The organism is Roseibium sp. RP-7, assembly GCF_053005225.1.
The window spans coordinates 228,051-678,983 of the sequence record NZ_JBRKQA010000003.1; the positions used below are offsets into that span (position 1 = coordinate 228,051).

At 60.0% G+C, this 450,933-nt stretch carries 444 protein-coding genes and 3 tRNA genes (2 of these 447 running past the window's edge); 248 read left to right on the plus strand and 199 right to left on the minus strand.

Annotated features, from left to right (window positions below):
* The 7 genes from ACVDG9_RS23810 to ACVDG9_RS23840 all read right to left on the minus strand — a co-directional run.
* A protein-coding gene (locus ACVDG9_RS23810) for a hypothetical protein (RefSeq protein ID WP_447239153.1) crosses the window boundary here: on the minus strand, nt 1-411 show its 5' portion. The gene continues 369 nt to the left of window position 1, outside the view; the window shows 411 of its 780 coding nt (coding positions 1-411); it begins with the start codon at nt 409-411; its stop codon lies beyond the left edge, outside the window.
* 1 nt (nt 412) lies between these two features.
* Nucleotides 413-1,234 (minus strand): hypothetical protein, encoded by an 822-nt coding sequence (locus ACVDG9_RS23815; RefSeq protein ID WP_447239154.1) that lies wholly within the window; start codon nt 1,232-1,234, stop codon nt 413-415.
* Nucleotides 1,235-1,246: 12 nt separating this feature from the next.
* Entirely contained in the window at nt 1,247-3,214 is a 1,968-nt protein-coding gene (locus ACVDG9_RS23820; protein WP_447239155.1) for a hypothetical protein, read from the minus strand.
* 188 nt (nt 3,215-3,402) lie between these two features.
* A complete protein-coding gene (locus ACVDG9_RS23825; RefSeq protein ID WP_447239156.1) occupies nt 3,403-3,630 on the minus strand; it encodes a hypothetical protein in 228 nt (75 codons plus the stop codon).
* A gap of 113 nt (nt 3,631-3,743) precedes the next feature.
* Nucleotides 3,744-4,157 carry a very short patch repair endonuclease gene (locus ACVDG9_RS23830; RefSeq protein WP_447239157.1) on the minus strand — a complete coding sequence of 138 codons (414 nt, stop codon included), beginning with the start codon at nt 4,155-4,157 and terminating at the stop codon, nt 3,744-3,746.
* Nucleotides 4,154-5,749, minus strand: a complete 1,596-nt coding sequence (locus ACVDG9_RS23835; protein ID WP_447239158.1) for a DNA cytosine methyltransferase — start codon at nt 5,747-5,749, stop codon at nt 4,154-4,156. The genes ACVDG9_RS23830 and ACVDG9_RS23835 overlap by 4 nt, the downstream gene beginning before the upstream one ends.
* Nucleotides 5,694-5,981: a type II toxin-antitoxin system prevent-host-death family antitoxin gene (locus tag ACVDG9_RS23840; RefSeq protein WP_447239361.1), complete on the minus strand. Its 288-nt coding sequence runs from the start codon at nt 5,979-5,981 to the stop codon at nt 5,694-5,696. The genes ACVDG9_RS23835 and ACVDG9_RS23840 overlap by 56 nt, the downstream gene beginning before the upstream one ends.
* Nucleotides 5,982-6,343: 362 nt before the next feature.
* Here ACVDG9_RS23840 and ACVDG9_RS23845 point away from each other — a divergent pair, with 362 nt between their 5' ends.
* The 6 genes from ACVDG9_RS23845 (at nt 6,344) to ACVDG9_RS23870 (ending at nt 11,949) form a co-directional block, all read left to right on the plus strand.
* Complete coding sequence (locus ACVDG9_RS23845) at nt 6,344-7,066, plus strand: hypothetical protein (protein ID WP_447239159.1); 723 nt, start codon at nt 6,344-6,346, stop codon at nt 7,064-7,066.
* A 90-nt stretch (nt 7,067-7,156) separates the two neighbouring features.
* Entirely contained in the window at nt 7,157-7,393 is a 237-nt protein-coding gene (locus tag ACVDG9_RS23850; RefSeq protein ID WP_447239160.1) for an excisionase family DNA-binding protein, read from the plus strand.
* A complete protein-coding gene (locus ACVDG9_RS23855; RefSeq protein WP_447239161.1) occupies nt 7,386-9,614 on the plus strand; it encodes an AICE element replication initiation protein in 2,229 nt (742 codons plus the stop codon). Before ACVDG9_RS23850 ends, ACVDG9_RS23855 begins: the two co-directional genes overlap by 8 nt.
* Before the next feature lie 288 nt (nt 9,615-9,902).
* Nucleotides 9,903-11,228 (plus strand): tyrosine-type recombinase/integrase, encoded by a 1,326-nt coding sequence (locus ACVDG9_RS23860; protein ID WP_447239162.1) that lies wholly within the window; start codon nt 9,903-9,905, stop codon nt 11,226-11,228.
* A gap of 4 nt (nt 11,229-11,232) precedes the next feature.
* Nucleotides 11,233-11,550: a DUF3223 domain-containing protein gene (locus ACVDG9_RS23865; protein WP_447239163.1), complete on the plus strand. Its 318-nt coding sequence runs from the start codon at nt 11,233-11,235 to the stop codon at nt 11,548-11,550.
* A gap of 234 nt (nt 11,551-11,784) precedes the next feature.
* Nucleotides 11,785-11,949, plus strand: a complete 165-nt coding sequence (locus ACVDG9_RS23870; RefSeq protein ID WP_248153302.1) for a hypothetical protein — start codon at nt 11,785-11,787, stop codon at nt 11,947-11,949.
* 251 nt (nt 11,950-12,200) lie between these two features.
* Here ACVDG9_RS23870 and ACVDG9_RS23875 read toward each other — a convergent pair whose 3' ends face one another.
* The gene (locus ACVDG9_RS23875) at nt 12,201-12,401 is read right to left on the minus strand and encodes a Rap1a/Tai family immunity protein (RefSeq protein ID WP_447239362.1); all 201 of its coding nucleotides are present in this window, start codon (nt 12,399-12,401) and stop codon (nt 12,201-12,203) included.
* Nucleotides 12,402-12,758: 357 nt separating this feature from the next.
* Nucleotides 12,759-12,833: transfer RNA gene (locus ACVDG9_RS23880), tRNA-Gly, on the minus strand.
* Nucleotides 12,834-13,077: 244 nt separating this feature from the next.
* Between ACVDG9_RS23880 and ACVDG9_RS23885 the strand changes: the two genes are divergently transcribed.
* The 5 genes from ACVDG9_RS23885 (at nt 13,078) to ACVDG9_RS23905 (ending at nt 17,477) form a co-directional block, all read left to right on the plus strand.
* Entirely contained in the window at nt 13,078-13,599 is a 522-nt protein-coding gene (locus ACVDG9_RS23885) for a prolyl-tRNA synthetase associated domain-containing protein (protein WP_023002782.1), read from the plus strand.
* Nucleotides 13,600-13,738: 139 nt separating this feature from the next.
* Complete coding sequence (trxA, locus tag ACVDG9_RS23890; protein ID WP_023002781.1) at nt 13,739-14,740, plus strand: thioredoxin; 1,002 nt, start codon at nt 13,739-13,741, stop codon at nt 14,738-14,740.
* Between the two features lie 84 nt (nt 14,741-14,824).
* Complete coding sequence (locus ACVDG9_RS23895) at nt 14,825-15,502, plus strand: LON peptidase substrate-binding domain-containing protein (protein WP_023002780.1); 678 nt, start codon at nt 14,825-14,827, stop codon at nt 15,500-15,502.
* 41 nt (nt 15,503-15,543) lie between these two features.
* Nucleotides 15,544-15,735, plus strand: coding sequence for a Trm112 family protein (locus ACVDG9_RS23900; RefSeq protein WP_031270137.1), 192 nt, complete (start codon nt 15,544-15,546; stop codon nt 15,733-15,735).
* Nucleotides 15,736-16,169: 434 nt separating this feature from the next.
* On the plus strand, nt 16,170-17,477 hold the full coding sequence (locus ACVDG9_RS23905) for a DUF5624 domain-containing protein (protein ID WP_447239164.1): 1,308 nt from the start codon (nt 16,170-16,172) through the stop codon (nt 17,475-17,477).
* Nucleotides 17,478-17,709: 232 nt separating this feature from the next.
* On the opposite strand, the gene ACVDG9_RS23910 is transcribed toward ACVDG9_RS23905, so the two are convergent.
* Entirely contained in the window at nt 17,710-18,297 is a 588-nt protein-coding gene (locus ACVDG9_RS23910; RefSeq protein ID WP_447239363.1) for a glutathione S-transferase family protein, read from the minus strand.
* A 443-nt stretch (nt 18,298-18,740) separates the two neighbouring features.
* Nucleotides 18,741-19,661, minus strand: a complete 921-nt coding sequence (locus ACVDG9_RS23915) for a LysR family transcriptional regulator (protein ID WP_447239165.1) — start codon at nt 19,659-19,661, stop codon at nt 18,741-18,743.
* A gap of 73 nt (nt 19,662-19,734) precedes the next feature.
* Between ACVDG9_RS23915 and ACVDG9_RS23920 the strand changes: the two genes are divergently transcribed.
* From ACVDG9_RS23920 to ACVDG9_RS23935, 4 genes are all read left to right on the plus strand, one after another.
* A complete protein-coding gene (locus ACVDG9_RS23920; protein WP_075284119.1) occupies nt 19,735-20,232 on the plus strand; it encodes a lactoylglutathione lyase family protein in 498 nt (165 codons plus the stop codon).
* Nucleotides 20,233-20,321: 89 nt separating this feature from the next.
* Nucleotides 20,322-21,353, plus strand: a complete 1,032-nt coding sequence (gene curA / locus ACVDG9_RS23925; RefSeq protein ID WP_447239166.1) for an NADPH-dependent curcumin/dihydrocurcumin reductase — start codon at nt 20,322-20,324, stop codon at nt 21,351-21,353.
* A 24-nt stretch (nt 21,354-21,377) separates the two neighbouring features.
* Nucleotides 21,378-22,052: a type 1 glutamine amidotransferase domain-containing protein gene (locus ACVDG9_RS23930; protein ID WP_447239167.1), complete on the plus strand. Its 675-nt coding sequence runs from the start codon at nt 21,378-21,380 to the stop codon at nt 22,050-22,052.
* Between the two features lie 238 nt (nt 22,053-22,290).
* Nucleotides 22,291-22,602 carry an NAD(P)H-binding protein gene (locus tag ACVDG9_RS23935; protein WP_447239168.1) on the plus strand — a complete coding sequence of 104 codons (312 nt, stop codon included), beginning with the start codon at nt 22,291-22,293 and terminating at the stop codon, nt 22,600-22,602.
* Here ACVDG9_RS23935 and ACVDG9_RS23940 read toward each other — a convergent pair.
* Nucleotides 22,565-22,861, minus strand: coding sequence for a YggT family protein (locus ACVDG9_RS23940; RefSeq protein WP_023002770.1), 297 nt, complete (start codon nt 22,859-22,861; stop codon nt 22,565-22,567). The genes ACVDG9_RS23935 and ACVDG9_RS23940 overlap by 38 nt on opposite strands.
* Before the next feature lie 228 nt (nt 22,862-23,089).
* Here ACVDG9_RS23940 and ACVDG9_RS23945 point away from each other — a divergent pair, with 228 nt between their 5' ends.
* Nucleotides 23,090-23,890 (plus strand): MipA/OmpV family protein, encoded by an 801-nt coding sequence (locus ACVDG9_RS23945; RefSeq protein ID WP_023002769.1) that lies wholly within the window; start codon nt 23,090-23,092, stop codon nt 23,888-23,890.
* Nucleotides 23,891-24,150: 260 nt separating this feature from the next.
* On the opposite strand, the gene ACVDG9_RS23950 is transcribed toward ACVDG9_RS23945, so the two are convergent.
* From ACVDG9_RS23950 to ACVDG9_RS23970, 5 genes are all read right to left on the minus strand, one after another.
* Nucleotides 24,151-24,981, minus strand: a complete 831-nt coding sequence (locus ACVDG9_RS23950) for a pentapeptide repeat-containing protein (RefSeq protein WP_023002768.1) — start codon at nt 24,979-24,981, stop codon at nt 24,151-24,153.
* Nucleotides 24,982-25,420: 439 nt separating this feature from the next.
* Nucleotides 25,421-26,434 (minus strand): patatin-like phospholipase family protein, encoded by a 1,014-nt coding sequence (locus ACVDG9_RS23955; RefSeq protein ID WP_031270129.1) that lies wholly within the window; start codon nt 26,432-26,434, stop codon nt 25,421-25,423.
* A 72-nt stretch (nt 26,435-26,506) separates the two neighbouring features.
* On the minus strand, nt 26,507-27,289 hold the full coding sequence (locus ACVDG9_RS23960; protein WP_023002766.1) for a 3-hydroxybutyrate dehydrogenase: 783 nt from the start codon (nt 27,287-27,289) through the stop codon (nt 26,507-26,509).
* A gap of 198 nt (nt 27,290-27,487) precedes the next feature.
* Nucleotides 27,488-28,375 (minus strand): hypothetical protein, encoded by an 888-nt coding sequence (locus ACVDG9_RS23965; RefSeq protein ID WP_055659867.1) that lies wholly within the window; start codon nt 28,373-28,375, stop codon nt 27,488-27,490.
* A gap of 41 nt (nt 28,376-28,416) precedes the next feature.
* A complete protein-coding gene (locus ACVDG9_RS23970; protein ID WP_447239169.1) occupies nt 28,417-29,202 on the minus strand; it encodes a hypothetical protein in 786 nt (261 codons plus the stop codon).
* Nucleotides 29,203-29,425: 223 nt separating this feature from the next.
* Between ACVDG9_RS23970 and ispG the strand changes: the two genes are divergently transcribed.
* The 7 genes from ispG (at nt 29,426) to queF (ending at nt 35,132) form a co-directional block, all read left to right on the plus strand.
* Entirely contained in the window at nt 29,426-30,685 is a 1,260-nt protein-coding gene (gene ispG, locus ACVDG9_RS23975) for a flavodoxin-dependent (E)-4-hydroxy-3-methylbut-2-enyl-diphosphate synthase (RefSeq protein ID WP_075284112.1), read from the plus strand.
* 21 nt (nt 30,686-30,706) lie between these two features.
* A complete protein-coding gene (gene pdxY / locus ACVDG9_RS23980; protein ID WP_447239170.1) occupies nt 30,707-31,603 on the plus strand; it encodes a pyridoxal kinase in 897 nt (298 codons plus the stop codon).
* Entirely contained in the window at nt 31,596-32,333 is a 738-nt protein-coding gene (locus ACVDG9_RS23985) for a DUF429 domain-containing protein (RefSeq protein WP_447239171.1), read from the plus strand. Before pdxY ends, ACVDG9_RS23985 begins: the two co-directional genes overlap by 8 nt.
* Nucleotides 32,334-32,493: 160 nt before the next feature.
* Nucleotides 32,494-33,183 (plus strand): 7-cyano-7-deazaguanine synthase QueC, encoded by a 690-nt coding sequence (gene queC / locus ACVDG9_RS23990; RefSeq protein WP_077291507.1) that lies wholly within the window; start codon nt 32,494-32,496, stop codon nt 33,181-33,183.
* Nucleotides 33,176-33,559, plus strand: a complete 384-nt coding sequence (gene queD / locus ACVDG9_RS23995; RefSeq protein WP_023002759.1) for a 6-carboxytetrahydropterin synthase QueD — start codon at nt 33,176-33,178, stop codon at nt 33,557-33,559. The genes queC and queD overlap by 8 nt, the downstream gene beginning before the upstream one ends.
* On the plus strand, nt 33,556-34,284 hold the full coding sequence (queE, locus tag ACVDG9_RS24000) for a 7-carboxy-7-deazaguanine synthase QueE (RefSeq protein WP_152509195.1): 729 nt from the start codon (nt 33,556-33,558) through the stop codon (nt 34,282-34,284). The genes queD and queE overlap by 4 nt, the downstream gene beginning before the upstream one ends.
* A gap of 380 nt (nt 34,285-34,664) precedes the next feature.
* Entirely contained in the window at nt 34,665-35,132 is a 468-nt protein-coding gene (gene queF, locus ACVDG9_RS24005; protein WP_006937960.1) for a preQ(1) synthase, read from the plus strand.
* Nucleotides 35,133-35,503: 371 nt separating this feature from the next.
* Here the strand turns inward: queF and ACVDG9_RS24010 are convergent, their stop codons facing one another.
* Nucleotides 35,504-36,103, minus strand: a complete 600-nt coding sequence (locus ACVDG9_RS24010) for a hypothetical protein (RefSeq protein ID WP_447239172.1) — start codon at nt 36,101-36,103, stop codon at nt 35,504-35,506.
* A 200-nt stretch (nt 36,104-36,303) separates the two neighbouring features.
* Nucleotides 36,304-39,096, minus strand: coding sequence for a bifunctional aconitate hydratase 2/2-methylisocitrate dehydratase (locus ACVDG9_RS24015; protein ID WP_447239173.1), 2,793 nt, complete (start codon nt 39,094-39,096; stop codon nt 36,304-36,306).
* Between the two features lie 489 nt (nt 39,097-39,585).
* Here ACVDG9_RS24015 and acnA point away from each other — a divergent pair, with 489 nt between their 5' ends.
* The 23 genes from acnA (at nt 39,586) to ACVDG9_RS24130 (ending at nt 63,076) form a co-directional block, all read left to right on the plus strand.
* Nucleotides 39,586-42,261: an aconitate hydratase AcnA gene (gene acnA / locus ACVDG9_RS24020; protein ID WP_023002755.1), complete on the plus strand. Its 2,676-nt coding sequence runs from the start codon at nt 39,586-39,588 to the stop codon at nt 42,259-42,261.
* Nucleotides 42,262-42,578: 317 nt separating this feature from the next.
* Nucleotides 42,579-42,968 (plus strand): bleomycin resistance protein, encoded by a 390-nt coding sequence (locus ACVDG9_RS24025; RefSeq protein ID WP_023002754.1) that lies wholly within the window; start codon nt 42,579-42,581, stop codon nt 42,966-42,968.
* A gap of 142 nt (nt 42,969-43,110) precedes the next feature.
* A complete protein-coding gene (locus tag ACVDG9_RS24030) occupies nt 43,111-43,767 on the plus strand; it encodes a DUF4129 domain-containing protein (RefSeq protein WP_173017291.1) in 657 nt (218 codons plus the stop codon).
* On the plus strand, nt 43,764-45,086 hold the full coding sequence (locus ACVDG9_RS24035; RefSeq protein WP_447239174.1) for a hypothetical protein: 1,323 nt from the start codon (nt 43,764-43,766) through the stop codon (nt 45,084-45,086). The genes ACVDG9_RS24030 and ACVDG9_RS24035 overlap by 4 nt, the downstream gene beginning before the upstream one ends.
* Nucleotides 45,076-46,032 carry an AAA family ATPase gene (locus ACVDG9_RS24040; protein ID WP_055659892.1) on the plus strand — a complete coding sequence of 319 codons (957 nt, stop codon included), beginning with the start codon at nt 45,076-45,078 and terminating at the stop codon, nt 46,030-46,032. Before ACVDG9_RS24035 ends, ACVDG9_RS24040 begins: the two co-directional genes overlap by 11 nt.
* Nucleotides 46,033-46,085: 53 nt before the next feature.
* The gene (locus tag ACVDG9_RS24045) at nt 46,086-47,327 is read left to right on the plus strand and encodes a DUF58 domain-containing protein (protein ID WP_082444732.1); all 1,242 of its coding nucleotides are present in this window, start codon (nt 46,086-46,088) and stop codon (nt 47,325-47,327) included.
* Nucleotides 47,327-48,322, plus strand: a complete 996-nt coding sequence (locus ACVDG9_RS24050) for a stage II sporulation protein M (RefSeq protein WP_023002749.1) — start codon at nt 47,327-47,329, stop codon at nt 48,320-48,322. Before ACVDG9_RS24045 ends, ACVDG9_RS24050 begins: the two co-directional genes overlap by 1 nt.
* Entirely contained in the window at nt 48,319-49,242 is a 924-nt protein-coding gene (locus ACVDG9_RS24055; RefSeq protein ID WP_447239175.1) for an RDD family protein, read from the plus strand. The genes ACVDG9_RS24050 and ACVDG9_RS24055 overlap by 4 nt, the downstream gene beginning before the upstream one ends.
* Before the next feature lie 45 nt (nt 49,243-49,287).
* On the plus strand, nt 49,288-50,178 hold the full coding sequence (locus ACVDG9_RS24060) for a glycerophosphodiester phosphodiesterase family protein (RefSeq protein ID WP_447239176.1): 891 nt from the start codon (nt 49,288-49,290) through the stop codon (nt 50,176-50,178).
* A gap of 267 nt (nt 50,179-50,445) precedes the next feature.
* Nucleotides 50,446-51,228, plus strand: coding sequence for a hypothetical protein (locus ACVDG9_RS24065; protein WP_023002746.1), 783 nt, complete (start codon nt 50,446-50,448; stop codon nt 51,226-51,228).
* Between the two features lie 190 nt (nt 51,229-51,418).
* Nucleotides 51,419-52,081, plus strand: a complete 663-nt coding sequence (gene ccmA / locus ACVDG9_RS24070) for a heme ABC exporter ATP-binding protein CcmA (RefSeq protein ID WP_152505276.1) — start codon at nt 51,419-51,421, stop codon at nt 52,079-52,081.
* Entirely contained in the window at nt 52,078-52,749 is a 672-nt protein-coding gene (gene ccmB, locus ACVDG9_RS24075) for a heme exporter protein CcmB (protein WP_023002744.1), read from the plus strand. The genes ccmA and ccmB overlap by 4 nt, the downstream gene beginning before the upstream one ends.
* Nucleotides 52,750-52,829: 80 nt before the next feature.
* A complete protein-coding gene (locus ACVDG9_RS24080) occupies nt 52,830-53,597 on the plus strand; it encodes a heme ABC transporter permease (RefSeq protein ID WP_023002743.1) in 768 nt (255 codons plus the stop codon).
* A gap of 5 nt (nt 53,598-53,602) precedes the next feature.
* Nucleotides 53,603-53,785 carry a heme exporter protein CcmD gene (gene ccmD / locus ACVDG9_RS24085; RefSeq protein ID WP_023002742.1) on the plus strand — a complete coding sequence of 61 codons (183 nt, stop codon included), beginning with the start codon at nt 53,603-53,605 and terminating at the stop codon, nt 53,783-53,785.
* On the plus strand, nt 53,782-54,402 hold the full coding sequence (locus ACVDG9_RS24090; RefSeq protein WP_023002741.1) for a DsbE family thiol:disulfide interchange protein: 621 nt from the start codon (nt 53,782-53,784) through the stop codon (nt 54,400-54,402). The genes ccmD and ACVDG9_RS24090 overlap by 4 nt, the downstream gene beginning before the upstream one ends.
* 163 nt (nt 54,403-54,565) lie before the next feature.
* A complete protein-coding gene (locus ACVDG9_RS24095; protein WP_447239177.1) occupies nt 54,566-55,486 on the plus strand; it encodes an NAD-dependent epimerase/dehydratase family protein in 921 nt (306 codons plus the stop codon).
* Between the two features lie 158 nt (nt 55,487-55,644).
* Nucleotides 55,645-56,763: an acyltransferase family protein gene (locus ACVDG9_RS24100; RefSeq protein WP_447239178.1), complete on the plus strand. Its 1,119-nt coding sequence runs from the start codon at nt 55,645-55,647 to the stop codon at nt 56,761-56,763.
* A 142-nt stretch (nt 56,764-56,905) separates the two neighbouring features.
* Nucleotides 56,906-57,535 (plus strand): DUF6962 family protein, encoded by a 630-nt coding sequence (locus ACVDG9_RS24105; RefSeq protein WP_447239179.1) that lies wholly within the window; start codon nt 56,906-56,908, stop codon nt 57,533-57,535.
* A 9-nt stretch (nt 57,536-57,544) separates the two neighbouring features.
* Nucleotides 57,545-58,684, plus strand: a complete 1,140-nt coding sequence (locus tag ACVDG9_RS24110) for a cyclic nucleotide-binding domain-containing protein (protein WP_023002737.1) — start codon at nt 57,545-57,547, stop codon at nt 58,682-58,684.
* 24 nt (nt 58,685-58,708) lie between these two features.
* A complete protein-coding gene (locus ACVDG9_RS24115) occupies nt 58,709-59,677 on the plus strand; it encodes a fatty acid desaturase family protein (RefSeq protein ID WP_447239180.1) in 969 nt (322 codons plus the stop codon).
* A 16-nt stretch (nt 59,678-59,693) separates the two neighbouring features.
* A complete protein-coding gene (locus ACVDG9_RS24120; protein ID WP_023002735.1) occupies nt 59,694-60,926 on the plus strand; it encodes an SAM-dependent methyltransferase in 1,233 nt (410 codons plus the stop codon).
* Entirely contained in the window at nt 60,923-62,140 is a 1,218-nt protein-coding gene (locus tag ACVDG9_RS24125) for a glycosyltransferase (protein ID WP_447239181.1), read from the plus strand. Before ACVDG9_RS24120 ends, ACVDG9_RS24125 begins: the two co-directional genes overlap by 4 nt.
* Nucleotides 62,141-62,143: 3 nt before the next feature.
* The gene (locus ACVDG9_RS24130; RefSeq protein ID WP_447239182.1) at nt 62,144-63,076 is read left to right on the plus strand and encodes a diacylglycerol/lipid kinase family protein; all 933 of its coding nucleotides are present in this window, start codon (nt 62,144-62,146) and stop codon (nt 63,074-63,076) included.
* A gap of 15 nt (nt 63,077-63,091) precedes the next feature.
* Here the strand turns inward: ACVDG9_RS24130 and ACVDG9_RS24135 are convergent, their stop codons facing one another.
* Nucleotides 63,092-64,258 (minus strand): hypothetical protein, encoded by a 1,167-nt coding sequence (locus tag ACVDG9_RS24135; RefSeq protein WP_447239183.1) that lies wholly within the window; start codon nt 64,256-64,258, stop codon nt 63,092-63,094.
* A gap of 402 nt (nt 64,259-64,660) precedes the next feature.
* Between ACVDG9_RS24135 and ACVDG9_RS24140 the strand changes: the two genes are divergently transcribed.
* Nucleotides 64,661-65,359 (plus strand): DUF1223 domain-containing protein, encoded by a 699-nt coding sequence (locus tag ACVDG9_RS24140; RefSeq protein ID WP_447239184.1) that lies wholly within the window; start codon nt 64,661-64,663, stop codon nt 65,357-65,359.
* A gap of 228 nt (nt 65,360-65,587) precedes the next feature.
* Nucleotides 65,588-66,475 carry a cation diffusion facilitator family transporter gene (locus ACVDG9_RS24145; RefSeq protein WP_035907938.1) on the plus strand — a complete coding sequence of 296 codons (888 nt, stop codon included), beginning with the start codon at nt 65,588-65,590 and terminating at the stop codon, nt 66,473-66,475.
* A gap of 23 nt (nt 66,476-66,498) precedes the next feature.
* Here ACVDG9_RS24145 and ACVDG9_RS24150 read toward each other — a convergent pair whose 3' ends face one another.
* Nucleotides 66,499-66,984: a hypothetical protein gene (locus tag ACVDG9_RS24150; protein WP_023002729.1), complete on the minus strand. Its 486-nt coding sequence runs from the start codon at nt 66,982-66,984 to the stop codon at nt 66,499-66,501.
* A gap of 447 nt (nt 66,985-67,431) precedes the next feature.
* Between ACVDG9_RS24150 and ACVDG9_RS24155 the strand changes: the two genes are divergently transcribed.
* Nucleotides 67,432-68,256, plus strand: a complete 825-nt coding sequence (locus tag ACVDG9_RS24155) for a carbohydrate ABC transporter permease (protein WP_289807874.1) — start codon at nt 67,432-67,434, stop codon at nt 68,254-68,256.
* A gap of 70 nt (nt 68,257-68,326) precedes the next feature.
* Nucleotides 68,327-69,010: an HAD family hydrolase gene (locus tag ACVDG9_RS24160; RefSeq protein WP_055659927.1), complete on the plus strand. Its 684-nt coding sequence runs from the start codon at nt 68,327-68,329 to the stop codon at nt 69,008-69,010.
* Between the two features lie 88 nt (nt 69,011-69,098).
* On the opposite strand, the gene ACVDG9_RS24165 is transcribed toward ACVDG9_RS24160, so the two are convergent.
* From ACVDG9_RS24165 to ACVDG9_RS24175, 3 genes are all read right to left on the minus strand, one after another.
* Complete coding sequence (locus tag ACVDG9_RS24165; protein WP_447239185.1) at nt 69,099-70,319, minus strand: ammonium transporter; 1,221 nt, start codon at nt 70,317-70,319, stop codon at nt 69,099-69,101.
* A gap of 306 nt (nt 70,320-70,625) precedes the next feature.
* On the minus strand, nt 70,626-71,990 hold the full coding sequence (gene amtB, locus ACVDG9_RS24170) for an ammonium transporter AmtB (RefSeq protein WP_055659930.1): 1,365 nt from the start codon (nt 71,988-71,990) through the stop codon (nt 70,626-70,628).
* 20 nt (nt 71,991-72,010) lie between these two features.
* On the minus strand, nt 72,011-72,349 hold the full coding sequence (locus tag ACVDG9_RS24175; protein ID WP_006938248.1) for a P-II family nitrogen regulator: 339 nt from the start codon (nt 72,347-72,349) through the stop codon (nt 72,011-72,013).
* A gap of 674 nt (nt 72,350-73,023) precedes the next feature.
* Here ACVDG9_RS24175 and ACVDG9_RS24180 point away from each other — a divergent pair.
* Entirely contained in the window at nt 73,024-74,835 is a 1,812-nt protein-coding gene (locus ACVDG9_RS24180) for an amidohydrolase (protein WP_447239186.1), read from the plus strand.
* A 100-nt stretch (nt 74,836-74,935) separates the two neighbouring features.
* Here the strand turns inward: ACVDG9_RS24180 and ACVDG9_RS24185 are convergent, their stop codons facing one another.
* The gene (locus ACVDG9_RS24185) at nt 74,936-75,487 is read right to left on the minus strand and encodes a DUF924 family protein (protein ID WP_077291489.1); all 552 of its coding nucleotides are present in this window, start codon (nt 75,485-75,487) and stop codon (nt 74,936-74,938) included.
* Nucleotides 75,488-75,543: 56 nt separating this feature from the next.
* The gene (locus ACVDG9_RS24190) at nt 75,544-76,341 is read right to left on the minus strand and encodes a substrate-binding periplasmic protein (RefSeq protein ID WP_447239187.1); all 798 of its coding nucleotides are present in this window, start codon (nt 76,339-76,341) and stop codon (nt 75,544-75,546) included.
* 286 nt (nt 76,342-76,627) lie between these two features.
* Here ACVDG9_RS24190 and ACVDG9_RS24195 point away from each other — a divergent pair, with 286 nt between their 5' ends.
* Complete coding sequence (locus ACVDG9_RS24195; protein WP_055660494.1) at nt 76,628-76,861, plus strand: sulfurtransferase TusA family protein; 234 nt, start codon at nt 76,628-76,630, stop codon at nt 76,859-76,861.
* Nucleotides 76,862-76,893: 32 nt separating this feature from the next.
* Here the strand turns inward: ACVDG9_RS24195 and ACVDG9_RS24200 are convergent, their stop codons facing one another.
* Nucleotides 76,894-77,193: a 4a-hydroxytetrahydrobiopterin dehydratase gene (locus ACVDG9_RS24200; protein WP_023002719.1), complete on the minus strand. Its 300-nt coding sequence runs from the start codon at nt 77,191-77,193 to the stop codon at nt 76,894-76,896.
* 134 nt (nt 77,194-77,327) lie between these two features.
* Here ACVDG9_RS24200 and ACVDG9_RS24205 point away from each other — a divergent pair, with 134 nt between their 5' ends.
* Both ACVDG9_RS24205 and ACVDG9_RS24210 read left to right on the plus strand, forming a co-directional pair.
* Nucleotides 77,328-77,786, plus strand: a complete 459-nt coding sequence (locus ACVDG9_RS24205; RefSeq protein WP_447239188.1) for a low molecular weight protein-tyrosine-phosphatase — start codon at nt 77,328-77,330, stop codon at nt 77,784-77,786.
* A 120-nt stretch (nt 77,787-77,906) separates the two neighbouring features.
* On the plus strand, nt 77,907-78,167 hold the full coding sequence (locus ACVDG9_RS24210; protein WP_023002717.1) for a hypothetical protein: 261 nt from the start codon (nt 77,907-77,909) through the stop codon (nt 78,165-78,167).
* An 8-nt stretch (nt 78,168-78,175) separates the two neighbouring features.
* Here ACVDG9_RS24210 and ACVDG9_RS24215 read toward each other — a convergent pair whose 3' ends face one another.
* Complete coding sequence (locus tag ACVDG9_RS24215; protein WP_075282170.1) at nt 78,176-79,036, minus strand: phosphatase PAP2 family protein; 861 nt, start codon at nt 79,034-79,036, stop codon at nt 78,176-78,178.
* Nucleotides 79,037-79,192: 156 nt separating this feature from the next.
* On the opposite strand from ACVDG9_RS24215, the gene ACVDG9_RS24220 reads away from it, so the two are divergent.
* The 3 genes from ACVDG9_RS24220 to map all read left to right on the plus strand — a co-directional run bounded on the left by ACVDG9_RS24220 (nt 79,193) and on the right by map (nt 80,891).
* The gene (locus ACVDG9_RS24220; RefSeq protein ID WP_447239189.1) at nt 79,193-79,795 is read left to right on the plus strand and encodes a 2-hydroxychromene-2-carboxylate isomerase; all 603 of its coding nucleotides are present in this window, start codon (nt 79,193-79,195) and stop codon (nt 79,793-79,795) included.
* Nucleotides 79,796-79,912: 117 nt separating this feature from the next.
* Nucleotides 79,913-80,119 (plus strand): ParD-like family protein, encoded by a 207-nt coding sequence (locus ACVDG9_RS24225; RefSeq protein WP_023002714.1) that lies wholly within the window; start codon nt 79,913-79,915, stop codon nt 80,117-80,119.
* A 1-nt stretch (nt 80,120) separates the two neighbouring features.
* Nucleotides 80,121-80,891 carry a type I methionyl aminopeptidase gene (gene map / locus ACVDG9_RS24230; protein ID WP_055659942.1) on the plus strand — a complete coding sequence of 257 codons (771 nt, stop codon included), beginning with the start codon at nt 80,121-80,123 and terminating at the stop codon, nt 80,889-80,891.
* 19 nt (nt 80,892-80,910) lie between these two features.
* On the opposite strand, the gene ACVDG9_RS24235 is transcribed toward map, so the two are convergent.
* Complete coding sequence (locus tag ACVDG9_RS24235; RefSeq protein ID WP_447239190.1) at nt 80,911-82,074, minus strand: hybrid sensor histidine kinase/response regulator; 1,164 nt, start codon at nt 82,072-82,074, stop codon at nt 80,911-80,913.
* Between the two features lie 176 nt (nt 82,075-82,250).
* On the opposite strand from ACVDG9_RS24235, the gene ACVDG9_RS24240 reads away from it, so the two are divergent.
* A complete protein-coding gene (locus ACVDG9_RS24240; RefSeq protein ID WP_055659947.1) occupies nt 82,251-83,225 on the plus strand; it encodes an AEC family transporter in 975 nt (324 codons plus the stop codon).
* A 12-nt stretch (nt 83,226-83,237) separates the two neighbouring features.
* Here ACVDG9_RS24240 and gluQRS read toward each other — a convergent pair whose 3' ends face one another.
* Nucleotides 83,238-84,122 (minus strand): tRNA glutamyl-Q(34) synthetase GluQRS, encoded by an 885-nt coding sequence (gene gluQRS / locus ACVDG9_RS24245; RefSeq protein WP_447239191.1) that lies wholly within the window; start codon nt 84,120-84,122, stop codon nt 83,238-83,240.
* Between the two features lie 127 nt (nt 84,123-84,249).
* Between gluQRS and ACVDG9_RS24250 the strand changes: the two genes are divergently transcribed.
* On the plus strand, nt 84,250-84,891 hold the full coding sequence (locus tag ACVDG9_RS24250; RefSeq protein WP_447239192.1) for a DNA-3-methyladenine glycosylase family protein: 642 nt from the start codon (nt 84,250-84,252) through the stop codon (nt 84,889-84,891).
* 10 nt (nt 84,892-84,901) lie between these two features.
* Here ACVDG9_RS24250 and ACVDG9_RS24255 read toward each other — a convergent pair whose 3' ends face one another.
* Complete coding sequence (locus tag ACVDG9_RS24255) at nt 84,902-85,687, minus strand: alpha/beta hydrolase (RefSeq protein ID WP_447239194.1); 786 nt, start codon at nt 85,685-85,687, stop codon at nt 84,902-84,904.
* 86 nt (nt 85,688-85,773) lie between these two features.
* Between ACVDG9_RS24255 and ACVDG9_RS24260 the strand changes: the two genes are divergently transcribed.
* Nucleotides 85,774-86,949, plus strand: coding sequence for a glycosyltransferase family 4 protein (locus ACVDG9_RS24260; protein ID WP_353607844.1), 1,176 nt, complete (start codon nt 85,774-85,776; stop codon nt 86,947-86,949).
* A 2-nt stretch (nt 86,950-86,951) separates the two neighbouring features.
* Here ACVDG9_RS24260 and ACVDG9_RS24265 read toward each other — a convergent pair whose 3' ends face one another.
* The 4 genes from ACVDG9_RS24265 to ACVDG9_RS24280 all read right to left on the minus strand — a co-directional run bounded on the left by ACVDG9_RS24265 (nt 86,952) and on the right by ACVDG9_RS24280 (nt 91,842).
* Nucleotides 86,952-88,916, minus strand: a complete 1,965-nt coding sequence (locus ACVDG9_RS24265; protein ID WP_370197366.1) for a methyl-accepting chemotaxis protein — start codon at nt 88,914-88,916, stop codon at nt 86,952-86,954.
* Nucleotides 88,917-89,347: 431 nt separating this feature from the next.
* Nucleotides 89,348-89,884 (minus strand): RNA 2',3'-cyclic phosphodiesterase, encoded by a 537-nt coding sequence (thpR, locus tag ACVDG9_RS24270; RefSeq protein ID WP_023002705.1) that lies wholly within the window; start codon nt 89,882-89,884, stop codon nt 89,348-89,350.
* A gap of 200 nt (nt 89,885-90,084) precedes the next feature.
* Nucleotides 90,085-91,137: an NADP(H)-dependent aldo-keto reductase gene (locus ACVDG9_RS24275; RefSeq protein WP_447239195.1), complete on the minus strand. Its 1,053-nt coding sequence runs from the start codon at nt 91,135-91,137 to the stop codon at nt 90,085-90,087.
* A gap of 78 nt (nt 91,138-91,215) precedes the next feature.
* Nucleotides 91,216-91,842, minus strand: coding sequence for an arylesterase (locus tag ACVDG9_RS24280; protein WP_031270103.1), 627 nt, complete (start codon nt 91,840-91,842; stop codon nt 91,216-91,218).
* 123 nt (nt 91,843-91,965) lie between these two features.
* Here ACVDG9_RS24280 and ACVDG9_RS24285 point away from each other — a divergent pair, with 123 nt between their 5' ends.
* The 4 genes from ACVDG9_RS24285 to ACVDG9_RS24300 all read left to right on the plus strand — a co-directional run bounded on the left by ACVDG9_RS24285 (nt 91,966) and on the right by ACVDG9_RS24300 (nt 97,324).
* A complete protein-coding gene (locus ACVDG9_RS24285) occupies nt 91,966-92,676 on the plus strand; it encodes an ABC transporter ATP-binding protein (RefSeq protein WP_023002702.1) in 711 nt (236 codons plus the stop codon).
* Entirely contained in the window at nt 92,673-95,255 is a 2,583-nt protein-coding gene (locus tag ACVDG9_RS24290) for an ABC transporter permease (RefSeq protein ID WP_447239196.1), read from the plus strand. The genes ACVDG9_RS24285 and ACVDG9_RS24290 overlap by 4 nt, the downstream gene beginning before the upstream one ends.
* A gap of 330 nt (nt 95,256-95,585) precedes the next feature.
* Nucleotides 95,586-96,359, plus strand: a complete 774-nt coding sequence (locus tag ACVDG9_RS24295; protein ID WP_023002699.1) for a hypothetical protein — start codon at nt 95,586-95,588, stop codon at nt 96,357-96,359.
* Between the two features lie 182 nt (nt 96,360-96,541).
* The gene (locus ACVDG9_RS24300) at nt 96,542-97,324 is read left to right on the plus strand and encodes a Bax inhibitor-1/YccA family protein (RefSeq protein ID WP_023002698.1); all 783 of its coding nucleotides are present in this window, start codon (nt 96,542-96,544) and stop codon (nt 97,322-97,324) included.
* 314 nt (nt 97,325-97,638) lie between these two features.
* On the opposite strand, the gene ACVDG9_RS24305 is transcribed toward ACVDG9_RS24300, so the two are convergent.
* A complete protein-coding gene (locus ACVDG9_RS24305; protein WP_023002696.1) occupies nt 97,639-98,028 on the minus strand; it encodes a DUF2794 domain-containing protein in 390 nt (129 codons plus the stop codon).
* Nucleotides 98,029-98,492: 464 nt separating this feature from the next.
* Complete coding sequence (locus ACVDG9_RS24310) at nt 98,493-99,890, minus strand: aminotransferase-like domain-containing protein (RefSeq protein WP_447239197.1); 1,398 nt, start codon at nt 99,888-99,890, stop codon at nt 98,493-98,495.
* Between the two features lie 126 nt (nt 99,891-100,016).
* Between ACVDG9_RS24310 and dctP the strand changes: the two genes are divergently transcribed.
* From dctP to ACVDG9_RS24335, 5 genes are all read left to right on the plus strand, one after another.
* The gene (dctP, locus tag ACVDG9_RS24315; RefSeq protein WP_023002693.1) at nt 100,017-101,048 is read left to right on the plus strand and encodes a TRAP transporter substrate-binding protein DctP; all 1,032 of its coding nucleotides are present in this window, start codon (nt 100,017-100,019) and stop codon (nt 101,046-101,048) included.
* An 83-nt stretch (nt 101,049-101,131) separates the two neighbouring features.
* A complete protein-coding gene (locus tag ACVDG9_RS24320; RefSeq protein ID WP_208992231.1) occupies nt 101,132-101,638 on the plus strand; it encodes a TRAP transporter small permease subunit in 507 nt (168 codons plus the stop codon).
* On the plus strand, nt 101,635-102,948 hold the full coding sequence (locus ACVDG9_RS24325) for a TRAP transporter large permease (protein ID WP_075282177.1): 1,314 nt from the start codon (nt 101,635-101,637) through the stop codon (nt 102,946-102,948). The genes ACVDG9_RS24320 and ACVDG9_RS24325 overlap by 4 nt, the downstream gene beginning before the upstream one ends.
* Before the next feature lie 17 nt (nt 102,949-102,965).
* On the plus strand, nt 102,966-104,249 hold the full coding sequence (locus ACVDG9_RS24330) for a hydroxymethylglutaryl-CoA reductase, degradative (protein WP_447239198.1): 1,284 nt from the start codon (nt 102,966-102,968) through the stop codon (nt 104,247-104,249).
* Nucleotides 104,250-104,397: 148 nt separating this feature from the next.
* Complete coding sequence (locus ACVDG9_RS24335; RefSeq protein ID WP_447239199.1) at nt 104,398-104,934, plus strand: GNAT family N-acetyltransferase; 537 nt, start codon at nt 104,398-104,400, stop codon at nt 104,932-104,934.
* Between the two features lie 16 nt (nt 104,935-104,950).
* Here the strand turns inward: ACVDG9_RS24335 and ACVDG9_RS24340 are convergent, their stop codons facing one another.
* The gene (locus ACVDG9_RS24340; protein WP_296599246.1) at nt 104,951-105,517 is read right to left on the minus strand and encodes a hypothetical protein; all 567 of its coding nucleotides are present in this window, start codon (nt 105,515-105,517) and stop codon (nt 104,951-104,953) included.
* Nucleotides 105,518-105,651: 134 nt separating this feature from the next.
* On the opposite strand from ACVDG9_RS24340, the gene ppa reads away from it, so the two are divergent.
* Entirely contained in the window at nt 105,652-106,191 is a 540-nt protein-coding gene (gene ppa, locus ACVDG9_RS24345) for an inorganic diphosphatase (protein WP_023002687.1), read from the plus strand.
* Nucleotides 106,192-106,272: 81 nt separating this feature from the next.
* Here ppa and ACVDG9_RS24350 read toward each other — a convergent pair whose 3' ends face one another.
* The 4 genes from ACVDG9_RS24350 to ACVDG9_RS24365 are packed head-to-tail and all read right to left on the minus strand — an operon-like array spanning nt 106,273 to nt 108,116.
* Nucleotides 106,273-106,707 carry a metallopeptidase family protein gene (locus ACVDG9_RS24350; protein WP_031270101.1) on the minus strand — a complete coding sequence of 145 codons (435 nt, stop codon included), beginning with the start codon at nt 106,705-106,707 and terminating at the stop codon, nt 106,273-106,275.
* 27 nt (nt 106,708-106,734) lie between these two features.
* Complete coding sequence (locus tag ACVDG9_RS24355; protein WP_447239200.1) at nt 106,735-107,001, minus strand: hypothetical protein; 267 nt, start codon at nt 106,999-107,001, stop codon at nt 106,735-106,737.
* Complete coding sequence (locus ACVDG9_RS24360) at nt 106,998-107,522, minus strand: disulfide bond formation protein B (protein WP_023002684.1); 525 nt, start codon at nt 107,520-107,522, stop codon at nt 106,998-107,000. The genes ACVDG9_RS24355 and ACVDG9_RS24360 overlap by 4 nt, the downstream gene beginning before the upstream one ends.
* Nucleotides 107,523-107,537: 15 nt before the next feature.
* Nucleotides 107,538-108,116 carry a YqaA family protein gene (locus ACVDG9_RS24365; protein ID WP_055659975.1) on the minus strand — a complete coding sequence of 193 codons (579 nt, stop codon included), beginning with the start codon at nt 108,114-108,116 and terminating at the stop codon, nt 107,538-107,540.
* Between the two features lie 209 nt (nt 108,117-108,325).
* Between ACVDG9_RS24365 and ACVDG9_RS24370 the strand changes: the two genes are divergently transcribed.
* Nucleotides 108,326-109,003: a hypothetical protein gene (locus ACVDG9_RS24370; protein WP_447239201.1), complete on the plus strand. Its 678-nt coding sequence runs from the start codon at nt 108,326-108,328 to the stop codon at nt 109,001-109,003.
* A gap of 76 nt (nt 109,004-109,079) precedes the next feature.
* Here the strand turns inward: ACVDG9_RS24370 and ACVDG9_RS24375 are convergent.
* Nucleotides 109,080-109,164 (minus strand) — tRNA-Leu (locus tag ACVDG9_RS24375).
* A gap of 256 nt (nt 109,165-109,420) precedes the next feature.
* Between ACVDG9_RS24375 and ACVDG9_RS24380 the strand changes: the two genes are divergently transcribed.
* A complete protein-coding gene (locus ACVDG9_RS24380) occupies nt 109,421-109,915 on the plus strand; it encodes a cupin domain-containing protein (protein WP_055659979.1) in 495 nt (164 codons plus the stop codon).
* A 144-nt stretch (nt 109,916-110,059) separates the two neighbouring features.
* A complete protein-coding gene (locus tag ACVDG9_RS24385) occupies nt 110,060-111,625 on the plus strand; it encodes a CYTH and CHAD domain-containing protein (RefSeq protein ID WP_447239202.1) in 1,566 nt (521 codons plus the stop codon).
* 6 nt (nt 111,626-111,631) lie between these two features.
* On the opposite strand, the gene ACVDG9_RS24390 is transcribed toward ACVDG9_RS24385, so the two are convergent.
* Nucleotides 111,632-112,372 (minus strand): helix-turn-helix domain-containing protein, encoded by a 741-nt coding sequence (locus ACVDG9_RS24390; protein ID WP_447239203.1) that lies wholly within the window; start codon nt 112,370-112,372, stop codon nt 111,632-111,634.
* A 120-nt stretch (nt 112,373-112,492) separates the two neighbouring features.
* Between ACVDG9_RS24390 and ACVDG9_RS24395 the strand changes: the two genes are divergently transcribed.
* Complete coding sequence (locus ACVDG9_RS24395; protein WP_447239204.1) at nt 112,493-113,338, plus strand: SMP-30/gluconolactonase/LRE family protein; 846 nt, start codon at nt 112,493-112,495, stop codon at nt 113,336-113,338.
* A 246-nt stretch (nt 113,339-113,584) separates the two neighbouring features.
* Nucleotides 113,585-114,232, plus strand: a complete 648-nt coding sequence (locus ACVDG9_RS24400) for a pyridoxamine 5'-phosphate oxidase family protein (RefSeq protein ID WP_447239205.1) — start codon at nt 113,585-113,587, stop codon at nt 114,230-114,232.
* Between the two features lie 92 nt (nt 114,233-114,324).
* Here ACVDG9_RS24400 and ACVDG9_RS24405 read toward each other — a convergent pair whose 3' ends face one another.
* On the minus strand, nt 114,325-115,644 hold the full coding sequence (locus tag ACVDG9_RS24405; RefSeq protein WP_447239206.1) for an aspartate aminotransferase family protein: 1,320 nt from the start codon (nt 115,642-115,644) through the stop codon (nt 114,325-114,327).
* A 111-nt stretch (nt 115,645-115,755) separates the two neighbouring features.
* Between ACVDG9_RS24405 and ACVDG9_RS24410 the strand changes: the two genes are divergently transcribed.
* A complete protein-coding gene (locus ACVDG9_RS24410; RefSeq protein WP_447239207.1) occupies nt 115,756-116,616 on the plus strand; it encodes a LysR family transcriptional regulator in 861 nt (286 codons plus the stop codon).
* A 61-nt stretch (nt 116,617-116,677) separates the two neighbouring features.
* On the opposite strand, the gene ACVDG9_RS24415 is transcribed toward ACVDG9_RS24410, so the two are convergent.
* On the minus strand, nt 116,678-117,127 hold the full coding sequence (locus ACVDG9_RS24415; protein WP_447239208.1) for a GNAT family N-acetyltransferase: 450 nt from the start codon (nt 117,125-117,127) through the stop codon (nt 116,678-116,680).
* Between the two features lie 51 nt (nt 117,128-117,178).
* Nucleotides 117,179-117,844 carry a GntR family transcriptional regulator gene (locus ACVDG9_RS24420; RefSeq protein WP_077291467.1) on the minus strand — a complete coding sequence of 222 codons (666 nt, stop codon included), beginning with the start codon at nt 117,842-117,844 and terminating at the stop codon, nt 117,179-117,181.
* A gap of 109 nt (nt 117,845-117,953) precedes the next feature.
* Between ACVDG9_RS24420 and ACVDG9_RS24425 the strand changes: the two genes are divergently transcribed.
* The 3 genes from ACVDG9_RS24425 (at nt 117,954) to bsh (ending at nt 120,905) form a co-directional block, all read left to right on the plus strand.
* Nucleotides 117,954-119,117 (plus strand): pyridoxal phosphate-dependent aminotransferase, encoded by a 1,164-nt coding sequence (locus ACVDG9_RS24425; RefSeq protein ID WP_447239209.1) that lies wholly within the window; start codon nt 117,954-117,956, stop codon nt 119,115-119,117.
* 139 nt (nt 119,118-119,256) lie between these two features.
* Nucleotides 119,257-119,637: a hypothetical protein gene (locus ACVDG9_RS24430; protein ID WP_447239210.1), complete on the plus strand. Its 381-nt coding sequence runs from the start codon at nt 119,257-119,259 to the stop codon at nt 119,635-119,637.
* 200 nt (nt 119,638-119,837) lie between these two features.
* Complete coding sequence (gene bsh, locus ACVDG9_RS24435; protein ID WP_447239211.1) at nt 119,838-120,905, plus strand: bile salt hydrolase; 1,068 nt, start codon at nt 119,838-119,840, stop codon at nt 120,903-120,905.
* 351 nt (nt 120,906-121,256) lie between these two features.
* On the opposite strand, the gene ACVDG9_RS24440 is transcribed toward bsh, so the two are convergent.
* Entirely contained in the window at nt 121,257-122,318 is a 1,062-nt protein-coding gene (locus ACVDG9_RS24440; RefSeq protein ID WP_447239212.1) for a DUF262 domain-containing protein, read from the minus strand.
* Nucleotides 122,311-123,099 (minus strand): FRG domain-containing protein, encoded by a 789-nt coding sequence (locus ACVDG9_RS24445; RefSeq protein ID WP_447239213.1) that lies wholly within the window; start codon nt 123,097-123,099, stop codon nt 122,311-122,313. Before ACVDG9_RS24445 ends, ACVDG9_RS24440 begins: the two co-directional genes overlap by 8 nt.
* A 521-nt stretch (nt 123,100-123,620) precedes the next feature.
* On the opposite strand from ACVDG9_RS24445, the gene ACVDG9_RS24450 reads away from it, so the two are divergent.
* The 6 genes from ACVDG9_RS24450 to ACVDG9_RS24475 all read left to right on the plus strand — a co-directional run bounded on the left by ACVDG9_RS24450 (nt 123,621) and on the right by ACVDG9_RS24475 (nt 129,912).
* Complete coding sequence (locus ACVDG9_RS24450) at nt 123,621-124,247, plus strand: LysE family translocator (RefSeq protein ID WP_152509127.1); 627 nt, start codon at nt 123,621-123,623, stop codon at nt 124,245-124,247.
* A gap of 323 nt (nt 124,248-124,570) precedes the next feature.
* Nucleotides 124,571-125,197 (plus strand): dioxygenase family protein, encoded by a 627-nt coding sequence (locus ACVDG9_RS24455; RefSeq protein WP_447239214.1) that lies wholly within the window; start codon nt 124,571-124,573, stop codon nt 125,195-125,197.
* Between the two features lie 506 nt (nt 125,198-125,703).
* Nucleotides 125,704-126,552: a hypothetical protein gene (locus ACVDG9_RS24460; protein WP_139314088.1), complete on the plus strand. Its 849-nt coding sequence runs from the start codon at nt 125,704-125,706 to the stop codon at nt 126,550-126,552.
* 71 nt (nt 126,553-126,623) lie between these two features.
* The gene (locus tag ACVDG9_RS24465) at nt 126,624-127,451 is read left to right on the plus strand and encodes a hypothetical protein (RefSeq protein WP_447239215.1); all 828 of its coding nucleotides are present in this window, start codon (nt 126,624-126,626) and stop codon (nt 127,449-127,451) included.
* 125 nt (nt 127,452-127,576) lie between these two features.
* Complete coding sequence (locus ACVDG9_RS24470) at nt 127,577-128,368, plus strand: ABC transporter ATP-binding protein (protein WP_075282194.1); 792 nt, start codon at nt 127,577-127,579, stop codon at nt 128,366-128,368.
* Nucleotides 128,365-129,912 (plus strand): permease, encoded by a 1,548-nt coding sequence (locus ACVDG9_RS24475; RefSeq protein ID WP_447239216.1) that lies wholly within the window; start codon nt 128,365-128,367, stop codon nt 129,910-129,912. The genes ACVDG9_RS24470 and ACVDG9_RS24475 overlap by 4 nt, the downstream gene beginning before the upstream one ends.
* A gap of 113 nt (nt 129,913-130,025) precedes the next feature.
* Here the strand turns inward: ACVDG9_RS24475 and ACVDG9_RS24480 are convergent, their stop codons facing one another.
* Entirely contained in the window at nt 130,026-130,760 is a 735-nt protein-coding gene (locus ACVDG9_RS24480; RefSeq protein ID WP_447239217.1) for a Stf0 family sulfotransferase, read from the minus strand.
* A gap of 343 nt (nt 130,761-131,103) precedes the next feature.
* On the opposite strand from ACVDG9_RS24480, the gene ACVDG9_RS24485 reads away from it, so the two are divergent.
* Nucleotides 131,104-131,637: a hypothetical protein gene (locus ACVDG9_RS24485; protein WP_023002657.1), complete on the plus strand. Its 534-nt coding sequence runs from the start codon at nt 131,104-131,106 to the stop codon at nt 131,635-131,637.
* A gap of 40 nt (nt 131,638-131,677) precedes the next feature.
* Here the strand turns inward: ACVDG9_RS24485 and ACVDG9_RS24490 are convergent, their stop codons facing one another.
* Nucleotides 131,678-131,986, minus strand: coding sequence for a DUF1330 domain-containing protein (locus ACVDG9_RS24490; protein WP_289807823.1), 309 nt, complete (start codon nt 131,984-131,986; stop codon nt 131,678-131,680).
* A 56-nt stretch (nt 131,987-132,042) separates the two neighbouring features.
* On the opposite strand from ACVDG9_RS24490, the gene ACVDG9_RS24495 reads away from it, so the two are divergent.
* Entirely contained in the window at nt 132,043-133,098 is a 1,056-nt protein-coding gene (locus ACVDG9_RS24495; protein WP_447239218.1) for an AraC family transcriptional regulator, read from the plus strand.
* A 60-nt stretch (nt 133,099-133,158) separates the two neighbouring features.
* Here the strand turns inward: ACVDG9_RS24495 and phnF are convergent, their stop codons facing one another.
* The gene (gene phnF / locus ACVDG9_RS24500) at nt 133,159-133,899 is read right to left on the minus strand and encodes a phosphonate metabolism transcriptional regulator PhnF (RefSeq protein WP_023002654.1); all 741 of its coding nucleotides are present in this window, start codon (nt 133,897-133,899) and stop codon (nt 133,159-133,161) included.
* 132 nt (nt 133,900-134,031) lie between these two features.
* On the opposite strand from phnF, the gene phnG reads away from it, so the two are divergent.
* From phnG to phnN, 10 genes are all read left to right on the plus strand, one after another.
* Nucleotides 134,032-134,517 (plus strand): phosphonate C-P lyase system protein PhnG, encoded by a 486-nt coding sequence (phnG, locus tag ACVDG9_RS24505; protein ID WP_447239219.1) that lies wholly within the window; start codon nt 134,032-134,034, stop codon nt 134,515-134,517.
* Nucleotides 134,517-135,143: a phosphonate C-P lyase system protein PhnH gene (gene phnH / locus ACVDG9_RS24510; RefSeq protein ID WP_447239220.1), complete on the plus strand. Its 627-nt coding sequence runs from the start codon at nt 134,517-134,519 to the stop codon at nt 135,141-135,143. The genes phnG and phnH overlap by 1 nt, the downstream gene beginning before the upstream one ends.
* A gap of 3 nt (nt 135,144-135,146) precedes the next feature.
* Entirely contained in the window at nt 135,147-136,271 is a 1,125-nt protein-coding gene (locus ACVDG9_RS24515; RefSeq protein WP_447239221.1) for a carbon-phosphorus lyase complex subunit, read from the plus strand.
* Nucleotides 136,268-136,696: a FosX/FosE/FosI family fosfomycin resistance hydrolase gene (fosX, locus tag ACVDG9_RS24520; protein WP_447239222.1), complete on the plus strand. Its 429-nt coding sequence runs from the start codon at nt 136,268-136,270 to the stop codon at nt 136,694-136,696. The genes ACVDG9_RS24515 and fosX overlap by 4 nt, the downstream gene beginning before the upstream one ends.
* Nucleotides 136,693-137,622, plus strand: a complete 930-nt coding sequence (locus tag ACVDG9_RS24525) for an alpha-D-ribose 1-methylphosphonate 5-phosphate C-P-lyase PhnJ (protein WP_055660043.1) — start codon at nt 136,693-136,695, stop codon at nt 137,620-137,622. Before fosX ends, ACVDG9_RS24525 begins: the two co-directional genes overlap by 4 nt.
* Nucleotides 137,619-138,407, plus strand: coding sequence for a phosphonate C-P lyase system protein PhnK (phnK, locus tag ACVDG9_RS24530; protein ID WP_055660045.1), 789 nt, complete (start codon nt 137,619-137,621; stop codon nt 138,405-138,407). Before ACVDG9_RS24525 ends, phnK begins: the two co-directional genes overlap by 4 nt.
* A gap of 8 nt (nt 138,408-138,415) precedes the next feature.
* Complete coding sequence (gene phnL, locus ACVDG9_RS24535) at nt 138,416-139,120, plus strand: phosphonate C-P lyase system protein PhnL (protein WP_035907933.1); 705 nt, start codon at nt 138,416-138,418, stop codon at nt 139,118-139,120.
* Between the two features lie 145 nt (nt 139,121-139,265).
* Nucleotides 139,266-140,015, plus strand: coding sequence for a DUF1045 domain-containing protein (locus tag ACVDG9_RS24540; protein ID WP_447239223.1), 750 nt, complete (start codon nt 139,266-139,268; stop codon nt 140,013-140,015).
* Nucleotides 140,012-141,157, plus strand: a complete 1,146-nt coding sequence (locus ACVDG9_RS24545) for an alpha-D-ribose 1-methylphosphonate 5-triphosphate diphosphatase (protein ID WP_077291444.1) — start codon at nt 140,012-140,014, stop codon at nt 141,155-141,157. Before ACVDG9_RS24540 ends, ACVDG9_RS24545 begins: the two co-directional genes overlap by 4 nt.
* A gap of 13 nt (nt 141,158-141,170) precedes the next feature.
* Nucleotides 141,171-141,728: a phosphonate metabolism protein/1,5-bisphosphokinase (PRPP-forming) PhnN gene (gene phnN, locus ACVDG9_RS24550; RefSeq protein ID WP_023002644.1), complete on the plus strand. Its 558-nt coding sequence runs from the start codon at nt 141,171-141,173 to the stop codon at nt 141,726-141,728.
* 18 nt (nt 141,729-141,746) lie between these two features.
* Here the strand turns inward: phnN and ACVDG9_RS24555 are convergent, their stop codons facing one another.
* Both ACVDG9_RS24555 and ACVDG9_RS24560 read right to left on the minus strand, forming a co-directional pair.
* A complete protein-coding gene (locus tag ACVDG9_RS24555; RefSeq protein ID WP_023002643.1) occupies nt 141,747-142,097 on the minus strand; it encodes a hypothetical protein in 351 nt (116 codons plus the stop codon).
* 220 nt (nt 142,098-142,317) lie between these two features.
* On the minus strand, nt 142,318-142,851 hold the full coding sequence (locus ACVDG9_RS24560) for an HxlR-like winged helix-turn-helix transcriptional regulator (protein ID WP_447239225.1): 534 nt from the start codon (nt 142,849-142,851) through the stop codon (nt 142,318-142,320).
* Nucleotides 142,852-142,897: 46 nt separating this feature from the next.
* On the opposite strand from ACVDG9_RS24560, the gene ACVDG9_RS24565 reads away from it, so the two are divergent.
* The 3 genes from ACVDG9_RS24565 (at nt 142,898) to ACVDG9_RS24575 (ending at nt 144,950) form a co-directional block, all read left to right on the plus strand.
* Nucleotides 142,898-143,269: a VOC family protein gene (locus ACVDG9_RS24565; protein ID WP_447239226.1), complete on the plus strand. Its 372-nt coding sequence runs from the start codon at nt 142,898-142,900 to the stop codon at nt 143,267-143,269.
* Nucleotides 143,270-143,532: 263 nt separating this feature from the next.
* The gene (locus ACVDG9_RS24570; protein ID WP_075282204.1) at nt 143,533-143,901 is read left to right on the plus strand and encodes a group I truncated hemoglobin; all 369 of its coding nucleotides are present in this window, start codon (nt 143,533-143,535) and stop codon (nt 143,899-143,901) included.
* Entirely contained in the window at nt 143,898-144,950 is a 1,053-nt protein-coding gene (locus ACVDG9_RS24575) for an adenylate/guanylate cyclase domain-containing protein (RefSeq protein ID WP_075282205.1), read from the plus strand. The genes ACVDG9_RS24570 and ACVDG9_RS24575 overlap by 4 nt, the downstream gene beginning before the upstream one ends.
* Nucleotides 144,951-145,064: 114 nt before the next feature.
* On the opposite strand, the gene ACVDG9_RS24580 is transcribed toward ACVDG9_RS24575, so the two are convergent.
* From ACVDG9_RS24580 to ACVDG9_RS24600, 5 genes are all read right to left on the minus strand, one after another.
* Nucleotides 145,065-147,977: an AsmA family protein gene (locus ACVDG9_RS24580; RefSeq protein WP_447239228.1), complete on the minus strand. Its 2,913-nt coding sequence runs from the start codon at nt 147,975-147,977 to the stop codon at nt 145,065-145,067.
* Between the two features lie 283 nt (nt 147,978-148,260).
* Complete coding sequence (locus tag ACVDG9_RS24585; protein WP_447239229.1) at nt 148,261-149,403, minus strand: DUF1513 domain-containing protein; 1,143 nt, start codon at nt 149,401-149,403, stop codon at nt 148,261-148,263.
* The gene (locus ACVDG9_RS24590) at nt 149,393-150,472 is read right to left on the minus strand and encodes an imelysin family protein (RefSeq protein WP_447239230.1); all 1,080 of its coding nucleotides are present in this window, start codon (nt 150,470-150,472) and stop codon (nt 149,393-149,395) included. Before ACVDG9_RS24590 ends, ACVDG9_RS24585 begins: the two co-directional genes overlap by 11 nt.
* Nucleotides 150,472-152,001 carry a di-heme oxidoreductase family protein gene (locus ACVDG9_RS24595; protein ID WP_447239231.1) on the minus strand — a complete coding sequence of 510 codons (1,530 nt, stop codon included), beginning with the start codon at nt 151,999-152,001 and terminating at the stop codon, nt 150,472-150,474. Before ACVDG9_RS24595 ends, ACVDG9_RS24590 begins: the two co-directional genes overlap by 1 nt.
* 82 nt (nt 152,002-152,083) lie before the next feature.
* Complete coding sequence (locus tag ACVDG9_RS24600; protein WP_447239232.1) at nt 152,084-153,346, minus strand: imelysin family protein; 1,263 nt, start codon at nt 153,344-153,346, stop codon at nt 152,084-152,086.
* Between the two features lie 308 nt (nt 153,347-153,654).
* Between ACVDG9_RS24600 and ACVDG9_RS24605 the strand changes: the two genes are divergently transcribed.
* The 3 genes from ACVDG9_RS24605 (at nt 153,655) to ACVDG9_RS24615 (ending at nt 155,838) form a co-directional block, all read left to right on the plus strand.
* Entirely contained in the window at nt 153,655-154,131 is a 477-nt protein-coding gene (locus tag ACVDG9_RS24605; protein ID WP_447239233.1) for a tellurite resistance TerB family protein, read from the plus strand.
* A gap of 94 nt (nt 154,132-154,225) precedes the next feature.
* Nucleotides 154,226-154,981 (plus strand): glutamine amidotransferase, encoded by a 756-nt coding sequence (locus ACVDG9_RS24610; RefSeq protein WP_055660066.1) that lies wholly within the window; start codon nt 154,226-154,228, stop codon nt 154,979-154,981.
* 239 nt (nt 154,982-155,220) lie between these two features.
* Nucleotides 155,221-155,838, plus strand: a complete 618-nt coding sequence (locus tag ACVDG9_RS24615) for a GNAT family N-acetyltransferase (RefSeq protein WP_447239234.1) — start codon at nt 155,221-155,223, stop codon at nt 155,836-155,838.
* Between the two features lie 448 nt (nt 155,839-156,286).
* Here the strand turns inward: ACVDG9_RS24615 and pyc are convergent, their stop codons facing one another.
* Nucleotides 156,287-159,727 carry a pyruvate carboxylase gene (gene pyc, locus ACVDG9_RS24620; protein WP_075282210.1) on the minus strand — a complete coding sequence of 1,147 codons (3,441 nt, stop codon included), beginning with the start codon at nt 159,725-159,727 and terminating at the stop codon, nt 156,287-156,289.
* 799 nt (nt 159,728-160,526) lie between these two features.
* On the opposite strand from pyc, the gene ACVDG9_RS24625 reads away from it, so the two are divergent.
* From ACVDG9_RS24625 to ACVDG9_RS24645, 5 genes are all read left to right on the plus strand, one after another.
* Entirely contained in the window at nt 160,527-163,649 is a 3,123-nt protein-coding gene (locus ACVDG9_RS24625) for a helicase-related protein (RefSeq protein WP_447239235.1), read from the plus strand.
* Complete coding sequence (gene hslR / locus ACVDG9_RS24630) at nt 163,649-164,050, plus strand: Hsp15 family ribosome-associated heat shock protein (protein WP_055660072.1); 402 nt, start codon at nt 163,649-163,651, stop codon at nt 164,048-164,050. Before ACVDG9_RS24625 ends, hslR begins: the two co-directional genes overlap by 1 nt.
* A 215-nt stretch (nt 164,051-164,265) precedes the next feature.
* Entirely contained in the window at nt 164,266-164,598 is a 333-nt protein-coding gene (gene fdxA, locus ACVDG9_RS24635; protein ID WP_031270075.1) for a ferredoxin FdxA, read from the plus strand.
* 456 nt (nt 164,599-165,054) lie between these two features.
* Complete coding sequence (locus ACVDG9_RS24640) at nt 165,055-165,639, plus strand: CarD family transcriptional regulator (RefSeq protein ID WP_023002626.1); 585 nt, start codon at nt 165,055-165,057, stop codon at nt 165,637-165,639.
* A 190-nt stretch (nt 165,640-165,829) separates the two neighbouring features.
* The gene (locus ACVDG9_RS24645) at nt 165,830-166,693 is read left to right on the plus strand and encodes an RNA polymerase factor sigma-32 (RefSeq protein ID WP_055660074.1); all 864 of its coding nucleotides are present in this window, start codon (nt 165,830-165,832) and stop codon (nt 166,691-166,693) included.
* Between the two features lie 111 nt (nt 166,694-166,804).
* Here ACVDG9_RS24645 and ACVDG9_RS24650 read toward each other — a convergent pair whose 3' ends face one another.
* Entirely contained in the window at nt 166,805-168,331 is a 1,527-nt protein-coding gene (locus ACVDG9_RS24650) for a M48 family metalloprotease (protein WP_208992226.1), read from the minus strand.
* Nucleotides 168,291-169,190, minus strand: coding sequence for a thermonuclease family protein (locus ACVDG9_RS24655; RefSeq protein WP_447239236.1), 900 nt, complete (start codon nt 169,188-169,190; stop codon nt 168,291-168,293). The genes ACVDG9_RS24650 and ACVDG9_RS24655 overlap by 41 nt, the downstream gene beginning before the upstream one ends.
* A gap of 382 nt (nt 169,191-169,572) precedes the next feature.
* Here ACVDG9_RS24655 and ACVDG9_RS24660 point away from each other — a divergent pair.
* The 5 genes from ACVDG9_RS24660 to ACVDG9_RS24680 all read left to right on the plus strand — a co-directional run bounded on the left by ACVDG9_RS24660 (nt 169,573) and on the right by ACVDG9_RS24680 (nt 171,964).
* A tRNA-Arg gene (locus ACVDG9_RS24660) sits at nt 169,573-169,649 on the plus strand.
* Between the two features lie 284 nt (nt 169,650-169,933).
* Nucleotides 169,934-170,059 (plus strand): hypothetical protein, encoded by a 126-nt coding sequence (locus ACVDG9_RS24665; RefSeq protein ID WP_447239237.1) that lies wholly within the window; start codon nt 169,934-169,936, stop codon nt 170,057-170,059.
* A 219-nt stretch (nt 170,060-170,278) separates the two neighbouring features.
* On the plus strand, nt 170,279-171,025 hold the full coding sequence (locus ACVDG9_RS24670) for a TIGR04255 family protein (protein WP_447239238.1): 747 nt from the start codon (nt 170,279-170,281) through the stop codon (nt 171,023-171,025).
* Nucleotides 171,018-171,329 carry a hypothetical protein gene (locus ACVDG9_RS24675; protein WP_447239239.1) on the plus strand — a complete coding sequence of 104 codons (312 nt, stop codon included), beginning with the start codon at nt 171,018-171,020 and terminating at the stop codon, nt 171,327-171,329. Before ACVDG9_RS24670 ends, ACVDG9_RS24675 begins: the two co-directional genes overlap by 8 nt.
* 8 nt (nt 171,330-171,337) lie before the next feature.
* Nucleotides 171,338-171,964 (plus strand): hypothetical protein, encoded by a 627-nt coding sequence (locus ACVDG9_RS24680; RefSeq protein ID WP_447239240.1) that lies wholly within the window; start codon nt 171,338-171,340, stop codon nt 171,962-171,964.
* A gap of 243 nt (nt 171,965-172,207) precedes the next feature.
* Here the strand turns inward: ACVDG9_RS24680 and ACVDG9_RS24685 are convergent, their stop codons facing one another.
* Both ACVDG9_RS24685 and ACVDG9_RS24690 read right to left on the minus strand, forming a co-directional pair.
* Nucleotides 172,208-172,354, minus strand: coding sequence for a hypothetical protein (locus tag ACVDG9_RS24685; RefSeq protein ID WP_023002620.1), 147 nt, complete (start codon nt 172,352-172,354; stop codon nt 172,208-172,210).
* Between the two features lie 333 nt (nt 172,355-172,687).
* Nucleotides 172,688-173,419 carry a FadR/GntR family transcriptional regulator gene (locus tag ACVDG9_RS24690; protein ID WP_447239241.1) on the minus strand — a complete coding sequence of 244 codons (732 nt, stop codon included), beginning with the start codon at nt 173,417-173,419 and terminating at the stop codon, nt 172,688-172,690.
* 149 nt (nt 173,420-173,568) lie between these two features.
* On the opposite strand from ACVDG9_RS24690, the gene ACVDG9_RS24695 reads away from it, so the two are divergent.
* From ACVDG9_RS24695 to acuI, 3 genes are read left to right on the plus strand one after another with little or no spacing between them, the layout of a single operon-like run.
* Complete coding sequence (locus ACVDG9_RS24695; RefSeq protein WP_447239243.1) at nt 173,569-174,384, plus strand: DUF2182 domain-containing protein; 816 nt, start codon at nt 173,569-173,571, stop codon at nt 174,382-174,384.
* A gap of 10 nt (nt 174,385-174,394) precedes the next feature.
* Nucleotides 174,395-175,021 (plus strand): DUF1326 domain-containing protein, encoded by a 627-nt coding sequence (locus ACVDG9_RS24700; protein WP_023002616.1) that lies wholly within the window; start codon nt 174,395-174,397, stop codon nt 175,019-175,021.
* A 25-nt stretch (nt 175,022-175,046) separates the two neighbouring features.
* Nucleotides 175,047-176,039, plus strand: a complete 993-nt coding sequence (gene acuI, locus ACVDG9_RS24705; protein ID WP_031270065.1) for an acryloyl-CoA reductase — start codon at nt 175,047-175,049, stop codon at nt 176,037-176,039.
* Nucleotide 176,040: 1 nt separating this feature from the next.
* On the opposite strand, the gene ACVDG9_RS24710 is transcribed toward acuI, so the two are convergent.
* Nucleotides 176,041-176,967, minus strand: coding sequence for a LysR family transcriptional regulator (locus ACVDG9_RS24710; RefSeq protein WP_447239244.1), 927 nt, complete (start codon nt 176,965-176,967; stop codon nt 176,041-176,043).
* A 98-nt stretch (nt 176,968-177,065) separates the two neighbouring features.
* On the opposite strand from ACVDG9_RS24710, the gene ACVDG9_RS24715 reads away from it, so the two are divergent.
* From ACVDG9_RS24715 to ACVDG9_RS24750, 8 genes are all read left to right on the plus strand, one after another.
* Entirely contained in the window at nt 177,066-177,680 is a 615-nt protein-coding gene (locus ACVDG9_RS24715) for an FMN-dependent NADH-azoreductase (RefSeq protein WP_447239245.1), read from the plus strand.
* Nucleotides 177,681-177,964: 284 nt separating this feature from the next.
* Complete coding sequence (gene rpmI, locus ACVDG9_RS24720; RefSeq protein ID WP_023002610.1) at nt 177,965-178,162, plus strand: 50S ribosomal protein L35; 198 nt, start codon at nt 177,965-177,967, stop codon at nt 178,160-178,162.
* 26 nt (nt 178,163-178,188) lie between these two features.
* Nucleotides 178,189-178,548, plus strand: coding sequence for a 50S ribosomal protein L20 (gene rplT, locus ACVDG9_RS24725; protein ID WP_023002609.1), 360 nt, complete (start codon nt 178,189-178,191; stop codon nt 178,546-178,548).
* A gap of 210 nt (nt 178,549-178,758) precedes the next feature.
* Complete coding sequence (locus tag ACVDG9_RS24730) at nt 178,759-180,189, plus strand: alanine/glycine:cation symporter family protein (protein ID WP_229005216.1); 1,431 nt, start codon at nt 178,759-178,761, stop codon at nt 180,187-180,189.
* A gap of 175 nt (nt 180,190-180,364) precedes the next feature.
* On the plus strand, nt 180,365-180,862 hold the full coding sequence (locus ACVDG9_RS24735; RefSeq protein WP_447239246.1) for an MAPEG family protein: 498 nt from the start codon (nt 180,365-180,367) through the stop codon (nt 180,860-180,862).
* 19 nt (nt 180,863-180,881) lie between these two features.
* A complete protein-coding gene (locus tag ACVDG9_RS24740) occupies nt 180,882-181,538 on the plus strand; it encodes a 3'-5' exonuclease (RefSeq protein WP_447239247.1) in 657 nt (218 codons plus the stop codon).
* A gap of 325 nt (nt 181,539-181,863) precedes the next feature.
* Nucleotides 181,864-182,136: a hypothetical protein gene (locus ACVDG9_RS24745; protein ID WP_031270062.1), complete on the plus strand. Its 273-nt coding sequence runs from the start codon at nt 181,864-181,866 to the stop codon at nt 182,134-182,136.
* A gap of 348 nt (nt 182,137-182,484) precedes the next feature.
* The gene (locus ACVDG9_RS24750; RefSeq protein WP_139314091.1) at nt 182,485-182,805 is read left to right on the plus strand and encodes a hypothetical protein; all 321 of its coding nucleotides are present in this window, start codon (nt 182,485-182,487) and stop codon (nt 182,803-182,805) included.
* A 15-nt stretch (nt 182,806-182,820) separates the two neighbouring features.
* On the opposite strand, the gene ACVDG9_RS24755 is transcribed toward ACVDG9_RS24750, so the two are convergent.
* On the minus strand, nt 182,821-184,206 hold the full coding sequence (locus ACVDG9_RS24755) for a multicopper oxidase family protein (protein ID WP_206909032.1): 1,386 nt from the start codon (nt 184,204-184,206) through the stop codon (nt 182,821-182,823).
* Between the two features lie 107 nt (nt 184,207-184,313).
* Complete coding sequence (ggt, locus tag ACVDG9_RS24760; protein WP_023002602.1) at nt 184,314-185,909, minus strand: gamma-glutamyltransferase; 1,596 nt, start codon at nt 185,907-185,909, stop codon at nt 184,314-184,316.
* A 134-nt stretch (nt 185,910-186,043) separates the two neighbouring features.
* On the opposite strand from ggt, the gene ACVDG9_RS24765 reads away from it, so the two are divergent.
* Nucleotides 186,044-186,475 (plus strand): GlcG/HbpS family heme-binding protein, encoded by a 432-nt coding sequence (locus ACVDG9_RS24765; protein ID WP_023002601.1) that lies wholly within the window; start codon nt 186,044-186,046, stop codon nt 186,473-186,475.
* A gap of 190 nt (nt 186,476-186,665) precedes the next feature.
* Here ACVDG9_RS24765 and ACVDG9_RS24770 read toward each other — a convergent pair whose 3' ends face one another.
* Nucleotides 186,666-187,166, minus strand: a complete 501-nt coding sequence (locus ACVDG9_RS24770; protein WP_447239248.1) for a GNAT family N-acetyltransferase — start codon at nt 187,164-187,166, stop codon at nt 186,666-186,668.
* 19 nt (nt 187,167-187,185) lie between these two features.
* Nucleotides 187,186-187,776, minus strand: a complete 591-nt coding sequence (gene phaR / locus ACVDG9_RS24775) for a polyhydroxyalkanoate synthesis repressor PhaR (RefSeq protein ID WP_023002599.1) — start codon at nt 187,774-187,776, stop codon at nt 187,186-187,188.
* Nucleotides 187,777-188,071: 295 nt separating this feature from the next.
* On the opposite strand from phaR, the gene ACVDG9_RS24780 reads away from it, so the two are divergent.
* Nucleotides 188,072-189,253: an acetyl-CoA C-acetyltransferase gene (locus ACVDG9_RS24780; protein ID WP_031270058.1), complete on the plus strand. Its 1,182-nt coding sequence runs from the start codon at nt 188,072-188,074 to the stop codon at nt 189,251-189,253.
* A gap of 120 nt (nt 189,254-189,373) precedes the next feature.
* Entirely contained in the window at nt 189,374-190,102 is a 729-nt protein-coding gene (gene phbB / locus ACVDG9_RS24785; RefSeq protein WP_023002597.1) for an acetoacetyl-CoA reductase, read from the plus strand.
* 47 nt (nt 190,103-190,149) lie between these two features.
* Here the strand turns inward: phbB and ACVDG9_RS24790 are convergent, their stop codons facing one another.
* Entirely contained in the window at nt 190,150-190,893 is a 744-nt protein-coding gene (locus tag ACVDG9_RS24790) for a DUF3299 domain-containing protein (protein ID WP_447239249.1), read from the minus strand.
* Between the two features lie 139 nt (nt 190,894-191,032).
* Here ACVDG9_RS24790 and ACVDG9_RS24795 point away from each other — a divergent pair, with 139 nt between their 5' ends.
* A complete protein-coding gene (locus tag ACVDG9_RS24795) occupies nt 191,033-191,674 on the plus strand; it encodes a septation protein A (protein ID WP_447239250.1) in 642 nt (213 codons plus the stop codon).
* 210 nt (nt 191,675-191,884) lie between these two features.
* Here ACVDG9_RS24795 and ACVDG9_RS24800 read toward each other — a convergent pair whose 3' ends face one another.
* From ACVDG9_RS24800 to ACVDG9_RS24815, 4 genes are all read right to left on the minus strand, one after another.
* Nucleotides 191,885-192,307, minus strand: coding sequence for a hypothetical protein (locus tag ACVDG9_RS24800; RefSeq protein WP_023002594.1), 423 nt, complete (start codon nt 192,305-192,307; stop codon nt 191,885-191,887).
* Between the two features lie 188 nt (nt 192,308-192,495).
* Nucleotides 192,496-192,681, minus strand: coding sequence for a 50S ribosomal protein L32 (gene rpmF / locus ACVDG9_RS24805; RefSeq protein WP_006936667.1), 186 nt, complete (start codon nt 192,679-192,681; stop codon nt 192,496-192,498).
* 181 nt (nt 192,682-192,862) lie between these two features.
* Nucleotides 192,863-193,606: a monofunctional biosynthetic peptidoglycan transglycosylase gene (gene mtgA, locus ACVDG9_RS24810; protein WP_370199132.1), complete on the minus strand. Its 744-nt coding sequence runs from the start codon at nt 193,604-193,606 to the stop codon at nt 192,863-192,865.
* Nucleotides 193,599-194,813 (minus strand): class I SAM-dependent methyltransferase, encoded by a 1,215-nt coding sequence (locus ACVDG9_RS24815; RefSeq protein ID WP_447239251.1) that lies wholly within the window; start codon nt 194,811-194,813, stop codon nt 193,599-193,601. The genes mtgA and ACVDG9_RS24815 overlap by 8 nt, the downstream gene beginning before the upstream one ends.
* 145 nt (nt 194,814-194,958) lie before the next feature.
* On the opposite strand from ACVDG9_RS24815, the gene ACVDG9_RS24820 reads away from it, so the two are divergent.
* Entirely contained in the window at nt 194,959-195,864 is a 906-nt protein-coding gene (locus ACVDG9_RS24820; protein WP_447239252.1) for a polyprenyl synthetase family protein, read from the plus strand.
* A gap of 107 nt (nt 195,865-195,971) precedes the next feature.
* Here the strand turns inward: ACVDG9_RS24820 and ACVDG9_RS24825 are convergent, their stop codons facing one another.
* Genes ACVDG9_RS24825 through ACVDG9_RS24835 form a run of 3 tightly spaced genes read right to left on the minus strand, consistent with a single transcriptional unit; the run spans nt 195,972 to nt 198,928 of the window.
* Nucleotides 195,972-196,916 carry a prephenate/arogenate dehydrogenase family protein gene (locus tag ACVDG9_RS24825; RefSeq protein ID WP_189640120.1) on the minus strand — a complete coding sequence of 315 codons (945 nt, stop codon included), beginning with the start codon at nt 196,914-196,916 and terminating at the stop codon, nt 195,972-195,974.
* 6 nt (nt 196,917-196,922) lie between these two features.
* Entirely contained in the window at nt 196,923-198,059 is a 1,137-nt protein-coding gene (gene hisC / locus ACVDG9_RS24830; RefSeq protein ID WP_229005223.1) for a histidinol-phosphate transaminase, read from the minus strand.
* Nucleotides 198,056-198,928 (minus strand): chorismate mutase, encoded by an 873-nt coding sequence (locus ACVDG9_RS24835; RefSeq protein ID WP_228932151.1) that lies wholly within the window; start codon nt 198,926-198,928, stop codon nt 198,056-198,058. The genes hisC and ACVDG9_RS24835 overlap by 4 nt, the downstream gene beginning before the upstream one ends.
* A gap of 217 nt (nt 198,929-199,145) precedes the next feature.
* On the opposite strand from ACVDG9_RS24835, the gene metX reads away from it, so the two are divergent.
* Both metX and metW read left to right on the plus strand, forming a co-directional pair.
* Entirely contained in the window at nt 199,146-200,348 is a 1,203-nt protein-coding gene (gene metX / locus ACVDG9_RS24840; protein WP_447239253.1) for a homoserine O-acetyltransferase MetX, read from the plus strand.
* A gap of 4 nt (nt 200,349-200,352) precedes the next feature.
* A complete protein-coding gene (gene metW / locus ACVDG9_RS24845; protein ID WP_447239255.1) occupies nt 200,353-200,985 on the plus strand; it encodes a methionine biosynthesis protein MetW in 633 nt (210 codons plus the stop codon).
* Between the two features lie 198 nt (nt 200,986-201,183).
* Here the strand turns inward: metW and ACVDG9_RS24850 are convergent, their stop codons facing one another.
* Entirely contained in the window at nt 201,184-201,963 is a 780-nt protein-coding gene (locus tag ACVDG9_RS24850; RefSeq protein ID WP_447239256.1) for a methyltransferase domain-containing protein, read from the minus strand.
* Between the two features lie 138 nt (nt 201,964-202,101).
* On the opposite strand from ACVDG9_RS24850, the gene gloB reads away from it, so the two are divergent.
* From gloB to ACVDG9_RS24870, 4 genes are all read left to right on the plus strand, one after another.
* Nucleotides 202,102-202,884: a hydroxyacylglutathione hydrolase gene (gene gloB / locus ACVDG9_RS24855; protein ID WP_229005227.1), complete on the plus strand. Its 783-nt coding sequence runs from the start codon at nt 202,102-202,104 to the stop codon at nt 202,882-202,884.
* A 125-nt stretch (nt 202,885-203,009) separates the two neighbouring features.
* Nucleotides 203,010-203,225, plus strand: coding sequence for a hypothetical protein (locus ACVDG9_RS24860; protein WP_023002583.1), 216 nt, complete (start codon nt 203,010-203,012; stop codon nt 203,223-203,225).
* 44 nt (nt 203,226-203,269) lie between these two features.
* Complete coding sequence (locus tag ACVDG9_RS24865) at nt 203,270-203,713, plus strand: cupin domain-containing protein (protein WP_447239258.1); 444 nt, start codon at nt 203,270-203,272, stop codon at nt 203,711-203,713.
* A gap of 509 nt (nt 203,714-204,222) precedes the next feature.
* Nucleotides 204,223-205,011, plus strand: a complete 789-nt coding sequence (locus ACVDG9_RS24870) for a DUF1206 domain-containing protein (RefSeq protein WP_447239259.1) — start codon at nt 204,223-204,225, stop codon at nt 205,009-205,011.
* Nucleotides 205,012-205,056: 45 nt separating this feature from the next.
* Here the strand turns inward: ACVDG9_RS24870 and ACVDG9_RS24875 are convergent, their stop codons facing one another.
* The 5 genes from ACVDG9_RS24875 to ypfJ form a co-directional block, all read right to left on the minus strand.
* On the minus strand, nt 205,057-206,442 hold the full coding sequence (locus ACVDG9_RS24875; RefSeq protein ID WP_447239260.1) for a mechanosensitive ion channel domain-containing protein: 1,386 nt from the start codon (nt 206,440-206,442) through the stop codon (nt 205,057-205,059).
* A 169-nt stretch (nt 206,443-206,611) separates the two neighbouring features.
* Entirely contained in the window at nt 206,612-208,072 is a 1,461-nt protein-coding gene (gene ftsY / locus ACVDG9_RS24880; protein ID WP_447239261.1) for a signal recognition particle-docking protein FtsY, read from the minus strand.
* 265 nt (nt 208,073-208,337) lie between these two features.
* Entirely contained in the window at nt 208,338-209,606 is a 1,269-nt protein-coding gene (gene mtaB, locus ACVDG9_RS24885; RefSeq protein WP_447239262.1) for a tRNA (N(6)-L-threonylcarbamoyladenosine(37)-C(2))-methylthiotransferase MtaB, read from the minus strand.
* On the minus strand, nt 209,603-210,514 hold the full coding sequence (gene dapF, locus ACVDG9_RS24890; protein WP_055660121.1) for a diaminopimelate epimerase: 912 nt from the start codon (nt 210,512-210,514) through the stop codon (nt 209,603-209,605). The genes mtaB and dapF overlap by 4 nt, the downstream gene beginning before the upstream one ends.
* Before the next feature lie 277 nt (nt 210,515-210,791).
* Nucleotides 210,792-211,682, minus strand: a complete 891-nt coding sequence (gene ypfJ / locus ACVDG9_RS24895; protein WP_447239364.1) for a KPN_02809 family neutral zinc metallopeptidase — start codon at nt 211,680-211,682, stop codon at nt 210,792-210,794.
* Nucleotides 211,683-211,903: 221 nt separating this feature from the next.
* Between ypfJ and ACVDG9_RS24900 the strand changes: the two genes are divergently transcribed.
* Nucleotides 211,904-212,389 (plus strand): hypothetical protein, encoded by a 486-nt coding sequence (locus tag ACVDG9_RS24900; protein WP_152509062.1) that lies wholly within the window; start codon nt 211,904-211,906, stop codon nt 212,387-212,389.
* Nucleotides 212,390-212,406: 17 nt separating this feature from the next.
* Here the strand turns inward: ACVDG9_RS24900 and ACVDG9_RS24905 are convergent, their stop codons facing one another.
* A complete protein-coding gene (locus tag ACVDG9_RS24905; protein ID WP_447239263.1) occupies nt 212,407-212,946 on the minus strand; it encodes a L,D-transpeptidase family protein in 540 nt (179 codons plus the stop codon).
* A 192-nt stretch (nt 212,947-213,138) separates the two neighbouring features.
* Between ACVDG9_RS24905 and ACVDG9_RS24910 the strand changes: the two genes are divergently transcribed.
* Nucleotides 213,139-213,822, plus strand: coding sequence for a response regulator transcription factor (locus tag ACVDG9_RS24910; RefSeq protein WP_023002571.1), 684 nt, complete (start codon nt 213,139-213,141; stop codon nt 213,820-213,822).
* A gap of 25 nt (nt 213,823-213,847) precedes the next feature.
* Complete coding sequence (locus ACVDG9_RS24915) at nt 213,848-214,354, plus strand: Crp/Fnr family transcriptional regulator (RefSeq protein WP_077291410.1); 507 nt, start codon at nt 213,848-213,850, stop codon at nt 214,352-214,354.
* A gap of 430 nt (nt 214,355-214,784) precedes the next feature.
* Here the strand turns inward: ACVDG9_RS24915 and msrQ are convergent, their stop codons facing one another.
* The 4 genes from msrQ to ACVDG9_RS24935 all read right to left on the minus strand — a co-directional run bounded on the left by msrQ (nt 214,785) and on the right by ACVDG9_RS24935 (nt 219,090).
* Nucleotides 214,785-215,651 carry a protein-methionine-sulfoxide reductase heme-binding subunit MsrQ gene (gene msrQ, locus ACVDG9_RS24920; RefSeq protein ID WP_447239265.1) on the minus strand — a complete coding sequence of 289 codons (867 nt, stop codon included), beginning with the start codon at nt 215,649-215,651 and terminating at the stop codon, nt 214,785-214,787.
* 1,138 nt (nt 215,652-216,789) lie between these two features.
* Complete coding sequence (leuD, locus tag ACVDG9_RS24925) at nt 216,790-217,395, minus strand: 3-isopropylmalate dehydratase small subunit (RefSeq protein ID WP_023002568.1); 606 nt, start codon at nt 217,393-217,395, stop codon at nt 216,790-216,792.
* Between the two features lie 38 nt (nt 217,396-217,433).
* Nucleotides 217,434-218,384: an N-acetyl-gamma-glutamyl-phosphate reductase gene (argC, locus tag ACVDG9_RS24930; protein WP_023002567.1), complete on the minus strand. Its 951-nt coding sequence runs from the start codon at nt 218,382-218,384 to the stop codon at nt 217,434-217,436.
* A 139-nt stretch (nt 218,385-218,523) separates the two neighbouring features.
* On the minus strand, nt 218,524-219,090 hold the full coding sequence (locus ACVDG9_RS24935; RefSeq protein WP_031270047.1) for a peroxidase-related enzyme: 567 nt from the start codon (nt 219,088-219,090) through the stop codon (nt 218,524-218,526).
* 107 nt (nt 219,091-219,197) lie between these two features.
* On the opposite strand from ACVDG9_RS24935, the gene ACVDG9_RS24940 reads away from it, so the two are divergent.
* Nucleotides 219,198-224,009, plus strand: a complete 4,812-nt coding sequence (locus ACVDG9_RS24940; protein WP_075284645.1) for an NAD-glutamate dehydrogenase — start codon at nt 219,198-219,200, stop codon at nt 224,007-224,009.
* A 427-nt stretch (nt 224,010-224,436) separates the two neighbouring features.
* A complete protein-coding gene (locus ACVDG9_RS24945; protein ID WP_077291407.1) occupies nt 224,437-225,807 on the plus strand; it encodes an MFS transporter in 1,371 nt (456 codons plus the stop codon).
* A gap of 96 nt (nt 225,808-225,903) precedes the next feature.
* On the opposite strand, the gene ACVDG9_RS24950 is transcribed toward ACVDG9_RS24945, so the two are convergent.
* From ACVDG9_RS24950 to htpX, 5 genes are all read right to left on the minus strand, one after another.
* Nucleotides 225,904-228,015, minus strand: coding sequence for a methyl-accepting chemotaxis protein (locus ACVDG9_RS24950; RefSeq protein ID WP_447239266.1), 2,112 nt, complete (start codon nt 228,013-228,015; stop codon nt 225,904-225,906).
* Between the two features lie 229 nt (nt 228,016-228,244).
* Nucleotides 228,245-229,861, minus strand: coding sequence for a bifunctional phosphoribosylaminoimidazolecarboxamide formyltransferase/IMP cyclohydrolase (gene purH / locus ACVDG9_RS24955; RefSeq protein WP_447239267.1), 1,617 nt, complete (start codon nt 229,859-229,861; stop codon nt 228,245-228,247).
* Nucleotides 229,862-229,936: 75 nt separating this feature from the next.
* Nucleotides 229,937-231,613, minus strand: a complete 1,677-nt coding sequence (locus ACVDG9_RS24960; protein ID WP_447239365.1) for a heparinase II/III family protein — start codon at nt 231,611-231,613, stop codon at nt 229,937-229,939.
* Nucleotides 231,614-231,822: 209 nt separating this feature from the next.
* On the minus strand, nt 231,823-233,199 hold the full coding sequence (gene rsmB, locus ACVDG9_RS24965) for a 16S rRNA (cytosine(967)-C(5))-methyltransferase RsmB (RefSeq protein WP_447239268.1): 1,377 nt from the start codon (nt 233,197-233,199) through the stop codon (nt 231,823-231,825).
* 164 nt (nt 233,200-233,363) lie between these two features.
* Complete coding sequence (htpX, locus tag ACVDG9_RS24970; protein WP_062491241.1) at nt 233,364-234,341, minus strand: zinc metalloprotease HtpX; 978 nt, start codon at nt 234,339-234,341, stop codon at nt 233,364-233,366.
* A 156-nt stretch (nt 234,342-234,497) separates the two neighbouring features.
* Between htpX and ACVDG9_RS24975 the strand changes: the two genes are divergently transcribed.
* Nucleotides 234,498-234,761, plus strand: a complete 264-nt coding sequence (locus ACVDG9_RS24975; RefSeq protein ID WP_447239269.1) for a DUF1674 domain-containing protein — start codon at nt 234,498-234,500, stop codon at nt 234,759-234,761.
* A gap of 67 nt (nt 234,762-234,828) precedes the next feature.
* Here ACVDG9_RS24975 and ACVDG9_RS24980 read toward each other — a convergent pair whose 3' ends face one another.
* Nucleotides 234,829-235,485 (minus strand): SGNH/GDSL hydrolase family protein, encoded by a 657-nt coding sequence (locus tag ACVDG9_RS24980; RefSeq protein ID WP_447239270.1) that lies wholly within the window; start codon nt 235,483-235,485, stop codon nt 234,829-234,831.
* A gap of 311 nt (nt 235,486-235,796) precedes the next feature.
* Between ACVDG9_RS24980 and ACVDG9_RS24985 the strand changes: the two genes are divergently transcribed.
* The 5 genes from ACVDG9_RS24985 to ACVDG9_RS25005 all read left to right on the plus strand — a co-directional run bounded on the left by ACVDG9_RS24985 (nt 235,797) and on the right by ACVDG9_RS25005 (nt 242,612).
* A complete protein-coding gene (locus ACVDG9_RS24985; RefSeq protein WP_447239271.1) occupies nt 235,797-237,032 on the plus strand; it encodes an aminotransferase class I/II-fold pyridoxal phosphate-dependent enzyme in 1,236 nt (411 codons plus the stop codon).
* Nucleotides 237,029-239,773 carry a DNA translocase FtsK gene (locus ACVDG9_RS24990; RefSeq protein WP_447239272.1) on the plus strand — a complete coding sequence of 915 codons (2,745 nt, stop codon included), beginning with the start codon at nt 237,029-237,031 and terminating at the stop codon, nt 239,771-239,773. The genes ACVDG9_RS24985 and ACVDG9_RS24990 overlap by 4 nt, the downstream gene beginning before the upstream one ends.
* 84 nt (nt 239,774-239,857) lie before the next feature.
* Nucleotides 239,858-240,505, plus strand: coding sequence for an outer membrane lipoprotein carrier protein LolA (locus ACVDG9_RS24995; protein WP_023002553.1), 648 nt, complete (start codon nt 239,858-239,860; stop codon nt 240,503-240,505).
* A 19-nt stretch (nt 240,506-240,524) separates the two neighbouring features.
* Nucleotides 240,525-241,487 carry an ATP-dependent carboxylate-amine ligase gene (locus ACVDG9_RS25000; protein WP_447239273.1) on the plus strand — a complete coding sequence of 321 codons (963 nt, stop codon included), beginning with the start codon at nt 240,525-240,527 and terminating at the stop codon, nt 241,485-241,487.
* Between the two features lie 129 nt (nt 241,488-241,616).
* Nucleotides 241,617-242,612, plus strand: a complete 996-nt coding sequence (locus tag ACVDG9_RS25005) for an LLM class flavin-dependent oxidoreductase (protein WP_168687314.1) — start codon at nt 241,617-241,619, stop codon at nt 242,610-242,612.
* On the opposite strand, the gene ACVDG9_RS25010 is transcribed toward ACVDG9_RS25005, so the two are convergent.
* On the minus strand, nt 242,613-243,224 hold the full coding sequence (locus ACVDG9_RS25010) for an NAD(P)H-dependent oxidoreductase (protein WP_447239274.1): 612 nt from the start codon (nt 243,222-243,224) through the stop codon (nt 242,613-242,615).
* A gap of 279 nt (nt 243,225-243,503) precedes the next feature.
* Between ACVDG9_RS25010 and ACVDG9_RS25015 the strand changes: the two genes are divergently transcribed.
* From ACVDG9_RS25015 to ACVDG9_RS25030, 4 genes are all read left to right on the plus strand, one after another.
* Nucleotides 243,504-243,764: a PepSY domain-containing protein gene (locus tag ACVDG9_RS25015; RefSeq protein ID WP_031270036.1), complete on the plus strand. Its 261-nt coding sequence runs from the start codon at nt 243,504-243,506 to the stop codon at nt 243,762-243,764.
* Between the two features lie 2 nt (nt 243,765-243,766).
* Nucleotides 243,767-244,420, plus strand: a complete 654-nt coding sequence (locus ACVDG9_RS25020) for a cytochrome b/b6 domain-containing protein (protein ID WP_209170819.1) — start codon at nt 243,767-243,769, stop codon at nt 244,418-244,420.
* The gene (locus ACVDG9_RS25025; RefSeq protein WP_447239276.1) at nt 244,417-244,950 is read left to right on the plus strand and encodes a helix-turn-helix transcriptional regulator; all 534 of its coding nucleotides are present in this window, start codon (nt 244,417-244,419) and stop codon (nt 244,948-244,950) included. The genes ACVDG9_RS25020 and ACVDG9_RS25025 overlap by 4 nt, the downstream gene beginning before the upstream one ends.
* A gap of 160 nt (nt 244,951-245,110) precedes the next feature.
* Complete coding sequence (locus ACVDG9_RS25030; RefSeq protein ID WP_447239277.1) at nt 245,111-246,697, plus strand: arylsulfatase; 1,587 nt, start codon at nt 245,111-245,113, stop codon at nt 246,695-246,697.
* A 108-nt stretch (nt 246,698-246,805) separates the two neighbouring features.
* Here ACVDG9_RS25030 and ACVDG9_RS25035 read toward each other — a convergent pair whose 3' ends face one another.
* The 3 genes from ACVDG9_RS25035 to yddG all read right to left on the minus strand — a co-directional run bounded on the left by ACVDG9_RS25035 (nt 246,806) and on the right by yddG (nt 249,230).
* The gene (locus ACVDG9_RS25035; RefSeq protein ID WP_023002545.1) at nt 246,806-247,012 is read right to left on the minus strand and encodes a DUF1737 domain-containing protein; all 207 of its coding nucleotides are present in this window, start codon (nt 247,010-247,012) and stop codon (nt 246,806-246,808) included.
* Between the two features lie 17 nt (nt 247,013-247,029).
* Entirely contained in the window at nt 247,030-247,914 is an 885-nt protein-coding gene (locus ACVDG9_RS25040) for an HpcH/HpaI aldolase/citrate lyase family protein (protein WP_447239278.1), read from the minus strand.
* A gap of 398 nt (nt 247,915-248,312) precedes the next feature.
* Nucleotides 248,313-249,230 (minus strand): aromatic amino acid exporter YddG, encoded by a 918-nt coding sequence (yddG, locus tag ACVDG9_RS25045; RefSeq protein ID WP_062491234.1) that lies wholly within the window; start codon nt 249,228-249,230, stop codon nt 248,313-248,315.
* A gap of 203 nt (nt 249,231-249,433) precedes the next feature.
* Here yddG and ACVDG9_RS25050 point away from each other — a divergent pair, with 203 nt between their 5' ends.
* Entirely contained in the window at nt 249,434-249,895 is a 462-nt protein-coding gene (locus ACVDG9_RS25050; RefSeq protein WP_023002542.1) for a GNAT family N-acetyltransferase, read from the plus strand.
* 72 nt (nt 249,896-249,967) lie between these two features.
* Here ACVDG9_RS25050 and ACVDG9_RS25055 read toward each other — a convergent pair whose 3' ends face one another.
* Nucleotides 249,968-251,110 (minus strand): DUF2125 domain-containing protein, encoded by a 1,143-nt coding sequence (locus tag ACVDG9_RS25055; RefSeq protein WP_447239279.1) that lies wholly within the window; start codon nt 251,108-251,110, stop codon nt 249,968-249,970.
* Nucleotides 251,111-251,168: 58 nt separating this feature from the next.
* Between ACVDG9_RS25055 and ACVDG9_RS25060 the strand changes: the two genes are divergently transcribed.
* Nucleotides 251,169-251,687, plus strand: a complete 519-nt coding sequence (locus tag ACVDG9_RS25060) for a gamma-glutamylcyclotransferase (RefSeq protein WP_152505086.1) — start codon at nt 251,169-251,171, stop codon at nt 251,685-251,687.
* A 45-nt stretch (nt 251,688-251,732) separates the two neighbouring features.
* On the opposite strand, the gene ACVDG9_RS25065 is transcribed toward ACVDG9_RS25060, so the two are convergent.
* Complete coding sequence (locus ACVDG9_RS25065) at nt 251,733-252,440, minus strand: GntR family transcriptional regulator (protein WP_286185471.1); 708 nt, start codon at nt 252,438-252,440, stop codon at nt 251,733-251,735.
* 199 nt (nt 252,441-252,639) lie between these two features.
* Between ACVDG9_RS25065 and ACVDG9_RS25070 the strand changes: the two genes are divergently transcribed.
* On the plus strand, nt 252,640-254,100 hold the full coding sequence (locus ACVDG9_RS25070) for an NCS1 family nucleobase:cation symporter-1 (protein WP_088665215.1): 1,461 nt from the start codon (nt 252,640-252,642) through the stop codon (nt 254,098-254,100).
* An 89-nt stretch (nt 254,101-254,189) separates the two neighbouring features.
* Here ACVDG9_RS25070 and ACVDG9_RS25075 read toward each other — a convergent pair whose 3' ends face one another.
* From ACVDG9_RS25075 to ftsE, 4 genes are read right to left on the minus strand one after another with little or no spacing between them, the layout of a single operon-like run.
* Nucleotides 254,190-254,966 carry a lysophospholipid acyltransferase family protein gene (locus ACVDG9_RS25075; protein WP_447239366.1) on the minus strand — a complete coding sequence of 259 codons (777 nt, stop codon included), beginning with the start codon at nt 254,964-254,966 and terminating at the stop codon, nt 254,190-254,192.
* 57 nt (nt 254,967-255,023) lie between these two features.
* Nucleotides 255,024-255,749 carry a YdcF family protein gene (locus ACVDG9_RS25080; protein WP_075282716.1) on the minus strand — a complete coding sequence of 242 codons (726 nt, stop codon included), beginning with the start codon at nt 255,747-255,749 and terminating at the stop codon, nt 255,024-255,026.
* Nucleotides 255,750-255,801: 52 nt separating this feature from the next.
* A complete protein-coding gene (locus ACVDG9_RS25085) occupies nt 255,802-256,854 on the minus strand; it encodes a cell division protein FtsX (RefSeq protein WP_031270020.1) in 1,053 nt (350 codons plus the stop codon).
* Between the two features lie 8 nt (nt 256,855-256,862).
* Complete coding sequence (ftsE, locus tag ACVDG9_RS25090) at nt 256,863-257,522, minus strand: cell division ATP-binding protein FtsE (protein ID WP_031270017.1); 660 nt, start codon at nt 257,520-257,522, stop codon at nt 256,863-256,865.
* 194 nt (nt 257,523-257,716) lie between these two features.
* Between ftsE and ACVDG9_RS25095 the strand changes: the two genes are divergently transcribed.
* From ACVDG9_RS25095 to ACVDG9_RS25105, 3 genes are read left to right on the plus strand one after another with little or no spacing between them, the layout of a single operon-like run.
* The gene (locus ACVDG9_RS25095) at nt 257,717-258,658 is read left to right on the plus strand and encodes a zinc-ribbon domain-containing protein (protein WP_023002533.1); all 942 of its coding nucleotides are present in this window, start codon (nt 257,717-257,719) and stop codon (nt 258,656-258,658) included.
* Between the two features lie 2 nt (nt 258,659-258,660).
* Entirely contained in the window at nt 258,661-259,224 is a 564-nt protein-coding gene (hpt, locus tag ACVDG9_RS25100) for a hypoxanthine phosphoribosyltransferase (protein ID WP_035907880.1), read from the plus strand.
* Nucleotides 259,225-259,226: 2 nt separating this feature from the next.
* Nucleotides 259,227-259,622, plus strand: a complete 396-nt coding sequence (locus ACVDG9_RS25105) for a response regulator (protein ID WP_023002531.1) — start codon at nt 259,227-259,229, stop codon at nt 259,620-259,622.
* 351 nt (nt 259,623-259,973) lie between these two features.
* Here the strand turns inward: ACVDG9_RS25105 and ACVDG9_RS25110 are convergent, their stop codons facing one another.
* The 4 genes from ACVDG9_RS25110 to argH all read right to left on the minus strand — a co-directional run bounded on the left by ACVDG9_RS25110 (nt 259,974) and on the right by argH (nt 265,875).
* Nucleotides 259,974-262,556 (minus strand): TIGR02302 family protein, encoded by a 2,583-nt coding sequence (locus ACVDG9_RS25110; protein WP_447239280.1) that lies wholly within the window; start codon nt 262,554-262,556, stop codon nt 259,974-259,976.
* Between the two features lie 138 nt (nt 262,557-262,694).
* On the minus strand, nt 262,695-263,969 hold the full coding sequence (gene lysA / locus ACVDG9_RS25115) for a diaminopimelate decarboxylase (RefSeq protein WP_447239281.1): 1,275 nt from the start codon (nt 263,967-263,969) through the stop codon (nt 262,695-262,697).
* A 156-nt stretch (nt 263,970-264,125) separates the two neighbouring features.
* Nucleotides 264,126-264,326: an LPS translocon maturation chaperone LptM gene (gene lptM, locus ACVDG9_RS25120; RefSeq protein WP_145903830.1), complete on the minus strand. Its 201-nt coding sequence runs from the start codon at nt 264,324-264,326 to the stop codon at nt 264,126-264,128.
* A gap of 163 nt (nt 264,327-264,489) precedes the next feature.
* Nucleotides 264,490-265,875, minus strand: coding sequence for an argininosuccinate lyase (gene argH / locus ACVDG9_RS25125; RefSeq protein WP_023002527.1), 1,386 nt, complete (start codon nt 265,873-265,875; stop codon nt 264,490-264,492).
* A 42-nt stretch (nt 265,876-265,917) separates the two neighbouring features.
* On the opposite strand from argH, the gene tlpA reads away from it, so the two are divergent.
* Nucleotides 265,918-266,580, plus strand: a complete 663-nt coding sequence (tlpA, locus tag ACVDG9_RS25130) for a thiol:disulfide interchange protein TlpA (RefSeq protein ID WP_447239282.1) — start codon at nt 265,918-265,920, stop codon at nt 266,578-266,580.
* A 71-nt stretch (nt 266,581-266,651) separates the two neighbouring features.
* Here the strand turns inward: tlpA and ACVDG9_RS25135 are convergent, their stop codons facing one another.
* The 9 genes from ACVDG9_RS25135 to ACVDG9_RS25175 all read right to left on the minus strand — a co-directional run bounded on the left by ACVDG9_RS25135 (nt 266,652) and on the right by ACVDG9_RS25175 (nt 273,612).
* Nucleotides 266,652-266,864 carry a hypothetical protein gene (locus tag ACVDG9_RS25135; RefSeq protein ID WP_023002525.1) on the minus strand — a complete coding sequence of 71 codons (213 nt, stop codon included), beginning with the start codon at nt 266,862-266,864 and terminating at the stop codon, nt 266,652-266,654.
* A gap of 135 nt (nt 266,865-266,999) precedes the next feature.
* The gene (locus ACVDG9_RS25140; protein ID WP_023002524.1) at nt 267,000-267,260 is read right to left on the minus strand and encodes a hypothetical protein; all 261 of its coding nucleotides are present in this window, start codon (nt 267,258-267,260) and stop codon (nt 267,000-267,002) included.
* Nucleotides 267,261-267,560: 300 nt separating this feature from the next.
* The gene (locus ACVDG9_RS25145; protein ID WP_023002523.1) at nt 267,561-267,767 is read right to left on the minus strand and encodes a hypothetical protein; all 207 of its coding nucleotides are present in this window, start codon (nt 267,765-267,767) and stop codon (nt 267,561-267,563) included.
* A gap of 58 nt (nt 267,768-267,825) precedes the next feature.
* Nucleotides 267,826-269,316: a class I adenylate-forming enzyme family protein gene (locus tag ACVDG9_RS25150; protein WP_447239283.1), complete on the minus strand. Its 1,491-nt coding sequence runs from the start codon at nt 269,314-269,316 to the stop codon at nt 267,826-267,828.
* 35 nt (nt 269,317-269,351) lie between these two features.
* A complete protein-coding gene (locus ACVDG9_RS25155) occupies nt 269,352-270,233 on the minus strand; it encodes a 3-hydroxybutyryl-CoA dehydrogenase (RefSeq protein WP_023002521.1) in 882 nt (293 codons plus the stop codon).
* Nucleotides 270,234-270,371: 138 nt separating this feature from the next.
* Nucleotides 270,372-271,304, minus strand: a complete 933-nt coding sequence (locus ACVDG9_RS25160) for an electron transfer flavoprotein subunit alpha/FixB family protein (RefSeq protein ID WP_447239284.1) — start codon at nt 271,302-271,304, stop codon at nt 270,372-270,374.
* Between the two features lie 23 nt (nt 271,305-271,327).
* Nucleotides 271,328-272,077, minus strand: coding sequence for an electron transfer flavoprotein subunit beta/FixA family protein (locus ACVDG9_RS25165; protein ID WP_023002519.1), 750 nt, complete (start codon nt 272,075-272,077; stop codon nt 271,328-271,330).
* 324 nt (nt 272,078-272,401) lie between these two features.
* Entirely contained in the window at nt 272,402-273,100 is a 699-nt protein-coding gene (locus ACVDG9_RS25170) for a hypothetical protein (RefSeq protein ID WP_023002518.1), read from the minus strand.
* Nucleotides 273,100-273,612: an RNA polymerase sigma factor gene (locus ACVDG9_RS25175; protein WP_023002517.1), complete on the minus strand. Its 513-nt coding sequence runs from the start codon at nt 273,610-273,612 to the stop codon at nt 273,100-273,102. Before ACVDG9_RS25175 ends, ACVDG9_RS25170 begins: the two co-directional genes overlap by 1 nt.
* 133 nt (nt 273,613-273,745) lie before the next feature.
* Here ACVDG9_RS25175 and ACVDG9_RS25180 point away from each other — a divergent pair, with 133 nt between their 5' ends.
* Nucleotides 273,746-274,507: a hypothetical protein gene (locus tag ACVDG9_RS25180; RefSeq protein WP_139314143.1), complete on the plus strand. Its 762-nt coding sequence runs from the start codon at nt 273,746-273,748 to the stop codon at nt 274,505-274,507.
* Between the two features lie 108 nt (nt 274,508-274,615).
* The gene (locus ACVDG9_RS25185) at nt 274,616-274,939 is read left to right on the plus strand and encodes an RT0821/Lpp0805 family surface protein (protein WP_286201039.1); all 324 of its coding nucleotides are present in this window, start codon (nt 274,616-274,618) and stop codon (nt 274,937-274,939) included.
* Nucleotides 274,940-274,976: 37 nt separating this feature from the next.
* On the opposite strand, the gene ACVDG9_RS25190 is transcribed toward ACVDG9_RS25185, so the two are convergent.
* From ACVDG9_RS25190 to ACVDG9_RS25210, 5 genes are read right to left on the minus strand one after another with little or no spacing between them, the layout of a single operon-like run.
* Nucleotides 274,977-275,669 carry a rhomboid family intramembrane serine protease gene (locus ACVDG9_RS25190; RefSeq protein ID WP_023002514.1) on the minus strand — a complete coding sequence of 231 codons (693 nt, stop codon included), beginning with the start codon at nt 275,667-275,669 and terminating at the stop codon, nt 274,977-274,979.
* Between the two features lie 32 nt (nt 275,670-275,701).
* Nucleotides 275,702-276,277: a cob(I)yrinic acid a,c-diamide adenosyltransferase gene (locus ACVDG9_RS25195; RefSeq protein ID WP_055660186.1), complete on the minus strand. Its 576-nt coding sequence runs from the start codon at nt 276,275-276,277 to the stop codon at nt 275,702-275,704.
* Nucleotides 276,278-276,317: 40 nt separating this feature from the next.
* Nucleotides 276,318-276,515, minus strand: coding sequence for a twin transmembrane helix small protein (locus ACVDG9_RS25200; protein WP_023002512.1), 198 nt, complete (start codon nt 276,513-276,515; stop codon nt 276,318-276,320).
* A 52-nt stretch (nt 276,516-276,567) separates the two neighbouring features.
* Nucleotides 276,568-277,440 carry an SDR family oxidoreductase gene (locus ACVDG9_RS25205; protein WP_077291387.1) on the minus strand — a complete coding sequence of 291 codons (873 nt, stop codon included), beginning with the start codon at nt 277,438-277,440 and terminating at the stop codon, nt 276,568-276,570.
* A 46-nt stretch (nt 277,441-277,486) separates the two neighbouring features.
* Nucleotides 277,487-278,725 (minus strand): ubiquinone biosynthesis hydroxylase, encoded by a 1,239-nt coding sequence (locus tag ACVDG9_RS25210; protein WP_152509026.1) that lies wholly within the window; start codon nt 278,723-278,725, stop codon nt 277,487-277,489.
* A gap of 133 nt (nt 278,726-278,858) precedes the next feature.
* On the opposite strand from ACVDG9_RS25210, the gene tesB reads away from it, so the two are divergent.
* Nucleotides 278,859-279,725: an acyl-CoA thioesterase II gene (tesB, locus tag ACVDG9_RS25215; protein WP_023002509.1), complete on the plus strand. Its 867-nt coding sequence runs from the start codon at nt 278,859-278,861 to the stop codon at nt 279,723-279,725.
* Nucleotides 279,726-279,924: 199 nt separating this feature from the next.
* Here tesB and ACVDG9_RS25220 read toward each other — a convergent pair whose 3' ends face one another.
* The 3 genes from ACVDG9_RS25220 to ACVDG9_RS25230 all read right to left on the minus strand — a co-directional run bounded on the left by ACVDG9_RS25220 (nt 279,925) and on the right by ACVDG9_RS25230 (nt 283,208).
* Nucleotides 279,925-281,154: a CobW family GTP-binding protein gene (locus ACVDG9_RS25220; RefSeq protein WP_447239285.1), complete on the minus strand. Its 1,230-nt coding sequence runs from the start codon at nt 281,152-281,154 to the stop codon at nt 279,925-279,927.
* Nucleotides 281,155-281,298: 144 nt separating this feature from the next.
* Complete coding sequence (locus ACVDG9_RS25225) at nt 281,299-281,664, minus strand: hypothetical protein (RefSeq protein WP_168691769.1); 366 nt, start codon at nt 281,662-281,664, stop codon at nt 281,299-281,301.
* Nucleotides 281,665-281,846: 182 nt separating this feature from the next.
* Nucleotides 281,847-283,208 carry a D-alanyl-D-alanine carboxypeptidase family protein gene (locus tag ACVDG9_RS25230; protein WP_208984651.1) on the minus strand — a complete coding sequence of 454 codons (1,362 nt, stop codon included), beginning with the start codon at nt 283,206-283,208 and terminating at the stop codon, nt 281,847-281,849.
* A gap of 446 nt (nt 283,209-283,654) precedes the next feature.
* Between ACVDG9_RS25230 and ACVDG9_RS25235 the strand changes: the two genes are divergently transcribed.
* Genes ACVDG9_RS25235 through ACVDG9_RS25285 form a run of 11 tightly spaced genes read left to right on the plus strand, consistent with a single transcriptional unit; the run spans nt 283,655 to nt 291,000 of the window.
* Complete coding sequence (locus ACVDG9_RS25235) at nt 283,655-284,509, plus strand: urease accessory protein UreD (protein ID WP_023002505.1); 855 nt, start codon at nt 283,655-283,657, stop codon at nt 284,507-284,509.
* Nucleotides 284,510-284,527: 18 nt separating this feature from the next.
* A complete protein-coding gene (locus ACVDG9_RS25240) occupies nt 284,528-284,830 on the plus strand; it encodes an urease subunit gamma (protein ID WP_006936842.1) in 303 nt (100 codons plus the stop codon).
* 23 nt (nt 284,831-284,853) lie between these two features.
* Nucleotides 284,854-285,159 carry an urease subunit beta gene (locus ACVDG9_RS25245; RefSeq protein WP_023002504.1) on the plus strand — a complete coding sequence of 102 codons (306 nt, stop codon included), beginning with the start codon at nt 284,854-284,856 and terminating at the stop codon, nt 285,157-285,159.
* Nucleotides 285,156-285,578, plus strand: a complete 423-nt coding sequence (locus tag ACVDG9_RS25250) for a lysozyme inhibitor LprI family protein (protein ID WP_055660200.1) — start codon at nt 285,156-285,158, stop codon at nt 285,576-285,578. The genes ACVDG9_RS25245 and ACVDG9_RS25250 overlap by 4 nt, the downstream gene beginning before the upstream one ends.
* Complete coding sequence (locus ACVDG9_RS25255; RefSeq protein ID WP_055660202.1) at nt 285,578-286,009, plus strand: lysozyme inhibitor LprI family protein; 432 nt, start codon at nt 285,578-285,580, stop codon at nt 286,007-286,009. Before ACVDG9_RS25250 ends, ACVDG9_RS25255 begins: the two co-directional genes overlap by 1 nt.
* A 36-nt stretch (nt 286,010-286,045) precedes the next feature.
* Nucleotides 286,046-287,758, plus strand: a complete 1,713-nt coding sequence (ureC, locus tag ACVDG9_RS25260; RefSeq protein ID WP_447239286.1) for an urease subunit alpha — start codon at nt 286,046-286,048, stop codon at nt 287,756-287,758.
* Nucleotides 287,759-287,791: 33 nt separating this feature from the next.
* Nucleotides 287,792-288,397: a glutathione S-transferase family protein gene (locus ACVDG9_RS25265; RefSeq protein ID WP_075282732.1), complete on the plus strand. Its 606-nt coding sequence runs from the start codon at nt 287,792-287,794 to the stop codon at nt 288,395-288,397.
* Entirely contained in the window at nt 288,394-288,936 is a 543-nt protein-coding gene (locus ACVDG9_RS25270; protein WP_447239287.1) for an urease accessory protein UreE, read from the plus strand. Before ACVDG9_RS25265 ends, ACVDG9_RS25270 begins: the two co-directional genes overlap by 4 nt.
* Nucleotides 288,821-289,660, plus strand: coding sequence for an urease accessory protein UreF (locus ACVDG9_RS25275; RefSeq protein ID WP_447239288.1), 840 nt, complete (start codon nt 288,821-288,823; stop codon nt 289,658-289,660). Before ACVDG9_RS25270 ends, ACVDG9_RS25275 begins: the two co-directional genes overlap by 116 nt.
* Entirely contained in the window at nt 289,657-290,274 is a 618-nt protein-coding gene (gene ureG, locus ACVDG9_RS25280; RefSeq protein WP_023002497.1) for an urease accessory protein UreG, read from the plus strand. Before ACVDG9_RS25275 ends, ureG begins: the two co-directional genes overlap by 4 nt.
* Nucleotides 290,275-290,295: 21 nt before the next feature.
* Nucleotides 290,296-291,000, plus strand: coding sequence for a hypothetical protein (locus ACVDG9_RS25285; RefSeq protein WP_447239289.1), 705 nt, complete (start codon nt 290,296-290,298; stop codon nt 290,998-291,000).
* Nucleotides 291,001-291,067: 67 nt separating this feature from the next.
* Here the strand turns inward: ACVDG9_RS25285 and ACVDG9_RS25290 are convergent, their stop codons facing one another.
* Nucleotides 291,068-293,071 carry a vWA domain-containing protein gene (locus ACVDG9_RS25290; RefSeq protein WP_447239290.1) on the minus strand — a complete coding sequence of 668 codons (2,004 nt, stop codon included), beginning with the start codon at nt 293,069-293,071 and terminating at the stop codon, nt 291,068-291,070.
* Nucleotides 293,072-293,229: 158 nt separating this feature from the next.
* On the opposite strand from ACVDG9_RS25290, the gene ACVDG9_RS25295 reads away from it, so the two are divergent.
* Entirely contained in the window at nt 293,230-293,628 is a 399-nt protein-coding gene (locus tag ACVDG9_RS25295) for a DUF1761 domain-containing protein (RefSeq protein ID WP_023002494.1), read from the plus strand.
* 205 nt (nt 293,629-293,833) lie between these two features.
* Nucleotides 293,834-295,771, plus strand: a complete 1,938-nt coding sequence (acs, locus tag ACVDG9_RS25300) for an acetate--CoA ligase (RefSeq protein ID WP_023002493.1) — start codon at nt 293,834-293,836, stop codon at nt 295,769-295,771.
* A gap of 88 nt (nt 295,772-295,859) precedes the next feature.
* On the opposite strand, the gene ACVDG9_RS25305 is transcribed toward acs, so the two are convergent.
* The 6 genes from ACVDG9_RS25305 to trmD form a co-directional block, all read right to left on the minus strand.
* Nucleotides 295,860-297,284 (minus strand): TadE/TadG family type IV pilus assembly protein, encoded by a 1,425-nt coding sequence (locus ACVDG9_RS25305; protein ID WP_296595639.1) that lies wholly within the window; start codon nt 297,282-297,284, stop codon nt 295,860-295,862.
* A 150-nt stretch (nt 297,285-297,434) separates the two neighbouring features.
* Nucleotides 297,435-298,775 (minus strand): pilus assembly protein TadG-related protein, encoded by a 1,341-nt coding sequence (locus ACVDG9_RS25310; RefSeq protein ID WP_447239291.1) that lies wholly within the window; start codon nt 298,773-298,775, stop codon nt 297,435-297,437.
* Between the two features lie 307 nt (nt 298,776-299,082).
* Nucleotides 299,083-299,640, minus strand: coding sequence for an HNH endonuclease (locus tag ACVDG9_RS25315; protein ID WP_006936861.1), 558 nt, complete (start codon nt 299,638-299,640; stop codon nt 299,083-299,085).
* A gap of 383 nt (nt 299,641-300,023) precedes the next feature.
* The gene (gene leuC / locus ACVDG9_RS25320) at nt 300,024-301,436 is read right to left on the minus strand and encodes a 3-isopropylmalate dehydratase large subunit (protein ID WP_023002489.1); all 1,413 of its coding nucleotides are present in this window, start codon (nt 301,434-301,436) and stop codon (nt 300,024-300,026) included.
* Between the two features lie 304 nt (nt 301,437-301,740).
* The gene (gene rplS, locus ACVDG9_RS25325) at nt 301,741-302,211 is read right to left on the minus strand and encodes a 50S ribosomal protein L19 (protein ID WP_023002488.1); all 471 of its coding nucleotides are present in this window, start codon (nt 302,209-302,211) and stop codon (nt 301,741-301,743) included.
* A 223-nt stretch (nt 302,212-302,434) separates the two neighbouring features.
* The gene (trmD, locus tag ACVDG9_RS25330) at nt 302,435-303,145 is read right to left on the minus strand and encodes a tRNA (guanosine(37)-N1)-methyltransferase TrmD (protein ID WP_447239292.1); all 711 of its coding nucleotides are present in this window, start codon (nt 303,143-303,145) and stop codon (nt 302,435-302,437) included.
* Nucleotides 303,146-303,326: 181 nt separating this feature from the next.
* Here trmD and ACVDG9_RS25335 point away from each other — a divergent pair, with 181 nt between their 5' ends.
* Nucleotides 303,327-303,860: a VanZ family protein gene (locus ACVDG9_RS25335; RefSeq protein ID WP_075282740.1), complete on the plus strand. Its 534-nt coding sequence runs from the start codon at nt 303,327-303,329 to the stop codon at nt 303,858-303,860.
* Here ACVDG9_RS25335 and rimM read toward each other — a convergent pair.
* The 9 genes from rimM to ACVDG9_RS25380 all read right to left on the minus strand — a co-directional run bounded on the left by rimM (nt 303,809) and on the right by ACVDG9_RS25380 (nt 311,587).
* Nucleotides 303,809-304,363 (minus strand): ribosome maturation factor RimM, encoded by a 555-nt coding sequence (gene rimM / locus ACVDG9_RS25340; RefSeq protein ID WP_023002485.1) that lies wholly within the window; start codon nt 304,361-304,363, stop codon nt 303,809-303,811. The two genes, ACVDG9_RS25335 and rimM, sit on opposite strands and share 52 nt — an antisense overlap.
* A gap of 50 nt (nt 304,364-304,413) precedes the next feature.
* Entirely contained in the window at nt 304,414-304,812 is a 399-nt protein-coding gene (rpsP, locus tag ACVDG9_RS25345; RefSeq protein ID WP_023014459.1) for a 30S ribosomal protein S16, read from the minus strand.
* Between the two features lie 19 nt (nt 304,813-304,831).
* Nucleotides 304,832-305,155 (minus strand): chorismate mutase, encoded by a 324-nt coding sequence (locus ACVDG9_RS25350; protein ID WP_055660229.1) that lies wholly within the window; start codon nt 305,153-305,155, stop codon nt 304,832-304,834.
* On the minus strand, nt 305,152-306,693 hold the full coding sequence (gene ffh / locus ACVDG9_RS25355; RefSeq protein ID WP_447239293.1) for a signal recognition particle protein: 1,542 nt from the start codon (nt 306,691-306,693) through the stop codon (nt 305,152-305,154). The genes ACVDG9_RS25350 and ffh overlap by 4 nt, the downstream gene beginning before the upstream one ends.
* A gap of 354 nt (nt 306,694-307,047) precedes the next feature.
* The gene (locus tag ACVDG9_RS25360; RefSeq protein ID WP_023002481.1) at nt 307,048-307,662 is read right to left on the minus strand and encodes an exopolysaccharide biosynthesis protein; all 615 of its coding nucleotides are present in this window, start codon (nt 307,660-307,662) and stop codon (nt 307,048-307,050) included.
* 134 nt (nt 307,663-307,796) lie between these two features.
* Nucleotides 307,797-308,669: an isocitrate lyase/PEP mutase family protein gene (locus ACVDG9_RS25365; RefSeq protein WP_055660232.1), complete on the minus strand. Its 873-nt coding sequence runs from the start codon at nt 308,667-308,669 to the stop codon at nt 307,797-307,799.
* A 10-nt stretch (nt 308,670-308,679) separates the two neighbouring features.
* Complete coding sequence (locus ACVDG9_RS25370) at nt 308,680-309,954, minus strand: TRAP transporter large permease (RefSeq protein ID WP_023002479.1); 1,275 nt, start codon at nt 309,952-309,954, stop codon at nt 308,680-308,682.
* Nucleotides 309,951-310,445 carry a TRAP transporter small permease gene (locus ACVDG9_RS25375; protein WP_023014458.1) on the minus strand — a complete coding sequence of 165 codons (495 nt, stop codon included), beginning with the start codon at nt 310,443-310,445 and terminating at the stop codon, nt 309,951-309,953. The genes ACVDG9_RS25370 and ACVDG9_RS25375 overlap by 4 nt, the downstream gene beginning before the upstream one ends.
* A 149-nt stretch (nt 310,446-310,594) precedes the next feature.
* Nucleotides 310,595-311,587, minus strand: coding sequence for a TRAP transporter substrate-binding protein (locus ACVDG9_RS25380; RefSeq protein WP_023002477.1), 993 nt, complete (start codon nt 311,585-311,587; stop codon nt 310,595-310,597).
* A gap of 252 nt (nt 311,588-311,839) precedes the next feature.
* On the opposite strand from ACVDG9_RS25380, the gene ACVDG9_RS25385 reads away from it, so the two are divergent.
* Nucleotides 311,840-313,279, plus strand: a complete 1,440-nt coding sequence (locus ACVDG9_RS25385) for a TrkH family potassium uptake protein (RefSeq protein ID WP_031269993.1) — start codon at nt 311,840-311,842, stop codon at nt 313,277-313,279.
* 159 nt (nt 313,280-313,438) lie between these two features.
* Here the strand turns inward: ACVDG9_RS25385 and ACVDG9_RS25390 are convergent, their stop codons facing one another.
* On the minus strand, nt 313,439-313,669 hold the full coding sequence (locus tag ACVDG9_RS25390) for an EF-hand domain-containing protein (RefSeq protein WP_023002475.1): 231 nt from the start codon (nt 313,667-313,669) through the stop codon (nt 313,439-313,441).
* Nucleotides 313,670-314,085: 416 nt separating this feature from the next.
* Nucleotides 314,086-314,757 (minus strand): YggS family pyridoxal phosphate-dependent enzyme, encoded by a 672-nt coding sequence (locus tag ACVDG9_RS25395; protein ID WP_055660236.1) that lies wholly within the window; start codon nt 314,755-314,757, stop codon nt 314,086-314,088.
* Nucleotides 314,758-314,981: 224 nt separating this feature from the next.
* Between ACVDG9_RS25395 and ACVDG9_RS25400 the strand changes: the two genes are divergently transcribed.
* From ACVDG9_RS25400 to holA, 4 genes are all read left to right on the plus strand, one after another.
* Nucleotides 314,982-315,722 carry a substrate-binding periplasmic protein gene (locus ACVDG9_RS25400; RefSeq protein ID WP_139314144.1) on the plus strand — a complete coding sequence of 247 codons (741 nt, stop codon included), beginning with the start codon at nt 314,982-314,984 and terminating at the stop codon, nt 315,720-315,722.
* 152 nt (nt 315,723-315,874) lie between these two features.
* On the plus strand, nt 315,875-318,496 hold the full coding sequence (leuS, locus tag ACVDG9_RS25405; RefSeq protein WP_152505064.1) for a leucine--tRNA ligase: 2,622 nt from the start codon (nt 315,875-315,877) through the stop codon (nt 318,494-318,496).
* Complete coding sequence (locus ACVDG9_RS25410; protein ID WP_031269989.1) at nt 318,483-319,058, plus strand: hypothetical protein; 576 nt, start codon at nt 318,483-318,485, stop codon at nt 319,056-319,058. The genes leuS and ACVDG9_RS25410 overlap by 14 nt, the downstream gene beginning before the upstream one ends.
* Before the next feature lie 24 nt (nt 319,059-319,082).
* Nucleotides 319,083-320,123, plus strand: a complete 1,041-nt coding sequence (holA, locus tag ACVDG9_RS25415) for a DNA polymerase III subunit delta (protein ID WP_055660240.1) — start codon at nt 319,083-319,085, stop codon at nt 320,121-320,123.
* A 258-nt stretch (nt 320,124-320,381) separates the two neighbouring features.
* Here holA and ACVDG9_RS25420 read toward each other — a convergent pair whose 3' ends face one another.
* The 10 genes from ACVDG9_RS25420 to hemE form a co-directional block, all read right to left on the minus strand.
* On the minus strand, nt 320,382-321,287 hold the full coding sequence (locus ACVDG9_RS25420; protein WP_447239294.1) for a ParB/RepB/Spo0J family partition protein: 906 nt from the start codon (nt 321,285-321,287) through the stop codon (nt 320,382-320,384).
* A 106-nt stretch (nt 321,288-321,393) separates the two neighbouring features.
* Complete coding sequence (locus ACVDG9_RS25425; protein ID WP_023002468.1) at nt 321,394-322,218, minus strand: ParA family protein; 825 nt, start codon at nt 322,216-322,218, stop codon at nt 321,394-321,396.
* 19 nt (nt 322,219-322,237) lie between these two features.
* Nucleotides 322,238-322,879, minus strand: a complete 642-nt coding sequence (gene rsmG, locus ACVDG9_RS25430) for a 16S rRNA (guanine(527)-N(7))-methyltransferase RsmG (RefSeq protein WP_228872670.1) — start codon at nt 322,877-322,879, stop codon at nt 322,238-322,240.
* Between the two features lie 14 nt (nt 322,880-322,893).
* Nucleotides 322,894-324,780 carry a tRNA uridine-5-carboxymethylaminomethyl(34) synthesis enzyme MnmG gene (gene mnmG, locus ACVDG9_RS25435; RefSeq protein ID WP_168687289.1) on the minus strand — a complete coding sequence of 629 codons (1,887 nt, stop codon included), beginning with the start codon at nt 324,778-324,780 and terminating at the stop codon, nt 322,894-322,896.
* Between the two features lie 298 nt (nt 324,781-325,078).
* Nucleotides 325,079-326,428 carry a tRNA uridine-5-carboxymethylaminomethyl(34) synthesis GTPase MnmE gene (gene mnmE / locus ACVDG9_RS25440; protein ID WP_447239295.1) on the minus strand — a complete coding sequence of 450 codons (1,350 nt, stop codon included), beginning with the start codon at nt 326,426-326,428 and terminating at the stop codon, nt 325,079-325,081.
* 545 nt (nt 326,429-326,973) lie between these two features.
* Nucleotides 326,974-327,543 (minus strand): GNAT family N-acetyltransferase, encoded by a 570-nt coding sequence (locus ACVDG9_RS25445; RefSeq protein WP_447239296.1) that lies wholly within the window; start codon nt 327,541-327,543, stop codon nt 326,974-326,976.
* Between the two features lie 69 nt (nt 327,544-327,612).
* Entirely contained in the window at nt 327,613-328,188 is a 576-nt protein-coding gene (locus ACVDG9_RS25450) for a GNAT family N-acetyltransferase (RefSeq protein WP_447239297.1), read from the minus strand.
* 132 nt (nt 328,189-328,320) lie between these two features.
* Nucleotides 328,321-329,586 (minus strand): transcription termination factor Rho, encoded by a 1,266-nt coding sequence (gene rho, locus ACVDG9_RS25455; RefSeq protein WP_023002463.1) that lies wholly within the window; start codon nt 329,584-329,586, stop codon nt 328,321-328,323.
* Nucleotides 329,587-329,885: 299 nt separating this feature from the next.
* Entirely contained in the window at nt 329,886-330,314 is a 429-nt protein-coding gene (gene hemJ / locus ACVDG9_RS25460; protein ID WP_023002462.1) for a protoporphyrinogen oxidase HemJ, read from the minus strand.
* A 4-nt stretch (nt 330,315-330,318) separates the two neighbouring features.
* Nucleotides 330,319-331,347 (minus strand): uroporphyrinogen decarboxylase, encoded by a 1,029-nt coding sequence (gene hemE / locus ACVDG9_RS25465; protein ID WP_077291366.1) that lies wholly within the window; start codon nt 331,345-331,347, stop codon nt 330,319-330,321.
* Between the two features lie 424 nt (nt 331,348-331,771).
* On the opposite strand from hemE, the gene ACVDG9_RS25470 reads away from it, so the two are divergent.
* The 5 genes from ACVDG9_RS25470 to dnaQ all read left to right on the plus strand — a co-directional run bounded on the left by ACVDG9_RS25470 (nt 331,772) and on the right by dnaQ (nt 335,675).
* Nucleotides 331,772-332,632, plus strand: coding sequence for a pyruvate, water dikinase regulatory protein (locus ACVDG9_RS25470; protein WP_077291365.1), 861 nt, complete (start codon nt 331,772-331,774; stop codon nt 332,630-332,632).
* Nucleotides 332,633-332,644: 12 nt separating this feature from the next.
* Nucleotides 332,645-333,244: a Maf-like protein gene (locus ACVDG9_RS25475; protein ID WP_062486005.1), complete on the plus strand. Its 600-nt coding sequence runs from the start codon at nt 332,645-332,647 to the stop codon at nt 333,242-333,244.
* Nucleotides 333,241-334,089, plus strand: coding sequence for a shikimate dehydrogenase (locus ACVDG9_RS25480; protein ID WP_447239298.1), 849 nt, complete (start codon nt 333,241-333,243; stop codon nt 334,087-334,089). Before ACVDG9_RS25475 ends, ACVDG9_RS25480 begins: the two co-directional genes overlap by 4 nt.
* Nucleotides 334,086-334,673, plus strand: a complete 588-nt coding sequence (gene coaE / locus ACVDG9_RS25485; protein ID WP_447239299.1) for a dephospho-CoA kinase — start codon at nt 334,086-334,088, stop codon at nt 334,671-334,673. The genes ACVDG9_RS25480 and coaE overlap by 4 nt, the downstream gene beginning before the upstream one ends.
* A gap of 288 nt (nt 334,674-334,961) precedes the next feature.
* The gene (gene dnaQ / locus ACVDG9_RS25490) at nt 334,962-335,675 is read left to right on the plus strand and encodes a DNA polymerase III subunit epsilon (RefSeq protein ID WP_023002456.1); all 714 of its coding nucleotides are present in this window, start codon (nt 334,962-334,964) and stop codon (nt 335,673-335,675) included.
* Between the two features lie 33 nt (nt 335,676-335,708).
* Here the strand turns inward: dnaQ and ACVDG9_RS25495 are convergent, their stop codons facing one another.
* Entirely contained in the window at nt 335,709-336,602 is an 894-nt protein-coding gene (locus ACVDG9_RS25495; protein ID WP_447239300.1) for an aminoglycoside phosphotransferase family protein, read from the minus strand.
* A gap of 21 nt (nt 336,603-336,623) precedes the next feature.
* The gene (locus ACVDG9_RS25500) at nt 336,624-337,610 is read right to left on the minus strand and encodes a 2-hydroxyacid dehydrogenase (RefSeq protein ID WP_023002454.1); all 987 of its coding nucleotides are present in this window, start codon (nt 337,608-337,610) and stop codon (nt 336,624-336,626) included.
* 288 nt (nt 337,611-337,898) lie between these two features.
* Between ACVDG9_RS25500 and ACVDG9_RS25505 the strand changes: the two genes are divergently transcribed.
* Nucleotides 337,899-338,396 carry an SH3 domain-containing protein gene (locus ACVDG9_RS25505; protein ID WP_031269978.1) on the plus strand — a complete coding sequence of 166 codons (498 nt, stop codon included), beginning with the start codon at nt 337,899-337,901 and terminating at the stop codon, nt 338,394-338,396.
* 124 nt (nt 338,397-338,520) lie between these two features.
* On the opposite strand, the gene fabI is transcribed toward ACVDG9_RS25505, so the two are convergent.
* From fabI to fabA, 3 genes are all read right to left on the minus strand, one after another.
* Entirely contained in the window at nt 338,521-339,333 is an 813-nt protein-coding gene (gene fabI, locus ACVDG9_RS25510; protein ID WP_023002452.1) for an enoyl-ACP reductase FabI, read from the minus strand.
* A 10-nt stretch (nt 339,334-339,343) separates the two neighbouring features.
* Complete coding sequence (fabB, locus tag ACVDG9_RS25515) at nt 339,344-340,567, minus strand: beta-ketoacyl-ACP synthase I (protein WP_447239301.1); 1,224 nt, start codon at nt 340,565-340,567, stop codon at nt 339,344-339,346.
* A 139-nt stretch (nt 340,568-340,706) separates the two neighbouring features.
* Nucleotides 340,707-341,213, minus strand: coding sequence for a 3-hydroxyacyl-[acyl-carrier-protein] dehydratase FabA (fabA, locus tag ACVDG9_RS25520; protein WP_023002450.1), 507 nt, complete (start codon nt 341,211-341,213; stop codon nt 340,707-340,709).
* Between the two features lie 420 nt (nt 341,214-341,633).
* Here fabA and irrA point away from each other — a divergent pair, with 420 nt between their 5' ends.
* Entirely contained in the window at nt 341,634-342,068 is a 435-nt protein-coding gene (irrA, locus tag ACVDG9_RS25525; RefSeq protein ID WP_023002449.1) for an iron response transcriptional regulator IrrA, read from the plus strand.
* Nucleotides 342,069-342,093: 25 nt separating this feature from the next.
* On the opposite strand, the gene ACVDG9_RS25530 is transcribed toward irrA, so the two are convergent.
* Nucleotides 342,094-342,615, minus strand: a complete 522-nt coding sequence (locus tag ACVDG9_RS25530; RefSeq protein ID WP_161633274.1) for a GNAT family N-acetyltransferase — start codon at nt 342,613-342,615, stop codon at nt 342,094-342,096.
* A 23-nt stretch (nt 342,616-342,638) separates the two neighbouring features.
* Nucleotides 342,639-343,454: an endonuclease III gene (gene nth, locus ACVDG9_RS25535; RefSeq protein ID WP_296595720.1), complete on the minus strand. Its 816-nt coding sequence runs from the start codon at nt 343,452-343,454 to the stop codon at nt 342,639-342,641.
* A 22-nt stretch (nt 343,455-343,476) separates the two neighbouring features.
* Between nth and ACVDG9_RS25540 the strand changes: the two genes are divergently transcribed.
* Nucleotides 343,477-343,998, plus strand: coding sequence for a DUF2244 domain-containing protein (locus ACVDG9_RS25540; RefSeq protein WP_447239302.1), 522 nt, complete (start codon nt 343,477-343,479; stop codon nt 343,996-343,998).
* Here the strand turns inward: ACVDG9_RS25540 and ACVDG9_RS25545 are convergent.
* Nucleotides 343,995-345,182: an MFS transporter gene (locus ACVDG9_RS25545; protein ID WP_152508989.1), complete on the minus strand. Its 1,188-nt coding sequence runs from the start codon at nt 345,180-345,182 to the stop codon at nt 343,995-343,997. The genes ACVDG9_RS25540 and ACVDG9_RS25545 overlap by 4 nt on opposite strands.
* A gap of 183 nt (nt 345,183-345,365) precedes the next feature.
* A complete protein-coding gene (mutS, locus tag ACVDG9_RS25550; protein ID WP_447239303.1) occupies nt 345,366-348,092 on the minus strand; it encodes a DNA mismatch repair protein MutS in 2,727 nt (908 codons plus the stop codon).
* A gap of 134 nt (nt 348,093-348,226) precedes the next feature.
* Between mutS and ACVDG9_RS25555 the strand changes: the two genes are divergently transcribed.
* The 5 genes from ACVDG9_RS25555 to ACVDG9_RS25575 all read left to right on the plus strand — a co-directional run bounded on the left by ACVDG9_RS25555 (nt 348,227) and on the right by ACVDG9_RS25575 (nt 353,601).
* Nucleotides 348,227-350,509: an NADP-dependent malic enzyme gene (locus ACVDG9_RS25555; RefSeq protein ID WP_023002443.1), complete on the plus strand. Its 2,283-nt coding sequence runs from the start codon at nt 348,227-348,229 to the stop codon at nt 350,507-350,509.
* A 177-nt stretch (nt 350,510-350,686) separates the two neighbouring features.
* Nucleotides 350,687-350,974 (plus strand): GIY-YIG nuclease family protein, encoded by a 288-nt coding sequence (locus ACVDG9_RS25560; protein ID WP_447239304.1) that lies wholly within the window; start codon nt 350,687-350,689, stop codon nt 350,972-350,974.
* Between the two features lie 233 nt (nt 350,975-351,207).
* Nucleotides 351,208-351,864, plus strand: a complete 657-nt coding sequence (locus ACVDG9_RS25565) for a phosphoribosylanthranilate isomerase (protein ID WP_023002441.1) — start codon at nt 351,208-351,210, stop codon at nt 351,862-351,864.
* A gap of 32 nt (nt 351,865-351,896) precedes the next feature.
* A complete protein-coding gene (trpB, locus tag ACVDG9_RS25570) occupies nt 351,897-353,102 on the plus strand; it encodes a tryptophan synthase subunit beta (protein WP_088665219.1) in 1,206 nt (401 codons plus the stop codon).
* Between the two features lie 328 nt (nt 353,103-353,430).
* Nucleotides 353,431-353,601: a DUF1127 domain-containing protein gene (locus ACVDG9_RS25575; protein WP_023002439.1), complete on the plus strand. Its 171-nt coding sequence runs from the start codon at nt 353,431-353,433 to the stop codon at nt 353,599-353,601.
* Between the two features lie 12 nt (nt 353,602-353,613).
* Here ACVDG9_RS25575 and ACVDG9_RS25580 read toward each other — a convergent pair whose 3' ends face one another.
* Complete coding sequence (locus ACVDG9_RS25580) at nt 353,614-353,865, minus strand: hypothetical protein (RefSeq protein ID WP_023002438.1); 252 nt, start codon at nt 353,863-353,865, stop codon at nt 353,614-353,616.
* Nucleotides 353,866-354,084: 219 nt separating this feature from the next.
* On the opposite strand from ACVDG9_RS25580, the gene ACVDG9_RS25585 reads away from it, so the two are divergent.
* The 6 genes from ACVDG9_RS25585 to ACVDG9_RS25610 all read left to right on the plus strand — a co-directional run bounded on the left by ACVDG9_RS25585 (nt 354,085) and on the right by ACVDG9_RS25610 (nt 359,410).
* On the plus strand, nt 354,085-354,267 hold the full coding sequence (locus ACVDG9_RS25585; RefSeq protein ID WP_023002437.1) for a hypothetical protein: 183 nt from the start codon (nt 354,085-354,087) through the stop codon (nt 354,265-354,267).
* A gap of 136 nt (nt 354,268-354,403) precedes the next feature.
* Nucleotides 354,404-355,237, plus strand: coding sequence for a tryptophan synthase subunit alpha (gene trpA, locus ACVDG9_RS25590; protein WP_023002436.1), 834 nt, complete (start codon nt 354,404-354,406; stop codon nt 355,235-355,237).
* A gap of 92 nt (nt 355,238-355,329) precedes the next feature.
* Nucleotides 355,330-356,286, plus strand: a complete 957-nt coding sequence (gene accD, locus ACVDG9_RS25595; RefSeq protein WP_296595736.1) for an acetyl-CoA carboxylase, carboxyltransferase subunit beta — start codon at nt 355,330-355,332, stop codon at nt 356,284-356,286.
* A gap of 137 nt (nt 356,287-356,423) precedes the next feature.
* Nucleotides 356,424-357,740, plus strand: coding sequence for a bifunctional folylpolyglutamate synthase/dihydrofolate synthase (locus tag ACVDG9_RS25600; protein WP_447239305.1), 1,317 nt, complete (start codon nt 356,424-356,426; stop codon nt 357,738-357,740).
* A gap of 33 nt (nt 357,741-357,773) precedes the next feature.
* Entirely contained in the window at nt 357,774-359,036 is a 1,263-nt protein-coding gene (locus ACVDG9_RS25605; RefSeq protein ID WP_447239306.1) for a hypothetical protein, read from the plus strand.
* 11 nt (nt 359,037-359,047) lie between these two features.
* Nucleotides 359,048-359,410 carry an endonuclease domain-containing protein gene (locus ACVDG9_RS25610; protein ID WP_447239307.1) on the plus strand — a complete coding sequence of 121 codons (363 nt, stop codon included), beginning with the start codon at nt 359,048-359,050 and terminating at the stop codon, nt 359,408-359,410.
* A 243-nt stretch (nt 359,411-359,653) separates the two neighbouring features.
* On the opposite strand, the gene ACVDG9_RS25615 is transcribed toward ACVDG9_RS25610, so the two are convergent.
* Nucleotides 359,654-360,571 carry a methylated-DNA--[protein]-cysteine S-methyltransferase gene (locus ACVDG9_RS25615; protein WP_075283231.1) on the minus strand — a complete coding sequence of 306 codons (918 nt, stop codon included), beginning with the start codon at nt 360,569-360,571 and terminating at the stop codon, nt 359,654-359,656.
* A 161-nt stretch (nt 360,572-360,732) separates the two neighbouring features.
* The gene (locus ACVDG9_RS25620) at nt 360,733-361,194 is read right to left on the minus strand and encodes an Lrp/AsnC family transcriptional regulator (RefSeq protein WP_023002430.1); all 462 of its coding nucleotides are present in this window, start codon (nt 361,192-361,194) and stop codon (nt 360,733-360,735) included.
* A gap of 130 nt (nt 361,195-361,324) precedes the next feature.
* Between ACVDG9_RS25620 and rocF the strand changes: the two genes are divergently transcribed.
* The 3 genes from rocF (at nt 361,325) to ACVDG9_RS25635 (ending at nt 364,193) form a co-directional block, all read left to right on the plus strand.
* A complete protein-coding gene (rocF, locus tag ACVDG9_RS25625) occupies nt 361,325-362,266 on the plus strand; it encodes an arginase (RefSeq protein ID WP_447239308.1) in 942 nt (313 codons plus the stop codon).
* Nucleotides 362,267-362,277: 11 nt separating this feature from the next.
* Complete coding sequence (gene ocd, locus ACVDG9_RS25630; RefSeq protein WP_228870570.1) at nt 362,278-363,363, plus strand: ornithine cyclodeaminase; 1,086 nt, start codon at nt 362,278-362,280, stop codon at nt 363,361-363,363.
* A 278-nt stretch (nt 363,364-363,641) separates the two neighbouring features.
* Nucleotides 363,642-364,193 carry a hypothetical protein gene (locus ACVDG9_RS25635; RefSeq protein ID WP_139314178.1) on the plus strand — a complete coding sequence of 184 codons (552 nt, stop codon included), beginning with the start codon at nt 363,642-363,644 and terminating at the stop codon, nt 364,191-364,193.
* Here ACVDG9_RS25635 and pyrF read toward each other — a convergent pair.
* Entirely contained in the window at nt 364,137-364,928 is a 792-nt protein-coding gene (gene pyrF / locus ACVDG9_RS25640; RefSeq protein WP_447239309.1) for an orotidine-5'-phosphate decarboxylase, read from the minus strand. The two genes, ACVDG9_RS25635 and pyrF, sit on opposite strands and share 57 nt — an antisense overlap.
* Before the next feature lie 75 nt (nt 364,929-365,003).
* Nucleotides 365,004-365,852, minus strand: a complete 849-nt coding sequence (locus ACVDG9_RS25645; protein ID WP_075283227.1) for an SDR family NAD(P)-dependent oxidoreductase — start codon at nt 365,850-365,852, stop codon at nt 365,004-365,006.
* 178 nt (nt 365,853-366,030) lie between these two features.
* Between ACVDG9_RS25645 and hisB the strand changes: the two genes are divergently transcribed.
* From hisB to coaA, 8 genes are all read left to right on the plus strand, one after another.
* Nucleotides 366,031-366,624 carry an imidazoleglycerol-phosphate dehydratase HisB gene (gene hisB, locus ACVDG9_RS25650; protein WP_447239310.1) on the plus strand — a complete coding sequence of 198 codons (594 nt, stop codon included), beginning with the start codon at nt 366,031-366,033 and terminating at the stop codon, nt 366,622-366,624.
* Nucleotides 366,625-366,639: 15 nt separating this feature from the next.
* Nucleotides 366,640-367,143: a DUF2628 domain-containing protein gene (locus ACVDG9_RS25655; protein ID WP_031269963.1), complete on the plus strand. Its 504-nt coding sequence runs from the start codon at nt 366,640-366,642 to the stop codon at nt 367,141-367,143.
* Nucleotides 367,140-367,793 (plus strand): imidazole glycerol phosphate synthase subunit HisH, encoded by a 654-nt coding sequence (gene hisH, locus ACVDG9_RS25660; RefSeq protein WP_447239311.1) that lies wholly within the window; start codon nt 367,140-367,142, stop codon nt 367,791-367,793. Before ACVDG9_RS25655 ends, hisH begins: the two co-directional genes overlap by 4 nt.
* A 24-nt stretch (nt 367,794-367,817) precedes the next feature.
* A complete protein-coding gene (locus ACVDG9_RS25665; RefSeq protein WP_023002421.1) occupies nt 367,818-368,105 on the plus strand; it encodes a DUF1330 domain-containing protein in 288 nt (95 codons plus the stop codon).
* 6 nt (nt 368,106-368,111) lie between these two features.
* Nucleotides 368,112-368,855: a 1-(5-phosphoribosyl)-5-[(5-phosphoribosylamino)methylideneamino]imidazole-4-carboxamide isomerase gene (hisA, locus tag ACVDG9_RS25670; RefSeq protein ID WP_447239312.1), complete on the plus strand. Its 744-nt coding sequence runs from the start codon at nt 368,112-368,114 to the stop codon at nt 368,853-368,855.
* Nucleotides 368,852-369,631, plus strand: coding sequence for an imidazole glycerol phosphate synthase subunit HisF (hisF, locus tag ACVDG9_RS25675; RefSeq protein ID WP_023002419.1), 780 nt, complete (start codon nt 368,852-368,854; stop codon nt 369,629-369,631). Before hisA ends, hisF begins: the two co-directional genes overlap by 4 nt.
* 24 nt (nt 369,632-369,655) lie before the next feature.
* Nucleotides 369,656-369,979: a phosphoribosyl-ATP diphosphatase gene (locus tag ACVDG9_RS25680; RefSeq protein WP_023002418.1), complete on the plus strand. Its 324-nt coding sequence runs from the start codon at nt 369,656-369,658 to the stop codon at nt 369,977-369,979.
* Nucleotides 369,980-370,042: 63 nt separating this feature from the next.
* Entirely contained in the window at nt 370,043-371,008 is a 966-nt protein-coding gene (gene coaA, locus ACVDG9_RS25685) for a type I pantothenate kinase (RefSeq protein WP_023002417.1), read from the plus strand.
* A 21-nt stretch (nt 371,009-371,029) separates the two neighbouring features.
* On the opposite strand, the gene ACVDG9_RS25690 is transcribed toward coaA, so the two are convergent.
* Together ACVDG9_RS25690 and ACVDG9_RS25695 are read right to left on the minus strand one after the other, a co-directional pair.
* A complete protein-coding gene (locus ACVDG9_RS25690) occupies nt 371,030-371,854 on the minus strand; it encodes an alpha/beta fold hydrolase (RefSeq protein WP_447239313.1) in 825 nt (274 codons plus the stop codon).
* Between the two features lie 180 nt (nt 371,855-372,034).
* Nucleotides 372,035-372,433 carry a RidA family protein gene (locus ACVDG9_RS25695; RefSeq protein ID WP_228932008.1) on the minus strand — a complete coding sequence of 133 codons (399 nt, stop codon included), beginning with the start codon at nt 372,431-372,433 and terminating at the stop codon, nt 372,035-372,037.
* A gap of 169 nt (nt 372,434-372,602) precedes the next feature.
* Here ACVDG9_RS25695 and ACVDG9_RS25700 point away from each other — a divergent pair, with 169 nt between their 5' ends.
* On the plus strand, nt 372,603-373,181 hold the full coding sequence (locus tag ACVDG9_RS25700) for a TetR/AcrR family transcriptional regulator (RefSeq protein ID WP_152505041.1): 579 nt from the start codon (nt 372,603-372,605) through the stop codon (nt 373,179-373,181).
* 78 nt (nt 373,182-373,259) lie between these two features.
* Here ACVDG9_RS25700 and ACVDG9_RS25705 read toward each other — a convergent pair whose 3' ends face one another.
* The 4 genes from ACVDG9_RS25705 to ACVDG9_RS25720 form a co-directional block, all read right to left on the minus strand.
* A complete protein-coding gene (locus ACVDG9_RS25705; RefSeq protein ID WP_447239314.1) occupies nt 373,260-374,948 on the minus strand; it encodes a methyl-accepting chemotaxis protein in 1,689 nt (562 codons plus the stop codon).
* A gap of 176 nt (nt 374,949-375,124) precedes the next feature.
* On the minus strand, nt 375,125-377,011 hold the full coding sequence (locus ACVDG9_RS25710) for a VHL beta domain-containing protein (RefSeq protein ID WP_447239315.1): 1,887 nt from the start codon (nt 377,009-377,011) through the stop codon (nt 375,125-375,127).
* Nucleotides 377,012-377,111: 100 nt separating this feature from the next.
* On the minus strand, nt 377,112-377,669 hold the full coding sequence (locus tag ACVDG9_RS25715; RefSeq protein WP_031269958.1) for an ActR/PrrA/RegA family redox response regulator transcription factor: 558 nt from the start codon (nt 377,667-377,669) through the stop codon (nt 377,112-377,114).
* A gap of 15 nt (nt 377,670-377,684) precedes the next feature.
* Nucleotides 377,685-379,091 carry an ActS/PrrB/RegB family redox-sensitive histidine kinase gene (locus tag ACVDG9_RS25720; protein WP_023002410.1) on the minus strand — a complete coding sequence of 469 codons (1,407 nt, stop codon included), beginning with the start codon at nt 379,089-379,091 and terminating at the stop codon, nt 377,685-377,687.
* 198 nt (nt 379,092-379,289) lie between these two features.
* Here ACVDG9_RS25720 and secB point away from each other — a divergent pair, with 198 nt between their 5' ends.
* Nucleotides 379,290-379,790 carry a protein-export chaperone SecB gene (secB, locus tag ACVDG9_RS25725; protein ID WP_447239316.1) on the plus strand — a complete coding sequence of 167 codons (501 nt, stop codon included), beginning with the start codon at nt 379,290-379,292 and terminating at the stop codon, nt 379,788-379,790.
* Nucleotides 379,791-379,930: 140 nt separating this feature from the next.
* Here the strand turns inward: secB and ACVDG9_RS25730 are convergent, their stop codons facing one another.
* Nucleotides 379,931-380,734: a HesA/MoeB/ThiF family protein gene (locus ACVDG9_RS25730; RefSeq protein WP_228932005.1), complete on the minus strand. Its 804-nt coding sequence runs from the start codon at nt 380,732-380,734 to the stop codon at nt 379,931-379,933.
* Nucleotides 380,735-380,830: 96 nt separating this feature from the next.
* Complete coding sequence (gene hrcA / locus ACVDG9_RS25735; RefSeq protein ID WP_031269953.1) at nt 380,831-381,904, minus strand: heat-inducible transcriptional repressor HrcA; 1,074 nt, start codon at nt 381,902-381,904, stop codon at nt 380,831-380,833.
* A 171-nt stretch (nt 381,905-382,075) separates the two neighbouring features.
* Here hrcA and rph point away from each other — a divergent pair, with 171 nt between their 5' ends.
* The 7 genes from rph (at nt 382,076) to ACVDG9_RS25770 (ending at nt 388,910) form a co-directional block, all read left to right on the plus strand.
* Complete coding sequence (rph, locus tag ACVDG9_RS25740) at nt 382,076-382,789, plus strand: ribonuclease PH (protein ID WP_023002406.1); 714 nt, start codon at nt 382,076-382,078, stop codon at nt 382,787-382,789.
* 11 nt (nt 382,790-382,800) lie between these two features.
* Entirely contained in the window at nt 382,801-383,439 is a 639-nt protein-coding gene (gene rdgB / locus ACVDG9_RS25745; protein WP_023002405.1) for an RdgB/HAM1 family non-canonical purine NTP pyrophosphatase, read from the plus strand.
* A 15-nt stretch (nt 383,440-383,454) separates the two neighbouring features.
* Nucleotides 383,455-384,609, plus strand: a complete 1,155-nt coding sequence (gene hemW, locus ACVDG9_RS25750) for a radical SAM family heme chaperone HemW (protein WP_447239367.1) — start codon at nt 383,455-383,457, stop codon at nt 384,607-384,609.
* 281 nt (nt 384,610-384,890) lie between these two features.
* Nucleotides 384,891-386,519 carry a polyhydroxyalkanoate depolymerase gene (phaZ, locus tag ACVDG9_RS25755; RefSeq protein ID WP_522731721.1) on the plus strand — a complete coding sequence of 543 codons (1,629 nt, stop codon included), beginning with the start codon at nt 384,891-384,893 and terminating at the stop codon, nt 386,517-386,519.
* A 163-nt stretch (nt 386,520-386,682) separates the two neighbouring features.
* Nucleotides 386,683-387,375 carry a glycosyltransferase gene (locus ACVDG9_RS25760; RefSeq protein WP_055660566.1) on the plus strand — a complete coding sequence of 231 codons (693 nt, stop codon included), beginning with the start codon at nt 386,683-386,685 and terminating at the stop codon, nt 387,373-387,375.
* Between the two features lie 164 nt (nt 387,376-387,539).
* Nucleotides 387,540-387,962: a DUF2852 domain-containing protein gene (locus ACVDG9_RS25765; protein ID WP_023002401.1), complete on the plus strand. Its 423-nt coding sequence runs from the start codon at nt 387,540-387,542 to the stop codon at nt 387,960-387,962.
* A 210-nt stretch (nt 387,963-388,172) separates the two neighbouring features.
* Nucleotides 388,173-388,910 carry a M48 family metallopeptidase gene (locus tag ACVDG9_RS25770; RefSeq protein WP_055660313.1) on the plus strand — a complete coding sequence of 246 codons (738 nt, stop codon included), beginning with the start codon at nt 388,173-388,175 and terminating at the stop codon, nt 388,908-388,910.
* Nucleotides 388,911-388,920: 10 nt separating this feature from the next.
* Here the strand turns inward: ACVDG9_RS25770 and ACVDG9_RS25775 are convergent, their stop codons facing one another.
* Both ACVDG9_RS25775 and ACVDG9_RS25780 read right to left on the minus strand, forming a co-directional pair.
* Nucleotides 388,921-389,805, minus strand: coding sequence for an EamA family transporter (locus ACVDG9_RS25775; protein ID WP_055660315.1), 885 nt, complete (start codon nt 389,803-389,805; stop codon nt 388,921-388,923).
* Nucleotides 389,802-390,065, minus strand: coding sequence for a hypothetical protein (locus tag ACVDG9_RS25780; RefSeq protein ID WP_055660317.1), 264 nt, complete (start codon nt 390,063-390,065; stop codon nt 389,802-389,804). The genes ACVDG9_RS25775 and ACVDG9_RS25780 overlap by 4 nt, the downstream gene beginning before the upstream one ends.
* Nucleotides 390,066-390,152: 87 nt before the next feature.
* Here ACVDG9_RS25780 and ACVDG9_RS25785 point away from each other — a divergent pair, with 87 nt between their 5' ends.
* Nucleotides 390,153-390,986: a LysR family transcriptional regulator gene (locus ACVDG9_RS25785; protein ID WP_447239317.1), complete on the plus strand. Its 834-nt coding sequence runs from the start codon at nt 390,153-390,155 to the stop codon at nt 390,984-390,986.
* Between the two features lie 76 nt (nt 390,987-391,062).
* Nucleotides 391,063-391,500, plus strand: a complete 438-nt coding sequence (locus ACVDG9_RS25790; RefSeq protein ID WP_447239318.1) for a hypothetical protein — start codon at nt 391,063-391,065, stop codon at nt 391,498-391,500.
* Nucleotides 391,501-391,761: 261 nt separating this feature from the next.
* Here ACVDG9_RS25790 and ACVDG9_RS25795 read toward each other — a convergent pair whose 3' ends face one another.
* The 4 genes from ACVDG9_RS25795 to ACVDG9_RS25810 form a co-directional block, all read right to left on the minus strand.
* Nucleotides 391,762-394,011: a transglycosylase domain-containing protein gene (locus tag ACVDG9_RS25795; protein ID WP_447239319.1), complete on the minus strand. Its 2,250-nt coding sequence runs from the start codon at nt 394,009-394,011 to the stop codon at nt 391,762-391,764.
* Nucleotides 394,012-394,338: 327 nt separating this feature from the next.
* Nucleotides 394,339-395,277, minus strand: coding sequence for a l-ornithine N(alpha)-acyltransferase (gene olsB / locus ACVDG9_RS25800; protein ID WP_031269943.1), 939 nt, complete (start codon nt 395,275-395,277; stop codon nt 394,339-394,341).
* A gap of 289 nt (nt 395,278-395,566) precedes the next feature.
* Nucleotides 395,567-397,984 (minus strand): ATP-binding protein, encoded by a 2,418-nt coding sequence (locus ACVDG9_RS25805; protein ID WP_447239320.1) that lies wholly within the window; start codon nt 397,982-397,984, stop codon nt 395,567-395,569.
* A 107-nt stretch (nt 397,985-398,091) separates the two neighbouring features.
* Nucleotides 398,092-398,508, minus strand: coding sequence for an Lrp/AsnC family transcriptional regulator (locus ACVDG9_RS25810; RefSeq protein ID WP_158514149.1), 417 nt, complete (start codon nt 398,506-398,508; stop codon nt 398,092-398,094).
* 138 nt (nt 398,509-398,646) lie between these two features.
* Between ACVDG9_RS25810 and ACVDG9_RS25815 the strand changes: the two genes are divergently transcribed.
* Nucleotides 398,647-398,961 (plus strand): cupin domain-containing protein, encoded by a 315-nt coding sequence (locus tag ACVDG9_RS25815; RefSeq protein WP_447239321.1) that lies wholly within the window; start codon nt 398,647-398,649, stop codon nt 398,959-398,961.
* 363 nt (nt 398,962-399,324) lie between these two features.
* On the opposite strand, the gene trpS is transcribed toward ACVDG9_RS25815, so the two are convergent.
* From trpS to ACVDG9_RS25850, 7 genes are all read right to left on the minus strand, one after another.
* Complete coding sequence (trpS, locus tag ACVDG9_RS25820) at nt 399,325-400,404, minus strand: tryptophan--tRNA ligase (protein ID WP_023002390.1); 1,080 nt, start codon at nt 400,402-400,404, stop codon at nt 399,325-399,327.
* A 120-nt stretch (nt 400,405-400,524) separates the two neighbouring features.
* The gene (murJ, locus tag ACVDG9_RS25825; RefSeq protein ID WP_062485891.1) at nt 400,525-402,087 is read right to left on the minus strand and encodes a murein biosynthesis integral membrane protein MurJ; all 1,563 of its coding nucleotides are present in this window, start codon (nt 402,085-402,087) and stop codon (nt 400,525-400,527) included.
* A gap of 32 nt (nt 402,088-402,119) precedes the next feature.
* Nucleotides 402,120-404,954, minus strand: coding sequence for a [protein-PII] uridylyltransferase (locus ACVDG9_RS25830; RefSeq protein WP_023002388.1), 2,835 nt, complete (start codon nt 404,952-404,954; stop codon nt 402,120-402,122).
* 171 nt (nt 404,955-405,125) lie between these two features.
* The gene (locus ACVDG9_RS25835) at nt 405,126-405,497 is read right to left on the minus strand and encodes a helix-turn-helix domain-containing protein (protein WP_023002387.1); all 372 of its coding nucleotides are present in this window, start codon (nt 405,495-405,497) and stop codon (nt 405,126-405,128) included.
* A 4-nt stretch (nt 405,498-405,501) separates the two neighbouring features.
* On the minus strand, nt 405,502-406,071 hold the full coding sequence (locus ACVDG9_RS25840) for a Smr/MutS family protein (protein ID WP_447239322.1): 570 nt from the start codon (nt 406,069-406,071) through the stop codon (nt 405,502-405,504).
* Between the two features lie 3 nt (nt 406,072-406,074).
* Nucleotides 406,075-407,193, minus strand: coding sequence for a murein transglycosylase A (gene mltA / locus ACVDG9_RS25845; protein WP_447239323.1), 1,119 nt, complete (start codon nt 407,191-407,193; stop codon nt 406,075-406,077).
* 113 nt (nt 407,194-407,306) lie between these two features.
* Nucleotides 407,307-408,035 (minus strand): Tim44/TimA family putative adaptor protein, encoded by a 729-nt coding sequence (locus ACVDG9_RS25850; RefSeq protein ID WP_023002384.1) that lies wholly within the window; start codon nt 408,033-408,035, stop codon nt 407,307-407,309.
* Nucleotides 408,036-408,273: 238 nt separating this feature from the next.
* Here ACVDG9_RS25850 and ACVDG9_RS25855 point away from each other — a divergent pair, with 238 nt between their 5' ends.
* From ACVDG9_RS25855 to polA, 3 genes are all read left to right on the plus strand, one after another.
* Nucleotides 408,274-408,786: an FxsA family protein gene (locus tag ACVDG9_RS25855; RefSeq protein WP_075283209.1), complete on the plus strand. Its 513-nt coding sequence runs from the start codon at nt 408,274-408,276 to the stop codon at nt 408,784-408,786.
* Nucleotides 408,787-408,903: 117 nt separating this feature from the next.
* The gene (locus ACVDG9_RS25860) at nt 408,904-409,935 is read left to right on the plus strand and encodes an acyltransferase family protein (RefSeq protein WP_055660334.1); all 1,032 of its coding nucleotides are present in this window, start codon (nt 408,904-408,906) and stop codon (nt 409,933-409,935) included.
* Between the two features lie 55 nt (nt 409,936-409,990).
* Nucleotides 409,991-412,981 carry a DNA polymerase I gene (gene polA / locus ACVDG9_RS25865; RefSeq protein WP_447239324.1) on the plus strand — a complete coding sequence of 997 codons (2,991 nt, stop codon included), beginning with the start codon at nt 409,991-409,993 and terminating at the stop codon, nt 412,979-412,981.
* A 133-nt stretch (nt 412,982-413,114) separates the two neighbouring features.
* Here polA and ACVDG9_RS25870 read toward each other — a convergent pair whose 3' ends face one another.
* Nucleotides 413,115-414,254, minus strand: coding sequence for a PepSY-associated TM helix domain-containing protein (locus tag ACVDG9_RS25870; protein WP_447239325.1), 1,140 nt, complete (start codon nt 414,252-414,254; stop codon nt 413,115-413,117).
* Nucleotides 414,255-414,596: 342 nt separating this feature from the next.
* The gene (locus ACVDG9_RS25875) at nt 414,597-415,568 is read right to left on the minus strand and encodes an NAD(P)H-dependent flavin oxidoreductase (RefSeq protein ID WP_447239326.1); all 972 of its coding nucleotides are present in this window, start codon (nt 415,566-415,568) and stop codon (nt 414,597-414,599) included.
* 75 nt (nt 415,569-415,643) lie between these two features.
* Here ACVDG9_RS25875 and ACVDG9_RS25880 point away from each other — a divergent pair, with 75 nt between their 5' ends.
* Nucleotides 415,644-416,483 (plus strand): LysR family transcriptional regulator, encoded by an 840-nt coding sequence (locus tag ACVDG9_RS25880; RefSeq protein WP_447239327.1) that lies wholly within the window; start codon nt 415,644-415,646, stop codon nt 416,481-416,483.
* Nucleotides 416,484-416,495: 12 nt separating this feature from the next.
* Here ACVDG9_RS25880 and ACVDG9_RS25885 read toward each other — a convergent pair whose 3' ends face one another.
* The gene (locus tag ACVDG9_RS25885; RefSeq protein WP_023002376.1) at nt 416,496-417,404 is read right to left on the minus strand and encodes a LysR family transcriptional regulator; all 909 of its coding nucleotides are present in this window, start codon (nt 417,402-417,404) and stop codon (nt 416,496-416,498) included.
* A 162-nt stretch (nt 417,405-417,566) separates the two neighbouring features.
* Between ACVDG9_RS25885 and ACVDG9_RS25890 the strand changes: the two genes are divergently transcribed.
* From ACVDG9_RS25890 to speB, 14 genes are all read left to right on the plus strand, one after another.
* Nucleotides 417,567-418,607, plus strand: coding sequence for a hypothetical protein (locus ACVDG9_RS25890; protein WP_447239328.1), 1,041 nt, complete (start codon nt 417,567-417,569; stop codon nt 418,605-418,607).
* Nucleotides 418,608-418,614: 7 nt separating this feature from the next.
* The gene (locus tag ACVDG9_RS25895) at nt 418,615-419,763 is read left to right on the plus strand and encodes an MFS transporter (protein WP_447239329.1); all 1,149 of its coding nucleotides are present in this window, start codon (nt 418,615-418,617) and stop codon (nt 419,761-419,763) included.
* A gap of 82 nt (nt 419,764-419,845) precedes the next feature.
* Nucleotides 419,846-420,106, plus strand: a complete 261-nt coding sequence (locus ACVDG9_RS25900; protein ID WP_023002373.1) for a hypothetical protein — start codon at nt 419,846-419,848, stop codon at nt 420,104-420,106.
* Between the two features lie 88 nt (nt 420,107-420,194).
* The gene (locus tag ACVDG9_RS25905; RefSeq protein WP_055660350.1) at nt 420,195-421,721 is read left to right on the plus strand and encodes a YifB family Mg chelatase-like AAA ATPase; all 1,527 of its coding nucleotides are present in this window, start codon (nt 420,195-420,197) and stop codon (nt 421,719-421,721) included.
* A 39-nt stretch (nt 421,722-421,760) separates the two neighbouring features.
* Entirely contained in the window at nt 421,761-422,885 is a 1,125-nt protein-coding gene (locus ACVDG9_RS25910) for an NAD(P)/FAD-dependent oxidoreductase (protein ID WP_447239330.1), read from the plus strand.
* A gap of 98 nt (nt 422,886-422,983) precedes the next feature.
* On the plus strand, nt 422,984-423,907 hold the full coding sequence (locus ACVDG9_RS25915) for an ABC transporter substrate-binding protein (protein ID WP_447239331.1): 924 nt from the start codon (nt 422,984-422,986) through the stop codon (nt 423,905-423,907).
* 288 nt (nt 423,908-424,195) lie between these two features.
* Nucleotides 424,196-426,655 (plus strand): c-type cytochrome, encoded by a 2,460-nt coding sequence (locus tag ACVDG9_RS25920; RefSeq protein ID WP_447239332.1) that lies wholly within the window; start codon nt 424,196-424,198, stop codon nt 426,653-426,655.
* Nucleotides 426,652-428,736 carry a peroxidase family protein gene (locus ACVDG9_RS25925; RefSeq protein ID WP_447239333.1) on the plus strand — a complete coding sequence of 695 codons (2,085 nt, stop codon included), beginning with the start codon at nt 426,652-426,654 and terminating at the stop codon, nt 428,734-428,736. Before ACVDG9_RS25920 ends, ACVDG9_RS25925 begins: the two co-directional genes overlap by 4 nt.
* Nucleotides 428,737-428,852: 116 nt before the next feature.
* Nucleotides 428,853-430,613: a sigma-54-dependent Fis family transcriptional regulator gene (locus ACVDG9_RS25930; RefSeq protein WP_447239334.1), complete on the plus strand. Its 1,761-nt coding sequence runs from the start codon at nt 428,853-428,855 to the stop codon at nt 430,611-430,613.
* A 135-nt stretch (nt 430,614-430,748) separates the two neighbouring features.
* On the plus strand, nt 430,749-432,548 hold the full coding sequence (locus tag ACVDG9_RS25935; RefSeq protein ID WP_447239335.1) for an NAD(P)/FAD-dependent oxidoreductase: 1,800 nt from the start codon (nt 430,749-430,751) through the stop codon (nt 432,546-432,548).
* 481 nt (nt 432,549-433,029) lie between these two features.
* Nucleotides 433,030-434,091 carry a pyridoxal phosphate-dependent aminotransferase gene (locus tag ACVDG9_RS25940; RefSeq protein ID WP_447239336.1) on the plus strand — a complete coding sequence of 354 codons (1,062 nt, stop codon included), beginning with the start codon at nt 433,030-433,032 and terminating at the stop codon, nt 434,089-434,091.
* Nucleotides 434,092-434,172: 81 nt separating this feature from the next.
* Complete coding sequence (locus ACVDG9_RS25945) at nt 434,173-434,490, plus strand: heavy metal-binding domain-containing protein (RefSeq protein WP_023002348.1); 318 nt, start codon at nt 434,173-434,175, stop codon at nt 434,488-434,490.
* Nucleotides 434,491-434,497: 7 nt separating this feature from the next.
* Entirely contained in the window at nt 434,498-435,088 is a 591-nt protein-coding gene (locus tag ACVDG9_RS25950) for a GNAT family N-acetyltransferase (RefSeq protein ID WP_447239337.1), read from the plus strand.
* Nucleotides 435,089-435,197: 109 nt separating this feature from the next.
* Nucleotides 435,198-436,157 carry an agmatinase gene (speB, locus tag ACVDG9_RS25955; protein ID WP_062485816.1) on the plus strand — a complete coding sequence of 320 codons (960 nt, stop codon included), beginning with the start codon at nt 435,198-435,200 and terminating at the stop codon, nt 436,155-436,157.
* 57 nt (nt 436,158-436,214) lie between these two features.
* Here speB and cysK read toward each other — a convergent pair whose 3' ends face one another.
* The 3 genes from cysK to dut form a co-directional block, all read right to left on the minus strand.
* Nucleotides 436,215-437,174, minus strand: coding sequence for a cysteine synthase A (gene cysK, locus ACVDG9_RS25960; RefSeq protein ID WP_447239338.1), 960 nt, complete (start codon nt 437,172-437,174; stop codon nt 436,215-436,217).
* A gap of 144 nt (nt 437,175-437,318) precedes the next feature.
* Nucleotides 437,319-437,975 (minus strand): HAD family hydrolase, encoded by a 657-nt coding sequence (locus tag ACVDG9_RS25965; protein ID WP_205838620.1) that lies wholly within the window; start codon nt 437,973-437,975, stop codon nt 437,319-437,321.
* Nucleotides 437,975-438,424: a dUTP diphosphatase gene (dut, locus tag ACVDG9_RS25970; protein ID WP_023002343.1), complete on the minus strand. Its 450-nt coding sequence runs from the start codon at nt 438,422-438,424 to the stop codon at nt 437,975-437,977. Before dut ends, ACVDG9_RS25965 begins: the two co-directional genes overlap by 1 nt.
* A 175-nt stretch (nt 438,425-438,599) precedes the next feature.
* On the opposite strand from dut, the gene ACVDG9_RS25975 reads away from it, so the two are divergent.
* From ACVDG9_RS25975 to ACVDG9_RS25985, 3 genes are all read left to right on the plus strand, one after another.
* Nucleotides 438,600-439,019: a hypothetical protein gene (locus ACVDG9_RS25975; protein WP_208992429.1), complete on the plus strand. Its 420-nt coding sequence runs from the start codon at nt 438,600-438,602 to the stop codon at nt 439,017-439,019.
* A 21-nt stretch (nt 439,020-439,040) separates the two neighbouring features.
* On the plus strand, nt 439,041-439,622 hold the full coding sequence (locus ACVDG9_RS25980; RefSeq protein ID WP_447239339.1) for an OmpA family protein: 582 nt from the start codon (nt 439,041-439,043) through the stop codon (nt 439,620-439,622).
* A gap of 226 nt (nt 439,623-439,848) precedes the next feature.
* Entirely contained in the window at nt 439,849-440,637 is a 789-nt protein-coding gene (locus tag ACVDG9_RS25985; RefSeq protein WP_023002340.1) for a DODA-type extradiol aromatic ring-opening family dioxygenase, read from the plus strand.
* Nucleotides 440,638-440,771: 134 nt separating this feature from the next.
* Here ACVDG9_RS25985 and coaBC read toward each other — a convergent pair whose 3' ends face one another.
* Nucleotides 440,772-441,998: a bifunctional phosphopantothenoylcysteine decarboxylase/phosphopantothenate--cysteine ligase CoaBC gene (coaBC, locus tag ACVDG9_RS25990; RefSeq protein ID WP_447239340.1), complete on the minus strand. Its 1,227-nt coding sequence runs from the start codon at nt 441,996-441,998 to the stop codon at nt 440,772-440,774.
* A 36-nt stretch (nt 441,999-442,034) separates the two neighbouring features.
* A complete protein-coding gene (locus ACVDG9_RS25995; protein ID WP_023014453.1) occupies nt 442,035-443,258 on the minus strand; it encodes a penicillin-binding protein activator in 1,224 nt (407 codons plus the stop codon).
* Nucleotides 443,259-443,447: 189 nt separating this feature from the next.
* On the opposite strand from ACVDG9_RS25995, the gene rsmI reads away from it, so the two are divergent.
* The 4 genes from rsmI to ACVDG9_RS26015 all read left to right on the plus strand — a co-directional run bounded on the left by rsmI (nt 443,448) and on the right by ACVDG9_RS26015 (nt 446,509).
* Nucleotides 443,448-444,362: a 16S rRNA (cytidine(1402)-2'-O)-methyltransferase gene (gene rsmI, locus ACVDG9_RS26000; protein WP_447239341.1), complete on the plus strand. Its 915-nt coding sequence runs from the start codon at nt 443,448-443,450 to the stop codon at nt 444,360-444,362.
* Nucleotides 444,362-444,766: a YraN family protein gene (locus tag ACVDG9_RS26005; protein ID WP_447239342.1), complete on the plus strand. Its 405-nt coding sequence runs from the start codon at nt 444,362-444,364 to the stop codon at nt 444,764-444,766. Before rsmI ends, ACVDG9_RS26005 begins: the two co-directional genes overlap by 1 nt.
* A gap of 370 nt (nt 444,767-445,136) precedes the next feature.
* Nucleotides 445,137-446,081: a glutathione synthase gene (gshB, locus tag ACVDG9_RS26010; protein ID WP_023002334.1), complete on the plus strand. Its 945-nt coding sequence runs from the start codon at nt 445,137-445,139 to the stop codon at nt 446,079-446,081.
* A 98-nt stretch (nt 446,082-446,179) separates the two neighbouring features.
* Nucleotides 446,180-446,509 carry an antibiotic biosynthesis monooxygenase family protein gene (locus ACVDG9_RS26015; protein ID WP_023002333.1) on the plus strand — a complete coding sequence of 110 codons (330 nt, stop codon included), beginning with the start codon at nt 446,180-446,182 and terminating at the stop codon, nt 446,507-446,509.
* 541 nt (nt 446,510-447,050) lie between these two features.
* On the opposite strand, the gene hppD is transcribed toward ACVDG9_RS26015, so the two are convergent.
* The gene (hppD, locus tag ACVDG9_RS26020) at nt 447,051-448,163 is read right to left on the minus strand and encodes a 4-hydroxyphenylpyruvate dioxygenase (protein WP_023002332.1); all 1,113 of its coding nucleotides are present in this window, start codon (nt 448,161-448,163) and stop codon (nt 447,051-447,053) included.
* A gap of 127 nt (nt 448,164-448,290) precedes the next feature.
* Here hppD and ACVDG9_RS26025 point away from each other — a divergent pair, with 127 nt between their 5' ends.
* Nucleotides 448,291-448,758, plus strand: coding sequence for an Lrp/AsnC family transcriptional regulator (locus ACVDG9_RS26025; protein ID WP_023002331.1), 468 nt, complete (start codon nt 448,291-448,293; stop codon nt 448,756-448,758).
* 4 nt (nt 448,759-448,762) lie between these two features.
* On the opposite strand, the gene ACVDG9_RS26030 is transcribed toward ACVDG9_RS26025, so the two are convergent.
* Nucleotides 448,763-449,302, minus strand: coding sequence for a hypothetical protein (locus ACVDG9_RS26030; RefSeq protein WP_145903837.1), 540 nt, complete (start codon nt 449,300-449,302; stop codon nt 448,763-448,765).
* A 151-nt stretch (nt 449,303-449,453) separates the two neighbouring features.
* Between ACVDG9_RS26030 and ACVDG9_RS26035 the strand changes: the two genes are divergently transcribed.
* Nucleotides 449,454-450,197, plus strand: coding sequence for a tellurite resistance TerB family protein (locus ACVDG9_RS26035; RefSeq protein ID WP_023002329.1), 744 nt, complete (start codon nt 449,454-449,456; stop codon nt 450,195-450,197).
* Between the two features lie 159 nt (nt 450,198-450,356).
* Here ACVDG9_RS26035 and ACVDG9_RS26040 read toward each other — a convergent pair whose 3' ends face one another.
* Nucleotides 450,357-450,933, minus strand: the 3' portion of a protein-coding gene (locus ACVDG9_RS26040) for a TRAP transporter substrate-binding protein (RefSeq protein ID WP_447239343.1). 491 nt of this gene lie beyond the right edge of the window; the window shows 577 of its 1,068 coding nt (coding positions 492-1,068); its start codon lies off the right edge, out of view; it ends in the stop codon at nt 450,357-450,359.

The window sequence follows — 450,933 nt, forward strand, 5'->3', positions numbered from 1 at the left end:
ATAATATCGGAATTTACTAAAAGAAACTGGAACATATCGGTATGCACTCCACAAATCATAAGTTGAGCCATGCTTTGACGGTTTTAAAAGTTGCTTCAAATAGACAGCAGAAATCCAAGCCCAAAGGCCTACATTATCGTAGGTGACTTGAGAAATTTGCGATGGAAGATGCTCATTCAGATACTGTCCAAAATCGTACCGGCTATCGAACAGCAAAGCATCGTCAAGCTCTACACCTTCAGCCACCTCTTGTAAGAAGCCAGAGGCCTCAGTCAGTTTTTCTATCCTCGCAAAGAATTGCGCAGTCACTTTTGCCGGTTGGGATGACTTTACCCTTGTTCTCTCAGTATCGATAATTTCTTGGAATGCCGCAATTCCTTCTTTATTAAATTCGCTCAGTTTACGTTTCATCTTAAAGGATCTCCTCCAAGAGAGTCTTGCCATCTCGCCATTTCTTGTTGACGAAAGCTTCGACTATTTCTTCTACGAATTCGAGTTTCTCAACTACGTCGGCGTCTTCAAAATGCTTTGCATCCTCACCAGTTAGTGGAACACCCAATCGCTGCTCGATGAATAAAGCCCATTTGCCAACCAAACTATTTTCATCAAGGTCTTCGGGTGTTTCGTGTCGCATTAATATGCCATTAGCAACGCTTCTGACAATTTCTGGATATACATGCGCTTCAAAAGTAGGATCTTGATGATATTTATAGAAATAATCAGCGTTTATTAGGATCTCAAAATCCCCTTCGCCGTTCCATTTGATTTGCCATATTCGGCTTCCAATATTCCTGCATAGGATCGGATGAAAGATGCCTTTGTCTTCTTTACCGGCCCCTTTTTCGCCGTAACCTGTCTTTAAGCGAACACGCCCGCCTGTGGCTGCAAGTATTTTTCCTTGCGCTTCCTCTGACCGGCTAACCGCTTTTAAACGGAATTCAATACTAGCTCCTTCCGGCACGCCAGAAATAGCAATTTCATCTTGACCTCGATACTCTGGCAGAACATGTCGGTGCATTTCTCCCAATACAAATGCATCAAGAATGAAGTCTTTTTCTTCAGCGGGATTAAGTTTACATTCTTTTTCAATAGCGACCCGGTCAAAGGTTACCCGAATACGCACCGTTTCTTCGTCCCGCTCGAGAAGACAAAGTGAGAAAAGATCTTCTTTTTGACGAATCCTAGCACGTCCGGTGAAGTTCTTTGTATCGTTGAATTCAAGCTGAATAGTCATTGAAGCGCCTGATCATAGTATAATCTTGGGGTGAATCAGCAGGTCTCGATTCCCGTCAAATCCTGTAGCGGATATCTTGAAATCAGGTTTTAATATCTCAATCAGGAATTGATTTTCTGACGCCTCGACTACATTCACAGAGTCCATCGGCTCCACAATAATCGGTATACTTTTCCCAAATTCAAAATCGAATTTCCTGTAGTCCTTCCATGATCGGCTTCTGCCAAGGGCAGAAACATATGCAGCCTTGACACTGATCCCTATAGGAAAAGCGAGTCCTTCGCCTTCCAACAGCGTGGCCATATTGGTCACAGGCAGTATTGCAAATCCAAGATTTTCCGCGTCTCGCTCCAGGCGAATTAAAGGCTGCCGCTTTGTCTCCGGAATATCGCTAGGTTTGCGCGAACGATCCGGCTTCCCACCACGCTTCTCCTTCACTGGACCGCTCCCCGCCGGTTGAGTTATTGAGAAGATATCGTCAGCAAAATTTTCATGTGCGGCGGCATCCTCATCCTCGCGCGATAGAATCCGGAACATTTGCCGCGGGAGATCCATAACGAACCGAAGTGCCCAGTCCGACTTGTAACTGCGTTGATCGTTGAAGCGGTTCAAATACCATCTCGTATGAGCTGGTTCTTCCGCTTCTTTAAGATAGTCCGACATCGTCTGATCTTCGGCCACCAAGAAACACATTACATTTTTCGCAACGAAACCAGATGGTTGATTTGAAATAACTATTTGATTCCGAATAAATTGTGTATTATCAGCAGTAACGTGATTAATCTTTTTGAAAAATACCTGAACAATACCAGCCTGTTCTTTATCGTCAGCTGTTTTGCAATCGAGAGCGAAATTGAAGCCTACCAGCTTACCGTCATCATAACTTTCAAGAATTCGTTGGACGTTTTCCTCTGAGAAGCATTCTTTCGTTACTTCACCCTTCACATTCCCATTTGAGCTTTGATTCAGCTTAGGAGTATTGCCTGGATACCAATTCGGATTTCCGCCAATCCTAAGACCCAGAATTTCACGAGCTACACTTACTCGGCTGGCTGTGTCCGATACCGCTCTACGGTATTTCTCTCCTACCGCGCCGATATCGGTTATCACCTCCCCGATATTCTCTTTCTTAATTAAGACTTGCTGCCCGTTCAGCCGATCCACGACCTCAACCACCAGGTCGCCCTTCAGGATTGGCCAGTAGTAGTCTCTAACGACAGCAAGAAGCAGAGCAGGACTGTCAACGGTTTTAGGAACTCCGGGAATGAAAACTGATAGGCCTGACTCGTCTCTTTGGAGTGAAACCGCAGATAGAAAATCTTCAATCGTACCACTGTCTTCAATGGGCATGAAAGTCTCTTGGCCATTCTCAGGAATGGCTTTTCCGAAACGCCCATACCCAAGGTAGCTAGCGCCGCTGACTCGATGATAAGGAAGATTAGCAAAGCCGAGCAAAAATCGCCTATTATCATCGCTGCGCTTTGTCACAGCTAGAAATAGCGACATACTGGATATCCGCGTGAGGGTCGTTTTTCCCACACCGTGAGAACCGCTCGCCCCTTTTCCTTTTCCGCTAATCCCATCGTTCCACCAGAATCCGACGAAATTCGATCCCGAGCGCGCATTGTTTTTATCGGTTTCACCGATAAGGCCTTTAGTTCCACTGTCTTCAATGATCAGGCAACGGAGATCCTTGCCTTTAAAGGTCGCAGCGAATTTCCCAAGGTCCTCACTATTGAGATGACTATCTAGAGTTTCATCTGCGTGCCCAGTTTTTAGAAACGGCTTAAGCTCGGACCAGGAAATAGAAGCAAGGGAAAACCTTACTCGAACCGGCTCATTCGGGGACAAGGCCGCATCAAGTGAATTTTGAATGGCCTCTCGTACTAACCCAGTAGCCGCATCGTGATCATTGAAAAACTCGTTTAGCTTAGAACTGGAATTGCTGTGTTCAGGCCCCGCTTTCGGAAAACTCCACATGGAAGTATTCTCCTTTTACAATTGAATTTTCCTGCCGGATTCTGTCGGCTCATTTCTGTTTTTTTCAAGAAGCAATTACACGGCGCAAAACACTAAATTTCTCATGCCTGGATTGAAATGACCGCGCAACATGACATCTGCTGAGCCCAATTGAAGCTGCACACTTAAAGCGACAGAACCTTGTAGCATCACCCTTCCAATCTGAATTCAGCATCCTTTCCACCACTGTCACCTGTAAATCGGGACTTGGCCGAATCCAGCTCTTTCTGAAGAGCACGGAACATTTTTTTCGCGTCCTCATCCGAATATTCATAAGAACTCTTGTTCGCGAGGTTACCGATCAGACGAATATCTTTGATCGCTCGATTTACACGCGCTTCAGCCAGATCGATAAATTTCTTCCGTTTGTCGCGCATATTTCTCTCCTATTTCGAAAATAAAATGGTCAGATATGCGCTCAATGTCAACATATTGACGATGACATTTTTTATATATTTGAGAAATGTACGTACGCACTCGGCGACAGTCGTTATTTATGCAGCTGTTTCTGAATAGTTTTTAGCGCTCTGTCGGGATCCCGTTTCAACTCACACTCCCAGACGATTTCGACCTTCCATCCAGCCTGTTCGAGCTCTTCTTTTTTTCTGAGATCGCGTTCTACGGTAGCCTCGAACTTTTTCGTCCAGAATTCCGTCCGTGTCTTAGGAATAGTCGCACCGGTACAACCGTCATGTCTGTGCCAGAAGCACCCATGAACAAAAATCACGGTTTTGTATTTTTTCAGAACGATATCGGGCTTGCCAGGAAGGTCAGGTGCATGAAGTCGGAACCGGTACCCAGCCGCATGAAGCAGTTTGCGCAAATGCACTTCAGGTATGGTGTTCTTGCCCCTGATCCGGGACATATTCCAGCTTCGATGTTCTTTGGAGATTCTGTCTGTCAAGAATTTCCGTCTTTCATCGCATCCAGGACCTCCGCGATGATAGCCGCTATCTGTTTGGCGAGATAGGACGGAACAGCATTACCGACCTGATGATATTGGGCCGTACGCGGTCCCTCGAATTTGTAATTGTCAGGAAAGGTTTGCAAACGCGCGGCCTCCCTAACGGTCAAGCTACGGCACTGCATCGGGTCATAATGAATAAAATAATGTCCGTCCTTGGAAATATGAGACGTGATTGTTGTTGAGGGCTGATCCGGAAGTTGCACGCGGAACCTGTCAGCAAACATTTTGCCTTCACGCCCGAGATCGACGTTGCGATGTTCCGGAAGCAACTCATCCGGGAAATCCGCCAGTTTCGGGCTACGGCCAGTAACGGCGGCAAAAGATGCGACAAAGGCATAACGCTTGAGATCAGATGCCATGTGCGAGCGTGCTTCATGGCCATTTAGAATATCCAGACGACTATCGTAAAGGTGATCAAAAACCGGGTGTTGAAACCGTGAAACTTCTGGGTAACGTGTTGATCGTCTTGGGAGCGCCGATCTTTCGCTCCAGACGTCATAACTGTAGGAATCGAACAGATCTCGGCTGGTTCCCAGCGTATTCAGCATTTCACTGACGGAAACAGGGTCTATACCCTCTATTACACTGGACCAGGTTTCGAAGGTGTCCTCCCCCTTCGATAGGCCGCTACGGATGGAGGGTAGGTTTCCGATTGTCTGCCGCACAGTTGGCGGTTTGTGATGCTTGAGCCTACCGGGTACAACAGGGATATCTTCCCGTACTCCGACAATGAACATCCGATGTCTGGCTTGAGGAACCCCAAACTCCTCCGCGCGAACCAGAAAAAGTCGGGGGTCTGAGCCAGGTCCTGTCAATTCACCTTCTGAAAGAGAAAAAAGGCGATAGCCGAGGCCGTTTGCACTTTGCCCCAGAGCCTCTTTGGGCCTTGCGAGATCCGAAAGTATCAGATTGATGGTAAGTTCACCGTCGATCTTAGAGGAGAGCAGTCCTTTTACGTTCTCCATAACAAAGACGGGCGGAGCATGATCAATAATGATCCTGAGGTACTCACGATATAAAAAATGCCTGACGTCCTGCATGAAATCCGGATCGCCCATCATCCTGGAACGGCCGACAAGGGAATAGGCTTGGCAAGGCGGGCCGCCAACTAACGCCCATTTATCTAAACCTCTCAGTTTCGTTCCGATTAAGCTACGAACGACGTCATGGTTTTCCGGTCCAAGTGAAATGCGAAGTGCGGTGTTATCCGCATGAGCGCGATTCTCCGGATACTTTGAGTACAGCTCCTCAATCTCTATCCTGCCTTTGAGATAAGAATAATATTCATCCGGAAAGCCTTCCCTAAACGTCCGCAGGAAATGGCGTAAATGGAGTGTGCGGTGAGCGAATTCGTTGCTTTCGATTGAAGCGACGCTCTTAAATCGAGGCTGTACGGCGTCCTCGTCAAAGGAAGCGAAACCTTCTCCTAAACCACCAGGACCGGCAAAAATATCGACTATAGGATAGGCAGGTCTAATCACGGCCGTTCTTGTTCTTTTCTGAATTGAATAAAATCGCCATGCGCTCATATTCCTCGACACTCACGACTACCACCACCGGTCTTCCGTGCTTTTCGATCGAAACAGGTTCATGTCGTGCAATGTCGATTAGGTAACCGAAGCGGTTTTTCGCTTCACGAGCAGACAACGATTTAAGTTTATTTGTGTCCATAATAGCTATTTTGGCTAATTTCTTACTTTCATGCAAGCTCCTACCTCTGTCAGCAACAAGCGTCTTGCACAGAGGTGGGCACCGGCCCATATCGCAGCTCGTTTTTAGCAGATTCTGATTACGCACCTGCGTCTTTAAAGCTATCTCACCTGTGCTTCTGAAACTTTGGCTTATTCGGTCTCACAAGATTTTCTGTACGCTATACGTCACATACCCAACCGTACCCATGTACCCCAGCCGTACACAGCGGCGCAGCTACGCGGGTGCGTGCACGTGGCTGTAGTCTGACACCTCCCCCTCCTCAGCCGTTAGAACTACGGCGTGGTATAGTGCGTCACTGCCAGCACAGCGTCTCATCGTGACGGTGGTGACGTGCGTGACGGCGGCTAGGCCGTTTGCACTAGTCCTGCTAGGGGAGGGGGAGGGTTTATTCGAACAAAGGCATTGAGGTCATGGCAACTATCACCGGTGACATCTGGTCCAAGATTGAATTTGATCTCAGTGAATTTCGTGACTTGTTTCAAATGCGCCTTGAAACCCTTGAGGAGGCAAAAGGCCGAAAGGTGGGCTCGAAAGGCGGAAAGAAGGAATGGTGTGACAGTGCGCCTCTTTGGGAAGACGAAGAACACGGCAAGGCTATACGCGCTTGGCTGCTGATCCCGCATGTCGATGCGGTTGACCGCAAAAGCGTCGAAGAGCGTCTTAAGGCTGGGAGGCGGTTAATAGCTTCCGTTGAGCAGCGCATTTCAGCAAGAGAAATGTCCCCCGACTTGCTGCACGAATGGGGATTGTTAAACCGTTGGGCAGGAGCACTTCATCTGGTCTATCAGATGAAGCCCGATGCGCGTCAACTTAGGGCTGGGGACACCAATCTTGAAGCCCACAGGCGTTGGTTTGCCCTCTACTACTTCAAAATCGATCGGAAGCGGAAGCGAGAAGATGTCCTTGAGGATATGGAGAAGTTTGTAAATTCTATTGTCCAAACACTATCGGACGGACTGGAGCTAGAGTGGTTTTCCAAATTCTTAGGTCCAGAGAATTCGGACAGTCTAGAGAATGCCTACCGTCTGACCAACGCTTTTCGCAAGGACTTCTCCGCTGCCCAAATGAAGGAATTGAACAAGCAGCCTTTGGACGAGGTGCCTGAGTTTGCACTCCAGTACCCCACCCCCTAGGGGTGGGGAAGCGACGAATTACGAAAGCTGCGAAAACACCGGCAGTCGATGGCCATCGACGCAACTGAACTCAATTCAGGAGCGTCAAAAATGACGACACCAATTTCGAAAGAAACTGAAAAGAAGCCGGAGGAATTCGGCGTCGAAGCTCTCCTAACTATTCAACAAGCGGCGAAGGCACTTGGCGTTCACACCTGGGCGCTGAGGCGTGCAGTAAACTCCGGCACCATTCCTGCCTATGCGCCGTTCAATGGCCGTAAACTCGTTCGCCTTTCAGAGGTCATCGCGGCGGTCAACGCCTCCAAGATCGGGGGCGAAAATGTCTGACGATATTTTTAAAATCGAAGCCCGAAAGTATTGGGATCAAAGTCTCCCGATCGTTCCGGTCAATGGCAAAGCTCCGATTCCGAGCGGGTGGACGGGGCTCTTGGGAGGGATTCCTGGCGAGGAAAAACAAAAAGAGTGGCTTGCCTCTTACCCAGACAAAAACATCGGGTTGCTCTTAGGCGTTTCGTTGGGTGAAGAGAAGGTTCTCGTTGCCCTGGATGTTGATGATGATCGACTGCTGAACCTTGTCCTCCAGCTTCTTGGATTGAACCGCTCCGAGCGGAAGGCCGCCCTTGCTGGCAAGCGAGGCAAGAAAGGGGCTACGATTTTCGTTCGAGCTCCGAGGGCTCTCAAATCCACCGTTATCAAAGGTGCGGGAGAACTCGGCAACATCGATTTCCTCGCTGGCGGAAAGATGACTGTCATGCCACCGTCGATTCATCCGGACACCAATGTCCCTTATGAAATCTACGGGGCGGCTCTACTTGAAGTCGATTTCGCTGGCCTTCCCGAAATCACCGATCAGCATATCAAATTGTTGAAAGCAACGATTGGATCTGAAAACGCTACTGTTTTGATTTCGGGAAAGGCAACGCACGATGCCGGTGTGGCATTGGTCGCAATGCTCGTTCGAGCTGGGGCCACCAATGAGGAAATCGAGGACATTTTCGTCGGGCTGCTGCCCTGTAGCTATACTGGTGACTCGCTCAAAGAGCTTCCAGAGTGGATTCGCTCCGCCCGTGAAAAAGGTTTCGAAGAAACCGAGGGGAAGGATGACACTCAATCCGCAAAAATGGTCAAGTTGGCGTTGGCGGAAGGGATGTTTTTGTTCCGAGACGAGGCCACAAAACACGTTGCCATGGCAACGCTGCCTCATACAGGTTCATCTATTGCTTATCGAGTGACCTCGGGCAGCGTAAAACTTTGGCTTCGAATCCTCGCTTACAAATCTTGGGGCAAGCCCATCGCATCTCAGCCGTTGAACGAGGCCATAGCAACGCTGGAAGCTATCGGGTTGTTCGACGGTCCGCCGTTTCCTGTTTTTGCTCGTGTTGCCGGTAACGGCCAGGCGATTTCCATGGATTTGGGTCACGACGATGGCAGTACGGTTTTGATTGAACCGGACGGATGGACGATTGAACCCACGGTTTCCCATAAGTTTGTACGAGGTGCCGGTTTTGGGGAATTGCCACTGCCGGTAACCGGCTCCATCAAGGATCTCTATTGGTTCCAAAGTTTTTTGGGCTTGGACCAGCAAAATTATCGACTGCTTTTGGCTTTCCTGATCAATGCACTGAGGCCCACTGGGCCGTATTTCATTCTTTTGGTAGAGGGCGAACAGGGATCCGGGAAGAGCTTTTTCTGCGAGATTGTCAAACGGATCATTGACCCGAATGCAGCAATGCGAGTGCGTCTGCCTGATAAGCCCCAGGATCTAATGATCCAGGCTCAGGAATATCGTCTGCTCAGTTTTGACAACGCGTCGGGCATGAGCGCGGAAATGTCTGATGCTCTTTGTGCACTTTCGACCGGTGGCGGTATTGCCGTCCGTAAGCTTTATACGGACGGTGACCTCTATGTGATGAACTATACGCGACCGTTTATGATCAACGGAATTGGCGGATACGCCAGTCGGCCAGACCTGATGGAAAGGGCAATCCCGATCAAGCTTTCGCCGATGTCTGAAGGTGGGCGGAAGACTGAGGATGAACTTCGTTCCGAATTCAGTCAGCGGCTACCGGGTATTCTCGGGGCACTTTATGATGCCGTTGCACATGCTCTGCGAGAGTTCGACGAAATTGAGCCACCTCGTCATCTCCGAATGGCGGATTCGGCCCGTTGGATCAGCGCCGCCGAGGGCGGTTTGGGCGAGGATGCGGGAGCTATCATTGATGCGATATCTGCCGCTCAAGATGAGTTCTTCATCGAACAAGTCAATGACAACGCCCTCGTCGTAGCGTTGCGGAGGATCATCCGACCGACAGGCTACGAGGATTATATCGGCGAACTTTTCGTAAAAATCATGGAGCAGGACGATGCGAGACATCACCGAAGCCTGCCAAAGTCGCCCTCTCAACTGTCGAATCAACTCACCAGAATGCGCCCTGCGATGGAAAAGGCTGGGATTTTGGTAGAGTTTCTTCAAAGGGACCGCAAAGGGCGCAAAGTTCAAATACGGCTCGTCAATCCAGGGGACGCAAAGCCGCCTTTTTTGGTGTGACGGCGTGGCGCTCGTGACGGCGTTTGGTGTCGTGGCAGTCTTGGGGCACAGCAGGGGAGGGGTACTCCCCCTACCACTCATTTCCCGGTGTGCATGCCGCCTGCTGCCGCCACTGGCGTCACTACCGCCACCCGTTGCAAACCGCGATTTCAACCTCGTTGAGCATGGAATCCGAGATTTCCGAGGCCGCCTAACGACGCTGCCTCTCCAATCAAACCAGTGCAGAGGTTACCGGCGCGGTTACCGCTGTGGTCGCTTCGAGCGCCTTCTGAGGCGTTCGGCGATTACTTGTGCGGGTTACGCCGCCGTGTTTTCCTCGTCGCTTTTTCATTTGGAAAGAACAAGAGCATGAAAAACTTTAATGTCTCAATCACTTCGAATACCCGGCGTCGCAAGCTGAAAGACGGAACCATTGCCGCCTATCCGCAGTGGTACTGTGAGTATCAGGATCCGCAAGTACACAAACGCCGCCGTCGCGCCTTCAATCGGAAGAAGGACGCAGAGGCCTTCAGGAACAGCCTTTTGCTGAAAGTGGCGGAAGGAAACTTCTTCGACGAGCGCAAAGCTCCGACTGTCGCAGAAGCTATTGACCATTGGCTTGGAACAAAGGACGGCTGCGTCAAGGCCTCGACCTTGAATGGCTACAAGGTGGTGGCGAACGGCGCGATCCGTGGGCCTCTGCTTATTGGTACCAAGCAAGAACGTGCGGACTACACCGAGAATGGCATTGCCCCTAAAGGTGCTCGCTTCATCAAACTTCTCGGGCACGTGAAGCTGACGGACCTAAACACGGCCATGATCCGCGCGTGGCACAAGACTGTCGCCGAGCAGTGCGGGGCTTATACTGCGAACAGGGCCAAATCCCACCTCAAGTCAATCTTGACGTTGGCTGAGGAAGACTTCGGCGTCCGCGCGCCTTCCATGCCGACAGGCCTCCCGCGTGCACGATATAAGCAGAAGAAGGTCATCCTGACCCCTGAACATATCGCCAAGCTGGTAGCTGCGGCCAAGGACGATCCTGAACACGGCGTCTACTACGCCTTCGCTTTCCTCGCCGGAACAAGGCCGTCCGAGCAACTGGGTCTCTTGTGGAGCGAAGTGGATTTCGAGCGCGGTGTCATCCGCATCCGCCGCATCCAGGAGCGTGACGGCTCGCTAGCGGAAATGACGAAGACAGAAGCCGGGACACGGGACGTCCCCATGAGCGCCACGTTGCGCGAGATGCTCCTCGACTGGCGCGTCCGCTGCCCGAGGAACGGTAAGGAGCTTCACCGCGTCTTTCCCGGCCCTGGAAGGCTGCAGGAGTGGCCGAAGCCACGTCTTGGAGGCGGTGGCCCGCTGCTCTACCAGAACTTCCGGAAGCGCTATTGGGCACCCGCGTTCAAAAAGCTTGGCCTACCCTACGTAACGCCGCACTCCGCACGCCACTCCTTCATTTCAACTCTGCAAGCGCAGGGGATTGAGGTCGGACTGGTCGCGCAGATCGCCGGTCATGCCAATCCAACCGTGACGCTTGGCCACTACACACAAGCCGTTCGAAACGGCAGCGCTGCCATTGAGGCCCTGGATAGGGCCTACGGAACTCAAACAACCACCAAACAAAGTTGGAGGTAAAATTATGGGCATTGTTGTTTCAGTTGGTGGGGTTTCGTTTCCATCAAAGGCTGGTTTTATCCGCCGTTGCCAAGAGATCCTTCACAAGGAAGAAGACGGCAGCGAGATTGTTGGCGAAGACGCAGCGTTCGTCGATGCAATATTGAAGGGCCGTCCAGATAAAATTGTAGAAATCGGACCGAGAAAAGTTGTCCGATATCTGCGGAAGCACCACAGACACTGCAACACGCCGTGCTTCTTTGCCGAGCTGGATGATGGTTCAATTCTCGACTTCAGTTTCAAGAAGTTCATCGCCGCCTATCCGAATGCCACGGTAGCTTAGGCAGTGCAGGGCGTGGGTAGGTACGCCGCGCCCTGCCCACCGTACGCGTGCTGGCGGGGCCACTTCCTACGGCCCCTGCTACCGCCCAGTTACAGTGGCCGCCCCTACGCGCTGCCGCTACAGGAACAGCTCTTAGGACGCCTGAATATTTAGCGTAACTTACTGATATTATGCAGATAATTGCGCCAGAATTCTCGCCGTGTTTTCCTGTCCTGTTCAGCACAGGAGATCGCCATGAAGGTCTTGGTTAGAGACAAGCGCACCAACAAAGAGAAATGGCTTCCTTTGGAAAAGGCGGCGGAACTGATGCGCCTCGCCGCTGAGGAGCTTGAGTGGGCGTTTGAAGAATTCGGGCAATGCGAGTGCGAAGACCACATTGCCGTAGACCAGAAATGGTAGGCTGACCACTCACCCTAGCCTATTCGGAAAAGCGCGGGCATTGGCAACACTGATGCCCGCGCAACTGTTTACCCCTGCATTCCGGGAGGATTGCTTCAACCCTCCCCCCCCTTGCGCGGGTCCCATCTGAGCAGCTGCCGGGGGACCCGGTTAGGCCTGGAAGGCTCGTCGCTCAATATGCTTGCGTACGTCCCGCTGTGTCCTTTCGAAATTCGGCGTGAAAAATTTCCTGTCAACGCCATCACAAATTATCAGGAGCAAGGAAAGGCTTGCCGCATTGCCAGCCTTACCGCTTCAAACGAGTTGATTGACTTGAGCTGGCTAGAAGCAGTGATTGTACGCTCCACGGCCGTCACAATGTCGGTACGGGTCGCACCGTTTGGGATACAAACTCCGTCGCCCACGCTCAGGCTGTCAACGGTGGCTTGGATGTAGCCGTTACAAAAACTTATCCAGCTCTAGTTTGTGCGTGTGCACGCATCGGAGAAATTTGCCCCCTTCATCTGCATTTCAGGATCGAAGGCATAGGCTGGAGCAGAGACTAGTGTTACCGCCAAAAACAACTGCAATCGCCGCATTTTCAAGGCTCCTCAGATTCATCAAAAACGAAAATCGAAACATGAGGAGAGAGAAGCGTCAATTATAGTGCTTAGAACCGGCTGGACGGCACGATTTCACGCTTTGACGATTTTGGTTTGTTGTAACCGCGCGGTAACCCTGGCCATCTGGACGCTGTTGAACGTGAAAAGAAGCTGAGGCCAAAAACAACAAAAGCCGCGGAGAACCGCGGCTTTTGTTTATTTAGAATTTGGAGCGGGCGATGGGATTCGAACCCACGACCCCAACCTTGGCAAGGTTGTGCTCTACCCCTGAGCTACGCCCGCATAGCGTCCCTAGTCCGTGGCGGTGACCGCCTCGGCGTCGGTGGCGCAGTATATGAACTATGCTGAGACGGATTGCAACACCGAAATTGAAGAAATTTTTTTAGCCGTCGATTTGTGGATTTCCTGTGAAATCAAAGCCGGAAAATCGCAGATTTCTGCCGCTTTTTCTACCCTTAACCTCTTGTGGCCGGCAGCCAAATCGCGTTAGACAGCGCAAAAGCTCTCAAAATTCTCAGGAAAACCCATGCCGGCGACACGCGACGACCTACTGGCCTATTTCGAGGAACTCGGGATCCCTGTCACGACGGTGGATCACGAGCCCGTCTTTACAGTTGCCGAGTCCGGCGACCTGCATGACCGCATTCCCGGTGGCCACACCAAGAACCTGTTCGTGAAGGACAAGAAGGGAAGGCTGTTTCTGATCGTTGCCCTGCACGACGCGGAAATCGACCTGAAGAAAGTGCATCAGATCATCGGCGCTCAAGGGCGCGTATCTTTCGGCAATGCCGATCTTCTGATGGAGGTGCTGGGCGTGGAACCGGGTTCGGTGACCCCCTTCTCGCTGATCAACGACCGCGAAGCCCAAAGGGTCACGCCCGTGTTCGACGCAGCCATGATGCAACATGAAGTGCTGAATTATCACCCGTTGAAGAACAACGCGACGACGGCGATCTCCGCAGCCGACCTTCTGAAATTCGCCTCTGCTTGCGGCCACACGGCGCAGGTTCTGGCGGTCAGCGAAGAGGCCAAGGCAGCCGGCCTGTAACGGTCACCCACTTTCGGCAGGCGAAGGCGTTTGTATTTCGCGCGCAGTGGCTCCATGTTATGGGCCAAATCAACCCTTCAACGGCATTCACTTTGAGCCGGCAGGCCCCAGGCACCGGCAGGAAAATTCGAGGCGGCACATGAGCAACGGCAATTACAGCATCGGCGGCCAGGTCGGCGGCGGCTTTGGCGCCAGCATGGGTGGCGGTTATGGCGGCCAAATGGGCGGTGGCAGCATGGGCGGCGGCAACGGTGGTGGCGACACCCCTTCTGGCGACCTCATCTTCGACGTGACGACGCAGACCTTCATGGCCGATGTCATGGAAGCTTCCCGCCAGCAACCGGTTCTGGTTGATTTCTGGGCGCCCTGGTGCGGTCCGTGCAAGCAGCTGACACCGATCATCGAAGCTGCGGTGAAAGCCGCTGGCGGCCGCGTAAAGCTGGCCAAGATGAACATTGACGACCATCCGGAAATTGCCGGCCAGATGGGTATCCAGTCGATCCCGGCCGTGGTGGCCTTCAAGGATGGGCAGCCGGTGGACGGATTCATGGGCGCACAGCCGGAAAGCCAGATCCAGGCATTTATCGAGCGCGTTGCCGGCCCTGCCCCGGTCAGCCAGACCGACACCTTCCTGGAGCAGGGCGCAGAGCTTCTGCTGGCCAAGGATTATGGTCAGGCTGCCCAGCTTTTCGGCGCCGTGATGCAGATGGAACCGGACAACGTGACCGCGATTGCCGGCCTGGCACAGTGTTATATCGGTGCTGACGATCTGGAACGGGCCAAGCAGGCATTGGAACTGGTTCCGGAAGAAAAACACTCCGACGAAGCCTATGTGGCCGCCAAGGCCGCGGTGGAACTGGCCGAACAGGCAGCATCCCTCGGCGACCTTGCCGAGCTTCAGGATCGCATTGCCAAGGATCCGCTTGATCTGCAGGCCCGCTTCGACCTGGCTCTTGGCCTTAACGGCAAGGGCAACAAGGAAGGCGCAGTCGACGAACTGATCGAGATCGTTCGCCGCGACCGCGAGTGGAACGAGGACGGCGCGCGCAAGCAGTTGCTGCAGTTCTTCGAAGCCTGGGGTTTCAAGGATCCGGCCAGCGCCTACGGCCGTCGCAAGCTTTCCTCCGTGCTGTTTTCTTGACGACCGCCGCAACTGACACACATTTAAGAAACAGCACGAAGCTGGCAGTCATGCTGCGATAACGAAAACAAAGAAGGCATTGGAATGCAGGCGGGAAATGCCATTTACGAGACCATCGCGGATCTGCCGCCGGTCCTGCCCGTGTTTCCGCTTGCCGGTGCGTTGCTGTTGCCCCGCACACAGCTGCCGCTGAACATCTTCGAGCAACGCTACATCGACATGGTGGATGCCGCATTGGCCGGCAACCGCCTGATCGGCATGGTGCAGCCTTCTCCCGACCGTCATTCGGACGATCCGGACAATCCGGCTCTTGCCAGCGTCGGCTGCGTCGGAAGGCTCACCAGCTTTCAGGAAACCGGCGACGGGCGATACCTGATCACGCTGCAGGGTATCACCAGGTTTGCCGTTGGGCGCGAGCTTGAGGACTACAGCAGGTTCCGCCAGATCGAGTGCGATTTCTCCGCCTTTGCACATGACCTCAAGTGCGGCCAGGGCGAGGAGGAAGTCGACCGGACGAGCCTTCTGAGAACCTTGCGCGACTATCTGGACGCCAACAACCTGGAAGCCGACTGGCAAAGCGTGTCGGAAGCCGAAACCGAGGTGCTGGTCAACGCCCTGTGCATGATGTGCCCCTACGGCCCGCAGGAAAAGCAGGCCCTTCTGGAAGCCCGCGACCTGAAGACCCGTGCCGAAACCCTGATTGCCATCACCGAAATGGACATTGCCCGCTCGCAGAATGACGGCGGCACCACCTTGCAGTGAGTGCTCCGAACATGGCGCTCCAACCTGAAAGACACTCCCAGATGACAGAACCGACCGAACGCCCGGTTGACCGCAAGCTGCTGGAACTGCTGGTCTGCCCCGTGACCAAGACCACGCTGGAATATGACGCGGACGCCAAGGAACTGATTTCGCGCACCGCCAAGCTTGCCTACCCGATCCGCAACGGCATCCCGATCATGCTGCCCGATGAGGCGCGCAAGCTGGAAGGCTGAAGCCACCGGCCAGCAAAAAGCCCGGGCAATTGACCCCAGTCCCAAACCTAAATGTGGGCTTAGACGAAAAGCTTAAGCCGAACCCCTTGGACCAGCAGGGCTTTCAGGGTTCGAACAAGCTTTTAAAATCTGAAACAAGTAACAAACCGCGACGTCCCCGGCCCTGAAAACCGCCGTTCGTTGCACGGGAACCGGACATTCGTCGCGACATGCACGAACGGCAGCAGAGCTGGAAAAAGCGGACCTGGGGTCAGAACGCAAGTAAGCCTGATGTGAAGTCAACATAAGGGAACGACTGGGTTTACCATACTCCGAAGACAACTTTGTGTGGTCTTCCCATGCCAACTCAATCTTGAGTGTGTATGATTGCGCGCATAGTCAGCCAAAGGGGTTTTGATATGCGTCTGTATTCGGTTCCCGTGCTCGCTCTCGTTTTGATCCTTGGCCTGGCCCTGCCGCTCAGGGCGCAAAGCACCGATCCTTGTGCCGCTCCGCCAAGCGTGGATTCCACGTTCACCTGCCTTTTCAACATCTTCCCTCGCAGCCAAGGCAGTGCAGACAACCCCAGCATCGGCTGGGCGTTGGCGCAAGTGGTGGCCAAGAACGGCGGGTCGGGCCCTATTGCCTCCGATGGTCCCTTGGTCATCGTGAATGGCTACGGTGTATTTGTTTATGACGGCAAACAGGCCTCCGCTGGCAAGCTGCTGGACCATGTGCTCACCCGCAACGACCCGGCCACAGGTTTCGTGCAGGCGACGGCGTTGTCGCACATTGGCCCCGCCCTGGCCTATCTTGCGGCGCTGAAGGCGGACAACTCTCCGCTCTTTGAAAAGCTGTTGTCGGACCTGGAGTCCCGCATCGCCCATGCTGCATCGCAGCTGAAGCTTAACCCTGACTGGATCAGCAAGCTGGAGGCGCCCTCCTGGAAGGAACGCCCGGACGAGATCAACGCCATGATGACCTATGGGATGTGGATGGCGCTGGATTATGTCCAACGTGTCCGTGCCGGGAAGGTGAAGAATTTTGACGCCAAGTCGGTCGCGGAAGATTTCTACAATGGCGGTGACAAGCGCTATGAAGTGCCGTTCAACAACGTGATGATCGGCACCTTCATGCTGGCGGCACTCAACAGTGTCCAGGAGTTGCAAATGATGATCGCCAACAACACCGACACAATCAACTGGGCTGACGCCCGTGTTGTGGTGCACATGCCCATCGGCACCAATTATGGGGCGGGGCTGACCTTGTCGACCAACCAGCTTGCGGCGGCCCTGCCTGTCTTGAGCGACGGCAAGATCGGGGCAGAGAACATCCTGATCATGCCCTATGCGGTGGCCCCCTGCACGAATGTTTCGGTGATCACACAGTGCCCGCTTGAAGTGTTTACCAGCGATCTCAATGCTGCGACTTACGGTTTTTATTCGCAGACCGCTTGGCTGGGTGTCTACAATCGCACCCAGATCGCGCGGAATGCGTTCTACAATGTCGACGACATTGAAACGGTGTTATCGAAGCAAATCCCCGGAGATTACCCGTTGACCTCGGCGGATGACATCGATGCCTTCATGATGCGGCTCAAGTATTCGCTGATCAACGGTGACCAGCTGCTGTCAAACTCGGTTGGGTTCTGGCTGCCGGGCGCGCTGAAAGCCAACGGGTGGGACACCAGCACGCTGAAAATTCCCGGCGTGAACGCCGGGTTCCCGAAGGGTGTCAAGCGATACCCCAAGCCGAAAAGCTAGAGTATCCTGCGGTCAAGTGAACTGCGGTGAATGCCATAACCGTCATCGCTGCGGTCGATTTGTATCGGTCTGCAGTACCGCGCAGACTGCGCCGCCGATCTTGCCCCTCCAATTGCCGTACGGAATGGTTTCAGCACGCAGGGAGCCGTGGACTAATAAAAGCCGAGGGCCTTGAATGGCGAGTGAGCGGACTTAGCTGCCATCTACATTGTCGCGGGCAACGTCCGCTTTCTCACTTCGACGAGGCTTGCTGGAACACCTGGTACTGCGCGTCGAATGCTCGCTTGTAGGAGGGTCGCTCTGCCGCACGCGCGATGTAATCCATAAAGATTGGATACTCTTCCAGTATTCCCGATCCCTCTAACCTGCGGATCGCGTGAACCATAAGGATATCGGCTGCGCTGAAAGGTCCGGCCAACCAGGCCGGCTCTCCCAAGGCGGCGGCGAGTTGATCCAGCCGTGTTCGGATGCGGTCATCGACCATGGCGAACCGTTCCGCTTGCCAACTCTTGTCGGCCTCGAAATACTTGACGTAGTCGCGCTCGATGATCGGAGGCTCAACCGTGTTCAGGGCAGCGAACATCCAGCTTATCGCCCGTGCGCGTCCTGCTCCATCGCCGGGCAGCAGGCCAGCGTGACGCTCCGCGATGTGGAACACGATGGCCCCAGATTCGAACAAAGCCACGTCACCGTCTTCATAGGTTGGTATCTGACCGAAGGGCTGGAGGGCGAGGTGCGCTGGCTGCTTCAATTCTTTGAAAGTCACCAGTCGCACATCATAGGACTGGCCGACTTCCTCAAGCGCCCAACGGACACGCATATCACGCGCAAGGCCGACACCTTTGTCGGGAGATGATTTGAATGCGGTGATGGTGGGCACGGGTTCTCCAACGCGAATTTTGGATGGGTGCGTTTAAGAAAAGTCTCTTACAAAGCTGACTTTGCTGCAAAATGCAGCATTGGTCAAAGCGGGCTCAAACCGGCCATGCCGCGGGGTGGAACAATCGACTTCACTGGCGCCGCTTACGGCCCGAAGTGGACGTTCACCTGCTGATACGCTGCTGCGGTGAAGTTGGCCGAAGCTACCATTCATTGCATTTGCGAAGACGGGCCCCCGCCAGATCACTGCTTCACGGATGAAGCAGACTTTTGCTGCGGCTTCACCAGAGGCTGATTTCGTCTTCTGGGTGCAGCATCCAGCGCTAATACTGCTACGTATTTTTGAAAATTGCACTCAGAAGGCTTTGCAGTAACTTTGGCTCGTCAGCCAAGTGTTCCGGCAACCTTTTCTGCGATCCCCATGACCCTGCGGAGCCGGGCGGATGGCTCGGAGCCTTTTCGCACGATCGACCACAGGTCGTGGTGGCGGCGATGAGGCAATGTCGCGACGGTCAGTTGTTCGCGCCCGGGAAAGGCTTCGATCGCGCTGCGGGGCAACAGGGTGTAGCCGATGCCGCAGGCGACGGGTGCAGGGATCTGTCCGATCTGGTTCACGACGGTCCGCACGCGCAGGCGGTCAGCGCCGCTGAAGGTGTCGGGAAAGTTCAGGGCCAGCAGATCGTTGGCGTAGGCAAACCCGTCAGGATGGGCCACGAACCCGCGGTTTTCCAGATCCTTGAAAGTCACCGGCACATCGGTCGCCTCTGCGGGCAGGACTAGGCACAGCTCCTCCTGTCCGATCATTTTGGCATCCAGACGCGGGTGATTTGGGTCCTGCCCGATCACGCCCAGATCAAAGCGCCCCTCCAGCACGCCTGACAGCACGCTGGCCTGCGGGGCCGCTTCGAGATGGATCGCCAATTGCGGGGCACCGCGCATCACTGCTATCAGTTGCGGATAGAGTAGCTGTGCAAAGCTACCCGAGCAGGCGATCCGCACTTCACCGATGTCCGGATCGTCGGCGGTGATCGAAGCGCGCAGCTGCCGTTCCTGGGCCCTGCGCGCAAGACCCAGGTCGCGTACCGCCTCGCCCGCCGGGGTCAAAGTAAAGCTCTTGCCCTCCTGTGCGATCAGGCGTTGTCCGACTTGTCGCTCCAACTTGCGCAGCTGCTGCGACACGCCGGGTTGCGTCATGTTCAGACGCGCGGCAGCGCGGGTAAAATGACCGCTTTCCGCGAGAGTGACGAAGGTTTCAAGCCAGGTTGCATTCAGCATGCCATCATTACGATCCGTTTGGAAATCCATTCCGAACGATAATTTCACATTGATACGCGCCGCGTCTATCTGTCTTTCGAGCATACACCGAAAGGACAAGACTATGGCTCCGACACCACGCACGTTTTCCCACATCGGGATCTCTGTCCCCGATCTGGACGCAGCCGTAAAATTCTATTCCGAAGTGATGGGATTCTACATCCTCATGGCCCCTAGCGAAGTGACCGAGGACGACAGTGCCATCGGCGTGATGTGCACCGACGTCTTCGGCCCCGGCTGGGACCGGCTGCGGATCGCACACCTGTCGACTGCGGACGGAATCGGGTTCGAGTTGTTCGAGTTCAAGGGCAACGAGGAACCCGAAGACAACTTCGCCTACCGCCGTCACGGCACGTTCCACTTCGCGGTACAGGATCCCAACCTCGAAGACCTTCTGGAAAAGATCGTTGCCGCCGGTGGCAAGCAGCGCATGCCCGTGCGCGAATACTTCCCGGACGAAAAGCCCTTCCGCATGGTCTACGTCGAGGACCCGTTCGGCGTCGTCTTCGAGCTTTATAGCCACAGCTATGAGCTGACCTATTCGAACGGGGCCTATTCCTGAGGAGCGCAGGTGACCGGCCATCACCGCCCGGAACTTTTTTCCATCCGTCCCGTTCAAATTTAAACCCTACTCCGTCGAGAATGAGATCCATGACCCCATCACGCCAAGAAAACCGCAGGTTCGTCCTTGCAGAGCGCCCCCACGGAGAACCTGACGCGAATACCTTGCGACTCGAGACGTCCGACATACCCAAGGCGGGCAAGGGCGAGATGCTTTTGCAAAACGAATTCCTGTCGCTCGACCCCTACATGCGGGGCCGGATGAGCGACGCACCGTCCTATGCCGACCCGGTGGGCATGGGCGAGGTGATGATCGGGGGAACGGTCGCCAGAGTTGTCACCTCGGACGTCGAGGGGTTCAAGGAAGGCGACTGGGTGCAAGCCTTTGGCGGTTGGCAGGACTACGCGGTGTCGGATGGCAAGGGCATCATCAACATGGGCTCGAAGCCGGAAAATCCCTCCTGGGCACTTGGCGTGCTGGGGATGCCGGGGCTGACGGCATGGGCCGGGCTGACACAGATCGGACAGCCCAAGGCGGGCGAGACGATCGTCGTGGCCGGAGCTAGTGGGCCCGTGGGTGCTACTGTCGGACAGATCGGCAAGATCCTGGAGTGCCGCGTCGTCGGCATTGCCGGTGGTGCGGAAAAGTGCGGTCATGTGGTGAACACGCTCGGGTTTGACGCCTGCGTGGATTACAAGGCGGACGGGTTTCGCGATGCACTGAAAGATGCGACTCCCGACGGGATCGACGTCTATTTCGAGAATGTCGGTGGCGCCGTTTTTGATGCTGTCCTTCCGTTGTTGAATACCGGGGCACGCGTCCCTGTCTGCGGCCTGATCTCGCAATACAACGCCACATCCCTGCCTGACGGACCGGACCGCCTGAGCCTGCTGATGCGCGCCATCCTGACCAAGCGGATGACCATGCGGGGGTTCATCGTCTTCGACGACTTCGGGCACCTTTATCCTGACTTTGCAAGCCAGATGGGCGAGTGGGTCCGAGACGGCAGGATAAAGTACCGCGAAGAGATGATCGCGGGACTGGAACAGGCGCCGGAGGCATTCATTGGCCTTCTGAGAGGCGACGCATTCGGCAAACGTGTCATCAAGCTGAACGATTGAACCCCAATTTTAAAGGAAAATCCCATGAAAATACTGATGGTTCTGACGTCCCACGATGAACTCGGCGACACCGGCAAAAAGACCGGTTTCTGGCTCGAGGAATTCGCTGCGCCCTACTACGTGTTCAAGGATGCCGGTGCCCAGATCACCCTGGCCTCGCCCAAGGGAGGGCAGCCGCCGCTGGATCCCTCCAGCGATACCGAGGACGCTCAGACCGATGCGACAGAGCGGTTCAAGTCAGACGACGCGGCCCAGAAGGATCTGGCGAATACCACCAAGCTGTCGAACATTTCGGCAGATGACTTCGACGCCATCTTCTATCCCGGTGGCCACGGACCGCTCTGGGATCTGGCCGAGGACTCGGACAGCCGAACCCTGATCGAGACCTTTTCCGCCAATGATCGCCCGATCGGCGCGGTCTGTCACGCGCCCGCCGTCTTTCGCCACACTCAGGGTGCCGACGGGAAGTCGCTGGTCTCCGGCAAGACAGTCACCGGCTTTACCAATACCGAGGAAGAGGGCGTCGGCCTGACCGATGTGGTGCCGTTCCTTGTAGAGGACATGCTGAAATCAAACGGTGGCAACTACAAAAAGGGTGATGACTGGGCGTCCTTCGTGGTGACCGACGGCAAGCTCGTCACTGGCCAGAACCCGGCCTCGTCGGCAGAGGCCGCAAGGAAGCTGCTGGCGCTGCTCTAGTCCTGCGGTTGCCGACCCCAAGTGACCTCGAGCGCTCGCCGCTTTCGCAGGTCCACGTTTAAAACGTGCGACCCAGAACCGGCGAGCGCTCCGGCCAGGCCTCCCAGAAAAAGGCGATCTGCCTCTAATCGTTATTCTCGATGCCCTACAAAGCGAGCCGGGATACACAGCCGCCACGCAGGCCGCCGGTCCGATGGCTTCACCCGTTTGAACTCATGAAAAGAAGGGTTCCAAGCCAATGAACATTCTCATTGCCGGCGCCACAGGCAAAACCGGCCTCTTATTGACGCAGGATTTGTTGGACCAAGGGCATACCGTCACGGCCCTTGTGCGCGAGAGTTCCGACACCTCCACCCTGCCAGAACACACTGACCTGCGTCGTGGCGACCTGACGGATTTGCAGCCTGGCGTCTGCGACGGCGCCGAAATGCGCTTGAAGCACTTGGTACGAAGAGGCCGGAGCAACCGTTTGAAGCCCGGCACACCGGCCCGGGCCCTTCATGGTGAGGGCGTCAGTAGCCTCGGAACATCGGCAGGATGTTCAGGATGATCAGCTGGCGGACAAAGATGATCGCCAGCAGCAGGATCACCGGAGAAATGTCGACACCGCCGAGATCGGGCAGGAACCGCCGGATCGGCCTGAGCGCGGGCTCCGTCAGATTGTAGAGAACCCGGCCAATGGAATTGATGATCTGATTGCTCGAATTGACGATGTTGAAGGCATAGAGCCAGGAGAAGATCGCGCTGGCGATGATCACATACGTGTAGAGTTCCAGGGCGAGCAGTATCACGTTGAAGAGTGCGGTCATGGTCCGGTCCGTTGCCGTTCGAAATCTGGTCTTGCCCTCATGTAGCTTCCTGACAGCCCTGCTGCAAGACGGCAGCGTCACCGACATTTGATTGTGCTTAAGCTTCGCACCAGCAACAGGGCGGTGCGGAAATGCAACAGTCCAACAAAACCCTCTCAGCTTAGGGTTTGTGTAAGCCCTTCTCGTGCTATCTTCCTGCTAACGGAATTCCTTGTCGGATGGGGTTGAATGTTCAAGTTGATGACGCGCGCCGCGCTGGCGCTTGCTCTAAGCGCTGTGTCTGGAGCCGCTCTGGCGCAGAGTGGAGACCTGTCTGAGCAGGATGCGAACCGCCAGTTCGTGGTTGACCTCGGTGTCGGCGCCATTGTCCAGCCGCGTTACGAGGCTGCAGACTCCTATCTGGTCTACCCCTTCCCGATCGTTTCGGTCGGCCGCTTCTACTTCCCCGGCCTGGGCCAGGTTGTCGATGGCCGCCGCAAGTCCGGTGTGTTCTTCTACCCGTCGTTCAACTTCATCGGCGAGCGCAAGGCCAGCGACAGCACCGATCTGACCGGCACCAACACCATCGACTGGGCGCTTGAACTCGGTCTCGGCGGTGGTTTCCGCACCGAGCATTTCCGCGCTTTCGCCGAACTGCGTCAGGGCATCAACGGGCACACGGGCCAGGTTGGTCAGCTCGGCCTCGACGGCATCGTCTATCCCGCTGAAAAGTGGGAAGTCAGCTTCGGTCCGCGTGCGGGCTTTGCCTCTGACGAATACATGGACACCTATTTCGGCGTGAGCTCGACCGAAGCAGCCAACAGTGGTGGCCGCCTGACGAAGTTCAACCCGAGCGCCGGCTTCAAGAGCGTCGGCCTGGCAGCCCGCGCCAGCTACGATTTCAACGACGACGTCCGCCTGCACCTGCAAGGTGGCTATGACCGGCTGGTTGGCGACGCGGCGGACAGCCCGATCGCCAAGAACGGCAGCGAAAACCAGTTCAGCATCGGTGCCGGCGTGACCTACCGTTTCGCTTTCGACCTGTTCTAGGAAACCCGTTTCCGCAATGTTCAAGATGCTGCCGCACCACGTGTGGCAGCATTTTTTGTTTCTGGTCGAACAACACGCCGGTTGATCCGCCTGTTCGGGACATACATCCCGGGAACGCGTGGAAGTTCTTCAGATCAAAATCTGTTTGACCTGTCCTGCAGGCACGATCATTGCGCATCCCGTGCCTGCGTTTCGGCAAAGCCGGAACGCTCACTTCGCGAAGTGTCAAGTCGGAAGGACGGAGAACCGCTCGGACGCACCTAGTAGGCGCAGGGGACGAGCTTGATGCCGTTCGGCAGCTTCGTGTTCTCGTCGCCGCAAGCACCAAGGATGCGGCTGGGGTCGAGATTATAGGCACCCGACAGATCCGCACCGGCGAGACGGGTACGGCGCAGAAGAGCGCCATCGAAATCAACACCCTTCAGATTTGCGCCCGTCAGGTCCGAACTGACCAGCCGCACGCCTGTGAAATCCGCCCCGGAAAAATTGGCGTTATGAGCCTTGACCCTGTCGAGCTTGGCCTGGCGCATGCGGGCATCCTGGAAGTTGGCGCCATTCAGGTCCACGCGCTCCAGGTTGGCATCATCCATCTTGGCACCCTTGAAGGAAGCCGCGTCCGCAATCGACCGGGTCAACAGGACATTGCGCATGTCCGCGCCGTCGAAAACGGCTCCATTTGCCTCAACCGTGTTCAGGTCCGCGTCCCGAAGGTCCGCATCCTGGAAATTCGATTTGTTCAGATTGGCTTTTTCAAGATCGACGGAGCGCATGTTCGCACCGGAAAAATCGCTACCGGAGAAATCCGCCCGCTCGGCTTCCGTCCGCCGGAAATCGGAGCCCTTGAAATTCGCGTCTTTCAACAAGGCTTCCTTGAGGTCGACTTCCCGCAGATTGGCACGGCCGAAATCACCGTTCTCAAGAACCAGACCACGAAGCTCCGCCAGCCGAAGATCGCAACCGGGGCAACCGCCCTTTTCCTTGATCTCGGCCATGCGCTCTTGGTCACTGCCAGCCTGTGCGCCACCGGCTGCCACCAGCAGGGCCATGGCGCCAACGCAGCCTGCAAGAACTCGGGTCACCCTGTTTTTCATCGCGAATCCCTTTGCCAATCTCCACCTAAAGATAGGTCGCACTTGTGGCGGTTGAAGGACTGTATCCGATCAGAAGATTGAAAAAGTGAGAAAATGAGGCAGATCCGCTTCACATCGTGGCGATCCTTTGCCGCAGGGCGGGCATCATCGCCGGGAAGCAAGGGAGGGAGGGAAGAAGCAGGCGGGGTCGCGAGTGCCCACTTCTTCCGTCCATCTAAGCGCTGACGACGCACTACCTGACAATCAGCGTGCCAATCAAAACGCAAAAGCCTTGCCAATTTGTTTTCAAAGCCATTCAAACCAGATCTGGTTCCGTTCAAACCGCCTGACACAAGATGCTGATTCCGTTTAGACTTTCTTCACATCTGCTGCATTGCAAATTGCAACGCCACCTGCAAACACGGCTAACAAAAGGTTAAGAAATTGAGCTGGACGCCCGTCAGGAAATCTCTTCCTTGACGTCGATGGTCGAGCGCTTGCCGATGTCGTCATAGTGCCGCTCGAGCCATTCCTGCGCGGTCTTGCGCCCAAGGTCCTTGAGATCGGTGAGAAACGCCCATTCGGCATTGAGTTTCGACGAGGCCTGCAGCGGCTTCAGCTCCCCGGCGGAAATCCGGTGCATGTTGACCTTCATGTATTCCTCGCTCGACAGCTTACCTTCCTCGATCAGGCGCGTGACGAAGTCGATGGCCCGGAGTTCGCGAAGGAGCGTGGAATTGAAGGTGATCTCGTTGAGCCGGTTGACGATCTCCCGCGCGGTCTTCGGCACCTTGCGCCGTTCGATCGGGTTGATCTGGATGAGCATCACATCCGGCGTGTCGGTGTCGTAGAACAGCGGATAAAGCGGCGGATTGCCCATGTAGCCGCCATCCCAATAGGGCTCGCCCTCGATTTCCACCGCCTGGAACACCTGCGGCAGACACGCAGATGCCATCACCGCATCCAGCGTGACTTCCTTTTCGCTGAACACCCGGATCTTGCCGGTGAAGACGTTGGTTGCCGAAACGAAGATCTTCATGTGTTCGCATTGGTGAACACGGTCGAAATCGACGGTTTTTTCCAGAACATCGCGCAGCGGATTGGCGTTGAGCGGATTGAATTCGTAAGGCGACGCAAACCGCGTCAGCACATCGAAGAACAGATAGCTGGGGGAATGATCAAGGCTCCACTCCCCCAGGAACACGTCCAGCGGCGAACGCTGGATCGGGCTGTATTTGGCCTGTCGGCTGACCTCGTACCAGAAAGCTTCCAGGCGCTCTCTCGCACCGTCTTCGCCGCCGTCCTGCATGCCGCCGGCAAGCACCACCGCATTCATGGCACCGGCCGACGTGCCGCTGATGGCGTCGATCTTCAGCCGCTTGTCTTCCAGGAACCAGTCCAGAACGCCCCAGGTGAAGGCGCCGTGTGCGCCGCCACCTTGAAGGGCAAGGTTGATCTTCTTAGGCGCGGCCATGACGGCTCCCTTGTTCCGGTGGTTCGGCGATGGCCGCGGGCGGGCATCAGCCCGCACCGCGAGCAGCGTGGATCAGTGTGCGGTCCAGCCGCCATCAATGGGCAGGATCGAACCGGTGATCGATGATGCCGTATCGGAGCACAGGAACACCGCATAGCCCGCCACCTGTTCAATGGTCACGAACTGCTTCGTCGGCTGCGCGGCCAGCATGACGTCGTTCTTGACCTGCTCTTCGGTCATGTTGCGCGCCTTCATTGTGTCGGGGATCTGCGCTTCCACCAGCGGTGTCCAGACATAGCCAGGGCAGATGGCGTTGACGGTGATGCCCTGCTGCGCGACTTCCAGCGCCACGGTCTTGGTGAGACCGGCAATGCCGTGCTTGGCGGCCACATAGGCGGACTTGTAGGGCGAGGCGACCAGCGCGTGGGCGGAAGCCGTGTTGATGATCCGTCCCCAGCCCTTGGACTTCATGCCGGGCAGCGCGGCGCGGATCGCATGGAAGGCGGACGTCAGGTTGATGGCGATGATGGCATCCCACTTGTCGACCGGGAATTCATCGACCGGCGACACGAACTGGATGCCGGCATTGTTGACCAGGATATCGACACCGCCGAATTCCTTTTCCGCATCGGCGATCATGCCGGCGATCTCGTCGCCCTTCAGCATGTTTGCCGGCGAATAGGTGCAGCGCACCCCGAAATCCGCCTCGATGGCGGCCCGGGTCTTTTCGATCTCATCGGCATCACCCAACCCGTTGATCACGACATTGGCGCCTTTTTCCGCGAAGGCGCGGGCGCAGCCGAGCCCGATGCCCGAAGTGGATCCGGTGATGACGGCGGTTTTGTTGGCAAGCATTTGGGATCTCCCTTGATCGGCGGATCATCGGCCGGGAGTGTCCGGCCATCCGGAAACGGATCGTTGAAAGGCTTGGCCTCGTTCTGCCTTCCACGAAAGGCAACAAGGCGTCAGAACAGAAAATTTCAGGCACACATTCGACCAGTTATCGCCGCACTGCAACATCGGAATGATGAAATTTGATCCATGTTGCCTTCATCAACGCCGGTTCATGCGCTGCGCCCCTTCAAGCGCCTTGCGTGCACGGGCCCTGGCTGCATCCCGCGTTTCCTCCACTTTGGAAAGATCTTCCTGTCGAAGCCCGAGTTGCGCGGCAAAGCGTTCGCGGATCAGGCCGTAGAAGGTCGCGTGCAGGCTGGCAAACGCCCAGACCAGGATCAGCATGGTGCCCATCGGAAAGATCGCAGAGCGGATCTGCTGCCACAAGACGCTGGCAGGCATCAATCCATCGCTAACGCCAAGAACGACCGCCCAGATGCCGACCAGGAAACCTGCAAGCAGGCTCATCACCAGCGCCGCAAAGGCCATGGCCCAGCCAAGCCCGGACGTTGCCCGCCAGCTTTCCTTGAGCGTCAGCGGATCGTCCACCGCCGATGCCGGCAGCACGACGGAAAAGCGTTGCACCACCATCAGTGCAACGAACGGTGCCAGAAACAGGAGCAGCAGTCCGATGCCCGCCGTGACCGCGGCCAGCAGCAGGGAAACAATCACCAGCGGTATCAGTGACAGGGCGCCGATCAGGCTGAGGACGATCTGGTTGAGAATGACGCGTATGTTGCGCGCCCCGAAGGTGACCGGAAAATCCCGCGCGTCGATCAGGATGCGCCGCACATAGGCAATGGCGATGGAAAAGCCGACCAGCAGGTTGGCAATGGCTGCCAGCGCCCTGAGCGCGCCTTCGTCGGCAGCGGCCACCGGCTCGGTCATGTAGGAAACGGTCTTGAAGCCGCTTTCCGGCATCAGCGATCCGCCAATGGCGAAATTCAGGGCGACCAGAAGCAGGATATAGGCCCAGCCGGTTTTCAGAAGCGTCCCGAAATTATGCTGCGCCAACGACAGCGAACGTTCCAGAACGGTGAAAAACATGGTCTGCTCCGGTTGCTTGCAACGGCCGCAGGATACGCGATTCAGGCCGGCGCACCAGCCCCCTCCGGCCGCTCCATCGCGATCCGGTACCCTGCCGTCAGGATCGAGATGCCCAGCACCGTGACGATGATCTGCACCAGCACGTTGAGCACGAGGATCTTCATCTGGATGAGGGCTGCCGGCAGGCCGCCGGACAGAAGACCAAGAAGATACTGCAGCCCCTCGCCAACGGCGACAAAAGGCAGGATCAGGATGAGCGCAGCCAGGAACATCGGCATGCCGAGGCCTTTTCCGAACTGAAGCATCTGACTGAAGCCGAGCGGTCGCTCAACGGCAACGGCCGGCAGGCTGAGGTTCAGACGGAACAGGAACGGGGCGAGAATGAATATCGCGACGATCCACAAAACCACCGTCATGGCGGTGCTGTTGAACAGGCTCGACAGCACACCAATCACCAGCCCTGCAGGCAGCACGACAACCACTGCGGCCAGGGACAGCAGAAGCATTTGCCCGATGAAGCGGAACTCGACAGCGCCAACGCGAAAGTGCAGAGGTCCCGGCCGCTCGTTCAGCAGACCGAACCGGTGCCAGGCGACCGAAATGGATGCGGACGACAGCAGCGCAATCACCATGGTCGTCAGCAGCAGCAGGACCGTCGTTCCGGAAATATCTTCAGGCGCGGTCGCCTCATCGATCTGCGCGCCATTCGCCAGAATGAAGAGAGACAGCACAAACTGCAGGAGAAACCAGCCACCACAAACCTTGAACACGGTTTCCAGATTGCCAAAGACAATGGAAACAGAGTCCGACAGCAACCGTTTCAACATGCAGCACCCTCCACAACAAGACGGCCGACGGTTAGGGCCGGCCCATGCAAGCTCATAGCGGGCTGAAAACCATGTGGCAACGTCCGCGAGCCTGAAGATCGACCTGCCTTTGCCGCGGCTCTGCCATTGCCCTTTTTTGCCGCACGCCCTAATCATGCGCTGGAAAGTCGGCCCCAGTTCCCTCATATGAGGGGCAAACGCTCAAAACCCGTTGGTTCCTGTGATGATCGATGATTTCGCGAAAGCCCTGCCCCGCCGCTCCTCCGTCGGTGTGAAGGTCGGCAATGTGATGGTTGGCGGCGATGCACCCATCGTGGTGCAATCCATGACCAATACAGACACGGCGGATGCCGATGCAACCGTCGCGCAGGTGGCCGCGCTCGCCCGCGCCGGCTCTGAAATCGTCCGCATCACCGTGGACCGTGCGGAAGCGGCCGCCCAGGTGCCGCGGATCAAGGAACGGCTGGAGCGGATCGGCATTACGGTGCCGCTCGTCGGCGACTTCCACTACATCGGCCACAAGCTGCTGACCGACTATCCCGACTGCGCCGCCGCGCTCGACAAGTACCGCATCAACCCGGGCAACGTCGGCTTCAAGGCCAAGCGCGACACACAGTTCTCGCAGATCATCGACATCGCACAGAAGCACGACAAGGCCGTCCGGATCGGCGTCAACTGGGGCTCTCTCGACCAGGAACTTCTGACGAAGCTGATGGACGAGAATGCCGAAAGTGCAAATCCGGTTTCAGCAGCGGCCGTCATGCGCGAAGCGATTATCCAGTCCGGACTTCTGTCCGCCGAGCGCGCCGAAGGCCTCGGCATGGGCCGTGACAAGATCATTCTCTCGGCCAAGGTCAGCCAGGTGCAGGACCTGATCGCCGTTTATGCCGATCTCGCCCGTCGCTGCGACTATGCCCTGCATCTCGGCCTCACCGAAGCCGGCATGGGCACCAAGGGCATCGTTTCCTCCGCCGCTTCCATGGGCATCCTGCTGCAGCAGGGCATTGGCGACACCATCCGCGTGTCGCTGACGCCGGAACCGGGCGGCGACCGCACACGCGAGGTGCAGGTGGCTCAGGAGCTTTTGCAGGTGATGGGCTTCCGCGCCTTTGTGCCGGTGGTGGCCGCCTGCCCCGGCTGTGGCCGCACAACGTCCACCGTTTTCCAGGAACTGGCCCAGGACATTCAGGACCACATCCGTGTTTCCATGCCCAAGTGGCGTGAACAATATCCGGGCGTTGAAAGCCTCAACGTGGCCGTGATGGGCTGCATCGTCAACGGCCCGGGCGAATCCAAGCATGCTGACATCGGCATTTCCCTGCCCGGCACCGGCGAAACCCCCTCTGCGCCTGTCTTCATCGACGGCGAGAAGGTCATGACCCTGCGCGGGCCCGGCATTGCCGACGAGTTCAAGCAGATGGTTCTGGACTATATCGAAAAGCGCTACGGCACCGGCAGCAAGTCGTCTTCCGACGCTGCCTGACCCCGCAAGGAACACCATCCCATGATGCAGCCGGGCGCCCCCGAGCCAAAGAAAAAGCCGGTTCTGGTGATCACCTCCCAGGTGGTCCGTGGCGGTATCAGCGGTCGCGGTCTGACCTTCGCACTTGAACGGATCGGCCACGATGTCTGGTTTCTGCCGACCATCCTGCTGCCGTGGCATCCCGGACAAGGCAAGGGTACCCGCATCGTTGCCCCTGCAGCAGATTTCACCGCCATTGTTGAGGATCTTGCCGCATCCCCGAAACTGGCCGAAGTCGGCGCGGTGATTTCCGGCTATCTCGGCAATCCGGAACAGGCGGCCGCGATCGCGTCACTTGTGAAGGCGGTCAAGACCCGCAATCCGGATGCACCATACCTGTGCGATCCGGTCATGGGCGACCAGCACGACGGCAGCGGCAACCTTTATGTGCCCACGGCAACGGCCGAGGCAATCCGGGACCAGCTGGTGCCCCTGGCCGATGTCGTCACGCCCAACGCCTTTGAACTCGGCTGGCTGACGGGCCGCGAGATCGACAGCGAAATGCAGGCTCTCGCCGCCGCCCGGGTTCTCGGCAACGAGCGCGTTATGGTGACCTCCTCGCCAGCCCTGCGCCGCAATGCCATTGCCAACCTTCTGGCAGGCCCGCGTGGCGCCGTTGCCGCCGAGCATGCTTCCATCGCGAATCCACCGCACGGCACCGGAGACCTGATCGCAGGCCTGTTCCTGGCCAACCTTCTGGCCGGTCAAAACGACGAGGAAGCCCTGAAACGTGCGTCGGCCTCCGTTTTTGAGCTGGTTGCCCGCAGCGTGCGCAAGGGCGCGGACGAATTGCTGTTCGCCGAGGAGCAGAACTCCGTGGTGAAGGCAATGGCCCTCGTCACCTCGCGCCGGGTTCTGGAAGCAAAGGCCCGTGCCTGACGAGGCAGGCACAAGGGTTGCCGGTGTCGACGGCTGCAAGGCCGGCTGGGTTGCGGTCATCCGCAATCTGGAAGACGCCGCCGATCTGGATCTCATCGTCTTTCCGACCTTCGCGGATATTGTCGGACACACCCCGCATCTTGCGATTGTCGCTGTCGACATGCCCATCGGCTTGCCGGACCGCATCGGCCCTGGCGGGCGCGGCCCGGAAAAGGCTGCTCGCAAGCACCTTGGCATGCGCCAATCCTCGGTGTTTTCTGTGCCCGCTCGCCCCGCCGTTTATGAAGACGATTACCTGAAGGCCTGCAACACGGCACTCGCCACGTCCGACCCGCCGAAAAAAGTCTCCAAGCAGTGTTTCTTCCTGTTCCCGAAAATACGGGAAATCGACGCCCTGATGACACCGGAGCTGGAGACACGCGTCCACGAGGTGCACCCGGAACTTGCCTCCTGGCGCCTCAACGGCGGAGCGGAAATGAGCCTGCCTAAGAAGGTCAAGAGCCGCGCCAACCCGACAGGCCTCGACCAGCGGCGGGACCTTCTCGTCTCCAAGGGGTTGCCCGGAGAGTTTCTTGACCAGAGCCCCCCGCGCGGCTGCGGACGCGACGACCTTCTGGATGCCGCCGCCAACAGCCTGATTGCCGAGCGGATCTTTCGGGGAGAAGCGGAACCGTTTCCGAAGGACTTCCGCCGCGATGAGCGCGGCCTGAGGATGGCGATCTGGGCGTAATGCGCCCGCGGTGCCCATTTTCCTGCTTTTCCTGAAAATCCTTCAAAGCATGCCCCACCCTTCCCTTTTCGCCAAAACCTGCTAAAACGCGCGCCGTTCCCCAAAAGGGAACCACCGGTCGCAGCCTACCCGGTGCCAGCGAAAACAAGGGACCACATCGTTGAAAACACTTGTCATCTGTTCCGGCGGAATGGATTCCGTCACCCTTGCGCACAAGGTTGCGCGGGAACACGAGCTGATCGGCCTCGTATCTTTCGACTATGGCCAGCGCCACAAGAAGGAGCTGGACTACGCGAAGGCCTGTGCCGATGAGCTGAACACCGAGCATATCCTGATCGACATTTCCAATATCGGCCGCCAGCTGACCGGCTCGGCGCTGACCGACGATCTGGACGTGCCGGACGGGCATTATGCCGAGGAAACCATGAAGATCACCGTTGTGCCGAACCGCAACGCGATCATGCTTTCCATTGCCTTCGGCATTGCCAGCGCGCGCGGTGCCGAAGCGGTTGCGACCGCTGTCCACGGCGGCGACCACTTCATCTATCCGGACTGCCGTCCGGCCTTCACCGAAAGCTTCGAGACCATGCAGCGCCACGCGCTGGAAGGCATGGGCGAGATCAGCCTCTTCACGCCTTACGTCCACACCTCCAAGGCGGACATCGCCGCCGAGGGACTGAGGCTTGGCGTCGACTATCGCAAGACATGGTCCTGCTACAAGGGCGGCGAGGTTCACTGCGGGCGCTGCGGCACCTGCGTGGAACGGCGCGAAGCCTTTCACCTGGCCGGTGGCATCGACCCGACGGTCTACGCAGACGAAGCGTTCTGGAAGGAGGCGTGCAATGTTTAGGATCACCAAGGAATTCCACTTCTCCGCCAGCCACCAGATCCTTGGCCTGGGAGAAGACCACCCCTGCGCCCGCCTGCATGGCCACAACTATGTGGTCGAGGTGGAGCTGATGTCGGAAGAGCTGAACGGCATCGGCTTCGTGCGCGATTACCGCGAACTGTCCGAATTCAAGCGCTTCATCGACGACACGCTCGACCACCGGCACCTGAATGACGTGCTGGGCGATGATTGCGTGACCGCCGAGACCATGGCGCGCTATTTCTACAACTGGTGCCGCCAGCGCTGGCCGGAAACCTCGGCCGTTCGCGTGAAGGAAACGCCGAAGACCTGCGCCGAATTCCGACCCCTCGTCTATCCGGGGGCGCGTGCGGCATGAGTATCGAACAGATCCGGGTCAGCGAAATATTTGGCCCCACCATTCAGGGTGAAGGCGCCCTGATTGGCCAACCCACCGTGTTCGTGCGCACCGGCGGCTGCGATTACCGCTGCTCCTGGTGCGACACGCTGCATGCGGTCGACAGCGCTCATCGGGACGAATGGTGCCCGATGACGCCGGAAGCCATCCTGATGCAGGTGGAGATCCTGTCCGGCGGCAATCCGCTGACAGTGTCGCTTTCCGGCGGCAATCCGGCGATCCAGCCGCTTGGAGGCCTGATCGAGCTCGGCCGGAAAGAGGGCTACCGTTTCGCGCTGGAAACGCAGGGCAGCCTCGCCAAGGACTGGTTTGCCGATCTCGACGTCCTGACGCTGAGCCCGAAACCGCCTTCCTCGGGCATGGTCACCGACTGGCAGCGCCTGGCGGAATGCGTCGAGGCCGCAGGGCCTGAGACCCAGACCGTCCTGAAGGTCGTTGTCTTCGACGAGGCGGACTATGCCTTCGCGCGAGACGTCTCAGACCGCTACCCGCATCTCAGCTGCTTCCTGCAGCCGGGCAACCACACCCCGCCGGCGGCAGCCGACACCGATGCCACCATCGACATGGCCGGCATCATGGAGCGCATGCGCTGGCTTGTGGACCGGGTTACCTCCGACAGATGGTACGCAGCCACCGTCCTGCCGCAGCTTCACACGATGATCTGGGGCAATTTGCGCGGGGTTTAGGAACCGGCCTCTCCGGTGTCATCCCGGCCAAGCGTAGCGCGAGCCGGGACCGGGAAGCCAACGGTGTCGCGAGCAGAATCGACAGGCCTTCGCCTCTCCGATCCCGGATCTTCGTCCGGGATGACGACGGAGAGGAAGCTTTTCAAAACCGCTCCCTCATCCTGAGGAGCCGCTCCAGCGGCGTCTTGAAGGAGGGGCGGCACGCACAGAACAAGCGGCCCATCCTTCGAGACGGACCTGACGGTCCTCCTCAGGATGAGGGCGCAGGGAAGCGAAAGCCCAAATTTTGGGTCTTTGCGAGTTCATTCAAGAACACGAATCCCATCCACCGACAGCGCAAAAGCGTGTCCCCGGAACGGGCTCAAAATCAGGAGACAGTCATGTCCGACAAGAGCATCTACGAGAACCTGACCCAGCTCGGGTCTTCCACCGAACTTCCCGACGATCCCGACAAGGCGGTTCTGGAAAAAGTGCCGAACCCGCAGGCTGGCACGGGCTACATGGTCCGCTTCGTCGCCCCGGAATTCACCTCGCTGTGCCCGATCACCGGTGCGCCGGACTTCGCTCATCTGGTGATCGACTATGTGCCGCGTGATTTCCTGGTCGAGAGCAAGTCGTTGAAGCTGTTCCTCGGCTCCTTCCGCAACCACGGCGCCTTCCACGAGGACTGCACGGTTTCCATCGGCAAGCGCCTCGTCGACCTGCTCGATCCCGAGTGGCTTCGCATCGGCGGCTACTGGTATCCGCGCGGCGGCATCCCGATCGACGTCTTCTACCAGACCGGCCCAGCTCCGGACGGCGTCTGGATCCCCGACCAGGGCGTTGCCCCCTATCGCGGACGCGGCTAAGGCAAACTGGGCTGCCTGCGCGGATATGGCGATCCCAAGGTTCGGGCAGGAATTCGGCACTATCGATCAACACCAGGCCGCACCCCACCCGGAAGTGTCACCCCGGGCGAGCATCGTGAGACCCGGGGCCCACTCATTTCCAGAGCCTCAAGACTTGCACAAGGCTCAAAGCGACTGCCTGAACGCAATAGAGATTTCCGAGCTCGCCGCGATGGGCATTGGATCCCGGGTCATGCCCGGGATGACATCTGCGGATGGGGCAAGCCTCGCTTGCCATCCGCTCACCGGAAACACCTGTTGTTCCGCGCAAGAGACCGCGCAATCGGCACACCCGCCGTCCGCCCCACGATCCTTCCGCCTGGCTGGCTGCCTTACTCCGGCACCGGCAGGTTCAGACCGGGGGCTTTTTCGATCACCTGGGTGGTCACCATCTCGAAAGACGGGGCCTTGCTGTCGTAGATCGCCTTGACGATGAAATTGTCACTGCGGCGGACATAGTAGGTGTAGCGGTTTTCCGTGACCATGCCCTGGCTGACGGTGATATCCGCGGCCACCACCTCCACGGCCTCACCCTCCAGCTCTTCCTCGCTGCAGGCCGCGTTACGGATGCTGGCTGCGTTCGTTTCCTTGTCGGCACGTGCCTGATCCGCGTTCTGGCCGGTGTCCATCTCGCGGATCTTTTCCCAGGTCGACCCCTGGTCAGCGGATTGATAGAGCACGTTGCCGTAGCCAAGCACCCACGGGCCTTCCGGTGAGGTTGGCACGGTCAGATAGTGATCCTGCGACAGGTAGAAAAAGTCATTTGTGGTCGGCGGCGCGCCCTTGAAGGCGGTGATCACCTGGGTCTTGGTCGGCGTCGTCTGATCGAGTTGCAGATAGAGTTCCGTGAAACGATCCTGACACGGGTCAGCCAGTGCGCTCTGCATAGAGCCGGCAAGAAGAAAAAGAACTGCGGGCACGCGGTATTTCATGAAAGCCCCCATGGAAATGAATTTAAGAAATCGGCCAAAATCACCGGCCATTCCCATGGAACACTTTTTCCTGCCGCCAAACAATCACCTCGTTGGCTTCAACGTCCCATCCTGACCCTCAAATGCAGCAGGGCCGCCCGATCGGCATCGATCGGGCGGCCCCAGATTGCGTCTGTGTTCTGAATGAACGCAGCTTGCTCTTAGAAATGAACCGACCGTGCGTCGAGCGGCTTCTGGTTCGGCGGAGCGAACTTGGTCAGATCGATCCCTTCGACAGCCGCCTTGTACTCGTCGAGGCTCGGCGTCCGGCCAAGGATGGCCGACAGAACCACGACCGGCGTCGAGGCCAGCAGGGATTCGCCCTTTTTCTCAGAGGAATCTTCCACGACACGGCCCTTGAAGAGACGCGTGGAGGTTGCCAGAACCGTGTCGCCCTTGGCGGCCTTTTCCTGGTTACCCATGCAAAGGTTACAGCCCGGACGCTCAAGGTAGAGAATGTTCTCGTATTCGGTGCGGGCGGTGTTCTTCGGCGAGTTGTCGTCGAATTCGAAACCGGAGTATTTCTGCAGAATGCTCCAGTCGCCTTCTTCCTTCAGCTCGTCGATGATGTTGTAGGTCGGTGCAGCCACCACGAGCGGTGCCTTGAACTCGACTTTCTCGTTGGTCTTTTCGAGGTTCTTGAGCATCTGGGCGACGATCTTCATGTCGCCCTTGTGCACCATGCACGAACCGACGAAGCCCAGATCGACCTTCTTCTCGCCGCGATAATAGGAAACCGGGCGGATCGTGTCGTGGGTGTAACGCTTGGAGACATCCTCGTTGTTCACGTCCGGGTCGGCGATCATCGGCTCGTCGATCAGGTCCAGATCCACCACGACTTCCGCGAAATACTTCGCGCTGTCGTCCGGCGTCAGGGCCGGCTTCTCGCCGGAGCGGATTTCGGCAATGCGCTTGTCTGCCTTGTCGATCAGGCCCTGCAGAACCTTGTTGGCGTTGTCCATGCCCTTGTCGATCATGATCTGGATACGGCTCTTGGCGATTTCCAGGGATTCGATCAGGGTGTCGTCGTTGGAGATGCAGATGGAGGCCTTGGCCTTCATTTCCGCGGTCCAGTCGGTGAAGGTGAACGCCTGGTCGGCGAGCAGCGTACCGATGTGCACTTCGATGATGCGGCCCTGGAAGACGTTGTCGCCGAACTGCTTCAGCATCTGTGCCTGGGTGGCATGAACGACGTCACGGAAGTCCATATGATCCTTCATGGTTCCCTTGAAGGTCACTTTCACCGATTCCGGGATCGGCATGGTTGCTTCGCCCGTGGCCAGTGCCAGCGCAACCGTGCCCGAATCCGCACCGAAGGCAACGCCCTTGGACATGCGGGTATGGCTGTCGCCGCCGATGATGATTGCCCAGTCGTCGACGGTAATGTCGTTCAGCACCTTGTGGATCACGTCCGTCAGCGGGTGATAGACGTCCTTGGGATCGCGTGCGGTGATGAGGCCGAACTTGTTCATGAAGCTCATCAGCTTCGGAATGTTGGCCTGTGCCTTCAGATCCCAGACCGAAGCCGTGTGACAGCCGGACTGGTAGGCGCCGTCGACGGTCGGTGCGATCACCGTTGCCGCCATGGCTTCCAGTTCCTGGGAAGTCATCAGGCCGGTCGTGTCCTGCGAGCCGACGATGTTGACCTTCACACGAACGTCGGAACCGGCATGCAGCACCTTGCCTTCCGCAACGCCGACAGCGTTCCGGTTGAAGATCTTCTCGACCGCCGTCAGGCCCTGGCCTTCGTGCGACACTTCCTTGTTGGGTGCGAACACCGGCGGCATCTCGATGCCGAGGGTTTCTGCGGCAAAGCTCTGCAGCTTCTTGCCGAAGACGATGGCGTAGGAACCACCGGCCTTCATGAACTCGACCTTCTGCGGGGTCAGCGCGGAAGCGACATCGGCCAGTTCTTCATCGCCGGCGTCGTTGTAGAGCTTCTTGGTCTTGGTGTTGATGGTCAGCACCGTGCCGGTCTCGACGGAATACTTCTGTTCCAGAACCGGGCTGTCGTCATTGTTCAGGATCGGCTTGCCGTTTTCGTCCAGCTTCTTGACCCAGTTCTTCAGGTCAATGCCGATGCCGCCGGTCACACCGACGGTGGTCAGGAAGATCGGTGAAATGCCGTTGGTGCCGGCAACGACCGGGGCAATGTTCACGAACGGAACATAGGGGCTGGCTTGCTTGCCGGTCCACAGGGCGACGTTGTTGACGCCGGACATGCGGGACGACCCCACACCCATGGTGCCCTTTTCGGCAATCAGCATGACACGCTTGCCCGGATGCTGCAGCTTGAGCGCCTCGATTTCCTTCTGGGCCGCTTCGGAGATCATGCACTTGCCGTGCAGCTCGCGGTCGGAACGCGAATGCGCCTGGTTGCCGGGGGACAGAAGGTCGGTGGAAATGTCACCTTCGGCGGCGACATAGGTGACGACCTTTATTTCCTCGTCGATGTCCGGAAGCTTGGTGAAGAACTCGGCCTGAGCGTAGCTTTCCAGAACGTCCTTGGCGATTTCGTTGCCGGCCTCATAGGCGGCCTTCAACCGGTCCGTATCGGCATCGTAGAGGAAAACCTGCGTCTTCAGGACTTCAGCCGCATCCCTGGCGATCTGGGCATCGTTGCCAAGAGCCAGGTCCAGCAGAACCTCGACGGAAGGGCCGCCCTTCATGTGGGATAGGAGTTCGAAGGCAAACGCCGGGGTGATCTCATCAACAACAGACGTGCCGAGGATGATTTCCTTCAGGAACTTCGCCTTCGCGCCGGCAGCGCTCGTGGTGCCCGGTAGCGTGTTGTAGATGAAGAACTTGAGCGACTCTTGCCGGTGCTGGTTACCGGTATCCTTGATCTGCGCGACGATCTCTTCAACGAGAGCGGCGTCTTCGATGGGCTTGGGATGCAGACCCTGGCCTTTGCGCGTTTCGATCTCTTTCAGGTAGTCTTCATACAAGCTCATGATGATCCCGGCGTCCTGGTGTTGTTTGAAGCCTGGCTTCCGGATCGCCGAGAGGTCTGGCGGGCCGGGACAGGCTAGCTGAGCGGCGTTTTAATTCAGTATACAATGGTATGCAATATCTTCCCATCCAATAAATGATGTCTATATACCGGTTGGCGCATCTGCATGCACCCAAGATCGCATTTTCGAATTTCCGAAGGTGTTTTCTGGCTTCGATTTCCGGACGATGCCGTTTCAAGAGGCTGAAACTTCAACCGAAGTCTCGACAACGGCGACGGCGTCGTGTCTGGTGGTCGTAGCCAAAGATTGCTATAGGTGCGGCGCATCAATTTGCGGCGGCGACTGAGGGAGAGGCTCTCATCGTACCCGCGCGGAAGGATGCCGGATGACAGAGCGCTGCAGCTCCGTTTCCGGAGCCTTGAGAGAGTATGCCAGGCACCGGTGCACACACGGCCCGGGCCTTTTGGACAATAAAGGAGATCGCACGTCGTGACCCAGTCCCTCGACAGCTTCAAGTGTAAGAAAACACTGACCGCCGGCGGCAAGACCTACACCTATTTTTCCATTCCCGAAGCGGAGAAGAACGGCCTCGAAGGTGTTTCGAGGCTGCCGTTCTCGCTGAAGGTGGTGCTTGAGAACCTGCTGCGCTTCGAAGACGGCCGCACGGTGACCAAGGCAGATATCCTTGCCTGCGCCGAATGGCTGAAGACCCGCAAGTCCGATCACGAGATCTCCTATCGCCCGGCCCGCGTTTTGATGCAGGACTTCACCGGTGTTCCGGCCGTGGTCGACCTTGCCGCCATGCGCGATGCTGCCGTGAAGCTCGGCGGCGACCCGGAAAAGGTCAACCCGCTGGTTCCGGTCGACCTTGTCATCGACCACTCGGTGATGATCGACTATTTCGGCACCAAGGACGCCTTCAGGCAGAACGTCGAACTGGAATACGAGCGCAACCGCGAGCGCTACGAGTTCCTGCGCTGGGGCCAGTCCGCCTTCAACAATTTCCGTGCCGTGCCCCCGGGAACCGGCATCTGCCACCAGGTGAACCTGGAGTATCTGGCCCAGACCGTCTGGACCAGGGACGAGGACGGTGAAACCGTCGCCTATCCCGACACGCTGGTCGGCACCGACAGCCACACCACCATGGTCAACGGCCTGGCGGTTCTGGGCTGGGGCGTCGGCGGCATCGAGGCGGAAGCCGCCATGCTCGGCCAGCCGATCTCCATGCTGATACCGGAAGTGGTCGGCTTCAAGCTGACCGGCAAGCTGAACGAGGGCATCACCGCGACCGACCTCGTGCTGCGCGTCGTGGAAATGCTGCGCCAGAAGGGCGTCGTCGGCAAATTCGTCGAATTCTATGGCCCCGGCCTCGACAACCTTTCGCTGGAAGATGCGGCCACCATCGCCAACATGGCGCCGGAATACGGCGCGACCTGCGGCTTCTTCCCAGTCGACAAGGAAACCCTGAAGTACCTGGAAGCCACCGGCCGCGACAAGGACCGCGTCGCCCTGGTTGCCGAATACTCCAAGGCGCAGGGCATGTACCGCTCCGGCGGCGAGGAGCCGGTTTTCACCGACACGCTGGAACTCGACATTTCCACCGTCGTTCCGTCGATTTCCGGACCGAAGCGCCCGCAGGACCGTATCAATCTTGCCGATGCCGCAGCCGGTTTCGCCAAGACCATGACGGACGAGTTCAAGAAGGCAGGCGAGCTGTCCAAGCGCGTTGCCGTTGAAGGCAAGGACTACGACATCGGCAACGGTGACGTTGTGATCGCCGCCATCACGTCCTGCACCAACACCTCCAATCCGTCCGTTCTGATCGGCGCCGGCCTCGTGGCCCGCAACGCGCTGAAGAAGGGCCTGAAGGTCAAGCCATGGGTGAAAACCTCCCTGGCGCCCGGGTCCCAGGTCGTGACCGACTACCTCGAAAAGGCCGGCGTTCAGGACGATCTCGACGCGCTCGGCTTCACGCTGGCCGGTTACGGCTGCACCACCTGTATCGGCAACTCCGGTCCGCTGGACCCGGCGATCTCCAAGGCAGTCAACGACAACGACCTGATTGCCTGCTCGGTGCTGTCCGGCAACCGCAACTTCGAAGGTCGCGTCAATCCGGACGTGCGCGCCAACTACCTGGCCTCGCCGCCGCTGGTGGTCGCCTATGCCCTTGCAGGCAACTTGAACATCAACATCACCGAGGATCCCCTCGGCGAGGATCAGGACGGCAACCCGGTCTACCTGAAGGACATCTGGCCAACCACGGAAGAGATCACCGACCTCATCCGCGCCTCGATCAACGAGGAGATGTTCCGCACCCGCTATTCCGACGTCTTCAAGGGCGACGAGCACTGGCAGGGCATCAAGGTGGAAGGCGGCCTGACCTACTCCTGGCCGGTGTCCTCGACCTACGTCCAGAACCCGCCCTACTTCGAAGGCATGACCATGGAGCCGAAGCCGCTTCAGGACATCGAGAACGCGGCGGTCATGGGCCTGTTCCTGGATTCGATCACCACCGACCACATTTCTCCGGCCGGCTCGATCAAACTGGACAGCCCGGCCGGCAAATACCTGTCCGAACATCAGGTCGCCCAGAAGGACTTCAACTCCTACGGCTCGCGCCGCGGCAACCATGAAGTCATGATGCGCGGCACCTTCGCCAACATCCGCATCAAGAACCAGATGGTTCCGGGTGTCGAAGGCGGCGTCACCATGAAGGACGGCAAGAAGGAATGGATCTACGACGCCTGCATGGAATACAAGGAAGCAGGTGTTCCGCTGGTCATCTTCGCAGGCAAGGAATACGGCACGGGCTCGTCCCGTGACTGGGCCGCGAAGGGCACCAATCTCCTTGGCGTGCGTGCGGTCATCGCGCAGTCCTTCGAGCGTATCCACCGTTCCAACCTGGTCGGCATGGGCGTCATCCCGCTCACCTTCAAGGAAGGCGAAAGCTGGCAGTCGCATAACATCACCGGCAAGGAACGCGTGACCATCAAGGGCATCGCCGACATCCAGCCACGCCAGATGATGGACGTGGAAGTCACCTATGAGGACGGCACCACCAAGACCATCGAGTGCCTGTGCCGCGTCGATACGCTGGACGAGCTGGAATACATCAAGGCCGGCGGCATCCTGCACTACGTGCTCAGGAATCTCGTGACGAGCTGAGGGCTGGCTTTTCAAGTCAGGTGAGATCGAAGCGGGCCCTTAGGGGCCCGTTTTTTTTGGATAACCAACCCCGGTGGGTCATTCCGGACAAGTGCAGCGAAGTTGCGCGCTGATCCGGAACCCAGCGCATGCTTCGCGCTGCAGGCGCGTCTTTTTTAAGTGTCGGATGCTTGTTTGAGTTTGTGCTCGCTTTCGCTCACGCTGATTCACTGGATTCCGGATCGGGCCGTGCAGCTGCGCTGCAGGGCGCTTTTGTTATTTGCCACTGGTGGAAAAGTCCGTCAGGCTCAACCTCAGGCAGTTCCGGAGGTTTCCTCATGCCAGATACCAAACCACCGCATCTCTCCCATATCGCTCCGGTCTTTCCGGTTTCCGACCTGAAGGCCGCCGTCGCCTATTACCGGAACAGGCTCCTGTTCGAGAGCCGGTTCGAATGGGCGGATACGGAGGCCGAGCCCGTCCGCTATGCCATTTTGTGCCGGGACCATGTCGAATTGCATCTGTCGGCCGGGGCCGGACGGCATCCGGCGACGGCCTATTGCTTCGTGGCCGGGATCGACGGCTATTACACCTCGGTGACAGAAGCGGGCGCCGATATCGCCGAGGCGATCACCGACCGGCCCTGGGACATGCGCGAATTCGGCGCAAGGGACCCGGACGGGAACATGCTCTATTTCGGCGAGCATCTGGAGCGGATCGGGCAGTGAATGCCCTGGGTAAAAACGGGGAGCATGATCCTTACGGAACCCTGGCAGCAGCTGTCGGTTGCGAAGCTCAGAACGAGCCGCTAATAAACCCGTCATGCGCCGATTTTTGATCGTCTGTTTTTTATTGATCCTTTCAGGGACGTTGCTCCCCTCATATGCACAAGAAGCCGTTCAGGAACCGCTTGAAATCGGCGACTCGGGCACGGAGTACCTGCGTGCAATCCGTCTGCGCGGGATCGATACGGACGTGGCCTATTTCGACCCCTCCGCACCGCCACCCAAACTGGACACCACCCAGGAGCCGCCGAAACCTGCGGCGGATCAGGCAGACCCGACCATCGACAACCGCTGGATTCCGGGCCTGATCGTAGGTGGCATCCTTGTTGCCGTTGCCTATTTCTTCCTGCGCTTCGGTGGACGGTTCACGGTGTCGCTAGGCCGGGAGGCAAGCAACCCCGACAGCACCCGCCCCCGCATCCGCGGACAGGCCCCGGTCTGGGCGGAAAAACTCGCTCCGCTTGACGAGATCCTGCGCATGGAAGATCGGCAGAGAGCCCTTGTGCTGCTGACGCAAAAGGTGCTGGCCACCGCCATTGCAGCCAACGGCATCCTGATGCAGCGCAGCTGGACGGCACGCGACGCCTTGCGCCAGTTGCCCGAAAGCCAGGCGAGGGAGCTGCTGCGCAAGCTTGTGACCATGGCCGAACGAGTGCAATTCGGCGGCAGGCACGTCAGCGAAGACGAGTTCAACGACCACGTTGCGAACTGCCGCTACCTGCTGGGTCCGGAGGCGGCATGAGCGAGAGCGCTGCAAATACGCGGCCCAAGGGCCCGAGCCTGGAAACCGCCGTCATCGCACTGATCTGCGTCGCGGTTCTGATTGCCGGCTGGTACATCCTGTCCCAGCGCCAGCAGGTCTTGCGCCGCTCGCCCGCCGGGCTGGACGGCCTGCAGGTCTGGCTGGCGACAAATGGGGCCAGTGCGCAGAATTTTGCTGGCGGTTGGCTGATGGACCAGACAGCGGTCGGCCTGCTGGTGGTACCGCTTTACGATACGCTGCCGGACAGCGAACGCAGCAGCCCTCGTACCAAGGAAGAACTGCTGCTGCAGCAGGATGAATACGATCTGGCGACCGCGGTCGTCCTGGAAAAGGCCGAGCGTGTTCCAACCCTGCTTGTGCTGCCGAAATGGCGCAGCGGCATGCGCCTGACAGGCCTTGCCCACCCTTTCCTGAAGGTTGAGGCGGACCGTCTTCAGACAATCGTCAACAAGGTGACCGGCACCAGCGGCACGAAAATTACCGCCGCAACTCGGCCCTTCTCCGACTTCCGGTACCAGTCACAGCAAGGCGAGCCCTTGCGGGCGGAGATCTACGCCGCCCAGACCTTCGCCAACGAGGCCTGCCGCCCGATCGTCGGTGACACCGGCGCAATGCTGCTGGCCGATTGCCCGCTCGCCGATGCCGGTGACGGCGAACAGGATCGTATTCTGGTGCTGTCCGATCCGGACCTGATCAACAACCATGGCCTGCGATTGGGCGACAATGCCGGCATTGCCCTTGATGTTCTGACTGAAAAGGCCGGCAACCGGAATATCGTCATCGACTACAGCCGCTCCTCTTGGCTGCGCGATCCCGTGAACGAACCCAAGCGCGAGCGCACCTGGGAAGATCTGCTCCGTTTCTTCGGACCGCCCTTCCTCACCCTGTGGCTCGGCACGGCACTGTTGCTGGGGCTGGCGCTCTGGCGCAGCTTCATCCGCTACGGCCCCATCCGCGACGAAGAGGCGGGACCTGGCGCCGGCAAGGATCTGGCGGTCCAGGCGCGCGCAAGGCTGATGCGGCTTTCCGGGCAGGATGGCGCTCTCATTCGCGAATATGCGACCGCCCGTATTTCGGCGACGGCCTCTGCCCTGTTCGGTCCGGCCCATGCCCGCCACTATGCCGGGGAAGACGCCTTCCTGACCTACACCGAACGCCGGCATCCGGCCCTTGCACCGCGCCTGCGCGCGATCCTGGCCGACATACGAAAACTGCCTGCCCGGCTTCCGGCCACGGAAGCCATCCAGCAAATCGACCAATTGGAACAGGTATTGGAGCAAATAACCCATGACGCTTGAAGCGCTGCGCGAACGGACCGATGCCTTGCGGACGGAGATCGGCCGGACCGTACTCGGTCAGGACGACATCATCGACCTGTTGCTGATCGCCTTGTTTGCCCGCGGCCACGTGCTGCTGGAAGGCCCTCCCGGCACCGCCAAGACGCTGCTTGCCCGCAGTTTCTCGGCGGCTCTGGCACTCGATTTCGGCCGTATCCAGTTCACGCCGGACCTGATGCCCGGCGACGTGCTCGGCACCTCGATCTTCGATTTCCGCACCAACGCCTTCGTGCTTACCAAGGGCCCCGTGTTCTCGCAGGTGCTGCTGGCCGACGAAATCAACCGCGCCCCGCCCAAGACCCAGGCCGCCCTGCTGCAGGCCATGAGCGAACGCATGGTCAGCATCGACGGCACGGATCATTCCCTCGGACGGGAATTCATTGTCGTGGCAACGCAGAACCCCATCGAGCAGCAGGGTACCTATCCCCTGCCGGAAGCCCAGCTCGACCGGTTCCTGTTCAAGCTGGTGATCGACTTCCCGCCCGAAGACATCGAGATGGCGATCCTGCGCCAGCACGCGGACAAGCCGCTGGAAGCCGGCATGGAAACCGCCACGCTGTCCAAGGTGCTCGATTCCGCCACCCTTGAGGAAACAAGGGCGCTGGTCGACAGCATCATCCTGAAGGATGACATCCTCGCCTATATCCTGCGCCTGATCCGCGCGACCCGCCAAAGTTCCGAAATCGCCTTCGGTGCCTCGACCCGCGCGGCCGACGCGCTGGCAAGTGCGGCACGGGCAACGGCGGCGCTCAACGGACGCGATTACGCCATTCCCGACGACGTCAAACGCCTCTTCGTGCCGGCCCTCCGCCACAGGATCGTTCTCGGCCCGGCGGCGGAAATCGAAGGCCGCAGCCCGGCGCAGGTCCTGGAAAACATCCTCAACCAGATCGAGGCTCCCCGCTGATCCGGCCGTCCAAACGACTGCTCGCCTTTGGCGCATTGGCTCTGGCCATCTCGGTGATCACGGTTGTCACCGGGGGTGCTGCGCGTGAAATCGGCGCGGTTCCCTGGATCGTGCTCGTGCTTCTGGTCGTCATCGACATGGCCATGTCACTCCGGCGACCGCAGAACCTGACGTTTGAGGCTCCGGCGGAGGTATTTGTCGGCGAGACGGCAAAGCTTCAACTGGAACTTGCCCAGGCGCCCTTGGCCCTGCGAGCGAAACTGGACTGGCCGGAAGGCCTCGGCGGCGACGCGGAGTTCGCGTTTGCCCCGGCAGCGGACGGCAGCTCGCGGGCGGAGGTTGCCTGCCGGGCGATCCGGCGCGGCGTCTGGCGCGTGGACCATCTCTGGCTTTCCTGGCACTCGCGTCTCAAACTGCTGGAGTTCGTGCCGAAACTGGCCGTCGGCGCAGAAATCCGCGTGGTCCCGAACATCCGCATGGTCCAGTCCGGGCAGATCACCACCACCGTTCTGTCGACGCTTTACGGCGTGAAGGAAAACCGTGCTGTCGGTGAAGGATCGGAATTCCAGCAACTGCGGGATTTCGTCCAGGGCATGGACATCAAGACGATCGACTGGAAGCGGTCGGCCCGACGGCGTTCCCTTGTCGCCAAGGAATTGCGCGCCGAGCGAAATCACCATGTCATTGTCGCACTCGACAACGGCTATCTTATGCGCGAGGAGATCGGCGGCCTGCCGAAGATCGACCACGCCGTGACCGCAGCGCTGGCGACCGCCTGGGCGGCTGCCATTGGCGGTGATCTGGTCGGCTATTATTCCTACGACGTCAAACCGCGCACCTTCTCCGCACCCGCTCCGGGCAGGACGGCGTTTGCACGGCTGCGCAGCTGGACGGCGGAGCTTTCCTATGTCAGCCGCGAAACCAACCACACCCTCGCGCTCACCGAGTTGAACGCCCGGACGCCCAAACGCAGCCTGCTGATCATCTTCACTGATTTCGTCGACACCACATCGGCCGAATTGCTGGTGGAGAACATCGGCATCCTGGCCAAGCGGCACCTGCTGATCTTCGTCGCAATCCGAGATCCCGACCTTGAGAAGCTGGTGGAAACGGCACCGGGAGATCTCGATGGCGCAGCCACGCTTGTTGCCGCCAACCAGGCACTCAATGAACGCCGCCTGGTGTTCGAAAAACTGTCCCGAATGGGCGTTACCATCGTCGACGCCAAACCGAATGCCGTGACCGCGCGGCTGATTTCCGCCTATCTTGAAATCAAGGCCCGGGAGCTGATCTGATGGACACACAGGATCTGATGCGCTCCGCCCGGTTCCGAAAGGAGCGGGAAGCCGACTGGCAGAGGCTGGAAACTCTGGTTCGCAAGGCCGAAGGCCAGGGCCTTCAGCATATGGAATTCGCGGAGACCCGAGATCTTGCCTCTCTCTACCGGCAGGCGACGACCTCGCTCGCGATTGCGCGCGAAATCTCGCTCGACAAGGCCCTGCTCGGCTATCTGGAAGCGCTCACAGCCCGTGCATATCTGTGCGTCTACGCCCCGCAGGAACGGCTTGGGGGCCTGCTGGAGCACTTCCTGAGGGAAGGCGCGCCACGGGCGATGCGCCGGTCCTGGTTCTACATTCTGATCGGGTTCCTGTGCATGGCGCTAGGGGCCCTCACGGGTTATCTGCTCTATTTCGAGAACAACGACTGGTTCTACGTGATGATGCCGGCCGAACTTGCCGGCAACCGTGGGCCGGACGCGACCACGGAATCCCTGCGCTCGGTCATCTACGGCACCGACCAGGCAAGCGGGCTCGGAGCATTCGCGACCTATCTGTTTTCCCACAACACCCGCATCGCGATCTTCGTTTTCGGTCTTGGTGTCTTTGCCTGCGCCCCTGCCGTCTTGCTGACATTCTATAACGGCCTGTCGCTCGGTGCCTTCCTCGCCCTTCACGTCGACCGGGGCCTGGGTCTCGATCTCGTCGGCTGGCTGTCGATCCATGGCGTCACCGAAATCTCGGCCATCTGCATTGCCTGCGGCGGCGGGTTGCAACTGGGGGCCGCGGTGCTTTTTCCAGGTGACAGATCACGCAGCGTTGCCTTGCGCGAAGCCGGTCGCGATGCTGTGAAACTGGCGATTGTCGCAGCCATCATGCTGGTGGCAGCCGCACTTCTGGAAGGCTTCGGCCGGCAACTGGTGCAAAGCCTTGACGCCCGGCTGATCATCGGCTGGGGGATCGGCGCGCTCTGGCTGTCCTGGTTCCTGTTGGGAGGCCGGAGCCGGCGATGAGAGTGCGTTTCTGGAAACGAACCAAGACCGACCGGCCACCGGCTTCAACGCTTGTGCCGCCGGAGGGCGTTGCACTGACGCTGCCCATCGCGGGTGTTGGGGTACGCTTTTCTGCCCAGCTCATCGATATCATCCTGACCGCGATTGCCGCGACCTGCCTGGTGATCCTGCTCGCTCTGATCAACCTGACGACACCGCAGACACTGATGGCCATCGCCGCCCTGCTGTTCTTCCTGATCCGGGTTCCCTACTATGTGCTGGCCGAGCTGGCCTGGAACGGCCAGACCCTCGGCAAACGGCTGATGAAGATCAAGGTGGTTTCCCATGACGGCGGACCACTGACCGCCCGCGCGCTTGTCCTGCGCAACCTGATGAAGGAGGCGGAGATCTTCCTGCCCGGGACGCTTCTGCTGACGCTGGATTCGGCAACGCCGCTTGCCTCGCTCGCCGCTTTTGCCTGGGTTACCATGTCGCTGATGATCCCCCTGTTCAACCGCTACCGGCGCCGGCTGGGCGACATGATGGCAGGCACCCATGTCATCCACCTGCCGGTGCCGGTGCTTTTGAAGGATCTGGCCAGCGAGACGGTCGCGACCGGGACAGCACGCAAGAAATTCGTCTTCCTGTCCCATCAGCTCGACCACTACGGCGCCTTCGAATTGCAGACACTGGAAACGCTGCTGCGTGGCCAGAATACACCGTCCGGAGCCGAAGCTGCCCACCAGCGGAACGCCACCCTGGAAGCAATCGTGGAAAAGATCCGCAAGAAGATCGGCTATGCCGCTCCGGTGCCTCCGGTGGATCGTTTGCCGTTCCTGCAGGCGTTCTACAACGCCCAGCGGGAACATCTCGAGCAACGCCAGCTGTTCGGCGACAAGCGGAAAAACAAGCACTACGCCCAATCCGGCGAGGAAAAATAGACCTTTCGCCCTCTCCGGCTCCAGTCATCAAGTGGATCAGCCAGTTTGCAGAAACAGGACAATCATAGCCTCAGAGCCTATTTCCTTGATCGGGTTGGCCAGTCCGAGGGGTCGCAGGGGCGCCATGTCCGGCAGTCACTTGGGATCGGCGCGCTGATAGGAACCAGTTTTTCCATCACGATCCGGAATCTTGTGCCGGTCCTTGCGATCGGTTTTGTAGTCAGCCTCCTGGGCGCTCTGCTGGCTGGATCGCTTGTCGGCGTCGATGCCGCGCTCAATCTGGAAACGGACGACACCAGCGACCTGGCCGGCCTCGTCGACCTTGCGACGGCCTTTGTCGATGTGATCGTTTTTGCCGTGACTGCGGCCTTTCTCGCCCAGCTGACCTATGACGCCCGGTTGAACCGCCCGGTCTCGATTGCCCGCTATTTGCTGCCGGCCCTCAAAGCCAGTGCGCCGATCTGCCTGCAAAACGGGCTGCTGGTCGTCATCTTCGTGTGCATTGCGTTGCCGCTGGTCTTCATTGCGATCTTTGTGAATACGACCCTGATTTCCATCACGGCGCTTGCGGTTCTGCCTTTTGTCGCCCTGTGGGGATGTTCGGCCTTCTCGGTCCTGGCCCCCGCTGTCGTCATTGAACGGATTGGCTTCAGCGGCATGAGCCGCAGCTGGGCGCTGACGAAAACCTATCGTTGGCAGATTGCCGGCGCACTGCTGCCGGTCTGGCTTTGCTCGCTGGCCGTCACGCTTGCCGGCGCCTTTCCAGTGGAGCTTCTCGCCCGTGAGGGAAGTTACGTCTGGGCCCTGCCCGTCTTTGCCGCAACCAACGCGCTGGCAAGCGGACCGTTGGCAATCCTTGCCACGTTGGTTTACGCGCGACTGCGCGAAATCAAGGAAGGTATCAGCGTTGACCAGGTCGCCGATGTCTTCGACTGAGTGTCAGGAGGGTTGAACTTCCGCGCAAGGCCCCGCTTGTGACCTGCTGCAGAAGGATTTATGGTGAAAAATCGCAAGAGTAACTGTCTTCAGCAGAGGGCGGGCAAGATGCTCATGCGATCGGGATCTACCGGTTTTCGGACAGTCCACGGCTTCAGGCGGATGATCGTCGCTCCTCCCGTTTGGCGGGCAGCGTTCGTCGGTATGTGGGCTGGAATTAGATAACCACTTTTGAAAAAACTATTGGAAGTTTTACGGAGCAATTGAATGACCGACACGACCCTAAGCCAGCCCACGGCCTCCCTTGGCGTTGGCTCCATCATCGGCGAGAGCTTCTCGATCCTCCTCAAGCATTTCATTCAGGTCGTCATCGTCGGCTTCGTGCCGAACCTGATCGGCTTCCTGATTTCCGGCCTGCTGGTCGGCTTCGGCGCCGCACTCGGCATCCAGCCGCAGGAGTTCACCGGCCCCGGCAGCGCTGTTGCCAACGTGCTGTCGATCCTCGTCAGCATGGTGGTCTATTCCATCACCACCGCACTTCTGGTGCAGCTTGCCTATGACGCGAAGCTGTCGCGCCCGGTACAGCTTGGCCGTTACTTCGGTCCGGCCCTGAGCGCTGTCGTGCCGCTGGCGATCCTCTCGATCGTCGTCTCGATCCTGGTTGGTATCGGCCTGGTCCTGCTGGTCGTTCCGGGCCTTTGGGTCTATGCGGTATTCGCCGTCATGGCACCGGCCGTGGTGATCGAACGCGCCGGCTTCGGTGGTCTTGGCCGCAGCAAGTATCTTACCAAGGAATACCGCTGGCCGATCCTGGGTGCGCTGGTACTGGCCATCATCTGTGCCACCATCATCAACATCGTCGCTCTGTTCGTCGTCGGCCTCGTGGCCTCGGCCGGCAGCATCGGCATGGTCATCGGCATCATCCTGTTCGCTGCCATTTCCACAGTCGGCGCAGGTTTCCTGAGTATCCTTGTCGCACTGATTTATGCGCGCCTGCGTGAAATCAAGGAAGGCGTCAGCGTCGACCAGATCGCATCTGTGTTCGACTGATCGCCCAGCAACGCGGGCAAACCGCGCTGCTTTTTGAAATTGTCCGGCAAGCGGGTCCGGACACCAGAGCACCCGGGGCAAGCCCCGGGTGTTTTGTCTTTGAGCAAAGACAAGGCGGGGAATTTTCCTTGCATCATAACAGTGCGGCCAACTAACAAGGTTCAACCCAACCTGCCGCCGGAGCATTCCCCTGAGACTGATTGCCGAAAACCTGACCATCGATCGCGGCGGACGCCGGGTGTTTCAGGACCTGTCCTTTGATCTTCCCTCCGGCACGGCACTGGTCGTGACGGGCGCGAACGGCATCGGCAAGTCGTCGCTGCTGCGGACGCTGGCAGGTCTTGTCGCGCTGGCTGGCGGCACGCTTCGGCTGGAACAGGGAGAAGCCGACCGGTCACCGGCTGAACACGCCCATTATTTCGGCCATCAGAACGCAGTCAAGGCGGCGCTTTCCGTGCTGGAAAACCTGACGTTCTGGCAAGGCTTCACCTCACCGGTTTCGGCATCTGTCTTTGGCGCAACGGCAATGTCTCCCGAGGAAGCGCTTGATCTCCTCGGCATAGGCCACACGACAGACCTGCCGGCAGGATTTCTCTCCGCCGGTCAGACGAGGCGCCTGGCCCTTGCCCGGCTTCTGGTCACGCCCCGGCCGATCTGGCTGATGGATGAGCCGACGTCGGCGCTGGACAAGGCATCGGAAGGCCAGCTTCTGGACCTGATGAACGGACATCTGACCGCCGGCGGCATGATCATAACTGCTACCCACACCGATCTGGCCCTTGCCAATACCAAGATCCTGCATCTGCGCACCGCTGAACCCGTTTCGCTGCACGAGGAGGATCTGCCCGCATGAGTTCCTGGGCTGTTGTGCTGTTTCGGCGGGATCTTCGGCTGTCTGTGCGCGTCGGCGGCAGCGCGCTTGTCGGTGTGCTGTTCTTCCTGGCCGTTGTCACCGTCATTCCCTTCGGCGTCGGTCCGGATCTGAACCTGCTTTCCCGCATTGGTCCTGCCATCTTGTGGATCGGTGCACTTCTGGCGACACTCCTCGGTCTGGACAGGCTGTTTCAGGCTGATCGGGAGGACGGAACGCTGGACCTGATGCTGATGGCGGGACGGTCGCTGGAACTGCTTGTGCTGATCAAGTGCCTGGCGCACTGGGTCGCAACGGGCCTGCCGCTGGTGATCGCCGCACCTCTGCTGGGCATCTTTCTCAATCTCGACCCCGTCGCCACGGGAGCCGTCACGCTCACGCTGCTGGTCGGCACACCGGCCCTGACGCTGATCGGCGCCATCGGCGCGGCCCTCACCGTCTCGTTGCGCCGAGGCGGTCTTCTGCTGGCCGTGCTGGTGATACCGCTGGCCATTCCCGTGCTGATTTTCGGCGTCAGTGCCGCGGATGCCGCTATTCATGATCCTGTGCCGTTTCTGACGCCGTTCCTGATCCTGTGTTCGCTGTCGCTGATTGCGGCGGTGATCGGCCCGCTTGCCGCTGCCGCGGCGCTCCGGTTTGCAGGAGATTGACGGCAATTTGACACCGCGCAATGCACCCTGCGGCATACTCGTCCATTGAAGCGGACAACGCTCTAGATTAGAACGGTTCCATGGCAATTTGGGATTATGCAAATCCGACGCGATTTTTGAGGCTAGTCCAGGTGGTTCTGCCCTGGCTTATCGGCTTGTGCGTCATTGCGTTCGCCGCCGGGCTCTACATGAGCTTCTTCGTTGCGCCTGAAGATTATCAGCAGGGCGACACCGTGCGGATCATGTATATCCACGTGCCGGCCGCCTGGCTCAGCATGATGTGCTATTCCGTGATGGCGCTGTCCTCACTTGGCACCCTTGTGTGGAAACACCCGCTGGCGGATGTTTCCGCCAAGAGCGCGGCCCCCATCGGCGCGGCCTTCACCTTCATGGCACTCGTGACCGGATCGCTCTGGGGCAAGCCCATGTGGGGCACCTATTGGGTCTGGGACGCGCGACTGACGTCGGTCCTGGTCCTTCTGATCATGTATCTTGGCCTGATGACGCTGTGGCGCACGATGGAAGATCCGATCAAGGCCGGCAAGGCGGCAGCCGTGCTGACGCTCGTCGGCGCGCTGAACCTGCCGATCATCAAGTTTTCGGTCGACTGGTGGAATACGCTTCACCAGCCGGCCAGCGTCATGCGCATGGACGGCCCGACCATTCATCCGGACATTCTCTGGCCACTGCTGGTCATGGCGATCGCCTTTACGCTGCTGTTCTTCGTGTTGCATCTGATGGCAATGCGTAACGAGATCCTGCGCCGCCGCGTGCGTGCCCTGCGCCTGCGCGCAGCCAGCGCTGCCCAACCGGGCACAGCGGCAGCCACGGCTCAGCCTGCGGAGTAATTCTCATGGATCTAGGCCCACACGCTGGCTTCATCTGGGCGTCCTATGGCCTTTGCCTCTTCACGGTCATCGGACTGATCGCCTGGGTGCGCATCGACAAGGCCCAACAGGAAAAAGCCCTCAAGGACCTGGCAGCCCGGGGCATTTCCCGCGCCCGGCCAGCCGGTGAAGGAAAAGCAAGCTCATGACGTCCCACGATACCGGTGCCGGCCGACACGGGCAGCAGACTGCCAAACGCGGTTTCCCGGTTCTGGTGCTGCTGCCCTTGGTAGTGTTCGCAGCGCTCGCCGCCCTGTTCCTGTTTCAGCTGACCCTCGGCGGCGATCCGCAGAAAATTCCCTCTGCGCTGATCAACAAGCCGGCGCCGGAATTCGACCTGCCGCCGGTTGAAGGCCTCACCGATGGTGACACCGCCGTTGCCGGGTTTTCCCGTCAGGATCTCATCGGCAAGGTTTCCGTCGTCAATGTGTTTGCATCCTGGTGCGTGCCCTGCCGCCAGGAGCACCCGCTTCTGGAAGAGCTGGCAAAGGTCGAGGGCATCCAGCTTCTCGGTATCAACTACAAGGACAAGCCGGAAAACGCCCGCCGTTTCCTGGGTAGCCTCGGCAATCCGTATCAGCGCGTCGGCGCAGATACCGGTGGTCGCACCGCGATCGAATGGGGTGTCTACGGCGTGCCGGAAACCTTCGTCGTCGATGGGGAGGGCACGATCCGGTACAAGTTCATCGGTCCGCTGAGCCCCGAAAGCTATTACGACGTCTTCCTGCCGGAGCTGCAGAAGATCATGGACGGCAACAAATCCTGATCTTGCCAACCTTGTGGTGCCTGCCTGTCACCTGCGCAGGCCATTGTCCCCGCTGATTGTTTGCAGTGACAACGGCGAACCGGCCAAGCCCCATTTACAAATCGCCACGGGGCCGTTCTAAAGTCCGGATCATCTTTTTCAGCCGATTCCGGAGAGGCCCGTCTTGAAAGTACTTGTGATCGGTGGCTGCGGGTTCATCGGGTCTCATGTCGTGGACAAATGCCTTCAGCAAGGCCTGTCGGTACGGGTCATGGACACCCGGCCGGAACTTTACCGGCCGCCGCTTCCCGGTGTCGACTACGTCTTCCACAGCCTGTCCGATCATCACCGGCTCGCCGACACCCTGTCCGGTGTGGATGCGGTGGTGCATCTGGCCAGCACGACCGTTCCCTCGACCTCGAACCTCGATCCGGCCGCCGACATCTCCGGCAACCTTGTTCCCACGGTTCGCCTTCTGGAAGCCATGCGGGCAAGCGGAACGAGGAAACTCGTCTTCTTTTCCTCCGGTGGCACAGTCTATGGCATCCCGACAAAGGATCCGGTGCCGGAAGATCATCCGCTGAACCCGATCTCATCCTACGGCATCGTCAAGCTGGCGATCGAACAGTACCTGCGCATGGAACAACAGCTCCACGGGCTCGAGTTCGTCGCCCTGCGACCGGCGAACATCTATGGACCGCGCCAGGCGCAGGTCGGCCTTCTGGGCGTGATCGGAACCTATCTGCGCAAGGTGGCGGAGGACGCCCCCATCGAAATCTGGGGGGACGGCAGCGTCGTGCGCGACTTCGTTCACGTCGAAGACATTGCCGACCTGTGCCATCGCGCCCTGACCTCCGGCGCGTCCGGCAGCTTCAACGCCGGAAGTGGCGAAGGCACGTCCATCTCGCAGATCGTCGACATCATCGGCCAGACCACAGGGCGCACCCTGGAGCCGGTCTACAAGCCGGGCCGCAACTTCGATGTGCCACGGGTGGTGCTGGATATTGCCAGGGCACAGGCGACGTTCGACTGGCAACCTGCCGTTCCCCTGCGGCGCGGCATCGGAGAAACGTGGGAATGGGTGAAGCAGCACAGCGAACCTTGATGTGCCGTTCGCGCTGGAACCTGCAGAAAATCGGCGACTGACTGAATCGGACCCGCCGCATCAGTTCATTTACCCATAATAAAATCGACGCTGGCATAGATTTCCCGGAAGCCTGCGGTCATTAGTGTCCCTGGGTTAATTGAGGGGATGATTTGCGCATGAACGTGACCGACAGCGCGGCAAAGGTTCGACTGGAACAACTGACCGGACTGCGCTTCTTTGCAGCTTTGCTGGTGTTTGGCGTTCATTTCCGCTGGGATACCAGCGGCGACTTCGTCAAGACGATCGCCGAACAGGGCTATGTCGGCGTCTCTTTCTTCTTCATCCTGTCCGGCTTCGTGCTGACACAGTCCTACAAGACGAGAATCCTTGCCGGCGCGATGTCCTTTCGCGACTACTTCCTGCTGCGCATTGCCCGTCTGACACCGCTGCATTTCCTCACCGGATTGCCGTTTCTCTATTTCTCGATCATGCAGGTCGAGGCGATCTACTCGGAAGAATTCAGCGTCATCAAAACGGTTTTGAACCTGACCTACCTGCAGAGCTGGATTCCGGTTTCCTCGATCTATTTCTCTCTCAACGCACCGTCCTGGTCGCTGTCGGATGAAATGTTCTTCTATGTGTGCTTCTTCGGCCTGGTCGCGTTTTCACCGCGAAAGCTAGTGGCGGTGACCCTGGGGCTCGGTGTGGTGGTGTTCGTTTCCGCCCTGCTGGTTCAGGTATTCCTGGGCGATGTGATCTTCTTCGGCAAATACCCGTTCTCGCATTGGCTGTTCTATGTCTTTCCCGGCTTCCGCATTCTGGAGTTTCTGGTCGGCATGGTTCTGCATGAGGTCTGGCGTCGCGGCGTCCGGCTGCCCGGCGCAGTGCAGCCACTCAGCTATCTTCTTCTGTTCCTGGCGATGTGGCTGGCACCGGATGTCCCGGATCCCTTCCGCTATTCCCTGTTCTACCTGCCGGTCATCACACTGTTCTTCTATGCACATCTGACGGAAGGCGCCGCACTCACACGGGTGTTTGCAACCCGCCCGCTTGTGCTTCTCGGCAATGCCTCTTTCGCCTTCTATCTTGTGCACCAGCCGTCGCTTCACCTGATGAACATCTTCCTGAGGCCGTCCATCCCGGCGGATATCGTTTTCTTTCCGGTATCGCTGTGCATCACGGCAGCGTTTTCGATCTTCCTCTACCGCATTTATGAGATGCCGGCGGAGCGGGCGCTGAAATCATGGGTCAAGGGAAAGCGGTCCGCACAAACACCGAACGAGGCAACATCCTGACGCGTCGAATTCCGCGTCTCGCTGCGGCGAGCCGCTTAACATAATCTCAATGCTGACGGCGGATTATTGCGGCGAACCGGCCAATTTCAGGCCGGACACCACCAGCCGCCACCGGTCAGATTGGCGCCAACCATGAGTATTCTTGTTGCTTTCCGAACTCGTCCTTTCAGCCCTGACTGATGTGATCCTTGCCTGCGAGCTGTTTTTTCTCGCCGGCCTGAGCCTGCGTCCGGGCATTCAGACCTTCTCACCTGCCTGGATCTGGAGCCTGACACTTGCATTGATCGGGCTTGCCTCGATGCTGGGTGCCATTGACCACGGGTTCTTCGAAACAATCGGTCACGAAGCGCACCGTCCGCTTGTGATCGCAACGCGCATCGTCATCGTTCTGGGCAGTCTCAGCATGATCGTCGCGGCCAGCTTTCAGTATCTGTCCTCGCCGCTGCGCCAGGGATTTGTGGCTGCCGGCGTCCTGGGCGCACTCTGGCCGGTCTTCATGATCCTGACTTCCGACGATTTTCTGTCCGTGATCCTCTATTATTCCATCGGCCTGATATTCCTGCTGGTGCTGAGCGTTGTCCGGTTCCGCCAGAACAAGGGAACGCTGCCGATGATCGCCGGCATTCTCCTCACGCTGGGTGTATCAGCGATGATCCCGATGCAGAGCCCGGGGTTCTGGGGTCTTGGCCTCTATGGAAGCTATCACGTCCTGCTGATGCCGATCGTCGTGCTTCTGTATTTCGGCGGCCGCTGGTTCAGGACCGCGAGGTAGGGTAACCCCATGCGCACGGCTTCCATCCCCGTTGAAGAAAAGGTCCAGGAAACGGAAGATCTTGAAACGATCTTTCATCGGATGACGGAGTTCATGCCGGAGCGGGTCGCCGATGCGGTGCGGGCGGCCTCGCGCAGGGTGCCGGTCCCAGCGCATCAGGACGTCATCGTCGAGGGCGAGACAAGCGACGGGCTCTACATCGTTCTCGAAGGCACCTTCGGCATCTATCGCAAGGGTGACGGCACGGCCTCGGACCACCGTGTTGCGGAAATTGGGCCGGGACAGCCTTTCGGCGAAATGGCGCTTCTCGACGGTGAACCACGCTCGGCAACCGTGCGTGCTGAAACAGCCGGTGCCGTGCTTGAAATCGAGCCGGAGCGGATCCTCGAACTGGCCGATGGCGAAGCCAGACTTGCAGAATTCAAGGGGGCTCTGGCATCCTTCGTGACACGGCGCATGCGCGCCTCCACACAAGAGCATGTCGCAGCCCTGCAGCGTGAACTGGACCTCCGGAACGAACAGCAGCAGTTCGGCAAGTTTTTCGTCTATTCGCTGATCATGATGTCCATCGGCACGCTGGTGAACAACGTCCTGGCGCGGACGATCGTCAACGTGGACGTCTATACCGAAGTCTTCGCCTGGCAGTATCTCGCCATCCTGATGGTGCCAAGCCTCTTTGTCATCCGGCACATGGGCATTTCGATTTCGGCGCTCGGACTGACAACCGTCGGCCTGAAGAAATCCCTGATCGAGGGCGCGATCATTTCGGTCGGGCTTTGTATCTTTGCCTGGGGACTGGCGGCAGTGCTCAAATATTTCGACGCGCTGCCCGGCAAACCACTGCCCTTCAACCTGCTGGGAACACTGAGCTACTTTCTTCACAGCGCCTTGCAGGAAATCATCGCCAGGGGCTTTCTGCAGTCTTCCTTCCAGCGTTTCCTGGGAGACCAGGGCAAATGGCGGTCGGTCCTTCTCGCCTCGGTGCTGTTCGGAATGTTCCACCTTCATTTCGGCATTCCGGCCGTGCTGATGACAATCGGCACCGGATTTATCTTCGGCTGGATCTACATCAGGCATCAGAACATCGCCGGTGTAATCCTGATTCACTACATGATGGGTGTCGCGGCCTTCAATACAGGCTTGATCTGAGACGCAAGCCTAAGCTAGTGCTGCTTGCTCGACCCTATCGTTGAAGGTTGGAACGACATGATTGCCCGTGACTATTTCATACCGCGACCAGCCATCTACTATCGCGATTTCTGCTTTTATCTGGCGCTTTTTGTCGTTGGGTTTGCGTGGGGTCTGAACGCCTCCTGGCCGATGGTTATCCTGCCCTGGCTGCTCGCGACATTCGGCCTGCACCGCGCAGGACTTTTCTGCCACGAAATCGTACACATCAAGGACGAGAAGCTGCGCGGTTTCCGGGCCCTCTACACCTGGACCGTGGCGCTCATCGTGATGGTTCCGCCGCTACGGTTTCAACTGCCGCATCTGGCCCATCATCGGCTCGGCATTTTCGGAACGCCCGAGGATCCGCAATACCCGCTCGTGCGCGGCAATGCGTTTGCCATGGCCATGGTTCTGCTCGTGATCCCCTTTGTGGTGCCCTTTACCAACCTTCTGATGACGGTGACCGCCGCGCTCGGTGCGTTCCGGGTCGAAGCTGCGCTCGATCGCTGGGCGACGGAGAAGCTCGGCTTTTCGCTCAGCTCCGCCCTGACACCGGAACAGCAGGCCGAAGTGACCCGGCACGCCCGGGTTACGCTCGCGCTCTTCATTGCGGCAATCATCTTCTTCCCCGCGGCGCTGCCTTTCTATTATGCCGTCCTGGTTCTGGGCTGGGCGCTTTTGACCGCGCGTATCCCGCTGGAACATGAACTGGAACGCCTGGCCGAAACCTCCGGACGGGAAGACCAGATGATCGACAGCTTCACGATCGAGTCTCCGCTGGCCCTGATCGTGCAGCCGGTCGGCTTCCGCTTTCATACGGCGCATCACATGTATCCCGGGGTGCCCTATCACAATCTGCCCGCGCTCCACGAGGAGCTGAAGCGCACCATTCCCGAGTACCGGGACAGCATCATTTCGCTTTGGACCGCGATCAGCGGACCCAAACGCCGTCCTGCAAATTCTCTTCATTGATTTAGAAAGCCCGCCAATGAAAGACGTTATCCGCCAGCTCGCAGAAGCCATGTCTGCGGCCTCTCCCGATGCGCAGTTCGAGGTCCGATACTGGGACGGAACCGGCTTCTCCATCGGGACCGAGCCAGAGTTCATTCTGCATTTCAAGAACGAGCGGGCTCTCTCCAGGGTGCTTTCGGATGCCTTCATGGGCTTTGGCGAGAGCTACATGCTGGGCGACATCGAGGTGGAAGGCGACATCAAGAAGCTCTTCTACCTGGGCTTTGCCATTGATTTCGCGGAACGGCCCATGTCGTTGATGCTGCGGATCAAACTGGCCTTTCACTTCCTGCGCGCACGCAACACCATTGCCCGCTCGCGCGAGAACATTTCCTTCAGCTACGACATCGGCAACGATTTTTACGAGATCCTGCTCGGAAAGGGCATGATCTACACCTGTGCCTATTTCACCTCGCCCGACAACACGCTGGATGAAGCACAGAACAATAAGCTGGAACTGGTTTGCCGCAAGCTGTGCCTGAAGCCGGGTGAACATGTTGCCGATCTCGGTTGCGGCTGGGGCGGGTTCCTGATGTATGCCGCCGAAAACTACGGCATCACGGGCGTAGGCTTCACCATTTCGGCAGAACAGCGCGACTATGCGATTCAGAAGATCGCCGAGCGCGGCCTCTCCGACAAGATCGAGATCCGCCTGCAGGACGCTCGCGAAGCGGACGGCCTTTACGACAAGGTTGCCTCGATCGGCATGGTCGAACACATGGGCAATGCCCAGATCGCACCGGTCTTCGAACGGATCGCACACATTCTCAAGCCGCAGGGCCTTGCTTTCGTCCACACGATCGGCAACGAAATCCCCCGGCCGATCGACCCCTGGATCGACAAATACATCTTCCCGGGAACTCAGGCATCGCCGCTGACGACCATGGTCGAGGCTGCCGGCAACAATGATCTCTACATGATCGACCTTGAGAACATCCGGCTGCACTATCCACCGACGGTCAAATACTGGCTCGCCAATTTCGACGCCAATATCGACCGTATCCGCGAAATGTATGACGACACCTTCGTCAGAAGCTTCCGTCTGTATCTGGAAGTCGCAAGTTCCTCCTTCAGCTGGGGCGACAACCGGCTTTACCATCTGCTGATGACCAGGGGCCTGAAAAACGATGTCCCGATGACCCGGGAGCATCTGGTCCTGCCGAAGTCCGGCACTTCCCCGGCCGGTACATCTTCAGAAGGTGGTGCATGACGGAACCCGTCCATGTGGCAGTGATCTATACGGACGCAGGCGGTGGCCACAGGGCCAGCGCCTTCGCCCTGAAAGCATGCCTCGAAGGGTCCGGCAGATACCGGGTCAGCCTGATAAATCCCTATACCTCGCTGATCCCGCATCTCGACCTCTTCAGCCGCTTCGGATCACGCACAGGCGAGAATATCTACAACGAGGTCATCTTGCGTCAGGGACGTACCGGCCTCACCTGCTGGCTGTTTTATGCAGCCTTGCGTCTGAACTACGTCTTCTGCGAACCGCCGGCCATCAGTATTCTTTCCCGGCATTTCGAGGACATTCGCCCGGACATCGTGCTGTCGGTCATGCCGCTCGGCAACCGGGTGATGCTGGAGGCGCTGAAACGCTACCGCGCTGGCATAACGGAAGGCCCGCTGCCGGAAGGCGCCGTGATGATCACGGACTGGGCAGAGTTGGCGAAAGGTGTCTGGTTTCCCAATCGGGCCGACTACCACGCAATTTGTGGTACGCAGGACGCCCTGCGGAATGCCGAAAAGCTTCCGAAACTTGCCGGCAAGATCCATGCGATGGGCGGCTTGCTGATCCGGCCGGAATTCACCGACCCCACCCAACGCTCCAGCCGGGAAGCGCTGAATCTCGATCCTTCCAGACCTGTCGTGACCGTGCTCTATGGTGCCCAGGGCAGCATGCGCATGATCGAACTGGCAACCGCGATGCGCGACATTCCGCATAACGCCCAGGTGGTGTTTCTTTGCGGCCGGAACGAAGCGCTTGCCGATCAGCTGCGCGCCATGGACCTGCCGTTTCCGGTCCAGGTTCTCGGGTTTACCGACAGGGTCGCCCAGTATCTTTCCGCCAGCGATCTCTTCATCGGCAAGCCGGGTCCGGGCAGCACCAGCGAAGCCATGGCACTTGGCGTATCCATGCTGCTCGACAAGAGCCTGGCGCTGCCGCAGGAAGCTGCGGTCCTGCGCCACGTGACGAAGACGGGAGCCGGACTGGCCTTTTCGACGTCCTCCGATTTCAGCGAGAGTTTCAAGGCGGCCATGTCCGCCATCGAGAGCGGCCAGGCGCGGCAACCGGTTGCCGCCAACACATCGCCCGCCGACATTCTTGAGATCATGGACCGCATCGCCGCTTCCCGTGTTCCGGCAGCTGGCTCCTTGCAACCGGTCGGTGAATTGCCGCACGCCCGGCACGTGTCCAGAGCCTGAGCGATGCCTGAGGACGACCAGGGCCCCGCGACGGGTGGCAGCCGCCCTCAAGAGCACACCCTGAAGATCAGGGTCGTCTACAATCCCCGCACAGGCTGCAAGCGCGAGAAGCGTTTCAAGGCGGTATTGGCGCTACTCGAGGCACACGGTCACACGTGCGAAATCCTGATCACGACGAAGGCGGGCGATGCCGCCGGTTTCGTTCGGGAAACCACATCAGACGACGCCGATATCCTGGCAATCGCCGGCGGCGATGGCACGATCAACGATGCAATCCAGGGAGCCGGCCCGCAGACGCCACCCCTGGGGCTCATACCGCTCGGCACGGCGAATGTGCTGGCGCACGAGCTCGGCATCGGCACGGATCCACACCGGATTGCAAACTGCCTTGTGGAAGCGCGCATCCTTAAGGTCCGGCCAGGCCAGGTCAACGGGCACCGCTTCATGATGATGGCCGGCATCGGGCTGGACGCGCAGGTGGTTTCGGATCTCAGCCGCGCCACCAAGACCCGCTTCGGCAAGGCCGCCTATCTGATCGAAGTTTTCCGGACACTGCGGCGATGGTCCTGCCCGCCGGTGGACGTCCGACTGGACGGTGAGCCCGAAAAGGCAGCGACGCTGATCGTCAGCCGTGGCAAACGGTATGGCGGGACATTTGTCCTCGCACCGAATTGCGACCTCGCCAACGCGTCTTTTTGCGCAACGATATTTCCTCCAGGCAGCGCTCTGTCTGTCTTCGGACGCTTTCTGCTGATACCGGCAGGCCTGCTCCTGCGGCTTGGTCTCGTTGCCCAACAGCCAGCCAGAACAGTAGAAATCCTAGCCCCCCTGGGCGACCCGATACAGGCCGACGGCGATATCGTCGCGCATGCCCCTGCGCAGATCTCGGTTTGCGAGCAGCCGATACGCCTGTGCGTCCCGATGTCCCGGCGATAACACGAGCCTGGAAGATCAATCTTCGCTTTCCAGCCCGGCAAGATGGGCCAGCCGGCGGCATGCGCTCATCCAGTCGAAGTCTTCGCGCGCGGCAATGGGCGGCTCCGGCACAGTCGTCAACGCATACTCCAGCGCCTCGAGAGCCCCTTCCAGTTCGGTGTAGAAATGGGCGTTGGGATAGGCCTTGTAGGGAAGGTTGCCCGGACAGTCCGGCAGGATGACATGTCGGCCGGCAACCAGCGCATCGGCGGTTGCCGTGCACAGGATTTCGCTGCGCGAAGGGTTCACCATGACGCGGTATCGTCCGATATCGGACCAGAACCGCCGGTTCGGTCCGAAGAACCGTAAATCCGCGCCTTCCTCTCGTGCGAAGGTGCGAAACTCTGCTTCATCGCGCCCTCCGCCAATGACATCGATGGGCCGTTTTGCACGGGCCGCGATGCGGGCAAGGTCGTCCAGGCCTTTTTCCCAGAGGAAAGCTCCGAGAAAATAGATCCCTTCGGTTTCCTGCGTAACGAGAGGCACCTGCGCGTAACCGGGCATGACACCGGTCACCCGTTCCACAGGCATTGTGATGCCCGGCAGGGTGAGGGCGGGCGACAGGCTGAGGGGCAGATCGATGCGCAGGCGCAGGGCGCGGCCGTGAAGAAAGGACACCAGCCGGGCGAGGCTGTTTGGAAACGGCAGCCCGGACATGCGGATGTAGGTTTCATAATCCGTCATGCTGAGACCGATCGTCTTGTCCGCCCGGATGCCTCTGCGCCCGGTCGTTACCGGATACCAGCACAGATGCTCCGGCTCGCTCGCGATAAGGCACCGGGCCGGCGGCGCGGCGCGGTAGACGTCTTCCATCGGCACGATCGACCCCATGCCTGCCACAAACCTTGCCCGATAAGGCCGGCATTCCGGAAATTTGTAGGGTCCGAAGGCTTCAAGTTCCGTCTGGAGCCAGTCGACCTGCTCGTCAAAATCGACGAAACGGGTCTCGCCCCACAGCCGTTGTTGTGAAACCTCATCCAGCCAGGGAAGAACATAGACAACCCGATAGCCAAGCGTTGCCAACCCGCAGGCGTGCCACAGCGAGATGAAGGATGGTCCGGTCATCCACGGCAGGGCGGCACTCGTCAGAACCGCAAAGTCATGGATCTCTTGACCTTTGGTACGTTCGCCAGACAGGGGCACTTGTCTCCAGTTTCAACAGCCAGAACCACGGGCAACGATCGGCCAGTGCCCTGAAGCGAAGGAGGCGGCAGGCTGGCGCGAGACACCAGAACACATGATTCTCCCCCCGAGACAATCCACCATCGCAGGTCCGGAAAGCCAGACAGGCCAGAACGCTAACGCCCGATTCGGCCTGTATTTTCCACAAGACGCCTGGCACGCCAAATGGTGAGGCCTTGTCACAAACGCGCGAATGAGGCCGTCTAAGACGAAAGTCACCCGCTCGTGACTTTCGGTTGAGTGCTCCATTGCATATTTTAGGGGCAATCGAACAAGGAATTGAGCCAAATGGTGGGATCGTTTTCCCGGAAGGCCGGCAAGGCCCTCCGCACCGCGCTTATTGTAACCGGCGGAATAGTTGCCTTGGCCGCGCCAGTCAACGGCGCGCAGGCGCAACCCGAAAAAGTCATCGAACTGTTTACCAGCCAGGGCTGCTCCTCGTGCCCGCCGGCCGATCGGCTGGCGGAAAAGCTGGTGCAGGAAGATAACAACGTCCTGACCATGGTGATGCCCGTCGACTACTGGGATTATCTCGGCTGGAAGGACACGCTGGCAAGTCCCGTCAACTCGCAGCGTCAGCGGGCCTATGCCGCGCGGCGCGGCGACCGGTCGGTCTACACCCCGCAAATGGTGATCAACGGCGAGGAACACGTCGTCGGTAGCCGCGAAGGCGATGTAAGGGCCGCGCTGGCACGTACCGACCCCTTTACCGCGACAATCGACCTGAAGATTACCGACATGGTCGTACAGGCAACGGTGAAAGGCTCCCTGCCCAAGGGCTTCAACATGGCGACCGTCTATTTCCTGCGCATGCAGGATGAAGCCCTCGTTGATATCGGTCGTGGTGAAAACGCGGGCCGCAAGGTGCGTTACGTCAACGTGGTGCGCAATCTGCAGCCGATGGGGATGTGGTCCGGCGGCCAGGAGACATTCCGCATGCCAAAGTCCAAACTGATGCTGAAAGGCGACGCCCGCTGCGCAGTTGTCGTGCAGCTTGAAAATCCCGACGGCCCCGGCCGGATCATCGGCGCGGCAACCATGAACAAGAGCGGCGGTCTGTGAACCGCCGCTGTGGTGTGGCCAAATATCAATTCCCTCTGAAAAACGAGCCCACCGGCCTCGAAGCCGGGTTGTAACCCCCGAGAAAACTGCTACCCCTTGCCCCGTTCGACCCGCCTCGGGATCGTAAACGCCCAAAGCAAGGGCAATTTGCGAAACGCAGTGGCCGGTCAGGTTCTCTGCTTTGCCGGCGTCTGGTGAAGCAAATCGGTCCTGGGGGAACGCATGAAGTTGAAGCGCAGGCTTCAGATAGCCTTTTTGAGCATCGTTTTCGGCGTGGTCGTTCTCGGTCTCAAGATCGGCGCCTACCTGTTGACCGGCTCAATAGCGCTTTATTCAGACGCGTTGGAAACGACGGTCAATATCGCGTCCGCTATCGCTACGCTTGCAGCCGTCTGGTTCGCCGCCAAACCCGCCGACAGCAACCACCCCTACGGCCACGACAAGGTTGAGTATTTCGCGGCGGTTCTCGTCGGTGTGATGATCGTGCTTGCCGCCCTGTCGATTTTCCGCGCGGCTTGGCTCGGCTTCATCAGTGGCGACAGTCCGGAATATTCGCCAGCCGGTATCGGCATGAACCTGCTTGCCGCCGTCATCAACGGCGCCTGGGCGCGGTACCTGATGAGATATGGCAAACACGCAAGATCACCTGCCCTTGTTGCGGACGGCAAGCATCTGATGACCGATGTGGTCAGCTCCGTCGGGGTTCTGGGCGGTGTTGTGCTGGTGATGCTCACCGGCTGGAAAGTCATGGATCCCGCGCTTGCGGTTCTTGTCGGCCTGACGGTGCTCTGGTCCGGCTGGGGTCTCGTCAAGGAATCCGTCGGCGGACTGATGGACGAAGCCGCCTCGCACGACACATTGGACAAGATCCGTGTTCTGATTTCCGAACATGGCGAAGGCGCCCTGGAGGCACACGACCTGCGCACTCGCATTGCCGGCAAATCCACCTTCATCGATTTTCACCTGGTGGTGCCGGGCGAAATGTCCGTCGACAAGGCACATGAGATCTGCGACCGGATCGAGATTGCCATTGTCGAAGATGTCCCCGGAGCCCGGATCACCATTCACGTCGAACCGGAACACAAGGCCAAGCATTCCGGCATTGTGGTGCTCTAGAGGGTGGCCCGAACCCTCTGGTCTTAAAAATAGTAGGGATAACCGCGCATGAGCGAGGCGTTGTTATACTCGAAGACACCGGAGGTCTGGTCGCCCAGCCCACCGCAAACCCGCTTGCCACCACCGATGGCGCGGCAGAGATGCCGAAGCAGGTGCCCGCCGGCGCGCCCCTCCGCGATCGAACAGGCATTGAGGGAAAGGACGCCGCCAGGGCGGATATACTGGCCCAGCGTTCTCCAGAAGTTCTCCATCCCGGAACTGTGCGACACCATCCCGACCGGACTGGCCGCCGTGAATCCGCCTACGCAGTCTGCATCCAGAAGGGTCACCTGACCGGGAACGCCGCTGTGAAAGACCAGCTCGACCACGCCGAAGCCACCCGATGGCGCGTTTTGAACCAGATGACCCAGAATTTCATCGGTCGAGGAATAGCTGTAACCGGAATGCGCGGCCATATATCCCCGCGTCAAAAAATCAAGCTCACCATTATAAAGGAGTATCCGTGTCATATCGCGCCCCCCGGCACCAAATGTGCAACATGGCTTTCAGGATGAAGAAAGTCTCGTAATACCGCGAAATATTGCCTGAAGAACTGCCCCCTGTCACTCAAGGGACAGGATAGGGGTAAAAACAACTTCCAGAACGCCCCCTCCTAAAATGGCAGCACTTTCGGAACGCTACGTCATCGGACGAGGTCTTTTCCGGCCCGGCCAACCAGCCTGTCTCCCGCCGGCGGCACCTGCAGGCAGACCGAATTGCGTCTTGCCCTCGCCCGTCACAATCCATAATACTCTGCACCCGGCGATCCTCGCCGCCGTCTCACCGACGGGTCTGAACCGGGCATTTGCTCACTGCGGAACTGTCTTGGCGCCTGCCCCGGCAACGTCGAGATTTCCCCGCTCCGTCCCCGCAGCACGCCCCGGTTACTTCGGAACGATTTGAGGAACCAGTCTCATATGCCCAACTGGCGGCGCTGGCAGGCCCAGCTTCTTGATCATCTGATCCTGATCGGCGGCGCGCTTGTGATGACGCTGCCTGTCTATTCGATCTTCGCCGCAACCACCCATGAGGGCGGAAAGGTTCGGCCAAGGCTCGATCTGGGCAGTGGCACGCTGGAAAACTACGGACACTTTCTGCAGACTGGCGCCGGCTTTTCCGGTGACGTCACAGCATTGTCGATGATGTGGAATTCCTTCCTGCTGGGCGCTGGATTTGCGACCCTGAAGGTCGTTCTGTCCCTCATGACAGCCTATGCACTGATCTATTTTCGGGTTCGCTTTGCCAGCGCCATCTTCGCCGTGCTTCTGCTGACCCTGTTGCTGCCTCTGGAATCCCGGTTCCTGCCGACCTATGCCGTGACCGTCGAACTTGGCCTCGTCAACACGCGTGCGGGCCTCATCCTGCCGCTGGTCGCCTCCGGCCTTGGGACGCTGTTCTTCCGCCAGTTCCTGATGACGGTTCCGGATGCGCTGCTGGAATCCGCCAGGATCGACGGCGCTGGTCCGCTGAAGTTCTTCAAGGACATTCTGGTTCCCCTGTCGGCGCCGACGGCGGCGGCCCTGTTTCTGGTCCTCTTCGTCAACGGCTGGAACCAGTATCTGTGGCCGGTAATGGTCACTTCGGAGGAAAGCACCTACACCTTGGTGCGCGGCATGCAGTTTTTCGGCAATTCCAGCCTGCGCGGACTGATGCTGGCGGTACTCGCGTTCGTGCCTCCGGCCCTGCTTGTCATATTGTTTCAACGACAAGTCGTTAAAGGCCTGTTCGACGGCTCACACTGACGACATCCGGCATTGAAACCGGCGGTCCCTGCCCCAATTTTTCCGGAACGACCCGAAAGGCACCTCATCCATGGCATTTGAAGCGATCCTGTTCGACTGTGACGGCGTTCTGGTCGATTCGGAAATCATCTATGTCGATGTCGAACGCGAACATCTGGCCCGGATCGGCCTGAAGTACGAGCTTCATGAGTATATGGACCGGTTCCAGGGCCTGGGCAGTACGGATTTCTGGGCGGCGCTCGACGCGGATTACCAGACCCTTGGCAAGGGACCGCTGCCTGAAACATTCGGACCGGATCTGGACGCTGCCACCCAGGCGCGGATCGACCGCGAACTGGCGGAAATCAAGGGCATCAAACAGCTGCTGGCAGCCCATGATGGCCCACGTGCCGTCGCCTCCTCCTCCCGCCTGCACCGGCTGACCCACAAGCTTCAGCACACAGGGCTCTTCCCTTATTTCGAGCCGCATATCTATTCAGGCGAGCAGGTTACCAACGGCAAACCCGCGCCCGATCTGTTTTTGTTCGCGGCGGATAAGCTGGGTGTGGACCCGAAAGCCGCGCTTGTCGTGGAAGACAGTGTCAACGGCGTGAAGGCGGGCCTTGCCGCCGGCATGACGGTTTGGGGTTTTGTCGGCGGCGGTCATTGTCACGATGGCCACGCGGAACAGCTGCTTGCCGCCGGTGCACATCGGGTTGTCGACAGCCATGACAACCTGGCCGCTCTGCTGATCAGTGAAAGCACAGCAGCCTGAGGCTGTTTTGGGCTGATCCAAAAATCTGACAGAACCCGAATGCTCCTGAGAGATCCGCGCGCCGTTACCCGGCGCGCGGCAGGCCATTCTAGCGCCCGAGATCGTGTTCCGGATTTGCGCTGATCTTGTGGATCGAAAGATCCGCTCCGCGGTGCTCGTCTTCCTGAGATAGCCTCAGACCCATCGTCGTTTTCAGGATACCGTAGACGGCAAGACCCGCCCCAAGGGCGTAGACCGCCCCCAGAACCGTACCGATAACCTGCGAAACGGGAGACACACCGCCAAGGCCGCCCAGGGCCTCGAGCCCGAAGAAACCAGCGGCGATACCACCCCACGCTCCGCAGATGCCATGCAGCGGCCAGACACCCAGAACGTCGTCGATTTTCAGCTTGTTCTGGCAGATCTCGAAACCGATTACGAAGACACCGCCGGCGACACCCCCGACAATCAGGCTGCCGATCGGGTGCATGACGTCTGAACCGGCACAGACGGCAACGAGACCGGCCAGCGCACCGTTGTGCACGAAGCCCGGATCATTCCGGCCGACGACCAGCGCCACGAGAATGCCGCCAACCATGGCCATCAACGAGTTGATCGCCACAAGACCGGAAATGCTCTCAAGAGAGGCAGCCGTCATCACGTTGAAACCGAACCAGCCGACACAAAGCATCCAGGATCCCATGGCGAGCCAGGGCAGCGATGAGGGCGGAATACCGATGGGACGGCCGTTGCTGTCGTAACGGCCCATGCGGGCACCCAACAGCAGAACGGCGCCGAGCGCGATCCAGCCGCCGACCGCATGCACCACCACAGAGCCTGCAAAGTCATGGAACGGCGCGCCGAAGGTCGCTTCCAACCAGCCCTGGAACCCGAAATTGCCGTTCCAGACCAAACCCTCGAACAACGGATAGACGATACCGACCAGGGCAACGGTGGCCAGGCATTGCGGCCAGAACTTCATGCGTTCCGCGATGCCGCCGGAGATGATCGCCGGAATTGCGGCGGCAAATGTTGTGAGGAAGAAGAACTTCACCAGGCTCAGACCCTGAAGTTCGAAGCCTTCACCACCACCTGACAAGGTCGCCGCGTTCACCAGGAACGTGGTGCCGTAGGCAACCGCATATCCGACGAAGAAATACGCCACTGTCGACAGGGCAAAGTCGACAAGGATTTTTACCAGCGCGTTGACCTGGTTCTTTTGACGGACGGTGCCGACTTCCAGAAAAGCGAAGCCGCCGTGCATGGCGAAAACGAGAATAGCTCCCACAAGGACGAAAAAGACGTCCGCCCCGACCCCGGTTTCATTCATTTTGACCCCCAGATAGGCAATTTGCCGTTTGTTTTTGCGTTTCGGAACGCACAGGATTCAAACTGCATGCCAAACGGGCAAAAGCTCAAAAAAGACCCGGAAATCAGCCGATTTTTTAATCGAAACCTTTGGAGACCCCACCAAAGGGAACGTGCGGATCGATTATTTTGTAATCATTCGCAATTTTTTTAGGCAAAACATAAACTCAGGCAACCAGCCAAAAAAAGAGCCCGGGGTTGCCCCCGGGCTTTCCAAGTTTGCGGTCTGAGCCAATAGACCGCCTGGGAGATTTTTGTCGGCGCCGCCTTAGAGGCGGCCGGAGCCGGTTCCGAATTCCGGATAGGCTTCCACACCGATTTCGACCTTGTCGAGACCAAGGGCCTCTTCTTCCTCGGACACCCGGATACCCATGGTGGCCTTGAGGACGAACCAGATCACCGAGCTTACGACCAGGGTGAACGCACCGATGGAAACGATACCGATCAGCTGGGTGACGTAGGAAGCGTCGGAGTTGGACAGCGGTACGATGAGCGTGCCCCAGATACCTGCCAGCAGGTGAACCGGGATGGCGCCAACGACGTCGTCGATTTTCAGCTTGTCGAGCATCGGAACCGCGAAGACCACGATCACGCCACCGACACCGCCGACGAAGACGGAAACCCACACGCTCGGGGCAAGCGGTTCTGCGGTGATGGCAACCAGACCTGCCAGAGCGCCGTTCAGAGCCATGGTCACGTCGACCTTCTTGTAGAGGATCTGGGTGAGAACAACCGCGACGACGACACCGGCAGCAGCAGCCATGTTGGTGTTGGCGAAGATGCGGGAGATGTCGGAGACGTCACCGATGGAACCCATGGCAAGCTGGGACGCACCGTTGAAGCCAAACCAACCCAGCCACAGGATGAACGTGCCGAGGGTTGCGAGCGGCATGGAGGAACCCGGGAACGGGTGCACGGAGCCATCCGCACCATACTTGCCTTTACGGGCACCGAGGATAACCGCACCGGCCAGAGCAGCCCAGCCACCGACGGAGTGAACGAGAGTGGAACCGGCAAAGTCGGAGAACTCAGCGCCGCCGATAGCCTTCACGGCTTCGCCGTTGAGCCAGCCGCCGCCCCATTCCCAGGAACCGGTGATCGGGTAGATGATGCCCGTCAGGACAACGGTGAAAGCCAGGAAAGGCCACAGTTTGATGCGCTCGGCGAGCGTACCGGACACGATCGACGCGGTGGTCGCACAGAAGACCATCTGGAAGAACCAGTCGGACGCCGTGGAGTAACCGGTGTCGAGTGCGTCGCCGCCGACGGCATCAAACGCGTAAGGGCCGAAGGAACCCATGAAACCGCCGTCAACGCCGGTGTACATCAGGTTGTAGCCGGTGATCCAGAACATCAGGCCAGCGATGGCGTAGAGCGTAATGTTCTTCAGGCACTGCATCGAAACGTTCTTGGAGCGGACGAGACCAGCTTCAAGCATTGCAAAGCCGGCGGCCATCCACATGACCAGGAAACCACCGATGAGGAACAGCAGCGTATTGAAGATATAGGCAACCTCGGGAGAGACTGCGGCTGGAGCTGCAGCGGCAGCCTCGGTATCCTGCGCAAGCACCGGCAGAGCCGTAAGGCTCAGCAGAGCCAGCGCCGTCGCGCCCTTAGCGACTAGTTTTTTCATGATACGTTTCCTTACCTAAATCACAGAGCTTCGGCGTCGGTTTCGCCGGTACGGATGCGCACGACCTGATCGATCGAATGGACGAAGATCTTCCCATCCCCGATCTGGCCGGTCTTGGCAGCGCCGGAAATCACTTCGACGACCTTGTCGACGGAGGCGGCATCCACAGCGACTTCAATCTTCAGCTTCGGCAGAAAGCTGACGGCATACTCGGTGCCGCGATAGATTTCGGTGTGCCCCTTCTGGCGGCCATAGCCCTTCACTTCAGTCACCGTCAGCCCCTGGATGCCGATGCTGGTCAAGGCATCGCGCACTTCGTCGAGCTTGAACGGCTTGATGATGGCCATCACTATTTTCATTGCTCGTTCCATTCCCCTTCTTAGCGCCCCTTCCCGTCGAAGAAGCTCGGCCTACCACCCCGGAAACTGCGCCTGGTTCTGTCCCCCTCTGGAAGGATCTTCTCAGGTCTTCGGCTTCACCACGTGTTGTGGCCCCGGGCCGGTGTCGGCTCTTACTAATCAAGGACCGTGCCAACTTGGCTTTTTCGGAGAGTCTTTCGCGGAATCCCGCGGTTTTGCAGTGCAAAAAACGCCGAAGCCAACTTTGTGGCATAAATGGGATGGCGGCTTTTCAGGCAGTTTTTCTGCCTATTTTTTGCACATCGCATACTCTGAAGGTTAAAAATTGTGCACAAAACACCGGCAATCGCTCCTCGCATAAAAATGCGGCACCTGAACCGGTCAACAAAGTTACGGCAGCGCAAATGGCCGTGCCTCGCCACTGCGGCGGCAGCCCGCCGCGAAAGCAGCCACCGCCTCAGTGCGGAGGCAAAATCCGTATCTCAAGTTCCAGATGGAGGATTGGCGCTGCACGCCTGTATCCCTCCAGAGAAAGAGCCGCCACATCGAATAAGTTCGAGCTTGTTCGGGATCCTGGAGTATACTTTTCAGACGTAACCCTGGCAGATGCAGCCATTAGTTGCTTTGCCATTTTCAATGACCCCATCCCAACGGACCAACCGGCAGAGGCTGAAATGAGACACAGTGCCAAGCTAGCGGCCATAGCCCTTTCGTTCTTGCCGGGTCTTGCGAACGCGCAGGACGTGGCCGACACCATCTATTCCGGCGGTCCCATCCTGACCATCAATGACGGCCAGCCGAAGGTTGAAGCCGTCGCGGTAAAAGACGGGCGAATACTGGCGGCAGGAACGTTGGCCGATATTTCGACCTTTAAGGGCGAAACGACGGAGACGTTCGATTTGAACGGCCGGACGATGCTACCGGGGTTCGTAGATAGCCACGGACACGTGGTCATGGGCGGAATTCAGGCCCTTTCGGCGAACTTGCTTGCGCCGCCGGACGGCGACGTCACGGATATCGCCAGCTTGCAGGCAACGCTGAAAGCCTGGGCGGAGAAGAACGCTGCGACAGTCGACAAGGTGAAGATGATCATCGGCTTCGGTTACGACAACGCACAACTGGCCGAACTCCGCCATCCAACGCGTGAGGATCTCGACGCGGTCTCGACGGAAGTCCCGATCGTGATCGTGCATCAGTCGGGCCACCTCGGTGTTGCCAATTCCAAGGCGCTCGAACTCGCGGGGATCACCGCCTCGACCGAAAATCCGGAAGGCGGTGTCATTCAGCGCACTTCGGATGGAACTCCCAATGGCGTTCTTGAAGAATATGCCTTTTTCAATGTGCTCATCCCGCTGCTCGGAACTCTGGGGCCGGAAGGACTGTCTGCTTTCGCGGAAGCCGGAGCAGACCTCTGGATGCGCTACGGATATACGACCGCGCAGGATGGCCGCTCTTCCGGGGCGGTGGTCGAAGCCTTGAAGGCGGTGGACGCGGACAAGGGTCTTCCGGTGGACGTTATCGCCTATCCCGACGTGCTCGAAGCGAAGGATTACATCGCCCAGCATGTTTCGCGCGACTACGAAGGCAAAGTGCGCGTGGGCGGATGCAAGCTGACAATCGATGGCTCGCCACAAGGCTTTACCGCCTTGCGAGACCGGCCTTACTACGATCCCGTCGGCGATTATCCTCCCGGTTATGCCGGTTATGCGTCGGTGACGATGGAAAAGGTTCAGGACGCCGTGAACTGGTGCTACGAAAACGGCATCCAGATCATCACGCATGCCAATGGCGAAGGCGCCTCCGACATGCTGATTGCCGCCATTGGCGCGGCCCAGAAAAAATATGGAGACCCCGGCAACCGGCCGGTGCTCATCCACGGCCAGTTTCTGCGTGAAGACCAGGTGGACAGCTACAAGCGGCTTGGCGTCTTCATGTCCCTGTTTCCCATGCACACCTTCTACTGGGGCGATTGGCACCGAGACCACACGGTTGGCCCGGTGAACGCGGACAATATTTCGCCAACTGGCTGGGTGCGCGAACGCGGCATGAAGTTCGGCTCCCATCACGATGCTCCCGTCGCCTTCCCGGACAGCATGCGTATTCTCTCAGCGACGGTCACACGGCGCACCCGGTCAGGCGACATCCTCGGCCCGAGCCAGCGGGTAGACGTCATGACCGCCTTGAAAGCCATGACCATCTGGCCCGCGTGGCAACAATTCGAGGAAAACGACAAGGGGTCGATCGAAGTCGGCAAGCTGGCCGATTTCGTTCTGCTGTCCGAAGACCCGACGGCGATCGATCCGGAGAAGCTGGCCGGGATAAAGATCGAAGGGACAGTGAAAGGCGGCAATCTGGTCTATGACGCACAGAAAGACGGCCGTCGGGGCGACCTCTCCCCGCAATTTCCGGTCTTTGGCAATCCGGAAGCAGCACATAACCTGATGCATGCGATGTATGACGGCTTGAGCGGCGTTTCCAATCAGTAAGCAGACCGCATGCTGCGTCGGGACGGCCTCCGAAGGCCGTCCTGAAGACAGGGCAACTCGGTCAATGCCTCAACCGCAGAAGCAGCTCCCGGGCAGATCCTCAGGCTGAGAAGCCGCCGCTTTCCAGATAGGCGATCTCTTCCGGTGTCGATTGCCGGCCGAGAACAGCATTGCGATGCGGAAAGCGGCCGAAGCGGCGGATGACGTCGAGGTGGATCAGCGCGTAGTGATAGAGTTCCGTGTCGCCAAGGACGCGGCACAGGTCAACAGACCTTTCCTGATGCGCCATGTCTTCTGCGTGCTCGAAGGGCAGGTAGAAAAAGCCGCGCGCCTCCTTGGGAAACGCCCTGTCAAAACCACGATCAAGCGCTTTTTCGGCGACCTCTACGGCCTTCGGGTCCGCCCGGAAAGCCTTGGGGCTTCCGCGGAAGACATTGCGCGGGAACTGGTCAAGCAGGATCAGGAGCGCGAGCGCACCGTCGGCCGTATCCGCCCAGCCATCGAGCTTGCCCTCAGCCGCATCCTCGATAGCGGCCAGGAACCTGTCCCGGCACAACTTGTCGAACTTGTCGTCCTTTGCGAACCATTTCGCCGGCCCGGCGTTCCACCAGAAATCGAGAACGTCGAGGGAGGTGATCGGCTGGTCTGTCATGGCGGCAATTTCCGGAGATGAAGGAGTGGAACGGGTGCGATCCGTTCCTGCCAGCTTCACTTGCCCGCTGTCAACGCGCCGCAGGCCAATGTCTGCCAGTTGACCTGGTGTTGCCGTGTCTGGGCATCCAGAAAGCCACTGTCCTTCAGGGCGGTCATTTCCTGCCTGAACGCCTCGACCAGCGCAGGATCCGTCCCCTGGCTGAAAACGGCCCACAGCGGGTTGGCAAGTGCTTCGACAAAGACCACCGGCTGCAGCAGGCTGCCGTCATATCCCTGCTTGCAGGCGCTGGCCTCTGCCAGGAACCCGGTCAGCGGCAGGACATCGATCCGCTCCAGATAGAGCATCTCGATACCTTGGTGAAAATCGGTGATCGGCACCAGGTTCCCGGTTTTCTCGAACCCGAGCTGTTTGAGGTGGGACAGAAGATTGGAGCCGTCCTGAACACCGATCCGCACACTCTGATCACGCAGGTCCTCGACCGTGTCGGCTTCGATCTTCGATCTGGTCGAGAGCTGGTAGAAATTCTGCCCATAGGGCGAGACTTCGCCCAGCCAGATGAATTTATCTTCTCGCTCCGGCGTTCGCGACAGCGAGAAAAAAAGCACATTCGGCATGGTTTCGGCCAGGAGCATTGCCCGCTTCCAAGGCAGGAATTCGTAAGCGCCGATCTTCAGCGGGATTGTTTCCCCGACCCGCCTGGCAACTTCGAGCATATAGGCCGTGACATAACCGTCCGGCTTGCCCGCGTTGTCCCATTGCAGCGGTGCGAAACTCTGGGTGACGATCTGGATTTCGGCGGGGTCTGCCTTTGCCGGGCCGGCAACAAGCGAAAGGGCCGCGGCCGCAAGCATGATTGCGCTCCGGAGTCCTGCTTTCATTCCTGCACCATGCAATCGTCCCGCACCTTTGAAAAAGCCGTTTCTCGCAGTTAAACCCTGCCGGCGGATTGCGGGTGCGCTATTGCGACAGCCGTCAATCCGGAACCGGACCTACCTGGCCTCAAGTCTGGGACGGTTTTCATCCCTGTACCCCGATGACACCGGCAAATCAGGCTAGTTTTGACTTCCTAATCTTGTATGAATGGCCAACAAAGGGAAGAAATTTCGACCCGCCACCGGCGCCCCTGAAACGGAGACTTTGTTGACGACCGGAACGACACTCGATCTGAAGGGCCTGAAATGCCCGCTGCCCGTGCTCAAGACCCGCAAGGCCCTCACCCGGTTATCCAGCGGCGAGCAACTGACGGTTTTGACCACGGACCCGATGGCGGAAATCGACATTCCCCATTTCTGCAACGAGCAGGGCCATACCCTGCTGGAAGCAGAGCGCATAGAGGGCGGCCACCGTTTCGTGCTGACCAAGGGCGGCTAGATCAATAAACGATCAGCACCCGGCTTGAAGCGTCACTGCATCTTGCCGGCAATCTTGTCGATATCCGCCGCAAGCTGGAGGTCCAGTTTGCTGAGACCGCCAACGTCATGGGTCGACAGGGTGATATCGACACTGCGATAGACATTGAACCATTCGGGATGGTGGTTCATCTTTTCCGCCACCAGCGCGATCTGGGTCATGAAGGCAAAGGCTTCGCGGAAATTGTGAAACTTGAAGGATTTCGATATCGCCTCCCGGTCTTCGCACATGTGCCAGCCCGGCAGATCGTTCAATCCGGCGGCGCGGTCTTCCGGCTTCAGTCGTTCAACCATCTGGTCCTCCTGTTTTGCGTAACGGCCCGGCTCGAAAACGAGCCGTCTGCCTGCCGTGCACCTAATCCAGTTCTGTGTCAGCCCAATGGCGGGCTGCCAGCATCCGCTTGGCGCCTGTTTCAAGGATAACCCGCGTGCCCCACGCCGTCCTCTTCGTTTGCCTTGGCAACATCTGCCGGTCGCCACTTGCGGAAGGCGTCTTCCGGGACATCGTGCAGGAGACAGGACTGGCAGACAGTTTCGTGGTCGATAGCGCGGGAACCGGCGCCTGGCACATCGGCAATCCACCGGACCCACGCTCCATCGACATAGCCGCGCGGCATGAGGTCGATATCTCCGCCCAACGGGCACGGCAGGTGCGGGCAGATGATTTCCGCCGCTTCGACACCATCGTCGCCATGGACAGGGACAATCTCGCGGCCCTCAAGCGCATGGGCGGAGCGAGCAGCCCCCGGCTACGATTGCTTTTGAACAGACCGCCGCAGGATGTTCCCGATCCCTACTACGGCGGCCCGGACGGCTTTGAACAGGTGTACCAGCTCGTGCGCACTGGTGGTCAACGTCTCTTTCAGGACCTGATGACGAGTGCCTGACAAAGCCAGGCACGCTGCTTGACCACACGACAAGCCGGGGATTGCCGGGCACGGGTTCATAAATCCGTCTCAGACACCGGTTTATGGGTGTCTGATCTGCACGACTTCCTTGGCACCAAAATGAAAATTCTGTGGTGGTCTCTTGCGGCTGCGCTGATCCTGGCCGGGCTGGTAACGGTCTGGCTGCCGATCCCGACCGGCGTCCCCCTGCTTGCGCTCGGCATGATTGTCATTGTCGGCACGAACCGGAGTGCGGCACGCATGCTGCGCAGCCGCAGACGCAAGACGCCGCCGCTCAACGATGCCATTACCTGGGTGGAAGACCGCTCGCCCTTGCGCTTTGCTCGCATCCTGAAACGCACAAGACCACGCAAGAAGTAGGGTGTTTGTCAGCGTTCGGCAAAAACGCGACCGATGCCGCGAAGTGCCCGTCGGACCCGAACCGCCAGCCGTTGCAACACCCGCTGCAAGCGCCGCCCCTTCACGGTGAACCACTCGTCAAGCTGGCGATCGCTCACCAGCGGAGGGGTCTTGCGATAAAGCAGATGGTGGATCGCCAGGATCAGGAGCAGCGTCACGCCCCAGGACAACAGCGTATCGGACAGGAAGTGCCCGCCGAAAGCCACCCGATTGGCTGACAGGATCAGGCCGAGCGGGATCAGAAAGACGAGAGCGCCCTTGCGCCAGGTTGCGGGCACAAGCAAGGTAATTGCCGCCACCAGCCACATGGCAGCCGACCCTTCCCCGGACACGAACGAACAGTTGCTGTCGCAGTAGTTCGAGATTTTCCAGACCGGCTGGTACGGCAGATCCCCACCGAAGATCTCGACATTGCGGGGCCGCGGGCGGCCCCAGTTGTCTTTCAGGATCAGGTTGACCAGAACCCCCGGTCCAAGGATCAGCGTCGACAGCAGGAACACCGGCTGACGCAGTGGCATCAGCGGCTGACGGCCCGGCACCAGCAGCTTGATGAGCAGAACCGCCACGCAGACGATGGCGATCACCCGGACAAGAAACGGTCCAAGGTGCCGGACATCGCGCAAGAACGCGACGTTCTCGGCCTTGAAGCCCTCATCGCCAAAATGGAAAAGCCCGCTCGCCCAGAGATCGACGCCGGGAAAGGCCAGAAAGAACAGGGACACAAGGCAGATATAGAGCCCAACGCACACCATCGAATGGTTAATGCACCAGATGGATAGTTTGCTCAGTCCGGTCTTGGGATTATGCTGTTGGGGCTGGGTTTGCGTCATGGCTGCTCTTTAACGCATCCAATTGCCCGATCCAATCCCTTCCTGAAACCGGCCGGTTCAGATTTTGCGGAGATGCGGAATGTGAAAAACAGTCAGCCGCCTGCGGCCCCTACCGGCACGAATATAGTGTCATTGCGGCAGGACCGGAAACCGGTGGTGGAATTCTGGTACGAGTTTGCATCCACCTACAGCTATCTCTCGGCCATGCGGATCGAAACGCTTGCAAGCGACTATGGCGTTGAGATCGCCTGGCGGCCATTTTTGCTCGGTCCGATCTTCAAGAAGCAGGGCTGGCCAACCTCTCCCTTCAACCTGTATCCCGCCAAGGGCCACTACATGTGGCGCGACATGGAGCGGCTTTGCAGACAATACGGCCTGCCGTTCACCTTGCCGTCTCCCTTTCCCCAGGACGCGCTGCTGGCCGCCAGGATCGCACACGCAGCACAGAACCAGCCCTGGATAGGGGCCTTTACCCGTGCGGTCTTCATCGCTGAATTCGGACAGGGGCTGAACATCGCCGACGAAAGCCTGATGGCCGAACTGCTGCTGGAAATCGGCGCTCCGGCCCGGACGGCCCTGGCAACCGCCCACAGCCGGGAAAACAAGATAAGTCTGCGCGCAGCCGTTACCGAAGCCGAGAAACTCGGCATCTTCGGCGCACCGAGTTTCGTCATTCCAGGCGGAGACCTCTACTGGGGCGACGATCGGCTGGAACAGGCCCTCGAGGCAGCCGGAAGCCTGGTTGAAACAGACGCCTGAAGACTGCCTCGCGTTCATCCGATATCCCAACACAAAACCCGGCTTGCGGGACCCGAGATCGAAGGCTATATACGAAACATATACGTTTCATATAACCAGCCATTTCGGGAGACAGTCATGGGCATCGTCAAGATCGACGAGGGTCTGCACGAGGAAATCCGCCGGGCCAGCACCGTCATGTGCCGTTCCATCAATGCGCAGGCCGAATTCTGGATGAAGATCGGCATGCTCGCCGAGGCAAACCCGACCCTGTCCTTCAGCGACATCATCAAGATGCAGCTCGAAGCAGCGCAGGCTCCGTCAGCAGATGCGGCGGTTGCCTGACATGGTCAAGACCCCGGAAGAACTGGAACTCATGCGCAACTCGGGCAGGTTGCTCGCCTCCGTCTTCGAGATGCTCGATGGTGTTGACCTTGCCGGAATGTCGACACTCGCTGTCAACGACATGGTGGAGCGTTTCATAACCGAGGACCTTGCCGCCCGTCCGGCCAGCAAAGGGCAATACGGCTTTGAATTTGTGCTGAATTGCTCAATCAACCAGGTCGTCTGCCACGGCATTCCGGACCGGAACGAGATCATCCGCGACGGCGACATCATCAATCTGGATATCACGCTCGAAAAGGACGGCTTCATTGCCGATTCCAGCAAGACCTATGTGGTCGGAAACGCCAGTGCGGCCGCAAGGCGGCTGGTGCGTGTTGCCCAGAAAGCGATGTGGAAAGGGATCGAGCAGGTAAAGCCGGGCGCCTATCTGGGCGATATCGGCCATGCAATCGAAAAACACGCCAAGAAGAACGGCTACTCGGTGGTGCGCGACTATTGCGGGCACGGCATCGGCCGTGAAATGCACGAGGAGCCCAACGTACTGAATTTCGGACGGCGCGGAACGGGCATGAGATTGCGCGAAGGCATGGTCTTCACCGTCGAGCCGATGATCAACCAGGGCACCAGCCGGGTTTCAACCGAAGAGGACGGCTGGAAGGTTGTGACCAAAGACGGCAAGCTGTCGGCGCAGTTCGAACACACGGTCGCCGTTACCGCCGATGGTGTCGAGGTTCTGACCCTGCGCCGAGATGAAACAGCCCTGACAGGATAGAGGCCGTAAGGTGTGGCCCTCAGCCCGCTTTGCGTCCGCTCGCCAGTTTCATCGCCTCGAAAAGGGCGGCAGGTGACAGGGGTTTTGTCAGGATTTCCCGGAACCCTGCATCCCGCAAACGCGTGTCGCCAACAGACTCCAGAGCCGCCGTCACGGCGATCAGCGGCAGGTCCGGGCGCAGAGAGCCGAGAGCCTCGGCCGTTTCGACACCGCTCATGCCGGGCATGTGCAGATCGAGCAACGCGGCATCGAAGTCGCTCTTTTGAACGAGACCGACAGCCTGCTCGCCCGATCTGGCGGCCTCCGACGAAATACCGAAGGATTCCAGCAGCGCTGCCAGCAGACGGCAATTGGTCTCGTTGTCATCAACAATAAGCACATGCGCCGACAAGGGCCCGGTGACAGACGCATCTTCGGATGATTCCGACGTTCCATGCTGGTCTGCCTCGGCCTGCAACAGGCCGTCATCGCCCTCGCCGAGCGGAATTTCCACGTTGAACCGGCTGCCGCCGGTCTCGGAACGCGCCAGTGTCAACCGGCCATTCATGTCCCGGACGAACTGCGCCGTCCCCCAAAGACCAAGACCCGTTCCAGGCGCGGTTTCCCGGCCGTGCCGGCCCCGGACGAAGGGCCGGAACAGCCGTGCACCTTCTTCAGGCTCGATGCCGGGGCCGCTGTCTGCAACGGAAATCAGGATGGAGGAAGGATTGCCCTGACCGGATGCATCCTCCGATTTGTGGCCGGCTGCGCGAACCTCGACCGTGACCCCGCCCTCAGCAGTGTATTTGACAGCATTGTCCAGCAATGTCGTGATCACCCGGCGCAGTGTCCCGCCACTTGATGTAACCGCCTCGCGGGCCTCGTCGTCTATTTTCAGCGTCAAGGTCAGGTTTTTTGCTTCGGCCGCGACCTGGAAAAGGTCGGCGATTTCCGAAACGAAATCTGCGATCCGACTTGGTCTTGTTTCCGCTTGCGATCCCGGTTCGGCAGCCGTGACAAGCTCGCCCGTCATTTGCGTAAGTGCATCGATGGAGCGAATGAGGATCGACAGTTGATCCTTCTGTGTCCCGTTCAGCGGACCGGTGCCGATCAGCTCCGCCGTCAGGCGCATGGCGGCAAGCGGCGTTCTGAGATCGTGGGCCAGAAGCGCAAGTTTGACGCTGTCATCGTCATGATTTGCCATGCGGCCGGAGATCCTTCGCCTGAATGGGTCTCAACCGGGCTTGCCAGACACGCGCCAAAAAGCCAAGTTGGTCGAAATTCTGCTTACCTTGCCGTGTGGCCGCTGTCCATCCAGACCGGCATCCACCTGCACCCAGTCCCAAATCAACCGGAAACAGCCTTCGGGTTGCCGCATAGATGCTTGCTCAAACACTTACGATCGTCGCCCCGGTTTTCCTGCTGATCGGCATTGGCTACTGTCTCGCCAAAACCCGCATTCTGAACCAGAGCATCAGCGAAGCACTCGGGCAGTTCGTCTATATCGTGGCGATCCCGGTGCTGATCTTCCGATCGCTGATCGGCGCTGACCTCAGCGCGGGTGTTCCGCTGGCGCTCTGGGCAACCTACTTCATCGGCGTCGGCTTTGCCTGGTTGCTCGGATCGCTGATCATTCGCAAGGGTTTCGGCCGCGATGCCCGGGCAAGCGCGATCGGCGGGATATCCGCCGCCTTCGCCAACACGATTCTGGTCGGCCTGCCGCTGGTCGCCTCGGTATACGGCGACGAAGGCCTGGCCCCACTGCTGCTGATCATCTCGATCCACCTGGCCACGATGACAGTGCTGATGGCGGTGATGATGGAGCGGGCAGCTGCGATCGACAACGGCACGGCCTCCCCACCCATTTCCCAACTGTTGATGGGAGCTGGAAAAAGCCTGGTGAAGAACCCCCTCGTCGTCACCATCGTCGCCGCCTTTGTCTGGCGGCAGACAGGCCTCGAGCTGCCGGAGATCGGTCTCGATGTTATCAGCCGCATCGCCGCCACGGCGCTGCCGTTGTCACTGCTGTCACTGGGCATGAGCCTCGTGCAATACGGCATGCGCGGCAATATCGTGCCAGGACTGATCCTCAGCATCATCAAGATGCTGCTTATGCCGATCGTCGTTTTTAGTTTCGGGGCTTTCGTGTTCCACCTGCCGCCTCTGTGGACAGCCGTGGCGACCTTGACGGCCAGCTGCCCGACAGGTGTCAACGCCTATATTTTCGCCAACCGCTACGGCACCGGCCATTCCATGTCAGCAAATGCGATTACCATGACCACGCTCTGCGCCATCGTTACAGCCAGCTTGTGGATCTGGTTCCTGGATCATTGGTTCGGCATGAGCCTGCGCTAATCCCTGAACGCGCTAGAGCCCGATCCTCTTGCGCAATTCGGCATGGGTCATGCCGGCCTCACGCAACGACCGGAGACTGGTGTCCTTGCTGGACTTCGAGAGCTTGCGTCCGTCCGCCCCCAGGACGAGCCTGTGATGCCGGTAGACCGGTGACGGCAGGCCGAGCAGTTCCTGCAGGACCCTGTGCACACTGGTTGCGTGATAAAGGTCCTGTCCGCGCAGCACATCGGTGATGCCCTGCCTGGCATCATCGACCACCACCGACAGATGATAGCTCGTCGGCGTGTCCTTGCGGGCAAGGATCACATCACCCCACGCTGCCGCCTCGACAGGCAACGCGACAGGTTCGGCAAACAGGTTTTCGCCTTCCGCCCCCGTTTCCTGCCACGACAGCGCCCTTCCGATCTGCGCGAGGGCGCGCTGCATGTCGAGACGCAGTGAGAACGGCGCATCGCTGGCCGCCCGGCTCCTGAGCTCTTCCGGCGAAAGAACCGCGGCATCGCCAGGATAAAGCGGCGCACCGTCAGGATCCCGCGGCCAGCTTTCTCCATTGGCTTCCTTGGCTGAAACGAACGCCTTGATTTCAGCACGGGTCAGATAGGCGGGATAAACCAGGCCCATGTCCTGCAACTTTTCCAGGGCTGCCCGGTATTGCGGAAAATTTTCCGATTGGCGCAACACGGGCTCATCGAGCGGCACACCCAACCAGGCGAGATCCTCGAACATCTCCCGTTCCAGGTCCGGCGTGCACCGGGTCTGGTCGATGTCTTCCACCCGCACGAGAAACCGGCCACTGAGCGCAACAGCTGCACGCGCATTCAGGAGAGCCGAAAGCGCATGCCCCAGATGCAAGTGCCCATTGGGCGAAGGAGCAAAGCGGAATACGGGCTGGGTCATGAGATCGGCAAAGGCTGTTGACGCGGAGCGGGCTGATGAGTGAAGTCCTACCTATCATTCCCCAGCCGCCGCGCAAGAGACAGTATCGCCCGGCAGTTCAAGACATATCCGGACAAGCCCCGCCGACATGACCCCGATTGCCACCGAAGAAGACATCGAAGCCGGTCTCAAGGCACTGATCCGTCTCGACCCGCGCCTGCAGGAAATTGCTGGAACAGCAGGCCCGATCCCCTTGCGCCGACGCGCGGCCGATTTTGAAGGTCTTGCACAGATTGTCACCGGACAGCAGGTGTCGGTTGCCAGCGCGGCTGCCATCTTCGCACGCCTTCAGGTGCTGATTGCGCCGCTGACGGCAGAAAACCTGGCAACCTTCACCGACGAGGAACTGGCAGGCGCCGGCCTGTCCCGACCGAAAATCCGGACCTTGCGCGCGCTGACGGAAGCTTGCGGCAATGGTCTCGACCTGGCTCATCTGGCACAGGCGCCGGCGGATGAAGCCCACCGCGCATTATGCGAGATTAAGGGTATCGGCCGCTGGACCGCGGATATCTTCCTGCTGTTCTGCGCGGGTCATCCTGATGTCTTCCCGAGCGGTGACCTGGCCTTGCAAGTCGCGGTTCAGGAGTCCCTCGCCTTGGCAGATCGTCCGGCACCAAAAGAGCTCGACGTCATCGCCAATGCCTGGGCACCGCACCGTGCTGTCGCCGCCCGTCTCTTCTGGGCTTGGTACAAGGTGAAAAAACAGGGCCGGGAAACCCTGCCGGTCTAGGGTGTGGCCCCTATCGGGCCGACATGTCCGCAACGGCCCGCAACAGAAGATCGATGTCCTCCGGCCGGGACAGACGATGATCGCCATCCGGCACCAGCGAAAAGGTGACATCGTCCAGCGGCAAGGCCTCAACCAGGCGGCGTGCATGACTTTCCGGCACATCCGGGTCCTGCGCGCCCTGCAGGATCGTGACGGGAGCACCGAGATGAAGCGGCGCCCCTAAAAGTAGGTGATTGCGGCCATCTTCGATCAGCTTGCGCGTGATCACATAGGGCGCGTCGCTATAGGCTGAAGGCTGCTCCCAGCGGCCATCGGCAAGAATAGCGGCACGGATCTCATCGCTGAAGCGCTGCTTCCACATCAGCTCTTCGGTAAAATCAACCGCGGGAGCAATCAGAACCAGCCCCTTGATGCGGCCACTGTCTTTGCGGGCGAGCGCCAGCAACAATGCGAGCCAGCCGCCCATGGAGGAGCCGACCAATACGGTTTCGCCCGGGCAACAAGCATCGAAAACGGCAAGCGCTTCCTCCAGCCAGTCGGAAACACAGGCATCTTCGAAATCACCCTCCGACAGGCCATGGCCGGAATAGTCGAACCGCACCACACCCTGCCCGTTTCGTGCCCCCTCCTCGGCCAATGCCTCGGCTTTTGTGCCGGACATGTCCGACTTGAACCCGGACAACCACAAGATGCCGGGTAACGAACTTGCCCCGGAACCCGGCGCATTCCGCACGGCAATCCGGCGTTTCGCGTCGTTTTTTCCGATCTGGATGAATTGCGGTTCGGAATCACCCATATTAAGGCTCTCGTTCTGATAGATGTTTTCTGTTTATGCCATTTGGCACAGACGCCCCGCCTTGACCAGTTCACCGGAGATCCGATTTGGTTCATCTGCCTTCTGAGACCACGATTTTGCAAGTGATCCCGGATCTCAACTCCGGTGGCGCCGAGCGCACGACGCTGGACGTTGCCAAAGCTGTGGTGGAAGCCGGTGGAAAGGCTCTCGTTGCAAGCCAGGGCGGCCAGATGGTGCCGGAACTGGAAGCCCTTGGCGCGGAACACATTGTCCTGCCCGTCAAGTCGAAGAACCCGGCAACCCTCTGGAAGAATGCAGCCAGGCTGGCGGACATCGTGACCACACGCAAGGTCAGCCTGCTTCACGCTCGCAGCCGGGCCCCGGCATGGTCGTGCCTTTGGGCCGCACGGCGCACCAGAACCCCTTTCGTGACCACCTACCACGGCACCTATAACCAGTCGAATGCACTGAAGAGCTGGTACAATTCGGTCATGGCGCGGGGGGATGCGGTGATTGCCAATTCGCATTTCATATGCGGGCTGATCGAAGACCGGCACCCGTTCGCAAAAGGCAAGATCACCGTCATCCAGCGCGGATCCGATCTGAAAGGCCTGCTACCCGACAATGTCAGCGCCCTGCGGCTGCAGGCATTGAAGGACCAGTGGGGCATCCCGATGGGACGGCCAATACTCCTCAACATGGCCCGGCTGACCGCCTGGAAGGGACAGCGCGTCGTGATCGAGGCGATGGCGCTTCTGCAAGACAGGCTGCCGTCCGACCCGATCGCCATTCTGGCGGGCGACGCCCAGGGTCGTGACGGATATCTGGCGGAGTTGAAGAAGCTGATTGCCGACAACGGCCTGCAGGACAAGGTCCGGATCGTCGGTCACTGCGCCGACGTTCCCGCCGCCATGGCATTGGCCGACATTGCGATTGTTGCTTCTGTCGAACCGGAAGCCTTCGGCCGGGCGGCAGTCGAAGCACAGGCCGCAAGGGTGCCTGTGATCGTCTCCAACCTCGGGGCGGTACCTGAAACCGTCCTTTCCCCGCCCGATGCGGCCGAAAGCGAACGTACCGGCTGGCGGGTGGCACCGGGCGACCCTCAGGCTCTGGCGGACGCCATTGTCCGTGTGTTGGGCCAGGACGTGGACGAGAAAAACAAAATGGCGGACCGGGCTCTCGCCCATGTCCGCCAGAATTTCTCGGTCGAAACCATGTGCGCCCGCACGCTGGGTGTTTATGCCGGCCTACTGGGCACCTGATCTCAGCCGGCGCGTACGCGTGCCAGGAAGCCGTCGACCTCCGCCTGAAGCGCCCGGGCATTGCTCGCAAGCGTGCCGGACGCCGCCTGCAGCTCTTCCGCCGCATGCCCCGACTGGGTGGCTGCTTCGCTGACGCTGCTGATGTTGCGGGTCACATCGCGTGTACCGGTGGAAGCTTCGTGCACATTGCGTGCGATCTCGGTGGTTGCCGCGCCCTGCTCTTCGACAGCCGCCGCGATCCCGCCGGCAATCTCGTTGATCTCGAAGATCGTCTTGGTGATGCCGTCGATAGCAGAGACCGCGTCACGGGTCGCCGACTGGACACCGGAAATCTGCTGGGAGATTTCCTCGGTCGCCTTGGTCGTCTGGCTGGCCAGTTCCTTCACTTCCGACGCAACGACGGCAAATCCCTTGCCGGCCTCGCCCGCACGGGCCGCTTCAATGGTGGCATTGAGCGCCAGAAGATTGGTCTGCTCGGCGATATCGGAAATAAGCTTCACCACTTCACCGATGCGCGAAGCGGCTTCGGCGAGCCCCTGAACCTGGTCGTTGGTCTTCTTGGCTTCCGCCGTTGCCGTGGCAGCAACATTTGAAGACTGGGCGACCTGTCGGGAAATTTCCGAAACCGTCGACGACAGCTCTTCGGCTGCGGAGGCAACGGTCTGAACGTTGGCAGATGCCTGCTCGGCTGCCGCGGCAACGTTCGAAGATTGTTGCTGGGTCTGCTCGGCTGTGGCGCTCATGGAGCTTGCGCTCGATTCCAGCTGGGACGACGAGGACGATACCGCCTGGACGATTTCACCAACGGAGCTTTCGAAACTATCGGCAAGCTCCATCATCATCCGCTTTTGTTCGGCGGCGGTTCTTGCTGCCTGTTCCTTCTGTTCCGCTTCCAGTTCGCGGGTCCGGACGGCATTGGCGCGGAAAACTTCCACGGCGCGGGCCATGCTGCCGATCTCGCTCTTGCGGTCGGTGTACTGGACGTCGATGTCGATGGATCCGCCAGCGAGCGTTCCCATGGTTCCGGTAAGCGTTTTCACCGGTCTGGTAATGCTGCGGCCGATCAGCCAGCCAAGCCCGATGGACAGCACCAGCGCGATGGCGGAGACGGTCAGGAATGTTGTTTTGGAGAAGGCCTGGGCAGTGTCCAGCGTTTCCCCGGCGGCCAGCTTGCCCGCATAGGCAGCTTCAGACATCACCGCCCATTCCGGAGCGACCTGGGCGTAGATTGCCTCGATCTCGGCCAGATCGGCAGCAATCTTCAGGGACAATTCGGCATAAGCCTGGAAGGAGGCCTGATAGGTATCCAGCAGCTTGCCGATTTCAGCCTGTTCGGCGTCGGGCAACCCGCTTTTCGGCAGCAGATCTGCGAATTCAGCCCGCCGTTCGCTGATCCTGCCGATATATTTCTCGTCACCGCGCAGCATGAAATCTTTTTCATGACGGCGCATCATCAGCATCTTGACGGTCAAGGCATCCAGATTGGCGGCATCCAGCTTGCTTTCCACGTCATGCACGGCAGTGCGCAGAGACCCCTGCAGCCCGGTGCTTTCATCAAGCCCCATTCGGGTAAGCTCACTGGTCAAAGCGTCGAACTTTGCCTTGTGCTGGTCAAGAACATCGCGAAGCTTGGCGATGTTATCCTTGATGGAAGCCGATTGCGGCTTCGTATCGACATCGTTCAGGTTGCTCTGGGCTTTCTCGAACTCGGCTTTGTATTCCTCGACAAAGGCCATGTCCTTGTTCAAAAGAAAGTCCTTCTGGCTGCGCTGCATGTTCTGCGCATGAGCCTGAACCTGCGACACTTTGAAGTCCATTTGCGAATATTCAGCCAGATTGTCGATTTCGTGCGACACGATTTGCTGGCTGTAAAGCGCCGTGCCAAGCAATACGCCAATGGCAACCACGGCGATTGCGGACAGCGCTCCGACACGCACCGCGATGGGCAGATCTGCAAAGAACTTCATAATGGTCTCGTTTTTTTGGGGCAGCTCTTGTCGAGCCTTGCACAGTGTGCCCAGAAAACGCTCAAGCCATTAATTTTCCTTTACGCAACTTGAATACTGAGCCGACTAATCTTCTAAACCAGAGGTTTATACTTCTACGCACTCAATCATTCAGAGAATTCAATCAACTTATTATTTAGGCAAAACAGCCTTTTTCACTGCCCTGGAATTCCGGCCTGCCCAAAAACCGCACAGTTTCTCGGCCCCCTCCTGTCACTTTTGACCATCACGAAAGGAGCGCGGACGCCAGTGTGCGTCATTTTTTCGCGTCGGGTCGGTGCAATCTTTTTCAGGGTTTCAGCCAAAAATGACCCCAAACCGGCAAAGGCTTGGGTTCATTCTGCCGATACGCAAATCCTGTGGTCTCGCTGCACGCCATCAGAATGCGGGCGTCACGCGGCCAGCGGATAGGCCTCTTCCACCAGATAGGGGCCGCCACCGACACTCGATTTCGCCGAGAACAGCACAAAACGTCCGGCAATGAAGGGCTGCGCCTGGAAGTTGCCGCGCTCGCTCAGCCACTTGGCCACGTCCTCGTTGGTCGAGGTCCTGCAACGGGCAAGGGTGACATGCGGAACATACTTGCGCCGCTCGGCCGGCAGATGCAGACGCTGGATGATGCGCTCCTGCTCGGCCTGCAATTCGGCAAGTTGAGCGGTCGGCTCAACCCGGGCCCAGACCGCATGCGGCTTGCCGTTGCCGAAAGAACCAAGTCCGTTGAGGCGGATTTCCACCGGATCCCTGCGGACACGATCAAGCGCGGCGGCGATCTCGTCGGCCGTACGGTCGTCGATGTCGCCAATGAAGCGCAAGGTGATGTGGTAGTTCTCCGGATCAATCCAGCGGGCGCCCCGAAGGCCTCCCCGGAGCATCGAAAGCATGAGTGCCGTCTGGGACGGAATCTCAAGGCCTGTAAATAGGCGCGGCATGGGTGTTCCCTCCGCTGTCGCTGATGAATCCCATGAGGAATCAACTTCATGAAAATCGCAAGACAAAAAGCTAAGTTTTTGAGCGCGTTCAAAAATTCAGCGCCGCACTCAAATGAAAACCGGGCTGGTTCATAACCAGCCCGGCCTCCGATCTGCAGATGATTCTCTAAAAAGATTTATCGATCAGGAAGTTACACCCGTTACGGCGCCGGATTGCCGAATTCCTGATGCAGCGCATCGATTTTCTCCAGAACATCGGCACTCAGCTCAACGTCCGCAGCTCCGATGTCGGTATCCAGCTGCTCAATGGTCGTCGCACCCAGGATGACCGATGTCATGAAAGACCGCGACATGGCAAAGGCAAGTGCCATCTGCGACGGATCAAGTCCCGCCTCCTGCGCCAGGTCCAGATAGGCATCGACCGCCTCGATGGCGCGCGGGTGCTCATAGCGCTGCAGGCGGTTGAACAGCGTCTTGCGGGCACCTGCCGGAAGGGCGCCATTGCGGTATTTGCCCGTCAGATATCCCTGGGCCAGTGCCGAATATCCCAGAAGACCGACATCTTCCCGACGGGCAACTTCCGCAAGGCCGGTTTCAAAGGTCCGGTTGACAAGGGAATAGGCGTTCTGGATCGAGACGACCCGCGGCACGTCATACATCTCGGACGCGGCGACGTAGCGCATCGTGCCCCAGGCACTTTCGTTGGAGACACCGACGTGACGGATTTTGCCGGCCTTGACCAGATCCCCAAGGATTTCCAGCGTCGACTGGATGCTGTTTTCGTCCGGAGCCGGTTCGACATCCGCCCAGCGCGTCGGGTTTGAACCGAAGCCGCCGACGTTCCGGTCCGGCCAGTGGATCTGGTAGAGGTCGATATAGTCTGTTTCCAGGTTCTTCAGGCTGCGGTCGACCGCAAATTCGATCTGTTCGCGAACCAGTTTCGCCTTCGCACCGTTTTCACGGAACCAGTCCATGTCGGTCCGCCCGACCACCTTGGTGGCCATGACGATCTTGTCCCGCATGCCGGTTTTCTTGAACCACGTGCCGACGATGCGCTCGGTCCGGCCCTGGGTCTCTTTCTTCGGCGGGATCGGATAGAGTTCTGCCGCGTCAAAGAAATTGATGCCCTTTTCCATGGCGTGGTCCATCTGGGCGTGACCTTCCGCCTCGGAGTTCTGCTCCCCAAAGGTCATGGTACCGAGGCAAAGGGCGCTGACCTGTATATCCGTGCGGCCAAGACGGCGCTTTTCCATAAGACTATCCTTCAAATTTTGAAAACGGGGCGTCCCGGAAGCCGGATCGGCTTCCACCCCAGGTCCAGAGCAAAGCCCCTAGGATCGGGCTTTGGCCAAAAGCTCTTCCACTTTCGGCAGAATGTTTTCGACGATGACTTCCACCCCTTTGGCGTTGGGATGCATACCGTCGGAAAGGTTGAGATCGGGATTGAGGGCGGCACCCTCGAGGAAGAAGGGATAAAACAACGCATCGTGCGCCTTGGCAACATCGGAGTAGATCGGATCGAATGCCTCGGCATATTCCGGCCCAAGATTGCGCGGAGCCAGCATGCCCGCGACAAGCACGGCAACACCGCGTTCCGTCAGGCGCCGGACGATTTCGTCGATATTCTTGCGCGTCAGCTCCGGAGAGATCCCCCGCAACGCGTCGTTTGCTCCGAGCTCCACGATGACTGCACTGGTGTCCGGCCCCACCGACCAGTCCAGCCGCGACAGCCCGCCGCTTGACGTGTCGCCAGACACGCCGGCATTGACGACCTCGACCGATTGCCCCTTCGCATCAAGCGCTTTCTGGAGCTGATCCGTGAAGCCCTCTCCTGCCGACAGCTGATAGCCGGCGGACAGACTGTCCCCCAGCACCACCAGTTTCAGATCGGCCGACTGGGCGGCCATTGGCAGGAAAGACAGGATGATTATCGTCAGGCAGGCAATAAACCGGTTCACGTGAACACTCTTTTGGGACTGGAAGACGCTCTTCAACAGGCCCATATGGTCGCAGAGCGTCCAATTGTCGAGGGCTTGTGACTGTCAGGAAGACGATCACACGCCCATTGTAAAGGCCAGAGAATGACAAATTCGCCCGCGATCGCCCTGAAAGACGTCCACCTGACCCTCGGCGAAGGCGCCGGGCGGGTGCATATCCTGAAGGGGATCGACCTTCAGATCGAGAAGGGGGCCTCCGTCGGCCTTGTCGGCCCGTCAGGGTCCGGAAAATCGACATTGCTGATGGTCATGGCGGGGCTGGAACGCGCCGATGAAGGCTCGGTCAACGTGGCCGGATCCGAACTCGGCCCCCTGTCCGAAGACCAGCTGGCCCGGTTTCGCGGTCGCAATGTCGGGATCATTTTCCAGTCGTTTCACCTCGTGCCCAACATGACCGCTTTGGAAAACGTGGCCGTGCCGCTGGAACTTGCTGGGGATACCGCCGCCTTCGACAAGGCCAAGGCGGAACTGGATGCCGTCGGGCTCGGCCACCGCATGCACCACTACCCGGCGCAACTGTCCGGCGGCGAACAGCAGCGTGTTGCCGTGGCAAGGGCGCTGGTCGTCGAACCCGCGATCCTGATCGCAGACGAACCGACTGGCAACCTCGATGAAAGCACCGGCGCACAGATTGTCGACCTGATGTTCACCGCCCAGAAGAACCGGGGCACGACGCTGGTTCTGGTCACCCACGACCCGAGCCTTGCCGCCCGCTGCGACCGCATGATCCGCGTTCGCTCCGGAGAAATCGAAGAAGAAACGTCTGACCGCGCCCGCCGCGAGGTGTCTGCATGAGCGCGTTTGTCCCGGGCAGCACACCGGCAAACCACCAGACGATGCGCCTTGCTGCCCGGTTCGCCTTTCGTGAACTGCGCGGCGGCCTCAAGGGCTTTTACATTTTCATTGCCTGTATCGCGCTCGGCGTAGCGGCAATCGCAGGCGTCACGTCTGTCTCACGGGCTCTTACAGAAGGAATTTCGCGCGAAGGTCAGTCCATCCTGGGCGGTGATCTCGATTTTTCCCTGATCCACCGGCAGGCCGACGCCGATCAACTTGCCTATCTGAACGGCCTTGGTGACCTGTCCCGCGTTGCGACCACGCGGGCCATGGCAAGAAGACCGGAGACTGGCGATCAGGCATTGGTAGAGCTGAAAGCCGTCGACGGTCCCTATCCCCTTTACGGTACATTTGAACTTGCCTCCGGAGAGGCCCTGGAAACGGCCCTGGCCCGGAAAGACGGGACCTGGGGCGCCGTTGTGGACCCTTCTCTTCTCGCGCGGCTTGGCGCGAATGTTGGCGATACGCTGTCCCTCGGACGAGCCACCATCCGAATTGCCGACACCATTGCCAACGAACCGGACAAACTGGCCGGGGGCATGGAATTCGGTCCACGCCTTCTGATTTCCGATGCCGCCCTGCCGGAAACCGGCCTGATCCAGCCCGGCAGCCTGGTCCGCTGGCATTACCGCGTTCGAATGGCCCCGGCTCCCAACCTGGAAGCAATGGAAGGGATCGTCGAAGAGGCCAAATCCGCCCAACCGGACGCGGGATGGCGTATCCGCTCCCGCGCCAATGCGTCCCCGGGCCTTCAACGCAGCATTGATCGCTTCGCGCAATTCCTGACACTGGTTGGCCTCACCGCGCTGGTGGTTGGCGGTGTAGGCGTGGCCAATGCCATCCGCGCCTATCTGGAAACCAAGCGCGAGGTTATCGCCAGCTTCAAGTGCCTGGGCTCGACGGGCGGCTTCGTCTTCAAGATCTATCTGGTTCAGATGCTGGTGCTTGCGCTGCTCGGCATCGTCGTCGGCCTTGTGCTGGGTGCCCTGATCCCCTTTGCCGCGGCTGCCGCACTGGCGCCGGTTCTGCCGGTCAAGCTCGCGGCCAGCATCTATCCGACCGAGCTTGCCCTTGGCCTCGTCTACGGCCTCCTGACCGCTCTCGCCTTTGCAATCTGGCCGTTGGGGCGGGCTCATGACGTGCCGCCGACGGCCCTTTTCCGGGATATCGTGACCGGTGGTGCCAAGCTGCCGCGCAAACGCTATCTGTTTGCCACCGCGGCAACAGTGCTTGCCCTTGCCGCCATCGCCATTCTGCTTGCCCACGACCAGCGCATGGCCGGCACCTACATCGCCGCATCCGCCGGTGCGTTCGTTTTGCTGGTACTGGTCGCACGCGCGATCATGGCCATAGCCAGGCGCCTGCCCAGTGTCCGCTCGACCGAGCTCAGGCTGGCGATTGCAAACATTCACCGTCCCGGAGCGCTCACCCCGTCAGTCGTGTTGTCGCTGGGACTTGGCCTGTCGCTGCTGGTCGCGCTTGCCCTCATCGACGGAAACCTGCGGCGCGAGCTGACCGCAACCATTGCCGACAAGGCTCCGAGCTTCTTCTTCATCGATATCCAGAGCCATGAACGCGACGCCTTCGAGGCCTTGCTGAATGCTGAAGCATCCGACGCCAACCTGCAAAGCGTCCCGATGCTGCGCGGACGCATTGTCTCGCTGAACGGTATTGCGGCCGACAAGTTCGTCCCTGCCCAGGAAGGCTCCGGCTGGGTGCTGCGCGGTGACCGCGGCATTACCTATGACGCAAGTCTTCCCAAGAACTCGAAGCTGGAAGAAGGCTCCTGGTGGCCGGAGGACTACACCGGCATTCCGCTGGTGTCCTTCGATGAAGAGGCCGCCACCGATCTCGGCCTCAAGATCGGAGACCGGATCACGGTCAATGTGCTCGGCAGGGAAATCACGGCGGAAATTGCCAACACGCGTACGGTGGAATGGCAGTCCCTTGCAATCAATTTCGTAATGGTGTTTTCGCCGAACACTTTTGCCGGTGCTCCACATGCCCATCTGATGACCCTTGGCTGGGACGATGATGTGCCGGAAGAGACGGAACTTGCCTTGTTGAAGACGGTCTCGAACGCCTTTCCGACAGTGACGGCAATCCGGGTGAAGGACGCGATCTCTCAGGTCAACGATCTGGTGGCACAGCTTGCCTGGGCCATCCGCGGCGCAAGCTCGATCACGCTGATCGCCAGTGTTCTGGTTCTGGCAGGTGCACTTGCCGCCGGTCATCGCAGCCGGATCTACGATGCGGTCATTCTGAAAACCATTGGTGCGACACGGGCTCGCCTGATCTTCGCCTATGCACTCGAATACGCCATTCTGGGCCTTGCAACGGCGGTGTTCGCCCTGCTGGCCGGAGGGGTCGCCGCCTGGTACGTGATAACGCAGATCATGGACGGGTCGTTCGTGATGATGCCGGTGACCGCAGCAGGTGCCGCGCTGATCGCGCTGGTGCTGACGGTGGGTTTCGGCCTCGTCGGCACATGGCGGGTGCTGGGTGAAAAGCCCGCACCTGTCTTGCGAAATCTCTAGCGCAAAGTGCGGTCAGCTGCTGTCGCGGCGAACGTGCGCACAGGAAAAAAGCTGATCAAAGGACGTTTGCCGGCCTCGGTCGTGCCTCCTTTGATCAGCAAGGCTATTTCCGACGAACCGGTAGACTTCCGAAAACAAGATCGAACGAATTCTTGACGAGCGCTGATCTATTTCGATCCGGCGCCCACAGCTCTTGGCAAACTTCGTTCAGGAAAAAATCCTGAAATACAACCAAATCGCGACAAACTTCAGCTCCACACAACTTGCATACTGAATTGATCTTGGCTATCCGGTTCAGCTCCGGGCAGTTTGTTAAGAAGGGGCCATTCCATGTTCAAGTTTCTCCCGAAAATTCGTTTGAAGACCATTGCCGGGGCTGCAGCCCTGTCCGCAGTTGCCGCTATGGCTTTCGCCCCTGCCGCGTCGGCGGAAAGCCCGTTTCATACCGGGGTCTGGCAGTTGAACACGCCGGAAGGCCCGCGCGGCCTCGTCGTCAGTGACTGGCTGGTCTTCGAAAACGGTTTGCCGAAGCGCTGGCTTTATCGCCGGGCCGGCACCAACGACGCCAACCAGTTCGATTTCTTCACCCGTTCGATGAACGATTCCGGCTATACGCCAGTCGGCATCCGGGTATACCGCACCGGCGACAATGCGATGAAATACACGCTGGCGCCCAAGGGCGAGGATCCGATCGAGGTTTCCGCCGTCCGTCTTTCCATCCCGAATTTCGAGAACTCCTGCCTTTCCGTCGAGAAAAAAGGCAAGCGCTTCTACGGTAACTGGGTCGGCACTGAAGGCTCCAAGCTGAAGAAACTGAACGTGTCGAAAAACCGGCTGACCATCGACGGCGAAGCGCGCAAGGTATCGATTGCGGAAGTCCGCGTCGGCCGCATGGGCATCACCGAAAATGGCAAGCCGATCGCTTTCCTCACCGATGCCGGCGGCGACTATGCGGTTCTGCAGTGGTTCAAACCCGGTGTGACTGTCGAGCAGATGCAGGATCCGGAAAAGGAAATCCTCGATTTCGCGTCGGAAGAAATCGTTCGCAACCCCGGCGGCACCTGCGACCGGCAGATCGAATCCCGACTGAAAGCCATGAAATAATACGACTGAATCTGAGCCTGTTTTTAAGGATAGGTTCAAATAATACGTCCTGAGCGCAAAGATTACGAATTTTTCATCGAATTCGACTTGTGCTCGGGATAGGCTTTTCCCATATGTTGAGGGAGTTGTGTTGCATGCGCGATTGCATGCGCACGTCTATCTAGAAGGGGATTTTTACGACCATGTCGACCTATGACCGTCAATCTCAAGGCGCGTATACCGTCGCCGGCGCACGCGCCGAGGCCGGCATCGATCAGGGCCTCCGCTCCTACATGCTGGGCGTCTATAACTACATGACCATCGGCCTTGCGCTGACCGGCTTTCTTGCGCTGGCAACGGTCATGCTTGCAACGACCACCGATCCGAACTCTGCTGTCGCCAGCCTTGGCAACGGCCGCATGCTCACCCAGCTGGGTGTTGCCATCTACGGCAGCCCGCTGAAATGGGTTGTCATGCTCGCACCGCTCGGAATGGTGTTCTGGCTGTCCTTCCGCATTCAGTCCATGAGTGCCGGCGCAGCGCGGACCCTTTTCCTGGTCTACGCATCCGTAATGGGTATCTCCCTGTCCTCGATCTTCCTGGTCTACACCCCGGGTTCGATCGCTCAGGTCTTCTTCATCACCGCCGGTACCTTCGGCGCGCTGAGCCTGTTCGGCTACACTACGAAGAAAGATCTGTCCGGCTGGGGCTCGTTCCTGTTCATCGGCCTGATCGGTATCGTGATCGCGTCGCTGGTCAACATCTTCATGGCATCTTCCGCTCTGCAGTTCGCCATCTCCGTGATCGGTGTTCTGGTGTTCGCCGGCCTGACCGCCTACGACACCCAGCAGATCAAGGAAATGTACTACGAAGGCGACAGCGGTGAAGTCGCTACGAAGAAGTCCGTCATGGGCGCGCTGCGTCTGTACCTCGACTTCATCAACCTGTTCATCATGCTGCTGCAGCTGTTCGGCAACCGCGACTAAGCGCAGCCAAACTGAACAAACGGAAAAGCCCGGCCTTGTGCCGGGCTTTTTTGTGACCGCACGACTGTCCGACACATCGCACGCCGACACTTGCGCCAATGGGCGTCAACGCAAGCCTTGCGCAAATCAATGGAATGAAGCGGCAGAACACTGCGCTGCCAGGCTTGGTCGAACCAATCGACTGGTCCGCGACCAGCGGGTAACCGACCAGCATTGGCCGGTCATTGACGCCACCATCAAGGAAATGTCTGTGACCGGATCAACGCAGAGGAATGAACCTCACCCGACCATCAGCTGACTGACCGGATGCCTGGTCAGGCGTCGACCACCCGAAGATGTTTTTTCTTCTCCAGAACCCTCAGCACCTGCGCCAGATCGTGGCCACGCTTCAGGATCATGCCCCCGGTCGCCACGACCGAATAAGCGCCCTGGCGGCGGGCAAGCTTCGGGTCCTTCTCGATCCTGTAAAGCGGCATTTCGGAAGATCTGCGAAACACGGAGAAGATTGCCCGGTCCTTCAGGAGGTCGATGGCATAGTCCCGCCACTCGCCGTCGGCGACCATGCGCCCGTAGAGCCTCAGAATGACATCGAGTTCGCGCCTGTTGAATGCAACAATGGGTTTGGGAGGTGGAGCCGGTTGATGTTGTGGCGACGGGCTTGCACCCGCACCACGCTGAAACGCGCTGTCGTCGGCTTCGCTCATTCCGCCTCCATTCCGTTCGCGGTTTCGCTGCTGACAGGTAACCGACAAGAGAATCGTCGGGAAACGCCTGTCACCTGGCTGTCATGATGCGTCTTCTTTAGCCATTCTGGCAAGCCCGCAACGTCATATTGACAGACAGAGGTCCGAAACCAGAGTAATTTTGCCAATAAGTTTTACGGGAAGAAGTGCAAAAACGAACGCAACGGCACTTTGCCAAGAAAGAATGCATAAATTTCCTTGATTTTGCCGCATTCCAGCCCTTGGCCAGCCATTTTAGACACCCATATTAGGATCATACCCTGATGGGTATGGCCCGTAGAAGCCGCGGAATGCATTAGCCCCCCAGCCCCCCGGGGTTTTTACTGGCCAACCAGATTTAGTGAGTCAAACATCAGGGCAACTGAAGGGCCGGCATTATGCCGGCCCTTTTCATTTGTGGCCCTGACTGTTCTTCTGCTTTCAAACTACTTCAGAAAATCCCTGAGGAACGACAGGAACCGCGCATCGGTTCCATAGGCCACATTGACCCGCATTGCCGGCTTCTGCCGGGTCTCCCGGTTCGGATAAAAGACGGCGCCCGGCGCAATGAAGATGCTTTGCTTGCTGGCAGCGGCGCACAGTTCCCTTTCATCCACATCATCGGGAAACTCCACCCAGAGATAGAACCCGGGAATGGAGCACTCACGCACGGACAACCCGATCACCTCCAGTGTCCCGAAGGATGCCTTGTAGGCATCTTCCACCCGGCTCCTGAGACGCCGCAGATGTCTCAGATAATGGCCGGCCTGCATCAGATTGAACACGAAGCGTTCGACGTGGTCGGATGAATTGACCACCGTCAGCATCTTGATATCGGCAAGCTGGCGGATGATGTCCGGATTTCCAGCCACGTAACCGCATCTGAGACTGGCCGACAGTGTCTTGGAAAAGGTGCCGAGATAAAGCACCCGCTCCAGTTGGTCCAGCGCTGCCAGCCTTGGCAGCGTGGCCGGAAGAATGTCGGCAAGCGCATCGTTTTCAACCAGGAGAAACCCCCAGCGCTCGGCAAGCTGCATCAACCCGAATGACCGCGAAGGTGACAGGGAACCGCCGGTCGGATTGTGGCCATGGGACTGGGTGACAAACATCTTCGGCCGGTAAAGAGCGAGTTTGGCGGTCAGGTCTTCCAGGTCCGGACCGTCCCTGTCGCGCCGGATACCGACAATCTGCACCTTGGCGAAGGTCAGCTTGGAAAAGAGCGGATAATAGCCCGGCTCATCGACAAAAACCGTATCGCCAGGCTCCGTCAGATGCCGGATGATCAGATCCAGTCCATGGTTGACGCCATGGGTCAAAAGAAGCCCTTGCGGATCGGCCGGGATCGACCGCTCCAGCAATTGCATCCGCAGCCGGTCCCTCAGCGGGCCATATCCCCACGAACTGCCGTAGCCGAATTCGATCGCTTCGGGAAAGGGCGTCTTGGCGTTAGCGAAATGGCGGCGCAGCTCCGCCCCCTCCATCCACGACGGCGGCGGGCGCCCATCTCCCGGACGCACTTCATAATGCTGTTCCAGCTGCTCCCGCAGCAACGACATGCCGTCGACCGCAGCCGTGACATGTGGCGCTGGCGGGGTCTTGGAAGCCGGTCCGACCTGTGACATGTAGTATCCGGAGCCGGCCCGCGCTTCCAGTAGCCCTCGGGCGACCAGCCGGTCGTAAGCTTCCGCCATCGTGTTTTTCGAAACGCCGTTCTCCCGCGCGGCCTGACGAATGGAAGGCAACCGCTCAAACGTCTTGTATGCCCCTGCCTCCAGCATCAGCGCGACTTTCTCGACGATCTGATCGACGCGAGACAGTTTCCGACCGCTACCCGTAACCCTCATTGTCCCTCAAAATTTACTGGGACAGTGCTGCCCATAAATCCAACAACTGTCCCTTGATTGTCCCAATCAATTTTATGACAGTTTGCCCATTACGCCAGCAAATGGCAATTTCCTTGGGAGGGAAAAATGACCAAAGTAAGTAGACGCAGCCTTCTTGCAGGTGCAGCCGTTGGCGGCACCGCCCTCGCAGCACCGATTGCGGCCAAGGCACAGGATGCGGTTGAGTGGCGCATGCAGGCTCTCTGGGACGCCGGCACCACACCTTTCGAATTCGAGAAGAAGTTTGTCGAGCGCGTCAGCGAACTGACCGACGGCAACTTCAAGATCACGCTGTTCTCCGCCGGCCAGCTCGTGCCTGCCAACCAGGCATTCGATGCCGTTCGCGCCGGCGCCTTCCAGCTGATGAAGACCTTCGACGGCTACGAAGCCGGCAAGATCCCGGCATTTGCCTTCACGTCCACCATCCCGTTCGGCTTCCCCGAGTCCGACCAGTATGAAGCCTGGTTCTACGAAAAGGGTGGTCTGGATCTCGCCCGCGAAGCCTATGCAAGGGCCGGTCTCTTCTACATTGCCCCCACCGTCTATGGCGAAGAGCCGATCCACTCGACCGTCAAGATGGAAACCATCGCCGACATGGCCGGCAAGAAGGGCCGCTTTGTCGGGCTCGCTTCCGCGGTCATGGCCGACCAGGGCGTTTCCGTGACCCCGCTGCCGACGGCGGAAGTCTATACGGCGCTTGAAAAAGGCCTGATCGATTTTGCCGACCGCGGCGATCTCACCGCCAACTACGAAGCAGGCCTTGGCGAAGTCGCCAAGTTCATCATCCTGCCGGGCGTGCACCAGCCGACCACCGCCACCAGCTATGTCGCCAACCAGGGCGCCTATGACGCGCTGCCAGACGACTACAAGGCAGCGCTTGCCGTTGCGGCTCGGGAGATCTCCGGATCGCTGCGCCAGCACATCATGGTGCAGAATGTCGATGTCCTGAAGAAATACGGCGAACAAGGCGTCGAGATCATCCAGCTTGACCCGGCCGATGTCGCGGCCAACCGGTCCAAGGCTGTCGAGTCCTGGAAAAAGGCTACCAAGGAAGACGATCTGGCGAATCGCGTGCTCGCGAGCCAGATTGAGTTCATGACAGCCCTCGGGCTGATCTGACCCTTCCTCCCACCGGGCGGCAGACGGCACCTCCCTGTCGTCTGCCGTCCGGTCGTCCTTTCGATCGGCAAATGCTCAGCTTCATGAAATCCGTCAGTTCCATCGTCACCGGCGTCAACCGGTTGTTCTTCCTCCTTGCGGCGGCGCTCATCTTCGCGGTGGTGCCGATCCTGCTTTTCGAAGTGGTCGCAAGATACCTGTTCGATGCGCCGACGGTGTGGGCCATGGAAGCCAGCACGTTGATCTTCGGCCCGCATTTCATGCTGGCCGGACCTTACCTTCTGCACCTGAAGGGCCACGTCGCCGTCGACATCTTCAGCGAAAAACTGACGGGATTGCCAAAAGTGGTTCTCGACGTGTTCTCCTATGCCGTCATTGCTGTGTTTGCAGGCGTTTTTGCCTGGGTCAGCTGGCCGCTTGCAATCAACGCCTACTCCCTCGGCGAAACCAGCTTTTCCGCCTGGAACCCACCCGTCTGGTGGCTGAAATTCGTCGTGCCGCTGTCCTTTGCGCTCCTGTTTTTGCAAGCCCTTGTTGAAGCCTACAACGCAACGCGCCCGGCGCAGGAACAGACGGGAGCAAGCGCATGAGCTCCGAATTCGTTCTTGCCATCATGTTCGCCAGCCTGGTGGGCCTGCTGCTCACCGGCCTGCCGCTTGCCTTCACGCTTGGCGCACTTGCGCTCGTTTTCACGCTAACGCTGTGGGGCCCCGCCGCCCTCTCCGTTACCGTCCTCAACCTCTATTCCACCATGACGTCGGAATCGCTCCTCGCGATCCCGCTTTATGTGATGATGGCCAGTATTCTTCAGCGTTCCGGCGTCATCGAAAGCCTTTACCGGGCCATGGAGCTCTGGTCGCGGCGGTTGCCGGGTGGCCTTGCGGTGGGCACCATCGCCATCTGCACGATCATCGCCGCCATGACGGGCATCGTCGGTGCCGCGGTTGCCGCCATGGGCATGCTGGCCCTGCCCTCCATGCTGAAGCGCAAGTATAGTCCGGAGCTCGCGATCGGGACGATCTGTGCCGGCGGAACGCTCGGCATCCTGATCCCGCCCTCGGTGATCACCATCGTCTATGCCGTGACCGCACAGGCCTCTATCGGCCAGATGTTCATCGCCGGCGTGGTGCCGGGCCTGCTGCTCGCCTCGCTCTATATCGGCTATATCGTTCTGCGGTCCGCGCTCAACCCATCCATCGCCCCGCGTCCGGACAGTGACGCCCCGGCCACCTGGGAAGAGCGCATTGCCTCGCTGAAATCCCTCATCCTGCCGCTGCTGATCATCGTCGGCGTCCTGGGCACGATCTACATGGGTATCGCAACACCCACGGAAGCAGCCGCCGTCGGCGTCTTCCTGGCGTTCCTGTCTTCGCTCATCGAGCGCCGGTTCGGCTGGGAGCTCATATCCGGTGTTGCCCTCGACGTGGTCAAGGTGACCGCCATGATCCTCTGGATCACCATCGGTGCGCGGGCCTTTGTGGCAATCTTCACCGGCACCGGCGGCGCGGACTTCCTCCTGTCCTTCATTCAGGATCTCGATGCCAACCGCTGGATCGTTCTCGCCATCATGCTGGGCATTCTGTTCTTCCTCGGCATGTTCCTGGACGAAATGGGCATCATCCTCTTGTGCGTGCCAGTTTTCCTGCCGGTGATCGACTTCCTCGAGTTCGACCGGCTCTGGTTCGGCATCCTGTTCCTCGTTTCGGCGCAGATGGCCTACATCTCCCCGCCCTTCGGCTACACGCTCTTCTACATGAAGGGCGTCCTGCCCGCCGGCATCGGCATGGGCACGGTCTACCGTGCCATCGTTCCCTTCATCCTGCTGCAAGCCATCGGTATCTTCATCTGCGCCCTGTTTCCGGAGCTGGTGTTGTGGCTGCCGCAATCCATGATCAATTGACAGACAGGTTTCCCCCGATGAGTGACGTCACTTCGTCCCGTATTGAAGGTTTTCACAAGCTGGACCCGGCCGGCCGGCTCCAGGCGGTCCAGCGCCAGGCGAATCTCGACAACAAGTCCGTCTCCGACCTTGTGGAAGCGGCATCCGGAAACATCGAACTGGCCGACCGCCTTGTCGAAAACGCCATTTCTTCTATGTCCATTCCTGTCGGTATCGCGACCAACATGACCGTGGACGGACGGGACGTTCTGGTGCCGATGGCTAGCGAAGAATCCTCCGTCATCGCCGCCGTGTGCAACTCGGCCAAGCGCTGCCGGCCGACCGGTGGCTTCAAGACCTCCACAAGCGGCCCGCTGATGGCAGCCCAGATCCAGCTTCTGGGCGCCAGCGACCCTGAAAACGTCCGCCTGCAGGTTTTTGAACGCATCGACGACATCCGAACCATCTGCGAAGAGATCGATCCGCTTCTGGTGAAGCTCGGCGGCGGCTTCCGTGACCTCGACATAAGGGTCATCGACACTGCCGAAGGACCGATGACCATCGTTCACATCATCGTCGACACGCGCGACGCGATGGGCGCCAACGCCGTCAACAGCATGGCCGAGGCCCTTGCACCCAAGCTGGAGGAATGGACCGGCGCCCGCAGTCTCCTGCGGATCCTGACCAACCTCGCCGACCGCCGCGTGGCACGCGTGCGGGCTGTCTGGCCACTGGAGGAAATCGGAGGCGAAAAGGTTCGGGACGACATGCTGTCGGCCTATCACTTTGCCGATGCCGACCCTTATCGGGCAGCCACCCATAACAAGGGCATCATGAACGGCATCAGCGCGGTGGTTCTGGCAACCGGCAACGATACCAGAGCCGTGGAGGCAGGTGCCCATGCCTACGCGTCGAAAGACGGCCGCTACCGCTCGATGTCCCGCTGGGAAAAGGACGGCGACGGCAATCTTGTCGGCATCCTGGAACTGCCGATGGCTGTCGGACTGGTCGGTGGCGCAACCAAGATCCACCCCACCGCGCAGGCCAACCTGAAAATTCTCGGCGTGACCACGGCAGACGAACTGGCCCGGATCATCGTTGCCGTCGGCCTGGCGCAGAATTTCGGCGCATTGCGCGCGCTTGCCACCACCGGCATCCAGAAAGGCCACATGGCCCTGCACGCCCAGAACGTTGCCCTGATGGTGGGCGCGACCGGCGAGGAAATCGACCTGGTGGCAAATGAGCTGAAATCACTTGGCAAGGTGCGGCAGGATCTGGCCGAGGAAATTCTCGCCCGGCTGCGGCAAGGCGCCAACGCCTGAGGCCTTTTGACAAGGTTCGACCGGAGGGGTCTCGGCACTATTACCGTGTTGCCCCTCCGGCCGATCAACTCCCGGATGCCGAACGCAATGAAATCGGCATAATTGGCGTTTCTACGACGCGATTGCCTCTTTTCCGTCGGATTGCTTGTTGTATCTTTCTAAAAGCATGACAACCGACCTGATAGATCTGCGCGCGGCCCGGACCGCCGATTGTGAGGCACTCGCCGGCATCCATAGCGAAGCCTGGCTGGGCGCCTATCGCGGCGTCTTGCACGGTGTCGATCTTCAGAAGATGATTTCGCGCCGAGGCAGCAGCTGGTGGCGCGGTGCCCTTGCCAGGGGTGTCAACATCAAGATCCTCAGCATCGCCGAAATTCCCGCCGGTTACGCAACCTATGGGCCGTGCCGGCTGAGGGACACCGGCATGGATGGCGAAATCTACGAGCTTTATCTGAAGCCGGAATATCAGGGCCTCGGGTTCGGCCGGGCCCTTTTCCAGAATGTGCGGGAAACGCTGTCGGCAAAGAGCATGCCCGGTGTCGCCGTGCAGGTATTGAGCGCAAACGAGCCCGCGCGCTCATTCTACAAGGCCGTCGGTGGCAAGCTTGCGGCAAAGTCCTGGTACAGGATCGGCGGCCGCAGGCTGGAGCTCAGCATCTACGCCTGGCCGCAAATCAGCACCTGAGCCACAGGGCACTTGCCTAGTAGAGAATTCCGGGATTGCCGATGATCTGCGGCGGCTGCGTGCAGTCGAAAGAACCGGCCATGGTATCGGCGGCCTGGCGCGCCAGATCGTTGGCGTTCTTGTTGGCCTGGGCATCGATCCGGGCAATCTGGCAGGTGCCGCCGCCGGGCTTCAATTGGGTCACGATCAGCACGCTGCCGGTCTTGGACCCCTCGTCGAGGCTCGGAAACCAGCGCAGGATGGTCGCGAACGGAACACCGCCCCTGAGGCGCCATTCCAGCGTTTCGTTGACCGTGTTGAAATTGGGCAGGGTCTGGCCCGCCGCGGGCTCGTTGGCGGCGTCGGGACCGAAGGAGACGAACATGCGCAGGTCGCCCTCGGCAACATAGACGCCCGCTCCCTTGTAGCCGGGGCACTGCCAGGCACCGCCGAAGGTGCCTTCTTCCTCGTCCCCGGCCTCGATCAGCGGGCAGCTGTCCAGCAGGATCTTGGTATAGGCACTGTCGACCGACGCCGCCCCTGCAGCCTGCAGAGACACAAGCAATCCGCCGAGCATCAAAAGGGAAACAGTAAGCCGTTTCATAAATCTATCTCCTCCAGAGCCTGCCGCGCGAATAGACGCATGTTAATCAATTAGGTGCAATGCAAAAATAAAGGACTTGAACTTCTTCGGCGGGATTGCGATAGACGCAGCAACGAATAACAGGAGTTTCCTAAATGCGTATCGACGCTGTGCCGATTGGCAAGAATCCGCCGGAAGACATCAACGTCATTATCGAGGTCTCCGTTGGCGGCGAGCCGATCAAATACGAGATGGATAAAGAAGCCGGTGCGATGTACGTCGACCGCTTCCTGTACACTCCGATGCGGTACCCGGGCAACTACGGTTTCGTTCCCCACACCCTGTGTGGCGATGGCGACCCGATCGACGTGATCGTGGTCAACCAGCGCCCGATCGTTCCGGGCGCCATCATGAGCTGCCGTCCGATCGGCGTTCTGCTGATGGAAGACGAATCCGGCCAGGACGAAAAGATCCTCGCGGTTCCGTCCCACAAGCTCAGCAAGCGCTACGACAACATCAACGACGTGACCGACCTTCCGGAGATCACCGTTGCCCAGGTGAAGCATTTCTTTGAACACTACAAGGATCTGGAGCCGGGCAAGTGGGTGAAGATCACCGGTGTTGAAGGTGTCGAATCCGCAAAGCGGCTGATCGTTGAATCGATCGCACGCGCCCAGAAGGAAGCCGCTGAATAAGCGCTTCCAAACGGACGAAAACAAAAAGGCCTCCCGAGTGTCGCAAGACGCGGGAGGCCTTTTTCGTTGCAAGGGTCAGAATTAGCGTTCCGCTGCCGCCTCAATGCGCTCCATATCCTGGTCGGACAGGCCGAAATGATGCCCGATCTCGTGGATCAGCACATGGGCAACCACATCGCCCAGCGTCTCGTCCATCGCGGCCCAGTAGTCAAGGATCGGCCGGCGGAAGAGCCAGATGCGGTTGGGCATCTGCCCGGTCATCACGGTTTCTTCGCCTTCGCTCAGCCCCTGGCCTTCGAACAGGCCCAGAAGGTCGTGCGGATCCTCGATGCGAAGTTCATCCAGAACATCGTCGGGCGCATAGTCCGCAAGGCTGATCTGCAGATGACCACAGCGCAGCAGAAGATCATCCGGAAGCCCGGAGAGGATCTCGCTCGCCATCGCCTCGAAGTCTTCCAGGTCAGGTGCTTTGCGTTCGGTCCAGCTGCTGTGGCTGACCGGCCGGACGGATGCCATATCGGTTCCTTTGACGGATCGGTTCATTCAGGTTTTGGGCAGTACGTAGGTGACCAGTAGATAAATCGCCAGTCCGATTGCGAACACAAGCCCGAGACCTCGGCCGATCCGGCTGCCCCAAACCTCGATCCGGTCGTCTTCGTCCTTGTCGGCGGCGCTCAGGTGATCCTTTGCCCGGTCGGCCATGCGGACGAAGGTAGAACCGGCAACGGTCTCGCTCTCCGCATTCACCCGGTCGAGTGTGCGGAGCGCTTCATCGCGCAGTTTTTCCTTCGGGTGCTTGTTCTCGCTCATGCACCTACACTGGCCGTGTTGCCACGGCGTTTCAACCCGAAAGCGGCCAAAAGCGCCAGAAGGGCAAGCCCGCCGGATGCAACCGCGTTCCAGCCGGCAAAGGACAGGCCGAACATGCGCCAGCTAGCCTCGGTGCAGCTGACGACGCGCGTCGATTTCAACGCCTGCAGCATGTTGGCGGCAGACGTTGGTGTCGAGGTGCCGCCACCGCAATCGCTCGGGCCGTCCCAGAACTGCCACTCGGCGCCGGACTGGTAGATACCGAGGCCGGAACCATAGGCAAACACGGCCGCAACGACCAGAAGCAGAGCCAACGCCAACCCGGTCCGCCTGGCCTGCATCAGGAAAAGCGCTAGCAACGCCAGGGGAAGGCCGACGTAATAGGGAATGCGCTGCTCGAGGCACAACTTGCAGGGCACATAGCCGCCAATCAGCTGAAAGCCCCAGGCGGTCGCGATCGCCGCCAGGCCGCCCACCAGCAAGAGCCCCGTCAGATTGCGCGAAATCCGGTCGGCTGTCATCTCACCCTCTTATTGTCAGATATACCTAAGCACAACAAATCCACCGACCAGCAGCACCACAAATATGGTGAACATGAGACCAAGCCGCTTTTCGATGAAATCGCGGATCGGCGGGCCGAACAGATAGAGCAATCCGGCGACGACAAAGAACCGGATCCCCCGAGAAACGATACTCGCGGCAATGAACACCGGCAGGCTGAGCCCCAGCGCACCGGAGGCAATGGTGATCACCTTGTAGGGAAACGGCGTCAGCCCGGCGATGAAGACGAACCACCAGCCGTACTGATGATAAATGTCCTTGAACTCTTCGACGAACCCCATCTTGCCGTAGAAAGTCAGGATCGGCACCGCTACCTGTTCGAACAGGAACAGGCCGATCAGATATCCCAGGATACCGCCGGCGACCGACGTCAGCGTGCACAGCAGCGCGTACCACCAGGCTTTCTCGCGCCGGGCGATCACCATCGGGATCAGCAGGATGTCCGGCGGGATCGGAAACACCGAGCTTTCGACAAAGGATACGGTGCCGAGTGCGGCAGGCGCACGCGGTCCGGCGGCAAGGGACAAGGTCCAGTCGTAGAGGCGTCTGATCATGGCGCTTCCCTTAGCCGCTGCGCTGCAAAAAGTCACCTAGGGAAATGCGCACCGCCAGCAGCACGTTGTCGCGTAGCCACCGGCACATACGATCCCTGCCTGATGTGAAGCCACTTCAAAAACGCGCATCAAGACACTAGGCAGACTTTTCGCCCGTATCTGGTAACATTGACGCCTCGCCAGGTTTCGCACGACGTTGGGAGGGGGACATGAACGGAACGGCCTCACGCATCGCCAGACTGGCACTGGTTCTCGCGATGAGCGCGCCAGCTGCGGCAGTTGCCCAGCAGGTCGAACTGGAAGGATCGGTCAAGCTGGCGCCTTTTGAAGCACAGGGCGTAACCCTGTCGACGGTCTACACGGTGGATGCGGAGTTCGCCGCAAAACACGATGTGGAGGTTCCCGTCCCATTCAGCCTTGCCGCACCCCGGCGCGAGGCACAGCAAATTCTGGCCCAGGCGAAACCGGCCGGCGGCGGTCCGATCAAGATCTACTTCACCACCGACGACGAAACCAAGCGCATCTATTCGTCCCTTCAGATCGTCACCTACACTATGAAGACCGATGATCCTCAAAAGCGCCTCGAGGTGGGCGACTATATTGCCATCGAGCTCTTGAAACAGCTCGGCACCACAGACGATACACGGCTGAATGTCCGCCGCCAGATCACTCTGGGCGATCTGCCTGCGTCCGAAATCGTCGGCAACTTCATCAACAAGGAAGGTGACCAGCTCCTCGTGCGGCTGGTCGCGCTGGCAAAGCCCGACAGCCAGAGAGGCATCGTCGGCATCGCAATCGGCCACCCGCGTCAGGGCCGCATCAAGAAAGTGGAAGACATCTACCAGACCAGCGCTTCCCTGGCCTTCGACACGGTGACGCTGAAGTAGCTGGTTACCTGTGCGGGTGGGAGGCAAGCCTCGAACCACTCCGGCGCATTCCTGCAGCAATTCAAACCGCTGGAGATGGTGCCCCCCGCCGGAATCGAACCGGCACTCCCGAAGGAACCGGATTTTGAATCCGGCGCGTCTACCAGTTCCGCCAGGGGGGCAATCCGGTATCGGATTGGGTGCCTATCATGGGGCCTTGTCCGATGCAAGCGGTTCCAGCGCGCCGCGACTTTCCGCCAGCAAGTGCGGCGGGCGCCGTATTTGATCGAATTTGAGCTTCTCCCTTTACGCCCCCTTAACCCTGAGCTGCGATTTCGCCTGCCATACAGCCTCAGAGGGTGAAATCCGGCGCATATTTAAGCTGTTTGCAACTGCTGCTCGCGCAAGTGGACAGTCAGACAAGTTTGGGAGAAACGGATGACACTGGCTGGCGGCCTTCAAGAGGCGAAACGCACGAAAACTTCTGCTGTGAACGAAGCCGCTCGGCACGGGCAGGCTTTCACACAGTCCTTCGTTGACAAATCACAGTTGATGCCAGCGCCGATCCGACCCGAATGGGTGCTTGAAGGTGACCCGAAAGCCATGTGCGCCGTGCTGGCCAGGCACAAGTTCGGCTGGGGCGATGCCTGCCACTGGTCCTGCACTGCCGGCAAGTTCCGCTGGCACTACGGCTGGGATGAGTCGGTCATGTTCCTGGAAGGCGGAGTCCGGATCACCGACGATGCCGGCCATGTCTATGAAGGCAAGCCCGGCGTGACCCTGTTCTTTCCGGCAGGCACCTCCGCCGTTTGGGAAGTGCCGACCTACATCCGCAAGCTCGCGTTCAATCAGAAGCCGGTTCCCTGGTATCTGCATTATCAGTCCCGCATCCTCGAGAGATTGAAAGGCGTCGGGAAGAAACTTTTCGGCTAAAATATCGGGCTCGCGTTCCTGTATGAGGTCTTGAAAGAAAGGCGCCCTGCGCCTTTCGGCGGGCGAATTTGTTAGCCTGCAAACAAAGGCGCAAATTGTGCGCTTTTTCTGGACAAGCAGAAATGGCTTGGCTAGAAATTCAGCATGAGCAAATCAGGACGTGAAATCGAGCTTAAGCTCGAGCTGGAAACGACGGCACAGGACGCTTTGAAACGCGCCGGTTCCATAGACGGGTTCACTGCCAGCCGCGCCGTGAACAAGATGTTGCAGTCGATCTATTTCGACACGCCGGACCAGGCGCTTCGCAAGGCCAGGATTTCCCTTCGCGTGCGCAAGTCCGGCAACAGCTGGGTTCAGACCGTCAAGCTCGGCACGGGCGTCATGGGCGGCCTGTCCTCGCCGGTGGAAGCCGAACATCCGGTCAAGGGCCGTGCGCTCGACTTTTCCGTCATCGAAGACCCCGCCGTCCACGACCGTCTTCTGGAAATCATCGGCGATGCCCCCCTGTCGGAGTGCTTTGAAACGGTGATGAAGCGCACCGTGCGCAATCTGACCCGGGACAGTGACGGCACCTTCATCGAACTCGCCTTCGACAGCGGCAATATTCTGGCCGGCAGCGGCAGCCAGCCGCTGACCGAACTCGAAATGGAACTGAAGTCCGGCCCGAGCCTTGCCCTTTTCGAGGCGGCCAAGGCTCTTCTGAAGGACATCCCCTTCCGCTTTTCGCCCTATAGCAAGGCCGAGCGCGGGTACCGTTTTGCCGAGGGTACCGCGCCTGCGGAACGGACACCGTATTTTGCCGAGAATGTTTCCTTCGACAGCGGCATCACCACCGAGCACGCATTTCGCGACGTGCTGCGTTCTTGCCTGACCCAGATTTCCGAAAACCGGCTTGCAGTCCTGTCGTCGGACGATCCGGAAGGCCCGCATCAGCTACGGGTAGGCCTGCGCCGCCTGCGCAGTGCTTTTCGCCTGTTCCGGCCAATCCTGAACCCGGCGACCATGGCACCGCTCGACAGGACCGCGAAGGTCATTGCCACCGAAGCCGGTTCCCTGCGGGATCTCGACGTCCTGGTCGATGAGATCGTTATGCCCCTGATCGACAGGGCGCCCGGAACCCTGTCCTTTGACGCTCTTCTGGAAAATCTCAATGCCTTCCGGGACGAAAGCACCCGCACCACGCTGACGGATCATCTCAAATCGGAAGAGGTCAACGGTTTCCTGCTCGACCTTGCAGCCTACACCGAGGGGCGCGGCTGGCTGGACCCGGAAAACTTCGGCCAGACGCAGCTTCTGGCCCAGCCTGTCGAGACTCACGCCGGCGAAGCTCTTGCCAAGCAGTGGAAGAAGGTTCTGAAATACGGCAAGCGACTGGAAGAACTTACCGTTCCCGAACGCCACGAAATGCGCAAGGCGATGAAGAAGATGCGCTACGGCATCGAATTTTTCGGCTGCCTCTATCCGAAAGACACCGTGAAGCCCTTCCTGAAGCGGATGAAGAAGCTGCAGGATATCTTCGGCTATCTCAACGATGTCGCCATGGCCGAACAACTGCCGGTGAAATGCAAGGTCAGCGGGGAAAATGCCCTGGCAACCAACCAGGCCATCGGTTTTGTCATCGGCTGGCACGAGGCCCAGTGCCAGGCCATGTGGCAGCACGCCAAGGGATATTGGGAAGCAACCCGGGAAACACCGAAATTCTGGACCTGACGCTTATCACCGGCCCGGTTCAATCGTCAGAATGTCCGGAAAGGAAACGGGGGCGAAGGCTCCGGTCAGCTTGAAGGTGGTCAGGTCTTCCTCGCGCGAGACCAGCTGGTCCTGACGGGCCAGCTCGGCGATGGTCTCCTTCAGGGTTTCGATCTCGCGCAGGATGAACGCCCCCGTGTCCGGCAGCATGCGGCGGGAGAGCGTGAAGAACAGGGACTGATTGCCACCCGGATTGGCTATCACCTGCCCCAGAAAGCGCATGTTGATTTCCTTCAGCAGCGGGATCAGCGGCCCGTCCGGACGGAACCTGAGGGGCTCCTTGCGCGTGATCTTGACGCGGTTGCCTGGATGCACTTCTGCCAGCCCCAACGCCTCCAGCACCCGGCCCAGTCGGAACATGTCCTCTCCCGAGAGATCAAAACGGCGCTCGATTTCCTGTTGCGGGATCGGCTCACGCAGCAGGATGAAGAGATAAAACAGCGACGGATCCGCAGCGAGCCGCGCTTCCGTTGCCACCGGCAGGACGCTTGCCTCTTCCGAATTCCGCTCTGCCCGATGCAATACGTCCGCCAGCGGCACCTCCAGAATTTCGCAGATCTCCAGCAACCGGCTTAGCTTGCAATCGTGCCCGGCGAAGATCCGCTTGACCGTCGGCTCCGATATTTCCATCCGGCTTGCGAGATCCGCATAGGTCATGCCACGTGCCTTCAGCACGCCCTGCAAGATCTTGAAGGTATCACCGCGCATATTCCTGATCCCGAATTCGACAGTTTGAGTATCGTTTTTTGATACCAAATGATCATCAATTGCAAGAAAAGTTCGCCTTCTGCAGGAGAGGTCCAGTTCAACTTTACGAAAGGACTTCCCATGCAGACCTTCAAACCCCTGGCCGCCGCGCTGCTGCTCGGCCTTTCAACGCTCCCCTCATCAGCCGGTTCACTCTGGTCAACGGACGGTTTCGACATGCCTGAATCCGTGGCCTTTGACGCTGCCGGCAACCGGCTCATCGTCAGTGTCATGGAAGGCGCGCCGAATGCGGTCGACGGCAACGGCCATCTGGCGCTTCTGTCCACGGACGGGAAAATCATAGATGCCAAATGGGCAACCGGAATGGACGCTCCCAAGGGACTGGCGCTGATGAACGGCAAGGTCTTCGCGGCCGATCTCACCAGTTTGCGGGTTGTCGACGCCCAGACCGGCAAATTGCTGCAGTCATTGCCTGCAGAAGGCTCGGTTTTCCTGAACGATGTGACCACCAGCGGCGACGAAATCTTCGTTTCCGACATGATGACGAACACCATCTGGCACTACGCGGATGGCACTTTTGAAAAATGGCTGGAAAGCCCCGAACTCAATCACCCCAATGGCCTTTACTGGGACAACGGCCGCCTGCTTGTCGGGGCCTGGGGCAAGGGCCTGAAGAACGATTTCACCACTGAAGCACCCGGCAGCCTGCTTGCCATTGATCCTGCCACCAAGGCTATCAGCGTCGTGGCGCGGGACATTGGCAACATCGATGGCATCGCACGGCTGAACGGCAAGCTCGTCCTCAACGACTGGATCAACGGCAAGGTCTTCGAGATTGGTCCTGACGGTACACCGAACGAGATCATGAGCGAACCCGCCGGCCTTGCCGATATTTCCACCCACGATGACGTCCTTTACCTGCCGCATATGCTGGAAGGCAGGATCGAGGCGGTCAGACTAGACTAGCACCAGACCCTGCAAACGCTTCATCGCACGGGTCAGACGGCAAAAACGGGTTGGGCATCACATGCCCAACTCGCCCCTTACAACCTGACGACGAGCGGCCAATCAATTCCTGATGTACGCACCTCAATTTGTGTTACCTTCCACGCAGATTGGCCCCAGCGTTCGGCAAGTCGAACGCAGCATCAGCCGCCGGGCGAAGACCGGCAGAGCAGGGTCACACAGGGATCAAGGTCGAGGGATAGCGCGATGGAAGCCTACAAGATCAACCCGGAGTTCGTCATTTCGGATGAAGAAACGCTCCGGAGCCACTATTCCGAACTATCACCGCTGGCAGCAAAAAAGTGCCTGAGCGCGCTGGACAAGCATGCTCGGGACTTCATTGCCCGCTCGCCGATTTTGTGCCTCGGCACGCAGAACAAGGACGGCAAGGCGGATGTCAGCCCGCGTGGCGATCCGGTCGGCTTCGTCAAGGTTCTCGACCCGCAAACGCTTGCCATTCCGGACCGTCCGGGAAACAACCGCCTCGACAGTCTGGCCAATATTGTCGCCAACCCGAATGTCGGGCTTCTGTTCCTGGTTCCCGGGTTTGACGAGACCTTGCGCGTCAACGGCAGGGCAACGCTTGTAACCGATCCGGATCTTCTTCAAACCATGAGCGTGAAGGACCGTGCGCCCAGGCTCGCCATTGTCGTGAAGGTGAGCGAGGTCTTCCTGCACTGCGCCAAGGCGTTCCGGCGCTCACACCTCTGGGACCCCGAACACCAGCAGGACCGCAGCGAAATGCCTTCGCTTTCCAAGATCATTCTGGACCAGACGACCGGCGCGCCGGATGAAAAGGAAATGCAGAAGCTGGATGCTGCGCTGGAGGAGACCTACCGGAAAACGCTTTATTGAGCGGATCCCGAGCAGCGATTTCACCGGCAGAAGACAGACCGCAGAGGAGCGCTGACGCTCCCTTGCATCGCCTCATACCCTAAGGGGCCATCTCAGGCCCGAGCCGCTTCAATCGCCGACGCCATGATGTCCAGCCCCTGATCGATCTCGTCATCCGAGATCGTCAATGGCGGGGCGATGCGGAAGACCGCGCCCATGGCCGGCAGTTTGACGATGTTCATGCTGAGCCCGCGTGCCATTGCCTCGGCGCCGATCCGGTCTGCCATCGCGAGATCCGGATGGCGGCTGGCCCGGTCGGTCACGATCTCCAGCCCGAGCAGCAGCCCACGGCCGCGCACATCGCCAACACACTCAAAACGCTGCTTCAAGCCTTCCAGTCCGGCTTGCAGGCGCTGGCCTGCCGACACCGCACGGCCGATCAGTCCATCCCGTTCCACCACATCCATCACCGCCAGTCCGACAGCAGCGGGCAGAGGATCGGACACGTGGGTGGTCAGGAACACGAACCCTTTCCGGTGCGCTTCTTCCTCGATGGCACGGCTCGTCAGCACGGCGGAAAGCGGCAATCCGGCACCCAGTGTCTTGGACAAGGTCAGGATGTCCGGTGTCACCCCGTCGCGCTGGAAGGCGAACATATGCCCCGTCCGACCGATACCGGTCTGGGCCTCGTCCAGGATCAGCAGCATCCCGCGCTCGTCGCACTTCTGGCGCAGTGCCGCGAGATAGCCCTCCGGCAATTCGATGATGCCCCCTGACGACAGGATCGGCTCTGCAATGAAGGCAGCAAGATTGCCGGTGGACTGGCTGTCGACCAGCGCAAAGGCATCGTCCAGCTCGGTCTTCCAGTCCAGATTGCCGTTCGAATCCGTAAACCGCGGCCGATAGGCATTGGGGGCGGGAATTGCAAACGACCCCGGATTGACCGGCCCGTAGCCCCGCCGGTTGTGACTGTAGGTGGCGGAAGCGGCTGCCCCGGTCATGCCGTGCCAGCTTTTGGTAAAGGCCACGATCTCGTGCTTGCCGGTAACCAGCTTTGCCAGACGGATGGCAGCCTCGTTGGATTCCGCCCCGGTGGACAGGAGCAGCACCTTTTCCAGACCGGGCACGAGAGATCCAAGGCGCTTCGACAAGTCGACGACCGGGCGGGACAGCATTCCGCTGAACAGGTGGTCGAGCTGGCCGATCTGCTCGCGCACGGTGCGCACGATATCCGGATGGGAATGCCCCAGGATGGAACTCATCTGACCGGACGTGAAATCGAGGATTGGTGCGCCTGAGCTGTCGTAGACATAACTGCCTTCGGCACGTTCGATGACACGTTGTTCGAACACAGGGCCATACCGCAGGACGTGATCCGACACGTCGGACCAGAACCCGGTATCCGTGCTGTTGCTGGCGCTTTCCAATGCCATGATGCGTCTCCTGATCCGGCCGGCTGAATTGACTGCAGCAAGTTTAGGAGAAGCCTTGCATTCAATAAAATTCAAAATTTAGATTATGATATTCAATTGGATTGATATCTCATGCCTGTTCTGGAAATCGCCTTGCTGCGCAGTTTCATGGAAGTCGCCCGCAGCGGCTCGATCAGCACCGCAGCGCGGCAAGTGGGGCGGACACAATCCGCCGTCAGCATGCAGATGAACCGGCTGGAGGCGATTGTCGGCCAGCAGATCCTGCGCCGCACACGCGGGGGTGTGGAACTGACGGCAGCAGGTGACAGGTTTCTGGTCCAGGCGGAACGCATTCTTGCCGTCCACGACGAAGCACTTGCCACCCTGCCGGGGGCAGGCCTGCATGGTCTGATCAGTTTCGGCTGCCCGGAAGACTATCTGACCGCCTTCTTTCCCGATCTTCTGAAAGGGTTTGGCGCGCGTCATGGCGATGTCGAGATCGAGGTGGTCTGTGCCCCGACAACGGAATTGCACCTTCAGCTGCAGCGCAGGCGGATCGATCTTGCGCTGATTTCCGTTCCCGGCGAAGACGCGTCCGCCCGCATCCTGAGGCCGGAAAGCTTTGTCTGGGTGGCCAATCGTCCCGATCCGGAGATCCTGCAAAAGGATGTTGTGCCGCTTGCACTTTCGGCGCCGGACACATTGGACCATCGCGCCGCCCGCACCGCCATGGACCAGGCAGGCAAGCCCTATCGCATCGCCTTTGCCAGCAATGGCCTTGCGGGCCTGTTGGCGATTGCCCGGTCCGGCCAGGCCATCAGTGTGGTGACCCGCTCCGCGGTGCCGCATGATCTCCACATCGTGGAGGCCGGCCTGCCGCCGCTTCCCGGCATCGGCGTCACGCTGGCTTATGCGTCGCCAAATCCCTCGGCTGCAACGCAGGCATTCGGAGAATTCGTGGCGGAGAAGCTGCGCAGCCCGGCGACGAACTGACATCACAACACCGCGCCGGGCAATATCCGGTCCATTCGGCCGGATGCCAGGCCGGCGGGGATCAAGCGCCGGGCATCCAGGCGTAGACGGTGTCCAATGCGTCCTGCGAGACGGATCGGAACCCGCAGGCGAGGTAAAAATCATTGGCGGGACTACCGTTGAGGGCCATCAGCCGGATCGGCACTACAGCCGCTTCTGCCTCAGCCTTCAGGCCCTCGACGACATCTCGGCCAAGCCCAAGCCCCTGATAGGCCGGGCTGACATAGAGATGATCGAGATAGAAATGGTCGGCGTGCCTGCGCACGACAAAAAAGCCGGCAATGTCTTCTTCCACCAGGATGATCCTTGTGTCTGTGGCAACAAAGCTGCCCAGGAAACGCTCCCGCGCTCGAAGGGGGTCAAACCGTCCGACGGCTTCGAGGCTCGGCCGCATTGCCTCGACGCGAATGTCGGCAAGCATTTCCGCATCGGCCTCAACTGCCGCTTCAATCCGGTAGATTTTTCGAGACATTCGTTTCCTCGCCAGCGGGAGACAGACGACACCTGCCGCATCTGATCACCTTCACGGCGCGGGCAATCTTGCAGACAGGCGCTCGACCAGTGCTTCTCCGGCAGCCTCGATATGTCGCCTCAGGATGTCGCAGGCTTCCGCGCCGTCCCGGCGGCGGCAGGCTTCAAGCAGGTCCCGGTGTTCCTGATGAGAGCGCCGGGTGTAGTCGAGCTGCGCCGCCGCAAGCCTCAAGTACCGGTCGCCGGCCTCATTGAGCGCGGCAATCTGTGCCAGCAGCCGCGGCCTTGCGCAGGGCTCATACAGCGCGAAATGAAACGCCTTGTTCAAGGCTCCGAAGTTTTCCAGGTCCGACGCTTCGGCCTTGTCCTGAATGGCTGCGGCTCGGTCGATCTGGCTGTTGGTCAGCTCCGGAATGGCAAGGCGCAAGGCCAGTGTCTCCAGCGCCGCCCGCATTTCGTAAACCTCCCTGAATTCCTCCGGATCAAGCGGGGCAACGATGGCGCCCTTGTTCGGCGGCATCTGCACCAGTCCTTCGGCCTCCAGCAGGCGCAGCGCATCGCGAACAGGCATCCGGCTGGTCTCGAACAATACCGCCAGCCGTTCCTGGCGCAGCGCCTCTCCCGGTTTCAGCTCGCCCGAGACGATCTTTTCCCGCAGGGCATCGGCCACCCGAATGGCCTGATCTCCGGTTCTTTTTGCGCTTGTCCGCTCTGTCATCTGTCCGTCCGGCTGGGTCTTTCCGCCTTCGTAGACAATCAGCGACTTGACTGCAATCCGGCAAATATGTATCCAGTTTTTAAATTTGGATACAAAAAGGATATTACAGATGACCGTCTCACGATTGAAGGACATTCCGGGAATTGGCGTGGACAAGATGGGACAGGCCGCCGATGACGCCGGACATTCCGACATGCTTCGGCTGGAGAACCTGGATACGGACCTTCGCCCGCCGGAGGAGGCACTGGAAGCAACGCTGGCTGCCATCGGCCGGGATGACGCCAACAGCTATCTGCCGTTCCTGGGCACGAATGACATCCGCAGGGCCGCAACCAGCCGGATATCGGCCACCACCGGCCAGCCCTACGACTGGACAACCCAATGCGTCATTTCGGCGGGCGGCCTGTCCGGCATCCTCAATGCCCTGCTGGCAATCCTGGAGCCGGGCGACGAGGTCATCATCACCGATCCCGCCTACGCGGGCCTGCTCAACCGCATCCGCCTGGCCGGCGGCGTTCCGAAGCTGGTTCCGCTAAGGGTGGTCGACGGCGGCTGGCGTCTTGATCTGGAAGAACTGCGCCGCGCAGCCAGCGCCCGAACCCGGGCCGTTTTGACCATGAGCCCGTCCATGCCGACAGGCATCGTCCACACGGCGGAAGAATGGAACGCCATTGCGGAAGTCGTGATGCACACCGGCGCGTTTTTGCTGCACGACGCCGCCATGGAGCGTCTCCTTTACACCGGCAAGCCGGTGATCCACCCGGCCAGCCTGGATGGCATGGCGGAGCGCACGATAACGGTGGGCTGCGTTTCCAAGGAATACCGGATGATCGGCTGGCGGGTCGGCTGGACGGTCGGTCCCGCCCCGATCATGGCGGACATCGGCCTTGTCAGCCTCACCAACGTCGTCTGCCAGGTCGGCATCGCAATGCCCGGCGCTGCGGCCGCCATCACCGCGAAAGACGACGGCATCGCCGCTGCAACGGCAACCTGGAAAGCCCGCCGGGACATCATCCTGCAGGCACTGTCGGACCTGCCCGTTGTGCGCCCGGATGGCGGCTGGTCGCTGCTGATCGACACCGCCGAGCTTGGCTACTCCCCGGTGGAAGCCTCCCGGATGCTGTTCGAAAAGGGGCGGATCGCGGCAACACCGATGACCGGCTGGGGCAGCGAGGACATCGCCGGACGCTACCTGCGTTTCGTCTTCGCCAACGAGCCGGAAGAAAGGCTCGGCGATATCCGCGAGCGGTTGCGCCTCGCCTGGCAGGTCTGACGGCACCTCCCCAGCCACGACACCTCAGGAAAGCCCTGCCAGGGCTTTCTTCCTCCCTCACGCTCTACCGCCGGTCCGCACCGGTTTCATCACCCCGCTTGTGCCCATAGGCACAGCTTTCCTCGAAAGGACGAAAGACTTGACCACCCGCATCCCAACCCTGGCTGCCTGGCTGTTCCGGCTTGCCGCTCTCTGGATGCTGATCGGACTGGTGCTCGGCATCGTCATGGCGGCAAGCCATGACCACGCCCTCTCGCCGGTTCATGTGCACACCAACCTTCTCGGCTGGGCAACCCTGGCCCTGACCGGGCTCCTCTACACGGTAATCCCGACGATGGCGGACAACAGGTTTGCCCGCCTGCACTTTTGGCTTCATGCGCTTGGTCTGCCGGTGATGATGGCGGCGCTGGCCGCCTATGCGCTTGGCCATTCGGCGATGGAGCCCGTCATCGCGGTTGGTGCGATCGCGGTCACCGCCGGGCTTGCCTTTTTCACGGTCAACCTGTTCCGGACACTTTGACCGGACGGGTTTCACCCAACTCGCCCAAGTTCCGTGTCCGGGGCCCGCAGTCGCAACACTGCGGGCCATTTCCGTTTGCCGCTCGAACCGGCACACAATCGCCGGCCTGTCTTGACAGCGTCACAGCTGGCCGTCCCTATATCACCAGTTGTGCCGGGGACGACTCGGCACCCCATCGGCAAACCGCAAGGAGACGGCGCATGAAGATCGGCAAGACCACGGTAACGGCAGCCTGCGCATTGGCCATCACCTCATCTGGCCTGCTGGCGCCACGCCTTGCGGATGCCTGCACCCGGGTGGTCTATCTCGGTGCCAGTGAGCAAGTGATCACCGCCCGCTCGATGGACTGGAGGACCGATGTCGGCACGAACCTCTGGCTGTTCCCGCGCGGCATGAAACGCAATGGCGAAGCCGGTGAAAACTCCCTGGAATGGACCTCGAAATACGGCAGCGTCATTGCCTCCGGCTACGACATTTCAACGACCGACGGCATGAACGAAGCCGGGCTTGTCGCCAATGTGTTGTGGCTGGTGGAATCCGAGTATCCAGAATATGACAGCTCCAAACCCGGCCTGACGATCGCCGCCTGGGCGCAATATGTGCTCGACAATTTCGCGACCGTTGAAGAGGCCGTCCGCGCGCTGGAGGCCGAACCCTTCACCCTCTTCAGCGACAATGTTCCTAGCGAAGAACGCCTCGCCACCCTGCACCTGTCCCTGTCGGATGCAAGTGGCGACAGCGCCATCGTGGAATATATCGGCGGCAAGCAGGTGATCCACCACAGCCGCGCCTACCAGGTGATGACCAACTCGCCGACCTTCGAAGAGCAGTTGGCCCTGAACCAGTACTGGAAGGAAATCGGCGGCACCGTCATGCTGCCGGGCACCAACCGTGCGGCGGACCGCTTTGCCCGCGCATCGTTCTATGTCGACGCCATCCCGAGAACCGAAAGCCCGGTCGAAACGATTGCCAGCGTCTTCGGCGTCATCCGCAATGTCTCCGTGCCGCTCGGCATCACCACGCCCGACCAGCCGAACATCTCCTCCACCCGCTGGCGCACCGTCGCCGACCAGAAGCGCAAGCTCTACTTCTTCGAATCCGTGGTGACCCCGAACATCTTCTGGATCGACTTCAGCCAGGCCGACTTTTCACCGGAAACAGGCAAGGTCATGAAACTCGACCTCGGCCCCAACCAGACCAACATCTACTCCGGCATGGCCAACGCGCACTTCCAGGAAGCAGAACCGTTCCGGTTTCTGGGGCGGTAGGACGCGGGAAGGGCTGCTTTGCGTCGCCAAGGCGGACGTTCGCAGGTTTTTCGGTCCAATCTGCAAAGCCGCCGCTCGTTGCGCTACGCACGAAGGTGCATAGAGGGCGGAAAGCAGTCGTTCGCTGCGTTCGACACGAACGGCTTCTGTGAGCAGATCGCTGCCGATCGCCGAGACGCTCAGGACAGCCGCACCGACACCAAGCTCAGAAAGCGAAGTAGGATAATAACGCCTGATCCTTCGATACGCCGTGTGGATGCCGATTTACGACTTACTGATCAACGCTCATGCTAACTGTATCAAGGATAGGTCGGACGCTGAGTTGGTGGATTTCCCCTAAAAGGCAAATGGCTACCACTTTTCAAACTCGTCTCGCAGTAATTCATATCTCCCCATGTGCCCCCCAATATCATTAGTGTTTCGGTTCAGGGCATCGAAGCGTGAGAATACCGGATCCATATGGCTGTTTGGATTTGCCTTCTGTTGATCCCTATTCAGCTTTCTGCGCCGCTCGAAATCCACCAAGAACTCCCTTAGAAGGTGGATTCTCATCGTATCTTGATTGCGGACAAGCCAATAGTAGACGGGTACCATCCCAGACGAGGACAGGAGCGGGTCTTTAGGCAAGAAGACCTCTTGCATCACATCTAGATTATTCATCACCCTAATGCCTGAGAGCTCTAATCTGTCAGGGTCCACATTCTTATCCCTCGCAAATTTGTCGAGATCAGACTTCTTGGTGCCTGCAAGCTTTCCATAATATTCGAACAAAATGAGTTTTGCTGCCGCATTTACTTCATTCATCCGTTTCGTGCTGAATTTAATTGTCTCCTCAAAGAAGGGATGAGACGCCGCCTTTCTGATCACTTCAGACACAGGGCCGGACATAGCATTTCTAACTTCGGAACCTGTCAGAGACTTGCTTCTGTTCAATCTGACAAATAGCTCATTTATCTCCTCCTCGCGGTCTGAAACAACACTCATCACGGTCCAGCTTTCGTTCTCAAAAGCCTCGGCCACGTCAGGGTGGGATTTCTCCAGGTCCCGATAACTCAAACCGCCAAGCTTTAGTTTCGGCTTCTTTCTCCAAATAAAATCTTCATTTAAAACCACCTTATTTTCAAAGAAGTCGATGACGGCTTCATACCTTTGCTTTCCATCAATGATCGCATACGGAAGCCGCTTTTCGTTAAGAGTCGAATCCCTGTAGCGGAAGTCCGCAAGGTAAATTTTTGGAATGTCGAATCCATTTATGATGGAGTCGATGAGGTAGGCTTTGTCGGATTGTGACCATAGCCGCCCCTTGCGTTGATAGGGCGGAGACATATCAACTTCGTTTCGATGTGAGTACCACCACCGCAAGGTCTTAGGGGGATGATTAGCGATATCGAGATAGCCGAATCCTTCAGACATATCCGTTCTCCCTGCGCAGTTCTTTTGCCAGCCCTTCTATTTCTGGAAATACCACTGACTCCGTGGTGCCTTTCCTGTAAAGGGAGTTCCTGATGTCGTCGATTTTGTCAGCTGGAATAACTATCTTTTCCAAGCAACCAACTTTGAAGTCACTGGCCTCATAAAACTTATTCATTGGAAGTGTCGACTTTCCAAACAGAGAGAAGACGCCACGTTGGGCGACGATCCTTGGACTATTGTACGATCCGAACATCATTACTGGCGTGTCCGGCATTTCTGCGATATCGGTTCCCGGTCTGTGCTTCGCGATCTGGTCGTCGCTTTCATCAAAAACTCCTCCGCTATAGGAGATGTGTTTGAATGCTGATTGATTCCATTTCTCGGGATCGCATAGCCAGATCGCAGCATCGGCGCCAGCGTGCTTTTCCAACGGTTCTAATGCGAAATACGCAGCTACCATTGGATTTTCGGTCCAATCTAATAATCTGGTAGGAACACCGTAGTGCTGCATCAGAAAGATCTTATCCCAGTCATCGACCAAGCGGCGCTGAAGATAGGGAAGAGACCTCTGAACGAACCTTGTAGTGATCTTTGTCTCCAAGGAAAGAATATCCACAATGTCGGCCTTGGTCGGGTGTCTAAACAAACTTGGGGAGAGATCATACTCTGCGGAACGAACTCCTCGGGCCCAAGAGGCATTTGTCTTTGCCTGGAACCTCTCCAATTTAGACAAAAGCTCTGTAAAAGATTTTGCTGTGTGGGTGGTAATCGTCCTGGCCAATATAGTATCTCCTCCCCATTGCGGGCCTAAGCTACACAAGTAGACGCAATAAATTCAGAACTTTCGGCCCACAATGCCGCTACTGAAAGTCGAATGTAAAGCGTTGAACTTAGGTATTTTTTCGCTTCCGATCGAGATTTCCGGAGCAGCCTCCGCCAGAGCCGGCTCGCCAATTGGTTGTTTTTGATCGGCAAGACCCGCGGCTATGGGCCGCTCATCGTTGACACCTCGACCAAGGTGTCCAACTCCGAACTGCCTCCGCTTATTGGTCGCTGCGCTAGGTGCCAATGTTCACATAGGACTAGGACCGGACTTGCCCTGCCCCTAGTTCGAAGGTCCGCTCTGGGCCGAAAGTGTCGAACATACACTCATCAAATTCGGCATGGCGTGCAGTCCCGCCGCAAGACTGCTTTGAGCCATCCTGCTCATTCCTCAGGGTGCAGCGCGCGCTCTGTTCCTGTGCTTGTCTTTCGCGACAATCCGTGGATTACTTTATGCTCACGAATTTATGAGGAAACAGAATGATCGACCCTGCCATATTGCTAACTTACTCGTTGATCGTTCTTGGATTTGTTTTCATCCCTGGTCCCGCAACGATGTTGACTGTAGCACGAGCTACTACGTCGGGAGCCAAAGTAGGGATTGCTACTGGTGCTGGCATCACTGCCGGTGACTTCCTCCATACAGTCATGGCCGTTGTCGGTATTTCTGCAATCATCGCGGCATCAGCCACCCTCTTCACCATTGTGAAGTATCTCGGCGCGGCCTATTTGGTTTATCTTGGCTTAAAGGCGATCTTCGAGAAAACCACGGTCGATCTAGGCCAAGGACGTGTTCCTATTACTGCTTCAACGGCTTTCAGGCAGGCAATCTTGGCTGAAGTCCTGAACCCGAAGACGGCCCTGTTCTTCCTCGCGTTTCTTCCGCAGTTCGTTGCGCCAGAAAAAGGCTTCGTGGCCGTGCAACTCACGCTTCTGGGTGTTGTCTTCGCGCTGATCGGGTTTTTCAGCACAATCGTCTACTCGATTGCCGCCGGTGGTCTTGGAAATTTCCTGCGACGCAACCCGACTGTTCTGAAATGGCAAGGCAAGGTCGTCGGCAGCATATACTGTGCACTCGGAGTTCGCCTCGCTCTGCAAGAACGGTAAGCTGACGTTCAGCCAAAGCAGCAAGGTCCGCAGCGCCGGCGTCTGGTAGCTAGCTGTCTTCGCAGATGTAACGAATGGCTGGCACGACAGGTTGGATCGCAGCGCCATAGCAGCAGGCTAACGATCGGCAAAGGCCACCCTTGGGCCAGGCGCAACGGGACTTCGCTCTTATGCTGCGGCGCATCCGAGGTCGTCAGCAAACCCAAAGTGTCGAGTACTGCCCTTCGGATGAATGTCAGCTTTGCCAAAGCAGTCATAAAATGCGACGGAATCTTGGTTGCCATCCGTATGGGGACCTCTTGCGTTGAACCGGATATCAAAAGATGGAAAAATCAAACCAATCGCGCCGTAGCTTTGTCGGTGGAACCCTTGGCGCTCTCGGCCTTTCGGTTTTGGCAAAGCCGGCGCTCGCCGCGAACCTGACGCCGCGTGCGACCGAAGGACCTTTCTACCCGGCCCCTGCGATGCGAAGGGTTGATGTTGACAATGATCTTGTCAAAATTCTAGGGACCGTCCAGGAAGCTGGTGGCGAGGTTTTCGTGTTGAAGGGCCGTGTGCTCAACACTTCCGGCGCGCCACTTGCGGGTCGGCGGATCGAGATCTGGCAATGCGATATGAACGGCAAGTACCTTCATGGTGGCGACCGCCAGGCGATTGCTTTCGATCCGGCTTTTCAGGGCTTTGGTTACGATATCACTGGCCTCGACGGCAGCTATGAATTTCGCACCATCAAGCCCGTGCCCTATCCCGGCCGCACGCCGCACATTCACGTCAAAGTATTCGAGGACGGACAAGAGGTTCTGACCACTCAGTTTTATATCGCCGGGCATCCCGCCAACAGTCGCGACAGAATTTTCAACCTGCTGTCGGACAGTGAAGTGCAAGCCGTCTCGATGACCTTCACGACGACTGACCGTGAAGAAGAGGCGATTGTTGACGTTGTGGTCTAATCGTACAGCATCCGCAGCTTTCTTTGCCAAATCACCAAAGCGTCCCTTCGAACCGGTGCAGCGAATTCAAACGTTGTCCGGCTGGCCGATATCTTGCTCCATAAAATGCTGAGCTCGGCACGAACGGCCCAATGACGGGCCGCACCGCAGCGTCATGAATTGGCAGTGAACGTCAGCAATGGGCCGAAATTGCCAACGCATGCCGGACCAACGAATGTCAGCTAAACCCGTTCGAGGCACGTAAGCCGACCGTCCGCTCCCACCCCCAAATCTGCCAGTCGGCAATGCGTCCGTCGGTTTACCCTTTTACTGGAACCGCCTCATAAAATTTCCCAATCTTCCCTTACGTTAATTCTTGCATTGCCGCACACATGGGCTCACTATCCAGAGCAGTTACTTGTCATACAAAGCCCTGTGACGCGCCATTTCTTGTGCGTTTCAAAGCAAAAGAAAGATATGCCTGCTGAAGGCATCCAAGGCGCGACAGTCGATCTGGAACCTGACGTATGCCAATTACCTTCGCACCTCGTATCGCCATGTTCGGCTTTGACGCCACGGCCTCGCCCAAGTGGCAAATGGTGCCGAGGGGGTGGGAGCGCACGATTGTGGTGCGGGGGGCAGGTGCCCTTATTCCCGAATTGACCCCCAACGACATTGCCAGGGTCACCTATCGCCGTGTCGGCGCCGAACATCATCTGACGCTCAAGGGCCTCAAGGCCGGCAAGGGGTTTGTCCGCTTTGTGCCGAATGCCGGGTTTGCGGGGCCTGTTCCCAACAGCGACATTCTGGAAATCTCGGTCAAGACCGAGGTCAAGATCAACACGGCGTTTCACTATGTGAAGGACAACGCCGGCCACAAGACCAACCGCAACATGGGCGACCTCAACGCCCTGATACGGGGCGTCAACCGGCTGCTGGACACCCAGGCCAACGTGCGGATGTACAGAAAGAGCGCACGCACGATAACGGTTCCACAGAACCTGGGCGCCACGGTACGGTTTTCCAGCCACCTGGCGGGTGTCGCGGCCGCCGAACATGAATGGGACGATGTCACGGCCTTTGCCGATGCTGCCGCGGATTTCAATGTCTTCTTCGTGTGGCAGTATGAGCAGGATGCGACGCCTGCGGTCAACAACACCCGGGCCGGAACCCTGGCCGCCGAGAAGAACTGCCTGATGCAAGATACGATCACCGGCTCAACCCATGCCGAAACCCTGGCACACGAGACCATTCACCTGCGCGGCATCGGCCCGCACAGCGGAACCGCAACACACCTGATCGCCAGTGGCGCGGTGCGGACGGGGCAGCTGATTTCGCGCGCCCAGGCCAACATCATCAATCCGTCGGGCACATAATGGTTCGACACCGCAACCTGGCCGGATGCATCGCAGGGGCGTTTCTGTTCACCTGGATTGCAGGAAGCACTATGGCAGACGACATGAACCTTGAGGCAGAGATCGACACAGCGCTGGCCGGAGGCTCGACGGAGGCTGTAGTGGAGGCAGGCCCGGCCGCCGTCGCTCCCCTGGCGGCGCGCCTGGCCGCGGCGAAGACCACCGGGGAAAAATCAGCCCTGGTGGATCTGCTGTCCGCCGTCGGCGGTGCCGAGGCCCTGGCGCCCGTCTTGCCCTACATCGGTGATGCCGACCCGGACCTGCGCGCACGCGCCAGCGCCGCAGCGCTGAAAGTCGTGCTGGCCAATGGCTCACCGTCTGGCCCCGTTGCCGAGCAGCTTCAGACCGAAGTAACAGCGGCACTGGAAGCGCCGGACGCGGAAGGCGGCGTGTTGCTGCTGGGGGCACTGGCACCCGGAGCGGAAGATGCGCTTGAAGCTCACCTTTCCGGCACACGCCTGGTCAAGGCGCAACCACAGGAGCCCACGGCCCCCGCAGCCCTGGCAGCCCGGCTGGCGCTTTCGGCCTTGGGGGACGATGACGCGCGAACCAGCCTCCTGAAACAAATCCCCGAGGCCGAGCCGGACAGCCTCGTCTTCATGCTGAAGGCCTTGCCTCTGATTGACGCGCCCGAGGTTCTGCATGCCCTGGCCGCAACCACCCTTTCCTCAGACGCCCCCGTAGCGGACGGTCTGCCCAGCGGGGCGGAACCCGCCCGGGAGGTGGCCGACGTCGCGGTCGAGGCGTTTGTCGCGCGTCTGAACCTCACCCCTGGCTTCAAGGTGACACCGGGTGCCATCTACACGGCGGACCAACGGGCCGAAGTCGAAAGGCTCATCACGAGCTCCATCCCGAACTAGGCAAACCGGTCTTCCAACTCTCTTTTTCGCCCCTGATACTTCTGCCCAGGACAAATGACCGGATTTTACATTAACGAAAGGTCCCATCGGTAAACTGGAGAAAACCTTCCAGAGACGAGAAAGTGATGCCGTCTTCCAGTAACGCCGCTCTCGAAATTCTCAATCTTCACAAGCGTTTCAGCGAACCCGCGGTCAACGATCTCTCGTTGAAGGTGCGCAAAGGCGAATTCTACGCCTTGCTGGGCCCCAATGGTGCCGGCAAAACCACCACGCTGCGCATGGTCGCCGGCCTGCTTCAGGCCGATGCGGGGGCGGTCAGGGTCTGCGGCATCGATGCGTTTGCGGATCCGATTGCCGCCAAGCAGGTTCTGGCCTGGGTTCCGGACGAACCCATGGTCTACGACAAGCTTACGCCGCTTGAATATCTCGAGTTCGTGGCAGGCCTCTGGAGCATGCAGCCGGACCTTGCAAGGTTCAAGGCCGACAACCTTCTGGACGCCTTCGGACTTGCCCCCCATGCCAATGAGCGCTGCGGCGGGTTCTCGAAAGGCATGCGCCAGAAGGTGGCGCTCGCCGGAGCCCTGATCCATGAACCGCGCCTGATCATCCTCGACGAACCGCTCACCGGCCTCGATGCAGGCTCTGCCCGCCAGGTGAAGAAGGTGCTGACCGGGCTTGTCGCGCAGGGCGTGTCGATCATCATGACGACCCATATCCTCGAGGTGGCGGAGCGCATGGCCGACCGGATCGGCATCATCGCCCGCGGACAGCTTGTAGCCGAAGGAACGCTGGAAGAGCTGCGCCAACGGGCAAGCGCCGGCGGCCATTCCCTGGAGGACATTTTCCTGGAAATCGTGGGCGGCGACGCCGGCGCACATGCGAACACGGCCGAACTCCTTGATGAGAAGGTGGCATGAGAGCGACGGCGGCTTCTTCCGCCCTGTTGCGTTTCTCCCGCCATGAATTGCGGCTGGCATGGCGCGACTGGGCCTGGATGTTTTCAGGCTGGCGCAGCACGAGCCTGCGACGCGCCCTGATCGGCATGAGCCTCTTCTACGCGGTCATGCACCTGATCGCCTATGCCGTGCTTTCCCCCCGCTTTGCCACCGGGTTTGTTCTCGACCAGACAGCACAGGCAGCACTTTCGGTCACGGTGCTGCTCAGCTTCACCATGATGCTGTCACAGGCGATGGAGTCGGTAACCCGTGCGTTCTACGCCCGGGATGACCTGGACCTGATCCTGTCTTCCCCTGCCCCATCGCGTGACCTGTTTCTCGTGCGCATCGTCATGATGGCCTTGACGAGCTGGGCCATGTCGGCGCTGGTCATCTCACCGTTTCTCAATGTTGCGGTGGTGCTTGGCGGGGAGCACTGGCTGGCGGGATATGTGGTTCTTCTGGCGGTGTCGCTGAACGCGACCGGGGCAGGCGTTTTGATCACGCTCGCGCTGTTCCGAACGGTTGGCGCGCAGCGCACGCGGTTCTATGCGCAAATTCTGGCAGCGGTCGTTGGCGCGGCCTTCCTCATCGGGATGCAGGTGGTGGCGATCCTGTCCTTCGGGTCGATGTCGCGGTTCACGCTGTTCGACCCTGCCTTTCTGGCAAGCCATGCGCCGGGGGAGGGCTCGCCGTGGTGGTTCCTCGCCCACACGGTGGCCGGACAGACCAATGCCGTGTTCCTGTTCCTGGCGGTTTCCGTAGCGTTTTTTGCGCTCGGGGCCTGGCGCGGCGCGGTCCAGTTCCGCAGCATTGTCGTGCTCGCACTTGGCGTTACGGAAAAGACCCCGCGCGGCCGCGCTTCCGAGCGGACCTTTCGCAGTTATTCGCCGCTCGGTGCGCTCGTCTTGAAGGAACTCAAGCTCATCGCCCGCGATCCCTGGCTGATATCCCAGACGCTGATGCAGGTTCTCTATCTCATCCCGCCGGCTGTCATGCTCTGGGTCAGCTTTGGCGAGAAAACCGAGATTTCCGTGATCGTCGCCCCGGTTGTCGTCATGGCGGTTGGACAGCTTGCCGGCGGCCTCGCCTGGCTGACCATCTCCGGTGAGGACGCACCCGACCTGATTGCAACAGCCCCCATCTCTGCGTTCACACGTCTGTGGGCGAAAGTGCTGTCGGTGCTGACGATTATCGCAGCAATCGTGCTGCCGATCTCCCTGGGCCTGGCGCTCATATCGCTCTGGGGCGCTGTCATCACCGCCGCCGGCGCGATGACCGCGGCAGCAAGCGCAGTGCTTGTTCAACTCTGGTTCCGGGCGCAGGCCAAGCGCACAACCTTCCGGCGCCGTCAGGTCGCTTCCAAGGCCTCCACGCTTGCGGAGGCCGCCGCGTCCATTGCCTGCGCGGCCGGCACGGCCCTCGTCGCGGCGGCAAGCCCGCTGGCGTTCCTCCCGGTCTTCCTGCTCCTGAGTGTACTTGGGATCTCCTGGAGCATCCGCCCGAAACACAGCGCAAGCGCCTGAGGGGCATCACACTTCAGGCAAGTGACTGTTGACTGAAATATCGCCAGCCAACCTGCAAATGGGGCGGCGCGAGGGGCAAATCGACCGCCGGAACGACGCCCAAGCAAGTTCGCTCAAGGATCCTGCGAAGCTCTGCGGGTGCCGCATTCGGCAAGATATCGATGATAGAAGTCCGTGTTCAGGTCGCTCGCCTGGCGTTGCAGTGAAGTCGTTTCGATAGCCTGGCCAGGCATGCCCAGCCAGTCCAGCAGGAGCTGTGTTGCCGCGCGGGGATCCTGGGCGAAACGCTCATAGGCGGCATGGAACGGCACGATGCCGTTCTGTCTGAAATAGGCCAGCCAGCTTTCGCAGTCCTGCGAAATCCAGTTCACAAGCCTGTCGATGCTTTCAAAATCGTAGCTGGGCTCGGCGATACGCTCCTGCGCGGAAACCCATTGCTGGGTCTGGATGGCAATGTGAAGCGATACGGCCTGATAGTAGATGTCGCCCCGGTGATTGTAGACGTAGATGCAGTCGCCAAAGAGCTCCTCCAGCATCGTCACGCCGAGTTCCCGCAGCAGGTCGAACTGATAATTGTGCAGCATCAACGAGACCGGCAGACCTGAACCGGCGTCAAAATGCCGGATCGCCCGCACGTAGCGCTTCAGCTCCTCTGCCGTTGCGGGCAGATCGTGAAACTCCGGCAGGAAGTGCCTGATCTTCTTGTCGAAATGCCCCTGCCCGAACCACTCGTAGCTTTGCCGGGTCACCTTCGACGCACTCAGCATCGTTGCCAGCGCCGTGCTGCCCGTTCTCTGGGTGGACGCAAATACGATCGTGTCGCACGCAAGGCGGTGTGGGGCTGTCACGAAGGTACCTCGCCCGGGAAAAATGTTGGCAACCGCAAGCTTGGGCCGACTGGATTTGCGGGTCAACAGGCGTTCCAACACATCGCCTTGAAACGGCAGGCAGGCAAAACCGGAGGAGCCTTTTCCTCCTGCCTGCAAGAGACAGCAAGCCGATCACTGCCTCCTGCGTGCTCAGAAACCGGACATGCAGTTTACTGAACCTGTCCTTAAGCAAATTCGCGTCTAGTCAGCAATGCGCATGCGCCGCGTTGCCGGAAACGGCAAAGGTTCGAGCGTGCGCAGAGCTTACCGCCGCGCGAGGGGCCGGTGTCCGCATATCAATATGCATTTGAGGTATTTTGGAATGAATTTCAGAGCTTTTGTCTCGGTACTGGCCTTGCTGCCGGCAACAGGTGCGGCTGCCGCGCCGTTCAGCAGCGGCGATTGGGAAGCCGCCAGGATCGGCAGCACCTGCCTTGTCTATAACAACGCCCCGGCGCGCGACACCTCCGGCTCGTTGCAGTTCAGCTTCGACGTCAAAGGCTATAATGCGGATTTCACATACGAATATGCGCCCTACACCGAAAACGAAGAAGACCCCTGGGCCGAAACCGACCTGGTTGAAATTACCATCGACGGAGAAGATTCCTGGCTGGGAGGAGAAATGTTTCCCGTCGGCATGCAGGACCCTTACCAGATCTCGATGACGTCCGGCTTCGTGAAGGACATGGCCGCCGCGGTGGCAGATGCGCAGACAACGATCGACATTTCCGTCGAGCGCGAAAGCCTGGGCGAAACCTGGCTCTACGGCCGCTTCTCGCCGGCCGGCTTCAGCGAGAGCCTCGCCAAGGCCGCCGAGATGTGCGACTTCGACCCGGCCAATTTGCCGGAATCCTGATCAAGCGTCGGCCACGCACCCGTCACGGGCGCTTGTTTCCTCAAGTGCCCGGACCATGCTCGAATCCGCCTAACAGAACGCCGTCACAACGGGCTGCGGCAATCCTGTCTTTCTTAAGCGGGGCATAAAGATCGGACTCATACCAGGCTCGGGCAGTCTGGCTGTCGGGAAACTCGATCAGCACCGGGATATTTGGCGTCCAGTCACCTTCCAGAACGCTATCCATGTCGCCGAGAACACGGTAGCGCCCGCCAAAGTGTTCCACGGTTTCAAAGACCTTGGCGCGATAGGCACCAAGCCGTTCCGGATCGCGGATTTCCCTGACGTCGAAAAACACGAATGCAGCCATGGCGAAGTGTCCTTCCGTTGATTTCTTACCTGCGGCTGGAAATGCTAAACTTGGACATGTCCCGGCTCCATGCTCCACCGTCCGCAAGTTCTGCCCCCGCATCCGCGCAGGAAACGGCACCCCCTGCCGGGTCTGAACCGGCACAGGATCCACTCGCCGACGTTCTGAACCTCGTGCGCCTGACCGGTGCGCTGATGTTTCTGGTGGATGCCAGCGACCCCTGGTGCGTCGATATTCCCCACACGAATGCCTACCGCGCGATCCTTGCAGATCCCGGGCAGCACGTGCTGTCCTATCATGTCGTCCTGGAAGGCTCAGGCCTGGCCTCCATACCGGGCGAGGCACCCATCCGGTTCAACCGGGGTGACGTTCTCGTCTTCCCGCAGGGTGATGGGTACCGGATGGAAAGCGCAGCTGGAACGCCTCCCGAGTTCAGTGCGGACGAGGTCGTCAACTTTTTCGAAAACCTTGCCGCCGGACGCTTGCCGAGCATCGTTCCGGAAGGCGGTGGCAGAGACCCGCGGGCCTTGTTCCTGTGCGGGTTCCTCGCCTGCGACGCCAGACCCTTCAACCCTCTGCTTGCAAGGCTCGAACGCCGGCTTCTTGTCTCGCCATCCGAAAGGACTGATGACAGTTTGCAAAGGCTGATCGACATAGCCCGGACAGAAATACAGTCAGACCAGCCCGGCAGCCGCAGCGTACGCCTGCACCTGTGCGAACTGATCTTCATCGAAACGCTTCGTCGCCATGTGCTGTCGCAGGCCCCGGCGAGCGAAGGCTGGCTCGGCGCCCTCACTGACCCGGTCGCCGGTGCCGCGATTACCGCCATACACGCCGACCCGGCATCGGACTGGACGCTGGAACGACTTGCCCGGCAGATCAACACCTCTCGTACGGTGCTGACCGAACGGTTTGCCGGAAAAATGGGTCAGGGACCGATGCAATACGTGACGTCCTGGCGCCTGCAGCTCGCGGCGCGTCAATTGCGGGACAGCAGATCATCAATTGCAGAAATCGCCTGGAGCGTGGGCTACCGGTCGGAAGCGGCGTTTTCCCGCGCATTCAAGAAGATGGCGGGCATGTCACCCGGAGCCTGGCGGCGGATTGGCTGATCCTGCGGGCATGGCTCACCGGGCGAAAAAGGCGAACGGACCTTGCATCAAAGCGAGCGTCTAAACCTCGCCGCTGACCACCAGCTGCATGCGGTCGGCCGCCACGCGGGCGCGGGTGTATTGCAGGGGCTTGCCGGTCATGTCCAGGTTGACGCTTTCCATCACCATCACCGGCTGGCCCAGTGCCAGACCAAGCTGCTGGGCATCGCGGTTTTCGACCAGCTCGGCCGTGATGCGCGTTTCCTTGCGGCGGTAATCGGAAATGCCGGCGCGTTGCAAAGCCGCCGTGATTGATCCGGTATCGGCATAATCAGCGACGAAATTGGGCACTCGGGACTGTTCGAACCAGCTTGTGGCCGCAATCATCGGCACACCGTCGGCAACGCGCAGGGTTTCCACGCGAATGAGCAGCGTTCCGAGCGGCACGCCAAGCTGATGCGCCAGAAGGGCGTCGGCTTCCTCGACGGCCGAGCCGATCAACCGGCCGGACGGGGCCCGAAGTTGGCCTGAAACGATTTCCGAAAAGCGCGTGCGTGGCCCGATGGGATAGCTGAGCGGGGCTGAGGCAACAAAGGTACCACGGCCCTGGTCGGCCCGCAGAATACCATCCGACGTCAGCGCGGCGATCGCCCGGCGGACCGTGTGGCGGTTGACGCCGAACCGGCTTGCAAGCTCGGATTCCGGAGGCAGGCGGCTGCCTTTTTCAAAGGCCCCGCTCACGATTTCCGCCTTCAGCGTTTCCATGATCTGGCGCCACACCGCAATTCCGGCGCTGCGGTCGAGAGTGCTGTTCGTCGTCATGAGCCCGTCATCAAATTTCGGTACCAAAGAGTCAACCGGATTATTTGTCTAGACAAATAGACAAATCAAGTCTAGGACAAGGGCGTTTTCAAACGCTTTCCGAAGAACCGCCCAACCCAAAAGGCGCGCTTCATGACAGACATTACCTCTTCCGCCTCCCCAGACACCCAACCCGGCGCAGCCGTGAGCGCCCGCCAGAAGGTGATCGCGACGCTGGCCGCAGCCTCCGCCGAGGCCGTCGCGGAAAAATTCAACGCACTTCCGCCGCAAAGCTACGAGCTGGTGCGCCAGCCCGAAACCGGCCTGGTGATGGTGCGCGGCCGCATGGGCGGCACCGGCAGTCCGTTCAACCTGGGCGAGGTCACCGTCACCCGCTGCGTTGTTCGCCTGGAAACCGGTGAAACCGGCAATGCCTACAGCCTTGGCCGCAATAAGCAGAAAGCGCTGCAGTCCGCCGTGATCGACGCCCTGTGGCAACGCCCTGCAATGCAGGAGCGCATCGAGACGGACATCATCGCTCCGCTGGCCGAAGCCCAGGCAGGCACGCAGGAAACCGTTCGCGAGGAAACCGAGGCCACCAAGGTCAACTTCTTCACCATGGTGCGGGGAGACAACTGATGAGCGCAGTACAACAGACCGCCGCCGCCCCGCTGGCCGCAGGATTTCAGGACCCGGTTCACGATGCGCAGGGCTGCTTTCGCGCTATCATGAATGCCATGGCCCGGCCGGGTACGCGGCAGGCGATTTCCGCCGGCAATCTGAAGCCGCCCGCACCGCTGACGCAGGTGGCCGCCGCCATTGCCCTGACCCTGTTCGACTACGACACGCCGATCTGGCTCGACAAGCCTCTGATGACGTCGGACGCCGTGAAGACCTTTCTGCGCTTCCACACCGGCTGCTCGATCGTCACCGAACCGGTGGAAGCGGCCTTTGCGCTGGTCAGCGCACCGGTAAGCATGATCCCCCTGGCAAGTTTCAACCAGGGATCGGCCGAATATCCGGACCGGTCGACAACGGTGATCCTGACCGGTCAGGACTTCGGGTCCCATCCGGCCGTCTCCTTTAGCGGCCCGGGCATCAAGGACACCGTTTCCTTTGGCACCGGTCCGGTTCCGCCAGTGTTCTGGGACCAGGTGATCGCCAACAACCGCCAGTTTCCACGGGGTATCGATCTGGTTTTTGCCGGACAGGAAGCACTGTCTGCCCTGCCCCGTTCCACCCGCATCCTCAAAGCGGAGGTCTGATCCATGTATGTAGCCGTAAAGGGTGGTGAAAAGGCCATCCGCAACGCCCACAAGCTCATGGCCAAGCGCCGCCGGGGCGACACCTCCGTTCCCTCGCTGACGCTGGAGCAGATCGCCCAGCAGCTGTCCCATGCTGTCGCCCGTGTCATGGGCGAAGGCTCGCTCTATGACGAGATGCTGGCCGCACTTGCCATCAAGCAGGCGCGCGGAGACCTGATCGAAGCCGCGTTTCTGATGCGTGCCTACCGCACGACCCTGCCACGGTTCGGCTACAGCCAGCCGATTGACACCGCGAAGATGCTGGTGGAACGGCGCGTTTCAGCCACTTACAAGGACCTGCCGGGCGGCCAGGTGCTGGGCCCGACCTTCGACTACAGCCACCGCCTTCTGGATTTCGCGTTGGCCGCCGAAGAGGACGGTCTCGAAAAGCCTGTCGAAACAGCTGCCGCTGAAGAAGGCAGCATGCCGCGCGTCACCGACCTGCTTGGCGACGAAGGCCTGATGGAGCCGGACCCGGTAACCGACGAGAACGCGCCCGTCGGCGACCTGACCCGCGAGCCCCTGTCCTTCCCGGCCGACCGGGACCTGCGCCTGCAGAACCTTGCCCGTGGCGACGAAGGCTTTCTGCTGGCGTTGGCCTATTCCACCCAGCGCGGCTATGGCCGCACACACCCTTTCGCCGGCGAAATCCGCTACGGCGAGGTCGAGGTGGAATTCTTCGCCGAGGAACTCGGCTTCGCCGTGACGCTCGGCGCCATCAAGGTAACCGAGTGCCAGATGGTCAACCAGTTCAAGGGTTCGGCCAAGACCGCCCCGACCTTCACCCGGGGGTACGGCCTCGTGTTCGGGCAGGTGGAGAGAAAGGCCATGTCCATGGCCATGGTCGACCGTTCCATGCGGTGGCAGGAACTGGGCGAGGAACAGTCCGCCCCGGCTCAGGATGTCGAATTCGTCCTGTCCCATTCAGACAACATCCAGGCGACCGGTTTCGTCGAACACCTGAAGCTGCCGCATTACGTCGATTTCCAGGCCGAACTCGATCTGGTGCGCCGGATGCGCGGCGAATGGTTCGAAAAACGACGCCAGGAAGAAGAAGAGGGCAACACCGCCCAGGAGGCGGCGGAATGAGCAGCGGACTTAGTCATATGACGTTCATCGTCAGTGATCTGGACAGGATGGCGAACCTGCTGACGACGGTGCTCGGAGCCCGGGAAGTCTACTCCAGCGAAGAGGCCACCTTTTCCCTCTCCCAGGAAAAGTTCTTTCTGGTCGGTGACGTCTGGATCGCGATCATGCAGGGCGAGGCCCTGAACGAGCGCACCTACAACCACGTGGCTTTCAAGATCGAAGAGGAAGACTTCGACACGAAGCTGGCAGCCGTCGAGCGGCTTGGCCTGGAAGTCAAACCACCGCGCGCCCGCGTCGAAGGTGAAGGCAGGTCCATCTACTTCTACGACAACGACAATCACCTGTTCGAGCTGCACACCGGAACGCTGGACATGCGCCTCGACCACTATCGCCGGATACTCAGGGAACGGAGTGCTGCGCAATGAACGACACGGCTCAGATTTTCGAACAGGGCGAATACAACTTCGCCTATCTGGACGAGCAGACCAAGCGCATGATCCGCCGGGCAATCCTGAAGGGCATCGCGATACCGGGTTACCAGGTGCCTTTCGCCTCGCGCGAAATGCCGATGCCCTATGGCTGGGGCACCGGCGGGGTGCAGGTGACGGCGGCGATCCTAGGCAAGGACGATTGCCTGAAGATGATCGACCAGGGCTCCGACGACACCACCAATGCGGTTTCCCTGCGCGGTTTCTTTGAAAAGACCGCCGGCGTGCGCACCACCTACGAGACATCGGAGGCAAGCGTCATCCAGACCCGCCACCGGATTCCGGAAAAGGCCCTGCGCGAAGACCAGATCATTGTCTTCCAGGTGCCGATTCCCGAGCCCCTGCGTTTCCTGGAGCCACGCGAAACCGAGACTCGGAAGATGCATGCGCTCGAGGATTACGGCCTCATGCATGTGAAGCTTTACGAGGACATCGCCAAGAACGGCCATATCGCCACTACCTACGCCTATCCGGTGAAGGTCAACGACCGCTACGTGATGGATCCTTCGCCGACGCCGAAGTTCGACAACCCGAAGATCGACCAGATGGCAGCGCTTCAGCTTTACGGTGCCGGACGTGAGAAACGCATCTACGCCATTCCGCCCTACACCAAGGTGAAAAGCCTCGACTTCGAGGACTATCCTTTCGAGGTGCAGAAGTTCGACAAGCCCTGCGGCCTGTGCGGCGCGGAGAATGTCTATCTCGACGAGGTGATCCTGGATGACAAGGGCGGGCGCATGTTCGTCTGCTCCGACAGCGACTATTGCGAGGAACGGCGCGCGGACGGCCATCTCGGCCCGATGGCGGCCGATCCGGCGGCACACCAGTTCGGCGCCACCCAGGCAGAGGAGACCGCCCGATGAACGCCTTTCCCTCCGCGGACCCGCTGCTGCAGGTTCATAACGTCACCCGCTATTATGGCGACCGCATCGGCTGCGCCGATGTCTCCTTCGATCTCTGGCCCGGTGAGGTGCTTGCCATCGTCGGCGAAAGCGGCTCCGGCAAGACCACGTTGCTCAACTGCCTGTCGACACGTCTCGCGCCGACGGCGGGAGCTATCGAATACCGCATGCGCGACGGCACCATGCGCAACCTCTATCAGCTGACCGAGGCCGAGCGCCGCCTGCTGATGCGCACCGACTGGGGGTTCGTGCACCAGAATGCTGCGGACGGGCTGCGCATGAACGTTTCCGCAGGCGCCAACGTCGGCGAAAGGCTGATGGCGGTTGGCGAGCGCCACTATGGCAACATCCGCTCCACCGCCGACGACTGGCTGGGACGGGTGGAAATCGACAGCGACCGGATCGACGACGATCCGCGCTCCTTCTCCGGCGGCATGCGCCAGCGCCTGCAGATCGCCCGCAACCTCGTCACGAGACCAAGGCTGGTCTTCATGGACGAGCCGACAGGCGGTCTGGACGTTTCCGTGCAGGCACGTCTTCTCGACCTCTTGCGCCGACTGGTCGCCGATCTCGGACTTTCCGTGGTCATCGTCACCCACGACCTTGCGGTCGCCCGGCTGCTGTCGCACCGGATCATGGTGATGCGCCACGGCAACGTCATCGAAAGCGGCCTGACGGACCAGGTGCTCGACGATCCGCGCGAGCCCTATACCCAGCTGCTTGTTTCTTCCATTCTCCAGGTATGAGGACCGAAATGCCCGTACGCCTCTATCTCAACAACGTCGGCAAGTCCTTCACCATGCACCTGCAGGGCGGAACCGTCATTCCCGTGGTCGAGAAGGTCGAATTCTCGGTGAATTCCGGCGAATGTGTCGTCCTTGGCGGCCCCTCCGGTGCCGGCAAGAGCTCGATCCTCAAGATGATCTACGGCAACTACCGCTGTGACGAGGGTCAGATCCTGGTGACGGTTGGCGATGAAATCGTCAACATTGCCGGGGCCGAGCCGCGCAAGGTCCTGCGCCTGCGAGAAGACACGATCGGCTATGTCAGCCAGTTCCTGCGCACCATCCCGCGTGTTTCGGCCGAAGACGTCGTCGCCGAGCCTCTTATCGCCCAGGGCACCAGCGAGGCAGAGGGCGTCGACAAGGCCCGCTCCCTGCTGTCGCGGCTGAATGTGCCCGAGCGCCTCTGGACCCTGCCGCCCGCCACGTTCTCCGGAGGCGAGCAGCAGCGCGTGAACATCGCCAGGGGGTTCATTGCCCATTATCCGATCCTGCTGCTGGACGAGCCAACCGCCTCTCTCGACGCTGCCAACCGGGCCGTGGTCGTCCGTCTGGTGGAAGAAAAGAAAACCCAGGGCGTTGCCATGGTGGGCATTCTTCACGACCAGGACGTCCGGGAGCAGATAGCCGACCGCATCATCGACGTGACCGGTTTCAGCGCGGAGGCAGCCGCCTGAGCCACGAGATGAGGAAAGGCTTGCAGACGGGCGGAAACTGTCACAGAAAAGTCACCGCCCGCCTTTAGGTCACTCCCTCAGAAAGTTGAAGGATGTGGCCCTGCCACATCCGGCCAAACCACATTTCAAAATCGCGATTTTCTTCATGCGCTACGCCCTCTATTTCGCCGCCGATGCCGACGACCGCCTGATGCAGCTCGGAAATTCCTGGCTCGGGCGCGATCCCTTTTCCGGCACGGCCCTTCCGCAGCCGGAGCTGCCCGGCATGACATCGGCACGTTTCCAGGAGTTGACGACCGACCCCCGGCGCTATGGATTTCACGGGACCTTGAAAGCCCCGTTTTCTCTCGCAGCCGATCAGACCGAGGCAGCGCTGCTGGACGCTTGCGCAGCATTTGCGGAAGAAATCGCCCCTTATGAGATAGAAGCGCTCGGCGTGAACAGGCTTGGCCGCTTTCTGGCGCTGACCCCTGAGGCAGAAGAGCCGGCCCTGCGCGCCTTCGCCGGCCTGTGCGTGCGTCGCTTCGAGCCGTTCCGCGCACCACTGTCCGAGGCGGATCTTGAGCGCCGCCGCAAGAGCGGACTGTCGGAAAGGCATGACACCTATCTCGTCAGGTGGGGCTATCCCTATATCTTCGATGAATTCCGCTTCCACCTGACCCTTTCCAACAAACTGGAAGACGACAGCGACATGGAGCGGATGGCAAATGCCGCCCAGGACCACTTTGCGGATGTCATCGGCAAGAAGCGGCTGTGCCGCCACGTTGCGCTCTACACCGAAGCCGAACGCGGCGCGCCTTTCCAGGTCCATACCGTCTTTCAGCTGACCGGCAGCGTCGCTCCCGCCGACGCGCTCAGCCAGGCCGAGCGTCTTTCCCAAGAGGAATCTGCATGAGCAAGCATCCCAAAGTCTTCAAGAATGCCAGTCTGGTTCTCGCAGGCGAAGTGTTCGACGGTTCCCTGACGGTCGATGATGCCGGTCTGATTTCCGGCATCGGGTCACCGACCGAGGTCGACGGGCATGACTGCGAAGGCGACTACCTGCTGCCAGGCCTGGTCGAACTGCACACCGACCACCTGGAAACCCACTACGCGCCGCGTCCCAAGGTGCGCTGGAGCCCGGTTTCCGCCGTGCAGGCCCACGACGCCCAGATCGCGTGTTCCGGCATCACCACCGTGTTCGACGCGCTTCGCGTCGGCATGGATGAAGACGCGGACCTTGGCTATTCGGATATGCGCGCGCTTGCGGATGCCATTGAAACCGGCCAGCGGGAAAACCGCCTGCGCGCCGACCATTTCATCCACCTGCGCTGCGAAGTGTCTGCACCCGACGTGCTCAGCGCCTTCAAGGTGTTCGAGGACGACGACAGCATCCGCCTGATCTCGCTGATGGACCACACACCCGGCCAGCGCCAGTTCGTGTCGATGGATGCCTACAAGATCTACTATCAGGGCAAGAAGGGCTTCACCGACGCCCAGATGGACGACTTCATCCGCAAGCGCCAGGCGCGCGCCAGCAGTCTTGCTCCTGAAAACCGCAAGCATCTCTCGGCCATCGCCCAATCGCGCGGCATCGCCATCGCCAGCCACGACGACGCCACCACCGCCCATGTGGACGAGGCGATTTCACTGCAGACGAAAATCGCCGAGTTTCCAACCACGCTGGAAGCCGCCAAGGCATCTCACGAAGCCGGTATGGCTGTTCTGATGGGGGCGCCGAACGTCGTCCGCGGCGGATCCCATTCCGGCAATATCTCGGCGAAGGCGCTTGCCGAAGCGGGCGTTCTGGATGTGCTCTCCTCGGACTATGTGCCGATTTCGCTGCTTCAGGCTGCGTTCCAGCTGGCTGCAGAGGTCGAGGCGATTGCCCTGCCACAGGCAGTCGCCATGGTCACGGCGACGCCCGCGAAGGCCATTGGCCTGCAAGACCGCGGCACCCTGGAACCCGGCCTCAGAGCCGATCTCATCCAGGTGAAAATGGTTGGTGACATCCCGATCGTGCGCGGTGTCTGGCGCGAGGGCAAACGGGTTGCCTGAGGCTGCGTCCGACATGACAGAAAAACTCGGCCCCGGCCGCATGGTGCTCGTGGTTGGGCCGAGCGGGGCCGGCAAGGACACATTGATGGCCGCGCTCAAGGCCCGTCTGGCGGGCCGGACGGACGTCAGCTTCGCCCGGCGAGCGATCACCCGGCAGGCCGATGTCGAGGCTGAGGATCACGATACGCTTTCGCGCGCCGAATTCGATCAGCTGAGAGCTGCCGGAAAGGTTGCCCTGTGCTGGGAGGCCCACGGGCTCGGCTACGTCATCCCGCAAAGCTACGACCGGGCTATCGAAGCGGGCGCAACCGTGATTGCCAATGGCTCGCGCAAGGTGTTGAAGCACGCAGAGGACAAGTACCGAAACGCCAGCGTTCTGCTGATCACCGCGCCGGTCGAAGTCCTCGCCGAACGCCTCGCCGCACGTGGCCGCGAAAGCAGACAGGAAATAGAGGAACGGCTGCGCCGTGCCGACCTTGAACCGGAAAACGTCGCCAATCTGATCCGCATCGAAAACACCGGCACGGTGGAGGATGCGGTCGACAGGATGGTCGCCGCACTCGGCCTTTGACCTCAACCGAACCCGTCTCTAATCCGCAAACGCGCTCTGAACGGCCTGACTGAAAATCAGGGCCCTGGCATCCAGTGCGTCCTGATGATCACCGTCGAACGCGTGAACCATGGTGCGGAACTGTTTTGCTTCTTCGCCCAGTTCGGGCTCCCCGACCGCCCGGCGGAGATGGATCAGGGCGTGTTCGTGCCTGACCACAAGGTCTGCCAGATGGAGGGCGGAACCGATCATGTAGGCCCGATACTGCAGGCGTTTGACATGATCGAGCCTGTGAACATCCGGTTCCTGCAAAAGCTGCCAGAATCCGATGACATTCCTGCAAGCGGTGCGCATCAGGCGACCGCATTTCTCTTCGTCTGACCGGGACATGCTTGCCTCGCAAGATTCGCCTCGACCAGTCAAGCGTAGCGCTACACCCGGAAACTGCAATGAACCAGAAGAGTCATGATGCGTCATTACACGCCCAGATTCATTGATTTCTAAATTATTGTTCTTGGACAAAGACTTGTGCGGTGGACTGCGGCCGGAAAACCTTCATTTTGAGGTCAGACAATACAACCACAGGGTAGAACTTTGGTTCACATCCGGGTCAACGGGCGCCCGCAGCGATCGCCTGATTGATTTTCAAACCCGCATTCACGGCGTGATAGATCGGGAAAGGTGTGCGCTGTGACAGGTCGATGTCCCGCCTCAGCCACTCCTTCTCTTCCAGAACACCAAGGGACTTCGACAAGGCCCGGTCCGTCACCGGTCCGAGGTCTGCCTTGATCGCCGAAAACCGGCTTGGCGCCCCGGTTACTGCCAGGATAGGCACCGTCCAGCTGCGTCGCAGTACCGAAAAGGCGTCCTCGTTCGGAACGATCTCCTCGATCCGGCTCGCCATGGCAGCAACAGCCTTGCCTTTGTCCGTCAGCCGAAACTCGGGCCGCAGGGGATGGCCGTGGCCGGGGTTCCGCTCCAGCAGTCCAAGCTGGAACAGATGTTCAAGGCTTGCTGCAAAAGAACTGCGACTCGCCCCTGTCGCCGCGATCAGCGGGGCTTGTCGACCGGAAACACCTGCATGCAACTGAGCCAGAATTTTCAGCGACCAGGCTTTGGATGTGAGGTTGACAAGAAGCTGCATATTCATATTTTATAGCTACTATACTTTTGATACATAGGAAAGTCTCATGCCTGTCGTTTCTCTGGATAATACGATCACTCTCGCCCTCTCCGTTCGCGACAGGCATGCAAGTGCCGACTGGTACGCGGAAAAACTCGGATTCGAGTTGCTCTATCATATGGACGAAGCTGGCTGGAGCGAGCTGGCAACCCGAACCGAAGGCGTGACCCTGGGACTGGGCGAACAATCCGAACCGACGCCCGGAAACACGGTTCCCGTCTTCGGCGTGGCCGATATCGCAGGTGCCCGCAGTGCGCTGGAAGAGGCCGGTGTCAAATTCGACGGAGCGACGGAGACCATCGAGAGCATGGTCAGCACCGCAACCTTCTACGATCCCGATGGCAACGCGCTCATGCTTGCTCAGGACCTTTCCAAATAGGCGGTTCACAAGGAACAGCCCCCCGAAGAACATCGACACATCCGGTCGGGCGACCGACCGGATACTGTCTGCAGCGGGTTTTCGCAAACATCCAAGGCACGAATTTACGATCTGACAGGCAGCAGGCGACAGAAATACGTCATGCTTCCCAGAGGAAGCTGACGAATGACGCAAAGGAATAGTCGACACAAAATCTTTGCATTGCCAGAATAGTCGACTACTCTCTTATTCTTGATCTCATTCTGAAAATCGAGTTCTGCGGCATGCCTGCGACATTGTTTGAAAAGTACGGCGGCTTCGGGTCGGTGAGCCGCATCGTAATGACCTTTTACGACAAGGTTCTCGATTCCGACGAGATCGGTGACTTTTTCGACGACGTCGACATGACCCGCCTGATCGATCATCAGACCAAGTTTATCTCCTATCTGTTGGGCGGGCCGGTCAGCTATTCGGAAGAGCGGCTGAGACGAACCCACGCCACCCTTGACCTGAAAAACGAGGACTTTGACGAAGTTGCACGTCTCCTGCGCGAGACGCTGGTGGAACACAAGTTCGACCCTGCCGACATCAAATCCGTGATGTCGGCAATCGAAGCGCGACGTTCCGCCATCCTTTCGACCGGTGCGACATGAGCATCACCGCCATCAACCAGCAGCTCTTGCGCGCGATCGGGGTCGGCATTGCCGTCGTCAACAGCAAGGACCTCCAGTTCCTGTTCCAGAACGCTCCGTTTTCCGATTGGTTCGGCAAGCCGGAAGCCGTCACCACGCTTGCCGATCTGCTGCCGGATATCGACATCGAACAGCTTCGTGAAGCAATCAAAGAGCAGGGACGCTTTTCCGGAGAAGTCTCCGTCAAGCTCAAGCGCCGGACCCTGGTCATCGCCTTGACCGTTTCGCCAGCTGAAGAGCAGGACTTCCTCGTCGTTGAGTGCCAGAACATCACGCGGATCCGCGAACTGGAGTCGATGATCGACAGTTATTCCTCCATGGTAGAGCGGAATACGCGGGAACTGGAACGCGAGAAGGAACGTGTCGAGCGTTTGCTGCTCAACCTGATGCCGCGTTCGGTCTACGAGGAGTTCAAGACCTTCGGTGTCGTCACGCCGCAGCTTTACGAGAGCGTTTCCGTGGTCATGCTCGACTTCGTGGACTTCACAAAATTTTCCGCAGAGCACGACCCGACGGTGACGCTTGGAGAACTGAACGACATCTTTACCGCATTCGACCGTATCGCCGAGCAATTCGGCTGTGAGCGCATCAAGACCATCGGCGATGCCTATCTTGCCGTTTCAGGCATGCCCGAGCCCTCACCGGATCACATGCGCGCTGTTGCCAACTGCGCCGTGCGCTTCATTCGCTACCTGGAGCGTCGGAACCAGAGCCATCAACACAAGTGGCGGGCGCGTGTCGGACTGGGTACGGGATCGGCAGTCGGTTCCGTCGTCGGAATCCAGAAGTACGTTTATGACGTCTTCGGCTCGGCAGTGAACCTTGCCGCACGACTGCAGGAATTCGCCAATCCCATGTGCGTCGTAGCTCCGGATGCCATGAAGGAATTCCTGGTGGACGAGTTTCACCTGGAAGACCTTGGCAAACGCGAGATCCGCAGCTTTGGAGAAATGCGGCTGATGCGGGTCAGTCCTGGTGTCGAACTGGCCCATCGGGCGCGGCAGTTCTGACCGGACAACAGGTCCGCTGCCAGGCCACTCGCACAGCCGAAACCTGCCCGCTCAGTCCCACGGCAAAAGCAAAGGTGCAGCCCCCGAACGCAGCACCTTTGCGCCAATGTGCCGTCAGTTCTTGTTTTTCTTCTTGTTCCCGAAAACGTTGCCCAAAAGGCCGGAAGGCAGACCGAAACCTTCTTCTACCGCTTTCAGAACTTCCTCGTCATCGACCTCACCGTCCAGAACCTTCTGAACGTCGATCTGGGTCTTGCCGCCGGTCGCCTGGTTGATGACCTTGTTGGCCTGGTCAACCAGCTCCTGGGATGGTTCCTTCTTTCCCTGAAGAATGGAGATCAGCTCACCGCCGGTCTTCTGCAGTTGCTTGTAGGCTGCCTCCGGGTTTTCCAGAATACCCTTGATGTCCGGATAGATCCGCGGATCGTTCCACGGACCTTCGATCACGATGGGCACACCTAGGCCGGCCAGCTTCTTGTCTTCGCCCTTCCGCCGAGGCTGCGGGGCCTGGCCTTCCAGCGTCGGCACGATCTTCGGCTCCACACGCCAGGAAAGTCGCTGCGCCGGCATGTCCGTCGTGCCCTTGCCGGTCATGCGAACCAGCGGCCCGATCAGGGACAGATCGTCGGTCTTGGCAATGCCGTTCTGGATCTGGAACGTTGAGCCGAGCGAGCTGAAATCGGTCTTGGCCGACGGATTGGCCTGCCATCCGAGCAACGTCTCCACCGACAGGCCACGCACCATCTGCGGCACGTTGATACCCTTGATCGCGCCGTCGGCGAACGTGTAGTTGGCTGTCCCGTTCAGGGCCTGCACCAATGCCTGTTCGCTGCCGCCTTTGGAGGTAACATCCAGGTTGATGTTGGCCTTGCCTTCGATCCAGCTGAAATCGGCTGCATCGCGCAGCAACGGATAGGCGTTGAGGTTGGCGAGAGCAAATTTCGCGGCAACTTGAGGTGTTGCGGACGCCCCGTTGAGCGTAACCGTACCGGTGCCGGAGCCGCCGTATAGTGCCAGCTTTTCCAGGTTCGCAGTCAGCACACCGTTCTTGATGGTGGTCGACAGGGCGCTCTGGTCGATCTTGATCTTGTCCCAGCGGATTTCGCTGGTGGTCAGCTTGAAGTCCGCGTCGATCGCGTTGAGACCGGAGAAATCTATCGGCTCTGTACTCCAGCCACCTGCCCCACCGCGTTTGCCGCCGCCAGCCGAGGAATTTCCGGACGCCTGGCCAGAACCGCCACCACCGCCGCTGCCTGCGCCCGAAGACGATGCGCCGCCGAGATAAGGGTCGAGCACAAGTTCCCGCAGATCCAGCCGCGCCGTAACGCTTGGCTTGCCACCAAGGACGATCCGTCCGTTGGCTTCACCCGACGTATCGTCCAGCGTGAACCGTGTTTCCTCGAATGAAATCGTCTCGCCTGCGACGCCAAAGATGCCCGAAGCCTTGAAGCGCCTCAGACCACCACCGCTGCCGAGCGGTTTGCCGAGCCACGCCATGAGCCCGCGCAGGTCGGCAGTATCGACGCTGACCGCACCATCAAGCGCACCATCGCGCGAAGCCCGACCATTGAAGCCGGCGCTCACGCGATTGCCTTTCACGCTCACGGAAATCGGCGCAGCTCCCCCCGCCAGCAGGCGAGCGGTGTCTCCTTCGCCGGTCAGGCTGAACGCTTCTCCGCGCCAGGACAAGGCACCGCTGAGCGATATCGGGTTTTCCAGTCCCTGCAGATCGATATCCATGGCAAGGTTCGTCAGGCGGTCCGCTTCCGGATCGCCGCCAACCGCCGAAGCAAGCCCAAGTCCGCCAATCTCGCCCTCGGCGATACGTACGGACCCCGTGATATCAAGACCGGCAAGCAGTTCCTCCCCTGTCTGCCCCACGGTTGCAAAGGCGAGGTCGAGGCTGAGTTTGCCGCTTGCAGGCAAATCCCTGCCCGCCAGCTGCAGGAGATCGGCAATCGAACCGTCTTTCAGCACCAGCCGGCCGGAGACTTCAGGAACGTTCCCCGACAGATCCGCGTCCGCCGCACCGCCAAGAGACAGTTGGCCAAGCGTGATGTCGAGATCAGCCAGCGACAGCATGGCCTCGGTGCCTGCAACCTTGGCCGACACGGCAAAAGCACCCGGATCGGCGGCAAGATCCTGCCCGGCCAACGCTGCGAGAGCCTTCAGGGATGGCCCGGCGGCTGTGAGAGCCAGCTCAGCGCGCATCGGATCCAGGCCGGATTGACCGGTGACCGAGACGCTGTTTTCACCGCTGGAAATTTTCAGGTCTACCGGAACCTGCTCCCCACCCATGAGAGCGAGCGGGTTGGTCAGGGAACCTGCGATGGCGACCGGCATTTCGCGGAACGTGAAGCTGGATGTCAGATCCACCTCACCCGACAGGCTGGGCGCCTGCAGGCTGAGATCAAGGTTGGAGATACGAACCGGCTCGGCAGCATCCGGCGCCTTGTAGGTCACCGTGCCACCGGTGATCTGCAGGCTGTCGACACCAATGCTCTTGAGATAGCCCTCGGGAGCTGCGGCTGTTTCTGCCGGCTCTGCTTCAGACGCAGGCGCTGGCGTGGCTTCCGCCACCGCATCGGTTTCAGCGTCGCCGGTTTCAGCCTCGATCAAGTCGCCAATGTCGCTGATGTCGCGGCGGGGTTCCCAGCTCGTGGTGCCGTTCGGGCCGATTTCCAGATAGATGTCCGGCTTGTCCAGGGCAATACCGGTCACCTGGATATTACCGGAAACCAGACCACCCCAGGCGAGGCCAAATTCGACACGCTCGGCCTTGGCGAACTCGATCCCGTCGGCACCGGCCTCGCCGGCAAGGCCGATATCTTCCGCGACCAGCGAAAATCCGGGAAACAGCGACAAGGACACAGGTCCGTCCAGGCGCACGCGCCAGCCAAAGCGCTTGTCCACCTGCTCAACTACCTGACGCTTGATTTCGTCCTTGGGCAGGAACAGCGGCACCACCAGAATGATGGTTACCAGCATGAACAGCAGACTGCCCAGTCCGATCAAAAGCCGACGCATTTAGTGTCTCCCCGTCGCGAATCGGTCCCCAATGTAGACCAATCGGGCCGGAACGTCCCCAAGCAGAAGCAAACGCTTGCGCAGGAAAGGAGACAGAACGATCAAATACCGGCAAATCGGTCTACAACACCGCATACCGCCCCTGGGACCGGCATACGATCGCGATCACTGTGCCAGTCGATTTTGACAAAAGCAGGAAGTCTGCCGAATTTGCCCCAGGTTGGCACCATTCAGGCTGAAAACAGCCTGAATGGTGCAGGATCCGGCCGTCCGATGCTCTGTCTCAGGACAGGGCAAACATGTGATTGTCCCAGGAGATGCCCGGTGGGCGAGCCAGAATTTCCGCCGGCTGGGCAGGATCCTCAACAAGAGACAATGCCCCGTTGCCGTCAGATATCAGAAAGCTGCCCTGATCGATCGGCGCAACGCCGCATCCGTCGGCAATGGCCTCGGCACCCAGGAATGCGCCGGTATCGGCCTTCCAGAACAACGTCTGCCCACCCCTTGGAGCGGACGTTGCAATGACCTCACCGCTTGCGTTTGCGGTCACCGAGCCGATGTAGTTCTGAAGGCCTGACGCGATACCTGTCGGAATTTCCGTCAGGATGGGTGCTTCGTTCCGCGAAAACACGCCAACCAGAGGCGGCAGGTCTGTTTCCGGCCCCTCGAACTGACCGCCGACCCAAGCCCGCCCTTGTCCGTCCAGCGCCATATGCCGGAGCGACAGCTGGTGCAGGGAAGCGTCCAGTGCGTGGCTGGCATGAAGATCACCGGTTTCGCGATCCAGGAACACCACGGTCGGCGCCATGGTGTCGAGATTGAGCTTTTCACGCCCCTTGTCCGGATGGGTCATGATGCCGCCATTGGCAACGACAAGCGTTCGCCCGTCCGGCGCGAGCAGGAGGTCGTGCGGACCGATGCCATGGGTCTCGATCTCGCCGATCCGCTGAACCTGACGGCCACTCATGTCGTAAACGCCAATCACGCCACGGGCAGCGGCATAGTCGTTTTCGACCGCATAGAGCAGTCTGCCATCAGCGGAAAAACAGCCATGTCCATAGTAATGGCGGCCAGGTTCCGCCGTGAGAACCTCCGGCTCCACATCCTGATATGGTCGAACCACGACCGCGAATGTGCCGGGCCGGCGGGCAAAGGCCACAAACCTGGACTTGTCAGGAGAAACCGCGACGCCGTGGCCCCGTCCCGGCAGACCGATCCTGGCCAGAACCTGTCCAAGGTCGTCGACAACACCGACCCCATAATCGCCGTTTTCAAGCTTGTAGGCGCTCACGAACAGCGGCACACCGTCGGAAGCTTCCCGGTTCAGAAGGCTTGCCGCCAGCGTCGAGCCGGAAAATGCCGGCAAGGCGGCAAGGCCGCCGAGTGCCGCCAGAAAACCACGCCGTGAAAGGGGCTTAGTCACCATCGAGCGCATTAAAACCTCCAGCAAGTTCCAGGGCACCTGCAAGTTCAAGGGCAATCGTGTCGCGAAGCGATTTCAGCGTGATCGCCAGAACAACCATCTTGTCGTAGGCATCGCCTTCTTCAAAGGACTGGCGCAAGGGCGGATCTAGGGTCCCCAGAAGAGTGACAGCATTGCCAAACTCGAAGTCGAGCGTGTCGTAAATCCAGGTGAAATCGTCCGGCGTCAGGTCCTTCAGGTCGAGGGAAGCAATGGCCTTCTGAATGCCGAGCAGCTCGCCGTTGAGATAGACCACGCTGTTGCCGGAGCGCGAGAACGGAAAGCGCGTCGCCTTGGCCTTGTCCTTGCCGGTTCCCAATGCCGGAAGCACATCCTGATCCCGCGCGATGATCAGCCCCGTGACCAGCGCGTTGAACACGCTTTCCAGCGCTTCCTTCGACGTATGGAACCGCTCGTTGCCGCCTTCGGCTGTCAAGAGCACCTCGCTGTATCCGCCGGGATCCTGCCAGCCGGCAGCGATTTCGCTGGCCATGGCCGCAAGGTTTTCCGAAATTGCCAGTGCATAGCCGCAGCTGAAGTCCTTGCCGTCGTCCGCCTGCCCCAGCCGAACCGCACTGTCCTTGTCGAAAGCAAGCAATTCCAGTGCTGTCAGTCCCTGAACCGCGACGCTCTTGTCCTTGAGCGTCGCCGCAGACAAGGCGTCCTTGTCTTCAGAAGCGAGGAGCTTGCGGATCTGGCGTTGCGTGATGCCACGCGGGTCGGGCAGGAAGGCCAGCCGACTGAGGCGATCATTGTCGATCAACGGGCCAAACCGCAAGAAATGCACATGGGAGAAATCCCGCACAGTGTTTGAAAAGGCCGTCCTGAACCCCTCGACCGATGCTTCGTCCGCATTTGCGCAGACCGCTCGAAGAGCGTCCGGCAGATTTGCAGAGGTTTCGGCAAACGCACCGGTTGCCGGTTGGATATAGGCCTCGATCAGATTGTCGAGTTTCGGCTCGTAGTCCGTGGCGAACGCGGGCTGGGCGATAACGGCTCCGGAAACGAGAGCGGCAAATAGCAAACAGCGCATCAAAGGGACTCCAGAAAACGTATAAGCGATTGTCGGTCGGCGGGCGGAAGCGCAACCACAGCGTCGCGCGCCTGTCGGGCTTCGCCGTCGTGCCACAGGACCGCTTCCAGCAGATTGCGTGCGCGGCCGTCGTGCAGGAACCGGGTGTGATTGTTGACAGTCTCGGCCAGGCCAATGCCCCATAGCGGCGGCGTACGCCACTCCTGTCCACTGGCGTCACCCACCGGGCGATTGTCGGCGAGGCCTTCCCCCATGTCATGTAACAGGAAATCCGAATAAGGCCAGATCAACTGGAACCTGTGCGCCGGATTTTCCGCCTTTCGACTGGTCACGAATTTCGGTTGGTGGCAGGCAGGACAGCCTGACTGGTAGAAAACCTGCTTGCCTTTCAGCACCTCGGGATCATCCACGTCGCGGCGCATCGGCACCGCCAGGTTTTCCGAATAGAAAGTGACGAGATCCATGACCGGGTCCGGAGCTTCCGAGACACCAAGGTTTGCCTGTTCGCCATGAGGCAAGGCGCGGCAAGCTGTCTGCGCCTTGGTGCAGTCGCCGTAATTATCCGGCATCTCGGGTGTCGAAATGCCGATATCACCGGCAAACGCTGCTGCGGACTGGGCACGGATCGAGGGTTTGGAAGCCTTCCAGCCGAAACGGCCAAGCGTTAACGCACCCGTCGCGGGATCACGAACCCGGCTGACCTTGCCGGAAATTCCATCACTGTCGATGTCGTCAGGGTCCGCAAGCGCTTCAATGTCGCCGGGATGAATGGCCTGCACCAGACCGAGGCCGATCATGGGCGGGGCCGCGCGGGCCGAAATCATGGTGTCGGGGTGCATGTCGCCATATCCAAGATCCCGGATCTTGTAGACGGGCTTCTGCAACACAGCCTTTTCCCCACCGGCCAGCGGAACCTCGATCTCCTCCACCTCGATATCGAAGCGTCCTTCACCGGGCAGGCCCGGCACCGCAAAGGTCTGGAACTGACCGCCGTAGGTCGGCTCCGGCACCAGCAGGATATCCTTGTCGGCAAGTGCCTGACGCTGCGCCTCGGACTGAGGTGGGATGGACAGGCGAAGGAACATGGAAACCGCGTCTTCACTCGCCCGCGGCGGTCGGCCCCGGCCATCCTTCAAGTGACACCCCTGGCAGGAGCGCGCGTTATAGAGCGGTCCCAGGCCATCCGATGCCTGTGTCGACGAGGGAGAAGACGCCCAGAGCTTCTTGAACAGCCCGTTGCCTACCTTGAAGGTGGCCTGTTCTTCGAAGGTCAGATTGGCATTGGAGTGGGAATAGGCATCCCGGTTGATCCGCTTTCGGGACGTACCGGCCCCGCCCTGCATGATTTCAAAGGCTTCAGCGGCTTCGAAATCGGCCGGCGGCTGCAGAACCTTCGCGGCCTTGATCCTGTCCTTGGCCGACAGATCATCCCGGTGAGACAGCGTATCATCTGAAAGAGCGGTTCCTGCCGCCAGGCAGAAACACAAAAAGACGCCCGTCATGGCGCCCGGTCTGGGGACCAGTCTCATATTCGCATCCTGACTGTAATCCGCGAGCCCCAATTCGCGGACAAGCCGTCAGGCGGCCGATGCCGCCTGACGATCTGTTCGATTATTCGAAAACGGCGCCCGGGTTGTCCAGGCTGTCGGAACCTTCAAACGCGATATCGTCGAGTTCAAGCACCTTGACGACCCGCTCGATGGAAGCCGTCTGGTCAACCAGCGCATCGACAGCGGCCTGCACGACGGCGTTGCCCTCGTCATTGCCTTCGCCGATCATCTGGTCGTAGGCTTCGCCGCTTTCGGCCCGGGCCTTCATGGCTTCGAAAGCCGCCAGCGTGGCGTCGAGCTTCGTCTTCATTTCTTCCGCCAGCGCCGGATCCTTTTCCGCCACCAGATCGGCCAGGGAAGCACCGGAAACATCGTTGCCGACCGGGCTCTTGTACGACCCGAAATAGACGTTCCGGATGCCGACCACGTCGTTGTAGTGCGACATGTGGGTGTTGTCGGAGAAGCAGTCATGCTCTTCTTCCGGATCATGCAGCATAAGGCCAAGCTTGATGCGCTCACCGGCCAGTTCGCCATAGGAAAGAGATCCCATGCCGGTCAGGATGGTAGCAAGACCACCGGCCTCGCCCTTGCCGGCCAGCTCTTCGCGCGCAGCCCCGTCAGGAGCCCAGGCATTGGCCATTTCTTCAAGATCCGAAATCAGAAGATCGGTTGCGGCCTGCAGATACTGAATGCGGCGCTCGCAATTGCCACCGGTGCAGTTTGCCGGATCAAAGTCGGTGGCAGGGCGGTTGCCGGCACCAGCTTCGGTGCCGTTGAGGTCCTGACCCCACAGCAGGAATTCGATGGCGTGGTAGCCGGTCGCAACGTTCGTTTCCACTTCGCCGGCTTCCTGCAGGGAGTCTGCAAGCAGGGTCGGCGTGATTTCGGTGGCATCTATGGTTTCACCACCGACCTTGAGTGTCGGATTTGCAATCACGTTGGCGACGTAGAGATCGTTTTCTTCAGATTCATCACCGTAGGACGCGTCGACATAGTCGATCAGGCCTTCGTCGAGCGGCCATGCATTCACCTTGCCTTCCCAATCGTCGACAATGGCGTTGCCGAAACGGTACGCCTCTGTCTGCTGGTAAGGGTCGCGTGCTTCCTTCCAGGCGGCGCGCGCGGCTTCCAGGTTTGCTTCGGTCGGCTCAGCTACGAGCTTGTCGATCGCGGTCTTGAGCGTCTTGGCCGTTGCGAGCGAGTCCGCATATTTTGCCTGGGCGATGTCGCCGTAGGTCGACAGAACGTCGGAAGGTGCTGCAGCCAGGGCCGGAGTGACGAAAAGGGCAGAAGCGGCCAGAAGGCCAAGCTTGAAAGTATTCATTGATCCATCCCGTAATATGTGTCGCCCGCAGTGCGCGTGGACCGTCTCTGGGCGAAACCTGAATGATTTTGTGGCGCGGAAACACGCGCCGCAGGGAGAGGGAAACCATTTCATGAGGCAGGAAGTCAAGTTATAATTCCAAAAAAATCAATAGTTTAGAACAGTTCCAAAAAGTTGACTTATAAATGCCGGATTTGATTCCCATCTCAAAGTCTTAAAGCCGACATCAACCCTTTGATGGTAAAGAGGGAATGGTATAGCAATAAAAGCCGGCCTGTTTGGGGGGCCAGGCAACAGGAACGACAGACATGCTCAATGCGCTGAAAAGTTTTGTTCGGGAGCTGACCTTTGGTGACAGCGGAGAAAAGACCTTCGCCGAAGACGACAAGCGCCTGGCTGCGGCGGCTCTCTTGTTTCACCTGATCGATATCGATGGCGTGATCGAGGAAAGCGAAAGCACGAAGCTGCGGGAAATCCTGCGCAAGCACTATGACCTGACGGACAAGGAAACCACCGAACTGATCGCCGCCGCCAAGCAGCGCGACGAGGAAGCGGTCGATCTGTACGGCTTCACATCGGTGCTGAAGCGCACAACCGACGAGGAAGAGCGCCTCGCGATCGTCGAGATGATGTGGGAAATCGTCTATGCCGACGGCCACGTGCACGAGTTCGAGGACAACACAATCTGGCGGGTTGCCGAACTTCTCGGGGTCTCGACACGCGATCGCATGACCCTGCGCCACAAGGTTGCCCAGACTGCCCCGGAGACCGACGAACTGGACTGATCGCCCACGCGATAATCAGCCGGGACGCGTATTTATGCAGGATGAAGTGGCAACGGGACTCGATTTTCGTGCCGACCTCCCTCATATTAAGTCTATGCTTTTTCAGTCCGATCCCGTGAAGAACCGACCGAAAGTCCTGATTGTCCTGCATCAGGAGCATTCCTCGCCCGGACGAGTGGGCCTTGAGCTTGTAAAGCGCGGCTTCGCGCTGGACATCCGCAAGCCTCGGTTCGGCGACCTTCTCCCTGACACCATGGAAAACCATGCCGGCGCCGTCATTTTCGGTGGCCCGATGAGCGCCAACGATCCCGATGCCTTCATTCAAAAGGAAATCGACTGGATCGGTGTTCCGCTTGCCGAGGAAAAACCCTTTCTCGGCATCTGCCTTGGTGCGCAGATGATGGTCAAGCATATGGGCGGCACAGTCACGGGCCATCATGAGAGCCTGGTTGAGATCGGCTATTATCCGCTGCAGCCGACCGAGGCAGGCAAATCCCTGATGGACTGGCCGAAAAAGGTCTATCAATGGCATCGGGAAGGGTTCGACCTGCCCCGCGGCGCCGATCTGCTGGCCTCCGGACCGACTTATCCGAACCAGGCGATCCGCGTCGGGTCTTGCGCCTACGGCATCCAGTTTCACCCGGAACTGACCCACCAGATGATGGTCCGCTGGACGACCAAGGGCGCCCCGCGCATGGAGCTGCCCGGCGCCCAGCAACGCCGCGACCATTTTGCCGGACGTTTCGTTTACGATCCCGCTGTTCGGAAATGGCTCGACCGTTTTCTGGACCTCTGGATCGGCACGGCCGCCGCCCCGGTTTGCCACGGCATGTTGAAGGCAGCGGAATAACCGGCGTATCAGACCCGATACCCCGGCAAGACATTGCTTTAACGTGGCCCTGAACTGCCTCCACCGTCATTCCGGACAAGCAAGGCGAAGCCGTGCGCAGATCCGGAACGACAGTGGCGGGGGTTCAGGCGCCTAGAATTCTGCAACAATTGTCACCGCCACCCCCTGCGCGTCTCACCTCCGGTGACAGACGAAAGAGTAACAAAAGTCGCCCCAAATAATCCCGAACGGCTTTTGAAATGAGTGTCGCAAGCACCCAATCTTTTAATGACGCCGATTGCGCAACTCTTGCGAATAAGGCTGTCTATGCGGCGAAACAGAAACCGCAAGCTTCTGGCAATCATTCAGGAGTGGGAGTGACACACGCTTTGGACCGTCCAGCAATTCACCTTCACAACGCCAGGCCCGAAGAAACAGAAACCCTGGCTCGTATTGGCCTGGAGGCCTGGCTGAAGGGCATTGCCCCTCTTGTCCCGGACAAAGTCCGTCAGGAGATCCTTGCTGACAATCCATTTATTCCCTTTCTTAAAACATTCGGGCCTGCGGTGATCGTCGGAACAATCAACGGCGAACCTGCAGGCATCGGCGCCTGCGAACACGCCGAGGACACTATCTCCGACATCTGGGTCGCTCCTGCGTTCGAGGGGCTCGGTGTTGGGACAGCCTTGGTCAGATCACTTGAAACAGAGATCCTCGACCGTGGTCACCCTGTTGCCTACATCCAGGTTGCCGCGCTCAACAGCCGCGCCTTTAGCCTGTACCGCCATCTAGGATATCGGGAAGAATGGCGGCAGATGAGCTTCGATCCGATCCTGAAGGTAGAGATGGAAAAAGTTGGACTATCGAAACAGCTCTAGCCCTTGGCCAAGCGAAAATCGGAGCAGCTCCTAGGACAACATTCGAAGAAACTCGACTATCGTCTCTTGTTACCCCACACACGTTTCCACAGGAGACGCGGGCGGTGCCCCAGAAAAAGACAGGGCTCGACGCAATTTGCATCTGCCCGGGAATACTGGATCCCGGGTCTGCGCTACGCTTCGCCCGGGATGACAATCGAGAGGCACATCCACCGTCATTCCGGACAAGTGCAGCGAAGCTGCACGCAGATCCGGAATCCAGCGCATCTGCATGAGCGCTGCGAACCCTCAAGCTGGAAGAAAGACGCGCTTGAAGCGCGAATGATATCCGGCTTCCGGATCTGCACGCGGCTCCGCCGCGCTGGTCCGGAATGACGGGTGAGGCGGACACAAAAAGGCCGCCCGGAATGGATCCGGACGGCCTTTGATTGGTGCTGTCTCCAGCATCTTAGCTTTCGAAGACCACCAGAAGGTCCTTGGCGTCGATCTGCGAACCCGGTGAGACCAGGACTTCCTTGACCTTGCCGTCGCGTTCGGCGTGGAGCGCGGTTTCCATTTTCATGGCTTCGATCGAGACCAGCACATCACCGGCGGTGACATCCTGACCGGCGGTGATCGCCACCGTGGAAATGACGCCCGGCATCGGTGCTCCGACATGCGCCGCGTTGCCGTCCTCGGCCTTGCGCATTGCGGCAGCTCCGGTGGCGCCATGGGCGCGGTCCGGAACCTTGACGTTGCGCGGCTGGCCGTTGAGCTCGAAGAAGACCTTCTTCTCGCCCTTCTCGTCGGTCTCGCCAATCGCCTGGCAGCGGATCACCAGCGTCTTGCCGGCTTCCAGATCGACGGAGATCTCGTCACCCGGTTCCAGGCCGTAGAAATAGACCGGGGTCGGCAGGACGGACGTCGGACCATATTGCTGCTGGGCCTTATCGAAGTCGGTGAACACTTTCGGGTACATCAGATAGGAGGCAAGCTCGGTGTTGCTGATGCCGTGGCCGGTCTTGTCGGAAACAGTCTTTCGCTCCGCATCCAGATCGGCATCCTTCAGGAGCGACCCCGGCCGCACGGTGATCGGGGTTTCGCCCTTCAGAACCTTCTTCTGAAGCGCTTCCGGCCATCCGCCCGGAGACTGGCCGAGGTCACCGTGCAGCATCTTGACGACGCTGTCCGGGAACGCGACGTCCTTAGCCGGATCCTCGACCTCCGCCACGCTCAGCCCCTGGCTGACCATCATCAGCGCCATGTCGCCGACGACCTTGGAAGACGGGGTCACCTTGACGATGTCACCAAACATCATGTTGACGTCGGCATAGGCCTGCGCCACTTCGTGCCAGCGGGTTTCCAGGCCAAGCGAACGGGCCTGTTCCTTGAGGTTGGTGAACTGCCCGCCCGGCATTTCGTGCAGGTAGACTTCCGATGCCCCGAAGCGCAGGTCGCTTTCGAAGGCACGATATTGGGTCCGCACCGCTTCCCAGTAGAACGAGATCTGGCGGATCGTCTTGGCATCGAGGCCGGTATCACGGTCGGAACCGCGCAGGGCTTCCACGATGGAGCCAAGGCACGGCTGGGAGGTCAGGCCGGACAGCGCGTCCATGGCTGCATCCACCGCGTCGGCGCCCGCTTCGACCGCTGCCAGAACAGTGGCCGCGGCGATGCCGGACGTATCGTGCGTGTGGAAATGGATCGGCAAGCCGACTTCCTGTTTCAGCGTCCGGATCAGGACCTTGGCTGCTTCCGGCTTCAACAGGCCGGCCATGTCCTTGAGACCCAGGATGTGTGCGCCGGCTGCTTCCAGTTCCCTGGCAAGGCCGACATAGTATTTCAGGTCGTATTTCGGCCGCGCACTGTCCAGCATGTCGCCGGTATAGCAGAGCACGCCTTCGCACAGCTTGCCTGCTTCCTGGACCGCGTCCATGGACACACGCATGTTCTCCACCCAGTTGAGGCAGTCGAACACGCGGAAGAGGTCAATGCCGTTTTCAGCGGCTTCCGCCACGAAATACTTGACCACATTGTCCGGATAGTTGGTGTAACCGACACCGTTGGAGCCGCGCAGCAGCATCTGCAACAGGATATTCGGCGCCTTTTCGCGGATCTTGTGCAGGCGTTCCCACGGGCTTTCGGTCAGGAAGCGCATGGCAACGTCGAAGGTCGCGCCACCCCAGCATTCCAGCGAGAACAGGCTCGGCAGACCGGCTGCATAGGCATCCGCGATGTTGACGATATCGTGGGTCCGCATGCGGGTTGCCAGCAACGACTGGTGCGCATCGCGCATGGTCGTGTCGGTCACCAGCGTCCGCTTCTGGTCCTTCATCCAGTCGGCAAAACCCTTCGGACCCAATTCGTCCAGCAACTGGCGTGTGCCGGAGGGCTTGGCATCGCCGAAGTTCGGGATGACGGGCGCGGCCACATCCTTCGGCGGACGGGCACGGCTCTTGGTTTCCGGATGACCGTTCACCGAAACGTCGGCGATATAGGTCAGGAGCTTGGTTGCGCGGTCCTGACGCTTGGTCTGCTCGAACAGGGCCGGCGTCTCGTCGATGAAACGGGTCGTGTAGTTGTTGGCCTTGAAGTCGGCGTGGCTGATGATGTTCTCCAGGAACACCAGGTTTGTCGCCACACCGCGGATACGGAATTCGCGCAGGGCGCGGTCCATGCGCTTGCGGGCGTCTTCCGCCGTCGGGGCCCACGCCGTGACCTTTTCAAGAAGCGGATCGTAGAAACGGGTGATCACCGCACCGGAATAAGCCGTGCCGCCGTCCAGACGGATGCCGAAGCCCGTCGCTCCGCGATAGGCGGTGATGCGCCCGTAATCCGGAATGAAGTTCTGCTCCGGATCTTCCGTCGTGATGCGGCACTGCAGGGCGTGGCCGTTGAGACGGATTTTGTCCTGGGAGGGAACGCCGCTTTCCGGCGTGCCGATCTTCTCGCCTTCGCAGATCTTGATCTGTGCCTGGACGATGTCGATACCGGTGACCTCTTCCGTCACCGTGTGTTCCACCTGAACGCGCGGGTTCACTTCAATGAAGTAGATGGCACCGGTGTCGGCATCCATCAGGAACTCGACCGTGCCGGCGCCGCGGTAATTCACCGCCCGGCCGATCTTCAGACCATATTCACAGAGTTCGGCCCGCTTTTCGGCCGAAAGATACGGCGCCGGAGCGCGCTCGACCACCTTCTGGTGGCGGCGCTGGATGGAACAGTCGCGCTCGAACAGATGAACCACGTTCTCGCCGTCACCCAGGATCTGAACTTCGACGTGGCGCGCCCGCTGGACCAGTTTCTCCAGATAGATCTCGTCCTTGCCGAATGCCGCCATGGCTTCGCGCTTGGCCGCCAGAACTTCCTTGGCCAGGGTTGCTTCGTCCGGAATGACGCGCATGCCGCGGCCACCACCGCCCCAGGAGGCCTTCAGCATGACCGGGTAGCCGATCTCGGCGGCCTGGCGCTTGATTTCGTCCATGTCGTCCGGCAGCGGGTCCGTTGCCGGCATCACCGGCACACCCGCCTCGATGGCCAGATTGCGCGCGGCCACCTTGTTGCCCAGGCGGCGCATGGTTTCGGACTTCGGTCCAATGAAGGTGATGCCGGCTTGTTCGCAGGCATCCACGAATTCCGGGCTTTCGGACAGAAGGCCGTAACCGGGGTGAATGGCGTCTGCACCGGAGAGTTTGGCAACGCGGATAATCTCGTCGATGGAGAGGTACGCCTCGATCGGCCCGAGCCCCTTGCCGACCTGATACGCTTCGTCGGACTTGAACCGGTGCAATGCCAGTTTGTCCTGCTCGGCATAGATCGCAACGGTCTTCATGCCCAGCTCGTTGGCGGCACGGAACACCCGGATCGCGATTTCAGATCGGTTAGCAACGAGAATTTTTGTTATCGCCAAACGCCTTCTCCCCCTAATTTTACGCAAAACGAAAAGCCAGTTTCGGCAAGATTTCTACTTTGGTCGGAGGCGCTTGAAAAGGGGCAGAAGCTATGTCCTTTTTTTAACTTGGAAAATAATTTTGCGTCTGCGCCCGTAACTGTAGGAAAACGAACACTAATTCGATTGAACCCCAGATCCTCCCGGACTTTTTGAAAAAGGTGCAGCGCAGCAATTTTCAGATCGGGACAGGCGCCGAAACCGCAAAAACCGGCTTGCGTGGCTGCTGACCATTTCGGGACACTTTCCTGTCGGCAAGACAAAATCATCCTCCGGACGGCCCAACTGCGTAGACACCGCTCTACCGGAAACCCACTAGATCTTGTGAGAACAAATCCGCAACCTTCATGAATCAGCGATTCGTCCAAGATTCGTTCACCCTGTGTCCCCGGGTAAACGGCATTCTCCCTCCGGCGATGATACGCGTTTATGGAAAATTAATCATTGACAGAGATTCGGAGCAAATCAGCCACAACCGCGTAAAACGACTCAACCTCTTGACCAGATTCAGGATTTTGTGGCTCCACCCACCTCGCAAACCACATGTCGTAGGGAACAAATCCTGAATCGTCCGGAGTCGCCGATTCGGTTTCGGTTTGTTCCAGAGTCGTTCTCCACAACATATTTCAACCGTCAAAAACCTGACCGGCTGGCCAAAAGAATAAGGACATGCCCGCCCCGGCTGTGCTAGACACGCGACACCAGATATAGGCGCCATCCGTTTGCGCCGATCCGAAGAAAGCCGATCACAAGCCTCCCCATGCCCCGTCCCCAGACCCTGCCGCTGCCGCCGTCTGCCCGGTCCCGCACTGTGACGGCCGTGCTCGGACCGACCAATACCGGCAAGACCCACCTCGCCATTGAACGCATGCTGGCCCAGCCTTCAGGGCTGATAGGGCTGCCGCTGCGCCTGCTCGCGCGTGAAGTCTATAACCGCGTTGCCGACCGCGCGGGTCCGGAAGCGGTGGCGCTGGTCACCGGCGAAGAAAAGATCGTCCCGACGAACCCGCGGTTCTGGGTCTCGACGGTTGAGGCCATGCCGCTGGACCTGAAGACGGAATTCGTCGCCATCGACGAAGTGCAGCTGGCGGGCAACCTCGATCGCGGTCATGTCTTCACCGACCGCATCCTGAATGTTCGCGGTCAATCCGAAACGCTCCTGCTGGGTGCGGCGACCGCACGCCCGCTGCTGGAAAAACTGCTGCCGGGCATCAATGTGGTCACGCGGCCGCGCATGTCCGTGCTGGAATATGCGGGCTCCAAGAAGGTCTCGCGCCTGCCGGCCCGTTCGGCCATCGTCGCCTTCTCGTCAGACGAAGTTTATTCCATTGCAGAGCTCATCCGTCGCCAGCGCGGCGGGGCTGCCGTGGTGCTTGGCTCGCTGAGCCCGCGCACGCGCAACGCCCAGGTGGAACTGTTCCAGAACGGCGATGTCGATCACCTGGTCGCGACCGACGCCATCGGCATGGGGCTGAACCTCGATGTCCATCACATCGCCTTTGCAGGTAACCGCAAATATGACGGCTACCAGTACCGCCAGCTGACCGCCTCGGAGATGGGTCAGATCGCCGGACGGGCTGGCCGCCACACCAAGGATGGTACCTTTGGCGTGACCGGACGGGTCGATCCGTTGGACGACGACCTGGTCGAACAGATCGAAAGCCACCACTTCGACAGCCTGAAAGTGCTGCAATGGCGCAACAGTGCGCTGGATTTTTCGTCGGCAAACGCCTTGCGCTCAAGCCTCGACATGGTGCCGCGCGAAGAGGGTCTCGCGAGGGCACCCATTGGCGACGACATCACCGCTCTTGAACATTTATTGCGCGATCCCGCAATATCCGGCATGGCAAAGGGCGGAAATGCGGTCGAATTGTTATGGGACGTGTGTCAGGTCCCCGACTATCGTAAGATCGCCCCGGCGAACCACGCAGAGTTGCTCAACACCATTTACACCCACCTGATGCAGGACAATGCGATTGCCGATGACTGGTTCTCGCGTCAATTGGCCTTCGCAGACCGGACAGATGGTGATATCGACACTCTCGCAAACCGGATTGCACATATCCGGACCTGGACCTATGTCGCCAACCGTCCCGACTGGCTGGCCGATCCGGCCCACTGGCAGGGCGAGACGCGCGACATAGAAGACAAACTATCTGACGCCCTTCACGAGCGGCTGACGCAGCGGTTCGTGGATCGGCGTACAAGTGTATTGATGCGACGTTTGAGAGAGAACGCAATGCTGGAAGCGGAAATTACATCGAGCGGCGATGTGCTCGTGGAAGGTCAGCACATCGGGAATCTGCTTGGCTTCCGGTTTGCCCCTGACGCGGCAGCTGAAGGACCGGACGGCAAGACCGTGCGTGCCGCAGCCCAAAAGGCCCTGACCACCGAAATCGAATCCCGTGCGGATAAGCTCGGCAAGTCCGAGAACTCCGATTTCGTGCTGACGTCCGAAGCCGTGATCCGCTGGCGCGGGGAACCCGTGGCCAAGCTCGTCTCCGGAGAAGAGGTACTGACGCCCGTCGTGCTGCTGCTGGCCGATGAACATCTGACCGGCCCGGCACGCGACAATGTACAAGCGCGGCTTGATCTGTGGGTCAAGGCACAGATCGATACGCTGCTGAAACCGCTTGTCGACCTGAAGGCCGGCGAAGGCCTGGAAGGTCTTGCCCGCGGCATCGCGTTCCGCATCGTTGAAGGCCTCGGGATTCTGGAACGCCAGGAAGCTGCCGACGAGATCCGCCAGCTCGACCAGGACATGCGCGCCAGCCTGCGCAAGCACGGCATCCGCTTTGGTGCCTACACCGTGTTCGTGCCCGCCCTGCTGAAGCCTACGCCGAGCCAGCTGCTGGCACAGCTCTGGGCCTTGAAGCACGGCTCGCTGGACATGAACGGCATGGCCGAGCTGCCACAGCTGTCTGCATCCGGCCGCACGTCCATCCCGGTTGATGAAACCATCGACAAGGCGCTTTACAAGGTTGTCGGTTTCCGCGTCTGTGGCCCGCGTGCCGTTCGCGTCGACATTCTGGAACGCCTGGCTGACCTGATCCGTCCGCTGATCGCCTGGAAGCCGCTTGATGCGGAAGTCAGCCCGCCGGAAGGTGCGGTCGCAACCGGAGGCGGCTTCACCGTTACCGTTGCCATGACATCGCTGCTCGGCTGTGCCGGCGAGGACTTCTCCGCCGTGCTGAAATCCCTCGGCTACCGGTCCGAGACCAAGGAAGTGCAGCGCCCTGTAGCAGCCAAACCGGCAACGGAAGCACCGGCAGAGGCGCCGGTGGCGGAAACTGCTGCGACCGAAGCGGACACTCCCGCCGAAGCAACCGCAACGGAAGCACCGGCTACGGAAGAGACGGCCGAAGCCGTGACCGCCGAAGCCGCTTCTGAACCGGTCACTGCAGAAGCTGAAGCGGTGTCCGAACCGGCGGAAGCCCCCGCCGAAGCTGCTGCATCTGCCGAAGGCGCAGCCGCTGAAACCGCCGCTGTGGAAGCAACGCCGGATGCACAGACAGAAGGCGAAACCGCTGCTGCTGAGGCCACTGCGGGTGAAACCGAACTGGAAACAGTGACCATCGAGATCTGGCGTCCGGGCCGGCACGACCGCCGTCCACGCGGCCGTCAGGACCAGCGCCGAGGCGGCGACAACCGCCGGGGCCAGGGTCAAGGTCAGGGTGCCAAAGGTGGTCAGGGCGAGAAGCGTCACGGCAAGGGCGGACCGAAAGGCGAAGGCCGCGGCCGTGGTGGGCATGGCGGCCAGAAGGGCTTTGACGGTGGCAACCGCCGCGACAAGGCCCCAAGGGACAAGCCGATCGATCCGAACTCGCCCTTCGCGGCCCTGATGGCCTTGAAGGCGAATATGGACAGCAAGGACAAGAAGTAATTCCTGCGCCTGAAAACAATGCTGCCGCCGGCAGCCTGCGCATCGACAAGTGGCTCTGGTACGCCAGGGTCACCAAATCCCGCTCTCTTGCCCAGAAGCTGGCGACATCCGGTCATGTCCGGGTGAACAAGGACAAGATCGATTCAGCCAGCAAGACTGTCCGAACCGGCGACGTTCTGACGATCGGCCTGGATCGCCGTATCCTCGTCCTCAAGATCCTTGCCCTGGGCACCAGGCGCGGTCCCTATGAAGAGGCCCGCAAGCTTTACGAGGATCTGTCGCCGCCGCCCCCGCCGAAGGATGCCCCGCCGCCACCTGCGCCTGCACAGCGCGAGGCTGGTGCCGGTCGCCCGACCAAGCGCGAGCGGCGGAAAATCGACGCGTTCCGCGGCGGCGATTGACGCTGTTTCCTGACAAAGCCCGGAAAACAGAAAAACTTTCTCTTTCAGGCCCGGACTGCGTCATCCAGAGCGCTTGCGCCCGTTTGACAAAAACGATACCCAACATCTGCACCAGACGTTATACGTGCGCCTTCTTTGCGAGAGCGGCACGAAACTGACCGCCAGGGCCTTGCGCAAATCGGCTGCAGGCTGCCCGGCGCCGAATGAGGATAGCGATGACCTACGTCGTCACGGACAATTGCATCAAATGCAAATACACCGACTGTGTTGAAGTCTGCCCGGTGGACTGTTTCTACGAGGGTGAGAATTTCCTCGTCATCAATCCGGACGAATGTATCGACTGCGGCGTCTGCGAGCCGGAATGCCCGGCGGAGGCGATTTTGCCTGACACGGAGCCCGGCCTCGAGAAATGGATCGAGGTCAACGCCGAATACTCTGAGAAGTGGCCGAACATCACTGAGAAAAAAGAACCGTTGCCGGACGCTGAAGAGTTTGACGGCAAGGAAAACAAGTTCGAAAAGTATTTTTCGCCGAATCCTGCGTCCTGATTCGCGAAAACTGCTTGTGCGGCAGACTGCCGCAAGACAAACAAGAACTGCTTAAAACGGCGATTCTTCCATCTTTTTCAGGTACCTGCCCGTGGCGACCGGGCGGGGCCCTTGTGGTGTTTTGGCACCATTAAAGCTCAGTACTTTAATTTTCCACAAAAGTGTGGTACACATGGAAGATAGTCGCCAACCACGAGAACAACCCCCAAAACGGAGTCTTTGAAAACTGTCCCGGGTATCAACAACCGGACAGATCAAGCTCCCGGCAGCTCATATGACTGATCAAGGTTCTAAAGTGGAAAACGTCGACTGACCAGCCCTGACACGCCGCATATCAACAGGCGTTCCATTACGGATCGCTCTGCGGGGTTCGTGTCGCACAAGAACAGGGGACCGCACCGCGGTCCGTCATCGGTCCGAACCCGGACCGCCAACTGCGCAGGAGAGAATACGAGTATGGCAACGAACACCAAAAAGACCGCGCAGCGCCAAGGTTTCAAGACGGGCGAGTACATTGTTTATCCGGCGCATGGCGTCGGCCAGATTACCGCCATTGAAGAGCAGAACGTTGCAGGTCACTCTTTGGAGTTGCTCGTTATCGTTTTTGAACAGGACAAGATGACCCTTCGTGTCCCGGTGGCAAAGATTGCCTCCGTCGGCATGCGCAAGCTTGGCGACCCTGCGGCCGTCAAGAAGGCTCTCGAGACCGTTCGTGGCCGCCCGCGCGTTAAGCGGACGATGTGGAGCCGCCGCGCTCAGGAATATGAAGCCAAGATCAACTCCGGCGACCTGATCGCGATCTCTGAAGTGGTTCGCGATCTTTTCCGCTCTGAAAACCAGCCGGAACAGTCCTACTCTGAACGCCAGCTCTACGAAGCTGCGCTCGACCGTATGGCCCGCGAAATCGCGGCAGTGAACAAATGTTCCGAAACCGAAGCGGTCAAGCAGATCGAACAGAACCTGGCAAAATCTCCGAGCCGCATCAAAGCCGCTGAGGAAGCTGCAGCGGAAGACGACGAGGACAAGGAAGAAGCCGCTTGATCCAAGCGGATTTTCCGAACGCGAAAATCGACGAGGGCCTGGAGAAATCCGGGCCCTTATTCGTTTTGGCACCAACACCTCGCGCGCTGTTCACGCGAAAGTGCACAAAAACTGCCCCAACGGTAGCGATAAGTGATCTAACCTACGCTTCGGTACGTATTTCCCCCGATAACATATCGGAGCGTCGATCATGTCCCAGAGCGAGAAACGTCAACTGGTAAGGGCCGCGATGAAAGCCCCCTACCTCACGCGCGAAGAGGAACTGGAGCTTGCGATCCGCTGGCGACATAACCGGGATGAGAAAGCGCTTGAGAAATTGTCGCTCTCGCACATGCGCCTGGTCATTGCTGTTGCCTCACGCTTCCGCAACTTCGGGCTGTCGCTTGGCGATCTGATCCAGGAGGGCCACGTCGGTCTTCTGGAGGCTGCCGCCCGGTTCGAACCGGAACGGGAAGTGCGCTTTTCCACCTATGCCACGTGGTGGATCCGCGCTTCCATCCAGGACTATATCCTGCGCAACTGGTCGATCGTTCGCGGTGGCACCTCTTCCTCCCAGAAAGCCCTGTTCTTCAACCTTCGGCGCCTGCGTGCCAAGCTCTCCGGCAATCAGACTCCTCTGACCGACAGCGAGCTTCACCAGAAGATCGCCGACGCAATCGGCGTCAAGCAGTCCGATGTCGCCCTCATGAATGCGCGGCTGTCCGGCCCTGACACCTCCCTGAACGCTCCTGTGACCGACAGCGAAGGCTCCAGCGCGGACCGTCAGGACTTCCTTGTGTCCGATGCCCCGTTGCCGGACGAGATCGTGACCGTCAACATCGATGCCGAACGCCGGCGTCGCTGGCTGTCCTCCGCCCTGGAGGTTCTCAGCGAGCGCGAATTGAAGATCGTGCGTGAAAGACGCCTGTCGGAAGAGGGCGCCACGCTGGAATCGCTTGGCGTGAAACTCGGCATTTCCAAGGAACGCGTGCGGCAGATTGAAAGCCGGGCCATGGAAAAACTGAAATCCGCCCTGTTGGCAGCACAGCCGGACAGGGCCGCCTACAGCACCTGACCTCTATCTCCTCCAAGTAACTCTGACGGGCGGACCTTCCGGTCCGCCTTTTTTTGAGCTCCGTCAGTTTTCAGCCAGACAAATGCCGGAGCCGAACCGGGAGAAAAACCGTCAGTCGACGATCAGCTTGATCGCCGTGCCTGTCGGGATCGCCTGATCGGCGTTCAGATCGTTCAGGATGGAGAAGAATTCCAGCCGCCGTGAAGGCTCGACACCGCTCATGCCGATCGCCAGTTTCCGCGGTGTGTCGCCCGGCTTGGAGGTGACGACCTTGATCCGGAGCGAGCGCAGGCGGGCACGCTCGGTCGGCGACAGCTGCTGGAAGCTTTCCACCGTCTGGTGGAAATCCCGGTCGAACGTTTCATTGGGCGAGCGGCTGGCAAAGATGAAGCGATACCCTGTTTTGCCGATCCGGATCACTGCAATGCGGAAGGACCAGCCCTGCGTGATGGCCGCCCCGGTGACCGCCGGCAGGCCGTTGATCGTCGTTTCGCGGACGCTTTCGGGCAGCAGGCCGTTGATCCAGCCGGAGTTCATGTAATCACGCAGGCCGGAATAGCTGCTGACATCTGCCCCGTCGAACCGGATCGCCGTGCCGTCGCCATTGCTGGCCAGAACCGCTTCGGGTGTGTTTTCCAGAATGTAGCCGGAAGGCACGGTGTAGCTGATGCCGAGCGCCTTGTGCAGGAAGGAACGTCCACGGACGAACCCTTCAAGCGGGTCGTCGCCGAACAGCATGCCGTCGATCTGGCTGAGATAGCGGGTGCGGTCACGTTCGCCGATGCCCGGTGCACCGATCTGACGGGCCGCACGGATGGCAATCTGCAAGCGCTCCGGCGTGGAGGGGTGGGAAGACAGGAAGTCTGGCGCGGTCGAGCCCGACTTGTCGGCGGACTGGTAGCGGGCGAAGGCTGCCATGGACCGCAGGAACCGTGCAGCGGCATAGGGGTCGAACCCGGCCCTTGCGAGGGTCTTCACACCGATATCGTCGGCTTCAAGCTCCTGCACCTGGCTGAAGCGGGCAAAGGAAAGCTGCGACGAGATGATCGCCTTGCGGGCTTCCTCGCTGTCCTGCACCACGTCGGTCAGGATCTTGTTGGCAAGCTGCTTGGCTTCAGCGCGTTGCTGCCGCTTGATTGCGTGGTTCGCCGTCACATGCGCCATCTCGTGCGCCAGCACGGCGGCAACTTCCGACGTGTCGTTGGCAAGGGCCAAGAGGCCGCGCGTGACATAAAGATAGCCGCCCGGCAAGGCGAAGGCGTTGATGGCCGGCGAATTCAAAATGGTGATCTTGTAGCTCTGCGAGGGGTCTTCCGATGCCGCCACCAGCCGGCCGACAACGCTCGCAACTGCCCGCTCCGCGCCGGCGTCCTTGTAGACACCGCCATAGGTGGCCACCACGCGCGGATGCTCCCGCTCGCCGATATCAGCCGCTAGGTTGGGGCGCAGTGTACCGGGCGTTACCGTGCCGACGGTCGGTCCGTCGCCAAGCAACTGGCAGGAAGCCACCAGAAGCGCGGAACCGCCTGCAACAAGGTTGCGCAGCCAGGTCCGGCGCAGGCCGCGCCGTGCGGGCAAACATGCCGGCTGACGGAAATCAGTTGCTGCTTTGGCCGTCACGTCCTGCCCTTTTGTCATTCAGTACCACCAGTTGCTCCGGATGGCGGAGCACCATAGACGGTCCGTCCCTTTCCTGGACGGAGCCGCGTATTTCGACAACCTGCCCTTCCAGGGCATCCAGCGTCCAGCCGGATCGCCCGAGGGCCGTGTTGACGTCGTCCTCAGCTGAAGCCTTCAGCGTGACCGTGAAATCTGTTTTCCAGTATTTTCCGAAGTTCAGATAACGGGTGCTGCGCGTTTTTCCAAGGGAAACAATACGTCCTCTTGCAATAACATAGTGCCCGGAAGCGTCGCTGAAAGACTTCGGCGCGGCTGCGGAATAGACAAGACGCGGCGATGTCTCGCCCCAGAGGCCCGCTCGTGCCAGGCTTGCCTGCGTTTCCGCGGCCCGCAAGGCGTCTGCGCACTCAGCTCCGGCATGACCCGGGGCAAAAATGGCAACGCCTGCCTTCAAAAGTTGTTCCTGCAGAAGCGCGGAATGGCCATCATCCGAAACGAACACCCAGCCGGGCGTTAGCCCCCAGCGGTTTTCCGGTCCAGCCGCGACTGCGGTCAGCTCCAGATCAGGCCGACTTTCCAGATAGGCTTGCAAGGTGTTCCGGCCGGCATCTTCGCCGCCCGCCTGTCCTGACGCCTGCATCGGTATCTGGATATCGCTCGCAAGGAAGCGGTCTCCGGCGGCGGACACGAACAAGGCTTCACTGCTGTCGAAGGTCACCTGAACGGTCTGTTCCCGCACCCCGGCGCAAACATCGGCAGCCACGGGTGTTTCCGGGTGCTCCACCCGCGCGCGCTCGTCAGCGGCAACGGCCTGGGTCAGCAGAACGACAGCACAACCGGCAAGCAACGGCGCGGCTGCTGTGCACAGGGTTGTCACCCGCCCGGCCTTTCTCCATCCCGTTTTCTGTCGCCGCTGTGGCACGTCCGCTTCCTTCACCTTGGTACGCGACCCTTTTCCGGAGCGCCTCCTGCAAGCAGGCAGCGCAAGGCACACGTCACCCGACAACATGCATGGCATCGAGCAAGGCTGAGAAAGCGGTCACGATGATCCAAACTGCTAAGCAGCGAATAAGGCAAGTCCAAGACACGCCAGTAAAACGGCAGTAAAAATCCGGACAACGCGGGAGCGGCCCCAAGGTGCGTCAGCGTCCCCCTCGCCGCGCACCGGCTTCCTCGACAAACAATCCCCATCGGCAGCTACAGTCTGTTGCAGCCGGGGGTCGCCACGGACGTCAAATCATGCTAATCGACCGCATAAAGGCCCCGTAGCTCAGCAGGATAGAGCATCAGATTCCTAATCTGAGGGTCGCGCGTTCGAATCGCGCCGGGGTCACCAGTTTTCTCAACATTTCAAAAAATCTGGAAGATCCAGAATGCTCGAAACGGAACCTGTTTCCGATGGGCGTGATTATGTCTCGCATCGCTTAAAGATGCGCTCGGCTCGGTATGGAAGCTGGCGACTGCGAGGTCTACTGGCAGGCCATTGAGCCTGCTGAGGCGTCGATGATCGAAACAGAACGCTCCGAGTTTACTATAGGTGACCTTGAAGAACGCGCCTAGCGCCTTGCGGATAACATAGTGAAGGCGATTTCAACGAAGCCTGCAAATAACCCGGAGATCATGGCACGAGCCCTTCAGATCTACCTCGGCAGGAAGTCTGAGGATGTTGGCCGGGAGTTGCTGCACCTGTGTGACACAGGGGAGCACATGGGGGATCCTGAGGACGATGAAGATCTCGAGTACTGATCACTCCATATGAACCTCCTAAGGGATGCATTTTGCATAGCTTCTCGCGTCCCTCTATCAATCGAGTATGCCTCTCCCCTTTCACACTGTGCATTCCTCACAGAGGCACCTGCGACAATGCTCGGGTGATGTAAACGGAGCAAGCGAAGCAACCACAAGCTTTATTGCCTCCGATTCGCCAGCAAGATAATATGTGATTCGTCAAGAGGAAGGTGAAAGATGCAACTGCCAAAAACCCTCGAACGTGAACCGTTAGTCGATGCGGTTTTCGAGGTAAGGTTGAGCGATACAGTACCGCTTGCTGACATCCTTCCGGGTTACCTATTCCACCAGCTTAAGCCGCGACCAGAAATCAAACGCCTTCCCGCTGCGGAGATCCCCTTACCGATGAGGGCATCAGATCCCAACATGCAGTGTACGCCGGTAATGCGCTTGGACTGGAGCCAGTACTATATATCGTTCGGAGATCGGGCGATCTCAATCAGCTGCAAAATGCCATATCCCAAGTGGGCAGCCTTCAAGGCCACGACCCTTGAAATACTGAACCACCTGTCACATGTCGAAATACCGGGAAAGGTTGAGCGCTATTCCGTCAAGTACGTCAACATAATCGAAGCGGCCACCGTTGCTGAGCAACTGTCAAAGATAAATCTGCAAATCAAGTATGGTCCCGTTGAGGTGGCAGAAAGAGACAACGTTAATCTGCAAGTTCAGCGTCACGATGGTGATGTTATTCAGATCCTAGAGGCCGTGACGAATGCGCAAGCTAAGAGAACCGGTGAGACGTCGAGATCCGGCGTCTTAGTGAGCATCGATTCAATTCGCAACGTTAGTGGAGTGGACTTCCGCAGCCTAGCTAACAACATCGAACCGGGTTTGGAAGAACTCAGACAAACCAATAAGCAGATGTTCTTTGGCTGCCTTACCGAAAAAACCATTGAAGAATTAGGGCCGGTCTATGAGTGAACAATATGAAATCGCGCGTACTGCAATCCAGGCAACGTTCGTAGTGGGCCTTGCTGCAGTTATGACCAACGGCGAACCTGAATGGCCAACTCAGGATAACACCGGCTCATATTCGGTGGCGCAAAGTGCGTCGACCTTCAGTGAACGCAACTTAGCGCCAACCAGGCAATCAGATCCGCAAGAAGACAACTTTAAACTCGAGATGGCGTCAGTATTTGCCAGCATTGCCGACAATCAAGAACCTCTAGGCAAAGAGTTCGAAGATATCTGGGATAACAACGCCGAAAGCTTATATGAGGCATAACGTCTATCATGAGCTTTACCGAGGATGACCTTAAGGTACACGTACCTTACTACCTTTCCGCTGAGGACAAAGTGACCCTCATCGATGAACTGAAAGCCATCTCCCAAGGTGGGCAAGCGAACTATTACCTAAGCCCATACCACGATGAATTCAAAGCAGAGATGCTACAAGGCGACGGGTGGAGTGGGTTCACCTTTTTTGTTCACCAAACTAAAAAACTCATTGATATCAAAGCTTTAGTGCTTTCGAACTCATGTGACATTGATCCCGAAAATCCAAGAGATATTCCGACGCGCGTTGTTTACGCTCCTTTGGTTAAGCTTGCTGCCTTTGAGCAGCTACTCAGTGACAGCCAACTACCCAAAGATAAAGTGGCCTCAAAAATTGACTCGATCAGAGCACAAAAGACGACAAATATTTTTTACCTTCCAGCAGGCGGCCCACTCACTGACGAATACATAGTACGCTTAGATGAGTCTCAGTCTATTCCGAGATCCATGCTCGAAGAAGGTGGAACTACTGAGAAATTACTCACACTCAGCAACACCGGCTTCTACATGTTGATATTTAAGATTTCGATACATTTCTGCAGACTTCACGAGAAGGTCAATCGAACGTATCAGGCGGCTTCTTAGCTAACCTCGCCGTACACATAAAAGCAAGCCAACATTCTCCAATACTATGCTTTGAAAGACAACTCCGACTTAGGAGACGCAGCTTCCAAAAAAAGTCATTGCGTGAGACGAAGCTCGGCCGAACAACGCTCGCTCCAGGCCGGATAAAATGCTGCGCACAGGGGTTGCATCCAAGCCGAATGGCTTAAGTCAGGTTTGAATGCGCAGGCAAAGGGCGCCTGCGCCGGACGTTTGTCGGTTGCCTTACGGCGTGACTGGCGTGTGCAGCGTCGTGACCGGGATGCCGGTGGCGACGGAGCCGTCGGTCAGGGCATGGCTGGGGTTGGCGGCCTTGGTGGCGGCGACACCGGCGAGGATCATGGCGACGACGGCGATGCTCCAGAATTTCATGGCACTGCTCCCTTTGGTGAAGAGCGCTCCTGCCGCGCAGGCGCAAGCTCTGTTCAGACCTGTACGCCCGGCCAGGGGTGACCGGGCGTACAAAAGCCGACCTTTTCAAACAGATGGCGCATCCGGTGACCGTCTCGGCAGACGTGGGAGGCAAATTCGCCACGATTCGAACTTCGACTTTCGTCTATATTAGACTTTAGGATGAGATTGAACAATGCCGTAGAGTTACTTATTCGGCAAGCCTCTGACATGACTTGGCTTTTGGGCTTGGGCGCGACAGAAATCGCCTACCAGCTTCGCATGGATAAGGACAGACATCCCTGAAAAGGGGCGTTATGCGCTGCGCGGCTTGCGCCTTTGCGCCGCCAGTTCCCGCGTATACGCCGACAGGGCGTCCAGATGCTGCGCGGCAGCGGCGCTGTCGCGCGCGGCCAGCGCATCGGCCAGGGCCTGATGCAGATCGGCGATCCGTTCGCGGTCGCGCAGGCGGTAGACCAGCATGTTCATAAGTGGCTGCATTGCCTCGAAAGCAGCCGACAACTGGAAAACCAGGATCGGGTTGTCCGTTGCCCGCGCCACGGCCGAATGAAAGGCGACGTCCGACGCGCAAAAGTCCTCGTCGCTTGTGTCACGGTTTCTCTGCCGGGAAATTTCACGGGCAAGTTCGGACAGCTGGTCCTCGGTGCGTTTTTCCGCAGCCAGCGGCAACGCGGCAGCTTCCAGCGCAAAGCGGGCCTCGATGGCGTCTTCCAGCGGAATGTCGTTCATGCCGATCAGAAGCCGCGTGGTGGTCATCAGGTTGTCCTGAGCTTCGGCCCAGGTCATGCGATTGACGAAAGCCCCACCGGAAGAACCCCGCTCGCTGCGGATAAGGTTCTGGGCGGCAAGCCGTTTCAAGGCCTCGCGAACAGTCGACCGCGACACGCCGAAGCGCTCCGCCAGATCGGCTTCGCTCGGCAGGCGTTCCTCGCCGGCAAGCCGGCCTTCCAGAATGGCATTGCGGATGGCATTGGCGATCTGGACCGAAAGGCCCTCTTTTTGAATCGTGTTGAATTCAATCGCCAAAAGAACCTCCGAATTTTCGCCTGAACCCCGGCAAACCTAAAGAGACGACCCGACACGGTCAAACAAATTGTTTAAATGTCTGACAATTAAATGTTTGACTTTTAGAGACTGCCCCCGCAGCCTAGGCGAAAATTTATCGGGAGGATCGGGTGGACACCGTTGCGCGGCTCATGCCTGGCCACAGAGCGTTCTGGCTGACCTTTTATGCCGCCATTCTGGTGGCCTGGGCCGTCCTGTTCGCCATGCAGGCAGGCGGCCTGAGGGAAACCACGGACTGGCAGCTTACCGGGCTCCGCATCGGGCAGCCGCTGGAGGCATTCCTGTCCCTGTGCTCGGCAACAGCCGCCAATATCGGCTTCGGGGTCGCCGTCCTGATGTGGGCCCTGATGGCTCTGGCGATGATGGCACCAACAGCCTTTCCCGCTTTTCGCACCTATGCGCAGCTGACACAGACAGCCGCCGCAGGCATCTTACCACTGGCCGCGCTTGTGGGTGGGTATCTGGCTGTCTGGCTCGGATTTTCGCTTCTGGCCGGTTCTCTTCAGGTCTGGCTGGCAGGACAGAACCTGCTCGATCCATTCGGCAAATCCGTTTCCAACCCGTTGAACGCAGCCCTGTTGCTGCTGGCAGGGGCTTATCAGTTCAGCCGCCTCAAGCAGGCCTGCCTCAGCTCCTGCCGGAACCCGCTGACCTTTTTCTTCAACCATTGGCAGCCGGGGGCCCGGGGCGGGCTTTCGCTTGGCCTCAGGCTTGGCGCCGTCTGCCTTGGCTGCTGCTGGGCCTTGATGCTGCTCGCGTTTGTCGCCGGCACCATGAATCTCGCCTTCATGGGAGGCGCCATGGTGCTGATGACACTGGAAAAACTTCCCGACATCGGCGCGAAACTTACCGCGCCGGTCGGCGTTTTCCTCATTCTGGCCGGACTGGTCGTTCTGGTTCTGCCGTTATTACCAATAACCATATAGGGAGAAAATCATGTCCGGCTGGGCCATCAGAGGAGAACTGATCCTCAACTGCAATTGCACCGTCTTCTGCCCCTGCGTGGTATCGCTCGGCAAGCACCCGCCCACAGAGGGTTATTGCCAGGCCTGGGCGGGTGTGCGCATCGACGAAGGCCACTATGAGGGCGAGGACCTGTCCGGCCTCAATGTTGGCCTCGTCCTGGAAATTCCGGGCCTGATGGCCCGCGGCAACTGGAAGGCCGCCGCCTATATCGACGAGCGCGCCAGCGAAGCGGCCTATGACGGATTGATCAAGATCTTCTCCGGCCAGGCCAAGGGCACCACCGGCCTGTTCCGGGTTCTGGTCAGCGAGTTTCTGGGCGCAGAACGCGCTCCTGTCTCCTACACCAACGAAGGCAAGAAACGCCGCCTGATCGTCGGCAAGGCGATCAAGGGCGAGGTGGAGCCTGTGCGCGGCGCCAATCCGGACGAGGATATCGTCGTCAAGAACACCGAATACTGGATGGGTTCGGACATCACGGTCGCCACCGCCACGCAAGGCCGCGTACGCGCTTACGGCAGGGTCTGGGATTTTGACGGCAGAAGTGCTGAAATCTGCCAGATCGACTGGTCCGGCCCGGCGGCGGAAGCCGCCGCCTGAAACCGAAGAGAAAAGGGAACAGCTCATGACCTTCAAGGCACTGATTGTCGACAAGGACGAAGACGGCAAAACCCACGCCTCGATTGAGAACATCGACGTGAGCCGGTTGCCGGAAGCCGATGTCACCGTTGCCGTGGAATACTCCACGCTCAACTACAAGGACGGCCTGTGCCTTGGCCCGGGAGGAGGACTGGTTCGAAACTATCCGCATGTGCCCGGCATCGACTTTGCCGGAACCGTCGAGGAAAGCTCCGACGACTGGTACAAGCCGGGCGACAAGGTGGTGCTGACCGGCTGGCGCGTCGGCGAAGCGTGGTGGGGCGGCTACGCCCAGAAGGCACGGGTAAAGGGCGAGTGGCTCGTCCCATTGCCGGAAGGCTTGACCACGCGCAACGCCATGGCCATCGGCACAGCCGGCTTCACGGCCATGCTTGCGGTCATGGCGCTTGAGGAGCACGGGCTGAAGCCTGAAAACGGGCCGGTTCTGGTCACCGGTGCCGCTGGCGGCGTCGGCTCCGTCGCAACCGCCATTCTGGCCAATCTCGGCTACGAGGTTGCCGCCGTCACCGGACGCGAGAGCACCTGGGATTACCTGAAGTCTCTTGGCGCCGCCCGCGTGGTGCCGCGCGATGACGTTGCCGAAACGGTCAAGCGCCCCCTGGAAAGCGAAACCTGGGCGGGCTGCATCGATGCCGTCGGCGGTCCGATGCTCGCACGTGTTCTCGGCCAAATGAAATACGGCGCATCCGTTGCAGCCGTCGGCCTTGCAGGCGGCGCCAATCTGCCGGCAACCGTCATCCCGTTCCTGCTGCGCGGCGTCAACCTGCTGGGCATCGACAGCGTCATGAAGCCGTATGACGGCCGCCTGAAAGCCTGGGAACGGCTGGCGAAAGACCTGCCGATGGACAAGCTGGAAGCGATGATCCACCCGGCAACCCTTGAAGACCTGCCGGCGCTTGGTGCCGACATCCTGAAAGGCCAGGTCAAGGGCCGTGTCGTCGTCGACGTGAATGCCTGAGTCAATCCCTTGCCCGGGTGGACAATGCGTCTGCCCGGGCGAACTCTGTCTTCAGAAAATCGATCATCACCCGCACCTTGAGTGGCAGATAGGCCCTGCTCGGATAAAGGATCCATGCGGCGGTTTCGAAGTTCGCCGGAGCACACGTGTGGTCGGGAAAGAGATCCACCAGCCGGCCGTCCTTCAGGTCGCTCGCAATCAGCCAGTCGGCCAGCAATGCCGGACCAAGGCCAAGCCTGGCTGCTTCGCGTAGCGCAAGCGCGCTTGAAATTGTCGTTCTGCCAGACACTTCCACATCGAAGGGCGCGTCATCCCCAAGCCTGAAGCGCCAGGCATTGCGAAAATCCGGCAATGCAAAACACAGGCAATTTCGGGCAGACAGGTCACCCGGCGCTTCCGGATGCCCTTCCCTTTCAAGATAGTCCTGCGAGGCCACCACCCGGTAATGGGTCTGCAGCAGCTTTGTGGAAATGAGATCGCCTTTCGGCGCCGCAGCCAGGCGGATAGCAAGGTCCAGTCCTTCGGCCAGAAGGTCGAGATTGCTGTCGGAGGGGAAAAGCTCGACCGAGATATCCGGGTACCGGTCGTGAAACACCGGCAGAAGCGGGACGATTCCTTCCAGCACGAAAGCAACCGACGCCGTCATGCGCAAGGTTCCCCGTGGCTGCTGGCTTCTGGCGGCAATGTCCTCGTTCGCCGCCTCGATCTCCTCCACAAGCGGCGCAACCCGCTGGAGATAGGCTTCGCCCGCCTCCGTCAGCGACAGCTTGCGCGTGCTGCGCTGGAAAAGCCTCTGACCAAGCTCCCGCTCGATTGCAGAAACCGTCCGGGACACATTCGAGGCATCGAGATCCAGCGCCCGCGCGGCAGCTGCCAGGCTGCCAAGGTCGCGGACGAGCAGGATTGTCTTGAGGGCTTGCAGATCCATTCATGCAGAATAAGCACGAATATCCTGCGAGCTACAGTGTTTTTCCTCCACATGCGCAGAAATAACCTCCGGGCATCATCCAACCAGGAGATACCCGCATGACACTGCTTCTGCGCATCAATTCCAGTTCCCGCCAGACCGGCTCGCACTCCACCGCCATTGCCGATCATTTCGAGGCAAGCTACCGCCGCAAACATCCCGACTGCCGCGTCATCTCGCGAAATGTTGCCGATGGCTCCATCCCGATCATCGGCCAGAAGACCATCGAAGGTTTCTATACCGAGCCCGCCTCCATGACCGCAGACCTGAAGGAAGCGACAGCCCTTTCCGACAAATTGATCGCCGAACTTCAGGAAGCCGACACCCTGCTGATTGCCGCGCCGATCTACAATTTCGCAGTTCCCGCAGCTCTCAAGGCCTGGATCGACCAGATCGTTCGTGTCGGGCACACATTTTCGTTTGACGGCAACAGCTTTCAGGGACTTGCAAAAACCCGGCGCGCGGTGGTGATTTCCGCCTATGGGGCCGAAGGCTATCTTGACGGCCAGCCCTTTGCCGCAGCCAACTTCGTTCAGCCTTACCTCAAGTTCCTGTTGTCGTTCCTGGGCGTTGAGGATATCCGCTTCATTGCCGTGCAAGGCACCGTCGCCGATCCTGAAAAGGTCTCTGCCAGCCTTCAGGCCGCCCGGCAGGAATGCGATCTGGCTGCCTGATCGGCCTTGCTGGCGAACACCGGTCTCCGCGGCGACTGCTTTTGCCGCGGAGGACCGTGCCGCAGATCTGGCCGAAACCGCCAAAAAAGGCGCGCAAACCGGTTGCATTCCAAGGAAAGCTCCCATATAAGCGCCCGGTCCAGAGTCGTCCGGCTCGTCGTGGACTGGTTTTCTGTGTTCTTGCGCAGACCGTTTTCGACAACCGAGGGCATGCCGTGTCGGCTCTGAATGCACCAACAAAAGAGTATCCGTTCTGAACGGATGCACCAAGGAAAGGATGCAAAATGCCCAAGCTGAAAACGAAGTCCGGCGCCAAAAAGCGCTTTAAAGTGACCGCGACCGGCAAGGTGAAGACCGCGCAGGCCGGCAAGCGTCATGGCATGATCAAGCGCACGAACAAGTTCATCCGCAACGCCCGTGGCACCACCACGCTGAGCGACCAGGATGCAAAGATCGTGAAGCAGTTCCTGCCCTACGCATAAAGCCAGCCCCGAAGGAGATCACCTAAATGTCACGCGTCAAACGGGGCGTTACCGCCCACGCTCGCCACAAAAAAGTAATCAAGGCAGCAAAAGGCTATTACGGCCGCCGCAAGAATACCATCCGCGTTGCCAAGCAGGCCGTCGAGAAAGCCGGCCAGTACGCTTATCGCGACCGCAAGGCCAAGAAGCGCAACTTCCGTTCGCTCTGGATCCAGCGCATTAATGCGGCAACCCGCCAGCACGGCATGACCTATGGCCGCTTCATCGACGGTCTGAACAAGGCCGGCATCGAAGTCGACCGCAAGGTTCTGTCCGACCTCGCCATCAACCAGCCGGATGCCTTCAAGGCCCTGGTTGATCAGGCTCAGGGCGCCCTGGCCGCTTAAGGCAGGCTTCCCGATCCGATTTGAAAAACGCGGTTCATTCGAGCCGCGTTTTTTGTTGTCTGGTGGCTGCCTATGAACCCGGCAATTCAAAGCTGCATTTTCAAGCAACTCTCTTTTTTATTGCAAACCCCGGAAATTGAAGCCTACCCTTCCGGTTCCGATGAGGCTGACCCTTCGTCAGCCTTGCGGAAAACAAGGAGGGTTGGATCCATGCAGCTTGTCGAGGCGTTCTTCGCCCTAATCGGCGACCTGACCTGGGGGTGGGCACTCATCCCGTTTCTCGTCGTCATTGGCATCTTCTTCACGGTCGTTACCGGTTTCGTTCAGCTACGCTTCTTCCTGCGTATGTTCCGCGTATTGTCTTCCAAGAACCAGTCGGGTGATCCCAACGCGATCTCTGCCCGCGAAGCGCTGCTTCTGTCTGTCGGCGGCCGGGTTGGTGGCGGCAACATCGCCGGCGTCGCCGTGGCGATCACCCTCGGTGGCCCCGGCGCAGTCTTCTGGATGTGGGCCGTTGCCCTTGTCGGCATGGCAACCAGCCTGATCGAGTGTTCGCTCGCCCAGCTCTACAAGCGCTCCACCGGTGACGGCACGTATCGTGGCGGACCCGCCCGCACCATCATCCATGGCCTTGGCGCCGATTACCGCTGGCTTGCAGTGCTTTATGCACTCTGCCTCATGGCCTCCTTTGCCTTCGGCTTCAACGCCTTTCAGGGCAACACCGTGGCGGGCGCCGCGGAAGAAAGCCTCGGCATCGGCCGGCTGTGGACGGGCATTGGCCTGACTGTGGTGACCGGCCTGATTGTCTTTGGCGGCATCCACCGTATTGCCAAGGCAGCGGACGTCATCGTGCCGATCATGGCCGTCGGCTATATCGGCATGGCGCTCGTGATCATCCTTCTCAACATCACCGAGGTGCCTGGCGTCATCTATTCCATCGTTCTCAACGCCTTCGGGCTGGAAGAGGTGGTCGGCGGCGGCATGGGCGCAGCCCTTGCGCAAGGCCTGCGCCGCGGGCTGTTCTCCAACGAGGCCGGCCTCGGCTCGGCTCCCAACGTTGCCGCCACAGCGGAAGTCCGCCACCCGATCAGCCAGGGCATCACCCAGTCCTTCTCGGTCTTCATCGACACAATGATCATCTGCACCTGCACGGCGCTGATCATCCTGCTCGGCGATGTCTATGTGCCGGGTGCAGAAGGCGTTGACGGCGTGGTCCTGACCCAGCAGTCCCTTGCCTCCCACCTCGGTGGCTGGACGAGCTATTTCCTGACGGGCGCAGTGCTGCTTTTCGCGTTCAGTTCCATCATCTACAACTACTACCTCGGCGAAAACGCCCTCAGTTCGATGACATCCAGCACCATGGCCCTGCACGTTCTCAGGGTCGCCGTGATGGGCGTCGTGTTCCTGGGGGCGACAGCACCGAATGCAACCTCGGTGTTCTTCTTCTCCGATCCGCTGATGGGCGTCCTGGCGGTCGTCAACCTACTGGCTCTGATGATGCTGTTCCCGACGGCAAAGCGGATCCTGGACGATTTCAAGAGCCAGCTTCGGGAAGGTGTCGCCCGACCGGTGTTGAACCCTGACAACTTCGCGGATCTCGACATCGACCGCAGCGCCTGGACCGGCAAGGCGCCGGACTGACGGGCTCAAAAGACGATCTCTTGCACTGGCGCGGCCTCCTGGTCGCGCCAGTCTGCCTGCGCCGGGGCCTGCCAACGCTTTTCTTTTGAAGCCCGATGTGGTCCTGTTCCCGTGTCGGTTCCGTCAGCAAAAGCGAGGCAGCAGGTTGCCCCTGACAGCGAAACAAAATGGCGTCATGAAGGGCATGATCGCGGCGGTAATCGTCGCGGCCACCGGGCTTGGCCTTGGCGCCGTTCAGTATCCGCAGGACTGGCTGCCGGACGGCTCGCCGCAAGCCCGCCTTACGCTGGCAGCCCAATGTCTGCTGGCCGGCGCTTTCTGGCTGCTTTTGTCGATAGGCCTTCTGGCGCGGCATCGCTTTTTCACACCGGAGGATATCGACGGCAGCGGACTGACCTCAGGCACCGAAAAGGCCAAGGTGTTGCAGGCCGTGCTCCAGAACACGCTGGAACAGACTACGCTGGCCGCCCTTACCTACATCGCATTCGCAGCACTTGCCCCGGCCGGGTATCTCGGCGCTTTGCCTGCCGCCGCGCTCCTGTTCTGGTGCGGACGCGCTCTGTTCTGGAACGGTTATGAAAAAGGCGCAGCCGCCAGGGCCTTCGGCTTTGCCCTGACATTCTATTCAACCGTTCTTCTGTTTCTGGCCGCCCTCGCTTTTTCCTTCTTTTGATCGGACGGATCTCTTTTTCATGCATCACGTGATCATTTACGACTGCGAATATCTGACCGCGCCCGGCGCCATGAGCCGGCAATGGTGCGGTCCGCTGGATCCGGATCCGAATGTCGCCCAGATTGGCGCGGTGAAACTCTCGCTCGGGGGCGGTTATGACATTCTCGATACATTCAATGTCCTGATCAAGCCGAGGGACAGGTTCGGTAGGCACCCGACGGTAGATCCTTTCTTCACCGAACTGACCGGCATAACCCAGGCGGACATCGACCGCGAAGGCATTGCCCACGCCGACGCACTGGAAAAATTCGCAGCCTTCGCAGAGGGGGCGAATTTCTGGTCCTGGGGCAAGGACGAACTCACCCTTCTGGCGATCAGTTCCTATATCGAAGGCCTGACACCACCTATCCCCGCCCACCGCTTCGGCAACGCCATCGGCCTGATCTTGAATGCGGGCACCCCCGTTGAGGATATGGGCAAAATGACGAGCGGTCGTCTGGCGGAGTATTTTGGCCTCGAGACGTCGGACGGGCGGCAACACGACGCTCTCGACGATGCCATGTCGGTTGCCGTGAGCCTGCAGCATCTTCTGAGGAGTGAGAAACTGACCGCCGAAGACTTTGCTCTGCCACTCACGGTCCGGCTGCCAGAACTGTCGGAACACCGTTCAGCCTGAGTCCTCCCCCCGCAGGTCAAACCTGATTCCCTTTGCCGTCAGGACTTGCCCCTGCCTGCAACGGGCCGGTTCTGGTTACCACCGCTATCCCCGCTTCCCACTGAAAAGTGTCCGATTTTGCGCCACTGCATTAACGATTGTTAATGCGGATCGGCGGTTTTCTGCGGACAAAAAGTTAACAAGAGGTTAACGTGGCACGGTGATTGCGACGTTTCAGGTGAGGCAGCCTTGGGCGTGCCATTCTGAAACAATGAGGCGTTAAATCGTGCGAGTTAACCCGGTTTCTTCTGCAGGTCGTGCCAATGTGAGGCGGAAGCGTCCCTCCGTGGGAGAGACGGAATCCGAGCGGCAGGCGACCTTTGACACGTATCTCCCCGTTCCCGTGGAACCGGAGCTTGAGCGCGAGCAGATTGCCTTCAGCGCGCGCTACCGCCCGAACTCTATTTTCCTCGCCCATCTGATCGCGACGCGAGATGGAGAGCCCCAGACAAGGTTCCGCAGGCAAACAGAACCTCTCACCGGCGTGAACTCCTATCGGGCAACTGCTGCCCTGCCACGCCAGCGCCCTGCCGGCCGACTGCTCAAGACCGAGCGCTAGGCCGACCTGTTTTAAAGTTCCAGAAGTACCACTGGAGACCTTCAACCCGGGGCATTGCTCCGGGTCTTTTTTTGGTTTGCCCGAGCATGCTTCAGGTGAGGATCTTGGAGGGGCATATCACCCGAACTGCAGAGGCTGGAGGCAGAAGCACCGCGGCAAATGAAGGCACCGGGAACAAATTCTGCTGACAACCGTTACCTCTAGACAGCAGCGGGCAAACCCTTCACCCGTCAAAGTGTGACGCGCGTCACATTTTTCTGTTGTCAGGGACCCTATATTGAAAAACAGATCCGGACTCCCCGGACCTCCGAAAGACTGGCCACGGACTGGCCCACCCCGGAGACTGAAATGCAAGTAAGACCCGTATCGGCCATCCATCCCATGCGCATCCGGCAGAAGCCGGTAACCGCTCCGACTGAAAGAACCGGCTTCGGTTCGACCTCAAATGGTCAGTTTGGCGCTCTGGATGCCGTCCCCGCACATCTCGCCGCACAGGCTTCTCAGCGTGACGCCTATTACGGCGCCCATGCCGAATATGCCACCCAGCTTCTGGCCGGAGACTCGTTTGACGAGCAGACCTGGCTGGAGCGCCGGCAGCATGTCGCGCAATATGCATCCGCCGCCGAAGACGGCGACGAACGCTCCTACACGATCTCCCTGTCTGCCTGACCTGCCGGAAAACGCTCAGGCTTCTACACGCAGAAAACCGGCCAGGCCGGTTTTCTGGTGTTCGATCACATGACAATGGAATGCCCAGTCGCCCGGATTGTCGGCAACCAGGGCCACTTCCATGGTTTCTTCTTCCAGAAGCAGCGCGGTATCCGTCACCAGCGGCGGCAGCTTGCGCTTGTTCGACCGCAGCAACTGGAACGACATGCCGTGCAGATGGATCGGATGATCGTTCGGTGATTCGTTTCGGAAGCGCAGGATGTAGGACTTGCCGTGCCGCATGGTCGCCAGCGGATCGAATGGTCCCGGCACATCCCCGCCCCAGGCCACCCGGTTGATCGACCAGAAGGTATAGCCGAGCGAACCACAGATGCTGGCCTGCGGCGCATCCCCGCCCGGAGACCAGCCGAACACGAAATCCAGAACCTCGGCATTGGCAAGGTCTGCCTGTGGCACAGGGTTCGGCTTGAGTGGCTTCAGTTCTCGCAGGTCCCTGCCCGCTGACGCGCCCTTGGGCTGGAACGTCGCCAGCACCTTGTCGCCATTCGGCTTTTTCAGAACAAGCGTGGCGACCTCGTCTTCACTGTCCGGCACACGCAGGGCAACATCAGCCCGCTGGCCGGGCGCAAGCACGATTTCGTCCATCGCCACCGGCTGCGGCAACGGGTTGCTGTCGATTGCGATCACCAGCGCCTCGGCACCGGAAACTGTATATCTGCCGACCCTTGTGAGATCGGTGACAGCCAGACGCAGACGCACGAGAGAGCCCGCGGCAAGTTCATAAACGGGCTGTGGTTGCCAGTTGACTGTCGAAACGGTTCCGAGCGTGCCGCCTCGCGCGGCATTACGAGGCTTGTAGAAGGCAATGAACTGGCCGTCGCCCCCAAGCCGGAAATCACGAATGTTCAGTGGCAGGTCGCTGTCGAAGCCGGCATCTTCCTCGTCTTCGACCACGATCACCCCGGTCATTCCCCGGGCGATCTGTTCCAGCGTGTTGCAATGCGGGTGGTACCAGAAGGTGCCGGCGTCAGGCGGCGTGAACTCGTAGCGGAACGCGTTTCCCGCCTCGATCGGATATTGGGTCAGATAGGGTACGCCATCCATGTTGTTGGCGATCCTGAGCCCGTGCCAATGCACCACCGACGCTTCATCAAGCGCGTTCTTCACGTCGATCGTGGTGGTCTGTCCCTTGCGGAACCGCAGCACCGGTGGCGGACCACTGGGGCTGAAACTCATCATGTCAGCCGTGACCGTTTCCGGCAGCACGGAATGATTGAGCCTCGAAAGGGTCAGGCTGTGCTCAGCGGCCAGTGCCTGCCTGGCACCAAGTCCACCGGCTGCAAACGCCGTCAGCGCGCCGGCGCCGCCAAGCAGGATCTCCCGCCTCGAAAATCCGGGCATATTGAAAACCTCATATGAATATCGGCGCGTCCAACCGCACCAAACACCCGTGAGGCGGCGATCACAAGGTTCAAATTGACGCGGTCAGGTGGCCGGCCGAAGCCGGGTCAGTAGCCTCCGGCATGCCCATCCTTGCGTGGATCGGAGCCTGCGGTCAGCAAGTGCCGGGCCTTGTCGATCATGATGGCCTGGGACCCGCCGATCGGGCCGGACGCCGGAACGACGGAATGGCCCAGCGCGCGAAGGCCGTCGAGCGTGGACGGTGGCACCAGTCGTTCCGCCTGCAGTTCGTGGCTGGCGATGTCGAAGAACATGCGCGGGAAGTCGATGGCGGCCTGAACATCCATGCCATAGTCGATGATGTTGGTCAGCACATGAGCATGGCCACAGGCCTGGTAGTGGCCACCCATCACGCCGAAGGACAGGAACGGTGCGCCTTCTTTCAGCACCATTGCCGGAATGATCGTATGCATCGGCCGCTTGCCGCCGTCGATGGAATTGGCATGTCCCGGCTCGGCCCGGAACGAACTGCCACGGCAATGCAGCAGCACACCGGTTTCCGGGGCGACAATGCCGCTGCCGAACCCGCTGAACAGGGAGTTGATGAAGGAAACCGCAAGTCCGTCCCTGTCGACGATCGTCAGGTAGACCGTATCCGTCTGCGGAGCCAGCGCACTTGCCGGGACCGAGTCCATCCGCTTGGTCAGCGACACCTGCCGGGCAAGCTGATCGATATAATCCGCGCCGATCAGCCGTGTATGGCAGACATCCATATAGCCCGGGTCGGTGATGAACTGCTCCCGGACGCCATAGGCCAGACGCGCGGCTTCCATTTCCAGGTGGAAACGTTCCGGACCGAGCGGATCAAGGCTTTCCAGGTCGAACTGTTCCAGAATACCGAGCATGATCAGGGCAACGATTCCCTGCCCGTTTGGCGGCAATTCGGCCACTGTGTGGCCCTTGTAGTCCCTCAACACCGGTGACACCGCTGTCGTGTGGCAAGCGGCCAGATCGTCCTGGGTCATTAGCCCGCCGCGCGACTGCAGCGCGCTCACGATGTCGTCGGCAACAGGGCCAGAATAGAAAGCATCCGCCCCGCCCTCGGCAATTGCCGCGAGAGTGTCTGCCAGACGCGGATATTTCAGAACCGTGCCGGTTTTGGGTGCTTCGCCCTTGATCAGGTAGCGCGCGGCCGAAACCTCGTCGGCGCGCAGCTTGTCGACATCCCCGGCCCAGTCACGCGCGACACGCGGGGCAACCGGAAATCCGTCGCGGGCATATTGAATTGCCCGTTTGAACAGGGACTTGAAACTCTTGGTGCCATGCGCCTTCAGCAACGTTTCCCAGGCCCGAATGGCACCGGGTACGGTCACGGCATGCGGCGACGTGTCGGTGATGTCCTTGACGCCGAGCTCTGCAAGCTTTTGCGGTGTCGCGGCCCGCGGGGCTGCACCTGAGCCATTGAAACCCGTCAGGCGTCCATCCGGCTCCATGACAATGGCAAAACAGTCGCCGCCGATACCGGTCATATGCGGTTCGACAACACATTGAACCGCAACTGCCGCGATCGCGGCGTCAACCGCATTGCCACCTGCCTGAAGCACTTCCAGAGCCGCGCTCGTTGCCAGCGGATGAGAGGTCGCAGCCGCTGCTTCGCGTGCAAAAACCGGGGACCGGCCCGGGGCCTGAAAATCACGCTTCACTGAATTCCTCCTGGCCGAAGTGTCTTTCTTTCCGAATCGCAGCAATAGCTTCTCGGGAATGCCGCCTATTCGCCAATGCCATGTTCTGTTAGCAAATCGGTATCGCGGTCAGCACCTTAAGGAGAAGTGGGAAAATGCGCAAACTGACATTATCAACGGCAGAGACCATCATTTCTGCCGCTTTTGAAAAAGCAGCCGAGCTGAATCTGAAACCGCTTACCGTTGCTGTCCTCGATGCGGGTGGTCATGCCATCCTGCTCAAGCGGCAGGACGGATCCTCGATCATGCGTCCGCAGATCGCCACGGGCAAAGCGATCGGTGCACTCGCTGTCGGCACCGGCACAAGATGGCTGAATGCCAATGCAGAGTCCCGTCCGCATTTCGTCAACGCTCTGAACGGCGTTTCCGGCGGGGCCATCGTACCGGTGCCCGGCGGCGTTCTGGTGAAGAACGACGAAGGCGAAACCCTTGGCGCTGTCGGCATTACCGGTGACACGTCCGACAATGACGAAGCCTGCGCAGTCGCCGGCATTGCCGCTGCAAGCCTGGTTGCCGACTGCGGCTAAGGAAAGGACCGGATCTGCCTTCTCTCAAGAAGCCTCACCTACCCTTCACCTCATCCTGAGGAGGGCCGATAGGCACGTCTCGAAGGATGGGCTGCAAACACAAGAGCAAGCGGCCCATCCTTCGAGACTCGAGTGAGCTCGCTCTTCGGGATGAGGCTTTATTTTGACGGCGGTCCGGGCTGACGCCCGTTCAGACCGGCCCCAGGGCTTTGCGATAGATATCCAACGGCCCCGAAGCCGACTGAAGTGTTTTGACCTGCTGCCAATCCCGCCTGAGGACGAGCGACCCGGCTGTTGCCGTTGCAGTCAGAATTTCCGGAAATCCGATCCCGGCGGCTTCCCGTTCTGCGGCAGCGATCAGCTTGATGCCGATACCTGCTTTCCGGAAATCGCGATGCACAAGCAATGCGGTCAGCCAGGCGCCGGGATAAAGGTCCGACCCCGGCGAGGTATCGCGCAGGGAGACCGTTCCCAACGGCCTGCCATCTCCGTCCAGCGCAACCAGACAGCGCGGCAGGCGAGCATTTGGCAGAAGGCACCTTTCCAGATCTTCCCGCGCATCGCCGGGTTGCCCCGGGCCATACCAGTCGGCCCATTCCTCGACAAACCACGTCTCAAGGATTTTCAGCAACACGGGATCATCGCCAAGCGCAATGATGGCGACGGTCATGCGGTCCAGATCACAGCTCATTGCAGGTCGCGTAAACGCCTCAGGACTTTTCGCTGAGCTGGTTGATCTTTTTCTGCATGTCTTCCAGCTGGCGCTTCATGTCGTCGAGATCGTTCCCGCCGGACTTTGCAGGCTTGGCCTGGCTCGCCGGGTTGGCAGTCGCAGCCGGATCTCCCCCTGCGGCCGGAAAGGGCATGAACATCTTCATGGCCCGTTCGAACATCTCCGTGTTGCGCTTGACCTGGTCCTCAATGGCCTCGAACGCCGTTGCGCCGAAAGCTTCGCTCATTTGCGAACGCAGCTTTTCCTGCTCCTTGGTGAGCGAGGTCATGGAATATTCCAGGAAGCTCGGCACGAGGCCCTGCATGCTATCGCCGTAAAAACGGATCAGCTGGCGCAGGAACGTGACCGGCAGAAGATTCTGCCCCTTGCCTTCCTGTTCGAAAATAATCTGGGTCAGGACCGACCGGGTAATATCCTCACCTGACTTCGCGTCATAGACGACAAAGTCCTCCTCCCCCTTCACCATCACCGCCAGGTCCTCAAGCGTGACGTAGGTGCTGGTGCCCGTGTTGTACAGGCGCCGGTTGGCGTATTTCTTGATGATTGTCGGCTCGTTGGTCTTGGCCATCCGTGAATTCCGCCTATCAGCCTTGTGGCTAGTTTCCCATTTGACGACAAGGCTTTCGCAGGCCTGTCATCTCCTCCGTGTAAGAGACTAAGCCAATCGTATCGGATCGTGCCAGCCTTTTTATGTGCGCTGACGAAAGGATTATACCGCAAATGCGAAAACAGGCCTTCGATACGGAGTGTTACGGTTGACACAAATCTCAGCGCAGTTTCTAGTCCATGCATAATAAGCATCGACAGGTGCCCCTGCGGCACCAGTCCACTACGGTCAATTGGCCTCAAGTCTGGAGAGTATGATGAGCGCTTTCACCGATATCGTCATTGTCAGTGCGACCCGCACGCCCGTGGGGTCGTTCAATGGCGCCTTTGCCAACACCCCGGCGCATGACCTCGGTGCCATTGTCATGAAGGCGGCCATGGAACAGGCCGGCGTCGAAGGCGGCGACATCGACGAAGTCGTGTTTGGTCAGGTTCTGACGGCCGGTCAGGGCCAGAACCCGGCGCGTCAGGCTGCCATCAAGGCAGGCATTGCCGATAGTGCGACGGCATGGACGCTCAACCAGGTCTGCGGTTCCGGTCTTCGCACCGTTGCCATTGCAGCGCAGCAGATCATTTCAGGCGACGCCACCATCATGATGGCAGGCGGCCAGGAAAACATGTCGCTGTCGCCGCACTGCGCCCACATGCGCGCCGGCTACAAGATGGGCGACTACAAGATGATCGACACCATGATCAAGGACGGCCTTTGGGATGCCTTCAACGGCTACCACATGGGCCAGACCGCCGAGAACGTCGCCGAAAAGTGGCAGATCAACCGCGACCAGCAGGACGAGTTCGCAGTGGCTTCCCAGAACAAGGCGGAAGCTGCCCAGAAGGCCGGCAAGTTCAAGGACGAGATCACCGCGGTAACCCTGCAGGAACGCAAGGGCGAGCGCGTCGTTGCCGATGACGAATATATCCGTCACGGCGCCACGCTGGAAAGCGTCGCCAAGCTGCGTCCGGCCTTCACCAAGGACGGTTCCGTGACCGCCGCCAACGCCTCTGGCATCAACGACGGTGCAGCCGCCATTCTGGTGATGAGCGCCGCCGAAGCCGAAAAGCGCGGCCTGAAGCCGCTCGCCCGCATCGCCTCCTGGGCAACTGCGGGTGTCGATCCGGCAATCATGGGCTCCGGCCCGATCCCGGCATCGCGCAAGGCGCTTGAAAAAGCCGGCTGGTCCGCTGCCGATCTCGATCTCGTGGAAGCCAACGAAGCCTTCGCCGCTCAGGCTTGCGCGGTCAACAAGGACATGGGCTGGAACCCGGACATCGTCAACGTCAACGGCGGTGCGATTGCCATCGGCCACCCGATCGGTGCGTCCGGGGCTCGCATCCTGACCACCCTGCTGCACGAAATGAACCGCCGCGACGCCAAGAAAGGCCTTGCAACACTGTGCATCGGCGGCGGCATGGGTGTCGCCATGTGCCTGGAGCGCTAAGCCGCAAAGGGAAAGAAGGATCATGGCCGGGCCTCCGGCCATGATCGGGAACAGCAAACAAGACTGAATTGATGTCAGAGAGCCCAAAGGGCCCGGAACTGGAAGTCAGGAGGAAGGGGAATGAGCAAGGTCGCATTGGTCACGGGTGGTACGCGCGGTATCGGCGAAGCAATTTCGCGGGGTCTGAAAGACGCAGGCTACACCGTGGCGGCCACATATGCCGGTAACACCGAAAAGGCCGAAGCCTTCAAGGCCGAGACCGGTATCCACGTTTTCAAGTGGGACGTTTCCGATCCTGACGCCTGCGCGGCAGGCATTGCCCAGGTGGAAAGCGAACTGGGTCCGGTGGAAGTGCTGGTCAACAATGCGGGCATCACCCGCGACGGCATGTTCCACAAGATGAGCTTCGAACAGTGGCGCGAAGTCCTGTCGACGAACCTCGATTCCATGTTCACCATGACCAAGCCGGTGATCAACGGCATGCGGGAACGGTCTTCGGGCCGCATCATCAACATCTCTTCCATCAATGGCCAGAAGGGCCAGATGGGCCAGGCGAACTATTCCGCGGCCAAGGCCGGCGTGATTGGCTTCACCAAGGCACTGGCGCAGGAAAACGCCTTCAAGGGCATCACCGTCAACTGCGTCTGCCCAGGCTACATCAACACCGACATGGTCGCCGCCATGCCGGAAAAAGTGCTGCAGTCGATCATCTCGGGCATCCCGGTCGGTCGCCTCGGCCATCCGGAAGAAATCGCCCAGACGGTGGTCTACCTGGCGTCCGACGCCGCCGCCTTCATGACCGGCGCGGTGATGACCATCAACGGCGGTCAGTACATCGCCAACGGCTGAGCCCAAAGGCTCAATCACAGGAAAAGGCGCCCGTTGCGGCGCCTTTTTTATGGGTGCTTCCAGGAGTTTTCCGGAACGGGCCCCTTGAAGAACTTCCAGATCCGGCTCATCGGGTCCGGGGTGGTCTCCTCACCCAGGCTTTGAGCGCCTGTGACCTCCATCTCGAACGCCGCGATCATGTCGACCTGACCGTCCAGAAGCGTGATTTCCTGTCGGGTTGTTTTCAAGGACAAGCGCCCGGTCAGCCGGACCGGTTCATAGACATACTCCGCCCTCCAGCCTGTCGACAGCCGGTACCGGATCATCTGGTTGGGATCGGGCGCCGGCATGTGGCTGCACATGCCCTGTTCGGGAACCAGATAGCCGGCGATCACCTCATCGCTGCCGGGTTCCTGCACGGGGATCACATACCCGGTAATCTCGATGTCCCTCCCGGCCAGAGCCTTGTTGCCGGCAAGCGACGCAGCAGCCCGTTTCTTCGCAACCTCGAAGCGTTGCGACAGCAATTTGTCCGTCGGCACGCCGGCCGCTGCAAGCTGGGCTTCTTCCTGCTGAAGACGACGTTTCAGCGTTGAACGATTCGCGTCAGTCGCAGCCGTCTCGTCCAACTGCTGGCGAAGCCGCAGCACCGTGCCCAGCGACCGCAGCTCTGTGCCGCTCAGTGCGGCAAAGGGGTCCTCATAGGCTGCAGCCTCCGGATCCTTGAGCTGGTCCCAGCGAACAGGCATCGCCGCAAAGGCAGAGACCGTAAACAGCAAGGTGGCCGCGAGGCACAGCATCCAACGTTTCATCTTCACGCTTCCCGGTGCCTCTCTACTGGCCCTGAAATTTTCCGGCTCTATTTTCCGAATCGGACCGGGGTCCTTGACCCTGGCACCCTCCATCACCTATGTCCGGAAGCAGACTTCCTGAACAGGATAACGGAAAAACATGGAATTCGAACACGCCCCGAACGACCCCACCCGCAAGGAACTTTCCCCGCTCCTGAAGCTGGCGCTGGAATTGGGACCGCTCGGCGTGTTCTTCCTGTTCAATGCCCGCGGCGAACAGATCGCGGCGGCCTTTCCCGTGCTGCAACAGTTCGGCAAGCCTATCTTCCTGGCAACCGCCGCCTTCATGGTGGCCATCAGCATCTCGCTGGTCGTGTCACTGTGGCTGACGAAGCGCCTGCCGATCATGCCGCTGGTGTCCGGCGCGGTGGTTCTGGTTTTCGGCGCCCTGACGCTGTGGCTGCACGACGAACTGTTCATCAAGCTGAAGCCGACCATCGTCAACTGCCTGTTCGGCACGGTTCTGCTGGGCGGATTGCTGTTCGGCAAGGCGCTGCTCGGCTACGTCTTCGACAGCGCCTTCCGGCTGACGGACGAAGGCTGGCGCAAGCTGACATTCCGCTGGGGCGTGTTCTTCTTCGTGCTTGCCGCGATCAACGAGATCGTCTGGCGCAGCTTCTCGACCGATTTCTGGGTCAGCTTCAAGGTCTTCGGCATCATGCCGATCACCCTTGTCTTCACCCTGACCCAGCTGCCGCTGATCCAGAAACACGCGATCGTCGAAGACGGCAAGGACGCCTAGCCGTTCCGGTCTTGCTCCGCGCCCGTCATTCCTGACAAGTGCAGCAAAGCGCCGCACGCCGATCCGGCAACCGGATAACGGCGTGTGCAAAACGAACCCATTCTCCTCAAATGTGGACAGCGCTAAAACACAAAGGAATTCCGCGTGCCGGTTCTGCGCTCGGCCGCGTCACCCTTGTCCGGAATAGCGGCGGTTGGCAGGCAAGCAGTCTTAGTGCACGTCCCCGTGGCCGAAGGAAACGTCCCGCCGTGCGCCGGTGATGGAGATCGAGAACCCGGCGATCACGTCGATCAGAGAGATCGCCATGAGGATGAAGAACAGCGACGTCGCCGCGGGCTGCAGCACCAGGAACTCCACCAGGTAGGCGACGAACACCAGCACCGAGAACATGTGGTCCAGCAGGGCCGTCGTGCCGATGCGGGTCGCCTTCAGAATTTCGATGAACAGGAAGAACAGCCCGACGGTGATGAGCAGATCGCTCGCCAGAAGCTCGAAGGTTGCGCCGGAAACCATCTGTATGGTGATCATCGGCTGCGCCCAGAAGCCGGGCTCTCCCGCGCCCACCGTGAAAGCAAGGGCGTTATAGATCAGCAGCGAGAAAAGCGTGAAAGGAACGGCTGAAAAAAGGCGCATGAACGGCTCCCGAATTCAAGGACACCCGAAGCGGGCGGAAATCGGAGCGAGCTGACACGATCTTGATAGCCAATTCAAGGCGCTGAAAAGAAAAAGGCCGGCCCGTCGAAACAAGGCCAGCCTCAATCTTGATTTGCCATGCGGCGATCCGGTCCGGACGCTACCTGCATTCACGAAGAATACGGGTGTTATGCGTCGTCTTTTGCGGAAAGGATCTGACGGCCCCGGTACATGCCGGTCTTCAGGTCAACGTGATGCGGACGGCGCAGTTCGCCCGAATCCTTGTCCTCGACGTAAGTCGGCTGCTTGAGGGCGTCCGCGGAACGGCGAAAACCGCGCTTGGAGCGCGAGGTTTTTCTCTTTGGAACGGCCATTTTGTTTTTCTCCGTGGTCCATAACCGCGCGGCCCGGACCGGGTTAGCCCGGGGCGTGGCGTCACGCAGCGTGTTGGAATGCGCGGCGTTATACAGGCAACGCCAACGTTTTGCCACCCCATAGAGAAAAAATTCTTGGTCTGGATAGAACAGGCGGTGGCGAAGCGCTATCCACCTTCGTCTATTTCCCCAGAACACAGCCGAAAATCGGCCCCGCGCCCTTCACACGAGCCAGGTTCGTGCCGGCCAGTTTCCGGTGTCCGGAACCTGGTTTGGCGGGGTTCCGGCCACGTGGATTTGGCAAGGCTGTCGCCAATCTGGCAGCTTCGGTCCGTGTCAGGTCCTTGGCGCTCTTGCCGAACCAGGCCTGGGCGGCGGCTTCGGCGCCGAAGATACCCTCACCCCACTCGGCAATATTGAGGTAGATTTCCAGGATCCGCTTCTTGGTCAGTATCGCATCCAGCATCAGGGCCAGCGGCAGTTCCAGCCCCTTGCGGATGTAGGACCGCTCGCCCCACAGGAACAAGTTCTTGGCGGTCTGCATCGTGATGGTGCTTGCGCCGCGAGGCTTCTCGCCTTCGCTCAGTGCTTCGACCTGATCCTGAAGCGCGTCCCACTCGACGCCGTCGTTTTCGCAAAAGCCGCTGTCTTCCGAAGTGATGACCGACCGGACGAGGTTTGGCGAAATCTGCTCAAGCGGCACCCATTGCCGGTCGACCCACAGAAACTGGACATAGCGCCCGATCATCAGCGTGCTTATGGGCGGCACGACGGAATAGATGACGGTGAGAACAGGCGGAAGCAGGATAAGGACCAGCAGCAGCTGCAACAAGCGCTTGCGGACAAGGCCGATCATGCCACGGCGGCGCCCCGGCGCGCCCCCGGAGCCTGACTTTCCACCCGTTGCAGGTTTGACCCTAACCATTCAGTTCCCGTTCGTTATCGACGATGAAGTCGCGGACAATCGGCACGGCATCCCTCTCCTTCGACAGGAGGAGCTGGAAGACCATGTTGGATCCGTGCAGGAAGCCCAGCTCGACCGCACAGAGATAAAACTCCCACATACGGCAGAAAGTTTCGTCATAAAGATCAGCGGCAATCGCCCTCTTGTCTTCAAAGCGAATGCGCCAGTCGCGAATGGTGTAGTAGTAGTGCAGCCGCAGGATTTCCGCATCGCAGACCCATAACCCAAGCCGTTCGGTAGACGCAAAGACTTCCGACAGCGCAGGAACGTAACCCCCGGGGAAAATATACTTGCGAATAAAAGGCCCCGTCGTGCCCGGAGGCGTCATGCGACCGATGGAATGCACGACCGCATAGCCTTTTTCGGTCAGGCATCGGCGGATCTGGCCGAAATACTCGTCGAGATGGCCGATGCCGACATGTTCCATCATGCCGACCGAGATGATCCGGTCGAATTGCCCTTCGAATTCCCGGTAGTCCTTCAGAACGAATGTCACCTTGTCCTCAAGACCCGCAGCGCGCACGCGTTCTTCGGCGATCTTCACTTGCTCTGGCGAGACATTGAGCGAGGTAACCTTTGCACCGGCCTGAGCCATGCGGATGGCGAGTGAGCCCCAACCGCCGCCGATTTCAAGCACTTCCATCCCTGGCTTCAGGTCCAGCTTGGCGACCAGATGGGCCAGCTTGGCCGCCTGGGCTTGTTCCAGCGTGTCGTCAGGCGAGGTGTAATAGGCACAGCTGTAGTTGAGGCCCTCATCCATGAACAGCCGATAGAGGTCGGTTGAAAGGTCATAGTGATGCCGCGCCTGCGACTTTGCCCGTTCGACGCTGTTCTGCTGTTGGCGCCGCCGCAAGAGCTTCCAGCCCTTCCGCAACAGGCCCTGTACGGGATTGGCCCCAAGCGGCGCCCTGTTGATGGAAAACAGGAACATGAAGTCGTAGCAGGTCGACCCTTCCTCCATCGTCAGGGTTCCGTCCATATAGGCTTCGCCCGCGGCCAGCTCCGGATTGAGAAAAAGGGATCGGTAAAGCTTTTTGTCATGCAGCCGGATGGTCACTGTCGGACCGTCCTCGCCCGACCCGAATTCGTGCACGGCACCCGCGACGTCGATCACACGCATGCGCCCGCGCTTGATGAAGGATCGCAGAAGGCTCGACAGCAGTTTCATGGAAAAATCTCCAAATGGGTCAGTTTGAAAAGATCGGGCAGGTAGCTCCCGCATTTTTTTGAAATTCGAGCCTTGACGATACAGAGAATTGGTTTCAGGGAAACCCGGACTTTGAAAATGTTGCCGATCCGTCCCGGAGCCAATCGTGACCCTTGACCCAAACCAGCATCTGACATTCCAGGCCAAGTTTGTGGAGGCCACGCTGGAAACGCTTCTGGCCACCCAGGCGCTGCCGGATGAAACCGTGCGCCCCCCAAGGCTGCTTGCCGCCATGCGCCACGGCGCGCTCAACGGCGGCAAGCGACTGCGGCCGGTTCTGGTGATGGAGGCTGCCAATCTGTTCGGGCGGGCGGATGACGGCGTTCTGCAGGCTGCCTGCGCGCTGGAACTGATCCATTGTTATTCGCTGGTCCATGACGACCTGCCAGCCATGGACGACGACGATCTTCGCCGGGGCCAGCCAACCGTGCACAAGGCCTATGACGAGGCGACCGCCATCCTGGCCGGCGATGCCTTGCTGACGCTCGCCTTTGACGTGATCACGGGCGAGGCGGTGCATGCGGATGCAGCCGTGCGCCTGCGGCTATCGCGTGAACTGGCCCGCGCGTCGGGCATCGGCGGCATGGCGGGCGGGCAGATGCTCGACCTGGAGTCCGAACACCGCGAGCGCTCCGAGGCGGAGATCCGCCAGCTTCAATCCATGAAGACCGGCGCGCTGCTGCGCTACGCCTGCCGGGCAGGCGCCATTCTGGCGGATGCAGCGGAAGCGGATATCGACCGGCTGACCCGCTTCGGTGAAGTGATCGGCCTTGCCTTCCAGCTCGCAGACGACCTTCTGGACGTGGAAGCCAGCGCGGAAACAATGGGCAAGGCCACCGGCAAGGATGCGGAGGCCGGCAAGGCGACGCTTGTAGGCCTCTGGGGCACCGACAGGACGCGCAACGAGCTTGGCCGGCTGGTGGAGGAAGCCGAAACGCTTCTCGCGCCCTACGGCAGCCGTGCGGCGATCCTGAGCGCCCTTGCCCGTTTCATCGTCAACCGGACCAACTGACGAGACAAAAAAGCCCTTGAGGGTCGAGCGATCCTCAGGGGCTAGAATGCAATGGCGGCTCAACCCCCGGGAATTTCCCTGGCAAGACCGGTTCCTGATGGAAGCGGTCACTCCGCCGGTGCGCCGGCCTTGTCCTTGGCATGACGACCGAAGTCGGGGGCGTCGGTTTCCTGACCGGCCTCGATGATCGAGCGGCGGATACCCCGGGTGCGGGTGAAGAGGTCGAACAGCATCTGGCCATCGCCCCAGCGGATTGCCCGCTGAAGGGCGGAAAGATCTTCGGAAAACCGCGCCAGCATTTCCAGGATCGCGTCCTTGTTGTGCAGGCAGACGTCCCGCCACATGGTCGGATCGGACGCCGCCAGACGCGTGAAATCACGGAAACCGGACGCCGAATACTTGATGACTTCCGACTTGGTGACCGTCTCCAGATCGTCCGCGGTGCCGACGATGTTGTAGGCAATCAGATGCGGCAGATGCGAAACGATGGCCAGCACCAGATCGTGGTGTCTGGCGTCCATCGTGTCGACGTCGGAACCACAGGCGCGCCAGAAGGCGCTGAGTTTTTCGAGGGCCTCGGGATCCGTGTCCTCTGCCGGTGTCAGGATGCACCAGCGCTGGTCGAACAGCGTCGGAAACCCGGCATCGGGTCCGGACTGTTCGGTCCCGGCAATCGGGTGACCCGGAATGAAATGCACGCCTTCTGGCACATGGGGGCTGACCTGATCGACGACGGACCCCTTGGTGGAACCGACATCGGTCAGGATCGCGCCTTTTTTCAGCGCAGGCGCAATCCACTTGGCAATGGCCTCATTGGCCCCCACCGGCGCGCAGAGGATCACCAGGTCGGCCCCCTCCACCGCCACGGCGGCGTCGAGCGCATAACTGTCGCCCAGGCCCAGCTCCTCCGCCCTTTGCAGGGTATCCGCAGACCGGGTGGAAATCGCGATTTCCTTGACCAGGCCGCGTTCACGGGCGACCTGTGCGAGCGAGGAACCGATCAGGCCGATGCCGATCAGGGCCATGCGCTCGAAAATGGGGGCAACAGTCATGTGTTCTTATTTCTGTTCCAGAAAGTCCTTCAGGTGGCCAATGATGGCCCGGTTGGCGTCTTCCGAACCGATGGTCATGCGGATCGAGTTCGGCAGCCCGTAATTGCCGACCATGCGCAGCACGCAGCCGCGCTCCAGCAGATAGGCATCGGCATCCGCCGCACGCTTGCCGTCCTCGTCGGGAAAGTGAACCAGCACGAAGTTGCCGACGCTCGGCGTCACCTTCAGGCCGAGCTTTTCCAGCTCCGCCGTCACCCAGGGCAGCCAGGTGTCATTGTGCTCGATCGAGCGCGTGACGAAATCACGGTCACGAACAGCGGCCATACCGGCGGCAATCGCCATGCCGTTGACGTTGAACGGACCCCGGATGCGGTTGAGCGCATCGATCACATGGGCCGGACCGAAGCCCCAGCCGAGACGCAGATTGGCAAGGCCGTAAATCTTGGAGAAGGTCCGCGTCATGATGACGTTGTCGGACGTCGCTGCCAGCTCGAGACCGCTTTCATAGTCGTTGCGGCGGACATATTCCGCATAGGCGGCATCCAGAACCAGCAGGACGTTGGCCGGCAGGCCCTCATGCAGCCGCTTGACCTCCTCGAACGGCAGATAGGTGCCGGTCGGATTGTTCGGGTTGGCGACGAAGACCATGCGCGTCTTGTCGGTGACCCTTGCCAGGATCGCATCGACATCCGTCGTCAGGTCCTTTTCAGGCGCAATCACCGGCGTTGCCCCGGCGGCGCGGATGGCAATGTCGTAGACCAGGAAGCCGTGTTCGGAATAGATCGCCTCGTCGCCCTGGCCAAGATAACCGTAGGCGATCAGGCTGAGAACCTCGTCGGACCCGGCACCGCAGATGATGCGGTCCGGATTGAGTCCGTAGACTTCGCCGATGGCCGCACGCAGCTCGGCAGAGGACCCGTCCGGATAAAGTTCCAGGTTCCGCGCCACGGCTTCAATGGCCGCGCGGGCAGCATCGCTGGTGCCGAGCGGTGTTTCGTTGGACGAAAGCTTGTGAACGGTCTTGCCGTGGCTGCCCTTGGACTTGCCGGGAACATAAGGCGCAATATCCAGAACGCCCGGCCGCGGCTGCGGGCGGTTTGCGGTTGCCTTGCCGGCTTCAGTCACTGTCGTCATCTCGTTCATCCCTGAGGCTCCTCGTCCTCGGCAGCAAAAGTGTCGTCCGGGTCGCCATTGCCGTCGATCGGCGCGGCGTAGCCGCCGACACGTCTTAAAACTTCCGGTGCGGCGCCTGCGGCGAGGCAGGCGGCGCGCACATCCTCTTCCGTCAGCTCGCCGGAAATCGCAAGCAGCGCGTCGACACCGGCCGCGGACCGGAAGAAACTGAGCACTTCAATGCCTTCGTCCATCAGGTTGCCCGGCAGAAGATCCGACCAGCGGGCGTCATAAACCGCAATATCGGCGTTGTCGATCATGCTGTCGGCCTTGGCCAGCACCAGCGCCGGCAGGTCGGCGGGACGCTCGTCCAGAATGACGAAGGGCAGCCGCGCCCGCACCAGTGCGCCGGATTCGCTGAGGCCGCGCCACCAGGGCAGCTCCGCCCGGTCGATCAGCGCCACAAGGCCCAGGTCACCGGCTGACGCCGTCACGGCGCCGACCACGTCGGCCGCATCGCTTCCCGGCACCAGCTCCACGGAAAAACCGAAATAGAAACGCGCCAGGTCGAGCATCTCGATCAGATCGGCGCTGCCGTCCAGATGGACGGCGGTGTCTGCCTGCAGGCTGGTGCAGGCACAGATGAGATCGCGCCAGATGTGTTCGACGGTTGCCAGCGGCAGGTCGCCCTGGTGGCGCTCCACCATCTGGCGCATCAGGTCGGCGTCACGTTCGGGTTGAAACAGGGCGAGTGCAGCTCCTGCGGCGCGGCCGGCAGCCTGGATACCGGCTTCGGCCTGGGCGCGTTCCATCAGGGCGGTGTGGATGCGTGCATCGATCTCGTCGACCCGTGTCCTGAGGTCGTCCAGCGACAGCCCGCTGTCCGGCAAGTGAGACATGAGGTGGCTCCGGCCTTCGTTTGGGTTCAGCGGCGCATAGTCATAGGCATGTGATTGCCCAAAGGCAAAAGAAAACATTGACTCAGGCGTTCCGGCACGGCTAGGTCGCCAGTCTGGCCGTTCTGCCGGGTGCCTGCCGTTTCCCGGTGGCGGACCGTGGCCCGCTCAACCGGCCTGAAAAATTCCCGCCCGGGACAACAGATAATTCTTTAGAGCCATGTCCGCAGACACATCACGTCCAGCCACCCCGGAGGATCTGAAGGCAAGCGAAGCGGTTTCGCCCTCGAGCAAACTTGCGCGCTTTTCCGCAGAAGAACCGCTGGAGCTCGATGCCGGCGTAAAGCTTGGCCCCTGGCAGATTGCGTATGAAACCTATGGCGAGCTCAACGCGGACAAGTCCAACGCCGTCATCGTGTGCCACGCCCTGACGGGCGACCAGTATGTGGCCTCCACCAATCCCGTGACGGGCAAGCCCGGCTGGTGGAGCCAGATGGTCGGCCCCGGCAAGCCGGTCGACACCAATCATTATTTCGTTATCTGTTCCAACGTTCTCGGCGGCTGCCTCGGCACCACAGGACCGGCCTCCATCAACCCGGAGACAGGGCAGCCTTACGGCCTTGCACTGCCTGTCATCACCATTCGCGACATGGTCCGGGCACAGGCGCGCCTTGTCGATCATCTTGGCATCGACACGCTGTTTGCGGTCATCGGGGGCTCCATGGGCGGCATGCAGGTGCTGCAGTGGGCAGCCAGCTATCCCGAGCGCGTGTTCTCGGCCGTACCGATTGCCGCGGCAGCGCGGCACACGTCCCAGAACATCGCCTTCCACGAAGTCGGCCGGCAGGCAATCATGGCCGACCCGAACTGGTGCGCCGGCAGTTACCTGCAGGAAGGACAAAGGCCGACCAAGGGCCTGGCGGTTGCCCGCATGGCGGCGCATGTCACCTACATGTCCGACGAATCCCTGCACCAGAAATTCGGCCGCAACCTGCAGGACCGGGACAATGTCACCTTCGGTTTCGACGCGGATTTCCAGATCGAGAGCTATCTGCGCCACCAGGGCATGACCTTCGTCGACCGGTTCGACGCCAATTCCTATCTCTATGTCACCCGGGCGATGGACTATTTCGACCTTGCGCATCAGTTCGGCGGCTCTCTGGCGAACGCCTTCAAGGGAACGAAAACACGTTTCTGCGTCATGTCGTTCACATCCGACTGGCTGTTCCCCACGTCCGAAAGCCGGCGCGTGGTCAAGGCGCTCAATGCGGCGGCGGCCAACGTCTCCTTCGTCGAGATCGAAAGCGACCGCGGCCACGACTCGTTCCTGCTGGACGTGCCGGAGATGTTCCAGACCATTTCCGGCTTCGTCACCGGCGCAGCACACGCCCGCGGCCTGCCCGCACCGGGCGAGGAGGCCTGATCCCGTGAACCTGGCTCCAAGACAGACCAAGAGCGGAGACGTGCGCGGCGACCACAAGGTTGTCGCCTCGCTGATACCGCACAATGCCCGCGTGCTCGACATCGGGTCGGCCGACGGTGAGCTGCTCGACCTTCTGGTGCGCGAACGCCAGGTGGACGGACGCGGCATCGAACTGTCCCAGGAAGGCGTCAACCGCTGCGTTGCCCGCGGCCTGTCGGTGATTCAGGGCGATGCCGACCAGGACCTGTCCGACTATCCGGACGGGGCGTTCGACGTCGTCATCCTGAGCCAGACCCTGCAGGCGACCCGCGAACCGAAAAAGGTCGTCAGCGAGCTCCTGCGCATCGGCAATCAGGTCGTGATCTCGATCCCGAATTTCGCCCATTGGCGCAACCGGGCCCAGCTCCTGTTCCGCGGGCGCATGCCGGTGACCAAGTACCTGCCCTACGAATGGTATGACACGCCGAACATCCACTTCTGCTCCCTGCGCGATTTCGTCGAGCTTTGCCGGGAACTGGACGCGAATGTCGAAAAGGCCATCGCCCTCAGCGGCCGGGGCAACAAGATCCCGGTCAACGCCCCCTGGTGGGTGTGGAACATCGTTGCCGAACAGGCCGTTTTTCTGCTGAAGCGGTGAGCTGGTTCGATACCCTTCGGCCGTCATTCCGGACAAGGAAGGCGAAGCCGAACGCAGATCCGGAACCCAGACGTATTTCGCGCGATTAGCGCACCGATAAAACCTTATCGAGTTCGCTGCGCTCACACTGGCGCGCTGGATTCCGGATCGTCGCGCAGCCTTCTGCAGCGCTAGTCCGGAATGACGACTCAGAGGCTGTTAGAAGTCGCCCGTCTCCGCCCGATGCACGGACCTGACAGGCTTCAGCCCTGTCGCGACGCCTTCGGGAATGAAGACAGGCCGCAGCACGCGGAAGCGGCTTTTTTTGCCGTCGACGGGCAGGCTCTGGAAGACGACCTTTTCCGCTTCCATGATCAGAACACCGCCAAAGGCGGGCCAGATGCGGCGGCCGATGCCTTCCCAGGTGCGGGCTGCGCGCAGGATGGTGCGGGCGCGCGAGGGCGGCATGAAGAGGGCTTCCTTGTCCTCGGTCACGTTGAACTGGCAGCTCTTCAGAAGATCCTTGAGCTGGCTGCCCGAATAGGGCCGGCCATAGCCGAAGGGGGAAAGCTCCGACTGTGCCCACAGGCCACGCCGGTTCGGCACGACGGCAATCAGTCGCCCGCCCGGCACCAGCACCCGCCAGGCCTCCCTGAGAACCGCCGCAGGGTCCGAACAATGGTCGAGAGCGTGTACCAGCATCACCCGGTCGAAATAGGCATCGGGAAACGGCAGGTCCTGGTCTTCCACCAGCGCACAGGCGCTTTCCCGCTCGCGCGGCCAGTGAACCGCGCCCTGGGGAGCGGGCATGGCGGCAATCGCCCGGTCGACCGTGTCGAGGTAGGGCCGCATGAACGGGCCTGCGTAACCGATACCGAGCAGAGCCTGGCCGGTAAGGTCCGGCCACATCTTGCGGATAGGCGCGCCGATCAGGCTGCGAAGCAGCCTGCCGAGTGGCAAATCGTAAAAAGCGCGCAAATGAACGACGTCGAGATACATTCAGCCTTGCTCGGTCAAGAAGGGTCGCGGCGATTGAACATGGAACGGCGGGAGAGCGCAAGATCTCTTGCCTTGCCCTTGGCGCCTGACTTTGCCAGTCTGCATCTCAACCAACAGATCTCAGCAGGGAGCCGTTTCATGGCCTTGAGCGACACCACCGAAATTCACCAGTTTACCTGTCTCGACGACAATTTCGGCGTGCTGATTCACGACACTGACAGCGGAACGACCATTGCCGTCGACGTGCCCGACGCCGATGCCTACGAAAAGGCGCTGGAGCAGACCGGCTGGTCGTTGACGCATATTCTGATCACCCATCACCATTGGGACCATGTCCAGGGTCTCGGCACACTCAAGCGGAAGACAGGCGCGACCGTCATCGGTCCCGAGCGTTCGCGGCTGAAGATTGCCGAGTTCGACCGCACCGTGGAAGACGGCGACGACGTCCGGTGCGGACCTTACGAGATCAAGGCGATCTCGACCCCGGGCCACACGCTGGATCAGATCTCCTGGTACATCGCCTCCATCAAGGTGGCCCACACCGGCGACACTCTGTTTTCGCTCGGGTGCGGCCGTGTGTTCGAGGGCGACAGGGACATGATGTGGTCGTCGCTTGCCAAATTGATGCGCCAGCTGCCCGATGACACCACCATCTACTGCGGCCATGAATACACGCAGGCCAACGCGCGCTTCGCCCTGACCATCGACCCGGACAACGCCGATCTGAAGGCACGGGCAGACGAAGTTGCCGCGCTGCGCGAGAAAGGCGCCGCGACATTGCCGACGACCATGGCGAAAGAGAAAGCAACGAACCCGTTCCTGCGTGCAGGTGAAGCTTCTGTCGCCGCTGCACTCGGCATGGAAGGCAAAAGTGCTGCCGAAGTCTTTTCCGAGATCCGCATCCGCAAGGACAACGCTTGATCATACCTATAGGACCCGCAGCAGAAATCTTGCGCCGCCTTCCGGTTTTTCTTGGCCGGAAGGCTTAAAACAACGGCTGGTTGCCCCCATATGCACGCTATCGTGATCATGAAGGGGCACACACCATGACACCTGCGAGTTCCGAAGACCACTTGACACGCTCCGCGGAGCAGCGCGCACGGGACGTGGTCAGCCGCATCGTCGGCCAGGCCGAACCGATACCGGGTCATCTGGGCGGCGGACACAGGCTGGACATGCAGCTCCTTTACGAGGAAGTGGTTGCGGCCCTGCGCGAAACCATTGATGATCTGGCCTTCTGCACCGGGTCGAAATCCTCCTGAGCGATCCCGTCCCGGAAATCCAGTTGATCCAGCCGGGACTTTTCATGCCTTCTATTGCCAGCCTGACCGCCGAAAAGATCGTCGACCTTCTCGACATGCAACCGCACCCGGAAGGTGGCTTTTATGCCGAGACCTTCCGCGACAGCGTCACCGATGATGGCGGCCGGGCTGCATCCACCCTGATCTATTTCCTGCTTCCCGAAGGCGTTCTCTCCCGCTGGCACAAGGTTGACGCGGTCGAGACCTGGCACTGGTACGCCGGCAGCCCGCTGGAACTTTCCATCAGCACCGACGGCACCACCCGGGAGGTGATTACCCTGGGCAACGACCTTCTGGCCGGCGAGCGCCCGCAAGGCATCGTTCCCCGTGACGGCTGGCAACAGGCCCGCTCGCTCGGTGCATGGACCCTGGTCGGCTGTACGGTTGCCCCCGGATTTCAGTTCGAAGGCTTCGTCATGGCACCGGAAGACTGGCAACCGGGAAGCTGATTTTTCGCTCCCTGTTCGATTCCTCGGAACCATTTCCTGTTTGACGAGTTCTCTCTCCAACGAAAGGAGAGAGGCATGAACGGTATCATCTATCTGGTCGGTCTCGTCGTCGTTGTCGGCGCGATCCTGTCCTTCATCGGACTGGTCTAACCTAGCCCCGGTAACTCTGCCGCGCCCCGGCAGACGATCTCCAACAGTTTGGGCCGGACGCAAGCCCCCGCCACGAACGGCCGCCCCCTACCGTTCACCCAGCGTCCGGCCCTTTTCCGTTTCTGGTAAGGAATTGAACATGCACAACATTATCTATCTCGTCGGACTTGTCGTCGTGGTTGTTGCCATCCTGTCGTTTCTCGGCCTCGGCTGAGCCGGGGTAACCGTCAACGTATTGCAGGTTTAGCGACCACGCCCTCTGGCACCGCCCGCTGGTCGGCCCGCCAAACATTCTGGCGGAGCCGACTTATAGCGCTTACCGATCGTGAAAATGCCGGGATGGCGGAAAGACCAGGGGAATGAAATACTCGCACTGGTTACAAGCTGCCGCACGCGCGGGATATCTTTCGCGCGGCATCGTCTATGGCATCATATCCTTCTTTGCCATTCTCGCGTCCATCGGCGCAGGCAGCAGCAAGGGCACGAAAGGTGCCCTTGTCACTCTCTTGTCCCAACCCTTCGGCTCAGTTCTGGTGGCTGTCCTGGTGACAGGCCTGTTCGGTTTTGTCGTCTGGCGGCTGGTTCAGGCCGTTCTGGACGCGGACAACCATGGACGGGACCTGCAGGGGATCGTCGTGCGCCTGGCCCTTCTGGCAAGCGCCGCCACCTATAGCGCGCTCGCACTCTACGCCATGGGCCTGCTCGGAATTACGGGCACGGATGATGGCAAACTGCTGCCGGGCCTGATGAACGCTATCTCGCAAGCTCTTGGCCAGCGGGTATTCGTGACTGGCTTGTCCCTTGTCTTTCTGGGAATAGCGGTTGCGCACTGGTGGAAGGCCTGTTCAGGCAGATACAGCAAGCACTTCGATGAAAATGAAGCCCCGATGCGGATTGTTCACGTCGTGTCGGTTCTTGGGCTCAGTGCACGCGGGATCGTGTTCGCCCTTCTGTCGGCAATGATCTGGCTTGGCATCGAGGGCGCCTCAACCTCCGGCGGCGATCTGCCGAGCACGCTGGATGCTCTGAAATACATTCAGGGTTTGCCTTATGGGCAGGTCATGCTGTTCGCGCTGGCGGTTGGCCTCATGGTTTTTGCCATCTACTCCTTTGTCGAATCCCGATGGCGCAGGGTCAGCCTTTCCTGAGGCGCTGCGCAGGAATTGCTTTGTTAAGCGCCTGTCTTTTCAGGATTACCTGGCTGATTTAGCCCCGAATTCCTTCGGCGCATGTTCATCGAGAAGGTCGTCCGACTGGGCGGCTTTACGTTCCAGTTCAACCTGCTTTTCAAGATCCCGGTCGGCTTCCGTATCATTCGGCATTTCTGCCGATTGCGGAAACGCTGCCTCTTTACGGGCGATCTTCCCGCGGTCCTGATCCCCCTCCTCCCTGTCCGGCAGCAGGCTTTCCAGCGCAGGCGCATCGTCGAACCTCAGCCGGTAGATAGGCTCCGGCAGGGAGAAGCCGTTTGATTCAAGCGCCAGCTTGACGAGGCGCATCGCCTCGGAACGGGCCTTCTGGAAATCGGTCCGCGTCTGGTCAATCCAGCCTACAAAACTCAGAACAACGTTGGAATCTCCCAACGCTTCGATCCAGGCATCGGGGGAGGGATCCTGAAGAATGAACTCCTGGCGGCGAAGAGTCATCAGGCCAACGTCCAGCGCCTTGTCGAGGTTGCTTTCCGCATCGACGCCCAATTCGAAGACGAAGCGGCGCCGTGGATTGGTGGAAAAGTTGACGAGGGTGCTCTTGAAGACGATGGCGTTGGGGATGCGGATATGGTTCCCGTCCTTTTCCATCAGGATCGTTGCACGCGACGTGAGACTGATGACAAAACCTTCGTAGCCTTCAATCCGGACGAAGTCCTTCGGGTTGAACGGCTGCCGGATGCTGAGCATGATACTGGCAATGTAGTTTTCGACCGTGTCCCGGACAGCAAAGCCGACCGCCAGACCCACAATGCCGGCTGCTCCAAGCAAGGTGCCGATGACGGCAGTGGCGCCCAGCACATCAAGCGCAAGCACGATCCCGATCGTGAAGAACAGGATCCTGATCAGCTGCCTGACAAGATCTGCAATGAAGGCATTGGGCGTGAGCCTGTTCCAGGGCCATTCAAACCGCGCGATCAGCAGTCCGGCCGCACTGGCCAGCATCCAGACGAGCAGGGCAACCAGGGCAAGTGGCAGATAGTTCACCCCTTGGGACAGGCGCGCCTGCAAGCGCTCGTAAACCGGAACGAGACGTTCCTCCAGGGCGGTTTCCTCGGTGAGATTGTTCTGGACCGCGACGACGCCGTCGACACGGCCGGCAAGCTCTTCGGCCTTCGTGGCAAGGCTTGCCTCGGTCACGGTTCCGGTCAGGTTGACCACACCTGATCTTACAACGACCGAAATTCCGGAAAGTCCGTCGAGCTGGTCATAGATGCCGTTGATACGCTGCTCGATGGCCTGATCGTCGCCGGCGCCAGGCATGGCGGTGATTGCTCCGGCAGGGCTTTCCGATTGTGAAAATGCAGGCAGTGCTCCGGGCAGAAACAGCACCAGAGCAACGAGAAACGAGTGCAAAAGTCTGGAAATCATGACGGCCTTTCCGCGCTTGTGCCCGGCTGCCGTCAGTAGAAGGGTTTCCGCGCGCGCCAGACTTCGACGCTAACTAAACGCGCGTCGGGCTGCGAGGTTCCGCGGCACTGCTTTGCGAATTCGCAAGACGCCCGAACGAACGGATCCAGCGCCTTGCGGAACGCCCGCGTTAAGCCATGCCTGCAATCGCGCTGGCAAAATCCTTGGCCGAGAAGGGCTCGAGATCGGCCACACCTTCGCCGACACCGATGAAATGCACCGGCAGTGCGTGCTTGGCGGCAATCGCGACCAGGATCCCGCCCCGGGCGGTTCCGTCGAGCTTCGTCATCACCAGACCGGTCACGCCGGCAACCTTGCCGAAGATCTCGACCTGGTTGAGCGCATTCTGGCCTGTCGTCGCATCGAGCGTCAGCAGGACCGTGTGCGGAGCTTCCGGGTCGTGCTTCTTGATCACGCGGATGACCTTCTCCAGCTCATCCATCAGCTCGGCCTTGTTCTGAAGCCGGCCGGCGGTATCGACCAGAAGCACATCGACGCCCTTCGCCTGCGCTTCCTTCATCGCATCATAGGCAAGTCCGGCGGCATCCGCGCCGGTATCGCGCGCAATCACTTCAGCCCCGGTGCGCTCACCCCAGATCTTCAGCTGTTCCACCGCAGCCGCACGGAAGGTATCGCCGGCCGCCAGCATGACGGTCTTGCCTTCCGAACGCAGCTTCTGTGACAGCTTGCCGATGGTGGTGGTCTTGCCCGTACCGTTGACGCCGACCATCAGCACCACATGCGGCTTCTTGCCGGTATCGAGATCAAGCGGCTTGGCGACGGGAACCAGCACCTTCTCAACCTCTTCGGACAGGATCGCCCGGACTTCCTCCGGCGAAATTTCCTTGTTGTAGCGCCCGTCGGACAGACGGTCGGTAATCGCCATCGCCGTGTCGACACCAAGGTCTGCCTGGATCAGGATATCCTCCAGCTCCTCCAGCATGGAGGCGTCCAGCTTGCGCTTGGTGAAGATCGAGCTGATGCCTTCGGTGAGCGATGCCGAAGACCGGGACAGGCCGTTCTTCAATCGCTGGAACCAGGACAGTTTCGGTTCTTCGGCAACAGGTTCCACCGGTGCGGCCGGCACTGGCGCAGCAACAGGCGCTTCTGCGGGGGCCGGCTCGACAACCGGTTCCGGTGCGCTGGCCGTTTCAGGCGTTTGTATTTCCGGTGCCTGCGGTTCTGGTGCCAGGGTTTCTGAGGCCTGTGTTGCAGGTTCTGGTGTTGCAGGTTCTTGGCTTTCGGGCGCTTCCGGCTGGAGCGCTTCAGGTTCCGGTGTTTCTGCCTGCTCGGGCTCGACGTCGGGTCCCGTATCGGTTGGCAGAATGTCTTCCGGCTCCACCGCCGGCTTCATTGGCGAAAGTTCCGGAACGATACCAGGGCTGACATCCATTGCGATCGGCTGGAACGGCTCGTTCAACGCCGCGACAGGCCGAACGTCCATCTCGACGTCGAGTGCCGGATCGTCTTCCTGCGGTTCTGCGGATGTTGCTTTCTGTGCCGCATCTTCGGCGGCCGGAACAGCCTCGTCTTCCGGTTTGCTTTTGCCGCCGAAGAGACGTCCAAGAAAGCCGCGCTTTTTCTCGCTCATGAACCTGCCTTAAAAAATCTGCCCATTACTGCGTTCTTAAACTGTCGGCATCCACCGCCGAAGCCAAATCCTATACCTCATCCTGAGGAAGCGCTCAGCGCTGTCTCGAAGGATGGGCCACTTGCGCCGAGACTGCCGCCCATCCTTCGAGACGGCCCTTCGGGCCTCCTCAGGATGAGGGGTACATTGCAATTCGCCCCGGCTTCAATCCAATCTGACTCACACCACAGGCCAGCTCGTCACCACCCGATCCCTGAACCTTTCCTCAGGCAGCCCTGGAAAGGGCTTCGCCCAGAAGATGGCGGCCGGTATGTCCGATAATTCTGGTTTCGACAATCTCACCGGCATTGCCGCTGCCCAGCTCGACCTGCGTGAATTGTTCAGTCCGGCCAAGGCCTTCCTTCTCGATCAGAACGGGGCGGGTATTGCCGACCTCGGCCTGAAGGTGCCTGACCAGCGCTTCCTCGCCCTTGGCCCTGAGGCGCGCGCCGCGTTCCTTCACGACGTTGCGCGGCAGCTGCGGCATGCGCGCTGCCGGCGTGCCATTGCGCGGCGAAAACGGAAAGACGTGCAGATGCGTCAGGCCGCATTCGTCGACGATCCGGAGCGAATTCTGGAACATGTCCTCGGTTTCCGTCGGGAAGCCGGCGATGATGTCCGCACCGAAAACCATGTCCGGCCGCAGGCGGCGAACCTCTTCGCAGAAGCGGATCGTGTCGGCCCTCAGGTGGCGCCGCTTCATCCGTTTCAGGATCATGTCGTCACCCGCCTGAAGCGAAAGATGCAGATGCGGCATCAGCCGTTCGTCTTCGGCGATCACCCGCATCAGGTCGTCATCGGCCTCGATGGAATCGATGGAAGACAGCCTCAGGCGCTTCAGGTCCGGAACCATCTTCAGGATCTTCGCCGACAGGGTGCCCAGCTTGGGGGTTCCCGGAAGATCCGCACCATAGGAGGTGATGTCGACACCTGTCAGCACGATCTCGTTGTAGCCATTGTCGACGAGGCGCTTGATCTGGTCGATGACCACGCCCATCGGAACGGAGCGGGAATTGCCCCGGCCATAGGGAATGATGCAGAAGGTGCAACGGTGATCGCAACCGTTCTGGACCTGCACGAATGCACGCGCGCGGCCCGTCAGCCCGTCAATCAGGTGGCCTGCGGTCTCCTCGACACTCATGATGTCGTTGACGCGCACTTTCTCGGTTTCGGAAACGCCGAAGGCGGCAACGTCCTGATAGGACTTGCGCTCAAGCTTTTCCGTGTTGCCGAGCACCAGATCCACCTCCTCCATGGAGGAGAAGGTCTCGCTTTCCGTCTGCGCGGCGCAGCCGGTGACGATTACCCTGGCGTTCGGGTTGTCGCGCTTGGCCTTGCGCACAGCCTGGCGGGCCTGACGAACCGCCTCGCCGGTTACGGCACAGGTGTTGATGAGGATGGCGTCCTTGAGGCCGGCAGCCTCCGCCTCGCGCTTCATGACTTCCGACTCATATGCATTGAGCCGGCAGCCAAAGGTCACGACATCGATGCTCATGACGCGGCTCCAGCCGCCAGCGGGGCGTCACCCGTGGCGGTCTTGCGCCAGGCCAAAGTATCGAGATCGACCTCGCCTTCGAATTCCACTTCCGTCAGACCGGTCATCAGCACGTGGTTGTCGCTCTCGCGCCATTCGATCCCGATGGGACCGCCCGGCAGATGGATGGTGGTCTTGCGGCTGGTCCGGCCATCACGCGCGGCGGCAACCCCAACCGCACAGGCAGCCGTCCCACAGGCCAGCGTCAAACCGACGCCGCGTTCCCAAACCTTTACCCGGATCTGGTCGGTATCAAACACATGGGCCAGCGAAATGTTGGCGTATTCCGGAAAGATCGGATGGTGTTCCAGCAAGGGACCGACCCGCTCAAGCTCATAGGCTTCCACGTCGTCGACCCAGAAGATGGCGTGCGGATTGCCCATGTTGACGACGGCCGGCGTGTGCAGGATCGGGTCATCGATAGGCCCGATCTGGAGTTCGATCGCACGGGTGTCGGCGAACTCTTCCGCGAGCGGTATTTCGTTCCAGGCAAGCCGCGGCACACCCATGTCGACAGTCACGCTGCGCGGGCCGTCGGCATCGAACGCGTGCAGCAGCCCGGCACCGGTCTCGATGGTAACAAGCTCTTTGCCGGCTTCTTCCATCAGCAGACGGCCGATGCAGCGCGTGGCGTTGCCGCAGGCCGATACTTCGCTGCCATCGCGGTTGTGAATGCGCATGAAGGCATCGACACCCAGCGAGGACCGTTCAACGGTGATCATCTGGTCGAAACCGATGCCCGTCTCGCGGTCGCCCAATGCAGCAATGGCTTCGGGTGTCAGGCGCAGCGGTTTTTCACGCGCATCCCAGACCACGAAATCATTGCCAAGGCCGTTCATCTTCAAAAAGGGTCTGGTTTCAGACGCCATACCGGTCGCACTTCTTCAAAGCTTCAAGGAAAAGCGTCCGCCATCTTGCGGACATTTGCCCCTATATGGCGGAAAACACCGCAAATTACCAGTGGGGCAGGCAGTCATCGCAGATATGCGTAAACGCGCCAGCCCGTTATCACTTGGTCGTCATTGCAGGGCTTGCCCCTGCAATCCATGCCGTCGGCTTTCAAAGCCGGAAGCGTAAGGAAAAGAACCGATCAAGCGGCTTGGATACCATGGACCTGCCATGGCAAGACGCGATGTGTTGGTGCCTCTACAGGCTCGCCGCGCTGAACGTGTCGCAGGCATTGAGGTCGCCGGACTGGAAACCCGTCCTGAACCAGCGCGCCCGCTGCGCAGAAGTGCCGTGGTTGAAGCTTTCCGGCACGACATAGCCCTGAGCCTGGCGCTGCAACGTATCGTCGCCGATCCGGCTGGCCGCGTTCAGTGCCTCGTCGATATCGCCTTCCTCGACAAACCCTTTCTGCCGGGCGGCATAATGCGCCCAGATGCCGGCATAACAATCGGCCTGCAATTCGACACGTACAGACAGGGCGTTGCCTTCCGCCTTGCTGAGCGTACGCCGGGCCTTCTGGAATTCCGGCAGCACGCCAAGCACGTTCTGGATGTGGTGACCGACTTCATGCGCCAGCACATAGGCCTGTGCGAAATCACCGGGCGCATTCAGCTGGTTTGCCAGTTCCTGATAGAAGGACAGGTCGATGTAAAGCTTGCTGTCGGCACCGCAGTAGAACGGGCCGGTGGCCGCACTGGCGTATCCGCAGGCCGATGATACCGACCCTGAAAACAGCACCAACGTAGGCTCCGGGTAAGTCGCACCACCGTTTTCGAAGATCTGGCCCCAGGTGTTTTCCGTGTCGGCCAGAACGACGGAGACAAATTGCGCGGTTTCCTGGTCGGCCGCACTGCGAGGGGCCTGCGTCTGATAGGACTGCGTATCGTAACCGCCCCCGCCATCCAGTTGCCCGAGAAGTGTCAGCGGGTTGATGCCGGTCAGCCAGGCAATGCCGACGATTATCAGGAGGCCCGTCAACCCGAGACCACCACCTCTCACCCGGCGGCCACCGACGCGCATGCGTGGTCTCCCGCCCATCGAACGCCTGTCTTCAACGTTGCTGCTGCCGCGGCGGCCTTTCCAGCGCATGTCCTTGTAATCTCCGTGAACCTGAACTTCGTCATACCAGACAAGACCGCGGAAACCTATGCGGTTGGCCGCCGTCTCTGCCTGTGAGACACTTTTCAAAAAACGCGGCAAGGCGCGTTCGGTTGCCCTCATTGCCAACGGAATCGTGATGCGGGTTACAGAGTTGGTTGTCATGCCGACCTAATATTGCGTCCATGGGGCAGTTATGAAGGATAACGATCATGCCCGACGTAAACGCTCAGCAGGCGCAACGCCTGATCAATTTCGCCACCGAGAGGCTTGGCCGGGTGGAAGGAGATGGCCAGTGCTGGACGCTGGTGGACAACGCTTTCCGGCACGTCGGCTTCAACAAGCCGGCCTCCACCTATGTCTGGGGACGGGTGATCAACAACCTGTCGGACGCCCGGCCGGGTGACGTCTTCCAGTTCACCCGCTTCGAAGTCACGGTTCGTGTAACACAGCCCGACGGCAACTGGGAGGAACAGACGATGTCCCGCGGCGAACCGCGGCACACGGCGATCCTGGAAAGCGTCAACGGCAACAGGGCGACCTTTCTGGAAAGCAACGTTACCGACGACCAGACAGTCAAGCGCAACGGTTTCGGAATTCGCACGGCAACGACGACCGATGACGCCGGTGTCAGGACCTCGACCACGGTCAGTGGCAGTTTCATTATCTACCGGCCACAGGTCAGTGCCAATCCTTGAGACTGTTCGGACCCGGCTCAGGCGTGGATCACCATCTCCGCGCCAAGGTCGATGTTCTGAAGAATCAGGCGCATGTGTTCCGGAGAAACGGCAACGCAGCCTTCCGTCGGTGAATAGCCCTGCCGCGCGATGTGAAAGAAGATCGCGCTACCCTGCCCCTTCACGGCCGGGTTCAGGTTGCAATCCAGCACGACGACGATGTCGTAGAGCCTGTCGTCGCGCCACATCTTCTCGTGGCTGGCCGCAAAAGGCAGTTGCACCGGCCTGTTGTAGAGACGGTGGCCAAGGTCGTCACACCAGCCGGACGCCGGTGTCAGCGGCTCGGTCGGCAGCAGCGTTGCCGGCGGCAAGCCCCGGTCCGGGCGATAGTACACGTGCAGCAATTCGAACCGGCCCACCGGCGTGCCGCCATCGCCTTCGCGCTTGCGCATGACGATGCCCGACCGGCCAAGCGCACACGGGACCGTGATCCGCCCAAGACTGAGCACGCCGCGTGTCCGGTTCAGAGGCGACGCACGAACCTCCAGCATTCCCGCCGATTTTTTCAAGGTTTTCATGATCCTGTCCGTTCCGCCTGTCCGCTCCGCCGGTCTTCTTGATAAACCACCCCTAAACCCCGCGTGAAGAAGAATTGACGGGACACCGCTTGTGCGGGAACAATTTCCCACGCACATAGAAGCAGGAACGCGCTTGTGTCCTTTGCACAAGTCGTCGTGAAGAGATTTTGGATTCTGGCGAGGGACGCGACGATGACCGCCCGCACGATTTTGATTGTCGATGATGATACCGAACTGCGCGAAGCGCTGGTGGAGCAGCTGTCGCTTTACGATGAATTTGAGACGATCCAGGCGGATTCGGCCACGTCCGGCATCGCCATGGCCAAGGAAGAGCACGTCGATCTGCTGCTGATGGACGTCGGCCTGCCGGACATAGATGGGCGCGAAGCGGTCAAGCTGCTGCGCAAGGGCGGTTTCAAGGCACCGATCATCATGCTGACCGGTCATGACGGCGACAGCGACACGATCCTGGGGCTTGAGGCCGGTGCCAACGACTATGTCACCAAGCCGTTCAAGTTCGCCGTGCTTCTGGCCCGTGTCCGGGCACATTTGCGCCAGCACGAACAAAGCGAAGACGCCACCTTCGCCATCGGCCGCTATTCGTTCCGGCCCGCCGCCAAGGTGATGCAGGACGACAGCGGCTCCAAGGTTCGCCTGACGGAGAAAGAAACCTCCATCCTGAAATTCCTCTACCGCGCCGGCGAAAAGCCCGTAACCCGCGACGTGCTGCTGCACGAGGTCTGGGGCTACAATTCCGGGGTGACCACCCACACGCTGGAAACCCACATCTACCGCCTCAGGCAGAAAATCGAGCGTGACCCGTCCAATGCGGAGCTTCTTGTCACAGAAGCCGGTGGATATAAGCTTGTGCCGTAACCGGTAATCGGCGTATTTCTTGGGCATGAGCCTTGCCCAAGACATTGCGATTCTCAAACAAATCCCGATGCTTTCGGACTTTCAGGACGATCAGCTGCGTCTGCTCGCCTTCAGCGCCGAAAGCATGGATTACAACCGCGGCCAGCGCCTGTTCGATCAGGGCGACCGCGCCGATGGCGGTTTGGTAATCACCAGCGGCACGGTCAGCCTGCAGACGAGGACCACGGACGGCTTTGAGGAAATCGAGCGCGTCGGTCAGGGCACACTGCTGGGCGAGACGGCTCTTCTTGCGGAAAACAAGCGCCCTTGCCGGGCAGAAGCCGTTGACGGTGTGCGCATCATTCGCATTCGCCGCGCGCTCTTCAAACGCATGATCCAGGAATTCCCGGAACTTGCACAGCGCATGCTCGACCAGCGCGCCAACCAGTTCCGCCAAACGGTTTCAGCCCTGCGCCCCATCGGCGAAAAGATGGCCGAACTGGAGCAGATCAACGCCGAACGCCGCGTGCGCGACGACGAGAAACAGTCGTAGGGCGAAAGTCCCGACGCTGATTGTTGCTCAATTCAAACAGCGCCAACTGAGCCTGGGTCTTGCCGGACCTGTGTATTCTCCAGAGATAATCTTCACCTGTCGCCGTCATTGCCGGACTTGATCGGGCAATCCTGACCGTTCCACACATCCAAGCTTATCAGAAGCGGCATGGATCCCATGGTCGAGCCATGGGATGACGGGACTGGGAAACCTGGAGACTCAGCTTATTCCATCATGGGGTGGCTCCCCAATCAGACCGGGCCCAATTCCTGTGGCCACACACTCTTTCCGTCATTGCCGGGCCAGACCCGGCAATCCATGCCGTGACCTTTCCGCATGAAACACCCGACCGGGGTGGAGGGTGCTCGACTTGGGTCCGAGGGAAAAGCCACGGGATGATGGTAGTGGGTGGTGAAGGCTCGGCGATATTTTACGCCCGTTTCAGCCCCAGCTTCGGGCCGAGCAATCCGCCGATCCATTGAACCATTGCCGCCACACCAACCCCGAGCCCGATGATCCCGACCCAGATAGCCGGACGGATTGCAACGGAAAGGGCGAAGTTGGCCTGGAACACCCGGTCGGCAGGAATGCCGGTGGCAAGTGCGTACCAGGCAAATTCGATCCCGGCAGTCCCTGCAGCTGCCAGCAGCCCGCAAACCGCCAGAACCAGCGGGTTGGCAAGGCTGAAGCCTGCCTTGACCGCAAGTCTGTAGATCATCAGCAGCACGAAAAGGCCTGCCATCAAGGTGGCCTGCGTGACGTCCGACTTGGACTGCAGGAAGAAGTGGAACAGCATGAGAACGCCGATCGGATAGATCAGGGTGTGCAGCCGCTGCCAGTTCCGCCCGAGTTTGCGGATGGCGCTGTCAAAGGAGGTCGCACCCAGCACCACCAGCCCGAACAGCGCGACAAAGCCGATGGTCAGATAAAAGCGCAGAACGATTTCAGACACGACCTTGCCGAGGTTCCAGCTTTCCTGCGCAGCGTAAAGCCCCAGGTGCAAGAGCGCATAGGCAAGCACTGTCACACCCAGCATGCGCCTGACACCGACGATCCTGTTCCAGGAAAAGATCCTCCGGAGCGGCGTTACCGCCAGGGTCACAAGCAGGAAACGCACCGTCCAGTCGCCACTGGCATGAAGCTCCATCTCGAAGGGCTCCGGCAGCACTGGTCCGAAGGCGAGGCTGTAGAAGATCTGCAACGCCGGAAGAAGCACGGCAATGAATACAGCCAATCGCAGACCGGAAAGGTTGCCGCGTCGGTCGGTCCAGGGAGCGTTTGGTGCCAAGGTCATCATATCCATGCGTTCGGACTATCGCACGAAACGTTCAAGGACACTGAAAAGCTTTTCAAGCCTGCGTGAAGAAGATGAGAGGCGGTTATCCAGCTTTCCCTGTCCCGCTTCACCGGCAAGCGCCTTTCGGCGCCGACCCTTTGTATTCAATCCGACAGGAACCAAGGATGCCCAGGTGATTTGTCATCCCGGTTTGACGCGTCAGCGGCAAGACCGGGATCCAGTACGCCATGGGAACAGACTTCGAAAACCTTGCGAACCCAGTGAATACTGGATCCCTGCCTTCGCAGGGATGACAAGGTTGATGGGCTTCAGGACAACGCGGCTGAATGCGGTTCCGCGATCATGCAGCTGCGGTTCGGTCACAGGTGTGAAGAAGCGAACGAAGGTGGTGAGCGGCGCACCAGAAAACTTCATTTAGCCCATTTGTCGGCCAAGTTTTCAGCACGGCCGGCTTATATCCGGTCGGAGCAGGACATCCAATTTGGAACCACTCATTCCCGCATTCTTTGTCATCCCGGTTTGACGCGTCAGCGGCAAGACCGGGATCCAGTACGCCGGGGGATCAGACCCGGAAAACATCGCGAACACAATGAATACTGGATCCCTGCCTTCGCAGGGATGGCAAGGTTGATGAGCTTCAGGACAAGACGGCTGAATGCGGTAGCCGTGATCATGCAGCTGCGGTTCGGTCACAGGGCTGAAGAAGCGAACCAATGCGGTGGGCGGCGCACCGGAAAACTTCATTTAGCCCATTTGTCGACCAAGTTTTCAACACGGCCGGCTTGTATCCGGTCGGAGCAGGACATCCGATTTGGAACCACACATTCCCACATTCTTTGTCATCCCGGTTTGACGCGTCAGCGACAAGACCGGGATCCAGTACGCCGTGGGATCAGACCCGAAAAACCTCACGAACCCAATGAATACTGGATCCCTGCCTGCGCAGGGATGACAAGGTTGATGGGCTTCAGGACAACACGGCTGAATGCGGTTGTCGTGATCGAAATCCGGAGGATTGACCCTGTGAGTGGAGGATCAGGTCTTGGCGACGCGTCGCGCGCCTTAAAGAACCTGAGGCAACCAAAACAAAAAAGCCGGGTCGTGAAACCCGGCTTTTCAAAAGTCATTGCAGTCCGGCTCAGACCCAGGGACGGTCGTTGCCCATCTTGCTTTCAAAGGTGTCGATTTCACCGGCCTTCGCCATGGTCAGGCCGATGTCGTCGAGGCCGTTGATGAGGCAATGCTTGCGGAAGCTGTCGATCTTGAAGGCGATGTCGCCGCTCTCAAGGCCTTTGATTTCCTGGCTTTCCAGATCGATCGTCAGCGTGAAGTTGGCGCCGCGCTCTGCCGCATGCATCAGGGTTTCCAGCTCGTCTTCGGAAACCTGGATCGGCAGTATGCCGTTCTTGAAGCAGTTGTTGTAGAAGATGTCGGCGAACGAGGTGGAGATCACGCAGCGGATGCCGAAATCAAGCAGTGCCCAGGGCGCATGCTCGCGCGAGGAACCGCAGCCGAAGTTGTCACCGGCGATCAGGATCTTGGCATTGCGGTAGGCGGCCTTGTTGAGAACGAAGCTCTCGTTCTCCGATCCGTCGTCGTTGGTGCGCATTTCGTGGAACAGCGCGGTGCCGAGGCCGGTGCGCTTGATCGTCTTCAGGAACTGCTTCGGAATGATCATGTCCGTGTCGATGTTCACGATCGGCAACGGCGCTGCGACACCGGTCAGGGTCTCAAATTTTTCCATTCTTCTTCTCTCCTGAAAGGCCTGAAAACGGATGCCGCTTACGCGGCAAGGCTGGTTGTCTGATCGACACCGAGCATCAGATTGAGGTTCTGGACGGCAGCGCCGGACGCGCCCTTGCCCAGGTTGTCGTAGACGGCAACGATCGCAGCCTGCGCCCTGGCGTCATTTGCAAAGACGTGCAGATGCAGCTTGTTGGTGTCGTTGAGCGCCTGCGGATTGAGGCTGTCGGATTTCTCGAGCGCTTCCAGCGGCGCGACCTCGACAAAACCGCCGGGTGCCGAAGCGAAATGATCGGCGATCGCCGCATGCAGCTGCTCGCCCGTCGGCACCTTGGCAAGGCCTGCCAGGTTCAACGGAACCACCGTCAGCATGCCCTTGTAGAAATCGCCAACAGTCGGAGTGAACAGTGGAGCTGCGTCGAGCAGGCCGTATTCCGTCATTTCCGGAAGGTGCTTGTGATTGAACCCGAGCGCGTACGGCGCAAACGAATTTGCGCTGGTTCCGGCGGCTTCGTAATCGGCAATCATGCCCTTGCCACCACCGGAATACCCGGAGATGCCGAAATAGGTCAGGTTGAAGTCCGACGGCAGCAGCTCCGCGGTGATCAGCGGACGAACCGCGGCGATCAGGCCTTGCGGCCAGCAGCCCGGATTGGCAACGCGCATGGCCGCGGCGATGATGTCGGCCTGGTCGAGGTCCATTTCGGCAAAGCCGTAGGCCCAGCCCTCGGCAACCCGGTGGGCGCTGGAGGCGTCAATCACACGGGTGGTGTCGTTCTCGATCAGGGCAACGCTTTCCTTGGCCGCCGCATCCGGCAGGCAAAGAATGGCAATATCGGCCTTGTTGAGGTAGTCGGCCCGGGCAGCCGGATCCTTCCGGCTTTCGTCCGGAATGGAGATCAGCTCAAGGTCGCGGCGCATGGCAAGGCGCTCGCGGATCTGCAGACCCGTCGTACCGGCTTCACCATCAATAAACACGCGCGCAACCATCGCCCGTTCCTCTCCCTCTCGTGATCGCCGCCAGTTTCGAACCCCAGGGCCCGAAAGCCGTCAGGCAGATCGGTGCAAAATCGCAAGCGTCATACACCCAATCGCGCGGCTTGTCACCGCCGCGCGACGCTCCGTTATCTCAACGGGCCCTTGAGTGATACTCATCATTCGGGCGCATGTCGGACGCCGCTGCCACCCTGTTGGACATGTTGAAGAAGCCCGTTACCGAGGCGATGTCCCAGATGTCGCGATCCGTAAACCCGACATCACGCAGGGCTTGCCGGTCGCTTTCCACGATTTCCGCCGGCTTCTCCGTCAACTTGACGGCGAAGTCGAGCATCGCCCGCTGCTTTGGCGAAAGGTCCGCAACGCGGTAGTTCATCACCATCAGTTCCCCCAGCACGGGGTCCCCGGAAAGCTCGCGCACCGCAGCACCATGAGCCGTCAGACAATAAAAACAGCGGTTGACCGCTGATACCGCAACGGCAATCATCTCTCTCTCGAGCTTGGAGAGTGTACATTCGCCCAGCATGAGGTCGTTGTACATGTCGGTGAAGGCGCGCAGCTTCGTTTCGTCGAACGCATATGCCTTGAGGACGTTGGGAACGAGACCCAGCTTCTCCTGGCACAAGTCGAAATAAGCCTGTGTCTTTTCACTCAATGTTACATTTGAATCGATTTGCAAGGCCGTGACTTTACTTGACAATTTGCTCCTCCCGTCATGAAACCGTTTATGTCGCTGAAATATGAACTTAAGTCTTAGAACGAGCGAGCGACAGAGCCAAACCATACGATCGCCTAAGGGGATGGAAAATGCCGGACAAACACGACGTCGAGAAACTCAAACTCATCGACGCGGTCCAAGCAACCTTGAATCAGGAAGATCCGGCTCTCGCCGAGTTTTCCCGCGCCTTTTATGACCGGGGCGCAGCGGAAGACCTCGTGGCCTACACCGCGGAAGAGCTGACCGGCTTTGCCCGGGACGCCTGGCAGGATTTCCAGAACCACGAACTCGGCACGCATCGTGTCAGCATCGCCGATCCGGCGTTCAAGGCCCAGGGCAGCAAGGTCAAGGGCGTCTCGATTATCGAGATCGTCAACGACAACATGCCCTTCCTGGTCGATTCCGTCATGGACGAGCTGCAGGAAAGCAAGATCGAAGTGCATCTGGTCCTGCACCCGATCTTCATCGTGGAACGGGATGACAACGGCAAACTGACAAGCGCCACGGCCCGCAAGAAACCACCGAAGCGGACCGACCGGCAGGAAAGCCTCATCCATATCCACGTGACACGGATTGATTCGCCCGAAGCCCGCGCGGCCCTCAAGGCACGGCTCGACAAGGTTCTGTCCGATGTCCGCGCCGTCGTGTCGGACTTCAAGCCGATGCAGGAACGCCTGGCGGAGGCCATCGACACCTACAAGACCACGCAAATTCCCGGCAGCAGTGATGAGTTGTGGGAGGCAATCCACTTCCTGGAGTGGATGGAGAACGACAACTTCATTTTCCTCGGCATGCGCGAATACATGTTCGAAGGCGGCGTCGAGGAGGGCGAGCTTTCCCCCCATGAGGGTACGGGTCTCGGCCTCTTGTCCGACCCGGACGTGCGCGTTCTCCGCCGCGGCACGGAGTTCGTGCAGATCACGCCGGAAATTCGCGAGTTCCTGAAGAAACCCGAACCGCTGATCATCGCCAAGGCCAACGTGAAGAGCACCGTGCACCGACGCGTGCACATGGATTACGTCGGCGCCAAGCTTTATGACGACGAAGGCAACATGAACGGCGAGCTGCGCATTGTCGGCCTGTTCGCCTCGACCGCCTATACCGAACCGACCAGCACCATCCCGTTCCTGCGCCGCAAGGTTGCCAGCGTTCTGGCCCGCGCCGGCTACGGGTCGGAAAGCCATTCCGGTCGCGCCCTCCGCAACGTTCTGGAAGCTTTCCCGCGTGACGAGCTGTTCCAGATCGAACGGGAGCGCCTGTTCGACTTTTCCATCGCCATCCTGCAGCTGGACGAGCGCCCGCGCATTCGCGTGCTGTCCCGCCCGGACAAGTTCGACCGCTATGTCTCCATTCTGGTCTTCGTCCCGCGTGACCGCTATTCCACCGAAGTTCGCCTGAACGTCGGCACCTATCTGGCCTCGGTCTATGAAGGTCGCGTGTCGGCCTGGTACGTTACCTATCCAGAAGGTCCGCTTGCGCGGGTTCACTACATCATCGGCCGCGATCGCGGGGAAACGCCGACGCCCCAGCAGGAAGAGCTGGAGGCCGCCGTTGCCGACATGGTGCGCACCTGGTCCGACAGTGTGCGCGACGCGCTCAAGGACGAATTCGCACCTTCACAGGCCCGCAAGCTGGCCGACCGTTACGCGCTTTCGTTCCATGGCGGCTACAAGGAAGTCTACAACGCCCAGTCCGCGCTGTTCGACATCGTCAAGCTGGAAACCCTGTCCGACAAGAACGACACCACCATCACGTTCCACCGCCAGGCGGGCACCAGGGACAGCCGCCTGTCGCTGAAGGTCTATCACCGCGGTTCGCCGATCCCGCTTTCCGCGCGCGTGCCACTCCTGGAAAACATGGGCTTCCGGGTGATCAACGAGCGGACCTACCGTGTCACGCCGGCCGATGCCCCCTTGTCCTACCTGCACGAAATGACGCTGGAATCGCGCAGCGGCGAAGACATCGTCTTTTCCGATCAGCTGCAACCCCGGCTGGAAAGCATGTTCATGGCAGTCTGGACCGGGCTGGCGGAAGACGACGGCTATAACCGCCTGGTGCTGACGGCGGAGCTTGCCTGGCGCGACGTGGCGGTGATCCGCGCGCTGTCGAGATACCTGCGCCAGGCCGGCATCCGCTTCTCCGAAGACTACATGTGGTCCACGCTCAACAACTACCCGAAGATCGCGGCCAAACTGGTGGAACTGTTCCACCTGCGCTTCAACCCGGATGTCACCGAAAAGGATCGGGACCTCGGCACGGAACGGCTGGAAAGCGAACTGACCGCCGATCTGGAGGACGTCGCCAGCCTTGACGACGACCGCATCCTGCGCCGGTTCCAGAACACGATTGAATCGATCCTGCGCACGAACTTCTACCAGCTCGACAAGAAGGGGCAGCCCAAGCCGACCTTTGCCTTCAAGATCGACAGCCGCCAGATCGACGACCTGCCCCAACCGCGTCCGTTCCGGGAAATCTTCGTCTACAGCCCCCGCGTGGAAGGCGTGCACCTTCGTTTCGGCATGGTTGCCCGTGGCGGCCTGCGCTGGTCTGACCGGCCGCAGGACTTCCGCACCGAAGTGCTCGGTCTGGTGAAGGCACAGCAGGTGAAGAACGCAGTGATCGTCCCGGTCGGTGCCAAGGGTGGTTTCGTGCCCAAGAACCTGCCGCCGATGAGCGATCGCGATGCCTGGTTCAAGGAAGGCACCGAAAGCTACAAGATCTTCATCAACGCCCTTCTGGACGTGACCGACAACCTCGGCGAGGACAACATCCTGCCGCCGGAGCGCGTGCAGCGCTATGACGGTGACGACCCCTACCTGGTGGTTGCAGCCGACAAGGGCACGGCCACTTTCTCCGATACGGCCAACGGCATTTCGGAAGGAAGGCACTTCTGGCTGGGCGACGCTTTCGCCTCCGGCGGGTCCGCCGGCTACGATCACAAGAAGATGGGCATCACCGCACGCGGCGCCTGGGAAGCGGTCAAGCGGCACTTCCGCGAGATGAACCGGGATATCCAGACCCAGCCCTTCACGGCGGCCGGTGTCGGCGACATGTCCGGCGACGTCTTCGGCAACGGCATGTTGCTGTCGAAGGCAACCAGACTGATCGCGGCCTTCGATCACCGCGACATCTTCATCGATCCGGATCCGGACCCGGCAAAGACCTGGGAAGAGCGCAAGCGGATGTTCGACCTCGGCCGCTCGTCCTGGAAGGACTACAACACCGACCTGATTTCCAAGGGTGGCGGCATCTTCTCGCGCCAGCTGAAGTCCATTCCGCTTTCACCGGAAATGCAGTCCCTGCTCAACCTGAACAAGGGAAGTGCAACGCCGCAGGAAGTGATGACCGCCATCCTGAAGATGGAAGTCGACCTGCTGTGGTTCGGCGGTATCGGCACTTATATTCGCGCCAAGTCCGAGACGGACGCCGATGTGGGCGATCGCGCCAATGACCCGATCCGCATCACCGCATCGGAAATCGGCGCTAAGGTGATCGGCGAAGGTGCCAACCTCGGCCTGACCCAGCTCGCCCGTATCGAGTTCAACAAGAAGGGTGGGCGCTGCAACTCCGATGCGATCGACAATTCCGCCGGGGTGAACTCCTCGGACATGGAGGTCAACATCAAGATCGCCCTCGGCGCCGCGGTGAAATCCGGCAAGCTGACCATCGAGCAGCGCAACGAACTTCTGGCTGAAATGACCGACGAGGTCGCCGAACTCGTGTTACGGAACAACTACCTGCAGACCCTGGCCATCTCCATGACCGAACTGCGCGGCATGGAAGACTTCGGCTACCAGGTGCGCATGATGCGCCAGCTGGAACAGGCAGGCCTTCTGGACCGGGTGGTTGAACAGCTGCCGGACGAGGCAACACTCGACGAGATGCGCAAGGCCGGGCTGCTGCTGACCCGCGCCGAACTGGGCGTGCTGCTGGCCTATGCCAAGATCACGCTTTACGACGCGCTGCTGGAAAGCTCGGTTCCGGACGACGATTATCTGGCGCGCGAACTGTTCCGCTATTTCCCGGACCAGATGGCCGACACCTACAAGGACGAGATCAGCGGCCACCGCCTGCGGCGTGAAATCATCGCCACGATGCTGGCCAACTCGATGATCAACCGGGGCGGGGCGACCTTCATCACCCGTCTGCGTGACCAGACCGACGCAACCGCGACCGAAATCGCTCAGGGCTTCGTTGCCGTGCGCAACAGCTACGACCTGACCGATCTCAACACGGAGATCGACCAGCTCGACACGAAGATCGACGGCGCTCTGCAGCTGGAGCTCTATTCGGAAATCCAGTCGCTGCTTCTGGAACGGGTCGTCTGGTTCAAGCGCAACGTGTCCTTTGACAAGGGCCTGTTTGCCGTTGTCGAGCGGTTCCGTGCAGGTATCGCCGCACTGCGCGACCGCCTGGAAGCGGTCTTGCCGGAAGAACCCGCCGCGGTCCTGGCGGAGCGCACCGCAGCCTTCGTGGAGCAGGGTGTTCCGGAAAGTCTCGCCCGACGGATCGCCTGGCTGCCGGCCGAGCGGGCCATTCCCGATATCGTCATCGTGTCGGAAGAAACCGGGGCAGATCTGGATACGGCTGCAAGGGCCTATTTCGAAGTTGCTCACCACTTCCAGCTCGGTGCGATGCTCGAGCTCGCCAACGATCTCGACGTCCGGGACTACTACGACGGCCTCGCACTCGACCGGGCACGGGCCATGCTGGTCTCCGCGCAGCGCGCCCTGGCCATCGCGGCGGTTCGCGCCGGCGGTTTTACAAGCTGGCTGGAGGAACACGAGGCGGAAGTGGGCCGGCGCAAACGCTCTGTTTCCGAAATCCTCGACGGCGGTCTCAGCGTGTCGAAATTCTCCGTAGCGGCAAGCCTGCTCGCGGAAATCTGCGGCACCGCGTAACCGGGCGGAAATCGCGTTATGGGGCCGGCAGTTCCGCTGCCGGCCGTGGCTTTTCAGCGGTATTGCCGTCGCCCAGGCAACACTATGCGCGAGCGGGGAATGGAGAGCCAGCTGCACCCAAGGCAAAGCGTACCTTCCCAAGATGGTCTTTGGCTCACCGATCCCGGATCTTCGCTGCGCTGCGTCCGGGATGAGGTGATATGTGTTGCCAGGCTGGTGAGAGGCCCACCTTCCCACACCCTCATCCTGAGGAGCCGCGCAAGTGGCGTCTCGAAGGATGGGCCGCATACGCCAACCGAAACTCTCTCCTGCAACAGACACCGGATATTCGCAAACACCTGTGGGCTTCAGGAGCGGGAAGCGATATGCATGAATGAGTTGGGCTCGTCCCGGTCTTGATCCCCCAGGCAGCGAGTTGCCCTTTTCCATGACAACCGTTTCAGACATCCCGTTGCAATCTACCGACAGGCGCGCCGTTCTCTCCTGGGCGCTGTTCGACTGGGCGGCACAGCCCTTTTTCACGCTGATCACAACATTCGTCTTTGCGCCTTACTTTGCCTCGACACTGGCCGCGACCCCGGCCGAAGGCCAATCGCTTTGGGGATACGCAACTGCGGCCGCCGGACTGTGCATTGCCTTTGCAGCACCGGTACTGGGCTCGATCGCGGACGCAACAGGCCGGCGAAAACGCTGGATCCTTCTCTTCTCGTTGCCGTTTGTCATCTGTTGCTGGGCCTTCTGGTACGCCGCTCCGGGAAGCCCGAACGGCATCGCCATCGCGCTCATCGCCTTTGCCATCGGCACGCTGTCCATCGAAATCGCGACCGTCTTCAACAACGCCATGATGCCTTCGCTGGTGCCGCCGGAACGCATCGGACGCCTGTCCAGTTTCGGCTGGGCACTCGGCTACGCCAGTGGACTGGTCACGCTGGTGATCGCCCTCGGATTTTTCGCCGCCAGCCCCGAGTCAGGCAAGACCCTGCTGGGCTTCGAGCCGGTTCTGGGTCTTGATGCGGCGACACAGGAAGGCGATCGCGCCGTCGGGCCGTTCTCCGCGCTCTGGTATCTCGTTTTCGTGTTGCCGATGTTCCTCTTCGTGCCGGACGTGCCGCACCAGGCAAAGATCGGTCCGGCCATCCGCGCCGGCCTTGCAAACTTGCGCATGAGCCTGGCCCAGGCACGCACCAACAGGAATATCTTTCTGTTTCTCCTCTCCAACATGATCTTCAAGGATGGTCTTGTCGCCCTCTTCGCGTTCGGCGGAATTTATGCCGCCGGCCAGCTTGGCTGGGGATCCATCGAGATCGGTACTTTCGGCATCATCCTGACCATCACCGGAACACTGGGCTTGTTGCTGGGCGGGCCGATGGATGATCGTTTCGGGGCCAAGCCGGTGATTGTCTTCTCGCTCATCGTTCTGATGATCTGCGGCCTCGGCATGATTTCCATCGACCGGACAACGGTGTTCTTTGTCATCAAGACCGCCGCTGCCCCCGAGGGTGCCCTCTTCGCATCGCTGCCGGAACAGGTGTTCATTGCACTCGGCGGTGTCATCGGCGCGGTGTCCGGCCCGTTGCAGGCCTCCTGCCGCAGTCTTCTGGTCCGCATAGCCCCGCCGCAGCACGTGACCCAGTATTTCGGCCTTCTGGCGCTCTCCGGAAAGGTCACCAGCTTCCTGGCCCCGCTTACCGTCGGCGTGGTAACCGCCCTGACTGCCAGCCAACCCGCCGGCATGTCCGTCATCCTGGTCTTTTTCGGAGTTGGCCTCCTGTTGTTGTTGCGGGTGCGGGAGCGCTAACAGACGCTTTTGCCAGGAAACGGTGCGGGCATTGCCCAAACAAAAACGCGCCGGAAAATCCGGCGCGCTTCATGTTCAGATGTTGCCAGTCTCGCCTCAGGCGACCTGACGGACGCTGGCAAGGAAACCTTCGACTTCCTGCTTGAGCCGGTCGGCTTCAGTCTGCAGGACGTTGGCGGAGGCCGAGACCTGGCGGGCGGCATTGCCGGTGTCGTCGGCAGAGGCTGCCACCTTGACGATGTTCTGCGCCACTTCCTGGGTGCCGTTGGAGGCTTCCTGGATGTTGCGGGCGATCTCGTCGGTGGCAAGGCCCTGCTGTTCGACCGAAGCCTGGATGGACGAGGAGATCTCGTTCATCTTTTCGATGGTTTCGGAAATGCCCTTGATGGCGTCGACCGATCCGGCGGTTTCCGTCTGCACCGACTGGATCTGCAGGGAGATTTCCTCGGTCGCCTTGGCGGTCTGGTTGGCCAGCTCCTTCACCTCGGCGGCAACAACGGCAAAGCCCTTGCCCGCTTCGCCGGCACGTGCCGCCTCGATGGTGGCGTTCAGCGCCAGCAGGTTGGTCTGTTCGGCAATGTCGGTGATCAGCTTGACCACTTCGCTGATCCGGTTGGCAGCTTCCGCGAGCCCCTCGATCTTCCGGTTCGTCGATTGAGCCTGTTCCACGGCGTGGGAGGCAATCTCGGTGGACTGGGTCATCTGGCGGGAAATTTCACCGACCGATGCCATCAGTTCTTCAGCCGCGGACGCAACCGTTTCCACGTTCGACGACGCTTCCTCGGAAGCGGCAGCCACTGCCGTGCTCTTCTCGCTGGTGTCGTCGGCTCCCGCCGTCAGCGTCATCGATGCCGCGTTGAGGTCCTGCACCTGGTGCATCACCGTCTGGGTCAGCTCTGAGATCTGGCGGTCGAAATCCTGCGACAGCTCGCTGATCCGGCCTGCGCGCGCCAGCTGCTGACGCTGCGCTTCTTCCTGCTCGGCGGCCAGTGCCTCGGCCTGCCGGGCCTTGTCGCGGAAGACTTCCAGCGCCTTGCTGATCTCGCCGATTTCGTCCTGGCGGTCGGTATCGTGGATCGGCTCGTCGTAACGGCGATCGATGAGCGCCTGGATGCTGCGCACGGCGCGCTCCAGCGGACGGCGAACAATCGTGTTACCGACAAGATAGATGGAAAGAGCCACGACGATGAGCAACACGACACCCACGCCGACGATCATGGTCGTGATCGAAGACGAAGCCGCATTGAGGGTCGCCAGCGGCACGTTGACCACCACGGCAAGCTTGGCATCGGTACCGGTCACATGCACCGGCATGACGATGCGGTGCACTTCCGTGCCGAGCGTGTTGGAATATCCGTCATAGGCAAATGGCTCGCCGTTCTTGACCGCCGCCAGAAGCTTGTCCTGCACGGCAAGGTCGGCTTCGGACTGGCCTTCCATCCATGGCTTGCCGAGAACGGCCGGGTCGGCGTGGGCAATCCAGACGCCGTTCTGCGACAGGAGGTGAACCGATCCCGTGTCCAGTGGCCGTTGCTGGCCAAGCACTTCGGACAACGGAGTCAGAAGGATGTCGCCACCGGCAGCACCAATCACCTTGGACCCGTCTCGGATCGGCGAGGAGAACGACACACCGGTTACGGTCTTGCCATCGGCTTCCCAGCTGTAGGGTTCCGTCATGTAGTCCTTGCCGGACACATAGGCACCATTGAACCAGAGGTCGCTGGTTGCACTCAGATCACCGACGGCGATCTTCTCGATGGGCCGGTAGGCCAGCGTTCCATCCGCCTTCCGGAAGTAATAGGGCTGCCATTCGCCGTCTTCGGCCCATTTCTCGTCGCCCTTGAACTCGGCATCCTTGCCGTCGAGCTCGTCTCCGGCAACCACGCCCCAGGTGCCCGAAAGGTCCTTGTTGGTCAGCGTCAGGTTTTCAACGACGGCATTCCAGGCTTCACGGTCGACCGATCCGGCCTTCTTCATGCCACCGAGGGAACTTGCCAGCGTCTGTGCGGATTTCAGGCCGTTTTCCAGGCCGCGCTGGACGAATTGCGCCTGCTCGCGTGCCACTGTCTCGGCTTCGGCCCGAGCAAGATCTCCCGTAATGCGGGACGCTTCCCACCCGATAAAACTGATGCCGACCACAAGGGCAACCGTCAGGGTCGCCGCGCTGGCCCCAATGAGCTTTGTTGTGACCTTCGCTCTTCTAAACACCGGCAATCTCCGCGAATCGCAAGAAAACGGCAGGCGAATACCTGCCAAAGCTTGCTGCAGACTACCCGTTGGGCGTTAACAAGGTCTTCAATGGAAGGGTTTTTCTTAATGACCCCTGTCATTTTTGACAGTAATTTTGGATCGTTAGCTTGCTAATGTTTTACAAGCTCAGATGAAGTGCCGGTTCGAATGAAAACCGGCACTTCAATTCATCGGCGAATACCCGAAATCAGTGCCGGAAATGACGCATGCCGGTCATGACCATGGCAAGGCCAGCTTCGTCGGCTGCCGCAATCACGTCGTCATCGCGCATGGAGCCACCCGGCTGGATAACGGCGGTTGCTCCGGCTTCGGCGGCCGACAGAAGACCGTCGGCAAACGGGAAGAACGCATCGGAGGCGACCACGCATCCCTTCGTCAGCGGTTCGGACAGACCGGCGGCCTCGGTCGCGTCCAGAGCCTTGCGGGCAGCGATGCGTGCGGAATCCACCCGGCTCATCTGACCGGCCCCGACACCAACGGTCGCACCGTCCTTGGCATAGACGATGGCATTGGACTTCACGTGCTTGGCGACCCGGAAGGCGAATTTCAGATCGGCCAGTTCCTGCTCGCTCGGGGCGCGCTTGGTAACGACCTTGAGGTCAAGGTCATCGACCACACCGTTGTCGCGTGACTGGACCAGGAGACCGCCGGCAACGGACTTGACGAAGAGGCCCTTGGCGCGTGCATCGGCGAGGCCGCCGGTGACCAGCAGGCGCAGGTTCTTCTTCGCCGCGATGATTTCGCGTGCCGCGTCGTCCGCATCCGGCGCGATGATCACTTCCGTGAAGATCTTGACGATTTCCTCGGCCGCAGCGGCATCCAGTGTCTGGTTCAGGGCGACGATGCCACCGAAGGCTGAAACCGGATCGCAGCGCAGGGCCAGCTCGTAGGCTTCCTTCAGGCTTGCGCCTTCGGCCACGCCGCACGGGTTGGCGTGCTTGATGATGGCAACAGCGCTGGTGCGGGCCGGATCGAACTCGCTCACCAACTCAAACGCGGCATCGGTGTCGTTGATGTTGTTGTAGGACAGGGTCTTGCCCTGAAGCTGCCTGGCCGTGGCAACACCCGGGCGCTGCTCACCGGTGGTGTAGAAACCGGCCGTCTGATGCGGGTTTTCGCCATAGCGCATGACTTCGGCAAGCGAACCGCCAACCGCACGATGGGCGGGCGTTGCTTCGTCCAGCTGATCCGCCATCCAGTTGGAGACGGCGGCATCATAGGCAGCCGTGCGGGCAAAGGCCTTTTGCGCCAGCTTCTTGCGCAGGGCCAGCGGGGCCTTGCCGCCGTTGGCATCAAGCTCGGAAATCACTGCATCGTAGTCGGCCGGGTCGGTGACCACGGTAACATAGGCATGGTTCTTGGCGGCCGCACGGGTCATCGCCGGTCCACCAATGTCGATGTTCTCGATGCCGGTTGCGTAGTCGGCGCCGGAGGCGACAACGTCCTCGAACGGATAGAGATTGCCGCAAAAGAGATCGATGCCGACGATGTCATGCTCGCTCATCGCCTGCTGGTGGTCGGCATCATCACGGATCGACAGCAGACCGCCGTGCACCTTCGGATGCAGCGTCTTCACACGGCCATCCATGATTTCCGGAAAGCCCGTGACTTCCGAAATGTCCAGAACCGCAAGCCCGGCTTCCTTCAGCGCCTTGTAGGAACCGCCGGTGGAGACCAGCTCGACACCGCGCTCGGACAGCGCTTTTGCAAAGTCGACAAGACCGGTCTTGTCGAAGACGGACAGAAGGGCGCGCTTGACGGGAACCAGCTCGGGAACGGGTACGGCTTTGGACACAATGGCCATGAATTTGCCTCGCAATTGGGGACGGTCCGGGAGTTGCCGTCGCCCTATCACGTCTTCAGCAAAAGCGGAAGGTCTCTATTCTTCCAGCGGGAGTTCGTCCGGCTCGTCAAAATCGCTGGTGCCGCGCCGGCTGAGTTTGGCCGTCGCCGTCTTGCGGAACTGCCACCCTACGGAGGGGGCCTCGAGCACGGCACCGGAGATCACGATCTGCTCGGTCTTGCGGTGGCCGTAGACATCCGAAAGATAGATGCTTTCTTCCAGCATGACCTCGGTCCCGGGCGCTTCGAATTCCCAGGCTTCGCCGTCCCTGCACACCAGGAGCACCGCTGATCCGCCGCGGATGAGCGAGCTGCGCAGGCCCGGATGCAGGTGAAAGCGGATTGCGTAGCGGTTTTCGCTGTCCACAGGACCGATTGCCGAAAACGTGTCGATGCCATCCAGGACCGTGCCGTCGCCTGCAAGGCGAATGTCACGCTCATGCAGGACATGGAACTCGCTGGCATAACCATCATGGGAGGCCGTGATCCGGCTGCCGGCCACATCGTCTTCCCGTTCAACCGGCACCCTGACCGGACCGGACAGGATGGGTGCGCCCAGAATGTGCCCGAACGGCCGGTTCGACAGGAACCGGCAGGAGGACGTATCCTCGATCACCGCCGTGGAATGGGCAGGCGTCGAGCGGCTGACCCGGCGCCAGGCCGGATTGGACTTGGGCGAGACGCCGCAATTGACCACGATCCGGTTGTTGCCGGAGGAGAATTCGAACGAAAGACAGCCTGCATGAGCGTCGCCGGAAACGCCGATGGCCGGGGCAGGGCCGGTGTCGATCAGGACAACGGAATTGCCACCGGTTAAGCGCTGATAGCCCGAATGCGGCGCATTCTGCGGTGGGGCGCCCCGTGCATCGTCATAGGCAAGGATGGTGGCGACAAGATCGCTCGGCGTCGAGCCCATGCCGTTGAAATGGGCAAGGGCCCCGTCGCCATGACGGAAGAAGCGCAGCAGTGGCATCATCCGGTCCACCGACTGCACCATCGCCGGTGGAACCTCCAGCCCTTGCGCTACGAAGGCCTGGCGAACCGGCAGCAGGTCCGCGAGAATGTCGATCAGCGCTTTCGGATTGCGCGAGATATGGCCGCCATCGGGCAGGATCTGGCGTGTCAGCTCCTGATCGAGACGCCGGATGCTCTGGCGTGCAAAGCGGCCCTGTCCGGCCATGGAAATACAGGCGGATGCCATGGCGAGGGCGGCATGCAGGCGCTCGACGCCGTCTTCCGTTTCATTGATGGTCTGGCGCAGGTAACGCACCTGGCGGGCCAGTGACCGCACGAAACTGCGATAGAATTCGTGATCGCCGTCCTGAAGAATGAAGGGAGAATGCGCCAGCCAGGACAGAATGCGGCGGGTCACGACCGACGCTTCCCAGCCGATGTCGTGCCAACGACCGCAAAACTTGATCCAGTCCTCCACCAGTGCCCGGGCATTTTGCCGGGAAATCTGGCTGTCGGCGGCGCGAAGGTCCCGCATCCAGCCGAAGCTGTGAAGCTCACGCTGCCAGTCTTCGTGAACGGCCTGAAGCTCGAACGGAGATCTGCCTTGCGTCTCCACCAGATGGCCGGAGAACAGGAACCGGCCGCCATAGATATCGGCAGCATTGGTCGCGTCGGCAGTGCGCAGATCCTGCGGCGCGATGAGCAGGCGCGCAGGCACAGCCGAAAACGGCTGCATGCGGAACAAAGGCCCGCCATGCATCCATTTCAAGGAGCGTTGCCAAATATGCAGGGCCACAAGCCGCCAGATGCGACTTCTTTCACTCAGGCTTGCAGTATTCACCAAACCATCTCCAAAACTGATGGTTTCTGCGCGTTTATGGGGAATCTCCGGTGTCTAATTCAGGAAACGAACCATTAAGGTTAGCATTTCATTTAAAGAATCATTGCAAGTGAACAGTTTATTCCACGTTAAAACCGGCGGAACCTTGCGGCAAAAAAGCCGTCCATGCCCTTGCTTACCGGATCCAAGGCGGCGCTATGGCAGGGCAGACAACGAAGATAACCTTCATTTGTGACACATTCGGCAAGACCGCCCACCTCTGAGGCCTCGACCGGAACCAGTTCGATTTTTCCGGCCTGCCGCTCCAGAAAACCGGCCACCTGGGCTTCGCCTTCCGCCGCTTCCAGCGAACAGGTACAATAGACGACCAGCCCACCCGGCTTGACCCAGCCCATCACCCTGTCCAGCAATTCGCTCTGGATTTCCGTCAGCTTTTCAATGTCGTAAGGCTTCTTGATCCAGGGCACATCGGGGTGCCGGCGGATCGTGCCTGTCGCGCTGCAGGGCGCATCGAGCAGGATTGCATCAAAGAGATCCTCCGGCTCAAAGGCCCGCAAATCCGCCGCAACCGTTTCAACACTCAGGCCGAGCCGCGTCATGTTTTCTTCAAGACGTTTCAGGCGCGCCTTTGAAATATCGACCGCGGTTACGCTGGCACCCGCGGCCGCCAACTGTGCGGTCTTGCCGCCCGGTGCAGCGCAAAGATCGGCAACACGCAGATCCTTCACGTCACCAAGAAGCCGGGCGGGAAGCGCCGCGGCGGCATCCTGCACCCACCACTGGCCGTCGCCGTAGCCTTCAAGTGCATCGACAGCGCCCTTGCGCACGAGTCGGATGCTGCCCGCACCCACAATCTGGCCGTCCAGTTTCCGGGCCCATTCTTCCGGATCCGCTTTCACCGACAGATCAAGCGCCGCTTCGCTTTCGTGAGCCCGCGCGATCTCGCGCGCTGTCTCCACTCCATAGGCTGCCTGCCAGCTTTCCATCAGCCAGTCCGGTGTGTTCAGCACCGCCGGATCGAGATCACCGGTCACTTCGTCCCGCTCGCGCCCGAGCCGGCGCAACACACCGTTGACCAGGCCCTTGTAAGGACGAGCCCGGCGGTCGAGACCGGCATGATCAACAGCAAGAGAGACGGCAGCACGGTCCGGAATGTCGAGAAACAGCATCTGGGCAATGGCCACATGCAGGATATCCAGGATCCGGCCTGTCTTTTCCGGGATCGGCCGATCAAGCAACCGATCCAGGATTTCAGCGATTTCACCCCGGTGGCGCAAGGCTGCGCCAATGATTGCGCGAACCAGCGAACGATCGTTGCCGGCCAGCGCCCGAAATCCGGAGTGGCCTGACGTGATATCCAATTCGCCATCGAGAGGCCGTTTCTTGTGAACGACATTGCCAAGAATATCGGCAGCCACCTTGCGTGCGGCAAACCCCGGCTTTTCGGCCTGTTCGGGTGCCGGTTTGCCTGAAGGTTTCTGTTTGTTGTTCGGCCGTTTGGTCAAGGCTCAATCCATTTACGCGCCCGGCCCTGCTGTTACGGCCGGTATCAAAATCAAGCGCCGCAGACCGGTCTGCCGGTCGCGGCGCATCTGGTCATACTAAAGCCGGGTGGTCATCCGGCAAAGTTGTTTTTGTCAAAGAAGCTGACGTTCCGGGGGACTGTGGCCTATCCCCACGGCCCTTTTGGACGGCGCGGCGCGGAGGAAGGCCCCGTCGGACCGGCGCCGCTCCACGGGCCGGCCTGCTGTGGAGCCTGGCGGGTAAATGACATGGGACCGCTTCTGCCGCCCCTGCCACCGGTGCCCAGACCTGCATCCGACAGCTTGCGCAGTTCGTCGATCCGGTTCTGGGTGTTCGGGTGGGTGGAGAACAGATTGTCCATCCGCTCGCCTGACAACGGGTTCATGATGAACATATGTGCGGTTGCCGGGTTCGCTTCCGCGTCCGGGTTATGGATGTGCTCCACCCCGCGCGAGATCTTCGCAAGTGCTGAAGCCAGCCACATGGGTTCGCCGCAGATCTGGGCGCCCATCCGGTCGGCCGCATATTCGCGCGTCCGGGAGATCGCCATCTGCACGACCATTGCCGCCAGCGGTGCCACGACCATCATCAGGATAACCCCGACGATGCCCAGCGGATTGTTGCGGTTGCCGCCGAAGAAGAAGGCAAAGTTGGCCAGCATGGAAATCGCACCGGCGATTGTCGCCGTGATCGTCATGATCAGCGTGTCGTGGTTCTTCACATGGGCCAGCTCATGGGCCATCACACCGGCAATCTCCTCGGGCGTCAGCATGTCGAGCAGGCCCGTCGTTGCCGCGACGGCAGCGTTTTGCGGGTTGCGGCCGGTCGCAAAGGCATTCGGCTGCGGATTGTCGATGATGTAGACCTTGGGCATCGGCAACTCGGCATTCTGCGCCAGCTGCCGTATCATCCGGTAGAACTCCGGCGCTTCGCGCTCACCCACTTCCCTGGCATGATGCATGCGCAGGACCATCTTGTCCGCGTTCCAGTAACTGAACAGGTTCATGGCGGCCGCAATAAGCAGCGCGATCAGCATGCCCGACTGACCGCCGATCATGAAACCGATCCCCATGAACAAGGCGGTCATCCCCGCCAGAAGCATTGCCGTGCGAATGTAGTTCATCGCCGCTTGTTTCCGTTTCTGTCCTGTTTTCGACTGCCTGCAAGAAGGCGCATAATGGCCTTTGTATCCGTCCAACAGATGGGGAGTGCTGCCATTCTTGGCAAGATTACCCTATATACGCCAGACAAGACTGCAAATTGAACGACCCGAAGAGCCATGACAGAAACACCGGACAACCCGACGAGCCGCTACAGCCAGAACGAGGCTCCCTCCCTGAAGACCAATGTCGAGGAAGCTCCGAAGCGGAAATTCGAGGACCTGCCACCGGCAGCCCAGCGCGCCCTGAAGGAACCCGAAGAACGGCGCAAGGAAATCGACGCAAGACAGCAGAACATGGCCGAAGAAGTCAACGGACGCGGCGGCCTGGAACCCACCCGCTACGACGATTGGGAGATCAAGGGACTGACCTCGGATTTCTGAGGGAATTTTCAGCCGGTCTGCCTGTCGGAGACAGCTCTAACCGCGGCAGGCAATCCAGTCTGCCAACTCAGTTTGCCAGCTTGCACACTTCCGCTGCCACTGCCTTGGCGAGATCGGCCTGCGGCTCCGCATCGAAATGGACGGCATCAACCGGGCTGGCGGAAATCACCGTTCCTGTATCGAAGAAAGCTGCACCATATTCAGCCGCCTTCTCCCGGTAGCAGGCGGCCAGGCGATGGGATTCCGTGACGCTCTGTTCGCTGAACTGTGCCACGAAGGGTGTGCCTGCCAGCGGTGCCAGCGGCGGCGGTGACATCAGCAGCACCTTTGGCGCCCGGCCTTCGACATCGTCGGTTGGCCTGCGGGCAAAATCCAGGAGGCGCCCCATGGCAATCGCGATCGTTTCCGCGTTCATGCAGAACCGGGCCTGAAGGTCGTTGGTGCCGAGCATGATGATCAGAATGTCGATCGGCATATGCGTCTTGCGAACCGTCGCCAGATGCGCAAGACCGTTCTTGTCGCCCTTGACCGGATCTTCGAACACGGTTGTTCGGCCGTTGACGCCTTCTTCGGCCACATAAAACCCGTCACCCAGTTCTTTCTGCAGAAGCCGGGTCCAGCGGATGTCGTGGCCATACCTGGATTTGTCGACCGGATTGAATCCCCAGGTGAGAGAATCGCCGAAGCAAACGACGCTTATCGGATTTTTTGTTGTTTTCGACATCGTAGAACCTGTCCAAGTAGGCGCGCTCTGAAAAAGGTCAGGCATATTTCATTTTTGCCGACCGCGCCGATGCCTTCAATTTCTACAGAGTCTTCGTTGACGATCAAGGACTTCCGGGCAATTCCCGCCAACCAAGGACGGAGGGGTGAAATTGTCCCTTTGGACAGGTCAGACGCCCGGGCAGGCAGTGCGGGAAAATCCGCAACCATTTGCAGCATTTCCTGTGCCCTGCCCCGCTTGGTTAATAAGGGATTTACCACACCGGCTATAGGGTCTGAGCAAAGTTATGCGTAACGAGTGCCGGATCATTCATGCTTGCCAGCAAAAAAGCCTACCAGCGCGGTGTGTCCCTGCCGAGCTCCAATCCGTTTCAACGCCTTGCCGAGCTCCTGAGCGGCGAGACACCGGGGCTCGACCCGATTGTCATGACGATTGGCGAACCGCAACACGCCATTCCTGATTTTACCGCGGAAGTTCTGGCTGAAAATATGGCCGGTTTCCGCCGTTATCCACCGATCGACGGCTCACCTGAATTCCGTTCGGCCGTCGCATCCTGGCTGGATCGCCGATACAATCTGGGTGGGTTGATCGACGCCGACCATGGTGTGCTGCCACTGAATGGATCCCGCGAAGGACTTTCCTTCGGCGCCATCGCCGCCCGTGATCAGCTGAACAAGGGCCTCGACCACCCTGTGGTGATTCTGCCCAACCCGTTCTACCAGACCTATGCTGCCGCAGCGCATGTCGCCGATGCGGAGGCCGTGCTGCTCGACGCGATTGCGGGAAACAATTTTCTGCCGGATCTCGACAGCCTCGATGCGGAGCTGCTGGAAAGGACCGTCGCCTTTTATGTCGCCTCGCCTACAAATCCGGAAGGGTTTATGGCCGATACCGCCTATTGGCAGCGCCTGATCGGTCTCGCCCGCAAGCATCGCTTCTATATCTTTGCAGACGAATGCTATTCGGAAATCTATCGCGAGACGCCGCCAATCGGCATTCTGGAAGCGGCCAGGGATCTGAATGAAGAGCAGGGCGGCGGCTTTGCCAACATCATCGTCCTCAATTCTCTGTCCAAACGCTCCAACCTGGCGGGTCTGCGCTGCGGCTTTGCGGCAGGCGATCCCGAGTTCCTGAAAAAATGGGCAAAGTTCAGAGGCCTTGCCGCACCGCAGGTGCCGCTGCCGGCACAGGCAGTTGCCGTCCGGGCCTATCAGGACGAATCCCACGTCATTGAAAACCGCAGGCTCTACAACGAAAAATTCGAAGTTGCCGAAAAACACCTCGGCCCGATCCTTGGGCCGGTCACGCCTGACGCCGGGTTCTTCCTGTGGCTGGATATCAGCCGCTGGGGCGACGCCGTTGCGGTCACGAAGGCACTCTGGACCGAAATCGGGCTCAAGGTACTGCCGGGCAGCTACCTTGCCTCGGACCAGTCGGACGGCAGCAATCCGGGGCGGAACTATATTCGCATCAGCCTGACGGCTCCTCTTGAGCAGACAGAGATCGCTCTGGAGCGTCTGGCAAAATGGTTGGGGGACAAGGCATGAGGCGGGCCAGCGCAGTTCGCGGCAACGGCCGCAGATCTTCGGTTGACCTTCTGGACACCGAGAGCCCACTGAAGCGGTTCATCCGGCGCAATCTTGTCGGGGCCGCGGGCCTCGGTATCATCGCTCTGGCGGCAATGCTGGCGGCAAGCCTTGCAACCTGGTCCGTCAGCGACCCGAGCTTCAATCATGCCACCGGTGGCCAGGTGCGCAACGCCCTGGGAACACCGGGCGCTGTTCTTGCAGACATTCTGATGCAGACAATCGGCCTGGCGACGGCCGTGTTCCTGATTCCTCTGGTTCTGTGGGGCTGGCGGCTTCTGACCGGCCACGCGCTTGGCATCGGCCGCAAGCGCCTGGTCTACTGGCTGATCGGCACAAGCCTTGCCGCAGGTGCCCTGGCGTCGCTGCCGGTTCCCGAAAGCTGGCCGCTGCCGACCGGTCTCGGCGGCTTTTTCGGCGACACCGTTCACCATTTGCCTGCGCTCGTTACCGACAACATGACAAGCGGCGCCGCCACGATCGTCGGCGTGCTTGGTCTTGGCGTACCGGCTATCCTGTGCCTGCTGGCAGCTGCCGGTTGGCTGGGCAGCATCGGCGCTCCGTCCGAACGGATCGAGCCTGTGGCCGGCCCTGTCGGTCACGGCAAGGCCGCCGAGCATGAACTCGACTTTGACGACGACGATGGCGAGTCCCGCATCGGTATCTTCATGAGTGCCTTCGTCGGCCAGATGGAGCATTTCGGTCTTCAGGCTGCCGCACAGGTGCGCCGGTTGACCGGCCTGAAGCGCAGCCAGGCCCAGGATGAAGAAGAATACTGGGACGAGGATGAGGACGACACCGACTACGAGCCGGAAGACACCCGCCAGGGCAGCCGTCTGAAGGCATTCCGCAAGGCCCTTGCCGGCCGGTTGATGCCGCAGGATGACGACGGCCTGGACGACTTCTATCAGCGTGGCCGTCATGCGGACGAGGGTGACGAACCCTACGCAGAAGAATACTACGACGAGGAAGGCGATACCTTCGAGCCGGACGATCTGATGATCGACAAGGGCCCCGTCAACGGTCGTCCCGCGGTCCCGGTCGGCATTGCCGCGCCGGAGGCTCAGCAGGCGCCTGCGCAACCGGCAGCGAACGGCCGCGTCATTCCGCAGGCACCGCGTCCGAAGCAGAGCAAACGTGCGATCGAGGAAGCCCAGCCATCCTTCCTCGGAGCCCCGGAAGAGTACGAATTGCCTCCGCTGCGGCTGCTGGCCGAGCCGAAGGTGGCCGGCAAGGTGCCGGGTCTGTCCGCCGATGCGCTGGAGCAGAATGCCCGCATCCTGGAAGGCGTGCTTGAGGATTTCGGTGTTCGCGGCGAAATCATCGAGGTTCGCCCCGGTCCGGTCGTGACCCTGTACGAACTGGAACCGGCACCTGGCATCAAGTCCTCGCGTGTCATCGGCCTTGCGGACGACATCGCCCGCTCCATGAGCGCGATTTCCGCCCGTGTGGCGGTGATCCCGGGCAAGAACGCCATCGGTATCGAACTGCCGAATGCCCGCCGTGAGACGGTTTACCTGCGTGAACTGCTGGCCGCCCAGGACTTCGAAAAGTCCAAGGCCAAGCTGGCACTGGCCCTGGGCAAGACCATCAACGGCGAAAGCGTTGTCGCGGATCTTGCCCGCATGCCTCACCTGCTTGTGGCCGGTACCACCGGCTCGGGCAAGTCGGTCTCGATCAACACCATGATCCTGTCGCTGCTCTACCGGCTGACGCCCGAGCAGTGCAAGATGATCATGATCGACCCCAAGATGCTGGAACTGTCGATCTACGACGGCATTCCGCATCTGCTGACACCGGTTGTGACCGATCCGAAGAAAGCCGTCGTCGCCTTGAAGTGGACCGTCCGCGAGATGGAAGACCGCTACAAGAAGATGTCCAAGATGGGCGTCCGCAACATCGACGGCTACAACACCCGCATCAAGCAGGCGCTGGAAAAGAACGAAACATTCACCCGCACCGTTCAAACCGGCTTCGACCGCGACACCGGCCAGCCGATCTACGAAGAAGAGCAGCTGCCGCTCGAGGCGATGCCGTATATCGTCGTCATCGTCGACGAGATGGCCGACCTGATGATGGTGGCAGGCAAGGACATCGAAGGTGCTATCCAGCGCCTGGCTCAGATGGCCCGCGCCGCCGGTATTCACCTGATCATGGCCACGCAGCGGCCGTCGGTGGATGTCATTACCGGCACCATCAAGGCCAACTTCCCGACCCGTATCTCCTTCCAGGTGACGTCGAAGATCGACAGCCGCACCATCCTGGGTGAAATGGGCGCCGAACAGCTTCTGGGCATGGGCGACATGCTCTACATGGCCGGCGGCGGGCGCATCCAGCGTGTGCACGGGCCGTTCGTCTCCGACGACGAAGTCGAGGATATCGTCAAGCACCTGAAGGTTCAGGGCACGCCGCAATATCTGGAAGCCGTGACCGAGGAAGATGACGAGGCCGAAAGCCCCTACGACGGTGGCGGCGGACTTGCAGGCGGCGAGGAGGGCAACGATCTGTACGACAAGGCGGTTGCCATCGTGCTGCGCGACAAGAAGGCGTCGACCTCCTATGTGCAGCGGCGCCTTTCGATCGGCTACAACCGTGCTGCTTCGCTGATTGAGCGGATGGAAAACGAAGGCCTGATCAGCGCCGCCAACCATGCCGGAAAACGCGAAATTCTCGTGCAGAACGGCGTGGAAGAAGATTTTTGATGGTAAACTGCCAAAGCTTTGCCACACACGCTCCCTAGCTAGGGGGAAACGTGTCACACAGAGAACGATTTAGGACATTGCATCATGCTGAAACGCTTCGCTTCCCGCCTGATCAAACCTATGCTGGCAGCCGGTATTGCTGCGGCTCTGTCCCTGTCGGCACTGCTGCCCGCCGCGGCGCTGACCGAGCAGGAACAAAATGCCCTCAGGGATCTCAACTCCTATTTCAACTCGGTGAAGACCATGCATGGCGACTTCATCCAGTTCGGTCCTGACGGAAACCAGTCCGACGGCAAGTTCTACATGGCCCGCCCGGGAAAGGTGCGCTTCTACTACAACAAGCCTTCCGTGCTCGACATTGTGGCCGACGGCAAGTCGGTGTCCGTGCGCGACCGCAAGCTGAACACCCAGGACATCTGGCCTCTTGGCCAGACGCCGCTGCGCTTCCTGCTGTCCGACGACATCGACCTGCAGAAGGACACCAACGTCACCAACGTTCTGGTGGAAGAAGACCTGATTACCGTCACGATCCTGGACAAGACCAAGTTCAATTCCGGTACGCTGACGCTGATCTTCGATGCCAAGGACTACGCATTGAAGCAGTGGACCGTTACCGACCAGCAGGGCTACGACACCTCCGTTGCGGTCTATAATGTTGTGTCCAACGGCCCGACCAATCCGGACCTTTTCAAGATCGATTATCTGGCCAACGCCCGCCAGAAAAACAACTGACAGCCCGGCTGGCCCCAGCATGACGGAAACGGCCGGCCGGCGCGCACTCGTCTTTGACCTGCTTGAGGCCTATTGCGCCCGCAAAGGCTACCGCCTGACGGCGGGCGACGGCCATGGCCATGCCGGCATGGTCGAAAGCCCGTCCGGCAAGCGCTGGTTCTTCAAGGGCACAAGGTTCGACCTCAACACGCTCGGCGCAGCGGAAATCGCAACCGACAAGGCCTATGCTGCGGCCTTTCTGAAGGCCGCAGGCCTGACAGTGCCGGACGGACTTCTGGTTTTCGCACACGACATCCGCACGAGCCGAACTGCGCCGCAAGACCTTCTGGATTTTGCCGAGAACCAGGGGTTCCCGCTTTACGTCAAACCGAACTGTGGTCGGGAAGGGCGGGACGTAGTGCGGGTCGACACCAGTCACACCCTTCAAACGGCCCTGCAAACCCTCGCCAAGAGCAACGACCAGCTGCTGGTGCAACCGGAAATCCGCGGACAGGAACTGAGAATTATCGTTCTGGACGACGATGTGCTGTGCGCCATCGAACGCCATCCGCCTCAGATCACGGGTAACGGTCATCGCAGCATTGCCGAGATCATCGGCGCCGATCCGCGCTTCGACGCTGCCGACCCCCGCCTCGTCCTCGAACTGCAGCAACAAGGGCTGATGCTGGAAACGGTTCCCGCGCCAGGCCAGACGGTCACGCTTCTGCCCGTGGTCAATCTGTCCGCGGGCGGCACGGCCAGAATTGTCACCGGCTCGCTCGCCCCGGACCTTGCAACCCTTGCCCGCGAGGCCGCACAGGCCCTGTCTCTGCGCTATGCCGCCGTTGACCTGATCTTGCCAACTGCGGCCAACGCAGAACCTGTTGTTCTGGAAGTCAACGCCGCGCCAGGTCTCGGCAACCTCGCCCGGCAGGGGTCTGAAGAGACCGCAGTGGTGAAGCATATCTACGAGCGTGTGTTCGAAGCGACATTCGCCGAATAGATCCCGCTGACCCCGGGAGCCCTGCGCGTCTAATCGCCTGGGAAGGCTGCGCCAAAGCAGGCTGCCGACAAAACTTGACCTTGGCGGGTGGGTTTTCAGATCCTACATGGAGCTCCAACGGAGATATCCATGCAGCATTTTTCCCTTCTCGATCTGTCCCCTGTGCCGGAAGGCAAGACAGCGGCCGCGGCTCTGGCAAACACGGTCGATCTGGCGCGGTCCGCGGAACAAGCAGGCTACCATCGCTACTGGCTGGCCGAGCATCACAACATGCCGGGCATCGCCAGCGCCGCTACATCCCTTGTCATCGGCCAGGTGGCGGCAGCAACCTCCACCATGCGCGTCGGCGCGGGCGGTATCATGCTGCCCAACCACTCGCCGCTGATCATCGCCGAGCAATTCGGCACGCTGGCAACGCTGTACCCGGGCCGGATCGACCTGGGCCTGGGCCGCGCCCCGGGCACGGACATGGCGACGGCCAGGGCCCTGCGTCGCCACATGGCCGGTGAAGACAGTTTTCCGCAGGATGTCCAGGAGCTGATGGGCTATTTCAGACCCGCTTCTGAAACCAGCAGGGTGCGCGCGATCCCGGGCGAAGGCACGCAGGTACCGATCTGGATCCTTGGCTCGAGCCTTTACGGGGCGCAACTCGCGGCGGCCTTCGGGCTGCCCTATGCCTTTGCCTCCCATTTCGCACCGGACATGCTGGAAGAAGCGCTGGAGATCTACCGGGCAACCTTCCAGCCCTCACCGCAGCTCGCCAGACCGCATGTGATGGTGGCAGCTGGCGTATTTGCTGCCGACACCGACGAAGAGGCAGATTACCTGCGCTCTTCCCAGTTGCTCGCTTTCGCCCGGTTGCGCATGGGCAACCCCGGCAAACTGCCCCTGCCGGTGGAAAATGTCCCCGCCGAAATTCCGCCCGCCGTTCTGGCGCAGGTCGAACACGCCCTGTCCTGCTCGGCAACGGGATCTCCGGCGACGATCCACGACCAATTGTCGGCAATCATCAACCGCTATCAGCCCGACGAACTGATGATCACCGGCATGATCCATGATCACGGCGCCCGCGTGAAATCCTTCCAGCTCGCGGCCGACGTCCTGAAGGATCTCGTGACAGCTTAGTCAACCATCAAAGGCGCTTCGACAAATCTGGGCGGTTTCTTCCAGCCAGTCTTGCCGCTGGGGATAGGAGCTGCCCACAACGGGTCTGAAGACGTGGCGCTCATAATCCAGAGCGCCACAATACGGCAGCACGCACCGGCCCCAGATCAGCTCCAGCGGGTCTCCAAGATCAAGCCGCTCTCGCTCCGCTTCGGTGTCGGACGTGTTGAAGACGACGGCCTTGCGGATCGACAGCAGCCCTTCCGGCAGACCGTCGGCAGTCTGCAGCCGATAGGCAACGCCCGGCACCAGCACGCGGTCCATCCAGCCTGCAAGGATCGCCGGTGGTTTGCCCCACCAGTTCGGATGGACGACCAGCAGACCATCGGCGTTCGAAATACCTTCCCTGTGCCGCGCAACAACGGCATCCTCTGAACGGGACAGCACTTCTTCCAGGGTATCGCCGATCGAGTAGGCTTCCTCTGCTGTCAGACAGGGATCGAACTCTTCGGCGTAAAGATCGTGGTGATCTATCTGGTGCCCCTCGGCCTCCAGAGCATCACGCGCCTGTTTCGACAGTGCATGGCAGAAGCTGTTGTCCCTGGGGTGCGCCAGTAGGGAAAAGATGCGCAACGGCCTGTTTCCTTGATGCAAATTGAAATTACCGGCTCGAAAATGTGCCGGAGCAATTCCTGTTCCCATGACTTCGCAATTCATTTCAGCCGTTTCAACCCTTGCAAGACCATTTGCCTGGTTTGACCTTCTGGACGGCTGTCGAAGGATCGAAATCCGCGCGTAAGCATCTGCTTACGATGCCCGGCGTCAGCAGTCCGTCAATCGACCGAAGCCGAGTTTGCGGCCAATCAGAACGAAGACCGCAACGGTCGCAGAAACCTGATGAAGGACACAATCATGCTGAAGAAATCTCTCGCCGTACTTTGCCTCTGCCTTGCTCCGGTCGCCGCGCAGGCCATGCCCGTCGTTGGAGACATGGTCGGCACCAATCCCGAGGAGGCCACCGCGGCACTGGCCAAGGCCGGTTGCACCGTCAAGGAATTCGAAGCCGAGGACGGCAAGATCGAAGCGAAATGCACCGATGCGCAAAACAAGCTTTGGGAAGTCTACATCGACCCGAAATCCGGCAAGGTCACCAACGTCAAGAACGAAGACTGATCATGGGTGCCTCAAACACCCCGCAATCGAACGAGGGGGCGCAAAGCCCCCCCGAATTGTGGGATCCGCTGGTGCGTATCAGTCACTGGCTGATCGCAGTCGCGGTGATAGCCAACGGTCTCCTCAACAAGCCGGGTGGCACCATTCACATCTGGATTGGCTGGGGGGTTCTCGCCCTGCTTGCGCTCCGTTTTGTCTGGGGATTTCTCGGACCGGCGGAAGCCAGGTTCTCCGCCTTTCCACCTGATCCGCGCGCTGCGGTGTCTCACCTGATCGATCTCGTTCGCGGTAGCCCGCGCCACTACCGCTCCCATAATCCCGCCGGAGCGATCATGGTCTATGCGCTCTGGGCCTGCCTTGTGGTGGTAACCGGAACCGGCCTTTACATGACCGGCGCCAAGAGCCCCATCACGATTGCCGAGGAAAAGGCGGCGGTTGCCGCCGGAGACTGGTCGGTGCTCGTCAAGGACGACGATGATGAAAAGGGCGAAGACAGCAAGGTGCTGGGGGAAGCTGCAAAGGAAGTTCATGAAATCGCAGCCAACCTGATGCTGGTGCTGGCCCTGATCCATGTCGCAGGTGTCGCAGTTGAAAGTCGCGCGACGAGGCGTAATCTGGTCCGACCCATGCTGGTTGGCCGGATCAAGGACAAATGACATTTACAGGGATCAACCTGCGACAGGGGCGGCGGGAGACAACCGCCCTTGCCGCGTTCATGCTGTTGCAGTCCGTTGCCGCGATCTTTTTTGTCGGCGATGCCTTTACCGATCTTGTAACCGACGTCAGCAGCCCGCATTCCATTTTCGAATTCTTTGTCGCCTTCGTCTTGATCGTCGGCATTTTTCTGGCCGGCTGGCAGTTGCGGCTCACCCTGGAACGACTGCGCAATCAGGAGCGCGCCCTTGGAGCCGCCCGTGGCGACCTTGCCCGGATCATTGACGCCCAGTTTGCCGAATGGGGCCTGACGCCTGCCGAAAGCGATGTCGGCCTCCTGGCCCTTAAAGGCCTGGATCTTTCCGAAATCGCTCAGCTGCGGGGCGCGGCACAGGGAACCGTGCGCGCTCAATTGACCAGAATCTACGCAAAGGCCGGTGTTTCAGGCCGTCACCAGTTCGCGGCCTGGTTCGTTGAGGACCTGCTTCAGGACGGCATTGCGGAGAGGGCCACGGTATCCGCTGAGGCCTGAATCTGTTTGGCGACACCAGAACCTGAACAGATCCCGGACAAATCCCGAATACGACCACTCCGTGCATTAAGCGTAAGTACTATCACAGCTTGGCTCATGGCCGTGTTGCGCCTACTCTGCCAGAGGAACTCACCGAGCGTGTTCAAGGGAGACGGGGATCATGTCTTTTCGACATCTGCTTGCAGGCTTGCCCATCGCACTTCTCATGACGTGCACAACGTCCATGGCGCAAGAGTCAAAACCACCAAACATATTGGTCATCTGGGGCGACGATGTCGGTTGGCAGAATGTTTCCGCCTACGGCATGGGCACCATGGGTTACACCACACCCAACATCGACCGCCTGGCGAATGAAGGCCTCCGCTTCACCGATCACTACGCCCAGCCGAGCTGCACCGCAGGCCGTGCGGCCTTCCTGACCGGTCAGTACCCGATCAGGTCCGGCATGACCACCGTGGGTCAACCCGGGTCGTCGCTCGGTCTGAAAGCAGAATCGCCAACGCTTGCGGAAGAGCTGAATCAGATCGGCTACCGCACGGGACATTTCGGCAAGAACCATCTGGGTGACCGGAACGAGCACCTGCCCACCGTCCATGGCTTCGACGAATTCTTCGGAAATCTCTATCATCTCAACACGCAGGAAGAAGCCGAACAGCGCGACTACCAGCGGTTCGGCGAAGCCTTTTCCGGCAGCCTTGAGGAATACGAGAAGCAGTTCGGAACACGGGGCGTCATACACAGCTTTGCATCGGAAACCTTCGACGATACCGAACAGCCCAGGTTTGGTGTTATAGGCAAGCAGACGGTCGAGGACACCGGTCCGCTCACCCAGGAGCGGATGAAGAACTTCGACGAGGGAGAAGTCATCCCTCTGGCCAAGGACTTCATGAAAAACGCCCAGGAAGCAGGCGAACCGTTCTTTGTCTGGCTGAACACCAGCCGCATGCATCTCTATACGCGGCTGAACGACGAGTGGCGCTACGCCGCAGAAGCCTATACGACCGAAGCCGACTACCACGGCTCGGGCATGCTGCAGCACGATCATGATATCGGCCTGGTGCTGGACTGGCTCGACCAACAGGGCCTGACGGAAAACACCATTGTCTGGTATTCGACCGACAACGGCCCGGAGCATGCCTCCTGGCCTCATGGCGCTACCACCCCGTTCCGGGGCGAAAAGATGACCACCTATGAGGGCGGTGTGCGTGTCATTTCCATGGTGCGCTGGCCGAATGTGCTGGAACCCGGCCAGGTCATGAACGGAATTCAGGCGCACCAGGACATGTTCACTACCCTTGCCGCAGCTGCCGGCATTGAAGACGTGAACGCCGAAGTGATGGCCGAGAAGCAGCAGTTCATCGACGGGGTCAATAACTTGGCTTACTGGAAGGGCGAACAGGCCAATTCCAATCGCACTCACATCTTTCACTATTACGAAAGCGTGCTGACGGCGATCAGGATGGGACCCTGGAAATTCCACTTCTCGACCAAGGAAGACTATTACGCCAACCTGGTTCCGCGGACCGTCCCACTGGTGTTCAACATCCGTGCGGATCCATTCGAGAGCTACGATTCAACCGATGGCTACGGGCATCTGATGCAGAAGGTATCGTGGCTTATCCAGCCGATGGGCGTGCTCATGGGTCAGCATCTACAGAGCCTTGCAGACTATCCCCCGGTCCAGGGCGGGGCGTCGTTCAACATGTCGAACATCGTCGAGGACTTCCTGTCGAAGGGGATGCAGTAGCGCCCCGAACTTCATGACCCGACAAAGCGAAACGGCCCCGGAACTTTCCGGGGCCATTGAATTTTCAGCGCTCGCTCAGAGCAACCTGAATAATGGAACCGACTGCGATCAGTAGTCGCCGAGCTTGATGTCCCGGGAGTATTCGACGCCTTCGACTTCCTTTGTCACTGCCTGGCCGCAAATGGTCGCGCCACGCGTTGCGTCGTAGGTAAGCGAAGGAGAACCGGACAGCTGCCAGCCCTTGTTGAGAGCCTGGGTAACCCGGTGGCAGAATTCGCTGTCGTCGATGCCGGTGATGAAGCGGTAGAGTTTCATGAGAGCTCTCTTGTGTGTCAGGTCCGGGCAGCGATGGCGTCGGCGATGGCGATCACCCGCTTGCCCATGTCCGCATGTAGCCTTTCAACCATCTTGCCGTCCACCTGGATTGCGCCCTTGCCCGCATTTTCAGGCTCATCGAACAGAGAATTGATCTTGCGTGCCCAGGCAACTTCCTCTTCCGACGGACTGAAAGCTGCGTGGCAGGGGGCGATCTGTTTCGGGTGGATCAGCGTCTTGCCGTCCATGCCCATGTCGACACCCTGGGCGCATTCGGCGGCGAAACCTTCCTCGTCCTGAAACGCATTGTAGACACCGTCCAGAATGTCGATGCCGCCGGCACGCGCTGCCGCAACGCAGGTCATCAGCCAGGGCATCATGGCAGCCCGGCCGGGTGTGAGGCGTGCCCTTGTTTCCTTGGCCAGATCATTGGTGCCCATCACAAAACAGGACAGCCGCACAGCCGGATCCAGACCGCAGGCGCCGATGGCGGCGGCATTCAGCATGGCGAGCGGCGTTTCCATCATGGCCCAGAGTTTCAGGTCCGCGGACGCCCCCAGAAGCGATAGCTTGTGCGCAACCATCTGCAGGTCGGCCGGGCCGTTGACCTTGGGCACCAGAATGGCATCCGGATTGGCCTTCACCGCTGCCGCCAGATCGTCTTCGCCCCAGGGCGTCTCCAGCCCGTTGATGCGGATCACCACCTCGCGATTGCCATAGGGACGGGCCGAAACGGCCTCGGCGATCTGGGTGCGCGCCATGTCCTTGGCATCGGGAGCGACCGCGTCTTCAAGGTCCAGCAGCAGGCAGTCCACATCCAGCGTTGCCGCCTTTTCCAACGCCCGGGCGTTGGAGCCGGGCATGTAGAGAGCGGAACGGCGGGGTCTTGGCTGTGTTGTCATGGGTCGATCCTGCAAGTCGGGAAAACGGATTTCCGGTTAACCTAGGGTGTGGACTCAAAAATGAAGACGAAATGGCATGAGAAATGGCGAAACCGCGTTAGGAAGGGTGCGCGGAGCGGGCTTTCTGCCCGGTCAAGCACGCTGACGACACGCGGTGAAGCCATTTTCATGTCCTTCGGATTTGACCGGAATGGTCCTCCTCAGCGTTGCGAAAGCTTGAAAATGAACCACATTTCCTGCGCCTCCGCGCCTTCAGGAAGACCAATCCGCCTCAAACCATTTCATCTTCATTTTTGAGTCCACACCCTAGTGGATCGCGGCGGCCAGGGGAATTCGCCGAAGGGGGAACGACCGCGTTCGTGCACCAGGGTACCGCCAAACGCAATCGCCGCCGCCGATCACGGGAGTTCGTCTGCCTGCATGCTCACCGACGCTTTCTGTCGGCGTTTGAAGATCATGTCCTTTGCGGCAATCACCGCCCCCAGCGTAATCGCCACACAGGCGATGCCAACGGCAGGTGTCAGCGCCCCGAAGCCAAAGGCAATCAGCAACAGCGTGGACAGGAGCGGCGCGGAATAGGCCGCTGCGCCCAGCACCTGGATGTCGCCATGCTTGACGCCGACGTCCCAGGTGAAAAATGCAAGTCCCACCGGAAAGGCGGCAAGCGCCAGCACCGATGCCCATTCCAGCGACGATGCAGGCAGGATCGTTTCCTCCAGCGCCAGATGGCAGATACCCGAAAGGATTGCGGTCATCAGACAGAACCCTGCAACGGCTTCGGTCGGCACCGCACCCAGTCTGCGCGACAGCACGGAATAGCTGGACCAGAACAGACACGAGGCCACCGCCGCCCCATAACCGAGCATCGAGCCGGAGGAAAAACCGACACCTTCCCCGCCGGTGATCAGAAGCACTGCACCGGCCAGGCCCAGAACCGTTCCAATGACATGATGCAGACGCAGCCGTTCCCCCGGTAACAGGGCGGAAAACAGCACGATCAGGAGCGGCCAAGTGTAGTTGATCAGATTTGCTTCCACAGGCGGCGCGTTGCGGATGGCAGTGAAATAGAAAAAATGAAAGCCGAACAGGCCGAACGTGCCGAATGCCCAAACGCCAAGCGGCTGCCTGAGCAACCGGGTTCTGCCAGTCGCGATCAGCCAGATCAGCGCCATGATGCCGGAGAAGCCGAAACAGAGCGTGTTCAACAGGAACGGAGGCACATTTCCGGAACCGGCACCAAACAGGCCGAGGGTCGCCCACATCAGCACAGCTGTAAGTCCGATCAGCGTCGCCCTCAACTTTTGCTTGTCCGCCATTTCCTGTTCCCGTCTTTTCCGTGCATCGCTCATGGCACGAAATCGCCGCAAGCGAAAGGCCGCAGACCCCGGACAGGGCCTGCGTAGCCGACCGTCAGCAATGCCGCAGCCATTAATTGATCGAAGTCCTTGATCAGCGAACCCGTTTCGGGACATGGTGGGCCAAAGTCACACTCTTAATCGATTTGCTTTCCGGGGAAATCATGACGACAACGCAAATCAGGGCCCTTCGGCTGGATGATGCTCATAAGCTTGCGCCGCTTATTGCCGAAAATGCTCAGGCGCTGCGGCGCGGTGCACCGCGTCGTCCCGACGCCTATTACGCCGAACGCATTCTGTCGGACAAGACGGCCGAGGTTCTGGGAGCTTTCGAAGGCGACAAGCTGGTCGGCTTCGCAGTTTTCTTCGACCTGCCGGAACTCATTACGGGTCTCAGGATCGGCCAGATGGATGACATCTATGTCCATCCCGATCACCGCAACAAGGGCACCGGCCGCAAGATGATCGAAACCCTGGTCAGCGAAGGCCAGAACCGCGGATGGCTGCATTTGCGCTGGCTCGTACCGGGCAAGAACACCCCGGCGGTTGCGCTCTACGAAAAGATCGCTGAACCCGATCATCGCAAGAGCTACCTGATCCCGATCGACCGCATCGCCGGCGACTGACCGGGCTTCGCCTTCAGGCAGGTTTCAGTCCGCTTACCGCTGTTCAGGGTGCGGACTGAGGCCATCAAGTGATCAGGATCCCGCGGGAAACAACGGCGGGATCTGGCCAAGCGGCAGAAAACCGATGCGAACCACGCCGCGGTCGACCGAGACCGGCAGCGTGATGGTCCGCACACCGTCGACCTCCTTGGCGGCAGGCTCCAGGCTCTTCACCACATTCTGCAGCAGTGAAAAAGTCTGGTCTTCAGGCGGGAACAAGGGCTTCACGCTGTCCAGAAGCGCGTCCGGATTGCCGAGGTTCAACTCCAGTGATCCGCTCAAGGTGCCGTCACCCGAAAGCACAAGATTGCCGCTTGCCGTGGCCTTGCCAGCCCCGAGCAATATCTCGGTAAGCACCAGTTCGACCGGTAATTCTCCGCCCTGCGCCCGCACAAGCGAAACGAGGTCTGCCCCTGCAAGCAGGGCCGTGCCGCCTTCGATACGGGCATGGCTGCGCAGGGAAATCGTCTGCTGAAGTTCCGGCAGAGATTTGAGGCTGAGGTCCTGAACCGTGACGAAACTTTCCAGCGTCGCCGCGCTCTCGGGTTGCTTGCGCAGATGGACTTCAGACTTTTCAGCTGCAAACAGCCCCCGGGCGAGGGCGGTGTCGAACGCTGCTTCCGGTTTTTCGATCACCGCATCGAACGATCCGAGCGCATTGTCGCTGAACTTCACGCTGGCGCGGGCCGTCTGCCACGTCAGACCACCCTCGAGGCCGTTCACCGGCACCGACATGGCCGCAGGCGACTTTGCCTCGAAGATCACGTGCCAGGGATTATAGATCAAGGCGACGGCATTCAGCCCGCCGAGCGATGCGGCTGTTCCCCAGCGGTCGGCCGAACGCATGTCCGCGCAGGAGACCTCATAGCGGAACGGATAGCCGGCAATGGCAAGATCCGCGCAGCTCACATCCAGGCCCTGGTCCGCCATGCGGACAATTTGCCGGTCGAGTTGTTCCCGCAGCACGGACTGCCCATAAAACCAGGCGGCCGACCAGCCAGCAATTACCAGAACGACAGCTCCTGCCAGCAGGATATACCCGCGTCTGGTGGGTTTCGGCGGCTTGGTCTTGATATCGGACACTGGGAGACACTCTCTTCTGGTTCGGGCGATTTCCGGACCGGTCACACTGCCGACAAGGGCCACCTGCAGGACAGGCGGCTGCCGGAGTGCCATTGAAACGACCGGTGCAGCTTGCTATCTCCGCAGCTGCGGTAACACAAGACAGGTCGATATGAGCGATTTTTGGGTCTTTGGCTACGGTTCTTTGATGTGGAACCCAGGATTTGATCACCAGCGCGCCGAACCGGCGCTGCTGCGCGGTGCACATCGCTCGCTTTGCGTCTATTCCTGGGTACATCGGGGCACGCAGCAGAGACCGGGTCTCGTGTTCGGCCTCGACAACGGCGGCGCATGCCGGGGCATCGCCTATCAGGTCTCCGGGGATATCTGGCCGCAGGTGCTGGAATATCTGCGCGCCCGGGAACAGACGACGATGGTCTACAAGGAGCACCATCATCACGTCGAGCTCGACAGCGGCGAGAAGGTGGAAGCGCTGGTCTACATGGTCGATCACGGCCATGCCCAATATGCGGGTTCCTTGCCGCTTGAAGAGCAGCTGGAAATCGTAAGAGGCGCTGTCGGCAAGTCCGGCGCCAATCCGGACTATGTCATCAACACCGCCGCCCACCTCCAGGAAATGGGCATTCCCGATACGGGTCTTGCCTGGCTGGCCGAGCGCCTGAAAACCTGAGCCAGGCTCAGGGACGGCAGTACAGGTCTTGCAGGATGCTAACGCTCAGGGAACACCCCACCAGCGCAGTGTCTGCTCGCAATGATATTTCAAGGCTCGCACCGCAGCGGCCTCGTTCCCGGTTTCCAGCGCCTCGATGACCGCCAGATGCTCGTCCATCGCCGAGGCGATCCGATCGGCAAGAAACGGCCGCGCGTGCTGGATGACGGCGATCCGGATGCGGTTTGCGGCATAGGCAGCCGACAGCAGCGAATTTCCAAGTCCTTCACCAAGGTATGTGTGCAGGGACAGGTCCACCTCGATCGCCTTGGGTGGCAGGCTGGCCGCAGGCCCCGTCCGCACCTCGTCGCGCATGGTCTCGTGACGCCGGCGCAAGGCGTCGAGGCCCTCCAGATTTCCCTGTGATATCCGCCGGCGTGCACCTTCCTGGTCCAGCACCAGACGCACGTCCAGACATTCGCGAATGTTGTCCGGGCTAGCTTCCATCACCTGCAGGCCGCGTTTGGGCACTGTCGTCAGGAACCCCTGCGAGCTGGCGTATTTGACGGCTTCGCGCACGGGCGCGATCGGATAGTCCAGCTGGTCGACAAGCTGGGACATCGACAGGAACTGGCCATTGCGCAGCGAACCGCTGCGCAAAGCTTCGACAAGCGCCTGAAAAGCCTTGTCGTTCAGCAATTCACCCTTGTTTGCGTCCTTCATTGCAGCTCCGTCGATCCGGTCCGGATGATCGCAGGTTGTCGCCACTGGCATTTCCAAGCAAAGCCGAAAGGACCTGCTTGAAATTCCGTATAGTCTGTTACCTAACATGCTTTGTAAAATGTTAGATGCAAGCACAAACTTTTTGCAATGCACAGCCAAGAGCTTCCTGCGTCCGGGAGAACGCAAGAAGACCTGCGAATGTCCGGAAAAACACCGAAGCCGCCGGGGATGCGGCCACATGGAGGAGACTATGGCGAATTTATCTGGCAAATCGGGTCCGCGAGACGGAGGCCTCTACAACGAGGACCTGGCGCCGATCCCGGCTTCGGAGCGCAAGTGGGGCGCCTTCGAAATCTTCAACGTCTGGAACAACGATATCCAGAGCCTGTTCGGCTACACGCTGGCCGCATCGCTGTTCATCACCTATGGCCTCAACGGATGGATGGTTTTCGCGGCAATCGTGCTGGCCGGTTTCTTCGTCATGGTGCTGGTCAATCTCACCGGCCGCCCGTCGGTAAAGCACGGCGTGCCCTATCCGGTGATCGCACGCGCCTCGATGGGCGTCTACGGCGCCCGTTTCCCGGCGCTCGTGCGAGGCATCGTCGCCATCTTCTGGTATGGCGTGCAGACCTACTTCGCCTCCACGGCGGTTGCCTTGCTGTTCAACACGCTGCTCGGCACTGAGGGCGGCGCGGAATTCCTCGGCATGACAACGGTCGGCTGGATTTCCTATCTCATCGTCTGCGTCTTCCAGGTTGCCCTGTTCATGAAAGGCATCGACTGGGTCGGCAAATTCCTGAACTGGGCAGGTCCGTTCGTCTACATCGTCATGATCGCGCTGTGCCTGGTGATCTGGTGGAAGGCCGGCAACGGCATCTTCTCGGCTCTCGGCACCATCTTCGAAGGCAGCGAAGCAACCGACCCGCGCGGTCCTGTTGCGGCCTTTGTCGCGGTGGTCGGCACGATGATCGCCTATTTCGCCGCCGTCGTGATCAACTTCGGCGACTTTTCCCGCTTCGTGTCAGATGAACGCGCCATGAAGCGCGGCAACTTCTGGGGCCTGCCGGTTTCCATGGCCTTCTTCTCCTTCATCGCCCTGTTCGTGACGGCAGGCACCGTTGTGCTGTTCGGAGAAAAACTGGTGAACCCGGCTGATATCGTCGACCGTGTCGACAACGTCCTGCTGACGCTGATCGCTGCCGTCACTTTCTTTGCGGCAACGGTCGGCATCAACCTGGTGGCAAACTTCATTCCGCCGGCCTATGACATTGCCAACCTCAACCCGGAAAAGATCTCGGCCAAGACCGGCGGCATCATCACCGCTGTCATTGCCTTCTTCATCGGCGCGCTGTGGGTGTCGGTCATCTCGAACATCGGCATTGCCGCATTCGTCGATACGCTTGGCGCCTTCCTGGCACCGCTCTACGGCATTCTGGTCGCGGACTACTACCTGGTTCGCAAGCAGAACATCGATGTCGAGGCGCTGTTTTCCTCCGATCCGGACGCCCGCTACCACTACAACAACGGCTGGAACATGAAGGCGATCTTTGCCTTTGCCATCGCCGCACTGTTCTCGGTGGCAACCGTTTGGGTTCCGGCCCTGTCGGAACTCTCCGGCTACGGCTGGGTCATCGGCGCGGTTCTGGGTGGTGTGCTGCATCTGGGCCTGATGCGCCTGCAGACGACCGAAGCCGGCAAGACAGCACAATAAGGCAGCCTGAAGACAGGTCCAGGCGATGATATCGCCTGGACCCGTTCAAACTGAAAGACCGTCTCAACGCATTGGGGCGGTCTTTTTTTTCAGACCGGCTGTGCCTTGCGGCGCGTGTCGACATCTTCGAGCACCGGCGAGGGCTTGCGGGCCGAGCGGGCTTCCTCGATCAGCCGATCGCTGGCCGTCTCGATATCCGTGACCATTCTTTCGTAAAAGGCATTGGGCGCCAGGCCCGGCTCGATCGGCGGCAGAATCTCGACAATCACCGTGCCCGGATAGACCTTCCACGAGGCGCGAGGCCAATAGAGGCCGGCGTTGTGAGCTATCGGGACAACCGGACATTTCAGGTCGCGGTAGAGATGCGCGATACCGAACTTGTATTTCGGCTCTGCCCCGGCCGGCCGGCGGGTGCCTTCCGGAAAGATCAGGATCTGGCGCTTCTCGGCAATCGCCTCCTTGGCGGCCAGCATCATTGCCGCCAGCGCTTCTGACCGCTTGCCCCGGTTGATCGGGATCTGCTTGAACTTGGCTGTGTACCAGCCGAAAATCGGTATCCAGCGCAGCTCGCGCTTCAGGATGAAGGTCGGGCTTCTGAAGAGGGGGATCAGCGCCACTGTCTCCCAGGCGGACTGGTGCTTCATGGCGGCGATGAAACCGCCGTCAGGCAGGTTTTCCCGTCCCCGGACTTCCACCTTGATGCCCGCAAAGACACGCATCAGCAGCTGCAACACCCGTGACCAGGTCGGCACCACCCACCAGCCCCAGCGCCGCGGCAGCAGCATGACTGGCGCGAACAGGATCATCAGCACGAACGTGACGAGATAGAACAGGATCTGGAAAAGGGTAGAGCGCAGAAAAACCATGGCACCATAAAGACTGGTCGTGGGTGAAGCCACCGCTCGGCCGTGGTCCGACAGCTGTCAGCGCACACCCTGCACGGTAATCCGAAGTCGGGCGAGGATATACTTCACATATTCGCGCATGAGAAGCCGCATCGTTGCCGGTTCCCTGTACCAGCTGTCCAGCTTCAAGTCCTTGGAAAAGACCGGATAGGCAATCAGGGCGACATTCGGCAGGGCGCCGGCAAGTTCCACCTTGGCACGCGGCAGGTGGTAGGCACTGGTCACGACCAGGAGGGACGAGAACCCGTTCTTCTTGACCCAGTTGGCTGTTTCCACCGCATTGCCGGCTGTATTGAGCGCGACCCGGTCAAGATCGACGCTGTTTTTTTCCAGCGGCATGCTGGACGCAGTAACGGCGGCAAGCTGTTCACGCGTGGTGCCGGGATGAACGCCCGAAATCAGCAACCGGTTGGCACGGCCTTCTTCCAGGAGACGGATTGCCTCGTTGACGCGGGCATGCCCGCCCGTCAGCACGACAATGGCATCCGCATTTGCGGCAGCCGGCACTCTGGCATTGGCAACCTTCTGCGCGAACATGGCAAACTGCCCGACGGTTCCCGCAACAAGAGCCGTGATGACGGCAACGAAAAGGATCCTGAGACCGAAACGTTTCTTGCGCGCATCGCCGCTTGTGGCGTTCCTGCGCGCTGTGCCCTTGTCCTTCGAAACGGACACACGCCGATCGCCAACGACGGAAGAACCGTCGTCCAGAACGGGGTCTAACACTGTGTCAGCATGGGTCATGGCGCGACTATGATAAGTGATTCGGCCAATTTCACGGCATTGTGCGATAAAATCAATCCACTTTTGCCAAATGGGCCTTGACGGCGAGGCCAGAAGTCAGGGCTGTCAGGATCGCGACGAGGAACACCACACCGAATACACCAAGGTAGCCAGGCAGGCTGACGGAGATGCCGCCGAAGAGAGCCGACATCTGGTCCGACCCCGCCTGGCCGGAGCTCTGCCGGGTCAGCATGTCAACCGTCAGAAAGGCCAGGATGGCCGCAACACCGCCGGAAACACCCCCCTTCAGGCCCAGCATCAGGAAGTGGCGCTGGAATTCACGAGCGATGAAACCGTCCTCCGCTCCAACGAAATGCAGAACGGAGACGACGTCCTTGTTGCCGGCCATGGCTGCCTGGGTCGCAAAGACGACGCTCAAGACCATCGAGCCGAGCACAAGCACCATGATCGCAAAGCCGCCCAGAACCACCGCACCTGCCATGGCCGACAGACGAGATGTCCAGACGGAATGATCGTCGACGCTCGCGCCCGTCACGTTCTGCGAGACCATCGAGCGCAACTGCGACAGGTTCAGAAGTTCCGGATCCCCGACGGTGATCTGAATGAGCCGCGGCACCGGCAGGCCGTCAAGCTGAAGGCCTTCACCCAGCCAGGGCTCCAGCAATGACTTGGTTTCGGCATCGGACAGGGCCCGTACGGAATCGATGCCCGGAAACTCCTGAGCAAGCGCAACGGCCTTGTCGATCTCCCGCAGCATGTCGACGCCTTCGGCCGGGCGGATCTGAATGGTGATCTCACGCACCAGATCGTTCTGCCACGCATCGGCTGCGTCCCACACCACCGACACTGCACCGACCGTCAGACAGGCCAGAAAACTCATGATGGCCACCACCAGCGTGAGAGCCCGCCCGGCGACTGCCTGTGGCGGGACGATCGCCGCGGAGGGCCGCAACTTGGCATCGTCCCCCTGGGGTGCTTCGTTCTTCGGCCTGGGGGCAGCCTTGCGTGCCGGCTTTCGGCCACGCTTCGGTCGTTCGGCTCGCTTGGGCGGGCGAACACTGGCGGCGCTTGCCTGTTTTTTGTCTGTGTCGTCGGACTGAGCCATCATGCCGCCTAATCGAAAATTGAGAGGCGCCCGTCGGCAAGCACCATGCGCCGGGCGTCCACCTGTTCCAGCAGCGCGATATCGTGGGTCGCGATGACGACAGAGGTGCCGAGTTTGTTCAATTCGATGAAAAGGCGCAACAGACGACGTGCAAGTGGCGGATCCACGTTACCGGTCGGCTCGTCCGCGAGCAGCACCTCCGGCCGGGTGATCAGCGCCCGCGCAATGGCCGCACGCTGCTTTTCCCCACCCGACAGCACCGGTGGCAGCACATGCATGCGATCCCCAAGTCCGACCCATTTCAACAGATCTATCACATCGGAGCGGTATTCGGATTCGTCCTTTCCCACCACGCGCAGTGGCAGTGCCACGTTTTCATAGGTTGTCAGATGGTCCAGCAGGCGAAAATCCTGAAACACCACGCCGATCTTGCGCCGGAGCTTCGGCAATTCCTGCTTGTCGATAACGCTCAGGTCGCGGTTGAAAACCTTTATCAGGCCTCGGGTCGGGCGCAGGGACATGAACAGGAGCCGGATCAGGCTGGTCTTGCCTGCCCCCGAGGGACCGGTCAGGAACTGAAACGACTGCGGTTCGATCTGAAAAGTCAGGTCGCGCAGGATTTCCGATCCCATTCCGTATCTCAATCCGACATTTTCGAAGCGGATCACAAAATTACTCCTGTTGATGGCCCGAACGCTATAGCCTGGCCGTTAACGGTGCATTAATCATATAAAGGTCCATTAAGGACCTGAAAGCCCGTCATAGGATTTGCTTGGCCCTTGTCCAATATTTCGTGCCGGATTTCGACCCCCCGGTTCCAAAGTGAACCGCTAGAGCATGCCATGGCGAAAGGTCTTCGCACATGAAGATCAAATGTCCGGACTGCAGTACGTCCTACGAGATTAAGGTAGAGGCGCTTGGCCCGGAAGGGCGTAGCGTCAAATGCGCCAAGTGTGGCAACCGCTGGTTCGTTTCGCCCGACGATGACGAAGAAGGCGATGTTGCGTTCAGCGCAAAGAACGACGTCGACGAAATTGCACCTCCTTCCGTTGAAGAAGATCCCGCACAGGACGAAGCCGATTGGGCAGCCGACGCGGAAGAAGAAACGTTCGACGCGGAAGCGGATGACGAGGACGACGAACCCGAAGCAGCCGTCGCTCCCGAACCCGCAGCGGCCCGTACGGCCAGCGACGAGGCAAAATTCGCTGCGGATCTGAAGGAAGACGCCAGGACCGGTGAGCCTGAAAACAAGGCCGACATCGAATCCATGGCCAAGCGGCCGAAGATCATCGTCAATCCGAACAAGTTCCGGCGGGACCAGATTGGTGCGATCCTCAACTGGATCCTGCGGCGAAATTATCGGCGCATTGGCGGCGTTGCCCTGTTCGGCGTCGCGGTTGCGGCCTGTGTTTTGTTTGTCCTCATGCGAGACTCGCTCGTCAAACAGTCTCCTGACCTGGCAAGCCTGTTCCGGATGATCGGGTTTGAAGTCAATCTGCGCGGACTTGAATTCCGCAACCTGCGCACCTTCACCGAGGTCGAGGACGGCAAGAAGGTTCTCGTGGTCGAGGGGTCAATCCGCAACCTGCTTGATGAACTGAACTCGGTGCCCGCCGTGCGCCTCTCGATCCGCGGTGCGGACATGCAGGAAGTTTATGCCTGGACTGTCGAGCCCAGAACAAAATCGCTAAACGCACTGGACGAAACCCGGTTCAGGACGATATTAGCCGACCCTCCGAAAACCGCGTCCGATATCCAGGTCCGGTTTGTTGAACGCGGCCAACGCCAGGTAGTTCTAGAGTGACCATGACATCAGATATCCATACTCTGTTCGATGAAGACGCCATTGCCCAACGTGTTGGCGCGCTCGCAGAGGAAATCGCCGAAGGCAAACCGCAAAATCTTTTGGTTGTCGCGGTTCTGAAAGGCAGCTTCATTTTTGCGGCCGATCTTGTGCGGGCTATGCACCGGGCAGGGCTGCAGCCGGAAATGGAGTTCATGCACCTGTCCTCTTATGGCGCCGGGACTGAAGGCTCCGACACCATCCGGATTTTGCGCGATGTTGAAAGTGACGTTAACGAGCGCGATATTATTTTAGTGGATGATATCCTGGAATCCGGTCGCACGCTCGCCTTCGCGCGGGAGCGGCTGCTGAACAGGGGCGCGCACTCGGTGAAGATCGCAGCTCTGCTGGATAAACCCGAGCGCCGTAAAGCTGCCATATCTGCCGATTATGTCGGTTTTGCCTGTCCTGATAAGTTTGTCGTCGGATATGGTATGGATATGGGCCACGCTTGGCGGCAGTTGCCCTATATTGGATACGTTGTCGCCCCGGACGACGGAGCGGCTGACGGCAACACAGGAGAGTGAGCATGGCTCGCATTCTTCTTACTGAAGACGATGAAGCTGTCCGCAGCTTCGTAAAGCGTGCCCTGGAGCTTGACGGTCATTCCGTTGAAGCGGCCGAGGATGGCGGCGAAGCCGTCGAGGTTCTGACCCGCGAGAAGGGCAGCTTCGACCTGCTGCTGTCCGACATCAAGATGCCCGTCATGGACGGCATCGCCCTGGCTCTGCATACGGCGCGCGACTATCCACGGCTGCCGATCCTCCTAATGACCGGCTTTGCCGACCAGCGTGAACGGGCCAATGGCCTGGAATCCCTGGTCCATGACGTGGTCACCAAGCCGTTTTCGCTGGCCGATATCCGCAAGGCCGTGCGCAACGCCATCTCCGGCGATCTGCCGAGCGAGACCCGCCGCTACGCGTAAGGCCTGCCGCCGCAATTCCGAAACCCAAGACCCCGCTTCGGCGGGGTTTTTGTTTGGGCTGATCACGCCGGTAGTCACCGTATTCCTTCAGAACACAGAGACTTGAGCAAACGGCCATCCTTCGAGACAGCGCTTCGCGCTTCCTCAGGATGAGGGTGATCTTGCGGCAAAGAGATATCTGAACGTGGCTGGGCTCTCCACGGGGCTACAAAAGGCCTCACCGCAAAAAACAACCTCATCCTGAGGAGCGCAAGTGCGTGCGTCTCGAAGGATGGGCCACAAACACAAACATAACCGCAAAAACAATTGACCCCGCCGAAGCGGGGTCATGAACCTTTGTCAGAAACGGGCCTAGTACCGCTTCAGGAGCCGTTCCAGATAATCGAGCTCCAGCTGCGGCCGGGAAGGATCGGAGAAGCGGCGGCGGAGCTCTTCCAGGATCCGGCGCGCTCGCTGAACATCGATTTCGTCGGGGATGCGCACCCGGTTGTTGAAGTCCGGGCCCTCGGTGCGCCGCGGACGGCCAAGAGGGTCTTCGTCCATCGGCGACGCGCCGTTGGGCGATCCCGGGCCTTCGCCCTGACCCATCATCTGCTCCGTCAGGCCCTGCGCGCCGCGCCGAAGGGCATCCAGGGCGTCGCCCTGCTCGCCGAGCGCCTGCTGACCCTGTCCATCCCCCAGGGACTGCTGAGCCTCGCCCATGGACTCGCCGGCTTCACCCAGCGCCTGGTTCTGACCCATGCCGTTCTGGCTAAGCTGGTCCATAAGCTCCTGCAGCCGCTGTGCCAGGTCACCCTGGCCCTCCTGAAGCTGCTGAAGCATCTGTTCCAGTTGCTCCTGGGTCAGCTGTTGTCCCTGGCCCTGCTGTTGCTGACCGGGTTGCTGCTGTTGACCGCGACGCTGCTGCTGCTGATCCTGGTTGAACTTGTGGGTTTCATCCATCAGCTGCTGTTGCCGCTGGATCATTTCACCCAGCTGGTTGAGCATCTCCATCATTTCGCTGGACATGCTGTTGGGCATCATCTGCGGCCGGCCTGCTTGCAGGTTTTCCAGCATCTGCTGCATCTGTGCCAGTAGCTCGCGCGCGGCATCACGGGAGCCGGTACGCGCCAGTTCCTCGATCCGGTCCAGCATTTCGGTCAGGTCCTGTTCGCTGAGCGTCTGCTGGTTGCCGTCGAAAGGCTGCATGGCCTGCGGGTTCTGGCGCATCTGCTCGGCCAGTGCCTGCATGTATTCGTTCAGGGCTTCTCGCAGTTGCTGGGTCAGCTTGGCGATTTCCTCGTCGCTCGCCCCTTCTTCCAGCGCCTTGCGCAGGGCCTCCTGGGCATCACGCAGCTTGCGTTCGGCTGCGGAAAGGTCACCATCCTCGATCGACAGGGCCAGGTCCCACAAAAGCGGCAACAGGGCCTTCAGGTCTTCATCGGTCCTCGCGTTCACCAGAGAGCCGTAGGCAAAACGCATGCCCAGATAGTTGCGCGGCTTGAAGTCGAACATTTCCGGCGCCAGCATCAGGGCGTCGAACGCGATTATGACCTCGCTCTGGCTTTCGGCATCAAGCGCAAGATTACGGCGCTGTTCGACGACAGCGCGGGCCAGAGGCTTGCCGAAGCGTCTCTGGGGCAGGGTGATGCGGTACGCGGGCGATTGCCCTTCCTGACCGGCCTGGTCACGTGCCAGCAGCGACAGATTGACTTCAGAACCGGCCCAGGGATGCGACGTCAGGTCCCGGATGGTTTCCGCCGTCTTGGCTGTGCCGGCGCGCGGCGGCAGTGAAAGCGGGAACTGGGGTGCCTCCACAAGCGGGCGCGGAGCCCGGTTGTTGTTGTCCGGATTTGGCAGGGGCGCGATGCGAGCCTCGGCGGCAACAACGCCGTAGTCGTCATTCACAAGATAGGAAAACTTGAGCGCACCGCTGAGCTGTTCTTCAGGATCGTCCGTCAACCGGATGTCCGGTGCATCGTCCGGCTTCACCGCGAAGACGTAGCTCAGCATCGGCTCTTCGCCGTTGAGCAGCTCGACGATGCCGGTGGTTTCCAGCTCGAGCCTGCGTTCAACCGGCAAAAGCGTTTTCAGATCCGGATCTTCCGTTTCTGTACCAATTTCAGGTTCGATCACCTGAGGCTCGGTGTCTTCCGCACGGGCGTAGGTCATCTTGAGATCACGTGCGCCTTGCGTGCGGACCACAAGTATCGACCCTTCCGGCACGGAGATCGGCGCACCCGGGTCGCGCAACTGGGCGCTTTCGCCCGTCAGGTAAATCGGTGGCTCGCTGGTATAGAGCGGCGGCGTGACCCAGGCATCGAGACGGCTGGGCGGTTCCACTGTCTTGAACGGGTTCTGAAAGGCCGAAACCAGCCGGCCGAAATGATCGCCACTTGCTGTCGAAAACCCGATCAGAAGCACACTGGCGGCCAGGACGCGAAGCGCCCAGGGATCGCGTCGGAACGCTTGCGGATCCGGCGCTTTCGAACGGATCGCGGCGACTGCTTCGGCTGTGCGGCGCTGATGCAGGGCCCAGATTGCCTGGCTTTCGCGATCGCTCGCACCGACCGACAATTCGTCTTCAAGCGTTGTCAGGGGACGGTGAGTATGGCCTGAAGATTTCTCGACCCGGGAGAGCGCATCCTCGCGCGTCGGCCAGGCAAGGTGGAAGAGATCCCGCGCCGCCCAAACGGTGGCGGCAGCGAATACCAGAAGCCCGAGCGGGCCTGCCCAGGCAGGAAGAACCAGCCACAGACCAAGCCAGGACACCCCGACAAACAGGCCGAGTACCACCAGCACCGGAAGCAAAGCACGCCACAGGCGTTCGATGAACAAGGCACGGCGGCTTTGGCGCACCAGGCTGTCCAGCCGGGATCGGATCAAGGCCCGCCAGCCGTAGGTCTCGGAAGAAATCTGCCGTTCTTGATCGGGATCGCTGTCGCTCGGACTCAATGGCACCTCCGGTTTTGCCCCCCGAACTGCCCGTTTCTCCGGAAACGCAGCCCGCTGGACCTGCCCACCATACAATAAGGTGAGGCATAGCGGGCTGTCCGGCAACCTGTCGGTTCAACTAATTGTCAGCCGATCTGTTCACGAACCCTTGAGCCAGTCCGGAATCCGGTCCAGACCGAGCAGGTCTTCGTAGCTGGTCCGGGGCCGGATAACGGCAAATTGGTCTGCATTTACGAGCACTTCGGGCACCAGAAGTCGCGAATTGTAGGTGCAGGACTGGACTGCGCCATAGGCGCCGGCCGAATAGACCGCCAGCATTTCCCCGGCTTCTACCCTGGGCATATCCCGGTTCTGGGCCAGAAAATCACCGGTTTCGCACACCGGACCGACGATATCGGCCTTGATTCGGTCTGTTTCTTTCCCCGGTTCGCGCACCGGGCGCACCTCATGATAGGCCTCGTAAAGCGTCGGACGGATCAGGTCGTTCATGGCGGCATCGACAATGACGAAATTCTTGTCGGCGCCTTCCTTCACATAGACGACTTCGGTGACCAGGATGCCGGCGTTGCCGGCAATCATGCGGCCCGGCTCGAACATGACCATGCAGTCCAGTTCGCGCACATGCTTCTTGACCACCTGGGCATAAGCGTCCGGATGCGGCGGCGGATTGTTGTCGGTGATATAGGGGATGCCCAGTCCGCCACCGAGATCGACATGGTCGATCGTGTGGCCTTGCGAGCGCAGATCCGTGATCAGCTCGCCCAGCCGCGCAAATGCGTTGTCGAAAGGCTCCAGCTCCGTGATCTGCGATCCGATGTGCATGTCGATGCCGGTGACCTTGATACCGGGCAGAGCCGCTGCCTCGGCATAAACGTCACGTGCACGCTGCCAGGGAATACCAAACTTGTTCTCGGCCTTGCCGGTCGCAATCTTGGCATGGGTCTTGGCATCGACGTCCGGGTTGATGCGCATGGACACCCGTGCGGTCTTGCCCATTGCAGTGGCAACCCGTGACAGGAGGCGCAACTCGGGCTCGGACTCCACGTTGAAGCACAAGATGTCTTCCTGAAGCGCGTAGGCTTGTTCGGCCTCGGTCTTGCCGACCCCGGAAAAGACGATCTTCGACGCGGGAACGCCCGCTGCCCGTGCACGGCGCAATTCGCCTTCCGACACAACGTCCATGCCGGCGCCCAACTGTGCAAGCGTCTTCAGGACCGCCTGGTTGGAGTTTGCCTTCATCGCATAGCAGACCAGCGACGGGATATCGCTGAATGCGGCGGCAAACACCTGGTAGTGACGGGTGAGCGTTGCCGTGGAATAGCAGTAGAACGGCGTGCCGACTTCACGCGCGATCGTCTCGATCGCCACGTCTTCGGCAAACAGCTCGCCATTCTTGTAATCGAAGTGATGCAAGGGACGGCCCTCATGCGGCTGGATCAGGTTCAGGGCCGGTCGGTGTTACCAGACCGTGCGGAAGCTGATCGGCATTGAAACGATGGAGCGTATCGGTTGCCTCGGCAGAGCCGGCTTGCTCCGATGCGCAGCCGGCTCTGCCGCTGCGCGCATGGTTTATCGGATCATGAAATCCAGGAAAAAGGGCTTGTCGCTTTGCGGCGCTTCCGGCTGAACCGGTGCTGCCACAGCGGGATCAACCGCGGCGTCCGCCTGCTGCACAGGCGCTCCCGGGTTTTCCAGTCCGCCCTTGCGGCCACACCCTGCCAGGGTCACGCTCAGGCAAAGACCGACCAGAGCCAGGGTTTTGAACCGCATTGTCATCACCATCATGCCTTTTTGGATCGACTGCCCCGCGTCCGGGCGGACACGGGAGTTCTTACAAAGTCACATACCGGTCCTTCTCCTCGCATGACACGGCGCGTTCGGCAAGACCAGTTCGCGCCGTGTGTTGCGGGGAAAGCCGACCTTCAATGGGCCATCAGGCCTTGGCCAGCTCTTTCAGCCAGCGGCGTGCCTGCTTGCGTACGTTTACCGGCGACGTGCCGCCATAGCTGGTTCGGCTGCGTACGGATTTGTCGACGGAGAGCACCTGGAAGATCTCGTTGGTGATCTTCGGCTCCACCGCCTGCATCTCTTCCAGCGAAACCTTGTGCAGTTCGATGCCCTTCTCGACGGCAATCGCCACGATGCGCCCGGTCACGTGGTGGGCGTCGCGGAACGGCAGACCGAGAACGCGAACCAGCCAGTCGGCGAGGTCCGTTGCAGTCGAATAGCCAGAGCCTGCGGCCTTCTTCAGCGCCTTGGTGACAGGCTCCAGATCGCGGATCATGCCGGTCATGGCCGCAAGAGCCAGGGAAACGCTGGCCAGGCCGTCGAAAGCCTGCTCCTTGTCTTCCTGCATATCCTTGGAATAGGCGAGCGGCAGGCCCTTCATCATCACCAGAAGCGCTTGCAGTGAACCGTAGATGCGGCCCGACTTGGCACGCACCAGTTCCGCCGCATCCGGGTTCTTCTTCTGCGGCATGATCGACGAACCGGTCGAAAACTTGTCCGACAGTTTCACGAAGCCGAACTGCGCCGAGCACCAGATGACGATTTCCTCGGCAAGGCGCGACAGATGCATGGCTGTGAGAGATGCCGTTGCCAGCGCCTCGATGACGAAATCGCGGTCGGAAACGGCATCGAGCGAATTGGCAGACGGACGGTCGAAACCGAGCGCCTTGGCGGTCATGTGCCGGTCGATCGGGAAGGACGTGCCGGCTAGCGCCGCTGCACCAAGCGGGCACTCATTCATGCGCTTGCGCGCATCGCGTACCCGGCCCCTGTCGCGGCCGAACATTTCGACGTAGGCCAGCATGTGGTGTCCGAAGGTCACCGGCTGGGCCGACTGCAAGTGCGTGAACCCGGGCATGACGTCGGCAGCATGGGTTTCCGCCTTTTCCGCCAGGGCCTGCATCAGCTCACCCAGCTGGTCGTCGAGTGTATCGAGCGTGTCGCGCACCCACAGGCGGAAATCGGTCGCCACCTGGTCGTTGCGTGAGCGCGCCGTGTGCAGGCGTCCCGCAGCCGGGCCGATCAGCTCGGCAAGGCGCGCCTCGATGTTCATGTGGATGTCTTCAAGCGCGCGGGAAAACTTGAATTTGCCGCTTTCGATCTCTGACAGGATTGTGTCTAGACCTTGAACGATCTTGTCGGCATCGTCCCGCGTCACAATGTCTTTTTCCGCGAGCATGCGCACATGGGCTTTCGAGCCGTCGATGTCCTGCTTATATAGCTTCCGGTCGAAGTCGATGGAGGCGTTGATCTCCTCCATGATGGCGTCCGGTCCCTCAGCGAACCGGCCTCCCCACATGCGATTGCTCATGTCCTGTCCCTTAGAAGGCGCCCCCTTGCGGGGTGTGAACGAATGACAAAGCCAACCGAACCAGCGAAAACCAACAGACGCGGCATTGTTGCCGCCGGGCTTGCGGGTGCAGTGGCCGCCGTAGCGGCTCTATACGTGATCGCTGGACCGAATGGCAACATCGCCGGTGCGCAAAGCTGTTCGGCTGCGCTCGATTTTGCGGCGGCGGCCAAGCCATTTGCCACTGGAGAAGTGGCCGCCTTCCTTCCGGCAAGCGCGCCACTGGACCTTCAGCACCTGACCTTCCAGGGGCCTGACGACCAGCAGATGGCGTTGTCGGACTTCGGCGGCAAGACAGTGCTCCTCAATCTCTGGGCAACATGGTGCGCCCCGTGCCGCAAGGAAATGCCGGCCCTGGACGAGCTGCAGGCGGAGATGGGAGACGACAATTTCGAGGTGGTTGCGGTCAATCTCGACCGGGGCGGACCGGAAAAGCCGAAAGACTTTTTGAACGAGATCGGCGTCGGCAATCTCACCTTCTATCAGGACAGTTCGAACGATCTTCTGAAGGATCTGCGCAAGGTTGCGCGGGCAACCGGTTTGCCGACAACCATTCTGGTTAGCCCCAAGGGCTGCGAGATCGGCACCATGTACGGCCCCGCCGAATGGGCCTCCGGCGAGGCCAAGGCGCTTATTAAAAACGCAATGGCGGCCCCGGACGCCTGACGTCCGGCTGCCGCCAGAAATATCAAGATCATCAGACCTTTCGAAGCCGGTGGAGGTGACCCTCCGCCGGTTCAGACGCTGATGTCGACCGCGTTGCCCAGACCTGGAATGCGGCGCGACTCGCGCCGGTCTTCTTCCTGGGTTGCCTGGGCCTGCTCCAGCCGCTCGGCAACCTGGCGTTCCTGCTGGTTCTGGTCCTTTACCGCATTGGCAGCAAGTTCGCTGCGAACACTTGCAGCGCTGTAGGCGGCCGAGGAAGAGGAACTGTCGATAGCACTCGGCATGATGGGTTACTCCTTCGCCGTGGTGATGAGGCTTGTCCGCAGCCGTTAGTCACCCTTCATCCTTGCAATCGGGCGCTCCGGCTTTTGTTCGTTCGTCTTATGCTTCCAGTCGGCTTATCCGGAAGATGCGTCACATCAGGCCAGGATGTTGACCTGTAATCCGACACCATCTTCCAGCCGACGCGTTTCCGCGCGATTTTCCAGTTGCTCAGCTTGCCGGCTCAAGAATTCTGCCCGGTTCGTGCTGAAACTCGCCTGGCGTTGCGCAATCACGGCTGCAGCTTCAGAGCGTTTGGTCTTGAACGCTTCGGCTTGTTCTGCAACCTGGCCCGCACGCGTGTTGGCCTGGTTCGGCTGATACGCCTGGGATGCTCCATATCCTATTGCTTCAGGCATGGTCGTTCCAATCCTTGGATACGATTTCAAACTTCATCTTGTATGAAATACCTGAATTCAAAGGTAAATTTCCAAAACAACTCTCAGAGTTGCTGACTCAATTACTGAATTGATCAGAATATTTTTCTTAAAACTTTACGTAATTATGGATAAGTATTTGAAAGACAGGAACTTTCAGAAGCATCTTTCGAGAGGCGCTTTTCAGGCTTCACTCGAAAAAAGACACCCGGCGGAGCAACGAAAACGGCCCGTGCGGGGCAAATCCGCACGGGCCGTTAACAAAACCGCAAAGGAACGGGATCAGGCGCTGACGTCTACCCGTCCGCCGAGACCGGGAGGTGGTGTGGCCTGTTGAGCCTGAAGATTGTCAGCCCCTTGCTGCAGCAGCGCCACCAGATTGGCGTCCTGCTGGGCGGCCATCTTCATCATCTCTGTCTGAAGCGTCTGGGCTGTCTGTGCCTGGGTCTGCGCAACGAATGTCGTGGCAATGCCAACGCTGTCCATCATTAACTCCTGAGGTTGTGGCCACCCTAACCCCCTACCCTTAATCAGGTGTTAACGAATGTCAGTGCCCCTCCCGCAAGACACTGCGCCGGACCTTGCCGGACGGTGTGCGTGGCAACTGTTCCAGCACCTTGTAAACCTTTGGACGCTTGTATTCCGCCAGGTTTTCTGCCGCATGAGCGGCAAGACGGTCGGCATCCAGCTGTCCGGGGAGGGCCGGCACCACGAAGGCCGTTATCAGGCTGACACCTTCGCGCGCAGGCACCGCCGTCACGGCGACTTCCTGCACCTGCGGGTCAGCTGCCAGCACCCGCTCCACTTCTTCCGGAGCGACCCTGTAGCCGAAAGCGTTCATCAGATCGTCAGCACGGCCTTCGTACCAGAAATAGCCGTCTTCATCCGTACGCGCCCTGTCGCCGGTCAGGAACCAGTCGCCCCTGAATGCGGCCGCCGTTTCCTCGGCACGGTTCCAATATCCCAGCATCAGGCCGGGTTCATCCCTGTGAACAGCCAGAAGCCCTGTCTCCGTTCCGGCCACCGGCACCGGCGTGTCATCCAACTCGCTGAGAATGGAAACCTTCCGGCCTTCCTGGGGTTTGCCCGGGGAACCCGGCTTTACCGGAACGCCGGGGCTGCTGGAGAGATAGGTGGAGATCTCGCTCATGCCGAGCGCTTCATAAAGTTCGCGGCCGGTGCGTTCCCTCCACTCCCGATAAAGACTTGCCGGAAGCGCTTCTCCGGCCGTCAGGCCGTGACGAAGATCGGGAAAGGAGGCGGGCGTAACAGCGCCATACTTCAGGATACGCCGGTAGAGACTGGGCACGGCGGCAAACAGCGTCGCCCTTGTGTCTGTCATCAGTTCCGGCCAGAGGTCCGGGTCTCGAGGCCCGTCATAAACAACACTGGTCGCACCATTGGCCCAGGGGTCCATCAAGCCGGCACCCAGCGTATAGGTCCAGTTGAATGCTCCGGCATGAAGCAGCCGGTCGGAAGCGCCGATGCCATACCAGCCGGAATACATGGGCCGGCGCGCACTGGCGGCGCGCTGCGCATGCAGGACGCCCTTCGGCGTGCCGCTGGTTCCGGACGTATAGACAAGAAAAGCCGGGTCGTCAGCGTGGGTCTCCGCAAAGTCTCCCGGCTCTGCCTGCTTCAGTTCGACCAAGGCCTCTGGACCCAGCAACGTCGCGCTGCCCGCGTTCGGCAGCACGGTATGTCCGTCGTGAAGCACCATCCGTGCGCCGCTGTCGGCCAGGATCGCTTCTGCTTCCGACGCAGTAAGTTGGGAAGACGTCGGGATCGGCACGAAACCACCCGCAATCGCCCCGAAGAACGCCAGCGGAAAATCACTGGAGTGACCGATCCTGAGAAGGATACGGTCACCGGGCGAAAGATCCGTGGCGCGCAAACCCGCGGCAACCGAAAGAACGGCCCGCGTCAGCGAGCCATAGCTCCATGTTTCCAGAAGGGCGCCACCGGCCCCCACCAGTTCCAGCGCCGTCTTGCCCGGGTCCGGGGTGGCGCTGGTCAGGCAATAGCGGGCTAGGTTCATCGTTACCGGGGCTTCTGCGGTGGCTGGCGAACCGATTACCGGGTCGGAACCGGGTGCTCGCCGCGATAATCATAGAAACCGCGTTGGGTCTTGCGGCCGAGCCAGCCTGCTTCAACATATTTCACGAGCAGCGGGCACGGACGATACTTGGTGTCCGCCAGACCTTCGTAAAGCACCTGCATGATCGACAGGCAGGTATCGAGACCGATGAAATCCGCAAGCTGCAGCGGCCCCATCGGATGGTTGGCCCCGAGACGCATGGCCTTGTCGATTGAATCAACAGAACCGACGCCTTCATAGAGCGTGTAGATTGCTTCGTTGATCATAGGCAGAAGGATACGGTTGACCATGAAGGCCGGAAAATCCTCTGCGACGGCAATCTGCTTGCCGAGACGGACGCAGAACCCTTTCGAGGCTTCGAAAGTCTCGTCTTCCGTGGCTATGCCGCGCACCAGCTCGACCAGTTCCATGACCGGAACCGGGTTCATGAAGTGGATGCCGATAAAGCGTTCCGGACGATCGGTCGAAGCGGCAAGACGCGTGATCGAGATCGATGAAGTGTTGGTCGCCAGGATCGCTTCGGGCTTCAGGATCGGGCAAAGCTGCGAAAAGATCTTGCGTTTGACCTGCTCGTTCTCGACGGCGGATTCAATCACCAGGTCTGCATCACGCAGAAGATCGAGATCTTCGGCTGCCTTGATGCGATCCAGCGCCGCGTTGCGCTCTTCCTCGGTGATCATGGACTTGGACACCTGGCGCGCCAGGTTGCCGTTGATCGAAGCCAGGCCGGATTCGATCCGTTCCATGGAGAGATCGCTCAATCCCACGTCGAAGCCCGCAAGTGCACACACATGCGCAATGCCGCTGCCCATCTGACCAGCGCCGATTACGCCGACTTTCTTGATTTCGACTGCCATCCTGAAAATCCGATCTTTAGAAAACATCCCGATTGGACGGGTTGCGGCTATTTTTGGCAAGTCTTGCGCCGAACAGCAAGAACCCCGGAGCGAAAACTGTTATTCGCCCCGGGGTCCGTGATCAATTTGCCGCAGGTGTTACTCGACGGCAGCCTTCAATTCCGGCAGCACGTCGAAGAGATCCGCCACGAGGCCATAGTCCGCGACCTGGAAGATCGGTGCTTCCTCGTCCTTGTTGATCGCAACGATCACCTTGGAATCCTTCATGCCGGCAAGGTGCTGGATGGCACCGGAAATGCCGCAGGCAATGTAGAGATCCGGAGCAACCACCTTGCCGGTCTGGCCAACCTGCCAGTCGTTCGGGGCGTAGCCCGCATCGACGGCGGCGCGCGATGCGCCAACCGCCGCGCCGAGAGCATCGGCCACCGGCATGATGACTTCCTGGAACTTCTCGGAAGAACCGAGCGCGCGGCCGCCGGAGATGATGATCTTGGCAGACGTCAGTTCCGGGCGGTCGGACTTGGAAAGCTCCTCGCCGACGAATTCCGAAAGACCCGAACCGTCCGTTCCCGCAACGGTTTCAACAGCGGCAGAACCGCCTGCTTCCGCTGCCGCGAATGTGGAGGTCCGCACGGTGATCACCTTCTTGGGATCGCCGGATTTCACGGTCTGGATCGCGTTGCCCGCGTAGATCGGACGCTCGAAAGTATCCGCGTCGACAACAGCCGTCACGTCTGAGATCTGCATCACGTCCAGAAGGGCTGCGACGCGCGGCAGGGTGTTCTTGCCGTTGGCGGTTGCCGGGGCAACGATCGCGTCATAATCACCTGCGAGGCCGACGATCAGTTCGGCGGTCGGCTCGGCCAGCTGGTGCTCCAGCGCATCGCTTTCGGCAAGCAGAACCTTGGCGACGCCGGAAAGCTTGGACGCCGCATCCGCAACGCCCTGAACGCCCTTGCCGGCGACCAGCACGTGAACGTCGGCACCAAGAGCGACGGCAGCCGTCAGGGCCTTTGCCGTGGCATCGCTCAGTTCGCCACCGGCGTATTCGGCCACAAGAAGTGTTGTCATGTTTTATCCTCCTGCGACGGGTCTTAAAGGACGCCGGCTTCGTTCTTGAGTTTGTCGACCAGCTCGGAAACGGAACCGACCTTGATACCGGCCTGGCGCGATGCCGGCTCGGTGGTGGTGACAACGGTGAGGCGCGGCGTGGTGTCGACACCAAAATCGGCCGGAGACTTTTCGTCGATCGGCTTCTTCTTCGCTTTCATGATGTTCGGCAGGGACGCATAGCGCGGCTCGTTGAGGCGCAGGTCCGTGGTCACGATGGCCGGCAGCTTCAGCTTCACGGTCTGCAGGCCGCCATCCACTTCACGGGTGACATCGACAGTGCCGTCGCCCAGATCGACCTTGGAGGCAAATGTGCCCTGGCTCCAACCGAGGAGGGCTGCCAGCATCTGGCCGGTCTGGTTGCAGTCGTCGTCAATCGCCTGCTTGCCGAGGATCACGAGACCCGGCTCTTCGGCTTCGACGATCGCTTTCAGGATCTTCGCGACTGCCAGCGGCTCGGTGGTATCGTCGGTCTTCACCAGAATGCCGCGGTCGGCGCCCATGGCAAGGCCGGTGCGCAGCGTTTCGGTGGCCTGTTGCGGCCCGACGGACACGACGATCACTTCACTCGCCTTGCCCGCTTCCTTCAGCCGAAGGGCTTCTTCGACGGAGATTTCGTCAAACGGGTTCATGGACATCTTGACGTTGGCAAGATCGACGCCAGAACCATCCGCCTTCACACGGACCTTCACGTTGTAGTCGATGACCCGTTTTACGGGTACGAGGATCTTCATTTGGTCTCAACCTCTTGCTGGGCCGGCTTTCACCGCACCGCATTCTCCGGCTCTCTGCCCTCATGACGCTAGGTTACAAACGGCAGAATTGAGCCAATCGTGGCGCATGGCGGGGGACGGTACTGACCGACACGGCACCTGTCAATTGCGGTAAAAGGTCTAAGGCGGCAATTTGCCGGGCTTGGAAAAACATGCGTCGCAATGATGATAGTTCGGCAACGCAACAATACGTGGAAAACCGGGGCTCACCGCAAAAAAGAAACCGCGCGCACCTATTACGGCAACACGCGGCGACTTCTCTGTTTTCCTGGTCCCGGTCCCCGGTCAGATGCCGGGGGTCTGCGGCGAGAACTTGTCGGACACCGGTTCGGCGAACACGGTCACCCAGGTGCCGTTCTCGTCCCGGCAGGCCGTGCCACGGATGGAAAGGTCCAGCCTGCTGAAGGTAGTCTCGCGAAGGTACTCGCGGCACCAGTGCCCGCTCTTGCTGCGGTAGGTCTTGATCGGCGTCAGGATCTCGCGCCAGTCGCCTTCCTGCCCAACGAACACGGGCTCGCCGCTGACTTTCGTTTCCAGCGCTTCCTGGACGGTCTGTGCCAGGAGCATCCGCTCAGTTTCCATATGTGCTGCAAGAGAAGACACGGCACTGTCCATCCGCGTCTGCATCCAGTAGGTGGTAAAGCCGAATGTGCCGGCAACCATCACAAGTGCCGCGGCGATCTGGATCAGCACGCCTGTCCAGGACGCATGCGCATGACGGGGCGCAGGACCTTCGCGCTTGGCGAATTCCTTTTCGATGAGTGCTTCGAACCGTGCCATTGATTCGTCAGGCACCGGCGCGGCAACCGCTTTTTGCAGAATGGTATTGTCCTTGGACATCTGCTCCAGCAGATCATGTCCGCCACCAGTTGCCTCGATCCGGCGAAGCAGAGCTGCACGCTCCTCTTCCGAACCTTCCTCGTCCAGGATCTTGCCGATATCCTTTGCAAGCAGGATCTGTTCGCGCTTTTCGTCAAATGTCATCACATACCCCCTGGCATGCTGCGCAGCCTGACGCCCTGCGGGGCATCGTTCGTGTCCAGCCACTCGCGCAGTTTCAGTCTTGCGCGGGCAAGCCGGCTGGTTACCGTTCCAATCGGAACGCCGAGTTCATCCGCCACATCCTTGTAGCTTCTGCCCTCAACGGCGATCTTCAGAAGCACCTCGCGGTTGTCTTCTTCCAGCTCGCCAATGAAATCCTGCACTTTCTGGAGTTCCAGGCTGTCGGCGGCGGCTTTCGCGCCGTCGTAGCTTTCCTCGAAATCCAGCATGGCAAGGTCGAAAAGCCTAGCCCGGTTTGCGGTGTCGCGAACCGAATTGAAGTACAGATTCTGCAAAATCCGGAACATCCAGCTGTCGAGCCGGGTCGCCGGATCGAACTGGTCGAGCGATCGGATTGCACGTTCGCATGTCATCTGCACCAGATCGTCTGCCTGATCCGGGTTCCGGCACAGCCTTAAAGCAAAACTCCTCAGCTTCGGGAGCAGACGGATCATCTCCGTCTTTAACGTATCTTCAGGCAAGGAGTTCTCCGCAAAACCGCTCTCAGCGAGACAACACGTAAGGAGACCTTTTGATCCCGACTTTTTTTAGACTATCTTCGGGAAGAACAAAGATTGCCCAGGTGTTATGCGTGCGAAGGTCGTAAAACCGCTCTCGTCGACCGCCAAAAACCCCTTATTACGAATTGAATCGCATCAGATGAAACGCGCCCGCCAGATTACATTGCAAGACCGCCTCTCTGCGATGTTTCGCATACTGCCGGGTGTTGCAGCTGCGGCAATGATGTTCTCTCTTGTCTACTTCAGCCCCTTGTTCGACATGAAGGACAGCATTGCCGCGGCCGCAGATTCGCATGGTGATCGCGGCAGTCGCAGCGAACGCGGTGACCGTGGAGGCCGCAGCGAACGTGGAGACCGCGGCGGCGACAGCGGAAGCAAGAGTTCCGGTGGTGACAGCGGCAGCAAGAGTTCCGGCGGTGACAGCACCGGTGGCAGCAGTTCCGGTGGCGGCGACACAGGTGGCAGCCGTTCGGGCGGCGGCGACTCAACTGGTAACAGTTCGAGCGGAAAAAGCTCCACCGGTAACAGTTCGGCAGGAAACAAATCGGCCGGCAGAAGCTCGGAAAGCAAAGGCAACTCCGGTCGCAGCGGAGGCTCCTCTTCTCCTTCCTCCTCCCGCTCTTCGTCGGGTGGATCGTCATCCGGCGGTTCGTCGTCTGGCGGTTCGTCAGAACGAACTTCTTTTAGCTCTGCCACACAAAAGTCCGGTTCAGGCGGTTTTTTAGATCGCATCTTTGGCGGGCGTCAGTTTAATGGTGACAGCGAGCCTTCTGGTGGGTCCCTCAGCGCGCGGGAAGAACGGGAGGCTATCTCCAACGGCTGGCAATAGATCCAAGAGGCGGGATCGGACTTGATTTTTCGTGGGTTTCACGTTCCGAAAGGGACGTTTTTTCTGTTTTTTTTGGCAAATATCCTCACAGGCTGTTCCGTAGTGTCAGTGCAGGACACGCTTGTCTCCCTGCAGGAACCCGCCGCGGCGGAAACCCGCAAACCGGCTTCAAAACTGCAAGCATCGGACAAATACCGGGCTGAAACCACGCTTCAAGCTGCGCTGGAGAAGTCTGTTTCCGGCAAAGACCGGAGCTGGAGAAACCCCTCGAGTGGGGCGAGCGGCACAATTACGCCCCTGAAAACCTGGAAAAATACGTCCGGCGACTTCTGCCGCTCCTACCGCGAACGGATCAAGCTGGCTGACGGTCGAATGATCAGCCGCCGGGGAGTCGCCTGCCGCACTGCTGATGCTGTCTGGAAAGCAGCCTAGTTTCCTGACCGGTCCGCATTCTTTTTGAAAACTGTGCCTAGGCGATGTTTCGGTCGAACAGGGGCACACCCCTGCGCCGGAAAAACACGATCAGCACGGCACCCGCCGCCATGCCGCCGATATGCGCGATCCAGGCGACATCGCTATCGGACGCAATCACGGCATTGACGATCTGATAAAGGATCCAGCCGCCGAGCAACCATCCGGCGGAGAGGCGCAAGGGTATCCGGCCCAGTGCCAGCACCCACACCTTCACCCGCGGGTGCAGCATCAGATAAGCGGCAACAACGCCTGAAACGGCGCCGGACGCCCCGATCAACGGCACATCCGAATTGACGTCGATGGAGGCGTAGGCCAACCCGCCGGCTATCGCACACAGCAGATAGAAGACCAGGTAACGCAGATGCCCCATGGCATCCTCGACATTATCGCCGAACACCCACAGGAACAGCATGTTGCCGATGAGGTGCATGTAGCCGCCATGGAGGAAGGCATAGGTGACCACTGACATCCAGTCGGGCAGCATCTGCAGCTCCGGCGACAGATCCCGGATATCGAACAGGACAACCGGGATAAGGCCGAAGGAATAGGAGGACGCGGCCACCGCCTGCTGGGAACCTGCACCCTGATACAGAAGAAAGATCAGGATGTTGGCGGCAATCAGGAAAAGGTTCACAAAGGGGCGGGGAACATGGACCAGCCGATTGTGATCGTGAAGGGGAATGAACATTCAGCGCCAGGCCTCCGGCAAGGGGAACTGACCTAACGGTTCTGTCCAGGCACCCAAAGAACGTCCTGCTCACCCTTTTCATTCAGGTACCGCGAGGCAACGAAGAAATAGTCCGACAGGCGGTTCATGTAGCGCACGGCAGCGGGATTGATCTGCTCGCGGGCTGCCAGTTCCACCATCAGACGTTCTGCCCGGCGCGAGACAGTGCGGGCCAGATGGAGGTAGGCAGCGGCAGGACTGCCACCCGGCAGCACGAAGGAACGCAGCGGCTTGAGCTCCGCGTTGAGGACGTCAATCGCCTGTTCGATCGCCGTGACCTGGGCGTCGGTGATCCGAAGCGGCTCGTACCCAAGGTCCTCACCCGTTTCCGGTGTTGCAAGATCGGCCCCCAGGTCGAACAGGTCGTTCTGGATCCTGCCGAGCGTCTGGTCGACCTCCGGCGCAGACTGCCCGGTCTGAAGGCGAATCAGACCAACCACGGAGTTGGTCTCGTCGACGGTCCCGTATGCCTCGATCCTGAGGTCGCTCTTTCGGCGCCGTTCACCGGAACCCAGCGCGGTCGTGCCGTCGTCACCCGTCTTCGTATAGATCTTGTTCAGAACAACCATTGTGCCCCCAGTTCCTCCAGTAGTGTCCGGTTATCTTGTCTTAGTGGCCGGTGCCGAAAAAGTAGAGACCGCCCATCACCAGGACAATCACCAGAAACTGAAGACCGACACGCCAGCGCATCAGGAGCTGCGAGCGGTTGGCCGGCCCGTGACGGAACATGTTCCAGATGCCGAGCAGCAACACGAGTGCAACCGCGGCGAGGCCGACGGGAATGAGAAAGTTGATCAGATCTGCCATTTCGTTTTCCTTGTTTCACCACTGTCCGGCGCAGCCACCTGTCGGCAGGCAGCTATTCCTCGCCGTCGGCAGCCCAGATGCAGAACCGGTCAAGCAGACTGGTCGGCAGCACCCGTTTGGCCACCGCCATGACGGTGGTCGGAATTGTTACATGATAGCGCGCTTTCGGCCGATTTGCTTCCACCGCATGCACCAGCCGTTTGACCACGGCCTCCGGCGGCAGCTTGAACGGCCCGGGCTCTCCCGCCTCCATCCGGATGCGGCGCTTTTCGTAGGTCTTACGATGCCGCGACGCCTGCAGACCATCCTCGCCGATCCAGCGCTGAAAATTCGCCAGTGCGTTTTGCGTGAACCGGGTATCGATAGGACCGGGTTCGATCAGACTGACGTGAATGCCGGTACCTTTCAGTTCCTGGCGAAGCGTGTCCGAATAGGCTTCAAGCGCGAATTTGGAAGCGGTGTAGGCTCCGCGGTACTTGAGTGCCACGAACCCCAGTACGGAGGAACACTGCACGATCCGCCCGGAACCGTTGGCGCGCATTGAAGGCACCAACCGGCGGGTAAGATCATGCCAGCCGATGAAGTTCGCCTCGAAAAGCGACCGCAGGGCTTCCGTCGGCAGGTCTTCCAGCGCACCAGGAACCGCATAGGCGCCATTGTTGAACACCGCGCTCAACGCACCATCGGTCCGCTGCAGAACTTCGCTTGCCGTCGCCTCGATGCTGTCCGGATCCTCATAATCCAGGCGGAAGGCTTCGAAACCAAGATCGCTCAACCCGTCAACATCCGCCTGGCTCCGCGCAGTCGGAAAAACACGCCAGTTGCGCCCGCGCATGATGTGGGCTGCCGAAAGGCCGATGCCGGAGGAACAGCCCGTAATCAGGATCGACCGGTGCGCGGAAAAACTCTCCGGATTGGCAATCATCAAAAGGAAATCCTGCGGAGTGGAAGACGGTCCGATCCAACTCCTATCAGATAGGTTCGCCGGAAAGCAATTTCGGCACCGGCCCCGCAAAACCGGCAGCTTCCTTGATGAACTGCGTTTTCAGGCCCGGCATCCTGTCCACAATACCAAGTCCGAAATCGCGCATGGCGCGCAACACGTCATTGTCATTGGAAAACAGGCGGTTCAGTACGTCGGTGACAACGCCCATCTGGAACGTGTCGAACCGGCGCCAGCGCTGGTAGCGTTCCAGAACGTCGAAACCGCCGAGATCCTGCCCCAGACGACGGGCATCCACCAGCACTTCGGCCAGTGCCGCGACATCCTTGAAGCCCAGATTGAGCCCCTGGCCCGCAATCGGATGAATGCCATGGGCGGCATCGCCGATCAGGGCGAAGCGCGGCTTGACGAAATCACGCGCCAGCTTCAGCCCGAGCGGATAGGCCCGGCGCGGTCCGTCCAGCTCCAGCGTACCGAGGTGATGTCCGAAACGGCGTTCCAGTTCCAGTTCGAAAGTAAAGTCGTCAGACCGCACAAGCCGGTCGGCGTCCGCTGTCTTTTCCGTCCAGACCAGCGACGACCGGTTGCCCGGCAAGGGCAGGATCGCAAATGGCCCGGCAGGCAGGAAATGTTCTTCCGCCCGGCCGTTGTGAGGCCGTTCATGCTTCACTGTTGTGACGATACCGGACTGGCCGTAGTCCCAGTTGACCGTCCGGATACCGGCAAGGTCGCGCAGGCGGGAGCGCACGCCGTCGGCTGCAACGAGCAACCGGCTTTTCAGAAGGGTCCCGTCTTCCAGCGCCAGTTCGACGTGGTCTGGATGAGTGCGAAAGGTTTCCGCGGTTCCCGGTGCGAAAAAGCTCACGCCAAGCGCCTTGGCCGCCTTGTAGAGCGCCGGCATCATCACGCCGTTCGGCATCATGTGGGCAAAGGGTTCACCCTCCGTCGCCTCGCCGCCGAACGTCAGGAAGACTGGCCGAACCGCATCGCGAAGCTTGCTGTCGGTGACGATCATTTCGTTGATCGGCTGGGCCTCGCCCGCAATCTTCTGCCAGATGCCGAGTTGCGACAGCATGCGTGAGGCAGCTGCCGCGATGGCTGAGGCGCGTGGATCCTTGTGGAGGTCTTCCATCGGCTTGGGATCGACCACGGCACAGGTGAGGCCGGCATCGCCCTGCTTCAACGCCACCGCCAGAGACAGGCCGACATAACCGCCGCCTGCGATCACGACATCGAACATGTCCGGGACGCTTTTTTTCCTCGCCATCGTCTTCTTCTCCTTGCCTTCGGTTTCCCTAAAGGCATCTTGACTTTAACGTCAACTGCCGTCCAAGAGTGCGGTGCCGGGGCCAAAGCCTCGAACCAAATCACCTGCCGTCTATCTAACAGGGATCGCGCCGATGAACACGGCCATTGATAATCTTCTCCAGATTCTCGACCTGGAACCACTGGAACGCAACCTGTTCCGTGGTCGCAGCCCGCAGGTCGGCTGGCAACGCGTATTTGGCGGGCAGGTGATCGGCCAGGCGCTGGTTGCCGCCTCGCGCACCGTGGTGGAAGACCGTCACGTCCATTCCCTGCATGGCTACTTCCTGAGGCCCGGCGATCCGTCAGTCCCCATCATCTACGAAGTCGACCGCATCCGCGACGGTGGCAGCTTCACCACCCGGCGCGTTGTCGCGATCCAGCACGGCGAAGCGATCTTTTCCATGTCCGCCTCCTTTCAGGTGCATGAAGAGGGGCTGGAGCACCAGATCGACATGCCGGACGTTCCGACGCCTGAAGATCTGCCCAGCGAACAGGAACTGAAGGAAAAATTCCTGTCGATGGCCCCGGAAAACATCCGCCGCTACTGGGAGCGCGAGCGGCCGATCGAGATGCGCCCGGTCGACATGACCCATTATTTCAGCAAAAAGCCCCTGCCACCGCAGCAGTATGTCTGGGTACGGGCGACAGGCCCACTGCCGGACGACGAACGCATGCACCAGTGTGTCCTCGCCTATGCTTCCGACATGACGTTGCTGGACACCTCGCTGTTTCCCCATGGCACGTCCGTCTTCAGCCCGAAGATCCAGGCCGCCAGCCTGGACCATGCCATGTGGTTTCACCGTCCTTTCCGCGCCGACGACTGGCTGCTTTACGCCACCGACAGCACCTCATCTTCCGGCTCACGCGGGATAAACCGCGGATCTCTGTTCACCAGGGACGGGGTCCTGATCGCCTCGACCGCCCAGGAAGGACTGATCCGCCTGCGCAAGAAGGACTAACTTTCCGAGACGATGGTGCTGTCACCGCTGGCTGCTACTCAAAACCCCAGAGCCTCATCCTGAGGAGGGCCTTAAGGCCCGTCTCGAAGGATGGGCCACTTGTTCCTGTGGGTGCCGCCCATCCTTCGAGACGCCGCTTCGCGGCTCCTCAGGATGAGGGATCCCATTGGAGAGCGCCGGGGTATTGCAGACCTGCCGCCTACCTCACCGGACTGGTGAAACCCGACACCGCCAACGGATTGTCCGTCAGGGCCTGGTGATCCGGCGTATCGGGCAGCAAGGCGCCCGAAAAGGCCTCGAACATGCGCCTGACGAACCCTTCCGGCAGGTCCTTGGTGATGAACACCATGCGGGTTCTGTGATCCGCGTCCGGCCAGGCCTCCAGTGTCGCGGGCGGATGGAAGACATGCTGGACACCGTGGATGACCACCGGCCTTTCCGGATCCTCGGCCAGCTGCACAATACCCTTCACCCGAAGCAGTTTCGGTCCGTGCGCCGAACGCAGCAGATCGAGGAACATTTCCAGCGCGGAGGCAGGCACCGGTCGATCAGTCGACAGGGTAAAGGCCCGGATGGCATCGCTATGCCGGTTCACGTCATGAGCATGGGTATGGTCGTGGCCGTGGTGATGCCCGTGTGAATGGCCATGTGCATGTTCGTGGCCGTGACCGTGACCGTGATGGTGGTCATGCTGCTGGTCTTCGTAGGCTTCCGCGTTCAGCCAGGCAGCCACGTCCGGGATCTTGCTCTTCGGATCATAAAGACCGGCGTTGAAGAGATTTTCCACCGTTGCATCATCCGCCTGGGCGTCCAGCCGGCGGGCGCCGGGATTGAGCTGCTGCAAACGCTGCTTGAGGGCGTCGAAGGAGGCCCGCGCCTCTTCGCCTTGAACGAGATCGGTCTTGGTGAAGACCAGCCGGTCGGCAACAGCGGCCTGCTTGCGCGCTTCCTCGTGATTGTCGAGGGTCGACAGACCGTTGACCGCGTCCACAAGCGTGATCACGCTGTCGAGCCGGTAGCGCATCACCAGATAGGGATGCAGCATGACCGTGTGCAGGATGGGCGCCGGATCCGCCAGACCCGTCGTCTCGATGATCACCCGGTTGAGCCTGTCCATGCGGCCGTTATCCAGTCGGCGCAACAGGTTTTCGAGCGTCGTGACAAGATCGCCGCGAATGGTGCAGCACAGGCAACCGGAGGCAAGCTCGACGATGCCGTCGCCGGCCTGATCGACAAACAGATGATCGAGCCCGATCTCGCCGAATTCATTGATGATGACCGCTGTGTCCGCCATCGACGGATCCTTCAGGATCCGATTGAGGAGCGTTGTCTTGCCTGACCCCAGAAACCCGGTCAGGACTGACAGGGGAATGGGGGGCTTCGGACCCTTGGGTTTTTGTCCTTCGGCAACCGATGTCGGCGAGGCCATGGTATCTCTCCAGATGCATTCGCCGGTCCTTGATCGGACCCGGCGGACTTTCCGCAGACACATAGGCAGAAAGGCGGGTCAGCGCAAATGCTGGTCCCGCCACGTCGGCTTGTTCAGTTGGAAAAATGTCCGGCTGACGCCGAATCACCCCGCGTTGAGGATGATGTCGTCTTCTTCGGAGGCCGCTTCGGCGTCCTTCTTGTCGAGGGCGACAATTTTCCTGTCGGCTTCATCCTCGGACAGATCCATCGGGGTCAGATCCTGGACGATGTCCGCTTCAGACGCTTCCAGTTCGGCTTCCACGTCTGTGTCGCTGTCGGCTTCGAACTCGAAGTCGTCGAGTTCCTCTTCCGCCTCGACATCAACCACGAGCCGGACAGCCTCCGCCGCCTTTCGCAAGGTGGCGATCACATGGTCGACCGAAACCCCTTCCTCCAGTTGATTGGCGGAAAGTTCCGCAAGGCTGGCCAGAGCCTTGATGGTGGCGGTGGATCTCGGTTCAATCATCATGCGATCTCTCGACCTGTTGTACCGGCATATTCTGTGCCGCAGTGGCATTTTAAGGTCCGGCAGGGAGCACGCCTTTGCCAGAAAAATGCTTACTGCAGTGTTAAGGAGTAGCGTAAATAAAAGGTTAACTCCGTTAACCGCAACGCTACATCATCGGCACCGTCAAAGATCTGGAAATCGAATTACTTGCGAGGACTTGGGGAAGGAACCGGAACGGTGAAATCCAGACCCTTGCGGAAGATCGATCCGGGTGAAGATTTCGAAAGTTCAACCGCGGCTCCCGGGCGTGACACGGTATCGCCACCCTGCGGAATTGCGCCTGCGGTTTTGGCATTGGCCGTCAGCTGCATCTTCGCCCGGATTTCGTTTTCTGCCCGCCGCACGGGATTGGCGACCGGCAGTGGTACGTCTTCCGCGGCTATATCCTCTCCCGCGATGGCTGCGACCGCTTCGCTGGCGGCACCGGCAGGAACGGTGCCCGGGCTGACGGAAGGCGACCCTTTCGGGTTGCCGAGGCCGACATCCAGCGGACGGTAGGCAATCCGGCGAGGGCCGAGCGTACGGTCAAGGATCTTTGCCCAGTCCGGTTTGCCGTTGGACAGCTTGAAACCGCTGTCGTCTAGCTTGTCCTCATCGGATTTGTTGGCCTTGGCGAAAAACAGGAACCCGCCCTGCTTTTCCTTTTCCATGTCGAACCGGGCCATGTAACCCTTGGGACCCGGGCTCTTGTTGCGCCGGCAATAACCGTCGGCCGGCGGATTGCCGCTGGTGCCCGAAAGGCTCGTGATGCTACGGCCGCCGCGCTTGCGGAACCCTTCGTCAAAAAGCTGGCGTGCAAAGGCGGTGCGCTCCAGACCGGAACCCGCGCCAAGGATAATCGCGATCAAGGTCTTGTTGCCGCGCGTCGCGGAGGCGGCAACATTGTACCCGGAATTGCAGATGTAGCCGGTCTTCATGCCGTTGGCGCCGGGCACGCGCAGCAGGAATTCCCGATTGGCCGACCGCAGGGTCTTCTTGCCGAAGCGGATCCCCGGGTGGTCATAGTAGTTTCGGGATTCCGGAAAGTCCCGGCGCAGCGCCAGGGCCAGAATGGCAAGGTCCCGCGCCGTGGTCACCTGCCGGTTGTCTGGCAGACCATGCGGATTGTAGAACCGGGTATTGGACATTCCCAGGCGCTGAGCTTCCGCATTCATCATGGCGATGAAGCCAGCTTCAGATCCCGCGATCGACTCGCCGAGCGCTACCGCAACATCGTTGGCCGACTTGATCAGAATGATCTTCAGCGCCGTGTCGACAGTGAACCGCGTCCCAACCTTGAACCCCATCTTGCTGGGGGGTTCGGCCGCGGAGTTCTTGGATTGCACGACCGCGCTGTCGAGCGAGGCGCGGCCTTCGCGGATCGCCTTGAAGGTGACATAGGCCGTCATGAGCTTGGTGAGTGAGGCCGGGTACCACTTGCGCGTGGCGTTTTCCTGCTCGATCACAGCGCCGGAACTCGCGTCGATCAGGACATAGGCACCTATATCCGCCCGTGCCTGGCTCATGGCCAGACTCATCACAAGAGCGGTTACGGTCAGACAAACGGAAGTCAGGCGGCCAATCGGGCTCAAAAACACGGTTTCCCTCGCTCGTCATCCAACGGATGACACGTCGCAATTGGGCAATGGCAGTATGAATAGCTGCTGTCTTCTTAAAAAACCGGAACATCGGCGCGAGAGCAACCCCTTCCTCAAATCCACTCCACGCCAATCTTTCTTGCAATTGCCTTATTTTTGAGCAACTTTTGCGAGCAGGCATTGATAAGCTGCGGGAAACAGGGACTTTTTTCGCCGGTGTCGTCTTGCCTTTCCACTTGCCGGCCTTGGCCCGGCTCTTGCTAAGATTGCCGAGGGCATATTGCCCATTGCGGCCCGGCGACGGTCTGGACCAATTTGAACAGATGTGAAAAATAACAATGACTGAATGAGCCCGCAGGGGGGGCGGTCAAGCAATGTATGATGCTGGTCTGGCATCAGAAACGGGCGGGAAAGCCGTAGTTCTTCAGCGCGTGAAAGGCATCGGCAAGGTGCGTTTTTCGGCGCCGGACGGCAAAACCCGTCTGACCGATCTGTATCAGAGCGGGTCGGCCAAGGTTCGCCTGCCGAAGGTCTATGATACCCCTGCCACAGCCGTTCTCATCAACACCGCCGGCGGTCTCACCGGAGGTGACCAGCTCGACTATGAAGTCGGGGCTGACGCCGGTGTACACGTAATTGTGACCAGCCAGACGGCCGAACGTGCCTACCGCAGCCCGGGCGGCACCGCCCAGGTGAGCGGCCATTTCACGGTCGGACCCGGTGCGACCCTGGAATGGCTGCCCCAGGAAACCATCCTTTTCAACGCCTCGCGCCTTCGCCGCACGCTGCAGGCGGACCTGGAAGGTGACGCAAGGCTGATGATGGTCGAATCCTTCGTCCTTGGCCGAAAGGCGATGGGCGAGCAGGTCAAGTCCGTATTCTACCGCGACAGCTGGCGCATCCGCCGGGACGGGAAGCTGGTGTTTGCCGACGACATCCGGCTGGATGGCGACCCGGCCGACGCGCTGACCGGCCCGGCTACGGCCGCCGGCGCCCTGGCCGCGGCAACCTTTGTCGATTGCTCCGCCGATGCCGAAGACCGGCTCGCCAGGGCAAGAGAGCTGATCGAAACATTGCCGGATGGAACCGCCCAGGCGGCCGCCAGCGCCTGGAACGGCTTGCTGATAACCCGGTTTGTGTCCAATGATGGCCGCGGCTTGCGCACGGCCCTGATGTCGTTTCTCACCGGATACCGAATGACGGCGCTGCCGCGCGTCTGGTATTGCTGATTTGGAGGACTTTCTTTCATGAACCTGACGCCCCGCGAAAAGGACAAGTTGCTCATTTCCATGGCCGCGATGGTCGCCCGCCGCCGCCTGGAACGGGGTGTGAAGCTGAACCATCCGGAAGCCGTCGCCCTGATCACCGATTTTGTTGTCGAGGGGGCCCGTGACGGGCGCACCGTTGCCGACCTGATGTCCGCGGGCGCCAAGGTACTGACACGCGACCAGGTGATGGAAGGCGTGTCCGAGATGATTCACGATGTTCAGGTCGAGGCCACCTTTCCTGACGGCACCAAGCTCGTAACCGTGCACGAACCGATCCGCTGACCGCAATTTCCAAGGAGACGCGCATGATCCCCGGAGAACTGTTTCCCGCCGAAGGCGAGATCGAACTGAACACAGGCCTTGAGACCGTGACGGTGGAAGTCGCCAACACGGGTGATCGGCCGATCCAGGTCGGCAGCCACTATCACTTCTTCGAAACCAATGAAGGCCTGTCTTTCGACCGGGAAAAGACCCGCGGCATGCGCCTGGATATTCCCGCAGGCACAGCCGTGCGCTTCGAACCCGGCCAGTCCAGATCCGTGACACTGGTGCCTTATCGCGGCAGCCGCACGGTCTACGGCTTCAACCAGAAGGTCATGGGCGAATTGTGATCAGATCCGCATCATCTCTTTCGTTTTCGCTGATCGGGCTCGGTCTTCTGCTCGCCGGACCTGTCGCCGCGCAGGAAACACCCAACTGCGAAAATGCCATGACGCAGTCGGAGATGACCCAGTGTGCCAACATCGACTGGCTGAAGGCGGATGCGGAGCTGAACGCGGTCTACAGATCCGCAATGGAAAAGATGACCGAAACCGACGCTTATTTGCCGGAAGGGCTGAAAGGGGCGGTCGAAACATTGCGCGAAGCCCAGCGTGCCTGGATCCCCTATCGTGACAAGGCCTGCGACGCCTACGGCTTTCTGGCCCGCGGCGGAACCATGGAACCCATGCTGGTCTACGGCTGCCGCGCAGATCTGACCCGCAACCGCATCGACGAGCTGAGACAACTCAGTGAAGGTCTGGGGAATTGATGCCTGTGCGCGGTGTGACCCTTCCTGCTTTAGCCCTGTTTCTGGCCACCGCCGGCACGGCGGTTGCTGAGGAAGAGAAGGTCAACGACAACATCGACTGCGGCTATCCGCTGACCGAAGCCGAACGCAGCTTTTGTGCCGACAAGGCCTTGGAAGACGCTGACACGCGCATGAAGGAGGCCTTCGACCGGCTGCGTGCACGGCTGGTCGAGATCGATGCGGAATTGCCGGAGCACCTGAAGGGCGCCCCCGCCAGCCTCGATGATGCCCAGGCCGCCTGGAAAACCTACGCCGACAAGGATTGCACCGCCTACAGCTTCCCCTTCAGGGGCGGCACACGCGGCAACGAACTGTACCGGAACTGCCTGATCGTCCTCACCATGAAACGCACAGAGGATCTGGATGCGACGGTTGAGGACTACGCGAATTAAACACACCGATTTCTGATCGCCGATTGGAGACTAGATATGGCCTACAAGATGCCCCGCGCCGCTTATGCGGACATGTTCGGACCGACAACCGGCGACAGGCTGCGCCTTGCGGATACCGATCTCATCATCGAGGTGGAAAAGGATTTCACCACCTATGGCGACGAGGTGAAGTTCGGTGGTGGCAAGGTTATCCGCGACGGCATGGGCCAGTCCCAGGCACCCCGTTCCGCCGGCGCTGTCGACACGGTCATCACCAATGTGCTGATCATCGACCACTGGGGCATCGTCAAGGCCGATGTCGGGCTGAAGGACGGCCGGATCGTCGGCATCGGCAAGGCCGGCAACCCGGATGTTCAGAACGGTGTCGACATCATCGTCGGTCCCGGCACGGAAGCGATCGCCGGGGAGGGCAAGATCCTCACCGCAGGTTCGATCGATGCTCATATCCACTACATCTGCCCGCAGCAGATCGATGAAGCCCTGTGCTCCGGCGTAACCACCATGATCGGCGGTGGCACCGGTCCGGCAACGGGCACCAACGCGACCACCTGTACGCCCGGCCCGTGGCACATCACCCGGATGCTTCAGGCTGCCGACAGCTTCCCGATGAACCTCATCTTCGCCGGCAAGGGCAACGCCTCCTTGCCTGCCGCGCTGGAAGAGCAGGTGATGGCGGGGGCCGCAGCCCTCAAGATCCACGAAGACTGGGGCTCGACACCGGCGACCATCGACAACTGCCTGTCGGTTGCCGATGAATACGACGTCCAGGTGATGATCCACACCGACACCTTGAACGAGTCCGGTTTTGTCGAGAACACCACCGCTGCGTTCAAGAACCGCACCATCCACGCCTTCCACACCGAAGGCGCCGGCGGCGGCCACGCACCGGACATCATCAAGGTGGTTGGCGAACCCAACGTCATTCCGTCGTCCACCAACCCGACACGGCCTTACACGGTCAACACGCTGGAAGAGCATCTCGACATGCTCATGGTCTGTCACCACCTGCACAAGGACATTCCGGAGGACGTTGCTTTTGCCGAAAGCCGCATCCGCAAGGAAACCATTGCGGCGGAAGACATTCTTCATGACATGGGTGCGTTCTCGATCATCTCCTCCGACAGCCAGGCCATGGGCCGCGTCGGCGAAATCATCATCCGCACCATGCAGACCGCGCACAAGATGAAGGTGCAACGCGGCCGCCTTTCGGATGAAACCGGCGAGAACGACAATTTCCGGGTCAAGCGCTACATGGCCAAGACCACCATCAACCCGGCCATCGCTCATGGCCTGGACGAGTACATCGGCTCGGTTGAAGTCGGCAAGCTGGCCGACCTCGTGCTCTGGGACCCGAAATTCTTCGGTATCAAGCCGGCGCTGGTGCTGAAGCTCGGCTCCATCGCGACCGCTCCGATGGGCGATCCGAACGGGTCCATCCCGACACCGCAGCCGGTGCATTACCGGCCGATGTTCGCCTCCTACGGCAAGATGCTGACGCACAGCCGTGTCACCTTCGTGTCCCAGGCGGCCTATGACACCGGCGTTAAGCACAAGGCAGGTCTCGACAGCCTGGTGCTTCCGGTCAAGAACACCCGTGGTGGAATCTCCAAAAAGTCGATGATTCACAACAACATGATGCCAATGATCGAAGTGCATCCGGAAACCTACGAGGTGCGCGCCGACGGCGAACTGCTGACCTGCGAACCTGCCGAAGTGTTGCCGATGGCCCAGCGCTACTTCCTGTTCTAAGCTCCGCAAGAACGCGTTCGGGAGAGGAAAGGCATGTATAAGATCGTCGGATTTCCGCGGACCCGCGCCATGCGGGTGATGTGGCTGCTTGAGGAACTGGGCGAACCCTACGAGGTTGACCCGGCTCTGCCGCAGTCGGATACCGTCAAGGCGCTCAATCCAAGCGGCAAGGTGCCCGTGCTGGTCGACGGTGACGCCGTCATCACCGATTCCGTCGCAATCTGTACCTATCTGGCCGACAAGCACGGCCGGTTTACCTTTCCTGCCGGAACTCTTGATCGCGCCCGTCAGGACAGCATCACCCAGTTCGGTGTCGATGTGCTGGAAGGCGCGCTCTGGACCGCTGCGAAGAACACCTTCATCCATCCCGAAGATGTCCGTGTTCCGGCGGTCAAGGACGTCTGCCGGCTCGAATTCGAGCAAGGCCTGAAAACGCTGGAAACGCTGATCGGTGACGGTCCCTATGCCATGGGCGAAACCTTCACCATTGCCGACATTATCGTCGGGCACTGCTCCGGCTGGGCACTGGCCGCCAAGTTCGACCTGCCCAAAGAAGGTCCGGTCTACGATTATTTCAAACGCCTCAGGGAGCGTCCCGCTTTCCAGGCCATGATGGCAAAGGTGATGGAAGCCGCATGATCCGCGTCGCGAAAATCCACAAGGCCGAAACTTGGACCGGCGATGTCACCGACCGGGTCACGCTTGACCGGGAAGACCGGTATCGGCGCAGGGCAGTCCTGACAGGCGCAGCCGGGTTGACCTTCCTGCTGGATGAACCGATGGCGATCCATTTGCGCCATGGCGACGGGCTGGAACTTGAAGACGGTCGGATTGTCGAAGTTCTCGCAGAACCTGAGGAAGTGGTCGAAATTCACGCCGACGACACCGCCCACCTGGTGAAGATCGCCTGGCACCTGGGCAACAGGCACCTGCCGACGCAGCTGATGGGCAACACCCTGCGGATCCGGCGGGACCACGTGATTGAAGACATGGTGGAAAAGCTCGGTGGCCGGCTGACCAGGCTATCCGCACCCTTCGATCCGGAAGGCGGCGCCTACGGCCATGGTCGCACCCACGGCCACGATCATGGTCACGGGCATTCCCACGACCATCATCATGGGCACAGCCATGACCATGGCCACAATCACGACCACGGGTCCGGACATTCCCATGACTGAGCCCTCCGCTCCGCGACTGCCCCTGTCACCGCAGGCGCTCTACCGGCTGCAGGCCTTTCTCTCACCGGCCTTTCCGATCGGCGCCTTTACTTACAGCCACGGGCTGGAACAGGTGATCGAGCAGGGCGGGGTGGCAAGTGCGGCGGAACTTGGCGTCTGGCTGCGTGAAATCCTCCGCTTCGGCGCTGGACGAAGCGACGCCATCCTGCTGAAGGAAACCTACCGGGCCGCTCTTGCGGGAGAACGAGCGACCGTTGACGAGCTGCGTGACCTGGGGCTGGCCCTGCAACCCTCCAGGGAGCGGCATCTGGAATCCAGTGCCCAGGGCAGCGCCTTTTTCAGAGCCGTGTGCAACAGCTGGATGCCGGAAGCGGGCACCGAGGCCGCACGCCTGTTTCACGAATTCGCGGGCAAGGAAAACACCTCCTGGCCTTACCCGGTAGTGCTGGGACTTGCAGCTGCGGCTCACGGCTTGCCGGTGGATGCAGCGCTTCACTGTTTCCTGCATGCTTTCGCGGCCAATCTGATTTCCGTCGCCGTGCGGGTGGTGCCGCTTGGCCAGAGCGACGGCCAGAAGGTGCTGGCTGGTCTGGAACCGGTGATCTTCGAAATTGCAGAAGAGGCCGAGGCCGCAGGTCTTGACGATCTCGGCACCTCCACCTTCCTTGCAGATATCGCCTCCATGGCACATGAAACCCAGTATTCGAGGTTGTTCCGTTCATGACTTCCCAAAATGGTCCCTTGCGCGTCGGCATCGGCGGTCCCGTCGGTTCCGGCAAGACCACGCTGACCGACAAGCTGTGCAAGGCCATGCGTGACCGCTACTCGCTCGCCGTCATCACCAATGACATCTACACAAGCGAGGACGCCGAAGCCCTGATGCGCTCGCAGGCCTTGACCAGTGACCGCATTCGCGGTGTCGAGACCGGCGGCTGCCCGCATACGGCAATCCGTGAAGACGCCTCCATCAATCTGGCAGCGGTAGCGGACCTGACCAAAAGCATCCCGGATCTCGACCTGATCCTGATCGAATCCGGCGGTGACAACCTGGCCGCAACCTTTTCACCGGAGCTCGCCGACCTGACGATCTACGTGATCGATGTTGCCGCCGGCGAGGAAATTCCGCGCAAGGGCGGGCCGGGCATCACGCGCTCCGATCTCCTGATCATCAACAAGACCGACCTTGCGCCCTATGTCGGCGTCAATCTGGAGGTCATGGACCGGGATGCAAAGAAGATGCGCAAGGAACGACCCTTTGTTTTCGCCAATACAAAGGCGGGAGAGGGTGTCGAATCCGTGGTAGACTTCATCGTCCAAAAGGGTGGGCTGAACGCTTAAATCTTCGATGTTGATGGCCGAATGATCGCTGGCAGACAGGATGCCTGCGCGCATAACAATGCGCTCTGGTGCGATGCGGTCCTGAAAACCGCAGGTGCGAAAACCGAATTTCATGCAGGGTTCTGGTGCGCTAGGGACAAGGCCCTGCCGCTCTATCCGAACATCGTCACCCTGTCGCCGAAGCAGGGAGCGGATTTTTATGCCGCGCTGCCCGATTTGCCGAAGGGGGCCGGGGTAAAGGACAGTTTCGACAGTCTGGATCTGGCACCTTACGGCTTTCAGAGGCTTTTTACCGGCACCTGGCTGTTTCGTCCGCCGCCAAGTGCCAAACGTGCCCCGATCAGCTCCGATTGGCACAAGGTGGCGACATCGGAAAGCCTGAAGAAGTGGCTGGCCGGCTGGAACGAGAACGAAAGCCTCCATGCCGTTTTCCCGTCCAGGCTGCTGGAACGCAAAACCATCGATTTCGCCGCCATCATCAAGAACGGCAAGGTGAAGGCAGGGGCGGTCTTCAACACCGGTCCGAAGCTTGACGGCAAGGATATCCTTGGCCTTTCAAACGTCTTCTGCCGCAAGACCTGGCTCTACAGTGCTCTGCATGATCTTCTGGAACCGTTTCCGAACCGGTCGATTTGCACCTACGAAAATGATGCAAGCGTGCTACCGGTCTATCGGCAACTCGGTTTCGAGCCTTGCGGACAGCTTTCCGTCTGGCTGAAACAGTAGCTCCGGACAGAGCGAAGCCCGCAACTTTACAGCTGCGGGCTCCGATTTTCGTTGATGTCCGGTCGCGCTATTTCACCGTCACGGTCTGCCGCGCAACGATTTCCGCGTCACCTGCGGACAGCACGAAGCGCAGCTCGTAAGTGCCCGGTTCTTCCGGTGTCCGCACCTCCACAACGCCGTTGGAGATGTTGTCTGCAATCTCCCAGGCGCCCGGTGCCGTACTCCAGGCATCCTGAGACGGTTCGGCAAAACCGATGAAATTGCTGCTGTTGGCCGGGCCGCTCGCCTTTACGCTGACATAGCTGGCAGCCGGAACTTCGGACGGGCCCTCCAGCGTCACCTTCGGATCCGTGATCTTCAAAGGTTGGCTGGCCAGGATCTTCGATCCGTCGGACGTCGAGAGAATGTAACGCAGCTCGTAATCGCCCCGAGCCAATGGCGCGATGATCGAGACGCTGTCTCCATCCGGACGTTCGTAGGTCACATAGGCAGAAGGGTCGGAGCCGACCGGCGCGATGCCGATCCAGTCGTCGGGCGCCTTCGGGCCGCTCCAGGTCACGTTCAGTCTGCCGGCCGCCTCAACCGTGCTGTCGGCCTGAAGCGTTGCTGCGCTTTCGCCAACGGTTAGCGGTTGGCGCGTCAGGATCGTCTGGTCGATGCCGGTGACATAGATGACATCATAAGTGCCGGCTTCGCTCGGTGCCTGAAGGGTGACGGGAGACCCGTCGGCAGTGCCTTTCCAGCGGCCCTGGTAATCGTCAACCGTGCCGTCCTTCGGAACGATCCCGATCCAGTCCTCCGGCCCGTTCGGACCTTCAAAGGCAATCTCCAACGGCTGACCGGCGGCAACTTCGGGGGCGTAGGTCAGGATTGCCTGAACTTCGGTCACCTTGATCGGTGCCTTGGCCAGAACACGTTCACCGCTATCGGCCCAGACATAGACGATTTCATAGTCGCCCGGCTGGGTTGGCAGGGCCAGTTTGGCGGGATTACCGTCGCGCACATACACCCAGAGATCTCGTTCGAGCCTGTTTCCGTCCGGGGTGACGACACGCAGGAAATCACCATCCTGGCCCGGGCCTTCAAAGGCAACTTCCAGCAGCGAGGTTGCGGGCGCTTCAGGGGAGGCGGGCGTGACACTTGCCTCGGGAAGATTGCCGTCGAGAAGAACAGTCTGCTGTCCGCCCTTGTCAGACACCTCAAGCGATGCACCGCCTGCCTTTTCACCAAGTTCTGCACTGACGACGTAGGATCCCGGCTCGAGCTCGACCTCGACGCTGCCACCTGTCATGCCGGACGCCACCACGGTCTCGTCGTCGACGGTGGCCACTGTCCATTGCACAGGGCCTGAAACAGGCTGGCCGCTTTCCTTGTCCGCCGCCGTCAGGACTGTCACAGGCAGCGGCGCTTTTTCCTCAACCGCGGCGACGCTTTCCTTTAGCGCTTCGGTCAGGCCATCGGCGTCCTTGGCGTTCCAGTAAGTGCCGCCTGTCAGATGCGCAATACAGGCAATCTTGGCCTGATCCGCCTTGGAAGCGATGTCGAAACCGATGACATGAGCCTTGAAATCGACAACGGACTTGGCAAGTGCCTCGGCGAGGGCGCAAGGATCCCCGCCGCAGGTCTCGATACCATCGGAGATCAGGATCAGCCGTCCCGGGCGGTCATTCTGCGCCAGAAGTTCCGCGGCCTGCCGAAGTGTTTCGGTAATCGGCGTCTTGCCGCGCGGCGTGAGCGCCTTGACGCTTTGCACCAGTTTGGAGCGGTCCAGCTCACTCACCGGCACCAGCGTTTCCACGTCGCCGCAATCGGCCTTGCGACGGTGACCATAGGCCATCACACCAGCCCTGGTTCCATCCGGAAGACCGGCAACAAAACCTTCGAAGGCAGACCGGGCAATTTCCGCTTTTGCGGTACCGTCGATCTGGCCCCACATGGAATTGGAAGAATCCAGGACGAATAAAAGATCAGAAGGTGTGTCCGTCTGTGCCCCTGCGGGGGACATGAACATCGTGCCGCCGATGAGGGCGGCTCCCATAAGTCGAAACACAGGTCGCTTTGAAAAGAGCATGAAACCTTGGGCTCCTGTAATGAATTTTCGAAAAAGCCTTATCCGGAAAGGAGATAGGCGAGACGGGCCGAATTTAGAGACACTTGCAATCCCGAAGTGTGATAAAAGTCGCAAGTAGACAGAATTGCCAAGGAAAAAATGACGTTGGGAGACCTGCAATGATGTTCGACGGTATCAACCTGATTGCAGTTGCTGCGGCCGCCATTGTGTCTTTCCTGTTCGGCGCGCTCTGGTACGGCATCCTCGGCAAGGCCTGGATGAACGCCGCCGGTCTGACCAAGGAGCAGACGAGGCCAAACCCGGTTGTCTTTGCAACGGCCTTTTTCTGCCAGATCATCATGGCATTCGTCTTCGCGGGCGTGATCTATCACACCGGTGGAACCGATATCAGGAACGGCATCATCTCCGCGCTGATGATCTGGGTTGGCATCGTCATGACCACGCAGATCGTCAACCACCGCTTTCAAGGGCTGTCCTGGAACCTGACGCTGATCGACGGCGGTCACTGGCTCGGGGTACTGCTTGTCCAGGGTATCGTGATCGGATGGCTGAGCTGACGTGATCGCCGGGAAATACGCGTAAATCCGTACGAGATTGAAGGTCTTAGGCCTTGCCATAGACCAAAGACTCGCCGACTAAAGTACCAAGTCTAGGTTCTGGACGCTTTGAGGGGCCATACGCATAATGGCCCCGGCAAAACAAGGCCGCGGAAGGGAGAACTCGCTTACCGCAGGTCCAATTGTGGTTTCTGGGAGGTTTCACATGACTGAGTCCGTATTTCCCGTTCCCGCGGAGGTTGCCGCGCGGGCGCATGTCGACAATGCCAAATATCAGGAAATGTATCAGCGTTCCGTGGAAGACCCCGACGGCTTCTGGGGTGAGCACGGCAAACGGGTGGACTGGATCAAGCCTTTCACCAAGGTGAAGAACACTTCCTACGACTATCACAACGTTTCGATCAAATGGTTCGAGGACGGCACGCTCAACGTTTCGGCCAACTGCGTTGACCGCCACCTGGAAAAGCGCGGCGACCAGCCCGCGATCATCTGGGAAGGCGACGACCCCAACGAGCACAAGGTCATCACCTACAAGGAACTGCACCGCGAGGTGAACAAGTTCGCCAACGTGCTGCACGGCCAGGGTGTCAAGAAGGGCGACCGCGTAACCATCTATCTGCCGATGATTCCGGAAGCAGCTTATGCAATGCTCGCCTGCGCCCGCATCGGTGCTGTGCATTCCATCGTCTTCGGCGGATTTTCACCGGACAGCCTTGCCCAGCGTATCGAGGATTGCGCCTCTGAATGCGTGATCACGGCAGACGAGGGCCTGCGCGGTGGCCGCAAGGTGCCGTTGAAGGCCAATGTCGACAAGGCTGCCGAAAAAGCGCCGGTAAAGAGCGTCATCGTGGTCAAGCGCACCGGCGGCGACATTGCCATGCAGGCCGGCCGAGACGTCTGGTACCACGACGAGGCGGACCGTGTGTCCGACCATTGTGCACCGGCGGAGATGAACGCGGAAGATCCGCTCTTCATCCTCTACACCTCCGGGTCGACCGGCAAGCCCAAGGGTGTGATGCACACCACCGGCGGCTACCTGGTCTACGCCTCCATGACCCATGAATATGTCTTCGATTATCACGAAGGCGACGTCTACTGGTGCACAGCGGATGTGGGCTGGGTCACCGGTCACAGCTACATCGTCTACGGCCCGCTTGCCAACGGCGCCACCACGCTGATGTTCGAAGGTGTTCCGACCTATCCCGGTCCGGGCCGTTTCTGGGAAGTGTGCGACAAGCACAACGTCAACATCTTCTACACGGCACCCACCGCGATCCGCGCCCTGATGGGCGCCGGCGACGAACACGTCACCAAAACCTCGCGCAAGTCCCTGCGTCTTCTGGGGTCCGTTGGCGAGCCGATCAATCCGGAAGCCTGGACCTGGTACTACAATGTGGTTGGCGACAAGCGCTGCCCGATTGTCGACACCTGGTGGCAGACCGAAACCGGCGGGATCCTGATCACGCCGCTGCCGGGCGCAACCGACCTGAAGCCAGGTTCCGCCACACGTCCGTTCTTCGGCGTCCAGCCGGCGATCGTCGACGCGGAAGGCAAGTTCCTGGAGGGGGCAACGGAAGGCAACCTTGTCATCAAGGACAGCTGGCCGGGCCAGATGCGCACGGTCTATGGCGACCATGAGCGCTTCGTCCAGACCTATTTCGCCACCTACAAGGGTCTCTATTTCACTGGTGACGGATGCCGTCGTGACGAGGACGGCTACTACTGGATCACCGGCCGCGTCGATGACGTCATCAACGTTTCCGGTCACCGCATGGGCACGGCGGAAGTCGAGAGCGCACTGGTGGCGCATCCGAAGGTTTCCGAGGCCGCTGTGGTCGGCTATCCGCACGACATCAAGGGACAGGGCATCTATGCCTATGTCACGCTGATGGAAGGCGAAGAGCCGAGCGACGACCTGAAGAAGGAACTGGTCAAGCATGTCCGCTCGGAAATCGGGCCGATTGCCTCTCCGGACCTGATCCAGTTCGCACCCGGCCTGCCGAAGACCCGGTCGGGCAAGATCATGCGCCGTATCCTGCGCAAGATCGCCGAAGACAGCTTCGACAGCCTGGGCGACACCTCGACCCTGGCCGATCCGACCGTCGTCGACGACCTGATCGACAACCGCCAGAACCGCGGCTGACCGGCACACTCCGGACTGTGAAACGCAAAAAGGCTCGCCACCCGGCGAGCCTTTTCAATTTGGTCGATCCGATCCCGAAAAGCTTCGATTACCTCGAAACGTAGATCTGCTGGATCTTCTTGGCGATATTGGCAAAGGCGTTGATCAGCTCGTCCGAACTCGTTGCCTTGTAGAAATTGCCCGTGCTGGCGCAGGACTGCATGTTTCTCGACCCGGCCGAGGTGTTGCTGGTGCCGAAATAGACACCGAAGATCGAAATTCCTTCGTCCTTCATGGCCTGGCAAAGCGCGCGCTGAGCCGTTGAGGAATTGTTGCTGTAGCTCTCGCTTTCGCTGCGTTCCTGCCACTGATTGATCGTAACCGTCTCACACTTGTACTGCCAGCCATGGCGTCTGGAATAAACCCAGTCGCATTCTTCCCGTTCGCCGATGTATTCGTAGTACCGGTTGTTATCCCCGTCGGTCATGATGATCGCGAACTTGAGAACATCCTCGTTGTCATAAGGCTCCGGCTTGCTTGCAAGGGGCCATACGTCCGAATAGTTCGGCGAGATGCTGTTCCAGCCCCAGACCACACCGGTCTGGCCTGCCGTACCGCCGTTATCATCCAGGTCGGCGATCGCATCGAGCAACTCGTCCCGGTCGGATGTCAGCGGGATCATCTTCGACGTGCTGGAACAATTGTTGCTGCCACCGCCGTAAAACACGGCCTTCGGCGGCGGATCGGTCTTGTCGTAGTAATTGTAGGTCTTGTCGGTGTAGCGAACTTCGTAGAGATCTTCGCCGTCGTCGTAATCCTGGCGTTCCGTCACGCATTTGCTGCTGTCGGCATAGCCGAAGAGGCCGCCCTTCACCTTGGAAGCGTAAGCTCCCAGGTTGACCCCCTGGCTGTATGGCACCAGCGAGATACGGACCTTGCTTTCGGATTCTTCGGTTCCATCCGGGATCAGGATGTTCACCAGGCCTTCGGAGGCATCCCGCAGCGTATCCATGTCGTTGCGCATGGACCCGGTAACGTCGACGACGAGGGCCAGTTCGACGTCAAAGCGTGAGTAGGTGACCTGTGAGCTCGTTCCGAAGCTGAATGTTTCCGGGCCGAGGGCACTCTTGCCGTAACCGCCCATGTCGATGAAGTAGTTCTTGAGAGAGGCCGTGGACGTTACCTTGATGGTGCCGTTGTCCGGATCGACGACGAAGTCGAGATTGTCGATTGCCTCGTCCAGGAATTCGACGTCGGCCAGGTTGGCCTTGAAGGAATCCGCCAGAGCCTGCTTGATCTGGTCGTCGCTCATGACGCTGGTCGACAGGTCTGCCGCGACCGAAAGTGCCGCGGCATCAATCGCAAAGGACAGTTTTTCGCGCGCATTCACCGTTCGGGACACGTCGATGGTAATCCCTGCGATCACGACGATCAGGATCACCAGCATACCGAAAATGGGCAAAATGGATGCTTTGCGGTCGCCGGTAAACTCTGCAAGCAGGGATCGGCAAATGAGACGCTTCAAATACTGCATTACTGCCTCGTCATTTTGTGAGACAGTTACTCTAGAAAAGTACCTAATTCCTTAAACGGAATGTAGAAAATAGGGGGTTGTTTCCGTTTGGTAAACCAATCGGAAAGAATCGAGACTGACGCTTTTCGCTGGCCGGTCGTCCGGCGGTTCTTATTTGGACAGGTAGATCGACTGGATCTTCCGCGCGATGTTTGCGAACGCTCCTATGAGTTCATCGGACGATGCAGCCTGATAATAGTTTCCCTGGCTTGCGCAGGACTGCATGTTTTTTGCCCCTGCGGATGTATTGCTGGTTCCGAAGTAAACTCCGAAAACCTGGATGTTGGCAGCCTTCATGGCCGCACAGATGTCTCGTGAGCGGACGGAAGAGGTGTTGTTGTAGCTTTCGCTTTCACCTGTTTCCCGCCAGGCGTTCACGGCAACTGTGCTGCATTGCCAGGTCGACTTGCCGTTTTTCTTGACCCAGCCGCACTGCTCCTCCTGTTCGATAAATTGGTAATACCGGTTGTTGTCGCCGTCAGTCATGATGATCGCGAACTTGAGCGTATCGCCGTCTGAATAGGCCGCAGGCGCGCTGTCCGCAGGCCATACGTTGGCGTAGTTCGGCGACAGGCTGTACCAGCCCCAGGCAACCCCGGTCTGACCCGCCGTACCGCCAGTGTTGTTGAGAGCGGAAATCGCCGGCAGCAACGTGGAGCGGCTCTTGGTCAACGGCACCAGCTTGGACGTGGAGGAGCAACTGCTGCTGCCCCCGCCAAAAAAGGTCTGTGCCGGAGGAGGGCTGGACTTCTTGTAGTAGTTATAGGGATCGTCCGTGAGCATGACCTCATAGGTGGAATAATCCTGACGTTCCGTGACGCAGTTGCCGCTGACGCTGTAGAAATCGCCGCCCTTCACCTTTTTTGCATAGGTGCCGAGGTTGACGCCCTGGCTGTAGGGAACCAGCGAAATGCGCACCTTGGCATCGTCTTCTTCCACGTCCTCGGGCAGCAGGATGTTGACCACCGCCGTCGAGGCATCGCGCAGCGTGTTCATGTCACTTGAGGACATCGAGCCGGTGACGTCCACCACAAGGGCCAGCTCCACATTGAACTTGGAATAGGAGACCTGTGAACTGGTTCCGAAGGCAAAAGTCTCCGGACCCAGGTTCTTCATCATGTAGCCACCGAAATCGATGAAGTAATTCTGCAGGCTGGCCGTCGAGGAGACCTTGATGGTTCCATTTTCCGCATCGACCACAAAGGTCAGGTTCTTTATGGCTTCGGCCAGAAACTCGGCACCGTCCAGGTTGGACTTGAAGGAATCCGTCAGCGCCTGCTTGATCTGTTCATCCGTCATGAGCGATGTCGACAGATCCGCCGCCACGGACAGTGCGGCCGCATCGATCGCATAAGACAGCTTCTCGCGGGCGTTGACCGTGCGCGAAACGTCCACGGCTGCGCCCATGACGACGATCAGAAAAATCACCATCAACGCAAAGATGGGCAACACGGCCCCTTCACGTTGCGTGAGAAATCGACTGTTTATTTTGAAATTCCAGAAAAGAAGAGACATGTATGGCGCCGCCTCAAGGGAGATAAAGACAGCTACTACACACTTTAAGAAAAAACAGTGAATGAACTTTGGGAACGAGGTTAAAGCCTCGTTAAAATCAAATATTCAACGACATAAATACATCCACTGGATGTCAACTGCCAGTTGCCTGCAACGTGGAATAGGCGCTCCGACGCAGAGGCGTTGGCGTCGTCACAAGGGCATTTGATGACCCCGCCTGAAGGCTCGCAATACGAACCGGAGACTACGGTTCCAGCTCGGTATCCCAGTAGAGGAAATCCAGCCAGCTATCGTGCAGATAGTTGGGCGGGAAACCGCGGCCGTTGTTGTGCAGGTCCTGGATGGTCGGCTGGAACGGCATGTGCATCGGCCACATGTTCAGTTGCTGGCACGACTTGTTGGACTTGCGCAGATTGCAGGGGGAGCAGGCGGTGATGACATTGTCCCAGGTCGTCAGACCACCCTTGGAACGCGGCACAAGGTGGTCGAAGGTCAGCTCATCCTTGGAGCCGCAGTACTGACACTGGAATTTGTCGCGGAGAAAGACGTTAAATCGGGTAAAGGCAGGGTATCGGCTGGGTTTCACGAAGGTCTTGAGAGAGACCACACTGGGTAATCGGAACTCGAAGCTCGGACTTCGAACCGCTGCATCGTATTCGGCAACAATGTTCACCCGGTCCAGGAACACAGCCTTGATGGTATCCTGCCAACTCCACAGCGACAGGGGGTAGTAGCTCAAAGGCCGGTAATCCGCATTGAGCACCAACGCCGGATGGGCGCCCGACGAAACCGCTATCGTCACCTTCCGCTCCTCATTCCCAGAGCATGCCGAATCCACACGCGGATGCGTTGCTCTAACGACTTACGTTGGATCAACTTCCAGCAATCAGGTGCCAACTGACAGCGCGTTGACCTGTCGGAATGTCCGTTATCCGGTCAATCGGACAGCGGAACAGTCCTTTTGTGACGGGAGTATTGTAGTGCCGAGGTGACAGTCTTGTGAAGCCCGGGAAAATCATTTCTGAGTGCAGTTGTCGCCAGATCAGACCCGGCAAAGGATTTTTCTTAACTACATGAATTATTTACGCAAAAGCAAAATCCCCTGCGTCATTGTGACTGTTTTACGGGGAGAAGCAAAAAGGGCGCCTTGCGGCGCCCTTTCTCACGAACCGAAATGCGGTCGAATCAATTCGTCGTCCACTCGCGGATATCGACAAAATGGCCGGCGATTGCCGCCGCTGCCGCCATGGCCGGCGAAACCAGATGGGTCCGGCCCTTGTGACCCTGACGGCCTTCGAAGTTGCGGTTGGACGTCGACGCACAGCGCTCGCCCGGTTTCAGCTTGTCCGCATTCATGGCAAGGCACATGGAGCAGCCCGGCTCACGCCATTCAAAGCCTGCTTCCTTGAAGATGACGTCCAGACCTTCTTCCTCGGCCTGTTCCTTCACCAGACCAGAGCCCGGGACAACCATGGCGCTGACGCCCGCTGCCACCTTGTGATTGCCGATGACGGCCGCCGCAGCACGCAGGTCTTCAATGCGGCCGTTGGTGCACGAACCGATGAAGGCACGGTCGATCTTGATGTCGGTGATCTTGGTGCCCGGCTGCAGGCCCATGTATTCCAGGGCGCGCTTCTTGGATTCGCGGCGGTTTTCATCAGCGATTTCAGCCGGATCCGGCACGACACCTTCCACCGAGATGACGTCTTCCGGAGACGAGCCCCAGGAAACGATCGGCGGCAGGTTGGCAGCGTCCAGCTCGATGACCTTGTCGAAATAGGCGTCCGCATCCGAATGCAGGGTCTTCCAGTAGCCGAGAGCCATATCCCAGGCTTCGCCCTTGGGCGCCTTGGGGCGGCCTTCGATGTACTTGTAGGTGATTTCGTCCGGTGCAATCAGGCCTGCACGTGCACCAGCCTCGATGGACATGTTGCAGACCGTCATGCGGCCTTCCATCGACAGGGCACGGATTGCTTCGCCGGCATACTCGATCACGTAGCCGGTGCCGCCTGCGGTACCGATCTTGCCGATGATGGCCAGAACGATGTCTTTCGCGGTGACGCCGGCAGGGATCTTGCCGTCGACCTTCACCAGCATGTTCTTGGCTTTCTTCTGGATCAGCGTCTGGGTGGCCAGAACGTGTTCCACTTCGGACGTGCCGATGCCATGGGCGAGGGAGCCGAAAGCGCCATGGGTGGAGGTGTGGCTGTCGCCGCACACAATGGTCATGCCGGGCAGGGTGAAGCCTTGCTCGGGACCCACGATGTGAACGACGCCCTGACGCATGTCGAGTTCGGAATAATATTCGATGCCGAATTCTGCCGCGTTCTTGGCCAGCGTGTCGACCTGCAGGGCCGATTCCGGATCATCGATGCCGTGACGGCGGTCGGTGGTCGGAACGTTGTGGTCGACCACGGCAAGCGTCTTCTCCGGCTGGCGCACCTGGCGGCCGGCCATGCGCAGGCCTTCGAATGCCTGCGGGCTGGTAACTTCATGCACCAGGTGGCGATCGATGTAGAGCAGACCGGTTCCGTCCGGCTGCATGTCGACCACGTGGTCGTCCCAGATCTTGTCGTAAAGCGTCCGTGCGTTGGCCATGGGTCTCTCCTCGGTCCATCCGAGCAAACGGTCAAACGGTCTAAAGTTTGCGAAATGCCCGGTGATGCCCGTCGCGGCGCGTCCAGCCGCAAGGGTCTATCCTCGTTTATCGTAGCTAGTGAATGACGCAGCGCCGCCTGAAGGTCAAGCGTTCCGAGTTGAGCTGAATTCAACTCAGATTGACCGGCGCAGGAAGAACGGGGCGCAAAACCCCGGATTTGCATCGGGCTGCGCCTGGGTTTGGCGCAAATGCAAAAAAGGCGGCCCGAAGGACCGCCTTTTCGAAACGTTTTGCCGGGCCGGCTTATTCGGCTGCGTTCTCTGCAGCTTCCTTGGCAGCGGCCTTGGCTTCTGCAGCAGCTGCCTTGGCAGCAGCCACTTCCGCACGCACTTCTTCGTTGAGGCGCTTGGAACGAGCATTGGTGTTTTCGACGATACGGGCAGACTTGCCGCGACGGTCGCGCAGGTAGTAGAGCTTCGCGCGACGGACCTTACCGCGGCGAACCACTTCAACGCCTTCCAGCATCGGGGAGTAGACCGGGAAAACGCGCTCGACGCCTTCACCGTAAGAAATCTTGCGAACCGTGAAGCTCTCGTTGATGCCGCCGCCGGAACGGGCGATGCAGACGCCTTCGTAAGCCTGGGTACGGGTACGCGTACCTTCGGTGACCTTCACGTTGACGCGAACGGTATCACCAGGAGAAAATTCCGGCAGCTTGCGCTGCTCTTCGATTTTCGCCATTTCCTCAGCATTGAGCTGCTCGATGATGTTCATGGCATATTTCCCTTTTGAATTACAAAGCGGTCAGAGCGTTTTCCGGTTTTGGCCGGAAACGGGTTCACCGACTTTGGGCCATGTTGCTTGTCGGCTGGGCTTTCCTGATTTTCCGGTCCTTTTGGTCCGGTTCAGGACGCAGGTCTTTCCAAGGAAAAGACACAACTTCACCCAGCTTCGGCGCGCGTATACAGGAAATTTGCGCCACTGTCATGCGGATTCTTCAATCCACGTCGTCTTCATCCGCCATGTAGGCATCCCAGAGATCCGGCCGCCGCTCGCGTGTCAGGCGCTCGGCTTCGGCCATGCGCCACTCGTGGATCTTCCGGTGATTGCCCGAGGTCAGAACCTCGGGAATGGTCAGGCCCTCGAACTCGGCCGGCCGCGTGTATTGCGGGTGTTCCAGCAGGCCACCTTCGAAGCTTTCGGTTTCCGCACTGTCCATGTTGCCCATGACGCCAGGGATGAGCCGGACAACAGCGTCCAGCATTGTCAGCGCGCCGATTTCGCCGCCGGACAGGATGTAGTCGCCGACGGAGACTTCCTCCAGACCGCGCGCGTCGATCACCCGCTGGTCGACCCCTTCGAACCGGCCGCAGACGATGACTGCGCCAGGGCCTTCGGCAAGTTCATGCGCACGGTCCTGGGTAAAGGGCGCCCCGCGCGGGCTCATCAGGAACCGCGGGCGCGGGTCATCAGCTGGGGCCGCCGCATCAATGGCCCTGGCCAGGATATCGGCCCTGAGCACCATACCGGCACCGCCACCGGCCGGCGTATCGTCAACGGAGCGGTGCTTGTCCGTCGCAAAGTCGCGGATCTGGCTGGTTTCCAGCTGCCAAAGCCCCTTGTCCAGCGCCCGGCCCGAAAGGCTGTGGCCCAGGGGCCCTGGAAACATGTCCGGGTAGAGCGTCAGAATGGTTGCCTTGAACGTCATTACGCCTGTCAGTTCTGCTGATTGGCCGGTATGCCCGGGTCCAAAACCGCTCATTGGTTAACGAGCCGTTTACCGCTTTCCTAAAAACCTGTCGAATTCTTCAGGGTAGCCGCCGGAAAGAAAGCTCTGATTAAGGCTCGCAGTATAAAGTGGCAAGAGCGTTTCAATCGGGTTTATTGCCGTGGCAAAATTTCCAGTCCTGCGTTTCAAGCTTCCCCGTTTCATTCAGGTGCATGTCGACCGCCACTATCTCGACATTTCCCTGAGCCGCGTGCTGCCCCTGTTCGCCTTGATGACCTTCGGCGTGCTGGCCGGCCTTGTGTTCAACACCGGCGTCGGCCACCCCTATGACAAGGTCATCCATATCGGCTTTTTCGCACTTCTGACCCTGTCGATCCATGCGCTGTTCTGTTGCCGGCTGCGTATTTCCGCCGTCGTCGCCTTCGGCATGGGCCTGGCGGGTGAAGTGGTGCAAGGCTTCATTCCCCACCACGAAATGTCGTTGCAGGATGCCTTTGCCAACGGGATCGGGGTTGCACTGGTCGTCGCACTGATTGCGCTGAAGCGTTCCGAGGTTCGGCAGGCTGTCCGCCAGGACGTTCCCGCGGAGGAGCGCGAAGAGCTCAACCTACGCAAGATGGGCTTGCAGCCCGTGCCAACGCGTTACCTGTCCGGCTCGTCTTCAGAAGGCTCAGGAGCTCCTTCGGAGAAGTAATCCTCCGGCAGTGAAGCGCTGACCCGGCCGTTCTCCAGGTCGATCTCGGGCACGAATTCCTTCGTGAACGGAACATAGAAGCTGCGGCCGCGTTTTGGCCGGACTTCCAGCAGATCGCCGGCTCCGAAATCCTGCACCGCAATGATCTTCCCGAGTGTCTCGCCAGTCTGGTCGAGCACATCGAGGCCGGTCAGGTCGGAATAGTAGAATTCGTCTTCTTCAGGTTCGGGCAGCTGGTCACGGTCGATAAAGAGATCGACACCGTTCAGCTCTTCCGCCTGGTTGCGGTCCGCGATCCCCTTGAACTTGGTGATCACCACCGTCTTCTGCACCCGCGCCCGTTCCACCTCGAAGGAACGTTTGCCGTCCCGGGTGGTCAGAATGCCGTAGTCGGCAAAGGAAAGCGGGTCATCGCCGTAAGGTTTGACCCGCACTTCCCCGCGAATGCCATGCGCCGCACCGATCTTGGCCATCAGTACCTTCTGATCGTCCTTGGACGTCATCTCAAAAGGCTCCCTGGCCAATGTCTTCCGGTGCGGCTTGGCGCATCTGCTTATTCGGCAGCTGCTTCTTCTGCCGGAGCGGCAGCAGCTTCAGCGGCAGCAGCAGCTGCTTCTTCTTCAGCCTGACGCTTGGCTTCAACGCGTTCCTTCGCCTTTGCGCCCAGCTCGGCTTTCTTCGGGTTGTTGCGCGGCTCACGCTTCAAGAGGCCGGCAGCATCCAGGAAGCGGTGAACGCGGTCGGTCGGCTTCGCGCCGCTGTCCAGCCAATGCTGAATACGCTCGACGTTCAGGGTCACGCGGTTTTCGGAATCCTTCGGCAGCATCGGGTCGTAGGAACCGACCTTTTCGATGAAACGGCCATCGCGCGGGGAGCGGATGTCAGCAACAACGATGCGGTAGTACGGGCGCTTCTTGGAACCGCCACGTGCCAGGCGAATTTTCGTAGCCATTTTTATGTCTCCAGTTTGTTCAGTTGCCGGCTTCAGCGGCAATGGCTTCGTGGTGCCGGATCACTTCCTTGACGATGAAGTTCAGGAATTTCTCGGCAAAGTCAGGATCGAGATTGGCGTCGCCCGCAAGCTGGCGCAGCCGTTCGATCTGAATTTTCTCCCGCGCCGGATCAGCCGGCGGCAGGTCGTTGGTGGCTTTCAGCACACCCACTTTCTGGGTGCACTTGAACCGTTCGGCGAGCATGTGAACAAGAGCCGCATCAATGTTGTCGATGGACGCCCGAAGAGCCTTCAGTTCGCTCAAGGCGGGGCTTTCACCCAGCTTGTTCTCCGCTTCGCTCATCGCTTCTTGCCCTTGCCCATACCCGGAAACCCGGGAAGTTTCGGACCGCCAAGGCCTGGAAGACCCGGCATGCTCATGCCTGGCGGCAGACCGCCGCCCAACCCGCCGGGCAGGCCTTTCGGCATTTCCATGCCACCCGGCAACTGGCCGGACTTGGCCATTTCCTCAAGCTGCTTGGGATCGACATCCGGCATTCCGCCGCCGCCAAGGCCGCCCATCAGCTTGCCCAGCATGCCTTTGCCCTTGCCCATCTTCTTCATCATGTCCGCCATCTGGCGGTGCATTTTCAGAAGCTTGTTGACGTCGGCAACATCCATGCCCGACCCGGCTGCAATACGCTTCTTGCGGCTGGCCTTGAGCAGTTCGGGCTTCTGGCGCTCGGCCGGTGTCATCGATTCGATGATGGCGACCTGACGCTTGAACATCTTGTCGTCGATGTTCGAAGCCTCGATCTGCTTCTTCATCTTGCCGATGCCCGGCAACATTCCCATCATGCCGGACATGCCGCCCAGCTTTTCCATCTGGCGCAGCTGCTCGGCGAGATCTTCCAGGTCGAAGTGACCCTTCTGCATCTTCTTCGCCATTTTCGCGGCCTGTTCCGCGTCGATGGCTTCTGCAGCCTTTTCCACCAGCGAAACGATGTCGCCCATGCCGAGGATACGGTCTGCGATCCGGCGCGGGTGGAAGTCTTCAAGTGCGTCTGATTTTTCGCCGGTACCGATCAGCTTGACCGGCTTACCGGTAACCGCCTGCATGGAGAGCGCCGCACCGCCACGGCCGTCGCCGTCCATACGGGTCAGGGCGATACCGGTGATGCCGACGCGCTCATCGAAACTCTGCGCCAGGTTGACGGCGTCCTGACCGGTCAGGCTATCCGCCACCAGCAGGATTTCATGCGGCTGGGCAGCGGCTTTCACCTCTGCCATTTCAACCATCAGCGGCTCGTCGATGTGAATACGGCCGGCGGTGTCGAGCATGACCACGTCATAACCGCCGAGCTTGGCGGCGGACATGGCCCGCTTGGCAATTTCGACCGGGCCCTGGCCGGCAACGATCGGCAGCGTATCGATGTCGTTCTGCTCACCCAGAACCTTCAGCTGCTCCTGGGCAGCCGGACGGCGAGTGTCGAGCGATGCCATCAGCACCTTGCGCTTGTCGCGCTGGGTCAGGCGGCGGGCAATCTTGGCCGTGGTGGTGGTTTTACCGGAGCCTTGCAGACCGACCATCATGATCGCCACTGGTGCCGGAGCGTTCAGGTCGATCGGATGGGCTTCTTCACCGAGCATCTCGACCAGCTGGTCATGAACGATCTTCACAACCATCTGGCCCGGGGTCACGGACTTGACCACCTCGGCACCGACGGCGCGATTGCGCACCTTGTCGGTGAAGGAACGTACGATCGGCAGCGCAACGTCGGCCTCGATCAGCGCGCGGCGGATTTCGCGCAGCGCCTCGTTGACGTCGTTCTCCGACAGCGCACCGCGGCCGGTGAGCTTGTCGAAAATACCGCTTAATCGATCGGACAGGCTTTCAAACATCAGTAGTCCTTGAATAGTCTCGGTTTCGGGAAGTCTCCCGAACCATATGGGCAACCGCCGGTCATTTCCAACCGGATCAATCCGCGCAAAGCAGTTTGACACCCGAGGGCGCAACGCGCTGTCGGATGTTAACCTCCGGGAACTCTTTACACCTTTGCGGGTCCCGGTCGGCGGATCGAAATTTCAATCACTCATATGGAGTTCGCGGGGATATGCCCGAAACCCGGGCAAGAGTCAAGGAAGCGGCGGAAATTCCCGTTTTCCTTGATCCGGATTTCTGTCTCTACCCCGTCATCCCGTGGCTTGACCATGGGATCCACGCCGTTTCGCCTTATCGGACACCTGGTTTTCGGTTCAGGCCATGAACGCTTGGGTGCTGATCGCAATCGACGTCAGGATGGCGATGGTGAGCAGCACCGCGGCCAGACCCAGCAGCAGACCGAAGATGACGACCAGACCGTCGCGCTCGACAATACCGACGCCGGCGATGAACAGCGCGACCGCCGGAAACCAGCCGCTGAGCGGCACGGGCAAAAACAACGTGAAAGCAATGACGAACAACGCAAGCCCGAGCAAGCGCTCATGTTTTCGTGCAAACAGACCTTCATACCGGTGGGCCAGCACGCGCTCCAGCCGCATTGTGACGGGGCGCAGGCGCACCATCGTTCGCCGCAGCTTGTTGTGATTGAGCGACAGGCGCGCAAGCGGCCTGGGCAGTTTCACATGCGGAAAGCCGAGCACCATCTGGAAAGTGGTGACGAGCACCGGCAGACCGGTGACGAGCGAGGAGCCGGGAGGCAACGGAAGAAGTGTCAGCAGGGAAAACAGCACGATCGCCCAGCCGAACGACGTCTCGCCCAGCGCCAACAGCAAATTGCCGAGCGTCAGTGTGCCGTCCCGGTGCTGGTCGCGCGATGTCCGCAGGATCGGCAGCGACAGCGAAGGTCTTCGGCGTCTTTCGCCCTGCATTCAAGATTTCCGTTACAGCTTCTGAGTCGCGCAGGGTCTAACATTCCATCTGCAATAAATCCAACGCCGAGTAGCACGGGTTGGCGTATTTTGCAGTTCGGCAGAGCGACCGGGTTCCGGACAGTCCGGCGGCATCAATCCCGCTTGGACGTCTCGTATTTGGCCGAAACCTCATAATAGTCGTTGAAGCCGATCCGGTCCCGCAGCTCCTTGAAGTCCATGAGATCCGGCGTGCGGTCCTGGTCGCTCTTCAGCTGCTGCAACGTCGCCACCATTGCCTTCATGGCGCTGGCCATCAAGGTCAACGGATAGGCGGCAATGGCGTAACCGATGTCCCGAAGCTCTTCATGCGAGAGGTCGGGAGTTTCGCCGCCTTCCACGATGTTGGCCATCTTCGGGCCCGTCAGTTCCCGGCAGATTTCCTGCATTTCGGCAACCGTCTTGGGCGCTTCGACAAACAGGATATCAGCGCCGAGTTCCTTGAACTTTGCCGCCCGGGCAATTGCCTCGGCAAGGCCGTGCTCATGACGGGCATCGGTCCGGGCAAGGATCAGGATATCGGCCCCTGCCTCCTTGGCATCCTGCGCCGCCCGGATCCGGTCAAAGGCTTCCTCGCGGGAAACGACCGCCTTGCCCGGTGTGTGACCGCAGCGTTTCGGAGCCACCTGGTCCTCGATCATCACGGCCGCAGCGCCTGCCTTGGCCATGCCGGTCACGGTCCGGCGCACGTTCATGGCATTTCCGTAACCAGTGTCGCCATCCGCCAGCAGCGGAATCCGGACCGCATCGGTGATGTTGCGCGCCTGATCGAGCACTTCGCCATAGGACATCAGCCCCAGATCCGGCTGCCCGATCCGCGATGCGGAGGCGGCAAAGCCGGACATGAAGGTGAGATCGAACCCTGCCTGCTCGATCAGCTTGGCGGACAAGGCATCATAACAGCAAGGCATGACGTGAAGTTTCGGCTGCTCCAGCAGCGCGCGAAGGGTAGCTGCCGGTGACGGCATGACAAAAACCTCAGAACTTGAATGGCAGATAGAGCGCGAGATCGGTCCAGACATACAGGATCGCGACCGAAATCAACATGATCACCAGGAATGGCAGCACGCCACGGGAGACGTCGGACAGCTTCGATCGCGCGACCGACTGGATGACATAGAGATTGAGCCCGACCGGCGGTGTAATCAGGGCGCATTCCACCATGACGACCATATAGACGCCGAACCAGATTGGATCGAAGCCCAATGCCATGGCTGCCGGCAGCAGCACGGGCGTCATGATCAACACCATGGACAGCGCCTCGAACACCAGCCCCATGATCAGAAGCACGATCGAGACCACGATGATGAATGCGAGCGGCGTATCGATGGTCTGGCCGATGAAGACCGAGATATCCTGCGGAATCCGGTAAAGCGTGATCGCCTTGCCGAACACCTTGGCCCCGGCAATGATCAAGACGATGGCAACGGTCGTCACCATGGCATCGAACGCGGCTTCCTTCAGACCCTGCCAGGTAAGCGTACGCAGGATGGGCCCGGTAATCAGAAGCGCCACGGCAAAGCCGATAGCTGCAGCTTCCGTTGGTGTCGCCGCGCCGCTGTAGATGGCGCCGATAACAACAAGCGCCAACAGGATCGAGGGAAATGCCCGCACTGTTGCCCGCATGCGCTCGTCCCAGCTTGACGCCGGCTCCGGCGTGTAGCCGCCGAACCAGCGGGCATAGACCATGGAAAAAACGATGAAGAACACCACAAGCATAAGGCCTGGGCCAACACCCGCCAGGAACAGCGCGATCACCGATTGTTCGGTAACGAAGCCATAGACGATCATCGGGATCGACGGCGGGATCAGAATGCCGAGTGTGCCACCTGCGGCAAGCAGGCCGTAGACGAATTTCCGCTCATAGCCGCGCTGGATCATTTCCGGGATCGCAACTGTCCCGATGGTGGCGGCCGTTGCCACCGACGATCCGGAAATGGCTGCGAAGATGGCGCAGGACAGGATGGTCGCGACGGCCAGTCCACCCGGCCAGTGACCGACCCAGGCATGAACGGCGGCAAAGAGATCCCGCCCGACCCCGCCTTTCAGCAGGATGTTGGACATCAGCAGGAACAGCGGTACCGCTAGAAGAATGAAGCCATCAAGCGTCGACAGGATCGCTTGGGGCGCCATCAGCGGCGAGAAACCACCGAGAATGAGCATTCCAAGGCCGAGACCGCCCAGCGCGAACGCCACCGGCACGCGGATCAGCAACAAGGTGAACAGCGAAGCGAGAATGAGAACTGTCGTCATTCCATCACCACCGCTTCATGATCGCCCGACTTGGGCTTCTGGCCCAGTTCAATAAGGGCCTGCACGAACAGAAGCGCAAACCCGACCGGAACGGACAGTTCGGAGATCCACATGGGAAGGTCCAGCATGGAGCCCGAGGTGCGGCCTCGCTCGAAGGAATCGTAGAAGATCCCGCCGCCTTTCCAGGCGACCAGGATGCTGAACACCGCAACAAAGCCCATGGCAACCACATGGCAGGCGCGGCGCCAGCCCGGGCTTAGCTGGTCTGTCAGCGCATCAACCGCAATGTGCCGACCGGCTTTCAACAGCCATGGCATGGCAAGCATGGTGCCCCAGATCAAGCACAGCTGAGACAACTCCGACGCCCAGATGGTCGGTGCAACGAAAAGATACCGGGCCAGAACTTCATACGTGAGCATGCAGCCCACGGCGACGAACAGCAGCGCGGCGATCCAGGCAAAGGCCTGAAGAAGAAAATAGAAGGCTTTCATGAAACCATCTGTCGATCGAGCAATCGGCAAGGCCGGGAAAAGACGGCCGGTGAAACCCGGCCGCGAAAAGACACCGGAACTCCGGCATCCGTGACTGGAAGCGACCAGCATGGCCGCGGCCGCTTCCGTCGTTCAGGATCCGCGGGCCGTCAGAATTTCTGAGCGGCTTCGAGAACCTGCTTGCCGAGGGGGCCCGCTTTTTCGACGAAGTTGTCGTAGACCGGCTGGCTTACGCTTTTCCAGGCAGTCATTTCTTCTGCGGTCGGCGTGTAGATGGTCATGCCGTTCTGTTCCGAAATCTCGTAAGCTTCGGCTTCGATCTGGGACATCCGATCCCGCACATCGGCTTCCGCCTTGAGGGCAGCAGCCTCGATGATCTTCTTGTGTTCATCCGGCAGGCCGTTCCAGAAATCGGTGTTCACCACGACGATGAACTCGATATCCGCATTGTTGGTCACGGTGATCGTGTCCATGACTTCCCAGAGCTTGCGGGATTTCACACCGGAAACACCGGTCATGCCGATATCCACGGTGCCGCGCTGGTAGGCCAGATACTGTTCGGAACCGGAAATCAGCGTCGGCGCACCGCCGGCAACCGTGACAAAATCGCCAAGCGTCTTGCCGAAGACGCGAACCTTCTTGCCTTTCAGATCTTCCGGGGTTTTCAGCGGTCCGCCATTGGACAGCATGATGGAGCCGCCATAAGCCTGCCACCACAGAACGGTGGAACCGGTTTCCGCGATTGCCTCATCCAGCGGTCCGCGCACGGGAGATCCCTTGGCTACGGCCGCACGAACCTTTTCTTCCGTGTCGAACAGGAACGGCTGATAGAAAACGTCGACGGCAGGAATGTCGCCGACATAACGCGTCAGCGACGCAACGCCCATTTCAATGGAGCCGCTGCCGACGGCTGCCGGAACTTCGTTGTCCTTGTAGAGCTGAGCGGAATCGTAGATCTCCACGGCAATGTCGCCGTTGGAGTTTTTCTCTACTTCTTCCTTGAAGAGCTGCAGATTCTGGCCGAGGTGGCTCGTCAGAGGCAATTGCAGCGAAATGCGCAAGGTTGTGTCTGCTGCTTGTGCCGAACCGGCTGCCAGGCCAAGCGCCATTGCCGCGCCAAGCGCCCAGGAAAGTACTTTCATGTTTTCCTCCCAAATTTATGAAATCACTCTGGCAAAGCCTCCCGGTCCGGTCAACATGAACTGGCGTATAGGTGTGTTTTAGAAGCAGTTTTGCCGATCGCCCGCAGGCCAACCACCCTGCCGGTCATTCCAGGCGATTGGCAGGCCTAAAACCCGACGGCCTTGCTTTTTGCGGTGCACAGGCAGATAACGACAGTCTTTTGACACACACGCCTGCTGTCCTGACAGCCGACCGTTGCGGACGTCCAGTCTATGAATTATCGCGCCATTGCTTTGCCAATCGGACGATTGCTCATCCTGATTTCAGTTCTGATGATCGTTCCGGGTATCGCGGATGTGTTCGCCAGAAACTCGGACTGGCAGGTCTTTCTGGTATCGGCCCTGGTTCTTGGAACCGCAGGCTTGCTCATGACCATGGCTTTCCAGGGAGAACAGCCGCCGAGCCACTTTCGCGAAGCGATCCTGTTCGTCAACGCCGCCTGGTTCACCTTCTCCTTCGCCGGTGCCGTACCCTTCTACTTCAGCGGCCTCGGCATCAGCTTCACAGACGCCTTCTTCGAGACCGCCTCCGGCCTGACCACAACCGGTTCGACAATCCTGACGGGTCTCGACACTCTGCCGCCGGGCATTTTGCTGTGGCGGGCGCTGCTGCAATGGGTTGGCGGCATTGGCGTGGTTGCCATCGGGATCTGGCTTCTGCCGGGCTTGCGCGTTGGTGGCAGCCAGCTATTCGCGCTGGAATCGTCTGAAAATACCAGCAAGCCCTATGGCCATGTCGGCCCATTCGTCTACCGGCTGCTGGCCCTTTATGCCGGACTGTCGATTGCCTGCGCCACGCTCTACCTGCTGTGTGGAATGACCTTTTTCGAAGCCGTGATCCATTCCATGACCACCGTCTCGACAGGAGGCTTCTCCACGTCCGACCAGTCCTTCGGCCAATTCGACGGCCTCGCCGTTTATTGGGTCGCCTCGGTGTTCATGCTGGGATCCGCCGTGCCGTTCCTCTATCTGATCCGGAGTATCGAGCGACGGCATTGGGTAAAAGACGTCCAGATCATGCTGCTGCTTGCCATTGTCGCCGCAGCTTCGATCAGCGTGTTCCTGTTCGAGCGGTTCATCGGACATGACACGCCGTTCCAGATGTTCACATTCGCGGTCTTCAACGTGGTTTCGGTGATCACCACCACCGGCTATGCCGCAAACGACTACCTGCAGTTCGGTCCGCCCGTGATCGCGATTTTCTTCGTGCTGACGTTCTTCGGCGGCTGCAGCGGCTCCACGTCCGGAGGCTTCAAGATGTTCCGGATCGCAATTCTGGGCAGTTACATCCAGGGCCTGTTCCGACGGATGATCCGGCCACACCGGGTGGTCGAGCCGAAATACCAGGGCCGGGCCGTGTCAAATCCGGTTCTGGAAGGTGTGCTTGTCTTCGCCGTTCTTTATGCAGGCGCTTTTGCGGCGTTTTCGCTGGTCTACATGATGCTCGGTCTTGATCTCGAGACGGCGCTCAGCGCCTCCATCACAGCCCTTGCGAATGTCGGTCCCGGCGTTGGCGATACCATTGGTCCGTCCGGTACGTTCCAGTCCCTGCCGGATCTCGCCAAATGGTTCCTAGCGGTTCAGATGATCCTCGGTCGACTGGAAATCCTGGCAGGTATCCTGCTCCTGACGCCGGATTTCTGGCTGGACTGAAGCCTGGCCCGACCGGATTGGCTCAATTGTTCGAGTAAAGTTCGAAAGTCCCCTTCAAAACGGAAAACCACCGCCGGCGTGACCTTACCGACGGTGGTCTTGTTCGGGCAATCTGGCTGCTGACGCAGCCGACGGGGGGTTTGATTGCCCGAAGCCCGGTTACGGCTGGACGGAGGAGAACTCTTCCGGATCCAGAAGGCTGTCCTGATTGCTGTCAGCCGCGTTGAATGCATCTTCGGAAAGGGTCGGGACGGCTGCCGCGATTTCCTCGAAGCTGACATAACCGTCCTGATCGAGATCCACCGCCTCGAACGACATGCCCTGGGCAAGAGCTGCGGAAGACGCGGTAAAGGCACCGATCAGAAGAGCAGCAGTAAGACGTTTGGACATGATATGACCTCCAATGGTTTGGGTCTTGTCAGGTGTCCCGTGTGCCATTCGGCTTTGGGCTCACCTGTCGTTCCGTCCGTTCGCCAGGCCCCTGCGACCCGTCGAACCGGAACGAGACAAACACTGCGGGCCGATCGCGACCGGCAAAGGGCAGCTCTTTGAAACCTTCGCGGCAATGTTGTGTTCCGCCATGGAGATCAGCCACAGGTCGGTCAAACTACCGTCATTTTTAACGATTTTGGGCAGTTCTGGGGCTTCCGCTGGAAAACCAGTCTGAATATCTATTTGATTTTATTTATAAATTCGAAACAAACTGGTTGAAACGGCTATCCATGCTTCGGTTCGCGACCAGTCCTGCAAACCGAAGCAATGCCAATCCCGGTCTGATTGCCGTTCCGTGAAACGGCAGGCTCTGATCAGGTGTAGTCGCGTGAGCCGAAGATGGCGGATCCTACACGCACGTGCGTGGCCCCAAAGCCGACCGCGACCGGATAGTCGGAAGACATGCCCATGGAAAGCTGCTCAAGACCATTGCGGGCGGCGATTTTTTCCAGAAGCGCGAAATGTTCGCCCGGTGCTTCGTCGACCGGCGGAATGCACATCAGGCCGACAATATTGAGCCCGACATCTTCCTTGCACTCTTTCACGAAGGCATCGACATCCTTCGGTGCGATGCCTGCCTTCTGGGGCTCTTCACCCGTATTCACCTGAATGAAACACGGCAGATCCCTGCCCTGCTTTTCCATCTCGGCTTTCAGTGCCCTTGCGATTTTCGGCCGGTCAACCGTATGGACGACATCAAAGGTCGCGACCGCTTCCTTGGCCTTGTTGGATTGCAGCGGGCCGATCAGATGCAATTCGATGCCATCAAAGTCCTCGCGAAGCCCCGGCCACTTGTGCATCGCTTCCTGCACCCTGTTTTCGCCGAAAACCTGCTGACCTGCCTCAAGCACCGGACGGATCTCGTCCGCTTCGAAGGTCTTGGAAACCGCAATCAACGTTACCGACCCCTCCGGCCTGCCGAACTCGGCTTCGGCACTTCTGATATCTGCCTGGACGTTCGCCAGTCGGTCTGCTGCGGAGGTCATCAGTTGGTCCTTCAAATTGTCAGGTGCTCTGCCGGATCGCGCGTTCCTTCTCATAGGCCCGGTCGCCCCTCGATCTCAAGTGGTCTTTGCAAAGACCCAAGCAACCTGACGTGACTGCACAGCCGGTGAATTTTCACGCCAGGTATTCAATCAGGTTCACCTTTTCCTAGAGGTTTGCCGATAGTGTCTCGCAGCTTGCATCAAATGAAGATGGAGGGCCCGGCGTGAGGCAACTCGGTTCATTTATCTGCATACTGATGTTGTTCTGCTTTCTGTACGTTCCTGCATCGCGGAGTGAAACCTTCACGTTCGCGGTTGGCGAATGGCCGCCTTTTATTGGCGCGAAGTCACCGGGCTTCGGAAGCCACACCCAGATCGTCAGGCGGGTAATCGAAAAAGCCGGGCATCAGGCGAAATTCGACTTTCTGCCCTGGCAGCGATCATACCAGATGGTCAGGAACGGGACTTACGCCGCAACCTTTTCCTGGTCCTACACGGATGAACGAAGCGAAGAATTCTATTTTCCCGAACGGCCCGTCGGACTGGCAACCTACGTACATTTTTACAAGAAAGACCGGTTTCCGGACGGCATCGGGCCACTGAGCTTCGATGATCTTCGCAAGGAAGGGCTCTCCGTGGTTGCGGTCAGAAACTACTGGTATGAAGACATGCTGGAGGCTGCGGGTGTCACTGTTGAATATGTGTCGACGGAACAGCTTGCCTGGTCGATGCTTCTGCACGAACGGGCCGATGTCTATATGGAGAGCACGGAAGTCGGCATGATCCGGAAGGCCGTGTTCCTGGGTGACGAAGCAAGCCTGCTCGTTCACTCCCCCACCTTCCTGGAAGTGCCCATGTATCCCATGTTCAGCAGGAAACACCCGGACGGGCGGCGCCTGTTGGAAATCTGGGAAGCTTCAAGCCCGCCTGATCCCGAAACAACGCCGGAAGCGGCCATCCGATAGCTTTACGAATGCGGCGTTGCGAAATAAACAGGCATCTGCAAGATCAATCTCTTCTCACATGTTGACCCCGGACGCGATTTCTGGTGACAGTCCGGCAGTCAATCTTTCAGGAAATCCGCCGGATCCGGCGGCAAGAACAAACGGCACATTTGATGGCAACGGAACGGTACAATGCGCGCGAAGTCGAAGCGCGCTGGCAAAAGGTCTGGAACGACAAGGACGTCTTCGTCACCCACAACGACGATCCCCGCGACAAATACTACGTCCTTGAAATGTTCCCCTATCCGTCCGGCCGCATCCACATGGGCCATGTGCGCAACTACGCCATGGGCGATGTTGTTGCCCGTTACAAGCGCGCCAAGGGCTTCAACGTCCTGCATCCGATGGGCTGGGACGCTTTCGGCATGCCGGCGGAAAACGCGGCCATGCAGAACAAGGTTCATCCCAAGGACTGGACCTACGAAAACATCGCCACCATGCGCGACCAGCTCAAGATCATGGGCCTGTCGCTGGACTGGAGCCGGGAATTCGCGACTTGCGACGTCGCCTATTACACCCAGCAGCAGCGGCTGTTCCTGAAGTTCCTGGAGGCCGGCCTCGTCTACCGCAAGAACGCCAAGGTCAACTGGGACCCGGTCGACATGACGGTTCTGGCCAACGAACAGGTGATTGACGGTCGCGGCTGGCGCTCCGGCGCTCTGGTTGAGCAGCGCGAGTTGACCCAATGGTTCTTCAAGATTTCCGATTACTCGGAAGACCTGCTGGAGGCGATCGACACGCTCGACCGCTGGCCGGACAAGGTGCGCCTGATGCAGAAGAACTGGATCGGCCGCTCCGAAGGCCTGCGTGTGCGCTTCGAGTTCACCGAGGCTGCGCCCACCGGCGACAAGACGCTGGAAATCTTCACCACCCGTCCGGACACACTGTTCGGTGCGTCCTTCATGGGCCTGTCGCCGGATCATCCGATCTCGACCAAGCTGGCGGAAAGCAATCCGGAGCTGAAAGCCTTCATCGAAGAGTGCCGCCGTGTCGGTACATCCGAAGAAGCAATTGAAAAGGCAGAGAAAAAAGGCCTCGATACCGGTCTGCGCGTCAAGCACCCTCTGGATGCCTCCATCGAGCTGCCGGTATATGTCGCCAACTTCATCCTGATGGACTATGGCACCGGCGCCATCTTTGCCTGCCCGGCACATGACCAGCGCGACCTGGACTTCGCCCGCAAATACGGCCTGCCTGTCACGCCCGTCGTGCTGCCGAAGGATGCCGATCCGGCAACCTTTGATGTAGCCGACGAGGCTTTCACCGACGATGGCACCATCTTCAACTCCGACTTCCTCAACGGCCTTTCCATTCCGGACGCCAAGGAAGCAGTGGCGAAGAAGCTGGAAGAGATCACCGTCGACGGCGCATCCCAGGCAGAACGCCAGGTGAATTACCGCCTGCGCGACTGGGGCATTTCGCGTCAGCGCTACTGGGGCTGCCCGATCCCGGTCATTCATTGCGACGATTGCGGTGTGGTACCGGAGAAGGACGAGAACCTGCCGGTCCAGCTGCCGGACGACATCAACTTCGACAAGCCCGGTAATCCGCTCGACCGTCACCCGACCTGGCGCAACACGTCCTGCCCGAAATGCGGCAAGCCTGCCCGCCGCGAATCCGACACCATGGACACCTTCGTGGACAGTTCCTGGTACTTCGCCCGCTTCACGGCGCCGGACTGCGATCAGCCGACCGACCCGGAAGCCGCCAACGGCTGGCTGCCGGTGGACCAGTATATCGGCGGTATCGAGCATGCCATCCTGCACCTGCTCTATTCCCGTTTCTTCACACGGGCGATGCAGAAGGTCGGTGCGCTTGATCTGAAGGAGCCGTTCAAGGGCCTGTTTACACAGGGCATGGTCACCCACGAGACCTATCGCGTCGGCGAAGGTGCGAACGGGCGCTGGATTGCCCCGTCCGAAATCCGTATCGAGGATGCCGACGGCAAGCGCCGCGCGGTTCTTGTCGAAACCGGTGAGGATGTGGCCATCGGCTCCATCGAGAAGATGTCGAAGTCGAAGAAGAACACTGTCGATCCGACCGACATCATCGACACCTACGGCGCCGATACCGCCCGCTGGTTCATGCTGTCCGACAGCCCGCCGGAGCGGGACGTGATCTGGACCGAGGACGGCGTGCAGGGTGCCTGGCGTTTTGTCCAGCGCGTCTGGCGCCTGATCGGCGACATTGCCGAGAAGATCGAACCTCGTGGCGGCAAGGCACCGGAAGTCGACGGCAAGGCGCTTGATCTGCGCCGGGCCAGCCACAAGACCCTTGCGGCCGTTTCCGCCGATCTGGAAGGCCTCGGCTTCAACAGGGCCGTGGCCCGCCTCTATGAGCTGGTCAACACCATCAGCAAGGTCTTCAACGAAGGCGACGCCGATGCCGGCACCGAATATGCCGTACGTGAAGCAGCCGACTACCTCGTGCAGATGATGGCTCCGATGATGCCGCACCTGGCAGAAGAATGCTGGTCCGCACTCGGCCACGACAATCTGATTTCGGAAGCAAGCTGGCCGCAGGCCGACGAGGCCCTCCTGTCCGACGACACCGTCACCTATCCGATCCAGATCAACGGAAAGAAACGCGGTGAACTGACGATTGCAAAAGAGGCTTCCAAAGACGAGGTCGAAGCGGCTACCTTGGCCCTCGACGCAGTCAAGAAGGCTCTTGAAGGCAAGGCGCCGAAGAAGATTATCGTGGTACCGCAAAGGATCGTGAATGTCGTTGTTTAACAACCTCTTCCAGAGCAGCGGCGCGTTGCGGCGCGCTGCCCTTTGCGCCGGACTGGCAGCTGCCATGGCTCTGGGCGGATGTCAGGTCCGCCCGCTTTACGGCAGCAGCACGGGCGACTTCGGTTCCCAGCCCTCTCCCGTAGCGGCGGAACTTGCGGCGATCGACCTGGAATCCATCTCCAGCCAGTACGCCAACGACGATGCATCGCGTGTTCTCTACAATGAACTGACCTACCGGTTCGAACGTGGGGCCGGCTCTGGCGCCAAGAAATATCGTCTCAAGGTATTGATGGACATCGGCAGCTCGGAAGTCGGTGTTGAACAGTTCTCCGACGTGCCTTCCGCCTACACGACCACGATGAACTCGACCTTCGTCCTGAGCGATCTGGCGACCGACGAGACCCTGATGACCGGCCGGGCGTTCAAATCCGCTTCCTACGACTTCTCCAACCAGCGCTTTGCCAACACCCGTGCCTATCGTGATGCGCAGGAACGTGTTGCCAAGGCAGTTGCTGACGATATCGCAGCCCGGATTGCCGGCTATTTCGCCAGCCAGTCGTAACACTGACCCCGGAGGCAAACGGCCGTGACCGTCCTCAAAGCCGCGGAGATTGACCGTTTCGTCGCCAATCCCCCGGAGGCTGGCGGCGTTGTCCTGATCTTCGGTCCGGATACCGGACTCGTATCGGAACGCGCCACCCGCCTCGTCAACAAGGCCTCCGAAGGCGAAAGCGATCCGTTCAATCTGGTCAAGCTTGATGCGTCTGATCTCGGTTCGGATCCGAATCGGCTGATCGACGAAGTTCTGACCGTTCCGCTTTTTGGTGGCCGCAGAATCGTCTGGGTGAAGGATGCTTCCTCCCGCAATCTCAATCCTGCAGTCGAACCCGTTCTGAAGCTGGACGACTGGCAGACGCTGGTGGTCCTTGAGGGCGGCGACATCAAGAAGGGCGTCGGCCTCAGAAAGCTGATCGAACCGCACAAACGCGCCGTTGCGCTGCCCTGTTATGCCGACAATGACCGGGGCATCGACCAGTTGATCGACGAGGAAACCCGCGAGGCCGGTCTTTCGGTTACCCGGGAAGCCCGGGCAGCACTGCACAGCCTGCTGGGCGGTGATCGCATGGCCAGCCGCGGTGAGCTGAAAAAACTCTGCCTCTATGCCCTCAACAAGGGCCGCATCGACAGCGAGGATGTCGAGGCTATCATCGGCGATGCATCCGCCTTCGAAATGTCGGAGCTGATTGATGCTGCAGCATCGGGAGATCTTGCCTTGCTGGACCACGGGCTGGAACGGCTTGCGGAAGCCGGCTCCAAGGCCTCGGTGATCGCCAATCAGACATTGAAGCATTTTCAACATTTGCATCGGATGCGAATCGATATCGAACAGGGCAAAAACGCCCAGGCCGTCGTCGATGGACAGCGACCGCCTATCTTCTTCTCCCGCAAGCCGAAATTCACCCAGCAGCTGCGGATCTGGTCCCTGACGGATCTGGAACGCGCCATGGACATTTTGAGCGAGGCTACACGCATTTCCCGCCTCAACGATGCCCTTGGTGTACCCGTCCTCTCCGAAGCCCTCCTGAAGCTCGGCAGAGCCGCCAGAGCGCGGCAACAGCGGCGCTAACGAGTTACCTGCTCCTCTCCCTGAGATCTCCCTGCATTCTTGGCGTTCGCTCACACGCCTCCCTCATCGTGAGGAAGCGCGCAAACGCTGTCTCGAAGGATGGGCGGCAACCACCGGGACATGTGGGCCATTCTGCAAGACAGGCCTGATGACAGTCCTCAGGATGAGGGATGTTGGGATTACAGGCTGGCAAAATCAAAACAAAAAAGCCGGAGCAATAATCGCTCCGGCTCTAAAATTTAAAATAAATTCAATATCTTAGCGCGTCTCAACGCCCAGCTTCTTGCAGATCTCGTCGAGCTGTTCCAGCGACGTGTACTTGATCTTCAGGTCGCCCGATTCCTTGCCCGGCTTGTGGCCGACGATGACTTTCAGACCGAGCGTGTCGGTGAGGCGCTTTTCCAGAGCCTTGGTGTCGGCGTCCTTCGGGGCCTTCTCGGTCGGGGCCTTCTGGCCCAGCAGTTTGGCGAGAGCATCCGGGTCCTGGGCGATCTTTTCGGTCTCGCGGACGCTGAGGCCTTTTTCGACGATCAGATCGGCAAGTGCACTCGGGTCATCGATGGTGATCAGCGCCCGGGCGTGGCCGGCCGTGAGCAGGCCTTCGTGCAGATAGTCCTTTACCGAATTCGGCAGCTTCAGCAGGCGCATGGTGTTGGCCACGTGACTACGGCTCTTGCCGATCACCTTGGCGAGTTCGCCCTGGCTGTAGCTGAACTCCGCGGTGAGCTGCTCATAGCCCATCGCTTCTTCGATCGGATTGAGATCGGCACGCTGGACGTTCTCGATAATGGCGAGCTCAAGCGCTTCCTGATCGGTCACGTCCCGAATGATGATCGGTGCTTCGTGCAGCCCGGCCCGTTGTGCGGCCCGCCAGCGGCGCTCGCCGGCGATGATCTCGAAACGATTGGCCTTCCCTGCTGCCGGACGTACCAGGATCGGCTGGACGATGCCTTTTGCCTTCAGGGACTCGGAAAGATCCGCCAGGTCTTTCTCGGTGAAGGTCTTGCGCGGGTTGCGCGGGTTGGGCTCCAGATGTTCGATCGGCACCCTGCGGGAGTCGCGAATGATCTTTTCCGGCGGTGCGGCCGCTTCGGGAGCCGAATCCCCGATCAGCGCCGCCAAACCACGGCCCAAACGCTTGTTCTTGACGTCTCTTTCCGCCATACCGCACCTTTTTCTTCTTATATTTCAATAGGATATAGCATGGCGACTGTGCCTCTTCGCCGCCATGCATCAAGGCTCGCCAAAACGGAGCCGAATCGATCGGGCTTTATGCCGCGACGCGTCGCAGTTCGCGCTCACGCTGGATGATTTCAGACGCAAGCCGCAGATAGGCCTGGCTGCCGGCGCATTTCAAATCGTAAAGCAGCGCCGGTTTGCCATAGGACGGAGCTTCCGAAATGCGAACGTTGCGCGGAATGATCGTTTCGTAAACCGCGTCACCCATGGTTTCGCGCACATCGGCGACCACCTGGCTGGAGAGGTTGTTGCGGCTGTCATACATGGTCAGAACGATGCCATGGATGCTGAGTTCAGGATTAAGCGCGTTCTTGACCTGCTCAACCGTGCTGAGCAGCTGGCTGAGACCTTCAAGCGCGAAGAACTCGCATTGCAGCGGCACCAGGATGGAGTGCGACGCGGACAAGGCATTGATCGTCAGCAGGTTCAGTGACGGCGGGCAGTCGACCAGCACGTAGGTAAAGCCGATCTCCTGGAACAGACGCGAATGGGTCAGGTTTTCGATGGCACTGCGCAGGCGGAACGCCCGGTCACCCGTGGAGGCGATTTCCAGTTCGAGGCCCAGCAGATCCATTGTAGACGGCGCCACCCAAAGACGCTGCACCGCCGTTTCGCGAACGGCCTCTGCAAGGGAGCAGTCACCGCTCAGAACTTCATACGTCGACAGACCACGATCACGATGCTCGATACCCAGACCCGTTGAAGCGTTACCCTGCGGGTCGAGGTCAATCACCAGAACTTTTTCGCCAATCGCCGCAAGCGCCGTGCCGAGGTTAATGGCGGTCGTGGTTTTGCCCACCCCACCCTTTTGATTCGCTAGCGCGAGAACGCGCGGCATTTCGGGAAGCATGCTCATTGCTACAACACCTTCCTGGCTACTCCGGCCGGGCTGAAATATTCGAGAAAAGAAGCATCCGGCTCATTGGATCAACAAGACTGTCTTTTTCTATCATGTCGAACTGCCAACGGGCAGTAGCTTCGTTAACTTCTCGCTGAAAATCCTGACCTTTGTGGAAAACAGCCTTTGCGCCGGCTGCCGTAAACGGCTCTGAAAGCTGAAAAAGCAGATCCAGCGACGCCAAAGCGCGGGCAGAAACAGCGTCCACCCGGCCATGCTTCCAATCTTTCGCAACCGATTCGATCCGGCCAGGATGCACTGTCCCCTTGGACCCTGTCTCCCTTAAGGCCGTTCTGAGAAATGCCACCTTGCGCTGGTTGCTCTCGATCATGTGCACATGTGCGTCCGGCTCATCGGCGAGCAGGATTGCGGTCACCACACCGGGAAACCCACCGCCGCTGCCGATATCAACCCAGGTCCTTGCTTCCGGATAACACCACTGGGTTTGCAGGCTATCCGCCACGTGACGGGTCCAGATATCCGGGATGGTCGACGGTGCAATGAGGTTTTGCGCAGGCTGCCATTTCAGAACGAGGTCGACATAGATCTGGAGTCTATCCAACGTTTCACGTGAAACATCCCCAAACTTATGCACAACCTGTCCAGAGGTATTCAACATCACCGGGCGGCCCATCAGGCAGCCCCTTTCTGGCTCTGGCGCTTCAGATGCGACAGGATCAGCGTGAGCGCGGCGGGTGTCATGCCATCCATGCGAGAAGCCTGGCCAAGAGTGGCCGGGCGAATGTCGATCAGTTTCTGGCGCACTTCATTGGAAAGACCAATGATCGCTTCGTAGTCGAAACCATCCGGGATCGACAAGGCTTCGTCGCGTTTCAAGGCTTCGATATCTGCCATCTGACGATCGAGGTAAACGGCATAAAGCGCATCTGTCGCAACCTGCTCCGCGATCGCCGGATCAATATCTTTCAGTTCGGGCCAGATGTCCGTCAGGCCCTCGAAGGTGACATTGGGATAGGACAGCAGATCGAAGGCAGACCGGCGAATGCCGTCCTGGTTTACAGGCAGGCCCTTCTTCTGAGCTTCGGAAGGCGTCACGGTCAGTCTCGTCAGAAGTTCCCGCGCAGTGGCGATCCTGGCCATCTTGTCTTCAAAGGCTTCTCTACGTGTGGTGGACACACACCCAATAGCGATACCCAAAGGGGTCAGGCGCTGGTCCGCATTATCCGCCCGCAGGGACAACCGGTACTCTGCACGCGACGTGAACATCCGATAGGGTTCGGTGATGCCCCTGGTGATCAGGTCATCGATCATGACACCGATATATCCCTCGGACCGGTCAACCACGAACGGCGCCTTGCCGGCAGCCTTCAGAGCGGCGTTGAGCCCGGCCACAAGACCCTGTGCCCCAGCTTCCTCATACCCGGTCGTACCGTTGATCTGGCCGGCCAGGTAAAGACCCGAGCACCGCTTGGCTTCCAGTGTCGGACGCAGCTCGCGCGGGTCGACATGGTCATATTCGATCGCGTAACCCGGCTGCAGCACCACCACATCTTCCAGACCCGGAATGGTCTTCAGAAACGCTATCTGCGCATCTTCCGGCAACGATGTGGAAATGCCGTTCGGATAGACGGTGTGATCGTCCAGTCCTTCCGGCTCCAGGAAAATCTGGTGCCCGTCCCTGTCACCGAAACGAACGATCTTGTCTTCGATGGACGGACAATAGCGTGGCCCCCGCCCCTTGATCTCGCCTGAATACATAGCAGAGCGAGAAAGGTTCTCACGAATGATGCGATGGGTCTCTGGCGTCGTGCGTGTGATGTGGCACGGGATCTGAGGTGTCTCGATCCTGTCCGTCAGAGTAGAAAACGGAATCGGGTCGTCATCGCCCGGCTGCTCTTCCAGCCTGTCCCAGTGGATCGTCCGGCCGTCCAGCCGTGCGGGCGTACCTGTCTTGAGACGCCCAAGATCGAAGCCGATTTCCTCCAGTGATTCAGACAGCCCGAGTGCCGGTGCTTCGCCGGAGCGCCCCGCGGGTATCTTCTTGTCGCCGATATGAATGAGGCCCCGGAGAAACGTACCGCTCGTCAGCACGATGGCGCGACAGTTGATCACCCGGCCATCGGCCAGTTCGATACCCGAGACAGAACGCTTCTCGCTGTCACCCGCAAACCGGATCTTGTGGGCTTCACCTTCAACGACGCTCAGACCTTCGACAGCGGCAATCTCACGCTGCATCGCTTCCCGGTAGAGCTTGCGATCTGCCTGCGCGCGCGGACCACGGACCGCCGGTCCCTTGCGCCGGTTAAGCATGCGGAACTGGATCCCGCCCTTGTCGGCAACACGCCCCATCAATCCATCAAGCGCATCGATCTCGCGAACGAGGTGCCCCTTCCCCAGACCACCGATGGCCGGGTTACAGGACATTACACCGATTGTATCGAAGCGATGGGTGACCAGAGCAGTCGCGGCGCCAGCACGTGCCGATGCCGCCGCAGCTTCACAGCCGGCATGACCGCCACCAATCACCACCACATCGAATGTCAGGTCCAGTTCGTTCATAGTCTCTACCGCTCACGAAACCCGACAGCAGAGCCTCGGGTCCGGGTTTTTCCGGTTCGGTTTTCGGGAACTTTCTCCGGCCTAGGCCAGACTATCACAGGCCGCACAAACCGGCACTTGTTCGCCGAGACTTATACGTGTGACGCAGCTGAAGGTCAAAGCGGAATTCCGGTCATCAGGCAGATCGTCTGGTAGCGTAGGTCATTTTGCACCCAAGGCAGAGAAAATGATTCACGTGAAACATGTTCCGGTAGAGAATCGATCCGCAGTTCACCTGAGATGATTCACGTGAAACAGGTCACTTGCCGATGCAAAAATCCCGGAAGATCACATCGAGCAAATCCTCGACATCGATCCTCCCGGTGATCCGCCCAAGGGCATCCGCAGCCCGGCGAAGGTCTTCCGCGCGCAACTCCGCCGGCAGGTGCACCATATCCACGGCAGCTCTCAGGCCGGACAGACAATCCTTGAGATAGTGACGATGCCGTTCCCGGGTGGCCAGTGGTGCTTCGCCGACAGATATCGTTTCCTCGGCAAAACGGGTAAGCCGGGAAAAAAGCGGGTTCATACCTTCAGCGCTTTTGCTGGAACAAGCAATTTCCTGGATCGTTCCGGAAGAGTCTTGTTCCGGAAGAGTCTCAAGATCAGCCTTCGTTCGAACGGTCCAGACAGGCACGCTACGGCGAAGGTCTTCCGGAAGGCCGGCGATGACATCGTCCTGTTCCACCCCACCAGGCTCCACCGCCCACAGGATGAGATCCGCTCCCCGGCCCCGTTCCTCCGCCCGGCGTATGCCTTCCTTTTCAACCACACCCTCCGTCTTCCGGAGGCCGGCGGTATCGACAAGCGTCACGGGATACCCTGAAAGATCCAGATGAACCTCGATCACGTCCCGGGTCGTTCCGGCTTCTTCCGTGACGATGGCGACCTCCCGTCCCGCGATGGCATTCAGGAGACTGGACTTGCCGGCATTGGGCGCCCCCATCAGCACCACCTGCAAGCCGGACCGTAGACGCTCGCCGCTGCGGGATTTCTCAAGATGCTCTGCAATCTCACCATGGAGCTGGGTTGCTTCCGCCCAGACTTCATCGGCAACGCTGCCAGGAACATCCTCTTCATCGGCGAAATCGAAGTCTGCCTCGATCATTGCGCGCATATGGATGAGACGCTTTCTCCAGTCGTCATAGAGCTTGCCGAGGGCTCCACCCATCTGACGGACTGCCTGCTTGCGCTGGCTCTCGGTCTCTGCAGCGATGAGATCTGCCAGGCCCTCAACTTCCGTAAGGTCCATTCGGCCACGATCAAAAGCGCGGCGCGTGAACTCCCCTGCCTCGGCAGGACGGCAATTGGAAAACCGGGAAAGTACGGACAGAAGGCTTGAGACCACGGCACGTCCACCATGGCATTGGAACTCGGCAACGTCCTCTCCGGTGAAGCTGGAAGGTCCTTCAAAGTAGAGTACCAGGGCCTCGTCGAGAACGTCCTTCGTTTCCGGATCCCGGAGCTTTGCCAGCATCGTCTTCCGCGGCTGTGGCACCTTGCCAGCCACCGTCTCAACGATCTCCCTGGTACCTGGACCAGACACACGGATCACCGCAACGCCCGAAGGCACTGCTCCACTGGAAAGCGCAAAGATCGTGTCAGCCATGGTGTCTTCCGGTTCGTGGTCGGGTCGTGGACCGCCTCTTTATCAACTCTCGTCACCGCGGAAAAGAACAAGCCTCGCCATTCCGCCGCCGAATCGAAGTGACCTGTGAGACGGCAATCTGTTTCACGTGAATCAATTGTCAGAAAAATACCTGTCCTGAACAGGAGCGGCTTTCCTCTCAGGCGCGGTTCTCGTGCCTCACACACATAGCTTCGGCCATAGTGTACCCAGTCTCCTTCATCTCCTGCTCCCCCTTCAAATCGGGTCCAGGACGGAAACACACTGAATGAGGGAATTGCATTTCGTTTGGCGAGACTACGACACAACCTCACAATCTGTTCGAAGCCTGAAGATCGAGGTCTTTCACCCATGTCGTCACACAATGTAAGTGGAGGCGGTTAAGCTCCTGAACACAACAGTAGGCGATGAGTTCGGAGCCGATTCAAAACAGGGGATTCACGTGAAACAAATTCCGACCCCAGCATGAACCTGTTTCTGTTTCACGTGAATCTTTGCTCGGGTTTATCTCCGGCTCGGATAAACCCTTACCCAGTCCGCATCTGCCAATCGTCATACGTCATCCTGTAGAGCAGGTGCCGCTTGAAGGCATGTCCCTCTGGAAGCTTCGGGTGCTGGAAGTCACCCCTCTCATCGTGCGTCATGCCAATTCGTGTCATGACCTTCTGCGAAGGAATGTTGTCAGGCACAGTGAAGGCAACAATCTCTTCGTAGCCAATGGTTTCAAAGCCGAATCGAAGCCAGGCGCGAGCAGCTTCGCTGGCAAACCCCCGGCCCCACGCTGACCGCTTGAGCCTCCAACCGATATCGACACAGGCACCTATGGGCAGCGCCTCTTCATCGTGTACATCAAGTCCGGCAAAGCCGATGAACTCGCCTGACGCCTTCAGTTCAATCGGTGCGTAAAAAACACCGTGCTTTTCAAAACAGTCCCGAAACATACCGATCAGCTTCAAGGTTCGATCACGGGTCAGCACATCGGGAAAGTACCGCATCACCACCGGGTCGGCGCAAAGTTGCACACAGGGGTCAACATGCGCTTCCGCCCAACAGCGCAACACCAACCGTTCGGTTTCAATCTTGAAGGTGTTTCTCATTGTCTGAACTTTAGGCGATGCAGGTCTGTTTCACGTGAATCTGATTGTCGCATCAGGATAAACACCCACTCAGGTCGTCCGGGACATCCAGTCGGACTTCTTAAGGCGATAGAGCACATGCTTTGCGATCGGATGATCAGCCGGAAGACTGGGATGAAGAAAGTCTCCATCCCTGTCACGTGTCATTCCGATCTTTTCCATGACCCTTTGCGACGGCAGATTGTCCGGGATGGTGAAAGCCACGATCTCTTCAAGACCGATGGTTTCAAAACCGAATCGAAGCCACTCCCGCGCAGCCTCGCCTGCATAGCCCTTCCCCCAGGCAGTCCGCTTCAGGCGCCAGCCGATTTCGACACATGGCTCGAATGGCAGGGGCGCCGCATAGGATGGAACGTTCAAACCGACAAAGCCGAGAAATTCTCCCGTCCCCTTGATTTCAATCGGCGCCATGCTGAAACCGTCCTTCACCGTCTTTTCCCGGCACCGTGCAACCAGCAAGTCGGACTTCTCCCGCGTCAGCACCTCAGGGAAAAATCTCATCACCTCGGGGTCGGCACAGAGCCTGGCAAACGGGTCCAGGTCTTCATCCTTCCATGGACGAAGCAGGAGCCGGTCAGTCTCTAACAGGAACGAAGCTTCAGGCATCAGAACGGGTCCGATTCAACAAAAGGCAGGATTCACGTGAAACACGGTGGCGGGGTGCTTAATTCTTAACAAAAAGTAAAGGCGCGAACCCTCGCGGGCCGCGCCTTTGAATAGAACCCGATCCGTTTGGGATCAAGTGTTCATGCTGTCGAAGAAATCGTCGTTCGACTTGGTCTGCTTGAGCTTGTCGAGCAGGAACTCGATCGCATCCACCGTCCCCATCGGGTTGAGGATCCGGCGCAGCACGAAGGTCTTCTTGAGACGTTCGGCCGGTACCAGAAGCTCTTCCTTACGCGTACCGGAGCGCTGGATATCGATGGCCGGGTAAACACGTTTGTCGGAGATCTTGCGGTCCAGGATGATTTCGGAGTTACCCGTACCCTTGAACTCTTCGAAGATGACTTCGTCCATGCGGCTGCCGGTATCGATCAGTGCGGTCGCGATGATCGTCAGCGAGCCACCCTCTTCAATGTTACGGGCCGCACCGAAGAAGCGCTTCGGCCGCTGCAGGGCGTTGGCATCCACACCACCGGTCAGGACCTTGCCTGAAGACGGAACGACGGTGTTGTACGCACGTCCCAGACGCGTGATGGAGTCCAGCAGGATGACGACGTCCCGGCCATGTTCGGTCAAGCGCTTGGCCTTCTCGATCACCATTTCGGCAACCTGCACGTGGCGGGCGGCCGGTTCGTCGAACGTGGAGGAAACCACTTCGCCGTCGACCGTGCGCTGCATGTCGGTCACTTCTTCCGGACGTTCATCGATCAGAAGAACGATCAGATAGCATTCCGGATGATTGGTGGTGATGGACTTCGCGATGTTCTGCAGGAACACCGTTTTACCTGTGCGCGGCGGCGCGGTGATCAGCGCACGCTGGCCTTTGCCGAGGGGCGCTACCAGGTCGATAACGCGGGAGGAGAGATCCTTGATGGTCGGATCTTCGATCTCCATCCGGAAACGTTCATCCGGATAAAGCGGCGTCAGGTTGTCGAAGTGAACCTTGTGCCGGGCCTTTTCCGGATCCTCGAAATTGATGGTGTTGACTTTGAGAAGGGCAAAATACCGTTCGCCCTCTTTGGGGCTGCGGATCTGGCCTTCAACGGTGTCCCCTGTCCGCAGCGAAAAGCGGCGGATCTGCGAGGGCGAGACGTAAATATCGTCCGGGCCCGGCAGATAGTTCGCATCCGGAGACCGGAGAAAGCCGAAGCCGTCCTGAAGGACTTCAACGACGCCTTCGCCGATAATCTCCACATCCTGAGCAGCTAGGTTCTTCAGGATGGCGAACATCAGCTCCTGCTTGCGCATGGTGCTGGCGTTTTCGACTTCAAGCTCCTCAGCAGTCTGGAGCAGCTCTGTCGGTGTTTTTTCTTTTAGGTCTTTGAGTTTCATTTCCCGCATCGAGTTGGGGTCTTTTTTTGTGTTGTTATGGATTTAGGTTTGGAAAGGTCGTTCTGCGCCGGATGGATGGGTCGGCCAGAAGATATCTGAGAGACTTTTAGGCGTGTCCAGATTGTACGGCGACTGCGGAGCGATTGAAAACGAACACTGTGCCGTATGAAGATGCGCGAAAGATACGTTGATTTGCAATAAAGCGCAAGCCCGGAATTCTGCCGGTTTTTTAGGCCACACTTAGAATTCGAAAGGTGAAAATGACGGCCGCATGTCTGCGGCTGTCTCTATTGCCTGTTTCGTGCCGCTTAAAACGGTTTGACGATGACGAAGATGACGATCCCGATCATCAGGACAGTCGGAACTTCGTTGAGTATCCGGTAGTAACGCTGCGACCTTTTGTTCTCGTCGCGGGCGAATTTCTTCACACAGCTGCTGAGATGGCCGTGAACACCGGACATGATCAGGACAAACGTGAACTTGGCGTGGAACCACCCGTCCTGCCAGGCCTGAAGTTCCCAGGCGAGCCACAGGCCAAACCCCCAGGAGGCGATCATGGCCGGATTGATGATGGCCTTGAGCAGCCGCCGTTCCATGATCTTGAAGGTCTCGGACTGTTCCGATCCGATTTCCGTGGCCGCATGGTAGACGAACAGCCGAGGTAGATAGAGCATGCCGGCCATCCACGCGATGATCGAGATGACGTGGAGCGCCTTGATCCAGAGAAAGAGATCCATGCGCTTATCCCTTCCTGACCAGCTCGACCATGCGGGCAACGTTTTCCGGATCCGCGTCCGGCGTCACACCATGCCCCAGGTTGAAAACCAGCGGACCCTTGTCGAAGGTGTTCAGGATATGGGCCACGCCCTCTTCCAGCGCCTTGCCACCAGCCACCAGCCGCATCGGATCGAGATTGCCCTGGATCGGGACCTTCTTCTGAATATCGAGAGCAACCTGGTCCGGAGCCGTCCAGTCGAAACCGACCGCATCCACACCCGTACCTTCCACGAATGCCATCATCCGAGCCGAGGAAGCTTTCGGGAAACCGATGATCTTCGCGTCCGGTCGCACGGCCCGAACACCGTCAACGATCCGGCGGGTCGGTTCGATCGACCAGCGCTTGAAACCGGCTTCATCCAGAACACCCGCCCAGGTATCGAAAATCTGGACCGCATCCGCGCCCGCATCCAGCTGTCGGATGAGATAGCGGATCGAGGCCGTGACGAGCTGATCGACGAAACGCTGCATCAGGTCAGGATCGCGATAGGCGCCCACACGGGCGGCAACCTGGTCCTGGGTGGTATGACCTGCAACGGAATAGCAGGCAACCGTCCACGGAGCGCCACAGAAGCCCAGCAGCGTCGTTTCCTCTGGCAGCTCCGCCCGCAGGCGGGAAACCGTCTCTATGACCGGTTTGAGATGATCCTCGGCACGATCCTGTTCCAGACGATCCAGAAGATCGGAAGACAGCGGTTCCAGAACGGGACCACGTCCTTCTTCAAAACGAACCGGGTACCCGATGGCGTCCGGTACGACGAAGATGTCTGAAAACAGAATGCTTGCATCAAAACCATACCGGCGGATCGGCTGGAGCGTGACCTCTGTTGCAAGGTCCGGCGAATAGCAGAACTCCAGAAAGTTTGCCGCCTTCGAACGCACTTCGCGATATTCGGGAAGATAGCGTCCGGCCTGACGCATCATCCAGATGGGAGGCGGCCAGAGCTTTTCTCCGGAGAGTACCCGCATCACGGACCTGTCTTGGGATTTCATGAGGTCGCCTTTCCCACATTTCAAATCAATAAAGATTCTTATTTTGAATCTGTTTTTTCTATTTGTGCGTGGATTACCGGGATCATTTTCTATCCACAATCCATCAGCCTGATTTTCTCGGCGGGAAAAAATCCGCTACTTGTTAAGCAGATTTCCTCCCCAGGAGTCGATAACAGGATTACGAATTGAATTACAATCACTTGTCCGCTTGTTTACGTTTCGTTAAGGAATTGGGCGGCAGTGGACAATCTGTCGATATGTCACAGCGCCTTTGTGAATCCACATCCATGCACAACCGTTTCGGCATCAGTTTCCGCTCGTTTAAGCATTGTTAATAAATTCGGCTGAGCGGGCATAAACTTCGTGCTAGGCACTGGGTGGCAGACATCTTACCCAAATCATCAACAGGCCTGGGGATGACAACGTGAACAAGTCGAGACACTACTTCCATCTCCATCTCGTGTCCGACTCCACCGGCGAAACGCTGATGACAGTGGCCCGTGCGGCAACGGTCCAGTACGAGAACGTGCAGGAAATCGAGCATGTCTATCCGCTGGTGCGCTCCCAGAAGCAGCTCGACCGGGTAATCACTGAAATCGAAAAGGCACCCGGCATCGTCCTCTATACCCTGGTCGATGTGGAAATCGCCGGCCGGCTGGAACTGAAATGCCGCGAGCTGGGCGTGCCCTTCGTCAATATCCTGGATCCGGTCTTCGCGGTCTTCCAGTCCTATCTCAATGTCACCCAAACCCACAGGGTCGGCGGACAGCATGAACTGGATGCGGAATATTTTCGCCGGATGGAAGCGCTCAACTACACCATGTTGCATGATGACGGTCAGATCTGGGACGATCTGGAATCCGCCGATATCGTGCTGATCGGCATTTCGCGCACATCCAAGACGCCAACCTGCATCTATCTGGCCAACCGGGGCATCAAGGCAGCAAACGTGCCGCTGGTCCCGGGCATTGCCCTGCCCGAACATGTGAAGAAACTCAAGCAGCCGATGATTGTCGGTCTGATCGCTTCTGCCGAACGCATCCAGCAAATCCGCCGCAACCGTGTGCTGTCTTTGAATTCGGAAGGCTATAACGACACGTATGTCGACCGGAAGGAGATCTCCCAGGAGATTAACATGACCCGCAGGCTCTGCACGGAACATGGCTGGCCGTTGATTGACGTTACGCGTCGTTCTGTCGAGGAGACAGCTGCGGAGATCCTGACCCTTTTCAAGGAATTCAAATCAGGGCAGGAAGGCGGAGGAGAAACCGGGCGCGCCGGATAACCAACAAAAGGGATGGAAATGGCACTTGTCTTGGCAAGCGGAAGCAGAATCCGCGCTGATCTTCTGAAAAACGCCGGGCTCGACATCGAGGTTGACCCGGCCGATGTCGACGAGCGTGTTGTCGAAGCCCCGCTCCTGGAAGCAGGCTTTCCTCCGGAAGACCTGGCAAGCGTTCTGGCGGAAGCCAAGGCGAATGACGTCAGTGACCGCCGCGCCGGTGATCTTGTCATCGGTGCCGATCAGATTCTGGCGTTCGAAGGTGAAAGACGCACAAAACCGGAGGACATGGAAGCTGCGCGCCGGCAACTGCTCGCCTTTTCCGGCAAGACCCACGAACTGCATTCCGCCGTCGTGATTTCGAAGGATGGCGAAGCAATCTGGCGCCACGTTTCCACGGCACGCCTGACCATGCGCGAACTGAGCCCGGCCTTCATTGGCCACTATCTGGCTGCGGCCGGTGAGGACGTGCTTTCCAGCGTCGGCGCCTATCAGCTGGAAAGTCTCGGCGTACAGCTTTTTGAAAAGATAGATGGCGACTATTTCACCATTCTTGGCCTGCCGCTTTTGCCTCTTCTGGCAGAACTGCGCAGCCTCAAGGTGATCGAAACATGAGCGGATCCGTGAAAAAAGCGGCCATCACAGGTCATCCGGTCACACATTCCCGCTCTCCGCTGGTACATGGATACTGGTTGAAGAAGCATGGCATCGCCGGAGAATATGGCCGGGTCGATGTTCCGCCGGAAACAGCCGAGGACTTCTACCGGAATTTTGCCGACGCGGGTCTGTCCGGTGCCAATGTCACTGTTCCGAACAAGGAAGTGGCTGCCGCGGCCTGCGACTGGCTGGACGATGCGGCAAGATCCATGGGGGCTGCCAACACGATCTGGCTGGACGACAGCGGCCGGCTGTGCGGGGCCAATACGGATGGACTCGGCTTTCTCGGCAATCTTGATCAGCTCGCCCCCGGGTGGGACGTTTCACGTGAATCTGCCGTGGTCCTGGGGGCAGGTGGAGCCGCACGTGCCGTTGTGTGGGCATTGCTCTCGCGGAAATTCACAAGAGTGCATATCATCAACCGGACATTCGAAAAAGCAAAAGCCATTGCGGATATGTTTGGTTCCGGAACGATTGCTCACGAATGGGACAACCTGGGGACAGTGCTTGAAGAAGCCGATCTTCTGGTGAACACCACTTCGCTCGGCATGGCCGGAAAGGCGCCACTGGAAATCGACCTGTCACCCTTGCCGAAGACGGCAATCGTCACTGACGCAGTCTATGCACCACTGGAAACCGACCTGCTGCGCAGCGCGAAGGCGCGGGGCAATCGGACTGTGGACGGCCTTGGCATGCTGCTGCATCAGGCCGTACCGGCTTTCGAGCGCTGGTTCGGGGTTCGGCCGGAAGTGGACGACACCCTGCGCAACCTCATACTCGCAGACCTTGGAGTAACCGCGTGATCCGGATCGGCCTCACCGGCTCCATCGGCATGGGCAAATCGACAACGGCAAAAATGTTCGCTGCTGAAGGTATTCCCGTGCACGATGCCGATGCCACGGTCCATGCGCTCTATTCGGGCCGGGCCGCGCCGCTGATCGAGGCGGCGTTTCCCGGCACGGTGTCGGACGGCAAGGTCGACCGTACGCTGCTCTCTCCGCATGTGCTCGGCAAGCCCGAGGCCATGAAAAAGCTCGAAGCCATCGTTCATCCCCTGGTGCGTGAGGAAGAGCAGCTCTTTCTGAAGCGTGCCCGTGCGGACCATCGGCGCATCGTCATGCTGGATATCCCGTTGCTGTTCGAAACCGGCGGTGAGGCCCGCGTGGATGTCGTCGTTGTTGTCACCGCCGATGCAGACGTTCAGCGAGACCGTGTCCTCGCCCGGCCGGGCATGAGCGAAGACAGGTTCGAGGCGATCCTCGCCAAGCAGATGCCTGACGCAGAAAAACGCCGCCGCGCGCATTTCCTGGTCGATACCGGCCGGGGCATGGAAGCGGCGAAGCGGCAGGTGAGAGCGATCCTGAAGGCATTGGCCGCGGCAGGTTGACGTCTCTCTGATCTCCTCTTGCACCGAAGGTCTTTACAATTTCGCCCTCATCCTGAGGAGGGCCTGCAAGGCCCGTCTCGAAGGATGGGCAGCATACTCCGAAACCAGTGACCCATCCTTCGAGACACCCGGCAATGCCGGGCTCCTCTGAATGAAGTGTTGGACGGAACAGGCACAGGGGCACTGGGATCAAACGCCAGAACCCCAGAACACCGGGGAAAACCACGCGCAACTCTTGCCACTCACCCTGCAAGCTGCACAGTGAATCCATAGGCAAAAGGCGGAAAAATGCGCGAGATCTCGTTCGATACGGAAACAACAGGCCTGAACCCGCGCGGAGGCGATCGGCTGGTGGAAATCGGCGGTGTGGAGTTGATCAACCACATCGCGACGGGCAATTCCTATCATGTCTACATCAACCCGCTGCGCGACATGCCGGAAGAAGCTTTCCGGGTTCATGGCCTGTCGGCGGAGTTCCTGTCCGACAAGCCCTTGTTCGAGCACGTTGCGGATGAGTTTCTGGAGTTCGTTGGCGATGCCACGCTGGTGATCCACAACGCGGCTTTCGACATGGGCTTCATCAACATGGAGCTGGAACGGGCCGGACGGCGGACAATCCCGAATACCCAGGTGCTCGATACGCTGGATCTCGCCCGCCGCAAGCACCCATCGGGGCCGAATTCGCTGGATGCGCTGTGCTCTCGCTATGGCATCGACAACTCCAAGCGCATCAAGCACGGCGCTCTTCTGGATGCGGAAATCCTGGCTGAAGTCTATCTGGAGCTTATCGGCGGACGTCAGACGGCCCTTGGCCTGATGACGGACGAGGAAGAAACCTCTTCTGCAGGCTCCAGCTTCGAACCTGGCGAACTCGGCACTTTTAACGCCCGCCAGCGTCCCTCGCCGTTGCAGCGCCTGCTGCAGGAAAGCGAACTTGAAGCCCACAAGGCCTTCATCGAAGGCATGGGCGACAGTGCGATCTGGTCAAAATACAACGGCTGAGGCTCGAAAGACCACTTAAACGGATTTGGTGGATCAATTGTCCGCCAGCAACCAGCGCACTGTTTCAAAGTGCCGCTCGGCATAGCTGCTGCTGAATGCCCAGGCCATGGTCTGGCCGATGGTCCAATATCTTGCCCGCTCCCGGTCAAGCTCCAGGTCTTCCGACAGTCGGTCCAGGCGGTAACGCGCTTCGGCTTTCGAATGTCCGAATTCGAAGCTCCTGATGATCGGGCTTAGCGCAAAGGCAGGATCGCCGGCGAGAGGCTTCGGGTCGATGGCAAGCCAGGTATCTCTTTCAGAGGACAGAATGTTGTGTCCGTGCAGGTCCTGGTGGAGCAGGACCTCTTCCGTCTCTTTCTCAAGACAAAGGTCTTGCAAGGCCTTGCGCGAAGCGTCCACGAGATATTGCTCGCAAGGCTTCCCGGCAGCCATCCAGCTATGGTCGAGGCTATCGCGCCACCGAGCGGCTTCATCGTTGAGGCGGGTAAACGGATCACCGACGGGGATTGTCAGGAGACGCAGCAACCCTGCAACAACGCCAATTCGGTCCGTTTCGGTGTCGTCGGCCAGAAACTGTCCCGGCCTGCAGCGCTCCAGCAGCAGTGCGCCCAGTTCCGGCGCATGTTTCAAAAGCCGAACAGCACCCTTGCCGTTCCAGCGCCCCAGTGCCTCTGCTTCGTGGCGGCATTCGTGATCGGGAAACTGCAGTTTGAGGACAACATCCTCACCGTCGTGTTTTGCCGGAACGACGAGAGATACATTACCGCCAGAAAACGGGCTCCCAATTTCTGAAAGCCCGAAGTGTTCGCACGCGGTTTCAAGCAGCACCGGCAGCTTGTCGAGCCAGATACGGCCGGTTTCGGTCGCCCTCAGCCAGTCGAGACTGGCCGGCACGGCAACCGCGCTGCCGATGAAACGATCAGCCAAGACATTAGACTCGCAAACGGGTCAAAGCATCGATGGCAGAACACGATCCGGCGGGCGGTGTCCGTCCATGAAGGTCTTGATGTTGATGATGACCTTCTCGCCCATTTCGATACGGCCCTCGATGGTGGCCGACCCCATGTGCGGCAGCAGCAGAACGCTTTCCAGCTTGGCCAGCTTCGGATTGACCGCGGGTTCGTGCTCGAACACGTCCAGGCCGGCGCCTGCAAGCTCACCGCTCTCGAGCATCCGGATCAGGGCGTTTTCGTCGATCACCTCGCCACGGGCGGTGTTCACGACGTAGGCATCCTTTTTCAGAAGCTTCAGGCGGCGGGCGGACAGAAGGTGGAACGTTCCCGGCGTGTGCGGGCAGTGGATGGAGACGACATCCATGCGCGCCAGCATCTGGTCAAGGCTGTCCCAGTAGGTTGCCTCAAGCTCTTCCTCGACACTTTCGGCAAGGCGGCGGCGGTTGTGATAGTGGATCGACATGCCGAAGGCCTTGGCACGGCGTGCGACGGCCTGGCCAATGCGGCCCATGCCGATGATACCCAGGCGTTTTCCCCAGATCCGGTGGCCAAGCATCCAGGTTGGCGACCAGCCGGCCCAGTCGCCGGCTTCCAGCGCCTTGATGCCTGTGGCAAGTCGACGCGGCACGGCCAGGATCAGCGCCATGGTCATGTCCGCGGTGTCTTCGGTCAGCACGCCCGGCGTGTTGGTGACATTGATTCCCCGGTTGTTGGCACTCACGACATCGATGTTGTCGACACCATTACCGAAGTTTGCGATGAGCTTCAGGTTTTCACCAGCCTGCGAGAGGACGGATGAGTCGATCCGGTCGGTAACGGTCGGCACCAGAACATCGGCGGTTCGCACCGCTTCCACCAGTTCCGCCTGGCTGAAGGGCCTGTCATTATCATTGAGACGCGTCTCGAAAAGCTCACGCATCCGTGTTTCCACCACGTCCGGAAGCTTCCGGGTCACCACAACGACAGGCTTCTTTTTCGCCATACCAATTGCCTTTCGCGCTTCGTTGAGGACTTGTTAACCTCAACGGTACCACTTTGACGCTGCGCGTTGCGCGAGCGGATGAGACCACCCCTTTTCCTTACCAGATGGTCCGGCAGAAACAAGGGATCGGTTTCAATCGCCGCGGATCGCCAACCGGCCAAAACGACCAAGCTGGTTTTCGCGCAAATTTTTCGGTAGAGATTTGCCTCAAATCAAAGATCAATAACAATTGGACAACCGGACAATATGGCTCGCTCGTTCCAGGCTACCCGGATCTTCCTCACTGTGATGACATTGCTGTGCGGTCTGCTCGCAACTTCGGTCGCTTCGCAGGCCCAGGGCACCACGACCGGCGCAAGCGGCCTGCCGGTGCCGAGATTTGTCAGTCTGAAGTCCGACCGGGTCAATGTGCGCATCGGGCCTTCGCGCGAACATGATATCGCGTGGACCTTCGTGCAGTCCGGTTTGCCCGTGGAAATCGTCGGTGAATTCGAGAACTGGCGCCGCATTCGCGATTGGGAAGGCAAGCAGGGCTGGGTGTTCCGCTCGCTGTTGTCCAGCCGCCGCACGGCTCTCGTCACCCCATGGGAAAAAAGCGACCGCACACCGCTGCGCTCCCGCTCCCGCTCCGACGCCGATATCGTTGCCGAACTGGATCCCTTCGTGCTGACGACGGTTTCCGAATGTGCCGGAGGCTGGTGCCGGGTCAACGGCGAGAACTATGACGGCTGGCTGGATCAGACCCGCCTGTTCGGTGTCTATCCGGACGAGCTGATCGGAGACTGACGTCCCCCTCCCTCGATTGCCTGGGTTTCCTGATCCCTCACCCTGAGGAAAAAGGAACGGAAATTCTCGAACAAAAAAGGCGGCCAACGGCCGCCTTTTGCATGTCTGGATTGTTGGACGGGCCTCAGTCGGCCTGAACTTCCTGAACCTTGAGCTCTTCCAGACGCGGCATCGACATGATGTTGTAGCCACTGTCGACAAAGTGCACTTCACCGGTCACGCCACCGGAAAGATCCGACAGGAGATAGAGGCCGGTTCCGCCGATTTCGTCCAGGGAAACGGTCCGGCAGAGCGGAGAATTGCGCTTCTGGAAGTTGAACATCAGGCGGGCATCGGAAACGCCGGATCCTGCAAGGGTCCGAACCGGGCCGGCGGAAATCGCGTTCACGCGGATGTTCTGCTCACCGTAGTCCACCGCCAGGTAACGGACGGAAGATTCCAGAGCAGCCTTGGCAACGCCCATCACGTTGTAGTTCGGCATGACCTTGGTGGAACCACCATAGGTCAGCGTCACCATGGAACCGCCATTGGTCATCAAAGCGGCAGCCCGCTTGGCGATTTCGGTGAAGGAGAAGCAGGAGATCAGCATGGTGCGGGAGAAATTCTCCCGCGTGGTGTCGGCGTATTTCCCGCGCAGTTCCGTCTTGTCGGAAAAGGCGATCGCATGCACCAGGAAGTCGATGCTGCCCCACTCTTCCTTCAGCGTGTCGAACACGCTGTCGACCGATGCAATGTCTTCCACGTCGCACGGCACAAGGATCTTGGAACCGACGGAATCCGCCAGCGGCTTGGTACGGCGGCCGAAAGCCTCTCCCTGATAGGTGAAGGCAAGTTCGGCACCGTGATCGGCGAGCGTCTTGGCAATACCCCAGGCAATGGAGTGGTCGTTGGCAACGCCCATGATCAGGCCGCGTTTGCCCTTCATCAGATCAGACATTCAAAACTCCTCAGCTGTGAAAGCGCGACAGCGCGAGCGACGCGTTGGTGCCGCCAAAGCCGAAGCTGTTGGAAAGAACCGTGTCGAGGCCTGCATTGTCCACGCGCTCGGTCACGATCTCGCCCGGCTTCAGGGCCGGATCCAGCTCGTTGATGTTGGCAGACGCGGTCATGAAGTCGTTCTGCAGCATCAGCAGGCAGTAAATGGCTTCCTGAACGCCGGTCGCACCCAGGCTGTGGCCGGTGAGCGATTTGGTCGAAGACACCGGCGGCTGGTTTTCACCGAACACGCGGCGGATCGCTTCGATTTCGCCGATATCGCCGACGGGTGTCGAAGTGCCGTGGCTGTTGATGTAGTTGACCTTGCGGTCGCCCAGGGTCGAGGTGGCAAGGCGCATGCAGCGCTCGCCGCCTTCACCGGAAGGCGCCACCATGTCGTAGCCGTCGGAGTTGGCTGCGTAGCCGGTAACCTCGGCATAGATTTTCGCGCCGCGCGCCTTGGCGTGTTCCAGTTCTTCCAGAACCACCACACCGCCACCACCGGCAATCACGAAGCCGTCGCGGGTCGCGTCATAGGCCCGCGATGCGGTCTGAGGGGTGTCGTTGTACTTGGAGGACATGGCGCCCATGGCGTCGAACAGGCAGGACAGGGTCCAGTCGAGTTCCTCACCGCCACCGGCAAACATCACGTCCTGCTTGCCGAACTGGATCTGTTCGGTAGCTGCACCGATGCAATGCGCCGAGGTGGAGCAGGCCGACGTGATGGAATAGTTGATGCCCTTGATCTTGAACGGTGTCGCCAGGCAGGCAGAGTTGGTGGAGCTCATGCCGCGGGTCACCATGAACGGGCCCATGCGCTTGGGCGACCCTTTTTCCAGCACGATCTGGTGCGCCTGGAAAAGGTTCTTGGTCGATGGACCACCGGAACCCATGATCAGGCCGGTGCGCGGGTTGGAGATGTCGGATTCTTCCAGACCGCTGTCGGCAATCGCCTGCTGCATGGAGATGTAGTTATAGGCGGCACCGTCGCCCATGAAGCGCAGCTGGCGCTTGTCGATGAGCGAAGCGATATCGACATTCGGCATGCCGTGTACCTGGCTTCTGAAGCCGTGTTCCGCGTAATCCGGAGCGAAGCTGATGCCGGACTTGCCTTCTCGAAGGCTGGACAGCACTTCTTCGGTGTTTGCTCCGATGGACGACACGATACCCATGCCGGTGACGACAACGCGTCTCATTGCGGTCTCCTATTGTCTTGACTGCACCACAGCTCTCAGGGGGTGTGTCGAGAGCCTGCAGGCACATACATAATATGCAAACCGGCGCTCCCAATGAAAAAGAAGCGCCGGTGCCATCAATTGATCCTGCGAACGGGTGTCAGGTCTTTGCCAGGCCGACGCGCAAATCGGTCGCCTTGTAAATCTGTTCACCGTCCGCCTTCAACCAGCCGTCGGCAATGCCGAGAACCAGGCGACCCTTCATGACCCGCTTGAAGTCGACACCGTATTCCACCAGCTTCACGTCCGGCGTAACCATGCCCTTGAACTTCACTTCACCGGTCGACAGGGCCATGCCCTTGCCTTCAAGGCCCAGCCAGCCAAGGAAGAAACCGGTCAGCTGCCACAGGGCGTCGAGACCAAGGCAGCCCGGCATCACCGGATTTCCCTGGAAATGGCACGGGAAGAACCAGAGATCCGGCTTGATGTCGAACTCGGCGCGAGCGAACCCCTTGTCGAATTCACCGCCGGTTTCGGAAAGTTCCGTGATCCGGTCGAACATCAGCATCGGGGGAAGAGGCAGCTGGGCATTGCCCGGGCCAAACAGCTCGCCGCGGCCGCAGGCGAGAAGTGCTTCATAATCGTAGCTGGAGCGGCGATCGGTCATTCGGGATCCGTGTTTTGTCTCCTGCCAGGGAAATTCCCAGGGCAGGTTCGGTTTGTTTTCGGTTCGTTTGAGGCGCCTTCCTAACACAGGGGAACCATGACCGAAAGATGTCACTTGCGCGAAGTTACTCGGTTTTTTCGGGCGTTTCGCCAAGTTTTGTGCGTATTCGACGTAATCTGCGCATCCGGCTCCGGGACACCGGCTTGCGGCTGTTTGGTCAGCGCTTGCACGAACCTTCCGAACGCGCCGCAGTTGCGCCCTGATTTCCGCTCAGGTTGCCCTTTACGTTTAAAACTTGCATCTTGGGTACAAGAAATGGCAGATATAGGCCAATGTTAGTGAAAACGGCCCGGCGCAACGTTTGCGCGGTATATATTTGCGCCGTTTCAAGAAGCGACCCTGGACCTGGATCGGATCGGAATGACAACACTTGTGGTGCATGAAACCGGCGACAAGAAGAATGTGACCGACATGCTGCGGTCTGCAGGCCTTCGGCCGACGCGCCAGCGTGTCTCGCTTGCAGAAATTCTGTACTCCCGGGGCGATCGCCACATCTCGGCCGAGCTGCTTCATGAAGAGGCGGTCGACGCCGATGTGCCGGTCTCTCTCGCCACGGTTTACAACACGCTGCACCAGTTCACCGAAGCCGGTCTGCTGCGCGAAGTCGCGATCGACGGCAACAAGACCTACTTCGACACCAATGTGTCCGACCACCATCACTTCTTCATCGAAGGCGAAAACCGGGTGATCGACATTCCGGGCGAAGGTGTGGGCATCGGCGCTCTGCCGAAAGCACCCGAAGGCATGGAAATCGTTCGTGTAGACGTGGTCGTACGCGTTCGCGAGAAACGCTGATCGTCGCGATTGATTGCGGCGGCCCTCAGGCCAGACCGCTTTCCACATAACGCAATTTCCATTCGTAATAGTTGGAGGTCGTCCCGATCTCCGCCAGATGCCGCTGGCCATCCGGCTCGAAGCCAAGTTTCTTCAGGAGGTTGGCAGAGCGGACGTTTTCCGGATGCGTGATCGCGCACAGCGTGCGCAGCTTCAGTTCCCGGGTAACGAAGTCCAGCACGCTCTGCCCGGCCTCGCGGCCGAACCCCTTTCCGCGGTGGTCTTCCAGGAAGGCAAAACCAAGGTCCGGGTACTTCAGTTCCTTGCGCACCACCAGACCGCACACACCAACCGGTGTCAGCGACGGTTTCAGATCCAGAATCCAAAGCCCGACTCCATGGGCGGCAAAGCGCGCCAGCGTCTTGTTCTTGATGTAATTGGCCGCGTCTTCCTCGGTCTTGATACCGTGGTCGGCGATAAATCGGATGTAATCCGGCTCATTCATGAGCTGGTGGTAAAAAGCGGCATCATTGCTGGAAGGCAAGCGGAAGCGAAGCCTCTCGCTCACGGGAAATGGTCCAAGCGGGAAACTCACGCAACTGTTTCCTTTTCAATAAGGGCTTTGGTGCGCAGGGCAATATCCGGCACCGCATCAAAAAGTTCTTTCTCCGTGCTCCGGCACAGATCGTAAATCACACAGCGCCGGCACTCCGGTTTGCGCGCCTTGCAGATGTACCGGCCATGCAGGATGAGCCAGTGGTGGGCATGGAGCGCAAATTCCACCGGCACGACCCTCTCCATGGCTTTTTCCACGTCGAGAGGCGTCTTGCCGGGGGCAATGCCGATACGGTTGCCCAGGCGAAACAGATGCGTGTCGACGGCAATGGTCGGGTGGCCGAAGAAGATGTTCAGAACCACATTTGCGGTCTTCCGGCCGACACCGGGCAGCGCTTCCAGCGCTTCGCGGTCTTCCGGAACCTCGCCGCCATGGTCGCGGATCAGCTGCTCGGACAACAGGATGACGTTCTTGGCCTTGTTCTTGTAAAGGCCGATCGTCTTTATTTCCTCCCGCACCCGGTCCTCCCCGAGCGCCACCATCTTTTCCGGTGTGTCGGCAATCTGGAACAGGTGTCTTGTTGCCCGGTTCACACCAACGTCGGTTGCCTGGGCCGACAGCACCACGGCAACCAGAAGCGTGAAAGCATTGACATAATCCAGTTCGCCCTTCGGTTCCGGGTTGTCGGCATGGAAGCGCTGGAAGATCGCAAAGGTTTCCGCTTTCGTATAGCGGGACCGTTTCAGCACCTTGCCGGGGTTGTCCACGGAGGGTGCTTTTCTCCGGGTCTGTTTGGACTTTGCGGGCCGGCGTGCTGCCGCAGTCTTGGAAGGGCTCTTTGCTTGCGTCATCTTCTCTCTATAATCATGCCTCATGAGCAAGAACAATCCGAAACCCCTGCAGGATGGCGAATTGCCGGATCAGGACCGGCCTTTTTTCACTGCCGTTCTGACCCCCCACCGGTCTCTGGGGCCAAACGGATTCCTGGTTCTCATGTGCTTCTTCGGCGGTGTAAGTTTCATCGCCGGTATTCTGTTTCTGCGTATCGGCGCCTGGCCGGTTTTCGGGTTCTTCGGACTTGATATCGCGCTGCTCTGGTTTGCCTTTCGGATGAACTACCACTCCGCACGAACTTTCGAGGAAGTGGTTGTCTCGCGGCACGAGATTGCGATCCGCAAGGTTGGTCCGGGCAAGAAATACCAGGAATACCGTTTCAATCCCTTCTGGGTCCGCCTGACGGTCGACCGGATCGAGGACGAAGGGGTCGTCAAGGTGACCCTCCTCAGTCGGGGTGAACAGGTCGATCTCGGCAATTTCCTGAATCCCGATGACAGAACGAGTTTTGCCGGTGCCATGGCCAATGCGTTGTCCGTCGCCAAGTCAGGCGGTGTCTAGGCTCCTTCTTCAATGACTTTGGGTTGAACCTTGAGCGTTGCAAGCAGAACGGCCAGGGCCGCGGTTGCCGAAAGCGCCGCGGTGTAAAGCACGGTCTGAAAGCTGGCCGCACTGGCGATGAAACCCATCGAAATGCTGCCGATCATGCCACCGAGGAACAGGCTGTTCATGTAAACCGCCGTTGCCCGGCCCGGCCGGTCCGGTGCGAAGCTCTGCACGAAGCTGATCGCGACACCGGCAAACAGGCCATAATAAGTCCCTTCCAGTACAGCGATGGCCAGTACCTGCCAGAGTGCGGTCACCTGGGCAAACAGCACCATGCTGACCGCGGCAAGGCACGCTGCCAGCATCAGCACCTGGCGAATGCCGATGCGCTCGGCAAGGCGAACCGAGCCGAAGATGACAAAGACTTCCAGCAGGCATTTGACCGACAGTGCCAGGCCCGGTGTTGCGCCGGGCAGATGTGTTTCCTGCACGAAGAACAGTGGCATCGCCGAGACGAACAGCGAATTGGTGATGACAAAGCCAAGGCAGGTCAGCCCGGCAATCTGAAGACCCCAGTTGATCGGCGCCTTGCCGTTTGTCTTGGAACGCTCTCGTGCTGACCTGAAGTCCGCCGGAACGACAATGTACCAGAGCATCAGGTAGACAATGCCGATTGCAAAGGCGCACAGGAAGGCGGCGGCAAAGCCGAAGGCTGCAACCACCGAAAAAGAGACCGCCGGCCCGATCATCCACGCAAGTGAAACCATCATGCGCAGCCAGGAATTGACCCTGGCAACGTCCATGCCCTCCTGTTCGGCAAAAAGGCGGCCGAAGGTAAAGACGACGCCCGCGCCCATGTTGGATAGGCTCATAAGGGGGGCGATCAGAACGAGCAGCATCACCAGACTGCTGATCTGGGTCAGCAGTGCGGCGAGCGTGATATAGGCGACAACAGAGACGACCAGCAGGCTCTTGACCGGGAAACGGTTGTCCAGCCGTTCGCCTGCCCATCGATTGACGGCCAGCGTCAGCGGCATCACCAGACCGGAGTAAAGACCCACCTGCCAGGGTTCGGCGCCCAGCCCTTCCACAATGAAAAAACTCATCAGCGGCACCAGCGCCGAAACGCCGAGGCTGTTGGTGAATTGAAGAAGCAGAATCAGCAATGCCTGTCGGGGCAGTTGCAGGAGGGACAACATGACGATCGCCGGAAAAGTGAAATAAGCAAGAATTACAACCTAACTGGGTTGTATCGCCTCGTCACCGTTTTTTTGCCGAGCGCGCGTCTTCCGATCGCGCAGCTGGTTTCGGAAAGTTTCGAAAACCAGACAATCCCGAACGCTATCTTCACTCAAATCAGCGGCACAATTCGAACCTGACAACTAGTCGTCCGGGCTCATCCGCAATGTCTTCAGCCGGTACAGCGCTTCCAGCGCTTCGCGCGGGGTCATGTCATCCGGATTGATTGCCTCAAGAGCGACCGAGACGGGATCGGGTTCCGCAAACCCTGCCGGAGCGCTGGGCGCAGGCGCGGTCAGGCTGGCGAAAAGCGGCAGTTCGTCGATCAGGCTCTCAGCCGGCGAGCGGCGGTCCTGCTCTTCCAGCTGGCTGAGCACCTGCTTGGAGCGTTCGACGACGGATACCGGCAGACCCGCCAGCTTGGCCACCTGAATGCCGTAGGACCGGTCGGCTGCACCGGGAACGATCTCGTGCAGGAAGATAACGTCGCCTTTCCATTCCTTCACCGAGACGGTGGCATTTGAAAGCCGGGCCAGCTTGGCGGAAAGGGCAGTCAGTTCGTGGTAGTGGGTCGCAAACAGGGCACGGGACCTGTTGACCTCGTGAAGATGTTCGATCGTCGCCCAGGCAATGGACAGGCCGTCGAACGTCGCAGTGCCACGGCCGATCTCGTCCAGGATCACGAGTGAGCGGTCACCGGCCTGATTGAGGATTGCAGCGGTCTCGACCATCTCCACCATGAAGGTGGAACGGCCGCGTGCAAGATCGTCTGCCGCGCCGACGCGGGAGAACAACCTGTCGACCACGCCGATATGGGCTGCTGCCGCCGGCACATATCCGCCCATCTGGGCCATTACGGCAATCAGTGCGTTCTGGCGCAGGAAAGTCGATTTACCGGCCATGTTCGGACCGGTAATCAGCCAGATATGGCCGATATCCTCGTCCGCTTCCGGACCGAGATTGGCATCATTGGCAACAAAACTGTCGCCGCCGGATTTCTTCAGCGCCTTTTCAACCACCGGATGACGTCCACCCTTGATGTCGAAGGCGCGGCTGTCATCGACCACGGGCCGGACATAGCTTTCTTCCTGGGCAAGTTTCGCAAGCGCCGCCGAAACATCCAGAATGCTGAGGCCGTGGGCGGCGGCCTTGATTGCTTCCCCTGCGTCGATGATCGCCTTGGCAAGCCGGTCGAAGATTTCCAGCTCGATGGCAAGCGAGCGTTCGCCGGCACTGGCGATCTTCGATTCCAGATCCGCAAGCTCCGTGGTGGTGAAGCGCATGGCGCCGGCCATGGTCTGGCGGTGGATGAACCGGCCGGGATCTCCGGTCAGCTTTTCCGTCTGCGCGGAAGGCGCCTCGATGAACCAGCCGAGCACATTGTTGTGCTTGATCTTCAGCGACCTCAGGCCGAGTTCTTCCGAATAGTCTGCCTGAAGCTTCGCGATGACCTTTCGGCTTTCGTCGCGCAGGGAGCGCAGTTCGTCCAGATCGGCGTTGTAACCGGTGGCGATGAAACCGCCGTCGCGTTTCAGAAGTGGCGGCTCTTCTTTCAGTGCCATCGTCAATTCGCTGCCGAGATCGTGCGGGGCCTGTTCCAGACTGGCGCGCGCAGCAGCGATTTCCGCCGGAATCGTTCCCGCCGTCGCACTGGTCTGGTCGAGCACTGCCCGCGCGGCCTCAAGCCCCTGGGCAACCGACAGGATATCGCGCGGCCCGCCGCGGTTGAGCGCAATCCGCGACAGGGCCCGGGCCATGTCCGGGGCGCCTTTCAGTGTCTGGCGCAGGCCTTCGCGCATGATTTCGTTTTCAAGAAAGAAGGCAACGCCGTCGAGCCTGTGCTGGATCGCATCGACATTGACCAGCGGTCCGGCCAGGCGGCTGGCGAGCAGGCGCGAGCCGCCGCCTGTCACTGTCCGGTCGATTGTCGCCAGCAGCGAGCCCTGCTTTTCGCCCGAAAGCGTGCGGGACAGCTCGAGATTGGCCCGGGTTGCCGGATCGATCAGCATGCGCCCGGCGCCGGCCTCGCGCACGGGCGGATCCAGCGGCGGGCGTTCGCCCAGCTGGGTCTTCTCGATGTAGGCAAGAATGCCGGCGGCGGCGGAAAGCTCCGCCCGGCTGAAGGTGCCGAAGCCGTCGAGGGTCTTCACACCAAAGTAATGTGCAAGCCGGTCCGTGGCGGTGGAACTGTCGAAAAAGGCACGCGGCACCGGTGACAGCGCACCACCGGCCTGTTCGGCAGTCAGGCGCAACTCGCTTTCCTGCAGCAGATTGTCCGACAGGATGAGTTCGCGCGGGGAAACCTGGGCAAGGTCGGCGGCGAGGCGCTGATGATCGGTTTCCGACACCTGGAAGGAGCCGGTGGACATGTCGATCCAGGCAAGGCCATAGACCGCGCTGCCGTCCAGCGAGCCGCCCTTCAACCGGGTCAGCGCCATCAGGTAGTTGTTGGCACCCGCATCGAGCAGGCGTTCTTCCGTCAGCGTTCCGGGGGTGACGAGACGCACGACATCGCGCCGGACGACGGATTTGGAGCCGCGTTTCTTGGCCTCGGCCGGATCTTCCGTCTGTTCGCAGACCGATACCCGGTGCCCCTTGGCAATCAGCTTGTTGAGATAGTCGTCGGCTGCATGCACCGGCACGCCGCACATCGGTATGTCGGCACCCTGGTGCTTGCCACGCTTGGTCAGCGTGATGCCGAGCGCGGCGGAGGCAACCTCGGCGTCTTCAAAAAACAGTTCGTAGAAATCGCCCATCCGGTAGAACAGAAGGCTGTCCGGATTGGCAGCCTTGATCTCCAGGAACTGGGCCATCATTGGCGTGACCTTGCTGTCCGCCGGGGTGATTTCTTGCGCGCTCTGTCCACTCATGCCTGATACCTAGCAAACTGAGCGGACCATTCCACCAAGGGCCTATTCCATCTTGGCTTGAGGCTTCATTTTCCAGGGGATAAGGTCGGGCTCCCGCCCCGTAAAGAGAGCGCGCAAGAGGAAACGCCCAAACCATGTCCGCCGACAAGAAACCGACCAAGACCAATGTCAGCTTCACCGACCAGGAAGCGCTGCAATTCCACCAGGAAGGCCGCCCCGGGAAGCTGGAAATTGCGCCCACCAAACCGATGGCGACCCAGCGCGACCTGTCGCTGGCCTATTCGCCCGGCGTGGCGGTGCCGGTGCGGTCGATCGCGGAAGACCCCAGCCGTGCCTACGACTACACCACCAAGGGCAACATGGTTGCGGTGATTTCCAACGGCACGGCCATTCTGGGCCTCGGCAATCTGGGCGCGCTTGCCTCAAAGCCGGTGATGGAAGGCAAGTCTGTCCTGTTCAAGCGCTTTGCCGACGTCGATTCCATCGATCTGGAAGTCGATACCGAAGAGGTTGATGAATTCATCAATGCGGTCCGCTATCTCGGTCCTTCCTTCGGCGGGATCAACCTGGAGGACATCAAGGCGCCGGACTGTTTCATCATCGAACAGCGCCTGCGCGAACTGATGAACATTCCCGTCTTCCATGACGACCAGCATGGCACGGCCATCATCGCGGCGGCGGGTCTCATCAACGCCCTACACCTGACCGGTCGCGACATGAAGGACACCAAGGTGGTCTGCAATGGCGCGGGCGCGGCCGGCATTGCCTGCATCGAACTCGTGAAGGCAATGGGCATTCCGAACGAGAACGTCACTTTGTGCGACACCAAGGGTGTCATCTACAAGGGCCGCGAAGAGGGCATGAACCAATGGAAGTCCGCCCATGCGGTCGAAACCAAGGCGCGTTCGCTCTATGACGCCCTCAAGGGCGCTGACGTTTTCTTCGGCGTTTCTGCGAAGGGCGCGTTGACGCCCGACATGCTGCGGGTCATGGCACCGAACCCGATCATTTTCGCCATGGCCAACCCGGACCCGGAAATCACGCCGGAAGAGGCGGCGGAAGTGCGCGACGATGCAATTGTCGCGACCGGGCGTTCGGACTATCCGAACCAGGTCAACAACGTGCTCGGCTTTCCCTATATTTTCCGCGGCGCGCTTGATGTTCAGGCCACCACGATCAACGACGCCATGAAAGTTGCCTGCGCTCACGCACTGGCGGAACTGGCGCGTGAGGAAGTGCCGGACGAAGTTGCCGCGGCCTATCGGGGCAACCGGCCGAAGTTCGGTCCGGAATACATCATTCCGGTGCCCTTCGATCCGCGCCTGATCCACACCATTCCGCCCGCGGTCGCCCAGGCTGCGATGGAGTCCGGCGTCGCCCGCAAGCCGATTGTCGATATGGAGGCCTACAAGCACCAGCTCTCCGCCCGCCGCGATCCTGTCGCCGGCACCTTGCAGCGGATCTTCTCCAAGGTGCGCCAGCAGCCCAAGCGGGTCGTCTTCGCCGAGGGCGAGGAAGAACCGGTCATCCGCGCAGCGACAAGCTTCGTGTCGCAGGGCCTGGGTGAGGCCATCCTGATCGGCCGCGAAGACGAGATCAAATCCATGGCCGAACGCGCCGGCATCGACATCGACCGGCCGGGCATTTCCATCCAGAACGCGCGGCTTTCCAACCGCAACAGCGACTATGCGCAGTATCTCTACGGCCGCCTGCAGCGCCGGGGCTACCTGCTGCGCGACTGCCAGCGCATGGTCAACAACGACCGCAACTACTGGGGTGCGATCATGGTCGCGCGCGGCGACGCTGATGCCATGGTGACCGGTCTGACCCGGAACTATTCCGTCGCCCTCGATACGGTGAAGGCCACCATCGATCCGAAGCCCGGTCACCGGGTCATCGGCGTGTCGCTGGCACTGGCCCGCGGTCGTACCGTATTGATCGCCGACACGGCGGTGATCGACATGCCGACATCGGAAGAGCTGGCGGACATCGCCGAGGAAGCGGCGCATGTTGCACGCAAGTTCGGCTACGAACCGCGTGTTGCCATGCTGGCCTATTCCACCTTCGGCCATCCAAAGGGCGAACGGTCCGAGAAAGTCATCGAGGCGGTCAAGATCCTCGAACGCCGCCGCGTTGACTTTGAATTCGACGGCGAAATGGCCGCGGACATCGCGCTCAACATGGACCGAATGGCCGCCTATCCGTTCTGCCGCCTGTCGGGTCCGGCCAACGTTCTGGTCATGCCGGCGTTCCACTCGGCATCCATCTCCACCAAGATGTTGCAGGAACTGGGCGGCGCCACGGTCATCGGCCCGCTGCTCGTCGGCTTCGACAAGTCGATCCAGATCGTTCCCCTGGGTGCGAAGGACAGCGACATCGTCAACATGGCCGCCATCGCGGCGTTCAATGTGACGTGAGGTGGTGATTATTCCGCTGAATTAGGGGCGCTCCGATCCCGGATCTCCGCTGCGCTGCGTCCGGGATGACGAAGATAGGTCTGGTAAAACCTTTCAGTCGTCATCCCGGGCAAGCAAAGCGCGACCCGGGATCGGGGAGCCACCCCAAAACCTCTCGAAACCCGGAGTGACCATCGTTTGACAGCCTGGGTCTACATCCTTGCCTCGCGACCGTTCGAAACTCTTTACACGGGCGTGACGACAGACTTGACCCGCCGGGTTTACGAGCACCGCGAAGGTCTGATTGAGGGTTTTTCCAACCAATACGGTACGAAATCCCTGGTCTGGTACGAACAGCACGAAGAGACCGGGGCTGCGATTGCCCGCGAAAAACAGATCAAGCGTTGGCGCCGGCAATGGAAATTCGATCTGATCGAGGAGATGAACCCGGACTGGCAGGATCTGTATCTGGTTCTAAATCAGTAACAACTACCTTGATCTCTCGGTCGTCATCCCGGACGCAGCGTAGCGAAGATCCGGGATCGGGGAGCCCTAAGGCGCTACCGCAACACACATGGAATTCCAAAGTCCGGTGTCTCGTCGTACTCAAACCGCAAGTCACTCGATAGAGTGGGTGATAGGGTGTAATTGCGCCTTTTCGCGTCGCGACAGCTAAACTTTTTTGACAAACCCTGCCCCAACGGCGATACCTCGAAACCATGTCGGATATTAAAGTCAAAATCTGCGGTCTTTCGACCGAGGACACCATGGCGGCGGCGCTGGACGCCGGTGCGGATATGGTCGGGTTGATGTTCTTCCCGAAGAGCCCGCGTCATGTGTCGCTCAGCCAGGCCTGCCGGCTGGCCGATATGGCGCGCGGCCGGGCGGAGATCGTGGCGGTAACCGTCAACATGGATCTCGACGGCCTGTCGCGTATCAACGAGCTGGTGAAACCCGATACATTCCAGTTTCATGGCGAGGAAGCTCCGGAAGCCCTGGCAGCGGCCAAGGTGATGCAGGGCACCAAGGTCATGAAGGCGATTTCGATTTCCGACCGTTCAGATCTGGAGCAGGCGCACTATTATGCTGTTGTGGCAGATCGTCTCCTGTTCGATGCCAAGCCGCCGAAAGGGTCCGAACTGCCCGGCGGCAACGGCGTTTCCTACGACTGGACGATCCTGAAAGACCTTGACCTGAAGAAGCCCTTCATGCTTTCCGGAGGACTTGATCCGGAGAACGTCGCCGAGGCGATCCGTTTGAGCGGCGTCAGCGAGGTGGATGTTTCCTCCGGCGTCGAGCGGGAAAAGGGCGTCAAGGACAGTGGTCTCATTCGCGCATTCTTGGCGGCGGCCAAGGGCGTCAAGGTTCCGGGCTGAAGCCCGGGTGAAGGAGTAAACGCGTGAACGATATGGCTAACAGCATCCGGACCGGTCCGGACGATCGCGGGCATTTCGGTATTTTTGGCGGCCGCTATGTTGCCGAAACGCTGATGCCGCTGATCCTGGACCTGGAACAGCACTACAAGGACGCCAAGAACGATCCGGCTTTCAAGGCCGAGATCGAGACGCTGAACAAGCACTACACCGGCCGTCCGTCGCCGCTTTATTTTGCCGAGCGTCTGACGAAGGAACTCGGCGGTGCCAAGGTCTATTTCAAGCGTGATGAGCTGAACCACACCGGGTCGCACAAGATCAACAACTGCGTCGGTCAGATCCTGCTCGCCAAGCGGATGGGCAAGACCCGTATCATCGCGGAAACCGGCGCCGGTCAGCACGGTGTCGCGACAGCGACAGTCTGTGCCCGCTTCGGCCTGCCCTGCGTTGTCTACATGGGCAAGACCGACGTGGAACGGCAGAAGCCGAACGTCTTCCGCATGAAACTTCTGGGCGCGGAAATCGTGCCGGTGACCGCCGGTGCGGGCACCTTGAAGGACGCCATGAACGAGGCGCTGCGCGACTGGGTGACCAATGTCGAGGACACCTACTACCTGATCGGTACCGCCGCAGGCCCGCATCCCTATCCGGAAATGGTGCGCGACTTCCAGTCGGTGATCGGCAAGGAACTGCGCGAACAGATGATGGAAGCCGAAGGCCGGCTGCCGGACGCGCTGGTTGCCGCCGTTGGTGGTGGTTCCAATGCCATTGGCCTGTTCCACCCGTTCCTGGACGACAAGGACGTCAAGATTTACGGCGTCGAAGCTGGTGGCCGCGGCCTTCAGGGGGAAGAACACTGCGCATCCCTGACCGCAGGCAAGCCGGGCGTTCTGCACGGCAACCGCACCTACCTGTTGCAGGACGACGACGGCCAGATCCTGGAAGGTCACTCGATTTCCGCCGGTCTCGATTATCCGGGCATCGGACCGGAGCATTCCTGGCTGAAGGAAATTGGCCGTGTGGACTATGTACCGGTCATGGACGACGAGGCTCTGGACGCTTTCCAGATGCTGACGCGCGTTGAAGGCATCATCCCGGCGCTGGAGCCGGCCCACGCGCTGGCCCATGTCGTGAAACTGGCCCCGCAGATGGACAAGGACCAGATCATCGTCATGAACCTGTGCGGCCGGGGCGACAAGGACGTCTTTGCCGTCGGACAGATGCTGGGCTTCGATCTCTGACAGCCCGCTTCGAACGGAACCCTGGAAAACCGCGTATCGAAAGGTGCGCGGTTTTTCTTTTTGCCGCTCCGGAGTGTCATCCCCTCCGCCAAGAGAAAGACCTGGCGCCTGCGCGTCATCAATGCGGTTTTTGGATAGGGCCGACGTTCCACTTTGACCGCGATGACAACGCGGCTTGCCACCGGCCCCTAACGCCGGTTAACCAGCCCCGCCAGTTTGGAAATGCTGCAATGCAAACTTATGCGTTGTGAATCCGCCGGGAAAGACTAAATCAGCCGCGAATGAAACAGGGTCGGCGCTATTGCCGGCCGCTTGAGGAAACCCCGAAATGGCTTTCGATCTTCTGACCGGCTTCGTCCGCGACTTTCGCGCTTCCCGCAAGGTTGCCGGCGAAATCGCACGCATGAACCACCTGAACGACGCCCAGCTTGCCGATCTCGGCCTGGAACGCAGCGAAATCACCAGCCGCGCCTTCGCCCGTCATTTCAAACGGCGCTAAGGCTGCAGCCAGTCAGGCGCTGCGTTTGTAAGCAGCGCGCAGTGGCACGGCTATGGGTTTTGCCGTCAACATGGCTTCCAGCAACTGCTGGCGGCCCCGGGCGTCCAGACCGGTCGCCTGTTGTGCCAGCGCCGGGTCTGATTGCGCGGAAGAAACTTCGGCAACACCCTTGCGCTGGGCAAAACCAAGGTGAAAATCCCTCATCCGGCGCCATAGCTTTTCAGTGAAAGGCTGAGGAGCGGGTTCGAACAGGGAATGGGCCATTTTCAGCTCCTTATTTGTTTGGTGGCTCAGTGGTTCGTTTTACAATAGGTGCACGCAGTGCATTTTTCTAGGCGCAATTTGTGCACATTTCGCCTATCAGCCATGCATTTTTCGCGGGTCTGACCTGCGCTTCCACAGCTTGCTGCACTGCAAAAAAGCCATAAGGTGCGGCCCGGTTGCGATTCCGGATCGCGGCATCAATCTTTTTTGGTTTTTGAGATGAGCACCTTGCAGGCCCTCCATATCAGCGCGCCATCGGCAGCGCCCCTCGCCACCGTGTTTCGCGGTGCCGGAAACCCGTTCACGCGCTCCGGCCGGGCGAAGCCCATGGGCAGCGAACATGTCTACCGGGCGGATGCCGCCCTGCGCGCTATCGGCCTGATCGACTATCCAAGCCGCTGACCGGTCTGGGTTCGGAGCCTGTTTCAACGCTCCGAATCTGCATGAGACAATTGACATTGCACGCACTGCCCCCGTACATCGCTGAAACGGAAACGCCCCGGAGGGTCCCGGATGGCGCGAAAAAGGGTAGCAGTGAATGACGGATACGCGTATCGACCGCCGTTTTAAAGCCTGTGCGGATGCCGGCCGGCCGGCCTTGGTCACCTTTATCACCGCAGGCGATCCGGATCTGCAGACCTCGCAAGCCCTCCTGAACGCCCTCCCGGCAGCAGGCGCCGACGTTATCGAACTCGGCATGCCGTTTTCCGACCCGATGGCCGAAGGCATCCCGATTCAGCTTGGCAATCAGCGTGCGCTGGCTGCGGGGCACACCATGGACAAGACCCTGGACATGGTTCGTGAATTCCGCAAGCAGGACCAGGATACGCCGATCATCCTGATGGGGTATTACAATCCGATCTACGTGCGAGACCCGAAGGTTTTCGTGCAAGTAGCCAAGGACGCTGGTGTCGACGGCTTCATCATTGTCGATATTCCGGCAGAAGCAGATGACGAACTCTGCATTCCGGCCCTGGAAGCAGGTCTCAATTTCATTCGCCTGGCAACACCCACCACTGACGACAAGCGTCTGCCTGCCGTTCTGGCCAACACCTCCGGTTTCGTTTATTACGTCTCCGTGACCGGCATTACCGGCGCCAATATCGCCGATACCGGTCGGGTGACCACCGCGGTCAAGCGGATCAAGGGCCACACGGACCTGCCGGTTGCGGTCGGTTTCGGCGTGAAGACCGCAGACCAGGCAGCGGAAATCGGCAAGGATGCCGACGGTGTCGTGGTCGGGTCGGTTCTGGTCAATGCCATCCGTGACAGCCTCGATGAGGCCGGCAAGGCGACTGACAAAACCGTTCAGACCGTCGTTGACCTGGTGTCCGACCTGGCCTCCGGATGCGCCCGGTCAAGAACAGCCTGACTGGTCAGCCATCGGCTGGTCTGAATTGAAGGATTTCGGACGGACCCCATATCTCCGTCCAATGGTAACTCGAGTAGCGGGACGCGTTTGACGTGAACTGGATCAATTCTATCGTACGCCCCAAGATCCGTGATCTTTGGAAAAAGCGCGAAGTTCCGGAAAACCTTTGGATCAAGTGTCCGGAAACCGGTGAAATGGTGTTTCACCGGGATCTGGAAGCCAATCTCTGGGTGATCCCGAATTCCGGTCATCACATGCGCATCCCGGCGCGCAAACGCGTTGAGGCTTTGTTTGACGGCGGCAAATACACCGAGGTCGATACCCCGGAAGTGCATGCCGATCCGCACAAGTTCCGCGACAGCAAGCGCTACACCGACCGCCTGAAGGAAGCCCGCACCAAATCCGGCGAAGACGAAGCTGTGATCGTGGCCCAGGGCCAGGTCAACGGCATGCCGCTGACCATTGCCGTGCAGAACTTCGATTTCATCGCCGGCTCGCTCGGCATGGCCGCGGGTGAAGCGATCCTTGCCGGCATGCTGAAAGCGGTCGAGGACAAGACGCCTTTCGTCATGTTTGCCGCTTCCGGCGGTGCACGCATGCAGGAAGGCATTCTGTCGCTGATGCAGATGCCGCGCACCACGGTCGGTGTGCAGATGCTGCGCGAAGCGGGACTGCCCTATATCGTCGTACTGACCAACCCGACCACTGGCGGCGTCTCGGCCTCCTACGCCATGCTTGGCGACGTGCACATTGCCGAACCGGGTGCCCAGATCGGCTTCGCAGGCCGCCGCGTGATCGAACAGACCGTGCGCGAAAAGTTGCCGGACGATTTCCAGACTGCCGAATATCTTCTCGACCACGGCATGATCGACATGGTGGTGCCGCGCCAGAAGATGAAGGAAACACTGGCACGCATCTGCGGTATCCTGATGAAGCGGGAAGTCGAACTGCCGAAGCTTGAAGCGCCGAAGGATCCGGCACCGGAAGCCGAAGCCAAGCCTGCCGAAACGGCTGCGGAGCCTGCCAAGGGCGCGGAAGCTGCCAGCTAGGTGGCTTCGTTACACGAATACGTCGCGAAAGCGGCCTGACACGACATTTCCGGGCTGTCCGCTTGTCTCGCGGGCGGCCTTCCCGTAAAGGCGTTAGTCAAACGCAACCGGGAAAAAGGGACCCTGCGGAGGGCGCCTTGGATCAAATCACGAAAATTCTGGACCGTTTGCTGGCGCTGCATCCGAAGGAGATAGATCTCTCGCTCGGTCGCATGTACCGCCTGCTGGAAGCGCTCGGGCATCCCGAACAGCGCCTGCCGCCGGTGATTCACGTCGCCGGTACCAACGGCAAGGGCTCGGTTACCGCCACCATGCGGGCGATCCTGGAAGCTTCCGGAAAACGCTGCCACGTCTACACCTCGCCGCACCTGGTTTCCTTCAACGAGCGCATTCGGCTCGGCTCGGATGGCAAATTCGTCTCCGATCCGGTCCTCTATGAGGCCCTGCACCGCTGCGAAGAAGCCAATGGCGGTGAGGAAATCACCTTTTTCGAGATCACCACCGCTGCTGCCCTGCTCCTGTTCGCGGAAAATCCCGCAGATGTGCTGCTGCTTGAAGTCGGTCTCGGAGGCCGTCTAGACGCGACCAACGTGATCGACCGGCCGCTTGCCACGGTGATTACCCAGGTTTCGATGGACCACGAGAAGTTTCTGGGTGACGACCTGTCGGTGATCGCTGCCGAAAAGGCCGGTATCATCAAGCCGGGCGTGCCGGTCATCTGCGCTGCGCAGGAAGACAGCGCCATGGCAACGATTGCGCGTCAGGCAGCGCGCAACAAGGCGCCGATCGAAGTGTTCGGGCAGGATTTCGCAGCCCAGGAAGACCAGGGCCGCATGGCGTTTCAGGACGAGGACGAATTGATCGACCTGCCTGTGCCCGTGCTTGGTGGCCGTCACCAGTTCTCCAATGCGGCTGTCGCCATTGCGGCGTTGAAGGCGGCGGGCATGTTGCCGGATGGCGATACGATTGCCCACGGCCTGAAAACGGTCAACTGGCCTGGACGGCTGCAGCCGATCACCAGCGGACCGTTGCATGACCTGTGCCCGGAAGGGGCGGAAGTCTGGGTCGATGGTGGCCACAATCCCGGCGCGGGCATCTCGATCGCCCAGTTCATGGGCGAACAGGAAGAGCGCTCACCCCGGCCGCTTTACCTCGTGTCCGGCATGCTGACGACAAAGGATCCCGTCGGATTCTTCCGTCCGTTCCACGGACTGGCACGCCATGTCGGCACGGTGCCGATCACCACGACACCCACCGCAAGGGAGCCGGAAGACCTGGCCGATCTTGCCCGCTGTGCGGGACTTGAAGCGACGCCGTTTCAATCACTGGACGCAGCGCTGGCAGATGTGGCAGCTTGTGCGGCAAAAGATGGCGAGCCACCCCGGATTCTGATTTGCGGGTCGCTCTATCTGGCTGGTGAAGTTCTGGCGCGCAGCGGTCTGGCGCCGGTCTGAGGCGTCACCGGCCTCTGCCCGAGGAGGCCCTGAATGTTCGGTTTTGAAACCTGTCGCCCAATGCTTGCAGGCGCTTTCCTGGGCGCTCTGCTCTTGAGCGTGCCTGCAAACGCGCTCACCGAACAATATGAGACGCCACCGGAGCAGGATCCGGCCACACTTCTCGACGGCAAGGAACTCGGCCCCGGCTATGCAGTACTTTCGCCGGTGCGCGGCGACGGTTTCCTGCGGATTTACCAGGTTCAGACCGATCTCGGCGTCGAGCAGATCGAAGGCGACGGCATGCTCAAGCTGCGCCTGCACGAAATCCAGGTGCTGATTGCCCTCGACAGTCTGAAAAACGACGCAAGCTTCGTTGACGGCCTCAAGCAGGCGGCCATGAAGCCGGTCGAGTTTGTCGAAAGCACGGTGACCGACCCTGTGGGAACCGCAAAGAACACCGTTTCCGGTGTCGGCCGCATGTTCGGCCGCCTCACCAAGGGTGTCGAGGCCGCTGTCAGCGGCAAGGGCGGATCTCCGGCGGAACTTGCCAAGTCGATCACCGGCCAGGCCAAGGCCCGGCGAGAACTTGCGGTCGATGTGGGTGTCGACCCCTATACGTTCTACCGGCCGCTATCGGAAAAGCTCGACGAAACCGCCAGCGTGACCACGGCAGGCAACTGGACGGTGAGCGCAATTACCAGCCTCCTGCCCGGCGGTATCATCGTCAACGCCGCACGGCAGGCAGACAATTTCCGCAATCTCATCGTCGACAGCACGCCGACCGAGCTGCAGGAACGCACCTCAAGCGTTCTGCGCGCCGTGGGCGTGCCCGAGGTGACGAACGCCAAGCTCATGGGCAATCCGTTCTACACGGCTTCGGAAAAGGCCGCGATCGCCTATCAGATGCAGGCAATGCCCGGTGTGAAGGACCTTTACCTGATTGCCGAAAAGGCGGCTGATGCCGACAGCCGGGATCTTGCCTATTTTCAGCTTCGTCGTGTCGTTCTCATGGAAACCTACAACAGCACGGTTTCGCCGCTGGGGGACATCAAGCTGGTGTCCGGCATCCCCGTTGCCCTGCGCCGTGACGGCATCGCCGCCATCGTCATGCCTTTCGATCATGTGGCCTGGACCCAGACCGTGGCGCAGACCTTCTCCGCCATGCACGAAGGCCTCGGCACCTTGCCCTTCCCGCCAACGGGCGTCGACTTCCTGATCACGGGCGACGTCACACCCATGGCCGCCGAACGCATCGCCGCATTCGGCTGGGAAATCACCGGCAACTATCCGATGCCGAAGGGGCCGGTGTTTTAGGGTCGGCTAACTTGGCACCGACACAGATTGACGCAAGCACGAGAAAGCTTGCCAGGAAGCTTCGTCTTGATCAGACGAAGGGCGAAAAAGCATTGTGGCGTGTATTACGGGAACTGAAGGCCGACAACATCCACATCCGGCGTCAGGCGCCGATCGGGCCGTATGTGGCAGACTTTGTCATTTTCTCACGCAAGGTCGTGATCGAGATTGATGGCGATATTCACGATCAGCCAGACCAATTGCAACATGATCAACGACGGGCCGCTTGGCTGGGCGCGGAAGGATTTCGGATCCTGCGCTATTCGTCCTTGGAAGTTGATGAAAATCTGGAAGGAGTAGTACTCGACATCCGGAGGTGGTTGGGTCTGGACTGAGAAGTGAGATTACGGCTTCGCCGTTTACCCCCATCCCTAACCCTTCCCCACAAGGGGGAAGGGAACCAGGCGATCATTTGAGGAAGTTCCAAATATTTTCGGCTGGGTCAGTTCGGAAATTGCAACATCGTCAGCGGTATCCCCCTCCCCCTTGTGGGGAAGGGTTAGGGGTGGGGGTCTTGCTTGATGTCATTCGGGTGAATGTGAGGTTCATTGTTCACTGGGAGCAGTAATTTGCCCCCCTCAAACACACTCCAGAACCGGCCCGGACAAGCCGCTTTCCCAGCCTAGGATGGCGCGTTTGCGGGTGAGGCCCCAGTGGTAGCCGCCGAGTTTGCCGCCTTTGGCGAGCACCCTGTGGCAGGGGACGACGAAGGAGAGCGGGTTGCGGCCGACTGCGGTGCCGACAGCGCGGGATGCCTTCGGGTTGCCGAGGCAGGCGGCGATGTCGGAGTAGGTGGTGGCCTTGCCCATCGGGATCTTCAGTAGGGTTTGCCAGACCCTGATTTCAAAATCGGTACCAATCATAACGATGTTGAGCGGCTGGTCCTCTTGCCACTTTTTCGGATCGAAGACGCGCCGGGCAAATTGCGCCGTCGCATCCTGATCCTGGACGAAAACGGCTGCGGGCCAGCGCTCGCACATGTCTTCCAGGGCGGAAGTTTCCTCGCCCGGATCGGCAAATCCCAGGCCGGCCAAACCCTTGTCGGTGGCCATCACCAGAACCTGGCCGAAGGGGGATGGATGAAAGCCGTAGGCAATTGAAAGACCTGCGCCACGATTGCGGTAATCGCCAGGCGTCATGGCTTCATGGGTGACGAAAAGGTCGTGCAGCCGGCCGGATCCGGACAGGCCCACTTCGTAGGTTGCGTCGAGAACACTGGCGGACTCGCGCAGCAGCGCCTTGGCGTGATCCAGCGTGATTGCCTGCAGGAACTGCTTCGGCGTCAGTCCGGCCCAGCGCGAAAACACACGTTGCAGCTGGATGGGTTGAAGACCGGCTTCCCTGGCCAGCTGGTCCAGCGTGGGCTGCTCGCGCCAGTCCTCGGTGATCCGCTTCAAGGTGCGGCGAACGACGTCGTAGTGCTGCGCAGCCTCCTCGCCGATGGAGATCGGGGTTGGTTCGGACGTCAGGCTGGTAAGGTCGAGCGCTTTGGTCATGGCGGTTTCTTCATGCTGAACTTGAAGTCTGCTCCGATCTTAGTCGGCGAACAACAGGGGATCGACCCGATTTGCGATCCGCATCAAGATCCTTGGCGCTTTGGCACCAGTTTTCGCTTCACTCGGCCGGAATGACGGCACAGAAACCGGGACTGGCGTTCCTACCCCAGAACATCCTTGAATTCGCTGGCCGAAACCGCCGGTCCCTTGCGGGTGGTCAGAAGCAGGCTCGTCTCCGTGCCGGTAATACCCTCGATCAGGCGAATGCGATTGAGTGCATCGTCAAAGGCAGCAAGATCGCGCGTGGCGACGTCCAGTACCAGATCCCACTTGCCGTTTGTGGAATGGATCGCGCGAACCTCCGTCATGGCGCTGAGCGAGCGGATCACCGGTTCGGTATTGTGACCGTCTACGACCACCAGCGTCACCGCGCGGATCGGCAGATCGCGCCAGTCGTCGCGCAGGACGGCGGTAAATCCCAGGATTTCTCCCGTGTCGACCAGCTTCTCCATGCGAGAGCGCACGGTGGCGCGCGAGACTTTCAGATCACCTGCCAATTCGGACACTGACCTTCGCCCGTCATGGCGCAGAAGCGAGATCAATCGAAGATCCAGATCGTCCATTTTTCCATTCCGATAAATTGAGCTTATCAAAATGATAAATCTGGCTGCTCTTTTGATCAAGTGTCCGGATTTACTCCGCCGCGGCGTTTCAGCACACTTTTGATAGTTGAATTTTGGGGCGGAGCAGGACGTGAACGTCGTTGAGAAACAGATTGTGCTGGTTGGAGCTCCGGTGGATGAAGGCGCCGGTCAGCGCGGCTGCCTCATGGGTCCGGACGCCTATCGAACCGCCGGCCTGCAGGAGACTCTGCAGGAACTCGGCCATTCGGTCGTCGACCACGGAAATCTGAGCCCGGCGGAAGTTGGCAGCCTCACCCCTCCCAACAGGATACTGCGGAATTACCGCGCCTATGTTGCCTGGACCCGGGCGCTCCACCAGAAGGCGGCGGAACTTGGCGAAGGCCCCGGTTTTCCGATCTATCTTGGCGGCGATCACGCCATGGCGGCGGGCACCGTTTCGGGTCAGGCAAGGGCGGCAGCCGCACTCGGGCGCCCGTTGTTCGTGCTTTGGCTCGATGCGCATTCGGATTTTCACACGCTGGACAGCACCGCCAGCGGCAACCTTCACGGCACGCCGCTCGCGTTTCTGTGCGGCCTGCCCGGATTTGACGATCTGCTCGGCAGCCCGCTGGAACACACCCTGAAGCCGCAGAATGTCGAGATCCTCGGCGTTCGCTCGATCGATGATGCCGAGCGCAACCTGCTGGTCAGCCACGGCGTCGGTGTCAGCGACATGCGCCGGATCGACGAGGAAGGCATCGGCACTCTTCTGAAGCCGTTTCTGGAGCGCGTAAAGGCCGAAAACGGCCTTCTGCATGTCAGCCTGGATGTCGATTTTCTGGATCCGTCAATCGCCCCGGCCGTCGGCACCACCGTTCCGGGCGGCGCGACCTTCCGCGAAGCCCATCTGGTGATGGAGATGCTGCATGACAGTGGTCTCGTCACCTCTCTCGACCTGGTCGAGCTCAATCCCTTCCTGGACGAACGCGGAAAAACCGCGCGTCTGATGGTCGAACTGACCGGCAGCCTGTTTGGTCGCCGGGTCTTCGACCGGCTGACAAGAAGCTTCTAGAGGACCGAACAATGTCAAACAGCCCCATCAATCTCCTGCCGTCGGATCTGGCCTATGTGCCCTTCGTCAGCGTCGACAACATGATGCGCAATGTCCGCGCGATTGGTGTCGAAACCTTCATGCGTGGCATCGCCGAATATATCGAGCAGGATTTCCTGCGATGGGAAAGCTTCGACAAGAAACCGCGTATTCCGGCGCATGCGCCTCAGGGTGTCATCGAGCTGATGCCGACCAGTGACGGCAAGACCTTCGGCTTCAAGTATGTCAACGGTCATCCCGGCAACACCCGTGATGGTCTGCAGACTGTTACCGGCTTCGGTGTTCTGTCGAACCTGACGACCGGCTATCCGGTGCTGTTCACCGAGATGACCATCCTGACGGCCTTGCGCACGGCAGCCAACTCGGCACTTGCCGCCAAATACCTGGCACCCAAGGGGTCCACCACGATGGCGATCATCGGCAATGGCGCACAGTCCGACTTCCAGTGCCTGGCGTTCAAGGACATGCTCGGGATCACCGACATCCGCGCCTACGACATCGACAGCGCCGCCAGCTTGCGCCTTGCCCGCAACCTCGCCAATTCCGGCCTGAACGTGACCATTTGCAAGACGCCGGAAGATGCGATCGAAGGCGCGCAGATCATCACCACCGTAACCGCGGACAAGAAATCGGCGACGATCCTGACCGACAACATGGTCGGCACCGGCGTTCACATCAACGCGGTCGGCGGCGACTGCCCGGGCAAGACCGAGCTGCATCGCGATATCCTGCTGCGGTCCGATATCTTTGTCGAGTTCCCGGACCAGACTCATATCGAGGGTGAATTCCAGCAGCTCGACCGCGATCATCCGGTTACCGAACTCTGGCAGGTCTACGCCGGCAAGGCAGAAGGCCGCAATTCGCAGGACCAGATTACGCTGTTCGACAGCGTCGGCTTTGCCATCGAGGACTTTGCCGCCCTGCGCTACGTCCGCGATCTTCTGCCCAGAACCGGTCACTTCGAGAAGCTCGACCTGCTGGCTGATCCGGACGACCCGCGTGACCTCTACGGCATGGTTCTCCGGTCTGCGGCCAATGGAGACAACCAGGCAGCGTGACCTCAGATCACGTGATTGTAGCAAACTGGACCACCGCTTCGGCGGTGGTTTTTTCTGGCCTTGGTCAACCGGCCGCTACCCCTGCTTTCCAGGGAAAGAAACGGTTCCGGAAAGTACTTGTGTCATCCCGGGAAAGCATAGCGGAACCCGGTTCGCGTGGTTCAGGGGAGGAAGTGGGACCCGACAAGGGTGATGTCAAAAAACGCCTGACATCAGTCACGTATTTTAAGGTTTTCGGTGTTGAGTTGGCGTCATCCTACCTTTTCGGGGACTTTTTGATGACATTCAGAATTTTGACCGGCCTCGGACTCGGCCTGCTTGCCGCTTCCGCTGTTCAGGCCAAGGAACAGTATTTTTCCTACAAGGACTGGAATGTAGAGATTCAGTCGTTTGATACGGGCGAAGACTTTCGTATCAACTGCACCATGTGGACCGGCGGCGACGGCCTGCCCACCGTAGGCTTTGCGACGTCCAACAGCGATGCATTGCCGCCGGACTTCTTCCCCGGTGTCCAGCTGACGGAACGTGCCGTCCGCGGCCATGCGACGGTTCTTCAGAATGACCAGAAGGTCAATTTCGTCTTTGATGACGGCGACAGCGCGCAGGCAACGGTCCAAGCCTATTTCGATGAAGACGGTTTCGCCGTCGCCCAGACCTATTTCCCGATCGAGGACGCTCAGCGCGTCCTGCAGGCGATGCAACGGAACGGGCAGATCGATATCGTCGGACCGAGCGGCCTCATCTATACCGCTTCCCTGAGCGGATTTACCGCGTCATATCGAAAAGTTGCCGAAGGATGCGGCTTTCCGGTTACCGGTGTTATCGACTAGCGGCGGCAGGTTCAGCGCCTCTTCTATTTCGGCAACCACGGCATCGGCCGCCGCACCCGGATCTTCGGCCCGGCTGATCGGGCGGCCGACCACCAGGTAGTCGCTACCAGCCTGAATCGCGTCCGCCGGGGTCATCACCCGGCGCTGGTCTCCGGCATCGCTGCCGGCAGGGCGGATGCCGGGGGTGACGATCACAAGCTCGTCTCCAAGGATGGTGCGCATTTTTGTGGCTTCGGTGGCGGCGCAGACGATGCCGCCCATGCCAGCCACAAGGGCGTCCTTCGCCCGCGCTTCCACCACATCGCCAATCGGGCCGCGATACCCTGCATCGACCAGGTCCTGCTCGTCCATGGAGGTCAGCACCGTCACCCCAAGCAGGCATAGATCGGGATTCCCTTCTTCCCGCAGGCCTTTCACGGCAGCACGCATGGTTTTCGGGTAGCCATGCAGGGTCATGAAGGTCATGCCCATCTTGGCGACATTGCGTACGGCCTTTTCGATGGTGTTGTCGATATCGTGCAGCTTGACGTCCAGAAAGATCTTCTTGCCGTCACGCGCCAGGTCACGGGCGAATTCCAACCCGCCGGCAAACTGGAGTTCCATGCCGATCTTGTAGACACCGACCTTGCCTTCAGTCTGCTTTACCAGCTTCTCGGCCTCGGCAACCGTCGGCACGTCGACAGGCAGCATCAGGCGGTCCAGAGCGGTTTTCGGGGAGAAAGGGCTGGTCGGCATGGGCAGATCCTCGGATTTTGGGGCAGGTGCCAGTGCATAGCACCAAGGATCGCCCAGCGCCAGAACTACCCAGAACTACGCCTTGCCTGTTCGCTCGAATTCCGCAAAGGCATCCTTGTAGTCGTCATGCCAGCGCGACAGCGGCGGCCGGTTTTCAATGATATCGCCGATGGCCCATTCTGCCCGGCGATTGTCCCTGGTGCTGTCGACATCATTATCCGGGCACAGGATGTAGAAATCGCCTGCTGACATCCGTTCGATGAAATGATCGACGGTCTGCTCGCTGGTCCAGGCCGCGTCCGGCTTCTCCGGAAAATGGCTTGCGGTCATGCCCGTGTAGGTGAACCCCGGAACGAACAAATGCACCGAAATGGGCGCTCCGGCCTGCCGCAGTTCATGGGCAAGCTGTTCGCTGAGCACTTTCACGGCTGCCTTGGTGGTGTTGTAGCCGGGGTTTCCCGGAGGTGTCGTGATGCCCTGCTTCGATCCGGTGTTGACGATGACCGCCGGGCGGGCAGCCTCGATCAGGCGCGGCGTGAAGGCATGGACACCGCGCAGGACGCCGTAGAAATTGATGTCCATAAGGCGGACCCAGTTGTCGAAGTCCTCCCAGGCAGAGGTCGGCAGGCTGATGCCGGCGTTGTTCATCAGGACCGCGACGGGCCCGGTCTGAAAAGCCTTCTCGGCCAGGGCTTCCACCTGCGCCATGTCACCGACATCGGTCGGAACCGCGAAAATATCGACACCGACCGTACCGGCGGCACGCACCTTTTCCGTTGCCTCTTCAAGGGCCGGACCAGGCAGATCGGCAAGAATGACGCCCAGTCCTGCCTGGGCGAAGCGGGTGGCAGCGGCCAGTCCGACGCCGCTGGCAGCACCGGTAACGACGGCAATCCCGCCTTCTGAAATGGCTTTTTTGTACATGATGGATTTCCCCCAAAATGGATTTCAGGAACGCGGCGACAGACGAATGCCGATTTGCCTGTCTGCAAGATAGTCCGGCCACAGAACCCTTTCACTATGAAACCGCTATTTTCTTAGACGGTTCAGGCTGCTACAACACCGCGGTTCTTCTTTCCCATTATCCACGGGGCATCAGCACATGCGCACAGCGAGTGTATCGCGCGATACCAAGGAAACCCGCATCTCGGTCGAGATCAACCTGGACGGGACGGGCGCATACGACGTCCAGACCGGCGTCGGGTTCTTCGACCATATGCTGGAGCAATTGTCGCGACATTCGCTGATCGACATCAAGGCCCGTGCCGATGGCGACACTCATATCGACTTTCACCACACGGTCGAGGATACCGGCATTGCGCTGGGCCAGGCAATTTCCGAAGCGCTGGGCGACATGGCGGGCATCACCCGTTATGCCGATACCCATCTTGCCATGGATGAAGCGCTGACCCGCTGCGCGCTGGATGTGTCCGGCCGTCCCTTCCTGGTCTGGGACGTCACCTTCGACCGGGACAAGATCGGTGAATTCGACACGGAGCTGTTCGAGGAGTTTTTCCGGGCATTCGCGATGAATTCCGGGATTACCCTTCATATTGCCAACCTTTACGGCTCCAATTGCCATCACATCGCTGAAACCTGCTTCAAGGCGGTTGCGCGCTCCTTGCGCAAGGCGGTGGAGATCGATCCGCGGCAGGCAGACCGCATTCCGACCACCAAGGGCCAGCTCGGCAGCTAGGGCAGGAAACGGCGCATGAGCACATATGTTGTGATGGCTCCGCCAGAATTCGAAGACGTGGCTGGCGATCCTCGCCAGACCGACAGGCTCGCCTTCGTTCCGGACGGCTTCTCGACACTTGCGTTCCTGTTTGCCGTCATCTGGCTGCTGGTCAACCGCATGTGGCTGGTGCTGCTTGGCTATCTCGCCGCGACGCTGGTGATCGAGTTGCTGGCGCTGTCCGTCAGTCAGGAAGCCATGGCCGTCGTTGCCCTCTTCACCTCCATCCTGTTCGGCCTCGAGGCCCAGGCGCTGCGCCGCTGGTCGCTGGAGCGCAAGGGTTGGCGCGTTGTCGGCATCGTCGACGCGCACAACAAGAGCGAAGCCGAACTCCGATTTCTCCACAAGGCGGCTGACCGAGTGTCGCCGCCCAGACCTCAAATCGACCGGCAACAGCGCCCCGCCTCCCAACCGATCATCCCGAGGATTGGTAGCGAGCAGGTGGTGGGCCTGACCCTCGGTCCGGAGACCCGTCAATGACAATTGCGATTATCGACTACGGCTCGGGCAACCTGCGCTCGGCCGAAAAGGCGTTTGAGCGCGCGGCCCGTGCCCACGCCCACACGCCCGACGTTATCGTGACGTCCGACCCCGAAAGGGTACTGAAGGCCGACCGTGTCGTGCTGCCGGGTGTCGGCGCCTTTGCCGACTGCAAGCGCGGCCTGTGGGCTGTCGAAGGCATGCCCGAGGCGCTGGAACAGGTCGTATGCAAGGACGGCAAGCCGTTCTTCGGCATCTGCGTCGGCATGCAGCTGATGGCAAGCCGCGGCCTGGAATTCGAGACCGTTGAAGGTCTTGGCTGGGTCGAAGGCGACGTTACAGCCATGGAACCGGCAGACAAGACGCTGAAAATCCCCCACATGGGCTGGAACACCATTGAGGTCCGCCCGGAAAGCCACCCGGTTTTCAAGGGGCTGGAAACGGGACCGGATGGCCTGCACGCCTATTTCGTGCACTCGTTCCACTTTGCCTGCGCCAGGGCGGAAGACCGCCTGGCAACGTTCGACTATGCCGGCACCTTCACCGCCATGGTGGCGAAGGACAACATGATCGGCACCCAGTTCCACCCGGAAAAAAGCCAACGGCTCGGTCTGGAGCTGATCGCCAATTTCCTGGACTGGACCCCTTAATCTTAAAGCGCCTGGGAGGCCAACATGAGCAAAGGTTACTGGATCGCCCGTGTCGACGTGCATGACGCCGACGGATATCCGGCATACGTGGAAACGGCAAAGCCCGCTTTCGAGCGGTTCGGCGCCAATTTCCTTGCCCGCGGCGGCAAGACCGATGCCATCGAAGGCCCGGGCCGGGCGCGCAACGTCATCATCGAATTTCCGAGCTTCCAGCACGCGGTTGATTGCTATAATTCGCCGGAATATCAGGAAGCGGTGAAAATCCGCCAGAAGGTAGCCGATGGCGAAATCGTCATCGTTGAAGGAATTTAAAGCGACATGATCCTCTTTCCCGCCATCGATCTGAAGGATGGCCAGTGCGTTCGCCTGAAACTGGGCGACATGGACCAGGCAACCGTGTTCAACGACAACCCGGGCGCGCAAGCCCGGGCGTTCGAGGATCAGGGCTTCGAATGGCTCCATGTGGTCGATCTCAACGGCGCGTTCGCCGGCGAGAGCGTCAACGGCGCGGCTGTCGATGCCATTCTGGGGGCAACGAAGAACCCGGTGCAGCTGGGTGGCGGGATCAGGACGCTGGACCATATCGAAACCTGGCTGGACAAGGGCATCAGCCGCGTCATCCTGGGCACTGTTGCCGTGCGCGATCCGAACCTGGTGAAGGAAGCCTGCCGCAAGTTCCCGGGCAAGGTTGCCGTCGGCATTGATGCCAAGGGCGGCTATGTCGCGGTCGAGGGCTGGGCGGAAACGTCCGAACTTACCGCAGTCGATCTTGCCCGGCAATTCGAGGATGCAGGCGTTGCGGCGATCATCTACACCGATATCGATCGTGACGGCGTCCTGAAGGGTCTCAATATTCCCTCGACGCTGGACCTTGCCCGCGCCGTCTCCATTCCGGTCATCGCCTCGGGCGGCCTTGCGTCGATCGACGACATTCACCGCCTGCTGGAGCCGGACTGCGCTATCCTGGAAGGGGCGATCTCGGGCCGTGCGCTCTACGACGGCCGTCTCGATCCGAAAGAAGCCATGGAATTGATCCTGGCCGCGCGGAGCAAAGCATCATGACCTTGAAAGCCCGTGTCATTCCCTGTCTCGACGTCAAGGACGGCCGTGTCGTCAAGGGCGTCAACTTCGTGGATCTGGTCGATGCCGGTGATCCGGTGGAAGCCGCCAAGGCCTATGACGCGGCCGGGGCGGACGAGCTCTGCTTTCTCGACATCACCGCCAGTCACGAGGGCCGGGACACGATCTACGACGTTGTCCGGCGCACGGCCGAGGCCTGTTTCATGCCGGTTACCGTCGGTGGCGGCGTGCGCACGGTGGAAGACATCCGCAAGCTGCTGATTGCCGGAGCCGACAAGGTGTCGATCAACACGGCGGCCGTTACCAATCCGGATTTCGTGCGCGAAGCAGCGGAAAAATTCGGCGCGCAATGCATCGTCGTTTCCATCGATGCGAAGCAGGTCAACGCTCCGGGCGAACCGGAAAAATTCGAGATCTTCACCCATGGCGGCCGCAATGCCACCGGCATCGATGCTGTTGAGTTCGCCAGGAAGGTTGTCGAACTGGGCGCCGGTGAACTGCTGGTCACGTCCATGGACCGGGATGGCACCAAGTCCGGCTACAATATCGCCCTCACCCGGGCGATTGCCGATGCGGTGCCGGTGCCGGTGATCGCCTCGGGCGGTGTCGGCAACCTGGACCACATGGTGGAAGGCATCCGTGATGGCCATGCCACTGCGGTGCTGGCCGCCTCGATCTTCCACTTTGGCGAATACACCATTCAGGAAGCCAAGCACTACATGAACGACGCCGGCGTACCGATGCGCCTCGACGCCTGAAACGGCCTCAAGGGAACTAGCCGAATGACCGACTTCACTTTGGAAGATCTGGACGCCATTATTGCTGCACGTGCGAATAGCGCGGACGACAAGTCCTATACGCGCAAGCTCGTCAACAAGGGCGTTGCCAAATGCGCCCAGAAGCTGGGGGAAGAAGCGGTTGAGGCGGCGATTGCCGCCGTTCAGAAGGACCGGCAGGAATTGACGGCCGAGGCCGCCGATGTGCTTTATCACTTGTTGGTGGTTCTCAATGTCTCCAATGTCCCCCTCGGGGATGTTATGAAGGAGCTTGCGAGCCGTACGGGACAGACCGGACTGGAAGAAAAGGCGTCCCGGCCTCAGGAATAATCCAGGGCCTGCAGGCTCTGTACCGGATCCGGCGTTCAGCCGCGCAGCAGGAACTGCGAAGTAATGGATCAGAAAGTCGCCACGGCCCTGGACATGGATCTGTCCCCCTACCAGGTGTTCACCGAGCGCGAGTGGGCAAGACTGCGTGCGGACACGCCCATGACGCTGGATGCGCATGAGGTGGCCCAGTTGCAGGGCCTCAATGCGCCGGTCTCGATCGAGCAGGTCGAGACAATCTACCTGCCGCTCTCCCGTCTGCTTGCCTTCTATGCCGAAGCAACCATCAGCATCTTTCAGGCAACGCAGAACTTCCTCGGCACCCGTGACGGCAAGACGCCGTTCATCATCGGTGTTGCCGGGTCGGTGTCGGTCGGCAAGTCGACCACCTCGCGCGTGCTGCGTGAGCTTCTGGCCCGCTGGCCGGCCAGCCCCAAGGTCGACCTGATCACCACCGACGGGTTCCTGTATCCAAACGCGGTGCTGGAAGCCGAAGGGCTGATGTCCAAGAAGGGCTTTCCGGAAAGTTTCGACAGGCCACGTCTGTTGAAATTCCTGTCGGACATCAAGGCAGGCAAGCGGTTCGTCCGGGCACCGGTTTATTCGCACTTCTACTACGATGTCATGCCCGGCCACACGGTGACGGTCGACCGGCCCGATATTCTGATTGTCGAAGGTCTCAACGTGCTGCAGACGCGCGAATTGCCCAAGGACGGGCGCGCGGTGCCGTTCGTTTCGGATTTCTTCGACTTCTCGGTCTATATCGACGCCGATGAAACCCTGCTGCTGAACTGGTATGTCGACCGCTTCATGCGCCTGCGCGAGACAGCCTTCCGCGATCCGGGATCCTATTTCCATAAGTATTCGCGGATCACGGATCAGGAAGCCGTCACGACCGCCAATCGCATCTGGAACGACATCAACCTGGTCAACCTGCGCGAAAACATCCTGCCGACGCGGCCTCGCGCCGACCTGATCCTGACCAAGGATTCCAGTCACAAGATTGCCAAGGTCGCCCTGCGCAAGATCTGAGCTGCAGCTGACGCCTGTCCCTCAGAGGAAGGCACCCAGCTTGGCCAGAACAAGATCCGGCACCTCGAGTTGCGGCAGGTGGCCGGCGTTCGGCAGCGCTTCGAATGTCGACTGCGGAATGGCGGCGTGCAGAGCCCGGCCCCGGTCGATCGGGATCCACGGATCGTCCTCTCCCCAAAGGATCTTCACCGGGCACCGGATGTCGCCGTAAAGCGGTTCGATCTCGTTGGTATAGGCTTCGTCTGCCTGGGCGAACTGGCGATAGAAGCTGCCGCGGCCTTCTTCGCTCAGCCAGGGGTCAGCCAGTGCCGCGCGGGCCTCGGCCCCGATTTCGTTGACAAGGGCGCCGCCGATATAGGCATCGACAACCGCGCGGTGGATATGCGGCGGGAGCCCGACAAAGGCTTCCACATGGCGGCCGACGTGATCGAAGAACTCCGACCCCCAGGGGCTGAGGGCAACGACGTTCATCAAGACGTATTTCTCGAAATCGCAGCCGTGCAGAAGATGCGCCCGCAACGTTGTTGACCCGCCAAAGTCATGGGCTACGACCGATGGCCGTTCGAGTTGCCAATGATCGAGCATTTCGGCAAAGACCTTGCCCTGAATGTCGAGGGATGTGCGTTGCTCAGCTGACTTTGCCGACTGGCCGTATCCAGGCATGTCGTACCAGTGGACGCGGAACTTCCTGGAGAGTTCCGGAATGAGCCGATGCCAGGACCAGGACGACCACGGCCAGCCGTGTGCGAGCACCAGCGACGGCCCTTCACCCGCCCGGCCTGCCATCACGACACCGGCAGACGTCCGGATTTCTTCGGAAAGGTGCCAATTCGTGGTGTCGTTCATAACCTGGTCTCCATTGAGCATGCATCGGCTGACATGCGCTGGAGAAGGTCAGGCGCCCGTCTCCCAGCGCCTTCCGCACGTGGTGTGCCACATTGCTGCTTGCAACCGTTGAAGGGCTGGTTTCGGTCCGGCCTGCCTTCAGGCTCGATGAACCCGGAAGGCAGGTCTGCCGAAAAAGTGTCAGGTGGCGTCGGGGATACGGGCGATGACCTTGATTTCAAAATCGAAACCGGCCAGCCAGTTGACGCCGACAGCCGTCCAGTTCGGATAAGGCGCTTCTTCGAAAACCTCGTCCTTCACCTTCATCAGGCTCTCGAACTGGTTTTCCGGGTCCGTGTGGAAGGTCGTGACGTCGATGATGTCGTCCAGTCCGCAGCCAGCTGCTTTGAGCACGGCTTGCAGGTTTTCAAAGGCCAGGCGCACCTGATCTTCGTAGTTTGGTTCAGGCGTGCCATCTGCGCGGCTGCCGACCTGACCGGATACAAAAAGAAGATCGCCGGAGCGAAGAGCGGCCGAATATTTATGCGTGTCATAAAGGGCGTGACGACCCTCCGGGAAAACGGGTTGGCTCTTGGTCATGTTCAGTTCTTTCAAGGTTGGAGTTTCGGTGTGAAACCGGGCTTAACGGGGAGCGCTTATTGAGATACGCTGCGTATGTGAATAACTCACATACGCAGCGTATGTCAACTGGCATACGCGGCGTATGCGAATTTGCGAGGTAAGGATGGCGCCGGGAAAACGAGCCGAAATGATGGAGGAAACGCGGGCGAAGCTGATAGCGGCAGGGCGAAAAGCCTTTGCCGAACAGGGCTACGCGGCTGCGTCCATGGATGAACTGACCGCTTCTGTCGGCCTGACGCGCGGCGCGCTTTATCACAATTTCGGAGACAAGAAGGGCCTTCTGCAGGCGGTGGTCAATCAGCTCGATGGCGAAATAGCAGCCGAAGCCAAGGAAGCCGCCAGCCGGCTTGGCGGGAGCGAATGGGAGTCGCTCATGGCAGAAGGCATCGCCTATATCGAGATGGCTCTGAAGCCGGAAGTGCAGCGTATCGTGCTGCTGGACGGACCATCCGTACTTGGCGATCCGTCACAATGGCCGAGCCAGAATGTTTGCCTGCAGACAACGACAAGTGCGCTTGAACGTCTGATCGCCGAAGGCCTGGTAAAACCCGTTGACGCGGAAGCCGCTGCGCGGCTTCTGAACGGCGCTGCCTTCAATGCCGCGCTCTGGATTGCGGCAAGCGATGACCCGCAAGCGGACCTGAAGAAGGCGATCGACGCTTTCAAGGTTCTTGGAGAAGGCCTTCTGACGACCCCGCCGGGCTGACATACCACTTGGAAGCAGACACGAAAAAGCCCGCAGCCTTTGAGGGACTGCGGGCTTTTTGAGTCTGGTGTCCGGACCTTAGGCCACGGAGCGCTTGCGGACTTCCTGCAGGAAGGTACCGACCTGATTGCGCAGCATCGAAGCATTTTCCTTCAGCTGCTGGGCCGAGCTATCGACCTTTTCCGCGGTATCGCGGGTGTTTTCGGCAGCCGCTGCAACGGTCTCGATGTTCGTGGTCACTTCAACCGTGCTACGCGAAGCTTCGGTCGCGTTGCTGGCGATTTCCTGCGTCGCAACGCCCTGCTCTTCCACGGAAGAGGCGATGGACGAGGCGATTTCGTTCATGTTGTTGATGATCTCGGTAACCGAGGAAATGGCGCTGGCCGCATGACCGGTCTCATCCTGGATCGCCGTGATCTGGCTCGAGATTTCCTCGGTTGCCTTGGAGGTCTGGGTGGCCAGCTCCTTGACTTCCGCCGCAACGACCGCAAATCCCCTGCCGGCTTCGCCTGCGCGTGCCGCCTCGATGGTCGCGTTAAGCGCCAGGAGGTTGGTCTGTTCGGCGATCGCCTGGATCAGGTTCACGACCTCGCCGATGCGGCTGGCGCTTTCGGAAAGGCCATGCATGCGCTGGTTGGTTGCCTGGGCTTCTCCGGCAGCGCGGGCCGCAATCTCGCTGGAAGACTGCACCTGACGGCGGATTTCGTTGACCGAGGCCGACAGTTCTTCCGCCGCCGCCGCAACGGTTTCAACGTTGTGGGCTGCCTGGGAGGAGGCGTTGGAAACGCGGCCGCTCTGTTCCGTGGTCTGTGCCGCGACGCCGGTCATGTCGGCGGAAGCAGCCTGCAGGTTCTGCACGGAGCTGTCGATGATGTTGAGCATTTCCATGATCTGACGGTCGAAATCACCACTGAGCTGCTGGATCTCCGCTCCCTTGCGGGCAGCGTCTTCCTGGCTGGAATTCTGCTGCTCTTCAAGCTCGCGCCGTGCAGCTTCGTTCCGGACGAAAACTTCCATGGCGCTTGCCATCTGGCCGATCTCGTCGCCGCGGTCGGTACCGTCGATCGTGATGCTGGTGTTGCCTTCGGCCAGGAGGCTCATGTTGCCGGTCAGAGCCCGCAGCGGGCGGACCGTGTTGCGAACAGCAACGACAGCGATACCGATGGCGATCAGAGCGCCGACCAGAGCCAGGGCGATGATCGCGGTGGCAGCGCTCCAGTAGGCTTCGTCGAGATCGTCAACATAAACCCCCGTGCCGACCATCCAGCCCCACGGCTCGAAGCCGGATCCCCAGCCGTATTTTTCAACCGGAACCTCGCCGTTCGCGCGCGGCCAGTAGTAAAGCAGCGATCCGCCGCCGGCCTTGGCATCCTTGATCAGTTCGGCAACGATCTTGACACCCGTCTTGTCGGAAAAGCCAAGCATGTTGGTGCCGACGAGCTTTGCGTTCGGATGAACCAGGTTCATGCCCTGGTAGTCATAGGCGAAGACATAGTTGTCACCTTCGAACCGGATGGCACCGATGGCGGCGCGGGCTGCGGTCTGCGCTTCCTCGCGGCTCATCTGCCCGCTTTTTTCCAGGCCGTGGTAATAGGCGGCGATTGAAACCGCGCTATCTGAAATTTCCTCGATCTTCTTGAGACGTTCGGCGAACATCGCCGAATAGAGGCTGTTGAGGCTCACCACGCAGATCGCGGCTGTGAACAGCAGGATGGTTGCGATCGGGAGGCTGATCTTCCAGGTAATGGGCCAACGGGCGAAGGACATGGTTAAGTGATTCCTATCGAACTCTGTCCGACAAGATTTCCTCTCAATAATTGACCAAATGCTTAAGAAGACAGCAGATTTATGCCCTTAAAACGATTAGGGCACCGAAAACTGTCAGACAGTCCGGATTTCTACCAAGTATAAAACCTGTCGTTTTTTACAGGCGTGTCTGAAATCTATCTGCGGGCGCAGAACACGTCCCGCAATCCGGGACGGGACCAGGTGGCATTCTGAACCTGGCCCTTCAGCACATGCCCCTGGGATTCGTAATAGAACGTGTTGGCGCTGCCCTGTCTCTGCAGGGTGACGGCGCCATAGCCCATTTCGGCAACGGTTGCGGACTGCATGTCCGGCGAAAACACGACATTCAGGTCAATGCCGGCGGTGCACAGGTAATCGGCCACATTGGCGCGAGCTGTCTGCTGTTGCTGTTGCTGGAAATTCGGCTGGTTTGAGCCTTCGATGGATCCCGGGGGGACGGGGCCGGACGGGAAATCGTTGCCGGGCTGACCGTCGAAGCCGCCACCGTTGGGTGCTCCCCAGGTGCCGCCATTGTTGTCGAAGCCGTTGTTGCCGAATCCGTTGTTACCAAAGCCGTTGTTACCGGGGGCACCGAAGTTCGCCGGTCCGTTGATCACGACCTCCCTGTACGGGGTCTTGGTGACATAAATACCCCGGCATTCGCCACTGGAGCCGCGCACGGTCCAGGCGTGGGAAACATAGGTCTGCTGTTCCAGGATTTGCCCCGGTTCCAGGCGCGCGTAGGGCCGCTCGCCACCGCGGTAATCCACCCAGCTCACTTCGATGGGCTGACGGCTGGCGTTGCGGAACACGATCTGACCAGGCCGGACGGCTTCGACCGACCGCACCCGGCCGGCCTCGGAGCAGGAAAGATCCGAGTTCGCTTCTTCTGCACCGCTGCCGTAGGCATCGTCTGAAACGATCTGCTGAGGCTGGGCGCAGGTGGCAACGAACAGGCGCACCGGGTTGGCGCTGCCTTTCAGGGAAACTTCGTGTGCAGGCAGACCTTCGACCGCGATCGACAGGGCAGACTGCTTGATCATGGCCTCCCACAGCGGGTCGGTCATTTCAATATTGACTTCGGGCAGCGATATGCCGGCTTCATTGGCGCTGGAGGAGCCGAAAGCATTGTAGACGCTGTCGAATTCGCCTGCGGAAATGCGCACTGCCTGCGGCATGCCTTCCAGAAGTCCGGCGGGAGCCTGCTGGAACGTGATCTTGGCAAACCCGGACTGAGTGGTGCAATCGGCCCGGAAATCCCGGTCGTCGGTTTGCGCAACGGCGTGCTGCAGCAGCGATGGTGTTCCGGGCTGCGTACCCGGTTCGGCCAGCCACTCGCGCGCCTCGTTCGGGCTCACCAGAACCGGTTCGGAATTGGCGGCACCCGGATAACCGTCACCGGTTACCGTGTCGATGTCATCAGGCAAAGAGGCCGTTTCGGTGCCAGGTGTGGAAATGGGAGTATCGACCTGGTCGAGCGGCTTCAATCCGCCCTCTTCGGCAGGCGGATTGATTTCCTCAACGGATGGGGTCGATGATCCGTTGGAGTTGGAAGCGGTCTGCTGTCCTTCGGCAGGTCGATCCTGCTGGGAAGACTGTGTTGCCGCCGGGGCATTGGAAACCGGACCGGCGGCCGTTCCGGAAGTTGTGCCGACGATGCGGGCGACCGCGCCCGGCTTGCCGTCGTTCGAGACGTCGACCACAAGCGTGCCGCCGGAGCAGAAGCTGGCATCCCGATGCAGGACGCGGCTGTTTTCCAGAGTGACTTCAAGCTTGACGTCACAGGGCGGCAACTTGTTGTCGCTGCCCATCGTGTCGATGACCACACCCTTGTCGTCGCGGCTGATGATCGGCCGGTATTTCTTGTTCACGGTGATGGACCGGATGCCGGGTTGCGGCGGTTCCACGTTGATGCGCACGGTTTCGGGAACCGATTGAGCCTGTGCAGGCAAAGCCGACATCATAAGAACCACACTGCACGCGGCCAGCAGGCCGGATTTCAGCGCGGGGGTAACAAGAACATGGGCAGCATCAAGCCGCATAAGCGATCTCCGTGGGAGCGCAGGTTGGCACCGTTTGGGAATACTTAGGCAAAGTGGCAGTCTAAGGGCAAGCCCGCAATGGCGGGAAGCCCCGGCTTTCTCAGCGCGGCGCGCGCTTTGCCAGGATCCTTTGCAGGGTTCGGCGGTGCATGTTCAGCCGGCGTGCGGTCTCCGAAACGTTGCGGTCGCAAAGCTCGTACACCCGCTGGATATGCTCCCAGCGGACCCGGTCGGCCGACATCGGATTTTCCGGCGGTTGCGCCTTGTCTTCGGGCTTGCGCGCAAGCGCTGCAACGATATCGTCCGGATCGGCGGGCTTTGCGAGATAGTCGATGGCCCCCAGTTTGACCGCCGTGACCGCAGTGGCAATGTTGCCGTATCCGGTCAGCACGATGGCGCGGGCATCCGGACGGCGCTGGCGAAGCTGTTCGATGACATCAAGACCGTTGCCGTCTTCAAGCCGCATGTCGACAATGGCGAAGGCCGGGGCATTCTGGGCAATCTTGCCGGCTGCGTCCTGAACACTGTCGGCTGTTTCCGTCGTAAAGCCGCGTTTTTCCATGGCGCGTGCGAGGCGCTGCTGAAACGGCTTGTCGTCGTCAACGATCAGGAGGGTCATGTCCTCCGAACTGTTCAGGGCAGGTGTCTGGTCCGTCATTTGGCTCTACCGGTCTTATTCTTGCGTCTTCTCCTGCACCCCGGATGGATTCACGGGCACAGCATGCATTGTTTGCGCTTTATTGCCGTTATGGGGTGAAAAAGCCGTTTCGTCCACTCTGCCGTCCTGTTCAAACACCTTGCGCGGCCAGCTTACGCGGATGTGAGCCCCTGTCTGGGGTGGGGCCGAATTTTCCAGATGCAGCTTGGCACCCGTGCGTTCCAGCAGGGTTTTGGCAATGAAGATGCCAAGACCAAGCCCTCCGCCGGTGCCGCGTTGCGGCGACTTTCCGCCGCGCACGGAAACGTAGGGGTCGCCGATCTTGCCCAGAATTTCGACTGAAAAACCGGGGCCGTCGTCCTTGATGGAAATCGAGAGTGTCGTTTCGTCCCAGCTGGCGGACACATCGACGCGGGTCTTGGCGAAGTCGACGGCATTTTCCAGCAGGTTGCCAAGTCCGTAACGGATTGCCGCGTTTCGTGTACCCACCGGCTCGGCGCCGGTACCGGACCCGGTGGAGTGGATCGCAACGCCCGTGCCCCGGTGCGGGTCGACAACATCTTCCAGCAGTTGCGACACCGGCATGCGCTGGTAGGTCCGGTCTTCCTCGCTCGACAGGCTCGTGAGCTGACGCAGGATCGACCGGCAGCGCTCGGCCTGTGAGCGGATCAGGTCCACGTCCTCGGCCCTGGGGTCGCTCGCCTCGAATTCGTCCGTCAGTTCCTTGGCCACCAGATAGATGGTGGCAAGCGGCGTGCCGAGCTCATGCGCGGCCGCGGTTGCCAGCCCGTCAAGCGCGTTGAGATGCTGCTCACGGGCAAGCACGAGTTCGGTTGCCGCAAGCGCGTCCGCCATCTGGCGGGCCTCTTCGGCCACCCGGAACGCATAGATCGCCATGAAGCCGAGCGTGGAGACGAGCGCGGTCCAGATGCCGACGGAATAGACGATCGGAAGCGAGAAGTCGTCACCCACCGGCCATGGCAGAGGCAGGTGGAAAACCGCAACCAGGCTGGCGCAAACCGTGGCCAGAATGCCGAGGATCACTGTGTAACGGGCCGAAAGGCCCGTCGCGGACACCATCACCGGCGCCATCAGCAGGAACGCGAATGGATTGCCCAGACCGCCGGTCAGGAACAGAAGCCCGCTCATCTGCAGGATGTCATAGGCAAGCTGCAGGGCTGCGGCGCGTTCCGACAGGCGCATGGCCGAGGGCCAGCGGATCTTCAGGAAGATGTTGAGCCAGGCGGACAGGGCCACCATGGCAAAGGCAGGTCCGGCCGGCGTCGGATAGCCCAGACCGACATGCACGACCAGGAGCGCTGCGGACTGGCCGCCCACGGCAAGCCAGCGCAGGCGCACCAGCGTGTCGAGTTTCAGGCGCCGGTGCGGCAGGGTGATATTGGATGTCGGTTGTTCGTGCATCTGGACTTCTTGGAGAACGGCAACTTCCCTCTTTTGAAGCGGATTCCGGCGGCTGGCAAGGCCGGGGCTCTTGTGCCGACAAGGCGTAAGTGGTAGCCACCCGCTAACACGGCTGTCCGGATCACGCGGGCCGGCGGCCAGCCGGAGGGATTTAATAGCTCTTCATTTCAGATCAGCACCGCGCAACGGAATGAGATGATGACCGACACCAATGACGGCGGCGCTCAGCCGCAGGCGGAAAGCGCAGCAGCGCCGGGCATGCACATCCTTGGCCAGTACATCAAGGACCTGTCTTTCGAAAACCCGAATGCGCCGCGTTCCCTGGGACCGGGCGATCAGCCGAAGCTCGACATCAACGTCAACGTCGGTGCCCAGCAGGTTAACGACGACCAGTTTGAAGTCGTCCTGACCCTGAATGCCAAGGCCGAGCGCCCGGACATGGTGATGTTCAACGTCGAGCTGGTCTATGCAGGCCTGTTCAAGATCACCGGCGTGCCGAAAGAGCACATGCATCCGTTCGTGATGATCGAGTGCCCGCGCATGATCTTCCCGTTCGCCCGCAACATCCTTTCCGAAGCGACCCGTAACGGCGGCTTCCCGCCGCTGATGCTCGACCCGATCGATTTCGCTCAGCTCTACCGCCAGAACATGGCCCAGCAGGCCGCTGCCCAGCAGGCAACCGAGCAGAAGCCGAACTAAGGCCAGTCAGACCATAGTTTTACAGAACCCGTCCCGGGCAACCGGGGCGGGTTTTTGTTTGCCCGAAAGACTATCCGGTCAGACTTGAGGGAAGCGGTCAACAGCAGGTTTCTCACTCCCTGCGGGAGGGCGATCTCGTGTCACGCCTCCTCCAGCAGCTCCGCCCATGTTTTCGGAGTGTCGCCGTTGAGGGGGTTCTTCGCGGAACGCTTGTAGCGAATGGTTTCCATGCGCACGGTTCTGGCGTCGAAGAGGATCATCCGGCCAACCAGTCCTTCGCCCGTTCCGGTCAGCTCCTTCAGAACTTCCATGGCCTGCATGGCGCCAATGATACCCGTCAGCGCACCCAGAATGCCGGCCTGGGCACAGGTCGGCAGCAGGCCGTCGCGCGGCTTTTGCGGGAACAGGCACCGATAGGTCGGGTTGGCTGTGCCGTCCGGGCCGGTTTCATGGGGCTTCAAGGTGGTCAACGAGCCGTCGAACTGGCCGACGGCGGCCGTGACCAGCGGTTTCTGCGCAAAGAAACAGGCATCGGACACCAGGTAGCGGGTGTCGAAATTGTCCGATCCATCCACCACGAGGTCATATCGGGAAACGAGCTGCATGGCATTGTGGCCGGCAAGGCGGGTGGGGTGCGGCTCGACCTTCACATTGGGGTTCAGTCGCGCAATCGCTTCTGCCGCACTGGCAACCTTGGGCTCACCCAGCTGGTCGGTATCGTGGATCACCTGCCGCTGCAGGTTGGAAAGAGACACCGTGTCGTCGTCGGCAACGCCCAGCGTGCCAACACCGGCAGCTGCCAGATATTGCAGCACCGGCGCGCCGAGGCCGCCGGCACCGATCACCAGCACGCGTGCATTTTTCAGCTTCTGCTGGCCGGCGCCGCCGATCTCCTGCAGCACGATGTGGCGGGCGTAGCGTTCCAGTTCGGCGGGCGAAAGCATGTCAGGTCCTGTCTGGCTGGTCTCGGGTACACATGGGGGTGGTGGCGGCGGCAGGTCAAGCCCGTGCCCGCTCGGGAAATCCGGTCTCCGGCAGGTTTATCCGAGTATCCGGCTCACCAGCCGGGCGGTGTAGTCGACCATCGGGATCACCCTTGCATAATTCAGCCGGGTCGGTCCGATCACGCCGAGAACACCGACGATGCGCTGGTTGCTGTCCCTGTAGGGCGACACCACCAGGGAGGATCCGGACAGCGAGAACAGGTTGTTCTCCGAGCCGATGAAAATGCGCACCCCGTCGCCCTGTTCGGCAAGACCCAGCAACTGGATAAGATCCTTCTTGCTTTCAAGATCGTCGAACAGCAGGCGAATGCGCTCCAGATCCTCAACGGCGTCCAGATCGGTCAGGAGATTGGACCGGCCCCGCACGATCAGCGTGCCCGGATCGGTGGCGCTTTCCCCGCCCCAGACCGCAAGACCCGCATCAATGACCTTCTGGCTCAAGAGATCCAGTTCGGCCTGGTCCGCATCGCGGACCTTTTCCAGTTCGGAGCGGATTTCCGACAGGGTCCTGCCCTTGATCTGGGCATTCAGGTAGTTGCTGGCCTCCACCAGAGCCGAGGACGGCAGGTCGCCCGGCAGATCGACAACGCGGTTCTCGACGGACCCGTCTTCGCTGACGAGGATCGCCAGGGCCTTCAGCGGTTCGATGCGCACGAATTCGATGTGTTTCAACCGCATGTCCGACTTGTGGGTCAAGACAACGCCGGCGCCCATGGACAGGCCGGACAGCATCTGACTGGCTTCCGTCAGCACCTGCTCGGCCGAATTCGCCTTTTGCGACGCCCGCACCTGGGCATCGATCGCCCGGCGCTCGTCCTGGGTCAGGTCGCCCACTTCCAGAAGGGCATCAACGAAGAACCGAAGCCCGATTTCGGTCGGCAGCCGGCCTGCGCTGGTATGCGGCGAATGCAGCAGGCCCATATGCTCCAGATCAGACATCACGTTGCGGATCGAGGCAGGGGACAGCGAAATGCCGAGCTTGCGCGAAACGTTCCGGGACCCGACGGGTTCGCCGGTCTCCAGATAGGTTTCCACGATCGAACGGAAGATTTCACGGGATCTCTTGTCGAGGTCGCTGAGGCTCAAGGCTTGTTCTCCGAATGTGACCACTCACCGGGGTCGACCGGGCTTTCATCAAAAAGATATAGGCGCAAAAGGGGGCTTGCGTGAAGTATCACAACGCAAGGCCTTTACGGCGAAGGAAGTTGGGGTCTACAAGGCCCCAACGAATACGCTGGAGAAACGGCGGTTTTTCCGGAATGAAAGTCGAAAGGGATATGCATGCGTCCGTCCAAACGCGCAGCCGATGAACTCCGTGCGGTCACACTGGAGCGCGGGGTCTCCAAACATGCCGAGGGGTCCTGCCTCGTCAAGTTCGGCGACACCCACGTTTTGTGCACCGCCAGCCTGGAAGAGCGGGTTCCGCCCTGGTTGCGCGGACAGAACCGCGGCTGGGTGACGGCTGAATACGGCATGCTGCCGCGCGCCACGGGCGACCGCATGCGCCGCGAAGCCAGTGCCGGCAAGCAATCCGGCCGGACGCAGGAAATCCAGCGTCTCATCGGCCGGTCGCTGCGCGCCGTCGTCAATCTGGAAGCCCTCGGCGAAAACCAGATCACTGTGGACTGTGACGTCATCCAGGCCGATGGCGGCACCCGCACGGCGTCCATCACCGGTGCCTGGGTTGCCCTGCGCGACTGCATCGAGTGGATGAAGGCCCGTGACATGGTCTCTGGCGAGGTCCTGAAGGATCACATTGCCGCCATTTCCTGCGGCATCTACGAAGGTGCTCCGGTGCTCGACCTCGACTACGCCGAGGACAGCACCGCCGAGACCGACGCCAACTTCGTTCTGACCGGGTCCGGCGGCATCGTCGAAATCCAGGGAACGGCCGAGGGTGCACCGTTCTCCGAAGAGGAATTCGGCAAGCTCATGGGCCTGGCCAAGCTGGGCATCGGCAAGCTGGTCGACCTTCAGAAAATGGCCATTCTCTAAGGGCGCAAACCATGAGCCATCGCAAGCTGGAACCGGGCAAACTGGTTGTCGCAAGCCACAACAAGGGCAAGATCCGCGAGATCAACGAACTGCTTCAGCCTTATGGTTTCGAAGTGATCTCCGCCGGAGAGCTGGACCTGCCGGAACCGGACGAGACAGGTGTCACGTTCGAGGAAAACGCAGCCATCAAGGCCCATGCGGCGGCCAAGGCTTCCCGTTTGCCGGCCCTGGCTGATGACAGCGGCTTCTGCGTTGCGGCACTGAACGGCGATCCGGGCATCTATTCCGCGCGCTGGGCAGGTCCGGACAAGGACTTCGCGATGGCCATGCGCACGATCGAGGAAAAGCTTCAGACCCTGGGCGCAACGACGGACGACAAGCGCCGGGGATCTTTTGTTGCCGTGTTGTGCCTGGCCTGGCCGGACGGCAGCGAAGAGTTCTTCCGCGGCGAGGTCGAGGGACAGATCGTCTGGCCGCCGCGCGGTACGCAGGGCTTCGGCTACGACCCGGTTTTCCAGCCGGATGGCCATGAGCGGACCTTCGGCGAAATGACCTCGGAAGAAAAACACGGCTGGTCGAAGGACGGATCCGCCCTTTCACACAGGGCGCGGGCATTCCAGCTCTTTTCTGCCGGCTGCCTGGAAGGATAAAAAGACGTGACAGGTGTGGGGGCAGCCGAAGGAGGCTTCGGCATTTATATTCATTGGCCGTTCTGCGCAGCCAAATGCCCTTATTGCGACTTCAACTCCCATGTCCGTCACCAGCCGGTCGACCAGGCCCGTTTCGCGGCCGCTTTCGAACGGGAACTCTCTCATTTCGCCGATTTGACGAAGGGCAGAACGGTTCAATCCGTGTTCCTGGGCGGCGGCACGCCTTCGCTCATGGAACCGGCGACGGTGGACCGTATCCTGAAGGCGGTTTCCGATCGTTGGTCGATGGATGAGAACGTCGAAATCTCGCTGGAGGCCAATCCTTCGTCGGTCGAGGCCGAGCGCTTTCGCGGTTACCGGGCAGCAGGTGTCAACCGGGTCTCGCTGGGCGTGCAGTCGCTCATCGATACGGATCTGAGACTGCTTGGCCGCCTGCATGATGCGCACACGGCCCGCACCGCCATCGAAACCGCGCGGGCGACCTTCCCGCGCCTGTCGTTCGACCTTATCTATGCCCGGCCGGGTCAGACACTGGCCGGTTGGGAACAGGAACTGAACGAGGCCATTGCGCTCGCGGCCGATCACCTGTCGCTCTACCAGCTCACGATCGAGGAAGGCACGCCCTTCCATACGCTGTTTCACGCCGGCAAGCTGAAGATGCCGGATCAGGATCTCGGCGCCGAATTCTATGAACTGACGCAGGATGTGACCGCCGCTGCCGGTCTGCCCGCCTATGAAGTCTCCAACCACGCCCGTCCGGGCGCCGAATGCCGGCATAACCTCGTCTACTGGCGCTACGGCGATTATGTCGGCGTCGGGCCCGGTGCCCATGGGCGCATCACGGTGGGTGTCAGCAAGCTTGCAACCGCGACCGAGCGCCATCCGGAAACCTGGCTGGAAAATGTCGAAAGCCACGGTCATGCATTGACCGAAAACGCCGGTCTTTCCGAAGAGGAGCAAGGTGACGAATTCCTGCTCATGGGACTACGGTTGACCGAGGGGATCGACCTGAAACGCTACGAGCGTTATGCGAGCCGCTCCATCGATCCGCTTCGTCTGGCAGCCTTGATCGAGCATGGCATGGTGGAAGAAATCGGGGAAAACCGCATTCGCGCAACCCGTGAAGGTTTTTTCGTGCTCGATGCGGTGGTCGCAGATCTGGCCGCCTGAGCCGTTCTGGAACGCCGTTAATATAATGCTACCAAATTGATTTAAATGTTCTATTGGGTCTTTTGCATTGCACAGTGATTTGGTGCGAAAATGTCTTTCGCCGCGATCCTGAGCACTTAGGCGCGTATTCACATACCAATTAGAAGTATTGCGGGCTGCAACAGGCATAGCTATCCTGTTGCAATGCAATAGATGGTGTAAGAAGAGACGGGCCGAAAAAAATGTTTACGAACAATGCCAATGGGGCCGGCACCAATTGGTTCAGCAAAGGAGAGACGTCTTTGCCGTTTTACCACCTTTACGAACTGAACCACGCCGCGATGGCGCCCTTCAGAGCTTTGGCCGACATGACCCGGCTCTACTTCCAGAACCCGCTGAATCCGCTGACTCATACCAGCTATGGCCGTTCGATCGCTGCCGGCTGCGAGGTGCTTGAACGCACGACGCGCCGCTACGGCAAGCCGGAGTTCGGTCTCAAGGAAACCACCGTAAGCGGTGTGCGTGTTCCTGTACGTGAAGTCAGCGTCTGGAGCCGTCCGTTCTGCGACCTGATCCACTTCGAACGCGGGGTCACGACGCACCGCAACGATCCGAAGATCCTGATCGTCGCGCCGATGTCCGGCCACTACGCCACGCTGCTGCGCGGCACGGTGGAAGCGCTGATGCCGAATGCGGATGTCTACATCACCGACTGGATCGATGCCCGCATGGTTCCCGTGCAGGAAGGCAAGTTCGATCTTGATGATTATATCGATTATATCATCTCGATGCTGCACTTCCTCGGGCCGGACACGCACATTCTGGGCGTGTGTCAGCCGTCCGTGCCGGTGCTGGCAGCCGTCGCTGTCATGGAAGACCGCGAAGACCCCTATGTACCCTCCACGATGACGCTGATGGGCGGACCGATCGACACCCGCGTGGCGCCGACGGCGGTCAACGACCTGGCGGTTTCCAAGGGCATAGACTGGTTCAAGAACAACGTCGTCATGAAGGTTCCCTTCCCGCATCCGGGTTTCATGCGGGACGTCTATCCGGGCTTCCTGCAGCTTTCCGGGTTCATGAGCATGAACCTCGACCGTCACGTGACCGCGCATCGGGACTTCTTCCAGCATCTGGTGGAAGGCGACGGCGATAACGCCGAAAAACACCGCGACTTCTATGACGAATATCTCGCCGTCATGGACCTGACGGCCGAATTCTATCTGCAGACCGTCGAAACGGTGTTTATCGAGCACGCGCTGCCGAACGGCACCATGATGCACAATGGCCGTCTGGTCGATTGCGGCAAGATTACCCGCACGGCCCTTCTGACCGTTGAAGGCGAGAAGGACGACATCACCGGCCGGGGCCAGACCAAGGCGGCGCATAAGCTCTGCACCAGTCTGGACGACGACATGAAAGCGCATTACGAGCAGCCGAATGTCGGCCACTACGGCGTTTTCAACGGATCGCGCTGGCGGTCCGAGATCGCGCCGCGGGTCATGGATTTCATCCGCTCTAACCGTACGGACCTGCGCAAGCCTGCCGCCAAGGCACCGGTCGCCAAGGCCGCTGCCCCGGCTCCTGCGCCTGCCGCCGCACCGGCTGCGAATGCAGCGGCCGAACCGGCCGTGAAAGCAGCGCCTGCGCCCGCCAAGGCCAAACCGGCTGCAAAGAGCAGCGGCAATTCGCTGGAGAGCATCCTGCTGACCAAGCCGGACGGTGCCGCGGATGATCTGAAATCGATCAGCGGTGTCGGCCCGAAACTGGAATCGGCTCTCAACGAAGCCGGTATCTTCCACTTCTGGCAAATCGCCGGCCTGACGGAAGAGCAGATCGAGGCCCTGGACACCAAGCTGGATTTCCGTGGCCGTATCGCCCGGGACAACTGGATCGAACAGGCCCGCCAGCTTTCCGAAACGGTGAGCTGAAACAAGCATCGGTGAAGGCACCCGCCATGGGTGCCTTTGGCCACGTGCCTTTAACTTGTCCCAAAAAGTCCGGTTTCTGGCGGCAGCCTGCCTGCTGCTATTGATTCTGGCCTTTCGGCCCAATACAAGTGCCGGTCAGACAGCGAGGCCGGAGGTTTCAGTAGTGCTCAATATTTTTATTGGTTTCGATCCGCGTGAAGCGATTGCCTATCATGTTTGCGCCAACAGCCTGACCCGGCTTTCGAGCGACGTGCTGGCGATTACGCCGCTGTCGCTGCACAATTTGAAGACCTACAACGAGACCCATACCGACGGGTCCAATCACTTCATCTACACCCGCTTCCTGATCCCGAGCCTGATGAACTACAACGGCTGGGCGCTGTTCATGGACGGCGACATGATCGTGCGGGACGACATTGCCAAGCTGTTCGCCATGCGCGACGAGAGCAAGGCGGTCATGTGTGTCCACCACGACTATCAGACCCGGCAGACCACCAAGTATCTCGGCTCGAAGAACGAGAACTACCCGCGCAAGAACTGGTCCAGCGTGGTGTTGTGGAACTGCGGTCACCCGGCCAACAAGGTGGTAACGCCCGACTTCGTGATGAATGCCACCGGTGCGCAGCTGCACCGGTTCACTTGGCTGGACGACGAGCTCATCGGCGAGCTGCCGAAGGAATGGAACTGGCTGCCGGATGAATTCGGCCCCAACCCCGACGCGAAACTTCTTCACTTCACGCTCGGCACGCCCTGCTTCCACGAATACGCCAACGCGCCGATGGCGGCTGAATGGCACCGCGAGAAGCTCCTGGCGAACTATTCGGCGCAACATGTGATCGACGGCCCATTCGACTGATCCGTTTCGCATTTTACATATAAATCAATGAAGTAGGCCCGGTCCGCAACTTTGCAGACCGGGTTTTTCGTTGCGGGAATTCTGTGATCCCTGTCACGAATCCTTGAAGGAGCCTGCAATCGTCCCCACTTGGAAAGTCGTGGATGTCTGAAATGGATAGGACGATGACAACAGCCAAAAGTTGCATGATCAAACCTGCCTGGACGCCGGTAACTATCGGCCTGATGGTGCTGGGTTTCGTAGCATTCTGGCCGCTTGGCCTTGCCATGCTTGCCTACATTTTGTGGGGCGACCGCTTTGAAGGCATGCTCCGCGATGCGAAAGATCAGTGGCGGGGCAGCCCGCTGAAGGGAGCCTTCGAGCAGATGAATACGACTGCCTATGCCCGCACGGGCAACGTCGCATTTGACGACTATCGCGAGCGCGAACTGAAGCGACTGGAAGAAGAGCGTGCCAAGCTCGACACCATGCGCGCCGAGTTCGATGATTTCCTCCGTGAATTGCGCCGCGCGCGCGATCAGGAAGAATTCGACCGCTTCATGGCCAATCGGGGCCGCAGCACTGGCGACGAAGCCACACCGCTGTAAAGTCTCCTCCTCCCGGACCCGTTCCCCGACGGCCAGACCAAGAGCGGCGCCTGAAAAGGCGCCGCTCTTGTCCGTTTCAGAACAGCCAGAATTGCAGCCGGCCTTCAGAAAGCCGAAATCGCCATCAATTTCCCCCCTTTAGAATTGCCGCGAAATCGCTCGCAAATTCGCTAAAATCGGAACAACTGATTCGATGGACCTTCGCCCTTGATGTTTCTCCGCGCCGGCAAGAAAACGCTGCCCGACCATATCGAGATCCAGACCGGTGCCAGTGCCGTGCGCATCCGCCTCAAGGCCAATCCGCGCGCGCAGCGGTATCTTCTGCGTTTGCCGGCCGACAGGTCCGGTCCGGTGCTGACCGTCCCCAAGGGCGGCGATCTTGCCCGTGCCGAGCGGTTCGCGCGCCAGCACATCGACTGGCTGATAGAGCGTCTGCAGGACAGGGCGGACCACGTCACGTTTCTGCCCGGGGAAATCGTGCCCCTGCGCGGCGAGGATCACGTCATCGTGCCAACCGGCAAGCTGCGCGGGTTGATTACCCTTGGCCGGAACGACGCCGGTTTGCCGGCGCTGTTCGTGCCGGGGGCTGAAGACCACATCCCGCGCAAGGTCACCACCTGGCTGAAGGAACAAGCCCGGGCGGACCTCTCCGCCCGCACCACACTCCACGCCGCAACCATCGGCAAGAAGGTCGCGGCCATCAGCATTCGCGACACCACCAGCCGCTGGGGGTCCTGCGCCTCCAACGGACGACTTTCCTTTTCCTGGCGGCTCATTCTGGCACCAACGGAAATCCTCGATTATGTCGCGGCCCACGAGGTGGCGCACCTGAAGGAAATGAACCATTCGGCGCGCTTCTGGCGCCTGTGCGAACAGCTTGCCCCGCAAACACCGAAGGCTCGCGTCTGGCTGAAGCAGAACGGGGTTCGCCTGCACGGATACGGCTGAAATTGCCTTCCTAGCCGCCCGTCCGACGCAGGCGCGCTGCAGACGGCCAACCGAACAGGTTGACGCAAAGACCCGACACCACCAGCGCTGCCGCGCCCAGTTTCCACGGCTCCAGGGGTTCGCCCAGAACAAGGGCGGCTGAGAGCATGCCTACGATCGGTACCAGCAGGGTGAAGGGCGCCACGGTCGCCGCCGGATATCTTGCCAGAAGGCCGCTCCACACCGAAAAGCCCAGCAAGGTGGTCGGGTAGACGATGTAGAACAGAGCAAACAGCCCCCGCCACGAAACGGTTTCATAGACCTGCCGGTAGACGTCAAGACCTTCGACGAAGGCCGATAGCAGCAACAGCGGCAGCGGAGCCACAAGGCTGCCCCAGGCAACCAGCGACAGCAGATCAACGGTGCCGATGCGCTTGGTAACGAGATTGGCGATGGCCCAGGAACAGGCGGCCAGAACGACCAGACCAAGCCCGGTCAGTGTTGTGCTGCCCGTCAGGTTGAATGCCACCAGGCCAAGGCCTGCGGTCGCCAGCGTGGCTCCGGCAATCTGCGCCGGACTGGCCGTTTCACCCAGAAAGGCAACGGCCAGTGCTATCGTGATGAACACATGAACCTGCAGCACAAGCGAGGCCAGTCCTGCCGGTATTCCAAGGTGCATGCCGGCAAACAGAAGTCCGAACTGCAGCGCGAACATGAACAGGCCGAACAGGACGACCAGCTTCATCGACGTGCGCGGCCGCTTCAGGAAAAGGACGGCCGGAAAAGCTGCCAGGGCAAAGCGCAATGCGGCAAACAGGATTGGCGGCAGTTCCTGCAGACCGATCTTGATCACCACGAAATTGAACCCCCAGACCGACACCACAACAAGCGCGAGCAAAATGTCTCGTCCCTTCAAGGCCGGGTCTCCGTCCGGCTTTCCGCCGCTGCTTGGCGCTTGTGCGCTTCGGTAATGATCGTCTTGTTGAGGATACGCACCTCGCCGACCATCAACAGGCGCATGTCGCGCACAATGTAGTCTGCAAGTTCGTCGTCCGAGATGGTCTCTCCGGGAATGTCGAGCCGGAAGCCCTGCCCCTGAATGCCGCCACCGTTCGAGAAATCGATCTCGAAATCGAAGCAGACCCGTTTTTCGTCATTTGTCTGGATGTGTGTCATGGCTTGTCTCCTCAAATGGACATAGCCAGCCATTGGTCCTATTGTGAAATTAATTGTTCTGGTCTTATTGAAAAGAAAAATTACTCAATGGATGAGCATGTCCTGCGTACCTTCGTCGCCGTCTGTGACCGGCAGAGTTTCCGTGCCGCCGGCGAGGATGTCGGACGCACCCAGTCTGCCGTCAGCCAGCAGATAAAAGGCCTGGAAGCCGAACTCGGTGTTCAATTGTTCAACCGCTCCACCCGTTCGGTCGAGATGACGCCGGCAGGACAGACCTTCTACAGCCATGCCTGCAGCCTGCTGGCCCGGCACCGCGAGGCGGTATCCGCCGCGCGCGGGGCTTCGGTGCTGCCGTACCTGCGCATTGGCGCAACGGACGACATCGCCGCTTATGGTCTCGTACCAGTCTTGAGAGCGCTGGAAGACGGCCCGGAGCCCTGCTCTCTCGATCTGGAAACTCACTCCTCGCAGATGCTTCTGGCAAGTCTCGGCTCCCGGTACGATCTTGTCATCGTGGTGTCGCCCCAGCGGGGCCGGACCGGTGACCTTGTTGCCAGCGTGCCGCTCGTCTGGCTCGGCAGCGCGCCGCTGGCAACATCACAAAATGCCCTGCCGCTTGCGGTCTATGCTGACAGATGCGCCATGCGCGATGCCGCCATTGCCGCGCTGGACACGAGCGCCGTGAAATGGACGACCAAGGCCACCGTGTCCGGCCTTGTCGTCATCGAGGCGGCTGTCCGTGCCGGCATCGCCGTGGCTCCAGCCCTCACCGGGTTCCATGCCGCCGACCTGCCCACAGTCACCTCGCTGCCTGTCCTGCCGCACCTGGAGCTTCGCATCGTCGCCGGAACGCCGGTGGGGGAAACATACCTGCCTTATGTGCGCGAAGGCCTGCAGGGGCTTCTGGAGGCAAAAGGGTAAGCGGCGGCCGGGCAAAACCAGTTGCAAACACGGGAAAATCTGCTTCGATTCCCCTGGGGAAGCTGGGAGATGCAACATGAAAAGCTTGAGATATCCGATCAAAGTCGTGGCGCTGGCCTTGCTGGGCCTTGCCCTGCCGGGACTGACATTCTCCGGTCAGGCCATGGCCGATAGCTGCTGGAACCACAATGGCTCGCTCATGCGGCTTCAGGCGCAGGGCAATCAGCGATGGCTGTCCTATGAAGTTCCAAAACCCGTCCTGCGCAACGCCGGCGTCCAGCGCGGCACGTTGCTCTTCAGCGGTGCCAAGAACGGCAACTGGTATTCCGGCACCGCCCGGGTGTTCTCCAAATACTGTCCGAGTTCACCGCTGGAATATTTCGTCGAAGGCCCGGTGCGCGGCGACCAGCTTCAGGTTACGGTCACCGGCACCCGTGAAGTCTTCAACCAGTGCCGCCCCACCGGCCGCTACACCACCGACACGCTGGTGTTCACCTACAGCCATCAGTGCTGAGGTGGAATTAACGGATATGTGTCGCAGGTATTTCTGAGAAATGGAGCAAGTGGCCCATCCTTCGAGACAGGCCTCTGGCCTTCCTCAGGATGAGGAAGATGTGTGTTGAAGGCCAGGGAAGATCAACATAGTGAACCTCATCCTGAGGAAGGCTGAAAGCCTGTCTCGAAGGATGGGCTGCACACACACGGTCGGAACGCGCAGTTCCACCAGCTGAAGCCTCAAACGCGGCCTTGTGAGCCGTGAACAGCAGTGCCCGGATCAGCCGCCACCAAACAGATTGCGCAGCAGGTTCAGCGGGCCGCGGCGTTCGCCGTTGCCTTCGCCGCCGCCTCCAATGGGGGCTGGCGGTATTGGTTCGCTGCCGGATCCGACGGTTTCCACCGGGCCGGGCTTGCGCGGGGCGGAGACGGTTGCCGGTACATCCGGCACGCCGGGCAGGTCTGCCACCGGCAGGCCCTCGTGGGAGGCATCCATCACCTCTTTCCAGACAGTGGCGGGCAACCCGCCGCCGGACGCCTTGCGCGTCGGTGAGTTGTCGTCATTGCCGAACCAGACGGCTGTGGTCAGATTGCCCGTATAGCCGATGAACCAGGCGTCGCGGAAATCCTGGCTGGTGCCGGTCTTGCCCCCGGCGGGACGCCCGCTTTCCAGCCGTGCCTTGCGGCCCGTGCCGGTTACCAGGGTTTCCGACATCATCATGTTCATTTCGCCGACCAGACGGCGGTCGATGACGCGGCCGCGGCCATCGCCGGAGCGGGAATAGAGCGTCTTGCCGTCCACGGTCTTGATCCGCCGGATCACATGGGGGAGCACGCCATAGCCGCCGTTGGAGAACGGCACATACGCACCGGCGATTTCCAGCGGCGTAACTTCGGAGGTGCCGAGCGCGATCGACAGGTTGTTCTTCATTTCCGAGGTGACGCCCAGCCGTTTGGCCGTGTCGGCAACGGTTCCCGCGCCAACCTCGTAGGTCAGCTGCGCGGCCACCGTGTTCAGCGACAGGCTGAGCGCCCGTGTGAGCGTCACCGGGCCGTAGTAGTCCTTGGAATAGTTCTGGGGTGACCAGTTGCCGAACCGGACCGGCTGGTCCTGGCGGATAGTCTGGGGCGAAAGGCCGTTTTCAAGCGCGGCCAGATAGACGAACGGCTTGAAGGACGAACCCGGCTGCCGCTTGGCATAGGCTGCCCGGTTGAACTGACTCTTGGAATAATCGGCCCCGCCAACCAGCGCCTTCACGGCGCCCGCGGTGTCCAGCGTCACGACAGCTCCCTGGGAGACACCGTATTTCTCGCGGTTTTCCTTCAAGGCGTTGCGCAGCGCCTGTTCGGCAGCCCGCTGCATCTTCGGGTCGATGGTGGTGTCGACCACGATGTCGGTTTCGATCGAGCCGATGAAATGCGGCAGCACGTCCATCACCCAGTCGGCGGCATAGTTCTCGCTGGCGGTGGTGTAGCGGCGCACCACCTTGGCGGGCACGGCCAGGGCGTTCTTGGCTTCATCGCCCGTGATGTAGCCTTCCTCGTTCATGGCAGCGAGCACAAGCTGGGCGCGGTCTTCTGCAAGGTCCGGGTTGCGGGCGGGCGAATAGCGCGATGGCGCCTTGAGCAGGCCTGCGATGGTGGCAGCTTCCGGAATGGTCAGAAGCCGTGCCGATTTGCCGAAGTACCTGCGGGCAGCTGCATCCACGCCATAGGCGCCGGAGCCGAGATAGACCCGGTTCAGGTACATTTCCAGGATCTCGTCCTTGGAATATTCGGCCTCCAGCCAGAAGGCGAGCACCAGTTCCTGGATCTTGCGCTTGATCGTCCGGTCCTGTTCCAGGAACAGGTTCTTGGCAAGCTGCTGGGTCAGCGTCGAGCCGCCCTGCTGCAGGCGGCCGGAGGTGAAGTTGGTGTAGACGGCGCGGGCAAGACCGACCGGGTCGACACCGAAATGGGAGCGGAAGCGCCGGTCCTCGATGGCGATGACGGCATTGGGCAGATAGGGCGGCAATTGCTCCAGGCGCACGGCCTCGCCGCCGGTGTCTCCGCGGTTTGCCAGCAATTCGCCATTGGCGGCGACAATCTTGACGTTTGGCGGTCGCGCCGGAACCTGCCATTCGGAGGTCGGCGGCAGAAAGGCGGCGTAATAGCCGACCAGGCAGACAACGGCGATGGTGCCCCAGATGCCAAGCACCATGCTCCAGTAGAAGCCGCGCTTGAGAAGGCGACCGAAGGCAGTGGGTGCCTGGAACCTGTTCTTGCGTTTGGCCTTGCGCCGCTTGGCGCCGGACCGGCCACCGCCCCTTCCGTTGCCTCGGCCATTGCCGTTGCCGTTCTTGGCCGTCTTGCGGGTGGAGGAAGCGGGTTTTTTCTTGGCCGGCGCCTTGCGGGTCTTGCCCTTGCCGGACGACTTGGAAGAAGGCGCAGCTGGACGGTCCTGCGGGCTCAAGCGCAGGTCGAGCAGGCTGCTGCCTGAATTTCCGAATGTCGGTTCAACACGCGGCTGGCGTTTCGCCCGAGGCGCCATTGATCCTTCGTCCCCTAACTCCGTACCAACCAGGGTTGGCGTTATCCGGCAAACGCCGGTTTCCCCGGAGATGAGCTTAAATTGCGGCGATTTAAGGGGGCGTTAAGGCTACGGGCTTTTGCACGGGCAAGACGACGGGATGTTCAGCTACAGGCGCCGCGCACTAGCTCGATAACCGTCCCGCACAAAAGGCAGCAAACCCGCAGCACCGGGAACCGATAGCCGCTCAAACGCAGAAAAAATGCAAAGGCTTGTGCCTCCGCGATCCCGGCTAATGGTCAAGCCTGGCCGGGAGGACGAAGGAAAGCTTGGCAGCAATCGCCGGAGCTAGCTGGAATAGCGGCTTGCGTCGGCGCCGTAATAATTGACGTAGCGCGTGTTCAGTTCGGACACCGGCATGATGATCAGCACATCCGTCGTGCCGAACTGGTGATCGATCACCGCACCGTCGCCAATGAACGCGCCGAGGCGCAGATAGCCCTTCACAAGCGGTGGCAGGGCCCGCAGCGCTTCCTTGGAATTGAGTTCCTCGGCCGGCATGCGGTTCATTTCGACGTATCTGTCTTCCACCGCACGCACGCGCCATTCTTCCGGGGCACGGGCATTGTGATGCAGGAAGGCGAGTTGGCCGGCGATGGCATCCGGATTGGTGCCTTCGATCGAGGCACAGCCGAGCATGACATCGATGTTGTGGCGCAGAACATAGGACCAGATGCCATGCCACAGGAGCTCGACGGTCTTCTTGTTGCGGTACGGCTTCAGAACGCAGGACCGGCCGAGTTCCATGAAGCGCTTGCCCGGGTTTGCGTCGATCAGCGACTGGATGTCGTATTCGGCGGCGGTATAGAAACCGGCATGCTGATCGGCGATTTCCTGGCGCAGGATCCGGTAGGTGCCGACGATTTCAGGCTTCAGGCGGCCCAGCTTGTTGCGCTTCTGCAAGTCGTGGTCGACCACGAGAAGGTGATCGCAATAGGCGTCGAAGGGGTCGGCATCACGGCGGGTTGCCAGCGTATGCGCATCGGCAATGGCCGACATTTCCTCGTAGAAAACGTCATAGCGCAGGCGCTGTGCCTTTTTCACTTCCTTGAAGTTACGGGCCATCCGTACTTCCAGAGATCCGATCCGGCCGAGCGTTTCGCCGGTCTTGACCGGGGTCTGCAGCGCTGGCCCGATGCGCTGCGCGTTGGGGAGGTTGGCGTCCGGACGCATTGCCGGTGTGAATTTCCTGACCAGTTTCCTGGGAGAAAAAAGCCCTTGGCGCATTATGGACATTCCACCCTCGTGTATTCCTTATGGCGCACTGACAGGTTTCACAGGTTCTCGTCTGTTTCACTTGCCGAATTACCTTCGCCGGAACATTACGTCCGAACCCGGTCAGTGTGCTTCAAGCCTGCCGTAGAACATACTATTCCGACAGCTGGATGACACTCGGTTTTTTGCGCCGTGTTTTCCACGAGCAAGCTTAGCCCACTCTTGCGGCTTTGTGAATTTCTACGAGCGCCGGTGGAAGCGTTTCCACTTCCGGCTGTCGCGACAGGGAAAGTTCGCTGCGTCAGGCGCGGCTGATTTCGGCCAATGCGTCGGAAATCGCTTCCACGGAAAGCGGTTTCGTCAGATAGCCGGCAGCGCCCACTTCTGCCGCCTTGTCCCTTGCATCCTTCATGACATCGGCGGTCACGATCAGCACCGGTACATTGGCCCGGCCGGCGGCCTGTTCGTCGGACCGGATCTGGCGAATGGCCTGGAACCCGTCGAGGCCTGGCATGTGCAGGTCCATCAGGATTGCGTCATAAGCGCCGCTGGCGGCTTCCTCGACGGCCTTTTCGCCGTCGATCACCATCACCGGCACATGGCCGAGCTTGCGCAGCATGGCTTCGCTCAAAAGGCGGTTGATGTCGTTGTCTTCCGCCACGAGCAGGCGCAGCGGCCGGGCCGGAACCTTGTAGCGGTTCGGCAGGAAGCCGTTGCTGACGGGCTCCGCGCTTGCGTCCCAGGCGTGTTCCATGCCGTCGTCGTCCAGCAGGCCGGAAAAGATCTGGACCAGGGTCTCGATCCGCACCGGGCGGATCAGATAGGCGGCATAGCCGGCTTCGCGCAGATGTTCCAGGCGCTCGCGCTCCGGCGGGGCGATCATAACGACGGCAGGAGCCTTGCATCCGGTCAGGCGGGCAGAGGCCAGCCAGCCGCCGCTGTCGGACAGGGCACCGTTGTCGACAACAAGTAGATCGGCCTCGGCCAGCGCGGCATCAAGATCCGAACTGCCCGGTGCATGCACGGACACATTGGCTGCGTGATATTGCAGCCGTCTGGCCAGCAACGGGCATTCGATCTGGCTGGTGCTGACGAACACGATCCTGCGGCCCTCAAGCTTGGCCAGGCGTGGATCCGTGTCGGCAACAAGGGATTCGGGGATCGGCAAGGACACGCGGAACTGCGCGCCGCCGTCTTCGGAGGGCTGCGCGGCAATTTCGCCACCCATCAGGCCAGCAAGCCGCTGGGCGATGGCCAGACCGAGGCCGGTGCCGCCGAACTTGCGCGCCGGGCCATGGTCGACCTGCTCGAATTCCTGAAACAGCCGCTCGGCCTCCTGTTCGTCAAAGCCGATGCCACTGTCGCGCACGTCGATATCCAGAAAACCGCCACCGTCCGGATTGGGGCGCCCTGTCAGTTCGACGGCAACGCCACCCTCATCGGTGAACTTGATGCCGTTGCCGATGAGATTGTAGAGGATCTGGCGGACACGGGTGGCGTCCAGCGTCACCTCTTCCGGCAGGTTCGGGTCAAGCATGGAGCCGATTTCAAGCGACTTGGCGTGGGCTTTCGGAGCAAGCAGTTCAACGACGCTTTCCACCAGGGCGCCAACCCGAACCGGGGCAGCCTGAATGTCGAGCTTGCCGGCCTCCACCTTGGAAAAGTCGAGCACTTCATCGATCAGGAGCAGCAATGTTTCGCCCGAGGTTTCCAGCGCCTCGATGTAGGCGCTCTGTTCCTTGGTCAGGCGGGTGTCGCGCAGGAGCGCGGCCATGCCGAGCACCCCGTTGAGCGGCGTGCGGATCTCGTGGCTGACAGTCGCGAGAAAACGGGATTTCGCCTCGTTGGAGCTTTCGGCGGAATGACGGGCAGCCAGCAGTTCTTCCTCGATCAGGCGCCGCTCGGTCACGTCGCGCAGAACGGTCTGCACCAACTGGCGGTCCGTCGTGGTGTCGCGCACCGGAATGTCGATACGTGAGAACCAGCGCGGGCCCTGTGCGGTGTCGATGTGGAGATCCTGAAAGCCCATGCCCGGGGTCGTCTTGTCCAGGGCCTGCGTGACGGCGCTTTCAAAGCCCACTTCCTCAAGCAGCGGCAGATGCAGGGTTGCACCCGGCTGCAAGGCATGTCCGAGCCCGAACACATCGTCTGCAGCAGAGTTCACATAGGTGATGGTGCCGTCCTGGTCGCGCCGGACGACGACATCGCCAAGCGTTGCCAGGATGCTGGCGTGACGTTCGTCGGATTCGCCAAGTTCCCAGGCGCGGTCTTCCAGTTCCTCGCAGCGTGCCATCAGGCGGCGGATCTTTTCATCCTTCACCTGTAACGCCTGCACCGAGCGCTGCATGTCGTCGGCAAACAGCCGCCAGACAGCCAGCCCACCGGCAAAGAAAGTCAGACCAAGACCGAGAAACCGGTTCAGGCTGTCGCTGGAAACCATGATGAAACCGGCGGCAAGGCCGATGATCATGCCCGCCAGGGCAAGATGCTGCAGCGATTTGGCAGGCGCGGAGACGGGCGCGTCGGTGGCCCGGCGACCTGGGCCGACTTCGGGACCGACGTCCTCCTCGTCGAGGGGTTTCGTGACGCTGGAAGAATATTCGTCTGTAGTTACGGTGTCCGCAGAGGAAAGCTTTTGCTCTTCGGCAAAGAATTTGTCCTGCGTGTCATCGGCTTCTGGCGCGGCATTGACGGCGCGTTCGCTGTTTTGACTGACCAAGATAACTACTCTCTACAAGATCCTGTTGCCTTGAGAGTGCGTTGTAAACTTTGAGAAACCGTTTCATTGCCTGACAAAAAAAGTAAATCGGGAATTTCGCGCCGCGTTCATATCCAGTCTTTCAGCACCGGATGGGTCTCGACATTGGCAATTCCATCAAGGGCAGCAATACGATTGCGAAGCTCGGCGAGGCTCTCCAGCGTCCGGGCGCGCACCAGCAGAACCATGTCCCTGTCACCGGAAATCGAGCGGCACTGGAGAACCTCCTCGAATTTCGAAACCACCGGCGCAATCGCCGCACAGGTCGCCGAGCCTGTCCGGATCCACAGATAGGCTTCGATTTCGGCCGGCTCCGGATCGCTGATCCGGATCGTGTAGGCGCGAATGACGCCGGTTTCTTCCAGCTTCCGGACCCGGGCCTGAACGCTCGACCGGGCCAGGCCGACATGGGCAGCCAGCGTTTTCACAGGTGTCCGGCTGTCGGCTTCCAGCAGTTGCAGCAAGGTCCGGTCGATTGAATCCATGGGTCTTCTGTCATTGTCCTGTGTGTCGAACTGCCTGCGTTCACCGGCAATTGACCGGCCGAACCGGTCAAAATGCCGGAAGAAACGAGAGCCTGTCCGCGATAGCACCCTTGAGTGATTTTGCAGCGGGAGAGTTTCATGGATTTCCATCTCGATACAAGCAGCTTTACGGCGGAAAGAGCCTGGGGGTCACGTCTGATCGGTGAACTGGACGGCATCACGGTCCGCCTGCACTGGACGGACAAGCCCTACAAATGGCACGTCAACGACGGTCCGGAAGTCTTCGTGGTTCTGTCGGGCACTGTCGACATGCACTACCGCGAGGCCGGAACCGAGAAGGTTCAACGCATGACCGAAGGACAGATCTTCTTCGCCAACGACGGCGATGCCCATGTGGCTCACCCGGTCGGAGAGGCAAGAGTGCTCGTTGTCGAGCGCAAGGATAGCGTTTGACAGTGTAGATCACGGGGCAACCCGGGGAGTGGATCCAGTGGCAATGTACAAACCGGCTGGTGAGCCCCGTCGGCCGGATGAAAGTCCCAGCCTCTCACCCCACCCCGTCATTGCAGGGCTCGACCCTGCAATCCATCCCCTGACCTTCGCCCACCGCAAAGCTTTGCCGATTTGGGGCGTATCGGCATGGATCCCACGGTCGAGCCTTGAGATGACGACCTGCAAGGGTATGAGGCGAACCTCCGCTTTTTTCCGGGCAAGGCGCAACGGTGTAAGGTGGAACGTTGCGGATTGCGGTTACCCAAACAAAAAACCCGGCAGAAACCTGCCGGGCTTTCAGGATCAGGTTGTTGTCGCGTCGGTTTACCGGACGTCGAGGAAACCGATGATCTTGCGAACGTCCTTCAGCACCGGTTCGGCGATGGCGGAGGCCTTTTCGGCGCCTTCCTTCAGGATGGCGTCAATCTGTGCCTTGTCGTCCATCAGGCGGCGCATTTCATCGGTCATCGGCGAGAGTTTCGCCACTGCCAGGTCGGACAGGGCCGGCTTGAAAGCCGAGAACTGCTGACCGCCGTATTCCTTCAGGACGTCGGCCTTGGTCGCGCCGCTCAGGGCGGCATAGATGCCGACAAGGTTGTCTGCTTCCGGGCGGCCTTCCAGGCCGCCGGTTTCGCTCGGCAGGGCGTCCGGATCGGTCTTGGCTTTCTTGATCTTCTTGGAGATCGAGTCCGCGTCGTCCGTCAGGTTGATGCGCGACAGGTCCGACGGATCGGACTTCGACATCTTCTTGGTGCCGTCGCGCAGCGACATGATCCGGGTAGCCGGGCCGGCGATCATCGGCTCGGTCATCGGGAAATAGAGATATTCCGGCAGTTCCGGAGACGGCGTCGGGTTCTCGATGCCGATATCCAGTTCCTTGATCCGGTCCGCAAAGTCGTTGTTGAACTTGGCGGCGATGTCGCGGGTCAGTTCCAGGTGCTGCTTCTGGTCGTCGCCGACCGGAACATGGGTCGCACGGTAAGCCAGAATGTCGGCAGCCATCAGGTTCGGATAGGCGAACAGGCCAACGGAAGCGTTTTCCTTGTTCTTGCCGGCCTTTTCCTTGAACTGGGTCATGCGATTGAGCCAGCCCATGCGCGCCACGCAGTTGAAGATCCAGGCAAGTTCGGTGTGTTCGCGAACCTGGCTCTGGTTGAAGATGATCGATTTCTTCGGATCGATGCCGGCCGCCATATAGGCAGCGGTCACTTCACGGGTTGCCTGGGCAAGCTCGTGCGGATCCGGAAACCCTGCCGTGATGGCATGGCTGTCGACGACGCAGAAGATCGTCGGCATCTGATCCTGCAACGGAACCCAGCGCGAAACGGCGCCCAGGTAGTTGCCAAGATGCAGGTTGCCTGTCGGCTGGACGCCGGAAAAGACACGGGGCTGGAACTCCGCCATTTCAAATCCCTTTGATGGTGCGGCCGGTTGGAAGGGCGCTATGAATGTTTGGGCGGGCCGGGTTTAAGCCCGGTCCGTTATGCATGCAAGCTGGAAACGGCGTACGCTGGCGTTTCGCGGTCAGGTGTTGCGCCGTCTCAACGCTTTCAGCATGCCGACAAGGTCGGATCCGCCGCTGAGTTGGGTGAAGACGGCAAAGGTGACCATGCCGACGAGCACGAGCAGAACGAGACTGCCCGCACGCACCGCCAGCCACGGCGCCGATAGCCAGGAGGCCATGTAGATGGCAGCAAAATGCACCGCGACCCCCATCAGCAGGCTGGCGAGCACCACCAGCGACAGCCGTCGGAGCAGCTTGAAATCGGGCTGGAAATGGCCCCGTCGCCACAGAACGATGATCAGGAGGCCGGTGTTCACCCAGCCAGCCAGCGTTGTGGCCAGCGCGATGCCCACATGCTGGAGCATGGGAAACAGCGCGATCGAGAGGCCGACGTTCACGACCATGCCGACAACGGCAAAGATCATCGGCGTCTTGGTGTCTTCCCGCGCGAAATAACCGGGCGAAAACACCTTGTTGAGTACAAAGGCGGGCAGGCCAAAGGCAAATGCCGTCAGGGCTGCAGCCGTGCCTTCCACGGCGGCGGCATCGAAGCGCACCCGCTGGAACAGCACCGAGACGATTTCCTGCGGTATGACAGCCAGCGCAACAGCGGCCGGCAGGGTCAGCACCAGTGAGAACTCCAGTGCTCGGTTGAGGCTGTGCTGGTAAGCGCCCATCTGTCCGGCGCGCAGTTGCCGCGTCAGGCTGGGTAAGAGCACCACGCCGATGGCGATGCCGATCACCCCGAGCGGCAACTGGTAGAGCCGGTCGGCGAAATAGAGCAGCGCATTGGCGCCTTCCTGCATGGAGGCGATGATCTGGCCGACGGCAATGTTGATCTGGGTGACACCGCCGGCAACGACGCCCGGAATGCCAAGCATCAGCAGGCGTTTGGCCGATTTGGTATAGCGCGGGCGGAAGACGGGGATCTTGAAGCCGAGGCGCTTCAGGTCGATGAGGACGACGATCAACTGCACGATCCCGCCAACAGTGACGCCGATGGCCAGAATGACCCCGAGCGCCGTGTCGTCCTTGATACCGAGATAAAGCACGGCACCCAGAACGGCGCTCATCACCACGTTCAGCATTACCGGTGCGAAGGCAGCGGCGGCAAAGCGCTGATAGGTGTTGAGAATACCGCCGATGAAGGCAAGCATCGACATGAAGATCAGATAGGGAAACGCGATCCGCGACATCAGAACTGTCAGGTCGTACTTGGTGGGGTCTTCCACGAAACCCGGTGCCAGTGCCCACACCACCAGCGGCATGAAGATTTGTGCAAAAGCAGTCAGCACCAGCAGGCAGAACAGCAGCGCTGCGCCAATTTCCCCGGCGAACCGCTTGGCGCCCGCATCGCCCTCTTCCTCGACCGTTCGCCCGAACAGCGGGATGAAGGCGGAGTTGAAGGCCCCTTCCGCGAACAGTCGGCGGAACAGGTTGGGCAGACGGAAGGCCACCACAAAGGCATCGGCAACCGGACCGGCCCCGACGACGGCGGCCAGAAGCACGTCGCGAACGAAGCCGAGCAGGCGGCTCAGCAGGGTCGCGCTGCCGACGGTTGCGAAATTGCGGACGAGACTCATGCCGGAAGGACTCCGAAGAGGAAGGTATGCACTTATGAAGCCTGCCGCTGAACCTTGCGGGTTGCCGGAGCTGCCGGATCGAGTTCCACATGGCCGTCGACCGCATTGGCAAGGCGCTCACGGATGATTTCCTGACGCCCGATGTTGGCAATTTTCTGTCCGGTGAGATCGGTGACGTAGAAAACGTCGACCACTTTCTCACCGAAGGTCGAGATGTGGGCCGAGCCGATGTTCAGATTGAGCGTCGCGATGGAGCGCGTCAGGTCGTAGAGCAGGCCCGGCCGGTCGAGGCCGGAAATCTCCAGCACCGTGTAATCGTCAGACAGTGCGTTGTTGACCAGCACTTCGCTCGCCACCTTGAAGGCCTTCATGCGGCCCTTGACGCCGGTCTTCTTGGAAACGGGCTCCGGAAGCCGCTCTTCGCCGCGCAGCGTGGTCTCGATCAGCTTGGCAATCCGCTCGCCGCGGCGCTTTTCGTCTTCATCGTCCGGCAGTTCCCGGCCGATGAAGATCGTGTCCAGAGCATAGCCGTCTGTGGTGGTGTCGATCTGTGCGTCAACGATATTGGCACCGGTCGTGTAGCAGGCCCCGGCAATGATCGACAGAAGGCGCGGATGGTCCGGCGCCATGATCGTCAGCTCGGTCACACCCTCGAAGGCGCGCGGGATGACCTGGAAGGCAAGCTGCCTCTTGTCCTTGTCGGCCTTGTGCAGAAGCTCGGCATGGGACACCAACCGCTCCGGCTCCGTACGCAGCCAGTAGGCCGGATAATGCCGGTTCAGATAGGCATTGCGGTCCTTGGCGGACCAGTGCTCCAGCTTGCTGCCGAGCTCTTCCTTGGCCTTGTCGATGGTCTGGCGATGCGACATCTTCGTGTGGCCGCCGGACAGATGGGGTTCGGTGGCATAGTAGAGCGTGCGCAGCAGCTGGCCTTTCCAGCCGTTGAAGACGCCGGGCCCGACGGCGCGAATGTCGGCCACGGTCAGGATCAGGAGCAGTTTCAGCCTTTCGAGCGACTGCACCGTGTTGGCGAAATCCGTGATCGTCTTGCGGTCAGACAGGTCGCGAGACTGGGCAATGGTGCTCATGTCCAGGTGATGCTCGATCAGCCAGGCAACCGTCTCGGTTTCCGCGTCGTTCAGTCCGAAACGCGGGCACAGCTTGCGCGCGACCCGGGCGCCGGCGATCGAATGATCTTCCGGCCTGCCCTTGGCGATGTCGTGCAGGAACATGGCGACAAACAGCACCTTGCGGTTCTGCAACGTCAGGATCAGGTCGGTTGCCAGCGGATGGTCGTCGCCGGAGTTGCCGCGCTCGATATCGGCCAGCACGCCGATAGAGCGGATCAGGTGCTCGTCGACCGTGTAGTGGTGATACATGTTGAACTGCATCATGGCCACGACCTTGCCGAACTCGGGTACGAAGCGGCCGAGCACGCCGGTTTCGTTCATCTTGCGCAAGGTCTTTTCCGGCGCGTGCCGGGAGGTCAGGATCGACAGGAAAAGCCGGTTCGCTTCAGGGTCGGCGCGCAGGCTTCCATCGACCAGCTTAAGCGAATGACGCATCAGGCGGGTCAGCTGCGGATGCATGTTGTAGTCATGCTTGTCCGCGATCTGGAACACCCGCAACAGGTTGGTCGGATCGGTTTCGAACACGGTGTCGGATACCGCATTCAGGCGGTTGTTCTCCACCACGAAGCCGGTCGCCCCTTCAACGGGCTTGGCCGTTGCCGAAACACGGCCTGCGCGCAGGCGGCGCATCATGCCGGTCAGGCCCTTGCCGCGCGGTTCCTTGACGTGCTCTTCTTCCAGCGCGGCGCAGATGATGCGGGTCAGATCGCCGACATCCTTGGCCACCAGGAAATAGTGCTTCATGAAACGCTCGACATCCTTCATGCCCGGGTGCTGGGTGTAGCCAAGCCGGATCGCGATCTCGCGCTGGACATCGAAGGACAGGCGCTCTTCCGGCCGTCCCGTCAGGAAATGCAGATGGCAGCGGACCGCCCACAGGAAGTCGTCCGACTTCTTGAACCGCGCGTATTCCGAGCGGGTCAGAACGCCTTTCTTGACCAGTTCCGACTGTCTGTTGACCCGGTAATGGTACTTGGCGATCCAGAACAGGGTATTGAGATCGCGCAGACCGCCCTTGCCTTCCTTGATGTTCGGCTCGACCAGATAGCGCGAAGCGCCCTGGCGCTTGTGGCGGTCATCGCGTTCGAGCAGCTTGGCGGCGATGAACTCCGAGCTGGTGCCTTCGACCACTTCCTTGTCGAAGCGCTGGACGAGTTCCTCGAAAAGGGCCTCGTCGCCCCAGATGTAGCGGGCTTCCAGAATGGCGGTGCGGATGGTCATGTCCGCCTTGGACAGGCGGATGCATTCATCGATATTGCGGGTCGCGTGGCCTACCTTGAAGCCCAGGTCCCAGAGCATGTAGAGGATATATTCCACCACCTGCTCGCCCCATGGGGTCTGCTTGTACGGCAGCACGAACAGAAGATCGATGTCGGACCCCGGCGCCAGTGTGCCGCGGCCGTAACCGCCAACGGCGGCAATGGCCATGCGCTCCGCGGCGGACGGGTTCTTGATCCGGTAGACGTGGTGCAGGGCGAAATCGTAGATCACGCGGATCAGCTCGTCCTGAATGTAGGACAGCCGCCCGGCGCACAGCAGCCCGCCGCCATCCTCGTCCAGCATCGCCTGGGCCTTGCCGCGAGCGTCTTTCACCACCTGCTTCAGCATCGCAAGAACAGCCGAGCGGGTCTTCATGTCCGAACCGTCGCCGTCATTGCCGGCGGTCAGCGCGGTCAGGCGATTTCTCAGGTCATCGGCATCGATCAGTCCGGCAAGGTCTTCCTGGGAGAGTTTCATACTGGTCCAGTGTTCCGTTCAGCAGGCGCAGGTTTGCTGGAGGTTATATAGAGGATGGGGTTGAAGGACACGTAAATCCTGAACTGACCTGAAAGAGGCTGCGTTCCAAGCGGTACAGAAACAGCAATGCACCGCCATGCCATGGTTTGAACCTGGCGATGGCATGCGTCGTCACACACCGTCCTTCACGGCGGCAACCCGGAGCTGGTGCAGGAGGGCTGCAAGAGACTCTTCGGAAAGGCCTCCTATCTTCAGCGCAAGCTGGTTGGCAAGTTCGGTGGCCTTCGGGTCCATGCCGGCCGTGTCGATGGTGACGCGCGGGTCGGACAGTTCGGCCAGGCGCTGGATTTCTTCCGCTTCATCCCAGATGACGTTGAAATAGGTGATGATTCGCTGCACCAGAAACCAGGTTGGCTTGCCGCGCTTGCCATGTTCCAGCGCGGACAGATAGGCACTGGAAACCGACAAGGCCGCTGCCATTTCCTTCAGCGACACATCCCGTTTTATCCTGAGTTCCCGGATTTTTGCGCCAAGTGGGGTCACGGCCCTACCTTCTTTTTCGAATGCGAACGTACAGTGCGCCGCCGCCGCCGTGGTTCGCGTGGGCTTCCTCGTAGCCAAGTACCACGGATCGCAAGTCGGGCATCGACAGCCACTGGGGCACCATTCTGCGCAAAACGCCGCGCTCGTCCATATAGGCGCGTGCGTCACCGCTGCCCTTGCCCGTGATTACCAGCACAACCTTATGACTTCTCGCCTGCGCCTGATAGAGAAAGCCGCGCAGCCGGTCATGCGCCTGATGCTGGGTCAGGCCGTGCAGGTCTATCCGCGCATCGATGGCCTTCACGCCGCGCACCAGCTTGCGGCGGTAGCGGTGTTCCAGCTGATGCAGCGGCAGCGGTGTTGGCGGCGCCTTGGCCGCAGCGGGAGCCTGGATCGCGGTCGCGGTTTTCAGCGCCTTTGTGGGTGCCGCCGGTTCGGTTTCGGTGATTTTCTCAAGCTCGGCCTTGAGGTCCTGAGCCCTGTCCGGATGCAGCGGCGTCAGGGTTTTGGCAACCTTGCCCCACAGTTCCCTGTCTTCCGGCGACAGTGTCCCTTTTTTGCCCCGTCTTGCCATCTCTCAGTCCGCCGCCACACCAGCGGGACCAAGACGGATGTTCGGCACCAGGATCGTGAAGTCGGCCTTGTGGCGGATTTCTCCGGCAATTGCGCCTGCCGTCTGCCCCGATCCGACGAAGATATCGCCCCGCGCCGGGCCCTTGATTGCCGATCCGGTGTCATCTGCCACCATCAGCCGCTGGAAAACGCCTTCGTCGCTGTCGTGATCCTTCAGCGCGGAGGCGACGAAAACCAGGGACCCATAGGGAATGAAACTCGGATCGACCGCAAGGCTGCGGCCTGCCACAAGGGGAAGGCCCGCGGCCCCGACGGGCCCGTCGTTCACGCCGATTTCGTCGACCTCCCGGAAGAAGATGAAAGACCGGTTTTGCCGGAACAGCTGATCGCGCTCTTCCGGATGCGCTTCCAGCCAGGCACGAAGTCCGGCAGCCGTGAAGTCCTCCGGCGTGCCTTCTCCGCGCGTCACCAGCAACCGGGCAATGCCGGTGTAGGGGTGGCCTGTCTTGCCCGCATAACCGACCCGCATCGCGCTACCGTCCGCAAGACGCAGCCTTGCCGAACCCTGAACATGTACGAAATAGGCGTCGATCGGATCGGCAAGCCAGACGAGTTCGAGATTTTCCGGATCGAGCTTGCCATCCATGATGGCGCTCCGATCCGGCATTTCGGTGACGCGTCCATCAACCCGCCGTCCATGGCTGAGCGTTTCGGGCCAGTCCTGTGGCCGGTTTTCCGGCGTGATCGCCTCCAGGCCTTCCGGCTTTTTGAGCAAGGGATACCGGAATATCTCGGTTCTGACCCGCGAGGCGGCCAGTTCCGGCTCGAAATAGCCCGTCACAAATCCGCTCTGGGCAATTCGGTGCGGCGTGAACCGGCTTTCGAAAAAGTCTCGCGGTGCTTCATCACCGGACTTTGCCGCCTTTTCGGCGTCATTACAGAGCTTTTGCAGGTCTGCTGTGGCGATGGAGGGAAAAACGGTGTCCTGGCTCAGGATTTCCGGTTTGCGGCACAGGCGCAGAAAACCGGCAAGGGCGGCGGCATGATCGTCGTTCTGCCAGCCCGGCAGACTGGAGAAGGAGATTGCCTCGAACCGGTCCGGGATCCGTTGGCCTGGTACCATGGCTGAGGCAGCTCCTGAAAAGAAAAGCGGCGCGGCCAGAACCGCGCCCTTTAGCAGTGGGACAAGCCGGAAGCCCGGCCGGGGCCGCGTGTTCCGCTTGCCCTGCATCGTGATTACTCTGCGGATTCGGTCGCGACCAGCTTCCAGTTCGGATCGCGGGACGTGGTGTCCCGGGCGAAGGTCCAGATGTCGATCACTTCGCTTACCTTGGCCGGATCGCCGTCGACCACTTCACCGGCCTTGTCGCGCGTGGCGGAAATCAGCTGGCTGTGGATCTTCACGGTTACCTGGGCGGTCGAATTCTTCAGTGCAGCTTCGACGATTTCTGCCTTGTCGATGCCGACAAAGGTCGATTCGATGGTCTCGCCACGCTTTTCGCGATCGTCGATTGCCGTGACGAAGCCTTCATAGACTTCGCGGGACAGAAGGTTCTTCAGTGCTTTCTTGTCGCCGTCCGCAAAAGCCATCACGATCATCTCGTAGGCCGCGCGTGCGCCTTCCAGGAAGGGTTCCGGCTCGAAGCTGCGGTCAACGGACAGAATCTGTTTCAGGGCACTGTTCAATGCGGAGCCCGCCGGGGCAACCTTGTCGATCACGACGTCGCCACCACGACCGCTTTCCTCGACCGGCTCGGCCTCCAGCGTGGTCTGGTTCGGCATCGGGATGACATTGTCCTGATCGTTGCCGTTTTTGCGTTCACGCGGCTGATCGGGCTTGGAATAGGGGTCGAATGGCGGGCGCTCATTGCCGGTGCGTTTGCCCAGCACCGATCGCAGTCTGAACAGAATGAAAACCGCAAGTCCCATCAGGAGGAGGTTCAACGGGTCAAAAATCTCGTTCATCGTAACTTCCGGTTACCCTTTTTGAGGCCCTAGAGCCGCCTGCTCTAACTGCCAGGTGAGCGCAGCCTCGTACGCAAGGCCTGTCTGCTTCCTATTTAGGGGGTCCTTGAACCAGCATCCAGACCCAAGAGCAAGACTGAATCTTTGCATTCATAGCCATTTCGTGACTGCCTGCTCGCATTTTTGCGAGTGAATGTCTACCTTAGGTCCGAATAGCTTATCAGACGATGGAGCTCCCGTGGGACTTTATATCATTGCCGCAATTCTTCTTCTGCCCCTGATCGAGATTGCGATGTTCATCTGGGTGGGAGGCTTGATCGGTGTGTTCCCGACAATCCTGCTGACGGTGATCACCGCGTTGGCCGGGACAGTGATGCTGCGCCAGCAGGGCCTGTCACTGCTGATGCGCATGCAAACGGAGCTGGATGCCGGCCGCACACCCGGAAACGAGGTGATGCAGGGTGCAATGATCGTTCTTGCCAGCATTCTGCTGCTGATCCCGGGTTTCGTCACGGATGCCATCGGCCTGCTCCTGTTCATACCGCCGGTGCGCGAAGCGCTGGCGCGGTTTATCATTGCCCGATCGAACGTCGTTATCGTCGATGGCGGCGGTGGTATGCGCCGGCCGGATGACGGCGTCGTGGATCTGGACGAAGGCGACTGGAGCGAAAAAAACAGCGGCACGGGTGGTGGCTCCGGCCAGCCGAAGCTCAGCCCCTGGCAGGATGGCTCGGATAACGCGAAGCCCTGATTTCCCAAACGCTCACTAAAACGTGACTGCTGTGTATGCGTATAATTTACCAGTCAAGGTTATGTCTGCCCTGAATTGGACCAGAAACCGGACTGAAGCGGAGCAGGCAGCGGTAGAATGAGCGCCAGCCGTGTAGATTGGGTGGATACCGCCAAGGGCATCTGCATCATCTTCGTCGTGATGATGCATTCGGTGCTCGGCGTGGAAGCCGCCGCTGGCCAGACAGGCTGGATGCATGTGGTCGTCGCCTTTGCAGCCCCCTTCCGCATGCCGGATTTTTTCCTGATCTCCGGCCTGTTCCTGTCGAACGTCATTACCCGCGACTGGAAACTCTATCTTGATCGCAAGGTCGTCCACTTTGCCTACTTTTATGTGCTGTGGATGACGATCCAGTTTCTGGTGAAGGCGCCCGTCTTCATCGAGGAAACCAGCGTTCGCGCAACGGTGGAACTCTATTTCCTGAGTTTCATCGAGCCCTTCGGTACCTTGTGGTTCATCTACATGCTGCCGGTCTTCTTCGTCGTGTCGAAGGTCGCCCACGACAAGGGTGTGCCGTGGCAACTGGTTCTGGCCGTCGGCGCACTTCTGCAGATCGCGCCGATCCACACCGGCTGGCTGCTGGTCGATGAATTCGCGGCCCGTTTCGTTTTCTTCTATGCCGGCTTCGTTTTTGCTCCGCAGATCTTCGCCCTGGCCGACTGGGCGCGCGAGCGGATCGGGATCAGTCTCGCGTGTCTTCTGGTCTGGGGCCTGGTGAACGGCACGCTGGTCTATGCCGGCTGGGCGCATCTGCCGGTCATTGCCCTTGTTCTTGGCGCGGCCGGTGCAGGTGCCATCATCCTCACCAGCGCGTTGATCGTGAAATGGGGCCGGCTCGGTTTCCTTCAGCATTTCGGCGAAAACTCGATCGTCATCTATCTCGCCTTCTTCTTCCCCATGGGCGTGACGCGGGTGATTCTGCTGAAGCTGGGCATCCTTGATATCGGCACAACGTCGTTGATCGTGACGCTGGTGGCGTCGGTCAGTCCGATGATCCTGTTCTGGCTGATCCGCCGCACGAACATCGGCTGGTTCCTGTTCCGCAGGCCCGCCTGGGCCTATCTCAGCGGAACCTTTGGCGGGAAACGTCAGGCACAGGCAGCTGAGTGATCGGCAAGCTTGGAATTTTTAACTTTAGGACTTTTCTCCAGAACAGGCTGCGGGCATGATCCGCGCCATGTCGACGCAAAGCACCTCCTCCGCCCTCACCGCCGATGACCATCTCATCCTGGTCGACGGGTCCACGTTCATTTTTCGCGCCTATCACGCGCTGCCACCGCTGACGCGCAAGCCGGACGGGCTTCCTGTCGGGGCGGTTTCTGGCTTCTGCAACATGCTGTGGAAGCTGCTGCAGGAAGGCCTGACACCGGAGGAAGGCGACGAGCCCACCCATTTCGCGGTGATTTTCGACCATTCCGCGCAGACGTTCCGGAACGAGATTTATCCGGAATACAAGGCCCACCGGCCGGACCCGCCGGAAGATCTGGTGCCGCAGTTCGGCCTTATCCGCGAAGCGACACGCGCCTTTTCGGTTCACTGCATCGAGCAGGAAGGCTTCGAGGCGGACGACCTGATCGCGACCTATGCCCGTGAGGCTGCCGAACAGGGTGCGCGCGTCACCATCGTTTCAGGCGACAAGGACCTGATGCAGCTGATCGGCCCGAAGGTGGGCATGATCGACACCATGAAGAACAAGACCTTCGGCGAAGCCGAGGTGTTCGAGAAATTCGGCGTCGGTCCCGACAAGGTCATCGAGGTGCAATCGCTGGCGGGCGACAGCGTCGATAACGTGCCCGGCGTGCCGGGTATCGGCCTGAAGACCGCGGCCCTCTTGATCAACGAATTTGGCGATCTGGAAACGCTGCTCGCCAAGGCCGACACGATCAAACAGAACAAGCGCCGGGAAAACCTGATCGAATTTGCCGATCAGGCGCGAATTTCCAGGCAGCTCGTCACTCTCAAGCAGGATGTGCCGGTCAAGGTGCCGGTGGGCGAATTGTCGGTTACCGATGTTGACGGACCCAAGGCGCTCGGCTTCCTGAAGGCGATGGGGTTCACCACCCTCACCCGGCGCGTTGCGGATGTGACCGGTGCCGATCTGGATACGGTCGATGCATCGGACCTCAAGGTTCCGGGATGGGATGTTCCGGACGACAAGGGCCGGATGATGGAGCGCGCAGCCGGCAGTGACAGCGCAGGTTCGGAAGCTGCAAAAACCCCGGGCGACGCCGATCCGGACAATTCCGGCCTTCTGGTACCGCAGACGGTTGCCGATGCACGCGCCCAGACGATCCGGGCGATCCCGGTCGACAGCAGCGCCTATGAAACCGTCACCAGCCTCGACCGCTTGAAGGAATGGTGCGACGCAGCCTTTGAAAAGGGCTACGTCGCCTTCGACACCGAAACGACATCGCTGGACGCCATGCAGGCAGAGCTTGTCGGTGTTTCGCTGTCCACCGAGCCCGGCAAGGCCTGTTATGTGCCGCTTGGCCACGTCGACGGCGAGGGTGATCTTCTTGGCGGTGGCGGTCTTGTCGAAGGCCAGATCCCGCTGCAAGATGCGCTGGAAGTGCTGAAGCCGATGCTGGAGGACCGTTCGGTTCTCAAGATCGCGCAGAACCTCAAGTACGACTGGCTGGTGATGACACGGTACGGTGTCGACATCACGCCTTACGACGACACGATGCTGCTGTCCTACACGGTCGATGCCGGCAAGGGCGGCAACGGCATGGACGAACTGTCCGAGCGCTGGCTCGATCACAAGCCGATCCCGTTCAAGGAAATCTGCGGCTCCGGCAAGTCGATGATCACCTTCGACAAGGTCGCCATCGACAAGGCAACCGCCTATGCGGCGGAAGACGCCGATGTGACGCTTCGTCTCTGGCTGATCCTGAAGCCGAGGCTCGCTTCCGAGCATATGGCAACCGCCTACGAGACGCTGGAGCGGCCGATGGTGCCGGTGCTTGCGCGCATGGAAAAGCGGGGCATCTCCGTTGACCGGCAGATGCTGTCGCGTCTTTCGGGTGAATTCGCGCAAGGCATGGCGGGCAAGGAGGCCGAGATTTACGAGCTGGCCGGTGAAAGCTTCAACATCGGTTCGCCCAAGCAGCTTGGTGATATCCTGTTCGGCAAGATGGGTCTTCCCGGCGGCAAGAAGACAAAGACCGGCGCCTGGTCGACCTCGGCGCAGGTTCTGGAAGATCTGGCCGCGGAAGGGCACGAACTGCCGTCGCGGATCGTCTCCTGGCGCCAGCTCTCCAAGCTGAAATCCACCTACACCGACGCCCTGCCCGGTTACATCAATCCGGAAACGGGGCGTGTGCACACATCCTACGCGCTGGCGGCAACCACCACCGGGCGCCTGTCCTCGTCGGAACCGAACCTGCAGAACATTCCGGTCCGGACCGAGGAAGGCCGCAAGATCCGCAAGGCCTTCATCGCCGAAAAGGGTCACAAGCTGATCTCGGCCGACTACAGCCAGATCGAGCTGCGCGTCCTGGCGCATATGGCCGATATCCCTCAGTTGAAGAAGGCGTTCGATGACGGGCTGGACATTCACGCCATGACGGCAAGCGAAATGTTCGGCACGCCGATAGAAGGCATGGATCCGATGGTCCGCCGCCGGGCGAAGGCGATCAACTTCGGCATCATCTACGGCATTTCGGCATTCGGCCTCGCCAACCAGCTCGGCATCTCGCGCGGCGAAGCGGGCGACTATATCAAGACCTATTTCGAGCGTTTCCCGGGCATCAAGGACTACATGGAAGCGACCAAGAAGCAGGTTCATGCGAACGGCTACGTGACCACGATCTTCGGCCGCAAGGCGCACTATCCGGAAGTGAACACCAAGAACCCGAACATGCGTGCCTTCTATGAACGCGCCGCCATCAACGCCCCGATCCAGGGGTCTGCCGCGGATATCCTGCGCCGGGCGATGGTGCGTATGGAAAACCGGCTGGAAGGCTCAAAGCTGGATGCGCAGATGCTGCTGCAGGTGCATGACGAACTGATCTTCGAAGTGCCGGACGCGCAGGTGGAAGCAACCATTCCGGTGATCAGGGACGTGATGGAAAACGCCTGCGATCCGGCGCTGAAACTTTCCGTGCCGCTTCAGGTCGACGCCCGCGCCGCCGATAATTGGGACGAAGCGCATTAGAGCGCATTGTGTTTAAGCTGAAAAAATCCTGCATCGCTTTTTGCGTTGAAATCTCTGATTTCAGACTGCAAAAAGCGATGCCGACAAAACGCGATTTACTCTGGGTGGTTCAGTCCCGACAAGAGAGCAGGCCTCAGGCCTGCTGAGCACGGCGCCGGAACAGCGGCTGGATCAGCCGGCGATAGGCAAGCGCAAAGCCTGTGTAGAAGAGAAACACCGACGCCAGCGAGGCAAGCCCCGCGAGCGTTTGGCCGATGAAGCCATAGACCTCGCCGGTGTGCAGAAATCTCAGGAAGACCCTGGCGCGCCGGCCTGCCGGCTGGTCTTCAGCGCCACTGACGCCCAGCACCTCACCAGAAACCCTGGAGACCGTATAGGTCGTCTGGCGGGAAAGCTGGGTGCCGTTGCCTGTATCGACGGTCATCACCACGCGTGCAGCCTGTCCGTTGGGCAATTTGACCGAAAGTGTCTGCCAGTCCGGTTGGGCTTGTTTCAGCGTGTCGGCAATGGCCTGCAGGCTGACGGCTTCACCCTGAGCGCGGTTCTGACCCTGGCGTTCTTCACCGGCAGCCTGGCCGGTTGCTGCGGGCGAAACCGGCCCGAAGACGGCGGCCACCATGTTGCTGGCCCAAGGATAGGAAATGACGACGCCGGAGACCACCACCGCAAATAGCGGTACGAGCGACCAGATACCGAACACATGGTGCCAGTTGTAGTCGCGGGCCTTCGCGGTCGGCAGGTTTCTGCGGAAGAGAAGGTTCAGCTTGACGATCCGCCAGGTCCATTTCTTCGGCCACCAGAGATAAATTCCGGACACCAGAATGAACAGGAAGCCGAGATTGGCAGCACCGGTCACGGCCCGCCCAAGGCTGCGGCTTTCACCTGTAAGGGCAAACCAGCGGTGCAGCGCGGTCACCGTGCCAAAGAAGGATTTTGTGACCTCCGCGGCATTGTCGATCCGCTCTCCGGTATAAGGGTTGAGCAAATGGTTCTCGCGGCGGCTGACCGAAAGTGTGGCCGGGGCGCCGTCCTGCCTCGGCAGGACCAGCGAATTGCCGGGTTGGCCGCCGTTGGCCAGAACGGCAGTTGCCAGTTCATCGACAGAGAGGAGCTGCGCATCGGCCGGTTTTTCGACTGCGCGGCTTTCCATGTAGGAGATGATCTGGCGCTCGTAGGTCAGGACCACGCCGGTGGCTGACATCAGAAGGATAACGAGACCAAAGGCGACCCCGACGACGAGATGTGCCCAGAAAATGATGCGTTTGAAAGACATGGTGCTGCTGCCCGTTTCAGACCGGATTTGACGGTTGCCGGGTCCTCCTCCACCGGCTTCAACAGGCCTAAGCCGAAGATCTCGCTGCGTCAAAGGCAACAGCAGGGTGTTTGGCCGAGAATTTGTAACCAGTTGTCGCCACCGCGAAGAACCGGGCGCCAAGTGATTTCCGTCAGCAGCTCAAAAGCCCAGGGTTTCCGGGGGTCCACATCAGGTCCCGGTGCCAAAACCCTCAGGAGTGTCCCAAGCCGCATACAATTTGCCGCACCACCGGCTGGACGGAAAAGGCCGCGATAGTGACGGGAGCGGGTGACAGGGAGGTTTTGAGGACGCGGTGCGAATTCACCCGATGACGAAATCCGGCGCGCGAGCAAGAAGCGCTGCCGCCTCTCGAACAGTGGTCTCGACAATCCTTGCCGCCGGTTGAACGGTTTTCACAAGATCGAGGGATTCTCCGGCAATCAGGGCGCGAACGGAATAGTCGTCCGGATCAGCAGCCTCATAGATTTTCTGGATCTTGTGAGCCGCGCCGGACAAACCTGCAGGGTCTTCCAGCCAGGGGCGGGAAAACGCATTTTGGACAACCCGCCCTGTGAATTGCGACGGCCAGTCAAGTCCGCGAGCAACATCGAACACACTGGACCGGGCCGTGTCGTCCCCGTGCGCCTTGGTCAGGGCAACCTTGGCCTTCTCCGATCCGTTCGCCTCGACGCTTGCCCAGAAACGGGTTCCCATCATGACACCGTCCGCGCCCAGCATGAGGGCTGCTGCCAGTCCGCGCCCGTCCGCAAGCCCGCCGGCCGCCAACACGATTGACTCCTTGCCGGCGGCATCGCGAACCGCAGGAAGAAGGGCGGACAGGCCGCGGTCCATGCCGTGACCGCCGCCTTCCTGGCCTTGGGCGACGAGGACGTCCGTTCTGGCCTTCAGGGCCTGTTCGGCCTGGTCCAGTCGTTGCACCTGCCAGATTGTGGGAATACCGCGCTCCCTGGCGGCCTTTACGATCGGTTCCGCGTCACCGAAGGAAACGAACAGGGCCGCCGGATTGCGGTCGAGGATCCGATCCACGAGGGCCGGTTTTTTCAGAAGGCTCCAGGTGATGACACCAAGACCGACCCGCTGGTCGCCGGCCGCATCGAAGGCAGCGTCGATCCAGTCCAGGTCGCCGTAACCGGCGCCGATAATACCGAAGCCACCGGCGCGGCTGACTTCAGCGGCCAGACGACCGTCCGAAATCCGGTCCATCGGCGCCAGCACGACCGGATGGGAAACGGCAAAGCGGCGGGTAAAGGGCGTGTCGAGCAGCTGTTTCATGCAGACACGCTGCCATGAAAATCATTTCAGGAAAAATGATTGAAGAAGGAATTTGATATCATTAATTTGGATAGTATGGACATCGTGCTTTTGAAAACACTGATGGCAGTCGCCGAGACAGGCTCCTTTTCGGGGGCTGCCCAGGCCTTGAATTGCGTGCAGTCGAACGTCACCTCCCGAATTCGGCGTCTTGAGGAACAATTCGGCCAGAAGGTCTTCCAGCGCAGCAAGGCCGGGGCCCGGCTGACGGAATTCGGTGAACAGGTTCATGCGCGCGCGATCGTGCTTCTGCAACAATTTGCGGCGGCCGAGCGCGATCTTCTGGAAGCTGCCGGGGCAGGTGCGCCGCTCAGGCTCGGCTCCATGGAAACAACGGCAGCCGTTCGCCTGCCCGCTCTTCTCAAACGTCTGAGAGACAAAAGCACAGCACCGCTTTCCCTGACGACCGGCCCGACCGCAGACCTGCTGTCAAAGGTGTGGGATCAGAAGATCGATGCCGCCTTTGTCGCCGGGCCTGTCGACAACGCCAGGTTTCAGGCGGTTCGCGCCTTCAGTGAACAGCTTGTCTGCACCAGTGGTCCCGCCACTTCGGAGCAGGGCCCGCTGTTGGCCTTTCGCCATGGCTGCAGCTACAGGGCGGCGGCGCAGGCGTGGCTCGGCAGTATCGGCAAGAGCGACAGGGAAGTAACGGAAATGGGCACGCTGGAAGGAATTCTGGGCTGTGTGGAGGCCGGTCTCGGGTTCACGGTTGCTCCGGAAAGCGCCGTCCTGGGCTTTCGCAATGCCGACCAGTTGACGACGACCCCGCTCCCGCCGCCTTTTGGCGAAACCGTCACCTATTTTGTCTGGCGCGTCGACCGCAAACCGGTCGACGCGCACAGGAAGCTGCTGGAAATCCTGGCAGAACGGGCCTGAGTCTTCAGGCCGTCAGACCACCCGCAAATCCGGCTGTATCTTGCCCGCCAGCGCCGAGCGCGGCGCGATGGCGTTCTGCAGGAGGTCGTTGAGATGCTCTTCCAGGTAGTCGACGATGGGCGATTGCGTTGTCGACTGGGTGTAGATCGCGAGCTGTGTTGCCGGAAGCTTCGGAAAGCCATCTTGCTCCTTCAGGATCTTGAAGCCTTCCAGAATGGCTCCCGACGGCAGGCAGCAAAGGCCTGCACCCGACAGAACGGCTACCTGGGCGGCGGCGACGCTGGTGGTGGTGATGCGCTCGTACCACTGCCGTCCGGCGCGGGCGAGCGAACCGAAGGAGATTTCCCGGAAAGGGCAGGGTTCGGGAAACATGATCAATGGCAGCGGATCGGTTAGCGGGCAGTTGTCGCCAACCGCCCAGTGCAGCGGTTCCTCGAAAATCTCGACCGGCATCTGCTTGGTAGACGAGACAAGGGCTATTGCGAGGTTGATTTCGTTGTTGGACAGCATTTCGTGCAGTGTGGCGCTGTCGGCGACCGTCATCTCAAGTTTCACGTTGGGGTGAATGCGCACGAAATTGCAGAAGATCGATTGCAGCTGGCCGGTCGCATACCATTCTGGCAGGCCGACATGCACCGTGCCGGTCAGTTCCGGCGCAGACAGGCGCAACCTGGCTTCCTCGTGTGAGCGCAGGATTTCCGTGGCGTGTTGATAAAGGATACGCCCGGCGGGCGTGAGGTTCATTGTGCGCGCGCTGCGCTCGATCAGCGGTTTGCCGACCCGTTCCTCCAGACGCCGCAGCTGAGTGCTGACGCAGGGTTGTGTGCGGTTCAACCGAGATCCCGCATGTGTGACGTTGCCTGCTTCTGCAACAGCCACAAAGGCTTCCAGCAACTCGATATTAAAACGGCCTATGGTCATGTCCCTGCCTCCGTTTTAGCGCAAGACGACCTATGCGGTTTTCCGCCGGTCCAGCGCCACACAAGCATAACGTTCCATTATGGGGCGCTTCAATTATAAATTTAAGGGTCGGTAAAAAATCCCGTAATCCGAGAGTCTCTTTTGTCAAAACAGGTATCCGCCATGACTTTAGCGCTTTCCTATGGCCAGCCGGAGCATGGGCCAGATCACCAGACGACCGGCCCCCTTTCGCTGCAACAAAGAGTTCACAGGGCAATTGCCTGCCACACGGAATTCAGTCTCGATACGATCCTGACCCAGGACAACCGGGTGAAATACACAAACGAAGGCAGTTCGGAGACCGCAACCGGGCCTCTGGACGAGGTGTTTCAGCTGATGCGCCAGCTGAACGAGACCGGTATCGCATCGGACACGCTTGGCCGAATTCATGAAGACGGCACGTCTTTTCGTGCGGCGCTGGAAGAAAGCTGCGGGCGGATTGCAACCGAGCTTGCAGGCAAGCGGCTGGTGTATGTCGAACTGGGGCCGGAGCCGGTCAAGACCGGGTTCATTCTCAAGACACTGCAAGGCCTGGGCGTCATCATAGATCGTTATATCGCCGTCGACATCAACCCGATGTCGGCTGCGCCGATGCGGGCAGCCCTCGCGGCGATCCTGCCGGACACGCCACTTGAGTTTGTCACCGCACCTTTCGAGGCCTGCCGCCTGGAAGACATGATCGAAGACGGTGCGCCGCCCGCCCTCGTGACAATGCTCGGTTTTCAGGAAGGCAATGACGATCCGGCAGTGGTCAACGGCTGGCTGCGGGACATCACCCGGCCAGGAGACCTGCTGCTGTCCGAAAGCCAGCTCTACACCATCGAACAGACCGACAAGATCTCCGGTTTTTACGCCCACCCGGCCATGCAGCGGTTTTCGCGCATCGCGTTCGAACGGGCGGTGGACCGCAGTTTGCCGACGCTGAATCGCTTCTTTTTGCTGCCTGTCGTGTTCGAAGATGGTCAGAGTGCGCAAGTGGCCATTCTGGCCGAAGAATTCGCGCATTCAATCAGCGGAAGAAACTTGCATGTTTCCAACTTCTGCCTGAAACTCACGCGCGATCAGTATCGCTCGTACCGGCAGGAGGGTGGCCATTTCGAAATATTCGGCGAGAGCTACACGGATGACCAGACACTTCACTTCCAGCTCTCCCGCCGGGTTTGAGATGACCTTGGCACAGACCCGCGGTCTTACTGCCGCGGGCCTGGCCATCGTCGCTGTCACCTACGGACTGGCACGCTATTGTTTTGGCCTGTTCCTGCCGGAAATCCGTCAGGAATTCGCGCTGTCGCCGGAAACGGTCGGCCTGATCGCCGGTCTGTCCTATCTGGGCTATCTGGCGGCGACTTTCGTCGGTTCCTGGCTGTCGACGGTGTTCGAACCGCGCTTGCCGATCCTGCTCGGCGGCCTCGCCGCCACCGCAGGCATGGCTATGATCGCCTTGGCACAGACGCCGTTCATACTGGCGCTTGGCGTCTTCGTTGCAGGAGCAAGCCCGGGCCTTTCCTATCCGCCCTTTTCCGATGTCATCGTGCGTCATACGGAACTCAGCCGGCAGAACAGCGTCTATGCCTGGATCAACTCCGGCACCGGTTTCGGCGTTGCCTTTGCCGGGCCGCTGGCTCTCTTCGCCGGTGGTGACTGGCGGCTCGCCTGGCTGGTTTTCGCGGTTATCGCCTTCAGTGTAACGATCTGGAACGCAGCCACCTTGCCCCGGCGCAGCGTGCATCTGGAACATGCCCGTCCCAGGGTGTCCGTCTGGATCCTTATGGATCGGACAGCGCGCGGACTGTTTGTCGCGGCATTTCTTTTCGGCATCGTCACCGCCGTCTACTGGACCTATGCCGTCGAACTCCTGACCATGCTGACGGGCAATCCACGAGACGCAATCCTGTTCTGGATCGTGTTGGGCATTTCGGGCGTTACCGGCTGCTTCGCCGGTGGTCTTGTCGATCGCTGGGGTTTGCAGGCTGCCTATCGTGTCCTGGCGGTTCTGGTCGGGACCGCAATCGGCACTCTGCCGCTGCTGGTGGAAACAAGGCTCGGGATCTACGTGTCAGCGGCTTGTTTCGGCGTCGGTTTCATCGTGATGACCGCCCTTTTCGGCATGTGGAGCATGAGGCTGTTCCGGCAGGCACCGTCCATCGGGTTCGGCTTTACCTTCTTCCTGATTTCCCTGGGGCAGGGGGTCGGACCCGTGCTGAGCGGCTTTCTCATTCCGGTTGTCGGCCATTCGGCACTTTTCTTCGCAGCCGGGCTTCTGTGCTGCGGCCTGGCGGGCTTTGCGGCCGGAAAGCAGACCGAAGGGGTCAGACCATAACAGCGGGTTATGGTGGCCAACGCCCACATAACCGCTATGTGCTGGCCTTTCCCGGAAATTGCAAGCATGTTGGCAGCACGCTATGATTGATGAACAGAATGCGATTGGATCGATGATACTCACCGCTGCCAACACCGCCGGGGCCAAGCTCGACATGGAGCTATGTCGGGCCCTCTATGAAAAAGACCCGGACCGGCTCCTTGAACTTGTGTCCGACTGGCTGGAAACCAACGGTTTGCAGCCGAGTGAAGACTTTAAGGTGCCCGCTTATCTCGATGCAGTTCTGACCCGTGCCAACTTCACTGTTGCCAGCGGAAGCAAGCTGCGCGTGCTGGTCTCCTGACCGGACTGACCCCGTCTGTTCCATATTTGTTCTTGCGTCTTTTATCGACATATGCTTCGTTGACCTGCATCTGTAAGTAGAGGTGAATATGGTCAGCCGGATCACGACGGTCGCGTTTCGGGGCATCGAGGCAGTTCCGGTAGACGTGCAGGTGCATGTCGGGCCGGGCATGGTTGCCTTCACCATCGTCGGCCTGCCGGACAAGGCCGTTGCAGAAAGTCGGGAACGAGTTCGTGCGGCGCTTGCCGCTTCAGGCCTGGCCCTGCCGGCCAAACGCGTCACAGTCAATCTCGCCCCTGCCGACCTGCCCAAGGAAGGCTCGCATTACGATCTGCCGATTGCGCTGGGCGTTATGGCCGCCATCGGCGCCATACCGGCTGAATTTCTGGAAAGATACGTTGTTCTGGGCGAGCTTGGTCTCGACGGCACGCTTGCGCCTGTTGCCGGTGTCCTGCCGGCCGCCATGGGCGCCAACGGCATCGGCAAGGGCCTCATCTGCCCGGAAGCCAGCGGCGGCGAGGCTGCCTGGGCCGACGCAGACATGGACATTCTCGCGCCTCGCTCGCTGATCCAGCTCGCCAATCACTTCAAGGGAACACAGGTGCTCTCCCGGCCGGTGGCCCGGCTGCGCGGCAATGCCGGTGTGCTGCCGGACCTTGCGGAGGTCAAGGGACAGGAAAGCGCCAGACGGGCGCTGGAGATCGCCGCTGCCGGCGGGCACAACCTTCTGATGACCGGTCCTCCCGGCTCCGGCAAATCCATGCTGGCGCAGCGCCTGCCGTCCATCCTGCCGGCCCTGACCCCGCGCGAGCTTCTGGAAGTGTCCATGATCGCCTCGCTCGCGGGCGAGCTTGCCGAAGGCAAATTGACTGATCGACGTCCCTTCCGCGCGCCGCATCACTCCGCTTCCATGGCCGCCCTTGTCGGTGGCGGGATGCGCGCCCGGCCCGGTGAGGTCTCGCTCGCCCATAACGGAGTGTTATTCCTCGACGAGCTTCCCGAGTTCAATCCGCAGGTTCTCGACAGTCTGCGCCAGCCGCTGGAATCGGGCGAAGCGGTAATTGCCCGCGCAAACCACCGGGTCACCTATCCGGCCCGCATCCAGCTTGTGGCGGCCATGAACCCCTGCCGCTGCGGCCATGCGGGCGAGCCGGGTCACCAGTGCCGCCGGGGCGAGCGCTGCGTCACCGACTATCAGGCCCGGGTGTCCGGACCGCTGCTTGACCGGATCGACGTCAGGATCGAGGTTCCGGCCGTTACGGCGGCAGACCTGATCGGCCCTGCAGCCAGTGAACCGTCCGCCGTCGTGGCTGCTCGGGTTGCTGAAGCGCGCAGCATCCAGGCAGCGCGCTTCCTGGAACTTGGCCTTGCCTGCCGCACAAATGCCCAGGCACCTGCATCGATTGTCGAAACCATGACACGGCCAGATGACAAGGGGCTCGCTTTCCTGCGCGATGTTGCCGAGCGTCTTGCCCTGAGCGCACGCGGATATCACCGCGTCCTCAAACTCGCCCGCACGCTGGCCGATCTGGACGGTGCGGATCAGGTTGGCCGCATTCACCTGGCGGAGGCCTTGAGTTACCGCGGCGAAGACATGTCCCGCAAGGCGGCGTGAAAGCGTTGATCGTGAGACCGCGAGGGATTGTCTGACGCAATGACAGCAGACGTCATCATCATCGGCGGCGGTGTTGCCGGGCTGAGCGCGGCCTGTTTTCTGTCCGAGTTTGCGCAAGTGACGCTTCTGGAGCGCGAGCCGGGGCTGGCAACGCAGTCTTCAGCCCGCACGGCAGGGCAATTCACGGCCGGCATTTCCGCCAACACCATGCGCGCACTGGCCGCGGCAAGTCGTTCGTGCTTTCAGGCGCCGCCGCCGGGATTTTGCGAGCAGACGCTTGTCGTGCCCCGCGGCTGCCTGACGGTTGGGCGTGAGGAGCATCGGCCTGTTCTGGAGAAGCTGATGGCAAGGCTGCAGGAGGCCGGGTCGGACTGCCGGTTTGTCGACAGACAAGAGGCTTTGGCCCTGTTTCCGGCCCTCCGGCCGGAACGGGTTCATGCGGGTGTTTTCGAAGCAGATGCGATGGATATCGATGTCGATCTGCTGCTTCAATCCTATCGCAAGGCGGCGGCTGCCAATGGCGCTCGCTTCGTCTGCAAGGCGGAAGTCACTTCCATCCGGCGGATTGCCGACACATGGCAGGTGACGGCCGGAGACCGGACGGTGTCGGCGCCCGTTCTGGTCAATGCGGCCGGGGCCTGGGCGGACCGGGTTGCGGATCTTGCCGGTGTCCCGGCGCTTGGCCTCAAGGCCTTTCGCCGTTCGGCCTTCACGTTTCCGCTTCACCGTCAGGACGCCGGTGTCTGGCCACATGTCACGACGGCCGATTACACCTGGTACGTCCATCCGCAGCCGCACGGCTTCACGGCTTCACCGGCAGAGGCTGATCCAGTTTCTCCGGGAGAGGTTTATGCAGATGACCTTCGCCTTGCAGAGGCGATCCATCATATCGGCATCGACACCGAGCTGGCCGTGCCGCGTCCATCCGCAAGCTGGGCAGGACTGCGCACGTTTGCGCCTGACCGAAACCCGGTCTGCGGCGGATTTCCCGATCATCCGGCTTATTTTGTCAGCGCAGGCCAGGGCGGATGCGGGGTTCTGACATCCCCGGCGATGGGCAGGTCACTGGCGGCCCTTGTTGCCGGCCGGGACCTGCCGGGTGATCTGTCCGCCTGCGGTATCACACTGGACCAGCTTGCACCCGGACGGTTCCTGCAGGCCTGAGCTTCTTCATTTGACAAAGACGGCAATTTCCAGGAAAAAATTCCTCAAGCCAGTCGGGGTTCGGCAAGCCAGATAACCTGTAATGCCGGAGATACCCCTTGCGTTTTCTGTCCAGCCTTTGTTTTTGCGCAGCCCTGTTGCCAACCTTGTTGCCCGGCGCCTTGTCCGCTGCCGAGATTACCCATGCCATGGGCACCACCGAGGTGCCGGACACTCCGCAGAAGATTGTCGTTCTCACCAACGAAGGCACCGAGGCAATGCTCATGCTGGGCAAGACGCCTGTTGGGGCTGCGTCATCCTGGTATGGCGATCCCTGGTACCCGCATCTGGGCGACCGGATGGCCGGAGTTGAAGTTGTGGGGACGGAGCTTGCGGTCAACCTGGAACGGCTGGCCATGCTCGAGCCGGATCTGATCCTCGGCAGCAAGAAGCGGCACGAGGAAATCTATCCTCAGCTCTCCGCCATTGCGCCCACGGTGTTTGTGGTCAATGCCACGGATTTCAAGGACAACATGAAGCTCTATGCCAGCTCGGTCGGCATGGAAGCGCAAGGCGAAGCGCTTGTCAGTGCCTATGAGGCCGACGTTGCCCGGTTGCGCGCCGCCCTCGGCGAGAATGCCGGGGACACGGTTTCCGTCGTCCGTTTCGTGCCCGGCCAGCTTTACGTTTATCGCCATGACAGTTTCTCCGGTGTTGTGCTGAACGACATCGGTTTCAAGCGGCCCGAGGTACAGGCGCAGGACGGTCTGGCTCTTGCCGTCGGCAAGGAAAGCATCCCGAACATGGAAGCCGACCGGATGTTCTACCTGACATATGACACCGGCAATGGAGAGGGCACGGCCCTGGAGGGCGAGACGCTGAAAGACCCTCTCTGGGCCAATCTGGAAGTCGTCAAGGCGGGAAACGCCCACAAGGTCGATGACGGTGTCTGGGCAACGTCGCAGGGTATTCTTGCAGCCCGCGCAATGCTTCAGGACATCGCCCGGATCTACGGGACGGATGTCGACCTCAGTTCCAACTGAACTCCTTTGAGGCAACAGGGCCCGGATCAAATGTTTTGACCCGGGCCACCTTGTCATCCCGAGCGTCTGGCACGGAGCAGAAATGATTGCCGGAACGAAGAAATACAACCCGGTGACCAAATCAGGTTGTATTTCAAAAGGATGCCGTCACACCACCGTGACGGACAACGGCCGGAAACCTTCCCTTCCCTGAAAATAAAAGCTAGCCTTACGTAAGGTAATTAAACGCATCGGCAGTTGAAGAGCCGGACCATGCGTTTGACCCACCAACGCGAGAGGGCGGGCTGAATGGCCTCGAGAGAACCGGCACGGTCGGGCAAATCGGAAACCGGTGGAGACGCGGGGCTGATCGACAGCATCGCCCGTACCAATGCCGAGGCCATTTGCACGGTTCCCGGTCTGGCGCGACGCCCACAGCACCCGAAACATCACGGCTGTGTCCGCGCCCGCTTCAGTATCGGCGAAGTGCCGGAGGACTTGCGTCACGGTCTCTTCGCCTTGCCGGGCACATATGACGCCCTTGTCCGGTTTTCCAACGGCCGCCAACTGGATGACCGGAAGCGGGATGCCCACGGCATGGCCATCAAGGTGCTGGGCATCGACAGGGAGTGGCTGTCGGCTGAAAACCCGGACGGCAGGGTGCAGGACTTCATTCTCGTCGACCATGAAACCTTTTTCACCGGTGACCTGGGCGACTACGACGACATCAACACCCTGGTGCTGAAACGCGGTCTTGCCCGCCTGAAGCCCCTGTCCCGGCTTCTGTTCACCGGCTTCTATCTCTTTGGCAGGATCCGGGCCTTTGTCTCTCATCGCCCGGTGTCTCCGCTTGCAAGCCGATACTTCAGCACCACGCCTTATCGGCTTGGCGATCTTCTGGTGAAATATACCGCAACGCCAAGGCCGGTGCCGGTGGATCCGCCTGAGGTCCGGTCCGCACGCGATCAACTGGCCGTCGCGCTGAGGGAAACCCTGATCCGTTGCCCGGTCACTTTTGAATTCGGCGTCGATGTGCAGATAGATCCGGCCACGCAGCCGGTTGATGACCTGTCGATTGCCTGGTCGAGGGCGCCGGGCGCGCGTCACGAAAAGCTGGCGACGCTGGAAATCTTTCAGCAGGACGTCGATCAACACGCCCCACTGGCGGAGAACATCGCCTTTTCACCCTGGAACAGCCTGCCGGCGCACGAGCCCGTCGGCGCCATCAACCTTGCCCGGCGACAAGCCTACGAGAGTGCCGCTTGCAAGCGGCATGAAGTCAATGGCGTTGTTCCACCCGTCTTTGCCGGCATTCCGGAAAGCTACAAGATGCAACAACCCTCCGTATCGCCCAGAAACGACGGCATGCCGCTTTGGTTGGCGATTGTCGCGGCGCTGCTGCTGATCGCCTGCCTGGTCCTGGAAGGCAAGCGCCTCACAATCAAGCCGGGTCCGCCACAAACCTTTGACAATCCGGTCGCCGAATTCAAATACGGTTCCATCGGCGCCGAATGGGACGGTTTCCCTTATATGGTCTGGCGCGAACTGCCGGCAATTTTCAAGGACGAGCTGCCCGAAGGCTGGCGCACATTCGGCTTCATCGAGGAACCGGGACAGGAGCTTCCGATCGGCTTCAGCATCCGGCGCGTCGGTGTGCCGAGGGTCGGTTTCAATTGCGCCACCTGCCACAGCGCGGAAGTCACCGCAGGCGGCAACACCATGTTGTTGCTGGGTGCACCTGCGGAAAAGCTCGATATCCAGTCCTACATCCTGTTCCTTGGCTACGTTGCCGCCAGTGACAAGCTGACGGCGGATGCGGTGATTGAAAGCGCCGCGCAGGCCGGCAGACCTCTGGGCCCAATCGACCGTCTTCTGGTGCGCACCATTCTGGTGCCTGGCATCAAGGACCAGGCCGATGGACTGGCGACCGCTTTCAGCTGGATGAAGGTGAAACCGCAGCATGGCCCCGGGCGCACGGACGCGGGCAACAACTGGCGCGCGCGCTGGGGCTATGGCCCGGAAAAGGACGAGGCTGTCGGAACGGTCGACTTTCCCTCGGTCTGGAACCAGGGCATCCGCGAGGGCGGCTGGTTCCACTGGGACGGCAACAACAATTCGCTGATCGAGCGCAACTATTCCGCCGCCCTTGCCGGCGGCGCCAAGGAATGGCTGCTGCAACGCGGGCTGATCGATGCCCAGGCGGAATGGCTGCGGGACCTGCCGCCGCCGGCCTACCCCTTGCCAGTCAATGCTGACATGGCAGCAGACGGCGCCGCGATATACGAAAGGGAAGGCTGCGGCACCTGTCATGACCCAGGAGGCAAGAGCTTCGGGCAGGTCACGCCGCTTTCGGACCTTCAGACAGACCCGGCACGATCTGACCTCTTCGACGAAGCCTTCGTCAGCCGCTTCGGCGATGTCGGCAAGGGGTACACCTGGCGGTTCTCGCACTACCGGGCAACGGACGGCTATGCAAACACGCCGCTGGACGCCATCTGGGCACGCGGGCCCTATCTCCACAATGGTTCCGTGCCGACGCTTCGGGCGCTTTTGTCACCGCCGGAAGACCGTCCGGCGACCTTCTATCGCGGCTGCACGGATTTCGATCCGGTGGACGTCGGCTTTGCCTGCGAAAGTGGCTTCCTGTTCGACACGCAGCTGACCGGCAACGGCAACGGTGGACATCTTTACGGCACCGGTCTTCCGGACGGCGAGAAATCCGCACTGATCGAATATCTCAAATCCAAGCAATATGCGGGGCGGTCATGAGGCTTAGCGCATCCTTCAAGGGAACGTTTCTCGACATCATCTGCCTGCTCGTTGGGACGATCATGGCCTATCGCGGCGTCGAGGAATTCTTCCGCTACGATTTCGATCCGATACATATGGTCCTCGGGCTGGCGCTGGGGGCCGGCGCCTATGCCAACTGGCTTATGTTCCGGCGACTGCGCATCGGTTACTGGATCTTCATCGGCGGCAATGTGGTCGTCGCCTTTGTGTTCATATTCGTGCTGCAGGATGTCTGGCACCACCACGTCTGGCCGCATATCCTCTATGCCCTGGTGTTCGTGCCGTTTCTGGATCAGCTCGGCGTCCGCTCTGAACGGGACGTCCTGCGGGACCCGCCGCTCCACAAGCGGATCCTCGGTTTCATTGGCGGCCAGGCACTGAAACTGGCCGAGGCCTTTCCCGCCCTCGTCCGGCTGGTCAAGCGTTGCGGTCCGCTCAGCCGGGTGATCAACCGTCTTGTCATCAACGGCATCTCGAACGCGCCACCCGGTCGTCCGCTCCCGCTCTCCCTCTGGACGCCGCATGACCCGGAAACGCATCTGGAAATGGTTGCGGGCCCAAAGGATCCGGAAAAGACCACCAGCACCTTCGCCAGCTGGCCGGGTCTGGTTGACCGCCGCTACACCGGCCGGCACCTGCCACCCGTCGATCAGGATTTTGTCGATGCCCTGCCGGAAGTGCCGAGGGTGGCGGAACTTTACCGGCGCAAGGCGATGGTCGAGAGCGACACCAGCACGCTGTTCTGCTTCTTTGCCCAGTGGTTCACCGACAGTTTCCTGCGCACTCATCCGCTGAACAAACGGCTGAACACCTCGAACCACGAAATCGATCTTTGCCAGATCTATGGTCTTGGCGAGGAAACCACCTCGTTTTTACGGGACGGCGCTTTTCTGAAGTCCCGGCAGACGTCCGTCGGCGAGCTGCCGCCGCTGCTCGCGGGCCCGGATCTGGCAGTCAAAGCCGAGTTTGCCGGCATTCATTTCATGCCCATGTGGGCAACGACCTTCCTGGGGGCCGATCCGGAATGGGGCGCGGCGAAAAAACTTCGGGAACTCCTGGCTGGTATCGGGGATTGGGCCGTCACGCCGGAGCGCTGGAAATGCCACTATGCGGCCGGCCTGGAACGGGCCAATTCCACGATCCTCTACAGCGCGCTCAACACGATCTTCCTGCGCGAGCACAATCGTCTCGCGCGCGAGATCGGCAAACGGAACCCGCACTTCGGTCCGGACCGCGTCTTCGAAACGGCCCGCAACATCAACATCGTCAAGCTGCTCAAGGTCATTATCGAGGACTATATCAACCACCTTGCCAATTCGCCGTTCAAGATCTTCGTGGAGCCTGGCGATGCGGACAAGCGCCTGTGGTACCGCACCAACCGGATCTCGCTGGAATTCGACTTGCTTTACCGCTGGCATGCCATGGTTCCGGATCGGCTCCTGTTCCAGGGCGAGGTACTGGAAAACGAGAATTTCCGCTTCAACAACACGATCATCGAAAAACACGGGGTCGAGGCGGTCATCGATGCGGCGGCGAGCCAGCGGGCAGGCAAGCTGACCCTTCACAACACCCCGTTCTTCCTGCAAGGCGCGGAAGAGCGCACGCTGGCATTTGCCCGCAGGTTCCGGCTCGCCCCCTTCAACGCCTACCGCGCCTCCTGGAAGCTGCGTCCGTACGACAGTTTCCTGGAACTGACCGGAGGCGACGCCGGTCTGGCGGGAGAGCTGGAGGCGCTTTATCCCGACTGGAACGGCGTGCGCGGCATCGATCGGGTCGATCTTCCCATCGGACTGCTGGCAGAAGACCAGATGCGGGCGCGCCCCCTGCCGCCCCTGCTTCTGGCCATGGTCGGGTCCGACGCCTTCTCCCAGGCACTCACCAACCCGCTTCTGGCAAAGAATATCTTCGGTCCGGAGGTCTTCACCGAGTATGGCATGACGGAAATCGAGGCGACCTCCACCTTCCAGAACATTGTCGATCTCAACGTTGCCGCCAACGCCAGAAGGCCGAACGCGAATTTCACCATCAACAAGGACACGCTTCTGACCTGGCCAGGCTGATATTCCTGGCCGGGCTTCCCCGCTGCACAAGCTTTACGAACGCAGAATTGCGCCGGCAAAATTTGCAAAGCCTGCCCGAAAGGCTATCGTGAAGTGCTGTGTCAAGGGAGGATGACATGCGCGACCTTGAACATGTGAGTGAAATCGACCGCGTATTGAAGGGGTACGAGACCGGCAGGGATGGGCTGGTGTCGGAAAGCTGGCGGCGCTGTGTCCAGACGTACGGCATGGATCCGGCGCGTCCGGAACCGGCACATATCGTCACCGAGCAGCAACTGCGCGAACATCAGGAGCAGTCCGAGCGGTTGATCGCGACGGCTCGTTCCGGCCTGCGCACCCTGTTCAAGCAGGTGGCCGGGCACAACTACGTGCTGCTGCTGGCCGATGCCAAGGGTGTGTGCGTCGACTTCTTCGGCGATCCGCGGTTCGAGGATGATCTCCGGCAGGCGGGGCTTTATCTCGGGTCCGACTGGTCCGAGGATCTTGCGGGAACCTGCGGTGTCGGCTCCTGCATCGTGACGGGGGAAGCTGTCACGATCCACCAGAGCGATCACTTCGGGCTGTCGCATACACCGCTGTCCTGCACGGCGGCCCCCATCTACGATACCTGCGGCAAGCTGGCGGCGGTTCTGGATATTTCCCTCCTGCGCTCCCCAAGCCCGAAATCGAGCCAGAACCTCGCGATGAACCTGGTGAAGGCTTCCACTCGCCGGGTCGAGATGGCCAATCTGATGGCGACCACGCGCAAGGAATGGGTCTTGCGCTTCTCGACATCGCCGGAGTTTCTGGAAGTCGATCCGGAAGCCGCCATCGCCCTGGACGACAGCGGACGGATAACGGGAATGACACACGGCGCGCTCGCGTGTCTGGCCCCGACCGGCTCCACAGACCTCATAGGAAGCCGGATCGACATGTACCTGGACCTGGATGTCGACGATCTGCCGTCCCTGATGCGAGGCCGCCCGGCGGAAGATCGGGTTCTGCGCCGGCGCGACGGTGGTGGGTTATACGGTCATGCCATCGCTCCGCAAGCCGCTCGCATGGCACGCAGCCCCGTTTCCGGGACCTTGCCCACGCCGCTGCGCGGCATCTGCGGGCAGGATGCGACGCTGTCGCAGGTGGTGTCGAAAGTTGCCCGGCTTGCACCAACGCAGGTTCCCATCCTGCTGTCTGGTGAAACCGGAACGGGCAAGGAATATCTGGCAAGAGCCATCCATGTTCTGGGTCCGGCCGACCGGTCGTTCCATACGCTCTGCTGTTCCGCCCTGAAACCGGAAAAGGTCGGCGCCTTGTCTGACGCTGCAGCCGGAACGCTGTTGCTGCGCGGGATCGAAGATCTGGACAAGGCGGGCCAGGCTGCCTTGCTTGCCTTGCTGGAACATCGAAGTGACCTTCGCGTGGTCGCCACCACGCGGCAGGATCCGGCAGGTTCCACAAGCATCCGCGCACTGCGGCCGGAACTTTATTTCAGGCTTGCCGGGTCTCTCATCCGGATCCCGCCGCTCCGGCATCGCCAGGATTTCGACTGGCTGGTCGATCGCCTGTTGCGACGCTCTCCGCGGGACCTGCGCCTGTCACCTTCGGCACGCGCCGAACTCAGCGGCCGGCATTGGCCGGGCAACATCCGTGAACTCGCGACCTTGCTGGATGTCGCGACAGCGCTTGCAGAAACCGATGTGATCGACCTTACCGATCTGCCGCAGGCGTCTCTGTCCAGACGCGTCGAAACCGACCCGAAACAGGATCTGGAAGCACTTCTGGACGCCTGTGGCTGGAACATGTCCCATGTCGCCCGAAGGCTTGGCGTCAATCGGTCGACGGTGCTCCGGCGGATGCGCTCTCTCGGCCTGGAGCCACACCCCAAGCCGCGTGCATGACTATCTGTTGCGTCCTGTTGCGTGCGCAACAGCAAACGGAGTTTCTGCCCCTTAACGTCATCATTTGACGGGCGTTCCATGGAAAAATGCAGGGGCGCTCTGCATTGTTTCCTCCATAAACAGGGAGGAACTGGAATGCTCGACAAACCATTGGTTCACGAGACCGAGACTTTTCTCAACACTTTCGGCAAGGCGCTGGAAGACGGCAAGATCGACGCTGCAACGGACATGTTCCTGGACGATTGCTACTGGCGGGACCTGATTGCCTTTACCTGGAACATCAAGACCGTCGAGGGCAAGGATCAGGTCCGCGACATGCTGGAAAAGCAGCTGGCCTCCACCGGGCCGAGCAACTGGCGCATCGCGGAAGGTGAAATACCGACGAAAGAGGGCGATGTCGTCACGGCCTGGATTCAGTTCGATACCGAACGGGCCCGCTGCTTCGGCCTGATCCGGCTGAAGGGCGGCAAGATCTGGACCCTGCTGACAACCATGGCCGAGCTGAAGGGCCATGAGGAGCCGAAGGGCTTCAACCGGCCGCTGGGGGCCAAGCACGGCGCCAGCAAGCACCGCACCAACTGGAAGGAGGAGCGCGAGCGTGAACTGGCGGACCTCGGTTACAAGACCCAGCCCTATTGCCTGATCATCGGTGGCGGCCAGGGCGGCATCGCACTCGGCGCGCGCCTGAGGCAGCTCGGTGTGCCCACCATCATCGTGGAAAAGAATGACCGGCCCGGCGACAGCTGGCGCAACCGCTACAAGTCCCTCTGCCTGCACGATCCCGTCTGGTACGACCACCTGCCCTACATCAAGTTTCCGGAAAACTGGCCCATCTTCAGCCCCAAGGACAAGATTGGCGACTGGCTGGAAATGTACACCAAGGTCATGGAACTGAACTACTGGACCCGGACCGTTGCCAAATCCGCAACTTACGACGAAGCAAAGAAGGAATGGACAGTCGTCGTGGATCGTGACGGCGAGGAAGTGGTTCTGAAACCGAAACAACTGGTCATGGCAACCGGCATGTCGGGCAAGGCAAACGTTCCGAAATTCCCCGGCATGGACACCTTCAAGGGCGACCAGCATCATTCTTCCAGACATCCGGGACCGGATCAGTATCGCGGCAAGAAGGCGGTCGTGGTCGGCTCCAACAATTCGGCGCACGATATCTGCGCGGCGCTTTGGGAAAATGATGTCGATGTGACCATGGTGCAGCGGTCCTCCACCCATATCGTGCGCTCCGACACCCTGATGGACGTAGGCCTCGGCGCGCTTTACTCGGAAGAGGCGGTCCGGTCCGGCGTGACGACGGAAAAGGCGGACCTGATCTTCGCCTCACTGCCCTACCGGATCCTGCACGAGTTCCAGATCCCCGCCTATGCCGAGATGAAGAAGCGGGACGCGGACTTCTACGAAGGGCTGGAGAAAGCCGGGTTCTGGCTGGACTGGGGCGACGACGAAAGCGGCCTTTTCCTGAAATACCTGCGCAGGGGCTCCGGCTACTACATTGATATCGGCGCCAGCCAGCTCATCATCGACGGCGAGATCAAGCTGAAGCGTGGCCAGGTCACCGAGATCGTGGAAGACGGTGTCATTCTGGACGATGGCACGAAACTGGAAGCGGACGTGATCGTCTATGCCACCGGCTACGGTTCGATGAACGGCTGGGTTGCCGACCTGATGGGCCAGGACATGGCCGACAGGGTTGGCAAGGTCTGGGGCCTTGGTTCCGACACCACCAAGGACCCGGGCCCCTGGGAAGGCGAACAGCGGAACATGTGGAAACCGACCCAGCAGGAAGCGCTCTGGTTCCACGGTGGCAATCTGCACCAGTCGCGCCATTACTCCCAGTATCTGGCGCTACAGCTGAAGGCGCGGATGGAAGGCCTGCCGACCCCGGTCTACGGCCTGCAGCAGGTGCATCACCTGTCCTGACCGGAAACGCGGACAGGACCTGACCAAATGGAAGAGCCGGGGGAAATGTCCGCCGGCTCTTTCCTTTTTCACGACACCTTCACCCACACCCTCACCATCGTCATCCCGGACGTAGCGCAGCGAAGATCCGGGACCGGGGAACCACCAACGCGTGGCTGCAACAGGTTAGCGTCCATATCGAAACGTTCGTGCCTCCCCGATCCCGGCTCGCGCTTCGCTTGGCCGGGAAGACGACGTGAGGTTGGTGACAGAATTGCTTGGAAAGCGGCCTACCATTTCACGAGTGCGGAGAGGCCCTGGAACAGCGTCTCCCTACCCCACCGAAGGCTTGAACCTTTCCCGCCCCGAGACGAACCGGTCTCAGCGCGTATAAGAGCTTCGGCAACGCCGGAAAAGAACAACGTCAAAATCACTTTTACCGCACCGGTTTGGCGCCTATTGTGCGAAAAAAACCACAGCAATTCCCGTCAGGATACGGTCCATGAGCAGGTTCTGGAGCCCCATAGTCAGCAAGCTGGTGCCTTATACGCCGGGTGAGCAGCCAAAGGACCGCAGCTTCATCAAGCTGAACACGAACGAGCATCCCTATGGCCCGTCGCCCATCGCGCTCGGGGCAATCCGCGCAGCTACCGAAGACAGCCTGAGGCTCTATCCCGATCCGTCAGCCGGTGCGTTGCGGGCAACGATCGGGGCAAGCTTCGGTCTGGGTGTGGATCACGTCTTTGCGGGCAACGGCTCGGACGAAATCCTGGCCCATGCCTTTCACGGCTTTTTCAGTGGCAAGGACAAGCTGCTGTTCCCGGATATCACCTACAACTTCTACAAGACTTATTGCGAGCTTTACGGCATTTCGCACCGTTCTGTGCCACTCGATGATGATTTCCGGATTGATCCGGCCAGCCTGGGTGGGCCGTGTGGTGGCATCGTGCTTGCCAATCCGAACGCCCCGACCGGCATTGCACTTGATCTTGCGGCGGTGCGAAGCGTTCTTGAGCAAAACCCGGATGTGGTGGTGCTGGTCGACGAAGCCTATGTCGATTTCGGCGCGGAGAGCGCCGCTCGTCTGGTTCCCGAGTTCGACAATCTTCTGGTGGTACAGACCTTTTCCAAGTCGCGCGGCCTGGCGGGCCTGCGTGTCGGATTTGCTCTTGGTCAGCCGCACCTGACCGAGGGGCTGCAGCGGATCAAGGACAGTTTTAATTCCTACCCACTCGATCGCCTGGCGCTCGCGGGAGCAGAAGCCTCCTGGCAGGACACCGCCTGGTTCGAGGAGACCCGGCGCCTTGTGATCACGGAACGGCATCGGATGGCGGAAGGCCTGCGCTCTCTCGGGTTCAACGTGCTGCCGTCGGCAGCCAATTTCCTGTTCGTCTCGCATGAAACGAGGGCAGCACGGGATCTTCTGACAGGCCTCAGGGATGAAGGCATTCTGGTGCGCCACTTCAACAAGGATCGCATCGACAACTGGCTGCGCATTTCCATTGGAACGGAAGAGGAAGGCGAGGCCTTGCTGAAGGTGATGGCAGGACTTGTCGCCGGCTAACCTCTTCCATTTTCGCCGTTTCTTGCAAAACCACGAGGACGAACCCATGTCTCGAACATCGGTTCAAAAGGGAGACAATGCATGCTGGTCACCACCACCAACACCATTCAGGGCAAGGATCTGGACTACAAGGGTCTGGTGACGGGCGAGGCGATCCTTGGCGCGAATATTTTCAAGGATTTCTTTGCCGGCATCCGTGACATTGTCGGCGGCCGCTCCGGTGCTTACGAGGAAGAGCTTGGCAAGGCGCGCAAGATCGCCATCGACGAAATGTGCCAGCAGGCCCAGGCAATGGGCGCCAATGCGGTGATCGGCGTCGACCTCGATTACGAAACCGTAGGCCAGAACGGCTCCATGCTGATGGTCAGCGCCACAGGGACCGCGGTCTTCATCCGCTGATCCTGCCATGTCATCCGACATTTTCATTTCTCCCGGCTTCCCGGAAGACCAGCGGCCGGTTGCCGCCAGCCTGTTCTGGCAGGCCTTTTCCGGCAAGCTCGGCAAGGTACTGGCCCCGGAAGAAAAAGCGCTTCGACTTGTCGAGCGCATCCTCAACCCGGATTTTGCCATCAGCGCTCTCGACCGGGAGGGACGGCTGCTAGGCCTTGCCGGTTACAAGACCCGGGACGGAGCTCTTGTCGGCGGCAGCCTCGCCGACATGACGGCGGTTTACGGCGCGTTCGGCGGCCTCTGGCGCGGACTTCTTCTGGAAGTTCTGGAACGCAGGATCGAGCCGGACTGCCTGCTGATGGACGGCATCTTTGTGGCCGAAAGCGCCCGCGGCCGCGGCATCGGCGGCACCTTGCTGAAAGCCATTGGCGAAGAAGCACGCCAGCGCTCGCTCACCCGTGTGCGGCTGGATGTGATCGACACGAACCCAAGGGCAAAAGCTCTTTACGAGCGCTCAGGGTTCAAGGCCGTGGGGGAAGAAAAGACCGGGTTTCTCGAGCTTCTGTTCGGCTTTTCCTCCGCGACACGTATGGAAAAGCAGGTTTAGGGAGTTCAGCCAGGTTCAGAGCCAGTAGTTTTTTGGTTGCCTCAACCCCGCCCTTTCCCCCCTTCCGCAATGATGCTCTAGTTGGCCCGTCCCCAACAGGAGCCTTTGAATGTCCTCACACGGTTATGAAAGCGGGCGGTTGAACCTGCCCTTTGTCGGCATCTGCACCTTCGGCAAGTTTCCCTATCAGCCGGATTGGGATGCCATCGATGCGGATGTTGCCGTCATGGGGGCTCCGTTCGACTTCGGCACCCAGTGGCGTTCGGGCGCGCGTATGGGGCCGCGCGCGATCCGGGAGGCCTCGACGCTGTTTTCCTTCGGCCATGCGGGTGCTTATGATTTCGAGGACGACATCACCTACCTGCCGGCGGAAACGACCCGCATTGTCGATCTGGGAGACGCCGATATCGTCCATACGGACACGATTGAAAGCCACAGACGCATCGAATTCGGCGTACGCAAGATCCTTAAGGCCGGTGCCTTGCCGGTGGTGCTGGGCGGCGATCATTCGGTCAACATTCCCTGCATCAACGCCTTTGACGGCGAAGACCCGATCCACGTCGTCCAGATCGATGCGCATCTGGATTTCGTCGACGAACGACACGGCGTCCGCTACGGCCATGGCAACCCAATGCGCCGCGCGGCGGAAAAGCCTTATGTCACCGGCCTGACGCAGATCGGCATTCGCAACGTCTCCTCCACCTCGCGCGATGGCTACGAGGATGCCCGCAGGATGGGCTCCGACATCCTGTCCGTGCGGCAGGCCCGCAAGCTCGGCACCGAGGCGCTTCTGGCCCGGATACCGGCCGGCAAGCGCTATTACCTGACGCTCGATATCGATGCTTTCGATCCGTCCATCGCACCGGGCACGGGCACGCCGAGCCACGGCGGATTTCTTTATTATGAAGTGCTGGAGCTGCTCGACGGTCTGGCAAGACAGGGCGACATCGTCGGCATCGATCTGGTGGAAGTTGCGCCGGACTATGACCCGACCGGTTCCACAAGCACCCTTGCGGCACAGGTTCTCATGAACACCATCGGCAGGGTTCTGCATCACCGCAAGACATGAAAAACCCCGCCGGCCGGAGTGAACCGGCCGACGGGGTGAAATTTCGCGACTGGATGCTCAGAGGCCGTCGAACAGCGCCGTGGAAAGATACCGTTCTGCGAAGGACGGAATAATCACCACGATGTTCTTGCCTTCCATGCCTTCACGCTGACCGACGCGGATGGCAGCGGTGAGCGCGGCGCCGGAAGAAATGCCCACCGGCAGGCCTTCGGTCTTTGCCACTTCCCGGGCCATGGCGAAGGCATCTTCGTTGGCGACGGTCTGGACTTCATCGTAGACGGAGGTGTCGAGCACGCCCGGCACGAAACCGGCACCAATGCCCTGGATCTTGTGCGGACCGGGCTGGCCGCCGGAAAGCACGGGGCTGTCGGCCGGTTCGACGGCAACGACATGAAGGCCTGGCTTGCGACCCTTCAGCACCTGGGAAACGCCGGTGATGGTGCCGCCGGTGCCGATGCCGGAGACGAAGACGTCAACGCCGCCTTCGGTATCGTTCCAGATCTCTTCCGCGGTGGTGTTGCGGTGGACTTCAGGGTTGGCGGCGTTTTCGAACTGCTGCGGCATCACCGCACCGTCGATTTCGCTGATCAGTTCCTCGGCGCGGGCGATTGCGCCCTTCATGCCTTTTGGCCCTTCGGTCAATTCCAGCTCGGCGCCCAGGATCTTGAACATCTTGCGGCGTTCTACCGACATGGTCTCCGGCATTACCAGGATAAGCCGGTAGCCCTTGGCGGCAGCGACAAATGCCAGCGCGATGCCTGTGTTACCGGAGGTCGGCTCGACGAGCGTGGTCTTGCCCGGAACGATCTGGCCGGCCTGCTCCATCGCCTCGATCATCGCAACGCCGATCCGGTCCTTGACGCTGGAAATCGGGTTGAAGAACTCAAGCTTCGCCAGGAGGTTGCCCTTGACACCGTGCGCCTTGGCCAGCCGGTCCAGCCGGACGATCGGTGTATCGCCGATGGTCTCGGTGATGGAGGAATAGATTTTTCCGCGACCACTGGTCTTGATCGTCATGGCAGGTCTCCCAAGTTGGCCGGATCTTCTTCCGCCGGCATCGTTCGACTATCGGAGCGATAAGATAGTACGGGTTTCGGCAAGTTATAAGGGGCCGAAAGCACCTTTGCGATCCTGCGGGTAAAACCTTTTTCCAGAAAAGCTTCAGGTCTTGGAAAAGAGCAGGTCCGGCAGATCCGCCATTGCCTCGAACAGGACGGCCCCGGCCCCCTGCATGGCCTCGCGGTCGCAGGCGGGATCCTCGACAAAGGCATAGACGCCCATGCCCGCTGCCCGGGCTGCCAGAACGCCGGGCAGGCTGTCCTCGATTACGGTACAGTTTTCCGGGGCGTGGCCCATGGTGCGTGCTGCCAGCAGGAACACATCCGGCGCGGGCTTGCCGCGCTCGCAGTCCTGTGCGGAAAACAGCCGGCCTTCCAGCCGGGGCAGCAGACCGGAACTGCCGAGCGTTGTGCGCATCTTTTCATATTTGCCGGAAGACCCGACGCAATAGGCGACGTCGCGCCGGTCGAGTTCGTCCAGCACGCCGGCCACGCCTTCGATCGCCGGAACACCCGCCTTGAAGCTCTCCAGATCGCGCAGCCGAACCTGGTCCGGCCAGTCGGCAGGCAACACCTGACCTGTCAGCTCTTCGATCATGGACTGGACGTCTTCCAGTGTCCGTCCCATGAACCTGCGCTGACAATCCGGCCCGGTCATCGGAACGCCAAGCTCGCTGATGATCGCGGCCATGTTGGCGTTGGCCATGCGTTCCGTATCGACCAGAACGCCGTCGCAATCGAATATGATCAGCTCGGACATCACGCGCGGCCAGTCGAACCGAAACCGCCGGACCCGCGCTCGGTCTCCGAGAGAACCTCGACTTCGACAATGTCCGCCTGCAGAACAGGTGCAATCACCATCTGGGCGATCCGGTCTCCCCGTGAAATCTCGAAGGGGTCGTCACCGAGATTGATCAGGATCACCTTCACCTCGCCGCGGTAGTCGGCATCAATGGTGCCCGGCGTGTTCAAGACGGTGACGCCATGTTTGGCGGCAAGGCCTGACCGGGGGCGAACCTGAGCCTCGAAACCCGCGGGCAGAGCCATGGCAAGACCAGTTGGCACCAGGGCACGGGCACCAGGTGCAAGGGTTATCTTGCCGTCAACGGCTGCCAGAAGGTCAAGTCCGGCGGCCAGCACCGACTGATAGGCGGGCAGTGGCAGATCGCGACCGTGCTCCAGTCGCTTCAGTTCCAGGGTAACAGGCATTGAAAGTGTCCGGCAGTGAGCGTTGCTGGCGAGTGACGATATTCGCCGGTCCGTGTCAAGGCTGGCGGACATTCACGAAACTTCGCATAAAAATCAGATATCTACTTGAAGTCGTAATCTTCACCTGAAACACTCTGACGCATCGTAACGTGCCAGCGATTGGGAGATTGGCAACATGAGACGATTGATTTTTGCATTTACCACCGGGTTGATGCTGGTCGCCGCACCGGCTGCCTTCGCCCAGACCGTCGGCTATGCCGACGCCATCAAGATCCTGGCCGCCAGCTGTGGCAAGGACATCGAATCCTATTGCAAGTCCGCGACACTGGCCAACAACGGCATCACTCAGTGTCTTGAACAGAATCAGTCCAAGGTTTCGGAAAAGTGTAACGCCGACCGTCTGGTCGTGACTTCACTCATTCAGGCACGGCTGGCGGCCCAGGCGGAAGCGCCCAAACTGTGCCAGCGCGATGCCGCGCAATATTGCAAGGGCGTCAAGGCCGGTGCGGGCCATCTTCTGCGCTGCCTGCTGAAGGCCCAGCCTTCCGTCAGCGAAAAATGCAACACGGCCATTGACCTGGCCGGCTACCGCTAACTCGGCACCGGGAGATTTTTCATGAACAAGATACTTCTGGCCGGTTTGTCGGCCGCCTTTCTCGCCGTGTCCGCTTCGGGCCTTGTCGCCCAGACCAAGCTGAGCCGCAACGAGATCATCAACTCCCTGCAGGGGGCCCAGCAGAAGGTCGATCTTACGGCCGATGAACTGCAGAAGGCAGCGCTGGAAAATATCCAGAAATATCCGGGTGCAAATGCTCCCAACACCTTGCCGCTTGCCGACAAGCTGGCCTCTCTGCGCCAGTTCAACGTGGAAATCACGTTCGATTTCGACAGCGCGCGCATTCGCCCGGAATCCTATGAAACCGTTGGCCTTATCGCGGATGCCCTGCACACGCCTTATCTGCAGGGGCAGACTTTCTTCATCGTCGGTCACACGGATGCAAAGGGTGCACGCGAATATAACCTGGAACTTTCGCTGAAACGGGCGCAGGCGGTGCGTGAAGCACTGGTGACCACATTCCGTGTACCGGGCGACTATCTCTTCGCTGTGGGCCTGGGTGAGGAACAGCTGCGCGATCCGTCCAAGCCGGATGCCGCCATCAACCGGCGCGTTCAGCTGATCAACCTGGGTTACAGGTAAGGGCTGCTCGGGCGGGTTTGGGCCAGGCGTTCTGAAGCCCGCCTGATACCGGCACGCAAGGACACATACCGCTCCCGTAAGCGGAAGCGGTATGACTGAACAGTGGAAATCGAAGGCCGGGATTGTTCACATGTGTCGAACGAGCCTTCTTCCCTTTCTGGTCTAATCCTTCCGGCCGAATAGCTTATCTTCTCGGGTAGAAACAATTCTCCCGAGGAGTGGTCCCATGACGGCTACACCAAACCGTATTTCGCCCGTCTTTTTTGCTCACGGTGCGCCAACCCTGGCACTTGAAGACACCGCTGCCAGCCGGTTCCTGAAGAGTTTTGCCGCAAGCCAGCCACGCCCCAAGGCAATCCTGATCCTGTCCGCGCATTGGGAAACAGACGGTTTGAAGCTGTCGGCGCCGGGACCGCTGCGGACCTATCATGACTTCCGCGGTTTCCCGCGCCCGCTCTACGAGATCTCCTATCCCGCAAAGGCCGATGTGGATCACGTCGACGAAGCGGCACGCCTCCTGGAAGCTGCCGGCCACGATGTGGAACTCGACAGTCACTGGGGGCTTGATCACGGGGCCTGGGTGCCGCTGTCGCTTGCCTATCCGGATGCCGACATTCCGGTCGTGGCGATGTCGCTGCCGCACGGCAGCACGCCCGCATCCGTCTATGCGCTCGGCCAGGCGCTGGCACCGCTCAAGGACAAGGGCGTGTTGCTGGCAGGGTCCGGCAGCACCACGCACAACCTGCGTGAATTCGGGCCGCAAGGCTCGCCAACGCCTGTGTGGGCGTCTGATTTCGACCGCTGGCTGGACGATGGCCTCAAGTCCGGATCGATCGGATATTTCGACGATATCCAGAGCGCTCCGAACTTTCGCCGCAACCACCCGACGGACGAGCACCTTCTGCCGCTGTTCTTCGCCTTTGGCGCAGGCGGAACGGATGCAAAGGCCCAGCTTCTCCATAGAAGCTACGAGTACGGCTCCATCAGCATGAGCTACTTCCGCTTCGCAGCCTGACCAGCCCCATCGACCGCCCCTGCTCCGGCAGGGGCGCAGGCCTGCAGAACGGTTTCGGTGAAACAAGGCAGAAAGCTGCCGGTCAGAAACGCCAGTCCTTCATCGCGTACGTTTGTGAAACTGTTTGGCTCGGCTCAGTCCGAGCCGAGCGCCTCGGCTGCGCGGGCGATGATCCTGCGGGCAACCTCACCTTTGTCCATTTCCGGCCAGTCTTCGACGCCGTCACGGCTGACGACGCGAATGGTGTTGGCGTCGCCGCCCATGATGCCTGTCTGCGGACTGACGTCGTTCGCGATGATCCAGTCGGCCTTCTTGCGTTCCAGCTTGCCACGGGCATTGTCGATCAGGTTTTGCGTCTCGGCGGCAAAGCCGATCAGCAACTTTGGCCTCAGGTCCGGATGATGACCGACAGTCGCCAGAATGTCCGGGTTTTCCGTCAGCTCCAGCGCGGGCGGTTTGCCGGTGCCATCCTTCTTGATCTTCTGGGCCCCCTCGCTCGCGACACGCCAGTCGGCGACGGCGGCGGCCATGATGGCGATATCCGCCGGCAGATTGCCTTCCACCGCCTTCAACATCGCGGAAGCGGACTCCACGTGGATGACATGGATATTGGCCGGATCCGGCAGTGTTACCGGGCCGGATACCAGCGTTACCCGAGCGCCCGCTTCATAGGCGGCGCGGGCCAGCGCATGGCCCTGCTTGCCGGAAGACCGGTTGGCAATGTAGCGGACGGGGTCGATCGGCTCATGGGTCGGGCCTGAGGTAATCAGAACATGTTTTCCGGCAAGCGGCAGGCTGTCCGCCTTGATCGCCTCATCCCGCAGCACCGCCTCGGCAGCTGCCACGATCTCCAGCGGCTCGCTCATCCGGCCGGTGCCGGCTTCGCCCCTTTCCGCCATTTCGCCGGATGCTGGGCCGCAAAAGGCAATGCCACGCGCCTTGAGTATCGTCCGGTTACGCTTGGTCGCTTCATGCTGCCACATCTTCGGGTTCATGGCAGGGGCAACCAGAACAGGCTTGTCGGTTGCCAACAGAACCGCTGTCGCCAGATCGTCGGCAATCCCGTGGGCCATCTTGGCCATCAGATCGGCGGTGGCAGGCGCTATCAGGATCAGGTCATGGTCGCGGGCCAGGCGGATGTGGCCGACGTCGTGCTCGGCCTGCCGGTCGAACAGGTCGGTGAAGACGGTTTCCGCGGCCAGAGCCCCGGCAGCCAGAGGCGTGATGAATTCTTGCGCGCCTTTCGTCATCACCGGGATCACCCGGGCGCCGCGTTCCTTCAGCCTGCGGATCAGGTCAAGGGACTTGTAGGCAGCGATACCGCCGCTGATGATCAGGACGATCTGTTTGCCGCTCAGCATCTTAACTCAGCACTCCTAGGGTGTCGGCGGATAAGATCAGAATCCGGTGCGGAAATCCCGTGGTGCCGGAGAAATCACCTGTGTGCCCTGCCCGGTGATCTGGTAGACGGCAAGGCCCCGCTGGTTGAGGCCATTGGATTGGAAGCGGAACAATCCGTCAATGCCGATGAAGCCATCGCGGTTGGTGATGATGTTCTGCTGGAAGCGCTGCTGTCCGGCGGAGCGGATCAGGCCTGCGGCCAGCGTGACACCATCATAGACCAGGCTGGCATTGCGCGGCGGCGCGGAGCCATAGATGCTCTGGTAGCGTTGGGCAAAGGCCAGGAAACCCTTGTCCTCCGGCCCGGCGAACCAGGCACCGGCAAGCACCGGGTTGTTCTTGACCTGGGGAGAGTCCCACTGTCCGGTCCCGAGCAATTTCACATTGCCCAGATTGGCGCCCTGGCTGACCAGGGTCTGCACGACAACCGCCGGCACACCGCCGCCGGCCGGTACGAACAGGGCGTCTGCATTGTTCAGAACCGATTTCAGCGCCGTGGTCTTGGCGACGAGATCGGATGTGTCCGATCCGTTCATGGAATAGCGCTGGATCGATGCGATCCTGCCTGCTCCGCGGCCGACTTCCTGGCGGAACGCCGCCTCGACGATGGCACCATAGGAGCCTTCGGGGATCAGGGCGGTATAGGAATGTCTTTTCTGGCTGTTGGCATAGCCAACGACCCGTTTCACGTCGCTTTCCGGCAGGAAGCTGAGCAGATAGACGCCCCGGGATGCGACGGAGGTGTCGGTGGAGAAGGCAATGACCGGAACGCCGGTTGCCCGCGCAGCCTGCGCAGCGCCGGATACCGCAGGTGAGAACACCGGGCCAAGGATCAGTTCCGCGCCTTCCGAAATGGCAGCCTGCGCTGCCGCGCGTCCGCCTTCGGACGTGCCGCCGGTATCTTTCACCAGCAACTGCACATCCGCGCTCGGGAAGTTCTGCAGCGCCAGAGAGGCGGCGTTCTTGAATACCGTACCGATGGAGGCATTGCCGTCGGAGCTTGCCAATGGCAACAGCAATCCGATGCGCACCCCGCCCGTTCCGATGATTTCACCAGTCGGTTGCGGCTGGGCACTAGGCTGGATCTGGTCACCCGGCAGAGAGCCGAGCGTGGACCCCATGCAGCCACCCAGCAACATCGTGCTGGCTCCAGCCAGCGCCGTTTTCAAGAAAACACGTCTGTGCTGTTGCACGATGTCGCCCCGTCTTGCACTTGCCATATTTGTTGGTTCACCCTTTGGGAAAGACTTACGTATTCGCTACAGGCCTGTAAAGATTTAGTGGCCTTTCAATGGCATATCGGCCCGATCAACGGTGGATTTGCCTTGCATCGGTTGTATTGAAAGGCTAGCGCAAGGGCGCAAACGGGGCCGATGCTGCAATTCGCGGCGGACAAGAGGAAAGGCAACATGGTCAAGGAAACAGCCGGGCCGGCTGCGGACAAGAACCGCTACAGCCTCTCCGAACATGTCTTCACTGCACCCAATCTGGAACCCGCGCTCTACATCGTGTCCACGCCGATCGGCAACCTCGGCGATATCACCGTCAGGGCCCTGGAAACGCTTGCTTCAGCAAGCGTAATCGCTTGCGAGGATACGCGGGTCACGGCAACGCTCACCCAGCGGTTTTCGCTGAAGACGCCGCTTCTCCCCTATCACGAACACAATGCCGACAAGCAGCGGCCAAAGATCCTGGAAGCTCTGGCGGAAGGCCGCGCCGTGGCGCTGGTGTCCGATGCTGGCACGCCTCTTGTTTCCGACCCGGGCTACCGGCTGGTGCGTGATGTGGTCGCAGAAGGGCATAAAGTCATCCCGATCCCCGGTGCGTCGGCGCCGCTGGCTGGCCTTGTCGCCGCGGGTCTGCCGAGCGACACGGTGCTTTTCGCCGGCTTCCTGCCTCAAAAGGGAGGCCCGAAGTCCCGGCGGCTGGAAGAGCTGGCCAAGGTGCCTTCGACGCTGATTTTCTTTGAATCGCCCCACCGCACCGCCGCGACCCTGGCGCTGATGGCGGAACTGCTCGGCCCTGGCCGCGAAGCCGTCGTCGCGCGTGAGCTGACCAAGCGGTTCGAAACCTTCGAGCGTGGCACTCTGGAAGACCTGAGCACCCGGTTCGAGGGCCGGCAGGTCAAGGGTGAAATCGTCATTCTTGTCGGTCCGCCGGAAGACAAGCCGGAAGCCGAGGTGGACGATCTGGATGCCTTGCTGAGTGAGGCGCTCACCGAAATGCCGGTCAGTGCCGCGGCCAAGAAAATCTCGAAAGCGACGGGGCTTGACCGCAACGAGGTCTATAAGCGCGCGCTGGAACTGAAGGCGGACGACGCCTGATGGCACGTCGTCCCGGCGGAGCGGAAAGGCAACCGGCAGAAACCGATCGCCGCCGCCGGGCACATGCCCTGGGCCTTTCTGCCGAAACCCTTGCCGCCTGGTACCTGCGCCTCACCGGCTGGCGCATTCTTAAGCGCCGCTACAAGACAAAGGCTGGCGAGATCGATCTCATCGCCAAACGGCGCAAGACAGTCGCCTTCATTGAGGTCAAGGCCCGCAAATCGCGACAGGCGGCGCTGGAAGCCGTCACGCCCGCCAGCCAGAAGCGCATCTCGCGTGCCGCGAAGATCTTCGTCACGGAACACCCGAAGGCCGGGTTTTTCACCCTGCGCTTCGATATTATCGTCGTCCGGCCCCGCGCCTTGCCCGAGCGGATCGTGAATGCGTTTCAGGCCTGGGAGTAGTTCGGGACGCAATTTTTTGGCTGCCGAGAAAATTCACCTTCGGCGTCGCGCCGGACAAACGCAGCGCAGATCCGGGGCTTGCTCGCTGACCTGCTTGCTCACAGTGGTCTCAATGTCCCGAATGTTTGCGTCACCTTGGGAGCGCTCTTGAAACGAGCAGGCCCCCGGGTCTCCCGTCGGTCGCCGGGGTGACGCTGACTATGGCCGAGAGACTTCACCTCATTTGCCGGTGCCCGGAGCCACAGGAACCGAACTCGGATCCTTCTGACCTCCCCCTCTGGACAAAGCCGACTGCGCACCGCATATCTGGACCAATCGTTCTGAAAATCCCAAAGGCGCTCAAGCGGCGCCGCCCGCCGGGAGTTGCCTCATGGCTTTGAAAGTTGCGGTCCAGATGGACCATGTTTCGTCCATCAACATTGCCGGCGACAGCGCCTTCGCAATGATGCTGGAAGCACAGTCTCGCGGACACGAACTTTATCACTACACGCCGGACCGTCTGGCGATGCGCGGTGACGAAGTGTTCTGCGCACTGGAGCCGATCGAAGTGCGCGATGTGAAGGGTGACCACTTCACATTGGGTGAAAAGAGCCGGTTCAACATGCGCGAGATGGACGTGGTGCTGATGCGCCAGGATCCGCCGTTTGACCTCTCCTACATCGCCGCGACCCATATTCTGGAAAAGATCCATCCGGACACTCTGGTGGTCAACGATCCTGCAGCCGTTCGCAACGCGCCGGAAAAGCTGTTCGTGACCGAATTCGCCGACCTGATGCCGCCGACCCTGATCACCAAGGACAAGTCGGAAATCGATCTGTTCCGGAAGGAATACGGCGACATCGTCATGAAACCGCTGTTCGGCCATGGTGGCGCGGCCGTCTTCCGCATCACCCAGGACGACCTCAACTACGGCTCGCTCTACGACTTCTTTGCCGCGACCTTCCGCGAGCCCTGGGTCATCCAGCAGTTTCTGCCCAATGTGAAGCACGGCGACAAGCGCATCCTGCTGGTTGATGGCCAGTTCGCCGGTGCGGTCAACCGCGTTCCGGCCGCGGGCGACCTGCGCTCCAACATGGTGCGGGGCGGTGCGCCGACCGACAGTGAGCTGACCGAGCGCGAACGCGAGATCTGTGCGCGCCTCGGGCCTTCGCTGAAGGAGAAGGGCCTGATCCTGGTGGGGATCGATGTCATCGACGGCAACCTGACAGAAATCAACGTCACCGCCCCCACAGGCATCCGCGCCATCCGCAATCTCGGCGGACCGGATGTGGCTGGCATGGTCTGGGACGTGCTGGAAGCGAAGGTGAAGGGCTGAGCAGCCCTTCCCGCCAGCCTATTCGAATATCCGCTTGACCTCAATTTAAGTTGAGGTTGTAGAGCTTTCTCTCCTTTCAAATCCCAAGGAGAAAAGGCATGAAATCGGACACGGAATCCCGGCCTATCTACCGCGTCGACCGCTTTGAAGTGCCGCTTGAGGCGCGAGACGTTCTGCTGGAACGGCTCAATGTCATTCGCGGCCTGCTTCAGAACATCGAAGGGTGCCGCCAGAACCTTGTGCTTGAGCAGCCTTCCGGCGAGGGGATGGCAAAATTCGTCACCTTTGTCGAATGGCAGAACGAAGAGGTCTTTCTGGAGGCAAAGGCCCGGATTGCAGATGAATACCGCAAGGTTGCATTCGACCCGCAGGCCTTCCTGAAGCAAATCGGTGCAAAGGCGGTCATGGCGAACATGAACGCTGTCTGATGTCTGTCGGTTCGAACGGGAATACCCGCATGCGGAGGTCGCGCGCACAGCCCGCGCCAAGGCAAAAAAAACCTCCGCATGGGGGTGCGGAGGTATAAAGAGTTTGTGCTTAGACAATGCAACAGAGGGCCTACTCGGCAGCCTCTGTATGTAAAACCCGTTCCACATGGAATCGTTCCTTGGAAAAACGTGATTCACGTGAAATTTTTCAAGCTTCTACTTCAGGCTGTCGTTATCGTATTGAAAATACGGGATTAATCCGGCCAAGGACGCTCAAGATTTTTTTCCATTGATACCCGCTGAAACCCCGGATCGCGCTGTCAGCGAGGCGCAACACCCGGAAATGGCGTGACTTTTCGTGTTCCCCTGGGGCATGTCGCTTGGCAGGGCGGCCACTCCCTCGGGCCGTGCAAACAAGATCAAGTCCTGAGCCGGGTCCGGGCTTTGCTGCATTGGAAAAAGAATAATCTGGCCCGCAGGGCAAAACAAAGGCCGCTTTCCCGAAGGACAGCGGCCTTTCAGAAGCAACCTGCAAGTGGGATTATTCGGCTGCTTCAGTCTTGATGACGCCGCGGCGGATCTGGTCTTCCTCGATCGATTCGAACAGGGCGCGGAAATTGCCTTCGCCAAATCCTTCGTCACCCTTGCGCTGGATGAACTCGAAGAAGATCGGGCCGATCACGGTCTTGGAGAAGATCTGCAGCAGGATCTTGGTCATGCCGCCGTCGATCACACCCTCACCATCGATCAGGATGCCGTGGCGCTTCATCCGCTCGATCGGCTCGTCATGGCCGTTCACCCGGGCATGGGACATCTCGTAATAGGTTTCCGGCGGGCCGGGCATGAATTTCAGGCCGTTGTCCGCCAGAAGGTCCGTGCTCTGGTAGATGTTGTCCGTGCCGACAGCAATGTGCTGGATGCCTTCGCCGTTGTACTTCTTCAGGTATTCCTCGATCTGGCTGGTATCGTCCTTGGATTCGTTCAGCGGAATACGGATCTTGCCGCAAGGGCTGGTGATCGCACGGCTGACGAGACCGGTGATCCGCCCGTCGATGTCGAAGAAATGGATCTGTTTGAAGTTGAACAGGTCGCGGTAGAAGTCCCACCACTTGTCCATGTTGCCGCGATAGACGTTGTGGGTGAGGTGGTCGAGATAGTAGAAGCCGACGCCCTGCGGCTTGGGGTCGAACTCGCCCAGCCAGTTGAATTCCCTGGAATAGGCCGAGCCTTTGGCGCCGTAGGTATCCACGAAATAAAGCAGCGAGCCGCCGATGCCGACAATTGCCGGAACGTCCAGGGTCTTGTCGTCGCCTTCATATGGCGTCGCGCCTTTGGCAACTGCATGCTCGAACGCCTTTTGCGCATCGACGACGCGCCAGGCCATGGCAGGCGCGCACGGGCCGTGCGTGTCCACGAACTTCATGCCGAAGCTGCCCGGTTCGGCATTCAGCACGTATGTGACGTCACCCTGGCGATAGAGCGTGATGTTCTTGCTCTTGTGCTTTGCAACGGGGAGGTAGCCCATCTTGCGGAACAGTTCGTCCAGCTTTTCCGGTTCCGGATGGGCGAATTCGACAAATTCGAAGCCATCGGTCCCTGCCGGATTTTCAGACGTGATCTGTGCCGGCGGCGCGTCGTGCGGGAACGGTCCCATGAAAGTCCTCCTCGGTAAAACGGGTCATTGCAGCCAGAATGCCGTGAGGGGCGCGCAGTGTGTGTGCAATCCACGTGTTTTCGCGTAAGATGATGCACGAAACATGCAGGATATTACGGAGTAACGCATGACGATTGCGCTGGATGGCTTTGATGTGAAGCTGCTCGCCGCCTTGCAGAACAATGCCGCCCTCACCAACGCCGAGTTGGGTGACGTGATCGGCCTGTCCGCAAGCCAGGTTTCCAGGCGGCGGCAGAAACTGGAAGAAGCGGGTATCATCCGCCGGTACCGGGCGGCACTGGATCCGGAAGCCCTGGGGCTGATGGTGACGGCCTATGTCGGCGTGACACTTGGCGCGCATTCCAGGGAAAACGCCCGCAAGTTCCGCAACATGGTGACCGCCATGCCGGAAGTGCAGGAGGCCCACACGCTGACCGGCGATGTCGATTACATGCTGAAGATCGTGGTGCCGGACCTGAAGGCGCTCAGCCACATCATCAACGACGAGCTACTGCCCCAGGAGGCGGTCCATCATGTGCGTTCGTCCATTGCCATGGAAACCTTGAAGGACGACAATCTGCTGCCGCTGAAATGACCGTTCAAAGCCCCAGCCAGCCCATGAGATCGGTCCAGAAATCCTTGCGCAGGCCTTTGAGATCCGGTGCCGGATTGCCGTATGGATCCGCCAGGCAGACATCTGAAAACCCGGTCTTGCCGGAGAGAAGACATCGCTCCGGTTCACAGGTGATCGTGTCGGAGAGATAGATCCGTTTTCCCGCAAAGGTCTTGAATGCGAGTTCCGGTTTGTCCTGCCTTGTTCCCGAGGTGAAGACATAGGTCGGAAACTCGCTGCCGCGCGGCTGGCCGCGGTCCTGGATCGCATGGATGTACAACAGGCTTCCAGGCGCGTCTTCACGCGAGCAGCCCTTGATGTTGAAGGCATAAAGATTGCCGGTCGTGCTTTCGCCTGCATCGGCAAGCGTGCGCGAATAGGCGCTCAGCAGATCCTCCTGCCAGATCTTGCGGTAGGTATCGGCCTCGTCGTTCAGCGACAGGGCATGCGCACTCCCGCTCCCCAAAGTCCCGGCGATGAGGCAGCATCGTAGGGAAAGACTGCGGACTGAGGCGAGGAAGTTCAAGATTGTTCTCGTTGTTGCCTGGAAGACAAGCATTGTGGATTGGAGAAGTGTGACCGAGTGTAACGCAAACTTGCGTCCCTTGCAGAAAATCCCATTTGATAGTGCAACCGTGATTTAAGCCGCTTCACGCGGCAATTTTAAGGAGCCGAATATGTTCGACGCAAAATCCTTGCTGGATCAGTTTCTGGGGACCCAGGGCGGTGGTCAATCCGGCCAGCGCGGGACTGCCCGCAAGGGTGGATCCGGTGATCTCCTGTCCCAGGGCAAGGATTTTCTGTCGTCCCAGGGTGGCGGTCTGGCACTCGGCAGCCTGGCCGGTCTCATGCTTGGCAGCAAGAGCGGACGCAAGCTCGGCAAGAAGGCAGTCACCTACGGCGGCCTCGCACTGGTTGCCGGCCTTGCCTACAAGGCCTACCAGGGCCACAAGGCCAACCAGCAGAACGCACCGCGCCCACAGTATCCGGCCGATGATCCGATCCCGCTGGAAGCACCGCGCGGCACCGCCTTCGATCCGTGCGAGCATCCGGGCGGCGAACATCAGGCCGCAATCGCTTTGCTGACGGCAATGATCTCCGCCGCAAAGGCCGACGGTCATATTGATCGCGACGAACAGGACCGGATTTTCGACAAGATCGACGAGGCCGGACTGGACAGCGAGGCGAAGGCGTTCCTGATGGACGAATTGCGCTCGCCGCTTGATCTGGACAAGGTCGTGGCCAGTGCAACCTGTGAGGAGACTGCGGCCGAAATCTACGCCGCGTCGCGTCTTGCCATCGATCCGGATCACCCGGCGGAAAAGGCTTACCTGCAGATGCTCGCTGCCCGGCTTGGTCTGGAGGACGGCCTCGTTCAGGAGATCGAATACGCCGTTCGCGAAGCGCAGATGGCGGGATGACCGGCAAAACGGCGTGAAGAAAATCGGGCGTCCCGTGACCACAGATCACGGGACGCCCTGAATAACCGGCACATGCCGCGCGGCCGTCGAATAGGCAAGCCGCGAAGCGAGCCTAAAGGCACGCAGCCCTGTGGGGGAGCCGCACACCACCCCTGCCGGCTATTTCCCGGTGTTCTCCTCGATCAGCTCGATGGCGCGATTGTAAAGCCCTGTGCCGTCCATGCCTTTTTCGTCCATTTCGGCCACCCATTTTTCAATCGTCGGTGCCGAGGCTTCCTTCCAGCGGGCAACTTCTTCCGGTGGAAGGACAATCATCGTCGCCCCCTTCTCGATCGCTTCGTCGCGAGGCTTGGCATCGTCCCGCTGCATCTGACCACCTGCGAATCCGGACAGTTCAAGACCGGAATTCTTGTCGATGATCGCCTTCAGGTCGTCGGGCAGTCCGTCATAGGCCGCCCGGTTCATGCCCAGCACGAAGGTTGCCGTGTAAAGAGCATCGTCACCGAAGTCCGTGTGGTTGCTGACGAGTTCGTTGATCTTGAGCGCGCCGGTCACCTCCCACGGCACCACGGTGGCATCGATAACGCCCTTGGACAGGGCTTCCGGAACCGCCGGCACAGGCATGCCGACAGGTGTTGCCCCGAGTGAACTGAACATGTCGTTGGTCACCCGCGTCGGCGCCCGCAGCTTCACGCCGTTCAGGTCGTCGAGCGAGTCGATCGGGTCCTTGGAGTGG

Excerpts from the sequence above, each read along its gene's own strand:
- ACVDG9_RS23815 (WP_447239154.1), bottom strand. The coding sequence starts at position 1,234 with ATGACTATTCAGCTTGAATTCAACGATACAAAGAACTTCACCGGACGT.
- ACVDG9_RS23820 (WP_447239155.1), bottom strand. The coding sequence starts at position 3,214 with ATGTGGAGTTTTCCGAAAGCGGGGCCTGAACACAGCAATTCCAGTTCT.
- ACVDG9_RS23825 (WP_447239156.1), bottom strand. The coding sequence starts at position 3,630 with ATGCGCGACAAACGGAAGAAATTTATCGATCTGGCTGAAGCGCGTGTA.
- ACVDG9_RS23835 (WP_447239158.1), bottom strand. The coding sequence starts at position 5,749 with ATGAGCGCATGGCGATTTTATTCAATTCAGAAAAGAACAAGAACGGCC.
- ACVDG9_RS23840 (WP_447239361.1), bottom strand. The coding sequence starts at position 5,981 with ATGGGCCGGTGCCCACCTCTGTGCAAGACGCTTGTTGCTGACAGAGGT.
- ACVDG9_RS23845 (WP_447239159.1), top strand. The coding sequence starts at position 6,344 with ATGGCAACTATCACCGGTGACATCTGGTCCAAGATTGAATTTGATCTC.
- ACVDG9_RS23850 (WP_447239160.1), top strand. The coding sequence starts at position 7,157 with ATGACGACACCAATTTCGAAAGAAACTGAAAAGAAGCCGGAGGAATTC.
- ACVDG9_RS23855 (WP_447239161.1), top strand. The coding sequence starts at position 7,386 with ATGTCTGACGATATTTTTAAAATCGAAGCCCGAAAGTATTGGGATCAA.
- ACVDG9_RS23865 (WP_447239163.1), top strand. The coding sequence starts at position 11,233 with ATGGGCATTGTTGTTTCAGTTGGTGGGGTTTCGTTTCCATCAAAGGCT.
- ACVDG9_RS23870 (WP_248153302.1), top strand. The coding sequence starts at position 11,785 with ATGAAGGTCTTGGTTAGAGACAAGCGCACCAACAAAGAGAAATGGCTT.
- ACVDG9_RS23885 (WP_023002782.1), top strand. The coding sequence starts at position 13,078 with ATGCCGGCGACACGCGACGACCTACTGGCCTATTTCGAGGAACTCGGG.
- trxA (WP_023002781.1), top strand. The coding sequence starts at position 13,739 with ATGAGCAACGGCAATTACAGCATCGGCGGCCAGGTCGGCGGCGGCTTT.
- ACVDG9_RS23895 (WP_023002780.1), top strand. The coding sequence starts at position 14,825 with ATGCAGGCGGGAAATGCCATTTACGAGACCATCGCGGATCTGCCGCCG.
- ACVDG9_RS23900 (WP_031270137.1), top strand. The coding sequence starts at position 15,544 with ATGACAGAACCGACCGAACGCCCGGTTGACCGCAAGCTGCTGGAACTG.
- ACVDG9_RS23910 (WP_447239363.1), bottom strand. The coding sequence starts at position 18,297 with ATGCGTGTCCGTTGGGCGCTTGAGGAAGTCGGCCAGTCCTATGATGTG.
- ACVDG9_RS23915 (WP_447239165.1), bottom strand. The coding sequence starts at position 19,661 with ATGGATTTCCAAACGGATCGTAATGATGGCATGCTGAATGCAACCTGG.
- ACVDG9_RS23920 (WP_075284119.1), top strand. The coding sequence starts at position 19,735 with ATGGCTCCGACACCACGCACGTTTTCCCACATCGGGATCTCTGTCCCC.
- curA (WP_447239166.1), top strand. The coding sequence starts at position 20,322 with ATGACCCCATCACGCCAAGAAAACCGCAGGTTCGTCCTTGCAGAGCGC.
- ACVDG9_RS23930 (WP_447239167.1), top strand. The coding sequence starts at position 21,378 with ATGAAAATACTGATGGTTCTGACGTCCCACGATGAACTCGGCGACACC.
- ACVDG9_RS23935 (WP_447239168.1), top strand. The coding sequence starts at position 22,291 with ATGAACATTCTCATTGCCGGCGCCACAGGCAAAACCGGCCTCTTATTG.
- ACVDG9_RS23940 (WP_023002770.1), bottom strand. The coding sequence starts at position 22,861 with ATGACCGCACTCTTCAACGTGATACTGCTCGCCCTGGAACTCTACACG.
- ACVDG9_RS23945 (WP_023002769.1), top strand. The coding sequence starts at position 23,090 with ATGTTCAAGTTGATGACGCGCGCCGCGCTGGCGCTTGCTCTAAGCGCT.
- ACVDG9_RS23950 (WP_023002768.1), bottom strand. The coding sequence starts at position 24,981 with ATGAAAAACAGGGTGACCCGAGTTCTTGCAGGCTGCGTTGGCGCCATG.
- ACVDG9_RS23955 (WP_031270129.1), bottom strand. The coding sequence starts at position 26,434 with ATGGCCGCGCCTAAGAAGATCAACCTTGCCCTTCAAGGTGGCGGCGCA.
- ACVDG9_RS23960 (WP_023002766.1), bottom strand. The coding sequence starts at position 27,289 with ATGCTTGCCAACAAAACCGCCGTCATCACCGGATCCACTTCGGGCATC.
- ACVDG9_RS23965 (WP_055659867.1), bottom strand. The coding sequence starts at position 28,375 with ATGTTTTTCACCGTTCTGGAACGTTCGCTGTCGTTGGCGCAGCATAAT.
- ACVDG9_RS23970 (WP_447239169.1), bottom strand. The coding sequence starts at position 29,202 with ATGTTGAAACGGTTGCTGTCGGACTCTGTTTCCATTGTCTTTGGCAAT.
- ispG (WP_075284112.1), top strand. The coding sequence starts at position 29,426 with ATGATCGATGATTTCGCGAAAGCCCTGCCCCGCCGCTCCTCCGTCGGT.
- pdxY (WP_447239170.1), top strand. The coding sequence starts at position 30,707 with ATGATGCAGCCGGGCGCCCCCGAGCCAAAGAAAAAGCCGGTTCTGGTG.
- queD (WP_023002759.1), top strand. The coding sequence starts at position 33,176 with ATGTTTAGGATCACCAAGGAATTCCACTTCTCCGCCAGCCACCAGATC.
- queE (WP_152509195.1), top strand. The coding sequence starts at position 33,556 with ATGAGTATCGAACAGATCCGGGTCAGCGAAATATTTGGCCCCACCATT.
- queF (WP_006937960.1), top strand. The coding sequence starts at position 34,665 with ATGTCCGACAAGAGCATCTACGAGAACCTGACCCAGCTCGGGTCTTCC.
- ACVDG9_RS24010 (WP_447239172.1), bottom strand. The coding sequence starts at position 36,103 with ATGAAATACCGCGTGCCCGCAGTTCTTTTTCTTCTTGCCGGCTCTATG.
- ACVDG9_RS24015 (WP_447239173.1), bottom strand. The coding sequence starts at position 39,096 with ATGAGCTTGTATGAAGACTACCTGAAAGAGATCGAAACGCGCAAAGGC.
- ACVDG9_RS24025 (WP_023002754.1), top strand. The coding sequence starts at position 42,579 with ATGCCAGATACCAAACCACCGCATCTCTCCCATATCGCTCCGGTCTTT.
- ACVDG9_RS24035 (WP_447239174.1), top strand. The coding sequence starts at position 43,764 with ATGAGCGAGAGCGCTGCAAATACGCGGCCCAAGGGCCCGAGCCTGGAA.
- ACVDG9_RS24040 (WP_055659892.1), top strand. The coding sequence starts at position 45,076 with ATGACGCTTGAAGCGCTGCGCGAACGGACCGATGCCTTGCGGACGGAG.
- ACVDG9_RS24050 (WP_023002749.1), top strand. The coding sequence starts at position 47,327 with ATGGACACACAGGATCTGATGCGCTCCGCCCGGTTCCGAAAGGAGCGG.
- ACVDG9_RS24055 (WP_447239175.1), top strand. The coding sequence starts at position 48,319 with ATGAGAGTGCGTTTCTGGAAACGAACCAAGACCGACCGGCCACCGGCT.
- ACVDG9_RS24065 (WP_023002746.1), top strand. The coding sequence starts at position 50,446 with ATGACCGACACGACCCTAAGCCAGCCCACGGCCTCCCTTGGCGTTGGC.
- ccmB (WP_023002744.1), top strand. The coding sequence starts at position 52,078 with ATGAGTTCCTGGGCTGTTGTGCTGTTTCGGCGGGATCTTCGGCTGTCT.
- ACVDG9_RS24080 (WP_023002743.1), top strand. The coding sequence starts at position 52,830 with ATGGCAATTTGGGATTATGCAAATCCGACGCGATTTTTGAGGCTAGTC.
- ccmD (WP_023002742.1), top strand. The coding sequence starts at position 53,603 with ATGGATCTAGGCCCACACGCTGGCTTCATCTGGGCGTCCTATGGCCTT.
- ACVDG9_RS24090 (WP_023002741.1), top strand. The coding sequence starts at position 53,782 with ATGACGTCCCACGATACCGGTGCCGGCCGACACGGGCAGCAGACTGCC.
- ACVDG9_RS24100 (WP_447239178.1), top strand. The coding sequence starts at position 55,645 with ATGAACGTGACCGACAGCGCGGCAAAGGTTCGACTGGAACAACTGACC.
- ACVDG9_RS24110 (WP_023002737.1), top strand. The coding sequence starts at position 57,545 with ATGCGCACGGCTTCCATCCCCGTTGAAGAAAAGGTCCAGGAAACGGAA.
- ACVDG9_RS24120 (WP_023002735.1), top strand. The coding sequence starts at position 59,694 with ATGAAAGACGTTATCCGCCAGCTCGCAGAAGCCATGTCTGCGGCCTCT.
- ACVDG9_RS24125 (WP_447239181.1), top strand. The coding sequence starts at position 60,923 with ATGACGGAACCCGTCCATGTGGCAGTGATCTATACGGACGCAGGCGGT.
- ACVDG9_RS24130 (WP_447239182.1), top strand. The coding sequence starts at position 62,144 with ATGCCTGAGGACGACCAGGGCCCCGCGACGGGTGGCAGCCGCCCTCAA.
- ACVDG9_RS24150 (WP_023002729.1), bottom strand. The coding sequence starts at position 66,984 with ATGACACGGATACTCCTTTATAATGGTGAGCTTGATTTTTTGACGCGG.
- ACVDG9_RS24155 (WP_289807874.1), top strand. The coding sequence starts at position 67,432 with ATGCCCAACTGGCGGCGCTGGCAGGCCCAGCTTCTTGATCATCTGATC.
- ACVDG9_RS24160 (WP_055659927.1), top strand. The coding sequence starts at position 68,327 with ATGGCATTTGAAGCGATCCTGTTCGACTGTGACGGCGTTCTGGTCGAT.
- ACVDG9_RS24165 (WP_447239185.1), bottom strand. The coding sequence starts at position 70,319 with ATGAATGAAACCGGGGTCGGGGCGGACGTCTTTTTCGTCCTTGTGGGA.
- amtB (WP_055659930.1), bottom strand. The coding sequence starts at position 71,990 with ATGAAAAAACTAGTCGCTAAGGGCGCGACGGCGCTGGCTCTGCTGAGC.
- ACVDG9_RS24175 (WP_006938248.1), bottom strand. The coding sequence starts at position 72,349 with ATGAAAATAGTGATGGCCATCATCAAGCCGTTCAAGCTCGACGAAGTG.
- ACVDG9_RS24180 (WP_447239186.1), top strand. The coding sequence starts at position 73,024 with ATGAGACACAGTGCCAAGCTAGCGGCCATAGCCCTTTCGTTCTTGCCG.
- ACVDG9_RS24185 (WP_077291489.1), bottom strand. The coding sequence starts at position 75,487 with ATGACAGACCAGCCGATCACCTCCCTCGACGTTCTCGATTTCTGGTGG.
- ACVDG9_RS24190 (WP_447239187.1), bottom strand. The coding sequence starts at position 76,341 with ATGCTTGCGGCCGCGGCCCTTTCGCTTGTTGCCGGCCCGGCAAAGGCA.
- ACVDG9_RS24200 (WP_023002719.1), bottom strand. The coding sequence starts at position 77,193 with ATGGTTGAACGACTGAAGCCGGAAGACCGCGCCGCCGGATTGAACGAT.
- ACVDG9_RS24210 (WP_023002717.1), top strand. The coding sequence starts at position 77,907 with ATGAAAATTCTGTGGTGGTCTCTTGCGGCTGCGCTGATCCTGGCCGGG.
- ACVDG9_RS24215 (WP_075282170.1), bottom strand. The coding sequence starts at position 79,036 with ATGACGCAAACCCAGCCCCAACAGCATAATCCCAAGACCGGACTGAGC.
- ACVDG9_RS24225 (WP_023002714.1), top strand. The coding sequence starts at position 79,913 with ATGGGCATCGTCAAGATCGACGAGGGTCTGCACGAGGAAATCCGCCGG.
- map (WP_055659942.1), top strand. The coding sequence starts at position 80,121 with ATGGTCAAGACCCCGGAAGAACTGGAACTCATGCGCAACTCGGGCAGG.
- ACVDG9_RS24235 (WP_447239190.1), bottom strand. The coding sequence starts at position 82,074 with ATGGCAAATCATGACGATGACAGCGTCAAACTTGCGCTTCTGGCCCAC.
- ACVDG9_RS24240 (WP_055659947.1), top strand. The coding sequence starts at position 82,251 with ATGCTTGCTCAAACACTTACGATCGTCGCCCCGGTTTTCCTGCTGATC.
- gluQRS (WP_447239191.1), bottom strand. The coding sequence starts at position 84,122 with ATGACCCAGCCCGTATTCCGCTTTGCTCCTTCGCCCAATGGGCACTTG.
- ACVDG9_RS24250 (WP_447239192.1), top strand. The coding sequence starts at position 84,250 with ATGACCCCGATTGCCACCGAAGAAGACATCGAAGCCGGTCTCAAGGCA.
- ACVDG9_RS24255 (WP_447239194.1), bottom strand. The coding sequence starts at position 85,687 with ATGGGTGATTCCGAACCGCAATTCATCCAGATCGGAAAAAACGACGCG.
- ACVDG9_RS24265 (WP_370197366.1), bottom strand. The coding sequence starts at position 88,916 with ATGAAGTTCTTTGCAGATCTGCCCATCGCGGTGCGTGTCGGAGCGCTG.
- thpR (WP_023002705.1), bottom strand. The coding sequence starts at position 89,884 with ATGCCGCGCCTATTTACAGGCCTTGAGATTCCGTCCCAGACGGCACTC.
- ACVDG9_RS24275 (WP_447239195.1), bottom strand. The coding sequence starts at position 91,137 with ATGGAAAAGCGCCGTCTTGGCCGCACGGATATACAGGTCAGCGCCCTT.
- ACVDG9_RS24285 (WP_023002702.1), top strand. The coding sequence starts at position 91,966 with ATGACAAATTCGCCCGCGATCGCCCTGAAAGACGTCCACCTGACCCTC.
- ACVDG9_RS24290 (WP_447239196.1), top strand. The coding sequence starts at position 92,673 with ATGAGCGCGTTTGTCCCGGGCAGCACACCGGCAAACCACCAGACGATG.
- ACVDG9_RS24295 (WP_023002699.1), top strand. The coding sequence starts at position 95,586 with ATGTTCAAGTTTCTCCCGAAAATTCGTTTGAAGACCATTGCCGGGGCT.
- ACVDG9_RS24300 (WP_023002698.1), top strand. The coding sequence starts at position 96,542 with ATGTCGACCTATGACCGTCAATCTCAAGGCGCGTATACCGTCGCCGGC.
- ACVDG9_RS24305 (WP_023002696.1), bottom strand. The coding sequence starts at position 98,028 with ATGAGCGAAGCCGACGACAGCGCGTTTCAGCGTGGTGCGGGTGCAAGC.
- ACVDG9_RS24310 (WP_447239197.1), bottom strand. The coding sequence starts at position 99,890 with ATGAGGGTTACGGGTAGCGGTCGGAAACTGTCTCGCGTCGATCAGATC.
- dctP (WP_023002693.1), top strand. The coding sequence starts at position 100,017 with ATGACCAAAGTAAGTAGACGCAGCCTTCTTGCAGGTGCAGCCGTTGGC.
- ACVDG9_RS24320 (WP_208992231.1), top strand. The coding sequence starts at position 101,132 with ATGAAATCCGTCAGTTCCATCGTCACCGGCGTCAACCGGTTGTTCTTC.
- ACVDG9_RS24325 (WP_075282177.1), top strand. The coding sequence starts at position 101,635 with ATGAGCTCCGAATTCGTTCTTGCCATCATGTTCGCCAGCCTGGTGGGC.
- ACVDG9_RS24330 (WP_447239198.1), top strand. The coding sequence starts at position 102,966 with ATGAGTGACGTCACTTCGTCCCGTATTGAAGGTTTTCACAAGCTGGAC.
- ACVDG9_RS24340 (WP_296599246.1), bottom strand. The coding sequence starts at position 105,517 with ATGAAACGGCTTACTGTTTCCCTTTTGATGCTCGGCGGATTGCTTGTG.
- ppa (WP_023002687.1), top strand. The coding sequence starts at position 105,652 with ATGCGTATCGACGCTGTGCCGATTGGCAAGAATCCGCCGGAAGACATC.
- ACVDG9_RS24350 (WP_031270101.1), bottom strand. The coding sequence starts at position 106,707 with ATGGCATCCGTCCGGCCGGTCAGCCACAGCAGCTGGACCGAACGCAAA.
- ACVDG9_RS24355 (WP_447239200.1), bottom strand. The coding sequence starts at position 107,001 with ATGAGCGAGAACAAGCACCCGAAGGAAAAACTGCGCGATGAAGCGCTC.
- ACVDG9_RS24360 (WP_023002684.1), bottom strand. The coding sequence starts at position 107,522 with ATGACAGCCGACCGGATTTCGCGCAATCTGACGGGGCTCTTGCTGGTG.
- ACVDG9_RS24365 (WP_055659975.1), bottom strand. The coding sequence starts at position 108,116 with ATGATCAGACGCCTCTACGACTGGACCTTGTCCCTTGCCGCCGGACCG.
- ACVDG9_RS24370 (WP_447239201.1), top strand. The coding sequence starts at position 108,326 with ATGAACGGAACGGCCTCACGCATCGCCAGACTGGCACTGGTTCTCGCG.
- ACVDG9_RS24380 (WP_055659979.1), top strand. The coding sequence starts at position 109,421 with ATGACACTGGCTGGCGGCCTTCAAGAGGCGAAACGCACGAAAACTTCT.
- ACVDG9_RS24385 (WP_447239202.1), top strand. The coding sequence starts at position 110,060 with ATGAGCAAATCAGGACGTGAAATCGAGCTTAAGCTCGAGCTGGAAACG.
- ACVDG9_RS24390 (WP_447239203.1), bottom strand. The coding sequence starts at position 112,372 with ATGCGCGGTGATACCTTCAAGATCTTGCAGGGCGTGCTGAAGGCACGT.
- ACVDG9_RS24395 (WP_447239204.1), top strand. The coding sequence starts at position 112,493 with ATGCAGACCTTCAAACCCCTGGCCGCCGCGCTGCTGCTCGGCCTTTCA.
- ACVDG9_RS24400 (WP_447239205.1), top strand. The coding sequence starts at position 113,585 with ATGGAAGCCTACAAGATCAACCCGGAGTTCGTCATTTCGGATGAAGAA.
- ACVDG9_RS24405 (WP_447239206.1), bottom strand. The coding sequence starts at position 115,644 with ATGGCATTGGAAAGCGCCAGCAACAGCACGGATACCGGGTTCTGGTCC.
- ACVDG9_RS24410 (WP_447239207.1), top strand. The coding sequence starts at position 115,756 with ATGCCTGTTCTGGAAATCGCCTTGCTGCGCAGTTTCATGGAAGTCGCC.
- ACVDG9_RS24415 (WP_447239208.1), bottom strand. The coding sequence starts at position 117,127 with ATGTCTCGAAAAATCTACCGGATTGAAGCGGCAGTTGAGGCCGATGCG.
- ACVDG9_RS24420 (WP_077291467.1), bottom strand. The coding sequence starts at position 117,844 with ATGACAGAGCGGACAAGCGCAAAAAGAACCGGAGATCAGGCCATTCGG.
- ACVDG9_RS24425 (WP_447239209.1), top strand. The coding sequence starts at position 117,954 with ATGACCGTCTCACGATTGAAGGACATTCCGGGAATTGGCGTGGACAAG.
- bsh (WP_447239211.1), top strand. The coding sequence starts at position 119,838 with ATGAAGATCGGCAAGACCACGGTAACGGCAGCCTGCGCATTGGCCATC.
- ACVDG9_RS24440 (WP_447239212.1), bottom strand. The coding sequence starts at position 122,318 with ATGTCTGAAGGATTCGGCTATCTCGATATCGCTAATCATCCCCCTAAG.
- ACVDG9_RS24450 (WP_152509127.1), top strand. The coding sequence starts at position 123,621 with ATGATCGACCCTGCCATATTGCTAACTTACTCGTTGATCGTTCTTGGA.
- ACVDG9_RS24455 (WP_447239214.1), top strand. The coding sequence starts at position 124,571 with ATGGAAAAATCAAACCAATCGCGCCGTAGCTTTGTCGGTGGAACCCTT.
- ACVDG9_RS24460 (WP_139314088.1), top strand. The coding sequence starts at position 125,704 with ATGCCAATTACCTTCGCACCTCGTATCGCCATGTTCGGCTTTGACGCC.
- ACVDG9_RS24465 (WP_447239215.1), top strand. The coding sequence starts at position 126,624 with ATGGCAGACGACATGAACCTTGAGGCAGAGATCGACACAGCGCTGGCC.
- ACVDG9_RS24470 (WP_075282194.1), top strand. The coding sequence starts at position 127,577 with ATGCCGTCTTCCAGTAACGCCGCTCTCGAAATTCTCAATCTTCACAAG.
- ACVDG9_RS24475 (WP_447239216.1), top strand. The coding sequence starts at position 128,365 with ATGAGAGCGACGGCGGCTTCTTCCGCCCTGTTGCGTTTCTCCCGCCAT.
- ACVDG9_RS24485 (WP_023002657.1), top strand. The coding sequence starts at position 131,104 with ATGAATTTCAGAGCTTTTGTCTCGGTACTGGCCTTGCTGCCGGCAACA.
- ACVDG9_RS24490 (WP_289807823.1), bottom strand. The coding sequence starts at position 131,986 with ATGGCTGCATTCGTGTTTTTCGACGTCAGGGAAATCCGCGATCCGGAA.
- ACVDG9_RS24495 (WP_447239218.1), top strand. The coding sequence starts at position 132,043 with ATGTCCCGGCTCCATGCTCCACCGTCCGCAAGTTCTGCCCCCGCATCC.
- phnF (WP_023002654.1), bottom strand. The coding sequence starts at position 133,899 with ATGACGACGAACAGCACTCTCGACCGCAGCGCCGGAATTGCGGTGTGG.
- phnG (WP_447239219.1), top strand. The coding sequence starts at position 134,032 with ATGACAGACATTACCTCTTCCGCCTCCCCAGACACCCAACCCGGCGCA.
- phnH (WP_447239220.1), top strand. The coding sequence starts at position 134,517 with ATGAGCGCAGTACAACAGACCGCCGCCGCCCCGCTGGCCGCAGGATTT.
- ACVDG9_RS24515 (WP_447239221.1), top strand. The coding sequence starts at position 135,147 with ATGTATGTAGCCGTAAAGGGTGGTGAAAAGGCCATCCGCAACGCCCAC.
- fosX (WP_447239222.1), top strand. The coding sequence starts at position 136,268 with ATGAGCAGCGGACTTAGTCATATGACGTTCATCGTCAGTGATCTGGAC.
- ACVDG9_RS24525 (WP_055660043.1), top strand. The coding sequence starts at position 136,693 with ATGAACGACACGGCTCAGATTTTCGAACAGGGCGAATACAACTTCGCC.
- phnK (WP_055660045.1), top strand. The coding sequence starts at position 137,619 with ATGAACGCCTTTCCCTCCGCGGACCCGCTGCTGCAGGTTCATAACGTC.
- phnL (WP_035907933.1), top strand. The coding sequence starts at position 138,416 with ATGCCCGTACGCCTCTATCTCAACAACGTCGGCAAGTCCTTCACCATG.
- ACVDG9_RS24540 (WP_447239223.1), top strand. The coding sequence starts at position 139,266 with ATGCGCTACGCCCTCTATTTCGCCGCCGATGCCGACGACCGCCTGATG.
- ACVDG9_RS24545 (WP_077291444.1), top strand. The coding sequence starts at position 140,012 with ATGAGCAAGCATCCCAAAGTCTTCAAGAATGCCAGTCTGGTTCTCGCA.
- phnN (WP_023002644.1), top strand. The coding sequence starts at position 141,171 with ATGACAGAAAAACTCGGCCCCGGCCGCATGGTGCTCGTGGTTGGGCCG.
- ACVDG9_RS24555 (WP_023002643.1), bottom strand. The coding sequence starts at position 142,097 with ATGTCCCGGTCAGACGAAGAGAAATGCGGTCGCCTGATGCGCACCGCT.
- ACVDG9_RS24560 (WP_447239225.1), bottom strand. The coding sequence starts at position 142,851 with ATGCAGCTTCTTGTCAACCTCACATCCAAAGCCTGGTCGCTGAAAATT.
- ACVDG9_RS24565 (WP_447239226.1), top strand. The coding sequence starts at position 142,898 with ATGCCTGTCGTTTCTCTGGATAATACGATCACTCTCGCCCTCTCCGTT.
- ACVDG9_RS24570 (WP_075282204.1), top strand. The coding sequence starts at position 143,533 with ATGCCTGCGACATTGTTTGAAAAGTACGGCGGCTTCGGGTCGGTGAGC.
- ACVDG9_RS24575 (WP_075282205.1), top strand. The coding sequence starts at position 143,898 with ATGAGCATCACCGCCATCAACCAGCAGCTCTTGCGCGCGATCGGGGTC.
- ACVDG9_RS24580 (WP_447239228.1), bottom strand. The coding sequence starts at position 147,977 with ATGCGTCGGCTTTTGATCGGACTGGGCAGTCTGCTGTTCATGCTGGTA.
- ACVDG9_RS24585 (WP_447239229.1), bottom strand. The coding sequence starts at position 149,403 with ATGGTGACTAAGCCCCTTTCACGGCGTGGTTTTCTGGCGGCACTCGGC.
- ACVDG9_RS24590 (WP_447239230.1), bottom strand. The coding sequence starts at position 150,472 with ATGCGCTGTTTGCTATTTGCCGCTCTCGTTTCCGGAGCCGTTATCGCC.
- ACVDG9_RS24595 (WP_447239231.1), bottom strand. The coding sequence starts at position 152,001 with ATGAGACTGGTCCCCAGACCGGGCGCCATGACGGGCGTCTTTTTGTGT.
- ACVDG9_RS24600 (WP_447239232.1), bottom strand. The coding sequence starts at position 153,346 with ATGAATACTTTCAAGCTTGGCCTTCTGGCCGCTTCTGCCCTTTTCGTC.
- ACVDG9_RS24605 (WP_447239233.1), top strand. The coding sequence starts at position 153,655 with ATGCTCAATGCGCTGAAAAGTTTTGTTCGGGAGCTGACCTTTGGTGAC.
- ACVDG9_RS24610 (WP_055660066.1), top strand. The coding sequence starts at position 154,226 with ATGCTTTTTCAGTCCGATCCCGTGAAGAACCGACCGAAAGTCCTGATT.
- ACVDG9_RS24615 (WP_447239234.1), top strand. The coding sequence starts at position 155,221 with ATGAGTGTCGCAAGCACCCAATCTTTTAATGACGCCGATTGCGCAACT.
- ACVDG9_RS24625 (WP_447239235.1), top strand. The coding sequence starts at position 160,527 with ATGCCCCGTCCCCAGACCCTGCCGCTGCCGCCGTCTGCCCGGTCCCGC.
- fdxA (WP_031270075.1), top strand. The coding sequence starts at position 164,266 with ATGACCTACGTCGTCACGGACAATTGCATCAAATGCAAATACACCGAC.
- ACVDG9_RS24640 (WP_023002626.1), top strand. The coding sequence starts at position 165,055 with ATGGCAACGAACACCAAAAAGACCGCGCAGCGCCAAGGTTTCAAGACG.
- ACVDG9_RS24645 (WP_055660074.1), top strand. The coding sequence starts at position 165,830 with ATGTCCCAGAGCGAGAAACGTCAACTGGTAAGGGCCGCGATGAAAGCC.
- ACVDG9_RS24650 (WP_208992226.1), bottom strand. The coding sequence starts at position 168,331 with ATGACAAAAGGGCAGGACGTGACGGCCAAAGCAGCAACTGATTTCCGT.
- ACVDG9_RS24665 (WP_447239237.1), top strand. The coding sequence starts at position 169,934 with ATGGCACGAGCCCTTCAGATCTACCTCGGCAGGAAGTCTGAGGATGTT.
- ACVDG9_RS24670 (WP_447239238.1), top strand. The coding sequence starts at position 170,279 with ATGCAACTGCCAAAAACCCTCGAACGTGAACCGTTAGTCGATGCGGTT.
- ACVDG9_RS24675 (WP_447239239.1), top strand. The coding sequence starts at position 171,018 with ATGAGTGAACAATATGAAATCGCGCGTACTGCAATCCAGGCAACGTTC.
- ACVDG9_RS24680 (WP_447239240.1), top strand. The coding sequence starts at position 171,338 with ATGAGCTTTACCGAGGATGACCTTAAGGTACACGTACCTTACTACCTT.
- ACVDG9_RS24685 (WP_023002620.1), bottom strand. The coding sequence starts at position 172,354 with ATGAAATTCTGGAGCATCGCCGTCGTCGCCATGATCCTCGCCGGTGTC.
- ACVDG9_RS24700 (WP_023002616.1), top strand. The coding sequence starts at position 174,395 with ATGTCCGGCTGGGCCATCAGAGGAGAACTGATCCTCAACTGCAATTGC.
- acuI (WP_031270065.1), top strand. The coding sequence starts at position 175,047 with ATGACCTTCAAGGCACTGATTGTCGACAAGGACGAAGACGGCAAAACC.
- ACVDG9_RS24710 (WP_447239244.1), bottom strand. The coding sequence starts at position 176,967 with ATGGATCTGCAAGCCCTCAAGACAATCCTGCTCGTCCGCGACCTTGGC.
- ACVDG9_RS24715 (WP_447239245.1), top strand. The coding sequence starts at position 177,066 with ATGACACTGCTTCTGCGCATCAATTCCAGTTCCCGCCAGACCGGCTCG.
- rpmI (WP_023002610.1), top strand. The coding sequence starts at position 177,965 with ATGCCCAAGCTGAAAACGAAGTCCGGCGCCAAAAAGCGCTTTAAAGTG.
- rplT (WP_023002609.1), top strand. The coding sequence starts at position 178,189 with ATGTCACGCGTCAAACGGGGCGTTACCGCCCACGCTCGCCACAAAAAA.
- ACVDG9_RS24730 (WP_229005216.1), top strand. The coding sequence starts at position 178,759 with ATGCAGCTTGTCGAGGCGTTCTTCGCCCTAATCGGCGACCTGACCTGG.
- ACVDG9_RS24735 (WP_447239246.1), top strand. The coding sequence starts at position 180,365 with ATGAAGGGCATGATCGCGGCGGTAATCGTCGCGGCCACCGGGCTTGGC.
- ACVDG9_RS24740 (WP_447239247.1), top strand. The coding sequence starts at position 180,882 with ATGCATCACGTGATCATTTACGACTGCGAATATCTGACCGCGCCCGGC.
- ACVDG9_RS24750 (WP_139314091.1), top strand. The coding sequence starts at position 182,485 with ATGCAAGTAAGACCCGTATCGGCCATCCATCCCATGCGCATCCGGCAG.
- ACVDG9_RS24755 (WP_206909032.1), bottom strand. The coding sequence starts at position 184,206 with ATGCCCGGATTTTCGAGGCGGGAGATCCTGCTTGGCGGCGCCGGCGCG.
- ACVDG9_RS24765 (WP_023002601.1), top strand. The coding sequence starts at position 186,044 with ATGCGCAAACTGACATTATCAACGGCAGAGACCATCATTTCTGCCGCT.
- ACVDG9_RS24770 (WP_447239248.1), bottom strand. The coding sequence starts at position 187,166 with ATGAGCTGTGATCTGGACCGCATGACCGTCGCCATCATTGCGCTTGGC.
- phaR (WP_023002599.1), bottom strand. The coding sequence starts at position 187,776 with ATGGCCAAGACCAACGAGCCGACAATCATCAAGAAATACGCCAACCGG.
- ACVDG9_RS24780 (WP_031270058.1), top strand. The coding sequence starts at position 188,072 with ATGAGCGCTTTCACCGATATCGTCATTGTCAGTGCGACCCGCACGCCC.
- phbB (WP_023002597.1), top strand. The coding sequence starts at position 189,374 with ATGAGCAAGGTCGCATTGGTCACGGGTGGTACGCGCGGTATCGGCGAA.
- ACVDG9_RS24790 (WP_447239249.1), bottom strand. The coding sequence starts at position 190,893 with ATGAAACGTTGGATGCTGTGCCTCGCGGCCACCTTGCTGTTTACGGTC.
- ACVDG9_RS24795 (WP_447239250.1), top strand. The coding sequence starts at position 191,033 with ATGGAATTCGAACACGCCCCGAACGACCCCACCCGCAAGGAACTTTCC.
- ACVDG9_RS24800 (WP_023002594.1), bottom strand. The coding sequence starts at position 192,307 with ATGCGCCTTTTTTCAGCCGTTCCTTTCACGCTTTTCTCGCTGCTGATC.
- rpmF (WP_006936667.1), bottom strand. The coding sequence starts at position 192,681 with ATGGCCGTTCCAAAGAGAAAAACCTCGCGCTCCAAGCGCGGTTTTCGC.
- mtgA (WP_370199132.1), bottom strand. The coding sequence starts at position 193,606 with ATGGTTAGGGTCAAACCTGCAACGGGTGGAAAGTCAGGCTCCGGGGGC.
- ACVDG9_RS24815 (WP_447239251.1), bottom strand. The coding sequence starts at position 194,813 with ATGAAACTGCTGTCGAGCCTTCTGCGATCCTTCATCAAGCGCGGGCGC.
- ACVDG9_RS24825 (WP_189640120.1), bottom strand. The coding sequence starts at position 196,916 with ATGACTGTTGCCCCCATTTTCGAGCGCATGGCCCTGATCGGCATCGGC.
- hisC (WP_229005223.1), bottom strand. The coding sequence starts at position 198,059 with ATGAACGAGATGACGACAGTGACTGAAGCCGGCAAGGCAACCGCAAAC.
- ACVDG9_RS24835 (WP_228932151.1), bottom strand. The coding sequence starts at position 198,928 with ATGTCTCACTTGCCGGACAGCGGGCTGTCGCTGGACGACCTCAGGACA.
- metX (WP_447239253.1), top strand. The coding sequence starts at position 199,146 with ATGTCCGCAGACACATCACGTCCAGCCACCCCGGAGGATCTGAAGGCA.
- ACVDG9_RS24850 (WP_447239256.1), bottom strand. The coding sequence starts at position 201,963 with ATGTATCTCGACGTCGTTCATTTGCGCGCTTTTTACGATTTGCCACTC.
- gloB (WP_229005227.1), top strand. The coding sequence starts at position 202,102 with ATGGCCTTGAGCGACACCACCGAAATTCACCAGTTTACCTGTCTCGAC.
- ACVDG9_RS24860 (WP_023002583.1), top strand. The coding sequence starts at position 203,010 with ATGACACCTGCGAGTTCCGAAGACCACTTGACACGCTCCGCGGAGCAG.
- ACVDG9_RS24865 (WP_447239258.1), top strand. The coding sequence starts at position 203,270 with ATGCCTTCTATTGCCAGCCTGACCGCCGAAAAGATCGTCGACCTTCTC.
- ACVDG9_RS24870 (WP_447239259.1), top strand. The coding sequence starts at position 204,223 with ATGAAATACTCGCACTGGTTACAAGCTGCCGCACGCGCGGGATATCTT.
- ACVDG9_RS24875 (WP_447239260.1), bottom strand. The coding sequence starts at position 206,442 with ATGATTTCCAGACTTTTGCACTCGTTTCTCGTTGCTCTGGTGCTGTTT.
- ftsY (WP_447239261.1), bottom strand. The coding sequence starts at position 208,072 with ATGAGCGAGAAAAAGCGCGGCTTTCTTGGACGTCTCTTCGGCGGCAAA.
- mtaB (WP_447239262.1), bottom strand. The coding sequence starts at position 209,606 with ATGAGCATCGATGTCGTGACCTTTGGCTGCCGGCTCAATGCATATGAG.
- dapF (WP_055660121.1), bottom strand. The coding sequence starts at position 210,514 with ATGGCGTCTGAAACCAGACCCTTTTTGAAGATGAACGGCCTTGGCAAT.
- ypfJ (WP_447239364.1), bottom strand. The coding sequence starts at position 211,682 with ATGCGCTGGAAAGGCCGCCGCGGCAGCAGCAACGTTGAAGACAGGCGT.
- ACVDG9_RS24900 (WP_152509062.1), top strand. The coding sequence starts at position 211,904 with ATGCCCGACGTAAACGCTCAGCAGGCGCAACGCCTGATCAATTTCGCC.
- ACVDG9_RS24905 (WP_447239263.1), bottom strand. The coding sequence starts at position 212,946 with ATGAAAACCTTGAAAAAATCGGCGGGAATGCTGGAGGTTCGTGCGTCG.
- ACVDG9_RS24910 (WP_023002571.1), top strand. The coding sequence starts at position 213,139 with ATGACCGCCCGCACGATTTTGATTGTCGATGATGATACCGAACTGCGC.
- ACVDG9_RS24915 (WP_077291410.1), top strand. The coding sequence starts at position 213,848 with ATGAGCCTTGCCCAAGACATTGCGATTCTCAAACAAATCCCGATGCTT.
- msrQ (WP_447239265.1), bottom strand. The coding sequence starts at position 215,651 with ATGATGACCTTGGCACCAAACGCTCCCTGGACCGACCGACGCGGCAAC.
- leuD (WP_023002568.1), bottom strand. The coding sequence starts at position 217,395 with ATGGAAAAATTTGAGACCCTGACCGGTGTCGCAGCGCCGTTGCCGATC.
- argC (WP_023002567.1), bottom strand. The coding sequence starts at position 218,384 with ATGGTTGCGCGCGTGTTTATTGATGGTGAAGCCGGTACGACGGGTCTG.
- ACVDG9_RS24940 (WP_075284645.1), top strand. The coding sequence starts at position 219,198 with ATGCCGGACAAACACGACGTCGAGAAACTCAAACTCATCGACGCGGTC.
- ACVDG9_RS24945 (WP_077291407.1), top strand. The coding sequence starts at position 224,437 with ATGACAACCGTTTCAGACATCCCGTTGCAATCTACCGACAGGCGCGCC.
- purH (WP_447239267.1), bottom strand. The coding sequence starts at position 229,861 with ATGGCCATTGTGTCCAAAGCCGTACCCGTTCCCGAGCTGGTTCCCGTC.
- ACVDG9_RS24960 (WP_447239365.1), bottom strand. The coding sequence starts at position 231,613 with ATGCATGGCGGGCCTTTGTTCCGCATGCAGCCGTTTTCGGCTGTGCCT.
- htpX (WP_062491241.1), bottom strand. The coding sequence starts at position 234,341 with ATGAACTACATTCGCACGGCAATGCTTCTGGCGGGGATGACCGCCTTG.
- ACVDG9_RS24975 (WP_447239269.1), top strand. The coding sequence starts at position 234,498 with ATGACAGAAACACCGGACAACCCGACGAGCCGCTACAGCCAGAACGAG.
- ACVDG9_RS24980 (WP_447239270.1), bottom strand. The coding sequence starts at position 235,485 with ATGTCGAAAACAACAAAAAATCCGATAAGCGTCGTTTGCTTCGGCGAT.
- ACVDG9_RS24985 (WP_447239271.1), top strand. The coding sequence starts at position 235,797 with ATGCTTGCCAGCAAAAAAGCCTACCAGCGCGGTGTGTCCCTGCCGAGC.
- ACVDG9_RS24990 (WP_447239272.1), top strand. The coding sequence starts at position 237,029 with ATGAGGCGGGCCAGCGCAGTTCGCGGCAACGGCCGCAGATCTTCGGTT.
- ACVDG9_RS24995 (WP_023002553.1), top strand. The coding sequence starts at position 239,858 with ATGCTGAAACGCTTCGCTTCCCGCCTGATCAAACCTATGCTGGCAGCC.
- ACVDG9_RS25000 (WP_447239273.1), top strand. The coding sequence starts at position 240,525 with ATGACGGAAACGGCCGGCCGGCGCGCACTCGTCTTTGACCTGCTTGAG.
- ACVDG9_RS25005 (WP_168687314.1), top strand. The coding sequence starts at position 241,617 with ATGCAGCATTTTTCCCTTCTCGATCTGTCCCCTGTGCCGGAAGGCAAG.
- ACVDG9_RS25015 (WP_031270036.1), top strand. The coding sequence starts at position 243,504 with ATGCTGAAGAAATCTCTCGCCGTACTTTGCCTCTGCCTTGCTCCGGTC.
- ACVDG9_RS25020 (WP_209170819.1), top strand. The coding sequence starts at position 243,767 with ATGGGTGCCTCAAACACCCCGCAATCGAACGAGGGGGCGCAAAGCCCC.
- ACVDG9_RS25025 (WP_447239276.1), top strand. The coding sequence starts at position 244,417 with ATGACATTTACAGGGATCAACCTGCGACAGGGGCGGCGGGAGACAACC.
- ACVDG9_RS25030 (WP_447239277.1), top strand. The coding sequence starts at position 245,111 with ATGTCTTTTCGACATCTGCTTGCAGGCTTGCCCATCGCACTTCTCATG.
- ACVDG9_RS25035 (WP_023002545.1), bottom strand. The coding sequence starts at position 247,012 with ATGAAACTCTACCGCTTCATCACCGGCATCGACGACAGCGAATTCTGC.
- ACVDG9_RS25040 (WP_447239278.1), bottom strand. The coding sequence starts at position 247,914 with ATGACAACACAGCCAAGACCCCGCCGTTCCGCTCTCTACATGCCCGGC.
- yddG (WP_062491234.1), bottom strand. The coding sequence starts at position 249,230 with ATGGCGGACAAGCAAAAGTTGAGGGCGACGCTGATCGGACTTACAGCT.
- ACVDG9_RS25050 (WP_023002542.1), top strand. The coding sequence starts at position 249,434 with ATGACGACAACGCAAATCAGGGCCCTTCGGCTGGATGATGCTCATAAG.
- ACVDG9_RS25055 (WP_447239279.1), bottom strand. The coding sequence starts at position 251,110 with ATGGCACTCCGGCAGCCGCCTGTCCTGCAGGTGGCCCTTGTCGGCAGT.
- ACVDG9_RS25060 (WP_152505086.1), top strand. The coding sequence starts at position 251,169 with ATGAGCGATTTTTGGGTCTTTGGCTACGGTTCTTTGATGTGGAACCCA.
- ACVDG9_RS25065 (WP_286185471.1), bottom strand. The coding sequence starts at position 252,440 with ATGCCAGTGGCGACAACCTGCGATCATCCGGACCGGATCGACGGAGCT.
- ACVDG9_RS25070 (WP_088665215.1), top strand. The coding sequence starts at position 252,640 with ATGGCGAATTTATCTGGCAAATCGGGTCCGCGAGACGGAGGCCTCTAC.
- ACVDG9_RS25075 (WP_447239366.1), bottom strand. The coding sequence starts at position 254,966 with ATGGTTTTTCTGCGCTCTACCCTTTTCCAGATCCTGTTCTATCTCGTC.
- ACVDG9_RS25080 (WP_075282716.1), bottom strand. The coding sequence starts at position 255,749 with ATGACCCATGCTGACACAGTGTTAGACCCCGTTCTGGACGACGGTTCT.
- ACVDG9_RS25085 (WP_031270020.1), bottom strand. The coding sequence starts at position 256,854 with ATGGCTCAGTCCGACGACACAGACAAAAAACAGGCAAGCGCCGCCAGT.
- ACVDG9_RS25095 (WP_023002533.1), top strand. The coding sequence starts at position 257,717 with ATGAAGATCAAATGTCCGGACTGCAGTACGTCCTACGAGATTAAGGTA.
- hpt (WP_035907880.1), top strand. The coding sequence starts at position 258,661 with ATGACATCAGATATCCATACTCTGTTCGATGAAGACGCCATTGCCCAA.
- ACVDG9_RS25105 (WP_023002531.1), top strand. The coding sequence starts at position 259,227 with ATGGCTCGCATTCTTCTTACTGAAGACGATGAAGCTGTCCGCAGCTTC.
- lptM (WP_145903830.1), bottom strand. The coding sequence starts at position 264,326 with ATGCGGTTCAAAACCCTGGCTCTGGTCGGTCTTTGCCTGAGCGTGACC.
- argH (WP_023002527.1), bottom strand. The coding sequence starts at position 265,875 with ATGAGCAATCGCATGTGGGGAGGCCGGTTCGCTGAGGGACCGGACGCC.
- tlpA (WP_447239282.1), top strand. The coding sequence starts at position 265,918 with ATGACAAAGCCAACCGAACCAGCGAAAACCAACAGACGCGGCATTGTT.
- ACVDG9_RS25135 (WP_023002525.1), bottom strand. The coding sequence starts at position 266,864 with ATGCCGAGTGCTATCGACAGTTCCTCTTCCTCGGCCGCCTACAGCGCT.
- ACVDG9_RS25140 (WP_023002524.1), bottom strand. The coding sequence starts at position 267,260 with ATGCCTGAAGCAATAGGATATGGAGCATCCCAGGCGTATCAGCCGAAC.
- ACVDG9_RS25145 (WP_023002523.1), bottom strand. The coding sequence starts at position 267,767 with ATGATGGACAGCGTTGGCATTGCCACGACATTCGTTGCGCAGACCCAG.
- ACVDG9_RS25150 (WP_447239283.1), bottom strand. The coding sequence starts at position 269,316 with ATGAACCTAGCCCGCTATTGCCTGACCAGCGCCACCCCGGACCCGGGC.
- ACVDG9_RS25155 (WP_023002521.1), bottom strand. The coding sequence starts at position 270,233 with ATGGCAGTCGAAATCAAGAAAGTCGGCGTAATCGGCGCTGGTCAGATG.
- ACVDG9_RS25160 (WP_447239284.1), bottom strand. The coding sequence starts at position 271,304 with ATGACAACACTTCTTGTGGCCGAATACGCCGGTGGCGAACTGAGCGAT.
- ACVDG9_RS25165 (WP_023002519.1), bottom strand. The coding sequence starts at position 272,077 with ATGAAGATCCTCGTACCCGTAAAACGGGTCATCGACTACAACGTGAAG.
- ACVDG9_RS25170 (WP_023002518.1), bottom strand. The coding sequence starts at position 273,100 with ATGACATTTGACGAAAAGCGCGAACAGATCCTGCTTGCAAAGGATATC.
- ACVDG9_RS25175 (WP_023002517.1), bottom strand. The coding sequence starts at position 273,612 with ATGATCCGTCTGCTCCCGAAGCTGAGGAGTTTTGCTTTAAGGCTGTGC.
- ACVDG9_RS25180 (WP_139314143.1), top strand. The coding sequence starts at position 273,746 with ATGCGTGCGAAGGTCGTAAAACCGCTCTCGTCGACCGCCAAAAACCCC.
- ACVDG9_RS25190 (WP_023002514.1), bottom strand. The coding sequence starts at position 275,669 with ATGTTCATTCCCCTTCACGATCACAATCGGCTGGTCCATGTTCCCCGC.
- ACVDG9_RS25195 (WP_055660186.1), bottom strand. The coding sequence starts at position 276,277 with ATGGTTGTTCTGAACAAGATCTATACGAAGACGGGTGACGACGGCACG.
- ACVDG9_RS25200 (WP_023002512.1), bottom strand. The coding sequence starts at position 276,515 with ATGGCAGATCTGATCAACTTTCTCATTCCCGTCGGCCTCGCCGCGGTT.
- ACVDG9_RS25205 (WP_077291387.1), bottom strand. The coding sequence starts at position 277,440 with ATGATTGCCAATCCGGAGAGTTTTTCCGCGCACCGGTCGATCCTGATT.
- ACVDG9_RS25210 (WP_152509026.1), bottom strand. The coding sequence starts at position 278,725 with ATGGCGAGGAAAAAAAGCGTCCCGGACATGTTCGATGTCGTGATCGCA.
- tesB (WP_023002509.1), top strand. The coding sequence starts at position 278,859 with ATGAACACGGCCATTGATAATCTTCTCCAGATTCTCGACCTGGAACCA.
- ACVDG9_RS25220 (WP_447239285.1), bottom strand. The coding sequence starts at position 281,154 with ATGGCCTCGCCGACATCGGTTGCCGAAGGACAAAAACCCAAGGGTCCG.
- ACVDG9_RS25225 (WP_168691769.1), bottom strand. The coding sequence starts at position 281,664 with ATGATGATTGAACCGAGATCCACCGCCACCATCAAGGCTCTGGCCAGC.
- ACVDG9_RS25230 (WP_208984651.1), bottom strand. The coding sequence starts at position 283,208 with ATGAGCCAGGCACGGGCGGATATAGGTGCCTATGTCCTGATCGACGCG.
- ACVDG9_RS25235 (WP_023002505.1), top strand. The coding sequence starts at position 283,655 with ATGTATGATGCTGGTCTGGCATCAGAAACGGGCGGGAAAGCCGTAGTT.
- ACVDG9_RS25240 (WP_006936842.1), top strand. The coding sequence starts at position 284,528 with ATGAACCTGACGCCCCGCGAAAAGGACAAGTTGCTCATTTCCATGGCC.
- ACVDG9_RS25245 (WP_023002504.1), top strand. The coding sequence starts at position 284,854 with ATGATCCCCGGAGAACTGTTTCCCGCCGAAGGCGAGATCGAACTGAAC.
- ACVDG9_RS25255 (WP_055660202.1), top strand. The coding sequence starts at position 285,578 with ATGCCTGTGCGCGGTGTGACCCTTCCTGCTTTAGCCCTGTTTCTGGCC.
- ureC (WP_447239286.1), top strand. The coding sequence starts at position 286,046 with ATGGCCTACAAGATGCCCCGCGCCGCTTATGCGGACATGTTCGGACCG.
- ACVDG9_RS25265 (WP_075282732.1), top strand. The coding sequence starts at position 287,792 with ATGTATAAGATCGTCGGATTTCCGCGGACCCGCGCCATGCGGGTGATG.
- ACVDG9_RS25270 (WP_447239287.1), top strand. The coding sequence starts at position 288,394 with ATGATCCGCGTCGCGAAAATCCACAAGGCCGAAACTTGGACCGGCGAT.
- ACVDG9_RS25275 (WP_447239288.1), top strand. The coding sequence starts at position 288,821 with ATGGTCGCACCCACGGCCACGATCATGGTCACGGGCATTCCCACGACC.
- ureG (WP_023002497.1), top strand. The coding sequence starts at position 289,657 with ATGACTTCCCAAAATGGTCCCTTGCGCGTCGGCATCGGCGGTCCCGTC.
- ACVDG9_RS25285 (WP_447239289.1), top strand. The coding sequence starts at position 290,296 with ATGATCGCTGGCAGACAGGATGCCTGCGCGCATAACAATGCGCTCTGG.
- ACVDG9_RS25290 (WP_447239290.1), bottom strand. The coding sequence starts at position 293,071 with ATGCTCTTTTCAAAGCGACCTGTGTTTCGACTTATGGGAGCCGCCCTC.
- ACVDG9_RS25295 (WP_023002494.1), top strand. The coding sequence starts at position 293,230 with ATGATGTTCGACGGTATCAACCTGATTGCAGTTGCTGCGGCCGCCATT.
- acs (WP_023002493.1), top strand. The coding sequence starts at position 293,834 with ATGACTGAGTCCGTATTTCCCGTTCCCGCGGAGGTTGCCGCGCGGGCG.
- ACVDG9_RS25305 (WP_296595639.1), bottom strand. The coding sequence starts at position 297,284 with ATGCAGTATTTGAAGCGTCTCATTTGCCGATCCCTGCTTGCAGAGTTT.
- leuC (WP_023002489.1), bottom strand. The coding sequence starts at position 301,436 with ATGGCCAACGCACGGACGCTTTACGACAAGATCTGGGACGACCACGTG.
- rplS (WP_023002488.1), bottom strand. The coding sequence starts at position 302,211 with ATGAACATCATCGAGCAGCTCAATGCTGAGGAAATGGCGAAAATCGAA.
- trmD (WP_447239292.1), bottom strand. The coding sequence starts at position 303,145 with ATGACGTTCAAGGCAACCATTCTGACGCTCTACCCGGACATGTTTCCA.
- rimM (WP_023002485.1), bottom strand. The coding sequence starts at position 304,363 with ATGACGTCCAAGGACGATCAGAAGGTACTGATGGCCAAGATCGGTGCG.
- rpsP (WP_023014459.1), bottom strand. The coding sequence starts at position 304,812 with ATGGCTACGAAAATTCGCCTGGCACGTGGCGGTTCCAAGAAGCGCCCG.
- ACVDG9_RS25350 (WP_055660229.1), bottom strand. The coding sequence starts at position 305,155 with ATGAGCGAAGCGGAGAACAAGCTGGGTGAAAGCCCCGCCTTGAGCGAA.
- ffh (WP_447239293.1), bottom strand. The coding sequence starts at position 306,693 with ATGTTTGAAAGCCTGTCCGATCGATTAAGCGGTATTTTCGACAAGCTC.
- ACVDG9_RS25360 (WP_023002481.1), bottom strand. The coding sequence starts at position 307,662 with ATGCAGGGCGAAAGACGCCGAAGACCTTCGCTGTCGCTGCCGATCCTG.
- ACVDG9_RS25365 (WP_055660232.1), bottom strand. The coding sequence starts at position 308,669 with ATGCCGTCACCGGCAGCTACCCTTCGCGCGCTGCTGGAGCAGCCGAAA.
- ACVDG9_RS25370 (WP_023002479.1), bottom strand. The coding sequence starts at position 309,954 with ATGACGACAGTTCTCATTCTCGCTTCGCTGTTCACCTTGTTGCTGATC.
- ACVDG9_RS25375 (WP_023014458.1), bottom strand. The coding sequence starts at position 310,445 with ATGAAAGCCTTCTATTTTCTTCTTCAGGCCTTTGCCTGGATCGCCGCG.
- ACVDG9_RS25380 (WP_023002477.1), bottom strand. The coding sequence starts at position 311,587 with ATGAAAGTACTTTCCTGGGCGCTTGGCGCGGCAATGGCGCTTGGCCTG.
- ACVDG9_RS25385 (WP_031269993.1), top strand. The coding sequence starts at position 311,840 with ATGAATTATCGCGCCATTGCTTTGCCAATCGGACGATTGCTCATCCTG.
- ACVDG9_RS25390 (WP_023002475.1), bottom strand. The coding sequence starts at position 313,669 with ATGTCCAAACGTCTTACTGCTGCTCTTCTGATCGGTGCCTTTACCGCG.
- ACVDG9_RS25395 (WP_055660236.1), bottom strand. The coding sequence starts at position 314,757 with ATGACCTCCGCAGCAGACCGACTGGCGAACGTCCAGGCAGATATCAGA.
- leuS (WP_152505064.1), top strand. The coding sequence starts at position 315,875 with ATGGCAACGGAACGGTACAATGCGCGCGAAGTCGAAGCGCGCTGGCAA.
- ACVDG9_RS25410 (WP_031269989.1), top strand. The coding sequence starts at position 318,483 with ATGTCGTTGTTTAACAACCTCTTCCAGAGCAGCGGCGCGTTGCGGCGC.
- ACVDG9_RS25420 (WP_447239294.1), bottom strand. The coding sequence starts at position 321,287 with ATGGCGGAAAGAGACGTCAAGAACAAGCGTTTGGGCCGTGGTTTGGCG.
- ACVDG9_RS25425 (WP_023002468.1), bottom strand. The coding sequence starts at position 322,218 with ATGAGCATGCTTCCCGAAATGCCGCGCGTTCTCGCGCTAGCGAATCAA.
- rsmG (WP_228872670.1), bottom strand. The coding sequence starts at position 322,879 with ATGTTGAATACCTCTGGACAGGTTGTGCATAAGTTTGGGGATGTTTCA.
- mnmG (WP_168687289.1), bottom strand. The coding sequence starts at position 324,780 with ATGAACGAACTGGACCTGACATTCGATGTGGTGGTGATTGGTGGCGGT.
- mnmE (WP_447239295.1), bottom strand. The coding sequence starts at position 326,428 with ATGGCTGACACGATCTTTGCGCTTTCCAGTGGAGCAGTGCCTTCGGGC.
- ACVDG9_RS25445 (WP_447239296.1), bottom strand. The coding sequence starts at position 327,543 with ATGAGAAACACCTTCAAGATTGAAACCGAACGGTTGGTGTTGCGCTGT.
- ACVDG9_RS25450 (WP_447239297.1), bottom strand. The coding sequence starts at position 328,188 with ATGCCTGAAGCTTCGTTCCTGTTAGAGACTGACCGGCTCCTGCTTCGT.
- rho (WP_023002463.1), bottom strand. The coding sequence starts at position 329,586 with ATGCGGGAAATGAAACTCAAAGACCTAAAAGAAAAAACACCGACAGAG.
- hemJ (WP_023002462.1), bottom strand. The coding sequence starts at position 330,314 with ATGGATCTCTTTCTCTGGATCAAGGCGCTCCACGTCATCTCGATCATC.
- hemE (WP_077291366.1), bottom strand. The coding sequence starts at position 331,347 with ATGAAATCCCAAGACAGGTCCGTGATGCGGGTACTCTCCGGAGAAAAG.
- ACVDG9_RS25475 (WP_062486005.1), top strand. The coding sequence starts at position 332,645 with ATGGAAATGGCACTTGTCTTGGCAAGCGGAAGCAGAATCCGCGCTGAT.
- ACVDG9_RS25480 (WP_447239298.1), top strand. The coding sequence starts at position 333,241 with ATGAGCGGATCCGTGAAAAAAGCGGCCATCACAGGTCATCCGGTCACA.
- dnaQ (WP_023002456.1), top strand. The coding sequence starts at position 334,962 with ATGCGCGAGATCTCGTTCGATACGGAAACAACAGGCCTGAACCCGCGC.
- ACVDG9_RS25500 (WP_023002454.1), bottom strand. The coding sequence starts at position 337,610 with ATGGCGAAAAAGAAGCCTGTCGTTGTGGTGACCCGGAAGCTTCCGGAC.
- ACVDG9_RS25505 (WP_031269978.1), top strand. The coding sequence starts at position 337,899 with ATGACATTGCTGTGCGGTCTGCTCGCAACTTCGGTCGCTTCGCAGGCC.
- fabI (WP_023002452.1), bottom strand. The coding sequence starts at position 339,333 with ATGTCTGATCTGATGAAGGGCAAACGCGGCCTGATCATGGGCGTTGCC.
- fabB (WP_447239301.1), bottom strand. The coding sequence starts at position 340,567 with ATGAGACGCGTTGTCGTCACCGGCATGGGTATCGTGTCGTCCATCGGA.
- fabA (WP_023002450.1), bottom strand. The coding sequence starts at position 341,213 with ATGACCGATCGCCGCTCCAGCTACGATTATGAAGCACTTCTCGCCTGC.
- irrA (WP_023002449.1), top strand. The coding sequence starts at position 341,634 with ATGACAACACTTGTGGTGCATGAAACCGGCGACAAGAAGAATGTGACC.
- nth (WP_296595720.1), bottom strand. The coding sequence starts at position 343,454 with ATGACGCAAGCAAAGAGCCCTTCCAAGACTGCGGCAGCACGCCGGCCC.
- ACVDG9_RS25540 (WP_447239302.1), top strand. The coding sequence starts at position 343,477 with ATGAGCAAGAACAATCCGAAACCCCTGCAGGATGGCGAATTGCCGGAT.
- ACVDG9_RS25545 (WP_152508989.1), bottom strand. The coding sequence starts at position 345,182 with ATGTTGTCCCTCCTGCAACTGCCCCGACAGGCATTGCTGATTCTGCTT.
- mutS (WP_447239303.1), bottom strand. The coding sequence starts at position 348,092 with ATGAGTGGACAGAGCGCGCAAGAAATCACCCCGGCGGACAGCAAGGTC.
- ACVDG9_RS25555 (WP_023002443.1), top strand. The coding sequence starts at position 348,227 with ATGTCCGCCGACAAGAAACCGACCAAGACCAATGTCAGCTTCACCGAC.
- ACVDG9_RS25565 (WP_023002441.1), top strand. The coding sequence starts at position 351,208 with ATGTCGGATATTAAAGTCAAAATCTGCGGTCTTTCGACCGAGGACACC.
- trpB (WP_088665219.1), top strand. The coding sequence starts at position 351,897 with ATGGCTAACAGCATCCGGACCGGTCCGGACGATCGCGGGCATTTCGGT.
- ACVDG9_RS25575 (WP_023002439.1), top strand. The coding sequence starts at position 353,431 with ATGGCTTTCGATCTTCTGACCGGCTTCGTCCGCGACTTTCGCGCTTCC.
- ACVDG9_RS25580 (WP_023002438.1), bottom strand. The coding sequence starts at position 353,865 with ATGGCCCATTCCCTGTTCGAACCCGCTCCTCAGCCTTTCACTGAAAAG.
- ACVDG9_RS25585 (WP_023002437.1), top strand. The coding sequence starts at position 354,085 with ATGAGCACCTTGCAGGCCCTCCATATCAGCGCGCCATCGGCAGCGCCC.
- trpA (WP_023002436.1), top strand. The coding sequence starts at position 354,404 with ATGACGGATACGCGTATCGACCGCCGTTTTAAAGCCTGTGCGGATGCC.
- ACVDG9_RS25605 (WP_447239306.1), top strand. The coding sequence starts at position 357,774 with ATGTTCGGTTTTGAAACCTGTCGCCCAATGCTTGCAGGCGCTTTCCTG.
- ACVDG9_RS25615 (WP_075283231.1), bottom strand. The coding sequence starts at position 360,571 with ATGACCAAAGCGCTCGACCTTACCAGCCTGACGTCCGAACCAACCCCG.
- ACVDG9_RS25620 (WP_023002430.1), bottom strand. The coding sequence starts at position 361,194 with ATGGACGATCTGGATCTTCGATTGATCTCGCTTCTGCGCCATGACGGG.
- ocd (WP_228870570.1), top strand. The coding sequence starts at position 362,278 with ATGTCAAACAGCCCCATCAATCTCCTGCCGTCGGATCTGGCCTATGTG.
- ACVDG9_RS25635 (WP_139314178.1), top strand. The coding sequence starts at position 363,642 with ATGACATTCAGAATTTTGACCGGCCTCGGACTCGGCCTGCTTGCCGCT.
- pyrF (WP_447239309.1), bottom strand. The coding sequence starts at position 364,928 with ATGCCGACCAGCCCTTTCTCCCCGAAAACCGCTCTGGACCGCCTGATG.
- ACVDG9_RS25645 (WP_075283227.1), bottom strand. The coding sequence starts at position 365,852 with ATGTACAAAAAAGCCATTTCAGAAGGCGGGATTGCCGTCGTTACCGGT.
- hisB (WP_447239310.1), top strand. The coding sequence starts at position 366,031 with ATGCGCACAGCGAGTGTATCGCGCGATACCAAGGAAACCCGCATCTCG.
- ACVDG9_RS25655 (WP_031269963.1), top strand. The coding sequence starts at position 366,640 with ATGAGCACATATGTTGTGATGGCTCCGCCAGAATTCGAAGACGTGGCT.
- hisH (WP_447239311.1), top strand. The coding sequence starts at position 367,140 with ATGACAATTGCGATTATCGACTACGGCTCGGGCAACCTGCGCTCGGCC.
- ACVDG9_RS25665 (WP_023002421.1), top strand. The coding sequence starts at position 367,818 with ATGAGCAAAGGTTACTGGATCGCCCGTGTCGACGTGCATGACGCCGAC.
- hisA (WP_447239312.1), top strand. The coding sequence starts at position 368,112 with ATGATCCTCTTTCCCGCCATCGATCTGAAGGATGGCCAGTGCGTTCGC.
- hisF (WP_023002419.1), top strand. The coding sequence starts at position 368,852 with ATGACCTTGAAAGCCCGTGTCATTCCCTGTCTCGACGTCAAGGACGGC.
- ACVDG9_RS25680 (WP_023002418.1), top strand. The coding sequence starts at position 369,656 with ATGACCGACTTCACTTTGGAAGATCTGGACGCCATTATTGCTGCACGT.
- coaA (WP_023002417.1), top strand. The coding sequence starts at position 370,043 with ATGGATCAGAAAGTCGCCACGGCCCTGGACATGGATCTGTCCCCCTAC.
- ACVDG9_RS25690 (WP_447239313.1), bottom strand. The coding sequence starts at position 371,854 with ATGAACGACACCACGAATTGGCACCTTTCCGAAGAAATCCGGACGTCT.
- ACVDG9_RS25695 (WP_228932008.1), bottom strand. The coding sequence starts at position 372,433 with ATGACCAAGAGCCAACCCGTTTTCCCGGAGGGTCGTCACGCCCTTTAT.
- ACVDG9_RS25700 (WP_152505041.1), top strand. The coding sequence starts at position 372,603 with ATGATGGAGGAAACGCGGGCGAAGCTGATAGCGGCAGGGCGAAAAGCC.
- ACVDG9_RS25705 (WP_447239314.1), bottom strand. The coding sequence starts at position 374,948 with ATGTCCTTCGCCCGTTGGCCCATTACCTGGAAGATCAGCCTCCCGATC.
- ACVDG9_RS25710 (WP_447239315.1), bottom strand. The coding sequence starts at position 377,011 with ATGCGGCTTGATGCTGCCCATGTTCTTGTTACCCCCGCGCTGAAATCC.
- ACVDG9_RS25715 (WP_031269958.1), bottom strand. The coding sequence starts at position 377,669 with ATGACGGACCAGACACCTGCCCTGAACAGTTCGGAGGACATGACCCTC.
- ACVDG9_RS25720 (WP_023002410.1), bottom strand. The coding sequence starts at position 379,091 with ATGCACGAACAACCGACATCCAATATCACCCTGCCGCACCGGCGCCTG.
- secB (WP_447239316.1), top strand. The coding sequence starts at position 379,290 with ATGACCGACACCAATGACGGCGGCGCTCAGCCGCAGGCGGAAAGCGCA.
- ACVDG9_RS25730 (WP_228932005.1), bottom strand. The coding sequence starts at position 380,734 with ATGCTTTCGCCCGCCGAACTGGAACGCTACGCCCGCCACATCGTGCTG.
- rph (WP_023002406.1), top strand. The coding sequence starts at position 382,076 with ATGCGTCCGTCCAAACGCGCAGCCGATGAACTCCGTGCGGTCACACTG.
- rdgB (WP_023002405.1), top strand. The coding sequence starts at position 382,801 with ATGAGCCATCGCAAGCTGGAACCGGGCAAACTGGTTGTCGCAAGCCAC.
- ACVDG9_RS25765 (WP_023002401.1), top strand. The coding sequence starts at position 387,540 with ATGACAACAGCCAAAAGTTGCATGATCAAACCTGCCTGGACGCCGGTA.
- ACVDG9_RS25770 (WP_055660313.1), top strand. The coding sequence starts at position 388,173 with ATGTTTCTCCGCGCCGGCAAGAAAACGCTGCCCGACCATATCGAGATC.
- ACVDG9_RS25780 (WP_055660317.1), bottom strand. The coding sequence starts at position 390,065 with ATGACACACATCCAGACAAATGACGAAAAACGGGTCTGCTTCGATTTC.
- ACVDG9_RS25785 (WP_447239317.1), top strand. The coding sequence starts at position 390,153 with ATGGATGAGCATGTCCTGCGTACCTTCGTCGCCGTCTGTGACCGGCAG.
- ACVDG9_RS25790 (WP_447239318.1), top strand. The coding sequence starts at position 391,063 with ATGAAAAGCTTGAGATATCCGATCAAAGTCGTGGCGCTGGCCTTGCTG.
- ACVDG9_RS25795 (WP_447239319.1), bottom strand. The coding sequence starts at position 394,011 with ATGGCGCCTCGGGCGAAACGCCAGCCGCGTGTTGAACCGACATTCGGA.
- olsB (WP_031269943.1), bottom strand. The coding sequence starts at position 395,277 with ATGCGCCAAGGGCTTTTTTCTCCCAGGAAACTGGTCAGGAAATTCACA.
- ACVDG9_RS25810 (WP_158514149.1), bottom strand. The coding sequence starts at position 398,508 with ATGGATTCAATCGACCGGACCTTGCTGCAACTGCTGGAAGCCGACAGC.
- ACVDG9_RS25815 (WP_447239321.1), top strand. The coding sequence starts at position 398,647 with ATGGATTTCCATCTCGATACAAGCAGCTTTACGGCGGAAAGAGCCTGG.
- trpS (WP_023002390.1), bottom strand. The coding sequence starts at position 400,404 with ATGGCGGAGTTCCAGCCCCGTGTCTTTTCCGGCGTCCAGCCGACAGGC.
- murJ (WP_062485891.1), bottom strand. The coding sequence starts at position 402,087 with ATGAGTCTCGTCCGCAATTTCGCAACCGTCGGCAGCGCGACCCTGCTG.
- ACVDG9_RS25830 (WP_023002388.1), bottom strand. The coding sequence starts at position 404,954 with ATGAAACTCTCCCAGGAAGACCTTGCCGGACTGATCGATGCCGATGAC.
- ACVDG9_RS25840 (WP_447239322.1), bottom strand. The coding sequence starts at position 406,071 with ATGGCAAGACGGGGCAAAAAAGGGACACTGTCGCCGGAAGACAGGGAA.
- mltA (WP_447239323.1), bottom strand. The coding sequence starts at position 407,193 with ATGGTACCAGGCCAACGGATCCCGGACCGGTTCGAGGCAATCTCCTTC.
- ACVDG9_RS25850 (WP_023002384.1), bottom strand. The coding sequence starts at position 408,035 with ATGAACGAGATTTTTGACCCGTTGAACCTCCTCCTGATGGGACTTGCG.
- ACVDG9_RS25860 (WP_055660334.1), top strand. The coding sequence starts at position 408,904 with ATGAGCGCCAGCCGTGTAGATTGGGTGGATACCGCCAAGGGCATCTGC.
- polA (WP_447239324.1), top strand. The coding sequence starts at position 409,991 with ATGATCCGCGCCATGTCGACGCAAAGCACCTCCTCCGCCCTCACCGCC.
- ACVDG9_RS25870 (WP_447239325.1), bottom strand. The coding sequence starts at position 414,254 with ATGTCTTTCAAACGCATCATTTTCTGGGCACATCTCGTCGTCGGGGTC.
- ACVDG9_RS25875 (WP_447239326.1), bottom strand. The coding sequence starts at position 415,568 with ATGAAACAGCTGCTCGACACGCCCTTTACCCGCCGCTTTGCCGTTTCC.
- ACVDG9_RS25880 (WP_447239327.1), top strand. The coding sequence starts at position 415,644 with ATGGACATCGTGCTTTTGAAAACACTGATGGCAGTCGCCGAGACAGGC.
- ACVDG9_RS25885 (WP_023002376.1), bottom strand. The coding sequence starts at position 417,404 with ATGACCATAGGCCGTTTTAATATCGAGTTGCTGGAAGCCTTTGTGGCT.
- ACVDG9_RS25890 (WP_447239328.1), top strand. The coding sequence starts at position 417,567 with ATGACTTTAGCGCTTTCCTATGGCCAGCCGGAGCATGGGCCAGATCAC.
- ACVDG9_RS25900 (WP_023002373.1), top strand. The coding sequence starts at position 419,846 with ATGATTGATGAACAGAATGCGATTGGATCGATGATACTCACCGCTGCC.
- ACVDG9_RS25905 (WP_055660350.1), top strand. The coding sequence starts at position 420,195 with ATGGTCAGCCGGATCACGACGGTCGCGTTTCGGGGCATCGAGGCAGTT.
- ACVDG9_RS25910 (WP_447239330.1), top strand. The coding sequence starts at position 421,761 with ATGACAGCAGACGTCATCATCATCGGCGGCGGTGTTGCCGGGCTGAGC.
- ACVDG9_RS25920 (WP_447239332.1), top strand. The coding sequence starts at position 424,196 with ATGGCCTCGAGAGAACCGGCACGGTCGGGCAAATCGGAAACCGGTGGA.
- ACVDG9_RS25925 (WP_447239333.1), top strand. The coding sequence starts at position 426,652 with ATGAGGCTTAGCGCATCCTTCAAGGGAACGTTTCTCGACATCATCTGC.
- ACVDG9_RS25930 (WP_447239334.1), top strand. The coding sequence starts at position 428,853 with ATGCGCGACCTTGAACATGTGAGTGAAATCGACCGCGTATTGAAGGGG.
- ACVDG9_RS25935 (WP_447239335.1), top strand. The coding sequence starts at position 430,749 with ATGCTCGACAAACCATTGGTTCACGAGACCGAGACTTTTCTCAACACT.
- ACVDG9_RS25940 (WP_447239336.1), top strand. The coding sequence starts at position 433,030 with ATGAGCAGGTTCTGGAGCCCCATAGTCAGCAAGCTGGTGCCTTATACG.
- ACVDG9_RS25945 (WP_023002348.1), top strand. The coding sequence starts at position 434,173 with ATGCTGGTCACCACCACCAACACCATTCAGGGCAAGGATCTGGACTAC.
- ACVDG9_RS25950 (WP_447239337.1), top strand. The coding sequence starts at position 434,498 with ATGTCATCCGACATTTTCATTTCTCCCGGCTTCCCGGAAGACCAGCGG.
- speB (WP_062485816.1), top strand. The coding sequence starts at position 435,198 with ATGTCCTCACACGGTTATGAAAGCGGGCGGTTGAACCTGCCCTTTGTC.
- cysK (WP_447239338.1), bottom strand. The coding sequence starts at position 437,174 with ATGACGATCAAGACCAGTGGTCGCGGAAAAATCTATTCCTCCATCACC.
- ACVDG9_RS25965 (WP_205838620.1), bottom strand. The coding sequence starts at position 437,975 with ATGTCCGAGCTGATCATATTCGATTGCGACGGCGTTCTGGTCGATACG.
- dut (WP_023002343.1), bottom strand. The coding sequence starts at position 438,424 with ATGCCTGTTACCCTGGAACTGAAGCGACTGGAGCACGGTCGCGATCTG.
- ACVDG9_RS25975 (WP_208992429.1), top strand. The coding sequence starts at position 438,600 with ATGAGACGATTGATTTTTGCATTTACCACCGGGTTGATGCTGGTCGCC.
- ACVDG9_RS25980 (WP_447239339.1), top strand. The coding sequence starts at position 439,041 with ATGAACAAGATACTTCTGGCCGGTTTGTCGGCCGCCTTTCTCGCCGTG.
- ACVDG9_RS25985 (WP_023002340.1), top strand. The coding sequence starts at position 439,849 with ATGACGGCTACACCAAACCGTATTTCGCCCGTCTTTTTTGCTCACGGT.
- coaBC (WP_447239340.1), bottom strand. The coding sequence starts at position 441,998 with ATGCTGAGCGGCAAACAGATCGTCCTGATCATCAGCGGCGGTATCGCT.
- ACVDG9_RS25995 (WP_023014453.1), bottom strand. The coding sequence starts at position 443,258 with ATGGCAAGTGCAAGACGGGGCGACATCGTGCAACAGCACAGACGTGTT.
- rsmI (WP_447239341.1), top strand. The coding sequence starts at position 443,448 with ATGGTCAAGGAAACAGCCGGGCCGGCTGCGGACAAGAACCGCTACAGC.
- ACVDG9_RS26005 (WP_447239342.1), top strand. The coding sequence starts at position 444,362 with ATGGCACGTCGTCCCGGCGGAGCGGAAAGGCAACCGGCAGAAACCGAT.
- gshB (WP_023002334.1), top strand. The coding sequence starts at position 445,137 with ATGGCTTTGAAAGTTGCGGTCCAGATGGACCATGTTTCGTCCATCAAC.
- ACVDG9_RS26015 (WP_023002333.1), top strand. The coding sequence starts at position 446,180 with ATGAAATCGGACACGGAATCCCGGCCTATCTACCGCGTCGACCGCTTT.
- hppD (WP_023002332.1), bottom strand. The coding sequence starts at position 448,163 with ATGGGACCGTTCCCGCACGACGCGCCGCCGGCACAGATCACGTCTGAA.
- ACVDG9_RS26025 (WP_023002331.1), top strand. The coding sequence starts at position 448,291 with ATGACGATTGCGCTGGATGGCTTTGATGTGAAGCTGCTCGCCGCCTTG.
- ACVDG9_RS26035 (WP_023002329.1), top strand. The coding sequence starts at position 449,454 with ATGTTCGACGCAAAATCCTTGCTGGATCAGTTTCTGGGGACCCAGGGC.